At 70.6% G+C, this 386,849-nt stretch carries 362 protein-coding genes, 4 tRNA genes and 4 pseudogenes (1 of these 370 only partly in view); 144 read left to right on the plus strand and 226 right to left on the minus strand.

From position 1 onward, the window contains the following. Both hutI and hutG read left to right on the plus strand, forming a co-directional pair. Positions 1-951, plus strand: partial view of an imidazolonepropionase gene (gene hutI / locus WA675_RS09450; protein ID WP_336083702.1) — the 3' portion only. The gene continues 225 nt to the left of window position 1, outside the view; 951 of the gene's 1,176 nt are visible here — the last part of the coding sequence; the start codon falls outside the window, past its left edge; its stop codon occupies positions 949-951. A 6-nt stretch (positions 952-957) separates the two neighbouring features. After that, the gene (gene hutG, locus WA675_RS09455; RefSeq protein WP_336083704.1) at positions 958-1,878 is read left to right on the plus strand and encodes a formimidoylglutamase; all 921 of its coding nucleotides are present in this window, start codon (positions 958-960) and stop codon (positions 1,876-1,878) included. Between the two features lie 9 nt (positions 1,879-1,887). Here hutG and WA675_RS09460 read toward each other — a convergent pair whose 3' ends face one another. From WA675_RS09460 to WA675_RS09470, 3 genes are read right to left on the minus strand one after another with little or no spacing between them, the layout of a single operon-like run. Then, the gene (locus WA675_RS09460) at positions 1,888-3,171 is read right to left on the minus strand and encodes an ArsB/NhaD family transporter (RefSeq protein WP_336083706.1); all 1,284 of its coding nucleotides are present in this window, start codon (positions 3,169-3,171) and stop codon (positions 1,888-1,890) included. A 12-nt stretch (positions 3,172-3,183) separates the two neighbouring features. Continuing rightward, a complete protein-coding gene (locus WA675_RS09465) occupies positions 3,184-3,642 on the minus strand; it encodes a CBS domain-containing protein (protein WP_336083708.1) in 459 nt (152 codons plus the stop codon). A 29-nt stretch (positions 3,643-3,671) separates the two neighbouring features. Further along, positions 3,672-3,947 carry a hypothetical protein gene (locus WA675_RS09470; protein WP_336083710.1) on the minus strand — a complete coding sequence of 92 codons (276 nt, stop codon included), beginning with the start codon at positions 3,945-3,947 and terminating at the stop codon, positions 3,672-3,674. A 176-nt stretch (positions 3,948-4,123) separates the two neighbouring features. Between WA675_RS09470 and WA675_RS09475 the strand changes: the two genes are divergently transcribed. After that, positions 4,124-5,143 (plus strand): sensor histidine kinase, encoded by a 1,020-nt coding sequence (locus tag WA675_RS09475; RefSeq protein WP_336083712.1) that lies wholly within the window; start codon positions 4,124-4,126, stop codon positions 5,141-5,143. Further along, the gene (locus tag WA675_RS09480) at positions 5,140-5,793 is read left to right on the plus strand and encodes a response regulator transcription factor (protein ID WP_336083714.1); all 654 of its coding nucleotides are present in this window, start codon (positions 5,140-5,142) and stop codon (positions 5,791-5,793) included. The genes WA675_RS09475 and WA675_RS09480 overlap by 4 nt, the downstream gene beginning before the upstream one ends. Before the next feature lie 50 nt (positions 5,794-5,843). Here the strand turns inward: WA675_RS09480 and WA675_RS09485 are convergent, their stop codons facing one another. Genes WA675_RS09485 through WA675_RS09495 form a run of 3 tightly spaced genes read right to left on the minus strand, consistent with a single transcriptional unit; the run spans position 5,844 to position 8,070 of the window. Then, entirely contained in the window at positions 5,844-7,037 is a 1,194-nt protein-coding gene (locus tag WA675_RS09485) for a cation:proton antiporter (protein WP_336084171.1), read from the minus strand. A gap of 10 nt (positions 7,038-7,047) precedes the next feature. Beyond that, positions 7,048-7,530: a cation:proton antiporter regulatory subunit gene (locus WA675_RS09490; protein WP_336083716.1), complete on the minus strand. Its 483-nt coding sequence runs from the start codon at positions 7,528-7,530 to the stop codon at positions 7,048-7,050. A gap of 60 nt (positions 7,531-7,590) precedes the next feature. Then, positions 7,591-8,070, minus strand: a complete 480-nt coding sequence (locus WA675_RS09495; protein ID WP_336083718.1) for a cation:proton antiporter regulatory subunit — start codon at positions 8,068-8,070, stop codon at positions 7,591-7,593. A gap of 231 nt (positions 8,071-8,301) precedes the next feature. Here WA675_RS09495 and WA675_RS09500 point away from each other — a divergent pair, with 231 nt between their 5' ends. Further along, positions 8,302-8,637, plus strand: a complete 336-nt coding sequence (locus WA675_RS09500) for an STAS domain-containing protein (RefSeq protein WP_336083720.1) — start codon at positions 8,302-8,304, stop codon at positions 8,635-8,637. 69 nt (positions 8,638-8,706) lie between these two features. Here the strand turns inward: WA675_RS09500 and WA675_RS09505 are convergent, their stop codons facing one another. Further along, complete coding sequence (locus tag WA675_RS09505) at positions 8,707-9,744, minus strand: LLM class F420-dependent oxidoreductase (RefSeq protein ID WP_336083722.1); 1,038 nt, start codon at positions 9,742-9,744, stop codon at positions 8,707-8,709. Between the two features lie 150 nt (positions 9,745-9,894). Between WA675_RS09505 and WA675_RS09510 the strand changes: the two genes are divergently transcribed. The 3 genes from WA675_RS09510 (at position 9,895) to WA675_RS09520 (ending at position 12,587) form a co-directional block, all read left to right on the plus strand. Beyond that, positions 9,895-10,554, plus strand: coding sequence for a cyclodeaminase/cyclohydrolase family protein (locus WA675_RS09510; RefSeq protein ID WP_336083724.1), 660 nt, complete (start codon positions 9,895-9,897; stop codon positions 10,552-10,554). A gap of 232 nt (positions 10,555-10,786) precedes the next feature. Next, complete coding sequence (locus WA675_RS09515; RefSeq protein ID WP_336083726.1) at positions 10,787-11,539, plus strand: L,D-transpeptidase; 753 nt, start codon at positions 10,787-10,789, stop codon at positions 11,537-11,539. 109 nt (positions 11,540-11,648) lie between these two features. Beyond that, positions 11,649-12,587: a hypothetical protein gene (locus tag WA675_RS09520; protein ID WP_336083727.1), complete on the plus strand. Its 939-nt coding sequence runs from the start codon at positions 11,649-11,651 to the stop codon at positions 12,585-12,587. A 25-nt stretch (positions 12,588-12,612) separates the two neighbouring features. Here the strand turns inward: WA675_RS09520 and WA675_RS09525 are convergent, their stop codons facing one another. Beyond that, positions 12,613-13,464 carry a bifunctional 5,10-methylenetetrahydrofolate dehydrogenase/5,10-methenyltetrahydrofolate cyclohydrolase gene (locus tag WA675_RS09525; RefSeq protein ID WP_336083729.1) on the minus strand — a complete coding sequence of 284 codons (852 nt, stop codon included), beginning with the start codon at positions 13,462-13,464 and terminating at the stop codon, positions 12,613-12,615. 169 nt (positions 13,465-13,633) lie between these two features. Here WA675_RS09525 and WA675_RS09530 point away from each other — a divergent pair, with 169 nt between their 5' ends. Both WA675_RS09530 and WA675_RS09535 read left to right on the plus strand, forming a co-directional pair. Then, positions 13,634-14,506: a YdcF family protein gene (locus WA675_RS09530; RefSeq protein ID WP_336083731.1), complete on the plus strand. Its 873-nt coding sequence runs from the start codon at positions 13,634-13,636 to the stop codon at positions 14,504-14,506. A 41-nt stretch (positions 14,507-14,547) separates the two neighbouring features. Continuing rightward, positions 14,548-15,351, plus strand: a complete 804-nt coding sequence (locus tag WA675_RS09535) for a putative protein N(5)-glutamine methyltransferase (RefSeq protein ID WP_336083733.1) — start codon at positions 14,548-14,550, stop codon at positions 15,349-15,351. A gap of 180 nt (positions 15,352-15,531) precedes the next feature. Here the strand turns inward: WA675_RS09535 and WA675_RS09540 are convergent, their stop codons facing one another. Both WA675_RS09540 and WA675_RS09545 read right to left on the minus strand, forming a co-directional pair. Next, positions 15,532-16,359: an SDR family NAD(P)-dependent oxidoreductase gene (locus tag WA675_RS09540; protein WP_336083735.1), complete on the minus strand. Its 828-nt coding sequence runs from the start codon at positions 16,357-16,359 to the stop codon at positions 15,532-15,534. A 33-nt stretch (positions 16,360-16,392) separates the two neighbouring features. Then, the gene (locus WA675_RS09545) at positions 16,393-17,967 is read right to left on the minus strand and encodes a succinic semialdehyde dehydrogenase (protein WP_336083736.1); all 1,575 of its coding nucleotides are present in this window, start codon (positions 17,965-17,967) and stop codon (positions 16,393-16,395) included. A 145-nt stretch (positions 17,968-18,112) separates the two neighbouring features. Between WA675_RS09545 and WA675_RS09550 the strand changes: the two genes are divergently transcribed. The 3 genes from WA675_RS09550 (at position 18,113) to WA675_RS09560 (ending at position 20,580) form a co-directional block, all read left to right on the plus strand. Next, a complete protein-coding gene (locus WA675_RS09550) occupies positions 18,113-18,793 on the plus strand; it encodes a TetR/AcrR family transcriptional regulator (RefSeq protein WP_336083738.1) in 681 nt (226 codons plus the stop codon). Positions 18,794-18,862: 69 nt separating this feature from the next. Then, positions 18,863-19,564, plus strand: coding sequence for a response regulator transcription factor (locus WA675_RS09555; protein ID WP_336083740.1), 702 nt, complete (start codon positions 18,863-18,865; stop codon positions 19,562-19,564). Between the two features lie 8 nt (positions 19,565-19,572). Then, positions 19,573-20,580, plus strand: a complete 1,008-nt coding sequence (locus WA675_RS09560; RefSeq protein WP_336084172.1) for a HAMP domain-containing sensor histidine kinase — start codon at positions 19,573-19,575, stop codon at positions 20,578-20,580. Between the two features lie 157 nt (positions 20,581-20,737). On the opposite strand, the gene WA675_RS09565 is transcribed toward WA675_RS09560, so the two are convergent. After that, positions 20,738-20,962, minus strand: coding sequence for a hypothetical protein (locus WA675_RS09565; RefSeq protein WP_336083741.1), 225 nt, complete (start codon positions 20,960-20,962; stop codon positions 20,738-20,740). On the opposite strand from WA675_RS09565, the gene WA675_RS09570 reads away from it, so the two are divergent. Then, positions 20,952-23,003, plus strand: coding sequence for a DUF4173 domain-containing protein (locus WA675_RS09570; protein ID WP_336083742.1), 2,052 nt, complete (start codon positions 20,952-20,954; stop codon positions 23,001-23,003). The genes WA675_RS09565 and WA675_RS09570 overlap by 11 nt on opposite strands. Here the strand turns inward: WA675_RS09570 and WA675_RS09575 are convergent, their stop codons facing one another. Genes WA675_RS09575 through recC form a run of 3 tightly spaced genes read right to left on the minus strand, consistent with a single transcriptional unit; the run spans position 23,004 to position 31,914 of the window. After that, positions 23,004-25,103 (minus strand): AAA family ATPase, encoded by a 2,100-nt coding sequence (locus tag WA675_RS09575; protein ID WP_336083743.1) that lies wholly within the window; start codon positions 25,101-25,103, stop codon positions 23,004-23,006. Beyond that, the gene (locus WA675_RS09580) at positions 25,100-28,468 is read right to left on the minus strand and encodes a UvrD-helicase domain-containing protein (RefSeq protein ID WP_336083744.1); all 3,369 of its coding nucleotides are present in this window, start codon (positions 28,466-28,468) and stop codon (positions 25,100-25,102) included. Before WA675_RS09580 ends, WA675_RS09575 begins: the two co-directional genes overlap by 4 nt. Further along, positions 28,465-31,914: an exodeoxyribonuclease V subunit gamma gene (recC, locus tag WA675_RS09585; protein WP_336083746.1), complete on the minus strand. Its 3,450-nt coding sequence runs from the start codon at positions 31,912-31,914 to the stop codon at positions 28,465-28,467. Before recC ends, WA675_RS09580 begins: the two co-directional genes overlap by 4 nt. A gap of 187 nt (positions 31,915-32,101) precedes the next feature. Between recC and WA675_RS09590 the strand changes: the two genes are divergently transcribed. From WA675_RS09590 to WA675_RS09605, 4 genes are all read left to right on the plus strand, one after another. After that, the gene (locus WA675_RS09590; protein ID WP_336083748.1) at positions 32,102-32,308 is read left to right on the plus strand and encodes a hypothetical protein; all 207 of its coding nucleotides are present in this window, start codon (positions 32,102-32,104) and stop codon (positions 32,306-32,308) included. A gap of 169 nt (positions 32,309-32,477) precedes the next feature. Next, positions 32,478-33,266: a tat pathway signal sequence gene (locus tag WA675_RS09595; protein WP_336084173.1), complete on the plus strand. Its 789-nt coding sequence runs from the start codon at positions 32,478-32,480 to the stop codon at positions 33,264-33,266. A gap of 71 nt (positions 33,267-33,337) precedes the next feature. Beyond that, complete coding sequence (locus WA675_RS09600) at positions 33,338-34,762, plus strand: NAD(P)/FAD-dependent oxidoreductase (protein ID WP_336083750.1); 1,425 nt, start codon at positions 33,338-33,340, stop codon at positions 34,760-34,762. Positions 34,763-34,945: 183 nt separating this feature from the next. After that, positions 34,946-35,710, plus strand: coding sequence for a hypothetical protein (locus WA675_RS09605; protein ID WP_336083751.1), 765 nt, complete (start codon positions 34,946-34,948; stop codon positions 35,708-35,710). Positions 35,711-35,912: 202 nt separating this feature from the next. Here the strand turns inward: WA675_RS09605 and WA675_RS09610 are convergent, their stop codons facing one another. From WA675_RS09610 to WA675_RS09625, 4 genes are all read right to left on the minus strand, one after another. Next, positions 35,913-36,620 (minus strand): urease accessory protein UreD, encoded by a 708-nt coding sequence (locus WA675_RS09610; RefSeq protein ID WP_336083753.1) that lies wholly within the window; start codon positions 36,618-36,620, stop codon positions 35,913-35,915. Continuing rightward, positions 36,610-37,317 (minus strand): urease accessory protein UreG, encoded by a 708-nt coding sequence (gene ureG, locus WA675_RS09615; protein ID WP_336083754.1) that lies wholly within the window; start codon positions 37,315-37,317, stop codon positions 36,610-36,612. Before ureG ends, WA675_RS09610 begins: the two co-directional genes overlap by 11 nt. Before the next feature lie 27 nt (positions 37,318-37,344). Beyond that, entirely contained in the window at positions 37,345-37,995 is a 651-nt protein-coding gene (locus WA675_RS09620; protein ID WP_336083756.1) for an urease accessory protein UreF, read from the minus strand. A 93-nt stretch (positions 37,996-38,088) separates the two neighbouring features. Further along, positions 38,089-39,558 carry an MFS transporter gene (locus WA675_RS09625; RefSeq protein WP_336083758.1) on the minus strand — a complete coding sequence of 490 codons (1,470 nt, stop codon included), beginning with the start codon at positions 39,556-39,558 and terminating at the stop codon, positions 38,089-38,091. Positions 39,559-39,650: 92 nt separating this feature from the next. Here WA675_RS09625 and WA675_RS09630 point away from each other — a divergent pair, with 92 nt between their 5' ends. Next, on the plus strand, positions 39,651-40,331 hold the full coding sequence (locus tag WA675_RS09630) for a TetR/AcrR family transcriptional regulator (RefSeq protein WP_336083759.1): 681 nt from the start codon (positions 39,651-39,653) through the stop codon (positions 40,329-40,331). Positions 40,332-40,337: 6 nt separating this feature from the next. On the opposite strand, the gene WA675_RS09635 is transcribed toward WA675_RS09630, so the two are convergent. Then, on the minus strand, positions 40,338-41,537 hold the full coding sequence (locus WA675_RS09635; protein ID WP_336083760.1) for a DUF418 domain-containing protein: 1,200 nt from the start codon (positions 41,535-41,537) through the stop codon (positions 40,338-40,340). Between the two features lie 186 nt (positions 41,538-41,723). Here WA675_RS09635 and WA675_RS09640 point away from each other — a divergent pair, with 186 nt between their 5' ends. After that, the gene (locus WA675_RS09640) at positions 41,724-42,389 is read left to right on the plus strand and encodes a class I SAM-dependent methyltransferase (protein ID WP_336083762.1); all 666 of its coding nucleotides are present in this window, start codon (positions 41,724-41,726) and stop codon (positions 42,387-42,389) included. Between the two features lie 144 nt (positions 42,390-42,533). Here WA675_RS09640 and WA675_RS09645 read toward each other — a convergent pair whose 3' ends face one another. After that, on the minus strand, positions 42,534-42,845 hold the full coding sequence (locus WA675_RS09645; protein WP_336083764.1) for a hypothetical protein: 312 nt from the start codon (positions 42,843-42,845) through the stop codon (positions 42,534-42,536). Between the two features lie 130 nt (positions 42,846-42,975). Here WA675_RS09645 and WA675_RS09650 point away from each other — a divergent pair, with 130 nt between their 5' ends. Both WA675_RS09650 and WA675_RS09655 read left to right on the plus strand, forming a co-directional pair. Then, the gene (locus WA675_RS09650; RefSeq protein WP_336083765.1) at positions 42,976-43,806 is read left to right on the plus strand and encodes a zinc-binding dehydrogenase; all 831 of its coding nucleotides are present in this window, start codon (positions 42,976-42,978) and stop codon (positions 43,804-43,806) included. A gap of 89 nt (positions 43,807-43,895) precedes the next feature. Next, positions 43,896-45,128 (plus strand): cytochrome P450 family protein, encoded by a 1,233-nt coding sequence (locus WA675_RS09655; protein ID WP_336083767.1) that lies wholly within the window; start codon positions 43,896-43,898, stop codon positions 45,126-45,128. Here the strand turns inward: WA675_RS09655 and WA675_RS09660 are convergent. The 4 genes from WA675_RS09660 to WA675_RS09675 all read right to left on the minus strand — a co-directional run bounded on the left by WA675_RS09660 (position 45,112) and on the right by WA675_RS09675 (position 47,786). Then, positions 45,112-45,780: an O-methyltransferase gene (locus WA675_RS09660; RefSeq protein ID WP_336083768.1), complete on the minus strand. Its 669-nt coding sequence runs from the start codon at positions 45,778-45,780 to the stop codon at positions 45,112-45,114. The two genes, WA675_RS09655 and WA675_RS09660, sit on opposite strands and share 17 nt — an antisense overlap. A 19-nt stretch (positions 45,781-45,799) precedes the next feature. Continuing rightward, positions 45,800-46,801 carry a hypothetical protein gene (locus tag WA675_RS09665; protein WP_336083770.1) on the minus strand — a complete coding sequence of 334 codons (1,002 nt, stop codon included), beginning with the start codon at positions 46,799-46,801 and terminating at the stop codon, positions 45,800-45,802. 2 nt (positions 46,802-46,803) lie between these two features. After that, entirely contained in the window at positions 46,804-47,133 is a 330-nt protein-coding gene (locus tag WA675_RS09670) for a type VII secretion target (RefSeq protein ID WP_336083772.1), read from the minus strand. A 110-nt stretch (positions 47,134-47,243) separates the two neighbouring features. Then, complete coding sequence (locus WA675_RS09675; protein ID WP_336083774.1) at positions 47,244-47,786, minus strand: YbaB/EbfC family nucleoid-associated protein; 543 nt, start codon at positions 47,784-47,786, stop codon at positions 47,244-47,246. A gap of 262 nt (positions 47,787-48,048) precedes the next feature. Here WA675_RS09675 and WA675_RS09680 point away from each other — a divergent pair, with 262 nt between their 5' ends. Continuing rightward, positions 48,049-49,359, plus strand: a complete 1,311-nt coding sequence (locus tag WA675_RS09680; protein ID WP_336083776.1) for a lipase family protein — start codon at positions 48,049-48,051, stop codon at positions 49,357-49,359. A 118-nt stretch (positions 49,360-49,477) separates the two neighbouring features. Here WA675_RS09680 and WA675_RS09685 read toward each other — a convergent pair whose 3' ends face one another. From WA675_RS09685 to WA675_RS09695, 3 genes are read right to left on the minus strand one after another with little or no spacing between them, the layout of a single operon-like run. After that, positions 49,478-51,199, minus strand: coding sequence for an urease subunit alpha (locus WA675_RS09685; protein ID WP_336083778.1), 1,722 nt, complete (start codon positions 51,197-51,199; stop codon positions 49,478-49,480). After that, on the minus strand, positions 51,196-51,528 hold the full coding sequence (locus WA675_RS09690) for an urease subunit beta (RefSeq protein ID WP_336083780.1): 333 nt from the start codon (positions 51,526-51,528) through the stop codon (positions 51,196-51,198). Before WA675_RS09690 ends, WA675_RS09685 begins: the two co-directional genes overlap by 4 nt. A 9-nt stretch (positions 51,529-51,537) precedes the next feature. After that, positions 51,538-51,840 (minus strand): urease subunit gamma, encoded by a 303-nt coding sequence (locus WA675_RS09695; RefSeq protein WP_336083781.1) that lies wholly within the window; start codon positions 51,838-51,840, stop codon positions 51,538-51,540. 145 nt (positions 51,841-51,985) lie between these two features. Here WA675_RS09695 and WA675_RS09700 point away from each other — a divergent pair, with 145 nt between their 5' ends. Next, a complete protein-coding gene (locus WA675_RS09700; RefSeq protein ID WP_336083782.1) occupies positions 51,986-52,558 on the plus strand; it encodes a 3'-5' exonuclease in 573 nt (190 codons plus the stop codon). A 6-nt stretch (positions 52,559-52,564) separates the two neighbouring features. Here the strand turns inward: WA675_RS09700 and WA675_RS09705 are convergent, their stop codons facing one another. Beyond that, positions 52,565-52,990, minus strand: a complete 426-nt coding sequence (locus WA675_RS09705) for a PaaI family thioesterase (RefSeq protein ID WP_442945591.1) — start codon at positions 52,988-52,990, stop codon at positions 52,565-52,567. A gap of 348 nt (positions 52,991-53,338) precedes the next feature. Between WA675_RS09705 and WA675_RS09710 the strand changes: the two genes are divergently transcribed. After that, positions 53,339-53,851 carry a L,D-transpeptidase gene (locus WA675_RS09710; protein WP_336083784.1) on the plus strand — a complete coding sequence of 171 codons (513 nt, stop codon included), beginning with the start codon at positions 53,339-53,341 and terminating at the stop codon, positions 53,849-53,851. Here the strand turns inward: WA675_RS09710 and WA675_RS09715 are convergent. Continuing rightward, positions 53,806-54,444, minus strand: a complete 639-nt coding sequence (locus WA675_RS09715; RefSeq protein ID WP_336083786.1) for a hypothetical protein — start codon at positions 54,442-54,444, stop codon at positions 53,806-53,808. The genes WA675_RS09710 and WA675_RS09715 overlap by 46 nt on opposite strands. 59 nt (positions 54,445-54,503) lie before the next feature. Between WA675_RS09715 and WA675_RS09720 the strand changes: the two genes are divergently transcribed. After that, on the plus strand, positions 54,504-55,106 hold the full coding sequence (locus tag WA675_RS09720; protein WP_336083788.1) for a maleylpyruvate isomerase family mycothiol-dependent enzyme: 603 nt from the start codon (positions 54,504-54,506) through the stop codon (positions 55,104-55,106). Between the two features lie 235 nt (positions 55,107-55,341). On the opposite strand, the gene WA675_RS09725 is transcribed toward WA675_RS09720, so the two are convergent. Beyond that, on the minus strand, positions 55,342-56,907 hold the full coding sequence (locus WA675_RS09725) for an MFS transporter (protein ID WP_336083789.1): 1,566 nt from the start codon (positions 56,905-56,907) through the stop codon (positions 55,342-55,344). 117 nt (positions 56,908-57,024) lie between these two features. On the opposite strand from WA675_RS09725, the gene WA675_RS09730 reads away from it, so the two are divergent. The 4 genes from WA675_RS09730 to WA675_RS09745 all read left to right on the plus strand — a co-directional run bounded on the left by WA675_RS09730 (position 57,025) and on the right by WA675_RS09745 (position 65,140). Next, entirely contained in the window at positions 57,025-60,510 is a 3,486-nt protein-coding gene (locus WA675_RS09730) for a BTAD domain-containing putative transcriptional regulator (protein WP_336083791.1), read from the plus strand. 34 nt (positions 60,511-60,544) lie between these two features. Next, a complete protein-coding gene (locus WA675_RS09735) occupies positions 60,545-61,060 on the plus strand; it encodes a pyridoxamine 5'-phosphate oxidase family protein (protein ID WP_336083792.1) in 516 nt (171 codons plus the stop codon). A 1,621-nt stretch (positions 61,061-62,681) separates the two neighbouring features. Continuing rightward, positions 62,682-63,719 carry an alpha/beta hydrolase gene (locus tag WA675_RS09740; RefSeq protein WP_336083794.1) on the plus strand — a complete coding sequence of 346 codons (1,038 nt, stop codon included), beginning with the start codon at positions 62,682-62,684 and terminating at the stop codon, positions 63,717-63,719. Then, positions 63,716-65,140 carry a wax ester/triacylglycerol synthase family O-acyltransferase gene (locus WA675_RS09745; protein ID WP_336083796.1) on the plus strand — a complete coding sequence of 475 codons (1,425 nt, stop codon included), beginning with the start codon at positions 63,716-63,718 and terminating at the stop codon, positions 65,138-65,140. The genes WA675_RS09740 and WA675_RS09745 overlap by 4 nt, the downstream gene beginning before the upstream one ends. Positions 65,141-65,142: 2 nt before the next feature. On the opposite strand, the gene WA675_RS09750 is transcribed toward WA675_RS09745, so the two are convergent. After that, the gene (locus WA675_RS09750; RefSeq protein ID WP_336083798.1) at positions 65,143-65,853 is read right to left on the minus strand and encodes a hypothetical protein; all 711 of its coding nucleotides are present in this window, start codon (positions 65,851-65,853) and stop codon (positions 65,143-65,145) included. Positions 65,854-65,930: 77 nt separating this feature from the next. On the opposite strand from WA675_RS09750, the gene WA675_RS09755 reads away from it, so the two are divergent. The 12 genes from WA675_RS09755 to WA675_RS09810 all read left to right on the plus strand — a co-directional run bounded on the left by WA675_RS09755 (position 65,931) and on the right by WA675_RS09810 (position 79,286). Further along, positions 65,931-67,010, plus strand: a complete 1,080-nt coding sequence (locus WA675_RS09755; protein WP_442945592.1) for a FecCD family ABC transporter permease — start codon at positions 65,931-65,933, stop codon at positions 67,008-67,010. Next, positions 67,007-68,113, plus strand: a complete 1,107-nt coding sequence (locus tag WA675_RS09760; RefSeq protein WP_336083799.1) for a FecCD family ABC transporter permease — start codon at positions 67,007-67,009, stop codon at positions 68,111-68,113. Before WA675_RS09755 ends, WA675_RS09760 begins: the two co-directional genes overlap by 4 nt. Next, the gene (locus tag WA675_RS09765) at positions 68,110-68,934 is read left to right on the plus strand and encodes an ABC transporter ATP-binding protein (protein ID WP_336083800.1); all 825 of its coding nucleotides are present in this window, start codon (positions 68,110-68,112) and stop codon (positions 68,932-68,934) included. The genes WA675_RS09760 and WA675_RS09765 overlap by 4 nt, the downstream gene beginning before the upstream one ends. A 71-nt stretch (positions 68,935-69,005) precedes the next feature. Beyond that, complete coding sequence (locus WA675_RS09770) at positions 69,006-69,386, plus strand: BlaI/MecI/CopY family transcriptional regulator (protein WP_019047691.1); 381 nt, start codon at positions 69,006-69,008, stop codon at positions 69,384-69,386. 64 nt (positions 69,387-69,450) lie between these two features. Next, positions 69,451-70,389, plus strand: coding sequence for a M56 family metallopeptidase (locus tag WA675_RS09775; protein ID WP_336083804.1), 939 nt, complete (start codon positions 69,451-69,453; stop codon positions 70,387-70,389). Between the two features lie 246 nt (positions 70,390-70,635). Beyond that, positions 70,636-72,129: a DEAD/DEAH box helicase gene (locus WA675_RS09780; RefSeq protein WP_336083806.1), complete on the plus strand. Its 1,494-nt coding sequence runs from the start codon at positions 70,636-70,638 to the stop codon at positions 72,127-72,129. Positions 72,130-72,462: 333 nt separating this feature from the next. Further along, a complete protein-coding gene (locus WA675_RS09785; protein ID WP_336083808.1) occupies positions 72,463-73,320 on the plus strand; it encodes a DMT family transporter in 858 nt (285 codons plus the stop codon). A 230-nt stretch (positions 73,321-73,550) separates the two neighbouring features. After that, positions 73,551-74,987, plus strand: coding sequence for a GuaB1 family IMP dehydrogenase-related protein (locus WA675_RS09790; protein WP_336083809.1), 1,437 nt, complete (start codon positions 73,551-73,553; stop codon positions 74,985-74,987). 232 nt (positions 74,988-75,219) lie between these two features. Beyond that, entirely contained in the window at positions 75,220-75,690 is a 471-nt protein-coding gene (locus tag WA675_RS09795; RefSeq protein ID WP_336083810.1) for a nuclear transport factor 2 family protein, read from the plus strand. 216 nt (positions 75,691-75,906) lie between these two features. Then, on the plus strand, positions 75,907-77,262 hold the full coding sequence (locus tag WA675_RS09800) for a hemolysin family protein (protein WP_336083812.1): 1,356 nt from the start codon (positions 75,907-75,909) through the stop codon (positions 77,260-77,262). Then, on the plus strand, positions 77,255-78,319 hold the full coding sequence (locus tag WA675_RS09805; protein ID WP_336083813.1) for a hemolysin family protein: 1,065 nt from the start codon (positions 77,255-77,257) through the stop codon (positions 78,317-78,319). The genes WA675_RS09800 and WA675_RS09805 overlap by 8 nt, the downstream gene beginning before the upstream one ends. 169 nt (positions 78,320-78,488) lie before the next feature. Further along, the gene (locus WA675_RS09810) at positions 78,489-79,286 is read left to right on the plus strand and encodes an SAM-dependent methyltransferase (protein ID WP_336083814.1); all 798 of its coding nucleotides are present in this window, start codon (positions 78,489-78,491) and stop codon (positions 79,284-79,286) included. A 100-nt stretch (positions 79,287-79,386) separates the two neighbouring features. On the opposite strand, the gene WA675_RS09815 is transcribed toward WA675_RS09810, so the two are convergent. Next, entirely contained in the window at positions 79,387-80,763 is a 1,377-nt protein-coding gene (locus WA675_RS09815; protein WP_336083815.1) for an FAD-dependent oxidoreductase, read from the minus strand. A 14-nt stretch (positions 80,764-80,777) separates the two neighbouring features. Beyond that, the gene (locus WA675_RS09820; protein ID WP_336083816.1) at positions 80,778-81,662 is read right to left on the minus strand and encodes an AurF N-oxygenase family protein; all 885 of its coding nucleotides are present in this window, start codon (positions 81,660-81,662) and stop codon (positions 80,778-80,780) included. Between the two features lie 300 nt (positions 81,663-81,962). On the opposite strand from WA675_RS09820, the gene WA675_RS09825 reads away from it, so the two are divergent. Continuing rightward, positions 81,963-82,280, plus strand: a complete 318-nt coding sequence (locus WA675_RS09825; RefSeq protein WP_336083818.1) for a hypothetical protein — start codon at positions 81,963-81,965, stop codon at positions 82,278-82,280. Between the two features lie 95 nt (positions 82,281-82,375). On the opposite strand, the gene WA675_RS09830 is transcribed toward WA675_RS09825, so the two are convergent. The 8 genes from WA675_RS09830 to WA675_RS09865 all read right to left on the minus strand — a co-directional run bounded on the left by WA675_RS09830 (position 82,376) and on the right by WA675_RS09865 (position 92,695). After that, a complete protein-coding gene (locus WA675_RS09830; RefSeq protein ID WP_336083819.1) occupies positions 82,376-83,326 on the minus strand; it encodes an NAD-dependent epimerase/dehydratase family protein in 951 nt (316 codons plus the stop codon). A gap of 764 nt (positions 83,327-84,090) precedes the next feature. After that, positions 84,091-85,890, minus strand: a complete 1,800-nt coding sequence (fadD11, locus tag WA675_RS09835; protein ID WP_336083821.1) for a fatty acid--CoA ligase FadD11 — start codon at positions 85,888-85,890, stop codon at positions 84,091-84,093. A 23-nt stretch (positions 85,891-85,913) separates the two neighbouring features. Further along, positions 85,914-86,846: an alpha/beta hydrolase gene (locus WA675_RS09840; protein ID WP_336083823.1), complete on the minus strand. Its 933-nt coding sequence runs from the start codon at positions 86,844-86,846 to the stop codon at positions 85,914-85,916. Further along, positions 86,843-87,724 (minus strand): short-chain dehydrogenase/reductase, encoded by an 882-nt coding sequence (locus WA675_RS09845; protein WP_336083824.1) that lies wholly within the window; start codon positions 87,722-87,724, stop codon positions 86,843-86,845. Before WA675_RS09845 ends, WA675_RS09840 begins: the two co-directional genes overlap by 4 nt. Further along, on the minus strand, positions 87,724-89,184 hold the full coding sequence (locus tag WA675_RS09850; protein ID WP_336083825.1) for a flavin-containing monooxygenase: 1,461 nt from the start codon (positions 89,182-89,184) through the stop codon (positions 87,724-87,726). Before WA675_RS09850 ends, WA675_RS09845 begins: the two co-directional genes overlap by 1 nt. 2 nt (positions 89,185-89,186) lie before the next feature. Then, the gene (locus WA675_RS09855) at positions 89,187-90,704 is read right to left on the minus strand and encodes an aldehyde dehydrogenase family protein (RefSeq protein WP_336083826.1); all 1,518 of its coding nucleotides are present in this window, start codon (positions 90,702-90,704) and stop codon (positions 89,187-89,189) included. A 27-nt stretch (positions 90,705-90,731) separates the two neighbouring features. Further along, complete coding sequence (locus WA675_RS09860) at positions 90,732-91,793, minus strand: PDR/VanB family oxidoreductase (RefSeq protein ID WP_336083827.1); 1,062 nt, start codon at positions 91,791-91,793, stop codon at positions 90,732-90,734. A gap of 11 nt (positions 91,794-91,804) precedes the next feature. Continuing rightward, positions 91,805-92,695 carry a metal-dependent hydrolase gene (locus tag WA675_RS09865; protein WP_336083828.1) on the minus strand — a complete coding sequence of 297 codons (891 nt, stop codon included), beginning with the start codon at positions 92,693-92,695 and terminating at the stop codon, positions 91,805-91,807. Between the two features lie 97 nt (positions 92,696-92,792). On the opposite strand from WA675_RS09865, the gene WA675_RS09870 reads away from it, so the two are divergent. Next, a complete protein-coding gene (locus WA675_RS09870; protein ID WP_336083830.1) occupies positions 92,793-93,407 on the plus strand; it encodes a TetR/AcrR family transcriptional regulator in 615 nt (204 codons plus the stop codon). A gap of 206 nt (positions 93,408-93,613) precedes the next feature. On the opposite strand, the gene WA675_RS09875 is transcribed toward WA675_RS09870, so the two are convergent. Genes WA675_RS09875 through WA675_RS09885 form a run of 3 tightly spaced genes read right to left on the minus strand, consistent with a single transcriptional unit; the run spans position 93,614 to position 97,695 of the window. Continuing rightward, positions 93,614-94,291, minus strand: a complete 678-nt coding sequence (locus WA675_RS09875) for a TetR/AcrR family transcriptional regulator (RefSeq protein ID WP_336084176.1) — start codon at positions 94,289-94,291, stop codon at positions 93,614-93,616. A 6-nt stretch (positions 94,292-94,297) separates the two neighbouring features. After that, positions 94,298-96,463, minus strand: a complete 2,166-nt coding sequence (locus tag WA675_RS09880; RefSeq protein WP_336083831.1) for a 3-hydroxyacyl-CoA dehydrogenase NAD-binding domain-containing protein — start codon at positions 96,461-96,463, stop codon at positions 94,298-94,300. A gap of 20 nt (positions 96,464-96,483) precedes the next feature. Further along, positions 96,484-97,695 carry an acetyl-CoA C-acetyltransferase gene (locus WA675_RS09885; RefSeq protein ID WP_336083833.1) on the minus strand — a complete coding sequence of 404 codons (1,212 nt, stop codon included), beginning with the start codon at positions 97,693-97,695 and terminating at the stop codon, positions 96,484-96,486. Positions 97,696-98,186: 491 nt separating this feature from the next. On the opposite strand from WA675_RS09885, the gene WA675_RS09890 reads away from it, so the two are divergent. Continuing rightward, positions 98,187-99,095, plus strand: a complete 909-nt coding sequence (locus WA675_RS09890) for a 3-methyladenine DNA glycosylase (protein ID WP_442945593.1) — start codon at positions 98,187-98,189, stop codon at positions 99,093-99,095. Here the strand turns inward: WA675_RS09890 and WA675_RS09895 are convergent. After that, entirely contained in the window at positions 99,092-100,843 is a 1,752-nt protein-coding gene (locus WA675_RS09895; protein ID WP_336083834.1) for a BCCT family transporter, read from the minus strand. The genes WA675_RS09890 and WA675_RS09895 overlap by 4 nt on opposite strands. Positions 100,844-101,065: 222 nt before the next feature. On the opposite strand from WA675_RS09895, the gene WA675_RS09900 reads away from it, so the two are divergent. The 3 genes from WA675_RS09900 (at position 101,066) to WA675_RS09910 (ending at position 104,779) form a co-directional block, all read left to right on the plus strand. Beyond that, positions 101,066-102,631: an LVIVD repeat-containing protein gene (locus WA675_RS09900; RefSeq protein WP_442945594.1), complete on the plus strand. Its 1,566-nt coding sequence runs from the start codon at positions 101,066-101,068 to the stop codon at positions 102,629-102,631. Continuing rightward, on the plus strand, positions 102,625-103,254 hold the full coding sequence (locus WA675_RS09905) for a DUF305 domain-containing protein (RefSeq protein WP_336084178.1): 630 nt from the start codon (positions 102,625-102,627) through the stop codon (positions 103,252-103,254). Before WA675_RS09900 ends, WA675_RS09905 begins: the two co-directional genes overlap by 7 nt. A gap of 325 nt (positions 103,255-103,579) precedes the next feature. Further along, on the plus strand, positions 103,580-104,779 hold the full coding sequence (locus WA675_RS09910; RefSeq protein WP_336083837.1) for a molybdopterin-binding protein: 1,200 nt from the start codon (positions 103,580-103,582) through the stop codon (positions 104,777-104,779). Positions 104,780-104,817: 38 nt separating this feature from the next. Here the strand turns inward: WA675_RS09910 and WA675_RS09915 are convergent, their stop codons facing one another. The 5 genes from WA675_RS09915 to WA675_RS09935 form a co-directional block, all read right to left on the minus strand. Further along, positions 104,818-105,114, minus strand: coding sequence for a hypothetical protein (locus tag WA675_RS09915; RefSeq protein WP_336083839.1), 297 nt, complete (start codon positions 105,112-105,114; stop codon positions 104,818-104,820). Beyond that, positions 105,111-106,214 carry a hypothetical protein gene (locus WA675_RS09920; protein WP_336083841.1) on the minus strand — a complete coding sequence of 368 codons (1,104 nt, stop codon included), beginning with the start codon at positions 106,212-106,214 and terminating at the stop codon, positions 105,111-105,113. The genes WA675_RS09915 and WA675_RS09920 overlap by 4 nt, the downstream gene beginning before the upstream one ends. A 102-nt stretch (positions 106,215-106,316) precedes the next feature. Next, complete coding sequence (locus WA675_RS09925; RefSeq protein ID WP_336083842.1) at positions 106,317-106,598, minus strand: hypothetical protein; 282 nt, start codon at positions 106,596-106,598, stop codon at positions 106,317-106,319. A 74-nt stretch (positions 106,599-106,672) separates the two neighbouring features. Further along, on the minus strand, positions 106,673-107,968 hold the full coding sequence (locus WA675_RS09930; RefSeq protein WP_336083844.1) for an SPFH domain-containing protein: 1,296 nt from the start codon (positions 107,966-107,968) through the stop codon (positions 106,673-106,675). Positions 107,969-107,970: 2 nt separating this feature from the next. Next, positions 107,971-108,402, minus strand: a complete 432-nt coding sequence (locus WA675_RS09935; RefSeq protein WP_336083846.1) for an NfeD family protein — start codon at positions 108,400-108,402, stop codon at positions 107,971-107,973. Between the two features lie 111 nt (positions 108,403-108,513). Here WA675_RS09935 and WA675_RS09940 point away from each other — a divergent pair, with 111 nt between their 5' ends. Together WA675_RS09940 and WA675_RS09945 are read left to right on the plus strand one after the other, a co-directional pair. Beyond that, positions 108,514-109,338, plus strand: coding sequence for a DUF3097 domain-containing protein (locus WA675_RS09940; protein WP_336083848.1), 825 nt, complete (start codon positions 108,514-108,516; stop codon positions 109,336-109,338). Positions 109,339-109,380: 42 nt separating this feature from the next. After that, the gene (locus tag WA675_RS09945) at positions 109,381-110,196 is read left to right on the plus strand and encodes a hypothetical protein (RefSeq protein WP_336083850.1); all 816 of its coding nucleotides are present in this window, start codon (positions 109,381-109,383) and stop codon (positions 110,194-110,196) included. Positions 110,197-110,221: 25 nt separating this feature from the next. Here WA675_RS09945 and WA675_RS09950 read toward each other — a convergent pair whose 3' ends face one another. The 7 genes from WA675_RS09950 to moxR1 form a co-directional block, all read right to left on the minus strand. Beyond that, entirely contained in the window at positions 110,222-110,611 is a 390-nt protein-coding gene (locus WA675_RS09950; protein ID WP_336083851.1) for a hypothetical protein, read from the minus strand. Positions 110,612-110,697: 86 nt separating this feature from the next. Then, positions 110,698-111,747 (minus strand): ferrochelatase, encoded by a 1,050-nt coding sequence (locus tag WA675_RS09955; RefSeq protein WP_336083853.1) that lies wholly within the window; start codon positions 111,745-111,747, stop codon positions 110,698-110,700. Next, the gene (gene inhA, locus WA675_RS09960; protein WP_336083855.1) at positions 111,747-112,583 is read right to left on the minus strand and encodes an NADH-dependent enoyl-ACP reductase InhA; all 837 of its coding nucleotides are present in this window, start codon (positions 112,581-112,583) and stop codon (positions 111,747-111,749) included. The genes WA675_RS09955 and inhA overlap by 1 nt, the downstream gene beginning before the upstream one ends. 75 nt (positions 112,584-112,658) lie before the next feature. Beyond that, positions 112,659-113,375: a 3-oxoacyl-ACP reductase FabG1 gene (fabG1, locus tag WA675_RS09965; RefSeq protein WP_336083857.1), complete on the minus strand. Its 717-nt coding sequence runs from the start codon at positions 113,373-113,375 to the stop codon at positions 112,659-112,661. Positions 113,376-113,459: 84 nt separating this feature from the next. Next, positions 113,460-114,464 (minus strand): VWA domain-containing protein, encoded by a 1,005-nt coding sequence (locus WA675_RS09970; RefSeq protein ID WP_336083859.1) that lies wholly within the window; start codon positions 114,462-114,464, stop codon positions 113,460-113,462. Beyond that, complete coding sequence (locus tag WA675_RS09975) at positions 114,461-115,411, minus strand: DUF58 domain-containing protein (protein WP_336084179.1); 951 nt, start codon at positions 115,409-115,411, stop codon at positions 114,461-114,463. The genes WA675_RS09970 and WA675_RS09975 overlap by 4 nt, the downstream gene beginning before the upstream one ends. Before the next feature lie 29 nt (positions 115,412-115,440). Continuing rightward, on the minus strand, positions 115,441-116,607 hold the full coding sequence (gene moxR1 / locus WA675_RS09980) for a chaperone MoxR1 (RefSeq protein ID WP_336083861.1): 1,167 nt from the start codon (positions 116,605-116,607) through the stop codon (positions 115,441-115,443). Positions 116,608-117,085: 478 nt separating this feature from the next. Between moxR1 and WA675_RS09985 the strand changes: the two genes are divergently transcribed. From WA675_RS09985 to WA675_RS10010, 6 genes are all read left to right on the plus strand, one after another. Then, complete coding sequence (locus WA675_RS09985; RefSeq protein WP_336083863.1) at positions 117,086-118,819, plus strand: hypothetical protein; 1,734 nt, start codon at positions 117,086-117,088, stop codon at positions 118,817-118,819. Next, on the plus strand, positions 118,816-119,442 hold the full coding sequence (locus WA675_RS09990; RefSeq protein WP_336083864.1) for a class F sortase: 627 nt from the start codon (positions 118,816-118,818) through the stop codon (positions 119,440-119,442). The genes WA675_RS09985 and WA675_RS09990 overlap by 4 nt, the downstream gene beginning before the upstream one ends. Before the next feature lie 95 nt (positions 119,443-119,537). After that, on the plus strand, positions 119,538-120,020 hold the full coding sequence (locus tag WA675_RS09995) for a hypothetical protein (protein ID WP_336083865.1): 483 nt from the start codon (positions 119,538-119,540) through the stop codon (positions 120,018-120,020). Positions 120,021-120,050: 30 nt separating this feature from the next. Continuing rightward, a complete protein-coding gene (locus WA675_RS10000; protein ID WP_336083867.1) occupies positions 120,051-120,803 on the plus strand; it encodes an ABC transporter ATP-binding protein in 753 nt (250 codons plus the stop codon). Further along, positions 120,800-121,591, plus strand: coding sequence for an ABC transporter permease (locus WA675_RS10005; protein ID WP_336083869.1), 792 nt, complete (start codon positions 120,800-120,802; stop codon positions 121,589-121,591). Before WA675_RS10000 ends, WA675_RS10005 begins: the two co-directional genes overlap by 4 nt. A 223-nt stretch (positions 121,592-121,814) precedes the next feature. After that, positions 121,815-122,036, plus strand: coding sequence for a hypothetical protein (locus WA675_RS10010; RefSeq protein ID WP_336083870.1), 222 nt, complete (start codon positions 121,815-121,817; stop codon positions 122,034-122,036). A gap of 76 nt (positions 122,037-122,112) precedes the next feature. Here WA675_RS10010 and WA675_RS10015 read toward each other — a convergent pair whose 3' ends face one another. From WA675_RS10015 to WA675_RS10025, 3 genes are all read right to left on the minus strand, one after another. Beyond that, positions 122,113-123,492 (minus strand): sensor histidine kinase, encoded by a 1,380-nt coding sequence (locus WA675_RS10015; RefSeq protein WP_336083872.1) that lies wholly within the window; start codon positions 123,490-123,492, stop codon positions 122,113-122,115. A gap of 212 nt (positions 123,493-123,704) precedes the next feature. Further along, positions 123,705-125,069, minus strand: coding sequence for an NlpC/P60 family protein (locus WA675_RS10020; RefSeq protein WP_336083874.1), 1,365 nt, complete (start codon positions 125,067-125,069; stop codon positions 123,705-123,707). A 325-nt stretch (positions 125,070-125,394) separates the two neighbouring features. Further along, positions 125,395-125,943 (minus strand): Rv1476 family membrane protein, encoded by a 549-nt coding sequence (locus tag WA675_RS10025; protein ID WP_336083875.1) that lies wholly within the window; start codon positions 125,941-125,943, stop codon positions 125,395-125,397. Positions 125,944-126,222: 279 nt separating this feature from the next. Between WA675_RS10025 and acnA the strand changes: the two genes are divergently transcribed. The 3 genes from acnA to WA675_RS10040 all read left to right on the plus strand — a co-directional run bounded on the left by acnA (position 126,223) and on the right by WA675_RS10040 (position 132,325). Next, positions 126,223-129,036 (plus strand): aconitate hydratase AcnA, encoded by a 2,814-nt coding sequence (gene acnA, locus WA675_RS10030; protein WP_442945595.1) that lies wholly within the window; start codon positions 126,223-126,225, stop codon positions 129,034-129,036. Between the two features lie 133 nt (positions 129,037-129,169). Further along, positions 129,170-129,736 carry a TetR/AcrR family transcriptional regulator gene (locus tag WA675_RS10035; protein WP_278264340.1) on the plus strand — a complete coding sequence of 189 codons (567 nt, stop codon included), beginning with the start codon at positions 129,170-129,172 and terminating at the stop codon, positions 129,734-129,736. Positions 129,737-129,796: 60 nt separating this feature from the next. Further along, positions 129,797-132,325 (plus strand): serine/threonine-protein kinase, encoded by a 2,529-nt coding sequence (locus WA675_RS10040; RefSeq protein WP_336083877.1) that lies wholly within the window; start codon positions 129,797-129,799, stop codon positions 132,323-132,325. Between the two features lie 10 nt (positions 132,326-132,335). Here the strand turns inward: WA675_RS10040 and WA675_RS10045 are convergent, their stop codons facing one another. Next, entirely contained in the window at positions 132,336-132,569 is a 234-nt protein-coding gene (locus WA675_RS10045; RefSeq protein WP_336083879.1) for a winged helix DNA-binding protein, read from the minus strand. 17 nt (positions 132,570-132,586) lie between these two features. Here WA675_RS10045 and WA675_RS10050 point away from each other — a divergent pair. From WA675_RS10050 to WA675_RS10065, 4 genes and pseudogenes are all read left to right on the plus strand, one after another. After that, positions 132,587-132,829: pseudogene (locus tag WA675_RS10050) on the plus strand (cupin domain-containing protein); the annotation flags it as partial. A gap of 110 nt (positions 132,830-132,939) precedes the next feature. Then, positions 132,940-133,359, plus strand: a complete 420-nt coding sequence (locus WA675_RS10055) for an acyl-CoA thioesterase (protein ID WP_336083882.1) — start codon at positions 132,940-132,942, stop codon at positions 133,357-133,359. Positions 133,360-133,649: 290 nt separating this feature from the next. Beyond that, positions 133,650-134,069, plus strand: coding sequence for a hypothetical protein (locus tag WA675_RS10060; protein ID WP_336083883.1), 420 nt, complete (start codon positions 133,650-133,652; stop codon positions 134,067-134,069). A gap of 13 nt (positions 134,070-134,082) precedes the next feature. Beyond that, positions 134,083-135,042, plus strand: a complete 960-nt coding sequence (locus tag WA675_RS10065) for a hypothetical protein (protein ID WP_336083885.1) — start codon at positions 134,083-134,085, stop codon at positions 135,040-135,042. A gap of 6 nt (positions 135,043-135,048) precedes the next feature. Here WA675_RS10065 and WA675_RS10070 read toward each other — a convergent pair whose 3' ends face one another. Continuing rightward, entirely contained in the window at positions 135,049-135,318 is a 270-nt protein-coding gene (locus tag WA675_RS10070; protein WP_278264333.1) for a helix-turn-helix domain-containing protein, read from the minus strand. 136 nt (positions 135,319-135,454) lie between these two features. Then, complete coding sequence (locus WA675_RS10075) at positions 135,455-137,086, minus strand: ABC-F family ATP-binding cassette domain-containing protein (protein ID WP_336083887.1); 1,632 nt, start codon at positions 137,084-137,086, stop codon at positions 135,455-135,457. 147 nt (positions 137,087-137,233) lie between these two features. On the opposite strand from WA675_RS10075, the gene WA675_RS10080 reads away from it, so the two are divergent. Then, positions 137,234-137,998, plus strand: coding sequence for an SDR family oxidoreductase (locus WA675_RS10080; RefSeq protein ID WP_336083889.1), 765 nt, complete (start codon positions 137,234-137,236; stop codon positions 137,996-137,998). 178 nt (positions 137,999-138,176) lie between these two features. On the opposite strand, the gene WA675_RS10085 is transcribed toward WA675_RS10080, so the two are convergent. Both WA675_RS10085 and WA675_RS10090 read right to left on the minus strand, forming a co-directional pair. After that, positions 138,177-140,543, minus strand: a complete 2,367-nt coding sequence (locus WA675_RS10085) for an MMPL family transporter (RefSeq protein WP_336083890.1) — start codon at positions 140,541-140,543, stop codon at positions 138,177-138,179. Between the two features lie 127 nt (positions 140,544-140,670). Further along, positions 140,671-141,744 (minus strand): lycopene cyclase family protein, encoded by a 1,074-nt coding sequence (locus WA675_RS10090; protein WP_336083891.1) that lies wholly within the window; start codon positions 141,742-141,744, stop codon positions 140,671-140,673. A 110-nt stretch (positions 141,745-141,854) separates the two neighbouring features. On the opposite strand from WA675_RS10090, the gene ku reads away from it, so the two are divergent. The 5 genes from ku to WA675_RS10115 all read left to right on the plus strand — a co-directional run bounded on the left by ku (position 141,855) and on the right by WA675_RS10115 (position 146,003). Beyond that, on the plus strand, positions 141,855-142,766 hold the full coding sequence (gene ku / locus WA675_RS10095) for a non-homologous end joining protein Ku (RefSeq protein ID WP_336083893.1): 912 nt from the start codon (positions 141,855-141,857) through the stop codon (positions 142,764-142,766). A 19-nt stretch (positions 142,767-142,785) separates the two neighbouring features. Further along, positions 142,786-143,337, plus strand: a complete 552-nt coding sequence (locus WA675_RS10100) for a GNAT family N-acetyltransferase (RefSeq protein ID WP_336083895.1) — start codon at positions 142,786-142,788, stop codon at positions 143,335-143,337. A gap of 127 nt (positions 143,338-143,464) precedes the next feature. Next, positions 143,465-144,337 carry a MetQ/NlpA family ABC transporter substrate-binding protein gene (locus tag WA675_RS10105; RefSeq protein ID WP_442945596.1) on the plus strand — a complete coding sequence of 291 codons (873 nt, stop codon included), beginning with the start codon at positions 143,465-143,467 and terminating at the stop codon, positions 144,335-144,337. Then, positions 144,334-145,341 carry a methionine ABC transporter ATP-binding protein gene (locus WA675_RS10110; protein WP_336083897.1) on the plus strand — a complete coding sequence of 336 codons (1,008 nt, stop codon included), beginning with the start codon at positions 144,334-144,336 and terminating at the stop codon, positions 145,339-145,341. Before WA675_RS10105 ends, WA675_RS10110 begins: the two co-directional genes overlap by 4 nt. Then, positions 145,341-146,003, plus strand: a complete 663-nt coding sequence (locus tag WA675_RS10115; protein WP_336083899.1) for a methionine ABC transporter permease — start codon at positions 145,341-145,343, stop codon at positions 146,001-146,003. The genes WA675_RS10110 and WA675_RS10115 overlap by 1 nt, the downstream gene beginning before the upstream one ends. 51 nt (positions 146,004-146,054) lie before the next feature. On the opposite strand, the gene WA675_RS10120 is transcribed toward WA675_RS10115, so the two are convergent. Beyond that, complete coding sequence (locus WA675_RS10120; protein WP_336083900.1) at positions 146,055-146,555, minus strand: DUF4189 domain-containing protein; 501 nt, start codon at positions 146,553-146,555, stop codon at positions 146,055-146,057. Between the two features lie 344 nt (positions 146,556-146,899). Here WA675_RS10120 and WA675_RS10125 point away from each other — a divergent pair, with 344 nt between their 5' ends. Beyond that, entirely contained in the window at positions 146,900-148,657 is a 1,758-nt protein-coding gene (locus tag WA675_RS10125) for a lipase family protein (protein ID WP_336083902.1), read from the plus strand. Here WA675_RS10125 and WA675_RS10130 read toward each other — a convergent pair. From WA675_RS10130 to WA675_RS10145, 4 genes are all read right to left on the minus strand, one after another. After that, the gene (locus WA675_RS10130; protein WP_336083903.1) at positions 148,618-149,202 is read right to left on the minus strand and encodes an NADAR family protein; all 585 of its coding nucleotides are present in this window, start codon (positions 149,200-149,202) and stop codon (positions 148,618-148,620) included. The genes WA675_RS10125 and WA675_RS10130 overlap by 40 nt on opposite strands. A 64-nt stretch (positions 149,203-149,266) precedes the next feature. Then, positions 149,267-150,877 (minus strand): murein biosynthesis integral membrane protein MurJ, encoded by a 1,611-nt coding sequence (gene murJ, locus WA675_RS10135; RefSeq protein WP_336084181.1) that lies wholly within the window; start codon positions 150,875-150,877, stop codon positions 149,267-149,269. Positions 150,878-151,002: 125 nt separating this feature from the next. Continuing rightward, positions 151,003-152,046: an alpha/beta hydrolase gene (locus WA675_RS10140; RefSeq protein WP_336083905.1), complete on the minus strand. Its 1,044-nt coding sequence runs from the start codon at positions 152,044-152,046 to the stop codon at positions 151,003-151,005. Positions 152,047-152,078: 32 nt separating this feature from the next. Further along, positions 152,079-153,368 carry a PucR family transcriptional regulator gene (locus WA675_RS10145; protein ID WP_336083907.1) on the minus strand — a complete coding sequence of 430 codons (1,290 nt, stop codon included), beginning with the start codon at positions 153,366-153,368 and terminating at the stop codon, positions 152,079-152,081. Positions 153,369-153,526: 158 nt separating this feature from the next. Here WA675_RS10145 and WA675_RS10150 point away from each other — a divergent pair, with 158 nt between their 5' ends. Beyond that, positions 153,527-154,156 (plus strand): TetR/AcrR family transcriptional regulator, encoded by a 630-nt coding sequence (locus WA675_RS10150; protein ID WP_336083909.1) that lies wholly within the window; start codon positions 153,527-153,529, stop codon positions 154,154-154,156. 52 nt (positions 154,157-154,208) lie between these two features. Here WA675_RS10150 and WA675_RS10155 read toward each other — a convergent pair whose 3' ends face one another. From WA675_RS10155 to WA675_RS10195, 9 genes are all read right to left on the minus strand, one after another. Next, positions 154,209-154,637 carry a DUF4189 domain-containing protein gene (locus WA675_RS10155; protein WP_336083910.1) on the minus strand — a complete coding sequence of 143 codons (429 nt, stop codon included), beginning with the start codon at positions 154,635-154,637 and terminating at the stop codon, positions 154,209-154,211. An 85-nt stretch (positions 154,638-154,722) separates the two neighbouring features. Further along, positions 154,723-155,154, minus strand: a complete 432-nt coding sequence (locus tag WA675_RS10160) for a DUF4189 domain-containing protein (protein ID WP_336083911.1) — start codon at positions 155,152-155,154, stop codon at positions 154,723-154,725. A gap of 192 nt (positions 155,155-155,346) precedes the next feature. After that, positions 155,347-155,730 (minus strand): metal-sulfur cluster assembly factor, encoded by a 384-nt coding sequence (locus tag WA675_RS10165; RefSeq protein ID WP_336083913.1) that lies wholly within the window; start codon positions 155,728-155,730, stop codon positions 155,347-155,349. Beyond that, positions 155,730-156,206 carry a Fe-S cluster assembly sulfur transfer protein SufU gene (gene sufU / locus WA675_RS10170; RefSeq protein WP_278264315.1) on the minus strand — a complete coding sequence of 159 codons (477 nt, stop codon included), beginning with the start codon at positions 156,204-156,206 and terminating at the stop codon, positions 155,730-155,732. The genes WA675_RS10165 and sufU overlap by 1 nt, the downstream gene beginning before the upstream one ends. Before the next feature lie 3 nt (positions 156,207-156,209). Continuing rightward, positions 156,210-157,463 carry a cysteine desulfurase gene (locus WA675_RS10175; RefSeq protein WP_336083916.1) on the minus strand — a complete coding sequence of 418 codons (1,254 nt, stop codon included), beginning with the start codon at positions 157,461-157,463 and terminating at the stop codon, positions 156,210-156,212. 1 nt (position 157,464) lies between these two features. Then, on the minus strand, positions 157,465-158,232 hold the full coding sequence (gene sufC / locus WA675_RS10180) for a Fe-S cluster assembly ATPase SufC (protein WP_336083917.1): 768 nt from the start codon (positions 158,230-158,232) through the stop codon (positions 157,465-157,467). 35 nt (positions 158,233-158,267) lie between these two features. After that, a complete protein-coding gene (gene sufD / locus WA675_RS10185) occupies positions 158,268-159,446 on the minus strand; it encodes a Fe-S cluster assembly protein SufD (protein WP_336083919.1) in 1,179 nt (392 codons plus the stop codon). Then, positions 159,446-160,882, minus strand: a complete 1,437-nt coding sequence (sufB, locus tag WA675_RS10190) for a Fe-S cluster assembly protein SufB (RefSeq protein ID WP_336083921.1) — start codon at positions 160,880-160,882, stop codon at positions 159,446-159,448. Before sufB ends, sufD begins: the two co-directional genes overlap by 1 nt. Beyond that, entirely contained in the window at positions 160,879-161,682 is an 804-nt protein-coding gene (locus tag WA675_RS10195; RefSeq protein ID WP_336083923.1) for a helix-turn-helix transcriptional regulator, read from the minus strand. The genes sufB and WA675_RS10195 overlap by 4 nt, the downstream gene beginning before the upstream one ends. A gap of 267 nt (positions 161,683-161,949) precedes the next feature. On the opposite strand from WA675_RS10195, the gene WA675_RS10200 reads away from it, so the two are divergent. The 6 genes from WA675_RS10200 (at position 161,950) to WA675_RS10225 (ending at position 168,210) form a co-directional block, all read left to right on the plus strand. After that, the gene (locus WA675_RS10200; protein ID WP_336083925.1) at positions 161,950-162,642 is read left to right on the plus strand and encodes a hypothetical protein; all 693 of its coding nucleotides are present in this window, start codon (positions 161,950-161,952) and stop codon (positions 162,640-162,642) included. Between the two features lie 42 nt (positions 162,643-162,684). Further along, entirely contained in the window at positions 162,685-163,650 is a 966-nt protein-coding gene (locus WA675_RS10205; RefSeq protein ID WP_442945605.1) for a rhomboid family intramembrane serine protease, read from the plus strand. Between the two features lie 96 nt (positions 163,651-163,746). Next, the gene (gene mptB, locus WA675_RS10210; RefSeq protein WP_336083929.1) at positions 163,747-165,465 is read left to right on the plus strand and encodes a polyprenol phosphomannose-dependent alpha 1,6 mannosyltransferase MptB; all 1,719 of its coding nucleotides are present in this window, start codon (positions 163,747-163,749) and stop codon (positions 165,463-165,465) included. Further along, positions 165,462-166,394 (plus strand): ABC transporter ATP-binding protein, encoded by a 933-nt coding sequence (locus WA675_RS10215; RefSeq protein ID WP_336083931.1) that lies wholly within the window; start codon positions 165,462-165,464, stop codon positions 166,392-166,394. The genes mptB and WA675_RS10215 overlap by 4 nt, the downstream gene beginning before the upstream one ends. Then, the gene (locus WA675_RS10220) at positions 166,391-167,173 is read left to right on the plus strand and encodes an ABC transporter permease (RefSeq protein ID WP_336083933.1); all 783 of its coding nucleotides are present in this window, start codon (positions 166,391-166,393) and stop codon (positions 167,171-167,173) included. Before WA675_RS10215 ends, WA675_RS10220 begins: the two co-directional genes overlap by 4 nt. Before the next feature lie 68 nt (positions 167,174-167,241). Further along, positions 167,242-168,210: a COX15/CtaA family protein gene (locus WA675_RS10225; protein ID WP_336083935.1), complete on the plus strand. Its 969-nt coding sequence runs from the start codon at positions 167,242-167,244 to the stop codon at positions 168,208-168,210. A 60-nt stretch (positions 168,211-168,270) separates the two neighbouring features. Here WA675_RS10225 and WA675_RS10230 read toward each other — a convergent pair whose 3' ends face one another. Beyond that, positions 168,271-168,639, minus strand: a complete 369-nt coding sequence (locus WA675_RS10230) for a hypothetical protein (protein WP_336083937.1) — start codon at positions 168,637-168,639, stop codon at positions 168,271-168,273. Positions 168,640-168,715: 76 nt separating this feature from the next. On the opposite strand from WA675_RS10230, the gene WA675_RS10235 reads away from it, so the two are divergent. Together WA675_RS10235 and WA675_RS10240 are read left to right on the plus strand one after the other, a co-directional pair. Next, entirely contained in the window at positions 168,716-169,681 is a 966-nt protein-coding gene (locus WA675_RS10235) for a quinone oxidoreductase family protein (protein WP_336083939.1), read from the plus strand. Positions 169,682-169,769: 88 nt separating this feature from the next. After that, positions 169,770-170,564: a CPBP family intramembrane glutamic endopeptidase gene (locus WA675_RS10240; protein ID WP_336083941.1), complete on the plus strand. Its 795-nt coding sequence runs from the start codon at positions 169,770-169,772 to the stop codon at positions 170,562-170,564. Here the strand turns inward: WA675_RS10240 and WA675_RS10245 are convergent. Next, entirely contained in the window at positions 170,545-171,147 is a 603-nt protein-coding gene (locus WA675_RS10245) for a TetR/AcrR family transcriptional regulator (RefSeq protein WP_336083942.1), read from the minus strand. The genes WA675_RS10240 and WA675_RS10245 overlap by 20 nt on opposite strands. A 93-nt stretch (positions 171,148-171,240) precedes the next feature. Here WA675_RS10245 and WA675_RS10250 point away from each other — a divergent pair, with 93 nt between their 5' ends. Then, complete coding sequence (locus WA675_RS10250; protein WP_336083944.1) at positions 171,241-172,719, plus strand: FAD-dependent monooxygenase; 1,479 nt, start codon at positions 171,241-171,243, stop codon at positions 172,717-172,719. A 57-nt stretch (positions 172,720-172,776) separates the two neighbouring features. On the opposite strand, the gene WA675_RS10255 is transcribed toward WA675_RS10250, so the two are convergent. Then, a complete protein-coding gene (locus tag WA675_RS10255) occupies positions 172,777-173,769 on the minus strand; it encodes a heme o synthase (RefSeq protein ID WP_442945597.1) in 993 nt (330 codons plus the stop codon). A 328-nt stretch (positions 173,770-174,097) separates the two neighbouring features. Here WA675_RS10255 and tkt point away from each other — a divergent pair, with 328 nt between their 5' ends. The 6 genes from tkt (at position 174,098) to WA675_RS10285 (ending at position 181,480) form a co-directional block, all read left to right on the plus strand. After that, the gene (gene tkt, locus WA675_RS10260) at positions 174,098-176,239 is read left to right on the plus strand and encodes a transketolase (protein WP_336083946.1); all 2,142 of its coding nucleotides are present in this window, start codon (positions 174,098-174,100) and stop codon (positions 176,237-176,239) included. Positions 176,240-176,244: 5 nt separating this feature from the next. Next, positions 176,245-177,378: a transaldolase gene (gene tal / locus WA675_RS10265; RefSeq protein ID WP_336083948.1), complete on the plus strand. Its 1,134-nt coding sequence runs from the start codon at positions 176,245-176,247 to the stop codon at positions 177,376-177,378. A 4-nt stretch (positions 177,379-177,382) separates the two neighbouring features. After that, positions 177,383-178,921: a glucose-6-phosphate dehydrogenase gene (gene zwf, locus WA675_RS10270; RefSeq protein ID WP_336083950.1), complete on the plus strand. Its 1,539-nt coding sequence runs from the start codon at positions 177,383-177,385 to the stop codon at positions 178,919-178,921. Beyond that, on the plus strand, positions 178,918-179,826 hold the full coding sequence (opcA, locus tag WA675_RS10275) for a glucose-6-phosphate dehydrogenase assembly protein OpcA (RefSeq protein ID WP_336083952.1): 909 nt from the start codon (positions 178,918-178,920) through the stop codon (positions 179,824-179,826). Before zwf ends, opcA begins: the two co-directional genes overlap by 4 nt. Beyond that, positions 179,819-180,610 carry a 6-phosphogluconolactonase gene (gene pgl, locus WA675_RS10280; protein ID WP_336083954.1) on the plus strand — a complete coding sequence of 264 codons (792 nt, stop codon included), beginning with the start codon at positions 179,819-179,821 and terminating at the stop codon, positions 180,608-180,610. Before opcA ends, pgl begins: the two co-directional genes overlap by 8 nt. A gap of 144 nt (positions 180,611-180,754) precedes the next feature. Next, entirely contained in the window at positions 180,755-181,480 is a 726-nt protein-coding gene (locus WA675_RS10285) for a PaaI family thioesterase (RefSeq protein ID WP_336083956.1), read from the plus strand. Positions 181,481-181,488: 8 nt separating this feature from the next. Here WA675_RS10285 and WA675_RS10290 read toward each other — a convergent pair whose 3' ends face one another. The 3 genes from WA675_RS10290 to WA675_RS10300 form a co-directional block, all read right to left on the minus strand. Further along, positions 181,489-181,830: a hypothetical protein gene (locus tag WA675_RS10290; RefSeq protein ID WP_336083957.1), complete on the minus strand. Its 342-nt coding sequence runs from the start codon at positions 181,828-181,830 to the stop codon at positions 181,489-181,491. A 127-nt stretch (positions 181,831-181,957) separates the two neighbouring features. After that, positions 181,958-182,332: a hypothetical protein gene (locus WA675_RS10295; protein ID WP_336083959.1), complete on the minus strand. Its 375-nt coding sequence runs from the start codon at positions 182,330-182,332 to the stop codon at positions 181,958-181,960. 374 nt (positions 182,333-182,706) lie between these two features. Then, the gene (locus WA675_RS10300) at positions 182,707-183,153 is read right to left on the minus strand and encodes a hypothetical protein (protein ID WP_336083961.1); all 447 of its coding nucleotides are present in this window, start codon (positions 183,151-183,153) and stop codon (positions 182,707-182,709) included. A gap of 618 nt (positions 183,154-183,771) precedes the next feature. Between WA675_RS10300 and WA675_RS10305 the strand changes: the two genes are divergently transcribed. Beyond that, complete coding sequence (locus tag WA675_RS10305; protein WP_336083962.1) at positions 183,772-184,914, plus strand: Fic family protein; 1,143 nt, start codon at positions 183,772-183,774, stop codon at positions 184,912-184,914. Between the two features lie 81 nt (positions 184,915-184,995). Next, positions 184,996-187,179, plus strand: a complete 2,184-nt coding sequence (locus WA675_RS10310; protein WP_442945598.1) for a transketolase C-terminal domain-containing protein — start codon at positions 184,996-184,998, stop codon at positions 187,177-187,179. A 201-nt stretch (positions 187,180-187,380) separates the two neighbouring features. Here the strand turns inward: WA675_RS10310 and secG are convergent, their stop codons facing one another. Both secG and WA675_RS10320 read right to left on the minus strand, forming a co-directional pair. Beyond that, positions 187,381-187,614: a preprotein translocase subunit SecG gene (secG, locus tag WA675_RS10315; protein WP_278264278.1), complete on the minus strand. Its 234-nt coding sequence runs from the start codon at positions 187,612-187,614 to the stop codon at positions 187,381-187,383. 34 nt (positions 187,615-187,648) lie between these two features. Then, on the minus strand, positions 187,649-189,244 hold the full coding sequence (locus WA675_RS10320; RefSeq protein WP_336083964.1) for an MFS transporter: 1,596 nt from the start codon (positions 189,242-189,244) through the stop codon (positions 187,649-187,651). 226 nt (positions 189,245-189,470) lie between these two features. Here WA675_RS10320 and WA675_RS10325 point away from each other — a divergent pair, with 226 nt between their 5' ends. Next, complete coding sequence (locus WA675_RS10325; protein WP_336083966.1) at positions 189,471-190,259, plus strand: META domain-containing protein; 789 nt, start codon at positions 189,471-189,473, stop codon at positions 190,257-190,259. Between the two features lie 64 nt (positions 190,260-190,323). Here the strand turns inward: WA675_RS10325 and tpiA are convergent, their stop codons facing one another. From tpiA to uvrC, 7 genes are all read right to left on the minus strand, one after another. Further along, the gene (gene tpiA, locus WA675_RS10330) at positions 190,324-191,112 is read right to left on the minus strand and encodes a triose-phosphate isomerase (RefSeq protein WP_336083968.1); all 789 of its coding nucleotides are present in this window, start codon (positions 191,110-191,112) and stop codon (positions 190,324-190,326) included. A 3-nt stretch (positions 191,113-191,115) separates the two neighbouring features. Next, a complete protein-coding gene (locus tag WA675_RS10335; protein WP_336083970.1) occupies positions 191,116-192,330 on the minus strand; it encodes a phosphoglycerate kinase in 1,215 nt (404 codons plus the stop codon). A gap of 4 nt (positions 192,331-192,334) precedes the next feature. Further along, positions 192,335-193,351 (minus strand): type I glyceraldehyde-3-phosphate dehydrogenase, encoded by a 1,017-nt coding sequence (gap, locus tag WA675_RS10340; protein ID WP_336083972.1) that lies wholly within the window; start codon positions 193,349-193,351, stop codon positions 192,335-192,337. 122 nt (positions 193,352-193,473) lie between these two features. Continuing rightward, positions 193,474-194,457, minus strand: a complete 984-nt coding sequence (gene whiA, locus WA675_RS10345; RefSeq protein ID WP_278264272.1) for a DNA-binding protein WhiA — start codon at positions 194,455-194,457, stop codon at positions 193,474-193,476. Beyond that, the gene (locus tag WA675_RS10350; protein ID WP_336083974.1) at positions 194,448-195,494 is read right to left on the minus strand and encodes a gluconeogenesis factor YvcK family protein; all 1,047 of its coding nucleotides are present in this window, start codon (positions 195,492-195,494) and stop codon (positions 194,448-194,450) included. Before WA675_RS10350 ends, whiA begins: the two co-directional genes overlap by 10 nt. Further along, positions 195,491-196,447 (minus strand): RNase adapter RapZ, encoded by a 957-nt coding sequence (gene rapZ, locus WA675_RS10355; RefSeq protein ID WP_336083975.1) that lies wholly within the window; start codon positions 196,445-196,447, stop codon positions 195,491-195,493. The genes WA675_RS10350 and rapZ overlap by 4 nt, the downstream gene beginning before the upstream one ends. Before the next feature lie 119 nt (positions 196,448-196,566). Beyond that, positions 196,567-198,558: an excinuclease ABC subunit UvrC gene (gene uvrC, locus WA675_RS10360; protein WP_336083976.1), complete on the minus strand. Its 1,992-nt coding sequence runs from the start codon at positions 198,556-198,558 to the stop codon at positions 196,567-196,569. Between the two features lie 121 nt (positions 198,559-198,679). Here uvrC and WA675_RS10365 point away from each other — a divergent pair, with 121 nt between their 5' ends. Beyond that, positions 198,680-199,090, plus strand: coding sequence for a hypothetical protein (locus WA675_RS10365; RefSeq protein WP_336083977.1), 411 nt, complete (start codon positions 198,680-198,682; stop codon positions 199,088-199,090). A 41-nt stretch (positions 199,091-199,131) separates the two neighbouring features. Here WA675_RS10365 and WA675_RS10370 read toward each other — a convergent pair whose 3' ends face one another. Beyond that, complete coding sequence (locus WA675_RS10370) at positions 199,132-199,824, minus strand: HAD family hydrolase (RefSeq protein WP_336083979.1); 693 nt, start codon at positions 199,822-199,824, stop codon at positions 199,132-199,134. Between the two features lie 112 nt (positions 199,825-199,936). Between WA675_RS10370 and WA675_RS10375 the strand changes: the two genes are divergently transcribed. Further along, positions 199,937-201,832: a gamma-glutamyltransferase family protein gene (locus WA675_RS10375; protein WP_336083981.1), complete on the plus strand. Its 1,896-nt coding sequence runs from the start codon at positions 199,937-199,939 to the stop codon at positions 201,830-201,832. A gap of 3 nt (positions 201,833-201,835) precedes the next feature. On the opposite strand, the gene WA675_RS10380 is transcribed toward WA675_RS10375, so the two are convergent. The 4 genes from WA675_RS10380 to WA675_RS10395 all read right to left on the minus strand — a co-directional run bounded on the left by WA675_RS10380 (position 201,836) and on the right by WA675_RS10395 (position 204,913). Continuing rightward, entirely contained in the window at positions 201,836-202,327 is a 492-nt protein-coding gene (locus tag WA675_RS10380; RefSeq protein ID WP_336084184.1) for a PH domain-containing protein, read from the minus strand. Between the two features lie 2 nt (positions 202,328-202,329). Continuing rightward, positions 202,330-202,806 carry a 6,7-dimethyl-8-ribityllumazine synthase gene (gene ribH, locus WA675_RS10385; protein ID WP_278264265.1) on the minus strand — a complete coding sequence of 159 codons (477 nt, stop codon included), beginning with the start codon at positions 202,804-202,806 and terminating at the stop codon, positions 202,330-202,332. Positions 202,807-202,837: 31 nt separating this feature from the next. Continuing rightward, complete coding sequence (locus WA675_RS10390) at positions 202,838-204,082, minus strand: bifunctional 3,4-dihydroxy-2-butanone-4-phosphate synthase/GTP cyclohydrolase II (protein ID WP_336083983.1); 1,245 nt, start codon at positions 204,080-204,082, stop codon at positions 202,838-202,840. Positions 204,083-204,289: 207 nt separating this feature from the next. After that, complete coding sequence (locus tag WA675_RS10395; RefSeq protein ID WP_336083985.1) at positions 204,290-204,913, minus strand: riboflavin synthase; 624 nt, start codon at positions 204,911-204,913, stop codon at positions 204,290-204,292. A 516-nt stretch (positions 204,914-205,429) separates the two neighbouring features. On the opposite strand from WA675_RS10395, the gene WA675_RS10400 reads away from it, so the two are divergent. Further along, positions 205,430-205,900 carry a hypothetical protein gene (locus tag WA675_RS10400; RefSeq protein WP_336083986.1) on the plus strand — a complete coding sequence of 157 codons (471 nt, stop codon included), beginning with the start codon at positions 205,430-205,432 and terminating at the stop codon, positions 205,898-205,900. 16 nt (positions 205,901-205,916) lie between these two features. On the opposite strand, the gene rpe is transcribed toward WA675_RS10400, so the two are convergent. Then, positions 205,917-206,570: a ribulose-phosphate 3-epimerase gene (gene rpe / locus WA675_RS10405; protein ID WP_336084185.1), complete on the minus strand. Its 654-nt coding sequence runs from the start codon at positions 206,568-206,570 to the stop codon at positions 205,917-205,919. A gap of 140 nt (positions 206,571-206,710) precedes the next feature. Here rpe and WA675_RS10410 point away from each other — a divergent pair, with 140 nt between their 5' ends. Together WA675_RS10410 and WA675_RS10415 are read left to right on the plus strand one after the other, a co-directional pair. After that, the gene (locus WA675_RS10410; RefSeq protein ID WP_336083987.1) at positions 206,711-207,091 is read left to right on the plus strand and encodes an ATP-binding protein; all 381 of its coding nucleotides are present in this window, start codon (positions 206,711-206,713) and stop codon (positions 207,089-207,091) included. After that, positions 207,091-207,984: an RNA polymerase sigma factor SigF gene (locus WA675_RS10415; protein ID WP_336083989.1), complete on the plus strand. Its 894-nt coding sequence runs from the start codon at positions 207,091-207,093 to the stop codon at positions 207,982-207,984. The genes WA675_RS10410 and WA675_RS10415 overlap by 1 nt, the downstream gene beginning before the upstream one ends. 22 nt (positions 207,985-208,006) lie before the next feature. Here WA675_RS10415 and WA675_RS10420 read toward each other — a convergent pair whose 3' ends face one another. The 7 genes from WA675_RS10420 to WA675_RS10450 form a co-directional block, all read right to left on the minus strand. Beyond that, positions 208,007-208,351, minus strand: coding sequence for an MmcQ/YjbR family DNA-binding protein (locus WA675_RS10420; RefSeq protein WP_336083991.1), 345 nt, complete (start codon positions 208,349-208,351; stop codon positions 208,007-208,009). A gap of 54 nt (positions 208,352-208,405) precedes the next feature. Then, positions 208,406-209,767, minus strand: a complete 1,362-nt coding sequence (locus tag WA675_RS10425; protein WP_336084186.1) for an RsmB/NOP family class I SAM-dependent RNA methyltransferase — start codon at positions 209,765-209,767, stop codon at positions 208,406-208,408. A 596-nt stretch (positions 209,768-210,363) separates the two neighbouring features. Continuing rightward, a complete protein-coding gene (gene fmt, locus WA675_RS10430) occupies positions 210,364-211,287 on the minus strand; it encodes a methionyl-tRNA formyltransferase (protein ID WP_336083993.1) in 924 nt (307 codons plus the stop codon). Next, on the minus strand, positions 211,287-211,826 hold the full coding sequence (gene def, locus WA675_RS10435) for a peptide deformylase (RefSeq protein ID WP_336083995.1): 540 nt from the start codon (positions 211,824-211,826) through the stop codon (positions 211,287-211,289). Before def ends, fmt begins: the two co-directional genes overlap by 1 nt. Before the next feature lie 85 nt (positions 211,827-211,911). Continuing rightward, positions 211,912-212,877, minus strand: coding sequence for an esterase/lipase family protein (locus WA675_RS10440; RefSeq protein ID WP_336083997.1), 966 nt, complete (start codon positions 212,875-212,877; stop codon positions 211,912-211,914). A 116-nt stretch (positions 212,878-212,993) separates the two neighbouring features. Continuing rightward, the gene (locus WA675_RS10445) at positions 212,994-213,671 is read right to left on the minus strand and encodes a PadR family transcriptional regulator (RefSeq protein WP_336083999.1); all 678 of its coding nucleotides are present in this window, start codon (positions 213,669-213,671) and stop codon (positions 212,994-212,996) included. A 102-nt stretch (positions 213,672-213,773) separates the two neighbouring features. Continuing rightward, positions 213,774-214,361: a TetR/AcrR family transcriptional regulator gene (locus WA675_RS10450; RefSeq protein WP_336084001.1), complete on the minus strand. Its 588-nt coding sequence runs from the start codon at positions 214,359-214,361 to the stop codon at positions 213,774-213,776. Positions 214,362-214,443: 82 nt separating this feature from the next. Between WA675_RS10450 and WA675_RS10455 the strand changes: the two genes are divergently transcribed. Next, entirely contained in the window at positions 214,444-215,289 is an 846-nt protein-coding gene (locus WA675_RS10455; protein ID WP_336084002.1) for an NAD(P)H-binding protein, read from the plus strand. Between the two features lie 128 nt (positions 215,290-215,417). Here the strand turns inward: WA675_RS10455 and WA675_RS10460 are convergent, their stop codons facing one another. The 6 genes from WA675_RS10460 to mihF form a co-directional block, all read right to left on the minus strand. Then, positions 215,418-217,811 carry a primosomal protein N' gene (locus WA675_RS10460; protein ID WP_442945599.1) on the minus strand — a complete coding sequence of 798 codons (2,394 nt, stop codon included), beginning with the start codon at positions 217,809-217,811 and terminating at the stop codon, positions 215,418-215,420. A gap of 14 nt (positions 217,812-217,825) precedes the next feature. Next, positions 217,826-219,037 (minus strand): methionine adenosyltransferase, encoded by a 1,212-nt coding sequence (gene metK, locus WA675_RS10465; protein WP_336084004.1) that lies wholly within the window; start codon positions 219,035-219,037, stop codon positions 217,826-217,828. 173 nt (positions 219,038-219,210) lie between these two features. After that, positions 219,211-220,428: a bifunctional phosphopantothenoylcysteine decarboxylase/phosphopantothenate--cysteine ligase CoaBC gene (coaBC, locus tag WA675_RS10470; RefSeq protein ID WP_278264253.1), complete on the minus strand. Its 1,218-nt coding sequence runs from the start codon at positions 220,426-220,428 to the stop codon at positions 219,211-219,213. Between the two features lie 28 nt (positions 220,429-220,456). Then, positions 220,457-220,735, minus strand: a complete 279-nt coding sequence (rpoZ, locus tag WA675_RS10475; protein WP_067493623.1) for a DNA-directed RNA polymerase subunit omega — start codon at positions 220,733-220,735, stop codon at positions 220,457-220,459. A 28-nt stretch (positions 220,736-220,763) separates the two neighbouring features. Then, entirely contained in the window at positions 220,764-221,348 is a 585-nt protein-coding gene (gene gmk / locus WA675_RS10480) for a guanylate kinase (protein ID WP_278264252.1), read from the minus strand. A 5-nt stretch (positions 221,349-221,353) separates the two neighbouring features. Next, a complete protein-coding gene (gene mihF / locus WA675_RS10485) occupies positions 221,354-221,674 on the minus strand; it encodes an integration host factor, actinobacterial type (protein ID WP_030203531.1) in 321 nt (106 codons plus the stop codon). Positions 221,675-222,152: 478 nt separating this feature from the next. Between mihF and WA675_RS10490 the strand changes: the two genes are divergently transcribed. After that, positions 222,153-222,335, plus strand: coding sequence for a DUF6463 family protein (locus WA675_RS10490; RefSeq protein ID WP_336084007.1), 183 nt, complete (start codon positions 222,153-222,155; stop codon positions 222,333-222,335). Positions 222,336-222,341: 6 nt separating this feature from the next. Here the strand turns inward: WA675_RS10490 and WA675_RS10495 are convergent, their stop codons facing one another. Genes WA675_RS10495 through WA675_RS10505 form a run of 3 tightly spaced genes read right to left on the minus strand, consistent with a single transcriptional unit; the run spans position 222,342 to position 224,757 of the window. Next, complete coding sequence (locus tag WA675_RS10495) at positions 222,342-222,989, minus strand: response regulator transcription factor (protein WP_336084008.1); 648 nt, start codon at positions 222,987-222,989, stop codon at positions 222,342-222,344. After that, the gene (locus tag WA675_RS10500) at positions 222,980-224,104 is read right to left on the minus strand and encodes a sensor histidine kinase (protein WP_336084009.1); all 1,125 of its coding nucleotides are present in this window, start codon (positions 224,102-224,104) and stop codon (positions 222,980-222,982) included. Before WA675_RS10500 ends, WA675_RS10495 begins: the two co-directional genes overlap by 10 nt. Then, positions 224,104-224,757 (minus strand): DedA family protein, encoded by a 654-nt coding sequence (locus WA675_RS10505; protein WP_336084010.1) that lies wholly within the window; start codon positions 224,755-224,757, stop codon positions 224,104-224,106. The genes WA675_RS10500 and WA675_RS10505 overlap by 1 nt, the downstream gene beginning before the upstream one ends. Before the next feature lie 155 nt (positions 224,758-224,912). Here WA675_RS10505 and WA675_RS10510 point away from each other — a divergent pair, with 155 nt between their 5' ends. Next, positions 224,913-226,016 carry a serine hydrolase domain-containing protein gene (locus tag WA675_RS10510; RefSeq protein WP_336084012.1) on the plus strand — a complete coding sequence of 368 codons (1,104 nt, stop codon included), beginning with the start codon at positions 224,913-224,915 and terminating at the stop codon, positions 226,014-226,016. Positions 226,017-226,105: 89 nt separating this feature from the next. Here the strand turns inward: WA675_RS10510 and pyrF are convergent, their stop codons facing one another. The 10 genes from pyrF to WA675_RS10560 form a co-directional block, all read right to left on the minus strand. Further along, complete coding sequence (gene pyrF, locus WA675_RS10515; protein ID WP_336084014.1) at positions 226,106-226,930, minus strand: orotidine-5'-phosphate decarboxylase; 825 nt, start codon at positions 226,928-226,930, stop codon at positions 226,106-226,108. A gap of 25 nt (positions 226,931-226,955) precedes the next feature. Beyond that, positions 226,956-230,318: a carbamoyl-phosphate synthase large subunit gene (gene carB, locus WA675_RS10520; protein WP_336084016.1), complete on the minus strand. Its 3,363-nt coding sequence runs from the start codon at positions 230,316-230,318 to the stop codon at positions 226,956-226,958. Further along, entirely contained in the window at positions 230,318-231,487 is a 1,170-nt protein-coding gene (carA, locus tag WA675_RS10525; RefSeq protein WP_336084018.1) for a glutamine-hydrolyzing carbamoyl-phosphate synthase small subunit, read from the minus strand. The genes carB and carA overlap by 1 nt, the downstream gene beginning before the upstream one ends. Then, positions 231,484-231,990 (minus strand): PH-like domain-containing protein, encoded by a 507-nt coding sequence (locus WA675_RS10530; protein ID WP_336084020.1) that lies wholly within the window; start codon positions 231,988-231,990, stop codon positions 231,484-231,486. The genes carA and WA675_RS10530 overlap by 4 nt, the downstream gene beginning before the upstream one ends. After that, positions 231,983-233,299, minus strand: a complete 1,317-nt coding sequence (locus WA675_RS10535; protein ID WP_336084022.1) for a dihydroorotase — start codon at positions 233,297-233,299, stop codon at positions 231,983-231,985. The genes WA675_RS10530 and WA675_RS10535 overlap by 8 nt, the downstream gene beginning before the upstream one ends. Next, positions 233,296-234,249: an aspartate carbamoyltransferase catalytic subunit gene (locus WA675_RS10540; protein ID WP_336084024.1), complete on the minus strand. Its 954-nt coding sequence runs from the start codon at positions 234,247-234,249 to the stop codon at positions 233,296-233,298. Before WA675_RS10540 ends, WA675_RS10535 begins: the two co-directional genes overlap by 4 nt. Continuing rightward, positions 234,246-234,845 carry a bifunctional pyr operon transcriptional regulator/uracil phosphoribosyltransferase PyrR gene (pyrR, locus tag WA675_RS10545; protein WP_336084026.1) on the minus strand — a complete coding sequence of 200 codons (600 nt, stop codon included), beginning with the start codon at positions 234,843-234,845 and terminating at the stop codon, positions 234,246-234,248. Before pyrR ends, WA675_RS10540 begins: the two co-directional genes overlap by 4 nt. A 418-nt stretch (positions 234,846-235,263) precedes the next feature. Continuing rightward, positions 235,264-236,139, minus strand: coding sequence for a MerR family transcriptional regulator (locus WA675_RS10550; protein ID WP_336084027.1), 876 nt, complete (start codon positions 236,137-236,139; stop codon positions 235,264-235,266). Continuing rightward, on the minus strand, positions 236,136-236,633 hold the full coding sequence (locus WA675_RS10555; RefSeq protein WP_336084030.1) for a VOC family protein: 498 nt from the start codon (positions 236,631-236,633) through the stop codon (positions 236,136-236,138). Before WA675_RS10555 ends, WA675_RS10550 begins: the two co-directional genes overlap by 4 nt. 81 nt (positions 236,634-236,714) lie before the next feature. Beyond that, entirely contained in the window at positions 236,715-237,200 is a 486-nt protein-coding gene (locus tag WA675_RS10560; protein WP_336084031.1) for a carboxymuconolactone decarboxylase family protein, read from the minus strand. Positions 237,201-237,368: 168 nt separating this feature from the next. On the opposite strand from WA675_RS10560, the gene WA675_RS10565 reads away from it, so the two are divergent. Beyond that, positions 237,369-238,253, plus strand: coding sequence for an RNA polymerase sigma-70 factor (locus tag WA675_RS10565; protein WP_336084032.1), 885 nt, complete (start codon positions 237,369-237,371; stop codon positions 238,251-238,253). Between the two features lie 41 nt (positions 238,254-238,294). Further along, a complete protein-coding gene (locus tag WA675_RS10570; protein ID WP_336084034.1) occupies positions 238,295-238,918 on the plus strand; it encodes an alpha-ketoglutarate-dependent dioxygenase AlkB in 624 nt (207 codons plus the stop codon). A gap of 2 nt (positions 238,919-238,920) precedes the next feature. Here the strand turns inward: WA675_RS10570 and WA675_RS10575 are convergent, their stop codons facing one another. Continuing rightward, a complete protein-coding gene (locus WA675_RS10575) occupies positions 238,921-239,496 on the minus strand; it encodes a TetR/AcrR family transcriptional regulator (RefSeq protein ID WP_336084036.1) in 576 nt (191 codons plus the stop codon). 106 nt (positions 239,497-239,602) lie between these two features. Here WA675_RS10575 and WA675_RS10580 point away from each other — a divergent pair, with 106 nt between their 5' ends. Next, positions 239,603-240,568, plus strand: a complete 966-nt coding sequence (locus WA675_RS10580) for a quinone oxidoreductase family protein (protein ID WP_336084037.1) — start codon at positions 239,603-239,605, stop codon at positions 240,566-240,568. A gap of 12 nt (positions 240,569-240,580) precedes the next feature. Here WA675_RS10580 and WA675_RS10585 read toward each other — a convergent pair whose 3' ends face one another. Next, positions 240,581-241,105, minus strand: coding sequence for a hypothetical protein (locus WA675_RS10585; RefSeq protein ID WP_336084038.1), 525 nt, complete (start codon positions 241,103-241,105; stop codon positions 240,581-240,583). A gap of 16 nt (positions 241,106-241,121) precedes the next feature. Here WA675_RS10585 and WA675_RS10590 point away from each other — a divergent pair, with 16 nt between their 5' ends. The 3 genes from WA675_RS10590 (at position 241,122) to WA675_RS10600 (ending at position 246,304) form a co-directional block, all read left to right on the plus strand. Beyond that, complete coding sequence (locus WA675_RS10590; RefSeq protein WP_336084039.1) at positions 241,122-242,132, plus strand: UvrD-helicase domain-containing protein; 1,011 nt, start codon at positions 241,122-241,124, stop codon at positions 242,130-242,132. A 71-nt stretch (positions 242,133-242,203) separates the two neighbouring features. Next, positions 242,204-243,307, plus strand: a complete 1,104-nt coding sequence (locus WA675_RS10595) for a serpin family protein (protein WP_336084041.1) — start codon at positions 242,204-242,206, stop codon at positions 243,305-243,307. 111 nt (positions 243,308-243,418) lie between these two features. Beyond that, positions 243,419-246,304 carry an NERD domain-containing protein gene (locus tag WA675_RS10600; protein ID WP_336084043.1) on the plus strand — a complete coding sequence of 962 codons (2,886 nt, stop codon included), beginning with the start codon at positions 243,419-243,421 and terminating at the stop codon, positions 246,302-246,304. 248 nt (positions 246,305-246,552) lie between these two features. Here WA675_RS10600 and WA675_RS10605 read toward each other — a convergent pair whose 3' ends face one another. From WA675_RS10605 to WA675_RS10620, 4 genes are read right to left on the minus strand one after another with little or no spacing between them, the layout of a single operon-like run. After that, entirely contained in the window at positions 246,553-246,819 is a 267-nt protein-coding gene (locus WA675_RS10605) for a YciI family protein (protein WP_336084045.1), read from the minus strand. A gap of 3 nt (positions 246,820-246,822) precedes the next feature. Further along, positions 246,823-247,329: a transcription antitermination factor NusB gene (nusB, locus tag WA675_RS10610; protein WP_336084047.1), complete on the minus strand. Its 507-nt coding sequence runs from the start codon at positions 247,327-247,329 to the stop codon at positions 246,823-246,825. A gap of 2 nt (positions 247,330-247,331) precedes the next feature. Further along, positions 247,332-247,895, minus strand: a complete 564-nt coding sequence (gene efp / locus WA675_RS10615; protein ID WP_302870843.1) for an elongation factor P — start codon at positions 247,893-247,895, stop codon at positions 247,332-247,334. A gap of 50 nt (positions 247,896-247,945) precedes the next feature. After that, on the minus strand, positions 247,946-249,067 hold the full coding sequence (locus tag WA675_RS10620; RefSeq protein ID WP_336084051.1) for an aminopeptidase P family protein: 1,122 nt from the start codon (positions 249,065-249,067) through the stop codon (positions 247,946-247,948). A gap of 162 nt (positions 249,068-249,229) precedes the next feature. Between WA675_RS10620 and WA675_RS10625 the strand changes: the two genes are divergently transcribed. From WA675_RS10625 to aroB, 4 genes and pseudogenes are all read left to right on the plus strand, one after another. After that, positions 249,230-249,703, plus strand: a complete 474-nt coding sequence (locus tag WA675_RS10625) for an A24 family peptidase (RefSeq protein WP_336084053.1) — start codon at positions 249,230-249,232, stop codon at positions 249,701-249,703. 188 nt (positions 249,704-249,891) lie between these two features. Next, positions 249,892-251,100 carry a chorismate synthase gene (gene aroC, locus WA675_RS10630; protein WP_336084188.1) on the plus strand — a complete coding sequence of 403 codons (1,209 nt, stop codon included), beginning with the start codon at positions 249,892-249,894 and terminating at the stop codon, positions 251,098-251,100. Between the two features lie 65 nt (positions 251,101-251,165). Then, positions 251,166-251,873: pseudogene (locus WA675_RS10635) on the plus strand (shikimate kinase); the annotation flags it as partial. 410 nt (positions 251,874-252,283) lie between these two features. Then, a complete protein-coding gene (gene aroB, locus WA675_RS10640) occupies positions 252,284-253,399 on the plus strand; it encodes a 3-dehydroquinate synthase (protein ID WP_336084054.1) in 1,116 nt (371 codons plus the stop codon). Between the two features lie 77 nt (positions 253,400-253,476). Here the strand turns inward: aroB and WA675_RS10645 are convergent, their stop codons facing one another. The 6 genes from WA675_RS10645 to WA675_RS10670 form a co-directional block, all read right to left on the minus strand. Next, positions 253,477-253,926 (minus strand): B-4DMT family transporter, encoded by a 450-nt coding sequence (locus WA675_RS10645; protein WP_336084055.1) that lies wholly within the window; start codon positions 253,924-253,926, stop codon positions 253,477-253,479. 36 nt (positions 253,927-253,962) lie between these two features. Further along, entirely contained in the window at positions 253,963-254,787 is an 825-nt protein-coding gene (locus WA675_RS10650; protein WP_336084056.1) for a shikimate dehydrogenase, read from the minus strand. After that, positions 254,780-256,354, minus strand: coding sequence for an endolytic transglycosylase MltG (locus WA675_RS10655; RefSeq protein ID WP_336084057.1), 1,575 nt, complete (start codon positions 256,352-256,354; stop codon positions 254,780-254,782). Before WA675_RS10655 ends, WA675_RS10650 begins: the two co-directional genes overlap by 8 nt. Continuing rightward, positions 256,351-256,896, minus strand: coding sequence for a Holliday junction resolvase RuvX (ruvX, locus tag WA675_RS10660; protein ID WP_336084058.1), 546 nt, complete (start codon positions 256,894-256,896; stop codon positions 256,351-256,353). Before ruvX ends, WA675_RS10655 begins: the two co-directional genes overlap by 4 nt. Continuing rightward, complete coding sequence (gene alaS / locus WA675_RS10665) at positions 256,896-259,562, minus strand: alanine--tRNA ligase (protein ID WP_336084059.1); 2,667 nt, start codon at positions 259,560-259,562, stop codon at positions 256,896-256,898. The genes ruvX and alaS overlap by 1 nt, the downstream gene beginning before the upstream one ends. Before the next feature lie 77 nt (positions 259,563-259,639). Beyond that, a complete protein-coding gene (locus WA675_RS10670; protein WP_336084189.1) occupies positions 259,640-261,016 on the minus strand; it encodes a replication-associated recombination protein A in 1,377 nt (458 codons plus the stop codon). Between the two features lie 101 nt (positions 261,017-261,117). On the opposite strand from WA675_RS10670, the gene WA675_RS10675 reads away from it, so the two are divergent. The 3 genes from WA675_RS10675 to WA675_RS10685 all read left to right on the plus strand — a co-directional run bounded on the left by WA675_RS10675 (position 261,118) and on the right by WA675_RS10685 (position 264,499). Beyond that, positions 261,118-262,785 carry an alkaline phosphatase D family protein gene (locus tag WA675_RS10675; RefSeq protein ID WP_336084060.1) on the plus strand — a complete coding sequence of 556 codons (1,668 nt, stop codon included), beginning with the start codon at positions 261,118-261,120 and terminating at the stop codon, positions 262,783-262,785. Positions 262,786-262,901: 116 nt separating this feature from the next. Beyond that, positions 262,902-263,249 (plus strand): YciI family protein, encoded by a 348-nt coding sequence (locus WA675_RS10680; RefSeq protein ID WP_336084061.1) that lies wholly within the window; start codon positions 262,902-262,904, stop codon positions 263,247-263,249. A gap of 2 nt (positions 263,250-263,251) precedes the next feature. Next, entirely contained in the window at positions 263,252-264,499 is a 1,248-nt protein-coding gene (locus tag WA675_RS10685) for an RNA polymerase sigma factor (RefSeq protein ID WP_336084062.1), read from the plus strand. Between the two features lie 20 nt (positions 264,500-264,519). On the opposite strand, the gene WA675_RS10690 is transcribed toward WA675_RS10685, so the two are convergent. Together WA675_RS10690 and WA675_RS10695 are read right to left on the minus strand one after the other, a co-directional pair. Then, complete coding sequence (locus WA675_RS10690; protein ID WP_336084063.1) at positions 264,520-265,344, minus strand: siderophore-interacting protein; 825 nt, start codon at positions 265,342-265,344, stop codon at positions 264,520-264,522. 63 nt (positions 265,345-265,407) lie between these two features. Further along, positions 265,408-266,577 (minus strand): phosphotransferase family protein, encoded by a 1,170-nt coding sequence (locus WA675_RS10695; RefSeq protein WP_336084064.1) that lies wholly within the window; start codon positions 266,575-266,577, stop codon positions 265,408-265,410. A gap of 193 nt (positions 266,578-266,770) precedes the next feature. Between WA675_RS10695 and WA675_RS10700 the strand changes: the two genes are divergently transcribed. Further along, positions 266,771-267,790 (plus strand): hypothetical protein, encoded by a 1,020-nt coding sequence (locus WA675_RS10700; RefSeq protein WP_336084066.1) that lies wholly within the window; start codon positions 266,771-266,773, stop codon positions 267,788-267,790. A 3-nt stretch (positions 267,791-267,793) separates the two neighbouring features. Here the strand turns inward: WA675_RS10700 and WA675_RS10705 are convergent, their stop codons facing one another. Further along, on the minus strand, positions 267,794-268,762 hold the full coding sequence (locus WA675_RS10705; RefSeq protein ID WP_336084067.1) for a DUF389 domain-containing protein: 969 nt from the start codon (positions 268,760-268,762) through the stop codon (positions 267,794-267,796). A 63-nt stretch (positions 268,763-268,825) separates the two neighbouring features. Continuing rightward, complete coding sequence (gene aspS, locus WA675_RS10710; protein ID WP_336084068.1) at positions 268,826-270,637, minus strand: aspartate--tRNA ligase; 1,812 nt, start codon at positions 270,635-270,637, stop codon at positions 268,826-268,828. A gap of 74 nt (positions 270,638-270,711) precedes the next feature. Between aspS and WA675_RS10715 the strand changes: the two genes are divergently transcribed. From WA675_RS10715 to WA675_RS10725, 3 genes are all read left to right on the plus strand, one after another. After that, positions 270,712-270,861, plus strand: coding sequence for a hypothetical protein (locus tag WA675_RS10715; RefSeq protein ID WP_336084069.1), 150 nt, complete (start codon positions 270,712-270,714; stop codon positions 270,859-270,861). A 510-nt stretch (positions 270,862-271,371) separates the two neighbouring features. Next, the gene (gene ypfJ, locus WA675_RS10720) at positions 271,372-272,298 is read left to right on the plus strand and encodes a KPN_02809 family neutral zinc metallopeptidase (RefSeq protein WP_336084070.1); all 927 of its coding nucleotides are present in this window, start codon (positions 271,372-271,374) and stop codon (positions 272,296-272,298) included. A gap of 43 nt (positions 272,299-272,341) precedes the next feature. Then, entirely contained in the window at positions 272,342-272,836 is a 495-nt protein-coding gene (locus WA675_RS10725) for a hypothetical protein (protein ID WP_336084071.1), read from the plus strand. Positions 272,837-272,881: 45 nt separating this feature from the next. On the opposite strand, the gene WA675_RS10730 is transcribed toward WA675_RS10725, so the two are convergent. Together WA675_RS10730 and WA675_RS10735 are read right to left on the minus strand one after the other, a co-directional pair. After that, positions 272,882-274,486, minus strand: coding sequence for a hypothetical protein (locus WA675_RS10730; protein ID WP_336084072.1), 1,605 nt, complete (start codon positions 274,484-274,486; stop codon positions 272,882-272,884). After that, the gene (locus WA675_RS10735; protein ID WP_336084073.1) at positions 274,483-274,812 is read right to left on the minus strand and encodes a type VII secretion target; all 330 of its coding nucleotides are present in this window, start codon (positions 274,810-274,812) and stop codon (positions 274,483-274,485) included. The genes WA675_RS10730 and WA675_RS10735 overlap by 4 nt, the downstream gene beginning before the upstream one ends. Positions 274,813-275,006: 194 nt before the next feature. Here WA675_RS10735 and WA675_RS10740 point away from each other — a divergent pair, with 194 nt between their 5' ends. After that, positions 275,007-275,981: an NAD-dependent epimerase/dehydratase family protein gene (locus WA675_RS10740; RefSeq protein ID WP_336084074.1), complete on the plus strand. Its 975-nt coding sequence runs from the start codon at positions 275,007-275,009 to the stop codon at positions 275,979-275,981. 31 nt (positions 275,982-276,012) lie between these two features. Then, complete coding sequence (locus WA675_RS10745; RefSeq protein ID WP_336084075.1) at positions 276,013-277,026, plus strand: Rv2578c family radical SAM protein; 1,014 nt, start codon at positions 276,013-276,015, stop codon at positions 277,024-277,026. A gap of 204 nt (positions 277,027-277,230) precedes the next feature. On the opposite strand, the gene WA675_RS10750 is transcribed toward WA675_RS10745, so the two are convergent. Together WA675_RS10750 and hisS are read right to left on the minus strand one after the other, a co-directional pair. Then, positions 277,231-277,869, minus strand: coding sequence for a hypothetical protein (locus WA675_RS10750; RefSeq protein ID WP_336084076.1), 639 nt, complete (start codon positions 277,867-277,869; stop codon positions 277,231-277,233). A gap of 73 nt (positions 277,870-277,942) precedes the next feature. Next, positions 277,943-279,217 carry a histidine--tRNA ligase gene (gene hisS, locus WA675_RS10755; RefSeq protein ID WP_336084190.1) on the minus strand — a complete coding sequence of 425 codons (1,275 nt, stop codon included), beginning with the start codon at positions 279,215-279,217 and terminating at the stop codon, positions 277,943-277,945. 85 nt (positions 279,218-279,302) lie between these two features. Here hisS and WA675_RS10760 point away from each other — a divergent pair, with 85 nt between their 5' ends. Further along, positions 279,303-280,199: a peptidylprolyl isomerase gene (locus WA675_RS10760; protein WP_336084077.1), complete on the plus strand. Its 897-nt coding sequence runs from the start codon at positions 279,303-279,305 to the stop codon at positions 280,197-280,199. A 154-nt stretch (positions 280,200-280,353) separates the two neighbouring features. After that, entirely contained in the window at positions 280,354-280,902 is a 549-nt protein-coding gene (locus WA675_RS10765) for a hypothetical protein (protein WP_336084078.1), read from the plus strand. Positions 280,903-280,946: 44 nt separating this feature from the next. Here WA675_RS10765 and WA675_RS10770 read toward each other — a convergent pair whose 3' ends face one another. The 21 genes from WA675_RS10770 to WA675_RS10870 form a co-directional block, all read right to left on the minus strand. Further along, complete coding sequence (locus WA675_RS10770; RefSeq protein ID WP_336084079.1) at positions 280,947-281,363, minus strand: DUF4913 domain-containing protein; 417 nt, start codon at positions 281,361-281,363, stop codon at positions 280,947-280,949. After that, the gene (locus WA675_RS10775; protein WP_336084080.1) at positions 281,360-283,192 is read right to left on the minus strand and encodes a type IV secretory system conjugative DNA transfer family protein; all 1,833 of its coding nucleotides are present in this window, start codon (positions 283,190-283,192) and stop codon (positions 281,360-281,362) included. The genes WA675_RS10770 and WA675_RS10775 overlap by 4 nt, the downstream gene beginning before the upstream one ends. Positions 283,193-283,234: 42 nt before the next feature. Next, entirely contained in the window at positions 283,235-283,747 is a 513-nt protein-coding gene (locus tag WA675_RS10780; RefSeq protein WP_336084191.1) for a hypothetical protein, read from the minus strand. 68 nt (positions 283,748-283,815) lie between these two features. Beyond that, positions 283,816-285,483 (minus strand): peptidoglycan DD-metalloendopeptidase family protein, encoded by a 1,668-nt coding sequence (locus WA675_RS10785; RefSeq protein WP_336084081.1) that lies wholly within the window; start codon positions 285,481-285,483, stop codon positions 283,816-283,818. A gap of 58 nt (positions 285,484-285,541) precedes the next feature. Then, a complete protein-coding gene (locus WA675_RS10790) occupies positions 285,542-285,850 on the minus strand; it encodes a transposase (RefSeq protein ID WP_336084082.1) in 309 nt (102 codons plus the stop codon). After that, positions 285,847-288,387 carry a hypothetical protein gene (locus WA675_RS10795; RefSeq protein ID WP_336084083.1) on the minus strand — a complete coding sequence of 847 codons (2,541 nt, stop codon included), beginning with the start codon at positions 288,385-288,387 and terminating at the stop codon, positions 285,847-285,849. Before WA675_RS10795 ends, WA675_RS10790 begins: the two co-directional genes overlap by 4 nt. Positions 288,388-288,394: 7 nt before the next feature. Further along, complete coding sequence (locus WA675_RS10800) at positions 288,395-289,891, minus strand: SCO6880 family protein (RefSeq protein ID WP_336084084.1); 1,497 nt, start codon at positions 289,889-289,891, stop codon at positions 288,395-288,397. Next, on the minus strand, positions 289,888-291,306 hold the full coding sequence (locus WA675_RS10805; RefSeq protein WP_336084085.1) for a hypothetical protein: 1,419 nt from the start codon (positions 291,304-291,306) through the stop codon (positions 289,888-289,890). Before WA675_RS10805 ends, WA675_RS10800 begins: the two co-directional genes overlap by 4 nt. An 89-nt stretch (positions 291,307-291,395) precedes the next feature. Next, positions 291,396-292,208, minus strand: a complete 813-nt coding sequence (locus WA675_RS10810) for a hypothetical protein (protein ID WP_336084086.1) — start codon at positions 292,206-292,208, stop codon at positions 291,396-291,398. Then, the gene (locus WA675_RS10815) at positions 292,205-292,813 is read right to left on the minus strand and encodes a hypothetical protein (protein ID WP_336084087.1); all 609 of its coding nucleotides are present in this window, start codon (positions 292,811-292,813) and stop codon (positions 292,205-292,207) included. Before WA675_RS10815 ends, WA675_RS10810 begins: the two co-directional genes overlap by 4 nt. 25 nt (positions 292,814-292,838) lie before the next feature. Further along, the gene (locus WA675_RS10820) at positions 292,839-293,093 is read right to left on the minus strand and encodes a hypothetical protein (RefSeq protein WP_336084088.1); all 255 of its coding nucleotides are present in this window, start codon (positions 293,091-293,093) and stop codon (positions 292,839-292,841) included. Beyond that, positions 293,090-293,386, minus strand: a complete 297-nt coding sequence (locus WA675_RS10825) for a hypothetical protein (RefSeq protein WP_022566424.1) — start codon at positions 293,384-293,386, stop codon at positions 293,090-293,092. The genes WA675_RS10820 and WA675_RS10825 overlap by 4 nt, the downstream gene beginning before the upstream one ends. 94 nt (positions 293,387-293,480) lie before the next feature. After that, entirely contained in the window at positions 293,481-294,113 is a 633-nt protein-coding gene (locus tag WA675_RS10830; RefSeq protein ID WP_336084089.1) for a hypothetical protein, read from the minus strand. Positions 294,114-294,121: 8 nt separating this feature from the next. Further along, positions 294,122-294,976 (minus strand): hypothetical protein, encoded by an 855-nt coding sequence (locus WA675_RS10835; RefSeq protein WP_336084090.1) that lies wholly within the window; start codon positions 294,974-294,976, stop codon positions 294,122-294,124. Positions 294,977-294,985: 9 nt separating this feature from the next. Then, on the minus strand, positions 294,986-296,182 hold the full coding sequence (locus WA675_RS10840) for a hypothetical protein (protein WP_336084091.1): 1,197 nt from the start codon (positions 296,180-296,182) through the stop codon (positions 294,986-294,988). Positions 296,183-296,235: 53 nt separating this feature from the next. Next, a complete protein-coding gene (locus WA675_RS10845; protein ID WP_336084192.1) occupies positions 296,236-297,843 on the minus strand; it encodes a cutinase family protein in 1,608 nt (535 codons plus the stop codon). A gap of 256 nt (positions 297,844-298,099) precedes the next feature. After that, positions 298,100-300,445, minus strand: a complete 2,346-nt coding sequence (locus WA675_RS10850; protein WP_336084092.1) for a RelA/SpoT family protein — start codon at positions 300,443-300,445, stop codon at positions 298,100-298,102. 229 nt (positions 300,446-300,674) lie between these two features. Beyond that, entirely contained in the window at positions 300,675-301,298 is a 624-nt protein-coding gene (locus WA675_RS10855; RefSeq protein ID WP_336084093.1) for an NUDIX hydrolase, read from the minus strand. Between the two features lie 130 nt (positions 301,299-301,428). After that, complete coding sequence (locus tag WA675_RS10860; protein ID WP_336084094.1) at positions 301,429-302,769, minus strand: adenylosuccinate synthetase; 1,341 nt, start codon at positions 302,767-302,769, stop codon at positions 301,429-301,431. Further along, positions 302,759-303,718, minus strand: coding sequence for a hypothetical protein (locus WA675_RS10865; RefSeq protein ID WP_336084193.1), 960 nt, complete (start codon positions 303,716-303,718; stop codon positions 302,759-302,761). The genes WA675_RS10860 and WA675_RS10865 overlap by 11 nt, the downstream gene beginning before the upstream one ends. 117 nt (positions 303,719-303,835) lie before the next feature. After that, positions 303,836-305,413, minus strand: coding sequence for an ABC-F family ATP-binding cassette domain-containing protein (locus tag WA675_RS10870; protein WP_336084095.1), 1,578 nt, complete (start codon positions 305,411-305,413; stop codon positions 303,836-303,838). A gap of 235 nt (positions 305,414-305,648) precedes the next feature. On the opposite strand from WA675_RS10870, the gene WA675_RS10875 reads away from it, so the two are divergent. Then, on the plus strand, positions 305,649-306,254 hold the full coding sequence (locus WA675_RS10875; protein WP_336084096.1) for a GNAT family N-acetyltransferase: 606 nt from the start codon (positions 305,649-305,651) through the stop codon (positions 306,252-306,254). On the opposite strand, the gene WA675_RS10880 is transcribed toward WA675_RS10875, so the two are convergent. The 5 genes from WA675_RS10880 to yajC form a co-directional block, all read right to left on the minus strand. Then, positions 306,244-306,816 carry an adenine phosphoribosyltransferase gene (locus tag WA675_RS10880; protein ID WP_336084097.1) on the minus strand — a complete coding sequence of 191 codons (573 nt, stop codon included), beginning with the start codon at positions 306,814-306,816 and terminating at the stop codon, positions 306,244-306,246. The two genes, WA675_RS10875 and WA675_RS10880, sit on opposite strands and share 11 nt — an antisense overlap. Before the next feature lie 23 nt (positions 306,817-306,839). Continuing rightward, the gene (locus tag WA675_RS10885; RefSeq protein ID WP_336084098.1) at positions 306,840-308,552 is read right to left on the minus strand and encodes an ABC transporter substrate-binding protein; all 1,713 of its coding nucleotides are present in this window, start codon (positions 308,550-308,552) and stop codon (positions 306,840-306,842) included. Positions 308,553-308,575: 23 nt separating this feature from the next. Further along, on the minus strand, positions 308,576-309,751 hold the full coding sequence (secF, locus tag WA675_RS10890) for a protein translocase subunit SecF (RefSeq protein ID WP_336084099.1): 1,176 nt from the start codon (positions 309,749-309,751) through the stop codon (positions 308,576-308,578). Continuing rightward, positions 309,748-311,463 carry a protein translocase subunit SecD gene (gene secD / locus WA675_RS10895; RefSeq protein ID WP_336084100.1) on the minus strand — a complete coding sequence of 572 codons (1,716 nt, stop codon included), beginning with the start codon at positions 311,461-311,463 and terminating at the stop codon, positions 309,748-309,750. Before secD ends, secF begins: the two co-directional genes overlap by 4 nt. Before the next feature lie 105 nt (positions 311,464-311,568). Next, positions 311,569-311,907, minus strand: a complete 339-nt coding sequence (gene yajC / locus WA675_RS10900) for a preprotein translocase subunit YajC (protein ID WP_336084101.1) — start codon at positions 311,905-311,907, stop codon at positions 311,569-311,571. 449 nt (positions 311,908-312,356) lie between these two features. Here yajC and WA675_RS10905 point away from each other — a divergent pair, with 449 nt between their 5' ends. Beyond that, the gene (locus WA675_RS10905) at positions 312,357-312,866 is read left to right on the plus strand and encodes a hypothetical protein (RefSeq protein ID WP_336084102.1); all 510 of its coding nucleotides are present in this window, start codon (positions 312,357-312,359) and stop codon (positions 312,864-312,866) included. Between the two features lie 185 nt (positions 312,867-313,051). Here the strand turns inward: WA675_RS10905 and WA675_RS10910 are convergent, their stop codons facing one another. Then, a complete protein-coding gene (locus WA675_RS10910) occupies positions 313,052-314,500 on the minus strand; it encodes an RNA-guided endonuclease InsQ/TnpB family protein (protein ID WP_336084103.1) in 1,449 nt (482 codons plus the stop codon). A 10-nt stretch (positions 314,501-314,510) separates the two neighbouring features. On the opposite strand from WA675_RS10910, the gene WA675_RS10915 reads away from it, so the two are divergent. Next, positions 314,511-315,089 carry a DivIVA domain-containing protein gene (locus WA675_RS10915; RefSeq protein WP_336084104.1) on the plus strand — a complete coding sequence of 193 codons (579 nt, stop codon included), beginning with the start codon at positions 314,511-314,513 and terminating at the stop codon, positions 315,087-315,089. 5 nt (positions 315,090-315,094) lie between these two features. Here WA675_RS10915 and WA675_RS10920 read toward each other — a convergent pair whose 3' ends face one another. From WA675_RS10920 to WA675_RS10940, 5 genes are all read right to left on the minus strand, one after another. Further along, positions 315,095-315,607 carry a GtrA family protein gene (locus WA675_RS10920; RefSeq protein ID WP_336084105.1) on the minus strand — a complete coding sequence of 171 codons (513 nt, stop codon included), beginning with the start codon at positions 315,605-315,607 and terminating at the stop codon, positions 315,095-315,097. A 52-nt stretch (positions 315,608-315,659) separates the two neighbouring features. Then, positions 315,660-316,742: a Holliday junction branch migration DNA helicase RuvB gene (gene ruvB, locus WA675_RS10925; RefSeq protein WP_336084106.1), complete on the minus strand. Its 1,083-nt coding sequence runs from the start codon at positions 316,740-316,742 to the stop codon at positions 315,660-315,662. A gap of 3 nt (positions 316,743-316,745) precedes the next feature. Beyond that, positions 316,746-317,345, minus strand: coding sequence for a Holliday junction branch migration protein RuvA (ruvA, locus tag WA675_RS10930; RefSeq protein ID WP_336084107.1), 600 nt, complete (start codon positions 317,343-317,345; stop codon positions 316,746-316,748). Then, a complete protein-coding gene (gene ruvC, locus WA675_RS10935) occupies positions 317,342-317,911 on the minus strand; it encodes a crossover junction endodeoxyribonuclease RuvC (protein WP_336084194.1) in 570 nt (189 codons plus the stop codon). Before ruvC ends, ruvA begins: the two co-directional genes overlap by 4 nt. A 160-nt stretch (positions 317,912-318,071) precedes the next feature. After that, positions 318,072-318,443, minus strand: coding sequence for a nitroreductase family deazaflavin-dependent oxidoreductase (locus tag WA675_RS10940; protein ID WP_336084108.1), 372 nt, complete (start codon positions 318,441-318,443; stop codon positions 318,072-318,074). 63 nt (positions 318,444-318,506) lie between these two features. Here WA675_RS10940 and WA675_RS10945 point away from each other — a divergent pair, with 63 nt between their 5' ends. Further along, complete coding sequence (locus tag WA675_RS10945; RefSeq protein ID WP_336084109.1) at positions 318,507-319,166, plus strand: TetR/AcrR family transcriptional regulator; 660 nt, start codon at positions 318,507-318,509, stop codon at positions 319,164-319,166. 36 nt (positions 319,167-319,202) lie between these two features. On the opposite strand, the gene WA675_RS10950 is transcribed toward WA675_RS10945, so the two are convergent. Then, on the minus strand, positions 319,203-319,718 hold the full coding sequence (locus tag WA675_RS10950) for an O-acetyl-ADP-ribose deacetylase (RefSeq protein WP_336084110.1): 516 nt from the start codon (positions 319,716-319,718) through the stop codon (positions 319,203-319,205). 105 nt (positions 319,719-319,823) lie between these two features. On the opposite strand from WA675_RS10950, the gene WA675_RS10955 reads away from it, so the two are divergent. Beyond that, positions 319,824-320,324 (plus strand): SRPBCC domain-containing protein, encoded by a 501-nt coding sequence (locus WA675_RS10955; RefSeq protein WP_336084111.1) that lies wholly within the window; start codon positions 319,824-319,826, stop codon positions 320,322-320,324. Between the two features lie 63 nt (positions 320,325-320,387). On the opposite strand, the gene WA675_RS10960 is transcribed toward WA675_RS10955, so the two are convergent. The 8 genes from WA675_RS10960 to WA675_RS10995 all read right to left on the minus strand — a co-directional run bounded on the left by WA675_RS10960 (position 320,388) and on the right by WA675_RS10995 (position 326,589). After that, a complete protein-coding gene (locus WA675_RS10960; protein ID WP_278264160.1) occupies positions 320,388-321,143 on the minus strand; it encodes a YebC/PmpR family DNA-binding transcriptional regulator in 756 nt (251 codons plus the stop codon). Between the two features lie 91 nt (positions 321,144-321,234). Further along, the gene (gene pdxT, locus WA675_RS10965; protein WP_336084112.1) at positions 321,235-321,852 is read right to left on the minus strand and encodes a pyridoxal 5'-phosphate synthase glutaminase subunit PdxT; all 618 of its coding nucleotides are present in this window, start codon (positions 321,850-321,852) and stop codon (positions 321,235-321,237) included. Positions 321,853-321,898: 46 nt separating this feature from the next. Then, entirely contained in the window at positions 321,899-322,720 is an 822-nt protein-coding gene (locus WA675_RS10970) for an acyl-CoA thioesterase (RefSeq protein WP_336084113.1), read from the minus strand. A 124-nt stretch (positions 322,721-322,844) separates the two neighbouring features. Continuing rightward, entirely contained in the window at positions 322,845-323,345 is a 501-nt protein-coding gene (locus WA675_RS10975) for a hypothetical protein (RefSeq protein WP_336084114.1), read from the minus strand. A gap of 199 nt (positions 323,346-323,544) precedes the next feature. After that, positions 323,545-324,345 carry an inositol monophosphatase family protein gene (locus tag WA675_RS10980; protein ID WP_336084115.1) on the minus strand — a complete coding sequence of 267 codons (801 nt, stop codon included), beginning with the start codon at positions 324,343-324,345 and terminating at the stop codon, positions 323,545-323,547. A gap of 44 nt (positions 324,346-324,389) precedes the next feature. Further along, entirely contained in the window at positions 324,390-325,346 is a 957-nt protein-coding gene (locus tag WA675_RS10985; protein ID WP_336084116.1) for a hypothetical protein, read from the minus strand. Positions 325,347-325,383: 37 nt separating this feature from the next. Next, on the minus strand, positions 325,384-326,118 hold the full coding sequence (locus tag WA675_RS10990) for a sulfite exporter TauE/SafE family protein (RefSeq protein WP_336084117.1): 735 nt from the start codon (positions 326,116-326,118) through the stop codon (positions 325,384-325,386). Between the two features lie 57 nt (positions 326,119-326,175). After that, positions 326,176-326,589 (minus strand): SgcJ/EcaC family oxidoreductase, encoded by a 414-nt coding sequence (locus WA675_RS10995; protein WP_336084118.1) that lies wholly within the window; start codon positions 326,587-326,589, stop codon positions 326,176-326,178. Between the two features lie 88 nt (positions 326,590-326,677). On the opposite strand from WA675_RS10995, the gene WA675_RS11000 reads away from it, so the two are divergent. Further along, the gene (locus WA675_RS11000; protein ID WP_336084119.1) at positions 326,678-327,541 is read left to right on the plus strand and encodes a helix-turn-helix domain-containing protein; all 864 of its coding nucleotides are present in this window, start codon (positions 326,678-326,680) and stop codon (positions 327,539-327,541) included. A gap of 108 nt (positions 327,542-327,649) precedes the next feature. Here the strand turns inward: WA675_RS11000 and pdxS are convergent, their stop codons facing one another. The 15 genes from pdxS to WA675_RS11075 form a co-directional block, all read right to left on the minus strand. After that, positions 327,650-328,570 carry a pyridoxal 5'-phosphate synthase lyase subunit PdxS gene (pdxS, locus tag WA675_RS11005; protein WP_278264150.1) on the minus strand — a complete coding sequence of 307 codons (921 nt, stop codon included), beginning with the start codon at positions 328,568-328,570 and terminating at the stop codon, positions 327,650-327,652. Positions 328,571-328,721: 151 nt separating this feature from the next. Next, on the minus strand, positions 328,722-329,768 hold the full coding sequence (locus WA675_RS11010; protein WP_336084195.1) for an NUDIX hydrolase: 1,047 nt from the start codon (positions 329,766-329,768) through the stop codon (positions 328,722-328,724). Then, positions 329,768-330,892 (minus strand): glycosyltransferase family 4 protein, encoded by a 1,125-nt coding sequence (locus WA675_RS11015; RefSeq protein ID WP_336084120.1) that lies wholly within the window; start codon positions 330,890-330,892, stop codon positions 329,768-329,770. The genes WA675_RS11010 and WA675_RS11015 overlap by 1 nt, the downstream gene beginning before the upstream one ends. Continuing rightward, on the minus strand, positions 330,889-331,794 hold the full coding sequence (locus tag WA675_RS11020) for a phosphatidylinositol mannoside acyltransferase (protein ID WP_336084196.1): 906 nt from the start codon (positions 331,792-331,794) through the stop codon (positions 330,889-330,891). Before WA675_RS11020 ends, WA675_RS11015 begins: the two co-directional genes overlap by 4 nt. Positions 331,795-331,808: 14 nt before the next feature. After that, entirely contained in the window at positions 331,809-332,486 is a 678-nt protein-coding gene (pgsA, locus tag WA675_RS11025; RefSeq protein WP_336084197.1) for a phosphatidylinositol phosphate synthase, read from the minus strand. Positions 332,487-332,491: 5 nt separating this feature from the next. After that, entirely contained in the window at positions 332,492-333,052 is a 561-nt protein-coding gene (locus WA675_RS11030; RefSeq protein ID WP_336084121.1) for an HIT family protein, read from the minus strand. Then, positions 333,049-335,106, minus strand: a complete 2,058-nt coding sequence (thrS, locus tag WA675_RS11035) for a threonine--tRNA ligase (RefSeq protein ID WP_336084122.1) — start codon at positions 335,104-335,106, stop codon at positions 333,049-333,051. The genes WA675_RS11030 and thrS overlap by 4 nt, the downstream gene beginning before the upstream one ends. A gap of 190 nt (positions 335,107-335,296) precedes the next feature. Further along, on the minus strand, positions 335,297-335,968 hold the full coding sequence (locus tag WA675_RS11040; RefSeq protein ID WP_336084123.1) for a (2Fe-2S)-binding protein: 672 nt from the start codon (positions 335,966-335,968) through the stop codon (positions 335,297-335,299). Beyond that, positions 335,965-336,456 carry a TIGR02611 family protein gene (locus tag WA675_RS11045; RefSeq protein WP_336084124.1) on the minus strand — a complete coding sequence of 164 codons (492 nt, stop codon included), beginning with the start codon at positions 336,454-336,456 and terminating at the stop codon, positions 335,965-335,967. Before WA675_RS11045 ends, WA675_RS11040 begins: the two co-directional genes overlap by 4 nt. Before the next feature lie 43 nt (positions 336,457-336,499). Continuing rightward, entirely contained in the window at positions 336,500-338,719 is a 2,220-nt protein-coding gene (locus WA675_RS11050; protein WP_336084125.1) for a bifunctional SulP family inorganic anion transporter/carbonic anhydrase, read from the minus strand. 239 nt (positions 338,720-338,958) lie between these two features. After that, a complete protein-coding gene (locus WA675_RS11055; protein ID WP_442945601.1) occupies positions 338,959-341,145 on the minus strand; it encodes a SulP family inorganic anion transporter in 2,187 nt (728 codons plus the stop codon). 192 nt (positions 341,146-341,337) lie between these two features. Continuing rightward, on the minus strand, positions 341,338-342,567 hold the full coding sequence (locus tag WA675_RS11060) for a vWA domain-containing protein (protein WP_336084127.1): 1,230 nt from the start codon (positions 342,565-342,567) through the stop codon (positions 341,338-341,340). Continuing rightward, positions 342,564-343,787: an AAA family ATPase gene (locus WA675_RS11065; RefSeq protein WP_336084128.1), complete on the minus strand. Its 1,224-nt coding sequence runs from the start codon at positions 343,785-343,787 to the stop codon at positions 342,564-342,566. Before WA675_RS11065 ends, WA675_RS11060 begins: the two co-directional genes overlap by 4 nt. 7 nt (positions 343,788-343,794) lie before the next feature. Beyond that, complete coding sequence (locus WA675_RS11070) at positions 343,795-345,102, minus strand: hypothetical protein (RefSeq protein WP_336084129.1); 1,308 nt, start codon at positions 345,100-345,102, stop codon at positions 343,795-343,797. A gap of 223 nt (positions 345,103-345,325) precedes the next feature. Further along, a complete protein-coding gene (locus WA675_RS11075) occupies positions 345,326-346,840 on the minus strand; it encodes a glyceraldehyde-3-phosphate dehydrogenase (protein WP_442945602.1) in 1,515 nt (504 codons plus the stop codon). Positions 346,841-347,056: 216 nt separating this feature from the next. On the opposite strand from WA675_RS11075, the gene WA675_RS11080 reads away from it, so the two are divergent. Next, positions 347,057-348,430 carry a cutinase family protein gene (locus tag WA675_RS11080; RefSeq protein ID WP_336084131.1) on the plus strand — a complete coding sequence of 458 codons (1,374 nt, stop codon included), beginning with the start codon at positions 347,057-347,059 and terminating at the stop codon, positions 348,428-348,430. Between the two features lie 16 nt (positions 348,431-348,446). Here WA675_RS11080 and WA675_RS11085 read toward each other — a convergent pair whose 3' ends face one another. From WA675_RS11085 to WA675_RS11105, 5 genes are all read right to left on the minus strand, one after another. Next, a complete protein-coding gene (locus tag WA675_RS11085; RefSeq protein WP_336084132.1) occupies positions 348,447-348,725 on the minus strand; it encodes a helix-turn-helix domain-containing protein in 279 nt (92 codons plus the stop codon). Positions 348,726-348,859: 134 nt separating this feature from the next. After that, positions 348,860-349,834 (minus strand): helix-turn-helix domain-containing protein, encoded by a 975-nt coding sequence (locus WA675_RS11090; RefSeq protein ID WP_336084133.1) that lies wholly within the window; start codon positions 349,832-349,834, stop codon positions 348,860-348,862. A gap of 139 nt (positions 349,835-349,973) precedes the next feature. Next, positions 349,974-350,606, minus strand: coding sequence for a GNAT family N-acetyltransferase (locus tag WA675_RS11095; RefSeq protein WP_336084134.1), 633 nt, complete (start codon positions 350,604-350,606; stop codon positions 349,974-349,976). After that, positions 350,603-351,709, minus strand: a complete 1,107-nt coding sequence (locus WA675_RS11100) for a ThiF family adenylyltransferase (protein WP_336084135.1) — start codon at positions 351,707-351,709, stop codon at positions 350,603-350,605. Before WA675_RS11100 ends, WA675_RS11095 begins: the two co-directional genes overlap by 4 nt. A 450-nt stretch (positions 351,710-352,159) precedes the next feature. Then, positions 352,160-352,231 (minus strand) — tRNA-Val (locus tag WA675_RS11105). Between the two features lie 406 nt (positions 352,232-352,637). Here WA675_RS11105 and WA675_RS11110 point away from each other — a divergent pair. The 6 genes from WA675_RS11110 (at position 352,638) to WA675_RS11135 (ending at position 355,811) form a co-directional block, all read left to right on the plus strand. Beyond that, positions 352,638-352,710: transfer RNA gene (locus WA675_RS11110), tRNA-Gly, on the plus strand. A gap of 40 nt (positions 352,711-352,750) precedes the next feature. Continuing rightward, positions 352,751-352,821: transfer RNA gene (locus tag WA675_RS11115), tRNA-Cys, on the plus strand. Position 352,822: 1 nt separating this feature from the next. Further along, positions 352,823-352,897: transfer RNA gene (locus WA675_RS11120), tRNA-Val, on the plus strand. Positions 352,898-353,042: 145 nt separating this feature from the next. Further along, positions 353,043-353,333: a hypothetical protein gene (locus tag WA675_RS11125; protein ID WP_336084136.1), complete on the plus strand. Its 291-nt coding sequence runs from the start codon at positions 353,043-353,045 to the stop codon at positions 353,331-353,333. A gap of 157 nt (positions 353,334-353,490) precedes the next feature. Then, positions 353,491-354,564, plus strand: coding sequence for a phospho-N-acetylmuramoyl-pentapeptide-transferase (mraY, locus tag WA675_RS11130; RefSeq protein ID WP_336084137.1), 1,074 nt, complete (start codon positions 353,491-353,493; stop codon positions 354,562-354,564). Positions 354,565-354,623: 59 nt separating this feature from the next. Further along, positions 354,624-355,811, plus strand: a complete 1,188-nt coding sequence (locus WA675_RS11135; RefSeq protein WP_336084138.1) for a hypothetical protein — start codon at positions 354,624-354,626, stop codon at positions 355,809-355,811. Here WA675_RS11135 and WA675_RS11140 read toward each other — a convergent pair. Beyond that, entirely contained in the window at positions 355,777-356,730 is a 954-nt protein-coding gene (locus WA675_RS11140) for a hypothetical protein (protein ID WP_336084139.1), read from the minus strand. The genes WA675_RS11135 and WA675_RS11140 overlap by 35 nt on opposite strands. A 373-nt stretch (positions 356,731-357,103) precedes the next feature. Between WA675_RS11140 and WA675_RS11145 the strand changes: the two genes are divergently transcribed. Further along, positions 357,104-359,779, plus strand: a complete 2,676-nt coding sequence (locus WA675_RS11145; protein WP_336084140.1) for a hypothetical protein — start codon at positions 357,104-357,106, stop codon at positions 359,777-359,779. Here the strand turns inward: WA675_RS11145 and WA675_RS11150 are convergent. Then, entirely contained in the window at positions 359,776-360,738 is a 963-nt protein-coding gene (locus WA675_RS11150) for a LysR family transcriptional regulator (RefSeq protein WP_336084141.1), read from the minus strand. The genes WA675_RS11145 and WA675_RS11150 overlap by 4 nt on opposite strands. Before the next feature lie 66 nt (positions 360,739-360,804). Beyond that, a complete protein-coding gene (locus tag WA675_RS11155; protein ID WP_336084142.1) occupies positions 360,805-362,313 on the minus strand; it encodes a flavin-containing monooxygenase in 1,509 nt (502 codons plus the stop codon). 37 nt (positions 362,314-362,350) lie between these two features. Between WA675_RS11155 and WA675_RS11160 the strand changes: the two genes are divergently transcribed. After that, positions 362,351-362,890, plus strand: a complete 540-nt coding sequence (locus tag WA675_RS11160; protein WP_336084143.1) for a GNAT family N-acetyltransferase — start codon at positions 362,351-362,353, stop codon at positions 362,888-362,890. Positions 362,891-362,893: 3 nt separating this feature from the next. Here the strand turns inward: WA675_RS11160 and WA675_RS11165 are convergent, their stop codons facing one another. Together WA675_RS11165 and zapE are read right to left on the minus strand one after the other, a co-directional pair. Then, on the minus strand, positions 362,894-363,700 hold the full coding sequence (locus tag WA675_RS11165; RefSeq protein ID WP_336084144.1) for a tyrosine-protein phosphatase: 807 nt from the start codon (positions 363,698-363,700) through the stop codon (positions 362,894-362,896). A 29-nt stretch (positions 363,701-363,729) separates the two neighbouring features. Continuing rightward, positions 363,730-364,749, minus strand: a complete 1,020-nt coding sequence (gene zapE, locus WA675_RS11170) for a cell division protein ZapE (RefSeq protein ID WP_336084145.1) — start codon at positions 364,747-364,749, stop codon at positions 363,730-363,732. A gap of 35 nt (positions 364,750-364,784) precedes the next feature. Here zapE and WA675_RS11175 point away from each other — a divergent pair, with 35 nt between their 5' ends. From WA675_RS11175 to msrB, 4 genes are all read left to right on the plus strand, one after another. Further along, positions 364,785-365,546 carry a pyrimidine reductase family protein gene (locus WA675_RS11175; RefSeq protein WP_336084146.1) on the plus strand — a complete coding sequence of 254 codons (762 nt, stop codon included), beginning with the start codon at positions 364,785-364,787 and terminating at the stop codon, positions 365,544-365,546. A 32-nt stretch (positions 365,547-365,578) separates the two neighbouring features. Further along, positions 365,579-367,132: an alpha/beta hydrolase gene (locus WA675_RS11180; protein ID WP_336084147.1), complete on the plus strand. Its 1,554-nt coding sequence runs from the start codon at positions 365,579-365,581 to the stop codon at positions 367,130-367,132. A gap of 82 nt (positions 367,133-367,214) precedes the next feature. After that, complete coding sequence (locus WA675_RS11185; RefSeq protein ID WP_336084148.1) at positions 367,215-368,543, plus strand: glycosyltransferase family 87 protein; 1,329 nt, start codon at positions 367,215-367,217, stop codon at positions 368,541-368,543. Positions 368,544-368,607: 64 nt separating this feature from the next. Next, positions 368,608-369,036 carry a peptide-methionine (R)-S-oxide reductase MsrB gene (gene msrB, locus WA675_RS11190; protein ID WP_336084149.1) on the plus strand — a complete coding sequence of 143 codons (429 nt, stop codon included), beginning with the start codon at positions 368,608-368,610 and terminating at the stop codon, positions 369,034-369,036. A 159-nt stretch (positions 369,037-369,195) separates the two neighbouring features. On the opposite strand, the gene hemQ is transcribed toward msrB, so the two are convergent. The 7 genes from hemQ to hemE form a co-directional block, all read right to left on the minus strand. Further along, on the minus strand, positions 369,196-369,891 hold the full coding sequence (gene hemQ, locus WA675_RS11195; RefSeq protein ID WP_336084150.1) for a hydrogen peroxide-dependent heme synthase: 696 nt from the start codon (positions 369,889-369,891) through the stop codon (positions 369,196-369,198). A 28-nt stretch (positions 369,892-369,919) separates the two neighbouring features. Beyond that, complete coding sequence (locus WA675_RS11200) at positions 369,920-370,075, minus strand: hypothetical protein (protein ID WP_336084151.1); 156 nt, start codon at positions 370,073-370,075, stop codon at positions 369,920-369,922. Between the two features lie 52 nt (positions 370,076-370,127). After that, on the minus strand, positions 370,128-371,366 hold the full coding sequence (locus WA675_RS11205; RefSeq protein ID WP_336084152.1) for a globin domain-containing protein: 1,239 nt from the start codon (positions 371,364-371,366) through the stop codon (positions 370,128-370,130). 3 nt (positions 371,367-371,369) lie between these two features. Next, positions 371,370-371,834: an RrF2 family transcriptional regulator gene (locus WA675_RS11210; RefSeq protein WP_336084153.1), complete on the minus strand. Its 465-nt coding sequence runs from the start codon at positions 371,832-371,834 to the stop codon at positions 371,370-371,372. Positions 371,835-371,892: 58 nt separating this feature from the next. Then, positions 371,893-372,243: a hypothetical protein gene (locus WA675_RS11215; RefSeq protein ID WP_336084154.1), complete on the minus strand. Its 351-nt coding sequence runs from the start codon at positions 372,241-372,243 to the stop codon at positions 371,893-371,895. A gap of 39 nt (positions 372,244-372,282) precedes the next feature. Further along, positions 372,283-373,641 (minus strand): protoporphyrinogen oxidase, encoded by a 1,359-nt coding sequence (locus WA675_RS11220; RefSeq protein WP_336084155.1) that lies wholly within the window; start codon positions 373,639-373,641, stop codon positions 372,283-372,285. Positions 373,642-373,950: 309 nt separating this feature from the next. After that, the gene (gene hemE, locus WA675_RS11225) at positions 373,951-375,006 is read right to left on the minus strand and encodes a uroporphyrinogen decarboxylase (protein WP_336084156.1); all 1,056 of its coding nucleotides are present in this window, start codon (positions 375,004-375,006) and stop codon (positions 373,951-373,953) included. A 182-nt stretch (positions 375,007-375,188) separates the two neighbouring features. On the opposite strand from hemE, the gene WA675_RS11230 reads away from it, so the two are divergent. After that, entirely contained in the window at positions 375,189-375,740 is a 552-nt protein-coding gene (locus WA675_RS11230) for a DUF3000 domain-containing protein (protein ID WP_442945603.1), read from the plus strand. Positions 375,741-375,762: 22 nt separating this feature from the next. Then, positions 375,763-377,010 (plus strand): ribonuclease D, encoded by a 1,248-nt coding sequence (locus WA675_RS11235; RefSeq protein WP_336084158.1) that lies wholly within the window; start codon positions 375,763-375,765, stop codon positions 377,008-377,010. 254 nt (positions 377,011-377,264) lie between these two features. On the opposite strand, the gene WA675_RS11240 is transcribed toward WA675_RS11235, so the two are convergent. Both WA675_RS11240 and WA675_RS11245 read right to left on the minus strand, forming a co-directional pair. Beyond that, the gene (locus WA675_RS11240) at positions 377,265-377,729 is read right to left on the minus strand and encodes a hypothetical protein (protein WP_336084159.1); all 465 of its coding nucleotides are present in this window, start codon (positions 377,727-377,729) and stop codon (positions 377,265-377,267) included. Beyond that, positions 377,730-378,278 carry an RHS repeat-associated core domain-containing protein gene (locus WA675_RS11245; protein ID WP_336084198.1) on the minus strand — a complete coding sequence of 183 codons (549 nt, stop codon included), beginning with the start codon at positions 378,276-378,278 and terminating at the stop codon, positions 377,730-377,732. Between the two features lie 2 nt (positions 378,279-378,280). On the opposite strand from WA675_RS11245, the pseudogene WA675_RS11250 reads away from it, so the two are divergent. After that, positions 378,281-378,394: pseudogene (locus WA675_RS11250) on the plus strand (magnesium transporter); the annotation flags it as partial. 34 nt (positions 378,395-378,428) lie between these two features. Here the strand turns inward: WA675_RS11250 and WA675_RS11255 are convergent. From WA675_RS11255 to WA675_RS11265, 3 genes and pseudogenes are all read right to left on the minus strand, one after another. Next, positions 378,429-378,899 (minus strand): hypothetical protein, encoded by a 471-nt coding sequence (locus tag WA675_RS11255; protein WP_336084160.1) that lies wholly within the window; start codon positions 378,897-378,899, stop codon positions 378,429-378,431. Between the two features lie 16 nt (positions 378,900-378,915). Then, positions 378,916-379,218, minus strand: a complete 303-nt coding sequence (locus tag WA675_RS11260) for a hypothetical protein (protein ID WP_336084161.1) — start codon at positions 379,216-379,218, stop codon at positions 378,916-378,918. Positions 379,219-379,257: 39 nt separating this feature from the next. Next, positions 379,258-379,449: pseudogene (locus WA675_RS11265) on the minus strand (RHS repeat-associated core domain-containing protein); the annotation flags it as partial. Between the two features lie 49 nt (positions 379,450-379,498). Here WA675_RS11265 and WA675_RS11270 point away from each other — a divergent pair. Both WA675_RS11270 and WA675_RS11275 read left to right on the plus strand, forming a co-directional pair. After that, positions 379,499-380,533 carry a hypothetical protein gene (locus WA675_RS11270; protein WP_336084162.1) on the plus strand — a complete coding sequence of 345 codons (1,035 nt, stop codon included), beginning with the start codon at positions 379,499-379,501 and terminating at the stop codon, positions 380,531-380,533. After that, entirely contained in the window at positions 380,530-381,294 is a 765-nt protein-coding gene (locus WA675_RS11275; protein WP_336084163.1) for an ESX secretion-associated protein EspG, read from the plus strand. The genes WA675_RS11270 and WA675_RS11275 overlap by 4 nt, the downstream gene beginning before the upstream one ends. A gap of 97 nt (positions 381,295-381,391) precedes the next feature. Here the strand turns inward: WA675_RS11275 and WA675_RS11280 are convergent, their stop codons facing one another. Together WA675_RS11280 and dxs are read right to left on the minus strand one after the other, a co-directional pair. Continuing rightward, on the minus strand, positions 381,392-381,898 hold the full coding sequence (locus WA675_RS11280; RefSeq protein ID WP_336084164.1) for a hypothetical protein: 507 nt from the start codon (positions 381,896-381,898) through the stop codon (positions 381,392-381,394). Next, positions 381,895-383,793, minus strand: coding sequence for a 1-deoxy-D-xylulose-5-phosphate synthase (gene dxs, locus WA675_RS11285; protein ID WP_336084165.1), 1,899 nt, complete (start codon positions 383,791-383,793; stop codon positions 381,895-381,897). Before dxs ends, WA675_RS11280 begins: the two co-directional genes overlap by 4 nt. A gap of 237 nt (positions 383,794-384,030) precedes the next feature. On the opposite strand from dxs, the gene glsA reads away from it, so the two are divergent. Together glsA and WA675_RS11295 are read left to right on the plus strand one after the other, a co-directional pair. Next, positions 384,031-385,896 (plus strand): glutaminase A, encoded by a 1,866-nt coding sequence (gene glsA / locus WA675_RS11290; RefSeq protein WP_442945606.1) that lies wholly within the window; start codon positions 384,031-384,033, stop codon positions 385,894-385,896. Positions 385,897-385,968: 72 nt separating this feature from the next. Next, positions 385,969-386,628: an SIMPL domain-containing protein gene (locus WA675_RS11295; RefSeq protein ID WP_336084166.1), complete on the plus strand. Its 660-nt coding sequence runs from the start codon at positions 385,969-385,971 to the stop codon at positions 386,626-386,628. The last annotated feature ends 221 nt before the right edge of the window (positions 386,629-386,849 follow it).

Raw genomic sequence — 386,849 nt, forward strand, 5'->3', positions numbered from 1 at the left:
GCCGGGGATCGGGCCGAGGAGTTCGCGGCGCGGATGGCCGGGCGACCGTACGGTGCCGGGGGCATCCGCACCACCATCGCGGCGACGCGGGCGGCGAGCGATGCGGAACTGGACGCGAATCTGCGGCGCCTGCTCGACGAGTCGGTGCGCGCGGGCAGCACCACCGTCGAGGTCAAGAGCGGCTACGGGCAGACCGTGGCCGACGAGCTGCGCTGTGTCCGGATCGCGGGCGCGGCCACCGAGGAGGTGACGCTGCTCGCCGCGCACGTGCCACCGCCGGAGTACGCGGGGCGCGCCGACGACTATGTCGCGATGGTGGTCGAGCGGATGATCCCGGCGTGCGCCCCGCACGCGAAGTGGATCGATGTCTTCTGCGAGCGGGGCGCTTTCGACCGGGATCAGGCGCACGCGGTGCTCACCGCGGGGATCGCGCACGGGCTGGTGCCACGGGTGCACGGCAACCAGCTGCGCCACGGGCCGGGGGTGCGGCTGGCCGTCGAGCTGGGGGCCGCCTCGGTGGATCACGTGGTGCACGTCGACGCCGCCGATATCGCCGCGCTGGCCGAGAGCGACACTGTCGCCACTCTGCTGCCCGCCGCCGACTTCTGCACGCGCAATCGCTATCCCGATGCTCGCGCGCTGCTGGACGCGGGCGTCACGGTAGCGCTGGGCGCGGACTGCAATCCGGGCACCAGCTACACCACGAGCCTGCCGTTCTGTCTCGCCCTGGCGGTGCGCGAACTGGGCATGACCCCGGACGAGGCCGTCCACGCGGCCACCGCGGGCGGGGCGAAAGCCTTGCGGCGCACCGATATCGGCGTACTCACGCCCGGCGCCCGGGCCGACGCCCTCGCCCTGGACGCCCCCTCCCACCTGCACCTGACCTACCGGCCCGGTGTCCCGTTGATCAGCCGGGTGTGGCGTGGCGGCGCACTCGTCGCGCGGAAGTGAGGTGCCATGTCCCCCGACGATGTCTGGACCGGCCGCGTCGACGGCACCGCCCCCGACCAGCTGCGCTGGCACCAGGTCGTCACACCGTACGCGCCCGGCGCGACTCCGGGTGCCTGCGTGTTCGTCGGCTTCGCCAGCGATGAAGGCGTGCGCCGCAATCAGGGCAGACCCGGCGCGGCCGAAGGCCCCGACGCGCTCCGGCGGGCCCTCGCCCCGATGGCACTGCCCACTCCCCTGCGCGCCTGCGACGCGGGCACGATCACGGTGACCGACGGGCAGCTCGAGGACGGTCAGCGGCGCCTCGGCGACACGGTCTCGGCACTGCTCGACGCCGGAGAGTTCCCGGTGATCCTGGGCGGCGGGCACGAGGTCGCCGTCGGCACCTACCTCGGGCTGGCCGGATCCGCCCGGCGCACACCGGGCAGCACCGTCGGAATCCTCAACCTGGACGCGCATTTCGACCTGCGCCCCGACCCGATCGCCAGCTCGGGCACCCCGTTCCGGCAGATCCTCGCGGCCGATCCCGACGTGCGCTACGCGGTGCTCGGGATCAGCCAGCCCAGCAATACCGCCGCCCTGTTCGCCACCGCCGACCGGCTCGGCGTGCGCTACCTCCTCGACGACGACTGCGCCGACCCGGCCCGGGTCACCGCCTTCGTCGCGGAGTTCCTGGCCGGGATCGACCTGGCCTATCTCACCGTCGATCTCGACGTGCTGCCCGCCGCCGTCGCGCCCGGGGTGAGCGCCCCGGCCGCGTTCGGCCTCGCCCTGCCCGTCGTGCAGGCGGTCTGCGATCAGGTGAGCGCGAGCGGCCTGCTCGCGGTGGCCGATATCGCCGAGCTGAACCCCGGCCTGGACGCCGACGGCCGGACCGCTCGCACCGCGGCCCGGCTCGTCCACCGGTTGGTCACCCGGCGCACCGGCTGACCAACACCATCAGAAGTACCGGACCCAGACGTAGATCCAGGCGATCGTGCTGCTCAGCAGGGTGACCAGCATGCCGTACTTCGTGAACTGCCAGAAGGTGATCTTCTGGCCCGCTCGCGCCGCGATCCCCAGCGCCACCACATTGGCGCTGGCCGCCACCGCGGTGCCGTTGCCGCCGAAGTCGGCGCCCAGGGCGAAGGCCCACCACAGCGACTGACCGGTGGCCGGATCCGGAGCGCCCGCGACGAGGTCCTCCACCACCGGCGCCATGGTCGCGGTATAGGGGATGTTGTCGACGAACGCGCCCAGGATGGCCGAACCGAAGACCAGCGCGGTCGCGGCGGCGAAGAAATTGTCGCCCACCAGCTCGGTCGCGAAAGTGCCGATCGCCGAGATCACCCCGGTATGCACCAGACCCGCGACCATCACGAACAGGCCCATGAAGAACACCAGCGTCGGCCACTCCACCTCGGCCAGGATGTCACCGAGATCCAGCCGCGAGACCAGCACCATCACACCCGCGCCCACCAGCGCGATCACCGACGGCGCGACGTGCACCACGCTGTGCAGGCAGAACCCGATCACCACACCGGTCAGCACGATCATCGACCGCACCAGCAGCTTCGGGTCGCGGATCGCGCGACGTTCCTGCAGCGCCATCACCGCCTCCACCGAGCCGGGATCGGTATTGAGCGCCGAGCGGAACAGCACCCGGGTCAGCAGGACGAACAGCACGAAGGTGATCACCACGATCGGTGCCATGTGCACGAGGAAGTCGTTGAAGGTCAGGCCAGCGCGGCTGGCGATGATGATGTTGGGCGGATCGCCGATCAGGGTGGCCGCGCCGCCGATATTGGAGGCCAGCACCTCGGCGATGATGAACGGCTGGGCGGCGATGCCGAGCCTGCGGCACACCACCAGCGTCACCGGCGCCACCAGCATGATGATGGTGACGTTGTCCAGGAACGGGGACGCGACCGCGGTGATGAGCATGAGCATCACCATCAGCCGGTACGGATTGCCCCGGGAACGTTTGGCCGACCAGATCGCCAGATAGTCGAACAGGCCGGTCTGTTTGACGACGCCGACGATGATCATCATCCCGAGCAGCAGGAAGATGACATTCCAGTCGATGCCCTCGTGCGGCGAGAAGAACACTTCCTCGCCGGGGATCAAGCCCAGCACGGCCATCAGGCCCGCGGCGATCAGGACGGTCTTGACCTTGTCGGCTTTCTCCGTGGCGATGAAGAAGAACGCCACCACGAAGATGAGCACGGCGAGGGCTGCGGCCATCGGCCCGCGCCCTCAGTCGCCGGGGCCGACGACGGCGAGGCTCGTCAGCAACCGTTCCAGGGTGATCGCGCCGCGCAGGGTGCGCGAACGGTCGACCACGGCGATGAGCGGACTGTGCTTGCGCGCCATCAGGATCGCGATCTCGAGCAGCGTCGCGTCGGGTGCGACGGTGGCCGGCTTGATCGCGCCGTCGGGCAGGCAGTCGCCGACGGTCAGGCTGCCCGGCTCCTGCCAGAACAGGTCGGCGTGCACCTCGTCGATGGTGCGCACCAGCGTCGGATCGTCGTGGTAGGAGGCCGGGATCGCCAGGCGCAGCACCTGGGTGCCGGGCAACACCGCGACCGGCCGGTCGGCCTCGTCGACGACGATCAGGCCCGGCAGCCGATTGACCACCATCAGGCGCACCGCCCGCGAGACCGGATCGGAGGTGCGAACGGTCGGCAGATTCATCGCGATATCGCGTGCGCGCATGGCGTGGCTCCGTGGGGATTCGACAGTGCTCAAGGATGGGCTCGCTTCCCGGTCAGGAGGTCTAGTCGCTGTTCCAGGCGGGCGAGCCGGTCGGTGAGCGGGCTGCTGTGCATCAGCTCGGCGACCTGGTCGGCCTCGTCGGGTTCCAGGGCGATGTCGACCGTGGGCTCGTCACTGCCGTCGGTGTAGCCGAGCAGCCGGTGGCGGCCCGACGTCTCGGTGAGCAGGGCGAATCGGGCACCACCGCGGGTGCGGAAGCTGTGCAGCACGCCTGCCCCTGGGATCGTCGTCCGGTCGATATCCATCCCCAGCGGTCCTTCCTGGCACGGTCGATTGCGTCTGCACTGAGTCTCGGTCGGCGGACCGGAAGCCACCATCGGCGCTGACACCCATTTCCGCGCACCGGCACCGCCCGGATCGGGCGCCGCGATGGGTGCCGTGCCCCATGGACAGAAAGGAAGCGCGCACGCATGCTGGTGGCATGAACCGTCTCGCAGCGCTGCGAGCAGGACGTGAGCAGCGAATCAGCACGCCGGTAACGGCGTTGTTCTGGCGCATCTGCCTGCTCAACGGCGTCATCTTCACCCTCGGCACGCTGGTCCTGGCGTTCTCGCCCGCCACCGTCTCGGCCCGGCTGCGGCTGACCGAGGTCCCGGTGCTGGTCATCGGGCTGGCGGTGATCCTCACCGCCAACGCGCTCGCGCTGCGCAGCAGCCTGGCTCCGCTCAACGAGCTGGTGGCCTCCATGCGGCGGGTCGATCCGCCGCGCCGCGCGGCCCGGGTCGACCGGCCCGCCAGCGGTGATTTCCACCAGCTGATCGAGACCTTCAACGCCATGCTCGACCGGCTGGAGGCGGAACGCTCGGTGGCCGGCGGCACCGCGCTGGCCGCCCAGGAGGGCGAGCGCAGGCGCATCGCCCGCGAACTGCACGACGAGATCGGCCAGAGCCTGACGGTGGCGCTGCTGCGGCTCAAGCGCGTCGTCGACCGGGCGCCCACCGGGCTGCGCGAGGACGTCGAGGCGGCGCAGGAGACGGTGCGCGGCTGCCTGGACGAGGTGCGCGGCATCGCCTCGCGGCTGCGGCCCGACGTGCTCGAGGACCTCGGGCTACCGAGCGCGATCACCGCGCTGTGCCACGAATTCACCCGCTCCGCGGGCATTTCCGTGCGTCGCGAGGTAGACCCGGAACTGAGCAGGCTCGACCCCGATATCGAGCTGGTCTGCTACCGGGTGGCGCAGGAGAGCCTGACGAATGTGCTGCGCCACGCGGGCGCCGACGAAGTGACCCTGGTGATCCGACCCAGAGAGGACTGCGTGATCCTGCAGGTGACCGACAATGGTCGTGGCGGTGCAGTCGAGGACGGCGCCGGTATCCGCGGTATGCGCGAGCGCGCCATGCTGGTGGACGCGACGCTCACCATCACCTCCCCCGATTCCGGCGGGACCGCGGTGGAACTGATCATCCCGGTCGCCGCCCGGCGCGAGGGGGTGCCCGCGTGAACGCCCCCACCCGGATCCTGCTGGCCGACGACCACGCGCTGGTCCGCTCCGGCCTGCGGATGATCCTGGACAACGAGCCGGACCTGGTCGTGGTCGCCGAGGCCGCCAACGGCTACGACGCGGTGAACGCCCTCGCCGAGGACGAGATCGACCTGGTGATCCTCGATATCGCCATGCCCCGGATGACCGGCATCCAGGCCGCGCGCGAGATCACCAGGAACAACCACTCGGTGCGCATCCTGATGCTGTCGATGTACGACAACGAGCAGTACTTCTTCGAATCACTGAAGGCGGGCGCCTCCGGGTACGTGCTCAAGTCGGTCGCCGACCGCGACCTCATCGAGGCCTGCCGGGCGACCATGCGCGGCGAGTCGTTCCTCTATCCCGGCGCCGTCACCGCGCTGGTGCGCGACTACCTGCAGCTGGCCCGCCAGGGCTCGACCCTGCCCGAGACCATCCTCACCCCGCGCGAGGAAGAGGTGCTCAAGCTGATCGCCGAGGGCTACTCCGCGCGCGAGATCGCGGGCGAACTGGTGATCAGCGCCAAGACCGTCGACCGGCACCGGGCCAATATCCTGCAGAAACTCGGCCTGCGCGACCGGCTCGACCTGACCCGCTACGCCATCCGCGCCGGATTGATCGAGCCGTGAGTACGACGAAAGCCCCCGCAGCGACGCGCTGCGGGGGCCACGACCGGGTCTCACTCGGAGACCGGATCCACCTTCACGGCCTGCTTGCGGCCGACGATCAGGCGCATCACCGGTTCCACCACGCGCGCGCCGATCGGGCCGATGACCGCCATCAGCAGCACGTAGGTGGTGGCCAGCGCGGCGAACTCGTCGGGCACCGCGCCCGCGGCCACCGCAAGACCGGCGATGACGATCGAGAACTCACCGCGGGCCACCAGGGCGGTACCCGCGCGCGCCCGGCCCAGTTGCGAGGCACCGGCGCGTTTGGCCGCCCACCAGCCGGTGGCGATCTTGGTCGCGGTGGTGACCACGGCCAGCAGGATCGCCCAGCCGAGCACCGGCGGGATACTCGCCGGATCGGTGCTCAGGCCGAAGAGCACGAAGAACATCGCCGCGAACAGATCGCGCAGCGGTTCGAGGATCTTGGTGGCGTCGTGCGCGGTCGAATCCGAGATCGCGATACCGAGCAGGAAGGCGCCGACCGCCGCGGAGACCTGCACCGCCGAGGCGATACCCGCCACCAGCAGCGCCGAACCGAGCAGCTTGAGCAGGAAGATCTCGCGATCCTCGCTGGCCACGATGGCCGAGACGTATTTGCCGTAGCGCAGCGCGACCACGAGCACCACGGTCACCGCGACCAGCGCGATACCCACGGTGGTGAGCCCCGCGACGAAGCCGACACCGGCCAGCACGGCGGTGAGGACCGGCAGGTAGACCGCCATCGCCAGATCCTCGAACACCAGGATCGACAGGATGGTCGGCGTCTCGCGGTTACCCAGGCGGCCCAGGTCGTTGAGCACCTTGGCCACGATGCCGGAGGAGGAGATGTAGGTCACACCGGCCATGGCGATCGCGCCGGTCGGCCCGAGGCCGAGCATGAGCGCCACGATGACGCCCGGGGTCGCGTTGAGCACCAGGTCGAGCAGGCCCGCGGGCCAGGATTTACGCATGCCGGTGACGAGCTCACCGGCGGTGTATTCGAGCCCGAGCAGCAACAGCAGCAGGACCACACCGATCTCGCTGGCCAGGTGGATGAAGTCCTCCACCTCGTGCAGCTCGATGAGTCCGCCGGTGCCGAAGACCAGGCCACCGATCAGATAGAGCGGAATGGGTGAGAGGCCGATGCGCGCCGCGATGCGACCCAGCACACCCAATCCGAAGAACACTGCCCCCAGCTGGATCAATGCCAGCGTTGTTCCACTGATCTGCACGGGCTCAGCCGCCGGAGAGGATCGAGGCGGCGGCGTCGAGCCCGGCATTGGTACCCACGACGACGACCATGTCGCCGCCGACGAACCCGAATTCGGGTCCGGGCGAGGCGTGTACCTGCCCCGCGCGCAGTACCGCGACGATCGAGGCGCGGGTCCTGGTCCGCATCTCGGTGTCGCCCAGTCGTTTGCCCGCGAACGGCGAGTTCGGCGGGACCGGCAGCGAGCGGGTGCTCACGCCGTCGAGTTCACGGTGCTCCTCGCGCAGTTGCGCGACGAGCTGCGGCGCGCCGAGCAGGCTCGCCAGGGTCCGGGCTTCGGTATCCGACAGCGGGATCTGCACTGTCGAGTCCGCGTCACCGACCTTGGTGAAGATCAGGTCGGTTCCGCCGTCCCGGTGGTCGACCACCCCGATGCGGCGGTCCACCTTCGTCAGCGAAAATTCTTTCCGGACACCGATTCCCGGCAGGGAAGTCACATCTACATTCATTCGATCACCTAACCTCAGCTAGGCGATACCTTACCTTCTCTTTACTATCGTCGCCGACAGTCAGCCCTGGTCGAGCAGCCGGGCGGCCGCCTCCAAGCCCTCTTCAGTGCCCACGACGACCACCAGATCACCGGCGATGAAGGTGAAATCCGTTCCGGGCGAAGGGGTCACCTCACCGGCGCGGACCACCGCGACCACCGAAGCCTTGGTGCGCGTACGCATCTCGGTGTCGCGCAGCGGCCGACCGTCGAACGGGCTGCCCCGGTCGATGGCGAACTGCCTGGTCGAGAGCTCGCCGACGCCGGGCACGGCCTGCGTCTTCTGCACCACCTGAGGCGCGCCGAGTAAACCCGCCAGCACCCCGATCTCGGTCACCGACAACGGAATCGAGGTCGTCGTGTCGTAATCGCCGGGCCGCGAGACGACCAGGTCGACCGAGCCGTCGCGATGCTCGATCACGCCGATCCGGCGACGAGCCTCCGCGAGCGGAAAGTCCTTGCATACGCCGATCCCCGGTAAAGGCGTCACATCGATGTTCACGCAGACACAGTACGACTAGTCCGCGAGACCCGGGGGCCCACCCCGCATACCCGTTCCGACCGGTCGGAACGGCGACCTCAGCGAAGGTTGAGGTTATTCGGGCTGGTCGCCTCGTTCACCATGCCGTCGATCGTGCGCGCGGGTGCCGCGGGCTTGCGTTATCCGGCGAACTTGTGTGTTGTTGGAGTTGTGACCAACTCTTCCGGAGACGCGTATCCCCTCACGGACACGATGACCACCACGACGGCGGTCCACGACGGCGTCACGGTCCTCACCGTGACCGGCGAGGTCGACCTGGCCACCGCACCCGCACTGGACGCCACCATCGAGGCGATCCTCGCGGACAAACCGGCCAGCCTGGTGATCGACCTGACCGCGGTCGGGTTCCTGGCCTCGGCCGGGATGGCGACGCTGGTCGCCGCGCATCAGCGCGCGGGTGAGACCACCAAGATCGCGGTGGTCGCCGACGGGCCAGCCACCAGCCGTCAGCTGAAGATGACCAGCCTGGACCAGGTGTTCGCCATGCACACCACGCTGGCCGCCGCGCTGGCCTCGTTCACGTCCTGACCACGGACAACGCGCGCGCCGCCGCCCGGATCGGCTCCGGACGGCGGCGCGTCGTCGTGTGCGGGGGTCTCAGCAGAGGCCGCGCAGCTGCTCGATCAGCCTGATCCGGCCCTTGGCGTCCTCGGCCAGCGGCACGACATTGAGCGTGGTGACACCGGCCTCGGCCATGGCCGCGACGCGCTCCTTGACGAAGCTCTCGGTGCCGATCAGCGACACGTCCCGGACCAAGTCGTCGGGCACGGCCTGGGCGGCGGCCTGCTTGTCACCGGCCAGGTACAGCTCCTGGATGCGGTCGGCGGCGGCGCCGTAGCCGTACTTGGTGGCCAGCGTGTGATAGAAGTTCTTGCCCTTGGCGCCCATGCCGCCGATGTAGAGCGCCAGGTGCGGCTTGACGAATTCCAGCAGCGGCGTGACGTTCTCGCCGATGGCCAGCGGCGGGCCCGCGAAGATGTCGAGCTCGCCGAGCGCGGGATCACGCTTGGCCTTGCCCGCGGCCAGCGCCTCGCCCCACACGTCGTTCGCCTTCTCCGGCAGGAAGAAGATGGGCTGCCAGCCGTTGGCGACCTCGGCGGCCAGTTCCACGTTCTTCGGGCCGAGGGCGGCCAGCAGCACCGGGATGTCCTCGCGCACCGGACGGTTGATCAGCTTGAGCTCTTTGCCCAGGCCGGTGCCGCGCTCGGCGGGCAGCGGGATCTGGTAGTACTTGCCCTGGTAGTTCAGCTTCTCGCGGCGCCAGACCTGGCGGCAGATCTCCACCAGCTCGCGGGTGCGCCCGATCGGGGCGTCGTAGGGCACGCCGTGGAAGCCCTCGATCACCTGCGGGCCGGAGGCGCCGATGCCGAGGATGAACCGGCCGTCGGAGACGAAGTCCAGACCGGCGGCGGTCATCGCGGTCAGGCTCGGGGTGCGGGTGTAGAGCTGCAGGATGCCGGAGGCCAGCTGCACGCGTTCGGTGCGGGCGGCCAGGTAGCCCAGGGCGCTCACCGCGTCGAACGAGTACGCCTCGGGCACGAAGACGATATCGAGGCCGGCGCGTTCCAGGTCGGCGACCTCGGCCGCCACCTCCTTGAAACCGCCCGAGTAGTTGATGCTCAATCCGATGCGCATGCACCCAACATAGCCCCGGCCACCGCACGCACCCCGACCGGTCGGTCTGTCGGGACCGGTGCTGGTCGGGCGGGATTCCCGGGCGGGCACCCGGTAGCGTTGACGCCGATCACCGTCGCAGTTCCCGCCGCATCGAAAGGCCACCCCGTCGTGTCGCAGCCCACCGTCTCGCCGCAGCAGATCGCCCCCTCCTTCGGTGCGGTGACCCTCGAGCAGTACCTGTCGGATCTGGCCGCGAAGGTGCCCGCCCCCGGCGGTGGCGCGGTGGCCGCGCTGCACGCCGCCCAGGCCGCGGCGCTGGTGGCGATGGTGGCGCGCTACACCACCCGCGCCAAGGACGCCGAGCACAAGCCGGTCGTGGAGCGCCTCATCGAGGCCGCCGACGCCGCCCGCACCCGCGCGCTGGCCCTCGCCGACGCCGACGCCGCCGCGTTCACCGCCGTCGGCGCCGCCTACAAGCTGCCCAAGGCCACCGACGCCGAGGTCGCCGCCCGCACCGCGGCGATCAACGCCGCGCTGGTCGAGGCCGCCCGGGTGCCCGCCGCGGTGGTCGACGAGGCCGACGAGATCCTCTCGCTGGCCGCCGAACTGCTCCCGATCGGCAACCCGAACGTGGTCACCGATATCGGTGCCGCCGCCGACGCCGCCCGCGCCGCCGCCCTGAGCTCCCAGCTCAATATCGAGATCAATGTCGGCTCGCTGCCCGCCGATCTGGGCGACCCTTTCGCCGCCACCCTGCTGCGGGTGGACACCATCGCCGCCCGCGCCGACGCCCTGCACGGCGACGTGCTGCGCGCGGTGCGCGGCTGAGTCCGGCGGCCCCGGCGGCGGCGAGATCGCCGGAGCCGGAGCCGGATTCGCGGCGGACCCGGTGATCGTCGGCCGGGTCTCGAACCGGGAACGATTTTTCGAGTGCCTCACCAGCGCGGACACAAGACGACACACCGGTGGGCCGGGCGGCCGTTATCACTTCGATAGGTCGAGTTGATCATGGCCGCCTAGACTTGGTGTCCGCCTACGAGTGAGTGAAGGGGTGGCGTTTATGAGGAGCGCACTTCGTTTCCTGTTCGTCTCGATCATGGCGGCAGTGCTGGCCGCGTTCTGGTCGGGCGCCGCGTCCGCGGCCGTCGTCGCCGACGCGCCCACCGCCCGGCTCACCGGGATCTCCCCCGCGCCCGGGCAGGTCGTCGGGATCGCCGCCCCGGTGACGTTCACCTTCGCCGCTCCGGTCACCGATCGGGCGGGCGCCGAGCGCGCCGCCTCGGTCCGCGCCGGGGACGCGCTGCCGGGCACTTTCGCCTGGCTCGACGACACCCACCTGCAGTGGACCTCGGCGGGCACCCTGCCCGCGAGCTCGCCGATCTCGGTGGGATTCGGCAACCAGCGCACCGAGTTCCAGACCAACGGCGGGGTGTACGCCGAGGCGAACATGTCCGCGCACACCTTCACCGTGAGCATCGGCGGCCAGGTGGTCCGCACGATGCCCGCCTCGATGGGCAAGCCCGGCTTCGAAACGCCCACCGGCACCTTCCCGGTGCTGGAGAAGTTCCGCTCGCTGGTCTTCGACTCGCGCACCATCGGCATTCCGCTGGACTCCCCCGAGGGCTACATCATCGACGGTGAATGGGCCGTGCGGCTCACCTGGGGTGGGGTGTTCGTACACTCCGCGCCGTGGTCGGTGGACTCCCAGGGCAATGCCAATGTCAGCCACGGCTGCATCAATCTCGCCCCCGACGATGCCGCCTGGTACTACGAGAACGTCGGCATCGGTGACCAGGTCTACATTCACTGGTGAGTGATTCCCTCGTGGCATTCGGCGATCCCACCGTCAGCGCAGTATCGTGCCCCGTAACGAAATCGTTGCGAGACAGACCTGACGGCGACAGCCTGATGAAGGTGGGGCGATGGATCGACCGGACGCGCACAGACCGAACGGGGCTCGGCGGCCTCGGCACCGGGTAGAAGGCGGGCCGACCACGCCCGCGGGCATCCCGGTGATCCCGGTCTCGGCGGTGCTCACCGAGGACAGCTTCCCCACCGACAAGCTCCCGGTGGTCGGTGGCCGCTTCGATCCCGTCGCGCGCCACGCGCTTCCCGACACCGCGTTCGCCATCGAGGAGCCCGACAACGGCCCCGACACCGACGAACTGCCGATCATCACCCCCGAAACCCGCGCTCCCGAACCGCCTGTCGCTCCCGTCGCCGCCGTCGCGCCGCTGCCCGTGCGCGCGCCGTGGGAACCGCAGGACACCGAACCCGCCCGTCCCGCACCGGACTACCACGGTGACGACGAGGTCTTCGCGCGGATGATCGACCGCTCGCGCCGCCGCCGCGCCCCGCGCTGGGCCGCGCCGCTGGCCGCCTCGGTCGCCGGGGCCGTGCTGATCGGCGGGGGCTATCTCCAGTTCCGCGGTCCCGCACCGGAATCCACCGCGGCGAGCACGCCGATCGAGAGCGCCCCCGCGGCCGGGGCCTGCCCGGCCCAGCAGGTGGGCAACCAGATCCAGGGCAACGGGCCCGGCGGCACCGAGAACGGGATCGCGGCCATCCTCGCCTTCCAGCACGCCTACTACGTGGCGCGCTCCGGCGATCAGGCCCGCACCCTGGTGGCCGCCGATGCCGCGCTGCCCTCGGGTGCGGCGATCCAGGCCGGGATCGACACCATTCCGGTGGGAACCACGCACTGCCTGGCGATCTCGCCCGCCGGACCCGACGGCCGCTACTACGTGACCATCACCGAGTACCGGCCCGACGAGGTGCCGATCCGCTACAACCCGCAACTGGTCGGCACCGCCGAGATCGGCGGCAAGACCCTGATCACCTCGATCGGGCCGGTCCGCTAGACCCGGTCGAGGCGGCGAAAGCCGGTCAGGCGCGGGCCTTCTCGGCCGCGACGACCACGTGCCGCATGAGCAGCGCCGTGGTCACCGGGCCGACGCCACCGGGGACGGGGCTCAGCGCGGCGGCCTTGCCGAGCACCGAGGCGGCGTCCACGTCACCCACGATGCCCCCGTCGGCGGCTTCGTTGGTGCCCACGTCGATCACCACGGCGCCCTCGGCGACGTGCTCGCCGGTGACCAGCCCGATCCGGCCCGCGGCCGCGACCACGATCTCGGCGGGCGCGGTGACCGCGGCCAGATCCGCGGTGCGCGAATGCGCCACGGTGACCGTCGCGTGCTCGGCGAGCAGCAGCTGCGCGAGCGGCTTGCCGACGATATTGGAGCGCCCGACGACGGTGACCGGCCTGCCGTGCAGCGCGATGCCGTGATGCTTGAGCAGCTCCACCACGGCCTCGGAGGTGGCGGGGACGAAGCCGTCCAGGCCGGAGGCCAGCAGGCCCAGCGACAGCGGGCTCACGCCGTCGACGTCCTTGCCCGCGGCGATGGCCGAGCTGACGTCGTCGAGGGCGACACCGGCGGGCAGCGGGGTCTGCAGCATGATCGCGTCGGTGGCCGGGTCGGCGCTGCGCGCGGACAGCTCGGCGCGGATCTGCTCGGCGCTCGCGTCGGCGCCCAGATCGATGCGCTCGCAGGCGATGCCGAGCCGTTCGGCGGCCTTGCGCAGGGAGTTCACGTACCAGGCGCTGGCGGGGTCGTCGTTGGCGACGATCAGCGCCAACGTCGGGGCGGTGCCCGCGGTCGTGAGCGCGGCGGCGCGCTCCTTCGTGTCGGCGTTGATGGCGGCGGCGAGTTCCTTGCCGGTCAGCGAAGCGGTATCCACGGTGGGTCAGCTTATCCGCCGCCGGGTGGGTACCGGACCGCCGGGCCGCGACGCGCGGTGCGGCCGGGCCTCCACGGACCCGGGCGGACCCGGCCGTACTGTGTCCGCAGCTCTGCCGTCAGCTCCGCCAGCACGTACCGATCCGTTCGCGGGAAGGGTGTCGACTGTTGTGAAGATCTCCAGGCATGTCAAGCAGGTGGCCGCGGCCGCCGCCGTGGTGGCCGCGCTCACCACCGCCGGGATCGGCCCGGCCACCGCCGAGGGCGATGTGACCGCGCTGTACAACTCGGCCCAGCAGCACTTCCTCGACGGCGACGACGCCGCGGGCCGTGCCGATCTGCGCGCCCTGATCGCCGCCGACCCGCACGACGCCGAAGCGCTCGCCCTGCAGGCGATCTGGTCGCACTACGCCGGGGACCCGGCCGCGGTCGGCGAGGCGCTGGCCCGCCTGAGCACCGTCGACGCGGGCATGGCCGCGGGCACCAACCGGGTGCTGCACGCGGTGACCGCCGCCGTGTCCACCCTGCCCAATCCGCTGCCCGCGCTGGTCGGCCCGCAGACCGGCATCGTGGTGCTCGGCTACGGCCTGCTGCCCGACGGCGCGCTGCGTCCCGAACTGGTGAACCGGCTCACCGCGGCCTGGATCCAGGCGATCGCGGCGCCGTTCTCCCCGGTCGTGGTCACCGGCGGCAATCCGCAGAACGGGATCTCCGAGGCCGAGGCCATGCGGCGCTGGCTGATCGGGCGGGGTCTGCCCGCCGACCGTATCCACGTCGAGGACCGGGCCGGGTCGACGGTGCAGAACGCGCTGTTCAGCTCCCGGCTGCTGCGCGATCTCGGCGCGACCAGCGCCGTGGTGGTGACCTCGCCGAACCACATCCGCCGCGCCGTCGCCGATTTCATCGTGGCGGGCACGAATGTCGTCGGTGCGATGACCTCGCTCGAGGAGCTGGTCTCGCAGCTGCCGCCGCCCGCGCGCAACGCCCAGCGCGGGATCTACCTCGACGCCACCCGCACCTTCGAGCTCGACAGCTCGCGCTGAGCCGCCGGTAATTCGCTTGCCCGGCACGGGACAATCTCCGCATGGGTGATGTCACGGCCGGTCCGGTGATCTCGGCACTGCGCGGCGCGGGCTGCGTGTTCGCCGAGGACGAGGCGGCCCTGCTGATCGAGGCCGCCGCCGGGGACGACGCGCGGCTGAGCGCGTTGCTCGCCCAGCGGGTGGCGGGGACGCCGCTGGAGTATCTGCTGGGCTGGGTCGAGTTCCGTGGATTGCGGGTCGGGGTGCGGCCGGGGGTGTTCGTGCCGCGGCAGCGCACCGCGTTCCTGGTGGAGCGGGCGGTGGCGGGGGTCGCGGACGGGTCCGAGCAGGTCTGTGTCGTCGACCTGTGCTGCGGGTGCGGGGCGCTCGGGCTCAGCGCCACCAGCGAGCTGGCCGAGCGCGGGCATGCCGTGGAGCTCGTCGCCGCCGATATCGATCCGGTCGCCGTGGCGTGCGCGCGGGAGAATCTCGCGCCGGTGAGCGCGCCGGTGTTCGCCGGTGACCTGTTCGACGCGCTGCCCGCCGATCTGCGCGGGCGCGTCGATGTGCTGCTGGCGAATACGCCGTATGTGCCCAGTTCCCGGGTCGCGGATCTGCCGCCCGAGGCCCGCGAGCACGAGCCGCTGGTCGCCCTCGACGGCGGGGCCGACGGGCTCGATGTGTTCCGCCGGGTGGTCGCAGGGGCCGCCCGCTGGCTGGGACCGGGCGGGTCGGTCCTGATCGAGATCGGGAACGAGCAGATCGACGCCGCCGACGCCGCGCTGGTCGCGCACGGGTTGGTGCCGCGGATCGAGCAGTCCGAGGAGTACTACGCGACGGTCGCGATCGGCACGCGCCCGCGCTGATTCGCACCACGGTGCCCGATCGCGCGTCCATTGTGCCCGATCGCGCCGTGCGTGGCTGGGACAGCCCCATACCTTACCGGAATCGGGCGCGCTGGCAGTCGATGCACGCTGTCATCCGGTGCCGGAAACGGCGCTGCCCCCGCCGACCTGCGCGTCGGCGGGGGCAGCGGCATCGAGTGCCTACTTGCGGCCGGTGAACTGATCCATCGAGTGGTAGACGCCTACCGCGTTGAGGTAGAAGTCGCGCACCTTCAGCGGCAGCAGACCGGAGATCGCGCGGTTCATCCGCGAGGTCCACGGCAGCACCACCAGCGCGCCACCCTTCTTCATCTCGGTCCAGGAGGTCTCCACGACCTCCTGCTGCTCGAGGATCGGGGTGAACAGGAAGCCCTTGGCGCCGTCGAACATGCCGGTGTTGATGTAGGTCGGGCAGACCGTGGTCACCTTGACGTGCTCGTGGCCCGCCTGCTCGAGCTCCAGGCGCACCGAGTCCGACCAGCCCAGCGCCGCCCACTTCGAGGCCGCGTACACGGCCATGCGCGGGTTGGACACCAGACCGGCCGAGGACGCGATGTTGAGGATGCGCGCCTCACCGGCACCGGCGACCATGCCGGGCAGGAACTCCAGCGCGATGTACATCGGCGCCAGCGAGTTGATCGCCATGGTCTTATCGATGTCGGCGCGGTTCTCGGTTTCCCAGAAGTAGGTGTTGCCGCGCACGATGCCCGCGTTGTTCACCAGGATGTCGATGCCGCCGACCTCCTTGCGCACCGACTCGGCGTTCTCCCGGATGGAGTCCGGCGAGGACACGTCCACCACGTACGGGTGCACCTTGCCGCCCAGGGCGGTGAGCTGGGCGGCGGTCTCGCGCAGAGCGAGCTCGTTGACGTCCCACAGCACCACCGCGTCGGCGCCTTCGCGCACCGCGTGCTCGGCGAACAGCTTGCCGAGACCCATGGCGGCACCGGTGACCAGCACCCGCTTGCCCGCGACCGTTTCCAACTTCATCTGGCTACCTATCCCCTGCTTCTGTTCTCGTCGCTACTTCTGGCGCAGCGTCTTCATGACGCCGAAGACCAGCGTCATCGTCTTGGCCCACATCTGCTCGGACATGCCCGGCAGCGGCGCGATCGGCAGCACGTGCTGCACCGCGACGGTCTGGGTGTCGATGTACTTGAGCAGGCCCTCGGGACCGTGGCGGCGGCCCTGACCCGAGATGCCAAGGCCACCCGAGGGCGCGTCCACGCTGCCCCACGCGGCGATGAAGCCCTCGTTGACATTGACCGAGCCCGCGTTGATCTGGGCGGCGACACGCTTGCCGCGCTCGATGTCCTTGCTCCACACGCTGGCGTTGAGGCCGTAGGCGGTGTCGTTGGCGGCCTCGACGGCGGCCTCGTCGGAGTCGACCTTGTAGACCGAGACGACCGGGCCGAAGGTCTCCTCGCGGTAGACCGTCATGCCGGGCTGCACGTCGGCCAGCACGGTGGGCTCGTAGAAGTACGGGCCCAGGTCCGGGCGGGCGCGGCCACCGGCGAGCACCTTGGCGCCCTTGGCGACGGCGTCCTCGACGTGCGCGGAGACGGTGTCGAGCTGGCGCTGGAAGGTCAGCGAGCCCATGTCTCGGCTGTAGTCGAGCTCGCCACCGAGCGACATGTTCTTCACGTTGCCGACGAACTCGGCGACGAACTGGTCGTAGACCGAGGCGTCGACGTAGATGCGTTCCATCGACTCGCACAGCTGCCCGGCCGAGGCGAAGCTGGCGCGCACGGCCAGCTTGGCGGCCTTGGAGACATCGGCGTCGGCCAGCACCAGCAGCGGGTTCTTGCCGCCGAGCTCGAGCGAGTAGCCGATCAGGCGCTCACCGGCCTGCTGGGCGATGGTGCGGCCGGTGGCCGAGGAGCCGGTGTAGTCGACGTAGTCGGCGCGGGCGATCACGTCGCCGCCGATCTCGCGGCCACGGCCCAGCACGGCCTGCCACAGTCCCCGCGGCAGTCCGGCGCGCTCGGCGGCGTCGATGGCCCAGAGCGCCGACAGGGCGGTCTGGTTGTCCGGGCGGGCGACGACCGCGTTGCCCGCGATGAGGGCGGGCAGGGCGTCGGAGGCCGACAGCGCGAGGGGGTAGTTCCACGGCGAGATGACCGCGACGACGCCCTTGGGCCGGTTGTGCACCTCGACCGAGGTGAGCACCGGCAGCACGCCGCGCGGCTTGCGGTCGGCGAGCAGTTTGGGGGCGACAGCGGCGTAGTAGCGCGAGTTCAGCGCGACGTCGGCGACCTCGTCGAAGGCGTGCGGGCGGGACTTGCCGGTCTCGGTCTGCACGATGTCGAGGATGGTGTCCTGCTCGGCGAGCACGATGTCGTGGAAGCGGCGCACGATCTCCACGCGCTCCTTGACCGGGACCTTGGCCCAGTCGCGCTGCGCGTGCCGGGCGACGGCGAAGGCGCGCTCGATATCGGCGATGGAGGACTGCGGCAGGTCGCCGATCTTGTGTCCGGTGGCCGGGGCGAAGACCGCCACCGCGGGCGCACCACCGGCGACCGCGCGATCGAACAGGGGCTTGACCAGGCTGGTCGGCAACGCGGTGGGTTCGGCGGTCAGCTCGGGGGCTGTCGTCATTGTCGGCCCTTCTCCTCAACAGATGGGTCGCGCGGAGCGGTCGCGCAGGTTCGGCTATTTGCTGAACACTAGTGTTAGATTAATAGTCGAGCCCGGTGCCGTGTCAAGCTTTCCGTCGAGGTCCGGCGGCTGTGAGGGAGGTGCGATGACCGCAGATCCGAGTGCGGTGCGTCGTGGACGGCCGCCACAGACCGAGGAGCAGGCCGAGGAGGTCCGCGCCCGGATCATCGACGCGACCGCGGCGGTGTTCACCCGCAACGGGTCGCGCGGGCTGAGCGTCGCGCAGATCATCGAGCAGGCGGGGCTGGCCCGGCCGACCTTCTACCGGTACTTCGGCAATGCCTCCGAGCCGCTGCGCGCGGTGCTCGATGTGTCCAACGACGGCCTGGTCGGCGGGATCAGGGCGGCGCTGACCGGCACCGACGAACCGGTCCAGCTGGGTATCCGGCTCATCGACGCCTATGTGGACTGGGCGCGCGGGCACGGGCCGATGCTGCGGCCGTTGTTCGCCGAACTGCACGATCCCGGCTCGCCGGTGTCGGCCTATCGCGAGCGCGCGCTCGACGACATCCGCGATCTGGTGCGCAAGACCTTCGGCGAGCTCGGCCGTCCGGCGCCCAGCCCCCTGGATCTGGACGCGGCGCTGCATGTGTGCGAGTACATCGTCTACCGGCTGACGGTGGGCACCGAGCCCGGCAGCGATCCCGATCCGGCGCTGGCCTCGGAGGCCCGGGTCACCATGATCCGGCTGCTGCTGGTCACCCTGGGCACCCGCGACGACCTCGCCTACGCGATGGAACTGCCCGGGCTGTTCCCGAATCTGTGAGACCGGTCCACACAGAATCTCCACAACTGACGCCGGAGCTCTCCACAGCCGCTCGCTAGGGTCACTGCCATGGAACTCAGTGGGGGCGCGACAGGGCAGGCGGTGCGCCGCGTCCTGGTCGTGGACGACGAGGTGACGATCGCCGAGTCGGTGGCGGCGCGGCTGCGCGCCGAGGGCTTCGCGGTGGAGCTCGCGCACGACGGACCGGGTGCGGTGGCCGCGGCCGCCGCGGGGGAACCCGATCTGGTGGTGCTGGATGTGATGCTGCCCGGCTTCGACGGGCTGGAGGTGTGCCGGCGGATCCAGGCCGAACGGCCGGTGCCGGTGCTCATGCTCACCGCGCGCACCGACGAGACCGATCAGCTGGTCGGGCTCGGGGTCGGCGCCGACGACTATCTGACGAAACCGTTCTCCATGCGGGTGCTGGCCGCCCGGGTGCACGCGCTGCTGCGCCGGGTGGAGCGGGCCGCCGAGCGCGAGAACACCAGCATCGTGGTGGGCGATCTGCGGATCGATCTGGATCAGCGCCGGGTGTGGCGGGGCGCGACCGAGGCACGGCTCACGCCCCTGGAGTTCGATCTGCTGGCCCGGCTGGCGCAGCGGCCGCGGGCGGTGCTGGCGCGCGAGCGGCTGCTCGAGGACATCTGGGACTGGTCGGACGCGGCGGGCACCCGCGCGGTCGACAGTCATGTGAAGGCGTTGCGCCGCAAGCTCGGCGCCGATCTCATCCGCACCGTGCACGGTGTCGGCTACGCGCTGGACGCGCGATGACCGCGCTGCTGGACCGGGTCGCCGACCGGCTGCCCCGGCCGCTGGACCGGGTGCGGTCGATCAAGCTGAAACTCGCCATTCTCATGGTGTGTTCCGGGGCGGTGGCGTTCGCCTACTTCTGGCTGCGGATCGGCTGGCTGCCCACCTTCACCACGCTCACCTCCGTGATCATCGCGCTGGTCACCTCGCAGTTCCTCGCGCACGGCATCACCCGCCCGCTGCGCGAGATGACCGCGGCCGCGCGGCGGATGGCGCACGGCGACTACAGCTTCCGGGTGCGCGCGACCTCCCGCGACGAGGTGGGTCAGCTGGCGACGGCGTTCAACCAGATGGCCGCCGATCTGGCCGCCGCCGACCGGCAGCGCCGCGATCTGATCGCCAATGTGTCGCACGAGCTGCGCACGCCGGTGACCGCGCTGCACGCCGTGCTGGAGAACCTGGTCGACGAGGTGAGCGCGCCCGACCCGGCGACCCTGCGGACCGCGCTGGCCCAGACCGAGCGGCTCGGGCTGCTGGTCTCGGAGCTGCTCGACCTGTCCAGTATCGAGGCGGGCGCGTTCACCCTCGATCGCGAGACCCTGCCGCTGGCACCGCTGCTGGCCGAGGTGATCGCCGAGGCCGAGGTGATGACGGCGGCGCTCGGGCGCGGGGTGCGCTTCACCGCCTCGGTCGAGCCGGAAGACGCCACAGTGCACGCGGATCGGGCGCGGTTGCACCAGGTGCTGTTCAATCTGCTCGACAATGCCGCCCGGCACGGGCCGTCCGGCGGCGAGGTGCGGGTCTCGGCCGGTACCCGGCCCGGCGCGACGGTGCTCGAGATCGCCGACGACGGCCCCGGGATCCCGGAGTCCGACCGCGCCACCGTCTTCGACCGTTTCACCCGCGGCGGCCGTACCGACGGCGGCGGCACCGGCCTCGGCCTGGCCATCGCCCGCTGGGTGGTCGACCTGCACGGCGGCACCATCGCCGTCGCCGACCCCGGCTCCCGCATCCGCGTCGTCCTGCCCACCACCTGAACTCGTCTCTTCGCCCCCGACCACCCGGTCCGGGGACGATTCCGCACATCCCTCGGAGGGGAACCATGAGCGAAACACCCACACCCGAACGCGCCGATCGACAATCGTCCGATCCGGCGGCCACCCCGGCCGCCTCGGACCCGGCGACTGCGCCTGATCAGCCGACATCGGCCGATTCGGCGTCGGGGGCCAGCGGCGCCGAAGCGGGACCGGCGGTGCTGTCGAAGGGCACCGACGGGAGCCCGGCCGCTGGTGACGTGCCCGCCGCGGCGACCACGGCAACCGCGTCGACCGGCCCCAGCGCGCCGACGGCCACGGCGGTCCTCGACACCCCGAAGCCCGCCGACCGGTCGGACCCGGCCGCGGTCCGCGTGAGCGGCATCGCCCAATTGCGCGCCGCCCAACGGCAATCCAGCGCGTCCATGCCGCCGATGCCACCCCCGCCCCCGCCGATCCCCCGTGTTCCGCCCCGCTGGCACCGCGTCGCCCGCCCGGCGGGCGTCCTCCCGGCCGCCGCCTTCGCGGGCATCGTCGGCGCCTGTGTCCTCCCGATCGACCGCCCCGGCGTCGGCTGGCTCCTCACCGGCACCGCCGTCACCGCCGCCCTGTGCGCGGTCGACTACCGAGCCAGGACCCGCGCCACCGACGGCGACGCGCCGTCCAGCGCGAAATCCGCTGCCGTATCGGTAGCGACCGCTCCCACAGGCTCGGCCGGTGGCTCGGCCACCGCTGAGGCATCTCCCGGCGTCGAGGCCGACAGCCCAGCAGCGGCCGCGGATCCGGCGGCGACGGCGAACCCGGCCCGGGATTCGCACGACGCGGCGGCCATCACGGGAGATACCGCGCCGGAGAATCATTCGTCCGCGGACGCGATCCACCCGTCCGCGAGCGCCTTCGGCGATACCGCCACGGGGAACCCCGCCGCGGCAGGCCCGCAGCGGGAAGGTACCGCGCCGACGGTCGCCGCAATGGCTCCACTCGGCGTGCGGGTCGACGCCGCCTCGGCGGCAGCCACTGATCCGGCGGCGAACCCGAGTGCGGTGCGGGAGCACAACGCGGGGTCGGCCGAGGAGGCGGCTGCTGATGGATCTTCCACTGCTCCCGGCTCGACGCGCGCCACGGCGGCGCCGGAATCGGCCGCCTCGCGGATAGTCGCGCCGCGTCTCGGCGATGGGATGTCGGTCGCGTCCGACAGTGCCGGAGGGGGTCGGCCGGGGTGGTGGGATCGGGCGTGGTGGGCCGGGGCGGCGCTGATTCTGTTGGGGGTCGGGGCGGTGCGGGCCGCGGGGTGGTTGTTCGTGTTGTGTGTGCTGGGGGCGATCGTGGCGGGGTCGCTGGCGGTGGTGGGGCGGCGGAGTGCGCGGGGGATGGCGCACGACATGGTGGCGGTGCCGTTGGCCGTGTTCGGGGCGGTGCCGTGGGCGTTCTCGGGGGTGAGTTCGGCGCGGCGGCCCGCGGCGGCGGGCTGGCGGCGGTACGGGGTGTCGGTGGCGGCCACGGCGGCGTTGCTGGTGGTGTTCGTGCCGCTGCTGGGTGGGGCGGACGCGACCTTCGCGGGGTTGCTGAGCGGGCTGGTGCCCGAGGTGGACGGGGCGTCGGCGTGGCAGTGGATCCTGCTGTTCGGCATGGTCGGCGCGGGGGCGCTGGGGGCGCTGTACCTGCTGGCCGGTCCGCCCCCGGCGGCGACGGCGGCGGCGCGGCCGCGGCGGCTGTGGACGCGGGCGGAGTGGGTGCTGCCGGTCGGCGCGCTGACGGTGCTGTTCGCCGCGTTCGTCGGCGCGCAGTTCGTGGCGCTGTTCGGTGGCGACGACTATGTGCAGCGCACCGCGGGGCTCACCTACGCCCAGTACGCGCGCAGCGGTTTCTGGCAGCTGTCCGCGGTGAGCATCCTGACACTGGGCGTGATCGTGGCCGTGCTGCACTGGTCGGCGCAGGAGTCCGCGGCCGACCGGCGGTGGCTGCGGGTGCTGCTGAGCGGGTTGAGCGTGCTCACCCTGATCATCGTGTGCTCGGCACTGGGCCGCATGTGGACCTATCAGCAGGCCTACGGGTTCACCGTGCTGCGGCTGCTGGTGCAGCTGTGCGAGCTGTGGGTGGGTCTGGTGTACGTGCTCATGCTGGTCGCGATCGGGCGGCTGCGCTGGAGCTGGGTCTCCCGCGCGGCGATCGGCACCGCGCTGGGCACCCTCATCGCGCTCGCGGTGCTGAACCCGGAACGCCTTGTCGCCGAACGCAATATCGACCGCTGGCAGGACGGTGAACGGCTCGACACCGGCTATCTGCGGCAGCTCTCCCCCGATGTGCTGCCAGCGCTGCGCGATCTCCCCGCGCCGCTGCGCACCGAGATCGAGACCCCGATCCTGGCCGACCTGGACAGCGATCCGTGGTGGGCGTGGAATCTGTCGCGCGGTTCGGCGCGCTGATCAGGCGCCGGTGTTCCGGGACAGGCCACTGGCCCGGAGCACCCGGCGCCCGATCGCGGCGCGGATGGACTCCTCGGTGCCGATGATGCGCGCGTGGCGGCGGGCCCGGGTGATGGCGGTGTAGAGCAGTTCCCTGGTGAGCAGCGTGGATTCGGGTTCGGGCAGCACCACCGAGACGGTGTCGTACTGGCTGCCCTGGCTGCGGTGGATGGTCATCGCGAACACGGTGACCACGGCCGGGAACTGGGTGGGATGCACCAGATACGGTTCGCTGCCCCGCTGCAGCGCGGCTCGCAGCGAGCCGTCGGGGCGCCGGATGATCACGCCGGTGTCGCCGTTGTAGATGCGCGCCTCGTGATCGTTGGCGGTGACCAGCAGCGGCTGGCCCGGATACCAGACCGCCTGTGGTCCTTCGGGTCCCGCACCCCCGGCGGCGGCCCAGTCGGCGGCCAGCCGGTCCCAGCGTTCCACGCCGAACGGGCCCTGGCGGTGGGCACAGAGCAGCCGGTGCGATTCCAGGGCGGTGAGCGCGCCGACCGCGTCGCCCGCTTCCGCCGCCGCGGTCACCGCGAGGGCCGCACCGGTGACATCGGCGCGCACCGCCGCGGTGTCGTCGGGGGCGCGGAACGAGACGTCGTCGCCGCCCGCGCGCAGGATCGCCAGCGCCGTGTCCGCGTCACCGGCGCGGACCGCGACCGCCAGATCCGCGATGGCTCCGCCGAAGCGCCTGCCCTTGGTCAGGCGCACGATCCCGCCCCGCAACCGACGTTGTTCGAGCGCGGTCAGCGCGTCCGGATCACCGTGCCGACCAGCGGTATCCGCCGTGGGCGAGCCCGGCGATCCCCGCCCGGCGGCGGCCGCGTTCGGCCCCAGCGCCGCATCGATCGCAGTCGGCCCCAGCCCCTGACCGGCCGCACTCCGCTCCAGCGCCGCACCAGCAGCACTCGGTCCCGGCGCCGCACCGGCCGCACTCTGTCCCGGCGCCGCACCAGCCGCACTCGGCTCCAGCCCCTGAACGGCCAGACTCGGTCCCAGCAGCTCACCGAGGGCCGGGTTCGGGGTACTGCTCACCGGTCCGGCGACGAGATCGGCCAGCACCGCACCGGCGTCGACGGAGGCGAGCTGGTCGGGGTCGCCGACCAGGACCAGCCGGGTGTCGGGCCGCAGCGCGGAGAACAGATGACTCATCATCGTCAGCGACACCATCGACGTCTCGTCGACCACCACCACGTCGTAGGGCAGCCGATTGTGTTCGTGGTGGCGGAATCTCGTGCCGCGTCCGCGCTGCCAGCCGAGCAGCCGGTGCAGGGTCGAGGCGGTGAGTTCGGGCAGGCCGAGGTCGGCGGCCTGTTCACGGACGGCTTCCTGCAGGCGCGCGGCGGCCTTGCCGGTGGGGGCGGCCAGCGCGATGCGCAGCGCGGGCAGTTTGGGGGTGGTGCGCCGGTGGGCGGTGAGCAGGGCGAGGATGCGGGCGATGGTGTGGGTCTTGCCGGTGCCCGGTCCGCCCGCGACGACGGTGGTCCAGTGGGTGGCGGCGAGGGCGGCGGCGAGGCGCTGGCGGTCGGGGCCGGTGCCGAGCGGGTCGGCGAAGAGACGGTCGAGTTCGGCGCGCACCAGCGCGGTGTCGATGACCGGATGGTCGGCGCCGCGTTCGATCAGGACCCGCCGCAGGGTCTGTTCCTGCTGGTAGTAGCGGTCGAGGTAGAGCAGCGCGCCGCCCTGCGCGTCGGCCTCGACGATCCGCAGCGGGCGCAGCGGCCCGGCCTGGCCGCCGGTGATCAGCGGGCTGCGCCGCAGGGCGGTCAGCACCCGCTCCTCGTCCGGCCACGGCAGCAGCGCCGGGTCGAGACCCGTGGTGGTGTCGCGGGTCTCGTCGGCGTCGACGCCGATCTCCCGCATGCGCGCCAGTTCCAGGCACACCGAGCCGGAGCGCACCGCGCGCACCGCCAGGGCGGCGGCGAAGAGCACGTCCTCGCTGTCCTCGCGGCCCATCCGGCCCAGCCGCACCGCCACGTGCACATCGGCCGCGGACAGGATCCCGGCCTCGTTGAACACCCGCAGCAGCCCGGTGCCCCGCTGCGCCACCTGGATCGAAGTCATCGCGGCTCCTCTCCCGCCAGCAGCTCCGACAGCGCCACCACCAGCGCGGCGGGCGGATGCCAGTCGAAGACGCCGTGTCCCGGCGGGGTCGCCGGGCCGATCATGCCGCGCACGAACAGGTACCGCGCGCCGCCGAGATGCCGGGCCGGGTCGTAACCGGGCAGCCGCCAGCGCAGGTAGCGGTGCAGGGCCACGGCGTAGAGCAGTGCCTGGAGCGGGTAGTGCGAGCGGATCATCTCGGCGAGCATGTGTTCGCGGCGGTAGTGCTCGACGGTGAGATCGCCGGTGCCCAGCCGGTTGGTCTTGTAGTCGACGATCAGGTAGCGGTGCTCGCCGGACGCGTCGGGGACGCGCAGGACCGCGTCGATACTGCCGGTGAGGTAGCCGCGCAGCGCGGTGTCGGGCAGGGCGGCGAGATGGTCGGCGTAGCCGCGCAGGTCGTCGTCCGCGGGCAGGTGGGCGCGCAGCAGGGCGGCCACGGCGTGCATAGTCGCCGAGCGTGCGCCGGGGGTGTCGCCGCCGCCGAGCGGGAGCTCGAATTCCAGTTCGCTCAGGCGGTCGCGGGTGGCGACGGCGGCCAGCGAACCGAAATCGGCCGGGGTGCGCAGGACTTCGAGCAGCGCGGTGGCCAGCACGTCGACGTCGAGTTCGGCCATGGTGTGCTCGACCGCGGCCGCGCACTGCGCGCGCACCTCGGCGGGTAGGTCGGCGGCGGAAGTGTCGACCAGCTCGAGCACGCCGTGCACCAGCGTGCCGAATTCCGCGCCGTAGGGCAGGGCGTTCATCAGCGAGGGTGCCGCGGTGCTGCCGGTGACAGTGTCCAGGGGCGCGTCGGTGGGTTCGTCGTCGGGGCCGGGGCCGTCCTCGGGCTCGCCCTCGCTCACCCCGGCGAGGTCGTGCGCGCCCGCGGTGAGCGCGGAGTAGGAGGTGCGGCGCCACTGTTGGTCCAGGGTCCGGGTGAACCGCGCGACGGCGAGGTCGCCGGTGGGCAGTTCGGTGCGGACCCGGCGCGGGGCCACGTCCTCGGGACGGTCGACGGCGGTCACCGCAATGACCTCGCCCGCCGGGGCCGCCCATTCGGTGAGCCGCTGGACCGCGACGGTGTCGGCGGGGATGTCGGCGCGGCGCGGCACCTGGGCCGAGCCGGGCCGCCTGCCCAGGATCATCCGGTGCAGCGGGGCCGCCGCGGTGGTGACCGCCGGTGCCCACCAGGCGACCACCTGGCACATGGCCCGGGTCAGCGCCACGTACAGCAGGCGCAGTTCCTCGCCGGATTCCTCGGCCTCACAGCGCGATTGGCGTTCGCCGTAGCCGGGGGCGTCCTTGCCGCCGATATCGAGGACACGGGTGCCGTCGTCGTCGTGGAACAGCAGCGTGGCCGGGTACGGGTTCTTGGCGCTGTCCCACGCGAACGGCAGGTACACGATCGGGAATTCGAGTCCCTTGCTGGCGTGCACGGTGGCGATCTGGACCGCCGCGGCATCGCGATCGAGCCTGCGGCTGCGTCCACTGACGCTGCCCGCCTCCGGCTCGCGCACCCGGTCGGCCAGCCAGCGGGTGAGCGCGGTGAGCCCGAGCCCTTCGGAAACGGCGACCTCGTCGAGCAATTGGGCGAGGTGACGCAGGTCGGTGAGTTCGCGTTCGCCGTTGACCGTGGCCAGCAGCCGGGGCGCGAGATCGGCCTCGGTGGCCAGCTTGTCGAACACCGCGGCGAAGCCCGCGCGGCCGAACAACCGGGCAGCCTCGCGCAACTGGGTGGACACCCGCCCGACGAGATCCGCGCCCCCGGCGTCGATCTCGGCGGCGGTGATCCCCAGGATCGGGGTGCAGGCGGCCAGCCGGACCCGGTCGCCGCGATGCGGCTGCTCGAGCGCGCGCAGCACCCACAGCCAGTCGGTGGCGGCCGCGGTGGCGAACACACTGGTGCCCCCGGCCAGCACCGAGGCCACGCCGACGCGATCCAGCGCGGCGCGGACCACGTCGATCTGGGTCCGGGTGCGGACCAGCACGGCGATGTCACCGGGTCCGATCGGCCTGCGCACCCGGCCGTCACCGACCTCGGTGAGCGAATGATCCGCGCCGCGTTCGGGTTTGGCCTCGATGGTGGCGCCGGATTCGAGCAGGGTGACCAGGTCGGCGGCCAGATCGTCGGCCACCTTGGCCCGCTGCCTGCCGACCGACGGGAACCCCGAGCGATTGCGCGGGCCAGCGCCGGTGCGCGGCAGCACCCGCAGGCGCAGCGGCGTGACGATCTCCGGGTCGCCGTGCAGGCGGGTGGCCGGGCGGGTCGGGGTCACCGGGTACACGCTGATCTCCGGGTGGCCGAGTTCGGCGCCGCCGCACAGGTGGTCGAGGGCACGCAGCAGGCCCGCGTCGCTGCGCCAGTTGCGGGTGAGCTCGCTGCGGTGCCGGGCCAGGGACACGGCGTCGAGGTAACTGAGCACCTCCGCGCCGCGGAAGGCGTAGATGGCCTGTTTCGGGTCGCCGACCAGGACCAGGGTGGCGTGGTCGTGGAAGGCCAGCCGCAGGATGTCCCATTGCAGCGGGTCGGTGTCCTGGAATTCGTCGACCAGGGCGACCCGGTAGCGCTGCCGGATGCGCGCTCTGGCCCGGGGTCCGTGCTCGGGGTCGGCGAGCACTTCGTGCAGCAGCACCAGCAGGTCGTCGAAATCGCGCAGCCCGGCGCGGCGTTTGCGGCGTTCGGTCTCGGCGCGCACGGCCTCGGCGAAGACGACCCGCTCCCCCGCCGCGCCGTCGGTGCGCGGGGCCAGCGCGGCGTGCCGGTCGTGCACGGCGGCCAGCGCCAGGGTGCGGGCCTCGCGCAGGCTGAAAGGCGCGCGGTCGCGGGCGTAGCGGGCCAGATACAGGTCGTCGGCGACGGTGGCGACGAGCTCGTCGACCGATTCCACCAGTCGCGCACCGGGATCGTGTTCCCCGGCCAGACCGAGTTCGTCGAGCATCCGCTGGCAGAACGAGTGCGTGGTGGCGATGGTGCCCGCGTCGAAATCGGCCAGGGCGGTGAGCAGCCGATGGCGGCGCAGCCGGATCGTCGCGGGGTCGGTGGCGGCCAGCGCGCGGACCAGGTCGTCGGGGTGGGCGCGGGCGGTGTCCGGGTCGGCCAGCGCTGCGGCCACGGTGACGAAGCGGTCCCTGGTGCGTTCGCGCAGTTCCTGGGTGGCGGCGCGGCTGAAGGTGACCAGCAGCAGTTCGGTGATCGCGATCCCGGCCTCGGCGACGTAGCGCGCGGCCAGGCCGACGATGGCGTGGGTCTTGCCGGTGCCCGCGCTGGCCTCTAGCACGGTGGTGCCCTCGGGCAGCGGGCCGGTGGCGTCGAAGGCGGCGGGGGCGGAGAGGGTTCCGGTCACGGCTGCCCCTGACTCTCGGCGGCCAGCAGCGGGGCCCACCAGCGGCGGGCCAGCGCGCCGAAACGGGTGGTCTCCGGCTCACCCGCGCGGGCGGCGTCGGCGGCGAACCGGTCGAAGCGCGGGGCGCGGCCCCAGACGTAGCGCAGGTAGCGGTCGGTGTGGTCGCCGAATTTGTCGGGGCCGTTGGTCCCGCCGTCGAAGGCGTGTTCGGCGGCGAGCAGGGCGTCGGCGATGCTGTCGCCGCGCACCCGCCGTTCGGCGTAGGCGGCGGTGGCGGCCGGGGCCACCGGCAGCGGTTCGCACAGTCCCTCGTCGCGCAGGCGGACCAGATCGCGCAGGATCGTCAGCGCGGCGGGACGTTCCGGGGCGACGAGCACCGACCGGGCGACCGGCCTGCTGCGGAACTGCCCGCGCCCGGTGCTGACGGCCCGCCAGGACCGGTCCTCGGTGGCGGCCAGGGCCAGCAGCGAGACCCAGGCGGCCAGCCGGTGTTTCGGGGCCAGCCGGGAGAAGGTGGTGCGCACCAGGGTCTCGCCGCGCACCTCGGGGACGGTCCCGGCCAGGGTGCGGCCGTTGCCGAGATCCACGGCGATATCGACCGCGCGCGGGGGCGCCTCGTAGTCGGGCAGCGCGGTGCGGACCAGGGTGTCGACGGTGCCCTCCACCTCGTCGAGCACCTTCGCGCCGAAGGCGAAGGGCGGCAACGTGCCCCGCCGCCATTCGGCCGCGCGCAGGGCCGCTGGGTCGGCGCCGGTGAGGCGGGCGCCGAGCATGCGCTCCCCGAGGTCCCATGTGGCCAGGCCGTCGAGTTCGATCGGCAGCTGGTCGGCGATGTCCTCGGCCTCCTCGGGGACGCGCAGGCCGAGCCGCTGCCACAGGAAGGCGCGGATCGGGTGCTCGGCGAAGGCGATGAGTTCGGTCAGCGCCACGTCGGCGGGCGGCAGCGGGGGCAGCGGCTCGGTGAGCAGCGGCGGCCGGGGTCGGGGCGGCCGGGCGGCGGCGCGTGCTCCGGCCAGCGCGACGGGGTCGAAGCTGCGCGGGTGCTCGGGGGCGAAATTGCGGCGGTCGAAGGATTGCAGCGGGTGCCTCAGGTGCACGGCGGGCATGGCCGCGGCGCCGACGTGGGCGGTGAGCACGTCGAGCAGTTCGGCCACCGGGACCGCGGGCGGGCGCGGCGCGCCGGTGACCGGGTCGGCGCCGGTGTGCAGCACCAGCAGTCGTTCCCCGGCGGCCAGGACGGCGTCGAGCAGCAGCTGGCGGTCCTCGCTGCGGGCGTCGCGTTCGCCGAGCAGGGGGTCGCGTGCGAGCAGGTCGTCGCCGTCGACGCTGCCGGGACGCGGGAACACGTCGTCGTCGAGGCCGAGCAGCACCACCACCCGGTGCGGCACCGAGCGCATCGGGACCAGCGTGCACACGGTGAGTTCGCCGGTGCGGAAGTTGGCGCGGCCCGGGCCACCCGCCAGCCGCCCGGTGAGCAGCACCGTCACATCGGCCAGCCGCAGCGGGGTCGCTCCGGCGTGTTCGGTGGCGGCGACGATCTCGCGGCGGGCCTCGGCGCGGATCCAGGAGTGCGCGTCGGGGACATCGGCCAGCAGCTCTACCGCGCGCAGCAGCACCGCGGTCCACTCGGTGGCGGGCCGCGGGCCGCGCAGATCGCGCAGGCACACCGCGAGCCGGTCGACGAATTCGGCGAAGCGGCCAGCGAGGTCGACATCGTTGGAGTCGACATCGTCGAGCGGCAGCGCCAGATCCAGCCAGTCGTCCCCGGATTCGTCGGCGGTGACGCCGAGCAGGATGCGGTCCACGGCGGCATTGAGGGTGTTCTGCGCGAAGTCGGCCAGGCCGAACGCCTCGCGTTGCCGCTGCCCGACGCCCCAGCGCGCGCCGGACTCGGCCGCCCATTCGCGCAGGCGCTCGATGGCGTCGTCGTCGAAACCGCAGCGGCGGCGCACGGTTTCGCTCGCCGCGAGGTCGAGCACCTGCGTCACAGTGACGCGTCCGTCGGCGAGTTCGAGCAGTTCCAGCACCACCGCCAGCATCGGATTGGTCACCGCGCGACCGCGATCGGCCAGCCGCACCCGCAACTGGTGCGCCGGATGCTCGCCCTCGGCGGGCACGTCCACCGCGCCCGCCCCGCGCTGACCGAACGCGGCCCGCACCAGCGGCGCGAACGCCTCGACATCCGGGCACATGATGAGCACATCGCGCGGTTCGAGGACCGGGTCGGCCGCGAAGGCGGCCAGCAGCAGATCCCGCAGCACCTCCACCTGCCGCGCGGGCCCGTGACAGGCGTGCACCTCGACACTGCCGTCGGCCACCACCCCCGCCACGGGCGCCCGGTCCTCCCGGATCGCGCTCTGCACCGCGCCTAGCAGACCCGGCGCGGTGGTCGCGCCTTCGAGGTGGATATCGCTGTCCAGCACCGGATTCAGGCGCTGCTGGAGCTCCCGCACATCCCGGGCCAGCCCCGCCAGCAGCGGGTGGGTGACCGCGTCGGCGGAATCGTCCCGCGCGCGCGAGAGCGGTGCGGCACCGGACATCGCTTCGGACGGGTCGTCCAGCCCCTCGTCGTCACTCGATACCACAGTGTGGCCGACACCCGCTCCACCGAGCGGCGTCCCGGCAGGCCCAGGTTCGGCGGCCACGGCGCCCGACGCGCGCCCGGTCGACAGCGCCGCCCACATCGTGGGACTGGGGTGGGCCAGCCACAGGTGGACATCGCGGTGTTCGGCGAGTGCGGTGAGGACGGCGAGCTGGTCGGCGGGCAGGCGGGTGAGGCCGAAGACCGACAGGCGGGCGGGCAGGTCGACGGCGGCGGGTTCGGCGCGCAGGCGGGCGCAGGCCTCGGCCAGGCGTTCGGCGGGACTCGGGGCGCCGACGGCGGTACGGAGGGCACGCCACAGCAGGGGCTGCCAGGCGAGGTCGGCGGGGACCGGGTTGCCCGCGCCGTCGGTGTCGCGCCCGGCCGCCCAGTCCAGCAGCAGGGACGGGCGCTGGGCGGCGTAGGAGTCGAACAGGGCCGCCAGGTGGGCGGCGGTGGCGTAGCGGCGCCCGACCCGGTACCCGGCGCCGGGCAAGCCCAGATGCCGGGCCAGCACGGCGGCCCAGGGCTGGTCGACGACCTCGTCGATCACCCCGAGCAGGGTCCACACCAGCCGCTGGCCGGTCCAGGGATCGTCGGCGGGCGCTACCCCGCTGGCCGCGGCCAGCACCTCGGCCACCAGGGCCGACGGCGCGGGGAAGGCGATATTGGCGGCGATGCCGTCCCCGGTGCCGGTCACGCCGAGCATCCCGGACAGCCGTTGCGCCAGCCAGCGCTCCACTCCCTTGGCGGGCACCGCGACCACCTCGACGGTGAACGGATCGGCGGGCGTGGCCGCGAGTACCCGCCCCAGTCCGTCGGCCAGCGCGTCGGCGCGTTCGGCGCGATGGAGGTGCAGCGGCATCCGTTGTTTATACGCCCAGCGACCGCCGCGCAATCGTCCGGGCCCGGGCCGCCACCGCAGCGGGTCAGTGAAATAGGCCACACCGCAACGCGTTCCCGTCGCGCCTGCGCGGAGGTGCCGGACGGGCATGGGATCGTGGCGGTTCGGGTGGGACAGTTCGGCCGCGGGCGAAAGGCTGGTTCGGTTCATGATCGCGCAGGTAATCCCCTTGGTACCCCGCGCCGGGTTCGTCGTCCGGCGGGCAGGCGACCGCTGGGAACTGATCAATTCCCGCAGCTTCGGCGCCGACCAGGTGCTGCACTGGTGGCCGCTGAACCGGCACAGCGAGGCCTTCGAACACTGCCACCGGCTCAACGGCTGCACCATCGCCACCCCGCACGCGGCCCATCACTGACCGCGCAACGCGACTGTCACACATCGGATTTCGCCGCGGGTAGTGCTTTCGGGGCCCGGGTGTGCCAGGGTGTTCTCTCGTGCGTGACCGTTCCCCCGCCACCCGCGTCGTCTCCCGGGTCGCAGCTACCGCCTGTCTCCTCGCCGCCGCGGCCGTGCTGACCCCGGGCGTGCCCGTGCTGGTCACCCCGGCCCAGGCCGCGCCGCCCGCGCTCACCCAGGTCGCCGGATTCGACGCCGACATGAGCTCGCGCATCGCCCGCGTCGACGCCTACCTGGCAGGCAGGCCCGGCGTCGTGGGCTATGTGCTGCGCGACCGCCACACCGGCGGCGTCTACGCCAACGAACACGCCGAGAACCAGGTGTGGACCGCCTCCACCATCAAGCTGGCCATCGCCGCCGACCTGCTCAACCGCGCCCGCGTCGGCGCCATCGGCCTGTCCCCCGAGGACCGCGCCAATATGGAATCGATGCTGGCCACCTCCAACGACCAGGCCGCCGACATCCTCTGGAACAAGTACATCGGCCTGGACCGGATGGCCTACAACAACGCCTTCCGCGGGTACGGCATGGTCTCGCTGATCCCGCAGCCGACCGCCTCGGCCCTGTTCCCGGACTGGTCGTTCCAGAAGTGCACCGCCGCCGACCTGGACCGGCTGATGAACACCATCCTCGACACCATGCACCCCGACGACCTGGCCTACCTGCTGGACCGGATGCGCTCGGTGGACTCCAACCAGCACTGGGGCGTGTGGGGCGCGGGCTCGCGCATGCGGCCCGGCCTGAAGAACGGCTGGTCGGCCGAGGCCGACGGCTGGGTGGTCAACTCGGTGGGTGTCGCGGGCGACGGCGAGCGCTACACGCTGGCCATCATGAACGCGCTCGGCGGCGACGGCGGCTACACCGAGGGCGCCGAGACCGACACCCGGGTGGCCGAGCTCCTGCTTGCCGGTCGCTGATCGCGGCGGTCCCGTATTGTCGATCTCGCGAACGCCTTGAACGCCGCCCCAGTCTGTCGAGGAGCAGGACGATGAGCACTCAGTCTGTCGGGAAGCGCCGCCACCACGTGGTGGTGATCGGGTCCGGGTTCGGCGGCCTGTTCGGGACCAGGCACCTGCGCCGGGCCGATGTGGACGTCACCCTCATCTCCAAGACCTCCACCCACCTGTTCCAGCCGCTGCTGTACCAGGTGGCCACCGGCATCCTCTCGACCGGTGAGATCGCGCCCGCCACCCGGCTGGTGCTGCGCAAGCAGAAGAACGCGCAGGTCCTGCTGGGCGAGGTGACCGATATCGATCTGGCGAACAAGCAGGTCACCTCGCGGTTGCTGAACCGCGAGACGGTCACCCCCTACGACAGCCTGATCGTCGCCACCGGCGCCCAGCAGTCGTATTTCGGCAACGACCACTTCGCCACCTACGCGCCGGGCATGAAGACCATCGACGACGCGCTCGAGCTGCGCGCGCGCATCCTGGGCTCGTTCGAGCAGGCCGAACTGGCGACCACGCAGGAGGAGCGCGATCGGCTGCTCACCTTCATCGTGGTCGGCGCGGGCCCGACCGGCGTGGAGCTGGCCGGGCAGATCGCCGAACTCGCCGATCGCACCCTCGACGGCACCTTCCGCACCATCGACCCCCGCGACGCGCGCGTCATCCTGCTCGAGGGCGCGGGCGCGGTGCTCGGCCCGATGGGCCCGAAGCTGGGCGCCAAGGCCGCCAAGCGGCTGGAAAAGATGGGCGTGGAGATCCAGCTCAACGCCATGGTCACCGATGTCGACGCGCACGGTGTGGTGGTCAAGGACGCCGACGGCTCGACCCGCCGGATCGAGGCCACCTGCAAGGTGTGGTCGGCCGGTGTGCAGGCCAGCGGGCTGGGCAAGATGATCGCCGAACGCTCCGAGGGCACCGAGGTGGACCGGGCGGGGCGCGTCATCGTGGAGCCCGACCTCACGGTCAAGGGGCATCCGAACGTCTTCGTGGTCGGTGACCTGATGTCGGTGCCGGGCGTGCCCGGGCAGGCGCAGGGCGCCATCCAGGGTTCCACCTACGCCGCCAAGGCGATCAAGGCCGGGCTCGAGGGCCAGGCGCCCGCGGATCGCGCACCGTTCAAGTACTTCAACAAGGGCTCGATGGCGACGATCTCGCGCTTCGACGCCGTCTGCCAGATCGGCAAGCTCGAGTTCAGCGGCTTCCTGGCCTGGCTCGCCTGGCTCGCGCTGCACCTGTACTACCTGGTCGGCTACCGCAGTCGGATCGTCACCGTGATCGGCTGGTTCGTCTCGTTCCTCGGCCGCAACCGCGGTCAGATGGCGGCCACCGAGCAGTGGGTGTTCGCGCGGCTGGCGATCGAGGAGGTCAACGCCGACCGGGCCGAGGCCAAACAGCTCGCCGCCGATCTCGGCGAACCGACCGCCGGTGTCGGCGGCCAGGCACCCGGTCGGCGCGAGGTCGGTTAGCCCGGAAAATCTCCCCCGGTTACCTTTCAGCACACCAGGATTGCGGCTGGCCGGTGTTTCGGACCCATCCGGGTCCGGCACCGGTCGCGAATGCCGGACGTCATATGTGTGACCAATCCCCAGGATGAAAGGTGATCTATGGCGACGGGGAAACACAGGGCGCCGAGCCCGCAGCGACAGAAGGTGGGTTCGGTCGTCGCGGCGGGAGCGGTCCCCCTGGTCATGGCCCTGATCGGCACGGGCACCGCGAATGCCGATCCCGCCCAGCCTGCGGTGTCCCAGCCCGAACATCCGGCCGGACCGGAGCTCGACGCGGTGGCGCCCAATGCCACCCCCTATGTGGGACAGCAGATGCCGGAGAACACGCGCAGCTCGCTGGCGTGGTCTCGCAGCGGCCCGGAGACCGACTATCTCTCCCCGGTGGGGACGTTGCACGCGCCGACCCCGGTCGCGCCGGTGCCGCCGATCCTGCCGCCGCCCGGGCAGTTCCGCTTCGGTGACCAGCTGGTCCCGGTGCCGGACTTCGTCCCGGTCGACACCTCGATCCAGATCAACGACGCCGCGGCCACCACCGAGGCCAACCTGGCGACCTTCCTGGACTCGGTCGGGCTCGAGCGCAGCCGCTCGGACCGCATCGCCTCGGAGACCCTGGGCTCGGCAGCCCGCGGCGCGGCGGTCGGGTCGACGGTGGCCATCCCGTTCGCGATGATGGCCAGCACCGGCGGCGCGGTGGCCGGGCTGGTCGCCGGAATCCCGTTCCTGCCGGTGGGTCTGGTCGCGGGGCCGATCCTGGGTGGCATGGCCGCCTACATGGCGGTGTCGGTGCCGATCACGGTCGTCAGCGCCGGAGTGGGTGCCGCGGTGGGTGCGGCGAGCGGGTTCCTCGCCCCGCCCCGCGCCGCCGCGCCCGATGCGGTGGACAGCGACACGGAGCTCGTCAGCGCCTGATCGAACGACGGCGGTGGGAGCCGGGGCAATCGTGCCTCGCACCCACCGCCGTCGCCGTACTCACGCCGGGGCGAGTCGCGCTCCCACGCCGATTGGACGCCGTGTCCACCACACCGGTGCGGCGTCGCGCCCCTGCCTGACAACTCGGTGCCGCACCCGTTTACACCGAGTCGGTGCCCTGCCCGCGGCTCGCCGTACCCATTCACCACGGAGCGGCGCGTTCCGCCGCGATCCATGCCGCGCTCGCACCGGCGGATACTTCCGTGTGCAGCCGGGTACTCGTGCGGGTGGTGAGTGAGCCGCCTGCGGCCAGCGGAAGCCGCGCCGCGTCGAGGCTGTCGGACCAGGCGGGACGGTCGTCGGGGTAGACGACTTCGCTGTCGAGAGCGCGCGGCGCGCTCAGCCGGTCGTCGGCGGTCGTACCCGCGCCCAGGTCGAGCCGGTGCCGCAGTAACGGGATCTCGCCGACGTCGGCGGACAGGTCACCGCGCCAGCCGCCGGTGTCCTCGCCGCTGCGGCCGAGCTGGATCCGTTCGCGCAGGCGCAGGCGCGCGTCCGGGGCCAGGCGCACGGTGGTCGTCGCGTGGTGCCACGCGCCGCCCGCCACGATCGTCGGCTCCGGATCGAAGTCCAGTTCCGCGTCCGCCCCGACCTCGAAGTACCAGTGCGCCAACGACTTCGGTGTCTCAGCACTCGGTAGCGCGATGGTCGCGGCGACCGAGCGCACGACCAGGCGCGCACCCGGGCGCACTACGACGCGGATGTCGAGTTCGTCGCCGCCGAGCGGGGTGGCGGCGGTGCCGATCAGGTGCACCGTGTCGGTGCCGGTGTGCCGACCGGCCAGGCCGCCGACCGCATCGATGCGCGCCAGCCTGCCCGGTTCGGCGACGATGCTCAGTTCAGTGCGCAACGCCGGTGGCCGCGTCCTGTTCGGCGGCGGCGCGCAGCTGCTCGCGCACCCAGGCCAGCACGGGGGTGGCGGCCGGGTCGTCGGTCAGCGAGACCAGCGCGGTCGGGCGGCCCTCGCGCACCTTGGCGGCGTCGCGTTCCATCACGCCGAGGTCGGCGCCGACCAGCGGGGCGAGGTCGGTCTTGTTCACCACCAGCAGGTCGGAGAAGGTGACGCCCGGTCCGCCCTTGCGCGGCACCTTGTCGCCACCGGCCACGTCGACGACGAAGATCTGCACGTCGATCAAGCCGGAGGAGAAGGTGGCGGTGAGGTTGTCGCCGCCGGATTCCACCAGGATCAGGTCCAGCGGCGGGTTGGCCGCGACCAGGTCGTCGATGGCGTCGAGGTTGGCGGTGATGTCGTCGCGGATGGCGGTGTGCGGGCAGCCGCCGGTCTGCACGGCGGTGATCCGCTCGTCGGGCAGCACCGCGTGGCGGCGCAGGAAGTCGGCGTCCTCGGTGGTGTAGATGTCGTTGGTCAGCACCGCGAGGGACAGTTCGTCGCGCAGCTGCCTGCACAGCGCGGCGACCAGCGCGGTCTTGCCGGAGCCCACCGGGCCGCCGACGCCGATGCGCAGCGCCTCCCCGGCGGCGCGGTCGCGCTTGGGCCGGTCGTGGCTGTGATCGTGCGGTTCGCCGTCGATCAGATGAGGCGGCATGGGTGATTCTCCATTCTGGCTGGGCGATTACGAGGCGAACAGGGGCATGTCGCGGAGCAGATGACGTTCGGCCAGCGCGTCCTGCAGCGGGTCCGACAGCGCGGCGAGCTCGGCGGTGGCCTCGGCGGCGATCCGGTCGCACAGCGGCGCCAGCCGCATCGTGCCCGCGGCCACCGCGGCCGGGTCGAGCGCGAGCAGCCGTTGCGCGGCGGTCGCGGCGCCGGTGAGGGTGGTGTAGACGACCACGCCCGCGAGCTCACCCGGGTCGGCGCCACAGGCGGCACCGACCATGCCGAACACCGTCGACAGATGCGGGCGGACCCCGGCGGGCAGCCAATCATGCTGTGGCCACAGCTGTTTCGCGAGACGCAGCAGACCGCGTCCCTGCGCGCGCGAGGCCGCCCGGGCCGCGGGCGACGGGGTGCGGGCGTCGGCCTCGAGTTCGGCACGTTCCGGGGCGAGCGTGCCCGCGCAGACCGCGGCGGCGAGCGAGGCGGTCACCAGGCCGGTGGTCGCGATCCGGCGCCGCAGATACACCTCGACGCTCGCGGCATCGCGCAGCAGCCCGGCCGACACCGCCTCCTCGACACCGCCGGAGTGCACGTGCCCGCCGATGGGCAGGCGCGAGTCGGCCAGGGCGAGCAGTGTCGCCAGGCCCGCCGCACCCTCGTTTCGCATTCGTCGATCCTAGGCAACCGGACCGGACCCGCGCCCGGTGAGGGCGGCCGGGACCGGGTGCGGTGGCGACAGTCACCACACCCGGTCCGCGCGTCAGCGGCCGGTGCGGGCCGAGCGCCAGGCCACCACGGCCATGGCGAGCAGCAGCAGGGCGCCGCCGGTGGTTGCCACGTGCATCCCGCTGACGAAGGATTCGCGCGCGGCCGCGAGCAGCCCGGCGTCGTCACCGGAGTGCGCGACGGTGTCGCCCAGCGTCTCCCCGAAGTCGCCGCCGGAGCGGAAGACCAGCGCGGCCAGCGAACCCAGCAGCGCCAGGCCCAGCGAATTGCCGAGTTCGAAGCTGGTCTCGGAGATGCCGACCGCCGAACCGGCGCGTTCGGCGGGCACCGCCGACACCGCGACATCCGACACCAGGGTGAACGAGATGCCATAGCCGACACCGGCGATCACCGAACCCGCCACGTACCACATCAGCCCGCCGTCGACCCCGACGCCGAGCAGCATCAGATTGCCGATCGCCGACAGCGTCAGCGCGAGGGTGAACGCCGCGCGCACGCCCCAGCGCAGACCCACCCGTGCCCCGCTCATCGAGAAGACGAACACCGCGACCGCCATCGGGATACCCAGCAGCGCCGCCTGCAGCGCGTCACGCCCGGTGACCGACTGCAGGTAGATGCTGGTCAGGTAACTCATGGCGGCCAGCGACATCATGCCGACGGTGCTGGCCCCGATCGCCACCCGGAACAGCGGCCTGCCGAACAGCGACAGATCCAGCAGCGGCTCGGCGAGCTGCCGCTGCCTGCGCACGAACAGCACCAGCAGCGCCGCGCCGAGCACGCCGATCAGCACCGAGACCGCGTCGAAGCCCTCGGCCGCGAGGTGCTTGATCCCGTAGACCAGCGGCAGGATGCCACCGATCGAGAGCGCGACGCTGGGCAGGTCGAGCGGGCCCAGCGCGGCCGAACGGTGTTCGGGCAGCAGGACCGGGCCGAACACCAGCAGCACGGCCAGCACCGGGATATTGATCAGGAAGACCGAGCCCCACCAGAAGTGGTGCAGCAGCAGCCCGCCGATGATCGGGCCCACCGCCGAGCCACCGGCGAAGAACGCGGTCCAGATGCCGATCGCGGTCGCGCGCCTGCGGGCGTCGGGGAACAGGTTGGAGATCAGCGCCAGGCTCGACGGCAGCAGGGTCGCACCGCCGATGCCCATCAGCACCCGTGCCGCGATGAGCACGCCCGCGCTGGGCGCGAAGGCGGCCAGCACCGAGGCCAGGCCGAAGACGGCGGCACCGGCGAGCAGGATGTTGCGCCTGCCGATCCGGTCGCCGAGATTGCCCATCGTGATGAGCAGCCCGGCCAGCATGAATCCGTAGATGTCGAGGATCCAGAGTTGCTGGGACGCACTGGGATCCAGGTCGACGGTGAGCGTCGGCATGGCCAGGAACAGCACCGAGATGTCCATCGACACGAGCAGCACCGGCAGCAGCAGCACGCCCAGCCCGAGCCAGGCACGGCGTCCACCGATGGCAGCGGTGGACACCGCCGGTTCCAGCTTGGTCATTTTCCGGGATCCTTCCGAGGTTTGCGTACACCGTACGCGGGGAACGAGTACAGTGTACGCACAGAAGTGGAGAACGGAAAGTGAGTCATGGGATGACCGACGCGAAGCTCACCCGCCCCGCCATCGTCGACGCCGCGATCGCCCTGGCCGACGCCGACGGCTTGGACGCGGTGTCGATGCGCCGCATCGCCGACCGGCTCGAGGTGGGCACCATGTCGCTGTACCGGCACGTGGCCAACAAGGACGAGCTCATCGCGGAGATGACCGACGAGATCGCCGCCCGCCACCCCTACCCCGACCCGGCAGGCCAGGACTGGACCTGGCGCGACCGGGTGCGCATCGCCGCCGAGATCGATTGGCAGCTCTACCAGCAGCATCCGTGGGTGCTGCTGACCTTCGCCGTGCCCCGCTACAGCTTCGGCCCGCAGGGTCTGGCCAGCCTGGCCTGGCTGGTCGAGGGGTTGCGCGCGCTCGAGGTGTCCACCCGCGAGGCGACCACCATGGCCTTCACCGTGTGGAACTACATCTCCGGGGCGAGCCTGCCGGTGGTCGGCGGCTCGCTGCTGGCGCGCAAGCGCACCGCCACCGACGACACCAACGGCCTGCGCGCGCTGCTCGACGGAACTCCGGCGTTCCCCGTTCCCCCCGCCCTGGCCGATCTGCACGGCGCGGGTGTCAGCGATCTCACCTCCGAGGACCTGCTGTTCCGCGGCCTCGACGCCCTGTGCGACGGTTTCGCCGCCCGAGCCGCGGCCGCCGCCCAGGCCCGCTGACCCCGGCTAGCTCGCGGGTTTCCGCCACGGCGGGACGCGCAGGTAGGTCGCGGCCCGCAGCACCCATTCCACCGGCCCGTAGGGGTGGCCGCGCAACCACCAGGCGCTCAGCGCGAGCTGCGCGGCGAAGGTCACCAGCGCGATCCCGACGACCCCGAGCGGCGGAACATCGTCGGCCAGGGCGAGCCCGTACCCGGTGTAGACGAGCATCAGCACGATCGACTGGCCGATGTAGTTGGTGGCCGCCATCCGCCCCGCGGGCGCGAGCAGGGCGGCGAACCGGCCGGTGCGGGCCGAGCGGGCCAGCCGCAGCACCACCGCGACATAGGCGAAGGTCATGGCGGGGGCGACGAGGTATTGCAGGCCGTGCACGAAGTCCGGGCCGTTCCACCAGCGCATGGCGTCGGCGAAGGTCGCCGCCGAGATCGGCAGGCCGAGCCCGAAGCCGATCAGCAGAACACGCGGCGACCAGCGGCGCACGGTCTGCTCGTCCTCGAACAGGGTGCGTTTGCCCGCCGCCAGGCCGAGCAGGAACATCGCCAGGCTCGGCACGCCCTGCCCGACCCAGATCAGCAGCAGGAACGCCGGGGCGAGGCCGGTCTGCATGGCGAAGGTGTCGGCGAAGCCGCCGGTGTAGTCGGCGGCGATGGCGGGCAGGTTCATGAACGCGCCCAGTGCGAGGGTGCCATCCTGACCGGGCAGGAAGCTGAGCACCGACCACAGCAGGTAGAGCACCACGGCGGTGATCACCGCGGTGCGGGGCCGCAGCCCGCGCAGGGCGATCAGCAGCAGGCACAGCACCGCGTAGAGGGTGAGGATGTCGCCGATCCACAGGAAGTACACGTGCAGCAGGCCGATCGTCAGCAGCGCGGCGCAGCGCCGCAGCAGCCGGGGTCCCGGGGCGGCGCCCGCGCGCTGGGCCGCCGCGATCTGCACGGTGAACGAATAGCCGAACAGGAAGGCGAACAGCAGGTAGAACCGGCCGGTGAACAGCGCGTCGACGCCCGCGCGCACCAGCTGGTCGACGGTGCCGTCGAACAGGGACACCGGCTTGTCGCGCGGGCCGACCGCCGACCAGATCGTGGTCGCCACGATCACATTGGTGATCAGGATGCCGAACAGCGCGAAGCCGCGCAGGATGTCGATCTCGGCGATGCGCCGCCCGGACGATGCCGTGGGCGTCCGGGTCCCGAGTTCCGCTGCCATGTGTCGAGCGTAGGAACCCCAGTGGTCGGCCGTCGTCCCTCGCGCGGGCGATTCCCGGTCGGACGGTTTTCCGGCCGCGTCCTCCCTGCGGCGTATTGACTTCTCCCCCACCGGTATCCCCCGGGTGCCGACACGGCGATGGCCATCCGGTGTTCGCCCGCGCCGCGCGGATGGGACAGTGGACCGATGACCTCCGAACCGCTGCCCGCCGACCGCCGTCTCGCCGCCGAAGCCCTCGCCGCCGATGATCCGACCGGTTGGTTCGAACCGCTCTATGTCGAAGCGGCGGCGGGCACCTCGGTGGTGCCGTGGGACCGCGAGGACCCCAATCCGCTGCTGGTGGACTGGTTCGCCCAGCGCGCGACCGAGCCCGGCGGGACCGCCCTGGTGGTCGGCTGCGGGTACGGCACCGACGCCGAATTCGTGGCGGCGCAGGGATTCCGCACCACCGCCTTCGATGTCTCCCCGACCGCCATCCGGGGCGCCAGGGCCCGCTTCCCACAGTCCCCCGTCACCTACACCGTCGCCGACCTGCTGCGTCCGCCCGCCACCTGGACGGGTGCCTTCGACCTGGTCGTCGAGTCGATCACGGTCCAGTCCCTGCCCCCGGAGGTCCACGCCACCGCCATCGCCGGGATTCGCGCCGCCCTGGCACCGGGCGCGACGCTGCTGGTCGTCGCCGATGTCAGCGCCACCACCCCGACCGCTGGCCCGCCCTGGCCACTGACCCGCACCGAGATCGAGTCCTTCGCCGACGGCGACATCACCCCCGTCCGGATCGACCTGGTCCCCCGCCCCGACATCCCCGGCCTGCACCGCTGGCGCGCCGAATTCCACCGCGCCACTCCATAAGACGCCCTTGCTGATGCCCCGACCCACGCGTGGTGGCCCGGCGGCCGCACCCGGTGGGTTACGGCCGCTGGTTCGACCGGGAGGGCCAGTCGATCGTCACCGGCCGGGGCTGCGTCATGCCCGCGGTTCCGTCGCGGGACCGCATCACCCGGTGACGACAGACCTGCGCACCCGCACCCCGCACGCCGCCGCGCAGCATCCGGCGACCAGCCCGAGCACGGCGGGCACGGCGACCAGCCCGACCCGCAGCGGGAGGTCGGCGACCCCGGTCCCGGCGGGGGTCTCCGGTGGGGTCTCCGGCAGCGGTTCGTAGCTCGCCTCGTAGACCACGAAACCGTCGATATCGCTGGCCCACCATTCGAACAGCAGCCAGGCGGCCAGCCCGCACAGCAGGCCGAGGGTCGTCGATGCCAGAACGGTCCGGCGCCGGGCGCCGCGCGCGTGCTGCGTTGTCACGCTGAGCAGTCAAGCAGCCCGACCGCCCGGCACGCCGCAGCGACGCGGGCCCGGCACGCCCCGATTCCGCGCCGGGCCGGTGAAAACGGCCCGGCGCGCGAGACACGCGCAACGCCGCGCCGGGCGGGCGGTGCCAGAATGGAGCGTGCCCGCCGTGCCCGGCACCGAGGCGGTCGGCATCGTCGACGCGATCGGCCCGGGCACCGAGGGCCTGGCGCTCGGGCAGCGGGTCGCGATGGCCGGGATCCGCGATGCCTGGGCGGAGTTCTTCCTCGCCCGCGCCGACCGCGCCGTCCCGATGCCCGCGCAGGTCCCCGACGAGACCGCCTGCCAGCTGCTGGCGATGCCGCTGAGCGCGCTCATGCTGCTCGACGACCTGCGCGTGCGGTCCGGCCAGTGGATCGCGGTGAACGCCGCCAACGGCGCGGTCGGACGGCAGCTGAATCTGTTCGCCCGGCAGCGGGGCGTGCGGGTGCTCAGTCTGGTCCGCGGTCCGTCCTCGGTGCGCGCGCTCGCGCAGCTCGGGTACGGCCCGGTGATCGACACCGAGGTGCCGGACTGGGCGGCGCGGGCCGCCGAGGCCACCGGCGGTGCGCCGATCGTGCGGGCCGTCGACCAGGTCAGCGGACCGGCCGCGAACGAGCTGCTGTCCCTGCTCGCCCCGCGCGGGGAACTCGTCAGCTTCGGCGCGCTGTCGGGCAGGCCGCTCACCGTGGACACCGGCGCCGTCATCTTCAAGCAGGTGGTGATCAAAGGCTTCTGGGGGCAGCAGCGCGGCGCCGAGATCGATCCCGCCGACTATCTGCGCCTGATCACCGAACTGGTCGGCCTGGCCGACGAGGGCACCCTGCGCCTGGACGTGCAGGCCGAGTTCGGGCTGGCCCACGCCGTCGAGGCCGCCGCGCTCTCCGAGACCCCGGGCCGCAACGGCAAGGTCGTGCTGCGCGCCGGGGCCCGATGAAGATCGAATACCGTTTCCCCCAATCGATTCCGTTTCGCCCTCGCACGATAGACGTCGACATGCCCGGCGCCGATCGGTAGCGTCGACGCATGGCCGAACTCTCCGCTCCCAGCCGCATCGAGTCCATCGGCACCGAGTTCTTCGACGATCCGCACGCGCACTACCGCCGCTGGCGTGACGCGGGCCCCGCGCACCGGGTCCGCTTCCCCGACGGGGTGGTCCGCTGGGTGATCGTCGGCTACGCCGAAGCCCGTGCCGCCCTGGCCGACCCGCGCCTGCGCAAGGACATGGCCAGGGCCGCCGCCATCCTCGACCACAAGCGCGACGCCGACCCCATCGACGCCGACTCCCTGACCCTGCTCAGCCACATGCTCAGCACCGACCCGCCCGCCCACACCCGGCTGCGCAAACTGGTGAACAAGGCGTTCACCACCCGCCAGGTGGCGTCGCTGCGCCCGCGCATCGAGGAGATCACCGAGGCGCTGCTGGACGCGATGGACACCGAGGGCCCGGTCGATCTCATGGAGACCTTCGCCAATCCCCTTCCGGTGACGGTGATCTGCGAGCTGCTCGGTGTCCCGTTCGCCGACCGCGCGGACTTCCAGTCCTGGACCCGATCACTGGTCGGTGTGCCGGGCGAGGCCGACGAGGAACGGTCGGCGGCCGCCACCGCGATGGCCGGATACCTGGCGGAGCTGGTGCGTGCCAAGCAGTCCCGGCCCGCCGCGGATCTGCTCTCCCAGCTGGTCCTCGCCGACGACGAGGGCGACCGGCTCACCGACCGCGAACTGGTGGCCATGGCGTTCCTGCTGCTGGTGGCCGGGCACGAGACCACCGTGAACCTGATCGGCAACGGCGTCTACGCGCTGCTGCGCCACCCCGAACAGTGGCGGGCGCTGTGTGCCGATCCGGCGGGTGTACCCGCGGCAGTGGAGGAGTTCCTGCGCTTCGACGGCCCCGTGGACATGGCGACCGTGCGGTTCACTGCGGAGCCGGTCGCGGTGGGCGGCACCGAGATTCCCGAGGGCGAGCTCGTCTACGTCGCCCTCTCGGCGGCCAATCGCGACCCGGCCCGCTTCACCGATCCCGACACGCTCACCGTCGACGGGCAGGCCGGTGGTCACCTGGCCTTCGGCCACGGCATCCACTTCTGCGTCGGCGCGCCGCTGGCCCGGCTGGAGGCCGAGATCGCGTTCACCGCGCTCCAGCGCCGCTTCCCCGAGCTGACACCAGCGGCACCCACCGCCGACCCGCGGTGGCAGACCAGCACGCTCATCCGCGGTCTGCTCGAGCTCCCGGTGCTGGTCAGGCCGGGCCGGTGACCACCGCGTAGGCGAAGCCGTCCCAGCCCTTCGACCCGACCGTCTGGATGACGGTCGCGTCGAGGCCGGGTTCGGCGGCGAGCAGGTCGATCAGATCGCGACTGGCCCGCGCGTTGGGGTCCTCGGTCCGCTCATCGGCGACCGCGCCGCCGCGCACCACATTGTCGACGATGATCACCGAGCCGGGCCGGGTCAGCCGCAGCGCCCACTGCACATAGTTCGAGTTGTTGACCTTGTCGGCGTCGATGAACACCAGGTCGAACGGCGCGGTCAGGTCCTCGGCCAGCCCGGGCAGCGTGTCCAGCGCCGGGCCGACGCGGATCTCCACCCGGTCCCCCACCCCGGCCCGATCCAGGTTCTCCCGCGCCACTTTCGCATGCCGCGGTTCGAACTCCAGGGTCACCACCGTGCCGTCCGGGCCGACGGCGCGCGCCAGCCATTCGGTGCTGTACCCGCCGAGCGTGCCGATCTCGAGCACCCGGCGGGTGTTCGCCGAACGCGCGAGCAGATACAGGAACTTGCCCTGCGGCGGGGAGACATCGATCGGCGGCAGGCCCGCCTCGGCATTGGCGGCCAGCGCGGGCGCGCCCTCCGCACCGACGAGGGTGTCCACGAGATACCGATCGACGCCTGCCCAGTCGTTGTCCGTCATGCAGGCCAGTGTGCCACCGCTAGGCCTTGGCGGTCTCGACCTCGACGACACCCCGCACGATCTGCACCGCGTTCTTGACCATGGTCTTCACCGACATCAGCGCCTGCACAAGCTGCCAGATCATCTGCGACACCGTCATCGTCGCCGTCGAGATCTCGAACAGCGCCCGCGAGATGAGGGCGGGCGAGGCGGTGCCCGCACTGGCGATCATGATCGCGGTGAACTCGGCCAGCATGCCCGCCAGGGTGCAGAGAATCTCGGTGACGATCCCCTTCACCGTCTCCACGATGGACTTCATCCCGCTGTTGGCGTCGGAAAGGACCTGCGCGACAGCGGCTTTCTCGGCGATCTGCCCCGTCAGCTCGGTCGCGCGCGCACGGTAGGCCGCCGACGCGGCGCCGGTCCACTCGCCGATGCCGGTGTCGAGGGCGGCGGCCCAGGTCTCGGCGGTGGTGGTGAGGTGTTCGGCGATCTTCTTCCACGAATCGGTGTAGCCCTGCACCATATCGGGGCTGCCGGTCAGCGATTCGAGGGTCTTGCGCAGGGGCTCGACGTGTTCGAGCATCCAGCTCATCAGCTGCGAGCCGAGGAAGCTGAACGGGTCGAACTTCGACAGCGTGGTGCCGGTGCCCTTGACCATCGAGGTGAACATCGACACCACGTCTTTGACGTCGCCTGCGGTGCCCGCGGCCTTGGTGATGGCGCCGACCTTGTCCATGATCGCGCCGTCGCCGGTCAGGGCGCTGTAGAGGCCGTACCCGTTCTCCAGGACGTCGCCGTTGAGCGTGCCCTTCATGATGCCCGCGTCGAGTTCGGTGTTGCCCTCGTCGTCGGTCTTCAACCGCGGCTTGCCCACATTGCTCAGGAGGGGGTTGTCCTCCTGGTAGTAGGTGTTGCGGTAGTCGACGTCGTCGGAGAGCAGGTCGGTGTCCGGGGCCGGGCCGTCGTCGAAGGTGCTGACCATGCCGGGCAGCGTGTGCTCGTTGAGGAAGGTGCCCACCGCGTTGGGTCCGTCGGCCATCGCTAGACGTTCCTCTCGATCTCGGCGGTCTTGCTCGCGATATCGCCCGCGCGGGTGGTGTCACAGGTGTCGAAGCCGTCGGCGGCGGTCCGCAGCTTGCCCGGCATCTCGGCGGCCAGGGTGTTCAAGGTGGTCAGCGTGCTGGTGATCTCGTCGTGCAGGTCGTTGAGCGTCGTCACCGCGTAGGGCTTCACCAGCAGGCCGTATCCGTCGTCGGCATGGGCGAGATAGCTCGCCGCCTGCAAGGCCTCGGCCACCCCCGCGGCCACCCCGTTCACCGCCTCGGCATGGGTCCTGATCGCCTCGGTACTGACATTCACCGCACAAGTCACGCTGGTCCTCCTGGTCGTGGTGAGCTTCCTGGATTCCGCACTCTGTCGAAAAGGTTGGACGCGGCAGACCACGAATCGGTTCCCTCGCCCGCGCGACCGATTCCCAGCGACTACTGCAACCAGGACTTGCGCTGGTAGAATCTGTCCTCGTCGGAGGGCTCCTCGGGCGCGACGACCCGGTCGCGGTCGGGCTTGCGACCAGCCGGAGTCTCCGGGGTGGTGGCGGCGGGCCACGGCGCGGCCGGGGCGGCGGGCGGAGCAGGAGGCGCGGGGGGTGTGGTGGGCTCGGCGTCCATATCGGGGAATCGCTCGGCGTACTGGCCGACGATGGCCTCGCCCGCCTCGTCGGTGCCGACCATGTCGTGCACCAGCCCGGTGACCTGGTCGCGCAGGCGGGCCTGGGCCCGGTGCGTGCAGGCCATGAGCTCGGCGGCCACAGCGGTGGGGTCCATGCCGCGCACGGCGGCGGCGAGGGTGATGGCGGTGGTGGAGCCGTTGGCGTCGACGGTCACGCTGATCCGGCCGTCGGCCGAGGTGTCGGTGACGCTGACCTCGGTCATCTTGCCGTGCAGTTCCTGGTACCGCTGCGCCTTGCGCTCCAGATCCTCGGCCCAGCGCGAGAGTTCGTCGGCGGCGTTGTTCAGGTCGTCCATGGCGGCGGCCCCCTCCTGCCGGGGCTCCCCGGCGCTACACGGCAGGGCGAGTGTCCTCCCGCCCCGTTCGGATCGCGCCGAGCCTAGCCGCGCGATTCCCGCTCCCCGGGACCGGGGCCGCACCGCGCCGTTTCGTACCGAACAGTAACCGTGTTACTGTCGCATCGGTTTCAGATTCCGGTGACGTACATCATGCTCGACGGGCTCTGCGGCTCAAGACACACCCGTGGCAGGGCGGGGGTAACGGTTGATGGAGAGTGGAATGCAGCAATCACGCTCAGCGGTGAGTCGTGTGGCGTTGACGGCACTGGTGTGCCTGGCGACGGCAGCCGGGCATCTGGTCGGCGCGGGACCGGCGGTGGCCGAGCCGGTCAGCGCCTTCTACGTGCCGCCCGCGCAGCTGCCCGAGGCGCCCGGCGCGATCGTGAAGACCCAGCCGATGACCATCCTGGCGACGCCGCCGACGGCGACCGGCTGGCCGACGCAGGCCCAGCACGTCATGTACACCTCGCGGCTGCAGGACGGTTCCCCGGTCGCGGTGTCGGGCACCTATATCGAGCCCACCAATCCCTGGCAGGGCCCCGGCGCGCGCCCGACCGTGGTGATCGGCCCCGGCACCTCCGGGCAGGGTGACCGCTGCGCGATGTCGGTGGCGTTCTCCACCGGAGTCTCGGTGACCGCCGACCCGGCGCTGGGCCTGTCGGCCAATCAGGAACTACCCTCCTCAGCGGTGTGGAGCGCGCTCGGCGCCCGCGTGCTGATCACCGACTACATCGGCCTGGGCACTCCTGGAATCCACACCTACGCCAACCGTTTCGAGAGCGGGCACGCCATTCTCGACGGCGCCAGGGCGGCCAACGCGCTCGGCGGCGTCGGCCCGGAGACGCCGCTGGTGCTGTGGGGCTATTCGCAGGGCGGTGGCGCCACCGCGGCCGCGGCCGAGCTGGCGCCGGAGTACGCGCCGGAGCTGAACCTGAAGGGCACCTGGGCCGGTGGTCCGGTGGCCGATCTCGGCGAGATCCTGAAGCAGATCGACGGCGCGCTGATCGGTGGCGCCATCGGTTTCGCGGTCAACGGCATGCTCGCCCGCTATCCCGAATTGCAGCGCGCGGTGGACCGGGTGACCTCGCCCGAGGGCCGCGCCATGCTGGCGACGCTGAGCGATTCCTGCGTGGCCGACCTGATCGTCTACCACCCGTTCCTGCGCACGAATTCGCTGACGGTGGACGGCCGTTCGCTCACCGAACACCTCGCCGACATCCCCGAGGCCGCGCCGATCCTGGCCGAACTGCGGCTGGGCAGCCGCACGCCCACCACGCCGGTGTTCATCACCAGCGGCCGCAACGACGACACCGTCCCCTACGGTCAGGCCCGCCGCCTCGCCGAGGACTGGTGCGGGCAGGGCGCGGCGGTCACCTTCCGCACCAACGAGCTGCCGCCGATCCTGCCGGGCTTCACCATCCCGAACCACTTCGGTCCGGAGATCATCGACGGTTTCGGCCCCGACAACGCCGTGACCTATCTGCTCGACCGGCTGGCGGACAAGCCGGTCACCGGCTGCTCGTTCGACTGAACGAGGAGGCTCTCGGCCGCCTCGGCCTGGACTGACCGGAGGGTGCGACGAAGGAGCACCCGGAGGGAGGGAAGGCCGAGGGAACAGGCCGAGAGCCCGCGGCGCCAGCCGCCATGTTTCAGAACAGGAAGTAGCGCTGGGCCATCGGGAGTTCGGTCGCGGGCGCTTCGGTCCACACCTCGCCGTCGACGCGGACGGTGAAGGTGTCCGGGTCCACCTCGATGCGGGGCATGGCGTCGTTGCGCGGCATGTCCGCCTTGGTGACCCGCCGAACGTTCTTGACCGGCACCAGTTTCCGCCGCACATCGAGGCGGTTCGCCAGCCCGTCGTCGATCGCGTGCTCGGAGACGAAGTGCAGCGAGGTGGCGGCGGCCGCGGGGGCGGCGGCGCCGAACATCGGGCGCGGCAGCACCGGCTGCGGAGTGGGGATCGAGGCGTTGGCGTCGCCCATGGCCGCCCAGGCGATCATCCCGCCCTTGAGCACGGCGTGCGGGCGCACCCCGAAGAACGCGGGCTCCCACAGCACCAGATCGGCCAGCTTGCCGACCTCCACCGAGCCGATCTCGTCGTCGAGGCCGTGCGCGATCGCCGGGCAGATGGTGTATTTCGCGATGTAGCGCTGCACGCGGGCATTGTCGGCGGCGCCGTCGCCGGGCAGGGCGCCGCGGCGGCGTTTCATCACGTGCGCGGTCTGCCAGGTGCGCATCACCACCTCGCCGATGCGGCCCATGGCCTGCGAGTCCGAGCCGATCATCGAGATGGCGCCCAAATCGTGCAGCAGATCTTCGGCGGCGATGGTCGAGGGGCGGATGCGGGATTCGGCGAAGGCCAGGTCCTCGGGGATCGAGGGGCTCAGGTGGTGGCAGACCATGAGCATGTCGAGGTGCTCGTCGAGGGTGTTGACGGTGTGCGGCCGGGTGGGGTTGGTGGAGCTGGGCAGCACATTGAGATGCGAGGCGACGGTGATGATGTCGGGCGCGTGCCCGCCACCGGCGCCCTCGGTGTGATAGGCGTGGATGCCGCGGCCCGCGATGGCGGCCAGGGTGTCCTCGACGAAACCGGCCTCGTTGAGGGTGTCGGAGTGCAGCGCCACCTGCACGCCCGAGGCGTCGGCGACCGTCAAACAGGCGTCGATCGCGGCCGGTGTCGAACCCCAGTCCTCGTGCAGCTTGAAACCCGAAGCGCCGCCACGCAACTGCTCCCACATGGATTCGCCGCTGACAGTGTTGCCCTTGCCGAGCAGCACGATGTTCATCGGCCAGTGGTCCAGCGATTCCAGCATTCGCGCCAGGTGCCAGGACCCCGGGGTGACGGTGGTGGCCTTGGAGCCCTCGGCGGGGCCGGTGCCGCCGCCGATGAGGGTGGTGATGCCGCCGCCGAGCGCCTCGTCGAGCAGCTGCGGGCAGATGAAGTGCACGTGGCAGTCGATGGCGCCCGCGGTGAGGATGCGGCCGTTGCCCGCGATGATCTCGGTCGAGGGTCCGACCACGAGATCGGGGTGCACGCCCGACATGGTGTCGGGGTTGCCCGCCTTGCCGAGGGCGCAGATGCGGCCGTCGCGAATGCCCACGTCGGCCTTGATGACGCCCCAGTGGTCGATGACGATCACGCCGGTGATCACGGTGTCGGGCGCGCCGTCGGCGCGGGTGGCGCGGGACTGGCCCATCGATTCGCGCAGCACCTTGCCGCCGCCGAAGACGGCCTCCTCCCCCGCCAGTCCGGGCCCGCCGCTGCGGTCCTCGGTGATCTCGACGAGCAGGTCGGTGTCGGCGAGGCGGACCCGGTCGCCGGTGGTCGGCCCGAAGAGCTCGGCGTAGCGGGCGCGGCTGAGTTCGCTCATCGGTTCTCTTCCTGAGTCGTCGCGTCCAGGCGGCCCGGCGGGTTCGCGCTGATCCCGTACACCTCGCGGGTGCCGCCGATCGGCACCAGCGAGACCCGTTGCGGCAGACCGGGTTCGAAGCGCACCGCGGTGCCCGCCGGGATGTCGAGGCGATGCCCGTGCGCGGCGGCGCGGTCGAAGTCGAGGGCGGCGTTGGCCTGCGGGAAGTGCACGTGACTGCCCACCTGTACCGGCCGGTCGCCGGTATTGACGACCTCGAGCTCGAGGCGCACCGCGCCCTGGTTCAGCGCGATGGTGCCCTCGGCACAGAGATACTCACCGGGAATCATGGCCGTCGCCTATCCGATCGGGTGGTGCACGGTGACGAGCTTGGTGCCGTCGGGGAAGGTGGCCTCGACCTGCACGTCGTGGATCATCTCCGGGACGCCGTCCATCACGTCGTCGCGCCCGAGCACCGAGCGGCCCGAGGACATCAGCTCGGCCACGGTCCGCCCGTCGCGCGCGCCCTCGAGCACGTGATCGGTGATCAGCGCGACGGCTTCGGGATGGTTGAGCTTGAGGCCCCGCGCCTGCCTGCGGCGCGCCAGTTCGGCCGCGTAACTCAGCAGCAGCCGTTCCTGCTCGTGCGGCGACAGGCGCATCGGGTCTCTCCTCGGACTGGACTAGGCGGATGACCAGTCATTCTGGCATGCCCGTCCCGGTCCCGCCGCGCAGCGGATCGCGAGCGCTCGGGCACACGGGGAAATCCGGTGGAGCCCACCGGAACTCCCCCGTACCGTCGCGGGGATGCACACATATTCCGGGCTGTTGAACGTGGTCGATGTCGAGGCCACCTGCTGGAGCGGGCCCGCGCCGCGCGGCCAGACCAGCGAGATCATCGAGATCGGCCTGACCGTCGTCGACCTGGGCTCCCGCACGCGGGTGAGCAAGCACGGCATTCTGGTACGTCCCACCCGCTCCACCGTCAGCGAGTTCTGTACCGAGCTCACCGGCCTGACCCAGCAGCAGGTCGACACCGGCGTCGATTTCGCCGAGGCCTGCCGGATCCTGGCGCGGGATTTCGCGGCCGGATCCCGGCCGTGGGCCAGCTGGGGCGATTACGACCGTAAGCAGTTCTTCGTGCAGTCCGTGGAGACCGGCGTGCCGTATCCGTTCAGCCGGTGGCACACCAATGCCAAGCAGGTCTTCGCGGAGTCCCACGGTCTGCGCAGGCGCCAGGGTATGGCGGGCGCGCTGGGCATCGCCGAGCTGCCGCTCGAGGGCAGGCACCATCGCGGCGAGGACGACGCCTGGAACATCGGCGCACTGGTGACCCACGTCCTCGACCGCGGCGGCTGGCGGGTCACCACCGAGCAGTGAGCCCGTTCAGGCGGCGGCCAGGTTCTGCAGCCGGACCTGCCCGCGCGCGACCGTGCGCCCCTCGGCGTCGGTGATCACCACGACCCACAGCTGCTGGGTGCGGCCGCGGTGGATCGGGGTGGCCTCACCGGTGAGCACGCCCTGGCTGACCGCGCGCAGGAAGTCGGTGTTGTTGTTGACGCCGACGACCGACCCGCGGTCCCCGAACCACACCCCACCACCGACGCTGGCCAGCGTCTCGATGACGGTGCAGTAGACCCCACCGTTCTGGATCCCCGCCGGCTGGTGCAGCTCCGGCCGCACTTCCCACTCCCCACGCACCCGATCGGCGGACACCTCGGTGTACCGCATCCCGATCAGATCCGTGAAGGTGCCCTTGCTGATCTCGGTCATCATGTCCGGCGAGATATCGGCCAGCGACAATTCACTCATACGCTCCGGTCTACACCATGACCAATCAGCCGCGCCCACCCGGCAACCGGAAAACGAAGCGGCGGACCCCGTCACGAGGACGGAGCCCGCCGCGGCATGAACGAGGGGGTCGACCGCAGCCCTCGGGACCACCGGCTCATCCGTACGCCGAGATGAGCATAGGTCAGGCTTACCTAAGTGGTCAAGTGCGCGGGTCGGACGGCCTGTCGGCCGGTTCGCTTGCTCAACACGATCGCAATACTCCATGATCATCGGTACCTCTATGTTTCCGAGGCTTGTGTCGATGTTGAGAGCTCGTCTCCGGGCGCACGACGGCCGGGGTGGGCGCGGCGAGAGAGGCAAGATTTCGTGAGTAGTAGTCGTATTCCCCGGTGGGCCGTGCGGGCGGCGATCTGCGCGGCGGCGGTCGGGGCCGCGGTCGCGGCGCCGGTGCAGGCCGAACCGCTGTGGCCCGGCGGGCCGGACGTGCCCGGTGTCCCGGCCATCATTCCCGAGCCCGAACCCGAACCGGTGGTGGCGCCGTGCAGTGAGCAGGCCCGCGCGTGCCTGCAGCTGTCGACCAACAATGCCTGGCTGATGGACAACGGGAAGGTCACCTTCGGCCCGAGCCCGATGTCGCACGGCCGCCCCGGCTACGAGACGCCGACCGGGGTGTTCAAGGTGGCGTTCAAGAAGCCGTTCCACTGGAGCACCATGCACAACGCGCCGATGGAGTACGCGGTGTTCTTCAACGGCGACATCGCCTATCACATCGGCCCCACCGAGGAGCAGTCCCACGGCTGCATCCGGTTGACGCCCGAGGGCGCCAAGGCCCACTATGACTGGCTGGAGCCGGGCGACATCGTCGAAGTGGTGCCCTGAGTTCGCACCGATGACGACGGGGAGGCCGGAGATCCGGTCTCCCCGTCGCCGTCCGGGCCGTCGCTGTTCAGCGCGTCGACGAGCCAGAGCTGGGCCGCGCCGGAGGTGACCTCGTCGCCGGTGAAGGTGGTCGTGAGGTCCCAGTAGCGGCGGACGCGGAGGTCGGCACCGGCGAGGTCGGCGCGCAGGGCGCGGCGGAAGGCCGGGGTGTCGCGGCGGCCGCGGGCGGCGGCGTGGCTGCCGACGTAGTGGTCCAGTTCCGGGCCGGGTCCGGGTGGGTGACCCGCGGCGACGCGTGGGGCGGCGGCGACGCAGGCGTCGGCGAGGTCGAACAGCAGGCGGCGTTCGTCGCGGACGCCGGGGGTGCTCCGATGCCGGAGGGTGTCGTACATCGTGGCGGAAAGCTCCGGATCAGACACTGTCGCAACGAGTTCCGCATAGGCGAGCAAGTGGGCGGGTGGGGCGTCGGCCGGGAGTTCCGGCACGTTCATGGCGAGGAAGCCGTCGATCGCCGCGGTGGGCAGCGGGGTGAGCTGCCTGCGCCAGAAGGCGACCAGGACGGCGTGGGCGGCGGCGCGTTCGGCGGCGATCACCTCCGCGCCTCGGTGGAACTCCTACGGTACCCACGACCACCACACGAAGGAGATCGCCGATGACCGAGCAGCCCACGACCGAGATGATCTGGCGGGCCGTGGCCCACGAGCGCACGACCCTGACCGCGCTGCTGGCCGATCTGCCCGAATCAGGGTGGGATACCGCCTCGTTGTGTGCGGGCTGGCGGGTGCGGGACGTGGTGGCGCACCTGATTCTGGCCACCCGCACGACGGTCGGTGCGCTGATCGTGAATCTGATCCGGGCCCGCGGCGATGTCGACCGGCTCATCCACGACACCGCGGTCCGCCTCGCCGACCGCACAGCGACCGCCGACCTGCTGGCCGACCTGCGCGCGAGTGTCGACTCGCGGGCCGTCCCAATCGGCACCACCCCGCTGGACCGGCTGATGGATCTGCTGGTGCACGGGCAGGACATCGCGGTGCCGCTCGGCGTCGACCGGGTGATGCCGACCGACGCGGCGCAGTGGTCCCTGGACCGGGTGTGGTCGATGGGCGCACCGTTCCACGCTCCGGCCAGGCTCGTGGGATACGCCCTCACCGCGACCGATACCGGCTGGACCGCGGGCAGCGGGACGCCGATCACCGGGACCGCCGCGGAACTGCTGCTCCTGGTCACCGGGCGAACGTCACCCGAGAGCTGACCGGGCTCACGACCGGCGGAGCCGAGGGTCGCGGCAGACGGGCCGGGCATCACCAGGCACAACCGCGACCCGGCCGGGCGCGACGGCAGCCGAAACTGCCTACGGCACCGGGAATTTGCCGGTGCCGCGGCAGGCGTGAACCGGAGCATCATCCGGCGTGCAGCGGGCGCCCGATCGCATACCGATGATCCGCCGCTCGGACAGAGCTGCGGATCATCGGTGGTCGCGGGGGTGTTCAGGCGGACACCGCGCTGGGTTCGCTTCGCTCCGACAGCTCCACCACCACATCATCCGGAACCGACGTCGCCCCGGCGGGAATCCGGCGCAACAGCACCACCGCCAGCACCGCACCGGCCGCCGAGAGCGCCGCGGCGATCCCCGCGGCGGCATTCAGCCCCTGAGTGAACGCCTCCCGCGCGGCAGCCACCGTCGACTCGGCGATGTCGGCGGGCAGCGTCTCGGCCACGCTCAGTGCGCCGGACAGGGTTTCCCCGGCCGCGCCGTCCGCCTCGGACATTCCGCCCCGGTAGACGGCGGTCCCCACACTGCCGAGCAGGGCCACACCCAGCGCCACACCCAGATCGCTGGCGGTGCTGTTCACCGCCGAGGCCGCTCCCGCCTTCTCCGGCGGGGCCGCGCCGATGACCAGGCCGGGGATCAGCGCCATGGCCGGGGCGATCCCGGGGTACAGGATGTAGAAGCCGATGACCAGCAGGGCCAGGCCCGCCACGCTGCCGACCTGGGTCAGCGTGAGGTAGCCGACGGTCGAGAGCGCCAGTCCGACGGCGATCACGGTGGCCGGGCGCAACCGGCGGGCGAGCGCGGGCGTCACCGTGGACACGACAACCAGCGCGAGCGCGGCGGGCAGGATCCACAGGCCCGCCGCCAGCGGCGACTGCGCCGCGACCAGCTGGAGATACTGGGTGAACAGCAGGTACACCCCGCCCAGGGCGATGGCCGCGAGCATGTACACACCGAGCGATCCGCTGAAGGTCCGGTTCGCGAACAGGCGCACATCCAGCAGCGGGTCGGCCAGGCGCAGCTGCCTGCGGACGAAGACCACCGCGAACACCACACCGGCGAGCAGTGTGAGCACCGGCTCGGCCGCGATGCCGGTCTCGGCCAGCTTCTTCACGCCGTAGACGAACGGCAGCAGCGCGGCCAGCGAGAGGGCGACGCTGACCGGGTCGAGCCGACCGGCCCGCGGCGCACGGTATTCCGGCACGAGCACCGGCACGGCCAGCAGCACCAGCAGCATCACCGGCACCCCGATCAGCATGGCCGCGCCCCACCACAGCGAGGCCAGCAGCAGACCACCCAGCAGCGGGCCGAGCGCGACCCCGGCCGACACCGCCGCCGCCCACAGCCCGATGGCGGTGGCGCGCTGACGCTCGTCGCGGAACATGGTGGTGATCAGCGACAGCGTGGCGGGCATGACGGCCGCCGCGCCCAGACCCATCAGCGCCCGCGCCGCGATGAGCAGCTCGGGGCCGGGGGCGAAGGCCGCCAGCACCGAGGCGGCGCCGAACAGCGCGGCACCGGCCAGCAGCAGCCTGCGGCGGCCGAGGCGGTCACCGAGAGTGCCCATGGTGACCAGGAAACCGGCCATCACGAACCCGTAGATGTCGTTGACCCAGAGCAGCTCACCGCTGCTCGGCGACAGATCGGCGGCGATATAGGGGGTGGCCAGGAAGAGCACGGTCATGCTGAGGAACAACAGCACCGTGGGCAGGAGCAGGACCGCGAGCCCCAGCCATTGGCGGGTGCCCGCCCGCTCGGGGACGTCGGTGAACTCGGACATCAGGGTCTTCCCTTCGAGGAGGATGCGAACAGCCCACACCGTGCCGGGCCGGGCTCCGGGAACCCTTCGGGCCGGCTCCGGATCGCCTCCAGGCCACCGCCGTTTAGGGTGGATGACATGCGTTTCGGGGTGCTGGGACCGATGACGGTGTGGACCGACGCGGGGCAACCCGTCCGCGTTCCCGAACGCAAGGTGCGGGTATTGCTCGGCGCGCTGCTGCTGGAACCGGGGCGGATCGTGCCCGCCGACCGGTTGGTCGAGGATCTGTGGGGCGGTGGCGCGCTGCCCGCCCACCCGGCCGGATCGCTGCAGACCAGGGCCTCGCAGTTGCGCCGCGTGCTCGACGACGCCGAGCCGGGTGCCCGCGCGGTGTTGGTCTCGCGCTCCCCCGGCTATCTGCTCGACGTGGCACCTGGAGCGATCGACGCGCAGGTGTTCGCGGAACTGCTGGACCGGGCCCACGACAGCGCCGACCCGGCCGCCCGCGTCGCACTGCTCACCGAGGCGCTGGCGCTGTGGCGCGGCCCGGCGCTGGCCGATCTCGCCGACCACGATTTCGCGCGAATCCCGGTGCTGCGCCTGGAAGAACAGCGGCTCACCGCGATCGAGGACCTCGCGCACGCCCGGATCGAACTCGGCGAGCACGAGCGGGTGGCCGACGAACTCGGCGAGCTCACCGCCCGCCATCCGCTGCGCGAACGGTTACGCGCGGCCCATCTGCTGGCGCTGTATCGCTCGGGTCGCCAGGGCGAGGCGCTCGATTCCTATCGCCGCCTGCGCGAGCACCTCGCCGCCGAACTCGGGCTCGATCCCGGCCCGGAGCTGACCGCGCTGCATCGCGCGGTGCTGGAACAGGATCCGGCGCTGGGCGCGCCCGCGCCGACCGTCACCCCGGCGCCGGTGATGCCACGGCCCACCCTGCCGGTGCCCGCCACCCCGCTGGTCGGCCGCGAGGAGGAACTCCGTGCGATCGAGCAGCTGTCGCGCACCGCGCGGCTGGTCACGCTCACCGGACCCGGCGGGGTCGGCAAGACCCGGCTGGCCCTGGCCGCGGCCGCCGCGCACCCGGCCCGCGACGGCGTGGTGTTCGTGGAACTGGCCGGACTGTGCCCCGGCACCGATCCCGGCGGCGCCCGCACGGGCGTGGCCGAGGTGGTCTCCGCCGGGCTGGCGATCCGCGACGACGCCGCGGGCTCGAGCCCGTTCCCGGTGCCCGGCAGCGGAACTCCCTTGGACCACCTCGCCGAGGCGCTGCGCGCCAAGCAGGTGCTGCTCGTGCTCGACAACGGTGAACACGTCGCCGACGCCACCGCGTTCGTGGTGTCGCGGTTGCTGGGCGCCGCACCGGATCTGCGGGTGCTGGTCACCAGCCAGATGCCGCTGTCCATCGCCGGGGAACACGTGTGGCCGGTCGCGCCGCTGACGGTACCGGCGCCCGACGCGGACCCGGCCGAGATCGAGAAGTCCTCCGCCGCACAGCTTTTCGTCGAACGCGCACGCTCGACGACCCCGGGCTTCGCCGTCACCGCCGACAATGCCGCCGCCGTCGCCACCGTCGTCGCCCACCTCGATGGCCTGCCGCTGGCACTGGAACTGGCCGCCGCCCGCGTCCGCGCACTCGGCGTGCACACCCTCGCCGAACGCATCGAGGACCGCTTCGCCCTCCTCTCGACCGGCTACCGCGACGCCCCCGACCGCCAGCGCACCCTGCGCGCCGTCCTCGACGCCAGCTGGGACCTCCTCGACGCACCGGAACGCGCGGTCCTGCGCCGCCTGGCCGTCTACGCCGACGGCGCGACCCTGGAGGCAGCCGAAGCGGTATGCGCCGATATCACTACTCTCGAGACAGCCGACGCCGTGCAGGCCGACGGCCCGACCCTCGTTGCTGCCGGGACCGTGTGCGCCGACGGCACAACCCTCACGACGACCCGGACCGATCGCACGGCTCGCGAGGAAGCTGGGGCCGCAAGCGCTGACGCCACAACCTTGCGGACGACCGAGGCCGCACACACCGACAGCACGGCCCTTACAACAGCCCACGCCGATCGCCCGACCCGCACGACGACCGGCGTCGCGCACGCCGACGGCAAGGTGGACCGCAGGGAGGTCGCGGATCTGCTTGCGCGCCTGGTCGACCGGTCGCTGGTGGTCGCTCCCGGCCCCGAACGTCAGCCGCGCTACCGCCTGCTGAAAACCGTGGCGGCCTACAGCCTGGAGCGGTTGCGCGAGCACGGCGAGGAGTCCGGGACCCGGCTGCGGCATCTCGCCTACTACCTCGCGCTGGCCGAGCGGGCCGACCCGCGGCTGCGGACCGCGGATCAGCGGCGGTGGCTGAGCAGGCTCGATGCCGAATCGCCCGATCTGCGCCGCGCGCTCGACACCGCCAGGGCCGAGCACCGGCCCGACGACGCGTTGCGATTGGTGAACGCGCTGGCCTGGTACTGGGTGATGCGCGGACGACTCGCCGAGGGCAGCCGCGCGCTCGGCATCGCCCTGGCCCTGACCGGGGAGACCGACCCGGCCGCACGCCGCGTCGCACAACTCTGGCGCAGCGCGCTCGAGCTCGGCCGCGGCCACACCGGCGACCCGCTGCCCGCCGTGATCGGTCGGCCCGGACCGGCCGAACTGCGGGCCCGCTGGTATCTCGCCCATGTGCGCACCGGCTTTCTCGACGGACAACCCCTCGACACCGCCGCCGACCTGCACGCGGCCTTCGCCGCCCACGACGACCGCTGGGGTGAGGCGGCGGCCTCGGCCTCGCTGGCCCGCGAGGCGTTCGGGCGCGGCGAGCTGGCCGCCCTGCGCGCGCACGCCGACCGCAGCCGGGCGCTGTTCGACCGGATCGGCGACCGCTGGGGCCAGGGCCTGGCCGGGTTCCTGCTCGGCAGCCACGCCGAGGTGACCGGCGACCTCGACGCCGCCCGCGCGCACCACCGGGCGGCACTGGGCACCGCCGAGGCACTGGGACTGTGGACCGAGATGGGCGAACGACTCACCTCGCTGGGCCGGATCGCGCTGCTGCGCGGGGATTTCGGGCACAGCGCGGAGCTGCACGAACGGGCCAGGGTGGTCGCCGTTGATCAGGGACATCTGGTCGGCGAGGAGGCCGCCGTGCTCGGGCTCGGCCTGGTGGCGCGCAGGCGCGGCGATCTGCCCGCCGCCCGCGCCCACCTCGGGGCCTGGCTGGACTGGCATCTCGGCGCGGAATCGCACTTCGGCGCCGCGCTGATCCTGGCCGAACTCGGCTTCACCGCCGAACTCGCGGGGGACCCCGCCGAGGCCGAGGAACTGCATCGACGCGGGCTCGAATCCGCCCGGCGCACCGGCGATCCCCGGGCCATGGCCCTCGCCCTGGAAGGGCTCGCCGGGGCGCGCTCACTGGTCGGCGCGAGCGCCCACGCCGCTCGGCTGCTGGGCGCCGCGGACTCCCTGCGCCGGGCCACCGGGGCGCCGCTGCCCCCGGCCGAACGCGGTGATGTCGACCGGATCGAGGCCCGCGTCGCCGCCGATCTGGGCCCGGCCGGGCTGGCCGCCGGACTGGCCGAGGGTCGCGACGCCGACCCCGAATCGCTGCTCACCGAGGACACCTCGAGCCGACCCTGAGCCGATCCGAAGTGCCGCCCGGCACCGTGAGCTCATGACCAACTCCGCGACACGACCCCGGGTCCCCACCTTCGCCGATATCCGCGCCGACGTCGACGCCATTGTCGGCGCGATCAACTACGCCACCATGACCACCGTCGACGCCAAGGGCCGCCCGCGCGCACGGGTGCTGATCCCGGTGTGGGAGACCGGCACCGAGGAGCCGACCGGCTGGCTGGCCACCTACCGAACCCCGGTGAAAGAGGCGCACATCGCCGGGAATCCGCATGTGACCTTCTCCTATTGGAGCCCCGCGCAGAACACCGTCGCCTTCGACACCGTGGCCGCGTGGACCGAGGACCCGGACGAGCGCGCGCACGTGTGGGAGCTGTATCGCCACGGCAGCCCACCCGGCGCGGGCTACAACCCCGCCGGGTTCTGGCGCGGCCCGGACGATCCCCAGTTCCAGGTGCTGCGGCTCACGCCGTGGCGGGTCCAGGTGCTGCGCGGCCGCGATCTGGTGAACGGGGTGCCCGCGCGGATCTGGCGGCGCCCACTCCAGGGGGATTGACGGATCGGCCCCGGCGAACGAGCGCGTTCGCCGGGCCGTGACGCGGTTGGGTGTCGGCACAGGTCACGACGCGAGCTTTCGTGACGGACCCCAGCACCGGTCGGTGTTTCCACCGGGAAGGATCCTGCCCGGAAATCGGAAAATAGGTGATTTCCTTGCCGAACGAATTGACCCGGGACTACGTTACCCACATCCCGGCAAGGGATCCGAATTGCAAGGAGTTTTCACGATGGGTTCACTGACAGAATTGATGATGGCCGCCATTGCGGGAATTGGTTCCGCCGCCGAAGGAGACGGCCTGCTCGGCGTATTCCTCGGCTCGGTCGAGGCATTCTTCCCGTAATCCGGCGACACATCTCGATTCGCCAATTCTCTACCCGAAGGACACAGCACAATGGGATCTCTCTACGAATTGTTGCAGACCGGCGCGGGCAGCCTCAGCGATGCGGTACTGCCGTTCGTGCAGGCGCTGATCTCGGCGAGTGGTGGCGCCCCCACTCCCGGTAAGTGACACCCGGACGAACGCGACGGGGGCGGACTTCGCACAGTCCGCCCCCGTCGCATATCCGGATGCGATCGCATCCTATTGATAGCTGAGAGACATGACAGAGAAGCGTTGACACGAGCCGGGCGCAAGTCCGCGCGCCACCCGCGTAATGCCCCAGAAACCAGGGGCAGCGCACCGATCAGCAATCGCCCATCACCGACGACCGATCATCCGAAGCCACCGGCGCCAACCCCACGAACCCCCGCCCGCCTCGGCGACCACTCGGACCCACAAAGGCCAGACCATCGCAGATCAGCCCTGACATCCGATGAATCCATCCCCCTTGACAGACCGTTCGAGAACACCGCCGTTCACCGCCGAACCGGCGCCGACTGTGCCGGACAGTCGGTGCAACCACAGGTCACACGTAGTTCCGCACCCCCGGGCCGCAACCGCCGAGCAGCTTCCATCGGGAAAGAAAAATATGAACGAATCAGCGAGAGTGAAACATCGGGTTGCCACACACTGGCGGTGGCGATACGTTACCGGCGTCACAGCAGCTCGCTGACTGTGGCCAGTACCCCGAGGCAAGGAGATTCACTGTGGGTTCACTGGAAGAGATCATGATGGCGGCCATCGCGGGGCTCGGCTCCGCGGCGGAAGGCGATGGCCTGCTCGCCGTCTTCCTCGGCTCGGTCGAAGCGTTCTTCCCCTGATCCGGTGCACTCGCACCCGGACCCCCGGCTCGATTCGCGAGCCTGATTCACTTTTCTACATTCAGGAGTAATGACATGGGTTCTCTCTACGAACTTCTGCAGACCGGCGCGGGCAGCCTCAGCGACGCGGCGCTTCCTTTCGTGCAGGCACTGATCACCGCCAGCGGTGGCACCCCCACCCCCGGTAAGTAATTCCGCACGCAAAGGAGAGTGACCATGGGATCGCTGAGTGAATTGCTGACCGCGGCCATCGCGGGAATGGGTTCCGCGGCCGAAGGGGACGGCCTGCTGGCCGTGTTCCTTGGTTCGGTGGAAGCGTTCTTCCCGTAACCACGAACCGACCGTCGCCGTCCGGCGATCGGGGCCCGGCGGCCGCTGCCCCGGGCCCCGTTCGTCTTCACAGAAGTCAGCAGGCACCATGCACACTCCCCTCCTGCGCGGTCTCCTGGCCGCCGCCTGTGCGGTGGCCGTGGCCGCCGCGCCCGTCGTCGTCGGCGCGCCGCAGGCCGCGGCCGCGCCCGGCGCGTACCTGGTGAGCAAGACCAGTACCGGCCAGGCCGTCGAGATCAGCGTCTACTCGCCGTCGATGGACCGCACCATCGCGCTGCGGGTGCTGCGCCCGGCCGACACCACCACCCCCGCCCCGACGCTGTATCTGCTCAACGGCGCGGGCGGCGGCGAGGATTCGGCCAACTGGCCCGGCCAGACCGACGCGGCGGGCTTCTTCGCCGACAAGCACGTCAATGTCGTGATCCCGATGGAGGGCGCGTTCAGCTACTACACCGACTGGCGGGCCCCCGACGCCGGGCTGGCGAAGAACCTCGAGAACAACGGCCACAACATGTGGACGACCTTCCTCACCCGCGAGCTGCCGCCGGTGATCGACGCGGCCTTCGCCACCACCGGCGCCAATGCCCTGGCCGGGATCTCCATGGCGGGCACCTCGGTGCTCGACCTGGCCATCCAGGCCCCGGAGCTGTACCGCAGCGTCGCCTCCTACAGTGGCTGCGCGATGACCAGCGATCCGATCGGGCGCGCCTTCGTCTCCCTGGTGGTGCGGATGGGCGGCGGAAATGTCGAGAACATGTGGGGCCCGGTCACCGACGCCACCTGGCGCGAGCACGACCCGTACGTGCAGGCGCACCGCCTGCCCGACATCCCCATCTACATCGCCAGCGGCACCGGGCTGCCCGGCCCGCACGACACTCTGGCCAACCCGCGCGTGCACATCACCGGCAAGAACGCGAACTCGATCCTGACCAATCAGATGCTCGTCGGCGGCGGCATCGAGGCCGCGTCGGCGTTCTGCACCGCCGCCATGGGCCAGCGCACCCGAGAACTGGGCCGCACCAATGTCACCGTGAACATCCGGCCCACCGGCACCCACTCGTGGGGCTACTGGGAGGACGACCTGCACACGTCCTGGCCGATGATGGCGACGGCGCTGGGCCTGTGAGCGCCGAATTGCGGGTCGGCGCCGAGCAGCTGAGCCCGCGCGACGCGGTGTTCGTCTACGACGAGACCGACCGGCACCAGTCCTCCATCGTCGCGGTCTATTTCGCCGACGCCTCGGCGGGCAGGCCACCGACCACCGGGGAACTGCTGGACTGGGCACGCGCCCGCCTCGGGCACGCGGAGCTGTTCCACCGGCGGCTGCGGCGCGTGCCGCTGGACCTCGATCTGCCGTACTGGGTGCCCGATCCCGCCATGTCCGTGCGCGAGCACGTCACGCTCACCACCGACGTGCGCACCTGGGACGCGGCGCGCGCCCGGATCGCCGAGATCGCCTCCACGCGGATGGATCTCACCCGTCCGCCCTGGGAGATCCAGGTGCTGGACAGCGTCGACGGCGTGCCCGCGATGCCGGGACCCACCACGATCGTGGTGCTGAAGTTCCATCACAGCGTCGGCGACGGCGTGGCGACCCGGGAGCTCGAACAGCGCCTGTTCGGCACCGAACCCGCCCCGGCGATCCGCCTCGACACCCCGTCGGCGCTGGGGACCGCGGTGCGCACAGCCGTGGCCCTCGGCACCCAGCCGGTCCGGTTCGTCAGCGGGATGCGGCGTCATCGGGCGGCCGCGGCGCAGCAGGCGGCGGCGGTGGCCGCCGGGGACATCCACGACCCGGCGGCCGTCCGCCCGGCCACCCGCTTCAATCGCGATATCCGCTCGGCCACGACCTTCCACCTGGTGCCGATCCCGATGGCCGAGGTGCGCGCCGCCAAAGCCGCGGCGCCACAGCGGGTCACGGTCAACGACCTGATGCTGACGACCATCGCCGGTGCTCTCGCGGCCTACCTCGCCGAGCACGACGAGACCCCCGAGGGCTCACTGGCGGCCATGGTGCCGATGTCGATGCGTGGCGTTGCCGACTGGGATTCGCGCAATCGGCTCAGCCAGATGATCGTCGACCTGCACACCGACATCGCCGATCCGCTCGCCCGGCTGGCCGCGATCCGGGAATCGGCGAACCGGGCCAAGCGGCGCACGGCCGATCCGGTGGTGCTGCGCGCGGACCGGCTGGTGGAGACCGCGCCCGCGCTGCTGTTGCGCGCGGCCGGATGGGCCCGCGCGCAGCGGCATTTCGACGGCACGGATACGGTGCCGATGTGCAATACCACGATCAGCAATGTCCCGCCGGTGACCGAGACGCTCACCTTCTGCGGACTGCCGGTCGTGCGGGCGGTCGGCGCGCTGCCGATCCTCGACGGCGACGGCCTGCGGCATCTGATCACCTCGCAGGGCGCGGAGATCGTGCTGGCCGTCACCACGAGCGCGGCCATGATGCCGGACCCCGAGCACTACGGCGAGCTGCTGCTGACCTCGTTCCGCGCGCTGGCGGCGGCACTCGGCGCGCCCGCGCGGACCGGGTCCTGAGCTCAGCGCTGCAGGCAGCCGGTCCGGCGCACCGGCAGACCGCGCTCCTCGAAGGCGCCGAGCAGCAGCTGGCCGCGCCGGGCGCCCGCGCTCGCGTCGGCGCGGGCCAGATCGGGCACATAGGTGGCCGCACCGACGACGGATTCGCCGACCAGCGACCAGAACCGGCGCGCGGACAGGCCCGAGCAGCGGCTCAGCACCGACTGCAGCGGGATCAGCGCCGAGGCGCAGCGCTGGGCCAGCCAGACCGCCATCGCCGCCTCGCACGGCAGGGCGACGGTGCCCGGCTCGGCCGCCTCCGGATCACCGGCGACGACGCGAATCGTGGCGTCGGACAGGCCCGCCCAGTCGATGCCGCCGTCGTTGTCGTGGTGGATCCACAGATTGTCGCGGCCCGGGTCCCAGGCCTGGGCCGACATGACGAACAGCGCGGTGACCCGGCCGACCACGGCGTGGATGAGCGCGGTCGCCACCACCTCGGCGGCGATGTCGTCGTTGATCATCTCCGCGGCGTGGCGGCGGTACATCAGCTCGACGCGACCCTCGGACAGGCCGGTGGGCACATGCCACCAGCGCCGCTTGCCCTGGCCGACCATCGCCGCCACCGCATAGACCCGCGGGTGCTCCGGTTGCAGCGCTTGCAACCGGGCACAGGCGCGGTCGAACGACGCAGCGGTGGTGCGGGACGTAGTGATGATGACGGGCTCGGGCATCGAACCTCCTCGAACGGTTGGTTCCCGTGACGATGATGTCAGGGAACATAGGTTAGGCTTACCAGACTTCACAAGTCGTGTCCGGCTCGAGGCAGGAGAAGTTCGTCGCCGTGATCCACCCTGGCACCGTCAGACGCCGTCGTCTGACCGGGCTTCTACTGCTCGTCGCGCTGCTCACCATCGCGGTCGTGGCGAGCATCGCCATCGGCACCCGCTCGCTCTCGCCCACCACGGTGTTCGACGCGGTCGCGCACGCGCTCGGCTGCGACGGCGGCCCGTTCACCTGCCCGGCCCGCTCCACCGCCGAGGAAATCGTGCGTGAGCTGCGTCTGCCGCGCACCGCGCTGGCCCTGGTCGCCGGGATGGCGCTGGGCATCGCGGGCGCGCTCATCCAGGGGTATACCCGGAATCCGCTCGCTGATGCCGGTTTGCTCGGACTCAATGCCGGTGCGGCGTTCCTGGCGGCGCTGAGCGTCTACCTGTTCGGATTCACCGCCCCCAACCAGTACATCTGGTTCGCCTTCGCCGGATCGGCGGTGGCCGGGCTGGTCGTGTTCGGGGCGTCCTCGATCGGCGGCGGCAAGGCCAGCCCGTTGTCGCTGGTCCTGGCCGGTGCGGCGATGACGGCGTTCCTGCAGGCCATGACCAATGCCATCGTCGTGCTCGACAATGTGGCCCTCGACACCTACCGCTTCTGGGTGGTCGGCACCGTGGCCGGGCGCGAGGCCGAGGTGTTCTGGCAGGTGCTGCCGTTCCTGGTGCTCGGCATGGGCATGGCCATCGCGGCGGCCCCCGGGCTCAATCTGCTCAGTCTCGGTGACGATGTCGCGCGCGGACTGGGCGTGGATGTGGGCCGCGCCCGCGCGTTCGGGATGGTCGCGGTGGTGCTGCTCAGCGGCGCCGCCACCGCCGCCGTCGGGCCGATCGCCTTCCTCGGCCTGGTGGTGCCACACATCGCGCGCACCGTCACCGGCCCGGACAACCGCTGGCTGATCCCCTACTCCGGCCTGATCGGCGGCCTGCTGCTGCTGGTGGCCGATATCGCCGGACGGGTGGTCGCCCGGCCGGGCGAACTCCAGGTCGGCGTGATGCTGGCGGTGATCGGCGCCCCCTTCTTCATCGCGCTGGTGCGCCGCAAGAGACTGGTGAGCCTGTGAGCACGACGACCACCGACAAGCCCGTCGACCTGCGCAAAGTCCGGCCCGCGGTGCGGTTCGGCCCCTTCTCCTTCGTGTTGCGGCCGGTCATGCTGGCCGCGGTCCTGGCGCTCGTGGTGCTGGTGTTCGTGCTGTTCTGCACCGATATCGCGGTGGGCGACACGAATATCCCGCTGAGCCGGGTACTCGACGTGCTCGGCGGCGGGGGCAGCCGCTCGCAGCGGTTCATCGTGCTGGACTCGCGGCTGCCGCGCGCGCTCACCGCCGTGGTGATCGGGGCCGCGCTCGGCCTGTCCGGCGCGATCATGCAGTCGATTCTGCACAACCCGCTAGCCGGGCCGGATGTGCTGGGGATCACCGCCGGAGCCAGCGTCGGCGCGGTCGCGGTGATGATCGGCGCCGGGGGCGCGACCACCGGGCTGCTGGCCACGATCGGCGGGCCGCTGGCCGCGCTGGCGGGTGGGCTGCTCACCGCGGTCGTCATCTATGTCCTGGCCTGGGGCCGCGGCGGCGCGGGCGAACGCGGGATCACCGGGTTCCGGCTGGTGCTCATCGGGATCGGCGTGAACACCGTGCTCATGTCGATGATCACCTGGCTGCTCACCCGCGCCACCCTCACCGACGCCGCGCGCGCCCAGCTGTGGCTCAACGGCTCGCTCAACTCCACCGACACGACCCGGCTGATCCCGGCCGCGCTGGCGCTGGCGGTGGTGGCCGTGGTCGCCATCGGCTCGGCCCGGACGCTGGCCGCGCTGCGGCTGGGCGAGGACTCCACCCGGGTGCTCGGCGTGCGGATCCAGTCCCAGCAGGCGCTGCTCATCGGCGCGGCGGTGGTGGCGGCCTCGGTCGCCACCGCGGTCGTCGGGCCGGTCGGCTTCGTCGCGCTGGCCGCCCCGCAGATCGCCCGGATGGCGCTGCGGACCCCCGGCGAACCGCTCATCGCCTCGGCGCTGACCGGGGCCGCCCTGGTCACCGGGGCCGATATCATCGCCCGAGCGGTACTGCCCGTCGACCTGCCGGTCGGCATCGTCACCGCCGCGCTCGGCGGACCGTTCCTGCTCTACCTGCTCGTCCGCATGAACCGGAAGGCCACCGTCGCATGACCACCCCCGCCCATCGCCTCGCCGCCGACACCGTCTCCCTCGGCTACGGCGACCGGGTGATCGTCGACGGGCTCAGCCTCGACATCGCCCCCGGAGTGGTCACCACCGTCATCGGCCCCAACGGCTGTGGCAAGTCCACTCTGCTCAAGTCGCTGGGCAGGCTGCTGCGCCCGCGTGCCGGGCAGGTGGTGCTCGACGGCAAGGCCATCTCGTCGATGAAGACCAAGGATGTGGCCCAGGTCGTCGGCATGCTGCCGCAGACCCCGGTCGCGCCGGAGGGTCTCACCGTGGCCGATCTGGTCGCCCGCGGCAGGCACCCGCATCAGTCCTGGTTGCGGCAGTGGTCGGCCGACGACGAGACCGAGGTGGCGGCCGCACTGGCCCAGACCGGCATCGCAGACCTGGCCGAGCGCACCCTCGACGAACTGTCCGGCGGACAGCGGCAGCGCGCCTGGATCTCCATGGCGCTGGCCCAGGGCACCGACATCCTGCTGCTCGACGAGCCGACCACCTACCTCGATCTCGCGCACTCGCTCGAGGTGCTCGACCTGGTCGACCGGCTGCACGACGAACTGGGCCGCACCGTGGTGATGGTGCTGCACGATCTCAACCTCGCCATCCGCTACAGCGACGAGCTGGTGGTGATGGCCGCGGGCCGGATCGTGGCGCAGGGCAAGCCCGCCGAGATCATCACCGCCGAGCTGCTCGCCGCGGTGTTCGGGCTCGAGGCGACCGTGCTCACCGATCCGGTCTCCGGGCGCCCGATGATCGTGCCGATCGGCACCCGGCACGTGCGCGGCGCGGCCGGGTATGACGAATGACACACCAGCAAACCCCCCGTTACGACATTCTGTAGTACGCATCTTTGTCGTTGAGTCCGTAAAATCAGGGAATGGCAGGACTCGGCGAACTCGAAAAAGCGGTCATGGACCAGTTGTGGTCGGCCGACGAACCGCAGACGGTGCGGCAGGTCCACGAAGCACTGGCCGCGCGGCGCGAGCTCGCGTACACGACAGTGATGACCGTGCTGCAGCGACTGGCGAAAAAGGATCTGGTGGTGCAGCGACGCGATGATCGCGCGCATCGATACGCACCCGTACACAGCCGCGACGAACTCGTCGCGAGCCTGATGGTGGACGCGTTGCAGCAGGCCGACGCCGCGGGCAGCCGCGCCGCCGCCCTGGTGCACTTCGTCGAACAGGTGGGCAAGGACGAGGCCGATGCGCTGCGCGAGGCCCTCGCCAAGCTCGAATCCGACGAGAAGAGCAGTTAGACTCCCTGGCGGCTCTCACAACGACGTGAGCGCCCCTGGTCCCACTACGCAGTGAGCAGAGTCGATGAACGCAACCGCGGCAGTCTTCGCCGTACTCGCCTTGCTTCTCGCCGGGCCGGTACCCGCACTGCTCAGTCGCGCGCACTGGGTGCACCGCACCCCCCGCGCGGCCCTGGTGTTGTGGCAGGCCATCGCCCTGGCCGCCGTACTCAGCGCCTTCGGATCCGGGCTGGCCATCGCCAGCCTGCTGCTCGTTCCCGGCCCCGACGGCAGGCCGACCACCTCCCCCACCCGTGAGATCGACGCGCTCGGGCTCCCGCTGTGGACGGTGTACGTCTTCGTCTTCGCGCTGACCCTGATGGTCGGCGCGCGGCTGATGTTCTCGATCGTGCGCGTCGGCGTGCACACCCGCCGCCGCCGCTCCCGGCACCGGATGCTGGTCGACCTGCTCGATCAGAGCGGCCCGGTGCGCCGCGCCGCCGACATCCGCGTGCTGGCCGCCACCGAACCCATCGCCTACTGCCTGCCCGGCCTGCGCCAGCGGGTGGTGCTCAGCGAGGGCACGCTCACCAACCTCGACGACGCCGAGGTCACCGCCATCGTCAGCCACGAGCGCTCGCATCTGCGCGCCCGGCACGACCTGGTGCTCGAGGCGTTCACCGCCGTGCACGAGGCCTTCCCCCGGGTGGTGCGCAGCAAGGCCGCGCTCGGCCAGGTGAAGCTGCTCATCGAACTGCTCGCCGACGATTCGGCGGTGAAGGTCACCGGTCCCAAGCCGCTGGCCCGCGCGCTGGTCGCGTGCGCGAAGTCGACGGCCCCGCAGGGCGCGCTCGCCGCGGGCGGACCGACCACCCTCATCCGCATCCAGCGCCTGGCAGGCGCCACCGGGGACGTGAGAGTCGCCACGGCCGCCTACCTCGGTTCGGCCGCGATTCTGGTGGTGCCGACCCTCGCCGTGGCCCTGCCCTGGCTGCAGGAACTCAATCGCCTGTTCCGGGGCTGACCGGGCGATCCGCCACCGCGCACCCCGCGGTGCCACGCCCGTCGCGGCACCGGCTCGGCGCGGGCGCACAAACCTTGCCACAACAGGTCGGCTGACCAGCGTGTTTACCCACCCGTGGCCGAACACGCCTATCGTGGGGGATCGGTCCTTCCTGCTGGGCCGCGCCCCGTGCACGCCGTCCGCGTATCCGGGTCAATCGGCGCCGGAGCTCTTCCAGCGCGATTCGCAGCCCAACGAAAGGCCGTTTTGTCTACTTCCACGCGTCCCGAACCCTCGTTCGCCGACCTCGGACTGCCCGTCGCCCTGGTGCACGCCCTGCGCAACGCGGGCATCGAGAAGCCCTTCCCCATCCAGGCCGCCACCATCGGCGACGCCCTCGCCGGGCGTGACGTGCTCGGCCGTGGCCCGACCGGCTCGGGCAAGACCCTGGCCTTCGGCCTGCCGATGCTCACCCGTCTCACCGGTGCCTCGGCCAAGCCGGGCCGCCCGCGCGGCCTGGTGCTGGTGCCCACCCGCGAGCTCGCGACCCAGATCGAGCGCGCGCTCGACGAGGCCGCGCTGGCGCTGGGCCTGCGCGTGGCCTCGGTCGTCGGCGGGGCGCCGATCAAGCGGCAGGCCGACCGGCTCGCGCGCGGCGTCGACCTGCTCATCGCCACCCCCGGCCGCCTCGACGACCTGATCAAGCAGCGCGCCGCCGATCTGTCCGACGTGACGATCACCGCGCTCGACGAGGCCGACCACATGGCCGACATGGGCTTCCTGCCCCAGGTCACCCGCCTGCTGGACCGCACGCCGAAGGAGGGCCAGCGCCTGCTGTTCTCGGCCACCCTCGACGGTGACGTGGACAAGCTGGTCAAGCGCTACCTGAACCAGCCGGTCACGCACTCCACCGCGCCGCCGGAGGCGTCGGTGACCACCATGTCGCACCACCTGCTCTACGTGCGCGACAAGAACGTCAAGCGCGCGGTCGCCACCGAGATCGCCGCCCGCGAGGGCCTGACCATCATGTTCGTGCGCACCAAGCACGGCGCCGACCGGCTGGCCAAGCAGCTGCGCGGGGCCGGGGTGGCGGCGGGCTCGCTGCACGGCGGCAAGGCCCAGAACAACCGCACCCGCACCCTGGCGGCCTTCGCCGACGGGTCGGTGCCGGTGCTGGTCACCACCGATGTCGCCGCGCGCGGCATCCACATCGACGGTGTCTCGCTGGTCGTGCACTTCGACCCGCCCGCCGAGCACAAGGCCTACCTGCACCGCGCCGGGCGCACCGCCCGCGCCGGGGAGGACGGCGTGGTGGTCACCCTGGTCACCGACGAGGAGCGCAAGGACGTCGCCGCCATGACCCGCAAGGCGGGCGTGCAGACCGACGGCGTCGAGGTGCGTCCGGGCGACCGCAAGCTGGTCGAGATCACCGGCGCGCGCAAGCCCAGCGGTATCGCGATCGCGCCCCCGGCCGCGCCCGCGCAGGCCGGTTCGCCCAAGTCGGCGACCGCGCCGAAGTCCTCTGGCGGCGGTCGTCCGCGGCGCGGAAGGTCCGGTGGCGCAGCGGCTTCCGACGCGGGCCAGGGCCACAGCCGCGGTGGCGGTGCCCCGCGGCGGGAACGTCCGGCGGGCGAGTCGCGTTCGCGCAAGCCCGCGGGCACCGGCGGACACGCCCGCAGTGGCGACACGCCGACGAATTCGCGGCGTCGGGCCGCGCGTCCGGCCGGTGCGGCGACCCACCGCAACCGCTCGGCTAACTGAGTAGGAACTGAATCACCCCGTGGCCGAACCGATTACGGTTCGGCCACGGTCGTGTTCGGACCACGGGGCACCGACACCGCTGACGTGCCGCGCCAGGCTCGGGCGGACCGCTCACCCGGAGACGGGCATGACCGGACGGGCGCGGATCGGCCGGGAGGGCTGATGCGGACTTCACGTGGTTCGCCCGTGTCGGCGCGGCGGGGACGCGCACCGCGGGTCACGGCCCGAAAGCGGCACCGGGGCCGCCATCCGGATTCGCCGGACCCGAATTCGGTGCCCGACGCGCCCACCACTGTGCGATCGCCGGTGCGGCCGATCGGCGACACTGGGCGGGTGACGAACCGTGAGATCGCCACGATCGGGTGCGCGCTGCTGGCCGCGCTCCTGTTCGCGGTGTCGTCGGTGGCGCAGCATCAGGCGGCCGCCGCGGTGCCGCCGGGGTCGGGGCTGATGCGCTCGCTGTCGCGGAACCCGCGGTGGTGGGCGGCGATCGTCGGGGACGCGGGTGGGTACGGGATGCAGGTGCTGGCACTGGCCTTCGGTGCGGTGCTGGTGGTGCAGCCGATCCTGGTGTGCTCGCTGGTGTTCGCACTGCCCTTGGCCGCACGGGTGAACCGGCAGCGGATCACCGGGCAGGCCGCGCTCGCGGCGCTGGCGCTGGTAATCGCGCTGGGGCTGTTCCTGGTGATCGGCAATCCGACGGCGGGCGAGGACACCGCGCCGCTGCGGGAGTGGACGGTACCGCTGGCCGTGCTGCTCGGCGTGGTCGCCGTCGCCACGCTGACCGGAATGCTGGTGCGGGACGAGGCGGTGCGGGCGCTGTCGCTCGGGCTCGCCGGTGGCGCACTGTTCGGCCTGGCCGCCGCGCTCACCGACCGCGTGGTCACCCTGTTCGGGGACGGCCCCGGCAGCGTGCTCACCGGGTGGCAGACCTGGGCCCTGGTCACCTCCGGTCTCGTCGGCTTCTCCCTGCAACAACGCGCCTACCAGGCCGGTCCGCTGGCCGCCTCGCTCCCCGCCGCCGCGGTCGCCGAACCGCTCGCCGCCGCCTTCCTCGGCCTCACCGCCTTGAACGAGCAGCTGCGCACCAGCGATGCGGGCCTGCTCGCCATCGCGGTCTGCGTGCTCGTGATGTGCGTGGCCACCGTCGTGCTCAGCCGGGCCCAGGCCGCCGCGCCGGCCACGCCCTGAGCTCGCCGACGTGCGGCACCGAACCGGCATGGCCGGATCGGCCGTCATCGGCGCGAGAAGGACCGCCCGTCGCGGAACACGGCCGTCGTGCGGCACCGAACCGCACGCACACATCGCCGGACGCGCATCGCCGAATCGGCCCCCACGGCGCGGCGCGGACCGCCACATCGCCGAAGACGGCCGTGTGCGGCACCGCCCACACCTCACCGCACCCGGCTATCATCGAACGAGTGCGATTTCTTCCGGGACCCCAGCCGCCGTACGACCTGACCTACGACGATCTGTTCCTGGTCCCGAACCGGACCGATATCGCGTCCCGGTTCGATGTGGACCTGGCCACCGTCGACGGCACCGGCACCACCATCCCCCTCGTGGTCGCGAACATGACCGCCGTCGCGGGCAAGCGGATGGCCGAGACCGTGGCCCGTCGCGGCGGACTCGTCGTCCTGCCGCAGGACCTGCCCATTCCCGCCGCCGCCGAGACCATCGCGTTCGTCAAGAGCCGCTCGCTCACCGCCGACACCCCCGTCACCCTGGACCCCGACAGCGCGGTGTCCGACGCGGTGGCGCTGATGCACAAACGCGCCCACGGCGCTGTCGTGGTGGTCGAGGACGGCAAGCCGGTCGGGGTGGTCACCGAGGCGGCCTGCGCCGATGTCGACCGGTTCGCGCGGCTGCGCGAGGTGGCGGCCACCGATTTCGTCTCCGCGCCCGTCGACCTGTCGCCGCGCGAGATCTTCGACCGGCTCGCCGAGGCACACGCCCAGCTGGCCGTGCTCACCCACCCCGACGGCACCCTGGCCGGTGTGATGACCCGCACCGGGGCCATTCGCGCCGGGATCTACACCCCCGCCGTCGACGCCGAGGGCAAGCTGCGGGTGGCCGCCGCGGTCGGCATCAACGGGGACGTGGCCGCCAAGGCGAAGGCGCTCGCGGAGGCGGGGGCCGATGTGCTGGTCATCGATACCGCGCACGGCCATCAGACCAAGATGCTCGAATCCCTGCGCGCCGTCGCCGACCTGGGCCTCGGCCTGCCGCTGGCGGCGGGCAATGTGGTCTCCGCCGAGGGCACCCGCGATCTGGCCGCCGCGGGCGCGACCATCATCAAGGTCGGGGTCGGCCCCGGCGCCATGTGCACCACCCGCATGATGACCGGCGTGGGCCGCCCGCAGTTCTCCGCGGTGGCCGAGTGTGCCGCGGCCGCACAGGAACTCGGCGTGCATGTGTGGGCCGACGGTGGCGTGCGGCACCCGCGTGATGTCGCCCTGGCGCTGGCGGCGGGCGCGTCGAACGTGATGATCGGGTCCTGGTTCGCTGGCACCTACGAGTCGCCCGGCGATCTGCGCGTGGACCGCGACGGCAATGCCTACAAGGAGAGCTTCGGCATGGCCTCCAAGCGCGCGGTGGCCGCGCGTACCGCCGCCGACAGCGGCTTCGACCGGGCCCGCAAGGCGCTGTTCGAGGAGGGCATCTCCAGCTCGCGAATGCGGCTGGACCCCGAGCGCCCCGGCGTGGAGGACCTCATCGACCACATCACCTCCGGTGTCCGCAGCGCCTGCACCTACGCCGGTGCCCGGTCGCTGCCGGAGTTCCACGAGCGCGCGGTGCTCGGCGTGCAGTCCGCCGCCGGTTTCGCCGAGGGAAGGCCGCTGCCCAGCGGCTGGTGAGGCGCACCGCACGAGCTGCCGATCGGAACTCCGGTTCCGGTCGGCCGCTGCCGTTTCCGGACATCCATCACCCCGGTCGCCCGATCACCGTGATTCGAACGGAACAGTTCAGCGACTCGAACGCACAGGTTCAATTCGTCACCGATCCGTCCTACGGTTTCGGACATGGCGGCAACACGCGCCGCGCTGGCTCACCTACAGCCAGGTGGCCCGACACCACCGACGAGGAACGATGACCGCACCCACCGACCTGCTCGCCACCCTCGACGCCGAGCGGGCGATCTACCGCACCTTCTACGAGTTCTTCCGCATCGCCGACACCGGCGAACACGAACGCTTCACCGAGTGCTTCACCCCCGACGCCCTCATCGAATACCGGATCATGCCCGGCCCGGTCCAGCGCTTCGAGGGCGGCGCGGCCTTCACCGCCCGCATGTGCCGGGTACCGCGGGCCCGCCGCGGCCTGGTCGCCCACGTGATCGGCCAGCACTGGATCGACTGGACCGACGGTCGTCCCCTGCTCACCGCCTACGCGACCGTCTGGCACTGGTCGACCAGCGTCGACGTGCATCGCCCGGCCGACTGGACGACCATCGGCCTGGTCCGCGACGAGTTCACCGAACACGAGGGTGAGTGGCTGATCTCGCATCGCGATGTCCGCCCGGTCGCCGGGCTCGTCGCCACCGGCCGCGCACCACACTGAGCGCCGCTGACACATCATCGGTGGGGACCTACTATTATCGACAGTGCCGATCTCGGCACTGCTCTTCCCCCACCCCGAAAGGATCCAGTTGTCACCCGCGTCCAAGGGCGCCACACAGGAGGGCTCCTCTACGGAGCCGGGTGACAAACCCGGCGTCCTCCTTTCCGCAGCGTCCGTTCGCTCGTCCGCTCTCCCGGCATCCCGGCGGTGCCGCCGATGACCATCGTGCTGACCGTGCTCAGCCTCCTCGGATTCGTCGCCCTCACCGTCGGCACCGCGCTCTTCGTCGCCGCCGAATTCTCGCTCACCGCGCTGGAACGCAGCACCATCGAGGCCGCTGCCCGCGAGGGTGACACCCGCTCCCGCCTGGTCAAGCAGGCGCACAACTCGCTGTCGTTCCAGCTCTCCGGCGCGCAGCTCGGCATCACCATCACCACCCTGATCACCGGCTTCATCGCCGAACCCGTGCTGGCCCGGCTGCTCGACCCGATGCTGGCCGCCACCGGTCTCGGCGAGAACGCCGCGCACGGCATCGCCCTGGTGCTGGCGCTGGTGCTGGCCACCTCGCTGTCGATGATCTACGGCGAACTGGTGCCCAAGAACATCGCCATCGCCAAGCCGATGGCGACCGCCCGGCTCACCGCGGGCCCGATGATCGGCTTCTCGGTCACCTTCAAATGGCTGATCCGGTTCCTCAACGGCGCCGCCAACTGGGTGGTCCGCAGGCTCGGCATCGAGCCCGCCGAGGAACTGCGTTCGGCGCGTTCCCCGCAGGAACTCGGCTCGCTGGTGCGCACCTCGGCCCAGCGCGGTGCCATGGACCAGCGCACCGCGCAGGTGATGGACCGCTCGCTCGAGTTCGGCGAGCGCAGCGCGGAGGATCTGATGACCCCGCGGGTCAAGGTGGAATCGCTGGATCGCGACGATACCGTCGCCGATCTCATCGCCGCCTCCGCCCGCACCGGCTACTCCCGGTTCCCGGTGATCGACGGCGATCTGGACAACACCCTGGGCGTGGTGCACGTCAAGCAGGCGTTCCTGCACCCCGCGCACCTGCGCAAGCAGATCCCGCTGAGCAGGCTGGCGGTCGCGGTGCCGATCGTGCCCGCGAGCCTGGACGGCGACGAGGTGATGGAACGCGTCCGCGCCGACGGCATGCAGGTGGCCCTGGTGGTCGACGAATACGGCGGCACCGCGGGCATGGTGACCATGGAGGACGTCATCGAGGAGATCCTCGGCGACGTCCGCGACGAGCACGACGAGGAGGAACGCGATGTCCGCCGCGTCTCCGACGGCTGGGACTGCTCGGGCCTGCTGCGCATCGACGAGGTCTCGCGCGCGACCGGTTACGACGCCCCCGAGGGCGAATACGACACCCTGGGCGGCCTGGTGCTGACCCAGCTCGGCCGCATCCCGGCCACCGGTGACGACGTGGTGCTGCCCGCCTCGCGCGGCACCGGCGGCGGCTGGGTGGCCCGGGTGGAACGAATGGACGGACGCCGCATCGACCGGGTGCGGTTGATCCCCGTCGACGCGGCCCACCTCGCGGCACGGGAGCACAATCATGGGTGATCTGTTCGGCATCGTGCTGACCGTGGTGCTGCTGGCGGGCAACGCCTTCTTCGTCGCCGCCGAGTTCGCGCTCATCTCCGCGCGCCGTGACCGCCTGGAAGCCCTGGTCGCCCAGGGCAAGAAGAAGGCCGAGACGGTGATCGAGGCGGGCGAGAACCTCTCGATCATGCTGGCCGCGGCCCAGCTCGGCATCACCATCTGCTCGATCCTGCTCGGCCGGGTCGGCGAACCCGCGGTCGCGCATCTGATCGAGCGGCCCTTCGAACTGGTCGGCCTGCCCGATCAGCTGCTGCACCCGGTGGCCTTCGCGATCGCGCTGACCATCGTGGTGATCCTGCACATCCTGCTGGGCGAGATGGTCCCGAAGAACATCGCGCTGGCCGGGCCGGAACGCTCGGCGCTGCTGCTGGTGCCGATCCACCTGATGTGGCTGCGGATCGCCCGCCCGCTCATCGCGCTGTACAACCTGGCGGCCAACCTGACGCTGCGGATGCTGCGGATCGAGCCCAAGGACGAACTCGACGCCACGGTGTCGACGGTGGAGCTGGCCGAGATGATCGGCGAGTCCCGCTCCGAGGGCCTGCTCGACGAGGAGGAGCACCGCAGGCTCACCCAGGCGCTGGGCACCTCCGACCGGATCGTCGGCGATGTGATGGTGCCGCTCGCCCAGGCCCGCTCGGTGCCGTTGCGCGGCGACGGCACCACCCTCGGCGACATCGAGGCCGCCGTCGCCGAGACCGGCTTCTCCCGGTACCCGGTGCGCGCGGTGGACGGCTCGCTGGTCGGCTACCTGCACGTGAAGGACGTGCTCGACAAGGTCGCCGACGACACCGCGGGCCCCGAGACGGTGATCCCGCGCACCGATATCCGCCCGCTGCCCACGGTCAGCGCGGGCACCACCCTCTACGAGGCGCTGGCGCGGCTGCGCCGCACCAGCAGTCACCTCGGCCGGGTGGTCGACAGCCGGGGCAACACGGTCGGCGTGGTCGCGCTCGAGGACCTGGTCGAGGAGTTCGTCGGGACGGTGCGCGACACCACCCATCGCAACGCCGACTGAACCCGGCGGCACCGGTAGCGGGCCGAGCGGATCGAGGCGTCGGATTGCCGACCCACGATCCACGCGAATCTTGTACTGTCGCAACAGATCAAGATTCCGGCCGCTGCTGGTGCCGCAATTCCGGGGGTGGCCGCCCACGGTCACAAAATGTTTCGAAGGAGCCGGGCACATGACCGACGTGCACACCCCCACCATCCGGACCGACATCCCGCATTCGGCGCGGATCTGGAACTACTGGATGGGCGGCAAGGACCACTACGAGATCGACAAGATCGCCGGTGACGCGGGTCTGGCCGTCGATCCCGAGATCTCCACCATGGCGGTGCAGTCGCGGCAGTTCCTCATCCGCGCGGTCCGCTTCCTGGCCAGGGAGCGCGGCATCCGCCAGTTCCTCGACATCGGCACGGGCCTGCCGACCATGCAGAACACCCATGAGGTCGCCCAGGGCGTCACCCCCGACGCCCGGATCGTCTACGTGGACAACGATCCACTGGTCCTCGCGCACGCGCGGGCACTGCTCACCAGCACCACCCCCGAGGGTGTCACCACCTACATCGCCGCCGACTTCCACGACCCCGAGCAGATCGTGGCCGACGCGCGCAATGTGCTCAACTTCAACGAGCCGATCGCGGTCATGTTCATGGGCGTGCTCGGCCACGCCAAGACCTACGACGACCTGCTGCGCATCGTGCGCACCGTCGTCGGCGCGGTGCCCTCGGGCAGCCACCTGATCATGTGGGACGGCACCGACGACAGCCAGGCCTACGTCACCCTGTGCGAGAACTACACCGGCACCGGCGGCACTCCCTACATCCCGCGCACCCAGGCCGAGATCCGCGCCGTGTTCGACGGCCTGGAGCTGGTCGAGCCGGGCTTCGTCTCCATCACCCAGTGGCAGGCCGAGTCCGCCGAAGTCGGTGAGGTACGCCCGATCTCGGCCTACGGCGCGGTCGCCCGCAAGCCCTGATCCCACCCGCGAACCCTGCTGACCCGCCCGTGAGCCGCGCCGACCACCGTCCGCGCGGCTCGCGGTGTGTCGGCGGGCACGCGTCCGGGCGGGCCGGGGATCAGCGTCGGCGGCGCGGTGTCCGGGCGTCCGGCGCGGCGAGGTCGGCCGCGATCGTGTCGACAGTCTGGGCGGCGCACCGCCGGTTCTCCCCGACGCCTCCGCGGCCACCGCGCTTGGCCCAGCCGACCACATAGAGTCCCGCGATCGGCTCGCCGGTCTCCGGCGACACCACCGCACCGGCCCGGTGCGACACCGCGCCGCCGGGCCCGAGCGGGACACCCGGCGGCGGCGCGCAGGTGAATCCCGAAGCCAGGACGACGGAGTCGGCGCTCAGGTCCGCGGCGGGGACGCGCCCTTGTGCGGTGACGCGGGCGGTAACCACCCGCAGGCGCCCGTCGACCGGGCGCAGGGCGGTGACCTCGCGCCCGAAAACCAACTCGACGGACAGCCCCGCCCCGCGGTGGTCCCGCTGGGCGAGTTCCGACAGCAGCCGGTCGAGCGGGCCTGCCCCGAGCCGATGGCCGTTGGTGACGGTGATATCGACCGCGAGCTGGCCGAGCTCGTGCAGTGCCGAGAAGGTGAACGACGGCCGCGAGGCCGGGGCGCGGGCGACGACCACCGCCCGGGAGACCAGCGCGCCCGCGTGGGTGCGGATGCGTCCCCTGGCCAGGCCGGTCACCACATCCAGCGCGACATTGCCGCCCCCGACGATCACCGTCGTCGGCCCGGCCACGGCGACCCCGGACCCACCGCCGCGCCGCGCGGCATGGGCGGCGGCCAGCAGATCGATCGCCTGATGGACCTCCGGCAGCGCCGAGCCCGCCACCGCGCGCGGCTCGGCGGCACCGAAGGCGAGGATCACCGCGTCGAAACGGTCGCGCAGGGACTCGATCGACACGTCGGCACCCACCCGGGTGCCGAAGCGGATCTCGACCCGCGGGTCCGCGAACGGCACATCGAAGAGCCGGGTCATCCGCCGGATACCCGGGTGATCCGGTGACACCGCCGTGTGCAGCAGACCGCCGAGATGCGCGCTCCGCTCGAACACCGTCACCCGGACGGAACTGGAGCGCTGCAACACCTCCCGCACGGTGTACATCGCCGCCGATCCCGCGCCGACCACGGCGATCCGGAGCGGGGACGGCAAGGCGACCGGAATCACGGGGCGGGCGGGTGTGCGCGGACGATCGCGATAGGCGTCGGCCTGCCGGGCGTACACCTGCTCGGCCTCGGTCAGCGCCGCCTCGGGTTTGACCGCCGCCACCGGGCAGGCGTCCACGCACGCCGAGCAGCCGATACAGGCCGCGGGGTCGATCGACAGGTGCTCGACCGTGGCGAACTCCGGGTCGCCGGGCGCCGGATGGATGCAGTTCTGCGGACACACCCGCAGGCAGGAACCGTCCTTACAGCAGTGCCCGAGAATCACGAAACTCACGGTCGGCGGCCTTTCTACAGGAGGTTCGACTTGCGGTAGACCGCGCGCGCGACCCGGTTGAGCAGCCGCTCGCGATCGAGGAATTCCACCAGCGGCGCGGTGGCCCGGCGAAACATCATGCGGTGGTGCTCGTTGCGATCGATCTCCTGCTTGGCCGTCCGCCAGTCCAGCCCGAGATCGCGGTAGATCCCCTTGTTGACCAGCCCCTTGGCGATGATGTGCGCGCCCACCGCGATCAGTACGGCGCTGACATAGCGCCGCACGCGCGACACCCCGCGCAGGCGGTCGCGCATCTTCTGGCGCGCGAAACTCATGTGCCGGGATTCCTCGACCACGTGCACGTGCGAGCTGCGGCGCACCGCGGGCGCGACCCGGTCGTCGATCGACCAGTCGCGCTGCATCACATCGAAGACCTCTTCCCCGGCCAGCACGATGCCGTAGGCGACTTCGTCCCAGGCGAAGGTGCGGAACAGCCAGCCCATCAGCAGCATCACCCGGTCCAGCGGGCTGTACCGCTCCCCCAGCTGCTCGATCGCCCCGGCGAACATCAGCGAGTGCAGGTTCTCGTCGGCGCATTCGTTGAACAGGAATTTCACGTCCGCGCGGGTCGGGTCGACGCCGTGGTTGCGCCGCAGCAGCACGATCTGCAGGGCGACCTCCAGCCAGATGGCCACCCCGAGGAAGTGCGAGACCTCGCGCCGGGTCAGCCGCCTGCGCTCCGGCTCGCTCAGGCCGTGCCAGGTCGGGGTGCCGTAGAGCGGGGACCACTCCGGGGTCATGCCGTGGCGGTCGCTCTCGGTCCCGGCGCCGGTGTCGCCGCCGCGCAGATCGAACGACAGCCGCCGGGCCGATTCGAGGAGTTCCCCGTAGAGCGGAGCGGAATCATCGGGCTCGGACATGGTCGGCTCTCCGGTGATCTCGGTGCGATGGGGTACATCAGTTCCGGATGTTCTTCGAGCGGTGTCTCGCGAGTATATCCACGCTGGCCTGCGGAAACGGCGTGCGACATCGAGCCGTTCCTGGCCGTGTCGCGGACAGTGCCGAGACGAAGGCCGACCGTCCGAAGCGGCCCCGAGCGGCCAGCGCGGCGTGGTTCCGCACCCTCCGCCACCGCGATTACGCCCGCACAGCAAACTCCGAGTAACACTCCCGGATTCTCAGCGATCTTTCAGACAACGTCTATTTCCGGAGGTTCGGACATGTTCTCTGTGAAGAAGCTCGCTGCCGGCGCCATCGCCGCGACCGCCACAGCTACCGCCGTCGTCGCCGGTGGCGGCGCCGCCCAGGCCGACGTCCCGGTGTGGCAGGCCAACTGTCACGTCTACAACATCTTCAACACCGGCGGCATGGCCAGCTGCGAACTCCCGACCTGGCACCAGGTGAAACTCACCTGCGTCGCCTGGCCGGTCCCCTTCACCTACTGGAAGTACGGCCCGATCCAGTACGGCCAGGGCCAGTCCTGGGCCAGCTGCGACTCCTTCAACGCCCTCGTCGGCATCGAGGTCATCCAGGCATAGCCCTCGGGGCCCTCGGGCCAGCAGCGGGCGGCGGGGTCGCGGGTTCGAATCCGGTCAGCCCGCCAGTGCGCCCTCTCCGACCCAGGCCTGCGCCGTCAGGTTCGGCCGTCGGTGCGTCCGGCGGTGATCTCGACGCCGGTCGCCGGTAGGCGGTGCAGTAGCTGGTCGAGGTGGAGGATGTCGTGGAGCCAGGTCGGGGTGGTGATTCGGTGACTTGCGAGCTCCTCGACGGTGATGGCGGCCACGGCTGCGGTGGCGAGGGACTGTCCGTGGCCGGTCGCCCACCGGGTCGTGCCGTCGGCGGTCCGGGCGAGGACCACCCAGGTGTCGGTGCCGGGCAGGTGTTTCGGTGTCAGGGCGCGCAGTGGCGGGATCCAGGTGAGGGACGCGAGTCCGAGGGTGGCGAGGCGGGAGTCCAGGCGCAGGTAGCTGCGGACGGGGACCGAGAATTGGTGGGTGAGCCGGTGCTGGTCGGCGAAATCCGCGCGCACGGCGGGGAATCGGCGGTATCCGGCGGCGCCGGGGACCGCGAAATGGGTGGGCCGGGTGAAGTTGCGGAGGTCGGAGCCGTCGGGGTCGGGGAAACGTTGCCCCAGGAGCTGGTAGGTCCAGGCGGTGGCGGCGGGGCCGTGGTGCTCCCCGGCGCCGAGGCCGATCATGATGTCGACCGGGCCGGGGTCGTCGGTGAGCGCGGCGACCGCCAGTGCGGAGGTCATGCCGGGTGCCAGTCCGACGCCGAGGACGACCGGCCCGTCGACACGCTCCAGGTCCTGCACGTAGCCGCTGGTCGCCGAGATGTCAACGAACACGATGTCCCGGCGGACACACTCCTCGACGAGCCGGATGTCTTCCACACCAGCACAGTTCACGACGATCGACACATCGGACAGCGCTGCCCCGAGACTGCTCGCCGACGCCAGGTCGACGACGCGGTCCGCGCGAACCGGATCACGACCGGCCGCCAGCGCCCGGATTCCGGCAGCGCGCAGCAACCGCACCAGATGCGCGCCGACGGCGCCGTATCCACCAAGAACCAGAACACTCAACGATCGGACTCCTTCGACTCGGGGAGCAACGTACGGCCAGCGCGACATCGGCGGCGCGGGCGGAATTCACTAGAGCATCACTCTAGTTAAATCGTGAGGATTCCGCCACGACACCGTCGGACCTCGCCCCCGCCATCCGCCGGTGCCCGGACCCGCATCGGCGCCGTTCCGGCGGCTGTGGCGGGCCCGCCGAACGTCCGGTAATTGACGAACGGGAAGACGTACGTCGGCCACCTGGCCGCGCCGGTGACCGCGGGCCCGCACCCCGCCCTGCTCGTCGCCCACGAAGCACCAGGGACGTCCGCGCACACGGTCGATATCGCCGATCGGCTCGCGGGCCTCTCGGCTACGTCGCGCTGGCGATCGACTACGTCGGTGACGGTCGGCGCATGTCGACGATGGCCGACGTACAGCAGGCGATTCAGGCGTGGGTCGGCGACCCGTCGGAGTTGCGTGCCGCCTGCGGTGCGGCGCACGACGTCCTGACGGGCAGGCTCGATGGCGGGTATCAGCGGGGTCGCCTACGACGCAGCGGCCGACGCAGCGGCCTGGTCACAGGCGATGCACTGGTTGGGTGAGCTGAACATGACGCCGACTGGGTGGACGGACGCCTGCCTGCCACGCAGCGACAACTGACGGACTACAGCACCGGACTGATCGCCGATATGGTTCGCCGCCGTCACGCCGCGGGTCAGGCCTGAGTGACGGCTCGAACAGGACTGCCATGGCGGGCCACCCCGCGCGGCCCGCCATGGCACCGGCGGTCAGGCAGGTTCGATGACCTCGGCGGGCGGCACCTCGGCGTACAGCTCGGTGATCTCGGCAGCGTACTTCTCCGCGATCACCTTCCGCTTGAGCTTCATCGTCAGCGTCACCTCGTCGCCACCGGCCTCCCAGAACACCGGCAGGATCCGGAATCGCTTGACCTGCTCCACCCGCGACAGCGTCGCGTTGCCCGCCGCCACGCCCGCCGCGATCGCCTTGATCACCTCGTCGTTGCCGGCCAGCGCGGCCGCCGACGCGTCGGACAGACCGTGCTGGGCCGCATACGGTTCGGCGCTTTCGGCGTCGAGGACGATCAGCGCGGTGTTGTAGGGCCTGCCGTCGCCGATCGTGGCCATGGCGCCGATCAGCGGGGTCGCCGCCTTGATCGCGTGCTCGATCATGGTGGGCGACATGTTCTTGCCCGCGGCGTTGATGATCAGTTCCTTCTTGCGGTCGACCACACGCAGGTAGCCGTCGGCGTCGACGGTCACCACGTCACCGGTGCTCAGCCAGCCGTCGGCGTCGACCGCTTCCGCCGTCTTCTCCGGTTCGCCGCGGTAGCCCTTCATCACCAGCGGCCCCCTGACCAGCAGTTCCCCGTCCTCGGCGATCCGCGATTCCATCCCGGCCAGCAAACGTCCGACCGTCCCGAGCCGGGTATCGCGAGGGTGGCTGACGCTGCAGATGCACGACAGTTCCGACATGCCCCAGATCTCGGAGATCGGGACGCCGATCCCGGCGAAGAAACCCAACGTCTGCGGCGGAATCGGCGCCGCACCCGACAGCGCGAACCGCAACCGATCGAAGCCCAGCTTCGCCCGCAACTTCGACAGCACCAGCTCATCGGCCGTGGCCCACTCCGCGACCACCTCCTCGGGAACCGGCTGCCCGGCCAGCTGGTATTCGCTGCGCTTGGCGGCCACCGCCAACGCCCACTGCATACCCTGCCTACGCATCTCGTCGGGCTCGTTCGCGACCACGAACTCGATCGCGGCCTTCAGCTTCTCCCACACCCGCGGCACCGCACCCCACACGGTCGGACGCAGATCCGCCAACGCCCCCGCGATCAACTTCGGATCCGACACCGCCGTCACCTGCGTACCGAAAATCTCCTGGATATACAGCGCGGTGAGCCGGTCGGCGATATGCGCGGTCGGCATGAACGAGGTGGTCGAATCACCGAACTCGAAACCGAGCACATCGCCGAGACCATAGGCCTGGAACATCAAATTCGCGTGCGTGGTCTCCACACCCTTCGGATTACCCGTGGTCCCCGAGGTGTAGATCAACGTCGCCACATCACCCGGCTCGACCGCCCGCCACGCAGCGTCGAAATCGAAATCCGGTGCACCATTGGCAATCATCTCCGCCACCGGCACCGTGCCCTCGACCGTATCGTCGATACAGACGATGTGATCCAGCGTGACTCCGCTCTGCCGCAGGCGCGGCACGTACTGCGCCTCGCAGATCACCACCCGCGCGCCCGCGTTTCCGAGGACATGCGCCAACTGCTCGGGCGAGAGGGTGTTGTACACCGAGAACGACGTCGCGCCCACGTGCTGGGCACCGACCTCGAGCGGATAGAACTCGACCCGATTACCCATCATCAACGCGACGGTGTCACCACGCCGCACGCCCAACCCCGCCAGACCCGCCGCCGCGGCACGCACACCCTCGGCATACTCACGCCAGGTCATGGTTTGCGCGTCACCCGGCGTACGCAACGCCACCGCGCCGGGATCGATAGCGGCCGTGTACTGGAAAGCGGCACAGAGGGTTTCGAAACGGGGTGTCGACATAGTGTGTGTGGTTCTTCCGTGTATCAGACCGCGGTAGCGGCCGGTGATTCGAGCAAGGAGGTGACGAAACGACCCGCGGCACCGAAGGCGAAACGGGCCTCGGGCGCCAGCGCGGGCATGACCTGGAAGACGTGCATCTGGTCCGGCCACACTTGGAGTTCGCAGGCCGTTCCGCTGGCGCGTAACCGCTCGGCCAGTTCGATCGCGTCGGCGGCGAAGTACTCCGCACCGCCGGTCTGGATCAGGGTCGGCGGCAGGACCATCCCGCGCTCGGGCCGGAGTTCGAGACGGTCACTGGTGAAGTGGGCGACCGCTTTGGCCGACAGGGCGTAGGAAAGGACTCCGTCCCGGTTGCGCCCGCCGGCTTGGGCGATGCTCAGCCCGAGATCGGCCATCGGCGAGAACAGCACCAGCCCACCCTGTCCCGGCATCCCCAGGCGGGCGTTGGCGAGCGCGAGATCGGCGGCCAGGAAGCCACCCGCCGAATCACCGGCGAGCACGATCCGGTCCGGCGCGAACCCGCGCCGCAGCAGCCACCGGTAGGCCCGCGCCACGTCGAGCTGGGCGCACGGGCTCGGGTGTTCCGGTGCCAGCCGGTAGCCGGAGACGAAGACCGGGGTGCGGGTCGCGGTCGACAGCCGCGACGCCACGCCGCGATACGCGGCGACCGAGCCGGCGACGAAGCCGCCACCGTGCACGTACAGGATCATCGCGTCGCGGCGGTCGGCCTTGGGCCCGGTGACGATCTCGCCGTGGACCGCGCCGTCGTCGACCTGGTCCACCGAGGTCCCGGCCAGGCTCGGACCGACCACGCGCATCGCGGTATCGATCGCGAGCCGGGCCACCGGCAGGGTCGCGGTGTTGACCGGCAGCGCGGCGGCCAGCGGCTTGACCGTGTGTTCGGCGACCAGCCGGGCCGCGCGGGTGCGCAACGACCCCCGGTCCGGCGCGGTCACCGGCCGCTCCGCCGCTCGACCCGGTCGAGCAGGTCCTTGACCTTGCCGCTGCCCGCGAGCTGCGCGTCGAGCACCACGTTGACCAGGCCGCGCAGCAGCGCGTAGGGCTCCCACCCGCTGGGGGCGATGGTGCGGGCGGCGCGGCGCGCGATGCCGTCGGCGATCACGGTCGCCGCGTGCGCCGCGCTGATCCGGACGTTCAGCGGCCATGGCAGCATCTCGTCGAGCTCCCGGCCGAGATCGTCCTGGTCGAGCATCGTGTGGGTCATCTCGGTCTCGACGACACCGAAGTAGGCGACGCCCGCGCTGGCGCCCGCCGCGGCGAGCTCCACCCGCAGCGCGCGCCCGAACTGCTCGACCGCGGCCTTGCTCATCATGTACGGCGACCCGGCCATGCCCGGCGCGAACGACGCGCACGACGAGATGACGACCACGTGCCCCTCGGCGGCCACGATGTGGTCGAGGGCGGGATGCACGGTGTTGAAGCAGCCGTCGAGGTTGATCGCCATCACCCGGTCGAAATCCGCCGGGTCCATCGTGCGGACCGTGGCGGGCCTCGGGGTGACCCCGGCATTGGCGACGACCACGTCGAGACGGCCGAAGTACTCCACCGCGAGCTGGGTCGCCTCCGCCATCGCCCCGCGATCACGCACATCGGCAGCCATGGCCAGAGCCCGGGAGCCGAGGCGCTGCGCGGCGGCCTTGGCGGCGACTTCGTCGATGTCGACAAGAGCGACGAAAGCCCCACGGTCGATGAGGATTTCGGCCAGCGCGAGGCCGATCCCCTGCCCCGCGCCGGTGATCAGGACCACCTTGTCGCGGACGTCGAAGGACCGGCGACCGAGCAGGCTCGACGGGGTGAGCGCGGTGATATCCATCAGGCGCTCACCTCGTAGGACGCGGCGTCGAACGCGCTGGTGCGCTTGCGGTATTCGAAGCTCCAGCTCGGGTAGAGCCCGGCGTTGAGCCCGTCCGGGGTGGTGTAGTAGCTGTCACAGCCGCCGGTGAGCCACACCGTGGACGTGCTGCGCCGGTGCATCTCCTCGACGAAGCGGTCCTGGACATCCTGGCGGACCTCCACTCGATGCGCGCCCTTGTCGTGCAGCGTCTTCAGCGCGTCGACGATGTAGGCGACCTGGGATTCGATCATGAACACCGCCGACTGGTTGCCCACCGCGCCGAACGGGCCCAGCGTCAGGAACAGGTTGGGGAATCCGGCGATGGCGGTGCCCAGGTAGGTCTGGCGCCGCTTGCGCAGGAGGTCGCCGACCGAGACACCGTCACCACCGATGACCCGGTCGAAGAACGGGGGCTGCGGGTCGAACCCGGTGCCGTAGATGATGGTGTCGACCGGGATCTCGACCCCTGCCCCGGTGACGATCGATCCCGGCCGCACCTCGGCGATACCGTCGGTCACCACCTCGACGTTGTCCTGGTCGAGCGAGGGCAGGTAGGCGTCGGAGAAGATCGCTCGCTTGCAGCCGATCATGTAGTCCGGCGTCAGCTTCGCGCGCAGCTCGGGATCACGCACCTGGCGGCGCAGCTGCCAGCGGCCGAGCAGCTCGTACGGGTGCCGGAAGCGGTTGTCGACGAACCCGACCAGACCGAATCCCTCGATCGCCGCGTACCATGCGCTGCGAATCGCCTTCTGCGCCAACGGAACCCGTCGCAGGACGTACCGCTCCAGATTCGCGGTCGACCGGTCCATCCGCGGGATGATCCACGGCGCCGAGCGCTGGAAGACGGTGAGCGCGGCCACCTTCGGCTGGATCTCGGGCACGAACTGAACCGCCGAGGCGCCGGTGCCGATCACCGCGACCCGCTCGCCGGTGAGGTCGTGCTCGTGGTCCCAGTGCAGGGAGTGGAAGGTCTTGCCGGCGAAGGTGTCCAGGCCGGGCAGCGTCGGATACTTGGCCTCGGCGAAGATGCCGGTGGACGAGATGAGGTAGTCGGCCGTGAGCGACCCCTGGGAGGTCTCGAGGCGCCACAGCGACCGATTCTCGTCCCAGCGGGCCTCGAGCAGCTCGGTGTTCAGCCGGATCCGCGGGACGACATCGAATCTCGTCGCCACCTCGCGCAGATAGGCGAGGATCTCCGATTGCTTGCCGTAGGTCCGTGACCAGTCCGGATTGGGCGCGAACGAATAGCTGTAGAGCTGGGACGGCACATCGCAAGCGCACCCCGGGTAGGTGTTGGCCTGCCAGGTTCCGCCCAGATCCGCGGCGCGTTCGAGGACGACGAGGTCGTCGAATCCGGCCTCGCGCAGTTTGATCGCGAGCGCGATGCCGCCGAATCCGGCACCGATCACGACGATGTGACGGTGTTCGGTTGCTGCCATGGTTACCGATTCCTTCCGTGCAGCACGGTGACCAGCCGATCCACGACGGCGTCGGTGGTCCGGCCACGGGTGAATGTCGTCAGGGCCAGTGGCAGCGGGAAGCGCTGCCGCGTGGTCGCCTTGGCGTAGGTGAATTCCTTGAGCCCGTCCGGTCCGTGGACGCGACCGAAGCCGGAGTCACCGACCCCGCCCAGCGGTAGGCTCGTGATCGTCGCGTGCGCGACGTAGGCGTTGATGGAGGTGCCGCCCGCGCGAATCCGGTCGGCGATCCGCTTGCCGTCGCGGCGCGCGAAGACGGTACTGCCCAGCCCGTAGGAACCGGCGTTGACCAGCTCGATCGCCTCGTCCATGTCCCGCACCCGCGTGACGGTGAGGGTCGGGCCGAAGGTCTCCTCGGTGGCGGCGAGCGCGTCCTCGGGAACTCCGACCAAGATGGTGGGTTGCACGAACTGGCCATCGATCGCGTGGGCACCCCCCAGCAGGGCCCGCGCGCCGCGCGCCAGCGCGTCCTCGATGTGGTCGCGGATGATCTCGATCTGCTTGGGCATGGTGATCGGGCCGATCTTCGCCGCGCCGGTGCCCGCGCGCAGATCCGTCGCGCGGTCGAGGAGTTCGGCGAGGAAGTCGTCGTAGACGTCGGTGTGCACGTACACCCGCTCCACCCCGAGACAGGTCTGGCCCGCATTCGACATGCCGCCCCACACCGCGGCGTCGGCGGCCGAGGCCAGATCGGCGTCGGCGTCGACGAGGAGCGCGTCCTTGCCGCCGAGTTCCATCAGCACCGGCGTCAGGGTCTCCGCGCAGGCGGCCATGACCCGTTTGCCGGTGGCGGTGGACCCGGTGAAGCCGATCTTGCCGACACCGGAGCGGCACAGCGCGGCGCCGGTCTCCCCCAGGCCGGTGATCACCTGGAAGACCGGCTGTTCCGGCACGACCGCCGCGAATCGCTCGGCGAGCCACAGCCCGACGCCCGGGGTGTACTCGCTCGGCTTGAACACCACCGCATTACCGGCGGCGAGCCCGAACGATACCGAGCCCAGCGGCGTGAACACCGGGTAGTTCCACGGCCCGATCACCCCGACCACCCCGAATGGGCGGTACTCCAACGTGCACTCCTGATTCACCGCGAGCAGGCCCGGACGCACCGAGCGCGGTCCGAGTACCTCGCGCGCGTGCGCGGACGCCCACGCGAGATGCTCCAGTGCCATGGCGATCTCGAGCTTCGCGTCCGAGATCGGCTTTCCCATCTCCCGATGGATGATCCGCGCGAGTTCGGCTCGGCCGCTGGTGATCTCGCCGCGCCACGCGTCCAGACGCCGGGCTCGCTCAGCGAAACCGAGTCCCGCCCACCAGTCGGCCGCCGGCCGCGCGGCGGCGACCGCCGCGTCGACCTCGGCCGCCGAGTGGATCGGATAGGTGCCGATCAGGGCGCCGGTCGCGGGCGAGATGACATCGAAGGTCGCCCCGGTGGTGGATCGCGTGGTGTCCGGCGCGGCCGGCAGGCTTCGGGCAGTGGACATCGTCGTCCTTTCTCGCTGGTGTGATGCTCAGAGGTCGAGGACGAGCGATTCGCCGGCCGCGCGGGAGACGCAGGTCAGCATGTGGCTCTCGCGCTCGGTGTCGAGGAGTTTGCGGTCGCGATGCTCCACCGCGCCCGCCAGAACAGCGACCTTGCAGGTGCCACAGAAGCCCTGCCTGCACGAATACACCGCGTCCGGCGTGGCCCGGAGGATGGCGGCGAGGGCGGTCTCGTCCGCCCCGACCCGGACGGTGGTCCCCGACCTGGCCAGGGTCACCTCGAACTCCCGGCCGTCGACCACCGGCAGCGCGGAGAAGCGCTCGGTGTGCAGCGAACCGGTCGGGTTGACGGCGAACGCGAGGCGCTGCGCGGCGTCGAGCACGGGCGGCGGGCCGCAGACGTAGATCGACGCGCCGGGTTCGGCGCGGCCCATGACCTCGCCGATGTCCGGGGTACCGCACTCGTCGTCCGGCCGGATCTCGACTCGGCCGCCGCCGAGGGCGCTCAGTTCGTCGAGGAACGGCATGGTCGCGCGCGAACGGCCCAGATAGATCAGCTTCCAGCGGGCGCCCGCGCGCGACGCCGCCCGGACCATGGGCAGGATGGGGGTGATCCCGATTCCGGCCGCGACGAACAGGTAGGACGGCGCGGCGATGAAGTCGAACGCGTTGCGCGGACCGCGAATCCGCAGGGTCTGCCCGACCTTCAGCTGCTCGTGGACCTCGATCGACCCGCCCGCACCGTCGGCGATGCGGCGCACCCCGATCCGGTAGTGGCGGCGGTCCTCGGGATCACCGCACAGCGAGTACTGGCGTTGCTTGCCCGAGGGCAGTACGAGATCGAGGTGCGAACCCGGCCGCCACGGCGGCAGGTCGGCACCGGTGGGCGAGACCAGCGTCAGGCCGACGACATCCTCGGCGAGCGGAGCGATCCGCTCGATCGTCAACGGGATCTCGAAGCCGCCGTGCCGCACCGGGTTCGGTCGCGAGATCAGCGGCGCGGCGCGACCTGCGACGAACAGCTGCAGGTAGCCGTCGGCGACAGCGCCCAGCGCACGCAACGCCACCGGTGGCGAGTACCGCTCGGTCATGCCCGCCGCCGTCACTGGTCCGCCCGCGCCGCGGGCGAATGCGCGAGGTAGCGCAGCGCGCGGTCCATCGGTCCCAGCTGCGACGGATGGAAGCCCGGCCGCAGGTACCGCGGAATCTCACTGACGAAGATGCCGAAGTTCGGCATGATGCCACGCGCGGTCGCCCGCACCAGCTGAACCGGCCAGAACGCACCCTTGCGTGGCGCCGGGTCCTTGGCATACAGGTAGACCGAGGACACCATGAAGGTCGCCAACAGCGTCGCGCTGGCCACCAACGCGGTGCGCGCCTTCCGCGCGTAGCTACCGTCGACGTACATGTAGGCGTCGTAGACCACACTGCGGTGCTCGACTTCCTCGGCGCCGTGCCAGCGGATCAGGTCGAGCATCGTCGGGTCCATGCCGAGGTCTTCGAACATGTCGTTCTCCAGCAGCCACTCGCCGATGACGGCGGTGTAGTGCTCCATCCCGGCGAACAGCGCCAGGCGTTCCTTGAGCCATTCCTCCTTGGCACGGCCGGTCAGGCCGTGATCACCGAGGATGCGATCGACGAACCAGGCGAAGGTCTTCACCATCGAATCGACATCGAGGCCGATGGCCTGCAGATGATCGCGCGCACCGGCGTGACTGCTGGCGTGCATCGTCTCCTGCCCGACGAAACCCTGCACCTCCTCGCGCAGTCGCTGGTCGTCGATGTAGGGCAGTGCCTCGGCGAGGGCTTGCGCCATCGCGCGCTCGCCTTCCGGCAGCACCAGGTGCATGACATTGATGACATGGGTCGCGAAGACCTCGCCCGGGATGTAGTGCATCGGCACATCACCGAAGTCGAAGTGCACGTCACGCGCGTTGATCGCGTGCGCTTCCTCGCGGTGATGACGCCTCGTTGCGTCAGCGGAGTGAGCCATGCCTCAATCGTACGATGCAACAGAGAGGATTGCAATGTTGCAGCAACAAATTCTGTAGCACTGTTGCATCTCCGCTGGAATTGCTACCGTGGTCGACATGACCGCAGCGTCCCCCACCTCGACGAACACCCCCGAAACCGACGACTCCGCGGCGGTGCGAATCCTCGACGCGGCCCTCATCCAGTTCGAACGGGTGGGCGTGAAGAAGACGACGATCGAAGACATCGCCCGACAGGCCGGCGTCGACCGGGCAACCGTGTACCGCCGCGTCGGATCCCGTGACGACGTGGTCACCGCCGTCTTCTCCCGCGAGGTCGCCCAGGTGCTGGCCGACCTGCGCAGCCTGCCGGGCAAGCACGACACCCTCGACGACCTGGTCGCCGATGTCCTGGTGACCATCGTCGGCCGGTGGCGTGCGCACCCCCTCGTGCAGCGCCTGCTGATCCTGGAACCCGACCGCGTGATGCCGCACCTCACCACCGACAGCGCCCCGACGGTCGCGATGACGATCCTGACCACCGAGGCCCTCCTGCGCGAAGCCGTCACCGCCGGACTGCTGCCCGAGCCGCCGGACCTACTGGCCCGCGCGGAAGTCCTGTGCCGTGTCGTGCACTCGATGATCCTGGCACCGACCGGCCTGCTCCCCCTGCGAACCGACGCGGAACTCGACGCGTTCGCCCGCGAGTACCTGGTCCCGATCATCACGCGCTGACGCCGCTGTCCCGTCCGTTCTTCCCGCTGGTCGGCAGTCGGCGACAACCATGACCGAAAACGGCCGGACGGCATGTACATGCCGTCCGGCCGTCTCGCGCACCGGTCTCGATTCAGCGCACCGGCGCCCGGACCCCGCGAAGGACGCCTCGGGCGCCGATGCCGCACGGCCGCGGGGAGGTCCAGCGCATCGCGGTGACGGCCGACTCAGTCGGGGGTGCGGCGGTCGGGCCCGAGTTCGCAACCGGACATCCCGTCCCAGCACAGCGCGGCGGCGACCTCGACGGCCTCGCGTTTGGGAATCGGGCGTCCGGCGTTGAGCCAGTACCGAGCGGCCAGGTGGCTCGCGCCGACGAGGCTGGCGGCGAACATGTCGGCCGGCACGGCGGCGACGCCGGCCGCGCGGATCTCGATCGCGACGAGGTCGGCGCAGGCACGCAACGCGCTGCGCACCCGCCAGTCGACGCTCGGTTCACTCGGCACGGGCGATTCGAAGACCAGCACGTACCCGCCCGGGTCCTCGTCGACGAAGTCGAAGTACGCCGCCACGGCCTCCCGCACGCGTGCCCGCGGCGAGGCCTCGGCGGTGACCGCGGCTCGGACTCCGTCGACCATCCGGTCCAGATACTGTTGCAGCACAGCCAGATACAGGTCCAGCTTGCTGACGAAATGGCTGTACAGGACAGGTTTGCTGATCCCGGCGCTGGCACTGATCTCATTCATCCGTGCGCCGTGATAGCCGCTGGCGACGAACACCTCCCGCGCGGCGACGACGACGGCACCTCGGCGATCCGCGCGCCTGCCGTCGCCTCGCACGCCCCGAGCCGGGGCATCCTCCCGGCCGCCGTGCACGACCGGGCCGGAGGGAGACGTGTCCGCCACCATCACGCTTCAGCCGAGCGTTTCCCCGGCCGCGGCCTTGGCCCGCAGCGAGTCCGGGACCTCGAACCGGTCACCGTAGGCGGCCCGCAGCTCATCGGCCCGCGCGACGAAGCCCGCCAGGCCGCCCGCGTACTGGTTGATGTACTGGATCACACCACCGGTCCACGCCGGGAACCCGATCCCGAAGATCGAGCCGATATTGGCGTCGGCCACCGTGCGCAGCACACCCTCGTCGAAACACCGCACCGTATCCAGGGATTCGGCGAACAGCATCCGCTCCTGCATGTCGACGAACGGGATGCCGTGGTCGTCGCGGGTGTACTTGTCCACCAGTCCGGGCCACAGCCGGAGCTTCTTGCCGTCGGCGTCGTACTCGTAGAAACCACGGCCCTCGAGCCGCCCCGGCCGGTCGAACTCGTCGACCATGGTGTCGACGAGCGGGTACGCCTTCGAGTCGACCCAGCGCTTGCCCTCGGCGAGCAGGTTCTCGCGCAGGCTGCGCCGGATCTTCTGCGCCAGCTTCATATTGATCTCGTCGGCCAGCGCCAGCGCGCCCACCGGGTATCCGGCCTGGGTGGCGGCCTGTTCCACCGAGGCGGGGTGCACACCCTCGGCGACCAGCGCGATGGCCTCGTCCATGAACTGCCCGATCACCCGGCTGGTGAAGAAGCCGCGGCTGTCGTTCACCACGATCGGGGTCTTCTTGATCGCCAAGGTGTAGTCGATGGCGCGGGCGATGGCCTCGTCGCTGGTCTGCTCGCCGACGATGATCTCGACCAGGGGCATCTTGTCGACCGGGGAGAAGAAGTGCAGGCCGATGAAGTCCTGCTGCCTCGCCACCCCGTTGGCCAGGTCGGTGATCGGCAGCGTGGAGGTGTTGGAGCCCAGCAGGGCGTCCGGGTTCACCAGTGCCTCGATCTCGCCGAACACCTTCTGCTTCAGGCCCGGATCCTCGAACACCGCCTCGACGACGAAGTCGCAGCCCGCGGCGTCGGCCGGGTCGGCGGTCGGGTGGATCCGGGCCAGGGTCTCGTCGTGCTTGTCCTGGGTGATCGCACCCTTGGCCAGTGCCTTGTCGAGCAGCTTGCGCGAGTAGTCCTTGCCGCGCTGCGCCGCCTCGATGGTGACGTCCTTCAACACGACCTGCATGCCGGCGCGGGCCTGCACATAGGCGATGCCCGCGCCCATCATGCCCGCGCCGAGCACGAGGACCTTCTCCGGCGTACGCACGGGGAAGCCTTCGGGGCGGCTACCGCCCTTGTTGATCGCCCCCAGATCGAAGAACAGGGACTTGATCATATTGGTCGAGACCTGTCCGCAGATCAGGTTCGCGCAGTAGCGGGTCTCGATCGCGAAGGCCGTGTCGATATCGACCTGCGCGCCCTCGACGGCGGTGGCCAGCACGGCGATCGGCGCGGGCATCGGCGCGCCCTTGAGCTGCTTGCGGACATTGGCCGGGAAGGCGGGCAGGTTGGCCGCCACCGCCGGGCTCGACGGGGTTCCGCCGGGGATCTTGTAGCCCTTGACATCCCAGGGCTGGGCGGCCTCGGGATTGGCCGCGATCCAGGCGCGGGCCTTGTCGAACATCTCCTCGCGGGACGCTGCCACCTCATGGATGATCCCGACCCGCAGGGCCTTGGCGGGCTTCATCCGCTGGCCCTGGCCGACCACATTGAGTACCGCGTTGGTGATGCCGAGCAGGCGCACGGTCCGGGTGACACCACCCGCGCCGGGCAGCAGACCGAAGGTGACCTCGGGCAGGCCGAGCAGGCTGCCCTTGGCGTCGAGGGCGATGCGATGGTGGGTGGCCAGGGCGACTTCGAAGCCGCCACCGAGGGCGGTGCCGTTGATGGCGGCGACCACCGGTTTACCGAGGGTCTCCAGCCGCCGGAACGCCGCCTTGTAGGTGTCGAGGCCGAGCGCGATCTCCGGCGCGGACTCGGGGGTCGCGTTCATCAGCAGGTTCAGGTCACCGCCGGCGAAGAAGGTGTCCTTACCCGACGTGAGGATGACACCGTCGTAGCTGTCCCGCTCGGCCTCGAGCCGGTCGACGGTCGCGGTGAAGTCGCGGGCGAACGCCTCGGTCATGGTGTTGGTCGACTGGCTCGGATCGTCGATGGTGAGCACGAGCACCCGGTCGGCGCCGAGTTCCCAGGCAATCATGTTCTCGCTCATGTGTATTCCTCTGTCCGCGCTCAGACGCGCTCGATGATGGTGGCGATGCCCATGCCGCCGCCGATGCACAGGGTCATCAGGGCACGGCGCGCGCCCCGGCGTTCGAGCTCGTCGACCATGGTTCCGGTGATCATCGCGCCGGTCGCGCCCAGCGGGTGGCCCATGGCGATCGCACCACCGTTGACGTTGAGCTTCTCGTCCGGGATGTTCAGCTTCTTCTGGTAGTTCAGCACCACCGAGGCGAAGGCCTCGTTGAGCTCGAACAGGTCGATGTCGTCGACGGTGAGCCCGGCCAGCGCCAGCACCTTCTCCGTCGCCGGGACCGGGCCGGTGAGCATGATCGTGGAATCACTGCCGCTCACCGCGGACGCGACCACCCGGGCGCGCGGGGTGAGACCCGCTGCCACACCGGCGGACTCGCTGCCGATCAGCACCAGCGCGGAACCGTCGACGATGCCCGAGGAGTTACCCGCGTGGTGCACGTGGTCGATCTTCTCGACCTGGTGGTAGCGCTGGAGCGCGACCGCGTCGAATCCGCCCATCTCCCCCATCGCCGCGAACGACGGGGTCAACCCGGCCAGGCTTGCCACCGTCGTGTCCGGCCGCATGAACTCGTCGTGATCGAGCAGCACCGCGCCGTTGATATCGCGCACCGGGACGATCGACTTGGCGAAGTAGCCACCCGACCAGGCCGCCGCCGCCTTCTGCTGCGACCGCACCGCGAAGGTGTCGACATCCTCCCGGGTGAAGCCCTCGATCGTGGCGATCAGGTCCGCGCTGACGCCCTGCGGCACGAAGTAGGTGTCGTAGTTGGTGACCGGGTCCATCGCCCACGCGCCACCGTCGGAACCCAGCGGGATCCGCGACATCGACTCCACACCACCGGCGATGACCAGCTGCTCCCAGCCCGAACGCACTTTCTGCGCGGCGGTGTTCACCGCCTCCAGACCCGACCCGCAGAACCGGTTGAGCTGCACGCCGGCCACGGTGTCGGGCAGACCGGCCGCCAGCGCGGCGGTCTTGGCGATATCGGCGCCCTGGTCGCCCACCGGCGACACCACGCCGAGCACGATGTCATCGATGGCGTGCGGGTCGAGTCCGGGATACCGGGACTTCAGCTCCTCGATGAGACCGACCACCAGGTCGAGCGGTTTGACGCCGTGCAAGGCGCCGGTCTTCTTGCCGCGGCCGCGCGGGGTGCGGATCGCGTCGTAGATGAATGCCTCGGTCATGGTTCCTCGATTGTTCGGCAGGTCAGCGATGGTGAGCGGCGCGTGGTCGGGCCGTCGAGAGCAATGAAGGTGATCCAATAGTTGGATATCCAATCAATTGCACTCTGGCAGCACTATTGGCAGTTTGTCAATATTTCGACCCGGGGCCTATCGCACTCCCTACTCACCCTCTCCAGCGGGAGTCGGTCGCACCGGGTCGGGCGAACCCACCACTGCCGCTCGGAGAGAAGACAGCAGTGGGCCCCGGCCGTGCCGCTGGGCGGCTCAATGCTTCGCGGCACCGCTTCGCCACAGGTGTGCACACCGTCGGCGTGGGGTGCGCACAACTTGGCCTGGTCAATTTCAGCACAATTAGTGCAACACTGCAATGTTATCTATTGCATTGTTGCATCCGGGGCTGCCCAGCCGCTCGGCGGCGAAGCGGCCACGTGGTCCCGATCGAGACAGCCAGGCCGTTCGGGTGTCCGGAGGCGGTGCGGGAGAATGGTCGGGTGAGCACCGATGACGCCCTCGAGCAACCCGCTCGCCTGCGGGTACTCCCACAGGTCGAGTGGCGTGAGCGGGCGCGCGCGCATCGGGAGCGGCTCGATCGGCTGGTGGGGCCCTACCTGGAGCGCAGGGCGGCGGGGACCTCGCATCCGGTGATCGATTTCCTGTTCACCTACTACGGCAACAAGCCCTCACAGCTGCGGCGCTGGCATCCCGGCTTCGGGGTGGGACTGCGGGAGGCGGCCGAGTACGCCGGGGCACGCGGATACCACCGGGTCGACGCGGACGTGTACACCGCCGATCCCGCGTACCTGGACAAGCGGCGCGACACCGTCGAGTTCGTCGCGGGGCTGCTGGGGGCGACGGCGGGACGCCCGGCGCAGCTGTCGTGTTTCGGGTTGCACGAGTGGGCGATGGTGTATCGCACCGACGAGGTGCGTCATCAGCAGGTGCCGCTGCGGTTGGGGCACGCGGGTACCGACGCGGTGGTGGAATCGATGTCGTTGCGCTGCACGCACTTCGACGCGTTCCGGTTCTTCACCCCGGACGCGGTGGGCCGCAACGCCGAACCGCTCACCCGCGCCGACCAGGTTCGGCGCGAGCAGCCGGGCTGCCTGCACGCCAATATGGACATCTACAAGTGGAGCTTCAAGCTGGCGCCGCTGATCAGCTCCGAGCTGATGCTCGACTGCTTCGAACTGGCCTGCGCCGCCCGCGAACTCGACATGCGCGCCAGCCCCTACGACCTGAGCGAATTCGGCTACCAGCCGGTGCCGATCGAGACCCCGGCGGGCCGGGCCGAGTACGTGCGTGCCCAGGCCGCCATCGCCGAATCGGCCGCGACCCTGCGGGAACGCCTGCACCGGGCCTGCCTCGCCCTCGCGGCGACACCGGCCCGGATCGACGCCTAGTCCCGGTCGCGCGCGGGCACGTCCTCGGTGCGGATGTCCTCCGCCACCACGTCGAGTTCCTCGGTCGGCTCGGTGACCAGCGAGAAGTCGCCCTCGTGGCGTTCGGTGCCCTGGTCGACGGCGACCTCGACGAGCTCGATGCCGCGATCGGCGCGCAGGATGACCGGGTCGTCGCGGAGGTCCTTGTACAGCGAGACGCACATCCCCACCATCACCACCAGGAACGGGAGCGAGACCACGGTCGTGAGCGCCTGCAGACCGGTGAGCGCGCCGCCGAGGTTGTCCGAATCGGCGATCACCAGCATGATCGCGGCGACCGCACCGGTGGCCGCGCCCCAGAAGATGACGGTCCACCGGGACGGTTCGATGCTGCCACGCTCGGACAGCGTGCCCATCACGATCGAGGCCGCGTCCGCGCCGGAGACGAAGAAGATGCCGACCAGGATCATCACCACCACCGTGGTCACCGCGACGATCGGGTACTGATCGAGCAGGTGGAACAGCGCGTTGTCGGAGTCGACGGTGCCGTCGGGTTCGGTGAGGTTGTGGTGTTCGGTCTGCTCGGCGATACCGGCGCCACCGAAGATCGCGAACCACAGCAGGCTCACCGCGCTCGGCACGAGCAGCACGCCGGTGACGAACTGCCGGATGGTGCGGCCCCGGCTGATCCGCGCGATGAACATGCCGACGAACGGGGTCCAGGAGATCCACCAGGCCCAGTAGAAGATGGTCCAGCTCGACAGCCAGGCCTTCATGGCCTCGTCGCCCGCGCCGGTGCGCGAGGCCATCGTCGGCAGGAACTCGACGTAGTCACCGAGCGAGATCGGCAGCATGTTGAGCATGAACAGAGTGGGCCCGGCGATGAAGACGAAGGCCGCGATCGCCAGCGCGAGAACCATATTGATGTTGGACAGCCACTGGATGCCCCGCTCGACCCCGGACACCGCCGAGATCACGAACGCGACGGTCAGCCCCGCGATGATCGCGACCAGGCCGACCTTGCCGATCCCGTCGATCCAGCCGTTGAACTCCATTCCGGCGCCGATCTGCAAGGCGCCCAGGCCCAGCGAGGCCGCGGAACCGAACAGCGTCGCGAAGATCGCCATCATGTCGATCGCCCGGCCGCCGGGGCCCTCGACGCGGCGGCCGAGCAGCGGCCGGAACACCGAGGAGATCAGCTGTGAGCGGCCCTTGCGGAAGGTGCCGTAGGCGATGGCCAGCCCGGCGACGGCGTAGATCGCCCACGGGTGCAGCGTCCAGTGGAACAGAGTGGTGGCCATCGCGACCTCGGCCGCGGCGGGACTGCCCGGTTCGGCGGTGTGCGGCGGCGGACTCACGAAATGCGACAGCGGTTCGGCCACACCCCAGAACATCAGCCCGATGCCCATGCCCGCGCTGAACATCATCGCGATCCAGGACACCGTCCGGAACTCGGGCTTCTCGTCGTCGGCGCCCAGCGGGATGCGCCCGTACCGGCTGATCGCCAGCCAGATCACGAAGAAGACGAAGGCGGTGGCGACCAGCACGAACAGCCAGCCGGTATTGGTGATGACCCACTTCTGCGCCGTGCTCGCGAAGGAGGCCAGGCTCTCGTCGTCCAGCACACCCCAGATCACGAAGGCGACCGTGCCGATCGCGGTGGCGCAGAAGACGAACAGGTCGAGCCGGGGTTTACCCGGCGATCGGTGGGCTACCGCGTCCCCGGCCCCGTCCGTGCCACCCGAGGTGCCTACGACATCGTTCGACATGGAGTCCGAGTCCTTTCCGGTCGCGGTGTCGGCGTATCGCGCCGCGCCAGTCGTTACCTGAGCAACCGTACAGCGTGCCTCCGGCCGCAGGGCGGATTCGACCCGCCGGGCCAGCGGCCGATTCGCCGAAACCGGCCGTGCGGGTACCGCACTCGCCTTACCATCCGAAGACGGCAACTGTCTGAGCCAGTCAGCGCCGGAGAGCACGGTCGGGGAGGCACGATGCGCACACGAAGACTTCGTCATGGGACAGCACTCGCTGCGATGCTCGCGCTCATCGCCCTCGCGATACCGTCCGGGGCCGCCGCCGATCCGGTCGCCGACCTCGCGGGAACCGTGCGCGAGTTCGTCGATGTCGGCCGCACGGCGGTGCCCCGCGCCGACTGCGGACCGGGCTCGCTGCCCGAGACCGGACTCCAGGGCGACGTCCCCGCGGCTGACCGGGACAGTGGCCGCAGCACTCTCGGCTACCGCTGCAATATGTCGATGGTCGGCGGCTACACCGGGCGCGGCGCGGGCATCACCTCCACCAGTTTCGAGCACTGCGCCTATGTCGGTTCGTTCTTCCCCGGCACGCTGCTCGGCGAACATCCCGGCGTGCAGGTGCTCGACGTGTCGGATCCGGCGCATCCGGTGCTGACCGCGACGCTGGCCGAGCCCGCCATGCTGGCCGGGACGTGGGAGACATTGAAGGTCAACACCACTCGCAAACTGCTCGTCGGCACCGGCGTGCCGGTCGGGCTCGGGGCGGGGTATTTGTCGGTCTACGACATCTCCGACTGCGCGCATCCGCGCCTGCTCAACCCGGGCACCGGGTCGAATCTGCTGATGCCGCTGCCGATCACCACGCACGAGGGCGGCTTCTCCCCCGACGGGCGCACCTACTGGGCCTCGGGCCTGGTGCCGGGTTTCCTCAGTGCCGTCGATCTCACCGATCCCGCGCAGCCGCGGGTGATCTGGCAGGGGCTCACCGGGATCGAGGCGCACGGGATGGGCGTGAGCCCCGACGGCAACCGGCTCTATCTCTCCGCGCTCGGCGGGTTCACCGTGCTCGATGTGAGCGCGGTGCAGCGGCGTGACCCGAATCCGCAGGTGCCGCATCTGGGTCGCACGTTCTGGACCGACGGCTGGGCCACCCAGCACAGCGTGCCGGTCACCTACGACGGCGTGCCGCATCTGTTCACCGTCGACGAGGGCGGCTCGGGCGGGGTGAAGCTCATCGATGTCGCCGAGGACACCGCGCCGCGGATCCGGACCAAGGTCAAGCTCGAGATCAATCTGCCGGAGAACATCGATGCCGGGATCGGTTCGGCCATGGGCGGTTCGGCGTTCTCCTACGAATCGCACTATTGCACCGCCGACCGGCCCGCGAATCCGACCGCGCTGGCCTGCGGCTGGATCGCCTCCGGCATCCGGGTGTTCGACGTGCGCGATCCCGACGCGATCCGCGAGATCGCCTATTTCAATCCGCCCGCCAGGACCGGGCGCAATCTCGAGATCTGGAACTCGCCGCACGCGCTGGCCTCGATCATCGGCATTCCGGTGATGACGGCACCCGCTGCGCTGCGCTCGCTGGCCGAGGGGCTGATCGATCCGGCCCAGATCCTCACCGCCCGCGCCGGGGACATCGCCTTCGGTGACCTGTCCACCGATTGGTGCCTGTCGCCGCCGGAATGGCGGGGCGATCAGCTCTATGTCACCTGTTCGGACAATGGGTTCATGGTGTTGCGGCTCGACAACGGCGTCTATGTGCCGCCCGCCGATCAGGAATCGACGGTGGGATCGTGAGCGCGCGGGCGCTCCGCGTCGCCGCGGCGGCCGTGGCGGCGGTCTTCCTGCTGGTGCTCGGCGCGGCCCTGCGCCCGGTCCTGATCCCGGAAACCACCGCGGCCGCACCGGTTCTCACCGCGACCGAGCTGGGTTTCGTCCAGGACATGACCGCCCACCACCAGCAGGCACTGATCCTGGCCGAACGTCTCGACCCGGCCGCCGATCCCACGGTGCGCAGGCTCGCCGACCAGATCGCCGACACCCAGCGCGTGGAGATCGGCACCCTGCTGGGCTGGACCCAGCTCGCCGGGGCGGCACCGACGGCCGCGCAGCCGATGGCCTGGATGCCGGAAACCGGCTCCCACCACCATGATTCGACGGCGAGTGCCGTGTCGATGCCGGGGCTGGCCACCACCGCCGAGCTCGACGCGCTGGCCGCCGCCCGCGGAGCAGCCGCCGAAATCCTGTTCCTGCGTTTGATGTACCGCCATCACGCGGGCGGAATCACCATGGCCCGCACCGCCGATACCCTCCTCGCCTCGGGCGCGGTCAAACAGTCGGCGCGGGCGATGGTGCAGTCGCAGAGCCAGGAACTGGGGTATCTCGGAATGCTGCTCGACGCGCGGGGTGCGCGGCTCTGAGCCCGGCATCGGCGGCGCCACCATAGCGACCGGCCTACGATGCGACTATGGGCGGGGATACGGGGGAGCCACAACCACTCACGGCGCGGGAGGCAGGCGCGCTGCTGCTGGGCGCGGTCACGCTGATCATGATCAGTCTCGACAGCGGCGGATTCGGGCCGAGCTGAGCCGAGGCGCGCGGATGTGTCCGAGTGCGCACCGGGGGCTGGGACCCCGGGTGAGGACAACGTCACCGTGGGGCAACTGCTCAGAAAATCACAGGCAATGGGATCTATGGACGATATGTCGGATTATCGGTGACCTGTGGGCGGAGGCTGACGTGGTGGTGAGCGCACGAGCGGGCGTGGTGGCGAAGGCCGGTCTGGCCGAGGTGCGCGCGCGGATCGCGGCGGAACTGGCGCCGATCGCGGTCCGGGAACTGCCGGTGGCCGAGGCGGTCGGGGCGACGCTGGCCGTCGCGCTCACCGCGGGCACGCCGCTGCCGCGGGTGGACAGCGCGGCCATGGACGGCTACGCCGTCGCCGGGCCGGGACCGTGGTGGCAGCTGCATCAGCAGGTGCGCTACGCGGGCCGCAACTGCTCGGTCGTGCTCGCGCCCGGCGAGGCGGTGCGCATCGCCACCGGGGCCGCTACCCCCCTGGGAACCACCGCCACGCTGCGGGACGAGCACGTCGTGCGCACGACCGTCTCCGGGAAACAGGTCGTCATGCGCGCCCCCGAGGCGCCGCTGCGCGACGACACCCGCCGCCAGGGCGAGCACTGGGACAGCGGCACCGTCCTCGCGCGCGCGGGGGCGCGGATCTCGGCCGCGGTGGCCTCGGCCGCGCTCAGCGCCGAAGCCGAGACCGTCACCGTGCGCGGGCCGTTGCGCGCCGATGTGGTGATGACCGGCGACGAGATCCGGGCCGTCGGACCGCTCGCGCCCGGCGAGACCCGCGATTCGCTGGGCCCGGTCCTGCCGGAGTTCCTGCGCTGCTGCGATATCGAGAGCACCGGGCTGTGGCACCTCGCCGACAGCGAGGACCTGCTGCGCTCCTGGCTCGGCCTGAAGTCCCACGCGGATCTGGTGGTCATGGTCGGGGCGACCGGTCGCGGCGCCGCCGACCACCTGCGCCCCCTGCTCGCCGACCTGGGCGCCCGCGTCATCGTCGACCGGGTCGCCCTGCGCCCCGGCGGCTCCACCCTGGTCGCCCAGCTCCCCGACGGCCGCGTCCTGCTGGGCCTACCCGGTAACCCCCTCGCCGCCGTCGCCGCCCTCCTCGCCATCGGCCCCGCCGTCGCCGACGCCCTCACCCTGCGCACCCCCGGCCCCACCATGTGGGGCCGCCTCTCCGACGCAGGCATGATGGCCGGGGAGGCCACCCGCATCGTCCCCGTCCAGCAGCACCCCGGCGGCGTCTGGCGCAGCACCGGCCCCGCCCACACCCCCCACCTCGCCGGGCTCATCGGCTGCCAGGCCCTCGCCGTCCTCCCGCCCGGCACCGGCCGGGGCAGCCTCGTCGAACTCCTGCCGCTTCCCTACTGATCACCGAACCCTCGGTACGGCACGCACTGCCGACGTGGTCAGGCGTCGGCGGCGGCAGTGGTCGCCCGAGCGTCCGAACGCCGCCGGAAGTAATCGACTGTCAGCATCACCGCGCGGGAGATCAGCACCGACGGGACGACGACCAGCAGCGCGATCCGCAGGACCACCAGCGTGGCGGTCGCGAGCACGAACGCCGGGCTCAGCCCGTCGGGCGAGCCGAAGCCGTGGCGCGCGGACAGTGCCGACACGACCACGGACAGGACGAGATAGGCCACGCCGAGAATCACCGGCAGGCGGATCGGCTTCCACCAGGCGCGCAGCACGACGGTGTTCACGCGGCCAGCTCCGGGCCGGAGGTCAGGAACGCCAGCAGCAGGGCGTTGCCGATCACGCCGCCGGTGGCGAAACGCGCGCGGTCACCGCTGCGCAGGGGCACGCCGAACAGGTCGGTGGTGCGGTACAGGCGGGTGAACAGGTCGCGATGCCCGAACGCACGGGCCGGGGCCAGCGCGAATCCGGTGGCCGACACCGATATTCCGAGAACCAGCGGACCGCTGTCCATATCACCCGCACCGCGGTATCCGGCGCCGTACTCGTCGATCGCGCCGAAACCCAGCACGCGACGTTCCTGCCCGAACAATCCCGCCGCCAGTTCCTCGGCCAGCGACCGGTCCGCGAAGCCCGCGAAGTAGGCGGCCAGTCCGGTCCCGGAGGCGCGCGGGGCGTCGTGGGCGCGTCCGTCGGTGCCCATCCGCTGGATCACCAATCCGGTGGGCCGATCGATCTGCACCGCGCGAACCCGCTCCGCCCAGTGGGCGAGCACGGCCGTGTGATCGGCGCCGGTGACCCGCCCGTGTACCGCGATCGCCGCCGCCACCGCCGCCACATCCGTCGGATACGCCTCGCCGGGGAAGGTGTCGAGCAACCCGGTCGGCGAGGCGAGCAGCCGCCGTTCGAAGGCCGCGATCAGCGCGTCGTGACGGGCCGCGAGCTCGGCCGGGAACGCCGGATCCACCAGGCGGGCCATCCCGAGCGCCAGCGCGGGATAGGACAGGTAGGCGTGCCCGTCCCCGCTGTCCAGGTCGGCCAGACCGTCCCGGCCGTGCCAGGCGTCGGTGAATTCGAACCGCAACTGCGGCAGCAGACTCTTCGTCGCCGCCCGGGTGACCACCGGGCCGTACCGCCCCGCCCATTCCGGATACGCCAGCGACACCTGCGCGAGCCCCAGCGCCGTCATCTGATGCGCGAGCAGCCCCCACATCCCGACCACCCGATCACGTCCACCACCCGCCCGCCACCGGTCGTCCACGGCCTCGAAGGCCACCATCTCCTCGGCCAGCGCCCGCACCCGCTCCGGCTCACCCCGGAACCACCCGTCAGCCGCACGTCCACACCACCACCGCGGCACCGCGCTCACCACAGCGAAAGACACCACGACAGCGACCACGACGGCGACAACACGCCGCGCCCCCGGCCCCAAACCTCCCATCCCGCGAAGATACCTGCGCGACAACCAACTTCGCCGCCTGTCGCCCCCTTACCCAGGTCGCCGGGCCGACTCCAGGACGAGCGCCAGGAATTCCTCGACGGACTCGGTGACGTAGCTGAAGTCGTAGTACTTCTTGGTGCCGCCGCGGGTGGTGTAGGTCACCTCGCCGATGTGACGGTAGTACGTCCGTAAGTCGTCCGAGCAGATGCGTGTTGCGGCCCAGAGGTCGTCGACCGCGGCGTCGGCGGGGCGCACGGATGCGGCACCGGCGGCCGTCACGAGGTCGGCGGACCACTGGTGGAGCCATTCGTCGGTGAGTGCGGTCGACATGGGTGTCCTCTGGGGTGAAGGGAAACGGGACCGGCCCCGGCGCGTGGGTGCGTCGGGGCCGGTCGGGAGCAGGGTCAGTGCTGGGGTGGCTGCCAGGGGCGGCCGTAGGGGTCTTCGGGGCGTGGGGGCTGCTGGGGCGGCTGGTGCTGGGGTGGCGGCGGGGCCTGGTGTTGCTGGGGTGGGGCCGGGCGCTGCTGGGGGGCGATCGGCGGGGGGACCGGGAGGGGCGGCGGGGGCTCGACGGGGGCGGCGGGCTTGGGGCGGGGGGCGTCGAGGCTGTCGACCGGGGTGCGGGCGGTGGCCTCGGCGGCGCGGACGGCCTGCTCGATCTTGGGGTCGGAGGCGGTTTCGAACCAGTCGGCGACGTCGGAATCGTCCTCGATCCGCACCGGCTGCGGCTCGTCGGTGGACGGCTCGTAGCGGAAGACGCCGTCCTCGCCCTTGGTGGCGAAGTTCTGCGCGAAGCCTTCGAGGGCCTTGCCGAAATCGCTGGGCACCAGCCACACCTTGTTGGCGTCGCCGCGCGCGACCATCGGCAGCGTCTGCATGTATTGGTAGGCCAGCAGCTCGGGGGTGGGCTTGCCGTTCTTGATCGCGGCGAACACCTTCTCGATCGCCTTGGCCTGACCCTGCGCCTGCAGGTAGGAGGCCGCGCGCTCACCCTGGGCGCGCAGGATGCGGCTCTGCCGCTCACCCTCGGCCGAGAGGATCGACGACTGCTTGGCACCCTCGGCGGAGAGGATCTGCGCCTGCTTGGCGCCCTCGGCGGTCTTGATCTGCGACTCGCGGGTGCCTTCGGCGGTGAGGATCATCGCGCGCTTCTCGCGGTCGGCCTTCATCTGCTTCTCCATCGATTCCTGGATCGACGGCGGCGGATCGATGGACTTGAGCTCCACGCGGGCCACCCGCAGGCCCCAGCGGCCGGTGGCCTCGTCGAGCACGCCGCGCAGCTGGTTGTTGATCTGGTCGCGCGAAGTGAGCGTCTCCTCGAGCGTCATGCCACCGACCACATTACGCAGCGTGGTGACGGTGAGCTGCTCGACCGCTGCGATGTAGTTGCTGATCTCGTAGACCGCGGCCTGCGGGCTGGTGACCTGGAAGTAGACCACCGAGTCGATCTGCAGGGTGAGGTTGTCCTGGGTGATCACCGGCTGCGGCGGGAAGGACACGACCCGTTCGCGCAGATCGACTTTCGCCCGCACCCGGTCGGCGAACGGCACGAGGAACGTCAGCTGACCGGACACCGTGCGCGAGTAGCGCCCGAGACGTTCGATCACCGCCGCCTCGGCCTGCGGCACGAGCGCGATCGATTTGAAGACCACCACCACGACCAGCAGGACGAGGACGGCGGCCACGATCAAGGCAACCATTGCTAAGGACCCTTCCAGACGACGGCGGTCGCGCCGTCGATCTTCATCACGTAGACGGTCACACCGGCTTCGTACACTTCGCTCGGATCCAGCGGACGCGCGGTCCACACCTCACCACCGAGCTTGACCTGCCCCGAATGCGCCGCCACCTCCTCGAGCACCAGCGCCGACTTGCCGGTGAGGGCGTCGACTCCGGTCGGATTCGGTGGGGGCGTGCCGAATCGGCGGCGCAGCACCGGGCGCACCCCGAGGAACAGCACCCCCGAGATCGCGGCGAACACCAGCGCGTCACCCCACAGCGGCAGCCCCGCCGCGGCGCTGACCCCCGCGGTACCCAGCGCGGCCGCACCGAGCATGAGCAGCGTCAGATCCCCGGTGAGCATTTCCGCCGCCGCGAGCACGATGCCCGCGATCAGCCAGACTATTGCGGCCACCCCACCACCGTACCGTCTCGGTGCCCGTTCCGGCCGGACAAGCGCCGGGGCCGCCGACTCGCGCGCGGTGCTGCGTTGGGCGCGTGGACAGTTGGCGGTAGCTTCGGGGGTGTGAGTGCACGTGGCGGGTACGGCGACATCTTTTCCGGACACCAGCGCACCAGGAAGGTCCCGGTCCCGGTCGTGGTGGCCGAGCGCGACCTGGTGGTGGAGGACGCGGCGAGCGGATTCTGCGGTGCCGTAGTCGGTTTCGACCGCGGCTACGACGGCGAGTTCGTGAAGCTCGAGGACGGCCGCGGCACCGTCCGGCTGTTCGCGCTGCGCGAGGCGGCGTTCCTCATCGACGGCAGACCGGTGACGCTGGTGAAGCCCACCGCCACCACCCCGGCACCGCCGACCCGCTCGGCCTCGGGTTCCACCCGGGTGGAAGGTCTGCGGGCCCGGGTCGCGCGCGCGAGCCGGATCTGGGTGGAGGGCGTGCACGACGCCGCCCTGGTGGAGCGGGTCTGGGGCCACGATCTGCGGGTCGAGGGCGTGGTGGTGGAGCATCTGGAGGGCTTGGACAACCTGGGTGCCCGGCTCGCCGAGTTCGAGCCCGGTCCCGGTGCCCGGGTGGGTGTGCTGGTCGACCACCTGGTGACCGGGTCGAAGGAGACCCAGCTGACCACCGGCCTGGGCCCGCACGTGCTGGTCACCGGGCATCCGTTCGTCGACGTGTGGCAGGCGGTGCGCCCCGCCGCGGTCGGTATCGAGGCATGGCCGGTGGTGCCGCGCGGCGAGGACTGGAAGACCGGCATCTGCGCCCGGCTGGGCTGGGGCACCCCGCAGCAGGGGTGGCGCCGGGTGTACGACGCGGTCGACTCGTTCCGTGATCTCGAGGCCCCGCTGATCGGCGCGGTGGAACGGCTCATCGACTTCGTGACCGAACCGGACTAGTCCCGGCGCAGGGCACGCGGCGAACCTTTATGCTCGATGATTATGTGCTCTCCCAGTGCGACGCTGACGCTGTGGGCCGGCTCCTGGCTGGCCGGTACCAGCGCGCCCGACGACGTACTGGAAGCGTTGCACGCCTGGGCTTCCCGGCACACCATCGCCGCGGGCGACCCGGTCACCGGCGGCCGCACCGATCTGCCGTGGACCTCGCACGAGGCGGGCACCGGCTCGGGGGCGATGCCGCTGCTCAAGGTGATCCGCGAGGCCATGGCGCCCGCGGGCGCGCAGCTGCGCCTGGTCCTGCCCGCCCCCGGTGACGTGCGCGGGCTGCCGGTGGGCACCGCCTTCGCCGCCGACGCCATCGACGCCGAGGAAGGGCTGCTGCTGGGCGTCCCCGGTCAGCCGGGCACCGGCCTGATCCCGCAGTGGGACGACGACGAAACCCTGCAGTGGACCGTGTACAGCGTGGACATTCCGCGGGTCGACGGCCCGGACATGTCGCTGGGCGAGGCCGAGTACACCATGCGCGAATCGGTCCGCGACGCCGCCGACGCGCTCATGCGCCTGCACACCACCGCGCTCGGCGCCGGGGACGCCGACCCGCGCGAGCAGATCGAAGACCAGCTGGCCGCCTACTCCCGGCACGCCTATCCGGACTCGATCCCGTTGCGCGCCAAGCGCATTCTCGACACCGCCGATCACGTGGCGGCCATTCTCACCGTCGCCCAGCACGAGCCCGCGTCCTCACCCACCTCGGCCAGCGCGCTGGACTCGCACGAGTCGCTGCTGCGCCCGCTGTGGAACACGATCCGCGAGGCACGGCTGGTGGCGGTGCACACCGCGTCGGGCCGCCTCGACTGATCGGCGCGAATCGGCCGGTCGCGGTTCAGAATCCGCCGAGTGCCGTGCGCAGGGTGGGGACCGCGAGCACCACGAGGGTGTCGTCGCGGACGACGGGGCAGGTACGGCCGGTGACGGTGTCGACGATGTCGCGATCGTAGGACAGCGCGGCGTTGGCGACGGTGTCCTGGACGGTCCACAGTTTCATGGCGCCGGTGAAGGCCACCCGGGCGACCTCCGGACCGAGCGCCTTCCAGGTGCCCTGCTGGCCGTCGAGGATGCCGCACAGTTCGTCGACCGAGGCCTGCGAGATGGTGGGCTCGGTGGGGGCGGGCGGTTCGGTCTCGTAGCCGGACTCCTTGCCGCAGCCGCTCAGGCCCAGGGTCGCGGCGGCCAGCACGAGCACCAGGCCGTATCGGGGCGCTGTCGAACGCATCGGAAGTCCTCCGATCTGTCGAGCACAACTCCGCAAAGCCTACTCCCCCGGCCCCGGGTCTCCGGCGAATGTTTATCCGGTTGTGTTCAGCGCCGGGCGGGACGGGCGGGCGGCTCGCAGCAGCCGGGAGCGCAGAGCGCGCCGTCGGCGGTGCAGCCGTAGCCGGGGACGGTGCCGAGTTCGCGGACCGCGCCCGCGCTGGTGCGCTCCTGGATCAGCTCGACGATCATCCGGGAGAACCGCGGATCGGTGCCGGGGGTGGCCGCGCGCGCGAAGGCCATGCCGAGCTCGGCGGCGCGGGTGGCGGCCTCGTTGTCGAGATCCCAGATCACCTCGAGGTGATCGGAGACGAAACCGACCGGGCACACCACCACCGCGTCGACGCCCTTGCCGTGCAGGACGTCGAGATGGTCGACGATGTCGGGGTCCAGCCACGGCACCTGCGGCGGGCCGGAGCGCGACTGCCACACCACGTCGTAGTCGGTGAAACCCGTTGCCGCGGCGCACAAGCGGGCCGCTTCGGCGACCTGCCTGCTGTAGAGGCGGCCACCGTCGGCGGGCGGGCCCGCGGCGGCGTCGGCCGAGACCGGGATGGAGTGCGCGGTGAACACCAGGCGGGCACCGGCCCGGCGCGGCTCGGGCAGCAGGCCGACGGCGGCGGTGATCGCGTCGGCGAAGGACTCGATCAGCAGCGGGTGGTCGAAGTACTGGCGCAGTTTCACCAGTTCGGGGGCCTGCGCGCCGACGGCGGCCCTGGCCCGGGTGATGTCCTCGTCGTACTGGCGGCAGCCGGAGTAGCCACCCCAGGCGGACGTGGGGAAGACCAGCGCCGAGCGCACGCCGTCGGCGGTCATCCGGGCGACGGTGTCCTCGACCATCGGGTGCCAGTTGCGGTTGCCGAAGTACACCGGCAGGTCGAGCCCGGCGGCGGCCAGATCGGCCTCGAGGGCGGCGATGATCTCCCGGTTCAGGGCATTGATCGGCGAGACGCCGCCGAAATGCAGGTAGTGCTGCGCGACCTCGGCGAGCCGTTCCGGCGGTACCCCGCGGCCCCGAGTGACGTTCTCCAGGAACGGGAGCACGTCCTCGGGGCCTTCGGGGCCGCCGAAGGACAGCAGCAGCAGGGCGTCCGGCATCAGTTGCTGGTGAAGCCCTCGGGGAACCACATGTTGTGGCTGGCACCGCCGTCGACGTAGATGATCGAGCCGGTGGTGGCGGGCAGCCAGTCCGAGAGCAGCGTGACGATCGACTTGCCGACCGCGCGCGCGTCGGCGCCGTCCCAGCCGATCGGCGACGCGCCGTCCCAGTACTCGTCGAGCTGACGCAGCTGCTTGGCGTCGTCGGTGGCGGTACCCGCGATGGCCTTGGCGGCCAGGGTCTTCACCGGGCCCGCGGCGATCAGGTTGGAGCGGATCTTCTTGGCGTAACCCACTTCCCGGGCCACGTACCGGTTCACCGACTCCAGCGCGGCCTTGGAGACACCCATCCAGTTGTAGTACGGCATCGCCACGCGCGGATCGAAGTCCATGCCGACGAGCGAGCCGCCCTCGTTCATCACGGGCAGCACGGCGCGGGCCAGCGAGGCGTAGCTCCACGCGGAGATCTCGAAGGACTTGGCCACATCGGGGCCCGGACCCTCCAGGAACGGCACCGCGTCCGGACCCATCAGGGTCTTGGGCGCGAACGCGATCGAGTGCAGCACACCGTCGATGCCCTCGGGCGCCAGCTCGCGCAGCGCACCCGCCAGCGCGCCCAGGTTCTCCTCGTTGGTGATGTCCAGCGGGATCGCGGGCGGCACCTCCTGCGGGAGGCGCTTGGCGATGCGGTCGATGAGCCGCAGCCGCTCCGGGATGCCGGTGATGATCACCTTCGCGCCCTGCTCCTGCGCGACCGCGGCCGCGCTGAACGCGATCGACGAGTCGGTGATGATGCCGGTGATCAGGATGGTCTTGCCTTCGAGCAGTCCGCCCATGAGTATTCGGTTCTCCCTGAGATCGATATGGTTTGCCGCCACCTTGTCGGTGGCGCGGGGGGATCCGTTAGCGGATCAGTGGCCCATTCCCATGCCGCCGTCGACCGGGATGACGGCACCGGAGACGTAGCGGGCGTCCTCGGAGGCGAGGAAGCTGACCACGGCCGCGATCTCCTCGGGCTGGCCGACGCGCCGCAGCGGAATGTACTTCTCGACCATGTCCTTCATGTCCGCGGGCAGGTCGGCGGTCATATCGGTTTCGATGAAGCCCGGCGCGACGACATTGGCGGTGATGTTGCGCGAGCCGAGTTCGCGAGTGACCGAGCGGGCCAGCCCGATGACACCGGCCTTGGACGAGGCGTAGTTGATCTGACCGGCCTGGCCCATCATGCCGACGACCGAGCCGAGGAAGATCATCCGGCCCCACTTCGCCCGCAGCATGGCGCGGTTGGCGCGCTTGGCGACGCGGAACGCGCCGGTGAGGTTGGCGTCGATGACCTTCTCGAACTGCTCCTCGGTCATCCGCATGAGCAGGGTGTCGTCGGTGATGCCCGCGTTGGCGACCAGTACCTCGACCGGACCCTGGTGCTCCTCGACCTCGGTGAAGGCGCGATCGACCGATTCACTGTCGGTGACATCGCACTTCACGCCGAACAGGCCCTCGGGCACCCCCGATCCGCGATGCGTGACGGCGACCTTGTGGCCGTCGGCGAGCAGGCGCTGGGCCACCGCGAGACCGATACCGCGATTACCGCCGGTGACCAGGACCGACCGGGATGTGACGTTCGACATAGGGTCCAACCTATCTGTTCCAGTTCGTGGGCCCCGCGTCAGGGTCGCGGCGCTGCGAGGACTCACAACGCGGGGCGGTGCGTGCTAGGGCAGGCGTTGACGATAGAGCAAACTCACCACGACACCGGCGGTGACGAACAGCATGCCCGCCAGCAGCCAGGGCCTGCTCGCGTCGCCGCGGGTGGTCTCGTAGCCGATCTGCTCTTCGAGGGTGTCGTAGACCGCGGTGAGTTCGGCCAGCGAGGAGGCGGTGTAGAAGTCGCCGCCGGAGAGCTTGGCGATCTCCTGCAGCGAGTCGTTGTCGACCGGCACCTTCACCCGCTGCGAGCCCTTGCCGTCGGAATCCGGGATCTCCACCGTGCCCCATTCGGTGCCGAAGGAGATCGTCGAGACCGGGATGCCCTTGTTCTTGGCCAGCCGGGCGGCGGTGAAACCGTGGCGCGGGTTGTCGACGTCCTTGTCGTCGGGCACGGTTTGCTTGCCGTCCGACATCAGCACCACGCGCGCGGGCGGGGGCGTCTCGGCGCCGCCGAGCACCGCGGCCAGGGTGTCGATGGACTGCAGGGCGGTCAGGATGCCCTCGCCGGTGGCGGTGCGCTCGGCCAGCTTGATGTTGTCGATGGAGTGCTTGACGGCCTCGCGGTTGGTGGTCGGCGAGACCATCACCGAGGCGGTGCCCGCGAAGGTGACGAAGCCGAGGTTGATGCCCGGGGTGAGCCCGTCGACGAATTCCTTACCGGCCTTCTGGGCGACCTGCAGCCGGTTGGGCGGCACGTCGGTGGCCTCCATCGACAGCGACACGTCCATCACCAGGACCACGGTCGCGCGATTGCGCGGCACCTTCTGCACCGCCGTCGGTCCGGCGGCGGCGATGGTGAGCAGGATCAGGCCGACCAGGATCAGCGCGATCGGGGCGTGGCGCATCGGGCTCGGCCGTGACGGCGCGACCTTCTCGAGCACGGTCATGTTGCCGAACTGCAGCATCCGCTTGTGCCGGGCGCGCTGCACCAGCACATAGCCGAGGACCAGCAGCGCGACGACGAGCAGGAAACCCAGCCAGGCGACGGCCGTGAAATGCGAAATACTCACTGGCGAGGCACCCGCCCGCTCGGGGCGCCGAGACTGTGGCGCCGGGTGGACACGAACCGGACCACATCGGCGATCCAGTCCCGATCGGTCTGCAACGACAGCACCGGCGCGCCGCAGCTGCGCAGCGCCTGCTGCACCTGTTCGCGCTGGGCCTTGGCCGCGGCCGCGAAATCGGCGCGCAGCGTCGGGGTGACGCTGAATTCGCGGGTGCGCCCGGACTCCGGGTCGTGCAGCACCACGTCGCCGCCGTCGGGCAGGGCCACGTCGAGCGGGTCGAGCACCTCGACGGCGAGCAGGTCGTGGCGCGCGGAGATGGCGCGCAGCGACCGCTGCCAGTCGACGTCACCGAGGAAGTCGCTGATCACCACGGCCAGACCGCGTTTGCGCTGCGGGCGACGCAGCGATTCGATGCCCGCCTTCAGATCACCGCGCACGCCGTCGCGGGCGTGCGGGGTGGTGGCGATGCCGCGCAGCATGGTCTGCGCGTGCAGGCGCCCGCTGCGCGCGGGAATGCGGACAAGGTCCTGGCCGGTAGCGACGACGGCGCCGATCCGGTTGCCGCCGCCGGAGGTGAGGTGGGTGATCGCCGCGGCGGCCGCGATGGCCAGGTCGCGCTTCTGCACCCGGCCGGTGCCGAAGTCCAGGCTCGACGACAGGTCGACCACGAGCCAGGTCTCCAGCTCGCGGTCGGCGATCATCTGCCGCACGTGCGGATGGGTGGTGCGGGCGGTGACCGACCAATCCATCTGCCGCACATCGTCACCCGGCTGGTACAGCCGGGCCTCGCCCGGTTCCGACCCGGGACCGGGGATCAGGCCCTGGTGGTCGCCGTGCAGCACGCCGTCGAGGCGGCGGCGCACCGTGAGCTCCAGCGTCTTGAGCGCGGCCGCCAGCTTCGGATCGGTCAGTTCACCGGCACGGAACGACGGCGGCGCGTGGGACGACATGGGCACGCGGACAACGGGTTCCGGAGCACTCACTGGGGCCCGGCGTGGCCGGCGGGCTGGGACTGCTGCCCGTTCACCGGCTGCGGCACAGGCTGTTGCTGGGCGGGCGGCTGCGGCACCGGCGGCTGCTGCGGGGCAGCCTGGCCACCGACGGCCTGCGGGGCGACCTGCGGCAGACCGACGGTCTGCAGCACGCGCTTGATGACGTCTTCGGGGGTGACCTCGTCGGCGAGGGCGTCGTAGGACAGCACCAGGCGGTGACGCAGCACATCCGGGATCACCTCGACGACGTCCTGCGGCACCACGTAGTCGCGGCCGCGGATGAGCGCCACCGAGCGTGCCGCGGCGATGATGCCCAGGCTCGCGCGCGGGGAGGCGCCGTAGGAGATCCAGCTGGCCACATCGGCCATGCCGAACTCGGCCGGAGTGCGGGTCGCGGTGATCACCCGGACCACGTAGTCGACCAGCGCGTGGTGCACGAAGACATTGGCCGCCAGCTTCTGCAGCCGGATGATGTCCTCGGGGGCGAGGATCTGCTTGGGCTCCGGCGGGGTCACGCCCATCCGGTAGATGATCTCGCGCTCTTCCTCGACCGAGGGGTAGTCGACGACGACCTTGAACAGGAAGCGGTCGCGCTGCGCCTCGGGCAGCGGGTAGACGCCCTCGCTCTCGATCGGGTTCTGGGTCGCCATGACCAGGAACGGATCGGGCATCGGGTAGGTCTTGCCGCCGATCGACAGCTTGCGCTCGGCCATCACCTCGAGCAGCGCCGACTGCACCTTGGCGGGCGCGCGGTTGATCTCGTCGGCGAGCACGAAGTTGGCGACGACCGGGCCGAGCTCGGTGTCGAATTCCTCGCGGCCCTGCCGGTAGATGCGGGTACCGATGAGGTCGGTGGGCACCAGGTCCGGGGTGAACTGCACCCGGGAGAACGAGCCGCCGACGACCTTGGCGAAGGTTTCCACGGCCAGGGTCTTCGCGACACCGGGCACACCCTCGAGCAGCACGTGGCCCTTTGCCAGCACGCCGACGAGCAGCCGCTCGACGAGTCGATCCTGACCGACGATGACCCGTTTGACCTCGTAGATCGCCTTCTCGAGAGTCTGGACGTCACGCTCCAGGGTGCTCGGCGTGGCCGTACCGGCGTCCTTCGCCAGCTTCGGCCCGCTCACACCTTCCGTCGAAGTCACCAACATCCCCGCTTTCGCTTTGGTCCTGTGCGTGCCGCCCCAACTATTCCAGGTAATAGCCCGGCGCGCCGCAACCGGCCAGGAGTGGACGCGAATTCGTCGTATTACCCAGCCCAGCTCGGTATGTCCGCCACCCTACGCATGTCGCGCGCCGGTCGCCCGGGCGACGGTGCCATCCGCGCGGTGCCACGAGCACCCCACCCACTCCGGCAACCATTCGGCAACATGATCTGCCTCGCAGCGGCCGATCGCGGTAACGATCCGGTGTCCGCGCTCGGCCGACGCCCCGGTGAGCGCAGCCTTCCGTGCGCGAGTGTCGTTCAACACACAGGTCATCGGGCATTTCGTTGAACTGCGCGGCGGTTCTTCCACCCATTACCCCTTGCTGGTCCGGCTTTCCGATGGATTCCGGCCAACAGGAATGTTTCCAGCCGAAGTAGGTGATCTCGTGCAGTTCTCGCTCGCATCTCGGTTCTCTCGCCGTTTGCTCGCCTCCGCCGCCCTGACCACGGCGGCCGCGATCGGCATCGCCGTGGCGCCCGCCGCCAACGCCGACCCCCTGGCGATCCCCGGCATCGGCCTGCCCACCGGCTCCGCCGGACTGGGCGCCACCGGCTCCGCCGCATCCGGTTCTGAACCCGTAGGTCCGGAACTGGGCCTCGGCCAGTCCGGTTCCAGCGCCCTCGGGACGGTTCCGTCGGGCTCCGGCGGCTCGGGTAGCGAACTCGGCCTCGGCACCAGCAGCGCTGGAAGTCCGCCCGGCCCCGGCACCGGCAGCGCAGGAATTCCGCTCAGCTCGGGAACCGGCAGTTCTGGGTCATCAGGCGGTGCCGAATCCGGCAGCATGGTGGGCGCGGACGCCTTGGGTACAGGCAGCGCCCTCTCCTCGGGGAGCACGAACGCACCAAGTGGCGCACCCAGCTCCGGCGGCTCACCGGGCACCGACACGCTGGGCACCGGCAGCGCCCTCGGCACCGGCAGCAGCGAGGCGCCGGTGTCGGGCAGCGCGACCGCACTCGGCCCAGGTAGCGCGGCCGCATTCGGCTCGAGCGGCGGAGCGGCGGCACTCGCCACCGGCAGCGCGCAGGCCCTGGACACCGGCAGCGCGCTCACGACCGGCTCGCTCGGGACCGGAAGCGGCACGGCGGCACTCGGCAGCGCGGCAACCGGCAGTTCCACAGCGGGTCTCGCCGCCCTGACCACCCTCCTGGACACCGGCAGCGCCCTCGGCGCAGGCACCACCCTCGGCCTGGGCACCCTCCTCGGCACCGGAAGCGCTGACGCACTCGCGACCGGCACCGCGGGCGCCCTCGGCCTCGGCCTCGGCAGCAGCGTGAGCACCTTGGCTCTCCTCCTCGGCACCGGAAGCGCGGACACGGGGAGCGCAGCCATCGGCAGCGCGGCCACCGGAAGCGCAGATCTCGGTGGAGCCGCGCTCGGCAGTACCACAGGCAGCGCAGGCACTGGAAGCGCCGCGACCGGGAGTGCCGGACTCGGTGCAGCCGAACTCGGCAGTGCCGCAGGCACCGGAAGCGCCGCGACCGGAAGCGCCGGACTCGGCGGAGCCGCACTCGGCAGTGCCGCGGGCAGCGCAGGCGCCGGAAGTGCCGCGACCGGGAGTGCCGGACTCGGCGGAGCTGCTTTGGGAGGTGCGGCGCTGGGTAGTGCCGGTGTCGGCAGTGCTGCGGTCGGGAGTGCGGGAGTGGGCAGTGCCGCGGTCGGGAGTGCCGCGGTCGGGAGTGCGGTGCTGGGTGGTGCGGCGTTGGGGGCGGGGTCTTCGGGTGGCAGCGGGGCGCCGGGCGATTCCGGAGGTGCGGGGACGCCGGGTGGTGGAGTTCCTGGTGGTTACGGAGTTCCGGAAGGGTCCGGTGAGGCGGGGGTGCCGGGTGGTCCCGGGGCACCAGGTGGGGCCGAGGGGCTCGGCGGCTCGGGGCATGGCGACGGGGGCGTCTCGGGTGGTACCGGGGCGGGTCGGGCGGTGACGCCAGGTGGTGCGGACGGGGTTCCGGGGGTCGGTGGTTCGGGTACCTCCGGCGGCGGGGTGGATTCGGGTGTGGCGCAGGGGTATGGGGTGCCGTCGGGGGCGCCCGAGACCGGGGCCGGTGGGCGGATCGTCGATGATCGGTGGATGCTGGCCGGGTTCGGCGTGCTGGCGCTGCTCGGTGCTGCCGTCACGGTGACCCGGACGTGGCGCCGGGTGGTCGAGGACCGGGCGTGAGGCGACCGGGGAACCGGTCGCGGGCCGTGCTGTCCGGCGGGCTGGCGATCGTGCTGGTCGGGGTGGCGGTGGTGCTGTTCACCGCCGCCACCCGGGGGCCGCGACAGGCGGACCCACCACCGGCCCAGCCGGATACCGTGCTGGCACAGACGGTTCCGGCGGCACCGGCGCTGGACCGGTCGGCACCCACCCGGCTGGTGATCCCCCGAATCGGGCTCGACACGGCGCTCGGCCGCAGCGGCACCACCGCGACCGGATCTCTCGCGGCCCCAGCGGATTTCGCGACCGCGTCGTGGTTCGAGCAGGGCGCGAGCCCGGGCGAGCCCGGTTCGGCGGTGCTGCTCGGCCATGTCGATTCGGTCGACGGACCCGCCGTCTTCTTCCGCCTCGGCGAACTCACCGCCGGTGCCGAGATCCAGGTGAGCAGGGCCGACGGCAGCACCGCCCGCTTCGTCGTCGACCGCACCGAAACGGTGACCAAGGACGCCTTCCCCACCGACCGGGTCTTCGCCGACGACGGCACCGCCCGGCTGCGCCTGATCACCTGCGGCGGCGCCTTCGACACCATCCGCGGCCGCTACCTGTCCAATGTGATCGTCTCCGCGACACTCGTCGCGACCTAACTTAGGTTTGACTATCCTTAATTCCAAAATGTAGCGTCCGGAGCGCCGACACGGTTCACCGGCGGCGACCGTTCCAGTTTCGCGGAGGAAATGTCATGAAGAAGATCGTCGCGGTCTTGGCTGCCCTGGGTCTGGCCACCCTGCTGGGAATCGGCACGGCCGCGCCCGCCCTCGCCGACCGCTCCGTCCGCGACGCCACGGTCGCCGACCTCTACCTGCGCGACGCCGACCCGTCGCTGGACGCCATCGCCGGGCAGTTCGCGGCGCTGTGGAACCCGAACCTGCCGATGGGCCCGAAGCAGGAGGTCAGCTACCACGGCTCGACCGTCGGCCCGGCACTGCAGGGCATCCTGTCGCAGGGCGGGGTCTACGACTTCCTGTCCATCCAGCTGCGCGCGACCTCGAAGAACATCACCGGCGACACCATGACCGCCACCATGTCGGGCGTGATGGCCGGTTTCCCCGCCTCGAGCGGCACCTACACCTACATCCGCGAGGACGGCCTGTGGAAGGTCGACTGGAAGGCCACCTGCGCGGGCATGGGCGGCTGCACCGGTAACCCCGACTTCGGCTACTGACCCACACCTGTTCGAATGACGCGATCGCCGATGATCACCGTGTCCGGCCTGTCCAAACGCTTCGGGGACAAGGCCGTGGTCAGCGACGCCGGTTTCGAGGCCCCGGGCGGATCGATCACCTATCTGCTCGGGCCCAACGGCGCAGGCAAGTCCACGACCATGCGCATGATCGCCGGGCTGACGACCCCGGACGCGGGAATCGTGCGGATCAACGGGCAGTCGCTGCGTGCGCTCGCCGAGCCCATGCGGGAGGTCCGTTTCAATCTGGACACCTTCGCCCGCAACCCGAAACACACGGCGCGACAGCATCTCACGTGGCAGGCCCGGCTCGGCGGCATCCCCGTCGCCGAGGTCGACGCGGTGCTCGCGCGGGTGGGGCTGGCCGAGGTCGCGAAACGGCCGGTCGGCCGGTTCTCCCTCGGCATGCTGCAACGACTCGGCATCGCCACCGCGCTGCTCGGCGACCCGCGGACGCTCGTCCTCGACGAGCCGGACAACGGCCTCGACGTGGACGGCATCCTGTGGCTGCGTGAGCTGCTGACCGGCCTGGCCGCGGAAGGGCGGGCCCTGCTGGTCGCCTCGCACAATCTGACCGAGGTGGAGATCACCGCCGACCGGATCGTGATCATGGGTCGTGGCCGGGTGCTGTCCGACGCCAGCCGGGACGAGACCCTGGCGCTCGGCTCCGGGCCGCGTCGGCTGGAATCGGCGTACACGACGGTGACCCGGGGCAGCGTCGAGTATCGCGCCGCCGGTGCGCGCGACGACGAGGCGGAACAGTGAGTGTGACAAGAGATCTGGGCCGCGCGATCGGCAGCGAAGCGGCGAAGCTGTCGTGGCGCAGCCCGGTATGGACGGCCATCGTGCCGATCGCCGTGCTGCTGCCGGTGGCGCTGAACGCGAGCCTGGCCGTCGCCACCCGGATGAACAAAGTCAACGGCGCGGGCGGCATGGACACCAACAATGCCGGGTACTGGGTGATGATCTTCTCGACGATCGTGCTCATGTCGGCGGGCGTGGCCTCGCTCAGCAACGAATTCAAATACGCCACAGCGGAACTGGTCTACGGCGCGCAACCCCGGCGCTGGCTGCTGCCCGCCGCCAAGCTGGTCGTGTTCGGCCTGATCGCCGCGGTGACCACGCTGGTGACCGTGCTCGTGCTGCTCGCGGTGTTCCCAGTGGCGTTCTCCGATGTGTGGGGCCGCGTCGAGCTCACCTCCCCCGCGGGGGTGCGGCTGCTGTGGGCGCTGCCGGTCTTCGCATTCTTCGTCAGCGCCCTCGGCATCGGCCTGGCCGGGCTCATCCCACGCCCCGGTGTCGTGGTGGGCGCGGTGCTGCTGTGGAAGTTCGGGGTCGAGCAGTTCACGGCCATGCTGCCGGTGAAGATCGGCAATGTGGTGCAGCAGTGGATGCCGTTCAAGAACGGCGAACTGGGCGCCGGGCAGTATCCGACGATCAAGCCCGCCTTCGGCAGCCCCAACGGCGCCCTGGCCTACTTCGCCCTCGTCGCCGCCGTGTTCTTCGTCCTCGGCACGGTCCGGCTCTCCCGGCGCGATCTCACCACCGACTGACCGCCTACCCGCCGACGATCCGTACCGCGCGCTGAACAATGTCGAGCTACGACCCTGCGTTTTCCATGGTTCGTCTCGAGCTTTTCACTGAAACTGGTTGCAATACAAGCTTTTTGGATAGATCAACGGATTGACAATTGGAGCTGTCATCGACTGGACTGGGGGCACCGAGGGGTAGGGAGTGCTCCTCGGGTCCATGAATTCCCATCGGGAGGAGCGAATGATGGTCGCACGGATTGTTACGCTGGGAGCGCTTACCACGGCGTTGATCGCAGGTTCGGTCGGGATCGCATCGGCGGAACGCATCGAAGGCGGCGGCGGTGACGAGGGTTTCAAGATCTGCGTCGCGAAAGCGTATGTGGTGCAGCAGGAGACCGGCTACGCCCAGCCGCCGTGTCAATGGGATGACGCGGCTGGCACTTGGTATTTCGACGCCGTCCGCTGAGATGCTCTCAGTCGGCCGTGACGAATCGGTCGGCACGCGGCAGGTCCGGTACACACAACGTGGATCGGACCTGCCGCTACTCGGTTTCACCGGGCAGCACGATTCTCACAGACGTACCACCACGGTTAGAGGCCGCGACGTCGATAGTTCCACCATGTTTGCTCACCACCCGCTTCACGATCGCCAGTCCCAACCCGGATCCTGGCATCGATCGCGCTGAGGTCGTCCGATAGAAGCGCTCGAACACCAGCTCGCGCTCGTCAGGCGGAATGCCCGGGCCCGCGTCGTCTACGACAAGTTCCAGCAAACCCGGTGCGGATTCGGACATGGCGACGGCCACACTCTCACCATGCGGGCTCCACTTGGCCGCATTGTCGAGAATGTTCACGATGGCTCTTTCCAAACTCGCGTCGTGGCCGTAGACATGCCACGATCGCAGATCGGTCACGAAGTCGATCCCGACGCGTCGGCGCCGGACCCGGTCCAGTGCCCGCATAACGATCTCTTCGAGATCAGTACGCTCGAACACCGCCTCGGGCGCGTCTTCGCGGGCCAGATCGACAAGGTCACCGACCAGGGTGGACAGTTCATGGATTTGGGCGACGACATCAGCACGAAGCTCCGCCATGTCGCCATCCGAAATCGGTCGTGCTCCCGGGCGAGACGAGGCGATCAGCAGTTCCATGTTCGTGCGCAGCGAGGTCAGCGGGGTCTTCAGCTCATGTCCGGCGTCGGCAACAAGGCGGCGCTGCCGGTCACGCGATTCGGCGATCGCCCGAAGCATCGTGTTGAAGCTGGCCGCCAGCCGCGCCAGTTCGTCGTCGCCGGTGACCGGAATGGGCGTCAGATCGTCGGTACGGGCGACCCGCGCCGTCGCCGCGTTCAGCCGTGCGACGGGCCGCAATCCTGTATGTCCCACCGCTTTACCCGCAGCAGCGGCGAGAACGACTACACAGCCACCGACAACGAGCAGCAGCCATGCCAGTCGATCGAGCACTTCGTATGTGGGCTGCAAGCGTTGCCAGAGCACCAGCGCCGCACCAGAATTCATACGCTGGGCGTAGACACGATAGTTGTCCGCAGTTCGCAGCGAGGATGAGGCCTCGCCGCTCGCCACCGCCAGTTCTTGCGGGCCGACCGGCAACACACCTGATCTCCCGACCGCGTGAGGCCCGAATCCCGCGTCCGGAAAGACAACCGCGACACCGATATCGTTGGAGTACAGCCCTCCTATCATGAGGATCTGGAAGTACGCCATGTCGTCGACATTGTTTTCGATCATTACATCTGCGCGCGTACGCAGCTGATTGTCGACATCGGCATAGAGCGATCGCGCCACGAGGACGTACGCGGCGACGGAAGCAAGCGCGACGCTCACCGCGACCAGGCTCGCCGCGAGCAGCGTCACTCTCCATCGCAGCGGAATCGAGCGGGTCAACGACAGCGGTTTGCGCATTACCCTCGCACCGGCCGACAGAGCGGGGGGCCTGCCCGAACTACCGCGGGAGACCGCCTTGTTCACTGGCATGCGCCCTCCCCCAGCGGGCTGACCACGCCAGCACAGCAGCAGTCCACCTGCAGATAGCCCATAGTCGCCAGTGTGCCCTGAACGGCTGAGAACCTACTAAGAGGGGGACATACAACGATCGTCGGTCGGCTCGCCCACCTTCATCCGCTGACGATGCGCACCGCGTAGGGCATGATGCCTGCCTCGCGGACCGGGGAAATCTTCACCACGTCACCGGATTCGGGGGCCTCGATCATCTTGCCGTTGCCCAGGTAGAGGGCGACGTGGGCGCTGCCGCCGGGGCCCCAGAACAGCATGTCGCCGCGTTCGCGGTCGTCGACGTCGACGCGGGTGCCCGCGTTGTACTGGTAGCCGCTGTAGTGCGGCAGCGAGACGCCGATGCCCGCGAAGGCGTAGAGCATCAGGCCCGAGCAGTCGAAGCCGACCTTGTTGTAGTCGCCGTGCGCGTCGGCGGTGCCTCCGTCGCGGATGCCGAGCGTGGGGCCGTCCTCGTCGCCGCCGCCCCAGGCGTACTGCACGCCCAGCTGCGACATCGCCCGGTCGACCACGGTCTCGATGGCGGCCGACCCGCCGATCTGGGGCTGGGTCGGGCGGGGTTGGGTTCTGCGTGGCGAGGCGGGGGTGGATTCGAGCTGGGTGTGCGGGCGCTGGCCCTCGCCGAGCTGGGCGGCGCGGTCGCGGGCGGCCTGGTCGGCGGCGGCGCGGGCGGCGGCGGCATTGGCGGCGGCCAGCAGCGCGGTGATCTCGGCCTTGCGCTGGTCGTCCCAGGCCAGGAACACCTCGCGCTGGCTCTGCAGGCCCGCCACGGTGGCGCGGGCGGCGTCGAGGGCGGTCTGGGCCGCGGCGCGGTCGCGCTGGAGGTCGTCGCGGGCCACGGCCTGGGTGTCGTATTCGGTCTTCGCCACGGTCATGGCCGTCTGGGCGGCGTTCTTCTTCTGTTCGGCGGCACCGGCGGCGGCGTCGGCGTCGGCCTTGGCCTGGCGGGCGGCGGAATGCTGGTTGGCCTGGGCGACCTGGGCGCGGCGCAGGTCGTCGAGGACCTGGCGCTGATTCTTCGACACCAGGGCCAGCACCTGCGCGCGGTCCATCGCGGCATCGGGGGTGGCCGAGGACAAATAGGTGACCACCGAGCTGCTCGACGGCCGCACATAGGCCTGAGTCGCGACCTGGTCGAATTCCCCGCGCGCCACGTCGACCTGCGCGCCCGCGTCGGTGAGCAGGGCCTGCGAGTCGGCCACCGCGGCCGCGGCCGTGTCGGCGGCGTCGCGCGCGCTCTGCAGATCGACCAGCGCCTGGTTGACCGCCTCGCGCTTGGCGGCGAGCGCGTCGTCGAGCGCCTGCAGCTGCTGATCGGCGGCGGCGACCCGGTTGATCAGATCGCCGATCTCGCCGACCCGCGCGTCGACCTGCGCGCCCGCCCCGGCGATCTCGCCGTCGGAGGGATTCGCGGGTGGCGGGGGCACCGCCGCGACCGGGCCGGCACCGGCGAGCACCGCCAGCGCCATCAGCAATCCGATCGCTATCCGTAAGAGCCCTGGTTCGTCCTGCCTGCCCGCAGCGCGCACGGCACCTCCGAGTAACTCGACTCGACACACGTCACCGGCGCATCAGTCCACCCACCGACCACAGGAGTCGACCAATGCCCCCTGTACCACTGCTTTCCCGAACGCGAACATCGCAACCGTACGACACATAGTTCACAAAGGAAACATCCGCACCAGAACGACACGGGTGTAATTCGCGGATTGCCCGAAGTTAGCCTGTCGAAGGACAGGTTTCACCCGCGATAAACAGACCAGCGGTCTGGGTATGTGACAGAAGGGAAACCAGTTAGCTGGTCGATCCCGCATCGAGGGGCAGCGTGCGGTCCTCGGCGTCCGGGCCACGGCGCAGCTTCACGACATACAGCCCGGCGATCACCAGGGCGGTCAGCCCCAGCAGGATCGCGGTGACCACGCCCCAGGACGTGCCCTCGGGCTGCTCGAGCCGGTCGACGAAGGCCTGCACGGCCTCCTCGGGGTGGTTGCCACGGAACTTCGCCACGTCCTCGGCCCACTCCAGCCGGACGCGGCTGATGCTGTCGCTGTGGGTGCCGATCCAATCGTCACTGAGAACCGCGATGGTTCCCTCGGTGGTCTTGCCGACCTCGGTGGCCAGGTCACGTAGGCTCGAGTCGTGGCCGGGATTGCCGGGAACGACGACGACGCTGAGCGGGATCCCCTCGGATCGCGCCGCGGCGACGATCGCCGCGAGTTCCTCCTGGTCCTTGCCCTTGGGGGCGGCCACGTGATTGTCGGCGAGATCGGATTCGACACTGCTCAGCACAATGTTCGGCGGCAGTTCCGCGGCCATCGGCGCAAAGGTGTGCAAGACGGTCATCTTCCATCCGGTCTGTCGAGCCTCGGTCGCCTGCGTGCGACGGGCATCCAACACTGCAGGGTGAGCGTCACTGCTGTCTGTCCCCGACTCGCTCGACAGGCACAGTACGCGACTCCACGGTCGAACATGCTCGCACGGCACCCACAACCGCCCCCGCGTATTTCATAGGACAAGCGTACTGTTAGGCTCGTACGGCGAGGAAACCGGCGCTCACGGCGCCGGATCCCCTCCGAAGACGCGAGCCGCCGGCACAGCCCCGCCGGCGGCACACCCTCACACATGAGTGGAGCTGACGTGACGAAGATTGATACCTTCGGCGCCAAGGGCACGCTCGAGGTCGGAAGCAACTCCTACGAGATCTTCCGTCTCTCGGCCGTCCCCGGCACCGAGAAGCTGCCCTACGCCCTGAAGGTGCTGGCGGAGAACCTGCTGCGCACCGAGGACGGCGCCAACATCACCGCCGATCACATCCGCGAGATCGCCAACTGGGACCCGTCGGCGCAGCCGAACGTCGAGATCCAGTTCACCCCCGCGCGCGTGATCATGCAGGACTTCACCGGCGTTCCGTGTGTGGTCGACCTCGCCACCATGCGTGAGGCCGTCGCCACCCTGGGCGGCGACCCGAACAAGGTCAACCCGCTCTCCCCCGCCGACATGGTCATCGACCACTCGGTCATCCTGGACGTCTTCGGCCGCGCCGACGCGCTGGAGCGCAACGTCGAGCTCGAGTACGAGCGCAACGGCGAGCGCTACCAGTTCCTGCGCTGGGGCCAGGGCGCCTTCGACGACTTCAAGGTCGTCCCCCCGGGCATGGGCATCGTGCACCAGGTCAACATCGAGTACCTGGCCCCGACCGTCATGGTCCGCAACGGCCAGGCCTACCCCGACACCTGCGTCGGCACCGACTCGCACACCACCATGGTCAACGGCCTGGGCGTGCTGGGCTGGGGCGTGGGTGGCATCGAGGCCGAGGCCGCGATGCTGGGCCAGCCGGTCTCCATGCTGATCCCGCGCGTGGTCGGCTTCAAGCTGACCGGTGAGATCAAGCCGGGCGTCACCGCCACCGACGTGGTGCTCACCGTCACCGACATGCTGCGCAAGCACGGTGTGGTCGGCAAGTTCGTCGAGTTCTACGGCAAGGGTGTGGCCGAGGTTCCCCTCGCGAACCGCGCCACCCTGGGCAACATGAGCCCCGAGTTCGGTTCCACCGCCGCGATCTTCCCGATCGACGCCGAGACCGTGAACTACCTGCGCCTGACCGGCCGGTCCGACGAGCAGCTCGCGCTGGTCGAGGCCTACGCCAAGGAGCAGGGCCTGTGGCACAACCCGGACCACGAGCCCGAGTACTCCGAGTACCTCGAGCTGGACCTGGGCACCGTGGTGCCGTCCATCGCCGGCCCGAAGCGCCCGCAGGACCGCATCCTGCTCAGCGAGTCCAAGACCGCGTTCCGCTCCGACATCCGCAACTACGTCGGCGAGGGCGAACTGACCGCGCTGGACGAGGGCGTCGAGGAGACCTTCCCGGCCTCGGACCCGGTCGCCGTGTCCGCCGACGCCGCCGACGACACCTACACCCCGGCCCACTCGGCCGCCAACGGTGCCGCCGGTCGTCCGTCCAAGCCGGTTCAGGTGCGCTCGGACGAGCGCGGTGACTTCGTGCTCGACCACGGTGCCGTCGTGGTCGCCGGTATCACCTCCTGCACCAACACCTCCAACCCGTCGGTCATGCTGGGCGCGGCCCTGCTGGCGCGCAACGCGGTGGAGAAGGGCCTGTCCACCAAGCCGTGGGTCAAGACCAATATGGCGCCGGGCTCGCAGGTCGTCTCGGACTACTACGAGAAGGCCGGTCTGTGGCCGTACCTGGAGAAGCTGGGCTTCTACGTGGGTGGCTACGGCTGCACCACCTGCATCGGTAACACCGGCCCGCTGCCCGAGGAGATCTCGGCCGCGATCAACGACAACGACCTCTCGGTCACCGCCGTGCTGTCGGGTAACCGCAACTTCGAGGGCCGTATCTCCCCCGACGTGAAGATGAACTACCTGGCCTCCCCGCCGCTGGTCATCGCCTACGCGCTCGCGGGCACCATGGACTTCGACTTCGAGACCGACGCCCTCGGCCAGGACACCGACGGCGATGACGTGTTCCTGAAGGACATCTGGCCGTCCCCGCAGGAGATCGACGACACCATCAAGTCGGCGATCAACCAGGAGATGTTCAAGAAGTCCTACGCCACCGTGTTCGACGGTGACGAGCGCTGGCAGGGTCTGGCCACCCCGGAGGGCGACACCTTCGCGTGGGACGACAAGTCGACCTACGTCCGCAAGGCGCCGTACTTCGACGGCATGCAGATGGAGCCCTCGCCGGTCACCGACATCACCGGTGCCCGCGTGCTGGCGCTGCTGGGCGACTCGGTCACCACCGACCACATCTCCCCGGCCGGTCCGATCAAGCCGGGCACCCCGGCCGCGCAGTACCTCGACTCGCACGGTGTGGCCCGCAAGGACTACAACTCGCTGGGCTCGCGTCGCGGTAACCACGAGGTCATGATCCGTGGCACCTTCGCCAACATCCGGCTGCGCAACCAGCTGCTCGACGACGTCTCGGGTGGTTACACCCGCGACTTCACCCAGCCCGGTGGCCCGCAGGCGTTCATCTACGACGCCTCGCAGAACTACCAGGCCGCGGGCATCCCGCTGGTCGTGCTCGGTGGCAAGGAATACGGTTCGGGCTCCTCGCGTGACTGGGCCGCCAAGGGCACCAGCCTGCTGGGCGTGAAGGCCGTCATCACCGAGTCGTTCGAGCGCATCCACCGCTCCAACCTCATCGGCATGGGTGTCGTCCCGCTGCAGTTCCCGGCCGGTCAGTCGGCGGCCTCGCTGGGCCTCGACGGCACCGAGACCTTCGACATCGTGGGCATCACCCAGCTCAACGAGGGTGTCACCCCGAAGACCCTGAAGGTCACCGCCACCAAGGAAGACGGCTCGAAGGTGGAGTTCGACGCGGTCGTGCGCATCGACACCCCCGGTGAGGCGGACTACTACCGCAACGGCGGCATCCTGCAGTACGTGCTGCGCAACATGATCCGCGGCTGACACCGCGCATCCCGGTGGTGCAGTATCGAATGATGCTGCACCGCACGGGCATCCAGTGTGGATGCCCATCTTGCGAGAGCCCCCGTCTCGGTACATCCGGGGCGGGGGTCCGTGTATTCCCGTTGGAGGACTCATGCCCAAGGTCAGCGACGACCACCTCGCCGCCCGCCGCAGCCAGATCCTCGACGGCGCACGGCGCTGCTTCGCCGAATACGGCTACGACGGCGCCACCGTGCGCCGTCTGGAAGAGGCCATCGGCCTCTCGCGCGGCGCCATCTTCCACCACTTCCGCGACAAGGACGCGCTGTTCTTCGCCCTGGCCAAGGACGATGCCGAGCGCATGGCCGAGGTCGCGGCCAATCAGGGCATCGTGCAGGTCATGCGCGATATGCTCGCCCGCCCCGAGGAATTCAACTGGCTCGGCACGCGGCTCGAGATCGCCCGCCGCGTGCGCACCGACCCCGATTTCCGGGCGGGCTGGACCCAGCGTTCGGCCGAACTGACCGCCGCCACCCTGGCGCGCCTGGAGCGCCGCAAGGCCGCGGGCGCGCTGCGCGACGACGTGCCCACCGATGTCCTGCTCGGCTACCTGGACCTGGTCCTGGACGGCCTGATCGCGCGCATCGCCTCCGGCCACACCGACGACAACCTCTCCGCCGTACTGGATCTGGTCGAGGCCTCGGTCCGCCGCCGCGACTGAGGCACGAACCCCGCTCCGGCACAAGGCTTTCCCCGTACGCCCGATGTTCTAGGCTGACCTGTGTCCATCGGCAGGCAGTTCATCACCGACCTCACCCAGCAGGCCGCCCGCGACCTGAACCTGCGCGCCTACTGGACCTCCGGGGTGCTGCTGCTGGCGCTGTTGCAGGCGTGCCGCACCGATGCGCTGGCCCTGCCCGCCGCCGCCCGGTACGCGGCGCGGCGGCCCGAGCTCGCCGGTGAGCTCGCCGAACTCCGGGACATGGTGTGCCGCGCGGGTATCGATCCCGATCGCGCGGTCGAGACGGGCGCCGCGAGCTGGCGAGCCGACCGGTCGGCACCGTGGCGCGAGGACGAGCCGCGGCGGCGACCGCACACCCAGCTGAACTTCGTCTTCGGCAGGCTCCGTGACCTCGCACTGGCCGATCCGCGCGCGCTGGGCGCCGACGGGGAGCCGGATCCCCGTGCGGTCCACCTGTTCCTGAGCATCCTCGATCATCCCGACGGCGCGGTCCACGCGGTACTCCGCGCGCTCGGCACGGAGGTCGTTGCCGCCAGGGAGGCCGCGGCGGTGCCGGGCGACGAGTGGGCGCTGGGCGAGGTGGTGGACGACCGCTACGAGGTCACCGCGATCATCACCGCGGGCGGCATGGGCATGGTCTACCGGGTGCGTCATCGGGACTGGGGTGTCGATCTCGCGGTGAAGGCCCCGCGCTCCGCGCATTTCGCCGACCCCTCGGTGCTGCCCATGTTCGAGGCCGAGGCGCGGGCCTGGCTCGAACTCGGCGCACATCCGCACGTCGTGGCCTGCCACTACGTCGCGCGCTATCGCGGGTTGCCGCGGGTCATGGCCGAGTGGGTGCCCGGTGGCAGCCTGGCCGACGCGATCGAGGACCGCGGGCTCTACGCGCGGGGCCGAGCCGTGGCGCTCGCCCGGATTCTCGACATCGCCATCCAGACCGCCTGGGGACTGGATCACGTGCACCGGTGTGGGCTGATCCATCAGGACGTCAAGCCGGGCAATATCCTGCTCGCGCCCGAGCCCGACGGCCGCACCCGTGCGAAGGTCACCGACATCGGCCTGGCCCGGGCGTGGACGGTCGGTGCGCCACGGCAGGTCGAGGCATTGCGCCGGGCGGTGGATCTGGCCGGGACTGTCGCGGCCGGATACGCGGGATACACCCCGGCGTACTGTTCGCCCGAGCAGCACGCGTGGTCCCTCGGCGACCGGCAGTTGCTCGACCGGGCCACCGATGTGTGGTCCTGGGCGGCGACGGTGCTGGCGATGTTCCACGGTCATCGGCCCACCATGCTCGGCACCGAAGCGCCCCAGCTCCTGGCCCAGCTCGTCGGCGGCGGCGGGCCCGCGCCACGGCCCGGGCCGGATGTTCCCGCGCTGCCGCCGGAATTCGCCGACGAACTCGCGCGCTGCCTACAGCCCTACGCCTACCGGCCGCACGATATGAACGCGGTCGCCGAACGCCTCATCGACCTCTACCGGCGCCTGTTCGGCGCAGGCTATCCGCGCGAGCGCCCGGCCGCGGCGGATCGGCGCTCGACGGAGGGCATGGTCAACGAGGCGCTGTCCTGGCTGGAGCTGGACGACCCCGGGACCGCCCGCGCCCTGCTGGACGCCGCTCTCGCACAGGACCCGACCCACCCCTACGCGATCTTCCACCGGCACCGGCTGGCGTGGAAGACCGGCACCCGCACCGACCTCGAGCTGCGCGAGGTCCTGCTCGACGCCCGGCGCCGTGACCCGCACGAGCCGGTGTACGACCTGTTCCTCGGTGCCGTCGAACTGGAACGCTGCGACGGTCGCCGCGCCCACGCGCATCTGGAACCGCTGCCCGGCCTGCTGCCCCACGATCCGATGGCACCGCGGCTGCTGTCCCTCGCGCGGCGGCGTCAGATCCACGGCAGCGCCTTCTCCGTGCGGCTGGACGGTCCGATCGCGCAGCTGGTGGGCGGCGACCATCAGAGCTTCGCGGCGGTGATCGGGCGGCGCGTGCACGTCTACGGACCGATGTTCCGGAAGGGGCCGGTGCTCACGGTGCCCGGGGACGCCCCGATCGTCGTGTCGGTGTGGGCGCCGCGCGGACTGGTGGCGGCCGGGGCGGGTGACGTGGTCGTCGTCCATGATCCGCGGGGCGCCGGAGTGCGGGAGTACCGGCTGCCGGTGGAGCTCGCCCGGATCAGTGTCCTCGATGACGACGAGACGGCGCTGTGCGTCACCTCCGCGACCGGTGAGCGGTGGCGGATCGACGCCGACGGCCGAGCCGTGGTCGTCGGTCCGCGCGACGCGCCGGAGTCGGCACCGGCCCCGACCGGTGTCTCCCGGGACGGCGCGCTCGCGGTGGTCGGCACCGAGGACGGCGCCGCGTTCCTCACCGAGATCGCCACCGGCCGCGTCCTGCGCACCCTGGTGACCGGCGGCGCACCGGTGACCCACGCCTACCTGGCCGATCAGGAACGGACCGCGGTCATCGCGACCCGGGACGGCACGGTGAACGCCTTCCCGCTGTCCCAGCGCGCCGAGGCGACGCTGCTGCTCCCGCCGCCGGGGTGGCGTCGCCGATCCGGGGACTGACCCGACGGGCTCAGCTTTCCCACTCCCGCAGCAGTTCTCGCGCGATGCGGTCGAGGGCGGCACGGTCGGCGGGGGCCAGGGCCGCGAGCATGGCCGTCTCGTTCTCGGTGTGGGCGACCACGACGGTGTCGACCAGTGTCCGGCCCGCGTCGGTGAGCGCGACACGCACGGCCCTGCGGTCGGTCCGGTCGGCGATCCGGTGCACCAGGCCCGCGGTCTCGAGGCGGTCGATCCGGCCGGTCATCCCGGCGAGCTCGAGCTCGGGCCGTTCACGGCGCCGCCCCGCATTTCCACACCCGCTCCGACGAGCTGTTCTACGTGGCCGACGGGGAACTGCAGGTCATGGCGGGCGACCGGATCCTCACCGTCGGCGCGGGCGGCTCGCTGGTGGTCCCCCGGCACATGCCGCACGCCTTCGGCGCCACCCCCGACAGCGGCGCGCGCATCCTCATCGCGCTCATGCCCGGCGTGCAGCGCTTCGAGTACTTCCGCCTGCTGGGCCGAGCGTAACGCCCACCGCCGCTGAACCCGGTCATGTCGCCGCGCGCGCCGATGTGTCCGGGATTGCACCGGAATCGGGAACAGCGGCGGCGAAGCCGTCGGTTGTACACCGTATGACGTTCTCCGTACCGGTCCTCGTCCGCGGCTACGAGCTCGACACCCAGGGCCACCTCAACCACGCCGTCTACCACCAGTACGGCGAGCACGCCCGCTGGGAGCTGCTGCGCGCGGCGGGTATCCCGCAGGACAAGTTCCTGGCCAGTGGCATCGGCGCGGTGGTGCTGGAATCGACGATCAAGTACAAGCGCGAGCTGCGCGGCGGCGACGAGGTCACCGTGAGCTGCGCGGCCGAGTGGCGCGAGGGCGAGAAGGTCTTCCGCTTCCACCACCGCATCGTCAAGCTCGACGGCACCGTCGCCGCGGAGATCACCGTGGTGGCGGGCGCGATGGACCTCACCACGCGCAAGCTGGTGCCGAATCCGGGCCAGCACTTCCAGAGCCTGGCCGAACACCCCGAACTGCTCGGTCTGTAGCACGACGGCGACGGCGCGGCGGGAATCGCCCCGGGCAATTGCCCGGCGACTCCCGTCGCGCCGTCGCCGTTTTCGTTTGCTGGTCAATTGCCGACCTGACGGGCGGATCGTCACCCCGGTTGTCCGAAATTCTCTCCCCGCAAGGCGATCACGCGCCGCTCGGCGGTTTGCCCGGGGCCCCGCAAATCTGGCGAACCGGCTCGGCGACGGTCACGTTCGCGCTATGATCCGAAGCACCTTCGGGGGTTCTGGCAAATTGCGAGCAGACGACAAGATCGGAGTGAACACCCATGACCGACGCCGTCCACCACCCCGCTACCGCGTCGCCCCGGGACCGGGGCCCCGCCCTGCGCGGACTACTGGTGGCCGAGTCCGAGCGCGACATCTCCGTCCGGGTCGAGGGAGGTACCTGGACCTTCGATCGCCGGGATGTCCTGCGGCTCATCGAAGACCGCGCCGAGGCGGGCGCCCGGGAGGTGCGCGTCGACATCCGGCCCGGCGCCACCGCCGATTTCACCCGCCGGATGCGCGTGGAACTCGTCGAGCGGCCGATCACCCTGGCCACCGACCCGTCCGAGGCCCTCGGTGACGAGCTGCTGACCCAGGCCACCCGCCGCTGGGCCACCACGCTCCGGATCGCCGAACGGGGTGGCGTCAGCGGCGCCACCTTCACCTTCCGCGACGGCATCAACTGCGACAGTCTCGACTGAAGCGGCCCGAGCCATGGAACGCGCGACCGATGCCGTGCTCATCGTCTCCGAACCCGACGACCTGCATGCCGACGCGCTCGCGGCCACCCTGCGCGATCAGCACCGGCTCGATCCGATCCGCCTGGATCTGCGCGACTTCCCCACCGAGACAGGCAGTTTCCGGCTCGACAAGGCGGGCACCAACCGCGCGATGTCGCACCTGCACGGCCTCGACGACGTGCGCGCGGTGTGGTGGCGCAGGCCGCATCCGTGCCAGGTGCCCCAGGGCGTGCGCGCGGCCGACGACGAGTTCCGCCAGGCCGAATGCGACGGGTTCCTGCAGGGCATGCTGTGGTCGATCCCGGCCTACTGGGTCAACGATCCGGCGGCCGAACGCACCGCCGCCCGCAAGATCGTGCAGCTCGAGACGGCCCAGCGGGCCGGGTTCACCATTCCGGAGACACTGATCACCAACGATCCCGACGAGGCCCGCAGTTTCGTCGAATCCCGGTGCGGCCCTGTGGTGTACAAGCGCACCGGCACCGGGCGCGGGGAGTTCTCCGAGACCCGCATCATCACCCGTCCCGAATTGAAGCGGCTCACCGCCATCCGCTCGACGCCGACCACCTTCCAGGACTATGTGGAGGCCGAGGCCGATCTGCGGGTGGTGTGGGTCGACGGCATCGAATGGGCGGTGCGCATCGATTCGCAGGCGGGCGTCGGCCGGGTCGATTCCCGGCTCGACACCTCGGTGGCCTTCGCGCACGAGCGCCTGCCCGCCGCGGTCAGCAAGTCCCTCGCGACCCTGATGGGCGCGCTCGGGCTGAGTTTCGGCGTGGTGGATCTACGGCTGGGCACCGACGGCGAGTACTACTTCCTCGAGGTCAACCCGCAGGGGCAGTTCGCGTACCTGGAGATCAAGACCGGGCTGCCCCTGTTCGCCAGCCTGGCGAACCTGCTGGTCCGCGGCGACGGGGCCGTACCCGGGTGGTGAGGGCGGTCAGTCGGCCGGATTCTTGCGCCGGTTGGCGCCACCGCGCCCCCGCAGCTCGACGTGTGACTCGACCAGCACATTGTGAATGAAACCGTACGAGCGGCCGGTGGCCCTGGCCAGGGAGCGGATGCTCGCTCCCGCCTCGTACTGCTTCTTCAGCTGGGACTGCAACCGGTCCCGGGACTTGCCCGTCACCCGGGTGCCCTTTCCCAGCGCGGCCTTGCCGACGGTCTTTCCCTTGGCCGACCTTGCGGCCTGTCTCGCACTGTCGCTCATGGCTTCCTCCGAGTCGCCGAGCAGCTCATTCCAGGCTAGACACTCCGCTCTCGGTGATCAACGAAAACAGTGATGAAACTCACCAGGGCCCCGCGAGTTCCGTCGCGACACAGCGTTTCACGCCCCGACACACCGCTCAGGCGAGATCAATCAGCTCCGCGTACTCGTTGGACCAGTGGTCCTCGGTGCCGTCGGGCAGCAGGATCACGCGCTCGGGGTTGAGGGCCTCGGCGGCGCCCGGGTCGTGGGTCACCAGCACGACCGCGCCCGCGTAGGTGCGCAGCGCCTCGAGCACCTGCTCGCGCGAGATCGGGTCGAGGTTGTTGGTGGGCTCGTCGAGCAGCAGCACATTGGCCGCCGAGGAGACCAGCCCGGCCAGCGCCAGACGGGTCTTCTCACCGCCGGAGAGCGTGCCCGCGGGCTGCTCGAGCTGCGGGCCGGAGAACATGAAGGCACCGAGCAGGCTGCGCAGCTCCTGCTCACCGGCGTCCGGCGAGGCGTGGCGGATGTTCTCCCACACCGTGGCGGCATCGTCGAGGGTGTCGTGCTCCTGGGCGAAGTAGCCGACCTTGAGGCCGCGGCCCTGCTCCACGCCACCCGAGGTGGGCGTCTCGACACCCGCGAGCAGCTTGAGCATGGTGGTCTTACCGGCACCGTTGAGGCCGAGCACCACCACGCGGCTGCCCTTGTCGACGGCGAAGTTCACGCCGGTGAAGATCTCGAGCGAGCCGTAGAGCTTGGTCAGGTTCTTGACCATGAGCGGGGTCTTGCTGCACGGCGCGGGCTCGGGGAAGCGGATGCGGGCCACCTTGTCGGCCACGCGCACGTCGTCGAGCTCGGACATGAGCCGTTCGGCGCGGCGCACCATCTGATGGGCCGCAGCGGCTTTGGTGGCCTTGGCGCCGAGCTTGGCGGCCTGCTGACGCAGCGCGCTCGCCTTCTTCTCGGCATTGGCGCGCTCGCGCACCCGGCGCTGCTCGTCGGTGGCGCGGGCGTCGAGGTACTTCTTCCAGCCCATGTTGTAGACGTCGGGCTCACCGCGCACGGCGTCGAGGAACCAGACCTTGTTGACGACGGCCTCGAGCAGTTCCACATCGTGGCTGATCACGATCAGGCCGCCGTCGTGGTTCTGCAGGAACCCGCGCAGCCAGGTGATGGAGTCGGCGTCGAGGTGGTTGGTCGGCTCGTCGAGCAGCAGGATGCGGTCGGAGCGGCCGCCGCTGCCGTCGGAGGCGGAGAACAGGATGCGCGCGAGCTCGATGCGGCGGCGCTGACCACCGGAGAGGGTGCGCAGCTGCTGGCCGAGCACGCGGTCGGGCAGGCCGAGGCTGTGGCAGATGCGGGCGGCCTCGCTCTCGGCGACGTAGCCGCCGAGGGAGGAGAACTGGTCCTCGAGGCGACCGTACTTGCGGATCGCCTTCTCGCGTTCCTTCTCGTCGGCCACCTCGGCCATCAGCGCCTGCTGCTTCTCCATGTCCCGGATCAGCGAGTCCAGGCCGCGCGCGGAGAGCACCCGGTCGCGGGCGATCACATCGAGATCGCCTTCCTTGGGGTCCTGCGGCAGGTAGCCGATGTCGGTGGAGCGGGTGATCTTGCCCGCGTAGGGCTCGCCCTCACCGGCCAGGATGCGCAGCGTGGTGGTCTTGCCCGCGCCGTTGCGGCCGACCAGTCCGATCCGGTCGCCGGACTGCACCCGCAGCGCCGGCCCGGGGGCCGAGAGCAGGGTGCGGACTCCGGCCCGGACCTCCAGGTCGGTCGCCGTGATCACAGAGCTTCTCCTCGTGTCGGAACAGGGTGGTCGCCGCGCCGACCCATGGTGCACCGCGGGCCGCGGCAAGAACCACCTATTTTACCGCCGCGGCGCGACAGGACCGAACCCGGCGCCGCCGGGTGTGAGCGTGGTTACTCTCGTGCCATGACTACCGATCTTCTCGGCCGCACTGCCCTTGTCACCGGAGCCAGCCGCGGCATCGGCCTGGCCACCGCCGCCGAACTGCTGCGCCGCGGCGCGAATGTGCTGATCACCGCCCGTAAGCCGGAGCCGCTCGAGGACGCGGCCGTCGAGCTGCGCGCACTCGGCCACAAGGGCCAGGTGAGCACCCTGGCGGGCAACGCGGGCGACGCCGACGCGCGCGCCGAGGCGGTGGCCCGGGCCGTCACCGAGTTCGGCTCCCTCGACATCCTGATCAACAACACCGGTATCAACCCCGTCTACGGCTCGCTCATGGACGCCGACCTGGGCGCGGTCAGCAAGATCTTCGACGTGAACGTGGTGGCGGCGCTGGGCTATGTGCAGCAGGCCTACCGCGCGTGGATGGCCGAGCACGGCGGCGCGGTGGTGAACGTGGCCAGCGTGGCGGGCATCCGTTCCTCGGGCGTGATCTCGGCCTACGGCGCGTCCAAGTCGGCGCTGATCCGGCTCACCGAGGAGCTGGCCTGGCAGCTGGGCCCGAACATCCGCGTCAACGCGGTGGCGCCGGGCGTGGTGAAGACCAAGTTCGCCGACGCCCTGTTCTCCGCCGACGAGGAGCGCGCCGCGAGCGCGTACCCGCTCAAGCGGCTGGGTGCCCCGGAGGACGTGGCGCGCCTGATCGCCTTCCTGGTCTCCGACGAGTCCGCCTGGATCACCGGCGACTGCGTGCGCGTCGACGGCGGACTGCTCGCCACCGGCGGCATCTGACCCCAGACGCGACCTCCCCCGCGCACGCCTTGGTGCCGGGGGGAACGCGAGGGGCGGCACCGACCACCGGTCGCCGCCCCCTCATCGTCGCGGAATGCCCGGGCTTACGGTCCCGCCACGAGGCCGTGAGCAGTCCGCACCCGCTGCCGCCGCCGGGAATGCCGATGAGCTGGCGGACTCAGTCCGTGGACTCCCGGCCGCCGGTGGCCCGGGTGAGCTCGGCGTCCGCGCGGGCGTTCTCCTCGGCGCGGGCGGCTTCGGCCCTGGCCTCCTCCGCGCGGGCCAGCGGGTCGACCACCACGATCTCCTCGACGCTTGGCCTGCCCGTCACCCCGAGCGGGTCGTGGACCGGGAGCGCGCGCCCGCCCTCGTCCAGGCCGAAGCGGTCGTGCAGGCGGCGCAGGAAGTCCGGGGCGTACCAGTTGGCGTCGCCGAGCAGCTTCATCGCCGCGGGCAGCAGGAAGCCGCGCACCAGGGTGGCGTCGACGATCACCGCGAGCGGCAGGCCGATGCCGAAGGCCTTCATGAAGGTGATGTCGGAGGCCAGGAAGCCCAGGAAGACCAGCGAGATCAGGATGGCCGCGGCGGTGACGATGCGCCCGATCCGCTCCAGCCCCAGCGCCACCGCGGTCTCGTTCTTACCGGTGCGGTCGTACTCCTCGCGGATCCGCGAGAGCAGGAACACCTGGTAGTCCATCGCCAGGCCGAACGCGGCGGCGAACAGCATCACCGGCACGGTGGCCGACAGATCCCCGGTGACGGTGAAACCGAGCAGCCCGGACAGGTGCCCGTCCTGGAAGATCCAGACCAGCGCGCCGAAGGTCGCCGTGAGACTCAGCGCGCTCAGGATCACCGCCAGCACGGGCAGCACCACGCTGCCGGTGAGCAGGAACAGCACGATCAGCATGAGCACGATGACGAAGGTCAGCGCCCACGGCAGCGCGTCCTCGATGGCGGCGATGGAGTCGACATTGGCCGCGGCCACGCCGCCGACCAGCAGTTCGCTCGACACCGGCACCGCGCGCACCTGCTCGACCAGCGCGGCCAGCGCGTGCGAATCGCCGGTGGCGGGCACGATCGACAGGTAGGCCGCGCGTTCGGCGCGGAAGCGCGCGTTGAGCGCCGTTGGCTCGGCCAGCAGCCCGCCCTGGGCGTAGCTGCCGGTGGCGGTGTCGACGCGGCGCACGTCGTCGAGGTCGGAGATCTCGCGGGCGAGCGCGTCCAGACCGGCGGCGCTGTAGGCGCTGTCGGGCAGCACCGCGACGAGGGTGTGCTGGTCGCTGTCGCTGAAATCGCGCTGGATGATCTCGGTGACCTGCCGGGAGGTCATCGACGCGGGCAGCGTCCGCTCGTCCGGGAAGCCGAGCTTCACGCCGAGGAACGGCGCGCCCAGCAGCAGCAGGAACGCGGCCACGGCCAGGCCGATCGGCAGCGGCTTACGCATCACGGCGGTGGCCAGCTTGTGCCAGGCGCCCTCGCCGGGCGCCGGGCGCGGGCTGCGCAGGAACCACCAGCCGAGCTGGCCCTTGTCCACCCGGCCGCCGAGCAACAGCAGGGTGGCGGGCAGCACCGTCAGCGCGACGAGCGCGGCCAGCGCGGCCACGGCGATACCCGCGTACCCCATGGACCGGATGGCCAGCAGCGGGAAGAACAGCAGCCCGGCCAGCGCGACCGCGACGGTGAGCGCGGAGAAGGCGACGGTGCGGCCCGCAGTGCGCATGGTGGTGGCCACCGCACCGGCCGGTCCGCGTCCGGCGGCCAGTTCGTCGCGGAACCGGTTGACGATCAGCAGGCTGTAGTCGATGGCCAGGCCGAGCCCGAGCAGGGTCGCCACATTGGTGGCGGTGACCGAGAGCGGGATGATCAGCGTCAGCAACCACAGCGCGCCCATGGTCAGCACCACGGTGACGACGGCGACCAGCAGCGGCAGACTCGCGGCGACCAGTCCGCCGAAGACGAACAGCAGCGCGATCATGGTGAGCGGGAAGGCGATCGCCTCGCCGCGGGCGATATCGGTCTTGCTCTGCAGCACGGTCTCGTGCATGAGCATGGCGAACCCGCCGACCCGGACCGTCAGCGGACCTTCCAGCCTGCTGAGGTCATTGGTGATCTCGGTGACGGTGTCGTCGATCTCGCGTTCGGTGCCGAGCACGCTGGCCACGATCAAGCCCTGTTTGCCGTCGACGCTGCGCAGCGCGGGCTGGTGGGTGGTCCAGTAGGACACCACATCGGTGACGCCGCCGCGCTCGCGCAGGTTGGCGACCAATGCCGTTGCCGCGGAGATGGTTTCGGGATCGTCGACCGAGGTTTCGGTCTGCACCAGCAGGACCAGGTTGGGCGAACCCTGCCCGAATTCCTCCCGCAGCACGGTGAGCGCCCGGCTGGACTCGCTGCCGGGGTCGGTGTACCCGCCGCCGTCCACCCGGTCGAACAGGGTGGCGCTGAGTGCGCCGAGCACCAGCGCGAGCACCGCGAATACGCCGAGCACCCAGCGGCTGCGCCGCTCGGTGAATTCGAACACCGGATCGTCTCCCTCACTCGTCACCCGCTGTCGCGGTACGGACCTCGCCGGCATCCGATCCCGTTGCGGGGCGGCGTGTTCGCCCGGCGATGGTAGCAACTCCGCGGCGTTCCCGCGGCCGCTCACGGCCGCCGTCCCGGCACCTCCTGGGCTACCGCCCAGTTAGCCCGAGCACCGAGGTCGCGACGGTGCGGCGCAGGCGCGGGGGCACCGCCGCGAAGACCGCGCGCATGGCGGCGGTGGTGCCCGCCAGATCGTGGCCGGACAGGTAGGCGCGCTGGTGCCGCGCGGGCAGGGCGAAGAAGGCGTCGAAGAACACCGGGACCTCGGCCGGGGCGAGGGCGAGCAGGGCACGCAATCCCGCCCGGCGCAGCGCCAGGACCGCGCGGGCCTGGGTGGTCCACAGGGTGTTTCCGGCGGCGACGGTGTCGGCGGCCGACAGCGAGGCGGCGACGCTGTACCCCGTGGCGGGGTGGGTCAGGGCGCCCGCGGCGCCGAAGCGGCCGCCGCCGGAACGGCCGCCCTGCACGGGGAACCGCACCCGCTCCACCGGTTCGGTGCCGGTCAGGGTGATGCCCCTGGCACGCAGCCGCTGGGTCAGCCGGGCACGCAGGACCGCCGGGGTGAGCGCTGGGCGGCCCGCCAGGCAGGTCTCCTCGAACAGCAGGGTGCCGGGGCCGAGCGGGACCGCGTACAGGAACGAGGGCGGCTCGTCCGGGCCCGCGCCGTTGTCGCGGCGCCAGTCCATGAACAGCACCGGCTGCCCCGGTTCCAGCGCGGCCCGGTCGACGATCACGCCGTAGGCGGTCTGCTCGGCCCGCTCCGGCGCCCGGGCCAGGCCGCGCGCGTCGACCACCTGCCCGGTGCAACGCAGCCCGGACGCGGTGGTGACCACGTCCTGCCCCACCTCGATCGCCGTGTCGGCCAGCACGCGGGCACCGTCGAGCGTCAGCGATCGCTGGAGCGCGGCGGTGTCGAACACCTGGTACGTCCGCTCGATCCGGTGCTCGCGCAGCGCCCAGGCGGTGGGGGCCTCGACCGTCGCCGCGATCACCGTGGGGTCGAGCCACGCGGGCAGCTCGTCGGCCCAGGCGGCGTAGGTGGGTGTCCAGACGCGGTCCGGGCGCGAATCGATGACCGTCACCGGGCGGCCCGCGGCCAGCGCGCGGTGGGCGACGGCCCGGCCCGCCGGGCCGAGTCCGCAGACGATCAGATCGGCACGCACCCGACGATTGGATCAGATGTCACGAATTCCAGCACCGTCGCATCACGGCCCCGCACCATTTCGATGCCGTGCGCTCGACCCTCGCCGGTAACTCGGTAATGATGGGGTGCATGAGATCGATCTGGAAGGGCTCGATCGCATTCGGGCTGGTCAACGTCCCGGTCAAGGTCTACACCGCGACCGAGGACCATGACATCCGGTTCCATCAGGTCCACGCCAAGGACGGCGGTCGGATCAAATACGACCGTGTCTGCCAGGTGTGCGGCAATTCCGTGCAGTACGCCGATATCGACAAGGCGTATGTGGCGCCCGACGGCGAACAGGTGGTGCTCACCGACGCCGATTTCGCCACCCTGCCCGCCGCGGAGAAACACGAGATCCCGGTGCTGGAATTCGTGCCGTCGGACCAGATCGACCCGGTCCTGTTCGACAAGAGCTACTACCTCGAACCGGATTCCACCACGCCCAAGGCCTATCAATTGCTGGCGGCGACGCTGGAACGCATCGACAAGACCGCCCTGGTGCATTTCACGCTGCGCCAGAAGACCCGGCTCGCGGCCCTGCGCGTGCGCGACGGCGTCCTCGTGTTGCAGACACTGCTGTGGCCCGACGAGGTGCGCGCGGTCGATTTCCCCGCGCTCGACGAGGCGCCCGCGCCGCGCCCGCAGGAATTGAAGATGGCCGAGACCCTGGTGGAATCGATGTCCGGGGATTTCGATCCGGGCGAATACACCGACGAATATCAGATCGAGCTGCAGAAACTGCTCGACGAGGCCATCGCGAGCGGCTCGGGCAAGGTCGACACCAGCGCCGCCACCGAATCCGCCGAACAGCCCGACGCCGAGGTGGTCGACCTGGTCGCCGCGCTCCAGCGCAGCCTGGAGGCCAGCGGCCGCCGCGAGGGTGAATCGGCCGCGCCGAAGAAAGCGGCGAAGAAGACCGCGAAGAAAGCCGCCGCCAAGAAGACCGCCGCGAAGAAGGCCGCGCCGCGCAAGTCGACGGCGACCCGCAAGGGCGCCTAGGTAGGGCACACTGGCGCTCATGGACACCGCGATCGCTGTCGTTCCGATGGGATTGGGACATCTGCGTCAAGTCCTCGATCTCGGCCACCAGGTCTTCGACACCACGACCAAGCCGTATACGTCGTGGTCGCTGACCGCGGTCGCCGAGCATCTCGACAGCCCCGACAACGCCTGCTGGGTCGCGCTGGACTCGGATCGGGTGGTCGGTTTCGTGCTCGGCTCGATGGAGTTCGAGCACCGTAACGACTGGGGCTATCTGGAGTGGATCGCGGTCGCGCCGGATATGCAGGGCCACGGCATCGCCCGCAGGCTGGTCGATGTGTGTTCCACGGCGCTGTTCGCCCGCGGCGCCAAGCACATCGTCACCGATGTCGAGGACCGCAACAGTGCCTCGGCCGCCCTGATGACCAGCAGCGGCTTCGCGCCCGCCGCGACCGTCACGCTGCTGGTCCGCGCCAATCCGCGCAACGCGGGCGAGGACGCCGACCCCACCGTACCGCCCCTGCCCGCGACCACCCGGCGGGATCTGGCCCGGCGCGGCAGGCTGGCCGTGGAGCATCCGCGCCACTGACCGCAAACTAGACGCCCGTCCAGGTTTTGGTGAGTGTTTCGTTCGTCCCGAATCAAACCCTGGCCGCCGTGGGGTCCGCCCGGTTTCGATAGCCGGGTTCATCTTCGGCGAGTTTTCGGGAGTACAAGTGAAATTCCGGCGGGCACTGGCGATCCCGGTCCTGGTCGCGACCGCGGCCCTCACCCTCACCGCGTGCGGCTCCGACGACGCCGAATCCGGCACGGTGGTCCGCATCGGCACCACCGACCGGGACAAGGCCTGGGACGTGTTCGAACAGAAGGCCGCCGAGCAGGGCATCACGCTGAAGATCACCAACTTCTCCGACTACCAGCAGCCCAACGCGGCGCTGGCGCAGAAGCAGATCGACGTCAACCTGTTCCAGCACCTGCAGTTCCTCGGCCAGTACAACGTGGCCAGCTCCGACACCCTCACCCCGATCGGCTCGACCTACATCGTGCCGCTGGGTCTGTACTCCACGAAACACAAGACCCTGGCCGACATCCCCGCGGGCGGCGAGATCGCGATCCCCAACGATCCGACCAACCAGGCCCGCGCGCTGTTCGTGCTGCAGGCCGCCGGGCTGCTGAAGCTCACCGGCACCTCCGCCCAGCCGACCCCGGCCGATATCGACAAGGGCGCCTCCAAGATCCGGGTCACCCCGGTCGACGCCGCGCAGACCGCGCTGTCGCTGGCCTCGGTGGACGGGTCGATCATCAACAACACCTTCCTCGAGCGCTCCGGGATCGACCCGCATTCGGCGCTCTACCAGGACGATCCGAAGAGCCCCGGCGCCGAGCCGTACATCAATGTGATCGTCACCAGGGCCGAGGACAAGGCGAACCCGACCTATCTGAAGCTCGTCGAGATCTGGAAGGACCCGGCCGTGGCCGCCGCGCACGCCGAGGTCACCGGGAACACCGCCGTCGACGTGACCCGTCCGCCCGCGGAGCTCGCGGCGATTCTCGACCGGGTGCAGCAGGGCATCCGCGCGAACAAGTGAGCGCGGCCGCCGTCGAGTTCCGCGCGGTCACCAAGGTCTTCGGCACGGGTGCCCAACGGCACACCGCGCTCGACGGCATCGACCTGCGGATCGAACCGGGCGAGATCTTCGGGGTGATCGGCTATTCCGGGGCGGGCAAGTCCACCCTGGTGCGGCTGATCAACGCGCTGGAGAAGCCGACCTCGGGCACGATCACCCTCTCCGGCACCCCCATCACCGGGGTGCCGGAGTCGGCGGTGCGCCGCCTGCGCCGCGATATCGGCATGGTGTTCCAGCAGTTCAACCTGTTCCGGTCGCGCACGGCCGCGGGCAATATCGAGTATCCGCTGAAGGTCGCGGGCTGGAAACGGGCCGAGCGCAAGGCCCGGGTGGCCGAGCTGCTGGAGTTCGTGGGGCTCACCGACAAGGCGCGCGCCTATCCCGATCAGCTCTCCGGCGGGCAGAAGCAGCGGGTGGGCATCGCCCGCGCGCTGGCGACCTCGCCCTCGCTGCTGCTCGCCGACGAGGCGACCTCGGCGCTGGACCCGGAGACCACCGGCGAGGTGCTGCGGCTGCTGCGCAAAATCAATACCGAGCTCGGCGTGACCATCGTGGTGATCACCCACGAGATGGATGTGCTGCGCGCGGTCGCCGACCGGGTGGCGGTGCTGGCCGAGGGCCGCATCGTCGAATTGGCCGCCACCTTCGACGTGTTCGCCGCGCCGCGGGCCGCGCCGACCCGGTCGTTCGTGGCCACGGTCCTGCACAACCGGCCCGATCCGGCCGAGCTGGACCGGCTGCGTGCGCGACACGGCGGCACGCTCGTCACGGTGGATGTCGACGATCACTCCGCCATCGGCGACGCCCTGGCCACCGCGAGCGCGGCCGGAGTGCGGTTCGAGATCGTCTACGGCGGGGTGAGCACCCTGCAGGACAAGACCTTCGGCAGCATCACGCTGTCGCTGCACGGGCCGGATGACGCGGTGGCGCGGGTCGTGGCCGACCTCGCGCGGAAGGCGGGCTGATGGACACCGACTGGACGAAACTGCGGCCGATCCTGCTCGAATCCATCGGCACCACCGTCTATCTGGTGGGCGTGACCTTCGTGGTCGCGGGGGTGATCGGCCTGGTGCTGGGTACCGCGCTCTACACCACCCGCAAGGGCGGGCTGCTGGCGAACGCGCCGATCTACCTGGCCTTGAATGTGCTGGTGAACGTGGTGCGGCCGATCCCGTTCATCATCCTGCTGGCCGCGCTGGGCCCGGTGACGCTCGAGGTGGTCGGCACGACCATCGGCGCGGAGGCGGCGCTGTTCGTGATGATCGTGGCGGCGTCGTTCGGCATCGCCCGGATCGTGGAGCAGAACCTGGTGACGGTGGACCCGGGGGTCATCGAGGCGGCGCGGGCCGCCGGTGCGGGGCCGCTGCGGATCATCCTCACCCTGCTGATCCCGGAAGCGCTCGGGCCGCTGATCCTGGGCTACACCTTCGTGGTGATCTCGATCGTGGACATCTCCGCCATGGCGGGCACGGTCGGTGGTGGCGGGCTCGGCGATTTCGCGATCGTCTACGGGTATCAGCGATTCCAGTGGGAGGTGACGCTGGTCGCGGTGCTGATCATCATCGCCGGAGTGCAGGCGGTGCAGTTCCTCGGCAACTGGCTGGCGCGCCGGGTCCTGCGCCGCTGACCCGACGGGGCACGCACCGCGACGGTGCGTGCCCCGCTGCTCACGCGTCGATCAGACGTTCGCCGTGCAGGCGGACAGGATGACGTTCGCGGCGCGCGGCGAGGCCGAACCCGGGTCCGGGAACGGCGGGGCGCTGAAGCCCAGCACGTCCACGGCGGCCCGCTCGGCGGCACCCAGGGTGTGGTCCCAGGCCCAGCCGAAGCGGTAGTCCGCGCCCTGGGCGACAGCGCCACAGGCATTGCGGAACTCGACGACGATCTGGCAGTCCCACACGCCGCACTCGGCCAGGGCGGCCCCGCGCGCGGCTTCCCAGCTGCCGTAGTTGACCGCCGAGGCGACCACGGCTTCCTGCGAGGACAGCGCCAGCGCGCCGTAGAGGTCACCGGCGGCGGCCTGGAAGCCACCGTCGCGCGAGACCGCGGTGTAGCCGGGCGCTTCGGCGATGGCGACACCGCTCTCGGCCGCGGCGGCCGGACCGGCGGTGACCACGGTGAACGCGGCGGCCGCGGACAGCGCGGCCACACCGAGGGCGTACTTGCCCACAACAGACATCAGAGAATCTCCCCATCGAAAGGTCGGCTTCGCGGTCGAAGCCGGGACTCATCATGAACCGCCACCGGCCACCCGGGAAATAGCTTTCCCGCATCGCCCGGCGACCGCCCGGCGAAACCCACCTCGCCCCGGACTCGTCCCGGGCACCAGCGGATTTCGTACTTTTCCGACGCCCGTTTCCTCCCGAATCCGTGCGTCGGCCACAGACTAACAACCCGCACCGACAGAGTGCGTGCCCTGGAATCCAGGGGCCGACACGACGCCCGCCGGGATCGGGCCGGGCCGGTCGTCGCCTATCGTCGGCCCGAGACCGACTCGCGGATGGCCCACAGGCAGGAGCGACGATGACGCCTATCTCCCGGTTCCGCGCACCGGAACTGCCGTGGTGGGCGGCGATCCCGCTCGGACTCGCCTGTCTGGCACTGGGTCTCGTGCTGGTCGGCAAGCCGCTCACCTCGGTCGGGCTGCTGGCGGTGTTCCTCGGGGTGGCCGCGATCCTCACCGGCCTCGCCGATCTGCTCGACGCCGCCCGCTCGCAGACCCCCCGCACCACGGCGCTGCTCGGGGCGCTGTGGGTGGTGTTCGGCGTGGTGGTGCTGGTCGCGCTGGGGCGCTCGATCGAGTTGCTGGCGCCCGCGTTCGGGGTGGCGTTGCTGGTGGGCGGCGGGCTGCGGCTGGTGCGCGCGGTGCGCGGCAGCGTGGATCAGCGGCTGGCCGCGGGGATCTTCGCGGTGGCCGAGATCGTGCTCGGGGTGCTGGCGCTGCGCTGGCTCGATCTGACGCTGCTCGCGCTCGCGCTGCTGTTCGGCTTGCGCACGGTGGTTTTCGGGGTGGCGCTGCTGATCGACGGTGTCGCCCGGGCGCTGGGCCGGACGCGGTCCGAGCCCCGGCCGCCGGGCGGGCTCGCCCGGTTCGGGCGGGTGGTGGTGGCGGTGATCGCGCTGGTGGTGGCGGTCGCGGCGGCCGGTGTCGGCGCGCATGTGCGGCAGGGGTCGCCGGTCGTCGACGCCTTCTACGACGCGCCCGCCGAGCTGCCCAGCGGGCCGGGTGTGCTGGTGCGTGCCGAGCCGTTCACCCGGGGCATCCCCGAGTCGGCGGTGGCCTGGCGGATTCTCTACACCACCACGCGCGACGACGGATCACCCACGCTGGCCAGCGGACTCGTCATGGTGCCCGCGGGGCCCGCGCAGGCACCGCACCCCGTGATCGCCTGGGCGCACGGCACCACCGGTTACGCCCGGCCGTGCGCGCCGACACTCGCCGCCGATCCGCTCGGGTCCGGCGCGCTGCCCGCCCGCACGGCACTGCTCGCGCAGGGCTGGGCGCTGGTGGCCACCGACTACGCGGGTCTCGGGACGGCGGGCGCGCAGCCGTATCTGATCGGCCGGGGCGAGGCGCGGTCGGTGCTCGACGCGGTGCGCGCGGCACGCGGTCTGGACCGGGCGCGGCTCGCGGACGAGACCGTGGTCTGGGGGCATTCGCAGGGCGGGCACGCCGCGCTGTGGACCGGGCTGCTCGCCCCCAGCTACGCGCCCGACGCGCACGTCCTCGGGGTCGCGGCCATGGCACCGGCCGCCGACATCATCGGGCTCACCCGGCATCTGCCCGACGTGACCGGCGGCAGCCTCTTCGCCTCGTTCGTCGCCGCCGCCTACACCGATACCTATCCCGAGGTCGACTTCGATACCTACATCACCCCGCAGGCCCGGACCCTGGTGCGCGAGATGGCGACCCGCTGCCTGGCCGACCCGAGCACCGTCGCCTTCGTCGTGTCGGCCCTGTCCATCGCGCACGACCGCTCGATCTTCCGCACCGACCCCACCACCGGCCCGTTCGGCGCCCACCTCACCGCCAATATCCCCACCGGCCCGATGAGCGTCCCGGTCCTGCTGGCCCAGGGCGCCACCGATCCCCTGGTCGAGGCGAGCATCCAGGACACCTACGCCGCCGCCCGCTGCACCGAGGACTGGAACCTCGACTACCGCCGCTACCCCGACCGCGACCACCTCTCCCTGGTCGCCGACGACTCCCCCTTGATCCCCGACCTCATCACCTGGACCACTCAGCGATTCACCGGCACTCCCCCCACTTCCACCTGCTGACCCACCAGCTCCGCCCGCGCCCGCATCAACGCGAACCCCAGCAGATTCGCCCCCCGCCACTGCCCCGGATCGGCCGCCCGCGGATCATCGGCCGCCAGCCCGATCCCCCAGATCCGGTCCCGCGGACTGGCTTCGACCAGCACCCGATCACCGGTACCGAGCAGATAGCGCCGCAACCGCGCATCGCCACCGAACTTGGCGACATTGCCCGCCACCACGATCCCGAACCGCTCCCGCTCCCACACCCCCTCGTCGAACCCCCCGATCTCCCGCCCCAGCTTCTTGGCCTCGGCCGGATGCGCCACCGCCAGCACCCGTTCCGCCGTAGCCCCATCCCCGAACAACACGGCCTTACGCCACATCATGTAATGCTCGGCCGTCGCGAATTCCACCCCATCCACGACGAACGCCGCAGGCCACCACTGACTCAAACACCCCGAACCGACACTCCCGTCCCGCTGCGGCCGATGCCCCCAGAACGCCAGATACTTCGGCCGCCCACCACCCGCGACCACCCGGCACAACTCCTCGACAGACTCGATCATCCCAACCCCTCCACGTTTTGGTCACACAGACCATACACCGAATCGACGCCACTCCCCAGCCAATTCACCCCGGACGCACCATCGCTCGCACCGCACGAAGCTCCGGAATCCCGATGACGTGGGCCGCGAGGACGAACACCAGCACCGCCGCGACGGCACCGGCGGCGGGAGCGGCGAACTGCTCGATCGCGGCCGCCGTCACTGTGACCCGGGTCGCGACGAGCGCACCGAGGCCAGCCAGACCGGCCAGACCGGTGGCCGCGGCGACCCGGCCGACAGTGACCGCGACAGTGGCGAATCCGAGCAGCCCGTGGCGGCGCCGCAACAGGACGTGCCCGGTGACGGCACCGGCCACATAGGCGAGCGACCCGGCGACACCGAGCATGACGATCACGGCCCGGTCCCCCAGCACGGTCGCGGCCAGCACGAGAATGCCGACCTTCACCGTCACCATGACGAGGTTGAGGATCGCGGGCGTGCGGGTGTCGTGGTAGGCGTACAACACCCGCATCTGCAACATCACCAGCGCGAACGGCGCCAGGCCGAAGGCCGAGCACGCCACCGCGGTGCCGATCAGCGCGGCCGAGTCCGCCTCGACCCGCCCGGTGAAGACCAGCGCCGTGAACGCCGGGCCGAGCAGGCTCATGGCCATGGTCATCGGGATCAGCGCCACCGACAGATACCGCGCACCCCGGGCGAGATCGGCCACCACCGCGGCCTGGTCTCCTGCCGCGGCGGCACGGGAGATGCGTGGCATCAGCACGGTCAGCACGGAGGCGGCCAGGATGCCGTACGGGACCTGGAACAGCAGTTCGGCATAGGTGTATACGGAGACACCACCGTGATCGAAGGCGATGCGCATCGTGATGGCGACCCCGACCTGACTGATCACCGCGTAGACCAGCAGCCACCCCAGCACCGGCAGCCCGACCCGCACCGGACGCCAGGTATACGGCAGCGGCCGCACCCGCCAGCTCCAGCGGAAACCGTCCCGCCGCAACGCCACCACGACCCAGACCGCCTGCCCGGCGATCCCAGCCGTCGTACCGATTCCGAGCGTCAGGATCTGCGCGGTGGTCATCGACGCGGGCGTGAGCGTGACCGGACCGGGAAGCACCACGAACATCGCGCACGTGGCCAGCACGATCACATTGTTGACCACCGGCGCCCACGCCGCGGCGGCGAAACTGTCGCGCACATTGAGCACCGCGCCCACCACGACGGTCACGCCGTAGCAGAAGATCTGCGGTAACAGCAGATACGCCAGCCAGGTCGCCAACCGCCGCTGCTCACCGTCGGCGACGAATCCGCGCACGATCCACGGCGCGCACGCCACCGCCAGCACGGTGACCACGGCCAGTGCGAGCACGCTCGCGATCAGGAGGCGCTGGGTGAACTCCCGCGAGCGTTTCCGGCCGCGGCTGCGAGCCCTGGTCAGCACGGGAACGACCACACTGGCCAGCACGGTGCCCAGCAGCAGTTCGTAGACCATGTTCGGCAGGTTGTTGGCGCCGTTGTACGCGTCCCCGACGGCCGCGGTCCCCAGCACGGCCGCCACCACGAGCGTGCGCACGAACCCGGTCGCGCGGCTGATCACTCCGGCCACCGCGACAGAGCCACCGGACCGGATCAGGCCGGGTGGGCCTCCTTGCCCGCGTACGCCTTTCCACGTCACCGGGGTGACGGCACGCCGGGGGCTGCGCCGCACCGGCAGTGGTTGGGTAGCGAAACTGCCGTAGTCGTTCACGTCGCCCCTCCGACCGAAATTCGTGAACTCTCAGCCTACGGATGACGGCGTGGTCAGGCCGTGGGGAACAGATGCTGGGCCTGGGTCCAGAAGGTGTGGAGGTCTTGTTGCCAGTAGCCCCAGGAGTGGGTGCCCGTGGGGCGGAAGTCGAAGGTGGCGGGGATGGCGAGGGTGGTGAGGCGGGTGTGGAGTTGGTGGGTGCACTGGGCGGTGATGGCGTCGAGGACGCCGCCGATGAGGAGCTGGTCGGCCAGTGTCGTGGGGTCGCCGCCGATGTGGGGGCCGTCGAGGGTGTCGAGGGGGCCGGGGAGGCCGTTGCCGGTGCTCACGTAGAGGCCGACGCCGCGTAGGCGTTCGGCGTGCAGGTAGGGGTCGTTGGCGGTCCAGGCGGGGTCGCCGGGGGCGCCCCAGAGGTTCGCGCGGTCGCCGTGGTGTGCGGTGACGATCGCCGAGACCATGGCCTGGCCCGCGGGATCGCTGGTGCGGACGCAGCCGCTGAAGGACCCGGCGAGCCGGAACCGTTGTGGGAGTTCCTGAGCCATGCGGAACACCGCCGAACTCGACATCGAGACCCCGGCCACCGCGTCGCGGCCGGTGCCGTGGAAGGCGGCATCGATGATCGGCGGCAGTTCGGTGGTCAGGAAGGTCAGCCAGCGCTGAGTTCCCAGGGCCGGGTCGTCGGACTGCCAGTCGGCGTAGAAGCTGCCCGCCCCGCCGATCGGCATGACCACGGTCGCCTGGGCCGCGGCGAGCAGTTCGAGGACATCGGTACGGGTGAACCAGTTGCCGCCGGACCGCCAGTTGGCGGTGTCGGCACCCCCGTCGACACCGTTGAGCAGATACAGCGTTCCGGCGGGCGCGTCGGGATCGGCGGCGGGCCGCACAGCCACGGTGATCTCCCGGCCCATCGCCGCCGAGAACACCGTCAGCTCGAGCACCCGGCCGGGCCCGGTGGCGGTGGCGGCCACCACCCGCGACCCGTCCGGCGCGGGCGCCGCCGCGAGCACCCGGTCCGGCACCGGCTCCGGAACCGCCTGCGCCACACCGGCGACGACCAGCGTCACGGCCGCCAGCCAGCACATCAGTACGCCCCGCACACCGCCACCTTCCTGTTCCGGTGACGCCGAATCTAGGCCGAGCGCGCCCCACCCAGGCCCGGTGCGGGACACCTCTGGGCATCCGACCGCGTCCGCCGTGTCCCGCTGGGATCGGCCACAACCGACGGCCCGGTGTGGAAACTGCGCGCGATCATCGCCGACCGCAGCTGCCACAGCCCGGAGGCATGGGTGGGATCGAGCCCGGTCAGCTGCGCCACCCGGCGCAACCGGTAGTCGACGGTATTGGTGTGGATGTGCAGCAGCCGCGCGGTGCGCTGGCGGTTCATATTGTTGGCGATGTGCACCCGCAGCGTCTCGTAGAGCTCGGGGTGATTCTCCAACGGCGACAACAGTTCCCCGAGCCGCGCCCGCCCGGGCCCCGGCCGGGTCAGCTGGTATTCCAGCGCCAGGTCGCCGAAGCGGTAGAGCGCGGGCGGGCAGTCCAGCCGCTCCACCATGTCGAGCAGCTCGTGCGCGCGCTGCGCCGCCGCCGGGATCTCGTCGGTGCGCGCGGGAACCAGCGCCGCCATCACATCCACCCGGGCCGCCCGGGACAGCGCCTCGACGAGCGCGTCGAGCTGATCCTCGGCCACCAGCTCGGCGGGCACCAGCAGCGTGCCGCCGTCGACCGACAGCAGCGACAGCGTCTGCTCACCGCAGCGATGCGCCAGCTCGGCCTGCACCCGGCGCAGCTTGCGCCGCGCCACCACCGCGCCGTTGAGCCGCGGGTCGTGCTCGTCGGGATGCTCGCGGATCGACAGCGCCAGCACCGAATACGCCTCGGCGACCGCGATCCCGCACTCGCGGGCCATGGTCAGCGTGGGCTGCCCGGCCAGCAGCGCCGAGGTGAGCGTGTGCACGGCGGTGTGGTGCTCGCCAGCGATATCGCGGTGCTCGCGGATGTAGGCGCGGGTCACCGTCGTACACAGCTGATCGGAAATCGCGGTCACGCGGCGGAATCCGTCGATCAGGTTGCTCGCGTCGGTCGCGGCGACCTCCTCGAACACCGCGTCGAAGGCGAGCTGGAAGCCCTCGTGGAAGGCGTGCAGGATGGTGTCGATCGGCACCCCCTCACGCGCCCAGCCCCCGGCCGCCACGGCGAGCCGGTTCAGCTTCTCGACCTCGTCGCGGCCGTCGAGCAATCCGCCCACGATCTCGAGGCACATCCGCGTGATCGCCGTGACGTCGCCGGAGATCGCGTCACCGGGTAGCGTCCGGCAGGTCGCCACGGTGTCCACGACGTGCCCGACCAGCCGGGGCGTCATCGCCCGGACATCGCGCAGGGGCTGCCACAGCGTGGCTCCGTTCAGTGGGATCGTCATCGTCGACTCCTCCTTCCACACCGGACCGGTGCCACCGGTGGTGGTTCTCCGCCGTAGCGACGGCCCCTGTGATGGCCTACACTGCGGCTTCTTCGTGATCATGACTCTAGGATGAGTGACCGCTCACCTTCTACTCCTCTTTGCACCGAGGTCGACAGATGCCACCGCAAGCCGATAAGCAGCGCAAACGCCCGAAACAGGATCGGGCGAAGGAAACCAGAAGCCACATTCTCGAGGTATCCGCTCAGCTTTTCGGAACCCGCGGTATCGCCAACACCTCGACCAACAAGATCGCCGCCGAGGCGGGCCTGAGCATCGGCACGCTGTACCGGTATTTCACCGATCGCGAGGAGATCGTCAAGGAACTCACCGACAGCATGTTCCTCGAGGTCGAGGAGCGCTACGGCAGGCTGCTGGTGAACTCGGCGGACAAGACCCCGCGCGACGCCGTCGCCGAGGTGATCCGGATCGCGGTCGAGATCCTGGTCGCCAACGGACCGCTGGTGCGCGCGCTGGTCGCCGACCTCCAGTTCTACGGCAGCGGCATCCCCGAATTCGAGCCGCGCCTGCGCATGATCATCAAGCTGTATCTGATCCAGATGCTCGGCCCCACCCGCGGTGTCGACATCGACACCATGGCCTTCATCCTGCTCAACGCGGGCTTCGCCACCGCGCTGCGCTCGGTCGGCATGGAGGACGAGGGCCTGGACCGCGAGGTGGTCATCGATTCCACCGCCGACATGATCGGCATCTGGATCACCTCGGTGGTGGACAACCAGGCCCCGTGACCCGAAAGGGCCCGGATCCCTGCGGATCCGGGCCCTGTCGGTGGTACTACGATCAGCGCGCGTTGGCGGTGCAGATCGCGTCGACGACGTGCGCGCCACTCAGGTTCGCCGAACCGGTGTTGGCCAGCACGGCGGTCGGGGTCAGCTCGCTCAGGGTCTCGTAGGCCGAGCGCTCGGCGTCGGCCCGGGTCGGACCGGAGGCCCAGGCGAGGCCCTGGTTGCTCTGGACGAGCACGCCGCACCCGTTGGCCCAGGTCATGACCTCGTTGCAGTCGGCGAGGTGGCAGTCGGCGATCGCCGCGGCGATGGCGGCGTCGGCGCTGCCCTCGTTCACGCTGATGCCGTAGATGGCCTCGTTGTCGCTCAGCGCGACCGACGCCCACTGGTCGCCCGCGGCACTCGCCGAACCGGCACCGAGCACCGATCCGGCCGCAAGACCGACCGCCACCAGGGCGAGACCGGCCTTACCCATGAAACTCATTCGAAAAATCTCCTCTGAACAGGGATGATGCACCGACACGATAGGCCCGGACCCACGGCGGGTCCAGACCCGATTACCGGGGTGCTCAGCTGGCGTTGGCGGTGCAGATCGTCTCGATCACGCTGCCACCGGCCAGCTGCGACGAGCCGACGTTGACGAGCAGGTTCTGCGGGGTGCCCTCGGTCAGCGCGAGGTAGGCCTGCCGCTCGGCCTCGGCGCGGTCGGCGCCCTTGCCCCAGGCGACGTATTCCTCGTTCTCCACCAGCGCCAGGCAGCCGTTCACCCAGGTGACCTCGATCGCGCAGCCGTCCGCGGCGCACTGCTCCAGCGCGGCGGCCTCGGCCTCTTCGCGCGTCGGGAAGTTGACGGCACGACCGAAGTTCGTCCAGTCCGCGTCCAGCGCCATCGCGCCCCACTGATCGAGCGGCACCGCGTTCGCCGCACCGGCACCGAGAACCGACCCGGCCGCAAGACCGAGCGCCGCCACAGCGAGACCGGCCTTACCCATGAAACTCATTCGTAAACTCTCCTCGTGAAACTATTCCGGGAATCCGGAACCGCTCATTTGATCACCGACTTCGCCCGCGCGCAGGGGGAAATGGCATGAATCACAATGATTTCGGTGCCGCATCACCGCGGTGGTCCCCCGGTGACAACGCACCGCAGGCCCGGATCCACAGCGGGATCCGGGCCTGCGAGAAGAGCGTTGCTAGACCGTGAAGCCGAGGGCGCGCAGCTGTTCGCGGCCGTCCTCGGTGATCTTGTCCGGACCCCACGGCGGCATCCAGACCCAGTTGATCTTCAGGTCCTCGACCAGGCCGCTGCGCACCAGCGCGTTGCGGGACTGGTCCTCGATGACGTCGGTCAGCGGACAGGCCGCCGAGGTGAGCGTCATGTCGAGGGTGGCGATGTTCTCCGCGTCCACGGACATGCCGTAGACCAGGCCGAGGTCGACGACATTGATGCCGAGTTCGGGGTCGACCACATCGCGCATGGCCTCCTCGAGATCCTCCAGGTGCTGAATCTGCTCGGCGGTCAGCTCCACCTCGGGAGCGGCGGCTTCGGTGGCCTCGGCGGCGGGTGTCTCACTCATCACGCTTCCCCATTTCCCATGGCAGGCTTGGCTTCTTCGGCCGAGGCGATCTGCACGACGGCGTCCTTGAACGCCATCCACCCCAGCAGGGCGCACTTCACGCGCGCCGGGTACTTGGCGACACCCGCCAGCGCGATGCCGTCGCCGATCACGTCCTCGTCGCCCTCGACGGTGCCGCGGCTGGAGATCATCTCGCTGTAGGAGTCGACCACCTTCAGCGCCTGCTGCACCGGCAGGCCGATCACCTGATCGGTGAGGATCGAGGTGGCGGCCTGGCTGATCGAGCAGCCCTGGCCGTCGTAGGAGACGTCGGCGACCTCGCCCGCGTCGTCGAGGTGCACGCGCAGGGTCACCTCGTCACCGCAGGTGGGGTTCACGTGGTGCACTTCGGCACCGAAGGGTTCCCGCAGCCCGCGGTGGTGCGGGTGTTTGTAGTGGTCCAGGATCACTTCCTGGTACATCTGCTCCATACGCATGACTTATCCAACCCCGAAGAAGCTCTGGGCCTTCCGCACGGCCTGGACCAGCGCGTCGACCTCGTCGAGGGTGTTGTACGCGGCGAAGGAGGCCCGCGCGGTCGCCGCGACGCCGAAGCGGCGGTGCAGCGGCCAGGCGCAGTGGTGCCCGACCCGGATGGCCACACCCTGGTCGTCGAGGATCTGGCCCACGTCGTGGGCGTGGATCCCGTCGACCACGAACGACACCGCGCCACCGCGGTCCACGTTCTCGGTGGGTCCGATGATCCGCACGCCCTCGATCCCGCGCAGACCATCGAGCGCGGCGCCGGTGAGCGTGTGCTCATGGGCGGCGATCGCGTCCATGCCGAGGTCTTGCAGGTAGCGGACCGCGGCGGCCAGCCCGACGACCTGCGAGGTCATCGGGGTGCCCGCCTCGAAGCGCTGCGGCGGCGGGGCGTAGGTGGTCTCCGCCATGGTGACGGTCGCGATCATCGACCCACCGGTGATGTAGGGCGGGGTCTGCTCGAGCAGCTCCCGGCGCCCGTACAGCCCGCCGACACCCATCGGCCCGAACATCTTGTGCCCGGAGAACGCCGCGAAATCGACATCGAGCGCACGGAAGTCCACCGCCATGTGCGGCACCGACTGGCAGGCGTCGAGCACGACCAGCGCGCCGACTTCCTTGGCCCGGCGCACCAGTTCGGCGAGCGGGGCCACCGCGCCGGTGACATTGGACTGGTGGGTGAACGCCAGAACCTTTGTCGCGGGCGACAGTTCGAGCGAATCCAGGTCGATGCGGCCGTCGTCGGTGATGCCGTACCACTTGAGCGTGGCACCGGTGCGGCGCGCGAGTTCCTGCCACGGAACGAGATTCGCGTGGTGCTCGAGTTCGGTGATCACGATCTCGTCGCCCGGGCCCACCTTGTAGGGGAACCGGTCGTCACCGAAGGCGTTGGCCACCAGGTTCAGCGACTCGGTCGCGTTCTTGGTGAACACGATCTCCCCCGCGTCGGCGCCGACGAAGCGCGCGATGGCGACGCGGGCGTCCTCGTAGGAGTCGGTCGCCTCCTCCGCGAGCTGGTGGGCACCACGGTGCACCGCCGAGTTGCGGGTGAGCAGGAAATCACGCTCGGCGTCGAGCACCTGCAGCGGCCGCTGCGAGGTCGCGCCGGAATCCAGGTACACCAGCGGTTTCCCGTCCCGGACCGTGCGGTTCAGGATCGGGAAGTCGGCCCGGATCCGGGCGACGTCGAGGGCGGGCACCGTGGCGGTCATGTCAGGCTCCAGCGGTCGCGGAGGTGAAGCGCACGTAGCCGTTCGCGTCGAGTTCCTCGGCCAGCTCGGAACCGCCCTCGGCGACGATCTTGCCGCCGACGAACACGTGCACGAAGTCGGGCTTGATGTAGCGCAGGATGCGGGTGTAGTGCGTGATCAGCAGCACGCCACCGTTCTCGCGCTCCTTGTAGCGGTTCACGCCCTCGGAGACGATGCGCAGCGCGTCCACGTCCAGGCCCGAGTCGGTCTCGTCCAGGATGGCGATCTTCGGCTTGAGCAGACCCAGCTGCAGCACCTCGTGGCGCTTCTTCTCACCACCGGAGAAGCCCTCGTTCACCGAGCGGTCGGCGAAGGCGGCGTCGATCTCGAGCTCCTTCATCGACTCCTTCACCTCCTTGACCCAGGTGCGCAGCTTGGGGGCCTCGCCGCGCACGGCGGTGGCGGCGGTGCGCAGGAAGTTCGACATCGAGACACCGGGGACCTCGACCGGGTACTGCATGGCCAGGAACAGGCCAGCGCGGGCGCGCTCGTCGACCGACATCTCGAGGACGTCCTCACCGTCGAGGGTGATGGTGCCCTGGGTGACGGTGTACTTGGGGTGACCCGCGATCACGTAGGACAGCGTGGACTTGCCCGAGCCGTTGGGGCCCATGATGGCGTGCGTCTCGCCGGAGCGCACGGTCAGGTTCACGCCGTTGAGGATCTTCTTGGACTCACCCTCGGGGGTGGTGATCTCGGCGTGCAGGTCCTTGATTTCCAAGGTGGTCATCGAATTCGGATTCCTTCGTGGGGAGTAAGTGTGAGTCAGATACCGACAGTGGCGAGCTCGGCCTCGATGGCCGCCTCCAGCCGCTCCCGGACCTCGGGGACCGCGATCTTCTGGATGATCTCGTGGAAGAAGCCGCGCACCACCAGGCGGCGGGCGACGTCCTCGGGAATGCCGCGAGCGCGCAGGTAGAACAGCTGCTCGTCGTCGAAACGGCCGGTGGCACTGGCGTGTCCGGCACCGGCGATCTCGCCGGTCTCGATCTCCAGGTTCGGCACCGAGTCGGCGCGCGCGCCGTCGGTGAGCACCAGGTTGCGGTTGGCCTCGTAGGTGTCGGTGCCCTCCGCGGCGGCGCGGATGAGCACGTCGCCGACCCACACGGTGCGGGCATCGCCCTTGGCCGAGGCCGGGTCACCCTGCAGCGCGCCCTTGTACAGCACATTCGACTTGCAGTTGGGCTCGGAGTGATCCACCAGCAGACGCTGCTCGAAGTGCTCGCCCGCGTCGGCGAAGTACAGGCCGAACAGCTCGGCCTCGCCACCGGGACCGGCGTAGCGCACGGTGCCGGTGAGCCGGACCAGCTCGCCACCGAGGGTGGCCGCGAAGTGCCGCACGGTGGCGTCGCGACCCAGCTTCAGGTGGTGCGCGGTGGTGTGCACGGCGTCTTCGTTCCATTCCTGGACCGCGACGACGGTGAGCTGCGCGCTGTCCCCGAGCACGAATTCGACGTTCTCGGCGTAGGTTCCGCTGCCGCGCTGGTCGATGACCACGGTGGCGACGGCGAAATTACCCAGGCGGATCTGCAGGTGACCGTAGGCGGTCTTGCCTTCGCCCGGGCCGGTGATCGTCACGGTGACGGGTTCGGCGACCTCGGTCTCCGCGCCGACCGAGACCACGGTCGCGGTCTCGAAGCCCGAATAGGCCTGGGCGGCAACGCGATCAGCGGGGGTACCGGCCTGGCCGAGCCGGGCGTCGGTGCGGTCCACGGTCTCGACGGTGACGCCCGCGACCGGAGTGACCTCGACGGTGGCCTGTCCGTCACGCACGGCGGTGCCGTCGTGCAGGCCGCGCAGGCGGCGCAGCGGGGTGAACCGCCACTCCTCGTCGCGGCCGGACGGCACCTCGAACGCGTTCACATCGAACGAGGTGAACACCTCGCCCTTGTTGATCGCCGGAATGCGAGCCTCGGCGGCCTCGGCAACGTTGTCCACGGCCATCAGCCGACGGCTCCTTCCATCTGCAGTTCGATCAGGCGGTTCAGCTCGAGGGCGTATTCCATCGGCAGTTCCTTGGCGATGGGCTCGACGAAGCCGCGCACCACCATGGCCATGGCCTCGTCCTCGGTGAGACCGCGGCTCATCAGGTAGAACAGCTGGTCCTCGGAGACCTTGGAGACGGTCGCCTCGTGGCCCATGGTCACGTCGTCCTCGCGGATGTCGACGTAGGGGTAGGTGTCGGAGCGGCTGATGGTGTCGACCAGCAGCGCGTCGCACTTCACCGTCGACTTGGAGCCGTGGGCACCCTTGTTCACCTGGACCAGACCGCGATAGGACGCGCGCCCGCCGCCACGCGCCACCGACTTCGACACGATGGTCGAGGAGGTGTGCGGGGCCAGGTGCAGCATCTTCGCGCCGGTGTCCTGGTGCTGGCCGACGCCGGCGAACGCCACCGAGAGGACCTCGCCGTGCGCGTGCTCGCCGGTCATCCAGACCGCCGGGTACTTCATGGTGACCTTGGAGCCGATATTGCCGTCGACCCACTCCATGGTGGCGCCCGCCTCGGCCTTGGCCCGCTTGGTGACCAGGTTGTAGACGTTGTTGGACCAGTTCTGGATGGTCGTGTAGCGGCAGCGGCCGCCCTTCTTCACGATGATCTCGACAACCGCGGAGTGTAGCGAGTCGGACTTGTAGATCGGCGCGGTGCAGCCCTCGACATAGTGGACGTAGGCGTCCTCGTCGACGATGATCAGCGTGCGCTCGAACTGGCCCATGTTCTCGGTGTTGATCCGGAAGTAGGCCTGCAGCGGGATGTCGACGTGCACGCCCGGCGGCACGTAGATGAACGAGCCACCCGACCACACGGCGGTGTTCAGCGCGGAGAACTTGTTGTCACCGGCGGGGATGACCGAGCCGAAGTACTCCTGGAAGATCTCCGGGTGCTCCTTGAGCGCGGTGTCGGTGTCGAGGAAGATGACGCCCTGCTTCTCCAGGTCCTCGCGGATGGAGTGGTAGACGACCTCGGACTCGTACTGCGCGGCGACACCGGAGACCAGACGCTGCTTCTCCGCCTCGGGGATGCCCAGCTTGTCGTAGGTGTTCTTGATGTCCTCGGGCAGGTCTTCCCAGCTCTCGGCCTGCTTCTCGGACGAGCGCACGAAGTACTTGATGTTGTCGAAGTCGATGCCGTCGAGGTTGGAACCCCAGCCCGGCATCGGCTTGCGGTCGAAGATGCGCAGCGCCTTGAGGCGGATGTCGAGCATCCACTCCGGCTCGCTCTTCTTGGCCGAGATGTCGCGCACGACAGCTTCCGACAGGCCACGTTGCGCGCTGGCACCGGCCTCATCCGAGTCGGCCCAGCCGTAACCGTATGTGCCCAGCGAGGCGATGGTTTCGTCTTGGGTGAGCGGTTGCACCTGATCGGCGGCAGTCGTCATTCGGCACTCCTTCCGGAGTCGTTCGTTCGTCCCGCCGCGGGCTGTGCGGCGGATGGGGTGGAGGCTGTTTTCTGCACCGCGACCAACGGCACATGGGTGGTGCACGCGCAATCGCCGTTGGCGATCGTCGCAAGTCGCTGCACGTGGGTGCCGAGCAGGTCCCGGAAAGCGTCCAGTTCGGCGTCGCACAGCTGCGGGAATTCCTCGGCCACGTGGGCCACGGGGCAGTGGTGCTGACAGATCTGCACACCGGCACCGACCTGGCGGGTGGTGGCGGCGAAACCGGCGTCGGCGAAGGCTTCCGCGATCTCGGACACCTTGGCCTCGATCTGGGGTGCGGTGTGTTCGGCGACCGGCTCGATGCCGTCGACGATCGTGCGGACCCGCTTGCGCGCGAACTCGGTGATCGCCGCGTCGCCGCCGATCTCGCCGAGCTGGCGGATCGCCGCCCCGGCCAGATCGTCGTAGGCGTGGCCCAGGTTGCCCCGGCCCGCCGCGGTGAGCTGATACTGCTTGGCCGGACGGCCGCGCCCCTTCTGTTGCCAGGGCGCCGAGCGGTTCGCCCGGGCCTGGCCCGCGTCGATGAGCGCGTCGAGGTGCCTGCGCACCCCCGCGGGCGCGAGTCCGAGCGCGGTCCCGATCGCCGTCGCCGTGATCGGACCCTCTTCGAGCAGCAACTGGACGATGGCCGCCCTGGTCTGCCCTTCGTGCGCCGTCGCCGCGGGTAGCGCCGACGACCGGGCGCCGGTCGTCTTACGACCGGTCCCGTCCTCGCCTGCCCGCAAACCCACGGTTTTCACAACACCAGTGTGGCGGAATTACTTCCCTAAATCTAATAAGGGTCCCCTGACAAAGGCTGCCCTGACCTGCACAGAAGACCCCCACCCCACCCCAACCCCCGGCAAAACCCCAGGTGCACCCCCTCCACCCCCACCGATCCCCCACCCCGAGGTGACCCATTGCACACCCCCGTCCACCCCACCAGCCCCACCCCTCCCACCTTCCCCGCGAGCGTTCACCCACAGGACATGGCACGATGTCCCCGCATCCGGACCGAAGGCTGCGGGATGACGCTGACAACCGCCGAAGGCCCGGGCAGCTTCGACCTCATGGTTGTCGCGGGCATCTTCGACGGTGCGTGGGGCATCGTCCCCGACACCAGCAAGTCCGCCACGATCGATGGCGCCACCGTCACGACGATCGAGGACCGGGACGGCAGGACCGACCGCTCGATTCCCGAAGGTGAGCGATGGTGCCGGGTGGACGTGAAATACCCGGCGTCGGTCGGGTACACGGTGAGTCTGCGTTTGCCCGCGGGCGGCGATCCGTGTCCGGCCGCGGAGCGCCTCGCGCGGGCCGCCATGGCGCGGTGGGCCGGGCAACCGCAGCACGGCACCACCCCCGGCCTGCCGCTCAGCATCCTCACCGGTGTCGATCCGTGCGTGGTTCCGGTCGCGCTCGGTGCGAGCGTCGCCGCGAACGAACAGCAGCTGGGCGCCTGCTCCTTCCGGCTCGACGGTGTCCACACCGGGATCCTGTTCGACTACTACCCCGCGGCGAGCTTCGACGACGGTCCACTCGACGAACGCGGACGCTACGTCCTCCCCGAGGGCTACGCGCTCATGAAAGGTCAACTCGGCCCGAGCTTCACCGTCGACGAGGAGGGCAGGCCCTTGGTCCCCGCCGTGGCCGTCGGCGGGGACACCCCTACCGCTCACCGCGTCATGAACGCCGTCCTCGACCACTTCCTGGACGACTGATCACCGGGTCCTGAGGCGGGGCACGCCTGCCAGGGCCTGGTGATCAACTGTCCGGACGGGTGGGTGGGGGTCTGGCACGATGGGAGGGTGTCGAACCCGCCTGTAACGACGTGTGTGCGTCATCCTGATCGGCCTACGGGGCTTGCTTGTACGCGGTGTGGGCGGCCTGCCTGCCCGGAGTGCCTGCGGCCCGCGGCGGTCGGGCAGCACTGTGTGGACTGTGTGCGGCAGGGGCAGCGGGACGTGCGGCCGGTGCGGACCGTGGGTGGGGCGCGGGCCGGGGGTTCGGCGGTTCCGGCGGTCACCTACGGGTTGATCGCGGTGAACGTGCTGGTCTATGTGATCACCGCGGCGCAGGCGGGCAGCGCGATGGACAACTATCGCGGGTCGGCGCTGTTCCGGTCGTGGGTGTTGGTGCCGAGACTCGTGGCGGACGGGGAATGGATCCGGGTCGTCGGATCGGGGTTCCTGCACTACGGCGCGATTCACCTGCTGGTCAACATGTTCGCGCTCTATGTGGTGGGGCGCGATCTCGAGCGGGTGCTCGGGCGGGTGCGGTTCGCCTGCGTCTATGCCGTGTCGCTGCTGGGTGGTTCGGCCGCGGTGATGGCGCTGACCGAGTCGTTCGGCGCGACCGCGGGTGCGTCCGGCGCGGTGTACGGCCTGTTCGGCGCGGTCACCGTGACCCTCATCCGGCTGCGGCAGAGCCCGACACCGATGCTGGTGGTGATCGGCATCAATGTGGTGATCAGCTTCTCCATCCCGGGTATCTCGCTGTGGGGACACCTCGGCGGTCTCGCGGCGGGCACGCTGAGCGCCCTGGGGATTCTGTTCGTCCCGGAGTGGTTGTCGGCCAAGAACCAGGAGACGGCGCAGCGGATCGGCTGGGCGGCGCTGGCCGGGGTGACGGTGCTGTGCCTGGCCGTCATCGTCGGCGCCGCGGTCGCGCAGCGCGGCGAACCGGCGGTGGTGCTGGTCGGGGCCCCGCCCGGCTCGAGCCAGTCCTGACGGGCAGGCCGGGGGCACATCCATCGCCGCAGGTCGACGTGCCGTAGCCGACCGGCGCGGGAACATCGGCCGCACCGCCCACTAGGCTCCCTGTTCGTGGCGGTACTGGAGGGCGCGGCGCGCAAGACACTGGCGTTCGGGAGGCGGGCTCTCGGGCTCGACGTGCCGACACCCGATCACACCGTGGCGGTGCTGCACCGCGACGAGAGCGAGGTGCCCGGGCTCGACAAGAAGGAGCGGGCCCAGCTGGACCGGATCCGCCTGATGGGCGCCACCGGCACCGTCCTCATGGCGATCGCCGCCCTCGGTATCGGCGCGCAGCCGGTGCACCAGAACCCGGTCTCCGGCGTGCGGGTGCTCGGCATCTTCGCCCGCGCGCACACCGGCTCGCTGGCCATGTGCATGTTCGGCACGGTGCTGGTGATCGGCGCGTGGCTGCTGCTGGGCCGCTTCGCGGTCGGCGGGCTGGCCGGGTCGCCGCTGCACCGGCTCACCCGTTCGCAGCTCGATCGCACGCTGCTGCTGTGGATCATCCCGCTCAGCGTCGCCCCGCCGATGTTCAGCAACGACGTCTATTCCTATCTGGCGCAGAGCGAGATCGCCGCGCGCGGCATCGACCCGTATGTCGAGGGCCCGGTCGCCGGGCTCGGCATCGACAATGTGCTCACCAACAATGTGCCGACGATCTGGCGCGACACACCCGCCCCGTACGGTCCGCTGTTCCTCTGGATCGGGCGCGGGATCGCGGAACTGACCGGCGACAACATCATCGCCGGGGTCTGGGTGCACCGGCTGCTGGCGCTGGCCGGTGTGGCGCTGATCGTGTGGGCGTTGCCACGGCTGTCGGTGCGGTGCGGGGTGGCGCCGGTGAGCGCGCTGTGGCTGGGTGCGGCCAACCCGCTGGTGCTGTTCCACCTGGTCGGCGGTGTGCACAACGACGCGTTGATGCTGGGCCTGATGCTGGCGGGTGTGGAGCTCACTCTGCGCGCGATCTACGGCGAGGGCGGACGACCCGACCGGCTCACTCCCACGAACCCCCCGCCGTTCGACGGTCGCGCCTACGCCCTGCTCATCGGCGGCGCCGTGGTGATCACGCTGTCCTCGTCGGTCAAACTCACCTCGATCATCGCGCTCGGCTTCGTCGGCATGGCCCTGGCCAGACGCTGGGGCGGCAGTGCGCGCGCGGTCGTCAAGGCGGCGCTGCTGCTCGCGGTGATCGCGGGAGTGACGACGCTGCTGGTGAGTTCGCTGAGCGGGCTCGGATTCGGGTGGGTCTTCACGCTCAATACGGCCAGTGCCGTGCGCAGCTGGATGTCCTTGCCGACCGTCATCGGCATCATCACCGGTTTCGGTGGCGTGCTGCTGGGTCTCGGTGACCACACCACGGCACTGCTGTCGATCACCCGGCCGATCGCGGCGCTGGTGGCGGCGTACGTGGTCGTCCGGATGCTCGTGGCGACCGGCACCGGCCGACTGCATCCCGTGGGCGCGCTGGGTGTCGCGCTCGGCGCGGTCGTGCTGCTGTTCCCGGTGGTCCAGCCCTGGTACCTGCTGTGGGCCATCGTCCCCTTGGCCGCCTGGGCTACCCAGCCCGTCTTCCGCGTCCCCGCCGTCGCCTTCTCCGCCGTCGTCTCCCTGCTGGTGATGCCCCGCGGCGCCGAGTTCCAGGTCTTCCAGATCATCGGCGCCGCACTGGCCGCCGCGGTCTGCTTCGGTCTGTTCTTCGCGCTCACCCGGCACACGCTGCCGTGGCGGGCCCAGACGGGGGTGTCGGCTCCGTCACAGCGGGCCACGGAATACGGTGTGACCTCGTGACAACACGCTCCGGACCGGCCGTGCGCGTCGACGGCGTGGTCAAGCGCTACGGCGAGACCACCGCGGTCGACGGCCTGCGCTTCGACGTCGAGCGCGCCCAGGTGTTCGCGCTGCTCGGCCCCAACGGCGCGGGCAAGACCACCACCGTCGAGATGTGCGAGGGCTTCGTGCGTCCCGACGCGGGCACCGTGCGGGTACTCGGCCTCGACCCGATCGCCGATTCCGAACAGCTGCGCCCGCGCATCGGCGTGATGCTGCAGGGCGGCGGCGCCTATCCGGGCGCCCGGGCCGGGGAGATGCTCGACCTGGTCGCCGCCTATTCGGCCGACCCCATCGACCCCGACTGGCTGCTGGACACCCTGGGCCTGCGCGATAACCGCCGCACCCCCTACCGCAGGCTCTCCGGCGGCCAGCAGCAGCGTCTGGCGCTGGCGTGCGCGCTGGTCGGCAGGCCGGAGATCGTCTTCCTGGACGAGCCGACCGCGGGCCTGGACGCCCAGGCGCGGCTGATCGTCTGGGAACTCATCGACGCGCTGCGCCGCGACGGCGTGAGCGTCATGCTCACCACACACATGATGGACGAGGCCGAACAGCTCGCCGACCGGCTGGTCATCATCGATCACGGCCAGGTCGTCGCCGAGGGCACCCCGGCCGAGGTCACCGCGCACGGCGCCGCGGGCCAGCTGCGCTTCAGCGCGCCACCGAAACTCGATCTCGCCCTGCTCACCGCCGCCCTGCCGGAAGGGTTCTCGCCGCGCGAGACCACCCCCGGCACCTATCTGGTGGAGGGCGAGATCAACCCGCAGGTGCTGGCCACCGTCACCGCCTGGTGCGCGCGGATGGACGTGCTGGCCACCGACATCCGCATCGATCAGCGCCGCCTCGAGGACGTCTTCCTCGAACTGACCGGACGGGACCTGCGCGGATGACCGACACCTCGAGCCGCTTCGCCCCCGGCACCTTCGCGCCCGCCCCGCGGCCCGCCGCGCGCGCGGCCATGCTCACCGCGCAGACCGCGCTCGAGCTGAAACTGCTGCTGCGCAACGGCGAACAGCTGCTGCTCACCATGTTCATCCCGATCACCCTGCTGGTCGGACTCACCCTGCTGCCCTTCGGCGATCTCGGCGAGCACCGGGTCGAGAAGATCGTGCCGATGGTGATGATGACCGCGGTGATGTCGACCGCGTTCACCGGCCAGGCCATCGCCGTCGGCTTCGACCGCCGCTACGGCGCGCTCAAGCGCCTCGGCGCCACCCCGCTGCCGCGCTGGGGCGTGATCGCGGGCAAGTGCGCGGCGGTGCTGATCGTGGTGGTGCTGCAGGCGATCCTGCTGGGCGCGATCGGGATGGCGCTGGGCTGGCGCCCCGGCATCGGCGGACTCGCGCTCGGCGCGCTGGTGATCGCCCTGGGCACCGCGACCTTCGCCGCCATGGGCCTGCTGCTGGGCGGCACCCTCAAGGCCGAGGTCGTGCTGGCCCTGGCCAATATCCTGTGGTTCATCATGCTCGGCGTGGCCAGCCTCGTCCTGGTGGGCGACTCCCTGCACACCGCGGTGACCGTCCTGGTGCGGCTGGTGCCCTCCGGCGCCCTGGCCTTCACTCTGGAATCGGCCCTGACGGGCACGGTCGACTGGTTCGGCGTCGCCGTGCTCGCGACCTGGGGCCTGATCTGCGGCTGGCTCGCGACCCGCCTGTTCCGCTTCAGCTGAACAAGATCAACGACGCGTTGTAGTAGCCCTGCCGGTGGGCCGGAATCGGCGGCCAGTACCATCATGACGTGCTGTATCGCGCCTTCCTGGGACTCGTCGACCGGCTTCCGCTCCCCTCGCTGCGGGTGCAGCGGCTCATCGCCGTCGCGGTGATCCTCAGCCAGGCCGGGATCTCGGTGACCGGCGCCATCGTGCGCGTCACCGCCTCCGGTCTGGGCTGCCCGACCTGGCCGCAATGCTTCCCCGGCAGCTTCACCCCGGTCGGGGTGTCGGAGGTGCCGGTCATCCATCAGACCGTCGAGTTCGGCAACCGCCTGCTCACCTTCGCGGTGACGCTGTGCGCGGCGCTGATCGTGCTGGCGGTCGTGCGCGCCCGGCGCCGCAAGGAAGTGTTGGTCTACGCGTGGCTGATGCCCGGCGGCACGGTCGTGCAGGCGATCATCGGCGGTATCACCGTGCGCACCGGCCTGCTGTGGTGGACCGTCGCGGTGCACCTGCTGGCCTCGATGGCCATGGTGTGGCTGGCGGTGGTGCTCTACGCCAAGATCAGCGAGCCCGACGACGGCGTGGAGACCGTGCAGGTCCCCGCGCCGCTGCGCTGGCTGACCGCGCTGAGCGGCGTCGCGCTGGCGGGGGTGCTGATCGCGGGCACGCTGGTCACCGCCGCCGGACCGCACGCGGGCGACAAGAGCATCGAACGCCCGGTCGAGCGGCTGCAGGTCGAGATCGTCACCCTGGTGCACCTGCACTCGCAGCTGTTGGTCGGCTATCTCGCGCTGCTGGTCGGCCTCGGTTTCGGCCTCTACGCCGTCGGGATGACCCCGGCGATCCGCAAGCGCCTGTGGGTGCTGCTCGGGCTCGTCGTGGCGCAGGCGCTGGTCGGCGTCGTCCAGTACTTCACCGATGTGCCCGCCGCGCTGGTCGCGGTGCACGTCGGCGGCGCCGCGGCCTGCACGGCGGCGACCGCCGCGCTGTGGGCCTCGCTGCGCACCCGCGAACGCATCGACGTCCCCGCCGCGGTGCCCGCCGCCTCCTGACCCCCGAAACGCGAAACAGCCCGCGATCTCGCCGAGATCGCGGGCTGTCGTCGTGAACGGCTAGGCGCCGGGGAAGACGTCGGCGTTGCGCGCCTTGGGGAAGCGGGTCTGGTGGGCCACCCAGCCCGCCATCTTCTTCCAGTGCGACTTCAGCGGGGTGACGATCGAGCCCAGCTCGCGGCTCCACTCGTCGGTCTCGGCGAGGCCGTCGACCTTCTCGACCAGCGCCTTCGCGGTCGCCATATCGGCCACCACACGGTCACCGAGGATGCCGTCGGCGCCGACGAGGGTGATGCGCACCCCCTCCTCACCGATGTACTGCAGCACGGCCGTGCCCGAACCACCGTGCTCGGCGACGAACTTCGCGACGGACTTCTCGACCTCGGCGGGCACCCGCACGGCGGCCGGGGCGTCGGTGGTAGCACTCATGGGCGAGAGTTTACCGGCCGGTACTCGCGAGTCCACCCCCGAGTGGCGTCGAACACGGGGTGTACAAAGGAGACTCATGCGCGCCATTCAGGTTTCCGAGCACGGTGGTCCCGAGGTCCTGCGGTCGGTGGAGGTGCCGGATCCCGAGATCGGCCCCGGTCAGCTGCTGGTCGACACCCAGGCCGTCGGCGTGAATTTCATCGACATCTACTTCCGGACCGGCCAGTACCCGCAGGCGACGCCGTATATCCCCGGCTCCGAGGGCACCGGCGTCGTGGCGGCGGTCGGCGCCGAGGTCACCGAGTTCGCCGTGGGCGACCGGGTCGCCTGGGCATCGGCACCGGGCAGCTACGCCGAGAAGGTGGCCGTCGACGCGGCCGTCGCGGTGCGGGTGCCCGACGGCGTCGAGCCGACCGTGGCCGCCACCGCGCTCCTGCAAGGGATGACCGCCCACTACCTCGTCGAATCGGTGTTCCGCCCCGAGCCGGGCGATCCGGTGCTGATCCACGCGGGCGCGGGCGGGGTGGGCCTGCTACTCACCCAGATGGCCGCCGCCAAAGGCGGGCGAGTGATCACCACCGTCTCCACCGACGACAAGGAGAAGCTCTCGCGCGCGGCGGGCGCCGCCGAGGTCCTGCGCTACGGCGACGACCTGGCCGAGCGCGTTCGCGCGCTGACCGGCGGCGAGGGCGTGGCCGCGGTCTACGACGGTGTCGGCGCGAGCACCTTCGAGGCGAGCCTGGCGTCCCTGCGCGTCCGCGGCACCCTGGCCCTGTTCGGCGCCGCCAGCGGCGCGGTCCCCCCGTTCGATCCGCAGCGCCTCAATGCCGCCGGTTCCGTCTGGCTGACCCGGCCCTCGCTGGGTGCCTACACCCGTGATCGCGCCGAATTCCGCTGGCGCGCCACCGATGTCTTCGACGGCATCGCCGCGGGCACCCTCACCTTCCGCATCGGCGCCACCTACCCCCTCGCCGACGCCGCCCGGGCCCACTCCGACCTGGCGGCCCGCCGCACCACCGGGTCCCTGGTACTGCTGCCGTAAGCCGCCGCGGCTCGCCCGGTCCGAATCGCCGGGCGAGCCGCGGGCGTAATCCGCGTCGGGCGGCGAGTCGGACCGTTAGATTCGCCCCATGAGCACGTCAGCGAGACCGCGCGGCGCCCGACAACTGAGCTATCCCCTGTTCGCCGTAATCGTGGTGGTCTATCTGGCCACCATCCAGCTGGGCGGACTCGCGGTGCAGCACCTGTCCGGCGAGGACGATTTCTTCACCACCCGCGGCGTCGTGTTCGGGATGATCATTCCGCTCGGCGTCGCGCTGGCCTTCACCTACGGCGTGATCGCCTACCTCGGCTGGTTGCGGCCCGTCCTGCGCGACGACCGGCCGACCCGGCCGTGGGTGTGGGTGGTACCGGCGGTGTTCCTGGTCGCCATCGTCCTTGGCATCAATTACAGCGCACTGGCCGACAAGGGGTGGCTCTATGTGCTGGTGCTGCTCGTCGCCACCCAGTTCGTCGGCTGGGGCGAGGAGGGCATCTTCCGCGGCATCGGGGTGACGGTGCTGCGCGAGCACGGCCTCACCGAGGGCCGGGTGGCGCTGTGGTCGAGCATCGTCTTCGGCGCGGTGCACCTGACCAATGTTCTCGGGCACGGGATCTCGGCACTGCCGCAGGCGATCATCGTCAGCCTGGCGGGCTATTTCTTCTACCTCATCCGCCGGGTCAGCCGGGGTAACGCCGCGAACTCGATCATCCACGGCCTGTTCGACTTCACCCTGCTCAGCGGCAGCGCGATCCTGGTCGATCAGACCTTCTACCTCGGCACGCTGCTGCCGATCCTGGTCTACCCGGTGCTGGCGATCGTCCTGCTGATCAAACGCCGCGACATCGAGCCCGCGGCACCGGAGCTCAGCACTCCCGCCCGGTGAGCCCCCGGTAGACGAACCGGGTGAGCGCGTCGATCGCCTCCTCGTCGGTGAGGGTCACCGATCCGTCGCGCACCATCCGCAGCATCCCGTCGATCGCCGCGACCATCATCGCCAGGCTCGCGTCGACCGTGCCCGGCAGCCGCAGCCCGCGCGCGGGGAAATCGGCCACGTGGTCGGCGATATCGGCGCGCTGTTCGGCGCCGAAACCCGCGATGGTGCGCGCGAATTCCGGGCTGACCTGCGCCGCCTCCCCCATCGCCCGCAGCACCGCGGCGTGCTCGCGCGCGAAGGTCCAGTACGCGCGCACGTGGTAACGCACCGCCGCCGGGTCGGTGAAATCGCCGAGGTGCGCGGGGTCGGCCGCCTGCTCGTCACCCGCGGCGGCCAGATCGGCGAGCAGCGCCTGGAGCAGTTCCTCCTTGCCCGCGAAGTGGTTGTAGAACGAGCCCGCCGCTCGGCCCGCGGCCGCGGTGATGTCGGTGATCTTGGTGTTCAGATAGCCGCGCTCGGCGAACAGGGCCCGCGCGGCGTCCTTGAGCGCCTGCTCGGTCTCCGCCGACTTCTCCCGCCTGCTGACTACCACCCGCACCTCCTTGACAGCCGACGGTACCAAGAGTGAAACTGAATTCATATTCACTGAATTCTGATTCATCAATGGTTCCCGAAGGCGGTTCTCATGTTCGACCAGGTAGTTGTCACCGGCGCGGGCCCGACCGGGCTCACCCTCGCGATCGATCTGGCCCGGCGCGGCATCGCGGTCCGGATCGTCGACCGGGCCGCCGCGCCCTTCGTTGGCTCGCGCGGCGACGGCATCCAGCCCCGCACCCTGGAGGTGTTCGACGATCTCGGCGTCCTGCCCGCGGTCCTGGCCGCCGGACGCGATCTCCCGGTCATGCGCGCCTACCTCGGTGGCACCCCGGTCGGCGAACGGCGGATGGCCGAACCGGTCGCACCCACGCCCGATGTGCCGTACCCGAACGCCTGGGTGCTCGGTCAGTCCGACACCCAGGCAATCCTGCGCGCCCGGCTCGCCGAACTCGGCGTGACGGTCGAATTCGGTACCGCCGTCACCGATTTCACCCAGGACGACACCGGCGTCACCGTGACGCTACGGCGCGACGACGGCACGGAGACGATCCGCGCGGCCTACCTGGTGGGCGCCGACGGCGGCGCGAGCACGGTCCGCAAACACCTCGGCATCGCCTTCGAGGGCACCACCGACGACTCCCTGCGCATGCTGCTCGGCGATGTCCGCGCGGACGCCCTCGACCACGAGCACGGCTACTGGTTCGCCGCGGCCGCCGACCGGCCGACCGACGGGATCGCCCTGTCCCCGCTGCCCGGCGGCCGCCTGTTCCAGTTCGCCGCGCCGCTGACCGAGGAGCACGACCCCGACCTGACCACCCTCCAGAACCTGGTCGACCGGCACGCACCGGGCCTGGACATCACTCTGTCCGAGCTGCGCTGGATCACCGTGTGGCGCCCCAATATCCGGCTGGCCGCACAATTCCGGGTGGGCCGGGTCCTGCTCGCGGGCGACGCCGCGCACGTGCACCCGCCGACCGGCGGCCAGGGCCTCAATACCGGCGTCCAGGACGCCTACAACCTCGGCTGGAAACTGGCCGCCGCCCTGCACGGCGACCCGGCCCCACTCGACACCTACGAACCGGAACGCCGCGCGGTCGCCGCCCACATCCTGGGCCTGAGCACCGAACTCCTGGACAAGATGGTCGACGGCGCCGAGGATGCCCTGGCCCGCGGGCCCGAAACCCGCCAGCTCGGCATCAGCTACCGCTCCCCCGCCGACCACGGCCCGCTCGTGGCGGGCGACCGCGCCCCCGACGCACCCCTGCACGACCCGCAGGGCCACCCGATCCGCCTCTTCGACCTCTTCCGCGGCCCGCACGCCACCCTGCTGCGCTTCGCCCCATCGAGTGCCGCCGAGCCGTCGGCCGTCTCCTCGGGCGACAGCCGCGCCGATCAGCACCCGCGCTTCGACCAGCTCCGCATCGTGGAGATCCACCGCCCGAACAGCGCGGGGATCGCGCTCGATGCCCTGGTCGATACCGGCGGACACGCCGCCGACGCCTACGCGGCCGCCCCCGGCACCCACATCCTCATCCGCCCGGACGGTCACCTCGCCCGACGCTGGTGACCCCGGAAACGACCGATGGCCGGGCATCGTGCCCGGCCATCGGTTCGTCTCGACGTATCAGAGCCCGAAGAAGCTGCCCACGGTGTCCCACCCGAGCACCGAGTCCACGGCCAGCCCGCAGAATACCACCGCCAGGTAGTTGTTCGACTGCAGGAACAGCCGCAGCGGCTTCACCGACTCGCCGCGCCGCACCCCGGCGTAGAGCTGGTGGGCCATCAGCAGGAACCACGCACCGGCCACCAGCGCGACCGCCGCGTAGATGACACCGGTCGCGGGCACCAGCGCCAGCGTGGCCAGCACGGTCAGCCAGGTGTAGATGACGATCTGCTTGGTGACCACCTGCTCGGTCGCCACCACCGGCAGCATGGGCACGCCCGCCGCGCGGTAGTCCTCCTTGTAGCGCATGGCCAGCGCCCAGGTGTGCGGCGGCGTCCAGAAGAAGATCACCGCGAACAGCACGAGCGCGGGCCAGCCGATGGTGCCGGTCACCGCGGACCAGCCGACGAGGGCGGGCATGCAGCCCGCGGCGCCGCCCCAGACCACGTTCTGCGAGGTCCGGCGCTTGAGACCCTTGGTGTAGACGAAGACGTAGAACAGGATCGTCGCGACCACCAGCAGGCCGCTGAGCAGGTTGGCCTGCCACCACAGCCAGGCGAAGGAGAGCGCGCCGAGCGAGACGCCGAAGACGAACGCGTTGCGGGTCGGCACCGCGTCGCGGGCCAGTGGGCGCCGCGCGGTCCGCTTCATCACCTTGTCGATGTCGGCGTCGGCCACACAGTTGAGGGTGTTGGCGCTGGCCGCGCCCATCCAGCCACCGAACAGGGTGACCAGGATCAGCCGGATGTCGACGGTGCCGCGGTCGGCCAGCAGCATCGTCGGAATGGTGGCCACGAGCAGCAGCTCGATGACGCGGGGCTTGGTGAGGGCGATGTAGGCCAGGGGCTTGCGCACGATCCGCGCGCCCAGGCTGTCGCCGGCCAGCCGATCGGCCAGCGCCGTCGACGAGCTACCGTGCGCACCGCTACTACCCGGCTGGTGACCGATCCGCACTGTTTCTCCTCGCACGCTGTGCTTCTCATCCGGCAATGGAACGAGCAGCGCGCGGCTGCGGCGCGGCCACTACTACAGACGATGGTAGACCCACGCCCCCACCGCCGAACGCCAGGGCCCTGCCACGGTGTGGGCGGTCACCATCCCCCGCGCGCCGGGATCGCGCCTACACTCACACCCAGGGTTCGCGCCGGTTCGGTATAGCAGCACCTCTAGGGTATTCCTGTACATCGGTACGCACCCCCGGCCGCGTGCGGTCCGTAACCAGACACCATCGCCGCTGCCATGTATCGCCGTCGACGAAACCTAGGTCAGGAGAACCACGGTCGTGTCAGTCACAGACGACATTCGCGCCCTCACTCAGCGGAACTACCCCAGCGACTGGACGGACCTGGACACCAAGGCCGTCGACACGGCCCGTGTGCTCGCCGCCGATGCGGTGCAGAAGGCGGGCAACGGCCACCCCGGCACCGCGATGAGCCTCGCGCCGGTCGCCTACACGCTGTTCCAGCGCACCATGCGCCACGACCCCACCGAACCCCGCTGGGTCGGCCGCGACCGCTTCGTCCTGTCCTGTGGGCACTCCAGCCTCACCCTCTACATCCAGCTCTACCTGGCCGGTTTCGGCCTCGAGCTGACCGACCTCGAGCAGCTGCGCCAGTGGGACTCGCTGACCCCCGGCCACCCCGAGTTCCGCCACACCGACGGCGTCGAGATCACCACCGGCCCGCTGGGCCAGGGTCTGGCCTCCGCGGTCGGCATGGCCATGGCGGCCCGCCGTGAGCGCGGCCTGTTCGATCCGGACGCCCCCGCGGGCACCAGCCCGTTCGACCACTTCATCTACACCATCGCCTCCGACGGCGACCTGCAGGAGGGCGTCACCGCCGAGGCCTCCTCGATCGCGGGCACCCAGCAGCTGGGCAACCTCGTGGTGATCTACGACGACAACGAGATCTCCATCGAGGACGACACCGACATCGCCTTCACCGAGGACGTGCCCGCGCGCTACGAGGCCTACGGCTGGCACGTGCAGGTCGTCGAGGGCGGCGAGGACGTCGTCGCGATCGAGGCCGCCATCGAGGCCGCCAAGGCGGTCACCGACAAGCCGTCGATCATCATCCTGCGCACCATCATCGGCTACCCGGCCCCGAACAAGATGAACACCGGCGGCGTGCACGGTGCCGCGCTGGGCGCCGACGAGGTGGCCGCGGTGAAGCAGGCGCTGGGCTTCGACCCGGAGAAGTCCTTCGACGTCGACCCGGCCGTCATCGAGCACACGCGCAAGGCCCAGATCCGCGGCACCGAGGCCAAGGCGGCCTGGCAGCAGGACTTCGACACCTGGGCCGCCGCCCACCCGTCGAACAAGGCCCTGTTCGACCGCCTGCAGACCCGTTCGCTGCCCGCGGGCTGGACCGAGTCGCTGCCGACCTACGAGACCGACCCCAAGGGCATGGCCACCCGCAAGGCCTCCGGCAAGTTCCTGGCGGCGGTCGCCGACGAACTGCCCGAGCTGTGGGGCGGCTCGGCCGACCTGGCCGAGTCCAACAACACCACCATGCCCAACCAGCCGAGCTTCGGCCCGGAGTCGATCTCCACCGGCATGTGGAAGGCGCAGCCCTACGGGCGCACCCTGCACTTCGGCATCCGTGAGCACGCCATGGGCTCGATCCTCAACGGCATCGCGCTGCACGGCCCGACCCGCCCCTACGGCGGCACCTTCCTGGTGTTCTCCGACTACATGCGCCCGGCCGTGCGCCTGGCCGCGCTCATGCGGGTGCCCTCGATCTACGTCTGGACCCACGACTCCATCGGCCTAGGCGAGGACGGCCCCACCCACCAGCCGATCGAGCACCTGGCCGCGCTGCGCGCCATCCCCGGCCTGAACGTCGTCCGCCCCGGTGACGCCAACGAGACCACCCACGCCTGGCGCACCATCCTCGAGCGCGACTCCGACGAGCACACCTCGCACTTCCACACCTACGACACCCCGCACCAGGACGGCCCGTCCGCGCTGGCGCTGACCCGCCAGGACGTGCCCACCCTCGAGGGCACCAGCTACGAGGGCGTCAAGAAGGGCGGCTACATCCTCGCCGAGGCGTCCACCGGCACCCCGCAGGTGATCCTCGTCGGCACCGGTTCGGAGCTGCAGCTCGCCGTCGCCGCGCGCACTACGCTGGAGGAGCAGGGCGTCCCGACCCGTGTGGTCTCGATGCCGTGCGTGGAGTGGTTCGACGCGCAGGACCAGGCCTACCGCGACGAGGTGTTCCCGCCCGCGGTGCGTGCCAGGGTCGTCGTCGAGGCCGGGATCGCGATGCCGTGGTACCGGTTCGTCGGTGACGCGGGCGAGATCGTCTCGATCGAGCACTTCGGCGCGTCGGCGAACTTCAAGAAGCTCTACAGCGAATTCGGTATCACCGCCGATGCCGTCGTCGCCGCCGCGCAGCGTTCGCTCGACAAGGTGAAGGGGTAAAGACCATGGCACAGAACGAGAATCTCGCCGCGCTCTCGGCCGCGGGGGTCTCGGTGTGGCTCGACGATCTGTCCCGCGATCGGATCGGCTCCGGCAATCTCGCCGAGCTGATCGCGACCCGCGGCGTCGTCGGGGTCACCACCAACCCGAGCATCTTCCAGGCCGCCCTCAGCAAGGGTCACGGCTACGACACCCAGCTGCGCGAACTCGCGGCCCAGGGCGCCGACGCCGATGCCGCGATCCGCACCATGACCACCGACGACGTGCGCGCCGCCTGCGACGTGCTCGCCCCGGTGTTCGAGCAGACCGGCGGCGTGGACGGCCGGGTCTCGATCGAGGTCGACCCGCGCTTCGCCTTCGACGCCGACAAGACCGTCGCCCAGGCCATCGAGCTGTGGAAGATCGTCGACCGCAAGAACCTGTTCATCAAGATCCCGGCCACCGAGGCGGGCCTGCCCGCCATCACCTCGGTGATCGGCGAGGGCATCAGCGTCAACGTGACGCTGATCTTCTCGGTGCCGCGCTACCGCGCGGTGATGGGCGCCTACCTCGACGGCCTGCGCAACGCCAAGATCGGCGGCCACGACCTGGCCAAGATCCACTCGGTCGCCTCGTTCTTCGTCTCCCGCGTGGACACCGAGATCGACAAGCGCCTCGAGGCGATCGGCACCCCCGAGGCGCTGGCTCTGCGCGGCAAGGCGGGCGTGGCCAATGCCCGGCTCGCCTACGCCGAGTACCAGGACGTGTTCGACGGTGGCGCGCACACCTCCACCTACAACCACCTCGCCGCCCAGGGCGCCAACCGGCAGCGGCCGCTGTGGGCCTCGACCGGGGTCAAGAACCCGGACTACCCCGACACCCTCTACGTCACCGAGCTGGTCGGCCCGAACACCGTCAACACCCTGCCGGAGAAGACCCTCGAGGCCTTCGCCGACCACGGCGAGGTCCGTGGCGACACGCTCAGCGGGCACGCGGTCGAGGCGGCCCAGGTCTTCGCCGACCTGACGGCTGTCGGCATCGACCTGACCGACGTGTTCGACCTGCTCGAGCGCGAGGGCGTCGACAAGTTCGAGTCCGCGTGGGGCGAACTGATCGCGGCCACCACCGCCGAACTGACCGCGGCGGCGGGGGGCAACTGACCCGATGGCCGGCAATCCGCTGCGCGACGAACGTGACAAACGGGTCCCCTTCATCGCGGGCCCGTGCTGCCTGGTGATCTTCGGTGTGACCGGAGATCTGTCCCGTAAGAAGCTGATGCCGGCCATCTACGACCTGGCGAACCAGGGGCTGCTGCCCCCTGGTTTCGCCCTGGTCGGCTTCGCCCGGCGCAACTACGCCGACGAGGATTTCGCCGCGGTCGTGCTCGACGCGGTCAAACAGCACGCCCGCACGCCCTTCCGCCAGGAGGTCTGGGACCACCTGGCGGAGGGCCTGCGGTTCGTCCAGGGCAGCTTCGACGACGACGTCGCCTTCGCCACCCTGGCCGAGACCCTCACCGTGCTCGACGCCGAGCGTGGCACCGGCGGCAACTACGCCTTCTACCTGTCGATCCCGCCGAACATGTTCCCGGTGGTGCTCGACCAGCTCTCCGAACACGGCCTGGCCAAGCCCGCCGCCGCCGACGCCGACGGCTACCTGCCGTGGCGCCGGGTGGTGATCGAGAAGCCCTTCGGCCACGATCTCGACAGCGCCAAGGAGCTCAACGCCCTGGTCAACCGGGTGTTCCCGGAGGAGCAGGTGTTCCGCATCGACCACTACCTCGGCAAGGAGACGGTGCAGAACATCCTGGCGCTGCGCTTCGCCAACGAGCTCTACGAACCGATCTGGAACGCCAACTACGTCGACAGCGTGCAGATCACCATGGCCGAGGACATCGGCCTGGGCGGTCGCGCGGGCTACTACGACGGCATCGGCGCCGCCCGCGACGTCATCCAGAACCACCTGCTGCAACTGCTCGCGCTCACCGCCATGGAGGAACCCACCTCCTTCGAGCCGATGCAGCTCACCGCCGAGAAGATCAAGGCCCTCTCCGCCACCAAACTGGTCGAGCCGCTCGACGAGACCACCGCGCGCGGCCAGTACACCGAGGGCTGGCAGGGCAGCGAACACGTCGTCGGCCTGCACGAGGAAGAGGGCTTCGACCCCCAGTCGCGCACCGAGACCTACGCCGCGATCACCCTGCACGTGGAGAACCGCCGCTGGGCCGGTGTGCCGTTCTACCTGCGCACCGGCAAGCGCCTGGGCCGCCGGGTCACCGAGATCGCGGTGGTGTTCAAGCGGGCACCGCACCTGCCCTTCGACCAGACCATGACCGAGGAACTCGGCCAGAACGCGCTGGTCATCCGGGTACAGCCGGACGAGGGCATCACCCTGCGCTTCGGTTCCAAGGTCCCCGGGTCCAGCATGGAAGTGCGCGATGTGAACATGGACTTCAGCTACGGCGAGGCGTTCACCGAGTCCTCCCCCGAGGCCTACGAGCGCCTCATCCTCGACGTGCTGCTCGGGGTGCCGTCGCTGTTCCCGGTCAACGCCGAGGTCGAATTGTCCTGGCGCATCCTCGATCCCGTGCTCGCGCACTGGGCCGCCGAGGGCAAACCCGAACCCTACGAGGCGGGCACCTGGGGTCCCGCCTCGGCCGAGGAGATGCTCGCGCGCAGCGGGCGGGAATGGCGGCGCCCGTGATCGTCGACATGCCCGACACCAACACCGTCGACGTGGCCAAGCGCATGGTGCAGCTGCGCGAGACCAACGGCGTGATCACCCAGGGCCGGGTGCTCACCCTGGTGGTCTGCACGCTGGACTCCTCCGAGGCCGAGGACGCCATCGACGCCGCCAACGACGCCAGCCGCGAACACCCCTGCCGGGTGATCGTGCTGGCCCGCGGCGACCGCGACGCCGAGACCCGCCTCGACGCCCAGATCCGCGTCGGCGGCGACGCGGGCGCGGCCGAGGTCATCGTGTTGCGCCTGCAGGGTCCGCTGGTGAATCACGAGAGCAGTGTGGTCACCCCGTTCCTGCTGCCCGACACCCCGGTGGTGGCGTGGTGGCCGCGCGGCGCCCCGGAGTTCCCGTCCCAGGACTCGGTGGGCAGGCTGGCCAAGCGGCGGATCACCGACGCCACCTTCGCCCCTGACCCGCAGGCCGCCATCAAGAAGCGCCGCTACTCCTACGCGCCCGGCGACACCGATCTGGCGTGGAGCCGGATCACCTACTGGCGGGCGCTGCTGGCCGCGGCGCTGGACGAGCCCCCGTTCGCTCCGGTCACCGCGGTGACCGTGTCGGGGCTGGCCGAGGAGCCCGCGCTCGATACGCTCGCCGGGTGGCTGGCCGCGCGGCTGCGCTGCCCGGTCGTGCGCCGCACGGGCGAGCTGCGGGTGGAGCTGCACCGCGGCACCGATTCGATCGCCATCGCCCGGCCGCAGCTGGGCAGAACCGCTACGTTGACCCGCACCGGCGAACCCGATCAGCGCATCGCGCTGGCGCGCCGGGAAACTCGCGATTGCCTGGCCGAGGAACTGCGGCGCCTGGACGCCGACGAGATCTACGCCGAGGCGCTCGCCGGAATCGAGAAGGTGACCTATGAGTGATCGCATCGACGTGCACGACGAGCTCGGCGCGGAGTTCCCCGCCAACACCGTCGAGGTCCACGACGACCCCGACCTGCTCGCCGACGCCGCCGCCGAGCGCTTCGTCGACGTGATCGTCGCCGCCCAGGCCGAACGCGGCACCGCCTCGGTGTCGCTGACCGGCGGCAGCGACGGCATCCGCCTGCTCGAGCGGGTGCGGCGCAATCCCGGCGCCATCGACTGGTCCCAGCTCTACGTCTACTGGGGCGACGAGCGCTTCGTCCCCGACGGCGACGCCGACCGCAACGAACTGCAGGCCCGCCAGGCCCTGCTGGACCACGTCCCGCTCGACCCCGCCCACGTCTTCCCGATCGCCGCCTCCGACGGCACCTACGGCTCCCCAGAGGCGGCCGCCGCGGCCTACGCCCAACTCCTCCACACCGAGCTCGACGAGCGCGGCGAATTCGACCTCACCGTCCTGGGCATGGGCCCCGAAGGCCACATCGACTCGCTGTTCCCGCACTCCCCCGCCATCCGGGAACAGACCGATTACGTTGTCGCCGTGCACGATTGCCCGAAGCCGCCGCCCACCCGGGTGAGCCTGACCCTGCCCGCGATCCACCGCTCGCGCCACGTCATGCTCGTGGTCAGCGGGATCGGCAAGGCCGCCGCGGTCGCCGCCGCCGTCAACGGCGCCTCCCCCGACGACGTCCCCTCCGCCGGTGCGGTCGGCATCGATTCCACCACCTGGGTCATCGACGAGGCCGCCGCGACCGATCTGCTGGTCGACCACGAGGACGACTGACCCCGAGGTATTCCGGTGCGGGGCCCCGTCGCGGGCCCGGCATCGCTCCTTCTGCACGCACCTCGGCACCCGCCCGGTCAGTGGCTGTCGACGCACTCGGTATGGTCGAGGCTGTTCGACCGGCCGGAAGGTGAGTCCATCAACATGATCCAGACCGAGGCAGTGACCTTCCCCGATCACATCCACGGCTACCCCCGGGTCGCCTTCGGTGGCTACGTCGCCGGCCTGCTGGCCCGCCGCTCCGGCGCCGACACCGTCCGCGTCGACTTCCGCCGCGCCGTCCCCATCGGCACGACCCTCGCCCTCCCCACCGGCGCCCCCGGCCACACCACCCTGGTCGACGCCGACGGCACCCTGCTCGCCCAGGCCGCCCCCGCGACCCTGGACCTCACCCCACCCCCGGCCCCCTCCTGGTCCGTCGCGAGCGCCGCCACCGAGGCCGCCCGCACCAGCCCGAAACGCCCCGTCACCGACTGCTTCGGCTGCGGTGTAGAATGCGCCCCCGGCCACGGCCTGCGCCTGTTCCCCTGGGCCGTCCCCGGCGAGCCCCTCATGGCCGCCGCCTGGACCCCCGACCCCCGCCTCGCCGACGACACCGGCCACCTCCCCCCGGAGATCATCTGGTCCACCCTCGACTGCCCCGGCGGCATCGCCGCCTGGGTCTTCCAGGGCATGGCCCAGGGCGCCGTCACCGCCGCCCTCACCGCCACCCAGCTCCGCCCCACCCCCGCCGACACCGACTACATCGCCCACGCCTGGCCGATCCACCACGAAGGCCGCAAACACACCGTCGGCGTAGCCCTCTCCACCCGCTCCGGCGCCCTCTGCGCCGTAGCCGAAGCCCTCTGGGTCGCCCCGCGCCCCACCTAACTGCCGAGCTACCGCGCCCCCGGAAGGTTCTCGCAGGAGTCGTGGAACGCCTGCCGTGAGTCGGCGACAGCCTGCACCTTCTGCAGCGTGACCGGCAGTTCCGCGTCTGTACGATCCGGGCGGCGAGACCATTCCGCCGCCGCCCGATACGGCGCGACCATCCCGTCGGTCGCCTCCCGCACAGTCCCCGGCGACATGCCTTCCGCTCCTGCCTCGGCGATCTCGGCAAGCCGCTCGTAATCGGCCGCCACCTCCGCGTCCCGGGCCGCGCGATCCGTCTCCGGCACGTAGTTGTCATAGTTCATCGCCACGTCGATGCGCCCGAGAACCACCGCGCTGTCCCGATCCACCCGCTCGGCGATTCCGCAGTCCGACAGGTCGCCGCCGGTCCACCGCAGGCGACCACCAGCCCGAACACCGCCAGTACCAGCGGAATCCGCGCACATCGAGTCGCGGCCCGACCGCCGACATACCTCGTCACGCGCTCAGCCTCTCGACAGTACGATCGAAAACCGTTCGCAGAACCTCGGATTCGGCCTGAACCTGCCCGTCGGTCACAGTCTCACCCGGCCGCGACAGTATCGTCACCCCGGCAGTGACCAGCCGATCACCGACCCGCCCTACCAACCGCTCCTGCACCATCGGCGTCTCCGCCATCTGGTCACCATCACCGCGCATTCCTTGCGTCCCGGAATACCGGTAGCCGACGGCATCCCCGTCCCCACCCGTCTCCGGCGCTACGCCCCGTACCAAGGCCAGCGTCTGTTCATCCGAACGCGCCTCGACTCGCGCACACCGCTGGACGGCCTCCGCGAACTCGGATACCCCTTGATCCGACTCCACGATGTACACGAGAAACACCGCCCAGTGAACCCCCACTGTGGGCGTACGCGAGCGAGCTCGACTGGACAGCGAAGATTCTCGCAACGCCGGATACCTTCGGATGGTATCGATAGGCGACTGGTGGCGGCATGAACCGTTCACGGGGCGAGAGCCCGAATTCAACGACGGCGGAAAGTGGCTGCTTCAGCCGCGGTTCTGGATCGCCGATACGGAAGTTCCAGAGATTCGTGACATCAGGTTCAGGAGAGGAACATCTGCCGCAGCGGAGTTCGTTCGTTCCGCTGTGCCAGAACGCTTTCGAGACAGCGTGTTCGAGTGGGATGGTCCGAGCGGACGGGATGAAGCCGACCTCAGCGAACGTGTGTATGTGAATCCAGCCGCGCTCAGCAGACCGCTCGGGGCTCGGGGAGGTAGAGGCGGGCTTTGCCTTTGACGCTGCCCCACATGGCCAGGCCGATCATCGGGGTGTTCTGGGCGATGAGGAGGTGGCGGGCGGTGAGGTCGATGACGGCGGGGACTACTACCGTGCCGAAGCTCATGGGTTTGTTGGTGACGGCGGGGATGGCTGCGGGGTGGACTCGTTCGGAGATGAGGGCGGCTACGGCGCAGGCGCCGCCTTTGACGGCGAAGGCGCTGGGGCGGCGGATGGAGCGGGCGAATTCGTCTACCTGGCGAGTGAAGCCAGCGACGGTGGCTGGGGAGATCTCGCCTGCGTAGCCGACGCAGACGGCCAGCTCGATCGGGTTGAGGGAGCTTTTGATGACTGCCCCGATACCGATCGTGGACCAGACGGGGCCCAGCCAGTTCTGGCTCACCTGGAGGCCGCCCATGGCCATGTGCTGGGCGACGGCCGCGCGGTAGGCCTGGACTGCGGGGCCTTCCTCGGGGCCTGCGGGTGAAGGGGGCTGCGGGGCAGCGTGATTCGGCTGCGCGGGTGCGCCGGAGGGGGCGGGGTTCGGCTGGCCGTAAGGCTGCTGGGAGTACGGCTGCGGGGTGCCATAGGGCGCAGGTTGATACGGCTGGGGCGCTCCGTAGGGGACGGGCTGTCGTGGTGGCGCGCCGTAATGGCCCGGTTGCTGCGGCGGGTACGGCTGGGGTGCACCGTAGGGGCCGGGCTGCGGCGTTCCGTATTGACCCGGCTGCTGCGGATAACCGAACTGAGCTCCTGGCCCCGCTGATGTCATGTCCCCTCCTCCACCGAACTTCCCCGACTACCGGACCCTACCCGCCTCGGAGATGACAACCCCGGGGTGGTCCGAAGCGATCACCACCCACGCCGTTCGCGTCTCCCGACGGAGGGCGAGGCCACCCCACAATGCTAATAGTGCTACTTTTTGCTCGATAAGTAGCACTATTAGCTGTCATAGCTAGCAAAGTATCACTACAGTCCACGAGTGATACTTTTCGAGGAAAAAGTATCACTACCTAGATTTCAGGGGTGACGCCAGATGAAACTCGAGGACTTCTCCCCCGCTCAGCGGACACATGTGGTCCGGGCGGAGCGCGGTTATCAGGCGTTCGTACCGCCGCCGCTGCCCCCGGTGGTCGCGCTGGCGCCCTCGCTGATCCGGCAGCTGTCCACGGCAGATCGCGCGGTCGGTGAGCTGGCCGGACTCGGGCGCAGTCTGCCCAGCCCGGAGCTGTTCGGGCGGGCGCTGGTCCGACGCGAGGCGGTGCTGTCGAGCCGGATCGAGGGCACCGTCGCGTCGCTGTCCGACGTCGCGATGTACGAGGCCGAGCGCCCGGCCCGGCCCGCCGGTGACGTGCAGGAGGTGTTCAACTACATGAGCGCCATGGACCACCTGCTCGACAAGGATCGCAGGCTGCCGTTGAGTCTGCCGTTGCTGCGCGAGGCACACCGGATCCTGATGACCGGCGTGCGCGGCGACCATGCCACGCCGGGCGAGTTCCGGCGCAGCCAGAACTGGATCGGGCCGCCGGGGTCCACGCTCTCGACTGCCACGTACGTTCCGCCACCCACGGAGCAGATGTGGTCGGGGCTGGATTCGTTCGAGAAGTATCTGCACGCGGACGGGGAACTGCCACCGCTGCTGGCGATCGCTGCGGCGCACTACCAGTTCGAGGCGCTGCATCCGTTCATCGACGGCAATGGCAGGATCGGGCGGCTACTCGCAGTGCTGTTGCTCGTGGAGTGGGGGCTTCTTCCCGCGCCGCTGCTCGACCTCTCGTCCTACATCGAACCGCGGCGCAATCGCTATTACGAAGGCTTGCTGCGGGTGTCGACCGAGGGGGATTGGCACGGGTGGTTCGAATTCTTCCTCGAGGTAATCGAGAAGCAGGCGCGCGACAGCCTCGCCCGGGCGGTGCGACTGGACGCACTGCGTTCGGACCTGCGTGCGCGAGTCGCCACGGCGCGCTCGTCGGGGCTGCTGCCGGTGCTGGTGGACGAGCTTTTCCGGTCGCCGGTGATCAGTATCAATATCGCCAAGGCGGCGCTCGGTGTCACCCATCGCGCGGCGACCGCGAATATCGAGAAGTTGGTGGCCGCGGACATTCTGGTCGAGGTGACGCGGGGGCGGCAGCGGTTCTTCGCGGCGCCGGAAGTGCTCGATGTCATGGGTGGCAGTTGAGTCTGCGGGGCGAGCCGCGGAACCAGCACTAGCATCGGTTTCTCGGCACGACGACTCGACGGTAGGCGAGGAGTGAGGGCGATGGGCGAGGCAGGGCGTGGGGGGCTCGATCTCGATGCGGCGTTCCGGGACGCGCTGGCCGAGATGTCCGCGGCGGGGCGGGTGGACGCGGCGGATGCGATCGATGCGGCATTCGGGCTGGAACTGTTCGATTCGCAGGTCACCAGCAGGCATCTGGATCTGGTGGCGCGGCGGTTGGGGGTGACGCGGCAGGGGTTCTACAGCATCGGGTCGTCGGGGCATGAGGGGAATGCGGCGGTGGCGGCGGCGCTGCGGGTGGATGATCCGGCGCTGCTGCACTATCGGTCGGGGGCGTTCTTCGTGCAGCGGTGTCGGCAGATCGACGGGCTGGATCCGGTGCGAGATGTGTTGCTCGGTGTGGTGGCGGCTGCGGCGGATCCGATTTCCGGTGGGCGGCACAAGGTGTTCGGGAGTGCGAGTGCCTCGATCATTCCGCAGACCTCGACGATCGCTTCGCATCTACCGCGGGCGGTCGGGTTGGCGTTCGCGTTGGATCGGGCTGCGCGGCTGGGGGTTTCGTGCCGGTGGGCGTCGGATGCGGTGGTGGTGTGCAGTTTCGGGGATGCCTCGGCCAATCATTCGACGGCAGCCGGGGCGATCAATGCTGCCGTGCACGCCTCGCATCAGGGTGTGCCGATGCCGGTTCTGTTCGTCTGTGAGGACAACGGGCTGGGGGTCAGTGTGCCGACTCCGCCGGACTGGATCGAGCGGGCGTACGGGCCGCGCCCCGGGCTCACCTATCTGGCGGCCGACGGTACCCATCTGCCCGATGTGCTCGGTGCCGCCGAGGACGCGGTGGAGATGGTGCGGTCGTGGCGGGTGCCGGTGTTCCTGCATCTGCGGACGGTTCGGCTCGGTGGGCACGCGGGGTCCGATGTCGAGGCCTCCTATCGTCGTCCGGCGGAGATGGCCGCCGATCTCGCTCGCGATCCGCTGCTCGGCACCGCGCGATACCTGATCGCGGCAGGTATCGACGACGCGGCCGGCCTGCTCGCGCGCTACGACCGGATCGGTGCGCGGGTCCGGGAAGTCGCTGATGAGGTGGTCCATGAGTCGCGGCTGGACTCCGCAGCCGCGGTGATCGCCCCGCTCGCACCGGCTCACCCTGAGGGTGTCCGGGCCGACGTCGTGCGCTCCAGCCATACCACCGACGCGAGGACACGAGCGGCCGTGCCTGCGCCCGAGCCGATGACTCTCGCCCAAGCGATCAACCACACACTCGGTGAACTGCTCGAGCGGGATCGCGATGTGCTCGTGTTCGGCGAGGACGTCGGCCGTAAAGGTGGGGTGTACGGGGTCACGAAGGGGCTGCGGAAGCGGTTCGGCAGCAGGCGGGTGTTCGACACCTTGCTGGACGAGCAAGCCGTCCTCGGTACGGCACTCGGCACCGCGCTGGCCGGATTCGTGCCGATCCCGGAGATCCAGTACCTCGCCTACGTGCACAACGCCGCCGATCAGATCCGGGGCGAGGCCGCCACGCTGCAGTTCTTCTCGAACGGGCAGTTCCGCAATCCGATGGTGGTGCGGATCGCGGGGCTCGCCTACCAGAAGGGGTTCGGCGGGCATTTCCACAACGACGATTCCCTTGCGGCACTGCGTGATATCCCCGGGGTGGTGGTGGCCGTGCCCGCCCGTGCCGACGATGCGGCGGCCCTGCTCCGGACGTGTGTGTCGGCAGCCCGGGTCGACGGGCGCGTGTGCCTGTTCATCGAGCCGATTGCGCTGTATCACACGCGGGACCTGTATCCGGGGGATGAGTCCTGGATGACCGCACCCACCGGCGAGCATGTGCCGATCGGCAGGGCGCGGGTCTACGGGGACGGCACGGATCTGACCATTGTCACCTTCGGCAACGGCGTGCCGATGAGCCTGCGGGCGGCGGATCACCTTGCCGCCCAGGGCATTCACGCACGCGTCGTCGATCTGCGCTGGCTGAATCCGCTGCCGGTCGAGGACCTGATCCAACAGGCCGGAGCGACAGGTCGCGTGCTGGTCGCCGATGAAACACGACGCAGCGGCGGGGTTTCGGAGTCGGTGTTCGCGGCGCTGATCGACGCCGGATACTCCGGCGCGCTCGCCAGGGTCACCAGTGCGGACAGTTTCGTCCCCCTGGGTCCGGCCGCCGACACCGTCCTGTTGAGCGAAGACGCGATCGAGGACGCGGCCCGGCGCCTGCTCGGTTGAATCAGGTGGAGAAACAGCCCACGGCGACCAGACCCGCGATCACCCACCCCACCAGGTCGGCCGCCCGGCTGCGCGTGCGCGGTGACGGTAGCTGCCCCGCCCTGACGTCCGAAACCACTCCCCCGGGTATGCATGACGACACCCTACCGGCAACCCCGAAAGGTGCCGGTAGGGCGCGAAGGAAGGGAGAACGCGGCCGGATCAGCCGAACTTGATCTCCAGGCCGATGCCGAGGATCGCGATGAGCCAGACCAGGCCGACGAAGATGGTGATGCGGTCGAGGTTCTTCTCGACAACCGTGGAGCCCGACAGGCTCGACTGCACGCCGCCACCGAAGAGGCTGGACAGGCCGCCGCCCTTGGCGCGGTGCAGCAGCACCAGCAGCACCAACAGCACGCTGGTGATCACAAGGAGGATATCGAGGAACAGCGACATGGCGTTCATCCTAGGTGGTCTCCCGCCAACTGGTCTAACCAGGCTCGACGGCGACCAGGTGGGAGACGGTGTCGGGACCCGCCGAATAATGCGCGACGGTCTCCTCGATCTCCCGGTCGCGGGCGGTCAGGCGGACCTGGTGCTGGTGCATGTGCTCGGCCCAGGAGCGCACCACGAACGCCTCCACATAGCGGTCGACGACGCCCACATCCCGGTAGAGCCGCCATTCCATCGCGCCGGTGCGCTGCCGGGACCGCCCGACCATGGCCATGGCCGCGGTGAACGCGGGCACCTCGGCGGGCGGCACGTCGTAGCCGCGCATGACCAGCACCGGGCCGTCGGCGGCGTCGGGTTCGACCACCAGCTGCGGTTCGGGCCAGAAGGCCGCGGGTGAGAGGTCGATGTCCTCGACATTGTGCCGGATCGGCCACCACACCGTGCTCACCGCGCAGGCGGCCAGCAGGCCCGCCGCGATCAGCAGCGCGGTCACCGCGCCGTAGGCACCGGCGACCAGACCCCACAGCAGCGAGCCGATCGCCTGACCGCCCATGAACACCAGCATGTAGACCGACAGCCCGCGCGCCCGCACCCAGGCGGGCAGTAGCAGCTGCATGGTGGAGTTCAGCGTCGCCATGGCCAGCAGCCAGGCCAGTCCCGCGCCGACCAGCAGGATCAGCACGATCACCACGCTGTGCACGAGCGCGGTGGCGACCGCGCCCATCCCGAACAGCACGGCGGCCAGCGCGAGCCGCTGGGTCGGGGTGAACAGCACCCGCAACCGGGACAGACCCAGCGCCCCGCAGACCGCGCCGAGCCCGAGCGCGCCGAGCAGCAGGCCGTAGCCGTCGGAGGCCAGGCCGAGCCGGTCGTGCGCGATCACCGGCAGCAGCGACCACACCGCGCTGGCGGGGGCGATGAACAGGATCGCGCGGAACAGCACCCGCCGGATCGCCGGGGCCGCGCGGATGAAACGGGTGCCCGCCTGCAGGGCGGCCAGCGGGCGTTCGGTGGGCAGGGTGTGCGGGCGGGTCTGCCAGGTCGACACCAGCAGCACCGCGACGATCCCGACGAAGGAGAGCGTATTGAAGGCGAACACCACCGTCGGCCCGGCGACCGCCACGATCACCCCGGCCACCGCGGGCCCGACCGCCCGGCCGATATTGACGCTCATGCTGCCCAGCGCCGCGGCCGACGGGATCTGCTCGCGCGGGACCAGCTCCGGCTGAATGGCCTGCCAGGCGGGCCCGGTGAGCGCCTGCCCGCAGCCGAGCAGGAACAGCAGCGTGAGCAGCACCGCGGGCGTGGTGTGCCCGGTCGCGGTGAAGACGGTGAGGGTGAGCGAGGCCAGCGCCATGCCGGTCTGCGCGCCGAGCAGCAGCCTGCGCCGGTCGACCAGATCGGCCAGCACCCCGGACGGGATCGACAGCAACATCACCGGCAACGCCAGCGCGGTCTGCACGAACGACACCAGCGCGGCCGCGTTGGGCTGGTCGACCAGGATCCACTGGGCGCCGACCGTCTGCATCCACGTGCCCAGATTCGACACCAGCTGCGCGATCCACAGCGCCCGGTACACCGGCGAACGCAACGGCGCCCACGTGGAGATCGGCTTCCCGGGCGCGCTGGTCACCCGCCGAGCATATCCGCGGCGACCACCGTCGAGCGGCCGCGAACGGCCCCGCGTCGCCGTGACATCACCCGATGGATTCGCCGCACACCGCGCGAATCTCCGTGCCCCGGCCGACGGCACGCGAGCGCCGGCGCGGACGGATCGGGATCATGGCGGCGAGCACGGCACGCCGCCTCGCCGTCATCGCGTGCCCCGATGCCCGGATCCCGGCACGTACGATGACCCCATGTCGGCAATCCCGCTCCGCCTCGCCGCGCTGTGTGTGCTGGCCGCCGTCGCGGCCACCGCGTGTTCGTCCGCCGATTCCGGGGACACCACCGAGGACACCGCGAGCCCGATGGGCCACACCTACGTCTCGACCGAGGTCGACGGCGACACCATCCCCGGCGGCGGCCCGATGACGCTCACCTTCGCCGACGGGCGCATCTCGGCGAACTCCGGCTGCAACACCAGCAGCGGCACCGTCGACCTGAGCGACCACATCCTGCGCACCTCCCAGCTGGCGGGCACCCTGATGGCCTGCGCGGGCGGCCGCGAACGCGCCGACTCCTGGCAGAACACCTTCCTGGAGTCCGGTCCGCGCTGGCGCCTCGACGGCGACGAGCTCACCCTCACCGGCGAGACGGTCACCGTGCACCTCACCGACAAGAAGGTCGTCGACCCGGACCGGCCGCTGCTCGGCACCACCTGGATCGTCACCACCATGCTCACCCCCGAGGGGCAGATCCGTTCGACCGTGCTCGACGAGGTGAGCCCGAATCTCACCATCGGCGAGGGCGGCACGGTGGCCGGGATGGCGGGCTGCAACCGCATCACCGGCACCGCGGGCGTCGGCCCGGGCGACGCGGTGAATTTCGCCGTGGCCACCACCCGGATGATGTGCGCGCCCGATGTGATGGAGGTCGAGCAGAACGTGCTGCAGGCCCTGGACGGCCGCACCACCGCCACCATCGACGCCGACCAGCTCACCCTGCGCAACGACAACGGCTACGGCCTGGTGCTGCGCGCCCAGTAGGCACGGAAAACGAAGGGCCGGACACCGATTCGCGGTGTCCGGCCCTTCGGCGTTCGATGCCCGGTCAGGGCAGCGGGCCGCCCGCGGCGATCGCCGACAGGGTGGCGAACTCGTCGCCCTTGAGCGAGGCCCCGCCCACCAGCGCGCCGTCGATGTCGGTCTGGCCGACCAGCTCGCCGACGTTCTTGGCATTGACCGACCCGCCGTAGAGCACCCGCACGCCCGCGGCGACCTCGGGCGTGGCGAGCTTCTCCAGCTCGCCGCGGATCGCGCCGCACACTTCCTGCGCGTCGGCCGCCGAGGCCACCTTGCCGGTGCCGATGGCCCAGACCGGCTCGTAGGCGATGACGACCTTGGCGATCTCCTCGGCCGAGAGCCCCTTCAGCGAACCGCGCAGCTGCTCGAGGTTGTATTCGACGTGCGTGCCCGCCTCGCGGACGCCCAGGCCCTCGCCGATGCACACGATCGGGGTGATCCCGTGCTTCAGCGCCTGCTTGGTCTTGGCGAGCACGGTCGCGTCGTCCTCGCTGTGGTACTGCCGCCGCTCCGAGTGCCCGACCACCACGAAGGTGCAGCCGAGCTTGGCCAGCATGGCCGCGCTGACCTCACCGGTGTAGGCGCCGGACTCGTGGGTCGACACGTCCTGCGCACCGTAGGTGAGCAGGAGCTTGTCGCCCTCGATCAGCGACTGCACGCTGCGGATGTCGGTGAACGGCGGGATGACCGCCACGTCGACCTTCGCGAAGTACTTGTCCGGCAGCGCGAAGGCCACCTTCTGCACCAGCGCGATGGCCTCGAGGTGGTTGAGGTTCATCTTCCAGTTGCCCGCGATGAGCGGTTTGCGTGCGGCCATCGCTCAGTCCTCCAGCACCGAGATACCGGGCAGCTCTTTGCCTTCCAGGTACTCCAGGGAGGCGCCACCGCCGGTGGAGATGTGCGAGAAGCCGTCCTCGGGCAGGCCGAGGGTGCGCACGGCCGCGGCCGAGTCGCCACCGCCGACGACCGTGAACGCGCCCTTACCGGTGGCGGTCACGATGGCCTCGGCGACGCCACGGGTGCCCGCGGCGAACTTCTCGAACTCGAACACGCCCATGGGGCCGTTCCAGAACACCGTCTTCGCCTCGGTGAGCAGCGCCGAGAACCGGGCCACCGACTCGGGGCCGATGTCCAGGCCCATCCAGCCGTCGGGGATCTCGGTGGCGGGCACGGTCTTCGACTCGGCGTCGGCGGCGAACTTGTCGGCCGCGACGATGTCGACCGGCAGGTGCAGCACGTCGCCGAAGCGCTCGAGCAGACCCTTGCAGGTGTCGATCATCTCTTCCTGCAGCAGCGAGGTGCCGACCGAAAGGCCCTGGGCGGCAAGGAAGGTGAAGCACATGCCGCCGCCGATGACCAGGGTGTCGACCTTGGGGGCCAGCGCCTCGATCACGGCGAGCTTGTCGGAGACCTTGGAGCCGCCGAGCACCACCGCGTACGGACGGGCCGGGTCCTCGGTGAGCTTGCGCAGCACCTCGACCTCGGCGGCGACCAGCGTGCCCGCGTAGTGCGGGAGCTGCTGGGCGACGTCGTAGACCGAGGCCTGCTTGCGGTGCACCACACCGAAGCCGTCGGAGACGAACGCGCCGTCGTCGCCGACCAGTTCGACGAAGGCGGCGGCCAGCTTGGCGCGCTCCCCCTCGTCCTTGCTGGTCTCGCGCGGGTCGAAGCGCACGTTCTCGAGCAGCATGACGTCACCGTCGGTGAGGCCCTCCGAGCGCGAGAGCGCGTCGTAGCCCACCACGTCACCAGCGAGCTGGACATTGCGGCCCAGCAGCTCGGCGAGCTTCGCGGCCACCGGGGCCAGCGAGAACTTCGGGTCGGGCTCGCCCTTGGGGCGGCCGAGGTGTGCCATCACGACCACCTTGGCGCCGGCCTCGACCAGCGCCTGGATGGTGGGGACCGAGGCGATGATGCGGCCCGGATCGGTGATCTGCCCCTGCTCGTCGAGCGGCACGTTCAGGTCGGAGCGCACGAGTACGCCACGGCCTTCGACGCCGTCGGACAGGAGGTCTTGGAGTGTTTTGACAGTCATATTTTCAGAGAGACTTACCCACGAGGTCGACAAGGTTGGCCAGACGGTTGGAATATCCCCACTCGTTGTCGTACCACGACACCACCTTGACTTCGTTACCGATGACCTTGGTCAGCGGCGCGTCGTAGATGGACGAGTGCGGGTCGGTGACGATGTCACTGGAGACGATGGGGTCCTCGTTGTACTTGAGGATGCCCCGCATCGGCCCTTCGGCGGCAGCCTGCATCGCGGCGTTGACCTCCTCGACAGTAACCGGCCTTGACAGGGTAGCGGTGAGGTCGGTGACCGAACCGGTCGGGACCGGAACGCGCAGCGCGTAGCCGTCGAGTTTGCCCTGCAGTTCGGGCAGTACCAGGCCGATCGCCTTGGCCGCGCCGGTGCCGGTGGGCACGATGTTCAGGGCCGCGGCGCGGGCCCGGCGCAGGTCCTTGTGCGGCGCGTCCTGCAGGTTCTGGTCCTGGGTGTAGGCGTGCACGGTGGTCATCAGGCCCTGCTCGATCCCGAAGGCGTCGTTGAGCACCTTGGCGATCGGGCCGAGGCAGTTGGTGGTGCAGGAGGCGTTGGAGATGATGTTCTGGGTGCCGTCGTACTTGTCGTCGTTGACGCCCATGACGATGGTGATGTCGTCGCCGGTGGCGGGGGCGGAGATGATGACCTTCTTGGCACCCGCGGACAGATGCCCCTTGGCCTTCTCCGCGGCGGTGAAGATGCCGGTGGACTCGACCACCACGTCCACGTTCAGATCCGCCCAGGGCAGCGCCGAGGGACCTTCCTTGATGGCCAGGGCCTTGATCCGCTGCTCGCCCACCACGATGGTGTCGCCGTCGACCGAGACATGCTGCGGTAGCCTGCCCAGGATCGAATCGTATTTCAGCAGCGTGGCAAGGGTGTTGATGTCGGTGAGGTCGTTGACCGCGACGATCTCGATGTCGGTCGCGCCGACAGTTTTGAGGGCCTCCACGGCGCGGAAGAAATTCCGGCCGATCCGGCCGAAACCGTTGATACCTACCCGGACAGTCACTTGTCGCTCCTCACCTGTAGCGGATTCGTTCCGACTGTTCCCAGACTAGTAGCCAGAGCGATCGTGCATGACCGCTCTGGCACAAACGTCGGATTCGCCACAGCCAGTGGCGAATCCGGTTGTTACGCGTCGTCGAGAAGTTCGGCCGTGACCGCCGACTCGGTATCGGGGATGCCGAGGTCCTTGGCGCGGCGATCGGCCATCGACAGCAACCGCCGGATCCGGCCCGCCACCGCGTCCTTGGTCATCGGCGGATCGGCCAGCTGACCGAGTTCCTCGAGCGAGGCCTGCCGGTGCTGCACGCGCAGCTTGCCCGCCGCGGCGAGATGGTCCGGCACGTCGTCGGCCAGGATCTCCAGCGCCCGCTCCACCCGGGCCGCCGCGGCCACCGCCGCGCGGGCCGACCGGCGCAGATTGGCGTCGTCGAAGTTGGCCAGCCGGTTGGCGGTGGCCCGCACCTCGCGGCGCATCCGCCGTTCCTCCCAGGTCAGGCGGGTGTCCTGGGCACCCATCCGGGTCAGCAGGGCGCCGATGGCCTCGCCGTCACGCACCACGACCCGGTCGGTGCCACGCACCTCGCGCGCCTTGGCGGTGATCCCCAGCCGCCGGGCCGCGCCGACCAGCGCCAGCGCCGCCTCCGGCCCGGGGCAGCTCACCTCGAGCGCCGAGGACCGCCCCGGCTCGGTGAGCGAGCCGTGCGCCAGAAACGCGCCGCGCCAGGCTGCCTCGGCGTCACCGATGCTGCCGCCGACCACCTGGGCGGGCAGCCCGCGCACCGGCCTGCCGCGCACGTCGAGCAACCCGGTCTGGCGCGCCAGCGCCTCGCCCTCCTTCGACACCCGCACCACGTAGCGGGAGGTCTTGCGTAGCCCACCCGCGCCGAGCACGTGCACGTCGGAGCCGTATCCGTAGAGCTCGAAGATCTCCCGGCGCAGTCGCCGGGCGATCGACCCCATGTCCACCTCGGCTTCCACGATCACCCGGCCCCCCACGATGTGCAGACCGCCCGCGAACCGCAGCAATGCCGACAATTCCGCCTTGCGCGAGCTGACCTGCGACACCACGAGCCTGCTCAGCTCGTCCTTCACCTCGGCTGTCATCGCCACGAGACGCGCTCCTTTCCCACCGACCCGGAACGCACATCCGATCCCGTGTGCCGTCCCTCGACTCGAAGCCCTGCCAGTTGCGGCCGCGGCGACCGGATCACCTGATCCAGTGCGGCGGCAAGTTTTCCGGGATGATGCCGATCCGTTCCCGGCTCGGCGACATCGCAGAACGTTACCCGTGCACGCAACTGTTCGGCGGCTCTTGCCACATGTTCCCGCTGCCGTCCCTCGGGCACCGACGCCGAGTCGACTAGCACGTCATCGACCGCGAAATCCGGTGCGTGCTGGGACAATACATGCAGATGACGCTCGGCGGAAAAGCCGGCGGTCTCCCCCGGCTCGGCCGCCAGATTCAGAACGAGTACCTTGCGCGCCGCGGTGCGCACCAGGGTGTCGCGCAGCTCGGGCACCAGGACATGCGGAATCACGCTGGTGAACCACGAACCGGGGCCCAGCACAACGACATCCGCGTGCTCGATGGCCGCGGTCGCCTCCCGAGCGGCAGGCGGATCGGACGGAATCAGCCGCACCCGCCGGACCTTACCCGGCGTGGTGGCGACCGCAACCTGACCGCGCACGCACCGGCCGATCCGCGGATCCGATTCCAGCCCGGACACTTCGGCCTCGATGTCGAGCGGAATCGGCGACATCGGCAGTACCCGGCCGGTGATCCGCAGCAGCGCGCCCACCGCGTCCAGCGCGGCGATCGGGTCGCCGAGGACATCGGTCAGCCCGGCCAGGATCAGATTGCCCACCGAGTGCCCGGCCAGCGCGCCGGTGCCGCCGAAGCGGTGCTGCACCGTGGTGGTCCACACGTCCTCGGCGTCCTCGGACAGCGCGGCCAGCGCCATCCGCAGGTCACCGGGCGGGAGCATGCCGAGTTCGCCGCGCAGCCGGCCCGACGACCCGCCGTCGTCGGCGACGGTGACCACGGCGGTGATCCGCCTGGTCAGCCTGCGCACCGCCGTCAGGGTCGCGTACAGCCCGTGTCCGCCGCCCAGCGCGACGACGGCTGGGTCGGTGTCGTCTCCACTCATTCGCGCCCCAGATCCCGATGTACCACGCGCACGACGTCGACCGCCGTGTGCGCGGTGTCGGCCCCGATGCGCTCACCGAGCGCCTCGGCGATCGCGACGCTGCGATGTTTACCGCCGGTGCAGCCCACTGCCACCGTCATGTATCGCTTCCCCTCTTGGCGGTATCCCGTCGTGGTCAGGTCGACCAGGTGCTTGCCGGTCTGCAGGTAGTCCTGCGCACCCGGCCTCGACAACACGTAGTCGCTGACCACCGATTCCTGTCCGGTGTGTTCCCGCAGTTCGGGAATCCAATGCGGATTGGGCAGGAATCGCACGTCCAGCACCATGTCGGCGTCGAGGGGAACACCGTACTTGAAGCCGAACGATTGCACGGTCAGTTGCAGTGCCGCTGGCGCGCCAGCCCCGTAGGCCTCCTCCAGCTTGCGGTGCAGCTGGTGGATCGACAGCTCGGTGGTGTCGATGACCAGGTCGGCGGCGGCCTTGACCGACGCGAGCCGGACCCGTTCGGCGGTGATCCCGGCCGAGAGCGTGCCGTCGGGGCTGTCGCTCTGCAGCGGGTGCCTGCGCCGGGCGAAACCGAAACGCCGGATCAGCACGTCGTCGGAGGCCTCGAGGAACAGCACGCGAGTGCGGATGCCCGCCGAACGTAGCTGTTCGGTGACCCCGGACAGCTCACCGGTGAAGAACCGGCTGCGCACGTCCATCACCAGCGCCAGCCGCCGGATCGGCGGCTCGGCCGCGGCGCCGAGCTCGATCATCCTCCCGATCAGTTCGGGGGGCAGGTTGTCGGTCACGTACCAGCCGAGATCCTCCAATACCCGCGCGGCGGTGCCGCGGCCCGCGCCGGACAAACCGGTCACGATGACCACTTCTACTGGTTGCTGTGTGTCGGTGACCGGCCCGGCCTGTCCCGGTGCCGCCCCCGAGTTGTTGTTCGATTCGACGCGTGTCATGTCCTACCGGATCCGTTTCTGGGTGCCTTTCGATCATCCCGCACCGGTTCGGGTATCGGGCGCAGACACACAACGTACGGCACTCGCAATATTGCGTGACGGTGATGCGCCCGGCCCGGCTACGGGGAATTGAGCGCTTCGAGCACCGCTTTCGCGGTGGAGACCCCGATTCCGGGCACCGATGTGATCTCTTCGACAGTCGCGTCCTTTATCCGGGCGACCGAGCCGAAGTGGGTGACCAGCGCGGTGCGCCTTGCCTCGCCGAGCCCGCGCACCGAGTCCAGCGCCGACGCCGTCATCCGGCGCGAGCGTTTGCTGCGGTGGAAGGTGATGGCGAAGCGGTGCGCCTCGTCGCGCACGCGTTGCAGCAGGTAGAGGGCCTCGCTATTGCGCGGCATGATCACCGGGTCGGCTTCGCCGGGCACCCACACCTCCTCCAGGCGCTTGGCCAGGCCGATCACCGCGACATCGGTGATGCCGAGGTCGTCGAGCACCTCGGCGGCCGCGGCGACCTGGGGCGCGCCGCCGTCGACGACGTAGAGATTGGGCGGGTAGGCGAAGCGGCGCGGCCTGCCGGTGGTCGGGTCGATGCCAGGACGCGAGGCGGGCTCGTCGGTCTCGTCGGGTTCGATGTCGACGGGCTGCTGCCTGTCGCGGGCCAGCCTGGCGAAGCGGCGGCGGGTGACCTCGGCGATGCTGCCCACGTCGTCGGAGCGGCCGTCGCCCGCGGCCTCCTTGATGGCGTAGTGGCGGTAGTCGGACTTGCGGGCCAGCCCGTCCTCGAAGACGACCAGCGAGGCGACCACATCGGTGCCCTGGACGTGGCTGATGTCGACGCATTCGATCCGCAGCGGCGCGCTGTCGAGTTCGAGCGCGTCCTGGATGTCCTGCAGCGCTTGCGATCTGGAGGTGAGATCACCGGCGCGCTTGAGCTTGTGCTGGGCCAGCGCCTCGCCCGCGTTGCGCTGGACGGTCTCGGCGAGGGCCTTCTTGTCGCCGCGCTGGGGCACCCGCAGCGAGACCGCGGCGCCGCGCAGCCTGCTCAGCCAGTCCTGGATCTCGGCGGCGTCGGCGGGCAGTTCCGGGACGAGCACCTCGCGCGGGACCACCACCGCGGCGTCGCCCTCGGTGTTCTGCTCGGCCAGGGCGGCCTGTTCGCCGTAGAACTGGGTGAGGAACTGTTCGACCAGCGCGGCCAGCTCGGTGCCGGATTCGGCGACGTCGAGCGCGTCGCCGGACTTGTCGACCACCCAGCCGCGCTGGCCACGCACCCGGCCGTCGCGGACGTGGAAGATCTGCACCGCGGCCTCGAGCTCGTCGGTGGCGAAGGCGATCACGTCGGCGTCGGTGCCGGTGCCGAGGACGACGGCCTGCTTCTCCAGTGCCCGGCGCAGGGCCTGGACGTCGTCGCGCAAGCGCGCGGCGGTCTCGAAGTCCAGGTCGTCGGCGGCCTCGTGCATGCGCCGTTCCAGCGCGCGCACCATCCTGTCGGTCTTGCCGGAGAGGAAGTCGCAGAAGTCGTCGACGATCTGCCGGTGTTCGGCGGCGTCGACCCGGCCGACGCACGGCGCCGAGCACTTGTCGATGTAGCCCAGCAGGCAGGGGCGCCCGATCTGGCTGTGCCGCTTGAAGACTCCGTTGGAGCAGGTGCGCGCGGGGAACACCCGCAGCAGCAGGTCGAGGGTCTCGCGGATGGCCCAGGCGTGGGCGTAGGGGCCGAAGTAGCGCACGCCCTTCTTGCGGGCGCCGCGGTAGACGAACAGCCGCGGGTACTCCTCGTTCAGCGTCACCGCCAGCACCGGGTAGGTCTTGTCGTCGCGGTAGCGGACGTTGAAGCGCGGATCGAATTCCTTGATCCAGTTGTATTCGAGCTGGAGCGCCTCGACCTCGGTGGACACCACCGTCCACTCCACGCTGGCGGCGGTGGTCACCATCTGCTTGGTGCGCGGGTGCAGGGACAGCACATCGGCGAAATAGGAGTTCAACCGGCTGCGCAGGCTCTTGGCCTTGCCGACGTAGATGACCCGCCCGTGCGCGTCCCGGAACTTGTACACACCGGGTTCGACGGGAATGGTGCCCGGCGCCGGCCGGTACGTCGCGGGATCTGCCACTCGTCAAGCCTATCGACCCCGTCCGACAGAACCCATCGAGCCGAGCGGACGGGCCCGTGTACCGTCAATGTCCGGATTCCGATCCGGGGCGCGCTCCGGACCCGCACGGAAAGGATGTCCGATGACCTCCCCGGTAGTACCGCCCCACGAGGCCGACCTCGACGACGCCCCACCGCCGTGGCTGCCGCCCGGCACCGTACGCGGCGCCCGGCTCATCGCCGCCGTCTCCGCCGCCGTCGGCGTGGTGCTGATCGCGATCACGCTGGCCCTGGGCAACGACGGCTCGCTCGTTCCACTGCTCGCCGGTTACCTGCCGACCTTCGCGCTGGTCCCGCTGATCCTGCTGTTCGGGCGCGGTGGCGACCGGATCCGGCAGGCCGCGGTGGGTGTCGCCGCGCTCGGCGGTCTGGTCTCGTGCACCGGCATCCTCACCGGGCTGCCGCCGGGCGCGGTCGGGATCGTCGCCAACGGCGCGATCGCCGTGCTGCTGCTGCGGCCCTCGGCACGCACCTGGTTCACCCGGCAACGCTGACCTCCACCCGGCTCGGGTGACGGCGCCCGCGTGCGGCGCGCTCAGCCGGTCGTGTCGATGCCGTGCGCGGCCAGCGCGTCGAGGAGAGCACGTGGGCGCTCGGTGGTCGGTAGCGGGTCGACCAGGGCGAAGCGCGCGCCCAGCGCGGTGGCGCCGCCGTCGGCCTCGGCGCTGTCCCCGACCATGAGCACGCGGGCCGGATCGGCCCCGAGCCGGTCGATGGCGTCACGGAAGACGCGGGCGCTGGGTTTGATGGCGCCGATCTCGTAGGACAGCGTCATAGCGCCGATCAGCGTGTCCCAGCCGTGCCGGGTGAAGGCGGGGCGGATGTCGAAGGCGATATTGCTGACGATGCCCACCGGAATGCCCTGGGCCGACAGCGCTTCCAGCGCGGCGCCGGTGTCGGGGTACGGCGTCCAGGCCAGCGGATCGATGAGCCGCTCGTAGAGGCGGGCGGCCTGGGTCTCGGGCACGCCCGACCCGCGCAGCACCTCGAGGTAGGCGTGGCGGTGCAGGGCCGGGTCGAGATCGCGATGGTCCCAGGCGTGCTGACCGGCGGCGTCGAAGGTCATGAACTGCTCGACCGGGGCCGTCATCCGCCGCAGCACTTCGGCTTTCGCGGCCACGTCGAACGGGGTGCCGTCGTCGCCGACGAGCTCGTCGGCCCAGGTCCGGTCGTCCTCCAACCGGAAGACCGTGCCGGAGAAATCGAACAGCACCGCGTCCACTGCCATGTCGCCAGGGTAGCGAGAACGCGGCCGGTCCCGGCCCGGAAAGCGTTACGCTGCCAGGATGACGCCAAGGCGACAGACGTGGATCGGGGCCGCGGCGGCCGGAGTCCTCACGATGGGTCTGCTCACGGGCTGCGCGTCCGACGACACCGCGGCGCCCGAGTGCACGAGCACCCCGAACGGCACCCCGGTCACCGCCGCCCCCGCGACCGACGGCGCGCCGACCTCGCAGAACCTCAGCCTCAACCCCGAGATCGCCTCCGGCTACCGCACCGGCATGACCGCTGTGCGCACCAGTACCTACGCGGTGTCCACCGCCAATCCGCTGGCCACCGAGGCCGCCTGCCGGGTGCTGCGGGCCGGTGGCACGGCGACCGACGCGCTGGTCACGGCGCAGGCGATGCTCGGGCTGGTGGAACCGCAGGCCTCCGGCCTGGGCGGCGGCGCGTTCCTGGTCTACTACGACGCCAAGTCACGCATGGTCGAGGCCTACGACGGGCGCGAGACCGCGCCCGCCGCGGCCACCGAGAACTACCTGCGCTGGGTCAGCGACACCGACCGCACCGAACCGGCGCCGAACACCCGGGCCAGCGGCCGTTCGATCGGTGTGCCCGGCGTGCTGAAGATGCTCGAACTGGCCCATCGCGAACACGGCCTGACCGCGTGGCGGGAACTGTTCGACCCGGCGATCGAGCTGGCCGACAACGGTTTCGAGATCAGCCCCCGGCTGGCGGGCCAGATCGCCGAATCGGCGCAGGACCTCGCCGTCGACGCGGGCGCGCGCGGCTACTTCCTCGAAGCCGACGGCTCCCCCAAGGCCGCGGGCACCGTGCTCACCAATCCCGCGCTGGCCAAGACACTGGGCGCGGTGGCGACCGACGGCGCCAAGGCCTTCTACGGTGGGGCCGTCGCCGAGGACATCGTCGCCGCGGCGGGCAGCACGGCGGGCGGGCGCACGCCGAGCCTGCTCACCACCGCCGACCTGGCGAACTACGAGGTCAAGAAGCGCACCGCGCTGTGTACCGGCTACCGCGCCTACGAGCTGTGCGGGATGCCCGCGCCGTCCTCGGGCGGCAGCACGGTGGCGGCGACCCTGGGCATCCTGGCCAATTTCGACCTGGCCGCCCTGCGTCCCGCCGACCCCGATGCCGACGGCGGCGTGCCCGACGCGCGCGCCGTGCACCTCATCTCCGAAGCCGAGCGGCTGGCCTACGCCGACCGCAACAAGTACGTCGCCGACCCGGATTTCGTTCCGCTGCCGGGCAATTCGGTGCTGTCGCTGGTGCACCCGCAGTACCTGAAGCAGCGCTCGACGCTGATCGACCCGCAGCACAGCATGGGCACCGCGCAGCCGGGCGATCTCGGTCCGGTGCCGCTGGGCAATGGCCCCCAGCCGCCCGAGCACGGCACCAGCCACATCTCGGTGGTCGACAAGTATGGCAATGCCGCCGCCATGACCACCACCGTCGAATCGGCATTCGGCTCGTTCCACTTCGTCGACGGGTTCCTGCTCAACAATCAGCTCACCGATTTCGCGGCCGACCCGCTCGACCCCGACGGCACCCCGGTCGCCAACCGCCTGCAGCCCGGCAAGCGGCCGCGCAGTTCGATGGCACCCACCCTGGTGTTCGACCGCGACGAGCAGGGCAATCGCGGTGAGCTCGCCCTGGTGACCGGCTCCCCCGGCGGCGCGGTGATCATCCAGTTCGTGGTGAAGACGCTGGTCAACATTCTCGACTGGGGCCTCGATCCGCAGCAGGCGGTCTCGGGGGTGTCTTTCGGCGCGGGCAACACCCCGGTCACCGGGATCGGCGGCGAGCATCCGGCCATCGACGCCACCGACAACGGCGACCACGACGCCCTGGTCCAGCAGTTGCGGGCGATGGGCCACGAGGTATCGGTGGCACCGCAGTCCAGCGGCCTGAGCGCGGTGCAGCGCGACGGTACCGACGGCTGGGTCGGCGGCGCCGATCCGCGCCGGGAGGGCGCGGTGCTCGGCGACATCCGCTAGTGGTCAGTCCTGGGCGGTGTAGTGCGCGCCCAGGGCACGCAGGCGCTCGATGGCGTCGGCGGCGTGCGCCTTGTCGTTGGAGCGGATGGCCAGCATGGGCACGTAGTCGTCGTCGGCCAGCTCGAGCCGGGCCCAGGACTTGCGATCCGGGAAGGACGCGCCGCGCACATAGGCCCACGGGTACTCGTGATCGCCGAGGATATTGCGCACCGACACCCCGCGCGCGCCCGCGCGCACCCGCGGCCGGGTGAGCAGCAGCACCGCACCGGCACCGAGCACGCCGATCAGGATCATCGCGACCTGGTCGGCGACCCGGAAGTTCACGCCGGTCGAGCCGGTGCGCAGCAGCAGGCCACCGGCGGTGAAGGCCACCACGATGACGATCGCGACGACCACGGCGGTCCGGACGGCCCGGCGGGGCCGCACCTCGAACTCCCAGTCCGGCCCGGGTTCCGGTGCGCCCGCACCCCGGCGCCAGGTCCGCACCACCGGCACGGTCACGCCGATCGCAGCGCGCGCAGGGTCAGCGCGGCGTCCAGGGCGGCGGCGCAGGCCTGCTCGCCCTTGTCCTCCGAAGACCCCGGCAGCCCGGCCCGGTCGCGCGCCTGCTGCTCGTCGTTGGTGGTGAGCACGCCATTGGTGACCGGGGTGGCCGCGTCGAGCGACACCCGGGTCAGACCGGCGGTCACCGCGTCACAGACATACTCGAAATGCGGTGTGCCGCCACGGATCACGACACCGAGCGCGACGACGGCGTCGTGCGTGCGGGCCAGCTCCTGGGCCACCACCGGCAGCTCCATGGCCCCGGCGCAGCGCACCACGGTCACCTGCTCGACGCCCGCCTCCTTCGCCACCCGCTCGGCGTTGGCGACCAGGGTGTCGCAGATCTCGGTGTGCCAGCGCGAGGCGACAATGCCGAGTTTGACGTCTTTGGCCTGCGCCAGCGCGAAGGACGGGACACCGGTGCCGCTCATCGTTGCTGCCTTTCGGAGAAGTCGGGAGAGATCACTGCGCGGTTTCGCCGAGATCGAGATCGTCCAGCCCGACCAGGTCGTGGCCCATCCGGTCCCGCTTGGTGCGCAGGTAGTGCAGGTTCTCGGCATTGGCCCGCAGCGGCATCGGCACCCGCTCGGTGATCCGCAGCCCGTAGCCGTCCAGGCCGACGCGCTTGGCCGGGTTGTTGGTGAGCAGGCGCATCGACCGGATGCCCAGGTCCACCAGGATCTGCGCGCCGGTGCCGTAGTCGCGGGCGTCGGCGGGCAGGCCGAGATCGAGATTGGCGTCGACGGTGTCGCGGCCGGTGTCCTGCAGCTGGTAGGCCTGCAGCTTGTGCATCAGGCCGATGCCACGGCCCTCATGACCGCGCATGTACAGCACCACACCCCGGCCCTCCCGGTCCACCATCTCCAGCGCGGCGTCGAGCTGCGGGCCGCAGTCGCAGCGCAGCGAGCCGAACACGTCGCCGGTCAGGCACTCGGAGTGCACGCGGACCAGCACGTCCTCGCCGTCGCCGATGTCCCCGCGCACCAGCGCGACGTGCTCGGCCTCCTCGAAGACGCTCTGGTAGCCGACGGCCTTGAAGTCGCCGTGCGCGGTGGGGATGCGCGCCTCGGCCACCCGGGTGACGTGCTTCTCGTGCTTGCGGCGCCAGGCGATCATGTCGGCGATCGAGATCATCGCCAGGTCGTGCTCGTCGGCGAAGACGCGCAGCTCGTCGGTGCGGGCCATGTGCCCGTCGTCCTTCTGGCTGACGATCTCGCAGATCACGCCCGCGGGCCGCAGCCCGGCCATCCTGGCCAGGTCCACGGCCGCCTCGGTGTGCCCGGGCCTGCGCAGCACGCCGCCGTCCTTGGCGCGCAGCGGCACCACGTGGCCGGGGCGGGTGAACTCGTCGGCCTTGGCCTCGGCGCTGGCCAGCAGGCGCATGGTGACGGCGCGGTCGGCGCCGGAGATGCCGGTGGTGATGCCCTCGCGCGCGTCCACCGAGACGGTGTAGGCGGTGCCGTGCTTGTCCTGGTTCATCGCGTACGCGGGCGGCAGGCCGAGACGGTCGCAGTCGTCGCCGGTGAGCGGCACACAGATGTAGCCCGAGGTGTAGCGGATCATGAACGCGACCAGCTCCGGGGTGGCCTTCTCGGCCGCGAAGATGAGATCGCCTTCGTTTTCCCGGTCCTCGTCGTCGACGACGACAACAGCCTTGCCGGCCGCGATATCGGCGACCGCGCGCTCGATGCTGTCCAACCTGGTCACGTCTGCGTACTCCGTATTCTTGGCGGCCGGGGCCGCGGGTTTCTCGGCCCTGGGGGCCTCGATTCTTCCCTCCCGGCGGGCACTCCTTCGTCGCACCCGCTGGTCAGTCCAGAATCGAGGCGGCCGAGAAACTCCCGGGGGATGGTATCGACTTCTACAGTACGACTCCGGGTCCTCGGTTCCGAGGACCGGTTGCCGTCTGTTGGGTCACCCTCGCTGGGCGAGCCGTTCGACGTACTTCGCGATCACGTCGACCTCGAGATTCACGGTGGTGCCGACCGGGGCGGTGCCCAGCACGGTCAGCGCGAGGGTGGTCGGGATGAGCGAGACCTCGAACCAGTCACGGTTGCCGTCGGCGGCGGGCTCGTCGGCGCGGCCGAGGCCGGAGACGGTGAGGGAGACACCGTCGACGGTGATCGAGCCCTTCTCCACCACATAGCGGGCGATGGCGTCGGGCAGCGAGATCCGCACGACCTCCCAGTTCTCCGACGGGGTGCGCGAGAGCACGGTGCCGGTGCCGTCGACGTGGCCCTGCACGAGGTGGCCGCCGAGGCGGCTGTTCAGGGCGGCGGCGCGCTCGAGGTTGACCCGGGAGCCCGCGGTCAGCGCGCCGATGCTCGACCGGTTCAGCGTCTCGGCCATCACGTCGACGGTGAAGCTGTCGCCGTCGATCACGTCGACCACGGTGAGGCAGACGCCGTTGACGGCGATCGAATCGCCGTGTCCGGCATCGGAAGTCACCAGCTTGCCGCGGATCGTCAAGCGGGCGGCGTCGGCCAGCTGCTCGGTGGCCACGATCTCGCCCAGCTCTTCGACGATGCCTGTGAACATGCCTGACTCCCTGTGTCGCGTGGTTCGTACCCATCGGGCCCAACAGCAGCCGGGCGACCGCTATTCCCGGCGGTACCCGTGCGTCGCACAGCCTAGTGGCGGGGCGGGTGAGACCCGGCAGCGGTCCGGGCCGAATCCGACCGCGCGCACGTCACGGTCACCGGAAGCGAACGCGGACGCATCGAATCGGCGGCGAAAGCATCACGACACGACTGAATACCGCCGTTAATGGATTCGGCGGTATTTGTTGTCTCCAGTTTTCCGCGAACCGGTCCGGAAATTCATCCGGCGACTCTATTCTGGAAATACCCATCGATCATCATCCGGAAACACGGTGATTCGAATGCTTGCGCCCATAGAGGCATTGAAGCAATATTGTTATGTCACCGACCCCGGCTGTTCAACTTGCGTGTCTCCGCTGGTCGGCGGCATGTTCACCCCAGGGACAGATCACCACTTCAGGAAGTCGGACAACACTGTGGGTCACACCAGTTCCGAAAACAGCGGGGGTGCCGCGTGAGCACGACCATCGATTCCACGCTGGAAACCCGGTGCGTCCGATACCGGCGCGAACTCCACCTTCCGGCGACCATCGATCCCGATTCCCGGCGCATTCTGCTGGCCATCGGCGCGCACCACGGCGCGGTCACCATGCCCGGCGAGCTGGGCGAGCGGGTGCAGGCCCGGCTGCACGCCGCGGGCATCGCCGGACCGGTCGTCGCGCACCCGCGAGCCCGCCGCTGGACCTTCCTGACCGGACCGTGCCACCCCGAGGACCTGGACCCCACCGAATCAGCCGAGCTGTTCCGGCTCTACGCCACCGTCGCCTGCCACGGCAGCCGGATCGTGCTGCCCTCCCCCGACGACGAACGCACCGGCTACCGCACCTGGGTCCGTATACCCGAGGCCGAGGACCGGCGACCGCCGCTGGACGCGGTGATCGAGGCCGCGCGGGCCCTGGGCACGCCCAGAACCCGCACGCCGTAAGCGAATTCGCGGGCCGCTACAGCCAGGCCGCCGTCGCCATGCTGCGCAGGGTCTGCACGGCGGCACCGGGGTCGGCGGTGTTGTAGACGGCCGACCCGGCGACGAAGCAGTCGATCCCGGCCGCGGCGGCCTGCTCGATGGTGTCGGTGTTGATGCCGCCGTCGATCTCCACGACCAACCGCAGTTCGCCCGCGTCGACGAGGTTGCGCACGACGCGGGCCTTGTCGAGCACGCTGGCGATGAACGACTGGCCGCCGAAGCCGGGCTCCACGCTCATCACCAGCAGGGTGTCGAACTCGCGCAGGATCTCCAGGTAGGGCTCGATCGGGGTGTTCGGCTTCACCGAGAGCCCGGCCTTGGCGCCCGCGGCCCGGATGTCGCGGGCCACCGCGATCGGGTCATCGGTGGCTTCGGCGTGGAAGGTGACGTTGTAGGCGCCCGCCTCGGCGTAGCCCGGGGCCCAGCGGCCCGGGTCGTCGATCATCAGGTGGCAGTCGAACGGGATGTCGGTGGCCTTCAGCAGGCTCTGCACGACCGGCAGCCCGAGTGTGAGGTTCGGCACGAAATGGCCGTCCATCACGTCGACATGGAGCCAGTCGGACCCCTCGACGGCGGCGGCCTCGGCGGCCAGGTTCGCGAAGTCCGCGGACAGGATCGACGGGGCGATCATCGGCTGGGCGGGACGGGAGAACGTCGGTGTGGACACAGCGGGCAAGTGTAGCGACCAAATGGTGATTGCCCTGTGGGGATGTGGGTAGCCTGCATAGGGTGACCAATATTTCGGCGGAACATGGGCTTTACAGCGCCCCGGTGGAGATTCGCGTAGCAGCATCGCTGACCCAGCTGCCGATCCTGCGCGGGCTGGCCGAAACCCTGGTCCTACTCAGTGATTTCACCCTCGACGAGGTCGCCGACGTGCGCCTGGCCGTGGACGAGGTGTGCTCGACCCTGATCGCGATCGCCGCCCCCGATTCCCACCTGACCTGCGAATTCGTCGTGGGTGATAGCGAATTGCGCGTGCGCGTCGACGGGATCGCGGCCACCGAGGGCATGCCCGATCAGCGCAGTTTCGGCTGGCACGTGCTGCGCACGCTCAGCGACGAAGTGACCGCCGAGCAGCAGGGATACGACCTCGCACTGGGCGGGTTCCCGACGTCTGTCCGATTCCGTCGGGTGCGGGGGAAGGCGTAGTGCACGGCGAGGACAACACCGAAGACCAGCCCGACCAGCAAACACCCGACAACCCCGCCACCGAGGCGAACAGCCCCGAGGCGAACACCGGCGCGGACGCGGCCGAGACCACCGACGAGGAGCAGGCCGAGGAGCCGGTGTCGGGGTACGACGACGTCAGCGGGCTGTTCGAGCGGCTGGCCGCGACCGAGCCGGGCAGCGCCGCGCACGCGATCGCGCGGGACGCACTGATCAACCGGTGCATTCCGCTGGCCGACCATATCGCCCGCAAGTTCAGCGGGCGCGGGGAGCCTTTCGACGATCTGTCCCAGGTGGCGCGGGTCGGCCTGGTGCACGCGGTCGACCGGTTCGACCTGAGCCGTGGCTCGAACTTCCTGTCCTTCGCGGTGCCCACGATCATGGGTGAGGTCCGCCGGTACTTCCGCGACAACACCTGGGCGATGCGAGTCCCGCGGCGGGTCAAGGAGACTCATCTGCGGATCGGCTCGGCGGTGGATCAGCTCTCGCAGCGGCTCGGGCGCGCGCCCACGGCCAAGGAGATCGCGGCCGAGCTCGAGGTGGATCCCGACGAGGTCACCCAGGCGGTCATCGCGGGCAACGCGTATCAGCCCACCTCGATCGACGCGGCCTCGGTCGGCCGGGACAACGACGCCTCACTGCTGGACACCCTCGGCGAGGAGGAATCCCAGTTCGATCGGGTCGAGGAGTACATCGCGGTGCGGCCGCTGCTGGCCGGGTTACCCGAACGCGAACGCCGCATCCTGACCATGCGGTTCTTCGAATCGATGACCCAGACCCAGATCGCCGCGCAGCTGGGGATCTCGCAGATGCACGTCTCCCGGATCCTCGCGAAAACCCTGGCCCGCCTGCGGGAACTGTCCGAGCGGGACTGACGCCGCCGGGACAACGACGTCCCTACGCGCGCGTCCGTGCGCGCCGCAGCCGCGCGGGTGCGCGCAGCCACCAGGCACCGTCGATGAGCTCACCGACCTGCTCGGGATCGGCCACGGTGAGGTCGATCAGGATCCACGGATGTCCGTCGTAGTGCGCGGTGGTGTAGAACGCCGGGTCGCCGGAGGCCAGCAGGGCTTCCTTCTCCGCCGGTTCACACAGCAGCGCCAGGCCACCCTCGGCCTCGACCCGTAACCGGGCGAACCCCTTGCCCGCGACCTTCAGCCCGGGCGTGCGCCACCAGGTGCCTTCTTCGACCTCGGGCAGGGCGGTCGCCGCCGCCACCACGTCTTCCCATGTCATCGCCATACCCCGATTCTGCGCCGGTGGCCGAACCGGGGCTTGGACGAATGTCACCTCTCGCTAACCGGCGGGTTTGCGCAGGGCCGCGAGGAACATGGCGTCGGTGCCGTGGCGGTGCGGCCAGAGCTGGGCCGAGGGGCCGTCGCCGAGGTCGGTGACGCCGGGCAGGTACTCGCGGGTGTCGAGTTGTTCGGCGCCGGAGCGACGGGCGAAATCGCCGACGACGCCGACGGTTTCGGCCAGGTGCGGAGAGCAGGTCGAGTAGACCACGACCCCGCCGGGGCGCAGCAGGTCCCAGGCGGCGGCGAGGAGTTCGCGCTGCAGGGTGACCAGATCCGGCACGTCGGCGGGGGTGCGCCGCCAGCGGGCCTCCGGGCGGCGGCGCAGGGCGCCGAGGCCGGTGCAGGGGGCGTCCACCAGGATGCGGTCGTAGCCGGGGGTCAGGCCGCTGTCGCGCCCGTCGGCGACGTGCACGGTGACCGGCAGGCCCCGGGTGGAGGTCCGTACCAGGTCGGCGCGGTGTTCAGCCGGTTCGACGGCGTCGACGGTGAACAGGTCGATGGCCGCCAGGGCACCCAGCAGGGCCGCCTTGCCGCCGGGACCGGCGCACAGATCGAGCCAGCGGCCCTGGTCGGGGCCGGTCAGCGGGGCGCGGGTGAGGGCGAGGGCGACCAGCTGGCTGCCTTCGTCCTGCACGGCGGCGATGCCCTCGCGCACCGGTTCCAGCAGCCCGGGGTCGCCGCCGTCGAGGTAGACCGCGTACGGCGACCAGCGGCCCTCGTCACCGCCGGTGACCAGGGACAGTTCCTCGGCGGTGATCTCGCCGGGCCGCGCCACCAGGTGCACCACCGGGCGTTCGTCGTCGGCGGCGAGCAGGTCGCCGAGTTCACCCGCCTGCGCTCCGAGCGCGTCGGCGAAGGACTGGGCGATCCAGGCCGGATGCGCGTATTCGAAGGCGAGTTTGCCGACCGGGTCGGCGGGCGCCAGTTCGGCCACCCACTCCTCGGCCGTGCGCTCCCCCGCCCGGCGCAGCACCGCGTTCACGAAACCCGCACGCCCCTGGCCGAATTCGGCCCGCGCCAGATCCACGGAGGTGTCGACGGCCGCGTGCGCGCCGGTCCGGGTGCGCAGCAGCTGATAGACGCCGAGGCGCAGGATATCCAGGATCGGCCCGTCGACCTCGCCGACCGGCCTGCCCGCGCACGCGGCGATCACGGCATCGAGCTGCCCCTGCGACCGGCACGCCCCGTAGGTGAGCTCGGTCGCGAACGCGGCGTCGCGCCCGCTGATCTTGCGCTCCCGCAACAACTTCGGCAGCACGAGGTTCGCGTAGGCGTCACGCTCCCGCACCGCCCGCAACACGTCGAGCGCCACCTCCCGCGCCGGATCGCCGCTCTCGCGCCGCTTGCGCGGACTGGGCACACTCGGATCGTCCCGCTCACCGCGCCGCCGATCCCCTTGCCCGACCGTCTTGCCCCCGCGGACCTCGTCGGCCCGGCGTCCCCCACCGGACCTGGTGCCACCACGAGTGTCCCCGGCCCGGCCGTCGTCACGGGCACGGCCACCCCCGGACCTGCTGTCGCCGCGAGTGCCACCGCCGGACCCGCCGTCGCCGCGAGCACCACCGGAACGTGGCACACGATCGTCGCGGCGTTGCGTTCCACTGCCGAACCGGTCGTCGGCCGAGCGGCTGGCGCCGGAACGCCCTGCGGTGCCACTTCCACGATGATCGGCGCCCTGGCGGCGGTCGTCGTCGCGGCGGCGATCACCGCCCGATCGGCGGTCGTCCGACCAGCGTCGCTGGGATGCCCCGCGGTCGGCGTCGTCGCGGGGCGGGCGCGACCACGGGGTGGAGCGGTCGTCATTGCGGGAGGTGCCGGGGTTTCGGTTGTCGCGGCCCTTGGCGGCGCGGGCGGCCCAGCCGCCGTCGACGTTCTTGCCGGTGACCTTGCGGTCGTCGCGGGGGGCCGCGCCGCTGCGCTGGTCGGCTTCGCGGCGGCGGCGGCGATCGGAGGCGCTCATCCGATCACCGTGCCCTCGGCGAGGCGGGCGCCACGGGCCCAGTCGAGCGCGTTCATCATCTTCTTGCCGGGGGGCTGGACCTGGCCCAGGCGCACCGCCGTGGTCGACGTGCCGACGAAGACGCCGGATTTGCGGACCTCGATCACCCGCTCGGGCAAGGTTTCCTCCACCAGTTCCACCGGGCCGAGTTTCAGGCGCAGCCCGTTCACCTCGGTCCAGGCTCCGGGCGCCGGGGTGACGGCGCGGATGCGGCGGTGCAGGGCAAGGGCCGGTTCGTCGAAGCCGATCCGGCCCGCCTCCACGGTCACCTTGGGCGCGTAGGACACCCCCTCGGTGGACTGCGGAATCGCTTGCAGTGTCCCGTCTTCCACGCCGTCGAGGGTCTTCTCCAGCAGCACCGCACCCGCCTCGGCGAGCCGGGCCAGCAGTTCACCCGCGGTGTCGGTGTGGCCGACCCGCTCGGTCATCACGCCGTACACCGGGCCGGTGTCCAGGCCCGCTTCGATGAGGAAGGTGGACGCGCCGGTCATCTCGTCACCGGCGGCGATGGCCGCCTGTACCGGCGCGGCGCCGCGCCAGGCGGGCAGCAGCGAGAAGTGCAGGTTGATCCAGCCGTGGGCGGGGATGTCGAGCACCTGCTGGGGCAGCAGCGCGCCGTAGGCGACGACCGGGCAGCAGTCCGGGGCCAGTTCGGTGAGCGCGGCGACGAATTCGGGCTCGCTGGGCTTGCGCGGGGTGAGCACGGGGATGCCGTGTTCGTCGGCGAGCTGACCCACCGGCGAGCGCATGATCTTGCGGCCCCGCCCGGCGACCGCGTCGGGGCGGGTGACCACGGCGACCACCTCGTGGCGTGGGCTCTCGATGAGCGCGCGCAGGGACGGCACGGCCGGTTCGGGCGTTCCGGCGAAGACGACGCGCATCAGCGGCCACCGCCGACACCGCTGGACTCGCGCACGGTGACCCCGGCGCGGAACCAGTCGGATTCGCGGATGGTGCGCATCGCGGCCTTGCGGTCCTCGGGCGCGAGCTTGTTGACGAACAGCACGCCGTCGAGGTGATCGGTCTCGTGCTGCACGCAGCGCGCGAGCAGCGCCTCGGCCTCGAATTCCACCGGCGCACCGGCGCTGTCGACGCCGGTGACCCGCACCCGCTGGGCGCGGCGCACGTCGTAGCGCACGCCCGGAATGGACAGGCAGCCCTCGGGACCGACCTGTTCCTCATCGCCGATCGCCGACCATTCCGGATTCACCACGTGTCCCGCGGCGTCGCCGGTGTCGTAGACGAACACCCGCAGCCCGACCCCGATCTGCGGCGCGGCCATGCCGACCCCGCCGTCGTCGTGCATGGTCTCGGTGAGGTCGGCGATGAGCTGGGTGAGCTCCGCGCCGAACTCGGTGACCGCGTCGGCACGCGAGCGCAGAATCGGATCGCCGAAGAGGCGAACGGGCTGAATGGTCACGGCGGCTCCCGGCTGGACGATGTGCGGTCGTCCCATTCTACGGAGCGCCGTCACGCGTTCCCGACCGCCGGGTCCGGCGCGGTTCTCAGGAGTTCCCGGCGATGATGACCTGCGGAATCCCGGTGCCCAGCGGCACCGCCGCGCACACCGGTTCCGGGCCGCGGACCGGATCGAGCACCCGCTGGAGCAGCTGCTGCACGAACGGGTCGTAGACCATGTGGAAGTGCCCGGTCAGGTCGTCGGCGCAGAGGTCCTGCAGGACGAGGTTCTGCGCGCCGGGGCCGTGCAGGGCGATGTTGTCGAAGGGCTGGATCATCTCGTCGACCCGGCTGCCGACGGTGACGTAGCGGACCCCGGGCACCGTGTCGCCCCCGGCGTTGAGTTCCACCATCAGCGGTTCACCCTGGGCCTGCTGGACCGCCGCGGTGGAGGTGACCTTCGCGTACACGTCCATCATGCCGGGCACGGCCTGCCCGACCGGGACCAGCCCGTACATCACGCCGCCGTAGCTGGGCGAGGCCAGCCCGACCCAGGTGCCGACCTTGGGGGCGCCGCCGAGCTTGTTGATGTAGAACCGGCTCACGGTCGCGCCCTGGGAGAAGCCGACCAGGTCCACCTGCGCGGCGCCGGTCGCGGCGAGGACGTCGTCGACGAAGGCCGCGAGCTGGGCGAAGCTGATCCGCATGTCCTCGGTGCCGTAGGTGCCCGCGCCGGGTGCCCCGCCGTAGTTCAGCGCGAAGACGCAGTAGCCTGCCGCCACGAGTTGCGGTCCGATCCCCGCCCAGTCGGAGTACGCGCTGGAATCGGTACCGTGGACGAGCACGATCGGCCGGGGGTGTTCGGCGCCGGGAACACAGCCGAAGTCGTTGACGCCCACCGGAACCGCGTTCGGATGGGTGTCGAGATAACGTGCGGCGGCCAGGTGGTCCGACTGCGGTGGACCCGGCTCACTCGGCACGACCGCGGGCCGGTAGCCCGCGGGTTCACCGGCGGCGATCGGCGCGAACGCGACACCGATCGCCGCCGTACAGGCCAGTGCCGCGACCGACACCGCTCTGCGCGTTTGTGATGCTCCCCAACCCCACATACCTCGCGGCTGTTCCATATCTCAAAGATTTACTCCTCCGAGCCGGAAACCGCACGTCGACCAGGGGGTTCACGACGCCCTCACTTCTCGGGGGTTGCGTCGTCACCGGGAGTGACATCGTCCTCGGCGAGGATGCGGTACAGGGCCCGGCGGGTCTCGGTGAGCACCTCGGCCGCCTTGGCCGCCTGCTCGGGCGTGCCGACCTGGGCGACCTGCCCGACCGCGCCCATCACCTGACCGACCAGGCCACGCAGGTCCAGCGCCTGGGCGCCGATGTCCTCCTTGACCTCGGCCCACGGGTCGCCGAGTTCGGCGCGCTCCGCCTCGACGTAGGCCTTGCCCGCCTCGGTGAGCTGCGCGGTCTTACGACCGGCGACCTTCTCGATGAGCACCAGCCCCTCGTCCTCGAGCTGGGCCAGGGCCGGGTAGATGGACCCCGGGCTCGGACGCCAGAGGTCGTCGCTGCGCTCGCGGATCCGCTGGATCAGCTCGTAGCCGTGCATGGGCCGGTCTTCGAGCAGCAGCAGGACCGCGGCGCGCACGTCGCCGCGCCTGCCGCGACCGCCACGGCCGCGGCCGCGACCGAAGCCGGGTCCGAAACCCGGGCCGAACCCGGGACCGAAGCCCGGTCCGAACTCCGGACCGTGACCGTGCCGTCCACCGCGGCGGAACTCCCGCCGGTCGGGACCGAATTCCGGGTGGCCGGGTCCACGACCGCGGCCGAAACGGGCGAATTCTCGCTGTTCTGGGTGACGCATGATTGCCTCCTCAGGCTTCGTCGTTGCTCTTGACAATATCGACGATATATCGGCAATGCATCGAGCGCAAGGGGTCGCCCCGGATTCCCGACGAATTCGGGACTACTCTCCCGCCAGGTCGGCGATCCACCGTTCGAGCCGGGCACCCTCGCGCACCATCAGCTCGGGATCGCGAAAAGTATTGGTGAGCACGGAGATTCCCTGGTAGGCGGCGACAAAGGCGATGGCGAGGTCGTCGGCGTCGGGGCGGTCCAGTTCCGCGAACTGGGTGTGAGCCCAGTCGACCAGCACTCCCATGACCCGGGCCGGTTCACCCCGGAATCCGTCATCGCGCTTGTCCAGCTCGACCGCCAGGGAACCGAACGGGCAGCCGAAGCGGGCGGCCATCTCGCGCTGGTCGACCCAGCCGCGGACCATCGTCCGCAGCCGTTCGGCCGGGCCGGACAACGGCGCCAAGGTGGCCAGCGTGTCCGCCAGCACCCGCTCATGCCCCGCGATGACCGCCTCGACGAACTGATCCTTGGTCTTGAAGTAGTAGTAGACATTGCCGACGGGAACGTCGGCTTCCCGCGCGATGTCGGCGATGGTCGTCTTCTCGACGCCCTGCTCGTAGAACACCCGCATCGCCGCGTCGATCAGCCGCTCCCGCTTCCCGATCTTGCCCTCGACCTGCGTTTTCGAGTTAGTCATACAGCTAACTATAGACAAAAGTGGGACCTGTGCGATACAGTCGGCATCGCAATTTAGTCAGCCAACTAACTAAGGACACATGATGATCGTTGTCACCGGCGCGACCGGCAATATCGGCACCTCGCTCGTCGGCCTGCTGGCCGCCTCCGGCACCCCGGTCCGGGCGGTCTCGCGTGGTTCGCGACCCGCCCACCTCCCCGCCAACGTCGAGCACGTGGCGGCGGATCTGGGCGATCTGGACAGCCTCGCTCCCGCGTTCCGCGACGCCGACGCGCTGTTCCTGCTGATCACCGGCGAGCAGTTGATCACCGGGCCGGAACCGGCCGATCTGCTGAAAGCCGCGGCGGCGGCGGGCGTTCGGCGGGTGGTGTTCGTATCCTCGCAGGGTGCGGTCACCCGGCCCAGCTCGGACGGGTACGCCAGGACGATCGCCTTCGAGCGCGCGCTGGCCGAGTCCGACCTCGCCTGGACCGTGCTGCGCCCCAGCGGGTTCTTCTCCAACACCTTCGCCTGGATCGAACCGGTGCGTGCGCAGCGGATGGTCGCCGCACCGTTCGGCGAGATCGGGCTGCCCGCCGTCGACCCGGCCGATATCGCCGCGGTCGCGGCGGCGGCCCTGACCGAGGACGGGCACAGTGGCCGCGCCTACACGCTGACCGGCCCCGCCCCGATCACCCCGCGCGCACAGGCCGCCGCACTCGCTGCGGCCGTCGGCACGCCGATCACGTTCGTGGACCTCACTCCCGAGCAGGCCATGGCGAATATGGTGCGATTCATGCCCGAATCCGTCGCCGAGCACACCCTCGCGATCCTGGGCACCCCGACCGCCGAGGAACTGCAGGTCAGCGGTGATATCGAGACGGTACTGGGGCGTCCGGCCACCCCCTACGAGGAATGGGCACTGCGCCATCGCGCGCTGTTCGGCTGAGCGTGTGGCGTGCCCGCACCGCAGCCGGGGCGGGGTGGCCCGCTACTCGGCCCCGGCGGCGACGCGGTCGCCCGGTGCCGTGACACGGATCTGGCGGGCGTCGTTGGCGACGGCGGGTTCGTCGGCGATCAGCCGATGTCGACCGGGTCGATCTGCACGCGGAGGGGCGCGTCGGAGCGGTGGGAACTCCGCACGGCCTGGGCCGCGGTGAGGGCGCGGGCCAGGGGGGCACCCGCGGTCCGGCCAACGCGCAGCAGCATGCGCTCGACCTCGGCCGGGCTGTCGCCGCCGGAGAAGGGTTTGCGGGCCGTGGGTGGCAGGGGCACCGGGCCCAGGACTTCGGTGCCGTCGGGAAGGACCGCGGCGTCGAGCAATTCGGCGATGGAGGCGGTGGTGCCGTCGATGGCGGCGAGGCGGACGGCGGGCGGGAAGCCGACTTCGGCGCGGGCTTCCAGTTCGGCGGCGGCGTGGTGGACCGGGTCCCAGCGCACCAGGGCCTGGACGGTGGGCAGCCCGGGGTCGGCCATGACGATGACCTGGCCGCGCGGGCGGACCAGGGCGGCGGCGCCCATCCAGCGGCGCAGGGTGTCCTCGGTGGCGCGCAGATCGGCGCGGCCGAGCAGGGCCCAGCCGTCGAGTAGCAGCGCGACGCCGTAGCCGCCCGGTACCAGGGGTTCGGCGCCGACCGTGGCGACGACCACCTGGGCGCCCGGTTCGACGGTGTCGAGGACTTCCCCACCGCCGGAACCGCGGATCGGGACGCCGGGGAAGGCGCGGCCGAGTTCCTCGGCGGTGCGGGCCGCGCCGATCACCATGGCGCGCAGGGCTCGCGCCCCGCAGGCCTGGCAGCGGAAGGCGGCCTCGGTGATGCCGCACCACTTGCATTGCGGGCTCGCCGCCTCGCCCGTGCCCGCGTGGGGCAGGGACAGGGGGCCGTTGCAGTGCCTGCAGCGCGCGGGGGTTCGGCATTTCGCGCAGGCCAGCGACGGGACGTAGCCGCGCCGTGGCACCTGGACGAGCACGGCGGCGTTCTCCTTGAGTGCCGCGCGCGCGGCGGCGAACGCGACGCCCGGCATGCGGACGGATCGCGCCAGCGCGTCCCGTTCCAGCGCGAAATCGGTGTCGCCGGGGGCGCTGATCCGGGGCATCACTTCGCGCAGCATCGGCCGTTCGGCGATCAGATCACGGGCCCACCCGGATTCGACGACCGCCTGGATCTCCGCCGTCCGGGCGAATCCGGCCGCGACGAAGGCGGCGCCGGTCTCGTGGGCGCGCAGCATAGCGACTTCGCGGGCGTGCGGATACGGCGAGCGCGGTTCGGCATAGGTGTCGTCGCCGTCGTCCCACAGCGCGATCAGACCGAGGTCCTTCGCCGGGGCGAACACCGCCGCCCGCGTCCCGACCACGATCCGCGCCTGCCCGCGCAGCACCGCCAGCCACCGCCGGTACCGGGCCGCCGGACCCAGCCCCGCCGACAACCCGACCGCCGAATCCCCCACCAGCCGAACACATTCCGCCAGCAGCCGATCCAGATCCCGCTGATCCGGCACCATCAGCACCGCGCTGCGCCCGGCCGCCACCACGGTCGCCGCCAGCTCCGCCAGCCGCGCCGCCCAGTCCTCCCCCGGCAGCGCCTGCCACGCCGCCCGCGGCCCTCGCCCCTCGGCCAGCGCCGCGACGAAAGCGCCACCGTGCAGGTACCGCCCCCAGGCGGTGGTGTCGACCGTCGGCTGCTCGTCGCTGCCCGGAACCATACCGGTGCCCGAAACAGTCCCGGGCGCAGTGGAGTTCACGTCGTCCAACGACGAGGACGCACGCTGCGTGCGGACCGGGTCGACCCTTGCGGAGGCGGGATCTCCCACCGGTGATGGACCCACCCCACCGGGACCGGCGGATGCCCGCTCGCTGGGTGCGGCCATCATCCGATCACCTGGCGTGACCGTGTCCCGATCGCTGGGCGCGGTTGTCACCCGATCGCCCGCCGAGTCGACCGGCGGATCGGGCGAGACTGCTTCGAGGCTGAACGATTCCGGTGTCGCGGCGGCGGGACCGGCATCGGATCGGGTGGTGACGGTGAAGGAATCGGCACCCGGCGGTGGCGTCACGTGATGTTCGGCCGACTTCTTCGGGGCCGCCTTCTTTTTCGCCCCACCGTTTTCGGTACTCGCGTGCCGGGGTGGGATCGCCAGGCGGAGGACATCGGCGCGGGTGCCCGCGTAGCGGGCGGCGACCGTGGTGGCCAGGCGGAGGACGTCGGGGGTGAGGACTCGTTCGGCGGAGACGACGCGTTCGAGGGGCATCATCTTGCCGGTGTGGTCGGTGCGTGGGAGACGGGCCAGGAGGTAGCCGTCGACCAGCCGACCGGCGAAGCGGACGCGGACGCGGACGCCGGGCTGGGCGATCTCGTCGAGGTCCGGGGGGACCAGGTAGTCGAAATCGCGGTCCAGGTGTGCGGGCGACAGCAGCGGGAGCACCCGGGCGATCGGGTGTCCCGCTGCTGTCGTCGGCTCGTCCGCTGTCACGCGGGCGGTGGATACTACAGGCCGACGGCCGCGCGCAGCTTGTCGGCGCGGTCCGTGTGCTCCCAGGGCAGGTCGACATCGGTGCGGCCGAAGTGACCGTAGGCCGCGGTCGGCGCGTAGATCGGGCGCAGCAGGTCCAGATCGCGGATGATCGCGCCCGGACGCAGGTCGAAGACCTCGGAGATCGCGGCGGAGATGCGGGTCGGGTCGACCTTCTCGGTGCCGAAGGTCTCGACGAACAGGCCGACCGGTGCCGCCTTGCCGATGGCGTAGGCGACCTGGACCTCGACGCGCTCCGCCAGCTCGGCGGCCACCACGTTCTTGGCGACCCAGCGCATGGCGTAGGCGGCCGAGCGGTCCACCTTCGACGGGTCCTTGCCGGAGAACGCGCCACCACCGTGGCGGGCCATGCCGCCGTAGGTGTCGACGATGATCTTGCGGCCGGTCAGGCCCGCGTCACCCATCGGGCCACCGAGGACGAACTTGCCGGTGGGGTTCACCAGCAGACGGATGTCGGAGGTGTCCAGGGTGGGCAGGTCCAGATCGCCGATGACGGCGTCGACGACCTTCTCGCGGATATCGGGGGCCAGCAGGTTGTCCAGGTCGATATCGGCCGCGTGCTGGGTGGAGATGACGACCGTGTCGAGACGGACCGGGCGGTCACCGTCATATTCGATGGTGACCTGGGTCTTGCCGTCGGGACGCAGGTAGGGCAGCACGCCGGACTTGCGGACCTCGGTGAGCTTGCGCGAGAGCCGGTGCGCCAGCGCGATCGGCAGCGGCATCAGCTCGGGGGTGTCGGTGGTGGCGTAGCCGAACATCAGGCCCTGGTCACCGGCGCCCTGACGCTCGATGGCGTCGTCGGAACCGCCGACGCGCGCCTCGTGCGAGGTGTCGACACCCTGCGCGATATCGGGCGACTGGGCACCGATCGCGATGTTGACACCGCAGGAGTTGCCGTCGAAACCCTTTGCGGAGGAGTCGTATCCGATCTCGAGGACCTTCTCGCGGACGATCCGCGGGATGTCGGCGTAGGCGGAGGTGGTGACCTCGCCCGCCACGTGGACCTGACCGGTCGTGACCAGGGTTTCCACCGCGACGCGGCTGCCCGGGTCCTCGGTGAGCAACGCGTCGAGGATGGAATCGCTGATCGCGTCACAGATCTTGTCCGGATGGCCCTCGGTCACGGACTCACTGGTGAATAGCCGACTGCCTGTCGTACGCACAGTTATTCCCTCTCCCTCAACGGGTTACTTCGTTCTCTTCAAGACTATTCCAAACCACCGACGCGGTGGCGAGTTCATACCAAGCCACGCCGCGATCACCTACCCCGGCGGTACACTGCGCGATCCTTGTTGGCGCGCAACGGTTTTCGTGTGAAATCGGTGGATATGCCCGGTCAGCGCAACAGCGGGACGAGCGCGTCGAGCACCCGGCTGGCCAGCAGCGCCTTCGATCCGTGATCGAGGGCCTGTTCGGTGCCGTCGGCGCCGAGCAGCCAGCCGTCGTTGGTGTCGACCTCGAACGCCTTGCCCTCGCCGACCGCGTTGACCACGAGCAGATCGCAGCCCTTGCGGGCCAGCTTGGCGCGCGCGTGGGTGAGCACGTCACCGTTGTCGTCGCCGGTCTCGGCGGCGAAACCGACGATCGCGGTCCCGGCCAGCTTGCCCTCGGTGCGCGCGTCGACCAGTCCGGCGAGGATGTCCTCGTTCTTGGTCAGCGGGATCACGTCGGGTTCGTCGGCGCCCTTCTTGATCTTGGCGGCGGCGACGTGGGTGGGCCGGAAATCGGCGACGGCGGCGGCCATGATGACCGCGTCGGCGCCGAGCGCGTGCTTGTCGACCGCGATCTTGAGCTGGTCGGCGGTGGTGATGTGGACCAGGTCGACCGCCGCGGGCGGCGCGAGCTCGATGGTGTTGCCCGCGATCAGCGTCACCTGGGCGCCGCGCTGGGCGGCCACCCGGGCCAGGGCGTAGCCCTGCTTACCGGAGCTGCGGTTGCCGAGGAAGCGCACCGGGTCGAGGGGTTCCCTCGTGCCCCCGGCGGTGATCACCACCCGGCGGCCGGTCAGGTCGCGGGGCAGCGCGTCGGCGCGTTCGAGCAGCAGCGACGCCAGTCCGAAGATCTCCTCCGGCTCCGGCAGCCGTCCGGGGCCCGTATCGGTGCCGGTGAGGCGGCCCGACGCGGGTTCCATGACATTGGCGCCGTGCGCGCGCAGGGTCGCGACATTGGCCACCGTCGCCGGATGCTCCCACATCTCGGTGTGCATCGCGGGCGCGAACAGCACCGGACATCGGGCCGTCAGCAGGGTGGCGGTGAGCAGATCGTCGGCGCGGCCCTGGGCGGCGCGGGCCATCAGATCGGCGGTGGCGGGGGCGATGACGACGAGGTCGGCCTCTTGGCCGATCCGGACATGCGGCACCTCGGGCACGTCGGCGAACACGCCGGTGTGCACCGGCTGGCCGGACAGTGCCTCGAAGGTCGCCTTACCGACGAACTGCAGGGCCGACTCGGTGGGGATGACCCGCACCTGATGGCCGGTCTCGGTGAACCGGCGAACGAGGGCACACGCCTTGTAGGCGGCGATGCCCCCGCCGACCCCGACGACGATCCGCATGGTCTCTACGCCTCCGGAAAAGAGATTGTCACTCGCCCTCGGTGTGCTCGAGCAGGTCGGAGTGGATTTCGCGCATGGCGACCGACAGCGGCTTCTCCTGCAGGCCGGGCTCGACCAGCGGGCCGACGTACTCGAGGATGCCGTCGCCGAGCTGGTTGTAGTAGTCGTTGATCTGGCGCGCGCGCTTGGCCGCGTAGATCACCAGGGCGTACTTGGACGAGGTGCGCTCGAGCAGTTCGTCGATCGGCGGGTTGGTGAGGCCGATCGGGGTGTCGTACGCGGGCGCTGCGGTGATGTCCGTGCTCACTAGGGGAGGCTCCTGGGTGGTTAGTGGGTCAAGAACTCGAATTTGTGCTAACGAATAACGATACCAACTGCTCGCAGGCCGTCGTCACCTCGGCGTTCACGATCACCGTGTCGAACTCGTCACAGGCCGCCAATTCGACCCGGGCGGTCTCGAGCCTGCGCTCGATCACCTCGGGGGTCTCGGTGCCGCGCGAACGCAGCCGCGCGACCAGTTCGTCCCAGCTCGGCGGGGCGAGGAACACCAGCAGCGCCTCGGGCATCGCCCGCCGCACCGACCGCGCGCCCTCCAGATCGACCTCGAGCAGGACGTGATGTCCGGCCGCCAGTGCTTCCCGCACCGGGGCCGCGGGGGTGCCCGAACGCTGCAACCCCCCATGGATGTCTGCCCATTCGAGCAGTTCGTCCGCCTCGATCATGGCGTCGAACTCGGCCCGGGACACGAAGCGGTAATCGCGGCCGTCGACTTCCCCGGGCCGGGGGGCCCGGGTCGTCGCGGACACACTGAAGACCAGTTCGGGCAGGCGTTCCCGCACGCACCGCACGACCGTGGATTTACCCACGGCCGAGGGGCCGACCAGTACAACCAGCCGACCCTTCCGCGTGTGTTCGACCACCTGGATCAGGAGTCGAAGTCGAAGCGAGCCAGCAGCGCCTTGCGCTGACGGTCGCCCAGGCCGCGGAGACGCCGGGTGGGGGCGATCTCCAGCTCGGTCATGATCTCGGCAGCCTTGACCTTGCCCACCTTCGGCAGAGCCTCGAGCAGCGCCGACACCTTCATCTTGCCGAGAATCTCGTCGGACTCGGCGTCGGTGAGGACCTGCTTCAGGTTGGTGCCGCCTCGCTTCAAGCGCTCCTTGAGCTCTGCCCGAGCGCGGCGAGCGGCAGCCGCCTTCTCCAGAGCAGCGGCGCGCTGCTCGTCAGTCAGCTGGGGAAGGGCCACGGGTTCCTCCGTCTCATCGTTCATTGCTAGATCTACCGCCGGTTACCCGGACGGTCTGTGCGACCGTACCCACGGCGCGCGCCGATTGCGAACCCGACCCCCAGGTCAGGGCAGGAATACGGATGCCGTATGGCACGCGCGGACCAGATGCGGTGACACCGGATTCCGCTGCCCCGATCCTACCGACCGAACGGTAAAACAAGCTCCCACCTGCGGTGATACCGAATTGGGCGATGTTAGCCACCGGGTAGCGACTGCAGCCGTCGGCACCCGGGCAAACTCGGTACCGCGCGACCAGGGGGTTTCCCGAAAATCCCCGCGTGTCGCGCGATTTCGTACCGCGTGTCGTCACGATCGGGAACGAAAGCGGTCCAGAACCGCACCCGAGGCGGTGACGGTGACCTCGTCGATCCAGGCCGGGATCGGGGCGGCCCTGGCGATGTAGTCGCGCACCAGGCCGTTCGGTCTGGGGCTGGCGATGATCGAATTGGAACGCGCCCGCGGGTTCGTGCCGGGGCCGGTCCTGGTCGTGCTCGCCGTGACCGTCGTCTTCGGTCTCGTCTTCGAACCGGTGTCCGGCTTCGTCACGCTGCTGGTTCCACTCGGCTTCGGCGCGCTCAGTTGGTGGCGAGCGCGGAATCGGCAGGCGACGGCGGCCTGAGCGGCCTCACACACCCGCCTGCAGGTGCTGCAGGATCGCGAGCACACGGCGGTTGTGTGCCTCGCCGACCGGCAGGTCCAGCTTGGTGAAGATGGCGTTGATGTGCTTCTCGACGGCACTGCGGGTGACGAACAGCTGGGCACAGATGGCGGCGTTGCTCAGTCCCTGCGCCATGAGTTCGAGCACTTGACGTTCACGCTCGGTCAGCCGGTGCAGTGGAGAATCGGCGCGATTGCGCAGCAGGAGTTGGCGCACCACCTCCGGGTCGAAGGCCGTGCCGCCGGTGCCGACGCGCTCGACCGCGTCGAGAAAGGCACCGATCGCGGCGACCCGGTCCTTGAGCAGGTAGCCGATCCCGCCGGTGCCGGTCAGGAATTCCGCCGCGTGCCTGCGCTCGACGTACTGCGACAGCACCAGCACGGCGATGCCGGGCTGTTCGCGGCGGATCTCGAGCGCGGCCCTGATCCCCTCGTCGACATGGTCGGGCGGCATCCGGACATCGGCGATGACGAGGTCGGGCGGCCGCACCCGGACCGCGGCGAGCAGTTCGGTCGCGGTACCGACGGAATCGACGATCTCGTGCCCCTCGGCGGTGAGCAGCTGGGCCAGGCTCTCGCGCAGCAGCGCCGAGTCCTCGGCCAGGGTTATCCGCACGGGACCTCCACGGTGATGATCGTCGGACCGCCCGGCGGGCTGTCCACCGCCATCGTGCCGTCCAGCGCGGTGACGCGGGTGGCGATGCCGGTCAGCCCGTGTCCGGCCGGGTCGGCGCCGCCACGGCCATCGTCGGTGACGCGCAGCCGCACAAGTGGTCCATCGCGAGCGACGTCGACCGCGATCGCGGTGGCGCCGGAGTGCTTGATGGCGTTGGTGATCGCCTCGCTGGCGGTGAAGTAGCAGGCCGATTCGACTGGACGGGGTGCGCGGTCGTCGAGGGCGCAGTCGAGGCGGGTGGGGACCGGGGTTCTGTCAGCGAGTGCTTCGAGCGCGGCGTGCAGGCCGTCGCGGGCGAGCATGGCCGGATAGATGCGCCAGGACACCTCGCGCAGTTCGTCGAGGATGTGCCCGGTCTCGGTGATCGCGCGGCGATGCAGGTCGGCGCGGCGGTCCGGGTCGGCTTCGCGCTCGACCCGGCCGAGCAGGATCGACAGGGCGACCACCCGCTGCTGAACACCGTCGTGCAGGTCGCGTTCGATGCGGCGGCGTTCGTCGTCGATCACCTCGACCACCTCCGCGCGCGTGGTGGTGAGCTGGGCGACCCGCTGCGCCAGTTCCTCCGGTCCCGGTCGCGTGCTCCGCCGGAGGCACCAGGCGTCGGCGCGCACCACCCCGAGCAAGCCGTGGACGGCCAGGAAGCACAGCACCGCGCCCGGCAGCGCCAGGGCCACGACGGTCCCCCAGCTGACCTGCCCCGGTTCGGTCGCGTCGACGATCGGCACCGCCGCGCCGGTCGCCGCGCCGTAGACCAGGGCCACCGCCACCACGACACCGAGCCCGGACAGGGCCAGGACCAGCGCCGCGAGCACCCCGACGAGCGCGCGGGCCGCCAGATAGCCCGCCGCGCGCGGACCGTGCGGCGCGCCGGTGTCGCGCACGCCGAGCAGCCCGGTGAGCCGCCGCCGTTCGAGATCGGCGATCCGGTCGGTCAGTCCGATCGCGAACGGGGCGAGCAGGACACCGAGCAAGTCCAGCGGCACGGCGAGCACACCGAGCAGGTAGCCGACGACGGCCCGCAGCGCGGTTCGGCGCGGCGACGGTCTGGAGCTCATCATCCGATTGTCGCCCGTCGCTCACCGCGCAGCTGACGCAGTCGCAGCACGAGCCACACCGTGAGCCCGGCCAGCACGCCGACGATGACCAGTTTCTGCAGCACCCCTGCGTAGTCCTCGACGCGGTGCCAGTTCTCGCCGAGGATGTAGCCGGCGAGTACGAACACTGTGTTCCAGAGCAGGCTGCCCGCAGTGGTGAGCAGCGTGAATCGGCCCAGTGGCATGCGTTCGACACCGGCCGGGATGGAGATGAGGCTGCGGAAGATCGGGATCATCCGGCCGAAGAACACGGCTTTGTCACCGTGACGGGCGAACCAGGCCTCGGTGCGATCCAGGTCGGACAGGCGAACCAGCGGCAGCCGGTCGACGATGCGGCGCAGCCGGTCCCGGCCGAGCGCGACGCCGACGCCGTAGAGCGCCAGCGCGCCGACGACCGAGCCGAGGGTGGTCCACAGCAGCACCTCGGCCAGGCTGAACCGGCCGCGGCTCGCGGTGAATCCGGCCAGCGGGAGGATCACCTCGCTGGGCAGTGGCGGAAAGAGGTTCTCCAGTGCGATGGCGATGCCCGCGCCGAGGCCGCCGAGTCGTTCCATCAGCTCGACCGCCCACCCCGCGATGCCGGTGAGTTCGGTCGAATTCCCTGTCGTATCCATGGTTTCGACGCTAGGAATCCGGGCGCCGGGGATCCGTAGCGTCAGCCACCCGGTCGGTGCCGGGTCACCGCAGTGTCGGGGTGGGGTTTTCCGCACCCCGGTCGCGGGGCGTGCATCCTCGCGGGCGGTGGGAGGGGTGCCTAGCGTCGAAACGCATGCGACAGAAGATGTTTCGGTTCACCGTGGTGGTCACGGGGACCGTGCTGGTTGCCGTCCTGGTGGCCGCCACCGTCCTCGTGACGGCACGATGGCGGGTGGTGGAGGGTGTGGTCGAGGCCTCCGCGCGATGGGCGGACGCCGACGTCGTGCTGCGGATCTCCGATGGGGAGCAGCACCGCGACTGGTACCACGGCGCCGGTGCGGCCGAGCAGACGTCCGAGCCGGGCCCGCTGAGCCGGTTCCGGATCGGCAGTGTCACCAAGACCTTCGTCGCCACGGTGGTGCTGCAGTTGGTGGACGAGGGCAGGATCACCCTCGACGCCCCCATCGCGGCACAGTTACCCGACGCGATCCCCGGCGGCGATCGGATGACGGTGCGGCAGCTGATGAACCACACCAGCGGGCTCTACGACTACATGAAGGAACCCGGCCTCTCGACGAACCGGTGGCGCGGCGCCGACCGGTTCCGCCACCACGAGCCCCGCGATCTGCTCGCCGCCGCGGTGAGTCACGCACCGTACTTCGCACCGGGCGAGCGCTTCCGCTACTCGAACACCAACTACATCGTGCTCGGCCTGCTGATCGAGCACGTGACCGGGCAGCGATACGGCGACGAGATCCGCGAGAGAATCCTCACCCCACTCCGGCTGACCGCGACGTCGGTTCCCGGCGACGATCCACAGGTCCCGGCGCCCGCACTCACCGCGCACCGCGACATCGACGGCATGGGCCGGGTGGAGGTCACCGAGATGAACCCCTCGCTGGACTGGGCGGCGGGCGAGATGATCTCCACGATCACCGATCTCGACGCCTTCTTCGCCGCGCTCCTGGGTGGGCGGCTGACCAGCCCATCGTCCCTGGAACAGATGCGGCAGGCGGTGCCGATGGGAATGGGATTCCATTACGGCCTCGGCCTGCAACGCTTCGATCCGCCGTGCGGCGACGAACTGTGGGGGCACGGCGGTGAGCTCCTCGGCTACGTGACCTCCGCGTTCCGGTCCACCGACGGTCGTTCGCTGACGATGGTCGTCGGTTCGGCGGCCTCGTCGGATGCGCTCACCCTGTTCGCCACAGCGACCGCGACCTTTTGTCTCGCCTGAAAGGTGCCGACAGCCCTGGCTCGCCGAGCACCGGCGCGGCGAACAACGAGGCCGGGGAAGCGTCTCGCTCCCCCGGCCTCGTCTCGGTGTCAGTTCTGCAGGAAGGCGAATTCCTCCTGCAGCTGAGCCATCTTGTCGCACAGCGCCGTCACCGACGGGCCGACGCCGAGGAGCTCGCGTGACACCGCGGGAATGGCGGCCGCGTAGTTGGCCTCGGTGACCAGGGCGCGAATGGAATCCGCTCCCCCGCCCTGCGCGCCGACGCCCGGCATCAGGATCGGGCCGTTGAGGGTCGACAGGTCCGGCGCCTCGGTGAGGGTGGCGCCGATGACGACACCGACCGAGCCGAAGCCGGGTCCGGCATTGCGGGCCGCGGCCTCGTCGACCATCGTCTGCGCGATGGTGCGACCGTCCGGCGCGGTGATCCGTTGCAGTTGCGCCCCTTCGGGATTCGAGGTCGCCGAGAGGACGAACACGCCACGGTGGTTGGCCTGGGCCAGGCTCAGCGCCGGGTCCAGCGATCCGAACCCGAGGTAGGGCGAGACCGTCACCGCGTCCGAACCCAACGGCCCGTTGCCGAGCCAGGCCTGCGCGTAGGCGTCCATGGTGGACCCGATGTCGCCACGCTTGGCGTCGGCCAGCACCAGGGTGCCCGAGGCACGCAGCACCGAGATGGTGCGTTCCAGGACCGCGATGCCGCCGGAACCGTAGGGCTCGAAGAAGGCGACCTGCGGCTTGACCAGGGCGACGCGCCCGTCGAAGGCTTCGACGCAGATCTCGGCGAAGGTCTCCAGTCCGTCGACGTCCTCGGTCAGGCCCCAGGCCCGCAGCAGGCCGGGATGGGGATCGATGCCGACACACACCGGACCGAACTGCCGCATGGCCTGCTGCAATCGGCTGCCGAATGTCGTCATCGATCCCGCTCCTTCGTTGTCCTGATCAGCCACGCAGCACCGAGTGCAGTTCCTGCAGCGAGCGCACGCCGATGCCGCCGTTGATGCTCGCCTCGATGCCCTGCACCGCCGCGGCCGCGCCCTGCACGGTGGTGATGCACGGGATGTTCGCGCCCACCGCGGCGGTGCGGATCTCGTAGCCGTCCACGCGGGGGCCCGAGTTGCCGTAGGGGGTGTTGAACACGATGTCGATCTCGCCGTCGCGGATCTGCTCGACGATCGAGGCCAGCGGGGTGCCGGTCTCGGGGTCGACCGCGTCCGGGTCGGAGTGCTTGCGCACCTGCTCGCACGGAATGCCGTTGCGGCGCAGGGTTTCCGCGGTGCCCTCGGTGGCGAGGATGCGGAAGCCCAGGTCGTGCAGGCGCTTGATCGGGAACACCATGGCTCGCTTGTCGCGGTTGGCGATCGAGACGAACACGGTGCCCTCGGTGGGCAGCGAGCCGTAGGCGGCGGCCTGGCTCTTGGCGAAGGCGGTGCCGAAATCGGCGTCGATGCCCATGACCTCGCCGGTGGACTTCATCTCCGGGGAGAGCAGCGAGTCCACGCCGGAGCCGTCGGCGCGACGGAACCGGTGGAAGGGCAGCACGGCTTCCTTGACCGCGACCGGCGCGTCGAGGGGCACGTGGCCGCCGTCGCCCTCGGGCGGCAGCATGCCTTCCTTGCGCAGGTCGGCGATCGAGGCGCCGAGCATGACGCGCGCGCAGGCCTTCGCGAGCGGGACCGCGGTGGCCTTGGAGACGAACGGCACCGTGCGGCTGGCGCGCGGGTTGGCCTCGAGGACGTAGAGCACGTCGTCCTTGAGGGCGTACTGCACATTGAGCAGGCCCTTGACGCCGATGCCCTTGGCCAGCGCGATGGTGGAGCGGCGCACGGCCTCGATGTCGCTGCGGCCCAGGGTGATCGGAGGCAGCGCGCAGGCGGAGTCACCGGAGTGGATACCGGCTTCCTCGATGTGTTCCATCACGCCGCCGAGGTAGACCTCCTCGCCGTCGCACAGGGCGTCGACGTCGATCTCGATGGCGTCTTCCAGGAAGCGGTCGACCAGCACCGGGTGCTCGGGGTTGAGCTCGGTGGCGCGGGAGATGTAGCCCTCGAGGGACTTCTCGTCGTAGACGATCTCCATGCCGCGACCGCCCAGCACGTAGGACGGGCGCACCAGCACCGGGTAGCCGATGGTGGCGGCGATCTTCTTGGCCTGCTCGACCGTGGTGGCGGTGCCGTACTTGGGCGCGGGCAGTCCGGCGGCGACGAGCACGTCACCGAATTCGCCGCGGTCCTCGGCCAGGTCGATGGCGGCGGCGGAGGTACCGACGACGGGCACGCCCGCGTCGGTGAGCCGCTGCGCCAGGCTCAGCGGGGTCTGCCCGCCGAGCTGCACGATGACACCGGCGACGGTGCCCGACTCGGCTTCGGCGTGGTACACCTCGAGGACGTCCTCGAAGGTGAGCGGCTCGAAGTAGAGACGGTCGGCGGTGTCGTAGTCGGTGGAGACGGTCTCGGGGTTGCAGTTGACCATGACGGTCTCGTAGCCCGCGGCCGAGAGGGTCTGCGCGGCGTGCACACACGAGTAGTCGAACTCGATGCCCTGACCGATGCGGTTGGGGCCCGAGCCGAGGATGATCACCTTGTCGCGCTCGTGCTGCGGCGCGACCTCGGACTCGGCGCCGGGATCGAGCTCGTAGGCGCTGTAGTGGTACGGCGTCTTGGCCTCGAACTCGGCGGCGCAGGTGTCGACGGTCTTGAAGACCGGGCGCACCCCGAGCCGGTGGCGCAGCGAGCGCACGCCCGACTCACCGGCCAGCTCGGGCCGCAGGGCGGCGAGCTGACGGTCGGACAGGCCGTAGTGCTTGGCGCGGCGCAGCAGGTCCTCGTCGAGGACGGGCGCGTCCAGGATCTCCTGGCGCAGCTCGACCAGTCCGGCGACCTCGGCGACGAACCACGGGTCGACGCCGGAGGCCAGCGCGGTCTCCTCGATGCTCGCGCCGTAGCGCAGCGCGCGCTCGACCTGGTAGATGCGGCCTTCGGTGGGCACGCGCAGGTCGGCGAGGATGGCCTCGATCGCCGCGCGCACCGACGCCGGGTCGCTGGGATCCTTCGGCGCCCACTGCCCGTCGTCGAGGGTCCAGAAGCTGGTGACCTTGGTCTCGAGCGAGCGCAGTACCTTGCCGAGGGCCTCGGAGAAGTTGCGGCCCATCGACATGGCCTCACCCACCGACTTCATGGTGGTGGTGAGGGTGTCGTCGGCGCCGGGGAACTTCTCGAAGGCGAAGCGCGGGGCCTTGACCACGACGTAGTCCAGGGTCGGCTCGAAGCAGGCCGGGGTCTCGCCGGTGATGTCGTTGACGATCTCGTCGAGGGTGTAGCCGATGGCCAGCTTGGCGGCGATCTTGGCGATCGGGAAGCCGGTGGCCTTGGAGGCCAGCGCCGAGGAGCGCGAGACGCGCGGGTTCATCTCGATGACGATCAGGCGACCGTCCTTGGGGTCCACCGCGAACTGGATGTTGCAGCCGCCGGTGTCGACGCCGACCTCGCGCAGGATGGCGATGCCGAGATCGCGCATCTTCTGGTATTCGCGGTCGGTGAGGGTCATGGCCGGGGCCACGGTCATCGAGTCGCCGGTGTGCACGCCCATCGGGTCGACGTTCTCGATCGAGCAGACGATGACCACATTGTCGCGGCCGTCGCGCATGAGCTCGAGCTCGTATTCCTTCCAGCCGAGGATGGACTCCTCGATCAGGACGTTCGCGGTCGGCGAGGCGGCGAGGCCGCCACCGGCGATGCGGTCGAGGTCCTCGTCGTTGTAGGCCATGCCCGAGCCGAGGCCACCCATGGTGAACGAGGGACGCACGACGACCGGGAAGCCGAGTTCGGCGACGGTCTCGCGGACCTCGTCCATGGTGTAACAGACCTTGGAGCGGGCGGATTCGCCGCCGACCTTGGCGACGATGTCCTTGAACTTCTGCCGGTCCTCACCGCGCTGGATGGCGTCGAAGTCGGCGCCGATCAGCTCGACGTTGTACTTCTCCAGCACCCCGCGCTCGTGCAGCGCGACCGCGGTGTTGAGCGCGGTCTGGCCGCCCAGGGTGGCGAGAATGGCGTCGGGACGCTCCTTCTCGATGACCTTCTCGACGAACTCCGGGGTGATCGGCTCCACGTAGGTGGAGTCGGCGAACTCGGGGTCGGTCATGATGGTCGCCGGGTTGGAGTTCACCAGCGATACGCGCAGTCCCTCGGACCGCAGCACCCGGCACGCCTGGGTGCCGGAGTAGTCGAATTCGCACGCCTGGCCGATCACGATCGGTCCGGAACCGATCACCAGGATGTGCTTCAGATCCTCGCGGCGAGGCATCAGGCTCCTTCCATGAGACCGGCGAAACGGTCGAACAGGTATGCGGCGTCGTGCGGGCCTGCGGCGGCCTCGGGGTGGTACTGCACCGAGAAGGCACGACCGTCGATCAGTCGCACACCCTCGACGGTGCCGTCGTTGGCGCAGATGTGGGAGACCTGGGCCTTGCCGAAGGGCGTGTCGAACACCTCGCCCTTCTCGCCCTCGAGGGCGAAGCCGTGGTTCTGCGCGGTGATGGAGATGCGGCCGGTGCCCTCTTCCACGACGGGGATGTTGATGCCGCGGTGGCCGAACTTCATCTTGTAGGTGTTACGGCCCAGCGCCCGGCCCAGGATCTGGTTGCCGAAGCAGATGCCGAACAGCGGGATCCCGCGCTCGAGCACACCCTGGGTCAGCGCGATCGCGCCGGTCTGGGTGGCCGGGTCGCCGGGGCCGTTCGAGAGGAACACGCCGTTGGGGTTCAGCGCGAGGATGTCGTCGAGGGAGGTGTTCGACGGCACCACGTGGGTGCGTACGCCGCGCTCGGCGAACATGCGCGGGGTGTTGGTCTTGATGCCCAGGTCGACCGCGACGACGGTGAAGCGGTGCTCGCCGACCGGTTCGATCGTGTACATGCCATCGGTGCTGACCTCTTCGGCCAGGTCGGCGCCGAGCATCGAGGCCTGGCCGTTGACCCGGGCCAGCAGTTCGTCGTCGGCGGCCAGTGCGGCGCCGGAGAAGATGCCCGCCTTCATCGAACCGCGGGTGCGCAGGTGACGCACCACCGCGCGGGTGTCGATCCCGGCGATGCCGACCACGTTCTGGCGGTCGAGCTGGTCCTGCAGGGTGCCGTTGGCGCGCCAGTTGGAGGACACGCGCGAGGGGTCGCGCACGGCGTAGCCGGCGACCCAGATCTTGCCGGACTCGTCGTCCTCGTCGTTCCAGCCCGTGTTGCCGATCTGCGGGGCCGTGGCCACCACGATCTGGCGGTCGTAGCTGGGGTCGGTCAGGGTTTCCTGGTAGCCGGTCATGGCCGTGCAGAACACGGCCTCACCGAGCGTCTGTCCCTCGGCGCCGAAGGCGGTACCGCGGAACACGCGGCCGTCCTCCAGCACCAGAGCCGCTTTGGTCTTGCGCCCGCCCGTCACCCGACCGCCGCCCCCCACGGAATCGCGCTGCGATGCTTGTGTCATTCCTCGTCTCCCGTCGTCACCCTGGTCGCATCCGCGGTCCATGCCGGGTACACCGTCTTGTCGTCGCCGCGGAAACCGGTATCGATCTCGGTTCCGCTCGGCAGTGTCCAGCGAATCACCAGCACACCATTGTTCGTCATCACCTTGCCCGCGTGACCGCGCTCGGTGCGCACGGCCGTCACGGATTCCTGCGGGATCCAGATCGGCGTGGCCCCGTCGCGCTCGAGCAGGATTCCGCGCTCGAACCGGGTCAGTTCGGCGGTCGCCCGGAAGCCCAGGTCACCGACCGCGATCCGGTCCTGCCAGCTGGGCGCGATGGTGCTGCCCAGGTAGAGGCCGGTGGTCGGCTCGAGCAGCTGCGCGCCCAGTTCGGTGGGTACCGTCGGCAGTTCGCCGATGCGGTCGCGCTGGCGCGCGGCCTTCTTGTGCCACGCCCGGTACATCAGCCACAGGCACAGCAGGAACAGGGCCAGACACCCCACCACCCACAGAGCTCTATCCACGTTCCTGGCCTCCTCGGATCCCGACCGCTTTGCCCTCGCGGGCAGTCACCCGGCCGCGCAGCACGGTGGCTGTCACCTGGGCCGGGAACGTCATGTCCTCGAACGGGGTGTTGTTCGAGATGCTGGCGAGTTCGGCGCCGCGCACCGTCCACTCGGCGTCGGGGTCGATCAGGGTGAGGTTGGCCGGTTCGCCGACGGCGATGGGGCGGCCGTGGTCGTCGAGGCCGACGATCGCGGCGGGCTTCTCGCTCATCACCTTCGCCACGCCGCGCCAGTCCAGCAGGCCGGGCGCCACCATCGTCTGCACGATGATCGACAGCGCGGTCTCCAGGCCCAGCATGCCGGGGCGGGCGGCGGCGAACTCGCAGCACTTGTCCTGCTCGGCGTGCGGGGCGTGGTCGGTGGCGACGCAGTCGATGACGCCCTCGGCCAGTGCCTGGCGCAGCGCGGCCACGTCGGCGGACTCGCGCAGCGGCGGGTTCACCTTGTTGACCGCGTCGTAGGTCTCCAGGCGGGTGTCGTCGAGCAGCAGGTGGTGCGGGGTGACCTCGGCGGTGATCGAGATGCCCTGGGACTTGGCCCATTTCACCAGTTCGACGGTGCCCGCGGTGGAGGCGTGGCAGATGTGCACGCGCGCTCCGGCGTCGCGGGCCAGCAGCGCGTCGCGCGCGACGATGGACTCCTCGGCGGCGCGCGGCCACCCGGCCAGACCCAGGCGGGCGGCATTGGGGCCCTCGTGCGCGACGGCGCCCTTGGTCAGGCGGGGTTCCTCGGCGTGCTGGGCGATGAGCACGCCCAGGGAGTTCGCGTATTCGAGGGCGCGGCGCATGATCAGCGGGTCGTAGACGCAGTGGCCGTCGTCGGAGAACATCCGCACCCGGCCGACACCGGCGGCCATGGTGCCCATCTCGGCGAGCTGCTTGCCCTCGAGACCCACGGTGACCGCGCCGACCGGGAACACGTCGACCAGGCCGACCTCCTGGCCGCGCCGCCACACGTGATCGGTGATGACGTGCGAGTCGGCGACCGGGTTGGTGTTGGCCATGGCGAACACCGCGGTGTACCCGCCCAGCGCGGCGGCGGCGGAACCGGTTTCGATGGTCTCGGTGTCTTCGCGGCCGGGTTCGCGCAGGTGGGTGTGCAGGTCGACGAAGCCGGGCAGCAGGATCTGCCCGCCGCCCTCGATGACCTCGGCGTTCGCGGCGTCGAGGCCGGTGCCGATCGCGGCGATCACGGTGTCGCGCACCAGCACGTCGACCGGTTCGCCCTCGCCGTAGGGGCGGACGTTCTTGATCAGCAGCTCACTCATACCGTTTCCTCCTGGCCCACGAGCAGCCGGAACAACACGGCCATCCGCATGTGCACTCCGTTCGAGACCTGCTGCAGCACCGCCGCCTTCGGCGAATCGGCGACCGCCGAGGCGATCTCCATACCGCGCAGCATCGGACCGGGGTGCAGCACCACGGCGTCGTCGCCGAGCAGGGCCAGCCTGCGCTCGGACAGTCCGTAGTTGATCGAGTATTCGCGCGCCGACGGGAAGAAGCCGCCGTTCATCCGCTCGGCCTGCACGCGCAACATCATCACCGCGTCGGCGCCGGGCAGTTCCGCGTCCAGCGAGGTGGCGATCCGGCACGGCCAGGACTCCACGCCCACCGGCAGCAGGGTGCGCGGCGCGACCAGCACCACCTCGGCGCCGAGGGTGTTCAGCAGCACGACGTTCGAGCGGGCGACCCGGCTGTGCAGGATGTCGCCGACCAGCACGATCCGCTTGCCCTCGATGTCGCCGAGGCGCTGACGCAGGGTCAGCGCGTCGAGCAGCGCCTGGGTGGGGTGCTGGTGGGTGCCGTCACCGGCGTTGATGATCGAGGGCGCGGCGCGGTTCTCCTCGCGCGCCCACTGTTCCATCCAGCGCGCGATCTGATGCGCGGCGCCGGAGGCGGGGTGGCGCACGATCAGCGCGTCGGCACCGGCGGCGTGCAGGGTGAGCGCGGTGTCACGCAGCGATTCGCCCTTGGAGACCGAGGAACTCGACGCGCTCACATTGATCACGTCGGCGCTCATCCACTTGCCCGCGACCTCGAAGGACACGCGGGTGCGGGTGGAGTTCTCGTAGAACACCGTCATCACGGTGCGACCGCGCAGGGTCGGCAGTTTCTTCACCTCGCGGCCCAGCAGGGCCTGTTCGAAGCGCTCGGCCTCGTCGAGGAGTTCGGTGGCGGCGCCGCGATCGAGATCGGCGACCGTCAACAGGTGTTTCACGCCTGAGCCTCCTGATGCAGGTACACACCGTCGTGGCCGTCGTGTTCGCTCAGCAGCACCGAGATGTCCTCGGCGCGCGAGGTGGGCACGTTCTTGCCCACGTAGTCGGCGCGGATCGGGAGTTCGCGATGTCCGCGGTCGATGAGCACGGCCAGCTGGACGGCGCGGGGGCGGCCGAGGTCGCGCAGGCCGTCGAGGGCCGAGCGGACGGTACGGCCGGAGAACAGCACGTCGTCGACGAGCACGACCAGGGCGTGCTCGATGCCGCCGTCGGGCACGGAGGTGCGCTCGAGCGGGCGGTGCGGACGGCTGCGCAGGTCGTCGCGGTAGAGGGTGATGTCGAGCGAGCCGAGGGCGGGCCGGACACCGGAGAATTCCTCGATCTTGGCGGCGAGCCGGGTGGCGAGGGTGGTGCCGCGGGTCGGGATTCCCATGAGAACCACCCGCGGTGCGTCGGCGTCGCCGGAATCCAGGGCGGTCTTCTCGATGATCTGGTGCGCGATCCGCGCGATGGTGCGTTGCACATCCGAGGGCGAGAGCAGCTCACGTCCGCCCGCCACCCATTCCGGGGTGTGCCGCTGCGACGTTTCGCTCACCTGGCCACCTCGCTCGGCGGACAGCCGCGCGATGCGCGCTGCGTCGCTGGTTGGCTCGCATGCTCGCTCACGCCGGATCCGGCCGCCCGTTCGGGCACAGCCATGCCGACCTCCTTCCCCGCCTCACCGGACGGTCCGTTAAAGGATGCCTAACTCGCCCGTCAGCTTATCAGCGCCGGGAGGGCACTTTGACCAGGTGATGGCGCCTGTGAGCGCCGCCACCCCGGCCGGTCGGGGGCACGGTCGTGCGGCTGCGATCACACCAGGTCCCGAAAGCCCTGCGAGCGCGGGAATTTCCGGTCGCCGAGCGCCGGGATGGCGGCTGTGGCATGCCCGAGCGGGTGACCACATTCACGAACGGGGGCGATCTCGACGGCGGGAACGAACACCGGGCGTTCGTGCCCGGCCGACCGCGGTGCTACGCGGGCGACCCGGTTCGCTCGGCGTCATCCCCAGGTGGCCGTCGCGATCCCCAGGTGGCCGTCGCGGGATCCACGCCGTTGGCCTGGGCATTGGCGGCGATGACGTCGGACAGCCAGACGGTGAGGCCAGGGGCGAGGGAGTCGTAGAACTCGGTGTAGCCGGGGTCGGTGACGAAACGGCGGGCGAGGCAGACGTGCATGGCGTGCGTGCAGTCGAAGTAGGGGGTGAACGAGGCGCGGTGTCGTTCGGCCAGGGCGTTCGCCGCGGGGGTGCCGGGGCGCAGGCCGGAGCGGCGGGCGGTGGCGAGGTCGGCGTGCAGGGTTTCGGTGTCGGCGGTGAGGCGTGCCCACTCGGCGTGGGTGCGGCCCGCGGCGCGTTCGGCGTACTGGGCCCACTGCTCGGTCTCGCCCCAGCGGTCGCGGGCCTGCTCGACCCAGGTGGGCTGCCAGTGCGGGCCGAACAGGGCGAGCTGTTCCTCGTCGGTGAGCGAGATGCCGGACTGTCTCGCCTCGATCATCCGGTCGACGGCGTCGGCCATCCGCTGGAGGCGGTCGATGCGGGTGCCGAGTTGCGCGCGCTGGGCCCGCAGCGCGGCCAGTCCCGCGTCGGCGGTGGCGTCGAGCAGCGCGGCGATCTCGTCGAGCGGCACGCCGAGTTCGCGGTAGATCAGCACGCGCTGGGCCCGGGCCAGGTCGGCGGAGGTATAGAGGCGGTAGCCGACGGCGGAGCGGTCGGACGGGCAGACCAGGCCGACCGCGTCCCAGTGGTGCAGTGTGCGGGTGGTGACGCCGAGCAGTCCGGCCGCGGCGCCCACCGTGCGGTGATCGGAGACGGGCACGTCGACCAGTCTGCCGTGCCCGGACCCGGTCACGGCGCGTCGATACCCATCGACCGCAGGTGCGCGGCCGCCGGACTGTCCGGATCGTAGGGACGGGCCGCGGTCATGATCACCCGCGTGTTCTCCGGGGTCCGGACCTCGAGTTCCAGCGAACCCCACGGCATGGACCGCGGGCCCGCCGTGCACCCGGGAACCAGAGCTTCACACGCCGTGGCGATGGCGTCGATCTCGCCGAGCACACAGGAGAAGCTGACCGTCAGGTCGCTGCCTGCCTGCGGTTCTCCGGGCACCAGCAGCACGTCCTGGAACGCCCAGCGGCGCAGGTGCGTCACCTGATCCGGGACCGAGAACAGATCGAAGAAGCCCAGGCCGCGCGACCAGAAATCGAGTGAGGCGGCGAGGTCGGGTGTCGGCACGGTGACGAACATCGGCATGCCGTAGATGCCGCGGAAGAGCTCCGGCGCGACGGTGTCGGGCCCCGGCGCGGGGACGGGGCTGATATCGAAGGCGGGGAAGGTTTCTGTCATGGGGTGATCGTCGACCCTGACGTCGCGTCAGGGTCAAGGCCGTCGTCGCCGCGGGCCCACGGCGACGACGCGCACCGGAGATCAGCCGGCGAAGGCCTCGAACATGCCCGGCTCATAGGATCCGGCGGGCATGCGGACGATCACGTTCATCCGGTTGGCGGCATTGACCAGGCCGATCAGCGAGATCAGGGCGGCGATCTCGTCGTCGGTGTAGTGCTCGCGCACCGCCGCCCAGGTCTCGTCGGAGACCCCGCGATGGTGATCGGCCAGCCGGGTCGCCTCCTCGGTGAGCGCGAGCGCGGCCCGCTCGGCCTCGGTGAACACGAGGGCCTCGCGCCAGGCGGCGACCAGGTTGAGCCGCACCGCCGACTCCCCCGCCGCCGTGGCGTCCTTGGTGTGCATGTCGGTGCAGAACCCGCAGCCGTTGATCTGGCTGGCCCGCAGGCTGACCAGTTCCTTCGTGGTCGTCGGCAGCGGGGACTGGTCCAGGACCAGGGCCGCGGCGGCGAAGCGCTTGGCGAACCGGGTGGCGAGGGCATTGCCGAGCATGTCGAATCGGGCGTTCATGATGTCGTCCTCATTTCGTGGTGTCGGTGCGTGGTCGAACACAAGACGCTCGATCCGGCCCGCCCGTGACAGCTCGCGATCGTGACGTGTATCACCGGACAGAGGTGTCACAGAACACCGGGCACCGGCGTCTGATGGGCGACCACTCCCGCGACAGAAGGACCGAGCATGAGCACCGACACGGCCACCGAGGCGTTCGTCGCCCACCGCAACCTGCTGTTCACCGTCGCCTACGAGATGATCGGCTCGGCCGCCGACGCCGAGGACGTGCTGCAGGAGACCTGGCTGCGCTGGGTCGATGTCGACCACGCGACCGTGCGCGACGCGCGCGCCTATCTGGTCCGCATCACCACCCGCCAGTCGCTGACCCGGCTGCGCACGTTGGGCCGCCGCAAGGAGACCTATGTCGGCCCGTGGCTGCCGGAACCGCTGCTGACCACGCCCGATGTGGCCGAGGACGTGGCGCTGGCCGACAGCGTCTCGATGGCGATGCTGCTGGTGCTCGAGACCCTGGCCCCGGTCGAGCGCGCGGTGTTCGTGCTGCGCGAGGTCTTCGATCTGGGGTACGACGAGATCGCCGAGGCGGTGGGCAAGTCCCAGGACGCGGTGCGCCAGATCGCGCACCGGGCGCGGGCGCATGTGGCGGCCCGCAGGCCGCGCGGGACGGTGACTTCCGCGCAGAGCCGCGATGCCGTCGCGGCCTTCGGGCACGCGGTGCGGACCGGCGATCTGCAGGGGCTGCTCGATCTGCTCGCGCCGGATGTGGTGCTGCTGGCCGACGGCGGCGGGATCGTCAAGGCGGTGGTGCGGCCGGTGGTCGGCGCGGACCGGGTGGCGCGGTTGCTGTCGCGGGGTATCCCGCGCATTCCGGGGGCGGTGACCACCGAGCTCGTGCAGGTCAACGGCGGACCGGCGATCACCATCCGGGTCGACGGGGTGCTCGACGTGGTGGCCGCGCTGCGCATCGACGACGGCGCGATCACCGGCCTCTACCTGGTCCGCAACCCCGAGAAGCTGGCGCATCTCGACGACGCGGTCACCGTCACCCGCTGAGTGTTCGAACATTCGTTCGAACACGCGCTAGACTGGCTCGCATGTCGCTGCCCCTGCAAGGTTCGCTGTTCGACGGTGACGCGGTGGCGCTGGGTCCGATCGAGGCGATCCGGCGCACCCAGCTCGACGCGACGGCCTGGGTCGACGTGCTCCCCGGCTGGCTCGGCGGCGCGAGCACGGTGTTCGAGCGGCTGGCCGAGCGGGTGCCGTGGCACGCCGAGCGCAGGCCGATGTACGACCGAGTGGTCGATGTGCCGCGGCTGGTCTCGTTCTACGGCGAGCACGATCCGCTCCCCGACCGGATCCTGGTGGCGGCGCGCACCGCACTGAGCGCGCACTATGCCGCCGAGCTGGGCGAACCGTTTCGCACGGCGGGCCTGTGCTTCTATCGCGACGGCCGCGACAGCGTCGCCTGGCACGGCGACACCATCGGCCGTGGCGCCACCACCGACACCATGGTCGCCATCGTGTCGGTGGGCGCCGCGCGCAGCCTGCTGCTGCGCCCGCGCGGTGGCGGCGCCAGCCTGCGCTTCACCGCCGGGCACGGCGATCTGCTGGTGATGGGCGGGGCGTGTCAGCGCACCTGGGAGCACGCGGTACCCAAGACCACGCGTCCGGTGGGGCCGCGCATCAGTATCCAGTTCCGGCCGCGCGACGTGCGCTGAGCTCAGCCCGCGCGCAGCACCGAGCCGACCAGTTCGCGCACCGCCGCGCGCAGACGTTCGGCCTCACCGGCCCTGGCCATCCGCTGCCCGGCCTCCCCACCGACGGCCGACAGCAGCAGCGCGCCGACGGCCTCCGCGTCGATATCCGGCCGCGCCTCCCGCAGCAACGAGGCGATGTGCTCGGCCCAGAAGGCGTGGAATTCGGCGCTGCGCGGATGCGGGGGCATGGCCTGATAGGCGGCGATCAGCTCGACGTCGTCGGTGAACAGACGCGTGATCGCGTCGAAGAAGGCCAGCAGCCGGTCGGCCGCGGGCGCGCCGGGACCCAGCGGCGGCGGCCCCTCGGTGACCGCCGCCATCAGGGCGATCGCCCCCTCGGCGACGAGTTCGTAGAGCAGGCCGGAGCGGCTGCCGAACCGGTGGAAGATCGTGCCCTTGCCGACACCCGCGGCAGCCGCGACGCGCTCCATCGTCACCCCGGCGGCACCATGTTCGGCCAGCAGCGCGGCAGTGGCATCGAGGATCGCGCGACGGTTGCGCGCCGCGTCGGCACGTTCGGTGGGACGGCGCCCGGTCATCACACCCGCTTTCCCGGCAGCCGCCGATCCGTTGACAAGTTGACCGCCGGTCCATATCGTCGTCGTGAAACGATACCTGGACCGGCAGTCAACTTATGGAGTTCTGATGCAGGCAATCGTAATGACCGAGACCGGCGACCCGGAGGTGCTGGTCGCCCGGCAGGTGGAACAGCCCCGTCCCGGCGCCGGGCAGGTGCTCGTGCGGGCCGAGGCGATCCCGGTGCTCTACCCCGAGACGAAGATGCGCGCGGGCACCTTCCCGTTCCCGGCGCCGCTGCCCGCGGTGTTCGGCTTCCAGGTCGCGGGGACCGTGGTGGAGGTGGGCGAGGACGCCGATCCAGCCCTCGCGGGGGCCCGGGTGGCCGCCTCGACCAGCGGCTTCGGCGCCTACGCCGAATACGTCGCCGCCGACACGGATTCGGTGACCGTGATCCCCGACGGCCTGGACACCGACCGGGCGGCCGCGGCCCTGATGCCGGGTTCGGTGACGCTCGCCCTGCTGCGCGCCGCGCGGGTCACCGCGGGCGAGACCGTCCTGGTCGAGGCCGCCGCGACCGGCATCGGCAGCTACCTGACCCGGCTGTGCGCCGCCGCGGGCGCGCGCGTCATCGGCACGGCGGGCGGACCCGAGAAGGGGCGGCTGGCACGCGAACACGGCGCCCACGAGGTGCTCGACCACACCGCCCCCGACTGGGCCGACCGGCTGGCCACGCTGCTCGCCGGGCGCACTGTCGACGTGGTCTTCGATTCCCTCGGCGGCGAGTCCCTGACTCCCCTGCTGGACCTGATCACCCCGCTGCGCGGCCGCATCCTCAGCTACGGCTGGCTCACCGGCGCCCCCGCCCAGCTCACCGCCACGGACCTGATCCTGCGCGGCCTCACCCTCACCGGCTGCGCGGGCCCGGCCTGGCTCGCCGAGGTCGCCGCCCAGCAGGCGCCTGCCCTGGCCGCCGCGGCCGACGGCACCCTCGCACCCCGCCTCGACACAGTGCTCCCCCTGGCCGAGGCCGCCCGCGCGCACCGCAGGCTCGAGGACCGCCGCGCCCTGGGCACGGTGCTGTTGCGACCCTGACCAGACCCAGGATCATCCGAAATGCCCTCTGCTGCTTGCCCTTTCGCCGACAATGGACACGACGCTGCAGTACGGACCAAGCGGGGTGGCCGGATGACGTCCAGCAATGACCGGGAGATTCAGCGCCTGCGCGCGGAGCGGGCGATCACCGAGACGGTGCGGGGCCCGGTGCCCGGCGGGCTCGTCACCGTCTTCGCCGCGCTGCTGCTGCACGGGCGCGGGCAGTGGCGGCTGCTGCCGCACACCGTCCAGCCCGCACCGGCGCCGCGCTGTGCCGCACTCGCCATCGGTCCCGGTGGGGTGCTCGCGCTGCACGTGGTCGACGAGCTTCCCGACGAGGCGACCCTGCGCCGCGCCCGCGCCCAGGCCGAACACCTCGTCACCGGGATCGCCCTCGGGCCGCACGGCACCGAATTCGTCCGGGAGACGGTCGATCTGGTGTTCGTCCTGCCCGCCGGGCGACATGTGGACACCGACGGACGCTTCGTCGTCACCACGGCGGCGCGGCTGGGGTCCCTGCTCCGAGGCGTCGGCCAAGCCGTTTCCCACCTGGATGACATTTCTGGACCCGGCGCAGAACGCGCTGGTCGCCCGCAACTACCAGGGCCCGGCGCGGATCGCGGGACCGGCGGGCACCGGGAAGACGGTGCTCGCCCTGCACCGCATGGCGTATCAGGCGCGCCGCTCCACCGGCCCCCTGCTCTACACGACGCTGGCCAAGAACCTGCCGCCGTATCAGCGGGCGGCGTTCACCCAGATGGCACCGCCGGTCGCCGCGCGCGCCGAGTTCACCAATCTGCACGCCTGGGCGCGTGATCTGCTCGCCCGGCGCGGTGTGCCGTTCGAGATGGATCTCGACCGTGCCGACACCGCCTTCGCCCGCGCCTGGTCCCGGGTGCGCGCGCACGGTCCGCTGGCCGGGATCTCGAGCGATATCCGCTACTGGCGCGAGGAGATCGACCGGGTGATCAAGGGCCGCGGGCTCGGCGTCGACGACTACCGGCAGTACCGGCGGCTGCTGCGCCGCGGGCGCAAGGTGGCCCTGCGTGACGGCGCGCGCGAGCAGGTGTGGGAGTTGTACAGGCAGCACGAGGCGATCCGCGCCGACATGCGCTGCCACGACGCGAACGATCTGATCACCGCCGCGCTCGACCAGGTCCGGCGGCGTCCCTTCGACCGGCCCTACGCGATAGTCGTCGTGGACGAAGTACAGGACATGACCGTCCAGAGCCTGCGGCTGGTCCACGCTCTCACCGGCGACGCGCCGAACGCGTTGCTGCTGGTCGGCGACGGGCGGCAGCGCATCTACGCGGGAGGTCGGGACGGCCCACCGCGCCAAGGGATTGGACTTCCGCGCGGTCCTGCATCCGTTCACCGAACCGGCCGCCGCACGCACCGACGCGGATCGCGAGCGCTACGAATTGATCATGCGGCAGCAGTTCTTCGCCGTCACCCGGGCGCGCGACGCGGTGTGGCTGGGGGTTGCCTGCGTGGACGGACCGGCCCGCGACCGGCCGGATGTCGGTGGTCGGCCGTAGGATCCGGGGCATGGGGAGTTCAGTGACGCCAGGTGTCCGGTCGGCCAATGCGCTGACGGGACGGTGGTGCGCGACATTCGGGGGCGAGGACAGTGTCGTGTCGGCGGCGGGGGTGTGGCCGTTGCTCGCGATCCTGGCCGGATGCGCCGACGGGCCCGCCCGGGCGGAATTGGCTGCGGCAGCGGGCATTCCGGCCGAAGACGGGCACGCGAACGGGCTCGAGCTGCTGAAGATCCTCGACGCGTCGCGGGAGGTGCGCACGGCGATCGGGGCGTGGGTGCGCCCGGAGATCGGCTTGCGCGCGGAGTGGGTGCGCAGCATGCCCGCCGGAACCGTGGGCACGCTGGGCGATCCCGCGGAACTGGACGCGTGGGCGCGCGAGCACACCGCCGGGCTGATCCAGAAGTTCCCGGTGCGGATCTCGGAACAGACGCTGTTCGCCCTCGCGACCGCGCTACTGGCCCGTACCCGCTGGACCGAGCCGTTCATGGAGGTGCTGTACACCCCGGAATCCGGCCCCTGGCAGGGACACCGGGGTCCGGGTCTGTACCGCCGGAGCTACCCCGACGGTTCGGTGTCGATTCTCGACGACACGGTCACCCGGGTGGTCGTCACCGGGCGCGGGGAGCTGGACGTGCACCTGCTGATCGGGGCCGAGGGGCCCGGCCGGGCGGTGGCCACCGGGCTCGCGGCCCTCGACGGCGCGGTCGCGGTGCGCACCGAACTCGGCCCGGGTACGGTCGCGCCCTGTCTCACCGTGGAGCGGCGCGAGGCCTTCGGCGGTGATTCCGTGTCGCTCACGCTCCCGCCGTTCGAGGTGCGCTCGACACACGACCTGTTCGATCAGGCGGCACTGTTCGGTCTCGTCGCGGTGCGGGACACGACCCACGGGCACTTCCCCGGCCTGTCGCCGCAAGCGCTCGCGCTCGACGCCGCCGCGCAGGAAGTGGTCGCGCGGTTCGACGCGGCCGGGTTCGAGGCGGCCGCCGTCACGGCGATGGCGGCGGTCGCGGCGGGCATTCCGCAGCCGGAGATGGCTACCCTCACCTCAGTGCGGATCGACCGCCCGTTCGGCTTCCTCGCGGTGGACCGGCCGAGCGGGCTGGCCCTGGTGGCGGGGCAGGTCACCCGGCCGCCGCGGGAGTGGGCCACGCCCACCGGAACCGGCGACTCCGGCCGAATACCGGGTGGCCCGTGGTGAGTCCGGTAATTGTTCTTGTCGATCACGTTGTTCAGCAACAGGATTCGGTTTCGACACGACTAGCGGAGGTCGTATCCTGGTAGGAGTCCGCACAAGGTTGCACAGGGGGTCGTGGTGATCGTCGTCGTCGCGGACGAGACCGAACTCGAAGGCGCAGAACAGATCGTCGGCGCGGCGATCCGTGATCAGATGTCCGACGCGGGCGGGATCGCCGTCTTCCGCTGCCATGTGGCCGAGAGCCGGGGCGGGTCCGTCGAGGTCGACGCGCTGGTGTGCACGCCACAGGGGGCCACGGTCGTGGAGGTGAAGGGATTCACCGAACGCCAGGCAGGCATCCTGGCCACCCCGCCCAACGGCCCATGGACGATCGATGGCGAACCGGCCGCGCTGTATCACGCCACCCGCGTACCCAATCCGTTCGTGCAGGTGCGGCGCCAGGTCTTCGCGGTGAAGAACATGCTGCAGCAGGCGGGCATCTTCGGCTGGGTGAACGCGGTGATCGCCCTGGTCCCCCAGCCCGGCTCGGACATCACCCTCGAAGAGACCCGCATCGCCGACGGGTACCGCGCCGTCCTCGTCGACCGCGACGACTCCACCCCCCTGCACGACTACTTCCACGCCGAGACCGGCCGCACCGTCCGTCTCAGCGTCCACGACGTCGCCCGCGTCTTCACCGCCCTCAACCTGCGCCACCTCCTGCCCACCCCCGCCGCACTCGCCGCCCAGGGCTTCCCCGCCGACCTCGACGTGGCAGGCACCAGCCGCCCCGCCACCCCACCCCCGGTCGACATCACCACCCAGGAACCCACCCCCGAGCCCACCCCCGGCTCCCGCCTGACCTCCAGCATCGGCCAGTCCGCCACCCCCGCCTTCCTCGCCGCCATCGACCGCCTCGCCCACCGACCACCCGCCCTCGACACCCACGGCCCCGCGGCATCGACCGGCGAACCCACCCGGACCACCTCATCCCGGCAATCCGCGACCACCGAGCCCGGCCCGGGCGAGTCCCCCGAAAGCCCCCACCGCACCGACACACCACCGAGCACAGTGCTCACCGCCTCCGGCGAACCCGCCGACGACCCGGACGCCCCGACGGAACCACAGCCCCGCATCGCCCGAGACAACACCCCGGAACCGCCTCCGAGCGACCCCGCGGAACCACTCCCCACGGCGACAGGCCCCACGGACCCCACCCGAGCCGAAGACGAGACCCCTTCACCGACGGCATCGCCCGAGGCGGGCGCACGGTCCACCCGAGGTGCGTCAGCCATCGACGACAACACACCGTCCGACCCCAACGCGGGCTCGAAGTCCGCGGACGGCACAGCCGCTGAAAGCAACACGGCCACGGACAGCAGCGCGGCGGACGAGACCACTTCATCCCCCGCCAGCGACGCAACACCCAAGAGCGACGCAGCGGGCGCGACCGGTGCCCCGAACGAGAACAGCACAGCCGCCGAGAACGCAGTGGGCGATGGCAACACAGCTGCTGAAAGAGATACGGCGGACGCGAGCTACACAATCATCGATAGCAGCACAGTGGATGCTGGTAGCACAGCCGCCGGGGCCAACGTGGCGAACGAGAGCGGTGTGGTGGGCGAGAGTGGCGCGGTGGGTGGCAGCCATGCGGCTGGCGCCGAATCCGGCACGCGGACACATGGATCCGGGAACGCGGGCATGGATTCCGGCGATTCGGATGATATGGCTGCGGGGCATGGTGTCGGCTCGGGCGACGAGGAGGTGTCGGCGACATCGGGTGAGTGGGTTTCCGCGGCGGACGGGGATCTGTCGGCCCATGATCCGGACGAGGACTTCCCTGGCGATTCGGCTACCGGCACGATCTCGCTGATCAAGTCGCTCGCACCCGGGTCGCCGAGTTCTAGCAACCTCAGTTCTTCGCTCGAGGGCGGATCGGGTGGTGCGGCGCGGACCGATGCGGCCGACCGGCTCGATCGCGTGGCGGCCGAGGCGGGCGAGCACTTCAGCGGGGTTCGGGCCGAATCGCGGTGGGACGACGGGGACGAGTGGGATCGGGACGGCGACGACTGGGACGAGCGGGAGCGCTACGGCGAGGACGATTCGCCGAGTGAGGGGGCTTGGGTCGGGGACGGTCCTCCGCGCGAGGGCGTGTGGGGCGACGACGAGTCTCGGGGGGCCGGTTATGGGCGAGCGGCCGGGTTTGTCGGGGCCGCCGCTGCGGGGGTCGCGGTGGGGAGTGCCGGACGGGGGCGGGAGAGCGCGGAACCTGCTGGGGAGCGGGGGAATACCGAGCATTGGAGTGACTGGGTCGAGCGGGATCGATCGGCGCGGGAGTCGATCTCGCAGACGAGTCGTTCCGGTGGGGGGTCCTGGCTCGATCGGTGGCGGAACCGACCGGTGCGGGAGCGGCGGGAGTCGCCGTTGCGGCGGGTGCGGATCGGGCCGGGGGTCGGGCTACTGTTGTTCATCGCCCTGTTCGGGGCGGGGTTCTTCACGATCACGGCGGTGCACGCGAGCCGGTTCGAGATGTCGGACTACGACCGCATGTGTGGCGACAACCGGACACCGTTCCCGAACGCGGCCGCCTACGAACGCGACGGACCCAGCCCCATCTATCTGTCCGGTGACCTCGGCAGCATGGTCACCCGCGACGACGCGCGCGCCTGGCGCCCGACCGACCCGTCGACGGTGCAGCTCATCGCCTGCATGAAGCAGCGGGAACTGCGCGACCTCGTCCAGACCTGCCAGTACGCCCCGGCCCCGGGTGAACCGATCGGCCGGACCGTCAACCTGTTCCAGGCGAGCTACGAGGTAGTGGTCTACGAGCTGCAGACCGGCCGCGAGGTGGCCAGGGCGATCATGTTCGGCGACCGCTATTCCGCCGATCCGTCGAACACCGACCCCGACCGGTGCCGTGCCGCCGCCGATGCCCCCGATGTCCTCGGCCGTCGACTCGGTCAGCCCTCGGCAGCCCAGGTCACCGGATTCCTCACCCCGGTGGTCCATCCCGACCGCTGAGTTGACCTCGAGCGCACTCGAGGTTGCAGGATCATCGGTGTGCCTCGCGCACACCCCGACACCGCGCCACCCAGGCGCCGGTCGCGCCTCCGCCGGGCCACGTACACCCACCGGCGGAGGCCGTCGGGAGCACGCCCACCCGGCCGAGTTCCGTTGTGGCTCTTGTGGCGTCACCCGGCGCCGGCTGCGGACGAAAACGCCGACAGCCGCAGATCCGGAAAGGATCTGCGGCTGCCGGAGAACGGGGATCACGCCGAGGCGGTGATCTCCCATTCGTAGATCGTCAGTGCCGAGGCACCGGTGGTGTGCACCGGGTCGGTGTGCGCGATCGCCGTTGCGGCGGCGAGGCTTTCGGCCAGGATGACGTAGGCGCCACCGCTGCCGTCGGTGAACTTGCCGCTCTCCTGGAGCTGACCCTTGTCGATCAGTTCCTGCAGGAACACGCGGTGCGGTTCGATCACGGACGCGTCGAAGCGCGGCGTGCGCATGACCATCACCAGGTACTTGTTCGCCACGGATCATGCCTCCGGGTCCGGGCGCGGGGCCCGGGTGGCGGCCGCGGCGGCGCGCACCTGCGGCGCGACCTGCACGACCTGGCCGAGCACCCCGTTCACGAACGACGGCGAGTCGTCGGTGGACAGCTCCTTGGCCAGCTCCACCGCCTCGTCGACCGCCACGACCGGCGGCACATCGGTGGCGTGGAACAGCTCCCAGACCGCGATGCGCAGGATCGCCCGGTCGACGGCGGGCAGCCGCGACAGCGTCCAGTCCTGCAGGTACGACTCGATGGTGCCGTCGACGCGATCGAGATCGTCGGCGACGCCTTCCACGAGGGTGCCGGTGTAGGCGTGCACGGGGGCGACGCTCTGATCGCGGGTCGCGAGCTCGGCACGTTCGGCGAGCAGGTCGGAGACGTCGACGTCACGCGCCTCCGCCTCGAACAGCAGGTCGACGGCCCGGCGGCGTGCCTTGTGGCGTGCGCCGAGCTTCTTGTACGAGCCCTTCTTGTCCGGGGAGTCCGCCACGATCAGGCGTTGACGCGGCCGAGGTAGCTGCCGTCGCGCGAGTCGATCTTCAGCTTGTCACCGGTGTTGATGAACAGCGGGACCTGCACCTCGGCGCCGGTCTCCAGGGTGGCGGGCTTGGTGCCGCCGGTGGAGCGGTCGCCCTGCAGGCCGATGTCGGTGTGCTGCACGACGAGCTCGATGGTGACGGGGAGTTCCACGAACAGCGGCGCGTCCTCGTGCACGGCCACCTGCACGCCCATGTTCTCCAGCAGGAAGCGCGCACCGTCACCGATGGTGGCCTCCGCGATGGAGATCTGGTCGTAGGTGTCACCGTCCATGAAGATGTAGTCGGTGCCGTCGTGGTACAGGTAGGTCATGTCGCGACGGTCGACGGTCGCGGTCTCGACCTTGACACCGGCGTTGAAGGTCTTGTCGACGACCTTGCCGGACACGACGTTCTTCAGCTTGGTCCGCACGAACGCGGGGCCTTTGCCCGGCTTCACGTGCTGGAATTCGACGATCTGCTGGAGCTGACCGTCGATCTTCAGCACAAGGCCGTTCTTGAAGTCGCTGGTGTCCGCCACTGTCCTCGGATCTCCTCGTTCGTTTACTGCGGGTCTGGGTGCGACCGGCGTCAGCCGACGACGGTCAGGTCCTTGGTGGTGAGGGTGAGCAGTTCCGGGCCCCCTTCGCGCACCACGAGCGTGTCCTCGATCCGGACCCCGCCGCGGCCGGGAAGGTACACACCAGGTTCGACGGTCACCGCCACGCCAGCAAGAAGTGTACCGGTACTGGTTTTGGCGACTCCCGGCGCTTCGTGGATCTGCAACCCGACGCCGTGCCCGAGACCGTGCACGAACTGCGGACCGTAGCCCGCGTCGTGGATGACGACCCGCGCGGCGGCATCCACCTCCTTGGTCTCGGCACCCGGTTTCAGCGCCTCGCGACCCGCGCGCTGGGCACGGGCGACCAGCTCGTAGATCTCACACTGCCAGTCCGCGGGCTCGCCGAGCACCAGGGTGCGGGTCATGTCGGAGTGGTAGCCGTCGACCACCGCGCCGAAGTCGAACTTCACGAAATCGCCCGCGGCCAGCACCGCGCCGGTGGGCCGGTGGTGCGGGATGGCGGAGTTGGCGCCCGCGGCGACGATCGTCTCGAACGAGATGGCCTCGGCGCCGTGGTCGAACATCGCCCATTCCAGGTCGCGGGCGACCTGGCGTTCGGTGCGCCCGGGCCGGATCTGGCCGCGCTCGAGCAGGGTGGCCAGGGCCGCGTCGGCGGCGGCGCAGGCGGCGCGCAGCTGGGTGACCTCGTAGGGGTCCTTCACCATCCGCAGCTGCTCGACCAGCCCGGAGGTGGGCACCAATTGCAGGCCGGTGCGCTGCTCCTGGAAGGACTTGTGCGCGTCGACGGTGACGATGTGGCTCTCGAACCCCACCCGGCCCAGCTGCCACTCCCCGGCCAGTTCGAGGATGCGCCGGGCCGTCGCGCGGGCGATCTCGGCCCGCAGATCGGGCACCTGGGCGGCCACCTGCGCGGAGTACCGGCCGTCGGTGCCGAGGACGGTGCGGTCCTCGGCGCCGCGCATGTCCCAGGAGTGCACCAGCAGCACGGCATTGGACCCGGTGAAGCCGGTCAGATAGCGGATATTGACCAGATCGGTGACCAGCAGCGCGTCGACGCCGTTCTCCACCAGCAGGCTCCGCAGGGCGCCCCTCCGCGCGGCGTGGTCGGGACCCGGGTTGTCAGCACACATGGGTCAACGCTACCGCCGAACGCGCGACACGTCGGCACCGAACGCGGGTCTCGTCGCGGCGTCGGCACAACTGGACACCGGGCTGTCCACAATCGGGAAAGTTGTCCACATTCGCCGGAGCGGGGGTCGATCGGCGACGCGCGGGCCAGCACGATCGATGGCATGACCACTGCCGCGTATTGCCTGCTCGTCGCCTGGTGTCTGCTGCTGGGCGTCATCGATATCCATGCCCGCCGATTGCCCAATGCCCTCACCGGCGCCGGGGCCGCCGCCGTCTTCCTCTATGCCGGGTGCACCGGCCAGCTCACCACCGCCGTCGCCGGTGCCGCACTGCTGACCATGCCCTACCTGGTGACCCATCTGCTCTCCCCCGCCGCGCTCGGCGCCGGTGATGTGAAGCTGGCGGTGGCGCTGGGTGCCGCCGCGGCGCTGGCCGGGGCGGCCGCGTGGACCTGGGCCGCGGTCGCGGCGCCCGTGCTCACCGCACTGGCCGCGGCCGCGATGCTGGGCAGGCGGTGGGTGCGCGAACGACTGCGACACGCCGTCGACCGGGTGCGCTCGGCCGGGGATCGACGTCTCGTCCCGCACGGGCCCGCCATGTGCCTGGCCACGGTCTCGGCGATAGCGCTGACATGATCGCCGCGGCGACCCGCCCGGCCGATCGGGGCATCGATCCCGCTGCTCCGGTGCCGTCCGGGACGGGTCCGGCGCGGCCCCGGGACGGTGCCGGGCGGCATCGTGCGGCCCGGCGCGGTGCCGACGTGCCGCTCGTCACGTCGGACCACGTCACCACCTACGCGTGTCGACGTGGGAAGATGGTCGGCGTGTTGCGCTGGATAACTGCCGGAGAATCCCATGGTCCCGCTCTCGTCGCCCTCCTGGAAGGGATGGTCGCCGGAGTCGAGGTGACATCGGACGATGTCTCCGCTCAGCTCGCGCGCCGCAGGCTCGGCTACGGGCGCGGCGCCCGCATGAAGTTCGAGGCCGACAAGGTCACCCTGGTCGGTGGCGTGCGCCACGGCCGCACCATGGGTGGTCCGGTCGCCATCGAGGTCGCCAACTCCGAGTGGCCCAAGTGGACCGAGGTGATGTCGGCCGATCCGGTCGACGAGGCCGAGCTGGCCGGGATGGCGCGCAACGCGCCGCTGACCCGGCCGCGGCCCGGGCACGCCGACTACTCGGGCATGCTCAAGTACAACTTCGACGACGCCCGCCCGGTGCTCGAGCGCGCCAGCGCGCGTGAGACCGCGGCCCGGGTGGCCGCGGGCACGGTGGCCCGCAACTTCCTGCGTCAGGCCTTCGGCGTCGAGGTGATCTCGCACGTGGTGTCGATCGGCACCGCGGTCAACGCCACCGGTGTCGTCCCGGGCGCGGGCGATCTCGACGCCATCGACGCCAGCCCGGTCCGCGCGTTCGACGCCGAGGCCGAGGCGGCCATGATCGCCGAGATCGAGGCCGCGAAGAAGGACGGCGACACCCTCGGTGGTGTCGTGGAGGTCATCGTGGACGGGCTGCCCATCGGTCTCGGTTCGTTCATCAGCGGCGAGCAGCGCCTGGACTCGCGCCTGGCCGCCGCGCTCATGGGCATCCAGGCGATCAAGGGTGTCGAGGTGGGCGATGGTTTCGAGACCGCGCGCCGCCGCGGCAGCCAGGCCCACGACGAGATGCGTCCCGGTCCCGACGGCGTGCTGCGCTCGACCAACCGCGCCGGTGGTCTGGAAGGCGGCATGACCAACGGCGAGGCGCTGCGCGTGCGCGCGGCGATGAAGCCGATCTCGACGGTGCCGCGCGCGCTGTCGACCGTCGACATGTCCAGCGGTGAGGAAGCCGTCGCCATCCACCAGCGCTCCGACGTGTGCGCGGTGCCCGCGGCCGGTGTGGTCGCGGAGTCGATGGTCGCGCTGGTCGTGGCCCAGGCCGCGCTGGAGAAGTTCGGCGGCGACTCGCTGGCCGAGACCGTGGACAACATCACCAGTTACGTCAAGCGGATCGGCAACCGCCCGCACGTGCCCGCGGACAGCCGTACGTCGTGACCGGGCCGGGGCAGCAGGGGGCCGCGCAGGACGACGCGGGCCCCGCTCCGGTGACCGTCGAGCCCGTGGCGGGCCCGGCCGGGCAGGGGGCCGAGGGCCCGCGCGCGCGGATCGTGCTGGTCGGTCCGCCCGGTTCGGGGAAGTCGACGATCGGGCGCAAGCTGGCCAGGGAACTGGGCGTCGAGCTCTACGACACCGACGCCGGGATCGAAGCCGACACCGGCCGCGGCATTCCCGAGATCTTCGCCACCGACGGCGAGCCGGAGTTCCGCCGGATCGAGGAACAGGTCGTGCGCCGCGCGGTGCTCGAGCACGAGGGCGTGGTGTCGCTCGGTGGCGGTTCGGTGCTGTCCGAGCGCACCCGTGCGGTGTTACGCGGGGCCACCGTGGTGTATCTCGAGATCAGCATCGGTGAAGGCTTGCGGCGGACCGGGTCCAGCAATGCCCGGCCGCTGCTCAACGGTGCCGACCCGGCGGCGAAATACCGTGAGCTGATGAACATCCGGCGTCCGCTCTACAAGGAGGTCGCCACCGTCCGGGTCCGCACCGACGGACGCAGCCCCGGCCGGGTCGTGCGGATGATCCTGGCCAAGCTCGGTCTGGAATCGGTACGCACCGACCTCGACGCCGAACGCAAAAGCGGAAACGCCGCTCCCCCGGCGAGTTCGACGAGCAGGCCCGGGATCGGCAGCAATCGGTCGCGGGCGCGGCGCCGGGCCAGGGCCCGGGCCGCCGCCGCCCGGCGGGCCGAGCAGCCGGGCACCACCGAACGGACCGGGACCGCCGACACCGGCCGGAACCGTTCCGCCGCACCACGATCCGAAGCCGACACCGCGGCGCAGGGCGCGGGCAACCGCACCGGCCAGGGCGAGCAGCGCACGGCGAACACCCGCCGCGCCCGCGGGACCAGGTCGCGCCGCGGCGGCGCGCGCATCCGCACGGCCGCGGCGAACCGGGAAGCCGCCAACCGCACGGCCGCCGCGAGCGAACGCGGCACCTCGACCGAGGCCGGAACACGCGCCAACACCACCGAATCCGCGAGCTCCCGAGCCGGATCGGGACAGCAATCCGCGAGCCCGCGCACCGGAACGGGACAGCCCGCCGGGGCCGACCGCACCCGGCGCACGCCGCGCCGCCGCGGCCGACGCACCACCAACGACCAGAGAGAATCGGAGCAGCGCACGTGACAGAGCCGACCACCATCCAGGTCCGCACCGCCGACCCGTACCCGGTGATCATCGGTCGCGGACTGCTCGGCGACCTCGTCGAGGCCGTCGGCGCGGGCAATGCCGTGCGGACCGTGGCGATCTTCCATCAGCCCCCGCTGGCCGAGACCGCCGAGGTGGTGCGCAAGGCGCTGGCCGACACCGGCATCGACGCGCACCGCATCGAGATCCCCGACGCCGAGGACGGCAAGGACCTGGCCGTGGCCGGGTTCTGCTGGGAGGTACTCGGCCGGATCGGGCTGACCCGCAACGACGCCATCGTGAGCCTGGGCGGCGGCGCGGCCACCGACCTGGCCGGTTTCGTGGCCGCCACCTGGATGCGCGGCGTGCGCATCGTGCACGTGCCGACCACGCTGCTGGCCATGGTGGACGCGGCGGTCGGCGGCAAGACCGGCATCAACACCGAGGCGGGCAAGAACCTCGTGGGCAGTTTCCACGAGCCCGGCGCGGTGCTGGTCGACCTGGCCACGCTGGAGACGGTGCCGCGCAACGAGATCGTGGCGGGCATGGCCGAGATCATCAAGGCGGGCTTCATCGCCGACCCGGTGATCCTCGACCTCATCGAAGCCGACCCGGCGGCCGCGCTCGACCCCACCGGAGAGGTGCTGCCCGAACTGATCCGGCGGGCCATCCAGGTCAAGGCCGATGTGGTCGCCGCCGATCTCAAGGAATCGAGCCTGCGCGAGATCCTGAACTACGGCCATACCCTCGGCCACGCCGTGGAGCGGCGCGAGCGCTACCGCTGGCGCCACGGTGCCGCGGTCTCGGTCGGGCTGATGTTCGCGGCCGAGCTGGGCAGGCTGGCCGGGCGGCTCGACGACGCCACCGCCGACCGGCACCGCACCATCCTGGAGAGCGTCGGCCTGCCGGTGAGCTACGACGCCGAGGCGCTGCCCCAGCTCATGGACGCGATGCAGACCGACAAGAAGACCCGGTCGGGCGTGCTGCGGTTCGTGGTGCTCGACGGCCTGGCCAAGCCCGGCCGGCTGGAGGGCCCGGACCCGAGCCTGCTGGCCGCCGCCTATTCGGCGATCGCCCGCGAGGACAAGCCGGGCGGCGCGATCCTGCTCTGAACGAGCGATGCCCACCGCCGTGCGGCGGTGGGCAGCTCCGGGGACCGGGCGCTATATCGCGGCCCGGTCGTCCTGTCTCAAGCGGTGGCGAGCTCCGGTTCGGCGGTGCTCTCGGCGGTCTCGGCGGCTTCCCTGGAGCGGCGGGAGCGGCCGAGCGCGAAGGCGACACCGCCCATCGCGGGCAGGAAGATCAGCAGCATGATGAACGAGGCCGCCGAGGTCATTTCGAACAGCGCGCCGCTGTCACCGAGTTCGACGCGCGGGATCTGATCGAGCACCCAGCACACGGCACTGCTACTCAGGCCCGCGCCGAACCCGGCGGCCAGCCAGCGCACGGTGAGGTCGGCGCCGCCGACGCGCCCGTCGCGCAGGCCCCAGGCCACGGCCGTACCGACGAGCACGATCAGGCAGGCGGCCCGCCACACCAGGCCGTAGGTCGGCAGCGTCGCCATCGCGAATCCGAGCAGGACCCGCAACGCGACGACCAACGCGCCGAGACTGATGGCTCGTAACACCCAAGCGGTCATGGCCAACACCTTAGCGGGAGAAAACTAGAACCGGTATCAATTCTGGGGATCGGCGGGCCGATCCAGCGCCGCGGCCATCACCGCGCGCGGGGCGGGCTGCCCGGTGAACAGTTCGACCTGCCCGTAGGCCTGGTTCAGCAGCATCTGCAGCCCGCTGACCACCGTGTGCCCGGCCGCGGCCACCGCCTCGGCCAGCGGGGTCGGCCACGGGTTGTAGATCGCGTCGAGCACCACCGGTGCCGCGGCCACCGACGCGGCGACCCCGGCCGCCGCGCTCGCCGGAATCGTGCTGACCACCGCACCCGCCCGCGCGCAGACGGCGCCGAGGGTGTCGTCGTCGAAGCCGATGGTGGACACCGCCATGCCGAGCCGCTCGGCGAGCTCGAGCGCGTCGCGCGCCCGGCCCGCGTCGCGGGCGACCACGGTCACCGTCTCCGCGCCCAGGTCCGACAGCGCCAGCAGGGCGGGCCGAGCGGTACCACCGGCGCCCAGCACCACGCCCGCGCGCAGGGTGTCGACCCCGCCGCCGCGCAGCGCGCCGCGCACCCCGTCCACATCGGTGCAGTCGGCCAGCCAGCCCGTCTCCGTGCGGACCAGGGTGTTGGCCGAGCCGACCAGGACCGCCCGGTCCGTACGGGTGTCCGCGTGGGCGAGGGCGGCTTCCTTGCCGGGCATGGTCACCGAGAGCCCGACCCATTCCGGGCCGAGCCCGTCGACCAGTCCGGGCAGCTGCTCGGCCGAGCACTCGACGCGCTCGTAGCTCCAGTCCAGCCCGAGGGCGCGGTAGGCGGCCAGGTGCAGCTGGGGCGAGCGCGAGTGCGCGATGGGCTTGCCCAGCACGGCCGCCTTGCGCTCAGCCACCGTAGGGCCGGGAGCTGTCGAGGATGCCGCTGCGCTGGGCCTGGGTGACCAGGCGCAGGTGCTCGGAGTAGTCGTCGGTGAACAGCGTGGTGCCTTCCTTGTCGACGGTGACGAAGTACAGCCAGTCCCCCGGTTCCGGGTTCTCCATCGCCTGCAGCGCGCCGAGTGAGGGCGCCGCGATCGGCGTCATCGGCAGACCGTGCATCGCGTAGGTGTTCCACGCGGTCTCGGTGGCGCGGTCGGCGTTGGTGGTGGCGACCTCGGTGGTGTCGAGGGTGTAGTTCACCGTCGAGTCGAACTGCAGCATCTGGTCGACCTGCAACCGGTTCACGATCACCCGGGCGACCTTGCTCATGTCCTGCGGCTTGGCCTCCCGCTCGACCAGCGAGGCCGCTACCAGGGTCTCGTACGGCGTCAGCCCGGTGGTGGCGCCGGACTGCAGCAGCCCGGTCGACTCGTAGCGCTGCACGCTGGAGCTGACCAGCTGGCGCAGGATCTGCTCGGGCGTCCCGCTGGGATCGAAATCCCAGGTGCCCGCGGCGATCAGGCCTTCCAGCTGCCGGGCCCGGTCGGGGCAGTCCCGCACGCCCTGCATGGCCCATTCCGGCACGCCCAGCCCGGCCAGGTCCATGCTCGCGCCCGCGGCGTCGAGTTGTTCGTAGGTGACGCACTTCTCCTCGGTGCCGAAGCAGCTGGCCTGAGCGATCTTGCGATAGATGCCGTCGTAGCGGCCCCCGGTGCTCACGTCGTGCTTGTCGTGCAGCAGCCTGCCCTCGGAGACGATCACATTGCCCACGCGCGCCTTGCCGCTCACCAGGGTGGTGACGGCGTCGGCGGCCGGGCTGTTCACCCCGATCGCGTAGTAGCCGGGCTGCACGCTGTTCATGCCCGAGTTGCGCACGGCCGCTTGATAGAACGCCTCGCGGCTGGCAACCACACCCTTGTCGTGCATGGCGGCGGCGATCTGGGTGGCGGTGTCGCCGTCGTGGACCTGGACGATGACCTGCGCGCCGGGCGGACCGGCGAAATCCGCGGGCGGGGTGAGGCTGCCGATCAGCTTGTATCCGGCGAAGCCCGCGCCGGCCACCACCAGCAGCATGCAGACGCCGGTGATCAGCCACATGGTGCGGCGGCGCCGCTTGCGCTCGGCGGCCTTGCGCGAGGCGATCCGCGACCGCTTGCGATCGGCCGCGGGCCGGGCGCGCTTGCCCTCGCCGTCTCGCGGCTTCGCCCGCGCGCTGTCGCGCGCGCCGGGGCGGGGCTTGGGGCGCCTGCCGTCGCGAGCGCCCTCGCGCGGTGTGCGGTTCGCGGGGGCGGCCCGCTCGCGCGGACGGCGCGGCGGGGCCACCGGTTCGGGCTCGGGATCGGGCTCGTCGTAGAGCTCGTCCTCGTAGCGCGGGATGACGTCGGTGCCGTCCTCGTCGTCCCAGCCCGCCGGGCCCGACGGCGGCTCGTCGTCCGTGCGCGCGGTGCGCGCGTCCAGGCCCCAGTCGTCGCGCCGGGGGTAGCGCCGATCAGCTTCCCGCGCCCGGTAGCGTTCCTCGGCCCTGGCCCATCGGTCGGTCATGCATCATCTCCGACCGCATTCGTCTCTGCGTCCTTCAACACCGAACTCCGCTCGTCCAACCATCCTTGCAGGATCGACACGGCTGCCGCCTGATCGATCATCTGCCGCTGGCCACGTGCGCGAACCCCGCTGTCGCGCAGCGCACGTGCAGCAGACACCGTAGTCAAACGTTCGTCGGAAAGGCGTATCGGAATCGGGTCGATCACCCTTCGCAACTGCTTGGCAAATTTACGCGCGATACCCGCCGCCGTGCCGTTTTCCCCGCGTAGCGTGCGTGGCAAACCGATGATCACCTCGACCGCCTCGTACTCCCGCACGATCTCGGCAATTCTTTCGATGTCGGCGGGTGGACCGCCCGCGCGCCCGGATTTGGCGCGCGCGACGGTTTCCACCGGCGTGGCGAGGATGCCGTCGGGATCGCTCGAGGCGACCCCGATGCGCACACTTCCGACATCGATGGCGAGGCGGCGGCCGCGCCCGGGGTCGGTCGCCGCGTCCGGTCGATCAGCGGCGGTCTCGTCGGCTGAACCGGGGGTGGTCATCAGCCGGCGAGTTCGGCCACCCGTGCGCGGACCGCGGTCAGACCCGCGGGGATGCCCGCGGGATCCGAGCCGGACCCCTGGGCCATCTCGGGCTTGCCACCGCCGCGACCGGCGATGCTCGGGCCGAAGCTGGCGACCAGGTCGCCGGACTTGACGCCCAGGTCCTGGGCGGCCTGGTTGACCGTCACCACGAACGGTGCCTTGCCGTCGACATCGCCGAGCAGCACCACCACCGCCGGATCGCTGCCGAGACGGCCGCGGATATCGGTGGCCAGTGTGCGCAGGTCACCGGCCGTGACGCCGGTGGGCGCGGCGGCGGCGACCAGCCGGACCGCGCCGACCCGCTCGGCCTGCTCGGCGAAGGTCCCCGCCGAGGACAGCACCGCGGCGATCTTGGTGCGCTCGAGTTCCTTCTCGGCCACCTTGAGCCGCTCCACGAGCTGCTCCACGCGACCGGGCACCTCGTCCGAGGGCACCTTCAGCGAGGACGCGACACCGGCCAGCAGCGCGCGCTCCTTGGCCAGGTACTTGTAGGAGTCCAGGCCCACGAAGGCCTCCACGCGGCGCACGCCCGAGCCGACCGAGGACTCACCGAGCACGGTGATCGGGCCGATCTGCGAGGAGTGCTCGACGTGGGTGCCACCGCACAGCTCCATCGAGAACGGGCCGCCGATCTCCACGACGCGCACCTCGTCGCCGTAGTTCTCGCCGAACAGCGCCATGGCGCCCATTTCCTTGGCCTTGGGCAGATCGGTGACGAAGGTGTTCACCGGGAAGTCGGCACCGACGGCGTCGTTGGAGACGGCCTCGATGTCGGCCTTCTGCTGCTCGGTCAGCGCGCCCTGCCAGTTGAAGTCGAAGCGCAGGTAGCCGGGCTTGTTCAGCGAACCCGCCTGCACGGCGTTGGGACCGAGCACCTGGCGCAGCGCGGCGTGCACCATGTGCGTGCCGGAGTGGCCCTGGGTGGCGCCGCGACGCCAGGCCGGATCGGCCTGGGCGAGCACGATATCGCCCTCGGTGATCTGACCCTGCTCGACGGTGGCCTTGTGCACCCACAGCTTCTTGGCGATCTTCTGCACATCGTTGATGCGCAGCTTGAGGCCGTTGGCGGTGATGGTGCCGCGGTCGGCGATCTGGCCGCCGGACTCGGCGTACATCGGGCTGCGGTCGAGGATCACCTCGACATCGGACCCGGCCTGGGCGGCGGGCACCCGCACGCCGTCGGCGATCAGGGCCAGCACGTTCGCCTCGGAGGTGAGCTCGTCGAAGCCGGTGAACTCGGTGGCGCCGCGGTCGACCAGTTCCTTGTAGACGGTCAGGTCGGCGTGCGCGTGCTTGCGGGCCTGGGCGTCGTCCTTGGCGCGCTTGCGCTGCTCGGCCATGAGCGAGCGGAAGCCCTCCTCGTCCACCGAAAGGCCCGCCTCGGCGGCCATTTCGAGGGTGAGGTCGATCGGGAAGCCGTAGGTGTCGTGCAGGGCGAAGGCGTCCGAGCCCGCGATCTGCTTGCCGCCCTTGGACTTCACCGCGGTGGCGGCGTTGTCGAAGAGGGTCTCTCCGGTGTTGAGGGTCTTGCGGAAGGCGGTCTCCTCGCCGACCGCGACGGTCTCGATGCGCGAGAAGTCGGTGGCCAGTTCGGGGTAGGACGGCGCCATCAGGCCGGAGACGACCTTCATCAGCTCGGCCATCACCGGCTTCTCGGCGCCCAGCAGGCGGGCCGAGCGCACGATGCGGCGCAGCAGGCGGCGCAGCACGTAGCCGCGGCCGTCGTTGCCGGGGTTCACGCCGTCGGCGATGAGCATGGCCGAGCTGCGGACGTGGTCGGCGATCACGCGGAAGCGCACGTCGTCGGCGTGCTCGACGCCATACGAGCGGCCGGTGAGCTGCTCGGCCTTGTCGATGATCGGGCGCAGCAGGTCGGTCTCGTAGACGTTCTCCACGCCTTGGAGCAGCATGGCCACGCGCTCGACACCCATGCCGGTGTCGATGTTCTTGCGCGGCAGCGAACCGATCGGCGGGAAGCCCAGCTTGGGGCTCTCGTCGCCGCGGATGTCCTGCATGAAGACGAGGTTCCAGATCTCGAGATAGCGGTCCTCGTCGGCGACCGGGCCGCCTTCCTTGCCGTAGGCGGGGCCGCGGTCGTAGTAGATCTCCGAGCAGGGACCACCGGGACCGGGCACGCCCATGTCCCAGTAGTTGTCCTTGCCGTCGCGGAACTGGATCCGTTCCTTCGGGATCCCGGCCACCCGATGCCAGATCTCGGCAGCCTCCGGGTCGGACTCGTAGGCGGTGACCCAGATGCGCTCGGGATCGAAACCGAAGCCGCCCTCTTCCTGGGACTTGGAGATCAGCTCCCAGGCCAGGGTGATGGCGCCTTCCTTGAAGTAGTCGCCGAAGGAGAAGTTGCCCGCCATCTGGAAGAAGGTGTTGTGGCGGGTGGTCACGCCGACCTCGTCGATGTCGCCGGTGCGCACGCACTTCTGCACGCTGGTCGCGCGCGCGTACGGCGGCGCTTCCTGTCCCAGGAAATACGGCTTGAACTGGACCATGCCCGCGTTGACGAACAGCAGGTTGGGGTCGGCCAGGATCAGCGAGGCGCTGGGCACCTCGGTGTGTCCGGCGCGGACGAAGTGGTCCAGGAAGCGTCGGCGAATCTCGTGGGTCTGCACAAATACCCAGCCTACCGGTGCGGCGCACGTGGTTTTTCATCGCCCGGGGTGGTCCGCGCCACCACCCCGGAGCGCGGTCAGCGGCCGCGCACGATGCGGCGCAGGCGGGCCACCCGGGGGCCGACCTCCCGTTCGTAGCCGTGGTCGGTGGGCTCGTAGTAATCGGTGCCGACCAGTTCGTCGGGCGGGTACTGCTGGGTGACGACGCCCTCGCGCGCCTTGTGCGGGAACTTGTAGCCCTGGGCGTTTCCGAGCCGGGCCGCGCCGGAGTAGTGCCCGTCACGCAGATACGGCGGTACCGCGCCTGCTTTGCCCGCCGTGATATCGGCCATGGCCTTGCCGATCGCGGAGGTCACCGCCCCGGATTTCGGCGCGGTGGCCAGGTGGATGGTGGCCTGGGCCAGGGCCAGCTTGCACTCGGGCAGCCCCACCTGCTGGACCACCTGGGCAGCGGCGGTGGCGGTCTGCAGGGCGGTGGGGTCGGCCATGCCGATGTCCTCGCTGGCGTGGATCATCAAGCGGCGCGCGATGAATCGCGGGTCCTCCCCCGCGGCCAGCATGCGGGCGAGGTAGTGCACGGCGGCGTCGACATCGGAGCCGCGGATGGACTTGATGAAGGCGCTGATCACGTCGTAGTGCTGGTCACCGGCGCGGTCGTAGCGCACGGCGGCCTTGTCGACGGCGGTCTCGACGAGTTCGAGGTCGACCGTGCCGTCCTCGGCCGATTCGGCGGAGGCCTCCAGCGCGGTCAGCGCGCGGCGGGCGTCGCCTCCCGCGATGCGCACGAGGTGGTCGACGGCCTCGTCGGTGACGGTGACGGTGCCCGCCAGCCCCCGCTCGTCGGCGACGGCGCGTTCGAGTACCGCCCGGATGTCGGCGGGGGTCAGCGATTGCAGCTGCAGGATCAGCGAGCGCGACAGCAGCGGGGCCACCACCGAGAACGACGGGTTCTCGGTGGTCGCGCCGACGAGCAGCACGATCCGGTTCTCCACCGCGGCCAGCAGAGCGTCCTGCTGGGTCTTGGAGAAGCGGTGGATCTCGTCGATGAAGAGCACGGTCTGCTCGCCTGCCGTCAGCCGCCGCCGTGCCAGGTCGATCACCCCGCGCACCTCCTTGACCCCGGCCGAGAGGGCAGAGAGCGCCTCGAAGCGGCGGCCGGTGGCCTGCGACAGCAGCGAGGCCAGGGTGGTCTTGCCGGTGCCGGGCGGCCCGTAGAGCAGCACCGAGGCCGCGCCCGAGCCCTCCACCAGGCGGCGCAGCGGCGAGCCGGGACCGAGCAGGTGCTGCTGGCCGATCACCTCGTCGAGGGTGCGCGGGCGCATGCGGACGGCGAGCGGGGCGCCCGGATCGCGACGGATCATCGCCTCGGCGCCGGGCTCTGACTCGGCGTGCGCGCCGGGCACGTCGAAAAGACTCTCGCTCACACCGAGCAGGGTACCGACGGGGTCGGACAGGTTCGCCGCACCGGCGCGCGACCGACGTAGAAGTGGACAGTCGACCAACATATGGTCTGTCGACTTGCGCCGGGGCCCGTGGTCGGCTGTGATCGCTGATCGTGGCCGACAACTCCAGCACCGTCGCTTCCGCGCCGCACGGGCACTTCGCCCGGCGCACCCTGTTCACCGGCGGCACGGCCGTCGCGGCGGTCGCGGTCCTCGGTACCGCCGCCCCCGCGCACGCGGCGGGCACCGTCTTCCGCCACGGTGTGGCCTCCGGTGACCCGCTGCCGGGCGCGGTCATCCTGTGGACCCGGGTGACCGTCGCCGAGGACGCGACGCCCGGTTCCGGTCTCGGCGAGGCGACCGGGGTCCGCTGGGAGATCGCCACCGACGCCGATTTCGGCGCCATCGCCGCCTCGGGCACCGTCACCGCCTCGGCCGAGTCCGACCACACCGTCAAGGTCGACGCGTCCGGCCTGGCCCCAGGCACCGAGTACTACTACCGCTTCACCGCCCTCGGCCAGACCTCCCCGGTCGGGCGCACCCGCACCGCCCCCGCCACCGACAGCGCGGTCGACCGCCTGCGGCTGGGCCTGGTGTCCTGCGCCAACTGGGAGGCGGGCTGGTTCGGCGCCTACCGGCACCTGGCCGCGCGCACCGATCTCGACGCGATCGTGCACCTGGGCGACTACATCTACGAGTACGCGCGCGGCAAGTACACCGGCCGCGACGGCGCGGTGCGCGGCCACGATCCGGTCCACGAGATCGTCACCCTGGCCGACTACCGCACCCGGCACGGCCAGTACAAGACCGATCCCGATCTGACCGCCCTGCACGCGCGGCTGCCGTTCATCTGTACCTGGGACGACCACGAGTCGGCCGACAACTCCTGGCGCGAGGGCGCGGGCAACCACGATCCGGCCGTCGAGGGCCCCTGGGCCGACCGCAAAGCCGCCTCCACCCGCGCCTACCTGGAGTGGATGCCGGTGCGCGAGACCCGCGCCGACGGGCAGGTGCAGATCTACCGGCGGCTGCGCTTCGGCACCCTGGCCGAGCTGTCCATGCTGGATCTGCGCACCTACCGCGACGAGGAGGCCGGGCCGGGGGCGGGCTGGCGGGTGGCCGACGACCCCGCGCGCACGATCACCGGCCGCGCCCAGATGCAGTGGCTCACCGCCGGTCTGGTGTCCTCGCCGACCCGCTGGAAGCTGGTGGGCAACTCGGTGATGATCGCCCCGCTGGTCTTCCCGCCGCTGGAACCGGCCACCACCGCCGCGATCACCGCCACCCTGGGCCTGCCGCAGGGCGGGCTCACCGTCAACGGCGACCAGTGGGACGGCTACACCGCCGACCGGCGCACCCTGTTCTCGGCCATCACCGACAACCAGGTCCGTGACGTCGTGTTCCTCACCGGCGACATCCACACCTCCTGGGCCGCCGATCTGCCGGTGGACGCCGCGAACTATCCCGGCGGCCCGACCGCGGGCGCGGAGTTCGTGGTGCCGTCGGTGACCTCCTCGAGCGTCGGCGACCTGCTGAAGACGCCGCCGCGCACGGCCTCGGTGCCCGCCGAGGCGGCCATCAAGGCAGCCAACCACCACCTGCGCTACGTCGAACTCGACTCGCACGGTTTCGGCGTGCTGGACGTGACGCCCGGGCAGACCCAGATGGACTGGTTCTACGTCCTCGACGTCACCGATCCCGGCAGCGCGGCCCGCCACGGCATGTCCTTCGCGGTGCCCGCGGGCGGGCGGCTCGAGCAGCGCGGCACGCCGATCGCCTGACGCGCCCGCGCGGAGGAGAATTCTCGGCACCGGCTGTCGATCTCGGTGGTGGCTGCTCGTCGGTGGAGTAGAGCGGCCCGATCGGCGGGCCGCCGAGTCCACGAAGGAGCGTCATCATGAGCCAGTACCTGGTCCTGATCTACGGCGACGAAGCGGTGCACGCGGCCATGTCACCGGACGAACTCGGCGGCATGCTCGCCGATCACCGGGCCTTCCAGGAGATCGCGGGTCCGGCCAACCTGGGCGGCAACGCCCTGCAGCCCACCGCGACCGCCACCACGATCCGCCACGACGCCGACGGCACCGCGATCATCACCGACGGCCCGTTCGCCGAGGCCAAGGAGGCACTCGGCGGGTACTACCTGCTCGAGGCACCCGATCTGGACGCGGCCATCGCGCTGGCCGCGCAGGTGCCCGCCACCGGCGGGGTGGAAGTGCGCCCGATCAAGGTCTTCCCGCGCTGAGCATGGTCACCGATACGGCCGCGGCCGTCGAGCGGGCGCATCGGCGCGAGTGGGCCTTCGTGCTCGCCGCGACGGTGCGCCTGACCCGCGACCTGGATCTGGCCGAGGAGTGCGTGCAGGATGCCTACGCCACGGCCCTGACCGCGTGGGCCACCGACGGCGTGCCCGGCCGTCCCGGCGCCTGGCTGACCACGGTCGCCCGGCGCCGGGCCCTCGACCTGCTGCGCCGCGACAGCACCTTCCGGCGCACCCTGCCCAAGCTCGTCGTCGAGGAGCCCACCGACGACACCGCCGACCTGGCGCTGGCCGAGTTGGACGGCCCGGCCATCCCCGACGACCGGCTACGCCTGATCAGCACCTGCTGTCACCCGGCGCTGGCCCCGCAGGCCCAGGTGGCACTCACCCTGCGGCTGGTCTGCGGCGTCACCACCGCCGAGGTGGCCCGCGCGTTCCTGGTGAGCGAGCCGACCATGGCCGCGCGAATCACCCGCGCCAAGAAGAAGATCGCGCTGGCCCGCATCCCGTACCGGGTGCCCTCGGTGCGGGAACTGCCGCAGCGGCTCGACGCCATCTGCGCGGTCATCCACCTGCTGTTCACGACGGGGCACACCGCCCCCGCCGGGGACCTGCTGGTCCGCGCCGACCTGGTCGACCGCGCCCGGCAGCTGGCCAGGATGATGCACGCCCTGGTCCCCGACGACCCCTCGGTGACCGGCCTGCTGGCCCTGATCCTGCTCACCGACGCCCGCCGCGACGCGCGCGTGGACACGACCGGCACCCTGCGCACCCTCGAACACCAGGACCGCGCCCGCTGGGACCGCGCCGCGATCACCGAGGGCATCGCCCTGGTGAAACAGGCCCTGCCGCACACGGATCGCTACACGCTGCAGGCCGCCATCGCCGCGGTGCACGACGAGGCACCGACCTGGGCGCAGACGGACTGGCCGGAGATCATCGGCCTGTACCGGTTGCTGCTGCGGGTGGCACCGTCGCCGGTCGCCCGGCTCAATCACGCCATCGCGGTCGGCCTGGCCGGACACCCGGACCACGCGCTGACGCTGCTCGGCCCGCTCGGCGCCGAACCCGCGCTGGCGACCTACGGCTATCTCGACGCCGCCCGCGCCGCCTTCCTCGCTGAACTCGGCCGGACCGACGAGGCGATCGCCGCCTACGAAGCGGCCCTGCTGGTCACCGACAATGCCGTCGAACGCGCGCACCTGCGGAGCAAGCTCCTCGGCCTGTCGACCTGACCTCGCACCGGTCCGGTCGATCAGGCCCCTTCGGCGGCGAGTTCGCGCTTCCACTCCCGGAAACCCTCTTCGGTGCGGCCACGCCGCCAGTACCCCGAGATCGACAGCCACTTGGGCGCCACCTCGCGCTCCTTGCGCAGGTACGGCCGCAGATTGCGCATCACAGCCTCGGCCTCGCCGTGTACGAAGGCCTGCACCTGCCCGGGCAGCCAGTCCGCGCCTCGCACCGCCGCGACCAGGGGCGCGTTGGCCCCGGCCAGCTCGTTGGGCACCGCGTCGGAGGACACCCCGCGGTGCACCCAGTGCACGCGCAGCTCAGCCGGGGAGTCCAGCGGGATCTCGTCCTCGGGACCGCCGACCTCGACGAACACCACCGCGGGCGCACCGGCGGCCAGCGCCTCGACCCCGGCGGCGATGGCGGGCAGGGCGGATTCGTCGCCTGCGAACAGGAACCAGTCGGCGGCCGGGTCGGGCGCGAACGCCCCGCCCGGACCGAACAGCCGGAACACCTCCCCCGCCGCCACATCGCGCGCCCACGGACCCGCGACACCCTCGTCGCCGTGCACCACGAAATCGAGGGCGATCTCGCGGGTGGCCGGGTCGAAGGACCGGACGGTGTAGGTGCGCAGGATCGGCTGACTCTCCGGCCCCAGCGTGGCCCGCACGGTGTCCAGATCGAACGGCTCGGGATACACCACGCCCGGCACCGGGAAGATCAGCTTCACGTACGCGTCGGTGAATCCGTTGGGCGCGAACCCGTCCGGTTCCACCGCGCCGATCACGCGGACCAGGTGCGGGTTCAACCACTGCTTACGGACGACGGTGACGCTGACCGGCTTCGGCACGACTGCTCCCCATTCCTCGGATGATCCGACGCTACCCCCGTCGCGCCGGAAAGTGGGGTGCTCCTACTCCGCCCAGCGCTCCTCGAGCATGGCCGAGACCTGTTCGGCGAAATCGCCGACCGCGTCGTCCCCGGTGACCCGCGCGTCCTCGGCCAGCGCCGACCAGCGGTTGATCAGCGCCTCCGAGCGCGGCACCGACAGGCCGTGCTCGCGGGCGGTGGCGATGCGGGTGTGGTCGGCGGGCAGGAACCAGTACGTCGACAGCCAGACCCAGATCAGCCGGGCCTCGAGGATCCGCTCGGCCAGCACGGCATCGTCGGCCAGCGAGGGCCAGACCCCGACCACGGCCGACCGCCAGGCCTCGACCATCTCCTTGGCCCGGCTGCGCGAGAGCTCGAAATCGCACAGGCAGCCCGGGAACGAGACCAGCGCGTAGGCGATGTCGAGGGTGGCGTCGCGGAAACCGCCCCACTCGTAGTCGAGGAACCGCGCGCCCTCGTCGTTCATGATCACGTTGTCCGGGCACAGGTCCGACGGGCTGAACGCGCGGTGGCGGCCACCGGTGAACAGGCGGTTGCCGTGCACGATGCGCTCGGCGATCTCGCCGGGCACCTCGATGCCGAGTTCGTCGCGCAGCATGCCGGGCACATCGGCGATGGCGGCTTGAGCCTGCTGGGCGATCCCGTCGACGCGGTGCACCGAGTCGACCCGGCGCATCAGCGCGACGAAGTCGGGTTCGCGCCCGACGGTCGCCGCGTGCATCCGGCCCAGCGCCTGCGCGAAGGCCATCAGCGCGTTGCGGGTGCCGGGCTCGACCCGCGCCCGCAGCACCGAGGTGAGCAGCGCGTTGTCGCCGAGATCGGACAGCACCAGCAACCGGTCCGGCACGCTGTGCGCGATGAGGAAGGCGCCGGGACGCTGCTCGCGGCTCAGCGCGGTGGTGAACTGGTAGGACACCGCCTCGCGCAGGAAGGCCGCGTCGATGCTGGCGACGCCGGGAGCCATGCCCCCGGTGCGCCGCTGCGTCGCGGTACCGCGCACCTGTTTCACGATCAAGGTGCGCGGCAGCGAAAATGCGTTCTCCGCAACACGCACGCGTAGGACTGTCGTCCTACCACTGCCGCTGAGCTCCATCGGATCGCTCAGCTTCACCGGAGCACCCATTCGCTTTGTGAGCAACTGTTGTGCTGCGGACACGACGTCGGCGGCGCGTTCGGCCAATAGTGCGGTCATCGCCTCTCAAGCTACTCGTACCTGGTCACTTCTAGCGAGCGGTTGCACAACCTTTCCGCGTCGCCCGGCGTGTTGGCGCCGAGGTTGCGCGAGTGTGCCTGTTCGCTTGACACACTCGACAGTTGTCGGGTTTTCTCATCGTCAACTGCTGTGCGCCACACCGCAAACCGGTTGAGTCGAAAGGTCTATCACAGTGACCGACACACCGTACGCCGCATCGAGCGATTCCCCCGGTGGGTCGCCCGTTCCCGGCGGTGGCGGACAGTTCGCCGGACCCCCGAATTCGCCTCCCGGCCCGGGCGGTTCGCCCGGCACCGGCACCGGCCACAGCAGGCACGGAATGGCCGGTGGCGCAGGCTATCCGCAATTCGAGGGTCCCGGCGCCGCGCAGTACGGCAACGAACCGGTCGAACCCGCGCCCCCGATTGCCGGTGCGGGCGGGCCCGCGCCGCAGTACGGCCCCGCGGGCACCGGCCCCGGATATCCCGCACCGCAGCCGAAACCGGACAGCGCGGGCTATGCCGCCGCCCCCGCGTCCGGCGTGTCGGGAGCCCGGGGCGGGCAGCCGCCGGGTTACTACCATTCGGGAGCACAAGCCCTCGATGTGGGCCGCGCGCTGAGCTACGGCTGGGAGCGCTTCCGGGTCAATCCGGGTCCGTGGCTCGGGGTCACCGGGGTGGGGGTGCTGATCTATCTCGCGTTCCTCGCGGTGGTGCAGATCTTCGAGCCCTCCTCGCTGTTCACCGTGCTGTTCCTGTTCCTGGTGGTACTGGTGGCGCTGTGGCTGCTGCAGGCGGTGATGGTGCGCGGGGCGCTCTACGAAACCGACGGCTATCCACCGGCATTCGGCTCGTTCTTCCGATTCGTGAACGCGGGCAATGTCTTGCTCACCGCCCTGCTGGCCTTCGCCGCGACCCTGATCGCCGCGTCGCTGTGCCTGCTGCCCGGGCTGGTGGTCGGCTTCCTGTGCATGTTCTCGATGCATTTCGTCATCGATCAGGACTACGGCCCGGTGGAGGCGATCAAGGCCAGCGCGCAGCTGGTGATCGCCAACCTGTGGGCCGCGCTGCTACTGGCGCTGACGATCACGCTGGTCACCCTGGTGGGTCTCGCGCTGTGCGGGTTCGGGCTCTTCGTGGCCGGTCCGGTGTGCACCATCGCGGTGACCTACGCCTACCGGCTGCTCACCGCGGGCCCGGTCGCGCGCGTGTGAGGCTCAGCGGTCGAACGGCGTGCGCATGCCGAGCGCACGCTGGAACCGGCCCACCGGACCCTCCTCGTCACCGGCCCGCGGCCGCAGCGTGAGCACGATGACCCCGGCCATGACGATGCCGAGCAGGTTCACCGCGAGCTGACCGGCCGACTCGAAGGCCCGGTGCCACTGCCCGATGGCCGCGGCGACCACCGCGTAGCCCGCGGCGGGCACCGTGGTGACCGAGATGAACACGCCGATCAGCGCCGCCGATTTCGCCGTCACCAGCGAGAGCATGCCCGCCGCGCCCGCCAGCAGCGCGACCACCAGGGAGAACGGGCCGACCTGGTAGATGAAGTCGACATTGTGCGCGTCGATCACGCCCTCGGTGGTGATCCAGCCGAGGCGCTCCCACACCAGCGTCGCGGCCAGCGTGATCGCCATCGCCACCGGGAAGGCCACCGCCAGCGCGATCACCGATCGCAGCGCCAGCCGCCGGTCGCGCCGCACCAGCGCCACCGACAGCGCCGCCAGCGGACCGAACTCCGGCCCCACCACCATCGCGCCGACCACGGTGACCGGCGAGTTCGTCGCGACACCGATCGAGGCCAGCAGACAGGCGATGGTCAGGAACGCGACGAAGGTGATGTTGAGCGAGGACTCCTCGTGGGTCTCCTTCAGCAACTGCTCCCAGACCACCGCGTCGGTCGCGTCGCCGGGCGCGGCCCGCACCGCCCGGTCGGCGGCATCGGAGAGCACCGTCGTGACCGGGCCCAGCGTGATCCCGCCGTGGTGCACGAGCCCGAGGCCCTCCACATCCGCGAGCACCTTGTTGGCGCCCTCGCGGGCGACATCGGCCTGCACGAGGTCCCCGGCCGGGTCGACGGCGATGCCCGGCGCCACCGTGAGATGGGTGACGCCGGGGTCGGCGCGCAGCAGCGCCACCAGCGCGTCGGTGTGCTCGGGCGGGCTGATGACACGCAGATGCAGCACCGGAGACCTCCTGGTCGGGGCGGAACTGACCAGAAGGTACCCGGTGGCGGCGCGGGTGCGGCCCTACTTCTCGGCGGCGGCCTTCGGCGCGTCGGCCTTGGCGTCGCCGCCCTTGGGCTCGGGCTTGGCGTCGATGCCCGCCTCCTTGCGCTGCTGCGCGGTGATCGGCGCGGGCGCGTCGGTGAGCGGGTCGACGCCGCCACCGGTCTTCGGGAAGGCGATGACCTCGCGGATGGAGTCCTCCCCGGCCAGCAGCGCGGTGATGCGGTCCCAGCCGAAGGCGATGCCGCCGTGCGGCGGGGCGCCGTAGGAGAAGGCGTCGAGCAGGAAGCCGAACTTCTCCTGCGCCTCGTCGTGACCGATGCCCATCACCTTGAACACGCGTTCCTGCACGTCGCGGCGGTGGATACGGATGGAACCGCCACCGATCTCGTTGCCGTTGCAGACGATGTCGTAGGCGTAGGCCAGCGCCGCGCCCGGGTCGGTGTCGAAGGTGTCCATCGACTCCGGCTTGGGCGAGGTGAACGCGTGGTGCACGGCGGTCCAGGCCGAGTAGCCCAGGGCCACGTCACCGCTGGCGGTGGCGTCGGCGGTCGGCTCGAACATGGGGGCGTCGACGATCCAGACGAAGGCCCAGGCGTTCGGGTCGATGAGGTCGCACTTGCGGGCGATCTCGCCGCGCGCGGCGCCCAGCAGCGCGCGCTGCGCCTTGGTCGGGCCCGCGGCGAAGAACACGCAGTCACCGGGCTCGGCGCCGACGTGCTTGGCCAGGCCCTCGCGCTCAGCGTCGGACAGGTTCTTGGCGACCGGGCCGCCCAGGGTGCCGTCCTCGTTGATCAGGATGTAGGCCAGGCCCTTGGCGCCGCGCTGCTTGGCCCATTCCTGCCAGGCGTCGAGCTGACGGCGCGGCTGGCTCGCGCCACCGGGCATCACGACCGCGCCCACGTACTCGGCCTGGAACACCCGGAACGGGGTCTCGGCGAAGAACTCGGTGCACTCGGTGATCTCCACTCCGAAGCGCAGGTCGGGCTTGTCCGAGCCGAAGCGGCGCATGGCCTCGGCGTAGGTCATGTGCGGGATCGGGGTCTGGATCTCGTAGCCGACCAGGCTCCACAGCGCGGTGAGCACGTCCTCGGCCAGCAGGATCACGTCCTCCTGGCGCACGAAGCTCATCTCGATGTCGAGCTGGGTGAACTCGGGCTGACGGTCGGCGCGGAAGTCCTCGTCGCGGTAGCAGCGCGCGATCTGGAAGTAGCGCTCGATGCCGCCGACCATGAGCAGCTGCTTGAACAGCTGCGGGCTCTGCGGCAGCGCGTAGAAGCTGCCCGGCTGCAGGCGGGCGGGGACCAGGAAGTCGCGGGCGCCCTCGGGGGTCGAGCGGGTGAGGGTGGGGGTCTCCACCTCGATGAACTCGTGGCGGGCCAGCACCTCGCGGGCGGCGGCGTTGACCTTGGAACGCAACCGGATGGCGTGCGCGGGGCCCTCGCGGCGCAGGTCGAGGTAGCGGTACTTGAGGCGGGCCTCGTCGCCGGGGGTCTCGTCGAGCTGGAACGGCAGCGGCGCGCTCTCGTTGAGCACCACCAGTTCCTTGACGTCGATCTCGATCTGGCCGGTCGGCAGCTCCGGGTTCTCGTTGCCGTCGGGCCGCCGCTCCACCACACCGGTGATCTGCACGACGTACTCCGCGCGCAGCTTGTGGGCCTGCTCGGCCGCCTCGCCCTCGCGGAACACGGCCTGCGCGACCCCGGAGGCATCGCGCAGATCGATGAAGATCACGCCACCGTGGTCACGCCGCCGGGCCACCCAGCCGGTGAGGGTGACGGTCTGACCGGCGTGCTCGCTTCGCAGCGAACCAGCCAAGTGGGTGCGCAGCACGGTATTCCTTTCGACGAGTTTCTCCCGCCTGCGCGGGAAGCAGGCGGCTGCACCATCGTAGTCACAGTCGAACGATGACCGGCACCGACATCGACCAGTCTCGACCACAGCCATCAGCACAACTCGTCCTGGCGGAGCGATCGGCAAAACTGTCTACTGAAAGCGAAAAGGCGGCCACGATGGGCTGCCTTTTACTCGATCTCCGTCAGTCGACTGTTACCTGACGCGAACCCACTCCCACTCGGCGCACTTGCCAGGCTGAACCGGTCCCTGCTTCTGGCGCCACTCCCAGACACGGCCTTGCTCGTCGATGCGCTGAGTGTTGTTACGGCCGATGCACACATCGTCGCGGAATTGCCCGGCGACAACCTCGGCGGATGTCGAAGTCGTGGTCGCATGCCCAGCCGCCAACACCCCCGCCACTGCAAGGAAGGACAGCACCATGACTGTAGGACGGAAAGACAAAGTACGACTATTCATTTCAGCTCCCCCTGAGACGATTTGTTTCTCGATCACATCACTCCGGACCCAGCGCACACCACAACATATGACCTACATCACTCACCGAGACCGGAACGATGTACGACTGAGAACACCGGCAACGATCTGCACCTCGCTGCTGTCGCGCGAACCTGAGCAGCGAACACGTAGGCCAACGTGGACCGACCTCGCCTCGCTTATGTCAAGCTGATGATCATCCGGCGAACGTGCGGGCGACAGGACAGAGAGCGGCGATGACGTTCAACGAGGGAATGCAGATCGACCCGGACCGGGTCTCCTGGGGTGGCGGTGGCCCGGGAAGAGGCGGCAAGATCGCACTGGGTGGCGGCGCAGGCGGACTGATAGTGCTTGTGCTGGCACTATTGCTCGGCGGCGATCCGGGATCGCTCCTAGGCGAGCTCACCGGCGCCCAGAATCCTCAGGAAGCGTCGGCGCCCGGCGCGCTACCTGAACACTGTACGGACGGCGCGAGCGCGAACAAGTACGTGGATTGTCGTGTGGCGCTGACCATCCAGAGCCTGGACTCGGTGTGGTCTGCCGAATTGGCAAAGCAGACCGCGACTCGCTATGTCGAACCCAGCGTGCGTGTGTTCTCCGGCGCGGTGAGCACCGGTTGCGGCAATGCCACCAGTGACGTGGGCCCGTTCTACTGCCCCGCCGACCAGACGGCCTACTTCGACACCAGCTTCTTCCAGGAGCTCACCGATCGTTTCGGCGCCAGCGCGGGCCCGCTGGCCCAGGAGTATGTGGTGGCGCACGAGGTGGGCCACCACATCCAGAACCAGCTCGGTGACATCGGCCGGGCCCAGCGCGACCCGAAGGGCGCGCAGTCGGGTGCGGTCCGCACGGAGCTGCAGGCCGACTGCTACGCGGGCATCTGGGCGCACTTCGCCGACAAGCAGCCCGCGCCGGGCAGCAGCCAGCCTTTCCTGAAGCCGATGACCGACAGCGACATCCGTGACGCGCTCTCGGCCGCCAATGCCGTCGGTGACGACCGGATCCAGCGCTCGGCCGGGCGCGGGGTCAATCCCGAGTCCTGGACGCACGGGTCCTCCGAGCAGCGCCAGAAGTGGTTCCTGGTCGGCTACAAGACCGGCCAGGTGTCCTCCTGTGACACCTATTCCGCGGGTGACCTGAACAACCCGCCCGGGCTACGCTGACCCCCGAACGCGACACCGACACATCGTCTTTCGAGGGGAATCCATGCGCCTGACCATGACCGGACTGCTCGTCTGCGCACTCGCTCTGCCCGGCCTGAGCGCCGCGGCCCACGCGGAGCCGACGCCGCTACCGCTGGTCAGCCTGACCACGATTCCCGACGGCTGGTCGCAGCGCACCGACCTGCGCCCGGAACTGCAGGTGTTCGCCGACGGCGAGGCCGTGCGCAGTCCCGACGCGGTGAGCAAGGACCGCAAGCCCGAGACGGCGGCGAAGAAGGTGACCGGCCGGGTCGATCCCGCGGTGCTGGCCGCGGCCGAGGACGAGATCGCGGCGCTGGCCGAGGTCGACTTCGGGATTCCGGCCGGGGACGGCAAGGGCACCCAGATCATCGATCTGATGCCCGAGGATCCGGCCGGGGAGGTGCACCTGGTGGTCTACTCCCCCGCCGCGACCGACGGGCTGACCGGTGAGCAGCAGGACGCCCGCAAGCGGTTCACCGCTCTCTACAAGAAGCTGATCGACGCCTTCAAGAGCTGAGAACGCGGTGCGCCGGTGGCTGTGGGCCACCGGCGCACCGACTGCTCAGAACCGGTCTTCGTCGGCGTCGCGCTCGTCCTCGTGCACCGCGCCGATGACATCGGGCGTGGATTCCCCGAGCGGACCGGTGAGATCGTCGTTGCCGGTACGGCTCTGGTAGGCCTGCACGGTCCGGCCGTGCTCCTCGTCGCTGCCGCCACGCTGACCGCCCGCACCCGCGCCCGCGCCACCGCCGCCCATGAAGTTGGACCCGCCGGTGCTCGCGGGGGTGGTGTTGCCCAGGCCGGTGCCCAGACCCGTGCTCAGGACCCGGCCCGCGGTGCCCGGCACCGCGGCACCCGGCAGACCGGCCGACTTGGGGGTGCCCGCGCTCGGCGTGCCGCCGGTGCTGCCACCCGCGCCCCCGCCGCCGCCCCGGGCCACGCCCAGCGCGCCCAGCGAGGAGCCGGGGCTGCCGGTGGAACCACCGGTGCCCAGGCCGGACGGGGTGGTGCCCGGCGTCGTGGTGGTGCCGGGGCTGGTGGTCGTGGCCGCGGTGGTGGAGTCGTCGCCGGTGAGGGCCTCTTGCGCCTGGGTGAGCAGCGGTTCGCCGATGTTCTCCGAGACCGCCGTGAGCGCTTCCTCCGGCGAGGGCAGCCCGCTCTGCGCGGCGAGCTGCTGCACCACGCCGCTGAGCTCGGCGGTGTGCCCGGCCAGCTGGCCGCGGGTCACGTTGACCACGGTGACCGCCTCGCCCAGGTGCTCGGTGGCCAGGCCGATGAGCGCGGCCTGGGTGGGCGGCAGCATGATCGTCGGCGCGAGCGCGGCGGCCTGCGCGGCGAAGGTGGTGGCGATCGTGGACAGCTGCGCGTTGCCCGACTGGACCACGGCGGCGGCCTGCTGGGTGAGCGCGGCGATATCGATACCGCGCTGGCTGGTCTCCTCGCCCTCGGTCTGCGCCTGCTGGCTGGCGGTGGTGGCGGCGTCGGAGGACTGGCCCTCCCACAGCTGCTGGACGGTCTTCACCCCGCCCTGCGCCACGCTCATGGCCTGCTCGATGATCGCCGAGGAGCTGCTCAGGATCGAGGTGGGGTCGATCGAGCCGAATACGCCGGAGCCGAAGCTGCTCAGCAGCGACAGCAGCGGCTCGAACAGCGTCTCGATGCCGGGCAGTTCGGGCAGCGAGAGCCCGCTCAGCAGCGCGGCGACCGGGTCCTCGCTCTGCGTGGTGGTGGCGGCCGAGGTGTTCCCGGACGTGGTGCCCGCCAGCGCGCTCTTGGCCTGGTCGAACACGGTCTGCGCGTTGGCGAGTACCGGCGCGACGAGCGCGTCGATCGAGGTCTGCGCGTCGCCGAAGGCGGTGGCGGCGTCGGCGGCGACCCCGGAGAGGATGTCCTGGGCGTCGACCGAGCCGTCGGTGAGCCCGGACAGGCCGGACAGCCCGGCGGTGGGCAGCGCGCCCGAGTTCTGTGCGTCGTCGCTGACCTTCTGGGCCAGGGTGAGGATGGGCTCGTCGACGTCCTCGGGCAGCTGCATCAGCGGCACGTCGAGGATGGCCTGGCTCGCGTAGTCGGCCGGGGCCGCGGCCAGCGCGGTCTCGGTGGCGGCGTCGGCGGCGGCCATCGCGGCGTCGGGGGTGATGACGCCCGCGTCGGCGCTCAGCGGCTTCATGCGCCGCCGCCGATCCCGGCGGTCTGGCGCGCGAGGTCGGCGGCGCGGGACAGGTCCTCGGTCTCGAAGGTGACCGAGGTCTTGAACGCGGCGTCCGACAGCGAACTGAACTTGGCCGACAGATCGTTGATGTCCTTGGCCTGCAGGGCCTGCGCGGCCGCGAACATCGCCAGGTAGTCGGCGCCGATCAGGCCGAACACCGGCGTCATCGCGGCGACATTGCCCGCCGCGTCGGTGATCCCCGCCGAGGCGACGTTCGCGGCCACCACGGAATTGGTCGCGGCGAAGGCCGTGACAGCATCGGTTTCGACCGAGAGATCGGTCATGCGAAATCCCCCCAACTCGTCGTGAAAAGTCTTCTCCGGCTGACGCGGTCGGCCGCCACGGAACTCCCGACGCGACGACCCGACAGCGCAGTGTGCCAAATATAGCCGAATCCCCCGACGCGTTTCGACTCGTGTCACCGGCGGATCTGACCGAATCCTCGCAAAACTAGAACCTGTTCTATATCCTCGGGCGCATGAAGGTCGCAGTGACCGGCGCAGCCGGCTACCTCGGTACCAACCTGATCCCGCAGCTCGTCGAGCGCGGCCACGACGTCGTGGCCATCGACCGGGCCGCACCGACCACCACCGACCCGGCCGTGACCTGGGTCGAGGGCGATGTGCTCGACCCGGCGTCGATGCGCACGGCGCTGGCCGACGCCGAGGTGGTCTACCACCTGGTCGCGTTGATCACCCTCGCCGAGAAGAACGACCTGGCCTGGCGGGTCAACACCGAGGGCGTGCGGGTCACCGCCGAGGCGGCGCTCGAGGTCGGCGCCCGCCGGTTCGTGCACACCAGTTCCATCCACGCCTTCGACCAGTACCGCGCGGGCGGGCACATCGACGAGACCTCCGGCCGCTCGGCCGACCCGGCCCTGCCGGTCTACGACCGGTCCAAGTGGGCGGGCGAGCAGGCGCTGCGCCCGGTGATCGAGCGCGGCCTGGACGCGGTGATCGTGAACCCGACCGGCGTCTACGGCCCGGCCGACCACCCCGAGCGGCTGTCCCGGCTCAACCGGACAGTACTCGAGGCCGTGCGCGGCCGGATGCCGGTGATGATCGGCGGCGGCTTCGACCTGGTCGACGTGCGCGATGTCGCCAAGGGCCTGATCCTGGCCGGTGAGAAGGGCCGCACCGGCGAGAACTACCTGCTCGGCGGCGAGCTCACCATGCTCATCGACCTGTGCCGGATGGCCGCGGCGCACGTCGGCGCCAAGGGCCCGCGCTTCGCCATCCCGGCCAAGGCGCTGGGCGCGCTGCTGCCGGTGGTCGAGCCGATCAGCAAGCGGCTGGGCTCCGACATCCTGTCCAAGGCCGCCCTCGGCGCGGTGATCTCGGCGCCGCGCGTCGATCACGGCAAGGCCGAACGCGAACTCGGCTACCAGCCGCGCCCCACCCGCGAGACCGTCGCCGACCTGGTGGATTTCCTGCGGGCCCCGCGCGCCGCTTGACACGAGTTCGAACGCATGTTCGACTCAGGGGGTGCGGTGGCAGAGCCAGACCCTCGACGCCGATGACGGCGCCCTGCCCGGGCTGACCCGGGCGGGGCTGGTCCGCACGGTCCGCACCCCCGAGTTCGACGGCATCACCTTCCACGAGGTGCTCTGCAAGAGCGCGCTGAACAAGATGCCGGAGAGCTCGGCGCTGCCGTTCCGCTGGACCATCAATCCGATGCGCGGGTGCTCGCACGCCTGCCGGTACTGCTTCGCGCGCGGCAGTCACGAATACCTGGGCCTGGACGCCGGGCGCGACTTCGATTCCGAGATCGTGGTGAAGACCAATGTCGCGGCGGTGCTGCGGCGCGAGCTGGGCCGCCGGTCCTGGCAGCGCGAGGCGGTGGCCTTGGGCACCAACACCGATCCGTATCAGCGGGCCGAGGGCCGGTATCGCCTGATGCCCGGCATCATTCGCGCGCTCACCGAGGCGCACACCCCGTTCTCGATCCTCACCAAGGGCCCGCTGCTGCGCCGCGATCTGCCGCTGCTGGTGGCGGCGGCCCGGCAGGTGGAGGTCAGCGTGGCGGTCTCGATCGCCATCCTGGATCCGGACCTGCACCACAGCCTCGAGCCCGGTACGCCCGAACCCCGGGCCCGCTTGGAGCTGGTGCGTGCGCTGGCCGAGGCGGGCTTCGCCGTCCATGTCATGGCCGCGCCGATCATCCCGTGCCTCACCGACGGCCGCGCGCACCTGGAGGCATTGGTCTCGGCCATCGCCGAGGCGGGCGCCACCAGCGCCACGGCCTTCCCGATGCATCTGCGCGGGCCGACCCGCGACTGGTTCCTGAGCTGGCTGGCCACCGAACACCCGGCCCTGATCCGCCGCTACCGGCAGCTCTACGCGCGCGGAGGCACCGTCTCGCCCACCTACCGCACCTGGCTGCGCGAGCGCATCGACCCGCTGCTCACCGAGTACGGATTACACCGCCCGCAGGGCCCGACCACGCCCCCGACCCAGCCGCTGCCCGCACCGGCCGATCAGCTCGCGCTCTTCGGCTGAGCGAAGCCGCCGCGGGACGCCCCACTGGAATCCTGTCTGCCCTCGCACCATCCGGCCGAGGCAGACGCATATCGGCTCGGTGACCAGCACATAGCGCCATGGCGCAGGGCCGGAGGCAAGGCGCGACCGTGTGTATCGGCGCGGGTGGTGATCGGTCGTCGGGCATCACCCCGACACCCGACGGTGCCCACCGGGTTTCCGCGCTCAGGACAGCTCGGCGACCTCGGTGTCGGTGAGGACCACCGGCGAGACCGCGTCCTTGGCGCGCACCAGCCGCACGCCGCGATACAGCGGCCGCTCGCCCAGCCCCGCGTCGCGCGCCTCCGCGCGCAACTGCGCCACCAGCACGGCCGACACCGAGACGGCGGCGGCCAGCTCACTGGCCGACAGCGCGTCGGCGAGCTTGCGCAGGCCGAGCAGGTGCAGTTCGCGCCCGCTGCCCGCGTCGGTGTACATCGCCAGCGGCACCAGCTGGGTGTCGGCGCCGACGGTCACCTTCAGCACGATCCGGCTCAACCGGCCGGGGAACACCAGCAGGTGCACGCCGGTCGCGTCGGCCAGGTCGATCCGGTGCGCACCGAACAGACGACGTGCCTGGATCTCGGTGCCGCACAACCACATCCGCCTGCGGCCGAAGGCGATCACATAGCCGATGGTCGGCACCGCGACGACCAGCCCGAGCACGATCGCGTAGGTCCAGCTCAGCCAGATCGCCGAGAGCAGGGCCACCACGACGCCGACGGCGAGCGCGCCGAGCGCCAGCCTGCGCAGCATCGGCGCGAACACCTCGGGCGCCACCAGGTCGATGCCGACCGGTTCGGCGCGGCCGGAATCCCCGTTCACCCTGTTCCCTTCCACCGGTCAGCGGCGGTCCCGGTGACGGCGCGGTCAGCCTACCGCGCCGTCCCCGTCCGGATCAGCCGCCGAGCGCGGCGCGCAGCACGTCGACGACCTCGTCCAGCGGCACCGGCCGCTGCTCGCCGGTCGCCATCTCCTTGACCCCGATGGTGCCCTCGGCGAGGTCCCGATCCCCCAGCACCAGCGTGTATTTCGCGCCGGAGCGGTCGGCGCCCTTCATCGCGCCCTTCATGCCGCGCCCGCCGTAGGCCAGGTCGACGCTGATGTCCGCGCCGCGCAGCGCACCGGCCAGGGCCACCATCCGGGCCTTGGCGGCGTCGCCCAGGGCCACGCCGTAGACCTGGCAGCGGGCCGGGTCGGCCGCCGACTTGCCCTCGGCCGCCAGCGCCAGCACGGTCCGGTCCACCCCGATGCCGAAGCCGATGCCGGAGAGCGGCTGCCCGCCCAGTTCGGCCATCAGCCCGTCGTAGCGGCCGCCGCCACCGATGCCGGACTGCGCGCCCAGCTGGTCGTGCACGAACTCGAAGGTGGTCTTGGTGTAGTAGTCCAGGCCGCGCACCATGCGCGGGTTCACCACGTACGGCACGCCGAGCGCGTCGAGGTGGCCCAGGACCTGCTCGAAGTGCGTCTTGGCCGATTCCGAGAGGTGATCGATCATCAGCGGCGCGTTCGCGGTCAGCTCCCGCACCTCCGGGCGCTTGTCGTCGAGCACACGCAGCGGGTTGATCTGCGCGCGGCGGCGGGTCTCCTCGTCCAGCGGCAGGCCGAGCAGGAACTCCTGCAGCAGCTCGCGGTACTGCGGGCGGCAGGTCTCGTCGCCGAGGGAGGTGATCTCCAGGCGGAACCCGTCCAGGCCCAGGCTCCGGAAACCGGCGTCGGCGATCGCGATGACCTCGGCGTCGAGGGCGGGATCGTCCACACCGATGGCCTCGATGCCGACCTGCTGGAGTTGACGGTAGCGACCGGCCTGCGGTCGTTCGTAGCGGAAGAACGGACCGGCGTAGCACAGCTTCAGTGGCAGCTGGCCGCTCTTGTCCAGCCCGTGCTGGATGACCGCGCGCATGACCCCCGCGGTGCCCTCGGGACGCAGCGTGAAGCTCTCCCCGTTGCGGTCGGCGAAGGTCCACATCTCCTTGCTGACCACGTCGGTCGACTCGCCGACACCCCGTGCGAACAGGGCGGTCTGTTCGAAAACCGGCAGCTCGATGTGGCCGTACCCGGCGAGTCGGGCGGCGTGGATCAAGCCGTCGCGCACGGCGACGAACTCGGCCGAGCCGGGCGGCACGTAATCCGGGACCCCCTTCGGGGCGGTGAAGCTGCTGGTCTTGGTCACGATCATCCAGTTTTCCCCACGGGCGCCCCTCGCGTCCAACCGGTTACCCTCTAGACGAAATCGACGACACGGGAGGAACGCGGTAGTGCCGAGTAACGAACAGCGACGGGCGGCGGCCAAGCGCAAGCTGGAGCGCCAGCTGGCCCGGCGGGCCGAGCAGGAGAAGAAGCGCAAGCGCCTGATGATCGCGGGCTCGGCCCTGGGTGTCGTCGTGGTCGCCGCCGCGGCGGTCGGCGTGTACTTCCTCACCAAGGGTGGCGACGAGGACACCACGGCCGCCGAGTCGTCCTCGGCGGTGCCGACCACGCAGTTCGTCAACACCCCGCTCGATATCCCCGGCCCGCCGCCCGCCGCGGCCAAGCCCGCCACGGTGGACTGCTCCTACCCGGCCGACACCGAGCCGCCCGCCAAGCCGGTCACCGCGCCCGCGGTCACCTCGGTGGCCACCGACGGTCCCGAGGTCACGGTGTCGATCGACTCCACCCAGGGCCCGATCGGGCTGTCGCTCAACAGCGCGCAGGCCCCGTGCACGGTCAACTCCCTGGTGAGCCTGGCCGAGCAGGGCTACTTCGACAAGACCAGCTGCCACCGCATCGTGGCGACCCCGGGCTTCGGCATCCTGCAGTGCGGTGACCCGACGGCCACCGGTCGCGGCGGGCCCGGCTACAGCTTCGACAACGAGTACCCGACCGACCTGTTCGGTCCCACCGACCCGGCGCTGAGCCAGCCGGTGAACTACCGGCGCGGCCTGGTCGCCATGGCCAACGCGGGCACCACGCCCGAGGGCAAGGGCACCAACGGCAGCCAGTTCTTCCTGGTCTTCGGCGACACCCAGCTGCCGCCGAACTACACCATCTTCGGCACCATCGACGAACCCGGTCTGGCGACGCTGGACAAGGTCGCGGGCGGCGGCGTGGAGGGCGGTGCCGAGGACGGCGCGCCCGCCATCCCGATCTCGTTCAACTCGGTGAAGGTCGGCTGACACTCCGCCGACCCCGCGCGACCGGGCCGGTCACCCTCGTGGTGACCGGCCCGTTGCCGATTCGCCGACCTCGACACGGACGCCGCGCCTCCGCTCGTGTCCTTCCCGGGGTAGGCTCAGATGTCCACTTCCACAGCGGCATCGGGGAGCAGTCATGGCGGAACTCGACGACATCGGCAGCGAAACAGCGTCCATGATGCGCACCATGCTGCAGATGGCCACCCTGGTCGCCCTGAAGTCGCGCGAGCACGGCCAGAAAGAGGCCGAGGCTCGCGCCAAGGCGGTCGAGGCCAAGATCAAGGAAGCCAAGGAACTCCAGCTGCGCGAGGCCCGCGATCTCAAGGCCAAGGATCCGCGCAATCTCGAACTCGTGCAGATGATGTCGCTGGGCAACAAGGCCACCCAGCAGCGCGGGCTCAGCCTGGAGAAGGACCCGTCCTCGCCGTTCGCCGCCGCCACCGCTGTCGCCGCGCCGCCGCAGGTGCCACAGGTCGGGTACGACACCGTCGAGCGCCGCGCCGCCATCGCCGCACATCTCGAGCGCGCCGGTGTGGCCCCCGAACTCAGCCAGGTCCGCATGCTCGTCGAGATGGGCCAGGGCATCTCCCCCGACGACGCGATCCGCCTGCACGACGCGGCCACCCGCCACACGCCCATGCGGGCGCGCGGCATCGAGGCCCGCGGCATCGAACGCGAACGCTGATCCCCCCACTCCCCGGCTCCGTGCCGGGGAGTGTTCACGACCGCTCAGACACCGTGCGGGTGGTCCTTGTCCCACAGGCCGTTGTCCGGCGCCGTCCACAGGGCCGCGTCGGGGTTCTCCAGCGGTAGCGACTTGAGCATCTCCTTGTGCCCGTTGCGCACACTGCAGTACTTGAACGGCCCGCGCGGGTCGAACAGCTTGGTCATGTGCGGGTCGGCGTGATCGAGGAACCACACGCTGATCCCCGGCCCGCCCTGCATCCGGTAGTGCTCCCAGGCCAGCCACAGCGCGTCCAGGCGCACCGCGGCTTCCGGGTGACGCCACCATTCCGGGCACCACACGGTGTCGCTGATATCGGTCACCTGACGCTGATAGAGCTTGCTGAGATACTCCGTCACGAACTCCGACACATCGCCGTAGACCCGCTCTTTCCGGCCCGCTCCCGGCATCTCGTTGCTCACAGCGGTTTGACCTCCTCGATGTCACCGATTTCGTCCGGTGGAATGGATTTCGACAGCGTCGTCGCCGCCGGCTGCCCGATCAGATCGTCGATGCGGGTCTTGCGGGTGGGATCGTTGTCCTCGATCGAGCGGCGAACCGCGGCGTCGTACTCCGATTCCCACCACGGCACCGTGCGGACCAGCACCGCGGGCTGCCCCGAGGTGAACACCACCGCGCGGCCCCGGGGCAGCGTCGCCAGGCCCTGGGCGGTGAAGGTCACCGAGGAGCTCAGCGAACGCGAGTAGCTCTTGCTGTTGCCCGACTGCGACATCGACTGGGAGATCGAGTCGTATTCGCCGATCGCCTCGGAACGGTCACGCAGGAACGCCATGTCGTCGATCCCGCTGCCGAGCACCTTGATGTTGGCGGCCGACCACAGCGCGCTCATGCCCGCCTCGCCCCAGCACCGCGCGCCCTGCGCCCAGGACTGCAGCACCGTCATCACCACGATGCCGCGCGAGCCGAAGTGGCTGTACTGCTTGGGCAGATCCTTCCAGCGCACCACATTGGCCGCCTCGTCGAGCACCGCGAGCAGCGGCACCGGCAGCCGCCCGCCCGAGGACCGCGAGGCCTTGCGCATGGCGACGTCGATGACCGCCTCGGTCAGCGCGCTCACCAGCGGCGCCGCCGAACCACGGCCCTCCAGCGACAGGCAGTACAGGGTGCCGTTGCGCTCGATGAACTCCAGCTCGTCGAACTGGTAGCGGTCGCTGTTGCCGCGGGTGATCCAGGGGTGCACATTCGACAGCTGCAGGCAGCGGATCATCTTCTTGGCCGTGCCGAAGATGCCGCTCTTGGTGCGCTGTTCGGCGTTGTACTGCATGGCCAGACCGGCCGCGGTGAAGTCGTGCCCGGCGCCGCGCAGCAGCTCGATCGGCTCGGAGTTCTGCGAGTCGGTGACCCACTCCCACACCTGGGTGATCGGCTTGCGCGCGATCGCGGCGGCCAGGAACAGCCCGGCCAGCAGGTCCTCGGCCTCGGGGTCGAAGAAGCTGTCGGCCTTGTCGCCCTCGCCGCGCTCGGCGTCGGCGAAGTGGCCCGCCAGCCGCGCGGCGCGCATCTCGCAACCCTCCTGCCGGTGGTCGACCCAGGCCAGCGGGTCCCAGAACCACTTGGCCCGTTCACCGGCCACGCCCTGCGGGTCGAAGACGAAGGTGCGGCTGTCGCGGTCCTCGCGCACATTGCGGGTGGCGTCGACGACGTCACGCTTGTTCGAGGTGGTGATCACCGGGCCGATCGCGGACAGGATCGCCGGGATCACCCGGGAGGTCGACTTGCCCTGGCGCGGGCCCCAGATATCGAGGTGCAGGTCCTCGTAGGAGCCGTAGAGCGGCGAACCGTCGGCCACCGCCACCCCGATCGGCACACCGGGCGCGTCGCCCGCGCGCAGCCGCACGCCGAGCTGGGCGGCCTTCTCGCGCACCCCGGCCTCGGTGATCGAGGCGATCGCGCTGCCGCTGCCCATGTGGTCGGCCTTGTCGTCGACCGCCAGCCTGCCGATCACCGCGCGCTTGGCCAGCCGCTTGCGGATCACCACGTACGCCACCAGGGTGGCGATCACCAGCAGCACGATCACCGTCGAGGCGCGCGGCCAGTGCAGTTTGCCGCGGGCCAGGTCGGCGACCACGGCGATCGGGTTGATCGGGATGTTCTGCGGCACCACCGCCATCGCGTTGCCCAGGTGCAGCGCGACGGCGAGGGTGATCAGTGTCGCAAAGCCGACCACGATCAGGATCAGCGTCGTGTCGGGTCCGACCGCGGCCGGATCCGTCACCTTCTTCTTCGCCACGAGTGCCTCCTTGTGGACCTTGTCGGATGCTCGGTTGTGCCGCTAGCGGAACGCGTCCAGGCGCCAGCCCTGTGGCGTCTGCACCACGGTCGCGATGACCGTGCTCGGCGGCAGCGCCTCGGTGCGCCCGTCCGGGTAGACGACCGTCTGCTCGACGCCGATCTTGTACTGCGCCACCGCCGGATCCGCGCTCGCCGGTGCCTTCTCGCCCGAGGCGAAGGTGAACGCCGTCACGTGCGCTTTCGCCTTCGCCCAGTCCGCCCACCGCAGCGACGGATTCGGCGTGCCGGTGGCCCCTGCCGAACCGTCGAGCATACGGATCATGCTGGGCCCCAGCCATTTCCGCGCGCGCTGCACCGAGGACCCCGGCTGCTCGGTGGCCGGGTACCAGGTGTAGACCTCGCGCAACGCCACCACCGCGACCCCGTCGGGGGTGGTCGGATCGGCCGCCGCGGCCGCCTCCAGCAACCGGGTGGTCGGGCTGACCTGGTCCGGGCGCGCGGAGCCGGAGTCACCGCCGCAGGCGGCGACCGTTCCCATGACCGCCACGAGCATCACCGCCGGGATCGTGCGGATTCGTGTTCTCTCCCACCAGGTTATCCCTGGTGTCCGACACGTTGTGGTCACAACACCCTCCTCGCCCGCGCGTCGCCCGGCACCGCCACCTCGACGACGCCACCGCCGCCGCGGGTGCTCGCCGCGGGCCGCGCCTGGATCATCCGGCCGTTGCCCGCGTAGATCCCCACCTGCGCCGGTCCCTGTCGCCCGAAATCGCTGAACACCAGGTCACCCGCGGTGATCTTGGCGATCGGCACCTCATAGCCTGCCTCCCACTGCTGTTCGGCGGTCCGCGGCAGGGTGATCTCGCCCGCCGAGGCCGCGAACACCGCCGCCGCGGTCAGGCCGGGCCCGTCGAACCCGCCGCCGCTGGGCCCCTGCGCACCGCCACCGCCCCACACGTACGGGGTGCCGAGCCAGTCGTGCGCGGCCTCGACGATCTGCGCGCCGCCCCCGCCCTGTTCCGGGGTGAACCGGCCCTGCGCCCCGGGCGCGCGGTACTGCGGTTCCATCGACAGGATGTTGGTGACGTACGGCCGGGTCTCGGAGTAGTGCGCCGCAACCTGATTGGGTAGGCCGCCGGAGGCGAGCACCGCGCCTTCACCGGCGTTGTATCCGGCCAGGGTGAGCGCGGTCAGGTCACCGGAGACCTTGCCGTCGGCCATCCAGCCCGCGATCTTGTGCGCGATGGCGCACATGTAGCGGGCCTGGCCGATGATCGCGTCGCCGTCGTCCCACACGCTGGCCCGGCCGTTGCCGTCGGCGTCGATGACATACGGTTTGCCGTCATCGGGATTGATGCTCACCGCCGTCCCGGGCAGGAACTGGGCCAGGCCCTGCGCGCCCGCGGGCGAGGTGAGCCCGCGCCGGAAGCCGGACTCCTGCTTGGCCTGTGCGGCCAGCAGCGAGGACGAGATCTCCGGGCAGACGGTGCCCGCGCGGCGGTACCAGATCTCCAGGTCCGCGGGCACCTTCCCGTCGGCCAGCAGGCCACCGGCGCTGCCGAAGCCGCGCACGCAGTTCGGGTCGCTGGAGAAGGCCCGCGCGCCACCGACATCCGGGGTGGGCGCGCCGTCGAGCCAGGGCATCGGGTCGATCTGGCGGCCACCGGTGAACCGGCCGCCGGGCACGATCTCGAAATGCAGGTGCGGGCCGCTGGATTCGCCCGCCGAACCGACCGTGCCGATGGGCTGACCGGCGGTGACCGTCTGACCGGTGCGCACCCGCACGCCGTGGTCCCACATGTGGCCGTAGACCGCGGAGTAGGCGCGGCCGTTGGTGTCGACGGAATCGACCACGATCCAGTTGCCGAAGCCCGAGGCGGGCCCGGCCGCGACGACCCGGCCGTCGGAGACCGAGTAGATCGTGGTGCCGTCGGCGGCGGCCATATCGATGCCCTTGTGATCGCCGCCGCGCGAGCCGAACACATCGGAGATGGTGAAGGTGCCCACCTCGAGCGGCAGCGTGCGCCGCAGCGGGCCCACGCCCGCGGCCAGCGAGGGCGTGCCGGTCACCGCCGGATTCGAGCTCGGCACCGGTGAACTCGGGGCGGCGGCGCGCGGGTCGCCGGAGTAGTCACCGCCGAGCTCGGGCAGCGTCGCGGCCGAGGACCCCACCAGGACATCGCCGGTCTCGCAGGTCTCGTCGCTGGCGGGCAGCACGATCACCAGCACGAGGGTGACCAGCCCGAGGACCGCGCCGAGTGCCGACATCACAATGGTGCGCGGGCTCACCGGGCGCCTCCTGCCGTGCCGCGCCGGGCGCCGGGATCCGGGTCCGCCGCGGCGGTGTTCACGTGCGGCGCCGGGTTTCGTTGAGGGTGTCGGCGAGGGTGCGGTTCATCTCCGCGGCGGCGGCCAGCTGCTGCTGCAGCAGCACCACCTTGCGCCGCAGGGCCGTCGCGTCCATCCGCTCCAGGCTCGGGCCCTCGGCCGCGCGCACCCAGTTGCGCACCGAATTGGCGTGCACGCCGATCTGTTCGGCCACCACCCGGCAGGCCTCGGACTCGCTGCGCAGCTTGTCGGTCAGCGCGAGAACCTGCTCGACGGCGGCCTTGCGGACCTCCGGCGAGACCCGGCGGTAGGACCGATGCGGCATCATGGCTGCCCCCCGTCCGACGGCGGCTCGGGCAGTGTCGATGGCGCCTGTCCTCGAGGGCCTCCGTGGTCACGCTCCGCTACCGCCTCCGGCCCGCCGTGGACAGGCGCACCCCGAGGATTGTCCCCGAACTCGCTGAACCGCTGGTTCGTGTCGTGGATTCCGCTTTCCTTCTCCGACACCGTGAACTCCATGTGGAAGGGGATGCCCGGCCGGCGATCCTCGCCGATCTTGAGCAGGAACTTGCCGGTCCCCGGCGGGGACGGCCGCTGCTGACCCGGCCGCAGCGCCTCACCGGTGAGCGCCTGCGGCGCCGACCAGCCGGTGACCATCTCCTGTTCGGCGGAGGTGAACGGCACCGTGGAATCGAGCCGGGACAGTTCCTCGGCGGGCAGCGCGCCGAAGATCTTGGCGCGCGCGCGTTCCAGGAAGCCGATGGCCTTGGCGATGGCGGCGTCCGAACCCAGCGCCTGCAGGTCCTTGATGGTGTGGCTGATCATGATCAGCGCGGTGGCCAGGCCGCGCTGGAGCCGGGTCAGCTCGTCGACGCGGTCGACCATGAAGTCACCCAGGCCCAGCACCTGCCACAGCTCGTCCATGACGACCTGGAAGTAGCGCTGCGGGCCGAGTTTCGCGTCGGCCAGCACGTGCGCGGCCTCGACCGAGGCGAAACCGTCGGCCCAGCAGGCCAGCATGACCGCGGCCTTGAGCTTCTTGTCGCCGGTGGGGATGTGCGAGACGTCGATGCACACCGCGACCGCGCCGGTGTCGATCGGGACGGTGGTCTGGCCGTTGAAGATCGCGCCGAACGGGCCCTGGGTGAGCGCGCGCAGCGAGCGGCGCAGATTCTTGATGGCGTACTGGTATTCGTCCTCGTCGTCGGCGCCCGCGTCGAGCATCAGCTCGGGGCCGCCGCCGATGATCACCTCGAGCAGGTTCTCCATGATCGGCGGTTTGTCCGGGGTGAAGCCCCGGCCCGGCTGGTACAGGATGCGCAGCGCGGTGGCGATGAGGGTTTCCTCGAAGTCGGCCACCCGCGCGCCGCGCACCAGTTCCACCAGACCCGCGATGAGGGTGACCTGACGGGCGCGCAGATCCTGCAGCACCTGCTGTTGCAGCGCGGGGAAATCGGTGAGCCGGGGCACCACCGCGCCCAGCACGCCCGCGGCCAGCGGATTGAGCTTGCCGTGACCGTAACCCAGGTCGATGACCTGGCCGCCGACGAGTTCGACCATCTTGCGGTAGTCGGGCTTCACGTCGGCCAGGATCAGCGGGGTGATGCCCTGGGCGATGCCGCCCAGCACGATCCGGCGCACCAGCGAGGACTTGCCGAAGCCGTTGAGCCCCAGCACGAACAGGCTCGGCGCGGTGATGAAACTGCCGCGCATGAACCAGTTCATCGGATCGAAGCAGACCGGCGCGCCGGTGTGCAGATGCGAGCCGAGTGGGGTGCCGATCAGCGGCGCACCGGCGCCGACCGACCACGGCCACAGGCCCGCGACCTGCGCGGTGGTGGCCCGGTATTCGACCGGACGGCCGACCACGTTCATCTTGCCGCCGCCGGGGCCGGAGTAGCCGCGATCGGTGAGTTCGGCGGTGGTGCGGTCGAATCCGTCGCCGACCACGGCCTCGGAGCGGGCCTGCGCGTTGTTGCGGCGCAGGTCGTCGGTGTGCAGGCGGAAGGTGGCCCAGGCCGCGCGCAGTCCGGACTGCTCGCGCTGGATCATCTCGTAGCGGGCGCGGGTGGCGTCGTCGAGGAGCGAGGGCCCCTGGTTCCGGCGGTCCGGCTTGGCCTTCGACCGGGACCGTCCGCTGCCCATCGCGCGATCGGCGGCGTCGTCGGGGCGGTCGTCAGGCCGCGCGGGCTTGGCCGGGCGCGTGGGCTTGGTCAGCCGGGGCTTGGCCGAACGCGGCTGACGGCGCGGATCGTCCTGGCCGCGATCGTGTTCCAGCCGGGGGCCGTGGTCCTGTTCACGCAGTCCACGCCGGGGCTGCTCGGGGCGCGGGCCCCGGGCGCGCCGCTCACCCTGACCACTCGCCGGTCGCGGTCCGCGAGCACGGTCGCCACGGGGACGACCTGCCTCGCCACTCTGGTCACGGCCATCGCGCGGGTCACGGCCCTCGCCGCTCGACTCACGGCCCTCACCACGCGAATCACGGCCCTCGGTCGCGCGGGCACGGCGGGACTCGTGTTCGCGAGCGCGCCGGGACTCATCCTCACGGGTGCCGCGGGGTTCCTCGGGATGTGGCCGGGACGGACGTGTGCCCTCACTTCGGGGGCGGGCGGCACGCGACCGATCCTCCTCGCGCGCACGGCGTTCGCCCTGCCTGCGCTCCTCGCCGGTGCGCGAGACCCGTGCCGTGGACTCGCCCTCGGCACGGTCGGTGCGCTCGTCGAGACCGAGCACGTCCTCGCTCACGCGCGGCGGGCTGCCAGCGGGCCGTGGCTCGCGTTCGCCGCGGATGCGCGGCGGCCGGTGCACCGGGCGCAACGCGATGTCGTCGCGGTCGCGCACCGGGGGTTCGTAGTCGCGTCCCATGATCGCCTCACCCCGCCAATGCCTTCGGAATGGTCGCGTGCTCGGGCAGGATCACGCCGCAACCGAGGGAGGCCGCGAACGCCGCGGCCTGGTATCGGTAGCAGCGCCGGATCTTGAGCCGGGCCTGCGTGGAGAGGTCGCGGGTGATGGCCTCGATGCGCGGCAGATCGCCCCGGAGCGGCTCGGTGATCGTCACCAGCGCGCCGAAGCGGGTCACACCGTGCCCGCGGGCCTGTTCCTCACGAGCCTGCTGGGTCGCACCGACCCGCAGTGTCGCGGCCGCCGAGACGACGCCGCGTTCACTCTGCTGCGCCACCAGCGCGTTCTTGAAGTCGTCGTCGACGATCTCGGCGGCGTCGGCGGCCGAATGCGGCCGGTAGACGATGGCGATGCGCTTGCGCGGCACCTCGGGATTGGGCGCGAGCAGCCGCTGCAGCACCCGCTCGTCGACCGCGCCCTCCGGCGCCGCGTCCATCTCCCAGGTGACCGAGCGGCCACCGTCGTGGATCAGGTGATCCCACTTCTCGTCGTGCGAGACCGGGCCCGCGTCGTCCCAGCCCAGCCCGTGCCCGCCCGGCTCGGCCGCGGCCACCTCGAGATCGGCCTGCGCGGCCGGGTCGTAGCTGCGCCGGATGAAGGAGATGACCTCCTCGGCCGACATCGGCTGCGCCCGCACGCCCGCCTCGGCCAGCGCCGCGCAGATCCCGGGCAGCCTGCGCCCGATCTCCACGGCCTCCTCGGCCGGGTTCTTGCGGCGCTCGGCGGTGGTGGCCTTGAACGTGATCGCGACCCGCGGCAGCAGCTGCACTCGCTCCTGCGGCAGCTCGGTGGCCAGCTCGTACATCACCTGCTGGGCCAGATCCGGTGCCTCCGGGCGGGTGATCGTGGAGACCTCGTTGAGCAACCGGTTGCCGGTCTCGGGCACGGTGTCGATCACCGGCACCACCGCGACGATGTCGCTGGTCTGGCCGACCGAGGCCAGGAACGTCCCCCAGGCCGCGACCCAGCGGTCGATCACCGGCTGGTCCACCGCCTCGTGGCCCTGCGGCCAGGCCCGCAGCACCACCGTGTACTGCGCGAAGGCGGGCAGGTGGATCATCCCGAAGTGGTAGCCGCCCGCGTCGATGCCTTCGTAGAGCTTCGACGGGGCGAGCAGACCTGGCAGTTTCGTGACACCGCCGGGGATCCGGGAGAACCGGCCGCCGCGGTACACGTGCTCGCCGTTCTTGCGCGAGCGCATCCAGTTGAACATCATCAGTCCCGTCTCGTAGCCCGAGCGGCCCCCCGTCCGCCACACCAGCGGCACCATCACCAGCGCGCCGAGGCCGCCGACGATGAAGCCCCATTTGAATCCACCGACCATCGCGCAGATCAGCGCCGTGATCACCACGACGAAACCGATCACGGTCTCTTCCCAGCGCAGGCCGAAAAGGCCCGCGCTGCGCGGTTTCTGCCACAGGCCGTAGGAACGGCGCTCGTAGGTGTCGGTCACCGAGGTCGTCATCGCGGAATCGTGCTCCTGCCCAGATCGGGGGACCGATTCGCCCAGCGGTCACCGGCGACGTCGCCCATCGCCTGATCGGCGCGGTTCGTACTGCCCGCGGCCGCGCGCGCGGCCGCGATATTGCGGGCCGCGCCCGAGGGCACCGACCCCGAACTCGGTGGCGCCGCGGCCGCACCGCCGCCACCACCCCCACCGCGCGGGGGCGGCGTCGGCTTGGGCGATCCGCTGCCGCCCGCGCCACCGGGCTTCGCGCCACCGGCCCCGGCACTGCCGAAGTACCCGGCCGAACCCGGCGCCGCGGCGGGCCGGGAGGCGACCGCCTTGGTGCCGATCGCGCCGAGCGCCATGGCGCCGACCGCGGTACCACCGGCCACCATCAGACCGGAACCACCGGTGCCGACGGTGGCGACAGCGGGCGCCACCAGGCGCATCAGCGCGGGCAGCACGAACGCCACGCTGCACAGCAGCACCAGGGCCACCAGCATCCGCTGGGCGTCCTCGCCGCTGGGCAGGCCGCCGGAGGCGGTGGTCTCGTCGGCGTGACCCGCGGTGGTGAACGCGATCATGTACACGATCGCCGCCACCGGTTTGAACAGCATGAACGCGATGATCCAGCCGACCAGCTTCTGATAGGACTGCTTCCCGGTCCCGGTCGCCGAGGCCGCCGCCGCCAGCGGCAGCACCCCCGCGGCCACCACCAGCAGACCCTGCCGCACGATGGCCAGCACGATCTGGGCGAGCGCGCCGAGCAGGCCGACGATCGCGATGATCAGCACCAGACCGGGCGAGAACGCCTGCAGCTTGCTGGTTTTCACCATCAGTTCGGCCATGTTCTTGGCATTGCCGCCGGTGGAGTCCTGGATGATCCACTCGGAGAACTTGTCCGAGGCGCGCGTCCCCGCGACGATCACCGCGCCCAGCATCCACGAACTGAACACCACCCGGGCGAACAGCCGGAAGGATTCGGCGGCCTCGCTCACCGCCGCGCCGCGTCTGGCCTCGGCCAACCGGCCACCGGTGATGATCACCGAGGCGATCAAGAGCAATATCTGGATCTGATAGGTGTAGTCGTTGATCTTGGTGAACAGGGCGCCGGAGTCACTCACCGCCTCGTTGGGCACCTTCATCCAGAAGGTCAGCGCCAGGATCAGTGCCTCACCGAGGCCCTTCATCAGCGAGTCGACCACCTTGCCGAAGGTGGAGTCCCACGCCTTGTCCTTGACCGCGGCCGCGGCGTCGCCCGGATGCGAGGCGGCATTGCCCGCCTTGCACACCGCCGAGGCGGCGTCGCCCAGGGAGATCCCGGGGATGGCCACGCTGTCGAGGGTGTCGTGCAGTTCGTTGCAGGCCTGGTCGAAGCCGTAGTCCTCACCCATCGCCACGGTCGGCGTGGCGATCATGACGGTGAAGACCACCGCGAGAATTGTGAAGATCCGCCTCAGCATTGTTGGCACCCCTCGATGGTCCGCAGGGAATCGATCCGGGCTGTGCTGCACATCGATGCTCACCATGTCGTCCACCCCGCCAGCGATTCCACATATTCGGTCTGGGTGTTGGTCGTGGCCGACGGCTTGAGCCGCCAGTCCCCCTTGTCCCACACCACGATCATCCGCATGGCCGCGTAGAGCTGCTTGCCGTCGAGCACCGGACCGCGCGAGGCCAGCCGCACGATCGCCATGTCGTCGGCGTAGTCGTCGATCTTGAACGCGTCCGTGGCCACGAAATAACGGGTCACCTTCTCCGGCTGTTGTTCCGGCAGCCGGTCGGCCGCCAGCGCGCTGTCGTAGGCCGCCAGCTGCGCGGTGCTCACCCGCACCTGCGTGACGTAGAGGTCGCGGTCGGCCGGACGGGCGTTGAGCCGGTAGGTGATCTGCGCGGCGGCCAGCGCGGCGCCCTGCGGGGTGCGCGCGTAGCCGACGGCCAGGCCGTCCTCGATCCGGGTGGGCCCGTCGGAGGTGGAGAACGGCACCGACGCGCCGTAGACACGCTGCCAGCCGTGCGGTTTCTTGGTGCCTTCCGGCGCGCCGGTCAGCCAATCCGGCGATGCCGGTGTACGTTGCGTTCCCGGTACCTGGGCCAGCGGCTGACCCGCCGGGTTGTTCGGGATGTCGACGCGCCTGCCCAGCAGGTCGACCTCCGGATCGGCGAAACCGGTGCCGCCCGCGGCCTGGGCGGGCGGCGGTGCGCTCTCGGTCTCGCCGTCACCGCTGGTGAAGTACACCACGGCACCGACGACCAGGATGAGCGCGAGCAGGGCACCGGAAGCGATCATGCCGAAGGACGCGCGGTCGCGCGTGCCCGGCTCCTTCTCGCTCACTGCGGTGCCTCCACTCTCACGATGTCGGGGGGTAATTCGTCGATCGCGTCGACGGGTCGGTCCTGGGCCAGGGGATCCGGTAACTGCAGGCGCCAGTCTTGTTCGTACCAGCGGACCGTGGTGTGGCTGACCGCCCGCGAGCGGTCGGCGTACTCGGTGTACACCTCGACCCGGGACTGCTCGGCACGGTATTCGGTGATTTTGTAACCCAACAATCTCGGTGCGTATCCGGGCGTGGCGGGCCCGGTGATCGAGAGCCGCACCCGGTTGATCGCCCACTCGTCGCGGGCCGGTCCGGGCATCAGCTCCCGGTTCACCACGGTGGCCCACTGGGCGTCGGGTGCCACGCCCAGCCGCAGCGTGTGGGTCAGCGCGGCCAGCCCCGCCCCGCGCGGCGACTGCTCGAAACCCGTTGCGGCGCCGTCGGTCACCGTGGCCGGGCCCTGGTCGGTATGCGGCAGGGCGATGCCCTGGTAGCCCTGCCAGCGCACCCCGGTCGGGGCCGCGGACAGGTCGGGGCCCGCGTCGTCGCCCCCGCCGCACCCCACGGCCGCGGCCAGCAGCGCGATGCCGACCGCGACCGGCCGTGTCACTGTGGAATTCATCGTCGGATCTTTTCCCCGGTCGACCTCACGCCGGCAGGAACGCCAAGGCGATCGCCGACGCGGTACTGGCGACCGCGGCGCCGATCAGGCTCATCAGCACGCCGTGCGAGGCATCGTTGACGGCCAGGTCGCTGCGGAAGGCGATCCACAGCCGACCCGCCGACAGGATCATCCAGGCCAGGCAGGACAGCAGGACGAACCAGAGCAGCCAGTTGAGCAGCTGCGTCATCGGCGCCAGGACCTCGGCCGGGAGCTGTTTGTAGGCGAGCACAGTGATCACGTACCGATGACCGCGTTCATGATGGTGCCCGCGCTGGTCGCGACCACGCCGCCGATCATGGCACCGGCCACCATCTTCGGCGACTCGAGGCCGCCACCGGTCCACCGCTCCCAGGCGAACTTGCCGCCCGCGTAGGTGATTCCGCAGATGCCCGACAGCAGCACGAACCAGGTCAGGTACCGGACCAGCTGCAGGATCTTCTCCGACCCGGGAGGAGCTTCCGGCGTCGGATTACCCACCTGGGCCAGGACGGTGCCGTACGTGTCCTGCACGGCGAGGAGGATCATGCTCATCGGGTGCCTTTCTCCCACTGTAAAGGTGTTGTGCCACAAACACTTCGACGCCGACACACGTTTGTACACCACCGGCGGCCCGACCGCCCGGCGTTCACGATCGCTCCTCCCCCGGCTCGGGAGTGCCGATGCTGGCCCGGATGGTGGCCACCAGATCGACACCGAGTTCGCCGATTTCCGGCGGTACCTCGTCGAGCGGGTCCACCCGGCGCTTGCGGGCCGCCACGCCGTCGCCCGGCGACCAGACCGGCAGCGCCTCGGACTCGACCAGGGTCCACTCCTCGATCCAGGGCACCTGCCAGACGTGCCCGGCCAGCGAGCCGACCACATCGCGGTAGCGCCGGATCTCCGGCGGCACCCGCCCCGGGCGCGCGGCCACGGTGATCAGGCCGAGCACCAGCGACGGGCCCGCCAGGTTCGCGTGGTGCTGGCGCAGCAGGTCGTGCGCGCGGGTCAGGCCCGAGATCGTCTCGCGGGCAACCAGGACCACGTACGGCGACTCGCGGTCGAACACGCCCGGCCAGCGGCCCCTGGCGTCGGCGGCGGGCGCGAGCACGTGCGCCAGGGTGGTGGCTCCGGAGCCACCGTGCACACCGAGCAGCCACACCAGCGGTGCCCGGCCCACCCCGGGCACCGGGCGCTCCCAGATCCGCGCGCGCAGCGATTCGGGCGGCGCGACGACACCGATTCCGGGGGGTGCCGGATCACGACGACGACGAAGATTCATAGCGGCCGTCATGATGCCACTCCGGCGAGCAAGCTCCCATACGCTGCGCGGGTCGTCTCGGCGAGCTCGCCGTGACGCACCAGCTCACCGCGCGCCAGATGCGGGTCGTAGGGGATCTCCACGACCTCGCGCACCCAGCCCGACAGGTGCTCGCGCAAATGCTCGGCAACGCGCGAATCGTCGTGCGAATACTGGTGGGAGACAACGATGGTGGTGTCACCGACGACCCCGGCGCCGTCGTCGCCGTAGTGGTCGTCGAGCCATTCCAGGCTCACCCGCAGCCGGTTGGCCGCGTCGACGCGGGCCGGAATGGCCAGCACCAGCGCGATATCGGCGTCGTCGAGCAGGGGCCGCAGTTGCCGTCCGGCAATCGGGTTGCCGCCGTCGTATACCGCGGTGTACCCGCCGGTGTCGAGCGCACGCGCGACAGTGAGATATGTCGCGCGGCGGCGCAGCGGTGTCGCGTCGCGCCAGAGCAGGCCGAAGCCCGCGGTCGAGCGCGACAGGCAGTCCTCCAGCGGGGCCGGTTCGTCGCCGCCGCGGCCGTAGACCCAGGACTGCAGGTTCACCGGATGCAGGTGCTTGTCGGCGCCGCGCAGGGCCAGATCGCTGCCCGCGGCGGTGGCGTCCACGGCCACCGTGGCCGCGCCGGTGCCTGCCAGTTCGGCGGCCAAGCCCAACGTGGTTGTGGTCGTACCCGCGCCGCCGCAGCCGCCGACCACCAGGATCGGCCTGCGGGTGCCGCCGGGCCGATCGCCGCCCCTGCGCCGCAACCGCACCACCGGAGCCGGATCCCGCGCCGCGTCGCCCGACGGCTCCCCCTCGGGGGATTCGTCGAGCCAACGGCTCCAGTCGTCTGTCATCGCCTCTCCTTACCCTGCCGCGATGCCCGTGATGAGCGTGCGCTCGCCGACCAGCGCGGTCCGCACCGACTGCTTGGTGTAGGTGGCCGGGGCGCCCGCCGGACGGAACTCGGTGACCTCCACGGTGAACCGGTCGTCGGCGACCGTGGTGATCCGCACGCAGTGCGTGGTGCCCACCGGGATGGTGTCGATTCCGCGCTGGATCACGGCCGCGGGCGCGACCTCGGCCTCGGGGGTGACCACCGCGCGGGCCTCCACCCCCGAGCGGGTCACGTAGTAGGCGTACTGGAAGGCGAGGACCGCGTCGGGACCCGAGTCGGTGCCGCCCGGCTCCGCGCTGCGCACCACACTGCCGGTGCGCTCGGTCGGGCAGGCGCCGAGCGGGGTGTCGGCGTTCAGGCTGCCCGCGGTGAAGTGCAGCGGCGCGGCGTGTTCGGCCGTGTCCCCGCCGCCGCGCCCGAACAGCAGGAACAGCACGCCGGTCGCGGCGAGCACGAGCGCCAGCACCGAGACCGCGAGCACCAGCCAGGTCCGGTTGCGCGCGCGGGTCGCCCGCAGCGCGCCCGACGGAGCCAGGACGTGCGCCTCGTCGTAGTCGTCGGCGGCGGACTCCGGCCAGGGGAACTGGACGAGCTCGGCGTCGTAGTCGTCCTCGGGACCGGGGGCGACCCAGTCCGACCAGCCACCGGTGAATTCGCTGCGGCGCGCGGCCAGTTCGGCAGGCGGCGCCGGGGCGGGCTCCGGGCGGTAGGGCGGCACCTGCTGGCTACGGAAGTCCTGCTCCGGGTATCCGACCGTGCGGCGGGGCGACGAGTCGTCGTCGGGGTTCTCCTGGAAGGCCGCGGGGTGGTCCCACGCCCCGGCGTGCGCGGCACGAGCCTGCGGTGCCGGTTCCTCCGCGGCGGCAGGCTCGGTCGCCGGGGGCTGCTCGAGGTGGCGGTCCGGCTCGGCCCGGTCGGTGCCGTCCTCGGCCGGAGCGTGCGGCGCGTCGTCCGGGTGGGCGGAATCCTCGTCGGTGGCACGTCCGGCGGGCTCGGCGGACGGATCAGCGGACGGGACGCGCGCGGGGCGCCGCGAATATCGCGCGGGGCCCTCGTCACCGTCGGCCGCCGGGTCGGCGGTGCCCTCGCGCGCGGGGCCGGCCGGGTCGGTCTCCGGCTCCAGCGCCGAATACCAGCGCGACAGTTCGTTGTACGACTTCAACATTCCCCCCTTTCCGCGTCGGGCACATGGATTCGCATCGAAGAACCTCTCGGTGATCAGTTCACAGAGAACGGACGGGTAGTCGTGGGTGCGGTGGTGGCGGGTGTCGCGGCAGGCGGAGTCGACGCGCCGCCGGATGAGGCGCCATCGGCTCCTGTCCCGAACGGAAATTGTCCCCCACCCGGCGCCGGGGGTCTCGCAGACGCGCCGGTCGGGCTGGTGAATATTCCCGGCGCGCCGCGATCGGAACCACCGACCGGCTCGCCCCCACTGCCCGAGGTGTCGGCCGCGTCCCTGGCCAGCGCGGCGAACCAGTTCGCGACGTAGCGAGTGGGCGGGGTGCCGTCGGCGGCGACGGCCATCCGCGAGTATCCATCGTGGCGCTGCAAGGTGTTCCAGTACCGCACCCAGGTGGTCACGTCGAGCAGTTCGGCATTGTCGGCGACAGTGCGCTGCACCTCGCCGAACGCCTCGCTGACCAGCCGCACACCGGTGGTCGGCGGCACCAGTTGCGGCACCGCACCGGCCAGCTTGGTCCCGAGCAGGGTGAGCCCGACGAGCGGGTTCGCCAGCGTCGCGGTGGCCAGCTCGGCGATATTCGCCGGGCTCAGCACCGATTTCACCGCCGTGGCCACGGCCTGCAAGCCGATCGCGCCCGCCTTCAACAGCGCCTGATAGGACGCGTCCACGTCCAGGGTGCTGCGCGGGTCGGCGGCCTCGGCGACGCGCTCGGAGATCGACTTGCCCGGGGTGAACGACAGATCGGCGAGGGTGCTGCCGGTGATGTCGGCGTTCACCACGGTGGTGGCGGTCTTGATCGAGGTGTAGGCGAGCGCGTCGGCGATCGAGACCAGCGAGCCGATCGGGTCGCCGCCGGAGAGCTTCACCTGGCTGACCAGGTTGGTGACGGCCCGCACCAGCGGCGCGCCCTGCGGGGCGTCGCAGGCGAGATCACCTGTCGCGCAGAAGCTCGCGACACGCCCGGTCAGCTGGCCGAAATCGGCGGCCTGATCACTGCTTGGCCCGAGTCCCCCGCCGGGTGCGGCACCCTGGCGGACCTCGCCGAGCGCGGCCAGCGCCGCACCGGAGGTGCCCGGCGCCGCGGCGGGCACGGTGAGCCCGGGCGCGCCGGGAAACAGCGGGGCGTTCGCGGCGCGGGTGGGGTCGGCGAACAGCGCGACACCGGCGATCTTCGCCGCGGGCAGCGCGCCGGTGCCCGACCCGACCTCCTGGGCGAAGCGCGAGGCCACATGGGCGCCTTGGGAATACCCGACCACCGCGATCCGCGTGTCCGGGCACCGCTGCGCGACCTGGGTGGCCATCGCCCGCAACCGCTCCAGGCCACCGTCCACGGATTCGGTGTAGGGCACCACGCCGCCGGGCACGGCCCCGCCGAAACCCGCCTCGTAGGGCACGTAGGCGCGGTCGACCAGACCGGTGTCACCCGCCGCGGCCAGCAGTGGCCGGAAGACGGTGGACAGCATGCCGGTGTCGGTACTCGGCGCCGCGTCCGGGGACGATTCGCCGGTGCCCTGAATCCCCAAGGCGTACAGTGCCGGACACGCGGAGATCGAGACCTGGGTCGACGGCGCGGCGGGAGCGGTGTCCTGCGCGTGCGCGGTGCCCGCCGATGCCGTCACCGAAGCGACGGTGAACGCGATCATCGTCACCGTGCGTCGTGTCGTGCACCGAGCCATATCGATCCGCATCACAGTCCGTTTCGGCTGACCAGTGGAGCGTTGAAACGCAGTAAACCGTAACAGATTCCGGTCAACTCAACTGCTGCCCAAACGGGCCCTTTCACTGCCCCAGCAAACGCTGCGAACGCCAGCAAATCTCTGGCGAAGGCCGGTCCGGTCCCGGAGACGAAGCGGCCCGGGCACTCTCACGAGGAGTAGCGCCCGGGCCGGGAACGCGCGGTCAGGCCGCCGAGGTCACGCGGTAGACGTCGTAGACACCTTCGACATTGCGCACCACGTTCAGCAGGTGCCCGAGGTGCTTGGGATCGCCCATCTCGAAGGTGAACTTGCTGATCGCGACCCGGTCGCCGTGGGTGGCCACCGAGGCGGACAGGATGTTGACCTTCTCGTCGGCGAGCACCTTGGTGACGTCGGAGAGCAGCCGGGTGCGGTCGAGCGCCTCGATCTGGATGGCCACCAGGAACACCGAAGACGGCGAGGGCGCCCACTCGACCTCGATGATCCGTTCGGCCTGCGCCTGCAACGATCCGGCATTGGTGCAGTCGGTGCGGTGCACGCTCACCGCGCCGCCGCGGGTGACGAAACCCATGATCTCGTCGCCCGGCACCGGCGTGCAGCACTTGGCCAGCTTCGCGACCGTCCCCGGCGCACCGGGGATCAGCACCCCCGCGTCGCCGGTGACCCGCTGGCGGGCCGGTGTGGTCGACGGGGTGGACCGCTCGGCCAGCTCGTTCTCCACGTCGCCGATGCCACCGAGCTGGGCCATCAGCCGCTGCACGACGTGGTGCGCGGAGACCTGGTGCTCGCCGACGGCGGTGTAGAGCGCGGAGATGTCGGAGTAGTGCAGCTCGTGTGCCACCGCGGTCATCGCGTCGACGCTCATCAGCCGCTGCAGCGGCAGCCCGACCCGGCGGACCTCCTTGGAGATCTGCTCCTTGCCGCTCTCCAGCGCTTCCTCGCGCCGCTCCTTGGCAAACCACTGGCGAATCTTGGCCTTGGCGCGCGGCGAGACGACGAAGTTCTGCCAGTCGCGGCTGGGTCCGGCGTTCTGCGCCTTCGAGGTGAACACCTCGACGACCTCGCCGTTCTCCAGCTGCCGTTCCAGCGCGACGAGCCTGCCGTTGACCCGCGCGCCGATGCACTTGTGCCCGACCTCGGTGTGCACCGCGTAGGCGAAGTCGACCGGGGTGGACTTCTGCGGCAGCGTGATCACATCGCCCTTGGGCGTGAACACGAAGATCTCCGGCGACTTCAGGTCGAAGCGCAGCGACTCCAGGAACTCGGCCGGGTCGGCGGCCTCCCGCTGCCAGTCGAGCAGCTGGCGCATCCAGGCCATGTCGTCGACCTCGGCGGCGTCGCCGGAGTGCTTGCCCTTGGTCTCCTTGTAGCGCCAGTGCGCGGCGATGCCGAACTCGGCGGTGCGGTGCATGTCCTGGGTGCGGATCTGCACCTCGAGTGGCTTGCCGTCGGGGCCGACCACAGTGGTGTGCAGCGACTGGTAGACGCCGTAGCGCGGCTGGGCGATGTAGTCCTTGAACCGCCCGGCCATGGGCTGCCACAGCGAGTGCACCACGCCGACCGCGGCGTAGCAGTCGCGGACCTCGTCGCACAGGATGCGCATGCCGACCAGGTCGTGGATGTCGTCGAAGTCCTTGCCCTTGACGATCATCTTCTGATAGATCGACCAGTAGTGCTTGGGGCGGCCCTCCACGATCGCGTTGATCCGCGAGGCGGCCAGGGTGTTGACGATCTCGGCGCGCACCTTGGCCAGGTAGGTGTCGCGCGAGGGCGCCCGATCGGCGACCAGGCGCACGATCTCGTCGTACTTCTTGGGGTGCAGGATCGCGAAGGCGAGGTCCTCGAGCTCCCATTTGACCGTGGCCATGCCGAGGCGGTGCGCCAGCGGCGCGATCACCTCGAGGGTTTCCTTGGCCTTCTTGGCCTGCTTCTCCGGCGGCAGGAAACGCATGGTGCGCATGTTGTGCAACCGGTCGGCGACCTTGATCACCAGCACGCGCGGGTCCCGCGCCATGGCGATGATCATCTTGCGGATGGTCTCGGCCTCGGCGGCCGCGCCCAGATTGACCTTGTCCAGCTTGGTGACGCCGTCGACCAGGTGCGCGACCTCCTGCCCGAACTCCTCCTTGAGCTGGTCGAGCGAGTAGCCGGTGTCCTCGACGGTGTCGTGCAGCAGCGCCGCCACCAGCGTGGTGGTGTCCATGCCGAGTTCGGCGAGGATATTGGCCACGGCCAGCGGGTGGGTGATGTACGGGTCACCCGACTTGCGGAACTGCTTGGCGTGCCGTTCGTCGGCCACGTCGAAGGCGCGCTGCAGCAGCGCCAGGTTGGCCTTCGGGTAGAGCTCGCGGTGCACCGTGGCCAACGGCTCGAGCACCGGCTTGACGGCCGCGATCCCACGCTGACCGGTCATCCGGCGGGCCAGCCTGGCCCGCACGCGCCGGGAAGCCGAACTGGGCACCGCGGCGGTCGGGGATTGCTTGGCGGGGGTCGCCGGGGCGCCGGTGGATTCCTGCCCAACCTTCGCCTCGCCGAGATGTCGAGTCATGCCACCGCCTCTCACGCCGCATTCGGACCACATGGCCGACTGCCGCAACCGCCCGGACCACCAACTTTAGTCCCCGGACCGACCTGGTGTTCGAATCCCCGGGGTCACAGGCCTGCGACGGTAGTGCGTCGGCGCCGATGCCGCACACCTTCCTCCCGCACTGCCTCCGTACCCCCGCCCGGAAACAGCATCCCACCTGCGGAGACACCGGACGCCGAGCGGACCGTGATCAGTCCTGGGCGAACGCCCAGACAACCGCCGGACGACCGGTCGCCTTCACCCTTCGCCGCTCGCCCGTGCGTTCGAGGCCGGGGATGGCCGCGAGGGTGCGGTTGAGGTTGGCCGGGTCGGGGCGGGTGCCGTGTAGCGCGGTGGCCAGGTCGACCGCGCGGGTGGCCGGGAATTCGGGGCCGGTGAGGGCTCGGGTGAGGCGTTGGTCCTTCCACAGCAGGCCAGCCAGGAGGTCGCGGCTGGTGTCGACGATGCGGTTGTGGTCGAAGGCCAGCGGCGGTACCTCGTCGAAGCCGACCCACTCGGCCGGGCCGTCGTGTTCGGCGACTACGGCCCACATGGCGATCGACAGGGTGGGGCCGCGCGGGTCGCGGTGCGGTTCGTCGAAGGTGACGAGCTGACCGACCGCCCCGATCGCCTGCTCGGGCACCCCGAGTTTGGTGTGCACGGCCCGGCGGGCGGTGTCGGCCAGGCGTTCGCCGCGGCCGAGCAGCACACCGGGCAGCGCGAGTTCCCCGGTGAACGGCTCGAACTCGCGGGGAGCGACACCGATGCGCACCGTGCTGTCGGCCTCCCAGCAGCGCAGCGTCACCACATCGATCGACACCACGGATTGCTCCACGTCACTCCTTCGCCTTCGCGGCGGCCGGAATCGCCCGGCCGCGATCCCCTCCGATTCTTCCTCCCCACAGGCACTTCCCGCACAGGGCACCCACACCGGCGACGACGGACCACCGTCCGCCGCCGGACCGCTACCCGGCGATGGCGGACGACGGTCGGGCGACAGCTCGCTCCACCGGTCCGGCGGCCGGATCGCCCGCTCCGTAGGCGGCAGATCGGGTCGCACGCCCGGCATCGAGGTGCGACACGCGGTCCCGGCGATCCGGACCGTGCCCGGTCAGCACCACCGGCAGTCGCAGCCGACGGCCCAGCCAGGCGGCCGGATCGCCCTCGATGGGGGCAAGGATCGGGCGCGCGGCGGCGAGCTCGTCGGTGAGCCGCCGCTGATGGTCGAGGTCACGCCACCGGCCGGGCGCGATCTCGGTGACCGTTCCGGCCGCGGTCGCGTAACCGATTGCCGCGCTGCGTGTTCCGGGCACGTCCAGATGGTTGACGACCAATCCGTCGATCCCGCCGCACACCTCGACGGCGTAGCGCAGCAGGATCGGATCGAGGTACCCCTGCCGGAACGCCCCCTGGTACACCCCCGTCTCGTTGTGCGGTTCGGGGAACCCCAGCGGCGCCTCGGTCGGCAGCGGACCGGCACCGTGGCGGGTCATATAGGTCCGGGTGACACCCAGGACCCGCGCGGTCGCGCCGAGTCCAGCGATCATGGCGCGGGCGTTGCGGGGTTCCACCGTCGACCAGGTGGTGTGCGGGTGGAATCCGCGCCATTCGTCGAGCAGCACGCCCTGCGCGCCTTCGAAGACCAGCCTGCCCCGGGCCGCCGCGCGCGCGAGTACGTCCCCGCCGGTGATCCGCACGGCCCCGGCGAAGTCGCGATACATCGCCACCAGGTCGTCGATCGCCTCGTACCCGTGCGCGCTGGGCCCGATCAGTTCCTCGTAGTGCGCGGCGAGCCGGTCCAGCTTGGCCCGCAGCGCCGTGGGCTCCAGGCAGTCGGCTACCGTCGGTGCGTCGTGTTCCAGGGCGTACCAGGCGGTTTCACCGATGCCACGTCCGCAGGAACCGTGCCGCGAGGAACCCCTCGCGTCCTCGCGGGCACGGTTGGCGGCGATGTGGATCGGGGTGGTGAGCCGGGCCCGGCCGTCGATGGCGAGCAGGCCCAGCGGGTCCGGCACGCCCAGCGCGGCCAGCTGTTCGGACTCGGTGGCCAGCGCCATCGGTTCGACCAGCACGTGTTCGGACAGCACCGTCGGCACTCCGGCGAAGGTGCCCGAACCGAACTGGGCGAAGGTGTGGTGGCGACCCTCGGCGACCACATTGTGCGCGGCCTGCGCGCCGCCGTTGAACCGCACGACCGCCGCCACCCCCAGCGCGGCGGCGGGCGAGCACAGCCAGTCGACGGTCGCGCCCTTACCCGCGTCACCGAACCCCAGATCGACGACGACCAGGTGCGTCTCACCGTCCATCACGGCCTCCGGGCGGCAGTGCCCGCAGGCTCCGGCTCGGCCGGGTACCGAGCGCGCGGCCCACCGCGTCGGCCTCCCCCGCCGACCCGACATCGCGCAGATCGGCCAGCCCGGTGTCCAGATCCACCCGGTCCTCCCCCAGCCCGATGGTCAGCGCGATCAGCTCGCACACCGCGGCCGGGTCGTCGAGTTTCAGGAAGTTCTGCCCGAGCAATGTCCGCCAGTGCTCGGCGATCTCCGGATCCCGGTAGTACGAGGACTGATTCGGCAGGATGTAGTACACATTCCACCGCTCGGCGAGTTCGCGGTAGATCGACTCCACCGACACGTCACGGCGCACGTGATCGCCGACGACCGCGCGGATGTGCCGGGCGGCCAGGCGCGGCTTGTTCAGTTCGTCGCCGATCAGGAACAGATAGCCGCGCTTGCCGCGCTTGTCCCAGGCGTCGGTCGCCACGTGCTGGGCGAGGAAATAGGCGGCCAGTTCGTAGCTTTCGGACTTCTGGCCGCCGCCACCGCCTTCGAGCAGGATAGCGCGCAGCTGTTCGTCCATCCGGTTGTCGGATTCGAACTGGCCCACCTGCAGCGGCACCCGGTCGGTGTCGGCGTCGCCGATCGCGCCGAACAGGATCTGCGGATCCTCGGCGTAGCCCTTGTTCTTCAGCAGGCCGTGCAGCTTGCCGAGCTTGTCCTGCATGATCCGCGGCACCGTGCCCATCGACCCGGTGACGTCGAACAGCACCGCCACCGGCAGCGAGTTGCCGTGCTCGGCGGAGTCCCGGCATTCGCGCACGGTCACCCCGAACGGGTCGAGCAGCGGGTGCGCACACCAGGTCTCGTAGGGCTTGGCGCGCGTCTCGGCGGTGTAGCCGAAGTCGTCGAGGCCCTGTCGTGCCCGGTAGGTCTTGCCCGCCCGGTAGGCGGTGTCGTCCCAGTTGCCGTACCCCATGTGAACCACTCCCTCTCGTTCGCTTGTTTTAGTCTAAGCGACCATAACGTGCGGCGTCAAGGGTTCCGGCGCGAACGGCGGTGGCCCGGCACCGTTTCCGATGCCGGGCCACCGTGACTACTCGACCAGTCCGTCGGGTGTCAGCTCGAGCGTGCGGGTCACCCCGATCTCGGCCAGGAACCGCGCGTCGTGGCTGACCACCAGCAGCGCGCCCTCGAAACCGGCCAGCGCCTGGGTGAGGTGGGCCAGGCTGGGCAGGTCGAGGTTGTTGGTCGGCTCGTCGAGCATGAGCAGCTTGGGCGCGGGCTCGGCGAGCAGCAACGTCGCCAGCGCGGCGCGCAGCCGTTCGCCCCCGGACAGGGCCGACGCGGCCCGGTCGGCATCGGTCCCGCGGAACAGGAAGCGCGCCAGCTGCGCCCGGATCTGCTCGACACTCGCGTGCGGGGCCGCCGCGGCCACGTTCTCGAAGACCGTGCGGTCCTCGTCGAACACGTCCAGGCGCTGGGGCAGCAGCCGCCACGCCACCTTCGGCCCCTCCTCGACGATCCGGCGCAGCAGCGTGGTCTTGCCCGCGCCATTGCGCCCGGTGAGCGCGATCCGCTCCGGCCCGCTGACCCGCAGGTCGACGACCGGACCATTGGCCAGCTCGACCTGGTCCAGCTCGATCACCTCCTGGCCCGGATACAACCGGGTCCCGGGCAGCTGGACCCGGATCTCGCGGTCGGCGCGCACCAGTTCCTCGGCGTGGTCGAGGGTTTCGCGCGCGGAGTCCAGCTTCTCGATATGCGAGGTGCGCAGTTTGCCCGCCGACACCTCGGCGGCGTTCTTGCGCAGGCCCGCCACGATCTTCGGCACCCGCTTGTTGTCCTGCTGTTTCTGCGCGAAGCGGGCGCGGCGATCCAGCTTGGTGCGTGCCTCGACCAGCTCCCGCGCCTGCTTGCGCACATCGCTGCGCGCGTCACGCACCGCGGCCCTGGCGGCCTCCTGTTCCTGCTCGACGATCCGCTCGTACGCGCTGAAATTGCCGCCGAAGGACCGGATCTCACCGGCCCGCAGTTCGGCGATGCCGTCCATCCGGTCGAGCAGCTCGCGGTCGTGGCTGACCACGAGCACGGTGCCGCCGAACTGGCGGATCACCTCGTAGAGCCTGCCGCGCGCGGCGGTGTCGAGATTGTTGGTCGGTTCGTCGAGCAGCAGCACCTCGGGTTCGCGCAGCAGTTCGGCGACCAGCCCGAGCAGCACCGTCTCGCCGCCGGACAGCGTCTCGACGGTGCGGTCCAGATCGGCCACCGAACCGGCGACGTAGTCGAGCCCGAGCCTGCCGAGCAGCGCGACGGCCTCGTCCTCGACCTGCCAGGCGGTGCCGACGGTGTCGAAGTCCTCGGGGGTGCCCTCGCCGCTCTCGATGCGGTGCAGCGCGGCCCGTACTCCGGCGATACCGAGGACCTCGTCCACCCGGTGCCCGGTCTGCATGCCCAGGTCCTGGCGCAGATAGCCAAGGGCGCCCGGCACGGTGATCGACCCGCGCAGCGGGGTCAGCTCACCGGTGATCAACCGCAGCAGCGTGGATTTCCCGGCACCGTTGGCGCCGACCAGCCCGAGCTGGCCCGGTCCGAGGGTGGCGTCGAGCCCGTCGAACACGACGGTGCCGTCCGGCCAGTGAAAAGTGAGATCGGAAAAAGAAAGAGTGCCCATGCGGATCCCCTCGAGGTGCGGCGGAAATCGCGGTGCGCGGGTATGCGGACCGCCCGTAAGCGCAACCTCAAGAAATCAACGCGGCTCCGATCGCCGGGAACAGGACCCCTCATTGATAACACGCGCCCCGCCCGCACGCCAGCCCCTTTTTCGCGCGAGGTGAGCGCGCTCACGGGAACTCCGGGCACCCCCGGCCACGTTGATCGGGGCAGCGACGACGACGGGAGCGGGACGAATGATCACAGTGCGGCAGGCCGGACGCGCCGATGCGCGCGAGCTGGGCACCACCTTGGCCGCGGCCTTCCAGGAGGACCCGGTGATGGCCTGGATCCTGCCGGATCCCCGGCGCCGGGCAGCGGGACTGCCGCATTTCTTCACCGCGCTGGCCCGGCACGTGTTCGCCCCGCTGGGCGCCTGCGAACTGGCCACCGACCCCGACGCGGCGGGCGCGGGCGCGACGATCTGGGGCCCGCCGGGCCACTGGCACGGCACCCCGGCCACCGACCTGCGGACGCTGCCCGGGATCGTGCGCGCCTTCGGCAGGCGCACCCTGGTCGGCAAGCAGTTCGGTGATCTGCTCGCCGAGCATCATCCGCGCGAACCGCACTGGTATCTGTCGATGATCGGCACCACGCCCGAGGCACGCGGCGCCGGGTTCGGGCAGGCGCTGCTGCGCTCACGGCTCGACCGGGTCGACGCCGAGGGCGCGGCCGCCTATCTGGAGTCCAGCAATCCCGACAATATCGGCTACTACGAGCGTTTCGGTTTCGCCGTCACCGGCGAGCTCCGGGTTCCCGGTGGCCCGCCGGTGTGGCCGATGTGGCGGGCCGCTACAGCTTGACGATCGAGGTCACCGGGTAATCACCCTGGTGCTCACGGCCTTTCAGGAATTCCAGTTCCATCACCACGGCGGCGGCGACCACCTCGGCGCCGACCTCCTGGAACAGGGCGGCCGCGGCCGCCAGGGTGCCGCCGGTGGCCAGCACGTCGTCGAGCAGCAGGATGCGCTTACCCGCGAGGTCGACCCCGTCGGCCGGGATTTCCAGTGCGGCGGAACCGTATTCGAGCTGGTACTCGCGCGAGACCACCGGTGGCGGCAGCTTGCCGCCCTTGCGGATGGCCAGCACGCCGGTGCCCAGCGTGGCGGCCACGCCCGCGCCGAGCAGGAATCCGCGCGCGTCCACTCCGGCGACGATATCGGCCTCGGGGGCCACGGCGGCGAAGCAGTCGATGACCGCGCGGAAGCCCTCGGCATCGGCGAAGACCGGGGTCAGATCCGCGAAACGCACACCAGGGGTGGGGAAGTCGTCGTGCCAGCGGGTCAGCCGACCCACCGCGTCGGCGGCCTTCTCGGCCCGGGCGACCGCCTGGTCGTCGGACTCGACCACCGCGTGCTTGCTCATCGGCACCTCTCCGTCACATCCACTCACCGCTGCAACACCCAGCGGTCCATATTCCACCCGGTACCGGCCTGCGTCGGCCCGGCGATCCCGTTCTGCATGCCGTGGCCGAACGCGATGGTGCGCGGGGTCGCGAACAGCGGAATGCTCGGCAACTGCGCCCACAGCAGGTTCTCGGCCTCGATGAGCAGATCCAGCGTCACGGCCGAGTTGGTCTCGCCCGCAAGCTGATCGGTGATCGCATCGTAGCGACCGTTGGCGAAACCCCCGACATCGAGCCCGCTACCGGCCCGCAACGCGGCGAAGGCCGCGACGTTCGTGGTCGAGCCCGCCGGGCCCGGTGCCGCGCCGGTACTGCCCAGGACCGCGTCGACCGCGCCCTCGGCCAGCCGGGTGGACGTGAAATCCGGTGCGCCCGCGTCGACCACGGTGATACCCGCACCCCGGCACGAGTCGGCGATCATGGCCACCGTCTTCGCCCGGCGCGCGTCCGGTGCGAGGTAGCCGATCCGCACGGTGGGCTGCGCGGTGCCCGCCGAGGCCAGAGTGGCGGTGGCGGCCGGGATGTCGGCGCCGCGGTACCGGTCGGCGGACCCGGCCACCGCCGGGTAGTACAGCGAATCCTGCTGCACCACATGGGCGTTCAGCGGTCCGGCGCCGAGACCGTGCTCGGGCACCTCCCCCGCCTTGCCCAGGGTGTCGAACAGCGCCTGGCGCGGGACGCACTGGGCGAAGGCCTTGCGCACCTCCAGCCTGCCGAACACCCCGTCGCTGGCGAGCACGAGCTGTTCGGCGCCGCGCCCAGCGACCGTGCGCTCGTCGAAACCGTCGAGCGACAGGCCGTCCACCGAGCCCGCGCCCAGATCGACGACGCCGAGCGCGTTGTCCTTCGCCTTGGCGGCGTAGTCGGTGCCGCGCGGCCAGACCACGATCCGGCTGGTCTCCGGCGCCGAGCCCCACCATTTCTCGTTCGCGACCAGCACCAGGCCGTCGGCGGCGGTGAAGGACTCGATCCGGTAGGGCCCCGAGGACGGGAACTTCGTCAGGTCCAGCGCGCCGGGCCGCATGGTCCAGCCCGCGTTCCAGAAGTCGGCGATCCGGCCGACCACCGCGCCGTCACCGGCCTGCAGCGCGTCCACCACGTTCGGCACCCCGGCCGCCTGGGCCACCACGTGGGCGGGCATCAGCTCGGCCGCGGTGAACAGGGTGCGCCACGGCAGATAGTGCTTGCCGGGGCGGAACACCACGGTGGCGTCCTTGGAGCCCGGCTGGCAGTCGACGCGCTCGATGTCCTCGTAGCCCGCCGTGCTCGCCGCGTCGAACAGCGGCACCGGGCCGCGGTCGCCGGGCCGGGTGAACCGGCCCGAGCGCGCCGACCAGGCCAGCACGAGATCGTCGCAGGAGGTCTGCACCCCGTCGGAGTACACCCCGTCCGGGTTGAGCCGGTACTGCACGGTCTGCGTCTCGCCGGGCACCTCCTTGGCGGTGCCCGCGTCGGTGTCGGCCACCTGCTGACCGTCGGGTCCGGTGTAGAAGAACCCGGTCAGCACCCGGCCGAACACCGCCTGCGCGCCGCCGGTGGCTCCGAGAGTGCTGCCGCCGTTGTAGCTGGCGACCGCCGCGTCGACGGCGTACCCGATGGAGGGCACCTGGTTCTTGGACGAGCATCCGGTCACCACACCGGTGGTCACCACCGCCGCGGCCAGCCCGGCGATCAGTCGAATCGTGCTGCCTCGCATGCTGAGACCCCCTGCTGTCGCCGTCAGTGCCTTCTCTGCCGCTTTCCGCTCGGCCGGGCGCCCGGCCGGGGCGCCCCGGTGTTACCCGGTCGCGGCGCCCGCGGGGCACCGGCTCCGGCACCGGCGCTCACCGGCACCCGGGTGTCCCCGGCGGCCCGCTTGGCGAGCACCTTCCTGGTGTGCGCGGCCACCGGACCCCAGCGTTCCTTGATCGACACCAGCACCGGCACGGCCAGGAAGATCGACGAGTACGCGCCGACGATCATGCCGACCAGCTGCACCAGCGCGAGGTCCTTGAGCGTGCCGACGCCCAGCAGCCACACCGCGATCACCAGCATGCCGATGATCGGCAGGATGCCGATCACGGTGGTGCTGATCGAGCGCATGAGGGTCTGGTTGGCGGCCAGGTTGGCCTGTTCGGCGTAGGTGCGTTTGTTCAAGTGCAATACGCCGCGGGTGTTCTCCTCGACCTTGTCGAAGACGACGACATTGTCATAGAGCACGTAGCCAAGGATCGTGAGCAGACCGATCACCGCGGCCGGGGTCACCTCGAAGCCGACCAGCGAGTAGATCCCCGCGGTGACGATGAGGTTGAAGAACAGCGACACGATCGCCGCGATCGACATGTCGCGTTCGAAGCGGATGGCGATGTAGATCATCGTCAGCAGCACGAACACCACCAGCGCGATCAGCGCCTTCTGGGTGATCTGGCCACCCCAGGTCTCGCTGATCTCGGCGATGCTGATCGCGTCGATACTCACCGGGGTGCCGGTTTCCTCCGACAGCAGCGCGCGCAGCGCCTCCTGCACCTGCGCGGTCTGGTCCTTGTCCAGGGTCTCCGAGCGCACCTGGATGGTGGCCGAGTCACCGGAGCCGACCTTCTGCACCGAGACCGGGCCGTGGCCCAGCGCGGTGGCGTAGGTGTCCTCCACCTGCTGGGTGGTGACCTCGGCGGCGGGTACCTGGATGCGCGAACCACCGGCGAAGTCGATGCCGAGGGTGAACCCGCGCAGCCCGATGCTGAGCACCGAGATCAGCAGCAGCACCGCCGCCATCGAGTAGAAGAACTTGCGCCTGCTGACGATCGGGAAGCCACCGGTACCGGTGTAGAGACGCTCGAAGAAGCCGTGCTTCGGGCCGTCGACGGGCTCGGCCTTGTCCAGGAACACCGACTCGTCGGTGGGCTTGTCGTTGCTCATCGAGACATCTCCTTCGGCCGGGACTGCCCGGCGCCGCGCTCCCTGGCGATCTGCTGCACCGAACCCAGACCGTTCACCGACGGCTTCGCCCAGAACGGCGAGCGCGCGGCGAGCATCATCAGCGGGGCGGTGACCAGGTAGAGCACGATCACGTCGAGGACGGTGGTGACACCGAGGGTGAAGGCGAAGCCCTTCACCTGACCGGCGGCGAGCAGGTACAGCACGACCGAGGCGATCAGGCTGACGGTCTTGCCGGAGAGGTTGGTGCGCTGCGCGCGCGCCCAGCCGCGCGGCACGGCCGAGCGGAAGCTGCGGCCCTCGCGCATCTCGTCCTTGATCCGTTCGAAGAACACCACGAACGAGTCGGCGGTCAGGCCGATACCGATGATCAGACCGGCGATACCGGCCAGGTCCAGCGTGAACCCGATCCAGCGCCCGAGCAGCACGATGATGCCGTAGACGGCCAGACCGGCCGCGATCAGCGAGAAACCGGCCAGCAGGCCGAGCATCCGGTAGACCAGCAGGCAGTACAGCAGCACCGCGATCAGGCCGACCGCGCCGGCCAGCAGACCGGCCTTGAGCGAGGACAGGCCCAGCGTCGCCGAGACCGTCTCGGCCTCGGAGGTCTGGAACGACAGCGGCAGCGAGCCGTACTTGAGGGTATTGGCCAGCTCGGCCGCGCTGTCGGCGGTGAAATTACCGGAGATCGTTGTACCGCCGAACTGGCCTGCCGCCTGCACCACCGGTGCACTGACTACCTGGGTATCGAGGGTGAACGCAATTCGCTTGCCGTAGTACTCGTTCGTCAGTCGGCCGAACTCGTCTCCACCTGCGGATTTGAACTCGATATTGACGACGTTGCGGTACTGCTGATCGCGCTCCGCCTTCGCATCCGCGATCTCTTGACCGTCGATTCTGCTCGGGCCGAGCAGCAGCACTTCGAGCCCATCCTGCGAACACGCGACCAAAGGCAGCGAGGGGTCATCGTTGCCCGCCAGCGGGTCGGGCACGGTGCAGTCCATGCTCGCCATCGCGACCTGCTGCACGGCCTGGTCAGTGCTCTGGCGCAGCGCCTTGGCGTCGGCGATCTCCTTGGCCTGCTGCTCGGCGGCCGTGGGGCTGCCGGGCGCGGGCGTCGGGGTCGGCGTGGGCGCCTGGGCCGGGAACACCCGCGACTGCGGGGCCGGGGTGGTGGCCTCGCCCGCCGGGGCGTTCGGGTCGGCGGGTGCCGGGGTCTCGGCGGGAGTCTCCCCCGGCGCTGGTGTCTCGGGGGCCGGAGTCTGCGGGGTGTCGCCCGGGATCGGCGTCTGCGGGGCGGCGCCACCGGTCTTCGGAGTGTCCGCGGCCAGCACCGGCCGGATGTAGAGCTTGGCGGTGGTGGCCAGCGCGCGAGCCTGCTGGCTGTCCTCGCCGGGCACCGTGATGACGAGGTTGTCGCCGTCGATGACCACCTCGGAGCCGGAGACGCCGAGACCGTTGACGCGGTTCTCGATGATCTCCTGCGCCTTCTTCAGGCTGTCCTGGCTGGGCTTGCTGCCGTCGGGGGTGCGCGCGGTCAAGGTGACGCGGGTACCGCCCTGCAGGTCGATGCCGAGCTTGGGCGTGGGGGAATGGTCACCGGTGAAGAACACCAGCGCGTAGATCACGGCCAGCAGCGCGGCATAGACGCCGAGCAGCCGGAACGGATGCGCCGATCCCTGGGAAGGTGGCACAGCAGGTCATCTCCTAGGCGGAAGTCGAGGATGGATCGATGGGCACAGCGGTGCCCGGCCGGGCGCGCACCGATCGCACGCCGACCCCGGCGGGGGTGGGACGGGTCAGTCCTTGGTCAGCCGGGTCTCGGTCTGCTCCGGGGCTTCCTCGACGGGGGCGTCAGTCACCGGGGTCTCGTCGGTGACCTGCTCCTCGGCACGCACCTCACGGATGGCCTGACGCAGCCAGGTGGTGACGACGTCCTCGGCGATCTCCAGGTCGACGGTGGATTCGTCGAGGTCGACGACGGTGCCGTAGAGGCCCGAGGTGGTGATCACCTGGTCACCGACCTTCAGCCCTTCCTGCATGCTCGAGACCTTCTCGGCCTCCCGCTTCTGTTTGCGGATACCGAAGAACATCGGCACGAGCAGGGCCAGGATCAGCAGCGGAAACAGGAAGTCCATCGTCGAAGTCAGTCCCTAGTCAGTGGGTGGACGTGCATGTACATCCGACAGTCTGCCAGTTCCCCGCTGCGGCGACACATCGGACGCCAGACCGCGCGGCAAGTGGTCGCCTGGTCACGACGGGCGGAGGCGGTTTGGTGCGACCACACCGTAGCAGGGGGTCGTTCGACTTCGACATGCACTTGCCGCTGTTTGGCACCCCGCAAGCCAGCCGAGCCCAGCCGCAGAAGCAGAACCACCGAGATGTCAAGAACCCACCAAAGGGACCTACCTCAATACCCAGTTCGCTGTGACTTGGCTTACAACAGGGAACCAAGTCGGTACTCGCCCCACCTAAACCCATGACGACCAAATCTGTTGCGGCAGAGGCGTTCTAGAAACCTTGTCGCCGCAGCAGCGCATAGGTTGTCGCGATCCACACGATGAAGGCTAGCCTAGGAAGACTCGCAATGAAGCTGACCCACCGAATCACTACTCATATCGCCAAAGTTGGCGTACCCCTATTTTCAGCACTCACATTGCTGGCGCTGATCGGCGCGATCGTATCGTTCGGCCAGGAGCCGCGATCCATCCATGCGGCACCTAACCCATCCACCATCGGGGATGTCACCCTCTTGGCAGCCTGCAGCCCGGCCGACCAGTATGGCTTCTCGTCGGAATCGGTATCCGGCTGGATGTCCACACAGCCGACCGCGAACAGCTCGAGGTCGATTCAGTTCAGGTCGTCGGGTGGCTACATTCGATGTGAGAATGGACAACAAGCGTTCTACGGCACGGCGAACTCGTACCGCACACAGGAATGCTCCATGGGCAAGCATTGCCTCACCTCGGATTGGACAAACTACGACGAGCGGACCGGCAACATGTGCGGGACGACAAGTGCCGGATACGGGCGCGGCGCTTACGTGGGCTGTGACCCATTCTCACGGTCCTACAAGATGTGGGGCTCCATCGGCTGATATTTCAGCAATGCCAATCGAAAACCAGTAGAGCTAGGTAGCTGGTCCGGGGGCCGGATCTTCGAACCGACTGCAAAGTCGCGGAGGAGGTCCGGCGCCCTGGCGGATACAGAACAGTATCTAGTTGGCGGCGTTTCCGCTTGCATCCTTCGCCGGGCTTGATCGGGTTCGAATCAGGCCACCCCTCAGCGACACATTTTGCGAACCTCGGGGTGCGCATTGATGGTGCTGGTCGGCGGAGCCGGGTTGCCTCTCTCACGCACACCGACCGTGCTGGTTGAAGTATTGACGTCCGATCCCCCACGGTAGCGGGAGTTTCCGGTCTGCTGCAGCTGGGCCACGCTCCCGGAGGGTTCCTGCTTCGTCGCCGACCGCTCGACCGAGGCCGAGGCTGACATCAGCTCCACAGGCGTTGAACTGTCCGCACGCCCTGCGGCCAGAATGTTGATCGCGGCGTTCACATCCCGATCATGGACGGCACCGCATACGCACGTCCATTCGCGGACATGCAACGGCTTCTTCTCGCCGACCACTCCACACGCACTGCACATACGGGTTGAGGGGAAGAACCGGTCCACCTTCCGGAACCTCCGCCCATACTGGGCGGCCTTCTCTTCCAACATGCGGGTAAACGCGCTCCACCCCGCATCATGCACCGAATATGCCAGCCGGGTGCGGGCAAGGCCCTTCACACACAAGTCCTCCACGTACACGGCTTGGTTCTCGCCGATGATCCGTGTCGAATGCTTATGCGCCCAATCGCGCCGCGAATTCGCGACTCTCGCGTGCGCTGTCGCGACCCTCACCCTCGCCTTCGCCCGGTTCTTCGAGCCCTTCTCTTTGCGCGACAACGCCCGCTGCGCCTTCCGTAAGCGACGTTCGGCTTGCCGCAGAAAGCGCGGTGACGTGATCGTCTTACCATCCGACAGAACCGCGAAAGTGGTCAACCCGAGGTCGATACCAATCTCAGCATCGACATCCGGCAACGGCTGATCATCGACCGATACGACGAACGATGCGAAATACCGGTCCGCCGCGTCCTTGACAATCGTGACACTCGATGGTTCTGATGGCAGTTCCCGCGACCAGGCGACTTTTACATCCCCGACCTTCGGCAACCGCAACCTCCCACCGGCAGTGACTTTGAACCGTGCGTTGCGAGTGAACCGAATAGACTGCCTATTGTCGCGACGAGACCGGAACCGCGGTGCAGCGACCCCTGAACCTCTGCGCTTCCCGCTTATCGAGGCAAAATAGTTTCGATAAGCGGCGTTCAGATCGGCCAGTGCTTGTTGCAGCACCACCGAAGACGTCTCGCTATACCAGGATCGTTCCGGTGTCTTTTTCGCCTCGGTCAACCGCTTCGAGAGTTCGCGGTCAGTCACGTATGCATCCCCCTCGCGGCGGGCAGCCACCCGTGCGGCGAGCGCATCATTGTACACCGCCCGAGCACATCCGAACGCCCGCGCCAATGACTCCTGCTGGCCAGGCGTAGGGTAAATGCGGTAGCTGTACCGAAGCTGCACGAAATCGACTGTACTTGGCCGACGATGGATCTCAAAGCCTCCCCGACCAGCGATCCCGGCATCCGCCATCGGCACGTAATGACGAAAACCCGTGGGATAGAAGGACACTCCTGACACAATGACCGCTGTGACGCCCGACGATGTGAGCCGCACCCACTTCGCCATGCCGACCCTGGGCCATCGCGGCTACCACGCAGACGAGGTCGACGCGTTCCTCGAACTCGTCTCGGCCACCCTGGACGGGCAGGGCGCCCTCACCGCGGACGACATCCGCCACGTGCACTTCGGCGCGCCGCGCTTCGGCGGCCGCGGCTACCAGGCCGACCAGGTCGACGACTTCCTCGACCGGGTCCGCACCGAACTCGAGTACCGGCAGAAGGGCGGCGCCCCCGTGCCCGCCGCGCGGGCCGGACAGCCCGCCGCCGAGCTGCTCACCCCCGACGACGTGCACCGGATGCGGTTCAGCCTGTCCGCGGTCGGCAGGCGCGGCTACCACGAGGAAGAGGTCGACGCCTTCCTGGACCTGGTCGCGGCCACCCTGGCCCACAACGGCCCGGGCAGCCTCACCGCCACCGACGTGCGGAGCGTCCGGTTCACCGACGCCCGGCTGGGCACCCGCGGCTACTCCCGCGAGGAGGTCGACGCCTTCGTCGACCTGGTGATCACCGCCCTCGAGCACCCCGAACGGCGCCTCTGACTCTCTCAACCCTGGATGCTGGTGAGTTCGGCGGTGCGCAGGTCGTCGGGGAAAACGTAGCGGCGGAAGGCCCAGAAGCGGAAGGCCATGGCCAGCAGCACGCCCAGGATCTGGCCGCTGATGAAGTTGGCGACCATCTGCGTCGTCGGATCCACGTGCGGCACCCGCAGATTCAGCACGTAGAGCGAGAGCGCCTGCGGGATCATGGTGACCACGATGCCCAGCGCGCTGACGGTGAAGAACAGCGCGGCCTCGTGACTGCGTCCGCGTCCGCCGCGGGTGCGGAAGGACCACTCGCGGTTGAGGATGTAGGAGGCGATGGTCGCGATCAGCGCGCCGAGCAGGCGCGCGGTCAGCGGCTTGTCGCCGAGGACGGTCAGCTTCACCGCGTAGACGACGCCGGTGTCGATGAACCAGGTGATCGCGCCGACGACCGCGAATTTCAGGAGTTCCCGGTGCTTCAACAGCAGGGAACGCAACGGCTCGGGGAACCGTTGCACCACCGCATGGACTGCCACCACGCCGACAGTAGACGACCGGGCGCGACGGCGCCCGCCGGGTCCCGGGTGCTCAGTCGAGCAGCTCGCCGCTCGGTTGTGGTTCGCGCCCACGCACTTCGATGGCACCGATGACCAGATCCGGCGGCGGGACCAGGCCCAGGTGTTCCCACGCGGCCGCGGTCGCGACCCGGCCGCGCGGGGTGCGGGCGACGAGTCCGGCGCGCACCAGGAACGGTTCGCACACCTCCTCGACGGTGGCGGCTTCCTCGCCGACGGCCACCGCGAGGGTGGACACGCCGACCGGTCCCCCGCCGAACCCGCGCACCAGCGCGCCGAGGACGGCCCGATCCAGGCGGTCCAGGCCGAGCACGTCGACGTCGTAGACCTCGAGCGCGGCCATGGCGATCGGGTGGGTGATCACGCCGTCGGCCCTGACCTCGGCGAAGTCGCGGACGCGGCGCAGCAGCCGGTTGGCGATGCGGGGCGTGCCACGCGAGCGGCCCGCCACCTCGGCGGCGGCGTCGTGGTCGATCGTGACGCCGAGGATGCGGGCCGAGCGCTGCAGGATCCGCAGCAGTTCCCCGGGTTCGTAGAAGTCCATGTGCCCGGTGAAGCCGAAGCGGTCGCGCAGCGGGCCGGTCAGCGCGCCGGAGCGGGTGGTGGCGCCGACCAGGGTGAAGGGGGCGATGTCGAGCGGGATCGAGGTGGCGCCGGGGCCCTTGCCGACCACGACGTCGACCCGGAAGTCCTCCATCGCCAGGTACAGCATCTCCTCGGCGGGCCGGGCCATCCGGTGGATCTCGTCGATGAACAGCACATCGCCCTCGACCAGGTTGGACAGCATGGCGGCCAGGTCGCCCGCGCGTTCCAGAGCCGGTCCCGAGGTGATCCGCAGCGCGGTGCCGAGTTCGCCGGCGATGATCATCGCCATGCTGGTCTTGCCGAGGCCGGGCGGGCCGGACAGCAGCACGTGGTCGGGGGTGGCGCCGCGCTGGCGGGCGCCGCGCAGGACCAGGGCGAGCTGTTCGCGGACGCGGGGCTGGCCGATGAAGTCGTCGAGCGAGGTGGGCCGCAGGCCGGTCTCGGCCTCGCCGTCGGAGTGCAGATAGCGTGCGGTGAGCGCGGAGTCGTCGGTGTCGAAGTCGTCGTCCATGGCCTACCTGTTCTTGCCGAGCAGGCCGAGGGCAGCGCGCAGGGCGACCGAGGTGGTGGCGGTGGGCTGGTCGGCCAGCACGGTGTCGACGGCCTGTTCGGCCTGCTTGGCCGGGAAGCCGAGCCCGACCAGCGCCTCGGCGACCTGCTCGCGGACCGGGGTGAGCGGCGCCTGCGCGCCGGGCGGACCGGCGGGGACCGGCACCAGGTTCACCTTGTCGCGCAGTTCCACCACCATGCGTTCGGCGCCGCGCTTGCCGATGCCGGGCACCCGGGTCAGCGCCGCGACATTGCTCTCCGCCAGTGCTTTCCGCAGCGCTTCCGGTTCGAGGACGGCCAGCACGGCCAGCGCGAGCTTGGGGCCGACACCGGAGACGGTCTGCAGCAGGCCGAACAGGTCGCGCGCCTCGGTGTCGGCGAAGCCGAACAGCGTCATCGAGTCCTCGCGCACGATCATCGCCGTGTAGAGCCGGGTGTCCTCGCCGCGGCTGAGCCCGGCCAGTGTCGCCGGGGTGACATTGAGCCGGTAACCGACACCCGCGGCCTCGATCACCACGTGATCGAGCGCGATCTCGAGCACCTCGCCGCGTACCGACGCGATCACCCGCGCACCACCTTCCGTTGTTCGGCCAGCCGCTGTTCGTAGCGGCGCCGTACCTCGTCCGCCTTGGCCTGGGCCACCGCCATCCGGTCCAGCAGCGGCGCCCGCCAACAATGACAGATCGCCAGCGCCAGCGCGTCGGCGGCGTCGGCCGGTTTCGGGGCGACCCGCAGGCCGAGGATGCGGGTCACCATCGCGGTGACCTGCGCCTTGTCGGCAGTGCCGTTGCCGGTGACCGCGGCCTTCACCTCGCTGGGGGTGTGGAAGGCGACCCGGATGCCGCGCCGGGCCGCGGCCAGCGCGATCACCCCGCCCGCCTGCGCGGTGCCCATCGCGGTGCGGACATTGTGCTGGGCGAAGACCCGCTCGATCGCCACCGCCTCGGGCCGGTGGGTGTCCATCCACTCCTCGGCGGCGTCGGCCACGGCCATCAGCCGATGCGCGAGTTCGGCGTCCACCGGCGTGCGCACCACCCCGACGTCGAGCGCGACGATCTTGCGCCCCGGTCCGCTGTCCACCATGCTGAGCCCGCACCGGGTGAGCCCGGGATCGACGCCCATCACCCGCACCGGCAGCCCCTTCGAAGACACGAACAGTTGTTCGAAAGTCTAGAGCATCGCGGCAGATCGCTCGACCAGCGACACGGGCGCCGGGCACCGCGAGTTCACCACCGCCGCGCCACCGTTCGCGTTCGCGCCGCGGCGAGGCCGTCCGCCTTCGGGTCGCCGGTCAGCCGACGAGATCCATCCGCAGGAACTCGGCGATACGCAGGACCGCGGGCGGCCGGGTGACCGTCGTCGGCAGGACACGGACGGCTTCGTCCCGATCGATCACCCGCGGCGCGGTGAGGGCGATCTCGGCGCCGTCGACGCACAGGCGAGCCTGTCCCGCGGCGAGGACATTGCGTACCCAGTCCGACCGGGAACCGTAGACCAGGACGAACAGGTAGCCGTTGTCGACGGGGTGCGCGTCGAGCGGGGTCCGGTAGGTCGTGCCGGAGACACGGCCCGTGTGGATGAGCACCGGCCATTTCCCGCTGGCGAGCGCGCGCGGATTGAACACCCGTTTGTTGACCTGGCCCCACCATCTCGGCATCGGCATCAGCCGCCTCCTTCGGTCTTCCTTACAAATGTAAGGCTGGCTTACAGCTGTAAGATTGTCAACATGCCCGCTGCTGCCGATCGTCGACCGCTGAGCCGTGACCGCGTCCTGGAAGGCGCCATCCGGGTGGCGGACCGCGACGGCGCCGCGGCGATCACCATGCGCCGGATCGCCCGGGAACTCGGCGTGGAGGCGATGTCGCTCTACCATCACCTGCCGAACAAGGACGCGGTGCTCGACGGCGTGGTCGACGCGGTGTTCGCGAAGATCGAGTTACCCGGCGGGGACGAGGACTGGCGTGCGGCGATCCGTGCCAGCGCGCACTCCGCCCGCGCGGTACTGTCCCGGCACAGCTGGGCCCTCGGACTCATGGACTCGCGTCGCCACCCGGGCCCGGCCACCGTGCGCCGCCATGACGCATTCCTCGGCGTCCTGCGCCGTGGCGGCTTCTCGCTGCCGATGGCGGCCCACGCGATCTCGCTCATCGACAGCTACGTCGACGGATACGTCCTCCAGGAAGCGAACCTGCCGATCAGCACCACCGCGGACCTCGAGGAGGTCGCGGGCGGCATCCTCGACGAGCTCGCGACCGCGGACCTGCCCTACCTCACCGAAATGATCGTCGACCACGCGCTGCGACCGGGCTACGACCACCGCCGCGAGTTCGGCTTCGGACTCGAGCTGATCCTCGACGCACTGGAGTCACGCCGCGCCGCCCCGTAGACCGGTGCAGGGTCCGCGCAATGGGCATGGTCGCGCTCAGCTCGCCGCGAGCGCGGCGGTGAACACAGCGAAGGTAGCGGCATCGAACAGGACGAAACGCACCTGCGTCACCGTTGTCCCGGCCGATCGGACGGTCTCGACGGCGATGCGGGCACCGTCGTCCATCGGCCAGCCGAAGATGCCGGTGGAGATCGCCGGGAACGCCACCGTCTCCGCACCCAATTCGGCTGCCACGCGCAGGGATTCGCGGTAGCAGGAGGCCAGCAGCGCCGAGCGGTCCTCGGTGGCCGACCAGACCGGGCCGACGGTGTGGATGACCCACCGCGCGGGCAGCCGTCCGGCCGTGGTGGCGACGGCCTGCCCGGTCGCCAGCCCCTTGCCGTAGTGGCTGGCGCGCAGGTCACGGCAGGCGGACAGGATCTCCGGCCCGCCCTTGCGGTGGATCGCGCCGTCGACGCCGCCGCCACCGAGCAGCGAGGAGTTCGCGGCATTGACCACCGCGTCGACCCGCTGTTCGGTGATGTCCCCGCGTACCGCCTCGATCCGTGTCATGGCTCCATTCTGCGGACCGGGCCGGGCACGACACCAGTGGCTATCGCGGCGTACCGTCGACAGCGTCGCCGATCGTCGCTCCACCCGAGTCGAGGAGAACCGCGCATGCCCGTCCCCACCGGCGAGATCCTGCCGAGCACCGACGGCCGCGACCTGGTGCTCACCCGGTCGCTCGGCCTGCCGATCGAGGAGGTCTGGGCCCGACTGACCGATCCGCATCTGACCGTGGGCTGGTACGGCACCTGGGAGGGCGAGGGCGGGACCGGCAACTCGATCCGGGTGCGGATGCGGTTCGAGGAGGGCGAACCGTGGACGGCCATGAATATCGACGACTGCGCCCCGCCGTTGCACTTGGGCCTGTCCGCGACCGACCAGATCGGCGTGTGGCGGCTGGAGGTGAGCCTGCTCGACACGGGCGCGGCCACCGAAGTGCGCCTCGTGCACCATCTCACCTCGTCCTACCAGCTGGCCGAGATCGCGCAGATCGGGCCGGGCTGGGAGTACTACGCGGACATGTTCGTCGCCGCCTGCACGCACACCGAGCGGCCCGACTTCGCCGACTACTACCCGGCGATGGCCGCCTACTACACCGAACGCGCGGCCTGAGGCCCGGAACGTCCACCGCCCCAGCCGAATTCACGGCCGGGGCGGTGGACGGAGACTACCGGGTCACTCGTCGTCGAGCTGCGCGGCGACCTCGTCGGAGATGTCGACATTGGTGTAGACGTTCTGCACGTCATCACTGTCCTCGAGCGCGTCGACCAGCTTGAGCACCTTGCGCGCGCCCTCGGCGTCGACCGCGACCGACACCGACGCCTGGAAGCCGGATTCGGCCGAGTCGTAGTCGATGCCCGCGGACTGCAGCGCCGAGCGCACCGCGATCAGATCGCCCGGCTCGCTGATGATCTCGAAGGCCTCGCCCAGGTCGTTGACCTCTTCGGCGCCCGCGTCGAGCACGTGCTCGAGGATGTCGTCCTCGGACAAGCCGTTCTTCTCGAGGGTCACCACACCCTTGCGGCCGAACAGGTAGGCCACCGAACCCGGGTCGGCCATGTTGCCGCCGTTGCGGGTCATCGCGACACGCACCTCACCGGCGGCGCGGTTGCGGTTGTCGGTGAGGCACTCGATGAGCACCGCGACACCGTTGGGGCCGTAGCCCTCGTACATGATGGTCTGCCAGTCGGCGCCGCCGGCTTCCTCGCCGCCGCCGCGCTTGCGGGCGCGCTCGATGTTGTCGTTGGGGACCGACGACTTCTTCGCCTTCTGGATGGCGTCGTACAGCGTCGGGTTACCCGCAGGGTCACTACCACCGGTGCGGGCCGCCACCTCGATGTTCTTGATCAGCTTGGCGAAGAGTTTGCCGCGCTTGGCGTCGATTCCCGCCTTCTTGTGCTTGGTGGTGGCCCATTTGGAGTGGCCGCTCATGCCCTACTTCCTTCAGGTCGGTTGCGCGTCTGCCCGGGCGGACAAGCTCGAACCAGCCTACTCGGGCCACGCGCGCCCGTGGACGCGGGCGTTACCGTGCCGAACGAACCAGGTCGACGAACAGCTCGTGCACCCGCAGATCGCCGGTCACCTCGGGATGGAACGAGGTCGCCACGACATTGCCCTGGCGCGCGGCGACGATGCGCCCCTGGGCCGGACCGTGCGGCACCCGGGCCAGCACCTCGACGCCCTCGCCGACCCGCTCGACCCACGGCGCGCGGATGAACACCGCCCGCACGGGGGTGTCGAGGCCGGTGAAGTCCAGATCGGTCTCGAAGGAGTCCACCTGGCGGCCGAAGGCGTTGCGCCGCACCGTCATATCGATGCCAGACAGGTGCTGGGCGTCGGCCCTGGTGTCGAGCACCTCCGAGGCCAGCAGGATCATGCCCGCGCAGGAACCGAAGGCGGGCAGCCCGTCGCGCAGCCGCGCGCGCAGCGGTTCGAGCAGCTCGAAGGCCACCAGCAGCTTGGAGATGGCGGTCGACTCGCCCCCGGGCAGCACCAGGCCGTCGATCGCGGCCAGCTCGGACTCGCGGCGCACCAGGACCGCCTCGGCACCGCAGTGCTCCAGCGCGGCAACGTGTTCGCGCACGTCGCCCTGCAGGGCGAGGACACCGATGGTGGGCCGGTCGGCCGGGGTTGCGTTCACAGCCGCTGAGCTTACGAGCCGCGCCGGTGTGCGCCCGCTCACGCCCTCAGGTGTGGCGCGGGGTGCGGATCAGGCCCTCCTGGACGACCGCGGCGACCAGGTTGCCCGCGCGATCCCAGATCTTGCCGCCGGTCAGCGCGCGGCCGAAGCCCGCCGAGGGCGAGGACTGGTCGTAGAGCAGCCACTCGTCGGCGCGGAACGGGCGCAGGAACCACATGGCGTGGTCCAGCGAGGCGTTCTGGGTGGGTTCGTCGGGGTGGATCACCTTGGACGAGCCGAGCAGGGTCATATCGCTCATGTAGGCCAGGGTGCACACATGGAACAGCGGGTCGTCGGGCAGTGGGTGGCGGTAGCGGAACCAGACCTGCTGCGGGGAGACGGCGCCGTCGCGGGCGACCACTTTCTCCTGGGGCACGGTGCGGATGTCCCAGTGCTCCCATTCCCGCATCGCCCAGAGCCGTTCGGGGCTCATGGTGACGCTGGCGTCGGGCAGGTCGTCGGGGCCGTCGAGCTCGGGCATCACGTCCTGGTGCTCCGGTCCCTCGTCGCCGTGGTGGAACGAGGCCGACATCATGAAGATGGCCTGCCCGTCCTGCACGCCGGTGACACGCCGGGTGCAGAAGGAACGGCCGTCCCGGATCCGCTCCACCAGGTAGACGGTGGGTTCCTCCGGATTGCCCGGCCGCAGGAAGTACCCGTGCAGCGAGTGCACCTGGTAGCCCGGGTCGACGGTGCGCACGGCCGAGACCAGTGCCTGCCCCGCCACCTGGCCGCCGAAGGTGCGCGGTAGCTGGGACTCGGTGGACGCACCACGGAAGATGTCCCGTTCCAGCCGCTCGATCGCGAGCGCCTCTTCGATTGTCGCCATACGCCCGAGATTATCGCCTCACCGACCGCGCGGTCTGCCCGGCACGGCGCGCGGCCGGACGAACCGGCCGCGGGCACGGAAAACCCCGACCGGACGGGTCCGATCGGGGTTTCGCGGGGGTGGGTCAGGCGCAGGCGACCGACTGCTGGCCCAGGTTGGTCAGCATCTGGCAGGCCCAGGTCTGCTGCACCTTCCAGACGCCGTTGTCGGCGACGAACGGCACGTCGACGACATTGGTCTGGCCGTTGATGGTGAAGTCGGCCTTGGCGTTGACGCTCTCCCCGAACGAGGTCACCTCGGTGACCTGCACCTGCACACCGGCGTCCTTGGCGGCCTGCGCCAGGCGGTTGGGCAGCTCGGGGTCGGCGGCGACGCCCTGCACGAAGTCGAGCTTCTGCTCGTTCGGGACGGACGGGTCCAGCGCGGTGTTGAGCTGCTCGTTGAGCTGCTCGACGGTCGGCACCGCGGGCAGATCCGCGGTGGGGGTGGCCGCGGCCGAACTCGAGGTGCTCGTGCTGGGCTTGGCGGTGGTCTCGCCCTTGTCGTCGCTGCACGCGCTCATCCCGAGCGCGGCGACCACGGCCAGGCCAGCGATCGCCACACGTCCGGTCCTACGAAACTTCATCCACTCGTCCTTCATCTCGGGTCACTCGTTCTCGCCGGGGCGAGGAGCTCGAGCCGCGCGCCCTGACGACGCTGGCCACGATGCCACGGCGCGCACGCTACCGAGCATTGTTGAGGAAACTCTGAGACACACACAATCAGGGCGCGGCAATCGATTCCGGCGCCGCGGCTGCCCGACCGCCGTAGGCAGCGTGACCAGGCTATCCTGCGGCGCGGATCTGCCGTAACCCGGCGACCGCGCCGACCAGCCGGGCGTGGGTGTCGGGGTCGGCGGCGGCGATCAGGCCGTGCGGTGTGCTGTGTAAGGGCTGGCCCGCCAGGCCGGTCACCACGCAGCCCGCGGCCTGGCACAGGGCGATGGCGGCGGTGAAGTGCACGCTGTCGCGCAGGTCGCCGCCGGTGACGTAGGCGGCACGGCGGCCCGCGGCGACCCAGGCCAGGGCCAGCGAGGTCGACAGCACCCTGGCGTGGAAGCGCCCGGCGAAACCGGTGGCGTCGAGCAGCCGCGCCGGGGTCGACCAGGGGAAGGGGTGGTCGAGGTCGACATCGACGAGTCTGCTGTCGGCCGAGGGCCGTAACGGCTCGTCGCGGCCCTCGTGCCGGACGAACGCCCCCGCGCCCGCGGTCCAGAACACCTCGGCGGCGAAGGGATCGGCGGTGGCCGCGGCGGTGACCGCGGCGCCGGTGCGCAGCGCGACGTTCACCGCCGCGAAGGTGGTCTGCACCGCGAAATTGCGGGTGCCGCACAGCGGATCGATGAACCAGGTGCGCTCCCCTGCCGCGGACCCGGTGATCCCGGACTCCTCCGCGACGAACCGGTCGTCTGGCCGGGCGCCGGTCAGCAGGTCGAGAATGGCTCGCTCGGCGGCGAGGTCGGCGTGGGTGGCGAAGTCGTCGCCGTGTTTGGCGTGCCGGGTGACCGGCTCCCGGAACGCGTCCCGAATGGCTGCGGACGCGACTTGCGTTGCGCGAATGGCGATTTCGATATCCGAGTGGTGCACCTCTTCCAGGCTACGGGCTCTGGCTCATCCGGACAGCGAAACTTTCAGTTCACGGTGCCCCGCATCGGGAGGTAGATCTCGGCGGCCTCGGCGAACCCCGCGCCGGTGAGCTCGGCCAGCGCCAGGGCCTCGTCGATCTTGCGCAGCACCAGCCGCACCGCCGCCCGGTCGTTCCACTGGTCGCCGACCGCCGCCAGGGGTTCGGCATTGCGCGCGAGCCAGTCCCGCAGCGGCCGCACCTCGCCGGGGGCCGCATAGCCGCCGATCGCGTAGTTGGTGGGGATGGTCCAGTTGGATTCCCAGGTCAGCGTGGGGAATTCGGCGGGCAGCACACCCAGCAGCGCGTCGTTGCCGCCCAGCGGGGCGTAGCCGTCGGTCTCGGCCGACTCGGCCAGTTCGGTCGGCCAGACCCGGCCGCGTTCGATCCAGCCGGGCAGCAGCGCGGCGAGGAATTCCACCAGGACGAACTGGGCGTTGCCGGTGAGCGCGTCGGCAGCCTGGATCGTCGCGCCGTCGGCATTGCGGATGTGCTCGCGGCCCGCGCGCACGGCCGTGGCGGCCTCGCGCAGCAGGTCGAGTTTCCAACGGAACCCGGTGGCCAGGTGCTCGGCGGTGGGCAGGGCACCGGACAGGTCGGGTTCGACCCGGTCGGGCAGGGTGCGGTCGAGCAGGGCGAGCTGGGTGCGGGCCAGCGCGTCGACCTCGCCGACCTCGGCGCGGGTGTAGCGCAGGACGGTCTCGGCGACGTCCTCCGGCGTTTCGGCGGTGACGAAGAACGGCCTGCCCCACAGATAGAGGAAGGAATCGAAATCGGTTCCGGCACACACCTTCCGCGCGCCGAGCCCCCACGCGTTCGCCCGGAACCGCACCTGAGCCTGGCGGACCGCGTCGGCGACCAGGTCGTCCAGGTCACCGGCACTGCCCCGCCCGGCCAGGAACGGGGTGAGGCGTTCCTCGACGAGACGCTGGTCGATCGGATGAAAGCTGATGTCGTAACCCATGTTTCGCGACTCTAGGAGCACACACCGACAACCGGCACTACAGCGCCAGATACACCGCCAGCCCCAGCCCGGCGATCCCGACACCCACCCGCAGCACGCCCGGCGGGATCACCTTGACCACCGGCGGCCCGCACCAGCCGCCGACGAACGCGCCCGCGCCCAGCGCCAGCGCCGCACCCCAGTGCACCGGCCCGAAGGCCGCGAAGCCGATCGCGGCGACCAGATTGGCGATGCCGAGCAGGAAACTCTTGAGCACCGAGGCGCTCCACACCGATTCGGAGGTACACAGCAGCATCATCGACAGGTAGATCACGCCCGCGCCCGCGCCGAAGTAGCCGCCGTAGACCGAGACCAGCAGCACGCCCACCGGCACGATCCACGGCGCGCTGAGCTCCCCGACATGCCGCCGGACCAGCGGTTGCACCAGCAGGGCCAGCGAGGCAACGGCCACCAGGAACGGCACCACCACCACGAAGGTGCCCTCGGGCGCGACCAGCAGGGCCAGCGCGCCCAGCAGGCCGCCGATCGCGGACAGGATCGCCCACCGCACCAGCGTCGCCCCGCGCCCGGTCAGCTCCCGCCCGGAGTTCGCGGTCGCCCCGACGCCGACGGCCACCAGCGCGACAGTATTGGTGACATTGGCCGCGACCGGCGGCAGGCCGATGGCCAGCAACGCCGGATACGAGACGATCGAGGCCATCCCGGTGACGAACCCGATCAAGCCGGTGAACACCCCCGCGACGACCAGCAGCAGAATGTCGAGCGCGGTCACGGACCGACTGTACGGTATGCCCAGGTGGCAGCGACTTCGCGGTCTCGCGGCGCCGTCTCAGGCCCGCACGGGCGTGTTGTGGAAGCTGGTGAACAGCCAGCGGTCCCCTGTGCGGACCGCGACCCGGGTCTGGATCGACCGCTCGGGTCCGGCCGGGGTGTCCGGGGGTGCCGGGCGCGGGGTCATCGTGATCAGCACGGCGGTATCGGGGGTGGGGTAGCGCAGGGTGCGCCGGAGCGGTTCGGCCAGGTGGGTGCCGTGCATGAATCCGTCGAAGCCGCGCTGCATCTCGGCCGCCAGGGCGGCACGGCCGCGGATGAATTCGCCGAGGAAGGAGACGAAATCGCAGTCCTCGGTGAAGGTGGCGGCGAAGGCGGCGCCGTCCCCGGCGGCCCAGGCGGCCATCTGGGCGCGGAGCAGGGCGAGGACCGCCTCCTGGGCGGTCGCGGTGTGATCGAGTTCGGTGCTCATGCGTCCCACGGTGCCAGCGGGACGGTCATGAACTCCATGACCTCCGAGGTCATGGAGTCGACCATCGCGACGTGGCTACCCTGGCACGGTGAACAGCCCCCGAGACAGTCCCGTCGGCACGCTGCTGCGCGAATGGCGGCAGCGGCGGCGGCTGAGCCAGCTCGAGCTCGCGCTGGCCGCCGAGAGCTCCACCCGCCATCTGTCGTATGTGGAGACCGGCCGGGCCAAGCCGAGCCGAGCCATGGTGCTCAAACTGTGCGAGACACTGGACGTTCCACTGCGCGAACGCAATACGGTGCTCCTGGCGGGCGGCTTCGCCCCCGAGTACCGCGAGACGGGACTCGACGACGCCGACGGCACCCGCACCGCCCTGGACACCGTGCTGGCCGCGCACGAACCGTATCCGGCGGTGGCGGTGGACCGGCACTGGAACGTGGTCACCACCAACCGGGCGATGGGCCTGTTCGGCGCGATCCCCGACCTCCCCGGCGACCGGCCACCCAATGTCTACCGACTCGCCCTGACCCCCGACCCACCGGACGCTCCGATCCGCACGGTCAACTTCGCCGAGGTCCGCACCTACCTGCTCGAGCGGCTGCACCGCCAGGTCCGGGCCACCGGCGACCCGGTGCTGCGCGCGCTCTACAACGAGGTCGTCGCCTATCCCGTCCCACCGGACGAGGGCCCCGACCCCGCCCCCATCCCGGTCGGCCCCTTCGCGGTCCCCCTGCGCATCCACACCCCGGCTGGGGAACTCCGCCTGTTCAGCACCATGGTCACCTTCGGCGCCCCCGCCGACGTCACCCTCGCCGAACTGGCCGTCGAACTCTTCTACCCCCTCGACGACACCACGGCCACCACCCTGCGCGCCCTCTACGAGACCCCACCCCCGCCACCTGAACCGGCCCGCGGAATCCGTTCGGCGCCCATCACGCCGTCGTCCGGCGGATGAGCGACGCGCTCGACCTCGACCGGTCGTGAGACGGCTCCGGCGGACGCCGCGAGGTGCGACGTCCGCCGGAGCGAATACCTCAGTGCCCGACGGGAATCGGGCGGGCGATCACCAGCCGCGCTCGGCCAGGCGGTGCGGCTGCGGGATCTCCTCGACATTGATGCCGACCATGGCCTCGCCCAGGCCGCGCGAGACCTTGGCCAGCACGTCCGGGTCGTCGTAGAAGGTGGTGGCCTTGACGATGGCGGCGGCGCGCTGCTCGGGGTTGCCGGACTTGAAGATGCCGGAGCCGACGAACACGCCCTCGGCGCCGAGCTGCATCATCATGGCGGCGTCGGCGGGGGTGGCGATGCCACCTGCGGTGAACATGACGACGGGCAGCTTGCCGGTCTCGGCGACCTCACGGACCAGCTCGTAGGGGGCCTGCAGCTCCTTGGCGGCGACGAACAGCTCATCGGCCGACAGCGAGGTCAGGCGGCGGATCTCGGCGCGGATGGTGCGCATGTGGGTGGTCGCGTTGGACACGTCACCGGTGCCCGCCTCGCCCTTGGAGCGGATCATGGCCGCGCCCTCGGTGATGCGGCGCAGGGCCTCGCCCAGGTTGGTGGCACCACAGACGAAGGGGACGGTGAAGTTCCACTTGTCGATGTGGTTGGCGTAGTCGGCCGGGGTGAGCACCTCGGACTCGTCGATGTAGTCCACGCCCAGGCTCTGCAGGATCTGCGCCTCGACGAAGTGGCCGATGCGGGCCTTGGCCATCACGGGGATGGACACCGCGGAGATGATGCCGTCGATCATGTCCGGGTCGCTCATCCGGGAGACGCCGCCCTGGGCGCGGATGTCGGCGGGCACCCGCTCGAGCGCCATCACGGCCACGGCGCCGGCGTCCTCGGCGATCTTGGCCTGCTCGGGGGTGACCACGTCCATGATCACGCCGCCCTTGAGCATCTCGGCCATGCCGCGCTTCACGCGGGCGGTGCCGACGGTGGTGGTGGTCTCAGGCGTAGTCACGGCTGTCTCCTGTGTCATGGGCGCCAATCAGGTCGCTCGGTGGTGGACACCGTCGATTCTAGATCCGCCCGAAATCGGTCTTCATAGCCAGTTGCGGTCCACTGGCCTTGCCACGACCTGCGACAACGCGCCGACCGACGGTCGCTGGCCTGCTCGAGTGGCCCGCGTCTCAGCGGATCGAGCGCACGACGTGGTCGGTGTCGTCGCCTGCGGCGGTCGCGGCCTCGGCGAGCAGTTCGTCGAGGTGGTAGGGGTAGACCGCCTCGCCCAGCTCCTCGAGCGCGCGGATGTCGGCGGGGGTGCACCAGCGATGGTCGGTGATGGTGCGCCGTTCCAGCGCGTTGAGCGCGGCGGGCCGCCACTCGAACCGGGGGGCGCGCAGGGTGAAGAACAACTCCTCGGAGCGGATCAGCTCGCCGTTGAACGGGAACACCGCCACCCGCCGCCACAGTGGGCCGCGCAGCACCGCGGGATCGACGCGCTGGCCGGTCTCCTCATGGATTTCGCGGACGGCCGCGTCGCGCAGGCTCTCCCCCGGCTCCACCCCGCCGCCGACGGTGAACCAGAAGGGCACCTCGGGAGCGGTCGGGTCGTGCCCGCGCAGCAGCAGCACGCGATCCTGCTCGTCGAGCAGCACCACCCGGGCGGCGGTGCGGGTGGTGTGTACCTCCAGGCCCGTCGCGGCGGCCGGGGTCGCGCGCTCGGTGATCTCGAAGTAGTGCGGCAGCGGCGCGGTGCCGCCCAGGTGCAGGATGCGCACCGGACGGCGGGTGCGCAGGGCGAGGGTGTCGCGGACGGCGTCGTTGTGGAAGCGGCGCGCGATGAGCACCCTGGCCTCGGCGTCGGCGAGTTCGGCCACCAGCTGGGGCCGCAGCTGCTCGATGTCGACCAGCGACAGCGCGGCGGAGAGCTGGTTCTCGACCGTCTCGCGGTCGGCGCGGTCGGCGCGCTCGGCCCGGTCGGCCAGGGTGGCGAGCTGGGCGGCGCGGTCACCGCGCAGCGGATCGGTGCTGACCGGCCCGGCCACGGCCATGGCCACCGCGCGCGCCACCACGGCCCGCCGGGCCAGCGCCGCGTCCAGCGCCTGCCAGGACTGGTCCGAGCGCACGTGCAGCCGGTCGAGCCGGTTGGCCGTCGAATAGGCCCACACGCCGAGCGCGAGCACGAGCAGGGCGACCAGGCCGAGGACCAGGACGGTGGTCGCGGAGAAGGTGATCATCCGGCGACCCGTACTGTCGCGTCGCCGACGGTGACCGTCTCGTAGACCCGCAGGATCTGTTCGGCGACCACCGGCCAGTCGTATCCGGCCACGACCTGACCGGCCGTGCGCACCAGCCGCTCCCGGGTCCGGTCGTCGGTGAGCACGGTGTCGATGGCCTCGGCCAGCGCCGCCGAATCACCCACCGGGGTGAGCAGGCCCGCCGCGCCGTCGCGCAGCACCCGCCGGAACGCGTCCAGTTCGCTGGCGACCACCGGGGTGCTCGCGGCCATCGCCTCGATGAGGATGATGCCGAAGCTCTCCCCGCCCAGGTTCGGCGCCACGTAGACATCGGCGCTGCGCATGGCCGCGGCCTTCTCCGCGTCGGTGACCTGCCCGAGGAAGCGCAGGTGCCGCGCGTGCTCGCCCGCCTCGCGGCGCAACCGGTCCTCGTCCCCGCGCCCGACGATCAGGATCTGCACCTCGGGGTGACGCCGGACCAGTTCCGGCAGCGCGCCCAGCAGCACATCCATGCCCTTGCGGGGTTCGTCGTAGCGGCCGAGGAACAGCACCGTCTTGCCCGCGCGCGGGTACCCGTCCAGCAGTGCCCCGCGCGCGAACGCCGAGACGTCGACGCCGTTGGGGATCTCCACCGCGTCCGAACCCAGCGCCTCCACCTGCCAGCGCCGGGCCAGCTCGGAGACCGCGATACGCCCGCTGATCTTCTCGTGATACGGCCGCAGCACGCCCTGAAAAGTGCTGAGCACCAGCGATTTCGTGGTCGAGGTGTGGAAGGTCGCGACGATCGGGCCCTCGGCGATCTTCAGCGCCAGCATCGACAGGCTGGGCGCGTTGGGCTCGTGGATGTGCAGCACGTCGAAGTCGTTGCTGTCGATCCAGCGCCGGATCCGGGTGTAGGCCATCGGGCCGAACGACAGGCGCGCCACCGAGCCGTTGTACGGGATCGCCACCGCGCGGCCCGCCGACACCACGAAATCGGGCAGCGGGGTGTCGTCGGAGGCGGGCGCGAGCACGCTCACCTTGTGCCCGCGTTCGAGGAACACCCGCGCCAGCTCGACCACATGGGCCTGCACCCCGCCGGGTACGTCGAACGAGTACGGGCAGACCATCCCGATCCTCACCGCGGCCCCCCGGCCTGCTGGGTGGCGATGCGGGCCAGCCGTTCCGCGGACAGGTCGCCCTCCCACAGCGGTTGCAGCATGTGCCAGTCGGCCGGATGCTGGGCGATATTCGCCGCGAACTCGTCGGCGAGCGCCTGCGTGGCGGCGGCCACGCCTGCCGAGACATCCACCGGCGCACCGGTTTTCAGCCCCCAGCCCTCGGTGCCGTCGGCCTCGGTGGTGAACCAGGCGTGCACCGGCAGCAGCGCGGCACCGGTCTCGATGGCGAGCTTGGCCGCCCCGGCGGGCATCCAGGTGCGTTCGCCGAAGAAGTCGACGGGCACACCCTTGCCGGTGAGGTCGCGCTCGCCCATCAGGCACACGATCCGGTTCTGCCGCAGCCGCTCGGCGAGCTGCCCGAACGGCGGCTGCTCACCGCCGGTGAGCGGGAACACCTCGAAGCCCAGGCTCTCGCGGTAGGCCACGAACCGTTCGAACAGCGATTCCGGCTTCAGCCGCTCGGCCACCGTGGTGAAGGTGTCGTAGTGCTGCACGAGCCACACCCCGGCCATGTCCCAGTTGCCCGAGTGCGGGAGCACGAAGATGACGCCGCGGCCCTGTTCCAGCGCCGCGTCGAGATGTTCCAGACCGTCGACGTAGTAGTCGATGGTGGTGTGGTCCATGCCGGGCAGCCGGAACGCCTCGCGCCAGTAGCGGGCGTAGGAGCGCATACTCGCGCGCATCAGCTCCCCGGGCACCTGGTCGGGCGCCACCCCGAGCACCCGGGCCAGATTGCGCCGCAGCTGCGCGGACCCACCGCCCTTGACCGCGCGGTCGGCACCCAGATCGAAGATCTTGCGGGCCAGCGGTTCCGGGGCGGCGCGCACCAGCCGCCAGCCTGCCGCGTAGCCCCAGTCGCTCATCCGTTCGGCGAGCGTCACGACGCCGATCCCTCCGCCTCCGGCGCCTGCGCGGCGGGCGGCACGACCACCCGCGCGCCGGGTGAGTTGCGCACCGCGAGTACCCGCTGGAACACGGTGACGATGCTCAGCACCGCCAGCGCCCACATGGCCACGTACACGGCCCAGGTCAGCCACTCGATGCCCCAGTACCCGCCGATGCCGGTGAATCCGGCGCCGACCAGCACGATCACCAACCGATCCGGTCGCTCGATGAGCCCGCCGTCGGCCGAGAGCCCGCTGGCCTCGGCGCGCGCCTTGGCGTAGGAGATCACCTGCGAGGTGACCAGCACGATGAGCGTCGCCACGAACAGCTGCTTGCTCTGCTCGTGATAGACCGCCCACCAGGCCAGCCCGGCGAAGATCGCGCCGTCGGCCACCCGGTCACAGGTGGCGTCGAGCACCGCGCCGTACTTGGTGCCGCCGCCGCGGGCCCGGGCCATCGCTCCGTCGAGCATGTCGAACATGACGAACAGCCAGATGACCATCGTCCCCCAAAACAGGTGCCCGGAGGGGAACAGCGTCACCGCCGCGGTGATGGTCGCGGCGGTGCCGATCAGTGTCATCGCGTCCGGGGTGAGCCCGGTCCCGACGAGCGCTTTGCCCAGCGGCGCAGTCGCTTTCGCAAACGTCTGGCGGCCGAAGAAGCTGAGCACGGTAGTTAGTCCTCCCACGCCTCCGCCAGCAGCTGCCGCGTCTCGCGCAACAACTGAGGCATCACCTTCACCCCGCCGACCACGGTGATGAAGTTCGCATCCCCGCCCCAGCGCGGAACGATGTGCTGGTGCAGGTGGTCGGCGAGCGAACCACCGGCCACCCCGCCGAGGTTGAGACCCACGTTGAATCCGGCGGGTCGCGAGACCCGTTTCATCACGCGAATGGCCTGCTGCGTGAAGGCCATCAGTTCCGCGCTCTCGGCGGGCGTGAGGTCCTCCAGGTCGGCTACCCGGCGGTACGGCACCACCATCATGTGCCCTGGGTTGTACGGGTACAAGTTGAGCACGGCGTAGACCAGTTCACCGCGGGCGATGATCAGCCCGTCCTCGTCCGACATCTTGGGGATATCGGTGAACGGGTGCCCGGTGGCGTCCTTGGGCTTGACCGCGCCGGTGATGTAGGACATCCGGTACGGGGTCCACAGCCGCTGCAACCGGTCGGGCTGCCCGGCCCCGGCGTCGACGATCGATCCCGCCGACGCCTCGGAGGCGATGCTCTCGCTCATGAGGTCACCTTGACGACCTCGAAACCCTCCGCCGTGGGCGACGTGTTCACACGGTGACCGATCCACGACGTGATCGTAGCGATGGCGTCGGCCACCGGCACGCCGTTGACCTGCGTGCCGTCGCGGAAACGGAAGCTCACCGCGTCCGCCTCCACGTCCCGCGCGCCCGCCAGCAGCATGAACGGCACCTTCTGCGCGGTCTGGTTGAAGATCTTCTTCTGCATCCGGTCGTCGCTGCGGTCGACCTGGGCGCGTACGCCCGCGGCGCGCAGCTGCTCGATCACCGCGTCCAGGTGCGGGGCGAAGTTCTCCGCGACCGGAATGCCGACCACCTGCACCGGCGAGAGCCAGGCCGGGAAGGCGCCCGCGTAGTGCTCGGTGAGCACGCCGAAGAACCGCTCGATCGAGCCGAACAGCGCGCGGTGGATCATCACCGGCTGCTGCTTGGTGCCGTCGGAAGAGGTGTACTCGAGCTCGAAACGCTCGGGCAGGTTGAAGTCGAGCTGGATGGTCGACATCTGCCAGGTGCGGCCCAGCGCGTCCTTGGCCTGCACGGAGATCTTCGGGCCGTAGAAGGCGGCGCCGCCCGGGTCGGGCACCAGGTCCAGGCCGGAGTCGGTTGCCACCTTGCGCAGGGTCTCGGTGGCCTCTTCCCACAGCTCGTCGGAGCCGACGAACTTCTTCGGGTCCTTGGTGGACAGCTCGAGGTAGAAGTCGTCGAGGCCGTAGTCGCGCAGCAGCGAGAGCACGAACTGCAGCGTGGTGGTGAGCTCGGCGTGCATCTGCTCACGGGTGCAGTAGATGTGCGCGTCGTCCTGGGTCATGCCGCGCACCCGGGTCAGGCCGTGGACCACGCCGGACTTCTCGTAGCGGTAGACCGAGCCGAACTCGAACATCCGCAGCGGCAGCTCACGGTAGGAGCGGCCGCGCGAGCGGAAGATCAGGTTGTGCATCGGGCAGTTCATCGGCTTGACGAAGTAGTCCTGGCCGGGCTTGCGCACGGTGCCATCCTCGTTGAGTTCGGCGTCGAGGTGCATGGCCGGGAACATGCCGTCGCGGTACCAGTCGAGGTGACCGGAGACCTCGAACAGGTGGCCCTTGGTGATGTGCGGGGTGTTGACGAACTCGTAGCCCGCGTCGATATGGCGCTGGCGCGAGTACTCCTCCATCTCCTTGCGGATGATGCCGCCCTTGGGGTGGAACACCGGCAGGCCGGAGCCGAGCTCGTCGGGGAAGCTGAACAGGTCCAGCTCGAGGCCCAGCTTGCGGTGGTCGCGGCGCTCGGCCTCGGCCAGCAGGTGCAGGTACTCGTCCATCGCCTCGGTCGATTCCCAGGCGGTGCCGTAGATGCGCTGCAGGTCCTCGCGGTCCTGGTCACCGCGCCAGTAGGCGGCCGAGGAGCGGGTGAGCTTGAAGGCGGGGATGAACTTGGTGGTGGGGATGTGCGGGCCGCGGCACAGGTCGCCCCAGATCTTCTCGCCGGTGCGCGGGTCCAGGTTGTCGTAGATGGTCAGCTCGTTGCCGCCGACCTCCATGACCTCCGGGTCGTCGATGCCGGACTTGTCGCTGATCAGCTCGAGCTTGAACGGTTCCTTCGCCAGTTCGGCCCTGGCCTCGTCGATCTCGACCACGCGCCGCGAGAAGCGTTGCGCGCCTTTGACGATCTTCTTCATCCGGGACTCCAGCTTGGCCAGGTCCTCGGGGGTGAAGGGACGGTCGACCCGGAAGTCGTAGTAGAAGCCGTCCTTGATCGGCGGGCCGATGCCCAGCACGGCGTCCGGGAATTCCTGCTGCACGGCCTGGGCCAGCACGTGCGCGGCCGAGTGCCGGATCACGCTGCGGCCGTCCTCGGTGTCGGCGGCGACGGCCTCGACCTCGACGTCCTCGTCCGGGGTCCAGGACAGGTCCTTGAGCGCGCCCTCGGCGTCGCGGACCACCACGATCGTGCCCGGTCCCTTGGTCGGCAAGCCCGCCTCCCGCACCGCGGCACCCGCGGTAGTCCCGGCCTGCACCCGGACGAGGGCGACAGGACTGATGGGTGCAGAGGTGGTCACGGGAATGCTCTCCTTGACGTTTGGTGTCTGCCGGGTCGATCCGGCACGTACGCAGGGTCCATCCTGCGACGCCGCCCATGCTATCGGGCGCGCCGACCGGCCGTGTCGACGGACCGGGGCCCGCGTGTTGGGCGACGGCGGCGGTGGACGCGCGGCGCGGGCGGGTCCGGACCGCCGGACGGCGGCTCGGTCAGCTCGACGGGCCCGCGAGCCCGGCCAGCAGCTCGGCCCGCTCGGCGGCGGGACGTTTCGGGCAGCTCGTGCACATCTGGCAGCCACGGACCTCGTAGACCAGACAGCAGGAGATCCGCTTGACGAAGGTGCGCGCGCCGACGGTGACGAACCGGGGCGGGATCAGCCGGGATCCCACGTCGGCGGCCAGCCGGGCGCCGACCTCGGGGGCGCCCACGTCGAGCGCGCGGTTGCCGACGGCGTCGGCCACGATCGCCCACAGCGCGGGCATGCCCGCTCCGGACACCGCCGCGACCTGGGCGATCACCGCGGCCAGGGTCGCCCGCAGCGCGTCGCCGACCTCCTCGGCCGCGCCCGCGCCGCGCTCCCCGCCGACATCCGAGCGCACGGCGCGCCCGTCGGCGTCGACCGGGACCCGGTGGAAGCCGACGTGTTCGACGCCACCGTCCGGACGGACCTCGCAGTCGAATTCCCCGAGCGCGGCGACCGGCGCGGGACGGCCCGCCGCGTAGGCCGAGGTGATCGGCCCGACCAGGGCCGAGGCGACCATGCACCACCACAGCGTGCCCGCCACCCGGGGCACATCGGTGCCCCAGGACCGGCCCATCTCGTCGATGCGCGCCGCGATCCAGGCGGGATCGGTGAGCAGGCGCCCGGGGACGACACTCACGACATCAGGGGACTGCGCAACCATGGCCAATCGACTCCGATCCACCCTGCCACCATCGAATATGTGCCGAGCAGCCACAGCGTCACCACGACGAGGGCGAAGGTCGCCACCGCGCCGAGCACCTTGATCGTCCAGCCGCGCGAGGTGTACCAGTCCATGACGATCCGGTACTTCCCGCGGACCCACCGCAGGGTGTGATGCGCCCAGACGAATTCGGTGGCCAGGATGCCGAAGCCCGCGAACACGAGCGCCCAGCCCGGGCCCGGGTACGGGATGGTGACGATCCCGATGAGCAGGACCATGCCACCGATCAGCCCGACCACGACGCGATAGCCGAAGTTCAGGGTAGGGCGCCGGGCGATGCCCGCCCGGAAGGCGCGCCCGCGCTGTTTGGTTCGGTGCCACCGCTCCGGTGCCTCGGTGGTCGCCCCCGGGTCACCGGAGTCGAGGTCGGCGCGGACGGCGTCGGCGGTCGGCTCGCTGATCATCGTTCCAGCCTACGAGCCGACCGCCGCGGATGCGTCTCGCCGATCAGAGCGTGACCGGGACCTCACCGTCGATCGCGCGGACCGCGTCGGCGGTCACCTCGATCACCTGCGCGCCCGCGATGTCGAAGAACAGGCCCGACACCGTCACCCCGCGCTCGGCGATGGCCCGGCGCACCACCGGATGCCGGCGCAGGGTTTCGAGCTGCACGGCGACGTTGACCATGCTCAGCTGGTCAACCTCGCCGTACCCGGCCGCCGCGGCGGCGCGCGCCACCGGATGACCCGAGCGGAAACGGTCGAGGCTGGGCTCGGCATGGCCCAGCCAGGAGTTCAGCCCGCCGTCGGTGTCGGCACCGGCGTACACCGCCTTCATCGCGCCACAGGAGGAGTGCCCGCACACCACCAGCGAGCGCACCGCGAGTTCCTCGAGCGCGAACACCAGCGCCGCCTCGACCGAATCGTCGCCGTGCAGCGGCACCAGGTTGCCGATATTGCGGACGGTGAACAGGTCACCGGGCCCGCTGCTGGTGATCACATTGGGCACGATCCGTGAGTCCGAGCAGGTCAGGAAGAACGAGTGCGGGTCCTGGCTGTCGCGCAGTTCGTCCAGGTGCGGGCGCACCACGTGCGCGTGACTGCGATGGAACGCCGAGACACCGGCGGCCACCGCGTCGGACTCGGTCCGCCGCCACGGCCCGAGGACCTCGTCCCACACCTGACGGCCGAAGCCGCGCGCGGGCGGCGCCGCGGCCGCACCGGCCATCCGGGCACTGCCGATCTCGACGAAATCGACACGGCCACCGCTGCTTTCCTGCTGCCGCTGCCAGTCCTCGATGGCCTCGAAGGCGGCGTGGTCGAGGAAGTCGACGGTCATCTCCACCGTCACGTCGGCACCGGCGGGCACCTTGGCCAGTTCGCCTGAGAGCTTGGGCAGGGCAAGGAAGGTGCACGATCCGTCGATGCTCACCAGCCAGCGCGGCCCGTCCAGTGGGACCGCGCTCACCTGCACCCGGACCACCCGCCACAGCAGCAGGCCGAAGGCCAGCGCCAACCCGATGATCACGCCCTCGAGCAGGTTGAGGAACACCACCGACAGGATCGTCACGACGTAGACGAGCAGGTCGCCGGTGCGCCGGGCCAGCCGGATGTGGGCCAGCTTGACCAGCTGGATGCCGATCACGATCAGCAGACCGGCCAGCGCGGCGGTCGGGATCTGCTCGACCAGCGCCACCAGCGCCACCGAGAACAGCAGGACCCAGCAGCCGTGCAGGATCGCCGAGGCGCGGGTGCGCGCACCGGCCTGCACATTGGTGGCGCTGCGCACGATCACCCCGGTGATCGGCAGGCCACCCGCCAGCCCGGACAGCACATTGGCCGAGCCCTGGCCGATCAGCTCGCGGTCGAAATTGGTGCGCGGGCCGGTGTGCATCTTGTCCACGGCCACGGCCGAGAGCAGGCTCTCCACACTGGCGATCAGCGCGATGGTGAGCACCATCATCGCCACCGCCGACCAGTCGCCCGAGGGCAGTTCCGGCAATTGCAGCGCGTCGAAGAGCGAGCCGTCGATGACGATGCGCTCGACGTCGGTGGGCAGCAGCAGCGACAGCACGGTGCCAGCGACGACGGCGACCAGCGGACCCGGCACCGCACGCAGCTTGGGCGGCATGCGCTTCCAGCCGACCATGACCACGATCACAGTGGCGCCGACGAGGGCGCCGCCGCCGTGCAGGTCGAGCAGCTGACCGGGAAGTTCGAGAATATTGCGCAGCGCGGTGCTGTGCGAGGAGCCGCCGAGCAGCACGTGGATCTGCTGCAGGGCGATGGTGACGCCGATGCCGGCCAGCATCGCGTGCACCACGACCGGGGCGACGGCGAGCGCGGCACGCGCGATCCGACTGAGGCCGAACAGGATCTGTAACACCCCGGCGGCGACGACGATGAAACAGGTGACACGCCAGCCGAAGGTGGCGATGGATTCGGCGACGACGACGGTCAGGCCCGCGGCGGGACCACTGACCTGCAGGACCGAACCACCGAGCAGACCGGCGACGACACCGCCGATCACGGCGGCGACCAGACCGGCGGCGACCGGTGCGCCGGAGGCGACCGCGATGCCCAGGGACAGGGGCAGCGCGACCAGGAAGACCACGATGGACGCGGGCAGATCGTGGCGCAGCAGCGTCTGCTGCCACGCGGTGCGGGGTGACCCGCTGGGTGACTCGGCCTCGGTACGAGGCGGTGCGAGATCGTTTTCTACAGACATGACTCTCCTTCGCCGACTCGGCGCTGGGCCGATGTCGGTCGACGATCAACTTGTCCAGTACGGGCAGAGACCGCGAACCGGCTTCTCACGGTGAAGCAAAAGAAAAATCCCGGTGCGACGATGGACCGGGCAGGCCATCCAAACTATTGGTAAAGAAATGGCAAAACCAGTGTGCCGCAGAAAGAGTGGGCCTCGCCATAACGACCGGCCCGCTGTGGTGTGACGCACACCGGCGGGGCTCACACCGGCTCCGCGGCCAATCCGCTTCGCCGGTCGTCGAACTCGGCGATGCCCTCGGCGGTGACTTCGATCACGCGCGCGGTGGCCAGATCGAAGAACAGCCCCGACACCGCGACACCGCGTTCCCGCATGCCACTGCGCACCGCCGGATAGGCGATCAGCGTCTCGACCTGACGCGCCACGTTCACCATGCCGAGCTGGTCGATCGGGCCGAATCCGGCGCGCGCCGCGGCCGCCGCGACCGGATGCCCCTGCTGGTAGGCCGTGAGCGTGGGCTGGGCGTGCGCGAGCCAGTCGTCGAGACCGGGACCGGCCTGCACCTGCTTGTACAGCGCCTCCATCGCCCCGCATCCGCTGTGCCCGCAGACCACCACCGAGCGCACGTCGAGCTTGTCCAGCGCGTAGATCAGCGCCGCCTCCACCGACACGTCGCTGCCACCGACCGGCACCAGATTGCCCACATTGCGCACGGTGAACAGATCACCGGGCCCGCTACTGGTGATCACATTGGGCACGATCCTGGCATCGGCGCAGGTGAGGAAGAAGGTGTCGGTGTCGGGCCGGTGCCGCAGCCCGTCCAGGTGTGAGCGCAGCAGGTGCGCGTGGCCGCGGTGGTAGGCGGCGATACCGGCCGCGATCGGGTCGACCCCGCCGCTGCGCCGCCACGGCCGGATCGCCTGGTCGACGGCCTCGCGCGCCTGCCCGCGCTCGGGTGGCCCGTCGTGCGCCCAGGCCATCCGCGCGGTACCCAGTTCGACCACATCCACGGCGCCGCCCGCGGATTCGCGCCCGGCGGTCCATTCGGCGAGCAGCTCGCAGGCGGCGTGGTCGAGGAAATCCACGCTGAGTTCCACGGTGACCTCGGCCCGCGCGGGCACCTTGGCCAGCTCGGCGGTGAGCTTGGGCACGGCCAGGAAGGTGCACGGTCCCTCGACCCGCACCAGCCAGCGGCCGTCGGGGCGCGGGGTGGCCGCGACGCTGACCTTCACCACCCGCCACAGCAGCAGCGCGAACGAGGCGATCAGCCCGATCACCATGCCCTGCAACAGATTCAGCGCCACCACCGCCGCCACGGTGATCACGTAGACGTAGAGGTCGCCGGTGCGCCGCGCGCGCCTGATGTGGGCGAGTTTGACCAGCTGCACCCCGATCAGCACGAGCAGCCCGGCCAGCGCGGCGGTCGGGATCTGGCGCACCAGGCCCACCAGCGCCAGCGCGAACACCAGCACCCAGCAGCCGTGCAGCACGGTGGCCGCCCTGGTGCGGGCGCCCGCGTTGGCATTGGTGATGCTGCGCACGATCACCGCCGCGACCGGCAGGCCACCGAGCATGCCCGAGGTCATATTGGCCGCGCCCTGGCCGAGCAGTTCGCGGTCGAAGTCGGTGCGGCGTTCGGGGCGCAGCTTGTCCACCGCCACCGCCGAGAGCAGCGTCTCCACGCTGGCGATCAGGGCGACCGCGAGCATGGTCAGCACGATCGGCGCCCAGCCGCCGTGCGGCAGCGCGGGCAGGCCGATGCCGTCGAGCAGCGAGCCGTCCAGCCGCACCCGGTCCACCCCGAGCGGCAGCACCAGCGACACCACCGTCGCCACGGCCACCGCCACCAGCGGCCCGGGCACCACCCGGACCCGCCGCGGCAGGTACTGCCAGCCGATCAGCAGGCCGATCACCAGCAGCCCGACGAACAGGTCGCCCCCGTGCACCGACATCAGCTGCCGGGGCAGCGCCAGCACGCTCTCCCACGGGGAACCGACCGTCGCCCCGCCGAGCAGCACGTGCACCTGCTGCAGGGCGATGATCACGCCGATCCCGGCCAGCATCGCGTGCACCACCACCGGCGCGATCCCGAGCGCGGCGCGCGCGACCCGGCTCAGCCCGAACAGGATCTGCAGCACCCCGGCACCCACGGTGATGAAACACATGGCGGCCCAGCCGAATTGCTGTACCGCCCCGGCGACGACCACGGCGAGACTGGCCGTCGGCCCGCTCACCTGGATCGAGGATCCGCCGAGCAATCCGGCGACCACTCCCCCGACCGCCGCGGCGATCAATCCCGCCACGACCGGCGCCCCGGAGGCCAGTGCCACACCCAGCGACAGCGGTAGCGCGACCAGGAAGACCACCAGCGAGGCCGGAAGATCTTGCCGCAGTATGCCGGTCGGGCCAGGATCATTGTCGGTCATCATTCTCCTTCGCCGGGCGAAGGAGCCCGGTTCATCGGTCGAACATGGCACTGGCAATAGATGCTGAGCTGCGAGAACGGACCCGAGACACAGGGTCGGGCCAATAGTAAAGAATTACCCAAGCGTACGAAAAGCCGCGATGGGAATCGCTACGGAAATGTGACGTGCACCACAGCGCATGGATCCCGCTGCGCCTCAGCCGATATCGACCACCCGCGCCCACTCCGGCGGCCGGTCCGGCACGTAATCCGGGCGATCCTCGCGCCAGGTCCGCTCCCGAGCGAACAGGCCGACCACGGTGCGGCAGGCGGGCCGGGTGGACGGCCACGGGGTCTGCCCGTCGGTGAGGGCCACGATGACATCCGGGCGCGGGGTGGTGCGCGCCGCCCGGGTGAAACCGGTCCGCAGGTCGGTGCCGCCGCCGCCCATCAGCGTCATCCCCTCGGCCTGGCACAGCGGCCCGGCCAGGTGCACCGCGGCATCGCAGGAGAACACCGTCACCAGGTCCCGGCGGCCGCCCACGGCCTGGGCGATGGCGCCCACCTCGAGCAGCGCGCTGCCCAGTTCGGCGTCGCTGACCGAGCCCGAGGTATCGATGACCACGCTGACCTTCGGTGGCATGGTCCGCAGGCTCGGCAGCACGACGCCGGGTAGCCCGGCCGAGCGGCGGGCCGGGCGGCCGTAGGTGTAGTCCGCGCCCGTACCGGCCGCCGCGGCCGCCGACCGCACCGCGGCACCGAGCAGCTGACGCCAGGGCTGCGGCGGATGCAGGGCCCGCTCCGCCCAGCGCCGCCAGCCCTTCGGCGCGTCACCCGGGCGGCCGGTGATCCCCTGCGCCACCCGGAACCGGACGGCGGCCCGCTCCTGTTCGCTGAGCCCGTCGGCACCGTCGGGTCCCAGTTCCCAGTCGCGGTCGGCGCCGTCCGCGCCGCTGCCGCAGTCGAGCCAGGCCATGGCCGCGGTGTGCGGGCCGAGCCGGAACTGCCGCAGGTACTCCTCCATGAGCTGCCCGTCGGGCAGGCCGAGGCTCGCCGGGGTGACCGCGTGCTCGATGGGGATCAAACCGTCCCCGAAGGCGTCGTCGTTGATCTCGGCGTCCGCGGCGATATTCATCCGGAGCCGTTCGGCCGGGCCGGTGAGCTCGTTGTCCCTGGCGTAGCGGTCGCTGCGCGCGTGGTGCTCGCGCAGCAGGTGCGACACCTCGTGCACCAGCACCGAGGCCAGTTCCTCGACCGGCGTCCGGTCCACGTATCCGGGCGAGACGTAGCAGCGCCAGTACCGGTCGACGCCCATCGTGGGGACACGGCGCGAGGCGACGAGGTGCAGGGCGTAGAGCGCGCTCGCCAGATAGGGGCGCGCCGACACCGCCTGTAGCCGTGCGGCATACAGCTTCTCGGTGTCGAGCCCGGCCGGGTCCGCGCTCATCGGCCCACCCGCGCCCGCTCGCCCGCCCGCTCGGCCCGCTGCGCTACCGACACCATGCCCGCGAGGCGCTCGATGGTGGCGGGGACCGTCCAGTCGTCGCGGCGCAGCGAGGCCAGGGTGGTCGCGGGGACCACCACCAGATCCGGCGCGCCGGTCTCGACCGCCCCGGCCAGCACGGCCCAGGCCGCGTCCCAGCGGGCCCGGTCGGGGCGCCCGCGCACCGCCGCCACCACTGCGTCCAGGGCGGCCTGGCGCAGGTCGCCGCGGGTGGGTAGCTCGGCGGCGGCCGGGTCGGCCAGCAGCACTTCCGGGTCGGGCAGGTCCATCCGGTCGATGCTGGTCAGCAGCTCGAAACCGGCGCCCTCGCCGACCGCTCCGCGCACCAGCAGCGAGAGCACATCGCGTCCGGCACCGGCGGCGGTGGCGAAGGCGGTCAGCCGCAACGCCATTTCCCAGCTGCGCGGTGACGGCCACGCGCCACCCCGCCGGGTCTCGGAAGTCGGCAGCTGATGGACCAGTTTGGGCCGCGCGGCCAGCAGCTCGCACACCGCGCGGCGCGCGAAAGCCACTGCCTCGGGCAGCTTCTCGGCGTCCAGGGTGGGCAGGGTGGCCCGGGGCCAGGTACCGCCGAGACCGCGCACCACCACGTCGTGGTCGTGGATCCACTGCAGATGCACGAACCGGTTGGCCAGCGGTGGGCTCAGTTCCCAGCCGTCGGCCGCCGAGGAGCGCGGGTTGGCGGCCGCGACGACGCGGACCCCGGCGGGTAGTTGCAGCGCGCCGATCCGGCGTTCCAGGACCAGGCGCAGCAGGGCGGCCTGCACAGCGGGCGGCGCGGTCGACAGTTCGTCGAGGAACAGCAGGCCGCGTCCGGTCCGCGCGAGGTCGACGGCCCAGTCCGGCGGTGCCATCGGCACACCCTGGGTGGCCGGATCGTCGCCGATCACGGGCAGGCCGGAGAAGTCCGAGGGCTCGTGCACGCTCGCGATCACGGTGGTCAGCGGCAGGTCGAGGGTCTCGGCGAGCTGGGTCAGGGCGGCGGTCTTGCCGATGCCCGGCTCGCCCCAGAGCAAGACCGGCAGGTCGGCGGCCACGGCCAGGGTGAGCGCCTCCAGGCGGGTGTCCGGGCGCGGTTCGGTGCGCACGTCGCCGAGCAGGGCGAGCAGGTCGGCGGCGACGTCGAGCTGGGAATCGGGACGGGACAGCACGGAAACAGACATGAGTGATTCACCTCGGGGGTAGAAGTTCGAGCGCTCGGGGCGCGTCAGGACTTGACCGCGTGCCGCGGGTGTCCGCCGCGCACGCGACGGACCAGCCGCTTCGGCGGCGGAAAGGAATGACCGGGCTCGGGCAGACGGCACGGAACAGGCCGTAGACGACCCGGCGCTCGGCCGACTGTCGCAGCGCGTCGAGCAGCGGCCCCTCGCGCAACAGCGCCTCGGGACCGAGCAGCTCCTCGACCACGGCCAGCGCCCCGGCGGTATCGCCGTGATCGAGCCGTTCCCGCACCCCGGCCAGGTCCTCCGGGCTCCGATGCGCCCGGTCGATCGCGCGCAGGCAGGGCAGCGGGGTGCCGGTCAGGGCCACCAGTAGTTCTTCGCGGCGCAGTTCGGCCGGGTCGTGGTCAAGGGCCGTCAGCACGCCGTCGACCAGGCCGATCCGGTGACGCTCACCCCGGCACTGCACGACACGCTGCCCACGCACAGGCTGCGCATCGGAACCACCGGGCCGGTGCCCCGGTTCGAGCGCGGCGGCGACCAGCGGATGCAGGCGATCGGCGGTGATCGCACCCGCGCGGAGCAGCGCCAGATCGGGCAGCACCCAGGTCGCCGCATCGGGCAGCACCGGCAGCCGGGCACCCCGGGGCGGGTCGTCCACGATCCGGGCGGCACCGTCGTCGGCGAGCGCGAGCACCAGGCCGCGCCGAGCGCCGTACCGCACCTGCACCAGCCCAGCCGGGGACAGTTCGGTGCGCAGCAGCAACGCTGCCTCGGCGGCCCAGCAGTGTACCGCGCAGGTGTCGGGGAGGGATTCCGGGAATCCGGCATCGAGGTCGCCCGCGGCGAATTGTGCTGCGCCCGAACGACTTCGCAGCTCGTGGGCGCGGCGGGCGTCCCACAGGTGCCGGTGCAGGTCGAGCCGGAAACGCCGATCCGGGCGTGGATGCGGATGCTGGTGGGCACCGGCACCGTCCCACAGCGCGAGGCTCAGCCGCTGTCCGGCATCGGCCCACGCCGGTGCGGTCCGGACGACAAGGTGCACCGGATCCACCACGCCCCCACCGGGATCGGGGCCGTAGCGGGCCAGCGAGATCGTCAGACCGGGCCGCAGCAGACCATCCGGGGCGATGCGGGGTAGGTGCCAGCGCAGCAGGTCGGGGGCCAGATGCCGCAGGTCGGCGCGGACGCGCGCGGCCAGCGTGGAACCCCGGCTCCGGGCCAGGGACCGCAGATCGAGGTCGGTATCGACCCCGGCGGCGGCACAGGCGCCGGACCAGTCGCCGACGCGACGGCGGGCGGTGGCGGTGTCGATCATCGCGGGCGATACGGCGAACTCGCGGACACGCACCCAGAAGGACAGACGGGAATCGAGGGAAGCCGGTTCGATGACCGGCCGGGGGCTCAACGGCCCGGGCGCAGAACGCCCTTTCGACGAGATGTCATGCGATCAGTATGCACAGGCGGCCCGGTTCGGTCCACCCGGACACAGCCGAGGGGACCCGGTCGGCGACCGGATCCCCTCGCTACGCCGCGGCGGACTACCCCGCGGCGGTCACCGGTTCGCGGGTATCGGCCTGCGCGCCGACCTGCGGGTAGGTCGGGTACTCGATGCCCGAGATGTACTGCACGGTCCGCACGACCTGGCAGGAGTAACCGAACTCGTTGTCGTACCAGACGTAGAGGATGGCGGTGTCGCCCTCGACGATGGTCGCGTTGGCGTCGATGATCGAGGCCGCGCGCGAACCGATGAAGTCGCTCGAGACCACATCGGTGGCCGCGGTGTAGTCGAGGTTGCGGCTCAGCGGGCCCGACAGCGAGACCTGACGCAGGTAGGCGAGCACCTCTTCCTTGGTGACCTCCTGCTCCAGCTGCAGGTTCAGGATCGCCATCGAGACGTCCGGGGTGGGGACGCGGATCGAGTTGCCGGTGATCTTGGCCTTGAAGTCCGGCATCGCCTTGGCGACGGCCGAGGCCGCGCCGGTCTCGGTGAGCACCATGTTGAACGGCGCGGAACGGCCGCGACGGTCGGCCTTGTGGAAGTTGTCCAGCAGGTTCTGGTCGTTGGTGAACGAGTGCACCGTCTCGACGTGGCCGCGCAGGATGCCGAACTCGTCGTCGATGGCCTTCAGCGGCGGCACGATCGCGTTGGTCGTGCAGGACGCACAGGAGTAGATCTGCTGGGACAGGTCCAGCTCGCGGTGGTTGACGCCGTGCACGATGTTGGGGACGTCACCCTTGCCGGGGGCGGTGAGCACGACCTTCTCGATACCGGGGCGCAGGTGCTGGCCCAGGCCCTCGCGGTCGCGCCAGCGGCCGGTGTTGTCGATCAGGATCGCGTTGTCGATGCCGTAGTCGGTGTAGTCGATCGTCGTCGGGTCGTTGCTGTAGATGAACTTGATGACATTGCCGTTGGCGGTGATCGTGTTGTTCTCGGTGTCGACCTTGATGGTGCCGTTGAAGGCGCCGTGCACCGAGTCGCGGCGCAGCAGCGACGCGCGCTTGACCAGGTCTTCCTCGCCGCTCTTGCGCACGACCACGGCGCGCAGGCGCAGGCCGTTGCCCGAACCGGCCTTCTCGATGAGCAGGCGGGTGACCAGGCGGCCGATCCGGCCGAAACCGTAGAGGACCACGTCCCGCGGGCCCTGCGGCTGGGTCTTGTTGCCGTCGAGCACGTCGGCCAGCACATCGGTGGCGAACTCCGCGATCGACCGGTCGCCGCCCTCGGCGCGGTACGCCTTCACCAGCTGGCCCAGGTCGATCTTGCACGCGCCCAGGTCCAGCTCGCTGAGGACCTGCAGGAACGGCAGCGTCTCGTCGACCGAGAGCTCCTCGCCCTCGATCTGGCGCGCGAACCGGTGCGTACGCAGGATGCTGATCACCGACTTGTTCACCAGCGAGCGGCTGTGCAGCAGGATGGTCACACCCTTGCTCCGGTACAGCGTGCCGATGATCGGAATCATCGCCTCGGCGGCTGCTTCCTGCGCATTCCAGCGGTCAAGTTGTTCGGTAGTCACAGGCGTCCTCAGGTTCCTCGATCGGTACGGCACTTCCATGCTATTGAGTTGCCGCTGATTCACCGAAACCGGCTCCCCGGTCGTGCGGCGACGGCGCGGGCCGCGACAGGCCCCTGCCGAATCTGAAATAAAACCGTGTCTGAAAGCGCGGACCGGACCGGCGCCGAGTGGCGATAATTCTCCACGGCAGTTCCGCGGGATTCCAGCGCTCACCACGACGTGGCGAATCCCCCTCGGCAACAGAGGTATTCGACGATGGACAGGTTGTTGAAGGCTACCGCGGCGACGATGTTCGCCACCGTCCTCACGGTCGGGACCTCGGCGATCGGCCTCGCGCGGGCACAATCGCCCGCCGCGCCGCCCTGCACGCCGTACACCGCCGTCCTCGCGCCGGGGACCTGGGAGACCACACCCGACGCCGATCCCCGGGTGCCGGTCGGCATGCTCCGGCCCGTCGGCGACGGCCTGCAACGGCAGTTCGGCAGTGACATCACCGTCCGCTACGTCCCCTACGCGGCGAGCGCGTTCGACCTGGGCCTGACCTACGCCGAGTCCCTGAGCACCCTGGAATCCCGCCTGGACCGCATGCTCGGCGGTCTGTGCGCGTCGACCCGGGTCGTGCTCGCGGGCTACAGCCAGGGCGCGGACGGCATCGGCGACCTCGCCACCGCGATCGGCCACGGCGACGGCCCCCTCGCCGCCGATCGGGTGATCGGGGTCGGGCTACTGGCCGATCCGCATCGCGATCCGGGCACCACGCTGTCGCTGGGCACCCCGCAGCCCGGCCAGGGCATCGCCGGGACACGGAGCCGGGATTTCGGCGCCTTGACCGAGCGCGTGCGCACCCTGTGCGCCGACGGCGACCTGTACTGCTCCCTCGATGCCGCCACCTCCCCGTTCCTCGCCGTGGTCGGCCGGGTCCTGAGCGGTGATCCCGCGCCGATCGCGGACGTGCTGCCCGCCACGGTCGATCCGCGCGCGCTGATCGCGCAGGCCGTCACCATGGGTGCGGGCTGGACCGCCACCGCGGCGAACCTGCCGGTCATCCTCGACAACCTCACCCGCCTGCCGGAGCTGCTCGCGGCGGGTGACATCCGCGCGGCGCACCGGTCGGCGATGGCCCTCAATGTCGCGCTGTCCCCGCTGGTCGAGGCCGCGGCGGGGGTGGACCGGACCCTGGTCGCCGAGGTCATCCGCGCGGCGGCCGCCGCCGATCCCTCCGGCCGGACCGCGGGCGTCAGTGTCATCGCCGACGCCCTGACCCACCTCGACCTGCTGAGCATCGCCGACCGGGCGGGTCGGATCCAGGAGGTGCTCTGGCGCGCGGTGGAGTCCCTCGATCGCCACGACCCCTTCGCCGCCTACGCCGACCTGGCGACCGTGGCCGTCACCGGTGCCGACCTCACCGGTTCCGTCCTCGGCCCCGTCGCCGCGGGCATTCGCGCCGATCTCGGGGCGACCACCCGCAGCCTGCTCAGCCTCACCGACCCCGCCACCGTCGAGGAGCTCGTCCAGCTGGGCCGCCAGGGTGTGGACATGGCCAACTTCTACGCCTCGGCGGCCCACCTCGACTACGGCGACGACGTCCAGGTCCTTCTGGGCTACCTCAGCGCCCAGGTCGTCTCCTAGCCCCGGAGCGCGCCGATCAGCACGACACCGTATCGCCGGAGGAGTTGTCGAGGCGCACGCCCAGGACCCGCTTCAGCTCACCGACACTGTCGGGACTGGGTGTCACCACGTCACGTTCCCACCGGCTGATCTGATTGCCGTCGCGGATCCCGATCCAGTCGGCCAGTTCCGCCTGCGTGAATCCGGAGGCCATCCGCGCGGCCCGGATCGCTTTGCCGATCGTGGACATGGTCCCCCCCTTTCTCTCGATGCCCTCGGCACGGACTGCATCGGCGCGGTGTCCGTCGGCGAACACCCGCACTCCTGAAGCGGTCTCGCGCAGCCACATTCGAAAGATATCGGGGAATCGGCGCGCGAAAGAGGCTGTGACTGCACGCCCGCTGACTGTGCACGCACAAACTCGAGCGCCGCCGCGCGCAGAATCGCCGGTTACTTCGGTGGGTCGTCCGCCGCGGTGGCGCTGCGGCGCCAATCCCGTGGTGTCATCCCGAATGTCTCGCGGAATCGCCGGGTGAAGTGCGCGGGGTCGCGGAAACCGACGGCACCGGCCACCGCGCCGATGGACCGGTGCGCGTAGCCGCGGTCGACCAGCATGTCGCGGGCCCGGACCAGGCGTTGCTCGATCATCCACTGCTCCAGGCTGATCCCCGACTGCGCGCACACCTTGTACAGGTGCCGCACGGAGATGTTGTTGGCGGCCGCGATACCCGGGATCTTCAGACCCGGATCGGCCAGGTGTGCCCGCACGTACCCGAGGATCTGCTCGATCAGCAGCTGCTCCGGGATCGCGCCACCGTCCCCCGGACCACGCCCCGCGGCCGAGATCAGCAGCGCCCGCACCATTTCCAGGCACGACTCGCCCACCGCGGCGGCGGCCGGGTCGGCTTCGAGTTGGTCGGCGATCCGGACGAGATGCTGGATCTGCGCCGTGACCATCGGATACAGCGGCGATGCCGCCAGCCGCCCGTGCGCCGCGATGATCGTCTCCGCGGAGATGCCGAGGCGCTCCCTGGACAGCTGCAGGCACAGCGTGCCGCCGAGCCCGTGCCAGCCGGAGGCGAACGTGCCTGCCAGATCGATGACTTCGCAGGAGCCGGGTTCGATCAGCGTTTGCGCGCCGAATTGTTCGTGCCTGCGGACCTGGCCGTTCTGCACGGTCACGGTCAGGGTGTCGCTGGGGGTGGCGCGCTCGTGCCTGCGGGTCCGGCAGACCTGGTGACCGGAGACCTCCGAGCGGGTGAGCGCGATGGGTCCCAGCATCCAGGCCTGGTGTCTGCTGACCACTTCGGCCGGTGCGTCCCACATCTTCAGGTTGGCCCCGATATCGGCCTCCTGCAGGATCGCGGTCACCGCCTCCCGGCGGTCGGCCGGTGTGAAGTAGTCGGAGTCGATCAGCACTGCCATGGGTGATCTCCACTCTCGGATTCCCGCCGGCGGTGGAGTCCCGCCCCTCGCCGGCCGCTGCGCGTTCGGGTGGTAGTCGGCGATGCTATCGCGCCGCGCCCGCCCAGGAGCCCGATTCGACCGGGTCGCGCCCCCCGCTTCACCGGCCCGCAGTGACGTGTTCCCTTGCCGCAGTTGGCCGTAACGCCATGATGCGGCGTTCGGCGGCCGTCGCTGTCGCAGCCCACTCCGGGCGCACGGCCGCGTAGGTGCACACGTCGTGCCATCGGCCGTGGGTGCGGTAGAGCTGGCGCAGCCGGGCCTCCGGTGTCAAGCCCACTCCCGACATCACCGTGTCCATCACCGGATGATCGTGGCGGTGTCCCGCCCACACCCGGTGGATCCCGAGCGGCCCGAAGGCGAAAGCCGCCAGCAGCCTGCCCGCCTCGATCCCCCCGGCCCGCAGCGACCCTTCCGGAATCACGACCAGGCCACCGATCATCGCGTTGCTGCCGTAATCCTCGACCAGCAGACCGATGGTGCCGACCATGGTGTCCTCGTCGGGTGCCGTGATGGCCAGCGTGTACTTGCGGCGCGGACTCTCGCCCCTGGCGCGCAGGGCCGCCTCGAAGGAGGCGGTCGCCGCTTGGACGCCCATGCTGTCGGTGCCCATGTACCGGGTCAGCCGCGGATCGGTGAAGATCCGCTGGTAGACGCCTAGATCACCGGCCCGCAGATCCCGCAATCGCAGCCGGGAACCGGTGAGTTCCACGTCCCGCAGGTCGATCGTCAACGGACCTCCTCCATCACTCGCACGGACGCCGGAGTACTCGGTGGATCTATCGCGGGCAGGAGTGCGTCGAGGTCGATATAGGTGCGCCCCGACGGGATCAGCTCGCCGAGCAGGATGCGCCGGGCCGTGTCCGCCACCAGGGCGCCGCCGAGCGTCACCCCGGAGGCGAGTTGCGGCCAGCTGGACAGGCCGCGGCCGATCTCGCCGATCGCGGCGCGCATGGCCGGGCTCAATCGCGCTTCGTCGACCACCGCCAGCAGGAACGACAGCTGCTCGGCGCGGTTCATCCGCGCGATATCGGCCGAGGTCGCCGCGCCGGTGCGGCCGTGGAACAGGGGGCGATGGGGTTCGAGATCGAACCGTTCCACGTCCAACAGGCCGCGATCGTTGGTGTCCATCAGCACCGGGATCCCCCGGCGCCGCGCGTATTCCCTCGTGGCGACCTTGGCCCACACCGTGTCGCATTCCTCGACCAGCAGATCCAGCGGTCCGGTGCCGTCCACGCCGTCGAAGAACGGCCCGATCGAGTCCTCGGTCAGCCCGTCGGTGAACACCTCGATGTCGAGGTAGGGGTCGATCTCGTACATCTGACGCGCCGCCAGCACCGCCTTGGGCACGCCGAGGTCGTCCACCCCGGCCCGCAGCCGGTTCAGATTCGACAGTCCCAGGGCGTCGAAATCGGCCAACCGGAACGATCCGCCGACCCCTTCCATCGCCAGCGTCACCGCGGCGCTGTTGCCCACCGACAGCCCGACCACGCCGATCCGCCGCGCGCGCAGGTCGCGCTGCTGGGCCCGGTCGATCCTGCCGCGATTCCGGTCGGTGCGCACCCGCTGGAAGTCCTCGCGCGGCAGCACGTGCACCAGCCGCCCGTTCCACGGATAGAACACCCACGTTCCCCACCGCCACCGTGGGGTCTCGCCGCAGATCCGGCGTCGCGACGCGGCCAAGGTGTCCGCCGAATGCTCGACGGCGGGGTTCTGGCTGCGGATCAGTTCGTCGAGCTGCTCGTCGATCGTGTCGTGCACCGCGCCGACCGCTCCCGACGCCGCCAGCGCTTCGAGGTCACGCCCGCCGTCCGGGCTCGACGCGTCGAGGAGCACGGGACGGAAGTGCGATGTCGCAGCGCCGGGCGTGAGGACCGCCGGACGCGAAACCGAGCGATGCCGAACCATGTGGGCACAGACCTCCAACCCTCCTGAGGCGAACGGACACCCGCTCGCCTCTGCCGATCAGGACGGGCAAAAGGATATACACAGCACACTTTCAGCAAATCGATTCCCGGTCCACCGGCATGGCGTGGCTCGAACTGGGGCAATGACCGATCTTCCGGGCCGGACAGGCGACCCGTTTCCCCGCGCATTCCCCTTCTCGCAATACTCTCGCAAGCGGGTATTTCACCACGGCGAGATGCGCGTTCTCGAGACCGGCGAGCGATGAGTACGGTTCGGACGCGATTCCCGGATCCCGACCCGGGTAGGCGGCGACTCCACCTGCTGACGGCATAAAAAATGGCTGGCCGACATGGATCGTGTCGTACCAGCCATACTGTGTGGTCCCAGCTGGTTTCGAACCAGCGACCTTCCGCGTGTGAGGCGGACGCTCTCCCGCTGAGCTATGGGACCGTACCTTGTTTCCGGGAGACCGTGGTGGGCCTCTCGAACGAGATGGAACATTAGCACGGGGTACCGGTGTGACACCAAATCGCCTCGTGAACGGGGGGTTCGGGGTCCTCAGCCGTTCTTGCGCCCCCGCGCTTTCCACCCCTCCCCTTCCACCTCGGTCGCATACATTATTTAATGCGCATATCTAGGTCTCGTGATGTTGTAGTTCGATCCCCCCGCTGGCCGACACCTCCCGCCCACAGGCTGGTGAACGCCACCCCACACCCACCTGAACGACACTCGTGTAATTCACATTCATACCCATCTACCAGGCGATTTGTAGTCTGCGTCGAACGTCGGCTAATGTTCTCATCGCACCACGGAGGACAGCGAAGCCGCCAGGCCGACAGCCTCCGGAAGTGTGAATGCGGATGTAGCGCAGCTGGTAGCGCATCACCTTGCCAAGGTGAGGGTCGCGGGTTCGAATCCCGTCATCCGCTCGAGAGGTAGGTTAGGCATTTTGCCAATCCTCCTTTGCGCGGTGGAGTGGCCGAGTGGTGAGGCAACGGCCTGCAAAGCCGTGCACACGGGTTCGATTCCCGTCTCCACCTCGCGCGATTAGCTCAGCGGGAGAGCGCTTCCCTGACACGGAAGAGGTCACTGGTTCAATCCCAGTATCGCGCACCACCGTAATACCAGGTCAGACCCCCTTTCGAGGGGGTCTTTCTTGTTTTCGTGCCAGATCAGCGACGTGATGGCGATCATCAGCTCTGTGTAGAGCACCTGTCATTGCCGTTGAAACGGCAGAGCGGCGTCAGGCGATAGCTCCCAGGTGAACGACAATCACTACAAGCTCGATGCGGCCATCGCCGACGAAGTCGGCGCCGGTGCAAGGGTGGAGTACCGGGGTGAGGTCAACGCTGTCGTCATTTGTGGCAACAAGCCCAACCACATCCTTCATCTGATCCTGTCTGTCGTCTCCTGCGGACTTTGGTTGCCGATGTGGGCACTGGTCGCCTGGCTCAACTACGAGGAACGAGTCATGATCACAGTTGACGAGTCCGGCCAGGTGAGCCGCAAGGTGGTTCCCCAGGGTGCCAGCAGTGTGATCACCAGACCGTAGAGCTGGCGCTGTTCGAGGGATAGCGCGGGTACGGAGTGGGGGTTGTAACGCGGGTCACTCGGTGGGCGGAGTGGGGGTGGGCTCACCTAGGATCGGCACTCGGCGTCGCCGGGCGGGTCGGGTGGCGCGGACCAGGCCACGTGTGAGGGGCGAGCATTTGAGGCAGATCCTGTTGGCGGCGGGGATCGCACTGGTCGTGACCATCACGCTCACCCCGGTGCTGATCCGGGTGTTCGCACGGCGTGGGTTCGGGCAGGAGATCCGGATCGACGGGCCGGCCAGCCACCACACCAAACGCGGCACCCCGACCATGGGCGGGCTGGCGATCGGCGCGGGCGTGTGGGCCGGATATCTCGGGTCGCATCTGATCGGGATGCTGTGGGACGCACCGGGACCCAGCGCCTCGGGCATCCTGGTGCTGTTGCTCGCCTCGGCCCTGGGCGTGGTCGGCTTCCTCGACGACTCCATCAAACTGCGCAAACACCGCAACCTCGGCCTGACCGCGGCGGGCAAGTACATCGGTCAGATCGGCGCCGCGGTGGTGTTCGCGGTGCTCGTGCTGCGGTTCCCCGGCGCCACCGGGCTCACCCCGGCCAGCCGCAACCTGTCCTACGTCCGCGATATCAGCACCATCTCCTTCGCCTCGCTGTTCTTCGTCGCGTTCATCGTGCTGCTGGTGGTGGCCTGGTCGAACGCGGTGAACATCACCGACGGCCTCGACGGCCTGGCCGCGGGCTCGATGAGCCTGACCCTCGGCGCGTACGTGGTGATCACGCTGTGGCAGTACGACAACTCCTGCGAGATCAGCCCCGGCCGCGCCTGCTACACCGTGCGCGACCCGCTCGACCTGGCGATGATCAGCGCCGCGGGCGCCGCCGCGTGCATCGGGTTCCTGTGGTGGAACGCCGCCCCGGCGAAGATCTTCATGGGCGACACCGGCTCGCTCGGCCTCGGCGGCCTGCTGGCCGGACTGTCCATCACCAGCCACACCGAATTGCTCGCGGTGGTGATCGGCGCGCTGTTCGTCGCCGAGATCATGTCGGTGGTGCTGCAGATCGTGGTCTTCCGGACCACCCACACCCGGCTGTTCCGGATGGCGCCGTTCCATCACCATTTCGAGCTCAACAACTGGCCGGAGACGGCGGTGATCATTCGGTTCTGGGTGCTGGCGGGCATCGCGTCGGCCACCGGGCTGTGCCTGTTCTACAGCGAGTACCTCACCGCGCTCTGACCCGGAGTTGTCGGTGGGCCCCGCTACGCTGACCCGAGGCGAGCGAGGGAGGTTGCACGGTGAGCACCACGAGCGAGGTCGGCCACGATATCGCCGCCGACGTCTCGTTCGAGCTCGAGGAGCTCGACGAACTGGTCGGCGAACTGCTCGTCGAGCATGCCGAACGCGCGGCCCGTGACGCGCGGATCGTGGCACTGCGCCTGGGCATCGGTGGGCAGCGCCCGGAAACCCTCACCCGCATCGGCGCCCGCTACGACCTGGCGCGCGACCGGGTGCGCCAGCTCTACACCAAGGCCATCGGGCGGCTCGTGCGCGAAGCCGAGCGCTCGGGGCACCGCTGCGCGGGCGTGTTCGCCCAGCGCTATCCCCGCGACACGGGCGATCTCCGGCTGACCCGCATGCTGCTGGCCGAGACCTACGCCACCGACACCGACCTGGTGGCGATGGAGTGGTCCTATCTGAAGCTGCGCCTGGCCGGGCACGACCAGGCCGACGCCAAACGCGTAGCGGGCTATGTGATGCAGCGAATCCTGGGCTGGCAGAAGAAGACCGCCAGCATCCTGGCCAAACTGCACTCCCCCACCGACGACCTCGACGACCTCGCCCCGCTGCTCGCCGGCCTCGACCGGCCCACCGGCTCGCCCGCCCCGCTCCCCACCACCTCGGCCCGGGTCACCGACCGCGACGACGACGGCCGCGGCCGCTTCTATCTGGCCAAGATCGGCCGCGAGGTCGCCTACGACTCCGCGCTCGCCGCCCGCCTGCTGCGTTCCCTGGACGCCGCGCCCACGGTCGTCGCCTTCCAAGAGGAGCCGGTCGCGCTCACCTACACCGTCGACGGCGTCGAGCACACCCACTATCCGGCGGTCGCCGCCCAGCTCACCGACGGCCGGATCGTGCTCGTCGACGTGGTGCCGCTGGGCCGGATCGCCTTCCACCACACCCGCGTCCAGAGCGAACACGCACGCGCCTACGCGCGCGAACACGGCTGGGGCTGGCTCGCCTGGACCGGAAGTACCCTGGGCGCGGACCGATTACGCGCGCGCGACACCGATCCCGCCGTCGAGGAGCGCATCGCCGCCGACCTCGCGCAGGCGCCCTACGACCGGGCCGCGCTGGCCGCGCTGTGCGCCGAGACCGGCCTCGACCTGCTGGACCTCGCCGGTCTGGTGCTGCGTAACGACTGGCGATGGGACCGGATGCCGTTGCGGCTCAGCGCATCACCATCGCCCCGGCCAGGAGCGTGACCACCAGCAGCATCGCGCAGCAGGTCAGCCACTGCCACTGATTGATCGTGCGGTCCATCCGGCCGATCGTCGCGCGCAGACCGGCCGCGACGCGCTGCTGGGCGAGCAGCTCACTGCGCACCCCGGCCAGGGTGATGGCCTCGGCGTCGGCGTTCACGCCCGCGCGGTCGATCCGGTTGTGCAGCCGCGTCACCAGTTTCTGCTTGTCGCGCACGGTCTGCCGCGAGACCGCCAGTTCCACCCGCTGATCGCGCAGCTCGCGGCGCTGGTGCTCGATCATCGCGGCCTGCGCCGCGGTATGCCGTTCCCAGGTGCCCACCTCGGCCCACCCTCCTGTCGTCAGATCCCGATGGCCCCACTCGATCTCGCCGGCCACCCAGCCCTCGAGGAAGTCACGCAACTCGCCGCTCGCCTGCGCGGGCGCGGCGAAACCCGTCTCACCCGCGACGAGCATGCCCTGGTCGATGCGGTAGTCCGCGGCCGTGGGAGCGAAGTCGGCGATGCCGACGGCCGGGACCAGCGGCACCCAGTACCCCTGCGGGCAGACCCACAGCACGTCGTCGACTCCGGCCGCCCGCAGGCGTTTCCGGTGTTCACGGGCGGCGGTGATGTCCAGCGGGCCGCTGTGCACCTCCACCACACAGCGGCGGTCGCCGCGGCGCCAGTAGATATCGACGGGGATGTCGTCGACGCGGGTGTCGACCTCGGCCTCGTCGGCACCCGCCGCGGTGAGCCTGCCGCAGATCCAGTGTTCGAGCCGCTGGGTGTTCCACTGCGCGGCCACACATTCGGGACAGCCACAGCCGTACCCGGTCCGTTCGGGAGCCGCGCGCCGACTGCCCTCGGAGATGCCGAGCTCGTCGAGCAGAGCTCGTCGTCCACACACCACCTGGGTGTCACTGCGCCGCGTCGTCCTCACACCATCACTCCCTACCCAGGGGCCTCGCGCTCGCGCCCTGGACACCAGGTTCCCGCAGCCACCGACACGCCGCCAGCCCCCTTGACCCGCGCTCGGGTGCGTCATCGAGCGGTGAGCGAGATCACAAACACGACATAACCTGTATATCAAGCTATTTCATTGTGCCGACGTCGCAGAACGTCCCCGAGATCTTGATCATTTCGATACACAGACCGGGCCTGTTGCGTGTCCGTTTCATCCCGGTTGAGAAACGCGTCGGCGTGTCCTCGATCGGTGGGCCGGTCCGGGACGACGACGCACGCGGCGGCACCGGTGGATATGATCGCTGCGGCCGAGGCGGGCCCGCTCGCCTACCACGGGAAGTAGGGTGTGCATGAACCACGCGGAGCACGACGAAACCATCGGGTCGATGCTGGCGAGCATCGCCGCGGCGCTGCGTGAGGTCAGCGAGAAGCTCGATGTGGTCGCCGCCCGCGTGCAGGAGGAGGTTCCGCCCTTTCCGGGTGACGAGGACGTCCCCGACCAGATCCGCATCCGCAGGCTGGAATCCTGGGCATTTCATGCGTCACAGGACATTTCGCGGTTGAGTTCCCGGTTGGACGCGCTCGACGGCGGCGATCCCGAGCCCACCCCCGCCGCGCCCCGTGGCACCCGCAGCCGCCGGGAGGTCCGCGAGGCCGCCGAAGCCGCCGAGCGCGCCGCCGAGGCCGCCCTCGCCCCCGAACCGCCTGCGCCCCACCCCTTCCGCAATATCGACGGCGCCCGGCCGCCGCTGGAACGCAGGCAGTCCGCCCTGCGCCCCACCGCCACCGACCACCTCGGCGATCCGACCTGGCCCATCACCGTCACCCCGGTCCCCCGCACCGCGCACACGCCCGGTGCGGTCGCGACGGTGGAGCGGGAGACGGCGCAGCTCGAGATGGTCGAGACCGAGACCGACACGAACAGTCGCGTCGCGGGCGATCGCGTCACGGACAGTCACATCGTGGACGATCGCGTCACGGACACCGGCAGCGTGACCGGCGCGGCCGATGCCAGTGACGCGGAGTCGACCAGCGACCGGTCCGGTGCGCGCTCCGGTGGTGTGGCGGCCGGTATCGGCGCGATCACGCCCAGCGGCGAGCCGGAGAGCTCGGAAGCCCGGGGATTCCCGGAGCGGGCTGTCTCGTTCTCGGCGCTCAGCAGCCGGATCGCCCCCGAGGCCGGGAGCGACCGGGTCACGGTCGACGAAGGGGGCCGGAACGGCCGGGTCGTCGGCGAGGGGGTACGTGCCGGTGAGGGCACGCGTGACGCCGTTGTCGATGGCGTGATCGGTGGTGCGCCCGGGGCGGACGTCCGCGCTGTCGAGGATCGGCCGGAGGAGTCCGCGGGGGCGGTGCAGCCGGGTGCGGGTCCCGGGATCGAGCGGGCCAGGCCCGCGGGCAGGCTCACCGACGGTCCAGCCGGGTCCGGCGAGGGGGACAGTTCCTCGCACGCGGCACCGACGGGCTTCGCCGACAACGGGATCGGCAGTCGCCCGACGCGGCCGGACAGCGGGAGCTCGCCCACGCCCGATCCCCGTGCCGCCGGGCTGACCGCCGGTGACCGCACCGACGCGTCCACCCAGGGCACCAACGGCTTCCAGTGGACCTTCGCCGAGGACACCCCCGCCTCACCCGACCCCACCCCGCCCCGTAACGGCCACGCCCGCAACGGTTTCACCACCGACTCGTCCCGCCGCGACTCCCTCTTCGACGACTTCACACCCCGCGACCGCCTCGCCATCCCCATCACCCCCCTCGCGACGCCGGAGCCCCCGTCCACGGCACCCCGTGTCCTCCCTGCCTCCCCTTCCGAAACCACCTCCCCGCAGGAGCCGACCGCTCCCACTTCGGCGAACCACCGAATCACCCGAGCCACCACAGAGCGCGACTCGACCGCCCCTCCCGCCGCGACGCACCATTCGACGGCCACCTTCGCTACCGCGAGCGATTCGACCGCCCCCTCCCACACCGTGCCCCATTCGACGAGCTCGCCCACCTCGGTACGCGCATCGACCGTTCCCGACAGCGCGGCAGACGACTCGACCGCACTCGGTAGCGGGACGCAGGCATCGACCATCTCGGACAGCACGGCGCGCGGATCGACCATCCCCGTCCGCTCCGCGCACGATTCCGGCGTTCCAGTCGATGCGACGTACGACTCGACCGCGTCGACCACTGCCGCGCACGGCTCGGCGGGCGGCGGCGCAGCGCACGAATCGACCGTGCCGCACTCTTCTACCGGTTCAGCGGGTTCGGCGCCGGATTCGACCGCGCCGTTCGCGGCCGTTCCTCCCGGGTCGGCACCCGGTGGCGCCCTGACTCATTCCACGTACAACAGCTCGGCGTCGTCCTCCTCGACCGCGCCCGACGCCGCCGGGGAGCAGTCTCCCGCGGGACTCGCCTCGTCGGCGGGCGCGGTCCCCGCTGGTTCCGGCCGTCCGGCTGACGGGGGAACCTCGACCGACCCGGCGTTCGCACATCCGACGGGGGTGCCCTCCGACACGACGACGGCGACCTTCACGCGGCCGTCCGGCGCCGACACCCATTTCGCCCTCGAGCCGGTGTCCCCGGCCCCCACCACGTCCCCAACACCCACAGTGTCCCCGGCACCCACCGGGACCCCGGCTCCGGCGGGACCGCCTGCCCGGCTCGCCCCGTTCAAGGCCACGACGGATACGGCGATCACGAACGAGCCTGCCGCGCAACGGAATCCGGAGCGGATCGGCGAGACCGCACCGGCGGGCAACTCCCCCACCGCACCGCGTCACACCGAACCCGGGGCCCCGGCGCCCACGGAGTTCGATCCGCCGACCATCGGCCTGCCCAAGGACCGCACCGATCCGGCGCCCCCGACCGCGACCGATGACGCGGGGATCACCGTGACGGGGACGTTCCGGGCGTTCGATCTGGACGAGCGGGCGCATGTCGACAAGCTGCAGGCCATGCTCGACGAGCTGAAGCGGTCGGCGGGGCTGCCGCCGGGGCGGCGGGATGTGTTCGGGCCGCCGACGCCCGAGGCGGGCTAGGCCGAGGCCGGTTCGGCGCGCGCCGGGACGAGTTCGACCGGGGGCGTGACGAGTTCGACCGCGGGGGTGCGGGTGGCCAGGACGTCGGCGATGAGTTCGCGCAGGGCGCGGTGGCCCGAATCGGCGGTGTTGCGCGGGTGCCAGGCCATGGCGACCACGGGGTCGGGCAGGGGCAGCGGGATGTCGAAGACGGCGGCGCCCAGGGCCGCGCAGGCGGGGGCGCAGAGCTGTTCCGGTGCGGGACAGATCAATTCGGTCGTGGTGACGGTGAACAGCGCGGTGGACAGGTCCGGCACGGTCGCCACCACCCGCCTGGTGCGTCCGTGCAGGGCCAGCCGGTCGTCGATCGGGCTGTGGGTGCGCCCGGTCGGTGAGACCTCGAGGTGCAGCGCCGAGGCGTAGGCGGCGACGGTGGGGCGGGCGGCGGCGAAGGGATGCCGCGCGGCGGCCACGCCGATCCAGCGGTCGGCGAACAGCCGCTGCACCACCGTCTCGGGGTCGGTGCGCCCGAGCATGCCGACCTCGATATCGGCCCGGCCGTCGCGCAGCGCGACCGAGCCGTCGGCGGGGTCGGCCGCCAGGAAACGCACACTCACGCCGGGCAGTTCGGCCCGCACGGCGGCCAGCAGCGGTCCGGACAGCCGGGCCGCCACCGCGTCGCCCACCCGCACGACGAAGTCGCGCTGCCTGCCCGGCCCGCCCTCGCGCCCGCCGAGCAGCGCGCGGGCCTGCTCCACCAGGTGGGCGACATCGTGGCGCAGCTCCAGCGCGCGCGGAGTGGGGACCAGCGTGCGGCCGGAGCGCACCAGCAGCGGATCGTCGAGCACCGCGCGCAGGCGGGTGAGCGTGCGGCTCATCGCCGAGGTGGAGGTCTGCAGGCGCCGGGCCGCCTCGGTGACACTGTTGGTGTCCAGCAGCGCGTCCAGCGCGAGCAACAGGTTCAGATCCAGCGCATCCACGCGAGGATTATCACCATTGCCGGTATCGCGCCGCGGCGTTGCGCGACGACCGTCCGGCGTGTCGGGCTAGCTCTCGGTGAACGCGGCGGGCGCGGGCGCCGCGGGCGCGGGGACGACCGGGCCCCGCAGCACACCCCGGTAGGAGGCGGGCCGCACCGGCCGCAGCCACTGCCCCACCCGGGTGCTCCACGGCAGCGTGCGGCCCAGATCGTCGAGCATCTCGTCGATCGCGGCCAGCGCGAACGGGCCCACCGAGGCGCCGTGCGCGTGCCTGCCCCCGGTGCGCTCGCGCGACCAGGCCAGCTGCTCGTCGATCTCGGAGTTCATCAGCTCGGGCATCGGCGGCACGAACTTGCCGGTGAGCAGCCCGGCGATCCAGTGCGCGCCGACCTCGGCGCCGAGCGCGCTCAGATTCGAGCTGTGGTAACCGGCGAAGGTCAGGTTCGGCACGTCGACGGGCAGGGTGTTGCGGAAGAGCCGGAAATCGCCCGTCTCGTCGGTGAGCGCGCGCCGCACGAACGGGGTGAGGAAGGGCACCTCCTGCTTGTAGCCGGTCGCGCAGATCACGATCTCGGCCAGCCGCACGCTGCCGTCGGCGAGCCGGACCGCGGGCCCGTGCTGACTGCCGATGAGTTCGGTGACCTCGGTGTCCGGGCAGACCGCGATGCGGCCCGCCTCGACCTGGTCGACGAAGCCCTCGGTGGCCAGCGCCGCACTGCTGGTGGCGATGTCGGCGAGGGTGCCCGGCGGCACCAGCCCGAGTTCACGCAGCCGCAGCCTGCGGATGACCCGCTCCTGCAGCAGGTCCATGTTCGTCCCGCGTAGAGCGAGCCGGTCGAGCAGGCGCTCGGCGCGGTGCGGGACGCGGGAACGGAAGTGCGCTTCGCCCGCGCGGGTCAGCAGCAGCCGTTCGTAGTCGATCCCGGCGCCGAAGGTGCGCGGCATCTTCCAGGTGAGCGTGCGCGCGACCACGGTGGTCTCGTCGGCGAAGTGGCTGACGGCCTCGGCGACGTCCCAGGCCGACTTGCCGTAGCCGATGACGACCACCGACCGGTCGCGCGCCTGCTCGGCGTCGCGGAACTGCGAGACGTGACCCAGCTGTCCCCCGGCCGCGCGGAAGGCGGCCTCGCCGGGCAGCGACGGCAGCACCGGGTCGCTGTGCACGCCGTTGGCGACGATCAGGTGGTCGCAGGAGGCGTGATGCACGCCGTCGCGGTCGCGGATCTCGAGCAGCCAGCCGCTGTCGACCGGGTCGGCCGCCACCACCTCGGTGGCAAGGCGCAGCTTGCCGGAGAGCCCGAAGTGCTGGGCGTACCCGGCCAGGTAGGCCTGCATCTGCTGACCGTCGGGCCAGCGGGGATAGTCCTCGGGCATCGGGTGGTCAGTGAAATGACCGGTGTACTTGCTGTTGTGCGCGCGCAGACCCGGATAGCGACGGGTGGCACTCCACACACCGCCGACATCAGGGGCCCGGTCGTAGACCTCGACCGGGAAACCCGCCTGGCTCAAAACCTTCGCGCAGGCCAAACCCGCCACTCCCGCACCGACGATCCCGATGCGGCTACCGCTCGTCATGGCCGAGAGATTACTCGACCCGTGCTGTACTGGATTGATGACCAACAGTTCCGTCGTCGTCGATCGGGCCGGACTCTGGGACGCCGAAGCGCTCAGTGACGTGGCCGCGGCGACCTTTCCGCTGGCCTGCCCGCCGGAGGCCAGTCCGGGCGACATCGAGATCTTTCTCGAGCAGATGCTCTCCGGTGAGCGCTTCGGCGAGTACCTCTCGGATCCGGACCGCACGGTGCTCAAGGCGGTCGAGGGTGACGAGATCGTCGGCTACGCGATGCTGGTGGCCGGTCGCCCGCGCGATCCGGAGGTCGACGCGCAGGTCCGTCCGGGCGCGGTGGTGGAACTGAGCAAGATGTACGTGCTGCCCGGCCATCACGGCAGCGGGGTGGCCGCAGCGCTGATGGTGGCGGTGGTCACGATCGCGCGCGAGGCGGGCGCGGTCGCGCTGTGGCTGGGGGTCAACCAGGCCAACGAGCGCGCCCAGAAGTTCTACACCAAGAGCGGTTTCGCCCGGGTGGGCACCAAGACCTTCCTCGTCGGCAATCAGGTGCACGACGATTTCGTCTTCGAACGCGAGCTCTGAGCCTCAGGCGAGCAGTTTCGCGCGCAACGCGGTGATCTCGGCCTGCGTCAGCCCGAGCCCGTCGCGCACGTACCCCTCGAAGCTGCCGTAGGACAGGTTCGCCTGGTCGAAGGCCGCGTCGAGCCATTCGCCCTGTACGCCGTTGAGCGGGTCGCCCGGGGTGGCGTTGCGGTAGGTATTGGACAGCAGGAAGTCGGCGGTCACGGTGGCGCGGTCGACGCCGAGCAGGCTGAGCAGCAGCGCCGAGGTCCAGCCGGTGCGGTCCTTGCCCGCACTGCAGTGGTAGAGCACCCCGCCCTCGGCCGCGATGATGCCGCGCAGCACCGCGGCGAAGGCCTCGTTGGCGCCGGGCGCGGTGATGAAGGCGCGGTACATGCCCTCGCCGCCGAACAGCGCGCCCGCCAGGATCAGCGGCGGCGCCTGGCCGATCACGTCGTAGGAATGTCCGGTCGCGCCCGCGGGCAGCTTGTCGGGGGCCAGCGAGCGTTCGTAGCCGGTGCGCAGGTCGTCGACGGCGGTGACGTCCAGCGCGGTCAGCCGGGCCAGGTCGGCGGGAGTCGCCTTGTCCAGCGCGCCGGAGCGGAAGACCAGGCCGGTGCGGACCCAGCGGCCGTCGGTGGTGCGGTAACCGCCCGCGTCCCTGGCATTGGGCACGCCGGACAGGCCGAGCAACCGGTCGGCGGTGGTGGTCTCGCTCGGCGCGGCGGGCGCGGCCAGAGCCTGCCCGGCGACCGGCCCGAACAGCAGGGCCACGGCGGTCGCGACGGACAGGCTCGCGCGCACGGCACGATGACGGGGCACGGTGAGCATGTCCAGAAGCTACACCCGGACCCCGACGATCACGCGGCGGCGGCCTCGAACCGCGACAGCGCCAGCAGTCGCGAGATCGCGCGCAGGTACTTCTTGCGGTAGCCGCCGTCGAGCATCTCCTGGGAGAAGATCTCGTCGAGCTTGGCGCCGGAGACCGTCACCGGGATGCTCGCGTCGTAGAGGCGGTCGGCCAGCACCACGATGCGCAGCGCCACAGCCTGGTCGGTCACCGGGTGCACACCGGAGATGAACACCGAGGTGACGCCGTTGATCAGGGCGCCGTACTTGGACGGGTGCAGCGTGCTCAGGTGCTTCAGCAGCGAGTCGTAGTCGTCGAGCGTGGAACCCGGTGTGGTGGCGGCCCGTTCGGCCAGCACGTCCGGGGAGGTGGGCTCGGGGGCGGGCGGCAGGTCGCGATGGCGGTAGTCGGGGCCGTCGACGCGCACCGGCTCGAAGATGGAGCCGAGCTTCTTGATCTCGCGCAGGAAGTCCTGGGCGGCGAAGCGGCCCTCGCCGAGCTGGCTGGGCAGGGTATTGGAGGTGGCGGCGATGGACACGCCCGCGGCGGAGAGCTCGGTGAGCAGGCGCGAGACCATGGTGGTATCGCCAGGGTCGTCGAGTTCGAACTCGTCGATGCAGAGCAGGCTGTTGGCCGAGAGCCGCTCGACGGCGTTGACGAAGCCCAGCGCGCCGACCAGGTTGGTCAGCTCGCCGAAGGTGCCGAAGGACTTGGGCGCGGGCGCGCTGTGGAAGATCGAGGCCAGCAGGTGAGTCTTGCCGACACCGAAACCGCCGTCGAGGTACAGCCCGGCGCCCGAGACCGCTTTCTTCTTGCCGAACAGGCTCTTCTTGGACGCGGCCTTGTGGATCTTGGCGACCTGACCGGCGAATTCCTCGGCCTTGCGGACCGCGGCCGCCTGGCTCGGCTCCTTGGGATCGGGAATGTAGGAGGCGAAGCTCACCTCGTCGAACATGGGCGGAGGCACCATCTGGGCGACGAGCTGGTCGGCCGGGACCTCCGGATGGCGATCGACGAGGCGTTCTTGCATGGACAAATCGTACGGACGTGGTTGCATCGGTCCCTATGCAGCGTATCCACAATGTGACCCAGCTCGCAGACCTCGATGACGACGCACTGGCCAGGTGTTACGCCTATCCGCGCGAGCTGGCCGGTCCGTGGCTGCGGGCCAACTTCGTGAGCAGCATCGACGGGGCCTTCGCCGTGGACGGGGTGTCCAAGGGGTTGGGCACCGACGCCGACCACCGGGTCTTCCACGTCCTGCGGGAACTCGCCGAGGTGATCCTGGTCGGCGCGGGCACCGTGCGCGCGGAGAACTACGGCGGCGCGCACCCGGATCCGGAGCGGCGCCGCGCGCACTTCCGGCACGGGATCGGCGGCAGCGCCGACGGTGCCCCGCCGCCGATCGCGGTGGTCACCGCGAGCGCGCGCCTTGATCCGGCCGCGAAGCTGTTCACCGACGCCGAGACCCCGCCGCTGATCATCACCACCGCGCACGCCGAGGCCGAGCGGGTCGACGCGCTGCGGGCGGCGGGCGCGCGGATCGTGGTCGCGGGCGAGGCGGCGATCACCGCGACATCGCTGGTCCGGGTGCTGGCCGAGCACGGTCTGCACCGGGTGCTGTGCGAGGGCGGGCCGCATCTGTTCGGTCAGCTGGCCGAGGCCGGGCTGGTCGACGAGCTGTGCCTGAGCACCTCGCCGGTGCTGGTCGGCGGGGCGGGCGGGCGAATCTCGCTGTCGGCGAGCGGATTCGATCTGCCGATGGCGCGCAAGCAACTCGTGCTCGCCGAGGACGGCACTGTCCTGGCCCGATGGGCCCGTCGATGAAACCCGGCGCGGAACCTGGCAGTGTGTAGCCCATGCGCTGGACTCGGGCCGCGGCGACGGCCGCGACACTGTCGATCATGCTCGCGGGATGTGGGGCAGGGCCGTCGGATCGGCCCGGCGTCGCCGTCGAGCGCCCCGGCGTCGGCGGGGCGCAGACCGAAGCGCCCACCGCACCCGAACCGGCCACCGCCCAGGTCCCCGAGACCGACCTGGCGTGGCGCGACTGCACCGCCGCGACCCTGGGCTCGCTGGACTTCGGCCCCGCCCCGGCCGGGCTGGTGCTCGACTGCGCCGAATTCTCCACCCCGATCGACACCGCGGGCACCGTGATCGGCACCTTCCGTACCGGCGCCCTGCGCGCCCGGCTGCCCGAGACCCCCGCCGACGCCCCGCCGCTGGTCCTCACCTCCGGGTCGGACCGCTCCTCGGCCTCGACCCTGGCGGGCCTGGCGATCGGCCCGGACCGCGCGCTGCTGACCGCCCAGCCCGTCGTCGCGGTGGACCGGCGCGGGATCGGCGCCTCCCAGCCCATCGACTGCATTCCCGCCCAGCTGCGGGCCGTGTTCACCGATCTCGGCCAGTTCGGCGTCGGCAGCGAGGACCCGGTCGGCGCGGTCGCCGGATACAGCCAGGACGCCACCATCGCCTGCCGCGATTTCCTGCAGCCCTACGAGGGCACCTTCGATGCCCCGCACGCCGCCGACGACATCGAGCAGCTGCGCAAGCAGTGGCAGGTCGACAAGATCAACCTGCTCGGCACCGGCAACGGCGCGAAGGTGGCGATGAGCTACGCCCGCCGCTACGGCGACCACCTGGCCCGGCTGGTGCTCGACGCGCCCGAACCCGTCAACGCCGACGCCACCACCATGACCGAGGCGCGCGTCACCGGCGCCGAGGCCGCGCTGACCGCGTTCGCGCAGCGGTGCAAGGCCGCCAACTGCGCACTGGGCGCGGATCCGCGCGCGAGCGTCACCGCGCTGATGGGCAAGGCGGCCGCGGGCGAGCTCGGCGAGATCTCCGCCGCGGACCTGTCCACCGCGCTGACCGGCTTCCTGTCCAGCCCCCGCGGCGACCAGGCGAGCCGGGTCACCGCGCTGGCCGATGTGCTGGCCGCCGCCGAGCGCGGCGATCGCGCGCCGCTGGCCGCGCTGGTCACCCGCGAATCGGCCGCGATCAACTCCGACGGCGAGTTCGTCAACCGCTGCACCGACAGCCAGCAGTCCCCCACCCCGGACAAGGCACGCGAACTGCTGCAGACCTGGTCGCAGAAGTATCCCGTGTTCGGCCCGACCGCGGCCGTGGGCCTGATGGTCTGCTCGGCCTGGCCGGTCTCCACCGCCCCGCCGCTGCCGACCGAGCTGGACCTGCCGGTCCTGGTGTTCACCGGGGTGGCCGATCCGGTCGTCGGCGGCGGCGCGGCCTCGGTCACCGGCGCGCTCGGCGTCGCTGGTGCCCGGCACGCCACCATGACCTGGCAGGGCTGGGGGCACCCGGTGCTCGCGCATTCCGGGTGCGCGCAGAAGGCGGTCAACACCTATCTCGCTGAGGCGAAACTGCCCGGCGACGGCGGCGCCTGCCCGGCCTGAGCGGGGCGCTGACCCCGGCGTTTCGGCGCGTCGGACGGGTCCGCCCGCACCATCGCCGCACGATTCGGTGTACCGTGCCCCAGTGTTGTTCCGACAGCTCGAGCCTCGTACCGCTCGCACCTCCGCCGAGGTGATCAAGTTCGCACTCTGGCCCTTCGCGGTCATGACGGTGCTGAACCGTGTCTTCATCAAGGCGATCAACGGGTTCATCACCGATGATTACCGCCCGGTCTACAACGCCTCGTTCGAGTTCCTGAACGGCAGGCCGGTCTACACGGCCAATTTCGACTCGGTGGACCCGCACTACCTGTATCCGCCGAGCGGCACGCTGGTGATCGCGCCGGTCGCGGCCATCGAGTACGAGCTGTCGCGCTGGCTGTTCATCGCGCTCAACGCCGCGGCGATCCTGATCGCCTGGTACCTGCTGCTGCGGCTGTTCAAGTTCGGTCTGGGTTCGGTGGCCGCGCCCGCGCTGCTGCTGGCGATGTTCGCCTCCGAGACGGTGATCAACACGCTGGTGTTCACCAATGTCAACGGCTGTCTGCTGCTGGCCGAGCTGATCTTCCTGCATCTGCTGCTGTCCCGGCGTGATCTGTGGGCCGGTGCGGCACTGGGTTTGAGTATCGCGGTCAAACCGACATTGGCGCCATTGCTGCTGGTCGCGGCGGTGCGCGGACAGTGGAAGGTGTTCATCACCGCGCTCGGTGTGCCGGTGGCGCTCACCGCCATCGCCTGGCCGCTGTCCAAGGACGCCGGGAAGTTCTTCACCGACGTGCTGCCGTACCTGATGGAGACCCGCGACTACTTCAACAGCTCGGTGGGCGGCAACGGCGCCTACTACGGCCTGCCACACTGGCTGATCCTGGTGGTCCAGGGCGTGATGGCCGTGGTCGTCGCTGTCTCGCTGTGGCTGCTGTGGCGCTACTACCGCCACGACGAGCTGTTCTTCGTCACCACGTTCTCCGGGGTGCTGCTCACCGCGTCGTTCCTGCTGCCCTCGCTGGGCCAGATGTACTACTCGATGATGCTGTTCCCGTTCCTGATGTCGGTGGTGCTGCGCAATTCCGTGCTGCGCAACTGGCCCGCCTGGCTGGCGATCTTCGGGTTCATGACCTACGACAAGTGGCTCTCGGACCGCTGGCAGAGCGTCGGGCGCACCCTGGAGTACCTGCGGGTGACCTTCGGCTGGGGTCTGCTGCTGATCGTGGTGTTCTGCGTCCTGGGTGATCGCTACCTGGCCGCCCGCCGGGAGGGCAGGCTGGAGTTCGGCATCGACCCGGTCTGGCTGTCGAAGGCGCCCACGCCGCGCGAGCCCGCGCCCGCGCCCGCGCCGCGCACCACCACCGCGCGCGACGAGGACGAGGTCGCGCCGGAGGAGCCGGTCGAGGATCGCGAACCCGCGCTCAAGTAGGTTTCCCGGCCGGTGCCGCCCGCGCGTCGCGGCGCGCACCGGCCGAAACCATTAGCGTGGAGTGATGAGTTCTTCGTTGCCCACACCGCGCATCCAGCTGACACCGCAGCAGTGGCGGACGAAACTGGACCCGCGGGAATACGCCGTCCTGCGCGAGGCGGCCACCGAACGTCCCTTCGTCGGCGAGTACACCGACACCAAGACCGAGGGCGTCTACACCTGTCGCGCCTGTGACGCCGAACTGTTCCGCAGCACCGAGAAGTTCGACTCGCACTGCGGCTGGCCGTCCTTCTTCGACCCCGCCGACTCCGACGCGGTGATCCTGCGCCCCGACGACTCCCTCGGCATGCGCCGCGTCGAGGTGCTGTGCGCGAACTGCCACAGCCACCTCGGCCACGTCTTCGAGGGCGAGGGCTACGCCACCCCCACCGACCAGCGCTACTGCATCAACTCCATCGCCCTGCGCCTGCAGCCCGCCGACCCGCCCGCCTGACCCGCACGACCCGACCTCGAGGAGGGTCCGCCGCGCAGCGGCGGTTCGCGGCCGTCCCGTCGATCAGGTGCCGTTGCGTAAGCGACGAAGGAGCAAGCAACGGTGGCTGATCGACGGGACCCGAGGGGCCGCGAACTCAAGCGCGCCAGCGCTCCAGAATCACGGCAGGGCGGTGAGCAGCTTCTCCACTTCGACGCGCGGGCCGGTGAAGAACGGCACCTCTTCGCGCACATGCAGGCGCGCCTCGGTGGCGCGCAGGTCGCGCATGAGGTCCACGATGCGGTGCAGCTCGGGGGCCTCGAAGGCGAGGATCCACTCGTAGTCGCCCAGGGCCATCGAGGTCACCGTGTTGGCCCGCACGTCCGGGTAGCCGCGGGCGGCCTTGCCGTGGTCGGCGAGCATCTTGCGGCGCTCCTCGTCGGGCAGCAGGTACCACTCGTAGGAGCGCACGAAGGGATACACGCAGATGTAGTCGCCCGCGTCCTCTCCGGCCAGGAAGGCCGGGATGTGGCTCTTGTTGAACTCGGCGGGCCGGTGCACCGCCACATTGCTCCACACCGGCGCGCTGGCCCGGCCCAGCTCGGTGGTGCGGCGGAAGTCGGCGTAGGCGGCCTGCAGGTCCTCCACGCGCTCGGCGTGGGTCCACAGCATGAAGTCCGCGTCGGCGCGCATGCCCGCCACGTCGTAGATGCCCCGCAGGACCACGCCCTTGTCGGCGAGGCCGTCGAAGAACTCCCTGGCTTCCTTGATCGCCGCGGTGCGGTCCTCGCCGAGCACGCCCGGCTGGACCTGGAACACCGAGAACATCAGGTAGCGGATGGTGGAGTTGAGAGCCTGATAATCGAGTCGCGCCATGATTCCTATCGTGCCACTGCCGTGCCGGTCAGCGCGGGGTGGCCCGGTCCGTGCGCCACGGCCGGTTCTCGTCGGTGCCGAAGATCGAGACGACGGTGCTGACCCGATCGGCGTGGAATTCGACCGGACCGAGGTCGGGGTCGAGGATGAGGGTGCGGTGTCCGTGCTCGTCGCTGGTGGTCACAGCGGGCGATCATGCCCGATCGCTACCGCCGTGACCGGGGACACGCCGGAGCTCACACCGGGCAGCTCAGCGCCTGCCAGTCGGTGGGCGTGAACTGCTCGGTGTGCACGCGTTCGGCGGGCACGCCCGCGGCCGCGAGCTGGGCGCGGGCCGCGTCGAGGAATCCCGTTGCGCCGCACAGATACACCTGCGCGTCCGGCGCCAGGGCGACCGCGGTGAGGTCGAGCCTGCCCGTGTGCGCGCCCGGGGTGGGCTCGGCGTACCAGAGGTCGAGGCTCGCGCCGGGCAGGCGGTCGGTGAGCGCGCGCATCCGGTCGCGCAGCGGATGGGTGTCCGGGGCGGCGTCGGCGTGCAGCACCTGGACCGGCCGGTGCGGGGTGTGCGCGGCGAGGTGTTCGAGCACGCCGATCATCGGGGTGGCGCCGATGCCCGCGGAGATCAGCACGAGCGGGTTGTCGGTGTCGGTGTCGACGGTGAGATCGCCGAAGGGCAGGGTGATCTCGAGTTCGTCCCCGGCGAACACGGTGTCGTGCAGGTGATTCGACACTTCCCCCGCCGGGCAGCCCGCCGCCGCCCGCACCCGTTTGACGGCGAATTCCAGCAGACCACCGCCGGGGGCGTTGACCAGGCTGTACTGGCGCAGCTGCCGGGCGCCGTCGGGCAGCCGGACACCGACCGAGAGGTACTGTCCGGGCAGGAATTCGGGCAGGCGCTGCGCGGGATCGGCCGCGGTGACGGTGAAGACGGCCGTGCCCGCCGCGTCGTCGGTGCGCGCGGTCACCCGGACCGCGCGGAACACCTCGCCCGGTTCGACGCCCGCGGCGACGTAGAGCTGCTTCTCCAGGTCGATGAGCGCGTCGGCCATCAGCCAGTACACGGCGTCCCAGGCCGCGGCCACGGGTGCGGTGACCACATCGGCGCCGAGCACTGCCACGATCGCGGCGAACAGGTTGTCGTGCACCACCTGGTACTGGTCGGCGGTGATGCCGAGCGAGGCGTGCTTGTGCCCGATCCGGGCGAGCAGGGCGCTCGGGTGCGGCAGGTCCGGGTCGACCAGGTAACCAGCGAAGGTGGCGATGGAGGCGGCCAAGGCGCGCTGCTGGCTGCCTTGAGCCTGGTTACCCTGGTTGAACAGGTCGCGGCGCAGGTCCGGATGCCGCTCGAACAGGCCCGCGTAGAACGTGCTGGTGATGGCGTCGATGTTCGCGCCGATCAACGGCAGGGTCGCGCGGACGATCTCGGCGTGGGCCGGGTCGAGTTCGGGGGCGCCGCGACGGACGGATGTGGTCATTGTTCACTCCTGGGAATCACCGGTGCCCGCGCCAGGGTGCGCGAGCAGCTGCAGCAAACGCCCGGCGGGACCGGACACCAGGTCGGCGACGACATAGCGGTCGAGTTCGGCGTAGAACGCCGCCTTCGCCTCGGCCAGGAGCTTGCGCAACCGGCAGGCCGCGATCAGCGGGCACGGATGCTCGCCGGCGCAGTCGACGATCTCGCGGTCGTCCTCGAGGTCACGGACCAGCGTGCCGAGCCGGATCTCGCGACCGGCCCGGGTGAGCGTGAGCCCACCGTTGCGGCCGCGCTGGGCCTCGACCAGCCCCATCGCCACCAATCGGGCGATGGCCTTGGACGTGTGCCGCGGCGACGCGCCGACCTGCCGGGCGATGATCCCGGTCGTCACCCGCCCGCCCGTGTCGTCACCGGCGGCCAGCCGCATGACGGCCCGCAACGCGATGTCGGTCGAGGGCGAGAGCTGCATGCCACCGAGCGTATCGGCGCGAACTCCGGTTTCCACCGCCCGAACACCGTGCGATCTATTACGTCTCCCCGTGCGTATTTTCCGTCACGGCGAACACCCCGCAATCACCCCGCAGGCCCGCCCGCAGCTCCGCCGGATCCCAGACCTGCTCGTCCATCCAGAACTCGACGGCGGCGAACTCCTCGGTCGCCCGGACGGCCGCCGGATGCCCGCCCAGCGCGGCGGCGATCGACGTCAGCCACTGCGCGGCGGTGATCTGCCCGAGGACGGCGGGGACCATACGCTCCGGGGCGAACGCGGTCGCGAGTACCGGAAGCTCGTAGTGCCGCTCGATCCACCGTTGACGGTCGCCGTCGAACCAGCGGAGCACGCCGTCCAGGTCACACAGCACCGCGTCGACGTCCCGCATTCCGCCAGTGTGCCTGTGTCACTGGAGGATCCGCGGCTGTCAACCGGCGCGGGTGGCCAGGGTGGTGGCGATGCGGGTAGCGGCGGCGGTGCCGGTGGCGACGCAGGCGGGGACGCCGACGCCGTGGAGGTAGGCGCCCGCGACCGCGAGGCCGTCGAGGGGCGCCAGGGCGGATTCGAGGGTGGCGATGCGGGCGGTGTGGCCGGGGGCGTATTGCGGGAGGCCGCCGGGCCAGCGCTGGACGACGGCGTCGAGGGGGGCGATCGGGACGCCGGTGACCGTGGTGAGGTCGGCGACGGCGGCGGCGACGAGGTCGTCGTCGGTCCACGAGAGCGGGGATTCGTCGCCGAAGCGGCCGAAGGAGGCGCGGACCAGGGCGACCTCACGCTCGGCCAGATGCGGCCACTTGCGGCTGGACAGCGTGAAGGCCTTGGCGCGCAAGGGTTCTCCGGTAGCGACGAGGATTCCGGAATTATCCGGGAGCTCGGTGTCACGCGGCAGGGCCAGCGCAACCAGCGCCGAGGAGGACAGGTCGATGCCCGCGGCGGCCGCGGCGGCCTCGGGTGCCACGAAGTGCAACAGGCGCGCGGTGACGGGGGCGGGCGTGGCCAGGACGACGGCGTCGACGAGCCCGAGCGGGTCCACGACCCAGCCGCGTGACGCGGCGGCGATCCGGGTGGCCGCGAGCGTGGTGACGATCCGGGCCGCCGACGCCGTGGTGAGCGCGGCGAGCAGGGCGCCGTACCCGTCGCGCAGCCCGCCGAAGACCGGTTCGCTACTCGGCGCGGGCATCGCCTGCCGCACGGCCTCGGTGAGGCTGGTGGCCCCGCGATCCAGGGCGGCGGCCAGGGTCGGCAGCGCGGCCCTGATCCCGATGGACGCGCTGATTCCCGCGTAGACCCCGCCCAGCAGCGGGTCGACACTGCGGGCCACCACCTGCGGCCCGAACCGGTCGGCGACCAGGCTCTGCACGTCGACATCGCCGCCGGGTTCCCAGTCCAGCGGCCGCCGCGGCTCGGTGGCGACCCGCGCGAGGGTCTCCTCGTCGACGAGGCCGCGCAGCGAGTCCGCGTCCGACGGAATCCCCATGAGGGTGCGCCCGGGCAGCGGATGCGCCTGCCCCCGCGCCCACACCAGCGGCCGCTTGCCCGCGGGCCGCACCAGCTGATCCTCGATCCCGAGCTCGGTCATCAGCTCGATCACCTCGGGCCGTCGCCCGACGAACGCCTCGGCACCGAGATCCAGTGGCTCCCCGGCCAATTCACCCGTGCGCAGCACCCCACCGACCCGCGCGCCCTGCTCGACCACGACGATGTCGGCGTCGTCGCCCAGCCGCTGCCGCAGCCGATACGCCGCGACGAGCCCACTGATTCCGCCCCCGATAACCGCGATCCGCATGCTTCGACCGTAGCCGCGTCGCCACTGCCCACCCACCCCGACCCGCACAGCTGTCGGACGGATCACGCCGAGCAGAGCCCGGGCCCGCTACTCGCCACCGGCACGCCCGAGCGTCCCTCCCTCGCCCCGTCTCGGTCCCGCCCCACGCTGGGCCGGGGCAGTCACCGACGGCAGCGACGCTGACCGCCCGAATCGCGCGATCGGCTTCCGGACCCGGCGATCACCACGGCTCGCGTCACGGCCTCGGCCGACGGAATCCACCCGGCGGCGAACACCATCCGGAGCGTGGTGATCGATCGTCCGGAACTGCTAGAGCGAGTGCACCAGCTCGACCAGCGCGGTCAGCACACCGGGATCGGTATCCGGCAGCACCCCGTGCCCGAGATTGAAGATGTGCCCGCTCGCCCCGAGCGTGATCGCCTCGTCGGCTTCGTGCGCGATCCGGCGGGTCTCCTTCTCGACCGCGTCGAATCCGGCGAACAGGATCGCGGGATCGAGGTTGCCCTGCAAGCCTTTTCCGGCGCCGACCCGCCGCACGGCCTCGGTCAGCGGCACCCGCCAGTCGACACCGACCACGTCGGCACCAGCCTCGCCCATGGCGCCGAGCAGCTCGCCGGTGCCGACACCGAAGTGGAAGCGCGGCACGCCCGCGTCGGCGACCTCGGCGAAGACCCGCTCCGAATGCGGCAGCACGAACTCGCGGTAGTCGGCGAGGGAGAGCGCGCCCGCCCAGGAGTCGAACAGCTGGATCGCGTCCACGCCCGCGGCGAGCTGGGCCCGCAGGAAGGCGATGGTGATGTCGGTGAGGGTGCCGAGCAGGGCGTGCCAGGTCTGCGGGTCGGCGTGCATCATCGCCTTGGTGCGCTCGTGCTGCTTGCTCGGACCCCCTTCGACCAGGTAGGAGGCCAGGGTGAACGGCGCACCGGCGAAACCGATCAGCGGGGTGTCACCGAGCGCGGCGGTCAGCAGGCGCACGCCCTCCGAGACCGCGCCCACTTCCTCGGGCCGCAGCCGCGGCAGCGCGCGCACATCGGCGGCGGTGCGCACCGGCGACGCGATGACCGGTCCGACGCCGGGCACGATGTCGAGATCGATCCCGGCGGCCTTGAGCGGAACGACGATGTCGGAGAACAGGATTGCCGCGTCGACGCCGTGGCGGCGGATCGGCTGCATGGTGATCTCACACACCAGCTCCGGGTCGAAGCACGACTCGAGCATGCCGATGCCCTTGCGCAGCTCCCGGTACTCCGGCAGCGACCGACCGGCCTGACGCATGAACCAGACCGGCCGCCTGCTGGGCGTCGCGCCGGTGGCGGCGGCCAGGAACGGGGCATCGGTCAACCGGCGGCGGGTGTAAGTGCTCATCACCGCCCATCCTAGGTGACCTCGAGGCCGGTCCCGCCACGCGAGGCGGCGCGCCTCCGCGCGCACCGGCCGCCCACCGTCTACGGTTGCTCCTCGTGACACCGCTCGACATCCGCGACGGCGCCGCACCGACCGGGGGAACGCCCCGCGAGCCTGCTTCTTTCCGGGCGGCGGTCGATGCGATGGGCACCGCAACAGTGCACCCTCGAATCGAGCTGGCGCCTATCCGTCCCCCGCAACGGTTGGCGCCGTTCTCCTATGCGCTCGGAGCGGAGGTCACCCACCCCGAAGGCGGCCCGGTGCCGATCGACTCCGAGGGCGACGCGTTCGGCCGGCTGATCCTGCTGCACGACCCCGACGGTGACGAGGCATGGAACGGCGTGTTCCGCCTGGTCGCCTACATCCAGGCCGACATCGACGCCGCCCTCGCCGCGGACCCGCTACTCCCCGAGGTGGCCTGGAGCTGGCTGGTCGACTCGCTGGAGTCACGCGGCGAGCCGTTCACCGCGCTCGGTGGCACCGTCACGGCCACCAGCTCGGTCCGCTACGGCGACATCGCGGGCCCGCCGCGCGCCCACCAGCTGGAGCTGCGCGCCTCCTGGACGGCGATGAACACCGAGATGCGGCGGCACGTGGAGGCGTTCTGCGAGGTGCTCGCGTTCGCGGCCGGACTCCCGCCCGCGGGGATCACCCATTTGCGACCGGAGTCCTATACCCGCACCGATCGCCCGTGAACGCCACGTAGAGTTCTCGGTTATGCCGGTCGCCGAGGAACCCACCGCAGCAGAGCCCCTGCTCGCCCCCGCCGAGGGGGTTCCACCTGTGCTGGCGACCGCCGACGAGGTCGCCGCGGCCGCCGCCGCCCTCACCGCGGGCACCGGCCCGCTGGCCGTCGACGCCGAGCGCGCGTCCGGTTTCCGCTACTCCGCGCGGGCCTACCTGATCCAGCTGCGCCGCGCCGGCGCCGGTTCGTTCCTCATCGACCCGATCCCGATCACCGATGCCCTGACCCCGCTGGCCGACGCGATCAACGGCCTGGAATGGGTCCTGCACTCCGCCGACCAGGACCTGCCCGGCCTCGCCGAACTCGGCCTGCGCCCCGCCCGCCTGTTCGACACCGAGCTCGGCGGCCGCCTGGCCGGTTACGAACGCGTCGGCCTGGCCGCGATGGTGGAGAACCTGCTCGGCCGTTCGCTGCGCAAGGGCCACGGCGCCGCCGACTGGTCGACCCGCCCGCTGCCCGACGAGTGGCTCAACTACGCCGCCCTCGATGTCGAACTGCTGCTGGAACTGCGCGACACCGTCGCCGCCGACCTCACCGCCCAGGGCAAGATCGACTGGGCCGCCGAGGAATTCGAGCACGTGCGCAGCCTCGACCCGCCCGCCCCCAAGGCCGACCGCTGGCGCCGCACCTCCGGCATCCACACCCTGCGCCGCACCCGCCAGCTGGCGATCGTGCGCGAACTGTGGACCACCCGCGACGGCCTGGCCCGCGCCCGCGATGTGGCCCCCGCCCGCATCCTGCCCGACTCCGCCATCGTCGCCGCCGCCACCGCCGAACCCCGCACCATCGCCCAGCTGCGCAACCTGCCGGTCTTCGGCGGCCCCCGCCAGCGCCGCTACTCCCGCGACTGGCTCGCCGCCGTCGAACGCGCCCGCACCCTCCCCGACAAGGAACTCCCCCCACTCACCCTCCCCTTCGACGGCCCTCCCCCGGTCAACCGCTGGGAACGCCGCGACCCCGCCGCCGCGGCCCGCCTCAACACCGCCCGCAGCGCCATGGGCAAACTCTCCACCGAATACGCCATCCCCGTGGAGAACCTCCTCTCCCCCGACCTGGTCCGCCGCCTCTGCTGGGACGCCCTCCCCGACTACAAGAACCCCGGCACCCCCGAGGAACTGTCCGCCCGCATCGAGACCTTCCTCCACACCGGCGGCGCCCGCCCCTGGCAACGCACCCTCACCGTCCCCACCCTCACCCAGGCCCTCACCCCGTCGACCTGACTTCCCACCGTCACCGCGGGGTCCCCGGCGTCGATCTCGACGTCCCCGTAGCAGGCAGGGACACCGGGCCCAGCCCGGTAAACTGCGGGCCGCTGGATCGTCGAACAAACCTTCGCCAGCTCCACCGGTACCGGCGACCGCGATCCGGTGGGACACCGCACCATCCACTCCGGATTCCTGAATCTCGTGCGGCACTGACCCGTTGGCGACGACTCAGCAACCGAACCCGATGGGCGCTCTTGATCCACTCCCGATCAGATGTCTGCTGCCGCCCTGAAGAAGGAGCTCGAAACGACGTCATGAGGGATGCCCTCTAAGCCCAACGCATCCGCAACGATCAGTACGTATTCAATCTTCGATTTACCGGCATTGTTGTGACTTGTAATCGCATTCATGCAGGCGTGAAACATATCGAACAATTTCCTGTCGGCAATCTCTTTATCAACACGTCCTACTGTTGGGGCGTATGGCGGTGTTGCGACGATAAATTTTGGAGCGGAATCGTTTCTGAAGTTGGCGAGCACTTGCGACTGACCCGCCACCGGCGTCCCGCCGTAACGGTCGTAGGCCATGAAGCCCGGCATGATCTCCGCGTCGCAATCGTCCGGGCGTTTGGCAGGTGGCCCTTCGAAGAACGCGACGTCGAGCCCTGCAGGTTTCGCGTCACGCCACCTCTCGATCGTGGTGTGACTTTGGGCAGCTACCATAAAGCGCGTCATCTATCCTCCTGCCAGTCCGTAGGGAATAATTCGCGGTCGACCAAGTTGGCTCAAGACCTCGGTGGGGAGTGCCACGGCGTCGCCGACGCCTGCGTCGGCCAGGTTCTCTATTCGACTGATGTCCGAGATCAGACTTCGATCGATTGTCGTTCGCACGATAGTGTACGGCCCTTCTTCCGGGAACCGGCTGAACATTCCGCGCGCGTACGCGTTTGCACCCTCCTCGGTCGACGCGAAGTACTTCGTCTCGATTCCCTCGGGGTTGGTAAAAGTGCGCGACTCGAGAATTTGCTCCAACTCGCGTTGCTGAACAGCGCGATACAGGTAGGTCTCGTTCTCTTTCAAGCACTGAAGGCCAAGGGGGTCGATCCATGTCACCGGATTATGAGGGTAAGCGGACGGATTTGGCGAAGGGCGCAGACCCAGAGGGTCAGTTGTCAGGTATCTACCCGTAGCCGGATCGTACACGCGATGATAGTTGTAGTGCAGCCCAGATTCCTCGTCGTACTGCTGTCCTTGAAACCTCAGATCCGTGCTGCTATCGCCGATCGCAGAACACCGACATGCGCAAAATCTCCGCCTACGCCGCCATGGCCGCGGTACCCACGATGATCGCCGACGTCTACGGCATGAACTCCGACTACATGTGGGAACTCCACCAGCCCGCCGATACAAGCGCATCGGAGCCCAATCCCCCACTCACAGCTCAACAGACCAGATGCTCCCGGCAACCATCTGGTCATCGAAGGCCTCCGCAGTGACTGTGACGGCAGCCCCAGAGTTTGATACATAGCGCCGAAAGTCGCGAAACTGAGTTCCGGATTCAGTGATCGCTTGACCATGGGACGCCAGTTCGAATTCGAGTTCATCCAGCGAAAGCACGGATTGGGGGCGGCTTCCGCCAATGGGAATCGCGGGCGGGATCACCACCCCCCAACGCAGGCGATGAACCGACAGATTCAGGCTAAAGCATTTCCACATACAGTCTGGATCTCGCGTAAATCCCGGCTCGACTATCCCATAGTCCCGTCGCATCGTAGTTCTACGTTTATCGATGTCCTCGACGTAATCCACATCGTTTAACACGCGATCGAAATCACAGACTGGCGACCCGACTTGCAATTCAAGAACTGAACGTTTGATCACCGCATCGGCAACAAACGCAGCCACGCTGACAAACATATATCTAACCCATCCCTTCCAGCGCGCGTATCAAGAAGTGCATCTCCGCCGCCCTGTTTCTGGAATTGCCCCAGTTATGTGCATTCATCTCCGTCATCGCCGCCCGCGACTTCGCAATCAAATCGGATCGCACGTCGGCGTTCGAGTTTATTTCGTCCACAACTCTTCGAATCTGAGCATCACTCGGCACCCCATTGGACATCCTTAAGCCCTCCGCACCGATTATGCCATCGTGACGAGCATAAACCCGTACTTCCTTTCCACCAATATGAACATGTGCTCCCTTCGTTGCCCAGTCACTGCTCATCGACGACACGCGAACCGGACAGGGCGCAAGCCCCATCGGGTCAGACCACACGATCGGATTATGTGGATATGTAGTGGGGTTCGGAGAGGGAGAAAGGCCCATTGGATCAGGAGTTAGGAAGCGGCCGATTTCAGGATCGTAGTAGCGATTCAGATTGTAGTGCAGACCAGTTTCCCCGTCATACTGTTGACCTTGGAAGCGATGGGGTGCAGCAGGACCAGTCCAGCGCGTACGACCCCAAAGAGTCGTCGCTGCGGTGGAGACTAAGCGGGTTCAGGCGATGAACGTCGCCGACATCACCACCTTGCACACGCGGTGGGAGTCGATGCGGAATCAGCTCGAGACCGGGTTCAAGACCTACGACGCCGAGATCAGCAAGGCGATCGCCGAGAAGTGGAGCGGGAACGCGGCGGCCAGCGCGGGTGAGGGGATCTCGCAGTACGTCGAGAAGTCCGGGAGTCTGCTGACCTCGGCGCAGATGATGGCCGAGAAGGTGAAGCTGGTGAAGTCCGCGGCCCAGGTCACCAAGGATCGGGTGCAGCCGCACGAGAGTTCCACGACCAGCAAGGTGCTCAGCTACGTGCCCGGGCCGACCTGGAAGATGGACAGCCACAACGAGGACACCGCGAAAGCCGAAGGCGCGGAAGTAGTTCGGGGCGTGTTCTACAAGGCGGTCGGCGAGGCCGATACGCAGGTGCCGAAGGTGCCCCAGCCGTACAACCCGGTCAACAAGGACACCGACACTCCGGGTGGGGGCACTCAGCCGGGCGGAACGACCACCAAGCCGACAACACAGCAGCCGACAACACAGCAACCCACCACCGAGCAGCCGACGACCGAGCAGCCCACCACCGAGGATCCGTCCGACGACGACACCGGTGACGACGACACCTCGCCGTCGAGCACGATTCCGGCCACGACCACCCCGGAAACGCCGACCAGCCCGACCACTCCCACCACACCGGGCACCACACCGGCGGGCACGCAGCCCGCGGGAACCAGTGGGCTGCCCACCGGTGGATCGCCCGGCGGTGGCTCACCGGGCGGAGGTACGCCGGGTGCCACGCAGCCGGGGACGCCCGGGGGTGCGGGCAAGCCGAACGGAACCGGTGCGGGCACGAGTTCCGGTGCGGCGGGCCGCAACGGCATGTCGGGGATGGGCGGCATGGGCGCCGGTGGTGCGCGCGGTAAGGGCGACGACGACAACGAAGTCGCGACCAAGGACTACCTGATCAACCAGCAGAACGGTGAGGAGCTCACCGGGCTGTCGGAGGATCAGCGGGCGAGGACGGTGCCTCCGGTGATCGGCGAATGAGCGGCGGGCAGTGGCAGTTCAGCCCGCTGGGGTTCACGGTGCTGATGCGCTCGGTCCAGCGCGATGTGCTGCCGTATCCGTTGCAGACCCACACCGAGGCCGAGACGGTCGACGACTACGACCGCCTGTGGCAGCAGGAGGCGCAGCGGATCCTGCCGCTGTGGGACGCGTCGATCGAGACCGCGCTGCGGATCCTGCTGGCTCCCGAGGCGCGCTTCGAGCTGGCGGGGTACGGCGACGGTGAGAAGCTGCGCACCTTCGCGGCGGTGCACGAGCAGTCCGCGGTGCTCGTCGAGCAGCAACGGGTGCCGGTGGATCGCAACGGCGGCGATATCCGGATGACCCTGCTCGACACCGCGTCGGTGCCGGACAAGCTGGTGGCGCGGCTGCCGCGGGCGGCGGCCGCGTCCGGGGAGGTGTTCACGATGAACACCCACGATCTGGACGAGGAGACTCCGTACGACCCATGGGCGGCGGATCGGCGCACTCCGCAGCAGAAGGCCGACGACTTCTTCGGGCGTCCGCGCCCGACACTGGTCTACGTGGCCGGGTATCCCGGTGCGGCAGTGGACAACCGGCCCGAACCGGGGCAGGGGTTCCATGTGATGGACTTCCCGGACGGGCGCTACCTGGTGACCGAGCGAGGAGCGGTGGTCGAGGCACGTCCGGCCGATTCCGCCGAGGTACGGCAGGCGGTGGTGCGGCTGATGAAGTCGGCCATCGCGATCTATCGCGAGGACAACGAGCCGGCCTACCGATAGCCGGTGGCTGATCCCGCCGCCGGAGCTGCGCCACGGTCCCCGAACAGAACTTCGGGGTGGGTGGTGGCGCGGCGTCCCCACACCTAGCGCGTCGGCGCTAGGTGTGGGTCAGGCAGAAGGAGACCGGGCCGGATTTGTGGCGGATGGTGGTGGAGTTCGCTGGATCGGTGGTGCCGCAGATGGTGAGGTCGTCGGTGTCGGTGCGGGCGGTGACCTCGGCGGAGCCGGGGGTGGAGCAGGGGACCTTGCGGAGTTTGTAGAGGTGGGCGTACTGGTGGTCGATGTTGTTGTAGCAGTCGCCTACCTGGGCGTTCAGGCTGGTGCAGACGTAGCGGGTGCGGCCCTTCTGGGGGATGCGCGAGGCGCTGAAGGAGTGGTCGGCGCATTGCTCGGTGGACGCGGCGCGGATGACGATCAGGGCGGCTTCGGGGTCGGCGCAGTCGCGCTGCTCCAGGTTCCAGGGTTCGGTGCCGCCGGGGTAGGTGAAGTAGCCGCAGTCGCCGCGCTCCAGGGATTCCCAGTTGGAGGTCTCGGCGCAGCCGGACAACAGCAGGGTGGTGAGCGCGGCGACGGCGAGGCCGGGCAGCCGGATCGAACGTCTCAACGCGACTGGAGCCAGCCGCCGACCCGCTGGGCGATGGCCTCGGCGGTGAGGCCGAGTTCGTCGAGGATCTCGGCGCGGGAGGCGTGGTCGAGGAACTGTTGCGGCACACCGAGATCGCGGGTGGGCACGTCGAGACCGGCGTCGCGCAGGCGAGCCGAGATCGTCGAGCCGATGCCGCCGTGCAGGCCGCCGTCCTCGACGGTGACGACGAGACGGTAGTTCTCGGCGAGCTTGACCAGGGTGTCGGATACCGGGAGGACCCAGCGGGGGTCGACGACGGTGACCGAGATGCCCTGCGGCGCCAGCAGTTCGGCGACCTGCATGGCGGTCTCGGCGAACGGGCCGACGGCGACGAGCAGGACGTCACCGTGCTGGGACTGGGCGGCCCCGCCGCCGGGGACGGCCAGGCGCAGCACGTCGACACCGTCGAGGCGTTCGACGGCGGTGATGTCCTCGGCGACACTGCCTTTCGGGAAGCGCAGCACGGTCGGGCCGTCGGCGACGGCCAGGGCTTCGGCGAGTTCCTCGCGCAGGGTGGCGCCGTCGCGGGGGGCGGCGACCCGGATGCCGGGGACGATGCCGAGCAGGGAGAAGTCCCACATGCCGTTGTGGCTGGCGCCGTCGGGGCCGGTGATGCCCGCGCGGTCGAGCACGACGGTGACGGGCTGCTTCAGCAGGGCCACGTCCATGAGCAGCTGGTCGAAGGCGCGGTTGAGGAAGGTCGAGTAGATCGCGACGACCGGGTGCATGCCGCCCAGCGCCAGGCCCGCGGCGGAGGTCATGGCGTGCTGTTCGGCGATGCCGACATCGAACATGCGCGCGGGGAAACGCTCGCCGAAGGCGGCCAGGCCGGTGGGGCCGGGCATGGCGGCGGTGATGGCGACGATGTCGTCGCGGCGGGACGCGTGCTCGATGAGCTCCTCGGAGAAGACCGTGGTCCAGCCCTTGGCCTTCTTGCCCGCCAGCGGGCGGCCGGTGAGCGGGTCGATCGGGTCGCAGGCGTGCATCTGGTCGGCGATGTGGTTCTCGGCGTGCTCGTAGCCGTTGCCCTTGCGGGTGACCACGTGCACGACGACCGGGCCGCCGAAGTCCTTGGCGCGGCGCATGGCCGCCTCGAGCGCGACCAGGTCGTGGCCGTCGACCGGGCCCACGTACTTCATGCCCAGATCGCCGAACAGTTCCTGCGGGCTGACCGCGTCCTTGATCCCGGCCTTGAGCGCGTGGACCATCGAGTACGCCGAATCCCCCACGGCGGGAATGCTCTTGAGGATGCGCTTGCCGGTGTCGAGGGCGTGCTCGTAGGCGGGCTGGGTGCGCAGGGCGGTGAGCCGGTCGGCCAGGCCGCCGATGGTCGGGGCGTAGGAGCGACCGTTGTCGTTGACCACGACCACCACGGGACGGTCGGGGGCACCGGCGATGTTGTTGAGCGCCTCCCAGCACATGCCGCCGGTGAGCGCGCCGTCACCGACGACCGCGACGACGGTGCGGTCCTGGTCGGTGAGCGCGAAGGCCTTGGCCAGGCCGTCGGCGTAGGACAGGGCGGCCGAGGCGTGCGAGGACTCGACCCAGTCGTGCTCGCTCTCGGCGCGGCTCGGATAGCCGGACAGGCCGTCGCGCGTGCGCAGCGAGTCGAAGCGGTCCTTGCGGCCGGTGAGGATCTTGTGCACGTAGGCCTGGTGCCCGGTGTCGAAGATCAGCGGGTCGGCCGGGGAATCGAAGACGCGATGTAGCGCGATGGTCAGCTCGACCACCCCTAGATTGGGGCCGAGGTGCCCTCCGGTGGCGGCGACCTTCTGCACCAGGAACTCGCGGATCTCCTCCGCCAGTTCGCGCAGTTGCGGCACGCTCAGCCGGCGCAGATCTTCGGGTGAATCCACCCGCGACAGCACTCCCACCTGAACTCGCTCCCTCCGGACTACTTCGCTGATCCGCCCAGTGTATTTGCCCGCGCGACGGGCCCCGGCTCGCGGGCCCCGCGGCGGTCACCGTTGTCCGCCTCGTCCGCCGTGCACCCGGCGCACGGTCAGGCCGCTGAGCTGGGCACCCGAGCTCGCCGCGGTCACCGGCGGGGCTGTGAGGACCGTCTCCCGCGCGTCCCCGCCCCGGGGTGCGCCGAGGGCACCTACAGTGACGTGGTGGCCGAACCGGACGGTGTTGCGCGCACGATCGACCCGGGTGTGGTGGCCGGGATCCTCGACGAGGTCTACGCGGTCCACCGCGCCGACACCTCGGGTGCGCCCGCCGACTACATCCCGGAGCTGGCCGCGGTCGATCCCGACGCCTTCGGCTTGTGCCTGTCCACGGCCGACGGGCTGATCTACCGGGTGGGCGAGACCGAGGTGGGGTTCACCATCCAGTCGATCTCCAAGCCGTTCACCTATGCCCTGGCGCTGGCCGACAACGGCATCGACGGGGTGGCCGAGCACATCGATGTGGAGCCATCGGGCGAGCCGTTCAACGAGATCAGCCTGGATCCGGAGACCCAGCGGCCGAGCAATCCGATGATCAATTCCGGCGCCATCACCGCGACCTCGCTGATCCACGGCCGCGACGCCGAGGACAAGTTCGAGCGGGTGCGCCGCGCCTATTCGCGTTTCGCCGGGCGCGAGCTGCGGATGGACGCGGCGGTGTACGAGTCGGAGGCACGCACGGGGTACCGCAATCGGGCCATCGGGTACATGCTGCGCTCGGTCGGGATCATCGACGCCGATCCCGACGACGCGGTCGACCGGTACTTCCGGCAGTGCTCGCTGGAGGTGACCTGCGAGGACCTGGCGGTGATGGCGGCGACGCTGGCCGACAACGGGGTGAACCCGAGGACCAGGGAACGCGCGCTGTCGGCCTCGCTGACCGAGCGGGTGCTCAGTGTGATGGCCACCTGCGGGATGTACAACGCGGCCGGTGACTGGGTGACCACTGTGGGTCTGCCCGCCAAGAGCGGCGTCGGCGGCGGGATCATCGCGGTGCTGCCGGGGCAGCTCGGGATCTCGGTGTACTCGCCGCGGCTGGACGCGCACGGCAACAGCGTGCGCGGGGTGGCCGTGTGCCGGGAACTCTCGCGGCGGCTGGAACTGCACTTCGCCCACGTGACCCGCTCGGCGCGCACCGCCATCCGCGCCGACTACACCGTGGCGCAGGTGCCCTCGCGGATGCGGCGCAGCCCCGCCGAGTCCCGGGTGCTCGATACCTACGGTGACCGGGCCCGGGTCTACGAACTACACGGTGACCTGCTGTTCTCCGGCGCGGAGCGGGCGGTGCGCGCGATCGAGAGCAAGGCGGGCGCGCTCGACGCGCTGGTGATCGACCTGCGGCGGGTCGGCGAGGTGAGCGCGGTGGCCCGCGACATGCTCGAGAGCCTGCAGGCCGCGCTGGTGCGCGGGCACACCCGGGTGGCGCTGGTGGATCCCGACGCCAAGCTCGGGCACGAGGTGTCGAGCCTGGATCCCCGGGACCCGCGCGGCCGGGTGTTCATCGACCGCGACACCGCGACCGAATGGTGCGAGGACATCGTCCTGGACCGGCACCGGCCCGCGGAGGCACCGGCGCGCCCGTCGCTCGAGCTGACCGAGCATCCGCTGCTGGCCGGGCTCGACGACACCGCCCGGGCCCGGCTCACGCCGGAGTTCCAGTGCCGGACGCTGGCCAGGGGTGAGGTGATCGCCGAGCGAGGTTCGCCGCGCTCGGGGCTGTACCTGATCCTGTCCGGGCGGGTGCGGATGACCTTCGCGGGCACCGACGGGCGGGCGCATCGGCTGGTCACGCTGTCGGCGGGGATGTCGTTCGGGGAGATCCCGATGCTGCTCGGGGAGCCGTTCGTCAACGATGTGGTGGCTGAGACCGCGGTGCGGGTGGCGGTGCTGAGCCCGGCTGCCTTCGACGCGCTCGCCGCTGATCATCCGCAGCTGAAGCTGGCGCTGTTGCAGCGGCTCGCGGCGAGTGCCTACACGCAGATGGACGCCGCGCTGCGGACGCTGTCGGGCAATGCGAGCAACTACTGAGCCGCTGCGGAACTCGGTGCGGGCGCGCGACGTTGGGCAGCACAGGAGCGTTTCGACCGACGGGAGGATCGCGTGGGCAAGAAGTCCTGGCAGGCGAGCGTCACGATGTTCGGGCGTGGCACGGTGCGCGCGGTCCCGGATCTGATCCGGGTCACGCTGTCGGTCGAGTCGCGGGCCGGTACGGTCGCGGCCGCATACGCGCGCGCCGGTGACCGGGTGAGCGCGGTGGTCGCGGCCCTGCGCGCGGCCGGGGTGCGCGACGCGGACATGGCGACCAGCGGGCTGAGCGTGCGCACCGAGACCGTCTACACCGACAACGGGCGCACCGAGATCACCGGCTATCTCGCCACCACCGGGCTGAGCGTGGCGCTGCGCGAGAGCACCGAACCCGCCGAGACGGTGGCCGCGGCGGTGACCGCGGGCGGCGACGATGTCCGCCTCGGCGGCCTGGCCAGGACGATCGCCGATCCGGAACCGCTGCTCGCGCAGGCCCGCGATGCCGCCTTCGACGACGCGAAGACCAAGGCCGAGCAGTACGCGGCCAGGGCGGGCATCGCGCTGGGCACGGTCGTGCGGATCGTCGAGGACACCGGCTCCGCTCCCCCGCGCGCCTACGAGATCGCCGGTGACATGGCGCCGATGCGGATGGCCGCGAGCAGTTCCCCGGTGCCGGTGGTGCCGGGCGAGACCGAGGTCGGGGCTTCGGTGCAGGTCACCTGGGCGCTGGACTGAACGGGCAGGGGGCCGCCGTACGGTGCCGATCCACCGCTGCTACCGCGCACTGCGCGTCAGGCAGTCACGCGGCGTGTCAGTCGGTCACGCGGCGCATCAGGCAGTCACGCAGCGCGTCAGGCAGTCACGCAGCGCGTCAGACAGTCACGCAGCGCGTCAGACAGTCACGCAGCGCGTCAGACAGTCGCGCGGCGCAGCAGACAGTCGCGCGGCGCAGCAGA

It is taken from the genome of Nocardia sp. SSK8 (assembly GCF_037034205.1).
Lineage (GTDB): Bacteria > Actinomycetota > Actinomycetes > Mycobacteriales > Mycobacteriaceae > Nocardia.

Excerpts from the sequence above, each read along its gene's own strand:
- hutG (WP_336083704.1), top strand. The coding sequence starts at position 958 with ATGTCCCCCGACGATGTCTGGACCGGCCGCGTCGACGGCACCGCCCCC.
- WA675_RS09460 (WP_336083706.1), bottom strand. The coding sequence starts at position 3,171 with ATGGCCGCAGCCCTCGCCGTGCTCATCTTCGTGGTGGCGTTCTTCTTC.
- WA675_RS09465 (WP_336083708.1), bottom strand. The coding sequence starts at position 3,642 with ATGCGCGCACGCGATATCGCGATGAATCTGCCGACCGTTCGCACCTCC.
- WA675_RS09470 (WP_336083710.1), bottom strand. The coding sequence starts at position 3,947 with ATGGATATCGACCGGACGACGATCCCAGGGGCAGGCGTGCTGCACAGC.
- WA675_RS09475 (WP_336083712.1), top strand. The coding sequence starts at position 4,124 with ATGAACCGTCTCGCAGCGCTGCGAGCAGGACGTGAGCAGCGAATCAGC.
- WA675_RS09490 (WP_336083716.1), bottom strand. The coding sequence starts at position 7,530 with ATGAATGTAGATGTGACTTCCCTGCCGGGAATCGGTGTCCGGAAAGAA.
- WA675_RS09500 (WP_336083720.1), top strand. The coding sequence starts at position 8,302 with ATGACCACCACGACGGCGGTCCACGACGGCGTCACGGTCCTCACCGTG.
- WA675_RS09505 (WP_336083722.1), bottom strand. The coding sequence starts at position 9,744 with ATGCGCATCGGATTGAGCATCAACTACTCGGGCGGTTTCAAGGAGGTG.
- WA675_RS09515 (WP_336083726.1), top strand. The coding sequence starts at position 10,787 with ATGAGGAGCGCACTTCGTTTCCTGTTCGTCTCGATCATGGCGGCAGTG.
- WA675_RS09520 (WP_336083727.1), top strand. The coding sequence starts at position 11,649 with ATGGATCGACCGGACGCGCACAGACCGAACGGGGCTCGGCGGCCTCGG.
- WA675_RS09535 (WP_336083733.1), top strand. The coding sequence starts at position 14,548 with ATGGGTGATGTCACGGCCGGTCCGGTGATCTCGGCACTGCGCGGCGCG.
- WA675_RS09540 (WP_336083735.1), bottom strand. The coding sequence starts at position 16,359 with ATGAAGTTGGAAACGGTCGCGGGCAAGCGGGTGCTGGTCACCGGTGCC.
- WA675_RS09545 (WP_336083736.1), bottom strand. The coding sequence starts at position 17,967 with ATGACGACAGCCCCCGAGCTGACCGCCGAACCCACCGCGTTGCCGACC.
- WA675_RS09550 (WP_336083738.1), top strand. The coding sequence starts at position 18,113 with ATGACCGCAGATCCGAGTGCGGTGCGTCGTGGACGGCCGCCACAGACC.
- WA675_RS09555 (WP_336083740.1), top strand. The coding sequence starts at position 18,863 with ATGGAACTCAGTGGGGGCGCGACAGGGCAGGCGGTGCGCCGCGTCCTG.
- WA675_RS09565 (WP_336083741.1), bottom strand. The coding sequence starts at position 20,962 with ATGCCGCTCACGCGGACCGCGGCCGGGTCCGACCGGTCGGCGGGCTTC.
- WA675_RS09575 (WP_336083743.1), bottom strand. The coding sequence starts at position 25,103 with ATGACTTCGATCCAGGTGGCGCAGCGGGGCACCGGGCTGCTGCGGGTG.
- recC (WP_336083746.1), bottom strand. The coding sequence starts at position 31,914 with ATGCCGCTGCACCTCCATCGCGCCGAACGCGCCGACGCGCTGGCCGAC.
- WA675_RS09590 (WP_336083748.1), top strand. The coding sequence starts at position 32,102 with ATGATCGCGCAGGTAATCCCCTTGGTACCCCGCGCCGGGTTCGTCGTC.
- WA675_RS09600 (WP_336083750.1), top strand. The coding sequence starts at position 33,338 with ATGAGCACTCAGTCTGTCGGGAAGCGCCGCCACCACGTGGTGGTGATC.
- ureG (WP_336083754.1), bottom strand. The coding sequence starts at position 37,317 with ATGCCGCCTCATCTGATCGACGGCGAACCGCACGATCACAGCCACGAC.
- WA675_RS09620 (WP_336083756.1), bottom strand. The coding sequence starts at position 37,995 with ATGCGAAACGAGGGTGCGGCGGGCCTGGCGACACTGCTCGCCCTGGCC.
- WA675_RS09625 (WP_336083758.1), bottom strand. The coding sequence starts at position 39,558 with ATGACCAAGCTGGAACCGGCGGTGTCCACCGCTGCCATCGGTGGACGC.
- WA675_RS09630 (WP_336083759.1), top strand. The coding sequence starts at position 39,651 with ATGACCGACGCGAAGCTCACCCGCCCCGCCATCGTCGACGCCGCGATC.
- WA675_RS09635 (WP_336083760.1), bottom strand. The coding sequence starts at position 41,537 with ATGGCAGCGGAACTCGGGACCCGGACGCCCACGGCATCGTCCGGGCGG.
- WA675_RS09640 (WP_336083762.1), top strand. The coding sequence starts at position 41,724 with ATGACCTCCGAACCGCTGCCCGCCGACCGCCGTCTCGCCGCCGAAGCC.
- WA675_RS09655 (WP_336083767.1), top strand. The coding sequence starts at position 43,896 with ATGGCCGAACTCTCCGCTCCCAGCCGCATCGAGTCCATCGGCACCGAG.
- WA675_RS09660 (WP_336083768.1), bottom strand. The coding sequence starts at position 45,780 with ATGACGGACAACGACTGGGCAGGCGTCGATCGGTATCTCGTGGACACC.
- WA675_RS09665 (WP_336083770.1), bottom strand. The coding sequence starts at position 46,801 with ATGGCCGACGGACCCAACGCGGTGGGCACCTTCCTCAACGAGCACACG.
- WA675_RS09675 (WP_336083774.1), bottom strand. The coding sequence starts at position 47,786 with ATGGACGACCTGAACAACGCCGCCGACGAACTCTCGCGCTGGGCCGAG.
- WA675_RS09680 (WP_336083776.1), top strand. The coding sequence starts at position 48,049 with ATGCAGCAATCACGCTCAGCGGTGAGTCGTGTGGCGTTGACGGCACTG.
- WA675_RS09685 (WP_336083778.1), bottom strand. The coding sequence starts at position 51,199 with ATGAGCGAACTCAGCCGCGCCCGCTACGCCGAGCTCTTCGGGCCGACC.
- WA675_RS09690 (WP_336083780.1), bottom strand. The coding sequence starts at position 51,528 with ATGATTCCCGGTGAGTATCTCTGTGCCGAGGGCACCATCGCGCTGAAC.
- WA675_RS09695 (WP_336083781.1), bottom strand. The coding sequence starts at position 51,840 with ATGCGCCTGTCGCCGCACGAGCAGGAACGGCTGCTGCTGAGTTACGCG.
- WA675_RS09700 (WP_336083782.1), top strand. The coding sequence starts at position 51,986 with ATGCACACATATTCCGGGCTGTTGAACGTGGTCGATGTCGAGGCCACC.
- WA675_RS09705 (WP_442945591.1), bottom strand. The coding sequence starts at position 52,990 with ATGAGTGAATTGTCGCTGGCCGATATCTCGCCGGACATGATGACCGAG.
- WA675_RS09720 (WP_336083788.1), top strand. The coding sequence starts at position 54,504 with ATGACCGAGCAGCCCACGACCGAGATGATCTGGCGGGCCGTGGCCCAC.
- WA675_RS09725 (WP_336083789.1), bottom strand. The coding sequence starts at position 56,907 with ATGTCCGAGTTCACCGACGTCCCCGAGCGGGCGGGCACCCGCCAATGG.
- WA675_RS09730 (WP_336083791.1), top strand. The coding sequence starts at position 57,025 with ATGCGTTTCGGGGTGCTGGGACCGATGACGGTGTGGACCGACGCGGGG.
- WA675_RS09735 (WP_336083792.1), top strand. The coding sequence starts at position 60,545 with ATGACCAACTCCGCGACACGACCCCGGGTCCCCACCTTCGCCGATATC.
- WA675_RS09740 (WP_336083794.1), top strand. The coding sequence starts at position 62,682 with ATGCACACTCCCCTCCTGCGCGGTCTCCTGGCCGCCGCCTGTGCGGTG.
- WA675_RS09750 (WP_336083798.1), bottom strand. The coding sequence starts at position 65,853 with ATGCCCGAGCCCGTCATCATCACTACGTCCCGCACCACCGCTGCGTCG.
- WA675_RS09765 (WP_336083800.1), top strand. The coding sequence starts at position 68,110 with ATGACCACCCCCGCCCATCGCCTCGCCGCCGACACCGTCTCCCTCGGC.
- WA675_RS09770 (WP_019047691.1), top strand. The coding sequence starts at position 69,006 with ATGGCAGGACTCGGCGAACTCGAAAAAGCGGTCATGGACCAGTTGTGG.
- WA675_RS09775 (WP_336083804.1), top strand. The coding sequence starts at position 69,451 with ATGAACGCAACCGCGGCAGTCTTCGCCGTACTCGCCTTGCTTCTCGCC.
- WA675_RS09795 (WP_336083810.1), top strand. The coding sequence starts at position 75,220 with ATGACCGCACCCACCGACCTGCTCGCCACCCTCGACGCCGAGCGGGCG.
- WA675_RS09800 (WP_336083812.1), top strand. The coding sequence starts at position 75,907 with ATGACCATCGTGCTGACCGTGCTCAGCCTCCTCGGATTCGTCGCCCTC.
- WA675_RS09805 (WP_336083813.1), top strand. The coding sequence starts at position 77,255 with ATGGGTGATCTGTTCGGCATCGTGCTGACCGTGGTGCTGCTGGCGGGC.
- WA675_RS09810 (WP_336083814.1), top strand. The coding sequence starts at position 78,489 with ATGACCGACGTGCACACCCCCACCATCCGGACCGACATCCCGCATTCG.
- WA675_RS09820 (WP_336083816.1), bottom strand. The coding sequence starts at position 81,662 with ATGTCCGAGCCCGATGATTCCGCTCCGCTCTACGGGGAACTCCTCGAA.
- WA675_RS09825 (WP_336083818.1), top strand. The coding sequence starts at position 81,963 with ATGTTCTCTGTGAAGAAGCTCGCTGCCGGCGCCATCGCCGCGACCGCC.
- fadD11 (WP_336083821.1), bottom strand. The coding sequence starts at position 85,890 with ATGTCGACACCCCGTTTCGAAACCCTCTGTGCCGCTTTCCAGTACACG.
- WA675_RS09845 (WP_336083824.1), bottom strand. The coding sequence starts at position 87,724 with ATGGATATCACCGCGCTCACCCCGTCGAGCCTGCTCGGTCGCCGGTCC.
- WA675_RS09850 (WP_336083825.1), bottom strand. The coding sequence starts at position 89,184 with ATGGCAGCAACCGAACACCGTCACATCGTCGTGATCGGTGCCGGATTC.
- WA675_RS09855 (WP_336083826.1), bottom strand. The coding sequence starts at position 90,704 with ATGTCCACTGCCCGAAGCCTGCCGGCCGCGCCGGACACCACGCGATCC.
- WA675_RS09860 (WP_336083827.1), bottom strand. The coding sequence starts at position 91,793 with ATGACCGAGCGGTACTCGCCACCGGTGGCGTTGCGTGCGCTGGGCGCT.
- WA675_RS09865 (WP_336083828.1), bottom strand. The coding sequence starts at position 92,695 with ATGGCTCACTCCGCTGACGCAACGAGGCGTCATCACCGCGAGGAAGCG.
- WA675_RS09870 (WP_336083830.1), top strand. The coding sequence starts at position 92,793 with ATGACCGCAGCGTCCCCCACCTCGACGAACACCCCCGAAACCGACGAC.
- WA675_RS09875 (WP_336084176.1), bottom strand. The coding sequence starts at position 94,291 with ATGGTGGCGGACACGTCTCCCTCCGGCCCGGTCGTGCACGGCGGCCGG.
- WA675_RS09880 (WP_336083831.1), bottom strand. The coding sequence starts at position 96,463 with ATGAGCGAGAACATGATTGCCTGGGAACTCGGCGCCGACCGGGTGCTC.
- WA675_RS09885 (WP_336083833.1), bottom strand. The coding sequence starts at position 97,695 with ATGACCGAGGCATTCATCTACGACGCGATCCGCACCCCGCGCGGCCGC.
- WA675_RS09895 (WP_336083834.1), bottom strand. The coding sequence starts at position 100,843 with ATGTCGAACGATGTCGTAGGCACCTCGGGTGGCACGGACGGGGCCGGG.
- WA675_RS09900 (WP_442945594.1), top strand. The coding sequence starts at position 101,066 with ATGCGCACACGAAGACTTCGTCATGGGACAGCACTCGCTGCGATGCTC.
- WA675_RS09925 (WP_336083842.1), bottom strand. The coding sequence starts at position 106,598 with ATGTCGACCGCACTCACCGACGAATGGCTCCACCAGTGGTCCGCCGAC.
- WA675_RS09930 (WP_336083844.1), bottom strand. The coding sequence starts at position 107,968 with ATGGTTGCCTTGATCGTGGCCGCCGTCCTCGTCCTGCTGGTCGTGGTG.
- WA675_RS09945 (WP_336083850.1), top strand. The coding sequence starts at position 109,381 with ATGTGCTCTCCCAGTGCGACGCTGACGCTGTGGGCCGGCTCCTGGCTG.
- WA675_RS09950 (WP_336083851.1), bottom strand. The coding sequence starts at position 110,611 with ATGCGTTCGACAGCGCCCCGATACGGCCTGGTGCTCGTGCTGGCCGCC.
- WA675_RS09955 (WP_336083853.1), bottom strand. The coding sequence starts at position 111,747 with ATGCCGGACGCCCTGCTGCTGCTGTCCTTCGGCGGCCCCGAAGGCCCC.
- inhA (WP_336083855.1), bottom strand. The coding sequence starts at position 112,583 with ATGGGCGGACTGCTCGAAGGCAAGACCATCCTGATCACCGGCATCATC.
- fabG1 (WP_336083857.1), bottom strand. The coding sequence starts at position 113,375 with ATGTCGAACGTCACATCCCGGTCGGTCCTGGTCACCGGCGGTAATCGC.
- WA675_RS09975 (WP_336084179.1), bottom strand. The coding sequence starts at position 115,411 with ATGTCGTCCCACGCGCCGCCGTCGTTCCGTGCCGGTGAACTGACCGAT.
- moxR1 (WP_336083861.1), bottom strand. The coding sequence starts at position 116,607 with ATGTTGGTGACTTCGACGGAAGGTGTGAGCGGGCCGAAGCTGGCGAAG.
- WA675_RS09995 (WP_336083865.1), top strand. The coding sequence starts at position 119,538 with ATGAAGAAGATCGTCGCGGTCTTGGCTGCCCTGGGTCTGGCCACCCTG.
- WA675_RS10000 (WP_336083867.1), top strand. The coding sequence starts at position 120,051 with ATGATCACCGTGTCCGGCCTGTCCAAACGCTTCGGGGACAAGGCCGTG.
- WA675_RS10010 (WP_336083870.1), top strand. The coding sequence starts at position 121,815 with ATGGTCGCACGGATTGTTACGCTGGGAGCGCTTACCACGGCGTTGATC.
- WA675_RS10015 (WP_336083872.1), bottom strand. The coding sequence starts at position 123,492 with ATGCGCAAACCGCTGTCGTTGACCCGCTCGATTCCGCTGCGATGGAGA.
- WA675_RS10020 (WP_336083874.1), bottom strand. The coding sequence starts at position 125,069 with ATGGCGCTGGCGGTGCTCGCCGGTGCCGGCCCGGTCGCGGCGGTGCCC.
- WA675_RS10025 (WP_336083875.1), bottom strand. The coding sequence starts at position 125,943 with ATGACCGTCTTGCACACCTTTGCGCCGATGGCCGCGGAACTGCCGCCG.
- acnA (WP_442945595.1), top strand. The coding sequence starts at position 126,223 with ATGAGTGGAGCTGACGTGACGAAGATTGATACCTTCGGCGCCAAGGGC.
- WA675_RS10035 (WP_278264340.1), top strand. The coding sequence starts at position 129,170 with ATGCCCAAGGTCAGCGACGACCACCTCGCCGCCCGCCGCAGCCAGATC.
- WA675_RS10045 (WP_336083879.1), bottom strand. The coding sequence starts at position 132,569 with ATGACCGGCCGGATCGACCGCCTCGAGACCGCGGGCCTGGTGCACCGG.
- WA675_RS10055 (WP_336083882.1), top strand. The coding sequence starts at position 132,940 with ATGACGTTCTCCGTACCGGTCCTCGTCCGCGGCTACGAGCTCGACACC.
- WA675_RS10060 (WP_336083883.1), top strand. The coding sequence starts at position 133,650 with ATGACCGACGCCGTCCACCACCCCGCTACCGCGTCGCCCCGGGACCGG.
- WA675_RS10065 (WP_336083885.1), top strand. The coding sequence starts at position 134,083 with ATGGAACGCGCGACCGATGCCGTGCTCATCGTCTCCGAACCCGACGAC.
- WA675_RS10070 (WP_278264333.1), bottom strand. The coding sequence starts at position 135,318 with ATGAGCGACAGTGCGAGACAGGCCGCAAGGTCGGCCAAGGGAAAGACC.
- WA675_RS10080 (WP_336083889.1), top strand. The coding sequence starts at position 137,234 with ATGACTACCGATCTTCTCGGCCGCACTGCCCTTGTCACCGGAGCCAGC.
- ku (WP_336083893.1), top strand. The coding sequence starts at position 141,855 with ATGAGATCGATCTGGAAGGGCTCGATCGCATTCGGGCTGGTCAACGTC.
- WA675_RS10100 (WP_336083895.1), top strand. The coding sequence starts at position 142,786 with ATGGACACCGCGATCGCTGTCGTTCCGATGGGATTGGGACATCTGCGT.
- WA675_RS10115 (WP_336083899.1), top strand. The coding sequence starts at position 145,341 with ATGGACACCGACTGGACGAAACTGCGGCCGATCCTGCTCGAATCCATC.
- WA675_RS10120 (WP_336083900.1), bottom strand. The coding sequence starts at position 146,555 with ATGTCTGTTGTGGGCAAGTACGCCCTCGGTGTGGCCGCGCTGTCCGCG.
- WA675_RS10125 (WP_336083902.1), top strand. The coding sequence starts at position 146,900 with ATGACGCCTATCTCCCGGTTCCGCGCACCGGAACTGCCGTGGTGGGCG.
- WA675_RS10130 (WP_336083903.1), bottom strand. The coding sequence starts at position 149,202 with ATGATCGAGTCTGTCGAGGAGTTGTGCCGGGTGGTCGCGGGTGGTGGG.
- WA675_RS10145 (WP_336083907.1), bottom strand. The coding sequence starts at position 153,368 with ATGACGATCCCACTGAACGGAGCCACGCTGTGGCAGCCCCTGCGCGAT.
- WA675_RS10150 (WP_336083909.1), top strand. The coding sequence starts at position 153,527 with ATGCCACCGCAAGCCGATAAGCAGCGCAAACGCCCGAAACAGGATCGG.
- WA675_RS10155 (WP_336083910.1), bottom strand. The coding sequence starts at position 154,637 with ATGAGTTTCATGGGTAAGGCCGGTCTCGCCCTGGTGGCGGTCGGTCTT.
- WA675_RS10160 (WP_336083911.1), bottom strand. The coding sequence starts at position 155,154 with ATGAGTTTCATGGGTAAGGCCGGTCTCGCTGTGGCGGCGCTCGGTCTT.
- WA675_RS10165 (WP_336083913.1), bottom strand. The coding sequence starts at position 155,730 with ATGAGTGAGACACCCGCCGCCGAGGCCACCGAAGCCGCCGCTCCCGAG.
- sufU (WP_278264315.1), bottom strand. The coding sequence starts at position 156,206 with ATGCGTATGGAGCAGATGTACCAGGAAGTGATCCTGGACCACTACAAA.
- WA675_RS10175 (WP_336083916.1), bottom strand. The coding sequence starts at position 157,463 with ATGACCGCCACGGTGCCCGCCCTCGACGTCGCCCGGATCCGGGCCGAC.
- sufC (WP_336083917.1), bottom strand. The coding sequence starts at position 158,232 with ATGACCACCTTGGAAATCAAGGACCTGCACGCCGAGATCACCACCCCC.
- sufD (WP_336083919.1), bottom strand. The coding sequence starts at position 159,446 with ATGGCCGTGGACAACGTTGCCGAGGCCGCCGAGGCTCGCATTCCGGCG.
- sufB (WP_336083921.1), bottom strand. The coding sequence starts at position 160,882 with ATGACGACTGCCGCCGATCAGGTGCAACCGCTCACCCAAGACGAAACC.
- WA675_RS10200 (WP_336083925.1), top strand. The coding sequence starts at position 161,950 with ATGACGCTGACAACCGCCGAAGGCCCGGGCAGCTTCGACCTCATGGTT.
- WA675_RS10220 (WP_336083933.1), top strand. The coding sequence starts at position 166,391 with ATGACCGACACCTCGAGCCGCTTCGCCCCCGGCACCTTCGCGCCCGCC.
- WA675_RS10230 (WP_336083937.1), bottom strand. The coding sequence starts at position 168,639 with ATGAGTGCTACCACCGACGCCCCGGCCGCCGTGCGGGTGCCCGCCGAG.
- WA675_RS10235 (WP_336083939.1), top strand. The coding sequence starts at position 168,716 with ATGCGCGCCATTCAGGTTTCCGAGCACGGTGGTCCCGAGGTCCTGCGG.
- WA675_RS10240 (WP_336083941.1), top strand. The coding sequence starts at position 169,770 with ATGAGCACGTCAGCGAGACCGCGCGGCGCCCGACAACTGAGCTATCCC.
- WA675_RS10250 (WP_336083944.1), top strand. The coding sequence starts at position 171,241 with ATGTTCGACCAGGTAGTTGTCACCGGCGCGGGCCCGACCGGGCTCACC.
- tal (WP_336083948.1), top strand. The coding sequence starts at position 176,245 with ATGGCACAGAACGAGAATCTCGCCGCGCTCTCGGCCGCGGGGGTCTCG.
- zwf (WP_336083950.1), top strand. The coding sequence starts at position 177,383 with ATGGCCGGCAATCCGCTGCGCGACGAACGTGACAAACGGGTCCCCTTC.
- pgl (WP_336083954.1), top strand. The coding sequence starts at position 179,819 with ATGAGTGATCGCATCGACGTGCACGACGAGCTCGGCGCGGAGTTCCCC.
- WA675_RS10285 (WP_336083956.1), top strand. The coding sequence starts at position 180,755 with ATGATCCAGACCGAGGCAGTGACCTTCCCCGATCACATCCACGGCTAC.
- WA675_RS10300 (WP_336083961.1), bottom strand. The coding sequence starts at position 183,153 with ATGGGCGGCCTCCAGGTGAGCCAGAACTGGCTGGGCCCCGTCTGGTCC.
- WA675_RS10305 (WP_336083962.1), top strand. The coding sequence starts at position 183,772 with ATGAAACTCGAGGACTTCTCCCCCGCTCAGCGGACACATGTGGTCCGG.
- WA675_RS10310 (WP_442945598.1), top strand. The coding sequence starts at position 184,996 with ATGGGCGAGGCAGGGCGTGGGGGGCTCGATCTCGATGCGGCGTTCCGG.
- secG (WP_278264278.1), bottom strand. The coding sequence starts at position 187,614 with ATGTCGCTGTTCCTCGATATCCTCCTTGTGATCACCAGCGTGCTGTTG.
- WA675_RS10325 (WP_336083966.1), top strand. The coding sequence starts at position 189,471 with ATGTCGGCAATCCCGCTCCGCCTCGCCGCGCTGTGTGTGCTGGCCGCC.
- tpiA (WP_336083968.1), bottom strand. The coding sequence starts at position 191,112 with ATGGCCGCACGCAAACCGCTCATCGCGGGCAACTGGAAGATGAACCTC.
- WA675_RS10335 (WP_336083970.1), bottom strand. The coding sequence starts at position 192,330 with ATGACTGTCAAAACACTCCAAGACCTCCTGTCCGACGGCGTCGAAGGC.
- WA675_RS10350 (WP_336083974.1), bottom strand. The coding sequence starts at position 195,494 with ATGAGTGGAGACGACACCGACCCAGCCGTCGTCGCGCTGGGCGGCGGA.
- rapZ (WP_336083975.1), bottom strand. The coding sequence starts at position 196,447 with ATGACACGCGTCGAATCGAACAACAACTCGGGGGCGGCACCGGGACAG.
- WA675_RS10365 (WP_336083977.1), top strand. The coding sequence starts at position 198,680 with ATGACCTCCCCGGTAGTACCGCCCCACGAGGCCGACCTCGACGACGCC.
- WA675_RS10370 (WP_336083979.1), bottom strand. The coding sequence starts at position 199,824 with ATGGCAGTGGACGCGGTGCTGTTCGATTTCTCCGGCACGGTCTTCCGG.
- WA675_RS10375 (WP_336083981.1), top strand. The coding sequence starts at position 199,937 with ATGGGTCTGCTCACGGGCTGCGCGTCCGACGACACCGCGGCGCCCGAG.
- ribH (WP_278264265.1), bottom strand. The coding sequence starts at position 202,806 with ATGAGCGGCACCGGTGTCCCGTCCTTCGCGCTGGCGCAGGCCAAAGAC.
- WA675_RS10395 (WP_336083985.1), bottom strand. The coding sequence starts at position 204,913 with ATGTTCACAGGCATCGTCGAAGAGCTGGGCGAGATCGTGGCCACCGAG.
- rpe (WP_336084185.1), bottom strand. The coding sequence starts at position 206,570 with ATGATCGCCCCGTCGATCCTGTCCGCGGACTTCGCGAACCTGGCCGCC.
- WA675_RS10420 (WP_336083991.1), bottom strand. The coding sequence starts at position 208,351 with ATGGCGATGACATGGGAAGACGTGGTGGCGGCGGCGACCGCCCTGCCC.
- fmt (WP_336083993.1), bottom strand. The coding sequence starts at position 211,287 with ATGCGCGTCGTCTTCGCCGGAACGCCCGAACCGGCCGTGCCGTCCCTG.
- WA675_RS10445 (WP_336083999.1), bottom strand. The coding sequence starts at position 213,671 with ATGCGTCACCCAGAACAGCGAGAATTCGCCCGTTTCGGCCGCGGTCGT.
- WA675_RS10450 (WP_336084001.1), bottom strand. The coding sequence starts at position 214,361 with ATGACTAACTCGAAAACGCAGGTCGAGGGCAAGATCGGGAAGCGGGAG.
- WA675_RS10455 (WP_336084002.1), top strand. The coding sequence starts at position 214,444 with ATGATCGTTGTCACCGGCGCGACCGGCAATATCGGCACCTCGCTCGTC.
- coaBC (WP_278264253.1), bottom strand. The coding sequence starts at position 220,428 with ATGCGGATCGTCGTCGGGGTCGGCGGGGGCATCGCCGCCTACAAGGCG.
- WA675_RS10490 (WP_336084007.1), top strand. The coding sequence starts at position 222,153 with ATGATCGAATTGGAACGCGCCCGCGGGTTCGTGCCGGGGCCGGTCCTG.
- WA675_RS10500 (WP_336084009.1), bottom strand. The coding sequence starts at position 224,104 with ATGAGCTCCAGACCGTCGCCGCGCCGAACCGCGCTGCGGGCCGTCGTC.
- WA675_RS10505 (WP_336084010.1), bottom strand. The coding sequence starts at position 224,757 with ATGGATACGACAGGGAATTCGACCGAACTCACCGGCATCGCGGGGTGG.
- WA675_RS10510 (WP_336084012.1), top strand. The coding sequence starts at position 224,913 with ATGCGACAGAAGATGTTTCGGTTCACCGTGGTGGTCACGGGGACCGTG.
- pyrF (WP_336084014.1), bottom strand. The coding sequence starts at position 226,930 with ATGACGACATTCGGCAGCCGATTGCAGCAGGCCATGCGGCAGTTCGGT.
- carB (WP_336084016.1), bottom strand. The coding sequence starts at position 230,318 with ATGCCTCGCCGCGAGGATCTGAAGCACATCCTGGTGATCGGTTCCGGA.
- carA (WP_336084018.1), bottom strand. The coding sequence starts at position 231,487 with ATGACACAAGCATCGCAGCGCGATTCCGTGGGGGGCGGCGGTCGGGTG.
- WA675_RS10535 (WP_336084022.1), bottom strand. The coding sequence starts at position 233,299 with ATGAGTGAGCTGCTGATCAAGAACGTCCGCCCCTACGGCGAGGGCGAA.
- WA675_RS10555 (WP_336084030.1), bottom strand. The coding sequence starts at position 236,633 with ATGACAGAAACCTTCCCCGCCTTCGATATCAGCCCCGTCCCCGCGCCG.
- WA675_RS10560 (WP_336084031.1), bottom strand. The coding sequence starts at position 237,200 with ATGAACGCCCGATTCGACATGCTCGGCAATGCCCTCGCCACCCGGTTC.
- WA675_RS10565 (WP_336084032.1), top strand. The coding sequence starts at position 237,369 with ATGAGCACCGACACGGCCACCGAGGCGTTCGTCGCCCACCGCAACCTG.
- WA675_RS10570 (WP_336084034.1), top strand. The coding sequence starts at position 238,295 with ATGTCGCTGCCCCTGCAAGGTTCGCTGTTCGACGGTGACGCGGTGGCG.
- WA675_RS10575 (WP_336084036.1), bottom strand. The coding sequence starts at position 239,496 with ATGACCGGGCGCCGTCCCACCGAACGTGCCGACGCGGCGCGCAACCGT.
- WA675_RS10580 (WP_336084037.1), top strand. The coding sequence starts at position 239,603 with ATGCAGGCAATCGTAATGACCGAGACCGGCGACCCGGAGGTGCTGGTC.
- WA675_RS10590 (WP_336084039.1), top strand. The coding sequence starts at position 241,122 with ATGACATTTCTGGACCCGGCGCAGAACGCGCTGGTCGCCCGCAACTAC.
- WA675_RS10620 (WP_336084051.1), bottom strand. The coding sequence starts at position 249,067 with ATGTGTGCTGACAACCCGGGTCCCGACCACGCCGCGCGGAGGGGCGCC.
- WA675_RS10625 (WP_336084053.1), top strand. The coding sequence starts at position 249,230 with ATGACCACTGCCGCGTATTGCCTGCTCGTCGCCTGGTGTCTGCTGCTG.
- WA675_RS10645 (WP_336084055.1), bottom strand. The coding sequence starts at position 253,926 with ATGACCGCTTGGGTGTTACGAGCCATCAGTCTCGGCGCGTTGGTCGTC.
- WA675_RS10655 (WP_336084057.1), bottom strand. The coding sequence starts at position 256,354 with ATGACCGACCGATGGGCCAGGGCCGAGGAACGCTACCGGGCGCGGGAA.
- ruvX (WP_336084058.1), bottom strand. The coding sequence starts at position 256,896 with ATGACCACCCCCGGTTCAGCCGACGAGACCGCCGCTGATCGACCGGAC.
- WA675_RS10680 (WP_336084061.1), top strand. The coding sequence starts at position 262,902 with ATGAGCCAGTACCTGGTCCTGATCTACGGCGACGAAGCGGTGCACGCG.
- WA675_RS10685 (WP_336084062.1), top strand. The coding sequence starts at position 263,252 with ATGGTCACCGATACGGCCGCGGCCGTCGAGCGGGCGCATCGGCGCGAG.
- WA675_RS10695 (WP_336084064.1), bottom strand. The coding sequence starts at position 266,577 with ATGACCGCACTATTGGCCGAACGCGCCGCCGACGTCGTGTCCGCAGCA.
- WA675_RS10715 (WP_336084069.1), top strand. The coding sequence starts at position 270,712 with ATGACCGGCACCGACATCGACCAGTCTCGACCACAGCCATCAGCACAA.
- ypfJ (WP_336084070.1), top strand. The coding sequence starts at position 271,372 with ATGACGTTCAACGAGGGAATGCAGATCGACCCGGACCGGGTCTCCTGG.
- WA675_RS10725 (WP_336084071.1), top strand. The coding sequence starts at position 272,342 with ATGCGCCTGACCATGACCGGACTGCTCGTCTGCGCACTCGCTCTGCCC.
- WA675_RS10730 (WP_336084072.1), bottom strand. The coding sequence starts at position 274,486 with ATGAAGCCGCTGAGCGCCGACGCGGGCGTCATCACCCCCGACGCCGCG.
- WA675_RS10735 (WP_336084073.1), bottom strand. The coding sequence starts at position 274,812 with ATGACCGATCTCTCGGTCGAAACCGATGCTGTCACGGCCTTCGCCGCG.
- WA675_RS10740 (WP_336084074.1), top strand. The coding sequence starts at position 275,007 with ATGAAGGTCGCAGTGACCGGCGCAGCCGGCTACCTCGGTACCAACCTG.
- WA675_RS10765 (WP_336084078.1), top strand. The coding sequence starts at position 280,354 with ATGGCGGAACTCGACGACATCGGCAGCGAAACAGCGTCCATGATGCGC.
- WA675_RS10780 (WP_336084191.1), bottom strand. The coding sequence starts at position 283,747 with ATGCTCGTGGCGGTCATGGGAACGGTCGCCGCCTGCGGCGGTGACTCC.
- WA675_RS10790 (WP_336084082.1), bottom strand. The coding sequence starts at position 285,850 with ATGATGCCGCATCGGTCCTACCGCCGGGTCTCGCCGGAGGTCCGCAAG.
- WA675_RS10795 (WP_336084083.1), bottom strand. The coding sequence starts at position 288,387 with ATGGGACGCGACTACGAACCCCCGGTGCGCGACCGCGACGACATCGCG.
- WA675_RS10800 (WP_336084084.1), bottom strand. The coding sequence starts at position 289,891 with ATGACGACCTCGGTGACCGACACCTACGAGCGCCGTTCCTACGGCCTG.
- WA675_RS10815 (WP_336084087.1), bottom strand. The coding sequence starts at position 292,813 with ATGAATTCCACAGTGACACGGCCGGTCGCGGTCGGCATCGCGCTGCTG.
- WA675_RS10825 (WP_022566424.1), bottom strand. The coding sequence starts at position 293,386 with ATGAGCATGATCCTCCTCGCCGTGCAGGACACGTACGGCACCGTCCTG.
- WA675_RS10830 (WP_336084089.1), bottom strand. The coding sequence starts at position 294,113 with ATGAATCTTCGTCGTCGTCGTGATCCGGCACCCCCCGGAATCGGTGTC.
- WA675_RS10835 (WP_336084090.1), bottom strand. The coding sequence starts at position 294,976 with ATGACAGACGACTGGAGCCGTTGGCTCGACGAATCCCCCGAGGGGGAG.
- WA675_RS10840 (WP_336084091.1), bottom strand. The coding sequence starts at position 296,182 with ATGTTGAAGTCGTACAACGAACTGTCGCGCTGGTATTCGGCGCTGGAG.
- WA675_RS10845 (WP_336084192.1), bottom strand. The coding sequence starts at position 297,843 with ATGATCGCGTTCACCGTCGCTTCGGTGACGGCATCGGCGGGCACCGCG.
- WA675_RS10850 (WP_336084092.1), bottom strand. The coding sequence starts at position 300,445 with ATGACTCGACATCTCGGCGAGGCGAAGGTTGGGCAGGAATCCACCGGC.
- WA675_RS10860 (WP_336084094.1), bottom strand. The coding sequence starts at position 302,769 with ATGGACGGTGAGACGCACCTGGTCGTCGTCGATCTGGGGTTCGGTGAC.
- WA675_RS10865 (WP_336084193.1), bottom strand. The coding sequence starts at position 303,718 with ATGGGGTACGGCAACTGGGACGACACCGCCTACCGGGCGGGCAAGACC.
- WA675_RS10870 (WP_336084095.1), bottom strand. The coding sequence starts at position 305,413 with ATGGGCACTCTTTCTTTTTCCGATCTCACTTTTCACTGGCCGGACGGC.
- WA675_RS10875 (WP_336084096.1), top strand. The coding sequence starts at position 305,649 with ATGATCACAGTGCGGCAGGCCGGACGCGCCGATGCGCGCGAGCTGGGC.
- WA675_RS10880 (WP_336084097.1), bottom strand. The coding sequence starts at position 306,816 with ATGAGCAAGCACGCGGTGGTCGAGTCCGACGACCAGGCGGTCGCCCGG.
- WA675_RS10885 (WP_336084098.1), bottom strand. The coding sequence starts at position 308,552 with ATGCGAGGCAGCACGATTCGACTGATCGCCGGGCTGGCCGCGGCGGTG.
- secF (WP_336084099.1), bottom strand. The coding sequence starts at position 309,751 with ATGAGCAACGACAAGCCCACCGACGAGTCGGTGTTCCTGGACAAGGCC.
- yajC (WP_336084101.1), bottom strand. The coding sequence starts at position 311,907 with ATGGACTTCCTGTTTCCGCTGCTGATCCTGGCCCTGCTCGTGCCGATG.
- WA675_RS10905 (WP_336084102.1), top strand. The coding sequence starts at position 312,357 with ATGAAGCTGACCCACCGAATCACTACTCATATCGCCAAAGTTGGCGTA.
- WA675_RS10915 (WP_336084104.1), top strand. The coding sequence starts at position 314,511 with ATGACCGCTGTGACGCCCGACGATGTGAGCCGCACCCACTTCGCCATG.
- ruvB (WP_336084106.1), bottom strand. The coding sequence starts at position 316,742 with ATGGACGACGACTTCGACACCGACGACTCCGCGCTCACCGCACGCTAT.
- WA675_RS10940 (WP_336084108.1), bottom strand. The coding sequence starts at position 318,443 with ATGCCGATGCCGAGATGGTGGGGCCAGGTCAACAAACGGGTGTTCAAT.
- WA675_RS10945 (WP_336084109.1), top strand. The coding sequence starts at position 318,507 with ATGCCCGCTGCTGCCGATCGTCGACCGCTGAGCCGTGACCGCGTCCTG.
- WA675_RS10950 (WP_336084110.1), bottom strand. The coding sequence starts at position 319,718 with ATGACACGGATCGAGGCGGTACGCGGGGACATCACCGAACAGCGGGTC.
- WA675_RS10955 (WP_336084111.1), top strand. The coding sequence starts at position 319,824 with ATGCCCGTCCCCACCGGCGAGATCCTGCCGAGCACCGACGGCCGCGAC.
- WA675_RS10960 (WP_278264160.1), bottom strand. The coding sequence starts at position 321,143 with ATGAGCGGCCACTCCAAATGGGCCACCACCAAGCACAAGAAGGCGGGA.
- WA675_RS10970 (WP_336084113.1), bottom strand. The coding sequence starts at position 322,720 with ATGGCGACAATCGAAGAGGCGCTCGCGATCGAGCGGCTGGAACGGGAC.
- WA675_RS10975 (WP_336084114.1), bottom strand. The coding sequence starts at position 323,345 with ATGAAGTTTCGTAGGACCGGACGTGTGGCGATCGCTGGCCTGGCCGTG.
- WA675_RS10985 (WP_336084116.1), bottom strand. The coding sequence starts at position 325,346 with ATGGGTTACGACATCAGCTTTCATCCGATCGACCAGCGTCTCGTCGAG.
- WA675_RS10995 (WP_336084118.1), bottom strand. The coding sequence starts at position 326,589 with ATGAGCACCGAACTCGATCACACCGCGACCGCCCAGGAGGCGGTCCTC.
- pdxS (WP_278264150.1), bottom strand. The coding sequence starts at position 328,570 with ATGACACAGGAGACAGCCGTGACTACGCCTGAGACCACCACCACCGTC.
- WA675_RS11020 (WP_336084196.1), bottom strand. The coding sequence starts at position 331,794 with ATGAGCGACTGGGGCTACGCGGCAGGCTGGCGGCTGGTGCGCGCCGCC.
- WA675_RS11030 (WP_336084121.1), bottom strand. The coding sequence starts at position 333,052 with ATGAGCGAGAGCATCGCCTCCGAGGCGTCGGCGGGATCGATCGTCGAC.
- WA675_RS11045 (WP_336084124.1), bottom strand. The coding sequence starts at position 336,456 with ATGATCAGCGAGCCGACCGCCGACGCCGTCCGCGCCGACCTCGACTCC.
- WA675_RS11050 (WP_336084125.1), bottom strand. The coding sequence starts at position 338,719 with ATGTCTGTAGAAAACGATCTCGCACCGCCTCGTACCGAGGCCGAGTCA.
- WA675_RS11055 (WP_442945601.1), bottom strand. The coding sequence starts at position 341,145 with ATGATGACCGACAATGATCCTGGCCCGACCGGCATACTGCGGCAAGAT.
- WA675_RS11060 (WP_336084127.1), bottom strand. The coding sequence starts at position 342,567 with ATGAGCGCGGACCCGGCCGGGCTCGACACCGAGAAGCTGTATGCCGCA.
- WA675_RS11065 (WP_336084128.1), bottom strand. The coding sequence starts at position 343,787 with ATGTCTGTTTCCGTGCTGTCCCGTCCCGATTCCCAGCTCGACGTCGCC.
- WA675_RS11070 (WP_336084129.1), bottom strand. The coding sequence starts at position 345,102 with ATGATCGACACCGCCACCGCCCGCCGTCGCGTCGGCGACTGGTCCGGC.
- WA675_RS11075 (WP_442945602.1), bottom strand. The coding sequence starts at position 346,840 with ATGGAAGTGCCGTACCGATCGAGGAACCTGAGGACGCCTGTGACTACC.
- WA675_RS11080 (WP_336084131.1), top strand. The coding sequence starts at position 347,057 with ATGGACAGGTTGTTGAAGGCTACCGCGGCGACGATGTTCGCCACCGTC.
- WA675_RS11090 (WP_336084133.1), bottom strand. The coding sequence starts at position 349,834 with ATGGCAGTGCTGATCGACTCCGACTACTTCACACCGGCCGACCGCCGG.
- WA675_RS11145 (WP_336084140.1), top strand. The coding sequence starts at position 357,104 with ATGAACCACGCGGAGCACGACGAAACCATCGGGTCGATGCTGGCGAGC.
- WA675_RS11155 (WP_336084142.1), bottom strand. The coding sequence starts at position 362,313 with ATGACGAGCGGTAGCCGCATCGGGATCGTCGGTGCGGGAGTGGCGGGT.
- WA675_RS11160 (WP_336084143.1), top strand. The coding sequence starts at position 362,351 with ATGACCAACAGTTCCGTCGTCGTCGATCGGGCCGGACTCTGGGACGCC.
- WA675_RS11165 (WP_336084144.1), bottom strand. The coding sequence starts at position 363,700 with ATGCTCACCGTGCCCCGTCATCGTGCCGTGCGCGCGAGCCTGTCCGTC.
- zapE (WP_336084145.1), bottom strand. The coding sequence starts at position 364,749 with ATGCAAGAACGCCTCGTCGATCGCCATCCGGAGGTCCCGGCCGACCAG.
- WA675_RS11175 (WP_336084146.1), top strand. The coding sequence starts at position 364,785 with ATGCAGCGTATCCACAATGTGACCCAGCTCGCAGACCTCGATGACGAC.
- WA675_RS11180 (WP_336084147.1), top strand. The coding sequence starts at position 365,579 with ATGCGCTGGACTCGGGCCGCGGCGACGGCCGCGACACTGTCGATCATG.
- msrB (WP_336084149.1), top strand. The coding sequence starts at position 368,608 with ATGAGTTCTTCGTTGCCCACACCGCGCATCCAGCTGACACCGCAGCAG.
- hemQ (WP_336084150.1), bottom strand. The coding sequence starts at position 369,891 with ATGGCGCGACTCGATTATCAGGCTCTCAACTCCACCATCCGCTACCTG.
- WA675_RS11205 (WP_336084152.1), bottom strand. The coding sequence starts at position 371,366 with ATGACCACATCCGTCCGTCGCGGCGCCCCCGAACTCGACCCGGCCCAC.
- WA675_RS11210 (WP_336084153.1), bottom strand. The coding sequence starts at position 371,834 with ATGCAGCTCTCGCCCTCGACCGACATCGCGTTGCGGGCCGTCATGCGG.
- WA675_RS11215 (WP_336084154.1), bottom strand. The coding sequence starts at position 372,243 with ATGCGGGACGTCGACGCGGTGCTGTGTGACCTGGACGGCGTGCTCCGC.
- WA675_RS11220 (WP_336084155.1), bottom strand. The coding sequence starts at position 373,641 with ATGCGGATCGCGGTTATCGGGGGCGGAATCAGTGGGCTCGTCGCGGCG.
- hemE (WP_336084156.1), bottom strand. The coding sequence starts at position 375,006 with ATGAGCACTTACACCCGCCGCCGGTTGACCGATGCCCCGTTCCTGGCC.
- WA675_RS11230 (WP_442945603.1), top strand. The coding sequence starts at position 375,189 with ATGGGCACCGCAACAGTGCACCCTCGAATCGAGCTGGCGCCTATCCGT.
- WA675_RS11235 (WP_336084158.1), top strand. The coding sequence starts at position 375,763 with ATGCCGGTCGCCGAGGAACCCACCGCAGCAGAGCCCCTGCTCGCCCCC.
- WA675_RS11240 (WP_336084159.1), bottom strand. The coding sequence starts at position 377,729 with ATGACGCGCTTTATGGTAGCTGCCCAAAGTCACACCACGATCGAGAGG.
- WA675_RS11260 (WP_336084161.1), bottom strand. The coding sequence starts at position 379,218 with ATGAGCAGTGACTGGGCAACGAAGGGAGCACATGTTCATATTGGTGGA.
- WA675_RS11270 (WP_336084162.1), top strand. The coding sequence starts at position 379,499 with ATGAACGTCGCCGACATCACCACCTTGCACACGCGGTGGGAGTCGATG.
- WA675_RS11275 (WP_336084163.1), top strand. The coding sequence starts at position 380,530 with ATGAGCGGCGGGCAGTGGCAGTTCAGCCCGCTGGGGTTCACGGTGCTG.